This is a genomic window from Flavobacterium sp. MAHUQ-57, from assembly GCF_051908335.1.
In the GTDB taxonomy this organism is placed as follows: Bacteria; Bacteroidota; Bacteroidia; order Flavobacteriales; family Flavobacteriaceae; genus Flavobacterium.
The window spans coordinates 245,654-707,026 of sequence record NZ_JBPZTE010000006.1; the positions used below are offsets into that span (position 1 = coordinate 245,654).

438 protein-coding genes, 5 tRNA genes, 2 other RNA genes and 1 pseudogene (2 of these 446 only partly in view) are annotated in these 461,373 nt (G+C 35.1%); 206 read left to right on the forward strand and 240 right to left on the reverse strand.

Annotation, left to right across the window (positions count from 1 at the left end; genetic code table 11):
• A protein-coding gene (locus ACS8MM_RS01305; RefSeq protein WP_379712225.1) for a putative phage abortive infection protein crosses the window boundary here: on the reverse strand, positions 1-111 show its start. The gene continues 1,161 nt to the left of window position 1, outside the view; 111 of the gene's 1,272 nt are visible here — the first part of the coding sequence; the start codon lies at positions 109-111; its stop codon lies beyond the left edge, outside the window.
• Between the two features lie 287 nt (positions 112-398).
• Between ACS8MM_RS01305 and ACS8MM_RS01310 the strand changes: the two genes are divergently transcribed.
• On the forward strand, positions 399-2,654 hold the full coding sequence (locus ACS8MM_RS01310; protein ID WP_379712227.1) for a CocE/NonD family hydrolase: 2,256 nt from the start codon (positions 399-401) through the stop codon (positions 2,652-2,654).
• A gap of 62 nt (positions 2,655-2,716) precedes the next feature.
• On the opposite strand, the gene ACS8MM_RS01315 is transcribed toward ACS8MM_RS01310, so the two are convergent.
• From ACS8MM_RS01315 to ACS8MM_RS01345, 7 genes are all read right to left on the reverse strand, one after another.
• Positions 2,717-3,520 carry a hypothetical protein gene (locus ACS8MM_RS01315; protein ID WP_379712229.1) on the reverse strand — a complete coding sequence of 268 codons (804 nt, stop codon included), beginning with the start codon at positions 3,518-3,520 and terminating at the stop codon, positions 2,717-2,719.
• 101 nt (positions 3,521-3,621) lie between these two features.
• Complete coding sequence (locus tag ACS8MM_RS01320) at positions 3,622-4,263, reverse strand: response regulator (RefSeq protein ID WP_379712231.1); 642 nt, start codon at positions 4,261-4,263, stop codon at positions 3,622-3,624.
• A complete protein-coding gene (locus ACS8MM_RS01325) occupies positions 4,260-6,107 on the reverse strand; it encodes a tetratricopeptide repeat-containing sensor histidine kinase (RefSeq protein WP_379712233.1) in 1,848 nt (615 codons plus the stop codon). Before ACS8MM_RS01325 ends, ACS8MM_RS01320 begins: the two co-directional genes overlap by 4 nt.
• Before the next feature lie 133 nt (positions 6,108-6,240).
• Positions 6,241-7,272, reverse strand: a complete 1,032-nt coding sequence (locus ACS8MM_RS01330; RefSeq protein ID WP_379712235.1) for a lipid A-modifier LpxR family protein — start codon at positions 7,270-7,272, stop codon at positions 6,241-6,243.
• Between the two features lie 5 nt (positions 7,273-7,277).
• Complete coding sequence (locus tag ACS8MM_RS01335) at positions 7,278-8,558, reverse strand: hypothetical protein (protein ID WP_379712237.1); 1,281 nt, start codon at positions 8,556-8,558, stop codon at positions 7,278-7,280.
• A 126-nt stretch (positions 8,559-8,684) separates the two neighbouring features.
• Positions 8,685-9,614: a hypothetical protein gene (locus tag ACS8MM_RS01340; protein WP_379712239.1), complete on the reverse strand. Its 930-nt coding sequence runs from the start codon at positions 9,612-9,614 to the stop codon at positions 8,685-8,687.
• Between the two features lie 24 nt (positions 9,615-9,638).
• Entirely contained in the window at positions 9,639-10,055 is a 417-nt protein-coding gene (locus ACS8MM_RS01345; protein ID WP_379712241.1) for a hypothetical protein, read from the reverse strand.
• Positions 10,056-10,315: 260 nt separating this feature from the next.
• Between ACS8MM_RS01345 and ACS8MM_RS01350 the strand changes: the two genes are divergently transcribed.
• Genes ACS8MM_RS01350 through ACS8MM_RS01365 form a run of 4 tightly spaced genes read left to right on the forward strand, consistent with a single transcriptional unit; the run spans position 10,316 to position 13,141 of the window.
• Positions 10,316-11,032 (forward strand): hypothetical protein, encoded by a 717-nt coding sequence (locus ACS8MM_RS01350; RefSeq protein WP_379712243.1) that lies wholly within the window; start codon positions 10,316-10,318, stop codon positions 11,030-11,032.
• A gap of 37 nt (positions 11,033-11,069) precedes the next feature.
• Positions 11,070-11,714, forward strand: a complete 645-nt coding sequence (locus ACS8MM_RS01355; protein WP_379712245.1) for a hypothetical protein — start codon at positions 11,070-11,072, stop codon at positions 11,712-11,714.
• The gene (locus ACS8MM_RS01360) at positions 11,707-12,477 is read left to right on the forward strand and encodes a sensor histidine kinase (protein WP_379712247.1); all 771 of its coding nucleotides are present in this window, start codon (positions 11,707-11,709) and stop codon (positions 12,475-12,477) included. The genes ACS8MM_RS01355 and ACS8MM_RS01360 overlap by 8 nt, the downstream gene beginning before the upstream one ends.
• Positions 12,478-12,481: 4 nt before the next feature.
• Complete coding sequence (locus ACS8MM_RS01365; protein ID WP_379712249.1) at positions 12,482-13,141, forward strand: response regulator; 660 nt, start codon at positions 12,482-12,484, stop codon at positions 13,139-13,141.
• Positions 13,142-13,208: 67 nt separating this feature from the next.
• Here ACS8MM_RS01365 and ACS8MM_RS01370 read toward each other — a convergent pair whose 3' ends face one another.
• From ACS8MM_RS01370 to ACS8MM_RS01405, 8 genes are all read right to left on the reverse strand, one after another.
• Entirely contained in the window at positions 13,209-14,678 is a 1,470-nt protein-coding gene (locus ACS8MM_RS01370) for a hypothetical protein (protein WP_379712251.1), read from the reverse strand.
• A 155-nt stretch (positions 14,679-14,833) separates the two neighbouring features.
• Positions 14,834-15,733 carry a hypothetical protein gene (locus tag ACS8MM_RS01375; protein WP_379712253.1) on the reverse strand — a complete coding sequence of 300 codons (900 nt, stop codon included), beginning with the start codon at positions 15,731-15,733 and terminating at the stop codon, positions 14,834-14,836.
• A 28-nt stretch (positions 15,734-15,761) separates the two neighbouring features.
• A complete protein-coding gene (locus tag ACS8MM_RS01380) occupies positions 15,762-17,135 on the reverse strand; it encodes a hypothetical protein (RefSeq protein WP_379712255.1) in 1,374 nt (457 codons plus the stop codon).
• Positions 17,132-17,545: a hypothetical protein gene (locus ACS8MM_RS01385; RefSeq protein WP_379712257.1), complete on the reverse strand. Its 414-nt coding sequence runs from the start codon at positions 17,543-17,545 to the stop codon at positions 17,132-17,134. The genes ACS8MM_RS01380 and ACS8MM_RS01385 overlap by 4 nt, the downstream gene beginning before the upstream one ends.
• 62 nt (positions 17,546-17,607) lie before the next feature.
• Positions 17,608-18,726 (reverse strand): pYEATS domain-containing protein, encoded by a 1,119-nt coding sequence (locus tag ACS8MM_RS01390; protein WP_379712259.1) that lies wholly within the window; start codon positions 18,724-18,726, stop codon positions 17,608-17,610.
• A 231-nt stretch (positions 18,727-18,957) separates the two neighbouring features.
• Entirely contained in the window at positions 18,958-19,551 is a 594-nt protein-coding gene (locus tag ACS8MM_RS01395; RefSeq protein ID WP_379712261.1) for a hypothetical protein, read from the reverse strand.
• Positions 19,552-19,573: 22 nt separating this feature from the next.
• Positions 19,574-20,080, reverse strand: a complete 507-nt coding sequence (locus tag ACS8MM_RS01400) for a hypothetical protein (protein WP_379712263.1) — start codon at positions 20,078-20,080, stop codon at positions 19,574-19,576.
• Between the two features lie 343 nt (positions 20,081-20,423).
• A complete protein-coding gene (locus ACS8MM_RS01405; protein WP_379712265.1) occupies positions 20,424-20,801 on the reverse strand; it encodes a DUF1398 family protein in 378 nt (125 codons plus the stop codon).
• 535 nt (positions 20,802-21,336) lie between these two features.
• Between ACS8MM_RS01405 and ACS8MM_RS01410 the strand changes: the two genes are divergently transcribed.
• Positions 21,337-21,903 (forward strand): DUF6642 family protein, encoded by a 567-nt coding sequence (locus tag ACS8MM_RS01410; protein ID WP_379712267.1) that lies wholly within the window; start codon positions 21,337-21,339, stop codon positions 21,901-21,903.
• 22 nt (positions 21,904-21,925) lie between these two features.
• On the opposite strand, the gene ACS8MM_RS01415 is transcribed toward ACS8MM_RS01410, so the two are convergent.
• From ACS8MM_RS01415 to ACS8MM_RS01590, 36 genes are all read right to left on the reverse strand, one after another.
• Complete coding sequence (locus ACS8MM_RS01415; RefSeq protein WP_379712269.1) at positions 21,926-22,708, reverse strand: fatty acid desaturase family protein; 783 nt, start codon at positions 22,706-22,708, stop codon at positions 21,926-21,928.
• 65 nt (positions 22,709-22,773) lie between these two features.
• Positions 22,774-23,367 carry a lysozyme inhibitor LprI family protein gene (locus tag ACS8MM_RS01420; protein WP_379712271.1) on the reverse strand — a complete coding sequence of 198 codons (594 nt, stop codon included), beginning with the start codon at positions 23,365-23,367 and terminating at the stop codon, positions 22,774-22,776.
• Between the two features lie 10 nt (positions 23,368-23,377).
• Complete coding sequence (locus ACS8MM_RS01425) at positions 23,378-24,031, reverse strand: hypothetical protein (RefSeq protein ID WP_379712273.1); 654 nt, start codon at positions 24,029-24,031, stop codon at positions 23,378-23,380.
• A gap of 55 nt (positions 24,032-24,086) precedes the next feature.
• A complete protein-coding gene (locus ACS8MM_RS01430) occupies positions 24,087-24,800 on the reverse strand; it encodes a hypothetical protein (protein WP_379712275.1) in 714 nt (237 codons plus the stop codon).
• Positions 24,801-24,833: 33 nt separating this feature from the next.
• Positions 24,834-24,962: a hypothetical protein gene (locus ACS8MM_RS01435; protein ID WP_379712277.1), complete on the reverse strand. Its 129-nt coding sequence runs from the start codon at positions 24,960-24,962 to the stop codon at positions 24,834-24,836.
• Between the two features lie 133 nt (positions 24,963-25,095).
• Positions 25,096-25,455 (reverse strand): bleomycin resistance protein, encoded by a 360-nt coding sequence (locus ACS8MM_RS01440; protein WP_379712279.1) that lies wholly within the window; start codon positions 25,453-25,455, stop codon positions 25,096-25,098.
• A 90-nt stretch (positions 25,456-25,545) separates the two neighbouring features.
• The gene (locus ACS8MM_RS01445) at positions 25,546-25,989 is read right to left on the reverse strand and encodes a hypothetical protein (RefSeq protein ID WP_379712281.1); all 444 of its coding nucleotides are present in this window, start codon (positions 25,987-25,989) and stop codon (positions 25,546-25,548) included.
• 86 nt (positions 25,990-26,075) lie between these two features.
• On the reverse strand, positions 26,076-26,558 hold the full coding sequence (locus ACS8MM_RS01450; protein WP_379712283.1) for a YdeI/OmpD-associated family protein: 483 nt from the start codon (positions 26,556-26,558) through the stop codon (positions 26,076-26,078).
• 102 nt (positions 26,559-26,660) lie between these two features.
• Entirely contained in the window at positions 26,661-27,332 is a 672-nt protein-coding gene (locus tag ACS8MM_RS01455; protein ID WP_379712285.1) for a hypothetical protein, read from the reverse strand.
• A gap of 129 nt (positions 27,333-27,461) precedes the next feature.
• Positions 27,462-28,112 (reverse strand): hypothetical protein, encoded by a 651-nt coding sequence (locus tag ACS8MM_RS01460; protein ID WP_379712286.1) that lies wholly within the window; start codon positions 28,110-28,112, stop codon positions 27,462-27,464.
• A gap of 11 nt (positions 28,113-28,123) precedes the next feature.
• On the reverse strand, positions 28,124-28,525 hold the full coding sequence (locus ACS8MM_RS01465; protein WP_379712287.1) for a hypothetical protein: 402 nt from the start codon (positions 28,523-28,525) through the stop codon (positions 28,124-28,126).
• A 15-nt stretch (positions 28,526-28,540) separates the two neighbouring features.
• Positions 28,541-29,218 carry a signal peptidase I gene (lepB, locus tag ACS8MM_RS01470; protein ID WP_379712289.1) on the reverse strand — a complete coding sequence of 226 codons (678 nt, stop codon included), beginning with the start codon at positions 29,216-29,218 and terminating at the stop codon, positions 28,541-28,543.
• A 428-nt stretch (positions 29,219-29,646) separates the two neighbouring features.
• Entirely contained in the window at positions 29,647-30,114 is a 468-nt protein-coding gene (locus tag ACS8MM_RS01475) for a DUF4348 domain-containing protein (RefSeq protein WP_379712291.1), read from the reverse strand.
• A 5-nt stretch (positions 30,115-30,119) separates the two neighbouring features.
• A complete protein-coding gene (locus ACS8MM_RS01480) occupies positions 30,120-30,836 on the reverse strand; it encodes an XAC2610-related protein (RefSeq protein ID WP_379712293.1) in 717 nt (238 codons plus the stop codon).
• A 24-nt stretch (positions 30,837-30,860) separates the two neighbouring features.
• Positions 30,861-31,400, reverse strand: a complete 540-nt coding sequence (locus ACS8MM_RS01485; RefSeq protein WP_379712295.1) for a hypothetical protein — start codon at positions 31,398-31,400, stop codon at positions 30,861-30,863.
• Positions 31,401-31,406: 6 nt separating this feature from the next.
• Positions 31,407-32,081, reverse strand: coding sequence for a hypothetical protein (locus ACS8MM_RS01490; protein ID WP_379712297.1), 675 nt, complete (start codon positions 32,079-32,081; stop codon positions 31,407-31,409).
• 122 nt (positions 32,082-32,203) lie between these two features.
• A complete protein-coding gene (locus ACS8MM_RS01495; RefSeq protein ID WP_379712299.1) occupies positions 32,204-33,112 on the reverse strand; it encodes a tetratricopeptide repeat protein in 909 nt (302 codons plus the stop codon).
• A gap of 68 nt (positions 33,113-33,180) precedes the next feature.
• Positions 33,181-33,597 (reverse strand): VOC family protein, encoded by a 417-nt coding sequence (locus ACS8MM_RS01500; RefSeq protein ID WP_379712301.1) that lies wholly within the window; start codon positions 33,595-33,597, stop codon positions 33,181-33,183.
• 116 nt (positions 33,598-33,713) lie between these two features.
• Complete coding sequence (locus tag ACS8MM_RS01505) at positions 33,714-34,241, reverse strand: RBBP9/YdeN family alpha/beta hydrolase (RefSeq protein WP_379712303.1); 528 nt, start codon at positions 34,239-34,241, stop codon at positions 33,714-33,716.
• A 33-nt stretch (positions 34,242-34,274) separates the two neighbouring features.
• A complete protein-coding gene (locus ACS8MM_RS01510; RefSeq protein ID WP_379712305.1) occupies positions 34,275-34,772 on the reverse strand; it encodes a hypothetical protein in 498 nt (165 codons plus the stop codon).
• The gene (locus ACS8MM_RS01515; protein WP_379712307.1) at positions 34,759-35,517 is read right to left on the reverse strand and encodes a hypothetical protein; all 759 of its coding nucleotides are present in this window, start codon (positions 35,515-35,517) and stop codon (positions 34,759-34,761) included. The genes ACS8MM_RS01510 and ACS8MM_RS01515 overlap by 14 nt, the downstream gene beginning before the upstream one ends.
• 59 nt (positions 35,518-35,576) lie before the next feature.
• Positions 35,577-36,035, reverse strand: coding sequence for a GNAT family N-acetyltransferase (locus ACS8MM_RS01520; protein WP_379712309.1), 459 nt, complete (start codon positions 36,033-36,035; stop codon positions 35,577-35,579).
• 73 nt (positions 36,036-36,108) lie between these two features.
• Complete coding sequence (locus ACS8MM_RS01525; RefSeq protein ID WP_379712311.1) at positions 36,109-36,744, reverse strand: hypothetical protein; 636 nt, start codon at positions 36,742-36,744, stop codon at positions 36,109-36,111.
• A 54-nt stretch (positions 36,745-36,798) separates the two neighbouring features.
• Positions 36,799-37,314, reverse strand: coding sequence for a DUF1801 domain-containing protein (locus ACS8MM_RS01530; protein WP_379712313.1), 516 nt, complete (start codon positions 37,312-37,314; stop codon positions 36,799-36,801).
• A gap of 22 nt (positions 37,315-37,336) precedes the next feature.
• Positions 37,337-38,869 carry a hypothetical protein gene (locus tag ACS8MM_RS01535; RefSeq protein WP_379712315.1) on the reverse strand — a complete coding sequence of 511 codons (1,533 nt, stop codon included), beginning with the start codon at positions 38,867-38,869 and terminating at the stop codon, positions 37,337-37,339.
• 13 nt (positions 38,870-38,882) lie between these two features.
• The gene (locus tag ACS8MM_RS01540) at positions 38,883-40,004 is read right to left on the reverse strand and encodes a hypothetical protein (protein ID WP_379712317.1); all 1,122 of its coding nucleotides are present in this window, start codon (positions 40,002-40,004) and stop codon (positions 38,883-38,885) included.
• Positions 40,005-40,280: 276 nt separating this feature from the next.
• Positions 40,281-41,198, reverse strand: coding sequence for a hypothetical protein (locus ACS8MM_RS01545; RefSeq protein WP_379712319.1), 918 nt, complete (start codon positions 41,196-41,198; stop codon positions 40,281-40,283).
• Between the two features lie 87 nt (positions 41,199-41,285).
• The gene (locus ACS8MM_RS01550) at positions 41,286-41,825 is read right to left on the reverse strand and encodes a helix-turn-helix domain-containing protein (RefSeq protein ID WP_379712321.1); all 540 of its coding nucleotides are present in this window, start codon (positions 41,823-41,825) and stop codon (positions 41,286-41,288) included.
• A gap of 30 nt (positions 41,826-41,855) precedes the next feature.
• Positions 41,856-43,031, reverse strand: a complete 1,176-nt coding sequence (locus tag ACS8MM_RS01555) for a sodium:proton antiporter (RefSeq protein ID WP_379712323.1) — start codon at positions 43,029-43,031, stop codon at positions 41,856-41,858.
• Positions 43,032-43,267: 236 nt separating this feature from the next.
• On the reverse strand, positions 43,268-43,723 hold the full coding sequence (locus tag ACS8MM_RS01560; protein WP_379712325.1) for a GNAT family N-acetyltransferase: 456 nt from the start codon (positions 43,721-43,723) through the stop codon (positions 43,268-43,270).
• Positions 43,724-43,758: 35 nt separating this feature from the next.
• Positions 43,759-44,469: a dienelactone hydrolase family protein gene (locus tag ACS8MM_RS01565; RefSeq protein WP_379712327.1), complete on the reverse strand. Its 711-nt coding sequence runs from the start codon at positions 44,467-44,469 to the stop codon at positions 43,759-43,761.
• 5 nt (positions 44,470-44,474) lie between these two features.
• The gene (locus ACS8MM_RS01570) at positions 44,475-44,861 is read right to left on the reverse strand and encodes a hypothetical protein (protein WP_379712329.1); all 387 of its coding nucleotides are present in this window, start codon (positions 44,859-44,861) and stop codon (positions 44,475-44,477) included.
• A 198-nt stretch (positions 44,862-45,059) separates the two neighbouring features.
• Positions 45,060-45,617, reverse strand: coding sequence for a GNAT family N-acetyltransferase (locus tag ACS8MM_RS01575; RefSeq protein ID WP_379712331.1), 558 nt, complete (start codon positions 45,615-45,617; stop codon positions 45,060-45,062).
• Positions 45,618-45,707: 90 nt separating this feature from the next.
• Complete coding sequence (locus ACS8MM_RS01580) at positions 45,708-46,052, reverse strand: FimB/Mfa2 family fimbrial subunit (protein WP_379712333.1); 345 nt, start codon at positions 46,050-46,052, stop codon at positions 45,708-45,710.
• Between the two features lie 220 nt (positions 46,053-46,272).
• Positions 46,273-46,722, reverse strand: a complete 450-nt coding sequence (locus ACS8MM_RS01585; protein WP_379712335.1) for a hypothetical protein — start codon at positions 46,720-46,722, stop codon at positions 46,273-46,275.
• Between the two features lie 20 nt (positions 46,723-46,742).
• Positions 46,743-47,141 (reverse strand): hypothetical protein, encoded by a 399-nt coding sequence (locus ACS8MM_RS01590; RefSeq protein WP_379712337.1) that lies wholly within the window; start codon positions 47,139-47,141, stop codon positions 46,743-46,745.
• A gap of 335 nt (positions 47,142-47,476) precedes the next feature.
• On the opposite strand from ACS8MM_RS01590, the gene ACS8MM_RS01595 reads away from it, so the two are divergent.
• A complete protein-coding gene (locus ACS8MM_RS01595) occupies positions 47,477-48,976 on the forward strand; it encodes a peroxidase, FMP-type (protein ID WP_379712339.1) in 1,500 nt (499 codons plus the stop codon).
• A gap of 94 nt (positions 48,977-49,070) precedes the next feature.
• Here the strand turns inward: ACS8MM_RS01595 and ACS8MM_RS01600 are convergent, their stop codons facing one another.
• Complete coding sequence (locus tag ACS8MM_RS01600) at positions 49,071-50,285, reverse strand: alpha/beta hydrolase-fold protein (RefSeq protein ID WP_379712341.1); 1,215 nt, start codon at positions 50,283-50,285, stop codon at positions 49,071-49,073.
• 368 nt (positions 50,286-50,653) lie between these two features.
• On the opposite strand from ACS8MM_RS01600, the gene ACS8MM_RS01605 reads away from it, so the two are divergent.
• Positions 50,654-52,825, forward strand: coding sequence for an alkaline phosphatase D family protein (locus tag ACS8MM_RS01605; protein ID WP_379712343.1), 2,172 nt, complete (start codon positions 50,654-50,656; stop codon positions 52,823-52,825).
• Positions 52,826-53,077: 252 nt separating this feature from the next.
• A complete protein-coding gene (locus ACS8MM_RS01610; RefSeq protein WP_379712345.1) occupies positions 53,078-53,551 on the forward strand; it encodes a hypothetical protein in 474 nt (157 codons plus the stop codon).
• A gap of 622 nt (positions 53,552-54,173) precedes the next feature.
• On the opposite strand, the gene ACS8MM_RS01615 is transcribed toward ACS8MM_RS01610, so the two are convergent.
• The 12 genes from ACS8MM_RS01615 to mnmE form a co-directional block, all read right to left on the reverse strand.
• Positions 54,174-54,503: a GIY-YIG nuclease family protein gene (locus ACS8MM_RS01615; protein WP_379712347.1), complete on the reverse strand. Its 330-nt coding sequence runs from the start codon at positions 54,501-54,503 to the stop codon at positions 54,174-54,176.
• 124 nt (positions 54,504-54,627) lie between these two features.
• Positions 54,628-55,341, reverse strand: a complete 714-nt coding sequence (locus ACS8MM_RS01620; protein WP_379712349.1) for an endonuclease/exonuclease/phosphatase family protein — start codon at positions 55,339-55,341, stop codon at positions 54,628-54,630.
• A 247-nt stretch (positions 55,342-55,588) separates the two neighbouring features.
• Positions 55,589-56,023 (reverse strand): surface-adhesin E family protein, encoded by a 435-nt coding sequence (locus ACS8MM_RS01625; protein ID WP_379712351.1) that lies wholly within the window; start codon positions 56,021-56,023, stop codon positions 55,589-55,591.
• A gap of 351 nt (positions 56,024-56,374) precedes the next feature.
• Positions 56,375-57,919, reverse strand: a complete 1,545-nt coding sequence (locus ACS8MM_RS01630; protein WP_379712353.1) for a UvrD-helicase domain-containing protein — start codon at positions 57,917-57,919, stop codon at positions 56,375-56,377.
• On the reverse strand, positions 57,906-59,771 hold the full coding sequence (locus tag ACS8MM_RS01635) for an ATP-dependent nuclease (RefSeq protein WP_379712355.1): 1,866 nt from the start codon (positions 59,769-59,771) through the stop codon (positions 57,906-57,908). Before ACS8MM_RS01635 ends, ACS8MM_RS01630 begins: the two co-directional genes overlap by 14 nt.
• Before the next feature lie 244 nt (positions 59,772-60,015).
• Complete coding sequence (locus tag ACS8MM_RS01640; RefSeq protein ID WP_379712357.1) at positions 60,016-60,732, reverse strand: hypothetical protein; 717 nt, start codon at positions 60,730-60,732, stop codon at positions 60,016-60,018.
• A 325-nt stretch (positions 60,733-61,057) separates the two neighbouring features.
• Positions 61,058-61,249, reverse strand: coding sequence for a cold-shock protein (locus ACS8MM_RS01645; RefSeq protein WP_379712359.1), 192 nt, complete (start codon positions 61,247-61,249; stop codon positions 61,058-61,060).
• Between the two features lie 232 nt (positions 61,250-61,481).
• Positions 61,482-61,985, reverse strand: coding sequence for an ExbD/TolR family protein (locus tag ACS8MM_RS01650; RefSeq protein WP_379712361.1), 504 nt, complete (start codon positions 61,983-61,985; stop codon positions 61,482-61,484).
• A 13-nt stretch (positions 61,986-61,998) separates the two neighbouring features.
• Complete coding sequence (locus ACS8MM_RS01655; RefSeq protein WP_379712363.1) at positions 61,999-63,621, reverse strand: S8 family peptidase; 1,623 nt, start codon at positions 63,619-63,621, stop codon at positions 61,999-62,001.
• 131 nt (positions 63,622-63,752) lie between these two features.
• Complete coding sequence (locus ACS8MM_RS01660; protein WP_379712365.1) at positions 63,753-63,953, reverse strand: hypothetical protein; 201 nt, start codon at positions 63,951-63,953, stop codon at positions 63,753-63,755.
• A 109-nt stretch (positions 63,954-64,062) separates the two neighbouring features.
• Entirely contained in the window at positions 64,063-65,790 is a 1,728-nt protein-coding gene (locus tag ACS8MM_RS01665; protein ID WP_379712367.1) for a hypothetical protein, read from the reverse strand.
• Between the two features lie 532 nt (positions 65,791-66,322).
• Positions 66,323-67,723, reverse strand: coding sequence for a tRNA uridine-5-carboxymethylaminomethyl(34) synthesis GTPase MnmE (mnmE, locus tag ACS8MM_RS01670; protein WP_379712369.1), 1,401 nt, complete (start codon positions 67,721-67,723; stop codon positions 66,323-66,325).
• A 353-nt stretch (positions 67,724-68,076) separates the two neighbouring features.
• Between mnmE and ACS8MM_RS01675 the strand changes: the two genes are divergently transcribed.
• On the forward strand, positions 68,077-68,940 hold the full coding sequence (locus tag ACS8MM_RS01675) for a hypothetical protein (protein ID WP_379712371.1): 864 nt from the start codon (positions 68,077-68,079) through the stop codon (positions 68,938-68,940).
• Positions 68,941-69,008: 68 nt separating this feature from the next.
• On the opposite strand, the gene ACS8MM_RS01680 is transcribed toward ACS8MM_RS01675, so the two are convergent.
• Together ACS8MM_RS01680 and ACS8MM_RS01685 are read right to left on the reverse strand one after the other, a co-directional pair.
• Complete coding sequence (locus ACS8MM_RS01680) at positions 69,009-69,428, reverse strand: OsmC family protein (protein WP_379712373.1); 420 nt, start codon at positions 69,426-69,428, stop codon at positions 69,009-69,011.
• Positions 69,429-69,578: 150 nt separating this feature from the next.
• Positions 69,579-73,310, reverse strand: coding sequence for a metallophosphoesterase (locus tag ACS8MM_RS01685; RefSeq protein WP_379712375.1), 3,732 nt, complete (start codon positions 73,308-73,310; stop codon positions 69,579-69,581).
• A 27-nt stretch (positions 73,311-73,337) separates the two neighbouring features.
• On the opposite strand from ACS8MM_RS01685, the gene ACS8MM_RS01690 reads away from it, so the two are divergent.
• Positions 73,338-74,528 (forward strand): Pycsar system effector family protein, encoded by a 1,191-nt coding sequence (locus ACS8MM_RS01690; protein ID WP_379712377.1) that lies wholly within the window; start codon positions 73,338-73,340, stop codon positions 74,526-74,528.
• Here ACS8MM_RS01690 and ACS8MM_RS01695 read toward each other — a convergent pair.
• From ACS8MM_RS01695 to ACS8MM_RS01705, 3 genes are all read right to left on the reverse strand, one after another.
• Positions 74,525-76,828, reverse strand: a complete 2,304-nt coding sequence (locus ACS8MM_RS01695; RefSeq protein ID WP_379712379.1) for a GAF domain-containing protein — start codon at positions 76,826-76,828, stop codon at positions 74,525-74,527. The two genes, ACS8MM_RS01690 and ACS8MM_RS01695, sit on opposite strands and share 4 nt — an antisense overlap.
• Positions 76,829-77,381: 553 nt before the next feature.
• Positions 77,382-78,146 carry a TIGR02757 family protein gene (locus ACS8MM_RS01700; RefSeq protein WP_379712381.1) on the reverse strand — a complete coding sequence of 255 codons (765 nt, stop codon included), beginning with the start codon at positions 78,144-78,146 and terminating at the stop codon, positions 77,382-77,384.
• A gap of 3 nt (positions 78,147-78,149) precedes the next feature.
• Positions 78,150-78,842, reverse strand: coding sequence for an ABC transporter ATP-binding protein (locus ACS8MM_RS01705; RefSeq protein ID WP_379712383.1), 693 nt, complete (start codon positions 78,840-78,842; stop codon positions 78,150-78,152).
• A gap of 206 nt (positions 78,843-79,048) precedes the next feature.
• On the opposite strand from ACS8MM_RS01705, the gene msrA reads away from it, so the two are divergent.
• Complete coding sequence (gene msrA, locus ACS8MM_RS01710) at positions 79,049-79,621, forward strand: peptide-methionine (S)-S-oxide reductase MsrA (RefSeq protein WP_379712385.1); 573 nt, start codon at positions 79,049-79,051, stop codon at positions 79,619-79,621.
• Between the two features lie 51 nt (positions 79,622-79,672).
• Positions 79,673-79,984, forward strand: a complete 312-nt coding sequence (locus ACS8MM_RS01715) for a hypothetical protein (protein WP_379712387.1) — start codon at positions 79,673-79,675, stop codon at positions 79,982-79,984.
• 29 nt (positions 79,985-80,013) lie between these two features.
• Here the strand turns inward: ACS8MM_RS01715 and ACS8MM_RS01720 are convergent, their stop codons facing one another.
• The 6 genes from ACS8MM_RS01720 to ACS8MM_RS01745 all read right to left on the reverse strand — a co-directional run bounded on the left by ACS8MM_RS01720 (position 80,014) and on the right by ACS8MM_RS01745 (position 84,836).
• Entirely contained in the window at positions 80,014-80,319 is a 306-nt protein-coding gene (locus ACS8MM_RS01720) for a DUF6787 family protein (RefSeq protein ID WP_379712389.1), read from the reverse strand.
• Positions 80,320-80,336: 17 nt separating this feature from the next.
• Positions 80,337-80,774, reverse strand: coding sequence for a DUF6146 family protein (locus ACS8MM_RS01725; RefSeq protein ID WP_379712391.1), 438 nt, complete (start codon positions 80,772-80,774; stop codon positions 80,337-80,339).
• Between the two features lie 51 nt (positions 80,775-80,825).
• Positions 80,826-81,470 (reverse strand): DUF937 domain-containing protein, encoded by a 645-nt coding sequence (locus tag ACS8MM_RS01730; RefSeq protein ID WP_379712393.1) that lies wholly within the window; start codon positions 81,468-81,470, stop codon positions 80,826-80,828.
• A 50-nt stretch (positions 81,471-81,520) separates the two neighbouring features.
• Complete coding sequence (locus ACS8MM_RS01735) at positions 81,521-82,480, reverse strand: D-2-hydroxyacid dehydrogenase (protein WP_379712395.1); 960 nt, start codon at positions 82,478-82,480, stop codon at positions 81,521-81,523.
• 111 nt (positions 82,481-82,591) lie between these two features.
• Entirely contained in the window at positions 82,592-83,662 is a 1,071-nt protein-coding gene (gene serC, locus ACS8MM_RS01740; RefSeq protein ID WP_379712397.1) for a 3-phosphoserine/phosphohydroxythreonine transaminase, read from the reverse strand.
• Between the two features lie 115 nt (positions 83,663-83,777).
• Complete coding sequence (locus ACS8MM_RS01745) at positions 83,778-84,836, reverse strand: acyl-CoA reductase (RefSeq protein ID WP_379712399.1); 1,059 nt, start codon at positions 84,834-84,836, stop codon at positions 83,778-83,780.
• A 151-nt stretch (positions 84,837-84,987) separates the two neighbouring features.
• Between ACS8MM_RS01745 and ACS8MM_RS01750 the strand changes: the two genes are divergently transcribed.
• The 5 genes from ACS8MM_RS01750 to ACS8MM_RS01770 all read left to right on the forward strand — a co-directional run bounded on the left by ACS8MM_RS01750 (position 84,988) and on the right by ACS8MM_RS01770 (position 88,442).
• The gene (locus ACS8MM_RS01750; RefSeq protein WP_379712401.1) at positions 84,988-85,338 is read left to right on the forward strand and encodes a 4Fe-4S dicluster domain-containing protein; all 351 of its coding nucleotides are present in this window, start codon (positions 84,988-84,990) and stop codon (positions 85,336-85,338) included.
• A gap of 34 nt (positions 85,339-85,372) precedes the next feature.
• Positions 85,373-85,786: a hypothetical protein gene (locus ACS8MM_RS01755; protein ID WP_379712403.1), complete on the forward strand. Its 414-nt coding sequence runs from the start codon at positions 85,373-85,375 to the stop codon at positions 85,784-85,786.
• Positions 85,787-85,895: 109 nt separating this feature from the next.
• Positions 85,896-86,990 (forward strand): redox-regulated ATPase YchF, encoded by a 1,095-nt coding sequence (gene ychF, locus ACS8MM_RS01760; RefSeq protein ID WP_379712405.1) that lies wholly within the window; start codon positions 85,896-85,898, stop codon positions 86,988-86,990.
• 94 nt (positions 86,991-87,084) lie between these two features.
• Entirely contained in the window at positions 87,085-87,756 is a 672-nt protein-coding gene (locus ACS8MM_RS01765; RefSeq protein ID WP_379712407.1) for a hypothetical protein, read from the forward strand.
• Positions 87,756-88,442 (forward strand): TIGR02117 family protein, encoded by a 687-nt coding sequence (locus tag ACS8MM_RS01770; protein WP_379712409.1) that lies wholly within the window; start codon positions 87,756-87,758, stop codon positions 88,440-88,442. The genes ACS8MM_RS01765 and ACS8MM_RS01770 overlap by 1 nt, the downstream gene beginning before the upstream one ends.
• Before the next feature lie 43 nt (positions 88,443-88,485).
• On the opposite strand, the gene ACS8MM_RS01775 is transcribed toward ACS8MM_RS01770, so the two are convergent.
• Complete coding sequence (locus ACS8MM_RS01775; RefSeq protein ID WP_379712411.1) at positions 88,486-91,086, reverse strand: TonB-dependent receptor; 2,601 nt, start codon at positions 91,084-91,086, stop codon at positions 88,486-88,488.
• A 188-nt stretch (positions 91,087-91,274) separates the two neighbouring features.
• Between ACS8MM_RS01775 and ACS8MM_RS01780 the strand changes: the two genes are divergently transcribed.
• The 7 genes from ACS8MM_RS01780 to ACS8MM_RS01810 all read left to right on the forward strand — a co-directional run bounded on the left by ACS8MM_RS01780 (position 91,275) and on the right by ACS8MM_RS01810 (position 100,935).
• Entirely contained in the window at positions 91,275-93,137 is a 1,863-nt protein-coding gene (locus ACS8MM_RS01780) for a DNA topoisomerase IV subunit B (protein WP_379712413.1), read from the forward strand.
• A gap of 74 nt (positions 93,138-93,211) precedes the next feature.
• The gene (locus ACS8MM_RS01785; protein WP_379712415.1) at positions 93,212-95,926 is read left to right on the forward strand and encodes a DNA gyrase/topoisomerase IV subunit A; all 2,715 of its coding nucleotides are present in this window, start codon (positions 93,212-93,214) and stop codon (positions 95,924-95,926) included.
• A 57-nt stretch (positions 95,927-95,983) separates the two neighbouring features.
• Positions 95,984-96,352, forward strand: coding sequence for a hypothetical protein (locus tag ACS8MM_RS01790; protein ID WP_379712417.1), 369 nt, complete (start codon positions 95,984-95,986; stop codon positions 96,350-96,352).
• Positions 96,353-96,472: 120 nt separating this feature from the next.
• Positions 96,473-97,333, forward strand: a complete 861-nt coding sequence (locus tag ACS8MM_RS01795) for a DUF3347 domain-containing protein (RefSeq protein ID WP_379712419.1) — start codon at positions 96,473-96,475, stop codon at positions 97,331-97,333.
• A complete protein-coding gene (locus tag ACS8MM_RS01800) occupies positions 97,333-97,893 on the forward strand; it encodes a helix-turn-helix domain-containing protein (RefSeq protein ID WP_379712421.1) in 561 nt (186 codons plus the stop codon). The genes ACS8MM_RS01795 and ACS8MM_RS01800 overlap by 1 nt, the downstream gene beginning before the upstream one ends.
• Positions 97,894-97,983: 90 nt before the next feature.
• Entirely contained in the window at positions 97,984-98,712 is a 729-nt protein-coding gene (locus tag ACS8MM_RS01805; protein WP_379712423.1) for a heavy-metal-associated domain-containing protein, read from the forward strand.
• Between the two features lie 3 nt (positions 98,713-98,715).
• Entirely contained in the window at positions 98,716-100,935 is a 2,220-nt protein-coding gene (locus ACS8MM_RS01810) for a multicopper oxidase family protein (RefSeq protein WP_379712425.1), read from the forward strand.
• Positions 100,936-100,964: 29 nt separating this feature from the next.
• Here the strand turns inward: ACS8MM_RS01810 and ACS8MM_RS01815 are convergent, their stop codons facing one another.
• The 10 genes from ACS8MM_RS01815 to ACS8MM_RS01860 form a co-directional block, all read right to left on the reverse strand.
• On the reverse strand, positions 100,965-102,218 hold the full coding sequence (locus ACS8MM_RS01815) for a tetratricopeptide repeat protein (protein WP_379712427.1): 1,254 nt from the start codon (positions 102,216-102,218) through the stop codon (positions 100,965-100,967).
• A 1-nt stretch (position 102,219) separates the two neighbouring features.
• Positions 102,220-103,563 (reverse strand): AAA family ATPase, encoded by a 1,344-nt coding sequence (locus tag ACS8MM_RS01820; protein ID WP_379712429.1) that lies wholly within the window; start codon positions 103,561-103,563, stop codon positions 102,220-102,222.
• A 60-nt stretch (positions 103,564-103,623) separates the two neighbouring features.
• Entirely contained in the window at positions 103,624-104,595 is a 972-nt protein-coding gene (locus tag ACS8MM_RS01825; RefSeq protein ID WP_379712431.1) for a tetratricopeptide repeat protein, read from the reverse strand.
• A 9-nt stretch (positions 104,596-104,604) separates the two neighbouring features.
• Complete coding sequence (locus ACS8MM_RS01830; RefSeq protein WP_379712433.1) at positions 104,605-105,459, reverse strand: TerC family protein; 855 nt, start codon at positions 105,457-105,459, stop codon at positions 104,605-104,607.
• Positions 105,460-105,491: 32 nt separating this feature from the next.
• Entirely contained in the window at positions 105,492-105,860 is a 369-nt protein-coding gene (locus ACS8MM_RS01835) for a DNA topoisomerase IV (protein ID WP_379712435.1), read from the reverse strand.
• A 31-nt stretch (positions 105,861-105,891) separates the two neighbouring features.
• Positions 105,892-106,470, reverse strand: coding sequence for a DUF1572 family protein (locus ACS8MM_RS01840; protein WP_379712437.1), 579 nt, complete (start codon positions 106,468-106,470; stop codon positions 105,892-105,894).
• A complete protein-coding gene (locus ACS8MM_RS01845; protein WP_379712439.1) occupies positions 106,460-106,684 on the reverse strand; it encodes a DUF6095 family protein in 225 nt (74 codons plus the stop codon). The genes ACS8MM_RS01840 and ACS8MM_RS01845 overlap by 11 nt, the downstream gene beginning before the upstream one ends.
• A 178-nt stretch (positions 106,685-106,862) precedes the next feature.
• Positions 106,863-107,675, reverse strand: a complete 813-nt coding sequence (gene murQ, locus ACS8MM_RS01850) for an N-acetylmuramic acid 6-phosphate etherase (protein WP_379712441.1) — start codon at positions 107,673-107,675, stop codon at positions 106,863-106,865.
• A gap of 155 nt (positions 107,676-107,830) precedes the next feature.
• A complete protein-coding gene (locus ACS8MM_RS01855; protein ID WP_379712443.1) occupies positions 107,831-108,526 on the reverse strand; it encodes a ZIP family metal transporter in 696 nt (231 codons plus the stop codon).
• A 96-nt stretch (positions 108,527-108,622) separates the two neighbouring features.
• Entirely contained in the window at positions 108,623-109,366 is a 744-nt protein-coding gene (locus ACS8MM_RS01860) for an SAM-dependent methyltransferase (protein WP_379712445.1), read from the reverse strand.
• A gap of 186 nt (positions 109,367-109,552) precedes the next feature.
• Here ACS8MM_RS01860 and ACS8MM_RS01865 point away from each other — a divergent pair, with 186 nt between their 5' ends.
• Both ACS8MM_RS01865 and ACS8MM_RS01870 read left to right on the forward strand, forming a co-directional pair.
• Positions 109,553-110,731 carry a THUMP domain-containing class I SAM-dependent RNA methyltransferase gene (locus tag ACS8MM_RS01865; RefSeq protein WP_379712447.1) on the forward strand — a complete coding sequence of 393 codons (1,179 nt, stop codon included), beginning with the start codon at positions 109,553-109,555 and terminating at the stop codon, positions 110,729-110,731.
• A 112-nt stretch (positions 110,732-110,843) separates the two neighbouring features.
• Positions 110,844-111,077, forward strand: a complete 234-nt coding sequence (locus ACS8MM_RS01870; protein WP_379712449.1) for a hypothetical protein — start codon at positions 110,844-110,846, stop codon at positions 111,075-111,077.
• Between the two features lie 178 nt (positions 111,078-111,255).
• Here the strand turns inward: ACS8MM_RS01870 and ACS8MM_RS01875 are convergent, their stop codons facing one another.
• The 4 genes from ACS8MM_RS01875 to rlmD all read right to left on the reverse strand — a co-directional run bounded on the left by ACS8MM_RS01875 (position 111,256) and on the right by rlmD (position 114,253).
• The gene (locus ACS8MM_RS01875; RefSeq protein WP_379712451.1) at positions 111,256-111,474 is read right to left on the reverse strand and encodes a hypothetical protein; all 219 of its coding nucleotides are present in this window, start codon (positions 111,472-111,474) and stop codon (positions 111,256-111,258) included.
• A 75-nt stretch (positions 111,475-111,549) separates the two neighbouring features.
• Entirely contained in the window at positions 111,550-112,323 is a 774-nt protein-coding gene (locus ACS8MM_RS01880) for a DUF6048 family protein (protein WP_379712453.1), read from the reverse strand.
• Entirely contained in the window at positions 112,295-112,831 is a 537-nt protein-coding gene (locus ACS8MM_RS01885; protein ID WP_379712455.1) for a DUF6452 family protein, read from the reverse strand. Before ACS8MM_RS01885 ends, ACS8MM_RS01880 begins: the two co-directional genes overlap by 29 nt.
• Before the next feature lie 9 nt (positions 112,832-112,840).
• A complete protein-coding gene (gene rlmD / locus ACS8MM_RS01890; RefSeq protein ID WP_379712457.1) occupies positions 112,841-114,253 on the reverse strand; it encodes a 23S rRNA (uracil(1939)-C(5))-methyltransferase RlmD in 1,413 nt (470 codons plus the stop codon).
• Between the two features lie 167 nt (positions 114,254-114,420).
• Between rlmD and ACS8MM_RS01895 the strand changes: the two genes are divergently transcribed.
• From ACS8MM_RS01895 to ACS8MM_RS01905, 3 genes are all read left to right on the forward strand, one after another.
• Positions 114,421-115,140, forward strand: coding sequence for a hypothetical protein (locus ACS8MM_RS01895; protein WP_379712459.1), 720 nt, complete (start codon positions 114,421-114,423; stop codon positions 115,138-115,140).
• Positions 115,141-115,244: 104 nt separating this feature from the next.
• Complete coding sequence (locus tag ACS8MM_RS01900) at positions 115,245-116,093, forward strand: tetratricopeptide repeat protein (RefSeq protein WP_379712461.1); 849 nt, start codon at positions 115,245-115,247, stop codon at positions 116,091-116,093.
• Positions 116,090-116,644, forward strand: coding sequence for a DUF1697 domain-containing protein (locus ACS8MM_RS01905; RefSeq protein ID WP_379712463.1), 555 nt, complete (start codon positions 116,090-116,092; stop codon positions 116,642-116,644). Before ACS8MM_RS01900 ends, ACS8MM_RS01905 begins: the two co-directional genes overlap by 4 nt.
• On the opposite strand, the gene ACS8MM_RS01910 is transcribed toward ACS8MM_RS01905, so the two are convergent.
• From ACS8MM_RS01910 to ACS8MM_RS01950, 9 genes are all read right to left on the reverse strand, one after another.
• On the reverse strand, positions 116,636-118,441 hold the full coding sequence (locus ACS8MM_RS01910; RefSeq protein ID WP_379712465.1) for an IucA/IucC family protein: 1,806 nt from the start codon (positions 118,439-118,441) through the stop codon (positions 116,636-116,638). The two genes, ACS8MM_RS01905 and ACS8MM_RS01910, sit on opposite strands and share 9 nt — an antisense overlap.
• Complete coding sequence (locus ACS8MM_RS01915) at positions 118,438-119,028, reverse strand: GNAT family N-acetyltransferase (protein WP_379712467.1); 591 nt, start codon at positions 119,026-119,028, stop codon at positions 118,438-118,440. The genes ACS8MM_RS01910 and ACS8MM_RS01915 overlap by 4 nt, the downstream gene beginning before the upstream one ends.
• On the reverse strand, positions 119,025-121,463 hold the full coding sequence (locus tag ACS8MM_RS01920) for a GNAT family N-acetyltransferase (RefSeq protein ID WP_379712469.1): 2,439 nt from the start codon (positions 121,461-121,463) through the stop codon (positions 119,025-119,027). The genes ACS8MM_RS01915 and ACS8MM_RS01920 overlap by 4 nt, the downstream gene beginning before the upstream one ends.
• Positions 121,464-121,481: 18 nt before the next feature.
• Positions 121,482-122,582 (reverse strand): heparan-alpha-glucosaminide N-acetyltransferase domain-containing protein, encoded by a 1,101-nt coding sequence (locus ACS8MM_RS01925; protein ID WP_379712471.1) that lies wholly within the window; start codon positions 122,580-122,582, stop codon positions 121,482-121,484.
• A gap of 7 nt (positions 122,583-122,589) precedes the next feature.
• Complete coding sequence (locus tag ACS8MM_RS01930; RefSeq protein ID WP_379712473.1) at positions 122,590-123,921, reverse strand: lysine N(6)-hydroxylase/L-ornithine N(5)-oxygenase family protein; 1,332 nt, start codon at positions 123,919-123,921, stop codon at positions 122,590-122,592.
• Positions 123,922-123,933: 12 nt separating this feature from the next.
• Positions 123,934-125,463, reverse strand: a complete 1,530-nt coding sequence (locus ACS8MM_RS01935) for a pyridoxal phosphate-dependent decarboxylase family protein (protein WP_379712475.1) — start codon at positions 125,461-125,463, stop codon at positions 123,934-123,936.
• Between the two features lie 145 nt (positions 125,464-125,608).
• Positions 125,609-126,226: a response regulator transcription factor gene (locus ACS8MM_RS01940; RefSeq protein ID WP_379712477.1), complete on the reverse strand. Its 618-nt coding sequence runs from the start codon at positions 126,224-126,226 to the stop codon at positions 125,609-125,611.
• Positions 126,227-126,582: 356 nt separating this feature from the next.
• Entirely contained in the window at positions 126,583-128,385 is a 1,803-nt protein-coding gene (locus tag ACS8MM_RS01945) for a cytochrome-c peroxidase (protein ID WP_379712479.1), read from the reverse strand.
• Positions 128,386-129,819 (reverse strand): alkaline phosphatase PhoX, encoded by a 1,434-nt coding sequence (locus tag ACS8MM_RS01950; RefSeq protein WP_379712481.1) that lies wholly within the window; start codon positions 129,817-129,819, stop codon positions 128,386-128,388.
• Positions 129,820-130,074: 255 nt separating this feature from the next.
• Here ACS8MM_RS01950 and ACS8MM_RS01955 point away from each other — a divergent pair, with 255 nt between their 5' ends.
• A complete protein-coding gene (locus ACS8MM_RS01955; RefSeq protein ID WP_379712483.1) occupies positions 130,075-130,536 on the forward strand; it encodes a DUF1003 domain-containing protein in 462 nt (153 codons plus the stop codon).
• 157 nt (positions 130,537-130,693) lie between these two features.
• Positions 130,694-131,938: an ornithine--oxo-acid transaminase gene (gene rocD, locus ACS8MM_RS01960; protein WP_379712485.1), complete on the forward strand. Its 1,245-nt coding sequence runs from the start codon at positions 130,694-130,696 to the stop codon at positions 131,936-131,938.
• A gap of 53 nt (positions 131,939-131,991) precedes the next feature.
• On the opposite strand, the gene ACS8MM_RS01965 is transcribed toward rocD, so the two are convergent.
• Positions 131,992-132,318: a CCC motif membrane protein gene (locus ACS8MM_RS01965; protein ID WP_379712487.1), complete on the reverse strand. Its 327-nt coding sequence runs from the start codon at positions 132,316-132,318 to the stop codon at positions 131,992-131,994.
• Positions 132,319-132,327: 9 nt separating this feature from the next.
• Entirely contained in the window at positions 132,328-132,612 is a 285-nt protein-coding gene (locus ACS8MM_RS01970) for a DUF2752 domain-containing protein (RefSeq protein WP_379712489.1), read from the reverse strand.
• An 88-nt stretch (positions 132,613-132,700) separates the two neighbouring features.
• On the opposite strand from ACS8MM_RS01970, the gene ACS8MM_RS01975 reads away from it, so the two are divergent.
• The gene (locus ACS8MM_RS01975) at positions 132,701-132,877 is read left to right on the forward strand and encodes a hypothetical protein (RefSeq protein ID WP_379712491.1); all 177 of its coding nucleotides are present in this window, start codon (positions 132,701-132,703) and stop codon (positions 132,875-132,877) included.
• Positions 132,877-133,431, forward strand: coding sequence for a Smr/MutS family protein (locus tag ACS8MM_RS01980; RefSeq protein ID WP_379712493.1), 555 nt, complete (start codon positions 132,877-132,879; stop codon positions 133,429-133,431). Before ACS8MM_RS01975 ends, ACS8MM_RS01980 begins: the two co-directional genes overlap by 1 nt.
• Here the strand turns inward: ACS8MM_RS01980 and ACS8MM_RS01985 are convergent.
• Positions 133,426-134,376: a hypothetical protein gene (locus ACS8MM_RS01985; protein ID WP_379712495.1), complete on the reverse strand. Its 951-nt coding sequence runs from the start codon at positions 134,374-134,376 to the stop codon at positions 133,426-133,428. The two genes, ACS8MM_RS01980 and ACS8MM_RS01985, sit on opposite strands and share 6 nt — an antisense overlap.
• A 126-nt stretch (positions 134,377-134,502) precedes the next feature.
• Between ACS8MM_RS01985 and ACS8MM_RS01990 the strand changes: the two genes are divergently transcribed.
• The 4 genes from ACS8MM_RS01990 (at position 134,503) to ACS8MM_RS02005 (ending at position 139,600) form a co-directional block, all read left to right on the forward strand.
• A complete protein-coding gene (locus ACS8MM_RS01990) occupies positions 134,503-136,266 on the forward strand; it encodes an MFS transporter (RefSeq protein WP_379712497.1) in 1,764 nt (587 codons plus the stop codon).
• A 77-nt stretch (positions 136,267-136,343) separates the two neighbouring features.
• The gene (locus ACS8MM_RS01995) at positions 136,344-137,597 is read left to right on the forward strand and encodes a TPR end-of-group domain-containing protein (protein ID WP_379712499.1); all 1,254 of its coding nucleotides are present in this window, start codon (positions 136,344-136,346) and stop codon (positions 137,595-137,597) included.
• A 1-nt stretch (position 137,598) separates the two neighbouring features.
• Positions 137,599-138,489 (forward strand): EamA family transporter, encoded by an 891-nt coding sequence (locus ACS8MM_RS02000; RefSeq protein WP_379712501.1) that lies wholly within the window; start codon positions 137,599-137,601, stop codon positions 138,487-138,489.
• A gap of 208 nt (positions 138,490-138,697) precedes the next feature.
• Positions 138,698-139,600: a metalloprotease gene (locus ACS8MM_RS02005; protein WP_379712503.1), complete on the forward strand. Its 903-nt coding sequence runs from the start codon at positions 138,698-138,700 to the stop codon at positions 139,598-139,600.
• A 228-nt stretch (positions 139,601-139,828) separates the two neighbouring features.
• Here ACS8MM_RS02005 and ACS8MM_RS02010 read toward each other — a convergent pair whose 3' ends face one another.
• Entirely contained in the window at positions 139,829-140,257 is a 429-nt protein-coding gene (locus ACS8MM_RS02010) for a hypothetical protein (RefSeq protein WP_379712505.1), read from the reverse strand.
• A gap of 202 nt (positions 140,258-140,459) precedes the next feature.
• On the opposite strand from ACS8MM_RS02010, the gene dnaK reads away from it, so the two are divergent.
• On the forward strand, positions 140,460-142,349 hold the full coding sequence (dnaK, locus tag ACS8MM_RS02015) for a molecular chaperone DnaK (RefSeq protein WP_379712507.1): 1,890 nt from the start codon (positions 140,460-140,462) through the stop codon (positions 142,347-142,349).
• A 106-nt stretch (positions 142,350-142,455) separates the two neighbouring features.
• Positions 142,456-142,977 (forward strand): hypothetical protein, encoded by a 522-nt coding sequence (locus ACS8MM_RS02020; protein ID WP_379712509.1) that lies wholly within the window; start codon positions 142,456-142,458, stop codon positions 142,975-142,977.
• A gap of 33 nt (positions 142,978-143,010) precedes the next feature.
• Here ACS8MM_RS02020 and ACS8MM_RS02025 read toward each other — a convergent pair whose 3' ends face one another.
• Both ACS8MM_RS02025 and ACS8MM_RS02030 read right to left on the reverse strand, forming a co-directional pair.
• Positions 143,011-143,394, reverse strand: a complete 384-nt coding sequence (locus ACS8MM_RS02025; protein WP_379712511.1) for a RidA family protein — start codon at positions 143,392-143,394, stop codon at positions 143,011-143,013.
• 34 nt (positions 143,395-143,428) lie between these two features.
• Entirely contained in the window at positions 143,429-146,146 is a 2,718-nt protein-coding gene (locus ACS8MM_RS02030; RefSeq protein ID WP_379712513.1) for a putative LPS assembly protein LptD, read from the reverse strand.
• An 81-nt stretch (positions 146,147-146,227) separates the two neighbouring features.
• On the opposite strand from ACS8MM_RS02030, the gene ACS8MM_RS02035 reads away from it, so the two are divergent.
• The 9 genes from ACS8MM_RS02035 (at position 146,228) to bshA (ending at position 156,721) form a co-directional block, all read left to right on the forward strand.
• On the forward strand, positions 146,228-147,415 hold the full coding sequence (locus ACS8MM_RS02035) for an N-acetylmuramoyl-L-alanine amidase family protein (RefSeq protein ID WP_439948684.1): 1,188 nt from the start codon (positions 146,228-146,230) through the stop codon (positions 147,413-147,415).
• Between the two features lie 43 nt (positions 147,416-147,458).
• Complete coding sequence (locus ACS8MM_RS02040) at positions 147,459-148,409, forward strand: MlaD family protein (protein ID WP_379712517.1); 951 nt, start codon at positions 147,459-147,461, stop codon at positions 148,407-148,409.
• 37 nt (positions 148,410-148,446) lie between these two features.
• Positions 148,447-149,787, forward strand: coding sequence for a 4Fe-4S dicluster domain-containing protein (locus ACS8MM_RS02045; RefSeq protein ID WP_379712519.1), 1,341 nt, complete (start codon positions 148,447-148,449; stop codon positions 149,785-149,787).
• Positions 149,787-150,236, forward strand: coding sequence for an LNS2 domain-containing protein (locus ACS8MM_RS02050; RefSeq protein WP_379712521.1), 450 nt, complete (start codon positions 149,787-149,789; stop codon positions 150,234-150,236). The genes ACS8MM_RS02045 and ACS8MM_RS02050 overlap by 1 nt, the downstream gene beginning before the upstream one ends.
• Before the next feature lie 28 nt (positions 150,237-150,264).
• Entirely contained in the window at positions 150,265-151,056 is a 792-nt protein-coding gene (locus ACS8MM_RS02055; RefSeq protein WP_379712523.1) for a (Fe-S)-binding protein, read from the forward strand.
• Positions 151,057-151,252: 196 nt separating this feature from the next.
• Positions 151,253-151,867, forward strand: coding sequence for a hypothetical protein (locus ACS8MM_RS02060; RefSeq protein WP_379712525.1), 615 nt, complete (start codon positions 151,253-151,255; stop codon positions 151,865-151,867).
• A gap of 151 nt (positions 151,868-152,018) precedes the next feature.
• Positions 152,019-152,501, forward strand: coding sequence for an ABC transporter ATPase (locus tag ACS8MM_RS02065; RefSeq protein WP_379712527.1), 483 nt, complete (start codon positions 152,019-152,021; stop codon positions 152,499-152,501).
• A gap of 9 nt (positions 152,502-152,510) precedes the next feature.
• Complete coding sequence (locus ACS8MM_RS02070; RefSeq protein ID WP_379712529.1) at positions 152,511-155,513, forward strand: glycoside hydrolase family 3 N-terminal domain-containing protein; 3,003 nt, start codon at positions 152,511-152,513, stop codon at positions 155,511-155,513.
• A 59-nt stretch (positions 155,514-155,572) separates the two neighbouring features.
• A complete protein-coding gene (gene bshA / locus ACS8MM_RS02075) occupies positions 155,573-156,721 on the forward strand; it encodes an N-acetyl-alpha-D-glucosaminyl L-malate synthase BshA (RefSeq protein WP_379712531.1) in 1,149 nt (382 codons plus the stop codon).
• A 15-nt stretch (positions 156,722-156,736) separates the two neighbouring features.
• Here the strand turns inward: bshA and ACS8MM_RS02080 are convergent, their stop codons facing one another.
• Complete coding sequence (locus tag ACS8MM_RS02080; protein WP_379712533.1) at positions 156,737-157,237, reverse strand: hypothetical protein; 501 nt, start codon at positions 157,235-157,237, stop codon at positions 156,737-156,739.
• Between the two features lie 286 nt (positions 157,238-157,523).
• Between ACS8MM_RS02080 and aroC the strand changes: the two genes are divergently transcribed.
• Both aroC and ACS8MM_RS02090 read left to right on the forward strand, forming a co-directional pair.
• The gene (gene aroC, locus ACS8MM_RS02085; protein ID WP_379712535.1) at positions 157,524-158,591 is read left to right on the forward strand and encodes a chorismate synthase; all 1,068 of its coding nucleotides are present in this window, start codon (positions 157,524-157,526) and stop codon (positions 158,589-158,591) included.
• A complete protein-coding gene (locus ACS8MM_RS02090; protein ID WP_379712537.1) occupies positions 158,591-159,853 on the forward strand; it encodes a dicarboxylate/amino acid:cation symporter in 1,263 nt (420 codons plus the stop codon). Before aroC ends, ACS8MM_RS02090 begins: the two co-directional genes overlap by 1 nt.
• A gap of 47 nt (positions 159,854-159,900) precedes the next feature.
• Here ACS8MM_RS02090 and ACS8MM_RS02095 read toward each other — a convergent pair whose 3' ends face one another.
• Together ACS8MM_RS02095 and ACS8MM_RS02100 are read right to left on the reverse strand one after the other, a co-directional pair.
• Entirely contained in the window at positions 159,901-160,314 is a 414-nt protein-coding gene (locus tag ACS8MM_RS02095; protein ID WP_379712539.1) for a thiol-disulfide oxidoreductase DCC family protein, read from the reverse strand.
• Position 160,315: 1 nt separating this feature from the next.
• Positions 160,316-162,484 (reverse strand): endonuclease MutS2, encoded by a 2,169-nt coding sequence (locus ACS8MM_RS02100; protein WP_379712541.1) that lies wholly within the window; start codon positions 162,482-162,484, stop codon positions 160,316-160,318.
• A 74-nt stretch (positions 162,485-162,558) separates the two neighbouring features.
• On the opposite strand from ACS8MM_RS02100, the gene ACS8MM_RS02105 reads away from it, so the two are divergent.
• Both ACS8MM_RS02105 and ACS8MM_RS02110 read left to right on the forward strand, forming a co-directional pair.
• Entirely contained in the window at positions 162,559-163,227 is a 669-nt protein-coding gene (locus tag ACS8MM_RS02105; RefSeq protein WP_379712543.1) for a uracil-DNA glycosylase, read from the forward strand.
• Positions 163,228-163,267: 40 nt separating this feature from the next.
• A complete protein-coding gene (locus tag ACS8MM_RS02110; protein WP_379712545.1) occupies positions 163,268-164,437 on the forward strand; it encodes a toxin-antitoxin system YwqK family antitoxin in 1,170 nt (389 codons plus the stop codon).
• A 20-nt stretch (positions 164,438-164,457) separates the two neighbouring features.
• Here the strand turns inward: ACS8MM_RS02110 and ACS8MM_RS02115 are convergent, their stop codons facing one another.
• From ACS8MM_RS02115 to ACS8MM_RS02150, 8 genes are all read right to left on the reverse strand, one after another.
• Positions 164,458-165,405 (reverse strand): transglutaminase, encoded by a 948-nt coding sequence (locus tag ACS8MM_RS02115; protein ID WP_379712547.1) that lies wholly within the window; start codon positions 165,403-165,405, stop codon positions 164,458-164,460.
• Between the two features lie 27 nt (positions 165,406-165,432).
• Positions 165,433-166,278, reverse strand: a complete 846-nt coding sequence (locus ACS8MM_RS02120) for a substrate-binding domain-containing protein (RefSeq protein WP_379712549.1) — start codon at positions 166,276-166,278, stop codon at positions 165,433-165,435.
• Between the two features lie 28 nt (positions 166,279-166,306).
• A complete protein-coding gene (locus ACS8MM_RS02125; RefSeq protein WP_379712551.1) occupies positions 166,307-166,825 on the reverse strand; it encodes a GNAT family N-acetyltransferase in 519 nt (172 codons plus the stop codon).
• Positions 166,825-167,346, reverse strand: a complete 522-nt coding sequence (locus ACS8MM_RS02130; RefSeq protein WP_379712553.1) for a GNAT family N-acetyltransferase — start codon at positions 167,344-167,346, stop codon at positions 166,825-166,827. The genes ACS8MM_RS02125 and ACS8MM_RS02130 overlap by 1 nt, the downstream gene beginning before the upstream one ends.
• Entirely contained in the window at positions 167,347-167,622 is a 276-nt protein-coding gene (locus tag ACS8MM_RS02135; protein ID WP_379712555.1) for a hypothetical protein, read from the reverse strand.
• On the reverse strand, positions 167,623-168,495 hold the full coding sequence (locus ACS8MM_RS02140) for a nucleoside phosphorylase (protein ID WP_379712557.1): 873 nt from the start codon (positions 168,493-168,495) through the stop codon (positions 167,623-167,625).
• Between the two features lie 11 nt (positions 168,496-168,506).
• Positions 168,507-168,839: a translation initiation factor gene (locus ACS8MM_RS02145; protein ID WP_379712559.1), complete on the reverse strand. Its 333-nt coding sequence runs from the start codon at positions 168,837-168,839 to the stop codon at positions 168,507-168,509.
• Between the two features lie 80 nt (positions 168,840-168,919).
• Positions 168,920-169,873, reverse strand: coding sequence for an isopenicillin N synthase family dioxygenase (locus ACS8MM_RS02150; RefSeq protein ID WP_379712561.1), 954 nt, complete (start codon positions 169,871-169,873; stop codon positions 168,920-168,922).
• A gap of 176 nt (positions 169,874-170,049) precedes the next feature.
• Here ACS8MM_RS02150 and ACS8MM_RS02155 point away from each other — a divergent pair, with 176 nt between their 5' ends.
• A complete protein-coding gene (locus ACS8MM_RS02155; RefSeq protein ID WP_379712563.1) occupies positions 170,050-172,026 on the forward strand; it encodes an alpha-ketoacid dehydrogenase subunit alpha/beta in 1,977 nt (658 codons plus the stop codon).
• 149 nt (positions 172,027-172,175) lie between these two features.
• On the opposite strand, the gene ACS8MM_RS02160 is transcribed toward ACS8MM_RS02155, so the two are convergent.
• From ACS8MM_RS02160 to ACS8MM_RS02180, 5 genes are read right to left on the reverse strand one after another with little or no spacing between them, the layout of a single operon-like run.
• Positions 172,176-173,198, reverse strand: coding sequence for a pyridoxal phosphate-dependent aminotransferase (locus ACS8MM_RS02160; protein WP_379712565.1), 1,023 nt, complete (start codon positions 173,196-173,198; stop codon positions 172,176-172,178).
• Between the two features lie 18 nt (positions 173,199-173,216).
• Positions 173,217-174,638 (reverse strand): FAD-binding protein, encoded by a 1,422-nt coding sequence (locus ACS8MM_RS02165; RefSeq protein ID WP_379712567.1) that lies wholly within the window; start codon positions 174,636-174,638, stop codon positions 173,217-173,219.
• Entirely contained in the window at positions 174,616-175,089 is a 474-nt protein-coding gene (locus tag ACS8MM_RS02170) for a hypothetical protein (RefSeq protein WP_379712569.1), read from the reverse strand. Before ACS8MM_RS02170 ends, ACS8MM_RS02165 begins: the two co-directional genes overlap by 23 nt.
• Entirely contained in the window at positions 175,082-176,029 is a 948-nt protein-coding gene (locus tag ACS8MM_RS02175; RefSeq protein ID WP_379712571.1) for a VOC family protein, read from the reverse strand. The genes ACS8MM_RS02170 and ACS8MM_RS02175 overlap by 8 nt, the downstream gene beginning before the upstream one ends.
• Before the next feature lie 38 nt (positions 176,030-176,067).
• Positions 176,068-176,916, reverse strand: a complete 849-nt coding sequence (locus ACS8MM_RS02180) for a DsbA family protein (RefSeq protein ID WP_379712573.1) — start codon at positions 176,914-176,916, stop codon at positions 176,068-176,070.
• A gap of 115 nt (positions 176,917-177,031) precedes the next feature.
• Between ACS8MM_RS02180 and ACS8MM_RS02185 the strand changes: the two genes are divergently transcribed.
• A complete protein-coding gene (locus ACS8MM_RS02185; RefSeq protein ID WP_379712574.1) occupies positions 177,032-177,400 on the forward strand; it encodes a winged helix-turn-helix transcriptional regulator in 369 nt (122 codons plus the stop codon).
• 153 nt (positions 177,401-177,553) lie between these two features.
• Here ACS8MM_RS02185 and ACS8MM_RS02190 read toward each other — a convergent pair whose 3' ends face one another.
• Positions 177,554-178,609 (reverse strand): helix-turn-helix transcriptional regulator, encoded by a 1,056-nt coding sequence (locus tag ACS8MM_RS02190; protein ID WP_379712576.1) that lies wholly within the window; start codon positions 178,607-178,609, stop codon positions 177,554-177,556.
• A gap of 43 nt (positions 178,610-178,652) precedes the next feature.
• Positions 178,653-179,270, reverse strand: a complete 618-nt coding sequence (locus ACS8MM_RS02195; protein ID WP_379712578.1) for an HD domain-containing protein — start codon at positions 179,268-179,270, stop codon at positions 178,653-178,655.
• A gap of 172 nt (positions 179,271-179,442) precedes the next feature.
• Here ACS8MM_RS02195 and ACS8MM_RS02200 point away from each other — a divergent pair, with 172 nt between their 5' ends.
• The 5 genes from ACS8MM_RS02200 to ACS8MM_RS02220 all read left to right on the forward strand — a co-directional run bounded on the left by ACS8MM_RS02200 (position 179,443) and on the right by ACS8MM_RS02220 (position 186,980).
• Positions 179,443-182,016, forward strand: coding sequence for a ligand-binding sensor domain-containing protein (locus ACS8MM_RS02200; protein WP_379712580.1), 2,574 nt, complete (start codon positions 179,443-179,445; stop codon positions 182,014-182,016).
• 235 nt (positions 182,017-182,251) lie between these two features.
• On the forward strand, positions 182,252-183,961 hold the full coding sequence (locus ACS8MM_RS02205; RefSeq protein ID WP_379712582.1) for a hypothetical protein: 1,710 nt from the start codon (positions 182,252-182,254) through the stop codon (positions 183,959-183,961).
• Positions 183,962-184,124: 163 nt separating this feature from the next.
• Positions 184,125-184,847, forward strand: a complete 723-nt coding sequence (locus tag ACS8MM_RS02210; protein WP_379712584.1) for a hypothetical protein — start codon at positions 184,125-184,127, stop codon at positions 184,845-184,847.
• A 103-nt stretch (positions 184,848-184,950) separates the two neighbouring features.
• Positions 184,951-185,511 (forward strand): hypothetical protein, encoded by a 561-nt coding sequence (locus ACS8MM_RS02215; RefSeq protein ID WP_379712586.1) that lies wholly within the window; start codon positions 184,951-184,953, stop codon positions 185,509-185,511.
• A 47-nt stretch (positions 185,512-185,558) separates the two neighbouring features.
• Positions 185,559-186,980 (forward strand): RtcB family protein, encoded by a 1,422-nt coding sequence (locus ACS8MM_RS02220; RefSeq protein WP_379712588.1) that lies wholly within the window; start codon positions 185,559-185,561, stop codon positions 186,978-186,980.
• A gap of 233 nt (positions 186,981-187,213) precedes the next feature.
• Here ACS8MM_RS02220 and ACS8MM_RS02225 read toward each other — a convergent pair whose 3' ends face one another.
• A complete protein-coding gene (locus ACS8MM_RS02225; RefSeq protein ID WP_379712590.1) occupies positions 187,214-187,399 on the reverse strand; it encodes a hypothetical protein in 186 nt (61 codons plus the stop codon).
• 180 nt (positions 187,400-187,579) lie between these two features.
• Here ACS8MM_RS02225 and ACS8MM_RS02230 point away from each other — a divergent pair, with 180 nt between their 5' ends.
• The 12 genes from ACS8MM_RS02230 (at position 187,580) to ACS8MM_RS02285 (ending at position 201,611) form a co-directional block, all read left to right on the forward strand.
• The gene (locus ACS8MM_RS02230) at positions 187,580-188,671 is read left to right on the forward strand and encodes a hypothetical protein (RefSeq protein WP_379712592.1); all 1,092 of its coding nucleotides are present in this window, start codon (positions 187,580-187,582) and stop codon (positions 188,669-188,671) included.
• A 194-nt stretch (positions 188,672-188,865) separates the two neighbouring features.
• Positions 188,866-189,417, forward strand: coding sequence for a hypothetical protein (locus ACS8MM_RS02235; protein WP_379712594.1), 552 nt, complete (start codon positions 188,866-188,868; stop codon positions 189,415-189,417).
• A gap of 84 nt (positions 189,418-189,501) precedes the next feature.
• Positions 189,502-190,218, forward strand: coding sequence for a DUF434 domain-containing protein (locus ACS8MM_RS02240; RefSeq protein WP_379712596.1), 717 nt, complete (start codon positions 189,502-189,504; stop codon positions 190,216-190,218).
• The gene (locus tag ACS8MM_RS02245) at positions 190,215-190,898 is read left to right on the forward strand and encodes a hypothetical protein (protein WP_379712598.1); all 684 of its coding nucleotides are present in this window, start codon (positions 190,215-190,217) and stop codon (positions 190,896-190,898) included. Before ACS8MM_RS02240 ends, ACS8MM_RS02245 begins: the two co-directional genes overlap by 4 nt.
• 192 nt (positions 190,899-191,090) lie before the next feature.
• Positions 191,091-191,594 carry an endonuclease V gene (locus tag ACS8MM_RS02250; protein WP_379712600.1) on the forward strand — a complete coding sequence of 168 codons (504 nt, stop codon included), beginning with the start codon at positions 191,091-191,093 and terminating at the stop codon, positions 191,592-191,594.
• Positions 191,595-191,597: 3 nt separating this feature from the next.
• Positions 191,598-192,215, forward strand: coding sequence for a hypothetical protein (locus ACS8MM_RS02255; RefSeq protein ID WP_379712602.1), 618 nt, complete (start codon positions 191,598-191,600; stop codon positions 192,213-192,215).
• A gap of 18 nt (positions 192,216-192,233) precedes the next feature.
• Complete coding sequence (locus ACS8MM_RS02260; protein WP_379712604.1) at positions 192,234-192,821, forward strand: hypothetical protein; 588 nt, start codon at positions 192,234-192,236, stop codon at positions 192,819-192,821.
• A gap of 45 nt (positions 192,822-192,866) precedes the next feature.
• Complete coding sequence (locus ACS8MM_RS02265; protein ID WP_379712606.1) at positions 192,867-193,997, forward strand: AAA family ATPase; 1,131 nt, start codon at positions 192,867-192,869, stop codon at positions 193,995-193,997.
• Position 193,998: 1 nt separating this feature from the next.
• Positions 193,999-194,697 (forward strand): hypothetical protein, encoded by a 699-nt coding sequence (locus ACS8MM_RS02270; protein WP_379712608.1) that lies wholly within the window; start codon positions 193,999-194,001, stop codon positions 194,695-194,697.
• 2 nt (positions 194,698-194,699) lie between these two features.
• A complete protein-coding gene (locus tag ACS8MM_RS02275) occupies positions 194,700-197,261 on the forward strand; it encodes a ribosomal protein L7/L12 (RefSeq protein WP_379712610.1) in 2,562 nt (853 codons plus the stop codon).
• Positions 197,251-199,014, forward strand: coding sequence for a hypothetical protein (locus ACS8MM_RS02280; RefSeq protein ID WP_379712612.1), 1,764 nt, complete (start codon positions 197,251-197,253; stop codon positions 199,012-199,014). The genes ACS8MM_RS02275 and ACS8MM_RS02280 overlap by 11 nt, the downstream gene beginning before the upstream one ends.
• 95 nt (positions 199,015-199,109) lie before the next feature.
• Positions 199,110-201,611 (forward strand): T9SS type A sorting domain-containing protein, encoded by a 2,502-nt coding sequence (locus ACS8MM_RS02285; protein ID WP_379712614.1) that lies wholly within the window; start codon positions 199,110-199,112, stop codon positions 201,609-201,611.
• A 112-nt stretch (positions 201,612-201,723) separates the two neighbouring features.
• Here the strand turns inward: ACS8MM_RS02285 and ACS8MM_RS02290 are convergent, their stop codons facing one another.
• Both ACS8MM_RS02290 and ACS8MM_RS02295 read right to left on the reverse strand, forming a co-directional pair.
• A complete protein-coding gene (locus ACS8MM_RS02290) occupies positions 201,724-202,656 on the reverse strand; it encodes a TPM domain-containing protein (protein ID WP_379712616.1) in 933 nt (310 codons plus the stop codon).
• A gap of 164 nt (positions 202,657-202,820) precedes the next feature.
• A complete protein-coding gene (locus ACS8MM_RS02295) occupies positions 202,821-203,000 on the reverse strand; it encodes a hypothetical protein (RefSeq protein WP_379712618.1) in 180 nt (59 codons plus the stop codon).
• A gap of 263 nt (positions 203,001-203,263) precedes the next feature.
• Between ACS8MM_RS02295 and ACS8MM_RS02300 the strand changes: the two genes are divergently transcribed.
• The 23 genes from ACS8MM_RS02300 (at position 203,264) to ACS8MM_RS02410 (ending at position 218,750) form a co-directional block, all read left to right on the forward strand.
• Complete coding sequence (locus tag ACS8MM_RS02300; RefSeq protein WP_379712620.1) at positions 203,264-203,416, forward strand: helix-turn-helix domain-containing protein; 153 nt, start codon at positions 203,264-203,266, stop codon at positions 203,414-203,416.
• Entirely contained in the window at positions 203,413-203,829 is a 417-nt protein-coding gene (locus ACS8MM_RS02305; protein WP_379712622.1) for a hypothetical protein, read from the forward strand. The genes ACS8MM_RS02300 and ACS8MM_RS02305 overlap by 4 nt, the downstream gene beginning before the upstream one ends.
• Positions 203,830-204,426: 597 nt before the next feature.
• Complete coding sequence (locus ACS8MM_RS02310; RefSeq protein WP_379712624.1) at positions 204,427-205,542, forward strand: DEAD/DEAH box helicase; 1,116 nt, start codon at positions 204,427-204,429, stop codon at positions 205,540-205,542.
• A gap of 44 nt (positions 205,543-205,586) precedes the next feature.
• Positions 205,587-205,838, forward strand: a complete 252-nt coding sequence (locus tag ACS8MM_RS02315) for a hypothetical protein (protein ID WP_379712626.1) — start codon at positions 205,587-205,589, stop codon at positions 205,836-205,838.
• Between the two features lie 241 nt (positions 205,839-206,079).
• Positions 206,080-206,589: an ExbD/TolR family protein gene (locus ACS8MM_RS02320; protein ID WP_379712628.1), complete on the forward strand. Its 510-nt coding sequence runs from the start codon at positions 206,080-206,082 to the stop codon at positions 206,587-206,589.
• 27 nt (positions 206,590-206,616) lie between these two features.
• On the forward strand, positions 206,617-207,006 hold the full coding sequence (locus tag ACS8MM_RS02325) for a c-type cytochrome (protein ID WP_379712630.1): 390 nt from the start codon (positions 206,617-206,619) through the stop codon (positions 207,004-207,006).
• Positions 207,007-207,034: 28 nt separating this feature from the next.
• On the forward strand, positions 207,035-207,745 hold the full coding sequence (locus ACS8MM_RS02330) for a hypothetical protein (RefSeq protein WP_379712632.1): 711 nt from the start codon (positions 207,035-207,037) through the stop codon (positions 207,743-207,745).
• A 54-nt stretch (positions 207,746-207,799) separates the two neighbouring features.
• Complete coding sequence (locus ACS8MM_RS02335; protein WP_379712634.1) at positions 207,800-208,969, forward strand: DUF418 domain-containing protein; 1,170 nt, start codon at positions 207,800-207,802, stop codon at positions 208,967-208,969.
• A 126-nt stretch (positions 208,970-209,095) separates the two neighbouring features.
• Positions 209,096-209,638, forward strand: a complete 543-nt coding sequence (locus ACS8MM_RS02340) for an ExbD/TolR family protein (protein WP_379712636.1) — start codon at positions 209,096-209,098, stop codon at positions 209,636-209,638.
• A gap of 787 nt (positions 209,639-210,425) precedes the next feature.
• Positions 210,426-210,499, forward strand: a tRNA-Arg gene (locus tag ACS8MM_RS02345).
• A gap of 24 nt (positions 210,500-210,523) precedes the next feature.
• A tRNA-Asp gene (locus ACS8MM_RS02350) sits at positions 210,524-210,594 on the forward strand.
• A 69-nt stretch (positions 210,595-210,663) separates the two neighbouring features.
• The gene (locus tag ACS8MM_RS02355; RefSeq protein WP_379712638.1) at positions 210,664-210,984 is read left to right on the forward strand and encodes a hypothetical protein; all 321 of its coding nucleotides are present in this window, start codon (positions 210,664-210,666) and stop codon (positions 210,982-210,984) included.
• Between the two features lie 67 nt (positions 210,985-211,051).
• Positions 211,052-211,444 (forward strand): hypothetical protein, encoded by a 393-nt coding sequence (locus ACS8MM_RS02360; protein WP_379712640.1) that lies wholly within the window; start codon positions 211,052-211,054, stop codon positions 211,442-211,444.
• Positions 211,445-212,002: 558 nt separating this feature from the next.
• On the forward strand, positions 212,003-213,100 hold the full coding sequence (locus ACS8MM_RS02365; RefSeq protein WP_379712642.1) for a slipin family protein: 1,098 nt from the start codon (positions 212,003-212,005) through the stop codon (positions 213,098-213,100).
• A 31-nt stretch (positions 213,101-213,131) separates the two neighbouring features.
• Positions 213,132-213,677 (forward strand): exonuclease domain-containing protein, encoded by a 546-nt coding sequence (locus ACS8MM_RS02370; RefSeq protein ID WP_379712644.1) that lies wholly within the window; start codon positions 213,132-213,134, stop codon positions 213,675-213,677.
• A gap of 109 nt (positions 213,678-213,786) precedes the next feature.
• Positions 213,787-214,173 (forward strand): DM13 domain-containing protein, encoded by a 387-nt coding sequence (locus ACS8MM_RS02375; protein WP_379712646.1) that lies wholly within the window; start codon positions 213,787-213,789, stop codon positions 214,171-214,173.
• 89 nt (positions 214,174-214,262) lie between these two features.
• Complete coding sequence (locus ACS8MM_RS02380; protein ID WP_379712648.1) at positions 214,263-214,940, forward strand: Crp/Fnr family transcriptional regulator; 678 nt, start codon at positions 214,263-214,265, stop codon at positions 214,938-214,940.
• Between the two features lie 85 nt (positions 214,941-215,025).
• Positions 215,026-215,487: a YHS domain-containing (seleno)protein gene (locus ACS8MM_RS02385; RefSeq protein WP_379712650.1), complete on the forward strand. Its 462-nt coding sequence runs from the start codon at positions 215,026-215,028 to the stop codon at positions 215,485-215,487.
• On the forward strand, positions 215,484-215,861 hold the full coding sequence (locus tag ACS8MM_RS02390; RefSeq protein WP_379712652.1) for a DoxX family protein: 378 nt from the start codon (positions 215,484-215,486) through the stop codon (positions 215,859-215,861). The genes ACS8MM_RS02385 and ACS8MM_RS02390 overlap by 4 nt, the downstream gene beginning before the upstream one ends.
• Before the next feature lie 5 nt (positions 215,862-215,866).
• Positions 215,867-216,355 (forward strand): DinB family protein, encoded by a 489-nt coding sequence (locus ACS8MM_RS02395; protein ID WP_379712654.1) that lies wholly within the window; start codon positions 215,867-215,869, stop codon positions 216,353-216,355.
• Entirely contained in the window at positions 216,343-217,053 is a 711-nt protein-coding gene (locus ACS8MM_RS02400; protein ID WP_379712656.1) for an NRDE family protein, read from the forward strand. Before ACS8MM_RS02395 ends, ACS8MM_RS02400 begins: the two co-directional genes overlap by 13 nt.
• A gap of 9 nt (positions 217,054-217,062) precedes the next feature.
• On the forward strand, positions 217,063-218,097 hold the full coding sequence (locus tag ACS8MM_RS02405; RefSeq protein WP_379712658.1) for a D-alanine--D-alanine ligase: 1,035 nt from the start codon (positions 217,063-217,065) through the stop codon (positions 218,095-218,097).
• The gene (locus ACS8MM_RS02410; RefSeq protein WP_379712660.1) at positions 218,097-218,750 is read left to right on the forward strand and encodes a hypothetical protein; all 654 of its coding nucleotides are present in this window, start codon (positions 218,097-218,099) and stop codon (positions 218,748-218,750) included. Before ACS8MM_RS02405 ends, ACS8MM_RS02410 begins: the two co-directional genes overlap by 1 nt.
• Before the next feature lie 24 nt (positions 218,751-218,774).
• Here the strand turns inward: ACS8MM_RS02410 and ACS8MM_RS02415 are convergent, their stop codons facing one another.
• Entirely contained in the window at positions 218,775-219,527 is a 753-nt protein-coding gene (locus ACS8MM_RS02415; protein ID WP_379712662.1) for an LA_2272 family surface repeat-containing protein, read from the reverse strand.
• Positions 219,528-219,628: 101 nt separating this feature from the next.
• Between ACS8MM_RS02415 and ACS8MM_RS02420 the strand changes: the two genes are divergently transcribed.
• The gene (locus tag ACS8MM_RS02420) at positions 219,629-220,582 is read left to right on the forward strand and encodes a hypothetical protein (protein ID WP_379712664.1); all 954 of its coding nucleotides are present in this window, start codon (positions 219,629-219,631) and stop codon (positions 220,580-220,582) included.
• Positions 220,583-220,605: 23 nt separating this feature from the next.
• Here ACS8MM_RS02420 and ACS8MM_RS02425 read toward each other — a convergent pair whose 3' ends face one another.
• From ACS8MM_RS02425 to ACS8MM_RS02480, 12 genes are read right to left on the reverse strand one after another with little or no spacing between them, the layout of a single operon-like run.
• Positions 220,606-221,355 (reverse strand): maleate cis-trans isomerase family protein, encoded by a 750-nt coding sequence (locus ACS8MM_RS02425; protein ID WP_317245447.1) that lies wholly within the window; start codon positions 221,353-221,355, stop codon positions 220,606-220,608.
• 1 nt (position 221,356) lies between these two features.
• Positions 221,357-221,986 carry a class I SAM-dependent methyltransferase gene (locus tag ACS8MM_RS02430; protein WP_379712666.1) on the reverse strand — a complete coding sequence of 210 codons (630 nt, stop codon included), beginning with the start codon at positions 221,984-221,986 and terminating at the stop codon, positions 221,357-221,359.
• 9 nt (positions 221,987-221,995) lie between these two features.
• Positions 221,996-222,904 carry a fumarylacetoacetate hydrolase family protein gene (locus tag ACS8MM_RS02435; protein WP_379712668.1) on the reverse strand — a complete coding sequence of 303 codons (909 nt, stop codon included), beginning with the start codon at positions 222,902-222,904 and terminating at the stop codon, positions 221,996-221,998.
• An 18-nt stretch (positions 222,905-222,922) separates the two neighbouring features.
• A complete protein-coding gene (locus ACS8MM_RS02440) occupies positions 222,923-224,032 on the reverse strand; it encodes a cupin domain-containing protein (RefSeq protein WP_379712670.1) in 1,110 nt (369 codons plus the stop codon).
• 6 nt (positions 224,033-224,038) lie between these two features.
• A complete protein-coding gene (locus ACS8MM_RS02445; RefSeq protein ID WP_379712672.1) occupies positions 224,039-224,527 on the reverse strand; it encodes a DinB family protein in 489 nt (162 codons plus the stop codon).
• A 2-nt stretch (positions 224,528-224,529) separates the two neighbouring features.
• Entirely contained in the window at positions 224,530-225,510 is a 981-nt protein-coding gene (locus ACS8MM_RS02450) for a carbon-nitrogen hydrolase family protein (RefSeq protein WP_379712674.1), read from the reverse strand.
• A 6-nt stretch (positions 225,511-225,516) separates the two neighbouring features.
• A complete protein-coding gene (locus ACS8MM_RS02455) occupies positions 225,517-225,942 on the reverse strand; it encodes an acyl-CoA thioesterase (protein ID WP_379712676.1) in 426 nt (141 codons plus the stop codon).
• Between the two features lie 17 nt (positions 225,943-225,959).
• Complete coding sequence (locus ACS8MM_RS02460; protein ID WP_379712678.1) at positions 225,960-227,549, reverse strand: AMP-binding protein; 1,590 nt, start codon at positions 227,547-227,549, stop codon at positions 225,960-225,962.
• A gap of 23 nt (positions 227,550-227,572) precedes the next feature.
• A complete protein-coding gene (locus ACS8MM_RS02465) occupies positions 227,573-228,040 on the reverse strand; it encodes a DUF4265 domain-containing protein (RefSeq protein ID WP_379712680.1) in 468 nt (155 codons plus the stop codon).
• Between the two features lie 4 nt (positions 228,041-228,044).
• Positions 228,045-230,348 carry an oxidoreductase gene (locus ACS8MM_RS02470; RefSeq protein WP_379712682.1) on the reverse strand — a complete coding sequence of 768 codons (2,304 nt, stop codon included), beginning with the start codon at positions 230,346-230,348 and terminating at the stop codon, positions 228,045-228,047.
• Positions 230,349-230,386: 38 nt separating this feature from the next.
• Positions 230,387-230,842, reverse strand: coding sequence for an SRPBCC domain-containing protein (locus ACS8MM_RS02475; protein ID WP_379712684.1), 456 nt, complete (start codon positions 230,840-230,842; stop codon positions 230,387-230,389).
• A 2-nt stretch (positions 230,843-230,844) separates the two neighbouring features.
• Positions 230,845-231,450, reverse strand: coding sequence for a flavin reductase family protein (locus tag ACS8MM_RS02480; RefSeq protein ID WP_379712686.1), 606 nt, complete (start codon positions 231,448-231,450; stop codon positions 230,845-230,847).
• A gap of 105 nt (positions 231,451-231,555) precedes the next feature.
• Here ACS8MM_RS02480 and acs point away from each other — a divergent pair, with 105 nt between their 5' ends.
• The 3 genes from acs (at position 231,556) to ACS8MM_RS02495 (ending at position 235,354) form a co-directional block, all read left to right on the forward strand.
• Positions 231,556-233,463 carry an acetate--CoA ligase gene (gene acs, locus ACS8MM_RS02485; RefSeq protein WP_379712688.1) on the forward strand — a complete coding sequence of 636 codons (1,908 nt, stop codon included), beginning with the start codon at positions 231,556-231,558 and terminating at the stop codon, positions 233,461-233,463.
• A 29-nt stretch (positions 233,464-233,492) separates the two neighbouring features.
• The gene (locus ACS8MM_RS02490) at positions 233,493-234,539 is read left to right on the forward strand and encodes a hypothetical protein (RefSeq protein ID WP_379712690.1); all 1,047 of its coding nucleotides are present in this window, start codon (positions 233,493-233,495) and stop codon (positions 234,537-234,539) included.
• Between the two features lie 95 nt (positions 234,540-234,634).
• The gene (locus ACS8MM_RS02495) at positions 234,635-235,354 is read left to right on the forward strand and encodes a class I SAM-dependent methyltransferase (protein ID WP_379712691.1); all 720 of its coding nucleotides are present in this window, start codon (positions 234,635-234,637) and stop codon (positions 235,352-235,354) included.
• Between the two features lie 21 nt (positions 235,355-235,375).
• Here the strand turns inward: ACS8MM_RS02495 and ACS8MM_RS02500 are convergent, their stop codons facing one another.
• The 4 genes from ACS8MM_RS02500 to ACS8MM_RS02515 form a co-directional block, all read right to left on the reverse strand.
• Positions 235,376-236,263: an ATP-grasp fold amidoligase family protein gene (locus ACS8MM_RS02500; protein WP_379712693.1), complete on the reverse strand. Its 888-nt coding sequence runs from the start codon at positions 236,261-236,263 to the stop codon at positions 235,376-235,378.
• A 21-nt stretch (positions 236,264-236,284) separates the two neighbouring features.
• Positions 236,285-236,845: an exonuclease domain-containing protein gene (locus ACS8MM_RS02505; RefSeq protein ID WP_379712695.1), complete on the reverse strand. Its 561-nt coding sequence runs from the start codon at positions 236,843-236,845 to the stop codon at positions 236,285-236,287.
• A 1-nt stretch (position 236,846) separates the two neighbouring features.
• Complete coding sequence (locus tag ACS8MM_RS02510; protein ID WP_379712697.1) at positions 236,847-238,745, reverse strand: DUF294 nucleotidyltransferase-like domain-containing protein; 1,899 nt, start codon at positions 238,743-238,745, stop codon at positions 236,847-236,849.
• A gap of 118 nt (positions 238,746-238,863) precedes the next feature.
• A complete protein-coding gene (locus ACS8MM_RS02515) occupies positions 238,864-240,402 on the reverse strand; it encodes a DEAD/DEAH box helicase (protein WP_379712699.1) in 1,539 nt (512 codons plus the stop codon).
• 192 nt (positions 240,403-240,594) lie between these two features.
• Between ACS8MM_RS02515 and ACS8MM_RS02520 the strand changes: the two genes are divergently transcribed.
• Together ACS8MM_RS02520 and ACS8MM_RS02525 are read left to right on the forward strand one after the other, a co-directional pair.
• Positions 240,595-240,879: a DUF3817 domain-containing protein gene (locus ACS8MM_RS02520; RefSeq protein ID WP_379712701.1), complete on the forward strand. Its 285-nt coding sequence runs from the start codon at positions 240,595-240,597 to the stop codon at positions 240,877-240,879.
• Positions 240,872-242,134 (forward strand): mechanosensitive ion channel family protein, encoded by a 1,263-nt coding sequence (locus ACS8MM_RS02525; protein WP_379712703.1) that lies wholly within the window; start codon positions 240,872-240,874, stop codon positions 242,132-242,134. Before ACS8MM_RS02520 ends, ACS8MM_RS02525 begins: the two co-directional genes overlap by 8 nt.
• Before the next feature lie 87 nt (positions 242,135-242,221).
• On the opposite strand, the gene ACS8MM_RS02530 is transcribed toward ACS8MM_RS02525, so the two are convergent.
• Positions 242,222-242,620, reverse strand: a complete 399-nt coding sequence (locus ACS8MM_RS02530; RefSeq protein WP_379712705.1) for an acyl-CoA thioesterase — start codon at positions 242,618-242,620, stop codon at positions 242,222-242,224.
• The gene (locus ACS8MM_RS02535; protein WP_379712707.1) at positions 242,617-243,036 is read right to left on the reverse strand and encodes an NUDIX domain-containing protein; all 420 of its coding nucleotides are present in this window, start codon (positions 243,034-243,036) and stop codon (positions 242,617-242,619) included. Before ACS8MM_RS02535 ends, ACS8MM_RS02530 begins: the two co-directional genes overlap by 4 nt.
• A gap of 93 nt (positions 243,037-243,129) precedes the next feature.
• On the opposite strand from ACS8MM_RS02535, the gene ACS8MM_RS02540 reads away from it, so the two are divergent.
• A complete protein-coding gene (locus ACS8MM_RS02540; protein WP_379712709.1) occupies positions 243,130-243,522 on the forward strand; it encodes a glyoxalase in 393 nt (130 codons plus the stop codon).
• 7 nt (positions 243,523-243,529) lie between these two features.
• Here the strand turns inward: ACS8MM_RS02540 and ACS8MM_RS02545 are convergent, their stop codons facing one another.
• The 16 genes from ACS8MM_RS02545 to fabG all read right to left on the reverse strand — a co-directional run bounded on the left by ACS8MM_RS02545 (position 243,530) and on the right by fabG (position 257,161).
• On the reverse strand, positions 243,530-244,195 hold the full coding sequence (locus tag ACS8MM_RS02545) for a DUF2461 domain-containing protein (protein WP_379712711.1): 666 nt from the start codon (positions 244,193-244,195) through the stop codon (positions 243,530-243,532).
• Between the two features lie 44 nt (positions 244,196-244,239).
• On the reverse strand, positions 244,240-244,839 hold the full coding sequence (hisIE, locus tag ACS8MM_RS02550; protein WP_379712713.1) for a bifunctional phosphoribosyl-AMP cyclohydrolase/phosphoribosyl-ATP diphosphatase HisIE: 600 nt from the start codon (positions 244,837-244,839) through the stop codon (positions 244,240-244,242).
• A complete protein-coding gene (gene hisF, locus ACS8MM_RS02555; protein WP_379712715.1) occupies positions 244,836-245,591 on the reverse strand; it encodes an imidazole glycerol phosphate synthase subunit HisF in 756 nt (251 codons plus the stop codon). The genes hisIE and hisF overlap by 4 nt, the downstream gene beginning before the upstream one ends.
• A gap of 5 nt (positions 245,592-245,596) precedes the next feature.
• Entirely contained in the window at positions 245,597-246,322 is a 726-nt protein-coding gene (gene hisA, locus ACS8MM_RS02560) for a 1-(5-phosphoribosyl)-5-[(5-phosphoribosylamino)methylideneamino]imidazole-4-carboxamide isomerase (protein WP_379712717.1), read from the reverse strand.
• A 1-nt stretch (position 246,323) separates the two neighbouring features.
• Entirely contained in the window at positions 246,324-246,908 is a 585-nt protein-coding gene (hisH, locus tag ACS8MM_RS02565; RefSeq protein ID WP_379712719.1) for an imidazole glycerol phosphate synthase subunit HisH, read from the reverse strand.
• Positions 246,908-248,044 (reverse strand): bifunctional histidinol-phosphatase/imidazoleglycerol-phosphate dehydratase HisB, encoded by a 1,137-nt coding sequence (gene hisB / locus ACS8MM_RS02570; RefSeq protein ID WP_379712721.1) that lies wholly within the window; start codon positions 248,042-248,044, stop codon positions 246,908-246,910. Before hisB ends, hisH begins: the two co-directional genes overlap by 1 nt.
• The gene (gene hisC, locus ACS8MM_RS02575) at positions 248,037-249,080 is read right to left on the reverse strand and encodes a histidinol-phosphate transaminase (RefSeq protein ID WP_379712723.1); all 1,044 of its coding nucleotides are present in this window, start codon (positions 249,078-249,080) and stop codon (positions 248,037-248,039) included. Before hisC ends, hisB begins: the two co-directional genes overlap by 8 nt.
• The gene (hisD, locus tag ACS8MM_RS02580) at positions 249,070-250,362 is read right to left on the reverse strand and encodes a histidinol dehydrogenase (RefSeq protein WP_379712725.1); all 1,293 of its coding nucleotides are present in this window, start codon (positions 250,360-250,362) and stop codon (positions 249,070-249,072) included. Before hisD ends, hisC begins: the two co-directional genes overlap by 11 nt.
• Before the next feature lie 11 nt (positions 250,363-250,373).
• Entirely contained in the window at positions 250,374-251,231 is an 858-nt protein-coding gene (gene hisG / locus ACS8MM_RS02585) for an ATP phosphoribosyltransferase (RefSeq protein ID WP_379712727.1), read from the reverse strand.
• Positions 251,232-251,492: 261 nt separating this feature from the next.
• On the reverse strand, positions 251,493-251,981 hold the full coding sequence (locus ACS8MM_RS02590; RefSeq protein ID WP_379712729.1) for a hypothetical protein: 489 nt from the start codon (positions 251,979-251,981) through the stop codon (positions 251,493-251,495).
• A 30-nt stretch (positions 251,982-252,011) separates the two neighbouring features.
• Complete coding sequence (locus ACS8MM_RS02595; RefSeq protein ID WP_379712731.1) at positions 252,012-252,740, reverse strand: M15 family metallopeptidase; 729 nt, start codon at positions 252,738-252,740, stop codon at positions 252,012-252,014.
• Positions 252,740-253,579: a DUF4846 domain-containing protein gene (locus tag ACS8MM_RS02600; protein WP_379712733.1), complete on the reverse strand. Its 840-nt coding sequence runs from the start codon at positions 253,577-253,579 to the stop codon at positions 252,740-252,742. Before ACS8MM_RS02600 ends, ACS8MM_RS02595 begins: the two co-directional genes overlap by 1 nt.
• Positions 253,580-253,611: 32 nt before the next feature.
• Positions 253,612-253,803, reverse strand: coding sequence for a hypothetical protein (locus tag ACS8MM_RS02605; protein WP_379712735.1), 192 nt, complete (start codon positions 253,801-253,803; stop codon positions 253,612-253,614).
• Between the two features lie 115 nt (positions 253,804-253,918).
• Positions 253,919-255,937 (reverse strand): hypothetical protein, encoded by a 2,019-nt coding sequence (locus ACS8MM_RS02610; RefSeq protein ID WP_379712737.1) that lies wholly within the window; start codon positions 255,935-255,937, stop codon positions 253,919-253,921.
• A 12-nt stretch (positions 255,938-255,949) separates the two neighbouring features.
• A complete protein-coding gene (locus ACS8MM_RS02615; protein WP_379712739.1) occupies positions 255,950-256,399 on the reverse strand; it encodes a hypothetical protein in 450 nt (149 codons plus the stop codon).
• Positions 256,400-256,414: 15 nt separating this feature from the next.
• Entirely contained in the window at positions 256,415-257,161 is a 747-nt protein-coding gene (gene fabG, locus ACS8MM_RS02620; RefSeq protein WP_379712741.1) for a 3-oxoacyl-[acyl-carrier-protein] reductase, read from the reverse strand.
• A 123-nt stretch (positions 257,162-257,284) separates the two neighbouring features.
• On the opposite strand from fabG, the gene ACS8MM_RS02625 reads away from it, so the two are divergent.
• From ACS8MM_RS02625 to ACS8MM_RS02665, 9 genes are all read left to right on the forward strand, one after another.
• Complete coding sequence (locus ACS8MM_RS02625) at positions 257,285-258,484, forward strand: cytochrome-c peroxidase (RefSeq protein WP_379712743.1); 1,200 nt, start codon at positions 257,285-257,287, stop codon at positions 258,482-258,484.
• A 120-nt stretch (positions 258,485-258,604) separates the two neighbouring features.
• A complete protein-coding gene (gene pheT / locus ACS8MM_RS02630) occupies positions 258,605-261,031 on the forward strand; it encodes a phenylalanine--tRNA ligase subunit beta (protein WP_379712745.1) in 2,427 nt (808 codons plus the stop codon).
• A gap of 129 nt (positions 261,032-261,160) precedes the next feature.
• Entirely contained in the window at positions 261,161-261,922 is a 762-nt protein-coding gene (locus ACS8MM_RS02635; protein WP_379712747.1) for an SIMPL domain-containing protein, read from the forward strand.
• A 37-nt stretch (positions 261,923-261,959) separates the two neighbouring features.
• Positions 261,960-262,661 (forward strand): gasdermin, encoded by a 702-nt coding sequence (locus tag ACS8MM_RS02640; RefSeq protein ID WP_379712749.1) that lies wholly within the window; start codon positions 261,960-261,962, stop codon positions 262,659-262,661.
• A 123-nt stretch (positions 262,662-262,784) separates the two neighbouring features.
• Positions 262,785-263,663 (forward strand): pirin family protein, encoded by an 879-nt coding sequence (locus ACS8MM_RS02645; protein WP_379712751.1) that lies wholly within the window; start codon positions 262,785-262,787, stop codon positions 263,661-263,663.
• 38 nt (positions 263,664-263,701) lie between these two features.
• On the forward strand, positions 263,702-264,016 hold the full coding sequence (locus ACS8MM_RS02650; protein ID WP_379712753.1) for a GNAT family N-acetyltransferase: 315 nt from the start codon (positions 263,702-263,704) through the stop codon (positions 264,014-264,016).
• A 24-nt stretch (positions 264,017-264,040) separates the two neighbouring features.
• The gene (locus ACS8MM_RS02655; protein ID WP_379712755.1) at positions 264,041-264,922 is read left to right on the forward strand and encodes a pirin family protein; all 882 of its coding nucleotides are present in this window, start codon (positions 264,041-264,043) and stop codon (positions 264,920-264,922) included.
• Positions 264,923-264,926: 4 nt separating this feature from the next.
• Positions 264,927-265,319, forward strand: a complete 393-nt coding sequence (locus ACS8MM_RS02660) for an OsmC family protein (protein WP_379712757.1) — start codon at positions 264,927-264,929, stop codon at positions 265,317-265,319.
• A 68-nt stretch (positions 265,320-265,387) separates the two neighbouring features.
• Positions 265,388-266,347 carry a hypothetical protein gene (locus tag ACS8MM_RS02665; RefSeq protein ID WP_379712759.1) on the forward strand — a complete coding sequence of 320 codons (960 nt, stop codon included), beginning with the start codon at positions 265,388-265,390 and terminating at the stop codon, positions 266,345-266,347.
• A gap of 34 nt (positions 266,348-266,381) precedes the next feature.
• Here the strand turns inward: ACS8MM_RS02665 and ACS8MM_RS02670 are convergent, their stop codons facing one another.
• The gene (locus ACS8MM_RS02670; protein WP_379712761.1) at positions 266,382-267,998 is read right to left on the reverse strand and encodes an ABC-F family ATP-binding cassette domain-containing protein; all 1,617 of its coding nucleotides are present in this window, start codon (positions 267,996-267,998) and stop codon (positions 266,382-266,384) included.
• Positions 267,999-268,069: 71 nt separating this feature from the next.
• Between ACS8MM_RS02670 and ACS8MM_RS02675 the strand changes: the two genes are divergently transcribed.
• The 5 genes from ACS8MM_RS02675 (at position 268,070) to ACS8MM_RS02695 (ending at position 272,074) form a co-directional block, all read left to right on the forward strand.
• Positions 268,070-268,801: a prolipoprotein diacylglyceryl transferase family protein gene (locus tag ACS8MM_RS02675; protein ID WP_379712764.1), complete on the forward strand. Its 732-nt coding sequence runs from the start codon at positions 268,070-268,072 to the stop codon at positions 268,799-268,801.
• Positions 268,791-270,176, forward strand: coding sequence for a radical SAM protein (locus tag ACS8MM_RS02680; protein WP_379712766.1), 1,386 nt, complete (start codon positions 268,791-268,793; stop codon positions 270,174-270,176). Before ACS8MM_RS02675 ends, ACS8MM_RS02680 begins: the two co-directional genes overlap by 11 nt.
• A 4-nt stretch (positions 270,177-270,180) precedes the next feature.
• Entirely contained in the window at positions 270,181-270,396 is a 216-nt protein-coding gene (locus ACS8MM_RS02685; protein ID WP_379712768.1) for a hypothetical protein, read from the forward strand.
• Positions 270,397-270,405: 9 nt separating this feature from the next.
• Complete coding sequence (locus ACS8MM_RS02690) at positions 270,406-270,603, forward strand: hypothetical protein (protein ID WP_379712770.1); 198 nt, start codon at positions 270,406-270,408, stop codon at positions 270,601-270,603.
• 85 nt (positions 270,604-270,688) lie between these two features.
• On the forward strand, positions 270,689-272,074 hold the full coding sequence (locus ACS8MM_RS02695; RefSeq protein ID WP_379712772.1) for a thioredoxin-like domain-containing protein: 1,386 nt from the start codon (positions 270,689-270,691) through the stop codon (positions 272,072-272,074).
• 70 nt (positions 272,075-272,144) lie between these two features.
• Here the strand turns inward: ACS8MM_RS02695 and fsa are convergent, their stop codons facing one another.
• From fsa to ffs, 4 genes are all read right to left on the reverse strand, one after another.
• Positions 272,145-272,801: a fructose-6-phosphate aldolase gene (fsa, locus tag ACS8MM_RS02700; RefSeq protein WP_379712774.1), complete on the reverse strand. Its 657-nt coding sequence runs from the start codon at positions 272,799-272,801 to the stop codon at positions 272,145-272,147.
• Positions 272,802-272,947: 146 nt separating this feature from the next.
• A complete protein-coding gene (locus ACS8MM_RS02705; RefSeq protein ID WP_379712776.1) occupies positions 272,948-273,751 on the reverse strand; it encodes an SDR family oxidoreductase in 804 nt (267 codons plus the stop codon).
• 8 nt (positions 273,752-273,759) lie between these two features.
• Positions 273,760-274,752 (reverse strand): enolase C-terminal domain-like protein, encoded by a 993-nt coding sequence (locus tag ACS8MM_RS02710; RefSeq protein WP_379712778.1) that lies wholly within the window; start codon positions 274,750-274,752, stop codon positions 273,760-273,762.
• 73 nt (positions 274,753-274,825) lie between these two features.
• Positions 274,826-274,924, reverse strand: an RNA gene (ffs, locus tag ACS8MM_RS02715) — signal recognition particle sRNA small type.
• Between the two features lie 88 nt (positions 274,925-275,012).
• On the opposite strand from ffs, the gene ACS8MM_RS02720 reads away from it, so the two are divergent.
• The 3 genes from ACS8MM_RS02720 to ACS8MM_RS02730 all read left to right on the forward strand — a co-directional run bounded on the left by ACS8MM_RS02720 (position 275,013) and on the right by ACS8MM_RS02730 (position 277,568).
• Positions 275,013-276,080, forward strand: coding sequence for a glutaminyl-peptide cyclotransferase (locus tag ACS8MM_RS02720; RefSeq protein ID WP_379712780.1), 1,068 nt, complete (start codon positions 275,013-275,015; stop codon positions 276,078-276,080).
• A gap of 79 nt (positions 276,081-276,159) precedes the next feature.
• Positions 276,160-276,858, forward strand: a complete 699-nt coding sequence (locus tag ACS8MM_RS02725; RefSeq protein ID WP_379712782.1) for a carboxypeptidase-like regulatory domain-containing protein — start codon at positions 276,160-276,162, stop codon at positions 276,856-276,858.
• Positions 276,859-276,872: 14 nt separating this feature from the next.
• The gene (locus ACS8MM_RS02730) at positions 276,873-277,568 is read left to right on the forward strand and encodes a carboxypeptidase-like regulatory domain-containing protein (RefSeq protein WP_379712784.1); all 696 of its coding nucleotides are present in this window, start codon (positions 276,873-276,875) and stop codon (positions 277,566-277,568) included.
• A gap of 214 nt (positions 277,569-277,782) precedes the next feature.
• On the opposite strand, the gene ACS8MM_RS02735 is transcribed toward ACS8MM_RS02730, so the two are convergent.
• The 6 genes from ACS8MM_RS02735 to ACS8MM_RS02760 form a co-directional block, all read right to left on the reverse strand.
• On the reverse strand, positions 277,783-278,355 hold the full coding sequence (locus ACS8MM_RS02735) for a hypothetical protein (RefSeq protein WP_379712786.1): 573 nt from the start codon (positions 278,353-278,355) through the stop codon (positions 277,783-277,785).
• A gap of 84 nt (positions 278,356-278,439) precedes the next feature.
• On the reverse strand, positions 278,440-278,808 hold the full coding sequence (locus ACS8MM_RS02740; RefSeq protein WP_379712788.1) for a methylglyoxal synthase: 369 nt from the start codon (positions 278,806-278,808) through the stop codon (positions 278,440-278,442).
• 2 nt (positions 278,809-278,810) lie between these two features.
• Positions 278,811-279,662, reverse strand: coding sequence for a BadF/BadG/BcrA/BcrD ATPase family protein (locus tag ACS8MM_RS02745; protein ID WP_379712790.1), 852 nt, complete (start codon positions 279,660-279,662; stop codon positions 278,811-278,813).
• 183 nt (positions 279,663-279,845) lie between these two features.
• Positions 279,846-280,853 carry a type I glyceraldehyde-3-phosphate dehydrogenase gene (gene gap, locus ACS8MM_RS02750; RefSeq protein WP_379712792.1) on the reverse strand — a complete coding sequence of 336 codons (1,008 nt, stop codon included), beginning with the start codon at positions 280,851-280,853 and terminating at the stop codon, positions 279,846-279,848.
• A gap of 73 nt (positions 280,854-280,926) precedes the next feature.
• Positions 280,927-281,913 (reverse strand): 6-phosphofructokinase, encoded by a 987-nt coding sequence (pfkA, locus tag ACS8MM_RS02755; RefSeq protein ID WP_379712794.1) that lies wholly within the window; start codon positions 281,911-281,913, stop codon positions 280,927-280,929.
• A 125-nt stretch (positions 281,914-282,038) separates the two neighbouring features.
• Positions 282,039-286,565 carry a translocation/assembly module TamB domain-containing protein gene (locus ACS8MM_RS02760; protein ID WP_439948595.1) on the reverse strand — a complete coding sequence of 1,509 codons (4,527 nt, stop codon included), beginning with the start codon at positions 286,563-286,565 and terminating at the stop codon, positions 282,039-282,041.
• A 127-nt stretch (positions 286,566-286,692) separates the two neighbouring features.
• Here ACS8MM_RS02760 and tsaD point away from each other — a divergent pair, with 127 nt between their 5' ends.
• The 8 genes from tsaD (at position 286,693) to ACS8MM_RS02800 (ending at position 294,652) form a co-directional block, all read left to right on the forward strand.
• Positions 286,693-287,712: a tRNA (adenosine(37)-N6)-threonylcarbamoyltransferase complex transferase subunit TsaD gene (gene tsaD, locus ACS8MM_RS02765; RefSeq protein WP_379712798.1), complete on the forward strand. Its 1,020-nt coding sequence runs from the start codon at positions 286,693-286,695 to the stop codon at positions 287,710-287,712.
• A 1-nt stretch (position 287,713) separates the two neighbouring features.
• Complete coding sequence (locus ACS8MM_RS02770) at positions 287,714-288,418, forward strand: 16S rRNA (uracil(1498)-N(3))-methyltransferase (protein WP_379712800.1); 705 nt, start codon at positions 287,714-287,716, stop codon at positions 288,416-288,418.
• Positions 288,419-288,421: 3 nt separating this feature from the next.
• Entirely contained in the window at positions 288,422-289,063 is a 642-nt protein-coding gene (locus tag ACS8MM_RS02775; protein ID WP_379712802.1) for a DUF4159 domain-containing protein, read from the forward strand.
• A gap of 261 nt (positions 289,064-289,324) precedes the next feature.
• Positions 289,325-290,275 carry a zinc metalloprotease gene (locus ACS8MM_RS02780; RefSeq protein ID WP_379712804.1) on the forward strand — a complete coding sequence of 317 codons (951 nt, stop codon included), beginning with the start codon at positions 289,325-289,327 and terminating at the stop codon, positions 290,273-290,275.
• 289 nt (positions 290,276-290,564) lie between these two features.
• Positions 290,565-291,518 carry a zinc metalloprotease gene (locus ACS8MM_RS02785; protein WP_379712806.1) on the forward strand — a complete coding sequence of 318 codons (954 nt, stop codon included), beginning with the start codon at positions 290,565-290,567 and terminating at the stop codon, positions 291,516-291,518.
• 312 nt (positions 291,519-291,830) lie between these two features.
• Positions 291,831-292,784 carry a zinc metalloprotease gene (locus ACS8MM_RS02790; RefSeq protein ID WP_379712808.1) on the forward strand — a complete coding sequence of 318 codons (954 nt, stop codon included), beginning with the start codon at positions 291,831-291,833 and terminating at the stop codon, positions 292,782-292,784.
• Positions 292,785-292,880: 96 nt separating this feature from the next.
• Positions 292,881-294,062 carry a THUMP-like domain-containing protein gene (locus tag ACS8MM_RS02795; protein ID WP_379712810.1) on the forward strand — a complete coding sequence of 394 codons (1,182 nt, stop codon included), beginning with the start codon at positions 292,881-292,883 and terminating at the stop codon, positions 294,060-294,062.
• 5 nt (positions 294,063-294,067) lie between these two features.
• On the forward strand, positions 294,068-294,652 hold the full coding sequence (locus ACS8MM_RS02800) for a hypothetical protein (RefSeq protein ID WP_379712812.1): 585 nt from the start codon (positions 294,068-294,070) through the stop codon (positions 294,650-294,652).
• Here the strand turns inward: ACS8MM_RS02800 and ddpX are convergent.
• The 4 genes from ddpX to ACS8MM_RS02820 all read right to left on the reverse strand — a co-directional run bounded on the left by ddpX (position 294,633) and on the right by ACS8MM_RS02820 (position 295,594).
• Positions 294,633-295,244: a D-alanyl-D-alanine dipeptidase gene (gene ddpX, locus ACS8MM_RS02805; RefSeq protein WP_379712814.1), complete on the reverse strand. Its 612-nt coding sequence runs from the start codon at positions 295,242-295,244 to the stop codon at positions 294,633-294,635. The genes ACS8MM_RS02800 and ddpX overlap by 20 nt on opposite strands.
• 68 nt (positions 295,245-295,312) lie before the next feature.
• A tRNA-Arg gene (locus tag ACS8MM_RS02810) sits at positions 295,313-295,386 on the reverse strand.
• A gap of 35 nt (positions 295,387-295,421) precedes the next feature.
• A tRNA-Pro gene (locus ACS8MM_RS02815) sits at positions 295,422-295,496 on the reverse strand.
• A 14-nt stretch (positions 295,497-295,510) separates the two neighbouring features.
• A tRNA-Ser gene (locus ACS8MM_RS02820) sits at positions 295,511-295,594 on the reverse strand.
• A gap of 227 nt (positions 295,595-295,821) precedes the next feature.
• Between ACS8MM_RS02820 and ACS8MM_RS02825 the strand changes: the two genes are divergently transcribed.
• Entirely contained in the window at positions 295,822-296,997 is a 1,176-nt protein-coding gene (locus tag ACS8MM_RS02825; RefSeq protein WP_379712816.1) for an acetyl-CoA C-acyltransferase, read from the forward strand.
• 72 nt (positions 296,998-297,069) lie between these two features.
• Entirely contained in the window at positions 297,070-297,831 is a 762-nt protein-coding gene (locus ACS8MM_RS02830; RefSeq protein WP_379712818.1) for a C40 family peptidase, read from the forward strand.
• 45 nt (positions 297,832-297,876) lie between these two features.
• On the opposite strand, the gene ACS8MM_RS02835 is transcribed toward ACS8MM_RS02830, so the two are convergent.
• Positions 297,877-299,154 (reverse strand): hypothetical protein, encoded by a 1,278-nt coding sequence (locus ACS8MM_RS02835; RefSeq protein WP_379712820.1) that lies wholly within the window; start codon positions 299,152-299,154, stop codon positions 297,877-297,879.
• Positions 299,155-299,173: 19 nt separating this feature from the next.
• Positions 299,174-301,726 (reverse strand): DNA gyrase subunit A, encoded by a 2,553-nt coding sequence (gene gyrA / locus ACS8MM_RS02840; protein WP_379712822.1) that lies wholly within the window; start codon positions 301,724-301,726, stop codon positions 299,174-299,176.
• A gap of 261 nt (positions 301,727-301,987) precedes the next feature.
• Here gyrA and ACS8MM_RS02845 point away from each other — a divergent pair, with 261 nt between their 5' ends.
• The 7 genes from ACS8MM_RS02845 (at position 301,988) to ACS8MM_RS02875 (ending at position 308,117) form a co-directional block, all read left to right on the forward strand.
• Entirely contained in the window at positions 301,988-304,534 is a 2,547-nt protein-coding gene (locus tag ACS8MM_RS02845) for an ATP-dependent Clp protease ATP-binding subunit (protein ID WP_379712824.1), read from the forward strand.
• A gap of 58 nt (positions 304,535-304,592) precedes the next feature.
• The gene (rimK, locus tag ACS8MM_RS02850) at positions 304,593-305,966 is read left to right on the forward strand and encodes a 30S ribosomal protein S6--L-glutamate ligase (protein WP_379712826.1); all 1,374 of its coding nucleotides are present in this window, start codon (positions 304,593-304,595) and stop codon (positions 305,964-305,966) included.
• Entirely contained in the window at positions 305,963-306,466 is a 504-nt protein-coding gene (locus ACS8MM_RS02855; RefSeq protein WP_379712828.1) for a DUF421 domain-containing protein, read from the forward strand. Before rimK ends, ACS8MM_RS02855 begins: the two co-directional genes overlap by 4 nt.
• An 87-nt stretch (positions 306,467-306,553) precedes the next feature.
• Positions 306,554-307,132 carry a TMEM175 family protein gene (locus ACS8MM_RS02860; protein ID WP_379712830.1) on the forward strand — a complete coding sequence of 193 codons (579 nt, stop codon included), beginning with the start codon at positions 306,554-306,556 and terminating at the stop codon, positions 307,130-307,132.
• Between the two features lie 16 nt (positions 307,133-307,148).
• Complete coding sequence (locus ACS8MM_RS02865) at positions 307,149-307,322, forward strand: DUF1272 domain-containing protein (protein ID WP_379712832.1); 174 nt, start codon at positions 307,149-307,151, stop codon at positions 307,320-307,322.
• 1 nt (position 307,323) lies between these two features.
• Positions 307,324-307,752, forward strand: a complete 429-nt coding sequence (locus ACS8MM_RS02870; RefSeq protein ID WP_379712834.1) for an SRPBCC family protein — start codon at positions 307,324-307,326, stop codon at positions 307,750-307,752.
• A gap of 2 nt (positions 307,753-307,754) precedes the next feature.
• The gene (locus tag ACS8MM_RS02875) at positions 307,755-308,117 is read left to right on the forward strand and encodes a DUF1304 domain-containing protein (protein WP_379712836.1); all 363 of its coding nucleotides are present in this window, start codon (positions 307,755-307,757) and stop codon (positions 308,115-308,117) included.
• Here the strand turns inward: ACS8MM_RS02875 and ACS8MM_RS02880 are convergent.
• From ACS8MM_RS02880 to hutH, 3 genes are all read right to left on the reverse strand, one after another.
• Positions 308,106-308,591, reverse strand: a complete 486-nt coding sequence (locus ACS8MM_RS02880) for a GyrI-like domain-containing protein (protein ID WP_379712838.1) — start codon at positions 308,589-308,591, stop codon at positions 308,106-308,108. The genes ACS8MM_RS02875 and ACS8MM_RS02880 overlap by 12 nt on opposite strands.
• Positions 308,592-308,602: 11 nt before the next feature.
• Positions 308,603-308,896: a hypothetical protein gene (locus ACS8MM_RS02885; protein WP_379712840.1), complete on the reverse strand. Its 294-nt coding sequence runs from the start codon at positions 308,894-308,896 to the stop codon at positions 308,603-308,605.
• A 189-nt stretch (positions 308,897-309,085) separates the two neighbouring features.
• A complete protein-coding gene (hutH, locus tag ACS8MM_RS02890) occupies positions 309,086-310,588 on the reverse strand; it encodes a histidine ammonia-lyase (protein WP_379712842.1) in 1,503 nt (500 codons plus the stop codon).
• Positions 310,589-310,713: 125 nt separating this feature from the next.
• Between hutH and ACS8MM_RS02895 the strand changes: the two genes are divergently transcribed.
• From ACS8MM_RS02895 to gcvT, 5 genes are all read left to right on the forward strand, one after another.
• Positions 310,714-312,075: a TlpA family protein disulfide reductase gene (locus ACS8MM_RS02895; protein ID WP_379712844.1), complete on the forward strand. Its 1,362-nt coding sequence runs from the start codon at positions 310,714-310,716 to the stop codon at positions 312,073-312,075.
• Between the two features lie 365 nt (positions 312,076-312,440).
• Positions 312,441-314,882 carry a bifunctional aspartate kinase/homoserine dehydrogenase I gene (gene thrA, locus ACS8MM_RS02900; RefSeq protein ID WP_379712846.1) on the forward strand — a complete coding sequence of 814 codons (2,442 nt, stop codon included), beginning with the start codon at positions 312,441-312,443 and terminating at the stop codon, positions 314,880-314,882.
• 11 nt (positions 314,883-314,893) lie between these two features.
• A complete protein-coding gene (locus ACS8MM_RS02905; RefSeq protein ID WP_379712848.1) occupies positions 314,894-315,826 on the forward strand; it encodes a homoserine kinase in 933 nt (310 codons plus the stop codon).
• Between the two features lie 2 nt (positions 315,827-315,828).
• Positions 315,829-317,127 carry a threonine synthase gene (gene thrC / locus ACS8MM_RS02910; RefSeq protein WP_379712850.1) on the forward strand — a complete coding sequence of 433 codons (1,299 nt, stop codon included), beginning with the start codon at positions 315,829-315,831 and terminating at the stop codon, positions 317,125-317,127.
• Between the two features lie 87 nt (positions 317,128-317,214).
• On the forward strand, positions 317,215-318,297 hold the full coding sequence (gene gcvT / locus ACS8MM_RS02915; RefSeq protein ID WP_379712852.1) for a glycine cleavage system aminomethyltransferase GcvT: 1,083 nt from the start codon (positions 317,215-317,217) through the stop codon (positions 318,295-318,297).
• Between the two features lie 64 nt (positions 318,298-318,361).
• On the opposite strand, the gene ACS8MM_RS02920 is transcribed toward gcvT, so the two are convergent.
• Positions 318,362-318,940, reverse strand: coding sequence for an outer membrane beta-barrel protein (locus ACS8MM_RS02920; RefSeq protein ID WP_379712854.1), 579 nt, complete (start codon positions 318,938-318,940; stop codon positions 318,362-318,364).
• 123 nt (positions 318,941-319,063) lie between these two features.
• Here ACS8MM_RS02920 and ACS8MM_RS02925 point away from each other — a divergent pair, with 123 nt between their 5' ends.
• Positions 319,064-319,774, forward strand: coding sequence for a YebC/PmpR family DNA-binding transcriptional regulator (locus tag ACS8MM_RS02925; RefSeq protein ID WP_379712856.1), 711 nt, complete (start codon positions 319,064-319,066; stop codon positions 319,772-319,774).
• Positions 319,775-319,927: 153 nt separating this feature from the next.
• Positions 319,928-320,464 carry a hypothetical protein gene (locus ACS8MM_RS02930; protein ID WP_379712858.1) on the forward strand — a complete coding sequence of 179 codons (537 nt, stop codon included), beginning with the start codon at positions 319,928-319,930 and terminating at the stop codon, positions 320,462-320,464.
• A gap of 57 nt (positions 320,465-320,521) precedes the next feature.
• Here ACS8MM_RS02930 and ACS8MM_RS02935 read toward each other — a convergent pair whose 3' ends face one another.
• Together ACS8MM_RS02935 and ACS8MM_RS02940 are read right to left on the reverse strand one after the other, a co-directional pair.
• A complete protein-coding gene (locus ACS8MM_RS02935) occupies positions 320,522-321,562 on the reverse strand; it encodes a PLP-dependent cysteine synthase family protein (protein ID WP_379712860.1) in 1,041 nt (346 codons plus the stop codon).
• Positions 321,563-321,637: 75 nt separating this feature from the next.
• Positions 321,638-323,698 (reverse strand): S9 family peptidase, encoded by a 2,061-nt coding sequence (locus tag ACS8MM_RS02940; protein WP_379712862.1) that lies wholly within the window; start codon positions 323,696-323,698, stop codon positions 321,638-321,640.
• Between the two features lie 147 nt (positions 323,699-323,845).
• Between ACS8MM_RS02940 and ACS8MM_RS02945 the strand changes: the two genes are divergently transcribed.
• Positions 323,846-324,172, forward strand: coding sequence for a YbaB/EbfC family nucleoid-associated protein (locus ACS8MM_RS02945; protein WP_379712864.1), 327 nt, complete (start codon positions 323,846-323,848; stop codon positions 324,170-324,172).
• Positions 324,173-324,462: 290 nt separating this feature from the next.
• Here ACS8MM_RS02945 and ACS8MM_RS02950 read toward each other — a convergent pair whose 3' ends face one another.
• Complete coding sequence (locus ACS8MM_RS02950) at positions 324,463-325,488, reverse strand: threonine aldolase family protein (RefSeq protein ID WP_379712866.1); 1,026 nt, start codon at positions 325,486-325,488, stop codon at positions 324,463-324,465.
• Positions 325,489-325,613: 125 nt separating this feature from the next.
• On the opposite strand from ACS8MM_RS02950, the gene prfB reads away from it, so the two are divergent.
• Positions 325,614-326,709 (forward strand): peptide chain release factor 2 gene (gene prfB / locus ACS8MM_RS02955; protein ID WP_379712868.1). Its coding sequence is split into 2 segments (ribosomal slippage): positions 325,614-325,676 and positions 325,678-326,709, totalling 1,095 coding nucleotides; the frame shifts between segments, so codons are not numbered across the junction.
• Between the two features lie 61 nt (positions 326,710-326,770).
• Here prfB and ACS8MM_RS02960 read toward each other — a convergent pair.
• Complete coding sequence (locus tag ACS8MM_RS02960; protein WP_379712870.1) at positions 326,771-327,460, reverse strand: Bax inhibitor-1/YccA family protein; 690 nt, start codon at positions 327,458-327,460, stop codon at positions 326,771-326,773.
• A gap of 114 nt (positions 327,461-327,574) precedes the next feature.
• Between ACS8MM_RS02960 and ACS8MM_RS02965 the strand changes: the two genes are divergently transcribed.
• Positions 327,575-329,158 carry an FMN-binding glutamate synthase family protein gene (locus ACS8MM_RS02965; protein ID WP_379712872.1) on the forward strand — a complete coding sequence of 528 codons (1,584 nt, stop codon included), beginning with the start codon at positions 327,575-327,577 and terminating at the stop codon, positions 329,156-329,158.
• Between the two features lie 69 nt (positions 329,159-329,227).
• Here ACS8MM_RS02965 and ACS8MM_RS02970 read toward each other — a convergent pair whose 3' ends face one another.
• The 3 genes from ACS8MM_RS02970 to ACS8MM_RS02980 all read right to left on the reverse strand — a co-directional run bounded on the left by ACS8MM_RS02970 (position 329,228) and on the right by ACS8MM_RS02980 (position 333,335).
• Positions 329,228-329,650, reverse strand: a complete 423-nt coding sequence (locus ACS8MM_RS02970; RefSeq protein ID WP_379712874.1) for a DoxX family protein — start codon at positions 329,648-329,650, stop codon at positions 329,228-329,230.
• A 65-nt stretch (positions 329,651-329,715) separates the two neighbouring features.
• On the reverse strand, positions 329,716-331,344 hold the full coding sequence (locus ACS8MM_RS02975; protein WP_379712876.1) for a M1 family metallopeptidase: 1,629 nt from the start codon (positions 331,342-331,344) through the stop codon (positions 329,716-329,718).
• 347 nt (positions 331,345-331,691) lie between these two features.
• Positions 331,692-333,335 (reverse strand): acyl-CoA carboxylase subunit beta, encoded by a 1,644-nt coding sequence (locus ACS8MM_RS02980; RefSeq protein WP_379712878.1) that lies wholly within the window; start codon positions 333,333-333,335, stop codon positions 331,692-331,694.
• 182 nt (positions 333,336-333,517) lie between these two features.
• Here ACS8MM_RS02980 and ACS8MM_RS02985 point away from each other — a divergent pair, with 182 nt between their 5' ends.
• The 6 genes from ACS8MM_RS02985 to ACS8MM_RS03010 all read left to right on the forward strand — a co-directional run bounded on the left by ACS8MM_RS02985 (position 333,518) and on the right by ACS8MM_RS03010 (position 342,696).
• Positions 333,518-335,062: a tetratricopeptide repeat protein gene (locus ACS8MM_RS02985; protein ID WP_379712880.1), complete on the forward strand. Its 1,545-nt coding sequence runs from the start codon at positions 333,518-333,520 to the stop codon at positions 335,060-335,062.
• A gap of 167 nt (positions 335,063-335,229) precedes the next feature.
• Entirely contained in the window at positions 335,230-338,079 is a 2,850-nt protein-coding gene (locus ACS8MM_RS02990) for a TonB-dependent receptor (RefSeq protein ID WP_379712882.1), read from the forward strand.
• Positions 338,080-338,095: 16 nt separating this feature from the next.
• Positions 338,096-339,124, forward strand: coding sequence for a phytase (locus ACS8MM_RS02995; protein WP_379712884.1), 1,029 nt, complete (start codon positions 338,096-338,098; stop codon positions 339,122-339,124).
• Positions 339,125-339,336: 212 nt separating this feature from the next.
• Positions 339,337-339,981, forward strand: a complete 645-nt coding sequence (locus ACS8MM_RS03000; protein WP_379712886.1) for a DUF47 domain-containing protein — start codon at positions 339,337-339,339, stop codon at positions 339,979-339,981.
• A 24-nt stretch (positions 339,982-340,005) separates the two neighbouring features.
• Positions 340,006-341,331, forward strand: a complete 1,326-nt coding sequence (locus ACS8MM_RS03005) for an inorganic phosphate transporter (protein WP_379712888.1) — start codon at positions 340,006-340,008, stop codon at positions 341,329-341,331.
• Between the two features lie 132 nt (positions 341,332-341,463).
• Positions 341,464-342,696: a porin gene (locus tag ACS8MM_RS03010; RefSeq protein ID WP_379712890.1), complete on the forward strand. Its 1,233-nt coding sequence runs from the start codon at positions 341,464-341,466 to the stop codon at positions 342,694-342,696.
• A 15-nt stretch (positions 342,697-342,711) separates the two neighbouring features.
• Here ACS8MM_RS03010 and ACS8MM_RS03015 read toward each other — a convergent pair whose 3' ends face one another.
• A complete protein-coding gene (locus ACS8MM_RS03015; RefSeq protein ID WP_379712892.1) occupies positions 342,712-343,776 on the reverse strand; it encodes an AMP-binding protein in 1,065 nt (354 codons plus the stop codon).
• Positions 343,769-344,701, reverse strand: coding sequence for a CPBP family intramembrane glutamic endopeptidase (locus ACS8MM_RS03020; RefSeq protein WP_379712894.1), 933 nt, complete (start codon positions 344,699-344,701; stop codon positions 343,769-343,771). The genes ACS8MM_RS03015 and ACS8MM_RS03020 overlap by 8 nt, the downstream gene beginning before the upstream one ends.
• Before the next feature lie 72 nt (positions 344,702-344,773).
• On the opposite strand from ACS8MM_RS03020, the gene arsC reads away from it, so the two are divergent.
• Together arsC and ACS8MM_RS03030 are read left to right on the forward strand one after the other, a co-directional pair.
• Positions 344,774-345,115, forward strand: coding sequence for an arsenate reductase (glutaredoxin) (gene arsC / locus ACS8MM_RS03025; protein ID WP_379712896.1), 342 nt, complete (start codon positions 344,774-344,776; stop codon positions 345,113-345,115).
• Positions 345,116-345,188: 73 nt separating this feature from the next.
• Positions 345,189-347,660 carry a TonB-dependent receptor domain-containing protein gene (locus ACS8MM_RS03030; protein WP_379712898.1) on the forward strand — a complete coding sequence of 824 codons (2,472 nt, stop codon included), beginning with the start codon at positions 345,189-345,191 and terminating at the stop codon, positions 347,658-347,660.
• 60 nt (positions 347,661-347,720) lie between these two features.
• Here ACS8MM_RS03030 and ACS8MM_RS03035 read toward each other — a convergent pair whose 3' ends face one another.
• Both ACS8MM_RS03035 and corA read right to left on the reverse strand, forming a co-directional pair.
• Positions 347,721-347,906, reverse strand: a complete 186-nt coding sequence (locus tag ACS8MM_RS03035; RefSeq protein ID WP_379712900.1) for a hypothetical protein — start codon at positions 347,904-347,906, stop codon at positions 347,721-347,723.
• Between the two features lie 81 nt (positions 347,907-347,987).
• Complete coding sequence (gene corA / locus ACS8MM_RS03040) at positions 347,988-349,058, reverse strand: magnesium/cobalt transporter CorA (protein WP_379712902.1); 1,071 nt, start codon at positions 349,056-349,058, stop codon at positions 347,988-347,990.
• 327 nt (positions 349,059-349,385) lie between these two features.
• Here corA and hutI point away from each other — a divergent pair, with 327 nt between their 5' ends.
• The gene (gene hutI / locus ACS8MM_RS03045; RefSeq protein WP_379712904.1) at positions 349,386-350,621 is read left to right on the forward strand and encodes an imidazolonepropionase; all 1,236 of its coding nucleotides are present in this window, start codon (positions 349,386-349,388) and stop codon (positions 350,619-350,621) included.
• Here the strand turns inward: hutI and ACS8MM_RS03050 are convergent.
• The 3 genes from ACS8MM_RS03050 to ACS8MM_RS03060 all read right to left on the reverse strand — a co-directional run bounded on the left by ACS8MM_RS03050 (position 350,616) and on the right by ACS8MM_RS03060 (position 352,878).
• Positions 350,616-351,128 (reverse strand): DinB family protein, encoded by a 513-nt coding sequence (locus tag ACS8MM_RS03050; protein WP_379712906.1) that lies wholly within the window; start codon positions 351,126-351,128, stop codon positions 350,616-350,618. The two genes, hutI and ACS8MM_RS03050, sit on opposite strands and share 6 nt — an antisense overlap.
• 44 nt (positions 351,129-351,172) lie before the next feature.
• Positions 351,173-351,652 carry an Lrp/AsnC family transcriptional regulator gene (locus ACS8MM_RS03055; protein ID WP_129435333.1) on the reverse strand — a complete coding sequence of 160 codons (480 nt, stop codon included), beginning with the start codon at positions 351,650-351,652 and terminating at the stop codon, positions 351,173-351,175.
• Between the two features lie 71 nt (positions 351,653-351,723).
• Positions 351,724-352,878 (reverse strand): M14 family metallopeptidase, encoded by a 1,155-nt coding sequence (locus ACS8MM_RS03060; protein ID WP_379712908.1) that lies wholly within the window; start codon positions 352,876-352,878, stop codon positions 351,724-351,726.
• A gap of 299 nt (positions 352,879-353,177) precedes the next feature.
• Between ACS8MM_RS03060 and ACS8MM_RS03065 the strand changes: the two genes are divergently transcribed.
• On the forward strand, positions 353,178-353,690 hold the full coding sequence (locus tag ACS8MM_RS03065; RefSeq protein ID WP_379712910.1) for a helix-turn-helix domain-containing protein: 513 nt from the start codon (positions 353,178-353,180) through the stop codon (positions 353,688-353,690).
• A 43-nt stretch (positions 353,691-353,733) separates the two neighbouring features.
• Here the strand turns inward: ACS8MM_RS03065 and ACS8MM_RS03070 are convergent, their stop codons facing one another.
• Positions 353,734-354,729, reverse strand: a complete 996-nt coding sequence (locus tag ACS8MM_RS03070) for a hypothetical protein (RefSeq protein ID WP_379712912.1) — start codon at positions 354,727-354,729, stop codon at positions 353,734-353,736.
• A 73-nt stretch (positions 354,730-354,802) separates the two neighbouring features.
• Complete coding sequence (locus tag ACS8MM_RS03075) at positions 354,803-355,354, reverse strand: 1-acyl-sn-glycerol-3-phosphate acyltransferase (RefSeq protein WP_379712914.1); 552 nt, start codon at positions 355,352-355,354, stop codon at positions 354,803-354,805.
• 53 nt (positions 355,355-355,407) lie between these two features.
• On the opposite strand from ACS8MM_RS03075, the gene ACS8MM_RS03080 reads away from it, so the two are divergent.
• Positions 355,408-356,079, forward strand: coding sequence for a spermidine synthase (locus ACS8MM_RS03080; RefSeq protein ID WP_379712916.1), 672 nt, complete (start codon positions 355,408-355,410; stop codon positions 356,077-356,079).
• Here ACS8MM_RS03080 and ACS8MM_RS03085 read toward each other — a convergent pair.
• Positions 356,076-357,035 (reverse strand): YitT family protein, encoded by a 960-nt coding sequence (locus ACS8MM_RS03085; protein ID WP_379712918.1) that lies wholly within the window; start codon positions 357,033-357,035, stop codon positions 356,076-356,078. The two genes, ACS8MM_RS03080 and ACS8MM_RS03085, sit on opposite strands and share 4 nt — an antisense overlap.
• A gap of 130 nt (positions 357,036-357,165) precedes the next feature.
• Between ACS8MM_RS03085 and ACS8MM_RS03090 the strand changes: the two genes are divergently transcribed.
• Complete coding sequence (locus ACS8MM_RS03090) at positions 357,166-357,666, forward strand: hypothetical protein (protein WP_379712920.1); 501 nt, start codon at positions 357,166-357,168, stop codon at positions 357,664-357,666.
• Here the strand turns inward: ACS8MM_RS03090 and kdsB are convergent, their stop codons facing one another.
• The 5 genes from kdsB to ACS8MM_RS03115 all read right to left on the reverse strand — a co-directional run bounded on the left by kdsB (position 357,667) and on the right by ACS8MM_RS03115 (position 364,431).
• Positions 357,667-358,392 carry a 3-deoxy-manno-octulosonate cytidylyltransferase gene (gene kdsB / locus ACS8MM_RS03095; RefSeq protein ID WP_379712922.1) on the reverse strand — a complete coding sequence of 242 codons (726 nt, stop codon included), beginning with the start codon at positions 358,390-358,392 and terminating at the stop codon, positions 357,667-357,669.
• A gap of 10 nt (positions 358,393-358,402) precedes the next feature.
• Positions 358,403-361,960: a T9SS type A sorting domain-containing protein gene (locus ACS8MM_RS03100; protein ID WP_379712924.1), complete on the reverse strand. Its 3,558-nt coding sequence runs from the start codon at positions 361,958-361,960 to the stop codon at positions 358,403-358,405.
• A gap of 93 nt (positions 361,961-362,053) precedes the next feature.
• Entirely contained in the window at positions 362,054-362,431 is a 378-nt protein-coding gene (locus ACS8MM_RS03105; protein WP_379712926.1) for a hypothetical protein, read from the reverse strand.
• 15 nt (positions 362,432-362,446) lie between these two features.
• The gene (locus tag ACS8MM_RS03110; protein WP_379712928.1) at positions 362,447-363,004 is read right to left on the reverse strand and encodes a DUF4126 domain-containing protein; all 558 of its coding nucleotides are present in this window, start codon (positions 363,002-363,004) and stop codon (positions 362,447-362,449) included.
• A gap of 2 nt (positions 363,005-363,006) precedes the next feature.
• Entirely contained in the window at positions 363,007-364,431 is a 1,425-nt protein-coding gene (locus tag ACS8MM_RS03115; protein WP_379712930.1) for an ATP-dependent DNA helicase, read from the reverse strand.
• A gap of 108 nt (positions 364,432-364,539) precedes the next feature.
• Here ACS8MM_RS03115 and ACS8MM_RS03120 point away from each other — a divergent pair, with 108 nt between their 5' ends.
• Together ACS8MM_RS03120 and rsmD are read left to right on the forward strand one after the other, a co-directional pair.
• On the forward strand, positions 364,540-365,364 hold the full coding sequence (locus tag ACS8MM_RS03120) for a DUF3822 family protein (RefSeq protein ID WP_379712932.1): 825 nt from the start codon (positions 364,540-364,542) through the stop codon (positions 365,362-365,364).
• Positions 365,355-365,960, forward strand: coding sequence for a 16S rRNA (guanine(966)-N(2))-methyltransferase RsmD (gene rsmD / locus ACS8MM_RS03125; protein ID WP_379712934.1), 606 nt, complete (start codon positions 365,355-365,357; stop codon positions 365,958-365,960). Before ACS8MM_RS03120 ends, rsmD begins: the two co-directional genes overlap by 10 nt.
• 4 nt (positions 365,961-365,964) lie before the next feature.
• Here rsmD and ACS8MM_RS03130 read toward each other — a convergent pair whose 3' ends face one another.
• Positions 365,965-368,064: an outer membrane beta-barrel protein gene (locus tag ACS8MM_RS03130; protein WP_379712936.1), complete on the reverse strand. Its 2,100-nt coding sequence runs from the start codon at positions 368,062-368,064 to the stop codon at positions 365,965-365,967.
• A 2-nt stretch (positions 368,065-368,066) separates the two neighbouring features.
• On the reverse strand, positions 368,067-369,050 hold the full coding sequence (locus tag ACS8MM_RS03135) for an alpha/beta hydrolase (RefSeq protein ID WP_379712938.1): 984 nt from the start codon (positions 369,048-369,050) through the stop codon (positions 368,067-368,069).
• Between the two features lie 116 nt (positions 369,051-369,166).
• Here ACS8MM_RS03135 and ACS8MM_RS03140 point away from each other — a divergent pair, with 116 nt between their 5' ends.
• Complete coding sequence (locus ACS8MM_RS03140; RefSeq protein WP_379712940.1) at positions 369,167-370,537, forward strand: sensor histidine kinase; 1,371 nt, start codon at positions 369,167-369,169, stop codon at positions 370,535-370,537.
• 13 nt (positions 370,538-370,550) lie between these two features.
• Complete coding sequence (locus ACS8MM_RS03145; RefSeq protein WP_379712942.1) at positions 370,551-371,240, forward strand: response regulator transcription factor; 690 nt, start codon at positions 370,551-370,553, stop codon at positions 371,238-371,240.
• A gap of 24 nt (positions 371,241-371,264) precedes the next feature.
• Here ACS8MM_RS03145 and ACS8MM_RS03150 read toward each other — a convergent pair whose 3' ends face one another.
• Both ACS8MM_RS03150 and rnpB read right to left on the reverse strand, forming a co-directional pair.
• A complete protein-coding gene (locus tag ACS8MM_RS03150; RefSeq protein WP_379712944.1) occupies positions 371,265-372,134 on the reverse strand; it encodes a cupin-like domain-containing protein in 870 nt (289 codons plus the stop codon).
• A gap of 29 nt (positions 372,135-372,163) precedes the next feature.
• Positions 372,164-372,481: RNase P RNA component class A (gene rnpB / locus ACS8MM_RS03155), an RNA gene on the reverse strand.
• 165 nt (positions 372,482-372,646) lie between these two features.
• Here rnpB and ACS8MM_RS03160 point away from each other — a divergent pair.
• A complete protein-coding gene (locus ACS8MM_RS03160) occupies positions 372,647-374,338 on the forward strand; it encodes a tetratricopeptide repeat protein (RefSeq protein ID WP_379712946.1) in 1,692 nt (563 codons plus the stop codon).
• Between the two features lie 198 nt (positions 374,339-374,536).
• Positions 374,537-374,845 carry a hypothetical protein gene (locus ACS8MM_RS03165; protein WP_379712948.1) on the forward strand — a complete coding sequence of 103 codons (309 nt, stop codon included), beginning with the start codon at positions 374,537-374,539 and terminating at the stop codon, positions 374,843-374,845.
• A 52-nt stretch (positions 374,846-374,897) separates the two neighbouring features.
• Here the strand turns inward: ACS8MM_RS03165 and ACS8MM_RS03170 are convergent, their stop codons facing one another.
• Positions 374,898-375,191, reverse strand: a complete 294-nt coding sequence (locus tag ACS8MM_RS03170; protein WP_379712950.1) for a hypothetical protein — start codon at positions 375,189-375,191, stop codon at positions 374,898-374,900.
• Positions 375,192-375,378: 187 nt separating this feature from the next.
• Here ACS8MM_RS03170 and dnaX point away from each other — a divergent pair, with 187 nt between their 5' ends.
• Positions 375,379-376,464, forward strand: a complete 1,086-nt coding sequence (dnaX, locus tag ACS8MM_RS03175; protein ID WP_379712952.1) for a DNA polymerase III subunit gamma/tau — start codon at positions 375,379-375,381, stop codon at positions 376,462-376,464.
• Complete coding sequence (locus tag ACS8MM_RS03180; protein WP_379712954.1) at positions 376,401-377,129, forward strand: DNA polymerase III subunit gamma/tau; 729 nt, start codon at positions 376,401-376,403, stop codon at positions 377,127-377,129. Before dnaX ends, ACS8MM_RS03180 begins: the two co-directional genes overlap by 64 nt.
• A 27-nt stretch (positions 377,130-377,156) precedes the next feature.
• Here the strand turns inward: ACS8MM_RS03180 and ACS8MM_RS03185 are convergent, their stop codons facing one another.
• Genes ACS8MM_RS03185 through ACS8MM_RS03195 form a run of 3 tightly spaced genes read right to left on the reverse strand, consistent with a single transcriptional unit; the run spans position 377,157 to position 380,688 of the window.
• Positions 377,157-378,047, reverse strand: a complete 891-nt coding sequence (locus ACS8MM_RS03185; protein WP_379712956.1) for a Ppx/GppA phosphatase family protein — start codon at positions 378,045-378,047, stop codon at positions 377,157-377,159.
• A 38-nt stretch (positions 378,048-378,085) separates the two neighbouring features.
• Positions 378,086-380,200: a polyphosphate kinase 1 gene (gene ppk1, locus ACS8MM_RS03190; RefSeq protein ID WP_379712958.1), complete on the reverse strand. Its 2,115-nt coding sequence runs from the start codon at positions 380,198-380,200 to the stop codon at positions 378,086-378,088.
• 5 nt (positions 380,201-380,205) lie between these two features.
• Entirely contained in the window at positions 380,206-380,688 is a 483-nt protein-coding gene (locus ACS8MM_RS03195) for a SixA phosphatase family protein (RefSeq protein WP_379712960.1), read from the reverse strand.
• 379 nt (positions 380,689-381,067) lie between these two features.
• Between ACS8MM_RS03195 and ACS8MM_RS03200 the strand changes: the two genes are divergently transcribed.
• From ACS8MM_RS03200 to ACS8MM_RS03210, 3 genes are read left to right on the forward strand one after another with little or no spacing between them, the layout of a single operon-like run.
• On the forward strand, positions 381,068-385,138 hold the full coding sequence (locus tag ACS8MM_RS03200) for an HYR-like domain-containing protein (RefSeq protein ID WP_379712962.1): 4,071 nt from the start codon (positions 381,068-381,070) through the stop codon (positions 385,136-385,138).
• A gap of 7 nt (positions 385,139-385,145) precedes the next feature.
• On the forward strand, positions 385,146-386,063 hold the full coding sequence (locus ACS8MM_RS03205) for a PorP/SprF family type IX secretion system membrane protein (protein WP_379712964.1): 918 nt from the start codon (positions 385,146-385,148) through the stop codon (positions 386,061-386,063).
• Positions 386,064-386,079: 16 nt separating this feature from the next.
• Positions 386,080-388,005 (forward strand): OmpA family protein, encoded by a 1,926-nt coding sequence (locus ACS8MM_RS03210; RefSeq protein ID WP_379712966.1) that lies wholly within the window; start codon positions 386,080-386,082, stop codon positions 388,003-388,005.
• A 30-nt stretch (positions 388,006-388,035) separates the two neighbouring features.
• Here ACS8MM_RS03210 and ACS8MM_RS03215 read toward each other — a convergent pair whose 3' ends face one another.
• The 4 genes from ACS8MM_RS03215 to ACS8MM_RS03230 form a co-directional block, all read right to left on the reverse strand.
• A complete protein-coding gene (locus ACS8MM_RS03215; protein WP_379712968.1) occupies positions 388,036-390,270 on the reverse strand; it encodes a tetratricopeptide repeat-containing hybrid sensor histidine kinase/response regulator in 2,235 nt (744 codons plus the stop codon).
• Between the two features lie 128 nt (positions 390,271-390,398).
• The gene (gene ettA / locus ACS8MM_RS03220; RefSeq protein WP_379712970.1) at positions 390,399-392,087 is read right to left on the reverse strand and encodes an energy-dependent translational throttle protein EttA; all 1,689 of its coding nucleotides are present in this window, start codon (positions 392,085-392,087) and stop codon (positions 390,399-390,401) included.
• 310 nt (positions 392,088-392,397) lie between these two features.
• Positions 392,398-392,766, reverse strand: coding sequence for a hypothetical protein (locus ACS8MM_RS03225; protein WP_379712972.1), 369 nt, complete (start codon positions 392,764-392,766; stop codon positions 392,398-392,400).
• A 17-nt stretch (positions 392,767-392,783) separates the two neighbouring features.
• The gene (locus ACS8MM_RS03230; RefSeq protein ID WP_379712974.1) at positions 392,784-393,824 is read right to left on the reverse strand and encodes a hypothetical protein; all 1,041 of its coding nucleotides are present in this window, start codon (positions 393,822-393,824) and stop codon (positions 392,784-392,786) included.
• 304 nt (positions 393,825-394,128) lie between these two features.
• On the opposite strand from ACS8MM_RS03230, the gene ACS8MM_RS03235 reads away from it, so the two are divergent.
• A complete protein-coding gene (locus tag ACS8MM_RS03235) occupies positions 394,129-394,881 on the forward strand; it encodes a hypothetical protein (RefSeq protein ID WP_379712976.1) in 753 nt (250 codons plus the stop codon).
• Positions 394,882-394,999: 118 nt separating this feature from the next.
• Positions 395,000-395,878 carry a hypothetical protein gene (locus ACS8MM_RS03240; RefSeq protein ID WP_379712978.1) on the forward strand — a complete coding sequence of 293 codons (879 nt, stop codon included), beginning with the start codon at positions 395,000-395,002 and terminating at the stop codon, positions 395,876-395,878.
• Between the two features lie 124 nt (positions 395,879-396,002).
• Here the strand turns inward: ACS8MM_RS03240 and ACS8MM_RS03245 are convergent, their stop codons facing one another.
• From ACS8MM_RS03245 to ACS8MM_RS03265, 5 genes and pseudogenes are all read right to left on the reverse strand, one after another.
• The gene (locus ACS8MM_RS03245) at positions 396,003-396,179 is read right to left on the reverse strand and encodes a CAL67264 family membrane protein (RefSeq protein ID WP_379714984.1); all 177 of its coding nucleotides are present in this window, start codon (positions 396,177-396,179) and stop codon (positions 396,003-396,005) included.
• Positions 396,180-396,299: 120 nt separating this feature from the next.
• The gene (locus ACS8MM_RS03250) at positions 396,300-396,713 is read right to left on the reverse strand and encodes a hypothetical protein (protein WP_379712980.1); all 414 of its coding nucleotides are present in this window, start codon (positions 396,711-396,713) and stop codon (positions 396,300-396,302) included.
• A gap of 15 nt (positions 396,714-396,728) precedes the next feature.
• Positions 396,729-397,094: a hypothetical protein gene (locus ACS8MM_RS03255; RefSeq protein ID WP_379712982.1), complete on the reverse strand. Its 366-nt coding sequence runs from the start codon at positions 397,092-397,094 to the stop codon at positions 396,729-396,731.
• A 6-nt stretch (positions 397,095-397,100) separates the two neighbouring features.
• On the reverse strand, positions 397,101-398,105 hold the full coding sequence (gene holA, locus ACS8MM_RS03260; RefSeq protein ID WP_379712984.1) for a DNA polymerase III subunit delta: 1,005 nt from the start codon (positions 398,103-398,105) through the stop codon (positions 397,101-397,103).
• A 23-nt stretch (positions 398,106-398,128) separates the two neighbouring features.
• Positions 398,129-398,530: pseudogene (locus ACS8MM_RS03265) on the reverse strand (four helix bundle protein).
• 42 nt (positions 398,531-398,572) lie between these two features.
• On the opposite strand from ACS8MM_RS03265, the gene ACS8MM_RS03270 reads away from it, so the two are divergent.
• Genes ACS8MM_RS03270 through ACS8MM_RS03285 form a run of 4 tightly spaced genes read left to right on the forward strand, consistent with a single transcriptional unit; the run spans position 398,573 to position 401,761 of the window.
• Positions 398,573-399,016: a type I restriction enzyme HsdR N-terminal domain-containing protein gene (locus ACS8MM_RS03270; protein ID WP_379712986.1), complete on the forward strand. Its 444-nt coding sequence runs from the start codon at positions 398,573-398,575 to the stop codon at positions 399,014-399,016.
• A gap of 2 nt (positions 399,017-399,018) precedes the next feature.
• Entirely contained in the window at positions 399,019-399,921 is a 903-nt protein-coding gene (locus tag ACS8MM_RS03275) for a hypothetical protein (protein WP_379712988.1), read from the forward strand.
• Positions 399,914-400,903: a glycosyltransferase family 2 protein gene (locus ACS8MM_RS03280; RefSeq protein WP_379712990.1), complete on the forward strand. Its 990-nt coding sequence runs from the start codon at positions 399,914-399,916 to the stop codon at positions 400,901-400,903. Before ACS8MM_RS03275 ends, ACS8MM_RS03280 begins: the two co-directional genes overlap by 8 nt.
• 24 nt (positions 400,904-400,927) lie before the next feature.
• Positions 400,928-401,761, forward strand: coding sequence for an OmpA/MotB family protein (locus ACS8MM_RS03285; protein ID WP_379712992.1), 834 nt, complete (start codon positions 400,928-400,930; stop codon positions 401,759-401,761).
• A 179-nt stretch (positions 401,762-401,940) separates the two neighbouring features.
• On the opposite strand, the gene ACS8MM_RS03290 is transcribed toward ACS8MM_RS03285, so the two are convergent.
• The 3 genes from ACS8MM_RS03290 to ACS8MM_RS03300 all read right to left on the reverse strand — a co-directional run bounded on the left by ACS8MM_RS03290 (position 401,941) and on the right by ACS8MM_RS03300 (position 405,935).
• Positions 401,941-402,561 carry an L-threonylcarbamoyladenylate synthase gene (locus tag ACS8MM_RS03290; protein ID WP_379712994.1) on the reverse strand — a complete coding sequence of 207 codons (621 nt, stop codon included), beginning with the start codon at positions 402,559-402,561 and terminating at the stop codon, positions 401,941-401,943.
• A 168-nt stretch (positions 402,562-402,729) separates the two neighbouring features.
• Positions 402,730-403,422, reverse strand: a complete 693-nt coding sequence (locus ACS8MM_RS03295) for a hypothetical protein (RefSeq protein ID WP_379712996.1) — start codon at positions 403,420-403,422, stop codon at positions 402,730-402,732.
• Positions 403,423-403,595: 173 nt separating this feature from the next.
• Positions 403,596-405,935, reverse strand: a complete 2,340-nt coding sequence (locus tag ACS8MM_RS03300) for an ATP-dependent helicase (RefSeq protein WP_379712998.1) — start codon at positions 405,933-405,935, stop codon at positions 403,596-403,598.
• 94 nt (positions 405,936-406,029) lie between these two features.
• Here ACS8MM_RS03300 and ACS8MM_RS03305 point away from each other — a divergent pair, with 94 nt between their 5' ends.
• Positions 406,030-406,551: a hypothetical protein gene (locus tag ACS8MM_RS03305; protein WP_379713000.1), complete on the forward strand. Its 522-nt coding sequence runs from the start codon at positions 406,030-406,032 to the stop codon at positions 406,549-406,551.
• 29 nt (positions 406,552-406,580) lie between these two features.
• On the opposite strand, the gene ACS8MM_RS03310 is transcribed toward ACS8MM_RS03305, so the two are convergent.
• Positions 406,581-408,650 (reverse strand): M1 family metallopeptidase, encoded by a 2,070-nt coding sequence (locus ACS8MM_RS03310; protein ID WP_379713002.1) that lies wholly within the window; start codon positions 408,648-408,650, stop codon positions 406,581-406,583.
• A 76-nt stretch (positions 408,651-408,726) separates the two neighbouring features.
• Between ACS8MM_RS03310 and ACS8MM_RS03315 the strand changes: the two genes are divergently transcribed.
• The 3 genes from ACS8MM_RS03315 to ACS8MM_RS03325 are packed head-to-tail and all read left to right on the forward strand — an operon-like array spanning position 408,727 to position 410,657.
• Complete coding sequence (locus tag ACS8MM_RS03315) at positions 408,727-409,464, forward strand: diphthine--ammonia ligase (protein WP_379713004.1); 738 nt, start codon at positions 408,727-408,729, stop codon at positions 409,462-409,464.
• 3 nt (positions 409,465-409,467) lie between these two features.
• Positions 409,468-409,959, forward strand: a complete 492-nt coding sequence (locus tag ACS8MM_RS03320) for a hypothetical protein (protein WP_379713006.1) — start codon at positions 409,468-409,470, stop codon at positions 409,957-409,959.
• A gap of 2 nt (positions 409,960-409,961) precedes the next feature.
• On the forward strand, positions 409,962-410,657 hold the full coding sequence (locus ACS8MM_RS03325) for an aspartyl/asparaginyl beta-hydroxylase domain-containing protein (RefSeq protein ID WP_379713008.1): 696 nt from the start codon (positions 409,962-409,964) through the stop codon (positions 410,655-410,657).
• 24 nt (positions 410,658-410,681) lie between these two features.
• Here ACS8MM_RS03325 and ACS8MM_RS03330 read toward each other — a convergent pair whose 3' ends face one another.
• A complete protein-coding gene (locus ACS8MM_RS03330) occupies positions 410,682-411,791 on the reverse strand; it encodes a tryptophan 7-halogenase (protein WP_379713010.1) in 1,110 nt (369 codons plus the stop codon).
• 2 nt (positions 411,792-411,793) lie between these two features.
• Positions 411,794-414,652, reverse strand: a complete 2,859-nt coding sequence (locus ACS8MM_RS03335) for a LodA/GoxA family CTQ-dependent oxidase (protein WP_379713012.1) — start codon at positions 414,650-414,652, stop codon at positions 411,794-411,796.
• Positions 414,653-414,825: 173 nt separating this feature from the next.
• Here ACS8MM_RS03335 and recG point away from each other — a divergent pair, with 173 nt between their 5' ends.
• The gene (gene recG, locus ACS8MM_RS03340; protein WP_379713014.1) at positions 414,826-416,931 is read left to right on the forward strand and encodes an ATP-dependent DNA helicase RecG; all 2,106 of its coding nucleotides are present in this window, start codon (positions 414,826-414,828) and stop codon (positions 416,929-416,931) included.
• 52 nt (positions 416,932-416,983) lie between these two features.
• On the opposite strand, the gene ACS8MM_RS03345 is transcribed toward recG, so the two are convergent.
• Positions 416,984-417,829, reverse strand: a complete 846-nt coding sequence (locus ACS8MM_RS03345) for a DUF2911 domain-containing protein (protein ID WP_379713016.1) — start codon at positions 417,827-417,829, stop codon at positions 416,984-416,986.
• Between the two features lie 119 nt (positions 417,830-417,948).
• Between ACS8MM_RS03345 and ACS8MM_RS03350 the strand changes: the two genes are divergently transcribed.
• Positions 417,949-418,416 (forward strand): SRPBCC family protein, encoded by a 468-nt coding sequence (locus tag ACS8MM_RS03350; protein WP_379713018.1) that lies wholly within the window; start codon positions 417,949-417,951, stop codon positions 418,414-418,416.
• Positions 418,406-419,704: a cryptochrome/photolyase family protein gene (locus ACS8MM_RS03355; protein WP_379714986.1), complete on the forward strand. Its 1,299-nt coding sequence runs from the start codon at positions 418,406-418,408 to the stop codon at positions 419,702-419,704. Before ACS8MM_RS03350 ends, ACS8MM_RS03355 begins: the two co-directional genes overlap by 11 nt.
• On the opposite strand, the gene ACS8MM_RS03360 is transcribed toward ACS8MM_RS03355, so the two are convergent.
• Complete coding sequence (locus ACS8MM_RS03360) at positions 419,701-420,360, reverse strand: HAD family hydrolase (protein ID WP_379713020.1); 660 nt, start codon at positions 420,358-420,360, stop codon at positions 419,701-419,703. The genes ACS8MM_RS03355 and ACS8MM_RS03360 overlap by 4 nt on opposite strands.
• Before the next feature lie 103 nt (positions 420,361-420,463).
• On the opposite strand from ACS8MM_RS03360, the gene ACS8MM_RS03365 reads away from it, so the two are divergent.
• The 3 genes from ACS8MM_RS03365 to ACS8MM_RS03375 are packed head-to-tail and all read left to right on the forward strand — an operon-like array spanning position 420,464 to position 421,883.
• Complete coding sequence (locus ACS8MM_RS03365; RefSeq protein WP_379713022.1) at positions 420,464-421,006, forward strand: RNA polymerase sigma factor; 543 nt, start codon at positions 420,464-420,466, stop codon at positions 421,004-421,006.
• 30 nt (positions 421,007-421,036) lie between these two features.
• Positions 421,037-421,426 carry a hypothetical protein gene (locus ACS8MM_RS03370; RefSeq protein ID WP_379713024.1) on the forward strand — a complete coding sequence of 130 codons (390 nt, stop codon included), beginning with the start codon at positions 421,037-421,039 and terminating at the stop codon, positions 421,424-421,426.
• 1 nt (position 421,427) lies between these two features.
• Positions 421,428-421,883, forward strand: a complete 456-nt coding sequence (locus ACS8MM_RS03375) for a sensor of ECF-type sigma factor (RefSeq protein WP_379713026.1) — start codon at positions 421,428-421,430, stop codon at positions 421,881-421,883.
• 29 nt (positions 421,884-421,912) lie between these two features.
• On the opposite strand, the gene ACS8MM_RS03380 is transcribed toward ACS8MM_RS03375, so the two are convergent.
• Positions 421,913-422,968 carry a WD40/YVTN/BNR-like repeat-containing protein gene (locus ACS8MM_RS03380; RefSeq protein WP_379713028.1) on the reverse strand — a complete coding sequence of 352 codons (1,056 nt, stop codon included), beginning with the start codon at positions 422,966-422,968 and terminating at the stop codon, positions 421,913-421,915.
• Positions 422,969-423,080: 112 nt separating this feature from the next.
• Between ACS8MM_RS03380 and ACS8MM_RS03385 the strand changes: the two genes are divergently transcribed.
• The 3 genes from ACS8MM_RS03385 to ACS8MM_RS03395 all read left to right on the forward strand — a co-directional run bounded on the left by ACS8MM_RS03385 (position 423,081) and on the right by ACS8MM_RS03395 (position 426,319).
• On the forward strand, positions 423,081-425,054 hold the full coding sequence (locus ACS8MM_RS03385; protein ID WP_379713030.1) for a KUP/HAK/KT family potassium transporter: 1,974 nt from the start codon (positions 423,081-423,083) through the stop codon (positions 425,052-425,054).
• Complete coding sequence (locus ACS8MM_RS03390; RefSeq protein WP_379713032.1) at positions 425,055-425,918, forward strand: bestrophin family protein; 864 nt, start codon at positions 425,055-425,057, stop codon at positions 425,916-425,918.
• A gap of 113 nt (positions 425,919-426,031) precedes the next feature.
• Positions 426,032-426,319, forward strand: a complete 288-nt coding sequence (locus ACS8MM_RS03395; protein ID WP_379713034.1) for a hypothetical protein — start codon at positions 426,032-426,034, stop codon at positions 426,317-426,319.
• 24 nt (positions 426,320-426,343) lie between these two features.
• Here ACS8MM_RS03395 and ACS8MM_RS03400 read toward each other — a convergent pair whose 3' ends face one another.
• Complete coding sequence (locus ACS8MM_RS03400) at positions 426,344-428,323, reverse strand: endonuclease (protein ID WP_379713036.1); 1,980 nt, start codon at positions 428,321-428,323, stop codon at positions 426,344-426,346.
• Between the two features lie 179 nt (positions 428,324-428,502).
• Between ACS8MM_RS03400 and ACS8MM_RS03405 the strand changes: the two genes are divergently transcribed.
• From ACS8MM_RS03405 to ACS8MM_RS03425, 5 genes are all read left to right on the forward strand, one after another.
• Positions 428,503-431,334: an aminopeptidase gene (locus ACS8MM_RS03405; protein WP_379713038.1), complete on the forward strand. Its 2,832-nt coding sequence runs from the start codon at positions 428,503-428,505 to the stop codon at positions 431,332-431,334.
• A 182-nt stretch (positions 431,335-431,516) separates the two neighbouring features.
• Positions 431,517-433,919, forward strand: coding sequence for an alpha-ketoacid dehydrogenase subunit alpha/beta (locus ACS8MM_RS03410; RefSeq protein WP_379713040.1), 2,403 nt, complete (start codon positions 431,517-431,519; stop codon positions 433,917-433,919).
• A 271-nt stretch (positions 433,920-434,190) separates the two neighbouring features.
• Entirely contained in the window at positions 434,191-435,312 is a 1,122-nt protein-coding gene (locus ACS8MM_RS03415; protein WP_379713042.1) for a PAS domain-containing sensor histidine kinase, read from the forward strand.
• The gene (locus tag ACS8MM_RS03420) at positions 435,299-435,715 is read left to right on the forward strand and encodes a response regulator (RefSeq protein WP_379713044.1); all 417 of its coding nucleotides are present in this window, start codon (positions 435,299-435,301) and stop codon (positions 435,713-435,715) included. The genes ACS8MM_RS03415 and ACS8MM_RS03420 overlap by 14 nt, the downstream gene beginning before the upstream one ends.
• Positions 435,716-435,783: 68 nt before the next feature.
• Positions 435,784-436,233 (forward strand): hypothetical protein, encoded by a 450-nt coding sequence (locus tag ACS8MM_RS03425; protein WP_379713046.1) that lies wholly within the window; start codon positions 435,784-435,786, stop codon positions 436,231-436,233.
• Between the two features lie 32 nt (positions 436,234-436,265).
• On the opposite strand, the gene ACS8MM_RS03430 is transcribed toward ACS8MM_RS03425, so the two are convergent.
• On the reverse strand, positions 436,266-439,418 hold the full coding sequence (locus tag ACS8MM_RS03430) for a YDG domain-containing protein (RefSeq protein WP_379713048.1): 3,153 nt from the start codon (positions 439,416-439,418) through the stop codon (positions 436,266-436,268).
• A gap of 337 nt (positions 439,419-439,755) precedes the next feature.
• On the opposite strand from ACS8MM_RS03430, the gene ACS8MM_RS03435 reads away from it, so the two are divergent.
• The 7 genes from ACS8MM_RS03435 to ACS8MM_RS03465 all read left to right on the forward strand — a co-directional run bounded on the left by ACS8MM_RS03435 (position 439,756) and on the right by ACS8MM_RS03465 (position 447,620).
• Positions 439,756-440,313, forward strand: a complete 558-nt coding sequence (locus ACS8MM_RS03435; RefSeq protein ID WP_379713050.1) for a fasciclin domain-containing protein — start codon at positions 439,756-439,758, stop codon at positions 440,311-440,313.
• A gap of 127 nt (positions 440,314-440,440) precedes the next feature.
• Positions 440,441-441,199, forward strand: a complete 759-nt coding sequence (gene yaaA, locus ACS8MM_RS03440; protein ID WP_379713052.1) for a peroxide stress protein YaaA — start codon at positions 440,441-440,443, stop codon at positions 441,197-441,199.
• A 122-nt stretch (positions 441,200-441,321) separates the two neighbouring features.
• The gene (locus tag ACS8MM_RS03445) at positions 441,322-443,760 is read left to right on the forward strand and encodes an ATP-binding protein (protein WP_379713054.1); all 2,439 of its coding nucleotides are present in this window, start codon (positions 441,322-441,324) and stop codon (positions 443,758-443,760) included.
• A gap of 6 nt (positions 443,761-443,766) precedes the next feature.
• Positions 443,767-444,132, forward strand: coding sequence for a response regulator transcription factor (locus ACS8MM_RS03450; RefSeq protein ID WP_379713056.1), 366 nt, complete (start codon positions 443,767-443,769; stop codon positions 444,130-444,132).
• Complete coding sequence (locus tag ACS8MM_RS03455; RefSeq protein WP_379713058.1) at positions 444,132-445,355, forward strand: YaiO family outer membrane beta-barrel protein; 1,224 nt, start codon at positions 444,132-444,134, stop codon at positions 445,353-445,355. Before ACS8MM_RS03450 ends, ACS8MM_RS03455 begins: the two co-directional genes overlap by 1 nt.
• A 10-nt stretch (positions 445,356-445,365) precedes the next feature.
• The gene (locus tag ACS8MM_RS03460; RefSeq protein WP_379713060.1) at positions 445,366-446,196 is read left to right on the forward strand and encodes a hypothetical protein; all 831 of its coding nucleotides are present in this window, start codon (positions 445,366-445,368) and stop codon (positions 446,194-446,196) included.
• A complete protein-coding gene (locus ACS8MM_RS03465) occupies positions 446,193-447,620 on the forward strand; it encodes a glycosyltransferase family 2 protein (protein ID WP_379713062.1) in 1,428 nt (475 codons plus the stop codon). The genes ACS8MM_RS03460 and ACS8MM_RS03465 overlap by 4 nt, the downstream gene beginning before the upstream one ends.
• 41 nt (positions 447,621-447,661) lie before the next feature.
• Here the strand turns inward: ACS8MM_RS03465 and rho are convergent, their stop codons facing one another.
• Positions 447,662-449,359, reverse strand: a complete 1,698-nt coding sequence (gene rho, locus ACS8MM_RS03470) for a transcription termination factor Rho (protein WP_379713064.1) — start codon at positions 449,357-449,359, stop codon at positions 447,662-447,664.
• 171 nt (positions 449,360-449,530) lie between these two features.
• Between rho and ACS8MM_RS03475 the strand changes: the two genes are divergently transcribed.
• The 4 genes from ACS8MM_RS03475 to ACS8MM_RS03490 all read left to right on the forward strand — a co-directional run bounded on the left by ACS8MM_RS03475 (position 449,531) and on the right by ACS8MM_RS03490 (position 452,863).
• Complete coding sequence (locus ACS8MM_RS03475) at positions 449,531-449,947, forward strand: DUF4293 domain-containing protein (protein ID WP_379713066.1); 417 nt, start codon at positions 449,531-449,533, stop codon at positions 449,945-449,947.
• A gap of 191 nt (positions 449,948-450,138) precedes the next feature.
• A complete protein-coding gene (locus tag ACS8MM_RS03480) occupies positions 450,139-450,804 on the forward strand; it encodes a response regulator transcription factor (RefSeq protein ID WP_379713068.1) in 666 nt (221 codons plus the stop codon).
• 13 nt (positions 450,805-450,817) lie between these two features.
• A complete protein-coding gene (locus ACS8MM_RS03485) occupies positions 450,818-451,105 on the forward strand; it encodes a hypothetical protein (RefSeq protein ID WP_379713070.1) in 288 nt (95 codons plus the stop codon).
• 195 nt (positions 451,106-451,300) lie between these two features.
• Entirely contained in the window at positions 451,301-452,863 is a 1,563-nt protein-coding gene (locus tag ACS8MM_RS03490; protein ID WP_379713072.1) for an ATP-binding protein, read from the forward strand.
• Here the strand turns inward: ACS8MM_RS03490 and ACS8MM_RS03495 are convergent, their stop codons facing one another.
• A complete protein-coding gene (locus ACS8MM_RS03495) occupies positions 452,864-453,358 on the reverse strand; it encodes a metallophosphoesterase family protein (protein ID WP_379713074.1) in 495 nt (164 codons plus the stop codon). It abuts the gene before it with no gap.
• Positions 453,359-453,406: 48 nt separating this feature from the next.
• Here ACS8MM_RS03495 and ACS8MM_RS03500 point away from each other — a divergent pair, with 48 nt between their 5' ends.
• Positions 453,407-454,534, forward strand: coding sequence for a cysteine desulfurase family protein (locus ACS8MM_RS03500; protein WP_379713076.1), 1,128 nt, complete (start codon positions 453,407-453,409; stop codon positions 454,532-454,534).
• On the forward strand, positions 454,534-455,403 hold the full coding sequence (locus ACS8MM_RS03505; protein WP_379713078.1) for a glycerophosphodiester phosphodiesterase: 870 nt from the start codon (positions 454,534-454,536) through the stop codon (positions 455,401-455,403). The genes ACS8MM_RS03500 and ACS8MM_RS03505 overlap by 1 nt, the downstream gene beginning before the upstream one ends.
• Positions 455,404-455,410: 7 nt before the next feature.
• Here the strand turns inward: ACS8MM_RS03505 and ACS8MM_RS03510 are convergent, their stop codons facing one another.
• The 5 genes from ACS8MM_RS03510 to lpdA all read right to left on the reverse strand — a co-directional run.
• Complete coding sequence (locus ACS8MM_RS03510) at positions 455,411-455,704, reverse strand: hypothetical protein (protein ID WP_379713080.1); 294 nt, start codon at positions 455,702-455,704, stop codon at positions 455,411-455,413.
• A gap of 27 nt (positions 455,705-455,731) precedes the next feature.
• A complete protein-coding gene (locus ACS8MM_RS03515; RefSeq protein ID WP_379713082.1) occupies positions 455,732-456,235 on the reverse strand; it encodes a hypothetical protein in 504 nt (167 codons plus the stop codon).
• Positions 456,236-456,397: 162 nt separating this feature from the next.
• Positions 456,398-458,617 (reverse strand): M20/M25/M40 family metallo-hydrolase, encoded by a 2,220-nt coding sequence (locus ACS8MM_RS03520; protein ID WP_379713084.1) that lies wholly within the window; start codon positions 458,615-458,617, stop codon positions 456,398-456,400.
• A gap of 115 nt (positions 458,618-458,732) precedes the next feature.
• Positions 458,733-460,649, reverse strand: a complete 1,917-nt coding sequence (locus ACS8MM_RS03525; protein ID WP_379713086.1) for an SPFH domain-containing protein — start codon at positions 460,647-460,649, stop codon at positions 458,733-458,735.
• 315 nt (positions 460,650-460,964) lie between these two features.
• Positions 460,965-461,373, reverse strand: the 3' portion of a protein-coding gene (gene lpdA, locus ACS8MM_RS03530; RefSeq protein ID WP_379713088.1) for a dihydrolipoyl dehydrogenase. 980 nt of this gene lie beyond the right edge of the window; only the last 409 of its 1,389 coding nucleotides appear in the window; its start codon lies off the right edge, out of view; the stop codon is at positions 460,965-460,967.

Genomic DNA, 461,373 nt, shown 5'->3' on the forward strand with positions numbered 1-461,373 from the left:
GTCTACTTTTTTTTGAAGGAAAAAGCGATAAATGATCCAACTTATGCCATAAGTCGTAGAAAAAAAAATTATAAGGAATAGTACACAGACTAAAATTGAAATGACCGTCATAGTGAAAATATTATGAATTGTATCAGTATAATCTAGAAGGAAAACATTTAAATTAAATGGTTTGATTTCTTTTTTACTGATATTATTTTTTTATTATTTTGATTTGTAAGCAAACTTAACAGTTAATTCCTTACAAAACAATAAAAAGTAGTTTTGAAGTTTGTTGATTTAATTGGTTCAAATAAATAGTAGATATATCCTATTGCTTTCTTTTTTTCGTTTGATTAGTATCCAAAGCGTAAGAATTTATCACTACTTTCGCTTGCCAACTAAAAAACAACAATCGCATGAAAAAGACCCTACTGCTGCTCCTGGTGAGTTGCACCCTAACCGGATGGGCACAAAACATTCCGTTTCCCAAGGAAAAGTTTACCGATAGTACCGCCATTGCCCAAAACATGGTCACACTAGCCGAAAAACTCATTCCGCTGTACCAAAACAAAGACAAAAAGGCCTACCTCGAGAATAGGTTTCGCCTGGAATTTTTGGCCAAAAGTTACCCTGCCATGGAGGCAACGCTCAAAAAATTAGAGATGGAAATGGTCAAAGATAGCGTGCACATCAGCAGTTTTGGTTTCGGTCAAAGGGTGTATGTAAAAACTAGTAGCCAAAAACCCAAAAACCAATCGGAATTCACCACGGCATTCAAAACCTTTTTTGATTCCTATTATGATACCATGGATATGGAAAATCAATGGTACGTTGATGATATGTACAACAGTTGGGTGGATGTGTTCAAAGATCGGTTTGCCAGCCAACTCAAAGCGGCGCAAGCCAAAGACAGTATTAGCATCAACGAAGCCGTAGCCTTGTGTAAATCGTATTCCAATGTACAGGCCTATGGAGGGACTTTAGCATTGGCCAAGCAATGGATCGCCAAAAAAGTAGCCGAGAAGTATGTCATTGATGAGAATATCCTCATTACTTTACCGAACGGAAGTACCATTGCCGGAACCCTGGTACGCAGTAGCAAAGTCACCACACCCCAACCCGTGGTGATGCTCTATAACATTTATGCCGGTATCGAATTGGGACTGTGCAAGGAAATCGCCAGTAGGGGCTATGTGGGCTTTATAGCCAATACCCGAGGGAAACGACTGAGCAATGACCCGATCGAACCTTTCGAGCACGACGGCGACGACGCCTATGCCATTCTCGACTGGGTGAGCCAACAACCGTGGTGCAACGGGAAAATAGGCATGTACGGCGGCAGTTACCTGGGCTTTAGCCAGTGGAGTGCAACCAAAAAGCTACACCCCGCACTCAAAACCATCGTGCCTCAGGTATCCGTGGGTATCGGTATCGATTACCCAATGCACAATGGGGTTTTCATGGGCTATGCCTTGTCGTGGATTCGTTTTGTAATGAACAACAAACTGACCGATGATGCCGATTTCGACAATAGCGAAAAATGGGCTAAGATTTATACGGAGTACTATCAAAAGGGCGCCAGTTTCCGCTCGCTAGACAGTATCGAAGGCAGTGTGTCGCCCATCTTCCAACGCTGGTTGGATCACCCGAGTTACGACAGCTATTGGCAGAATATGGTACCACAAAAGGAGGACTATGCCAAAATCAACATTCCGATACTCACCACAACCGGGTATTACGATGACGACCAATTGGGGGCTTTGTCCTATTACAAAGAATACCAAAAGTGGAACAAAAGCAATAACTATTACCTGTTGATTGGTCCGTACAATCACGGAGGGGCACAAGCCTATCCCAGAAAAGTATTGGGGGGCTATGAAATCGATGCGGCAGCGCAGATCGATATCAACCAACTGGTGTTTGATTGGTTCAATTATACGCTGAAAGACGGGAAACGTCCGGAATTGCTGAAAGACAAAGTGAACTTTCAAGTGATGGGGAAAAACGAATGGCAACACGCAGCCAGTTTGGAAAAAATGCACAACAGTACACGTACGTTCTATTTGGGTAGCCAAAACAACCAAAAGGTATTGCTCCACCAATTGCCCAAAAAGCGCAGTGCAATTACCCAAACGGTAGATTACAAAGACCGAAGTGAAATCAACATTTACAAAAAAAGCGATGTGTGCAATTTCCCGGCGGTAATCAACAAAGAGTTGCTCCTGGAAAAACAATTGATGGTGTTTGAAAGCGAACCGCTGGAGGAAGCCATCACGATTAGTGGTGCCTTGGAAGCGGCGTTGAAAGTGCGATGCAACAAAAAAGACATTGACATAGCCTTGCAGCTGTATGAAAAGACCGCCAATAACGACTACTTTGCACTTACGAACAACCTGCAACGCGCCAGTTATGCCAAAGACCGAAGCCAACGCCAATTGTTGCGTCCGAATACGATAGAAACCATCCACATGAAGAATACCTATACGATTTCGAAACAGATTGAAAAGGGGAGTCGTATTGTGATTGTGTTGGGGATGAACAAGAACCCGAACTGGGAAGTGAACTACGGTACCGGAAAGCCGGTGAGTGAGGAAACAATGGCCGATGGGGAAGTGCCATTGGAAATCGAATGGTTCAACGACAGTACGATTACGCTTCCAATTTTGAAATAAGAGGTAACTCCAAGAAGTTCAGGAAGAAGCAAATAGAAAGGGTACCCATCGGTACCCTTTTGTTATTCTAGCGTAGCATAGTCATAAACGATAGTATGCAGTAGGGATCCGCCAACCAGTGTTTTTTGAAAGACCACATTGCCATTGGCATCGTACTGGTAATCAAAAATATAGTTTTGTGTAGGTACTTCACCGTCCGGCTTATAGGTATAGTTACCCGGATTATTCGGCAATTGCGGTTCGTTAGTGAATTGCGATTGGCGAATGAGTTCAGGAATCTCCGACCATGGCGCCAACCAATCGTGGTGGTACAACGCACGAGGGTGATTGTCATAATTGTCGTACGTTACGGTGACATCCTTTTTAGAAGTGTCGGCAAAGTCGATTCGTACCGAAGTACAATTGCCGAGTTCGTTAAAATAATAACGGAAAACATACTCCAACCCTCCGCTACCATTGGTACATTGCACTATTTTGGTACCATCAGTATTGTGCGTCCAGTTAAATTCCTTACTCAATTGACCACCGTGGTAGACTTCTTCTTTGGTCACTTTTCCAAAGCGATGGTAAAGCACATATTCGTAATCGGTTTGCGTGGGATCCGTATAATTGAAATTTCGGATTATTTTTCCGGAAGCATACGTATAGGTGATGGTACGGTTCAAACTGGCATTCGATTCGGTTATATCGATCTTCGAAATTCGGTGTTGACTGTCATAGGTAATGTCCTGACGATAGTTTAAGTCGCCGTTCCCTTTCCAACGGGTGATGGTGATGGGAAGTCGTTGTGATGCGGTATTGGACTCTTCCGGAGCACAAGACCATAGGGTAAGAAATGCGGCAAATCCGACTACTAGCTTTTTCATGTTTCGTTGTTTTAATTTGATGAATTCAAAAGTAGTAGGGTAGGCTTCGCCGTACAAGACGGAAAACCACCAAAAATAAAGTTGGCTGATTTCAGGGAGCTTTACACAAGGCCGTATTGGTAGGCTCTGGCAACGATTCCGGCCGAGTTTTTGGCTTCCAGTTTGCGCAAGAGGTTCTGACGGTAGGTTTCTACGGTATTCACACTCAAAAACAAACGTTCGGCAATTTCCTGGGTAGTGCATTCCGCAACAATCAGTAGCAGCACGTCTTTTTCCCTCGGACTCAATACCGGAATGATCGATGCTTGCGGTGGGGTCACGCCTTGTAGGTCATCAATCAAAACGGCTTGTACGGCAGGGGAGTAATAGCGTTGGCCTTCACGGATGGTACGTATGGCAAGGAAAAGCTCGTCCTGATCGGTGTTTTTGAGCAAATACCCTTGTGGATTTTCTTTCAAAACGGTTTTGACCATAGCGGCCTCGTTGTGCATGCTCAATACCATAACGGCAATAGTCGGATGGCTACTGCGTATTTTTTTGAGTAGACTAATGCCATTGATTCCCGGCATACTAATATCGGTAATGACCAAATCAGGAGCATCCGTTTCCAAACGTTCGAGTGCTACAACAGGATCGGTATACATTGCGGTAAGTGTGGCATCGTTCAGATTTCGAAGCAGCGATTCGAGTCCGTTCAAAAACATGGTATGGTCGTCAACTAAAACTATTTTGTAGGGTGTCATGTGGCGAATGGTATATTGAATTGTACTATGGTTCCGTTGCCGGGTGAAGAATCGATTACCAATTCGGAGTGCAGTGCTTTGACACGCTCTCGAATGTTCTGTAAACCAATCCCTTCTGCCTTTTTCGTCGGATCAAAACCGATACCGTTGTCTTCGGCAATGATATTGATATAATCCCCAAAGCTGGTAATGAGTATCGAAAGGGAACTGCACTGGGCATGTTTGAGGGTATTGTTGATAATTTCCTGTAAAATGCGGTAGAGCTGACTTTTCTGATGGGTATCCAAACGGTCCAAATCGTTCCCTTCGCTACAATACAACTGCAGGCTTGTAGCGGTCTGGCCTTCGTATTTCCGAAGGAGTTCTTCGATGACATGATGGAAGGAGGCCTGGGAAAACTCCGGGGGCATTAGGTTGTGCGACATACGGCGGACTTCATTGTAGGCGTCGTCCAACGAGGCAATCAACGGACTGTTTTTGTCCTGCTGTCCCGAGAAATGTGCCAAGGCCGAAAGCTTGATACCGGCCATGGTTGCCCCTAATCCGTCGTGTAATTCCTGAGCGAGCCGTCGTCGTTCCATCAATTGACCTTCCAGATTGGATTCGGCTTCTTTCAATTGTAAAGCGGTTTTGAATTGTATCTCTTGTTGTTGGTTGAGTAAGGTTTTGGTTTTGTGCTGACGGTACCAATACCAAGCCAATGCTAGGGTAAGAAGTACAACAATAGCCCCCATAAGTAGCATAAGGTTCGATTTTTTGAGCTTCGCTTCATTCAGTTGCTTTTGGTTTTCCAATAGGTTCAGCTTGGCATCCTGACGTTCCAATTCGAATTGGGCTTCGATCTTTTTAACGGCTTCACGGCTGCTTAGGGATTGCAGGGAGTCTTTCAACACCGTATACTGTTGCAGGGCCTTGAAGGCATTGTTTAAATCGCCTGTTTTCTGATAGGCTCGGGATAATAGCTGTTGCAATTGGGTTTGGATCTCCAGATGCTTTTCGCTTTGCGCAATGCGCAGCCCTTCTTTCAAATAACTGATGGCTAGCTGCGGTTGCTGCATTTTCAAGTGCAAATCACCAATGTTGAGGTTCGAATTCATCTCGTTAAAGGTGGATTTGACTTTTTGGTTCAACACAATCACATTCTTGTAATAGTACAGTGCCGAATCGTACTGTTTAAATTCCGCATAGGCTTTCCCTAAATTGTTTTGTAAGTTAATGATGTCTTCAGGATCGTCTTGCAATTGTAAGGCTTTTCGATAATTCGTGATGGATTTCGCTTCGTTATTCTGATAGGAGTAAGCATTACCCAACATGGAATAGGCACTCGCCAATAACGAATTTTTAGCGTTTCCTTTTTTATAGTGTACTAGCGCTTGGTTGAAGCATTCGATGGCTTTGGCCAAATCATTTTGACTGCCGTGTACGATACCGATATTCAAGTAATTGGTGCCTAAGCCCACATCGTCATGCACCCCGGAATAATAGGCCAAATTGGAATGCAATAGTTGGTAGGCTTTGTTGCCATTGCCTTCTGCCAATTCAACCAAGGCCAAGTCGTTTTTACCGGAAGCCATCCCGCGTTGGTAATCCAACTTTTGGGACAACTGTAGCACTTTTTGGGCAAACTGTTTGGCTTCGGCATTGTTCACATAGAGCAGTTTGGCACTGATTACCGAATAGATATTCACCAATGTGGTATCAACCGCTTGCTTTTTTCGCGTTTCGGCCATTGCTTTTAATACGGCAACGGTATTTTTTTTGAGCGATTCTCGTCTCATATCCTGAGCCATACCAGAAAAGGTGAGTTGTAATGATAGTGCAAAGAGCAGGATTCGGAATCGCATGGTTGTTTTTTATTGGTACGTTACAAAGCTAAAAAAATTAAGAAAAGAGTGCCGTTTTTTTAAAAGTGGTACTGAAATAAACTACAACAGCACTGTAAAAGAGTGCTGTTGTAATGGGTTGTTACGTTTCGGCTTATTTTGAATGCCAACGTTGTGGGGAGAATCCTAGAGTGACTGCGCCCCAGTTGTGAAAGGACTTGCCTCCTTCAAATTCCCTGCTTCTCCCGGAATGCGAATACCGCAGGTAGAACACATCATAGAGCGTTAGGTTGAATCCGGCATTGATTTCAAACAACATTCTTTTAACATCGGAATGGTCGATCTCGTAAACACTGTTGTCCTTAAAAAGTAAGCCTTCCAAAGTGGCATTGTACCCAACAAAACGCACCGTGGGTTCGGCAAAAAGATTGCAGCGTATTTTTTTGGTTGTTGTTTCGTTTCGTGTAAGGGTTTCCAGATTGGGATACTGGTCTTGCAACAGTGTCGAATTCCAATTCAGGAGATTCAGTTTCAATCCGGCCTGGGCGTGTATCATATAATTACCCAGATCTACTTTTCCAACGCCATGAACCGCCAGCCATTGGAAATCGGAGTTTACCGAGTTTTTGGAAAATAGTGCTTTCTGAAAGCGGGTATTGTAATTGATGATAAAGCTTCCATTGTAGCCAATCTGATTGTCCCAGCCTTTCGGTACCGGTCTTTCAGAACCGAACCAATGATTTTCGTGCAGATAGGCCTGGGCATTCCCGGGTAGGGAAGTACCTATGATACCCAATAGTACCTCCGACTGTAGCATTTCGTTGCGCACCAGATGGTAGGAATTGGCCCCGAAATTTACGAAGACCAGAGACGCATAGGGTCTGTCGCCTACCACAACCGCTTCGCTGGCTAAATCTTGAGGAGTATAGGCCGTGGCACCCATGCCGATACGGCTTATTGTAAGGGTATTTTCTCCTCGGTACTTTAGAAAAGGAAGTCCTTTCCCTTTGATTTCCTTGAAAAGCGTTTCCAGTTTTAACCCGCCTGTATAATTCTCGTCTTTATTGGCAATGGTAAGGAAATCATTTTCATGGGTGATCAGCACCTGAAATCCTTCTTTGCCTTGTGCCGATAGTTCGAAGCAACCGAAAAGGAACAGTAAGGGTACTACAATTTTTTTCATCATTGGTGTTATTCAAATAAACCCGATAATACCTGCACTCCGAAAACGACTCTGCCGCTTTGCAATTCATGCACACCGAACGTATTGGTCATCATGGAAAGGCGCAAGCGATCCAGTACAGTGACTCCGACGGTAACTTGACCAAATCCGAAATAATTTTTCTGTACCTGCAAACGATCCAAGAAGGCATCGCTACCGGCATAGAGACCCCAATTGGCCGACGTATAAAAAACGAACTCTTTTTTGTCGGTAGCCACACTCAGGTACAACGAACCTCCCAGGCTTCCGTTTCCGGTAGAGGTATCCACATCATTACTGAATTCGGTAATTTCCATCGCTCCCTTGGCATACAAGGTGCTGTATACTTTGAAGAAATCATTGCCGTAATACAAGAAAGGAAGTTCAATGTTCATATAAATGTTACCACCACCGCTCAATAATCGTTGGAAGGCTTCGGTATCATCGGCTTCTTTTTCATTGTCCGGTTCGTCACTTGCCTCCGTACCCGAATTACTCACCAAGGTACCCAAGGATACACGCAAAGGTTTTAGGTAGGCAGCGGTAATTTCGGATTGGATGGTACTACCGGCACTATTCAATTGCAAGGCCGCATTGTTGACAAAGTAAAAATCATTGTCGGGCGACTTGCCATACAAGGTTTCGAAGAAAGCCTCTTTTTTGGTCGGTTTACTATTGTACCATGAAGGGAAAATCCATCTGAAATCTTGACTCTTAAAAGTGCTCAAGCTATCGACATATTTTTGTTGCTCTATGTAAAGACTATCAATACTTTTAGTGAGGCTAGTTAAAACGGCTAAGTTATCTTGATTATCCTCTTTCTTGCTCTCTTTGAATTTTGATTGAATTTGTTGTTCGACTTCATTTTTTTTTCTTTTATAGTAGTTATAGAGAATATTCGATTTGAGATAGTTGATTTCATTGCCACCGTTATTTTTCAACTCACTTACAAAAGGGTTGTCCTTTTCTTTTCCTGTAAAAAGATAGAGGTCGGAAGTGTCAGCGAGTGGTGCTTTGTTTTTGAAAACATCCAATTGTTGGCGTTGGTTGGCATCGAATAGATTTTGTTCAGTTGGCCCTTCCGCCTTTTTTTTAGAAGCCTCGTACGCCTTATCGTAGTCCGCTTTTTTAATTTTTATCAATACGGTTTTCGAATTGTCTTTATACGGAATCATAGTTTTCTTTTCTCTTACGCTGGGTAATTGTGCGAAAACGGTGAGATGCGCCAATAACAAAAGGAAAAAGATACGGTAATGTCGTTTTGTTTTCATAGTTTTTAATTAGTTGGTTTACGTACTAAATGTAGGAATATTCCTTTTGTTTTCAAATTTTTTCTTCCCCAATGGAATGTAAATGAAAACGACAGTTGGGAGAAATACCCCAACTGCCGTTTCTTTTTAGGCGGCTTTCAATCCGTTGATCGATTCAGAAATAGACGTATTCATACTTTGAATGCCATTGTCGATTTGTTCTAAGATGGCTTGATAATCACTAACCATTTTCGACAACTCCGCTTCAAGTCGGGCCACTTCACTGTTGAAATTATTCGCTTTTAGGATGTGTATTGACGATTTGGTTTTCGCAATGGCATCATCATAATATTTACACGCATTGTCTCTTTCTTTTAGAAGTTCTTCACGCAATTCATCGTTGATTTTTTTGAGTTCGTTGGCTACTTCCGACTCCAATGAAAATCGCATTTCATTTTCTGCTTTTCCAATTTCAGACGTCATTTCATGACCTACGGTTTCCAGGTCCTCTTTTTGTTCGTTCAATTGTGTAGAAAGTTCTCTCAGGAAAAATTGTGGGAGCTTCAGAACGATTTCTGTAGTTTCCAAACGGACCACCGGTTTATCAAAAATGATTTCCATTTTTTTGGTAGTGAATTTTGGAATATCCGTTTTGATTTCAATGGTTTTCATGTAGATTTCCGGCTTGTTTCCGTAAACACAAGTCATTCTGGTGGTAACACTCATTCCTCGTACCACAACCTCCGGTTTTTTGAATAAACAAGCGCGAACCATTCGGGTGGCAGGGACATCGAATTTCATCGATTTTAGTTCCATAGTGACTTCCGGTACATCAAAACTGATGGTTTCTTTTTCCATGGAAAATTTCGGGATGTCAAATTGAATGGATGTTTCTTTCCATTTTACGTCAAAGGTCGCATTGATACCGGCTTCCAAACTGCTGGGTTCCGGTGATTCTTCAGAGATTTTTTTGATTTTTGCATTGCCGTTTTCTTGAATTTTGGCAATTTGTTCTTCAAAGCGTTGTTTTACTTCTTCCACTTTTTGTTGGATTCTTTCTTCGTTTGTTTGTGACATGATTGTAGTTTTTAAAAGTTAGGATTAAAATTTTTCACCTTTATAAAAGATAGGGATACACAAGGTGTAAATGATGAGTGCTATGGATGCCAGTGAGGCTACTGGTAGTTCGTTGGCAGTGTCTTCCGGCTTGATTGGCGAATGTGTCGCGAGTGCCCAAATGAAAAAACCGATGGTGGAGAAAAAAAGCTGTCCTTTTTTCACCACATTGAATAGTTTGTATAAGTAGAGTGGAGTGATTAATACGAGTACTAGTATGACTGTCCATAAAATAGTCTCGTTGTTTTTTATTTTGAAGCCTTCAATAATACCGGCAATGGTGATATAGGCCGTAACAATTTCGGTAGGGATTAATTTCAGCAGTCGTTCTTTGTAATCGTTTGGTGCTTTTACCACTTCAAGCTCCCTAACTTCTTTTTCTGATTTGATTTCTCGTGTCATAATAGTATTCGTTTAAAGTTTGTTTTCCAAAATTACTTCGATGCTTCAATGGAGGGTATAGGGGAAACCCTAGTGGGTTAGGGTTTTTTCACTAGCCTTTAAATAACAGCGAATTGCATCCGTTTTATTAAGAAAAAAGTGATATTTTAGCACTAATCCCGCTAGTAGGGAAAGAAGGAACCGGAAATAGGGTTTTCCCTAGTGGCTAAAAAAGAAGGAGTAACCAACTTTGAACGAACTATAAACTAAATATTGTAACGATGAAAAAAACAGTACTATTGGCACTCCTAACTATGACAATGGTGGGGTGTAAAGACAAAGAAAACAAGGATGGCGATTCGACAAAACCATCAGCAACAGAGCAAACCGTAACGGAATGTGAAGTTACCAGTTCAGAAGGGTTTAAAAATCTACCTGTAGATTGTCAGAACAATGAGTTAATTCGTGGACTATTATGTGCCGAAGAACAAGATAGGGTAGCGTGGTTGCAATCCAATGGTCAAAAGATATGTACGCAAAACCTATACGAATGTATCGAACCGATTCATAGAATTAAGAATGCCGATACCTTTGAAGTATTTGCAGGAGCACATCCAGAAAATAAAGTGAAAATAAAATACTACGAAATTCCATGGAAAAAAATTAAGGAGACTTTGGCCGGCGTAAGTTGCTATGAAGCTTACTTGAGTTTTGACGCAGCAACCGATAAACTGGAATTGAAAAAAGTGAAGGACTTTACTACAGAAACATCGTGTTATTCGCTCCCTTTTTTAATCAGTTTGGAACAACTCTACCAATTGAAAGACACGGATACTCTTTATTTTACCAAAGCGAAAGTGGATGTAACCATCAACCAACAGTCAACAGCAATGGAAAAGATCATTTTCAAAATTGGGAAAGACAATCTGGAAGCGGCTTATTATGATTTATCCGATTTTCCCGGGTTGCTGGGCTATTACTTTCCTATAGGACTCTAAACGAATTTGGGCGCTGTTCCTTTAAAACTATTATCGTATGCTGGATTTTTTTTTACAATCGATCAATTGGATTAAAATCTATGTGTTGTTCACACTGATTTTTGCCTTCACATTGGGGTTTCAAAAAGGGACCTACAAAATTTTGATTACTATACTGATGGTCAGTTTTGGAACAGAGCTTATCAATTCGACATTATTGTTTGTGAAAAGACCTATTGGTTTTTCTTCTACGATCAATGTGATACTACATCACGGTCTTTGGTTGGTATTGCTGTACAGAAACAGTCAGTCGAAAAAAATAATGGAAATCATTACTCTTGTTTTTATCTGTTTCGCGGTTTTCAATTTGTTTTTTTTGGAAGGTACCGAACAATTCAATTACAATACCTTCATTTTTGGCGCTTTACTGTATATCGGTGCATTCATTTGGGAAAGTTTTCGCCATCTGAAGCAGGAAAATTTTGATTTTTTTACCGCCAACAAATACCTGTTGCTGGCAGCTCCGGTTTTGTTCTTTTTTGGATTGAGTTTTGTCTTCGGATTCAAAAGTAAAGAATTGGCCACAACGGTGGTTTTCGATCATATCAAGCTCTATCCACTGATTATGACGGTGGTGAACGCTTTGTATTATACTTTACTGAATATTTACATCTTCAAGGAAAAAAAACGCAAACATGTATAGCATTGCCTTCGGAATCATCATCGGTTTGTTGTTTGTACTTTTATTGGTGCTCTTTTGTATCTTGATAGTCAAACTCTATATCAATAAAGTAAAGAACTATACGAAGCTCATTTACCAAAAAGACATTGATTTCCAAAAGGCACTCAACCAAACCATATTGGAAACGCAGGAACAGGTGCTAAATAATATCGCGCAGGATTTGCACGATGATGTGGGGCAACAACTGACGTATATCAACTTCCAACTGGAAAACCTGAAATTGGACAACGCCGAACTGAAAACCTCACTCGATCCGTTGTCGCAATCGGTAGGGCAGGTGTCGCATTCGATTCGAAGTATCAGTCATTCCCTGAGTAATCAGCTATTGGTGCAACAAGATTTGATCAAAGCCATTGCCAATGAGGTGAAACGATTACAGAAAAATACCAAAATCCGTATTCAATCGACGATAGAAAACCATTCGGGGAAAGAATATTCAACCAATGAAAAGATAGTGGTATACCGTATTTTTCAGGAGTGCATCAACAACTGTCTCAAACATGCAAAAGCTTCCGAAATCGAAGTGAACATCACCACAACACCTCATTTTTCCATGACAGTGAAAGACAACGGAAAGGGATTCGATTACCAGCGGATAGTCAATCATCCGAAAACACTGGGTATTACCAATATGAGCAAACGTGCAGCGATTATCAACTACACGTTAAACGTGAATACCGCCCAAGGCGAGGGCACTACCATACAGCTAGCTGAAAAACCATAAGAGAATGAAAACGAACACCACGATATGCATTATCGACGATCACGCCATCGTTCGACAAGGACTCAAAGAATTGTTGCACAAACTCAATAACTATGAGGTGATTCATGAATTTGACAATGGGGATGACTTTTTGGAAAGTCTACCTTTGCATCCGCCACCGGATATGTACATCCTCGATTATTCGATGCCGCATAAGAATGGGATAGAAGTGTTGCAGGAATTGGAAAATAAGGAAGGAGAATACAAAGTCTTATTGCTCACCCAACATTTTGATGAGAACATTATCAATGCGGCCTATCATCATGGTGCGCGAGGTTTTCTGCACAAGAACTGTAGCGCTGCCGATTTGCAGTCGGCCATCGATACTATTGTTAAAATTGGCTATAATAATATTACCGATATCCTGAAACGCATCCGGAACTATAACGCGCCAACACCTTTGGAAGAAGCTAGCATTGTACTTTCGGATCGGGAGTTGACTTTTTTGGAATTGGTGTGCGATGCCAATGAATTGACCTACGATCAAATGGCGGAGAGGATGCATCTTTCGGTAAAATCCATCGAAGCGTACCGCACTGCTTTGTTTGAACGGTTCAACATCAAATCGAAAGTCGGATTGGTATTGTTTTCCCACAAATACCGACTAACGCCTCCGTTTTTGTAATTTTTTTGTATTGAAGGTAGTAAGCATAAAAAAAAGCGGAGAAGTTCTCCGCTTTAGTAAGGTTGTATTACATTGGTGATTTATTCCTATTCGGTAAAGGTTGGATGGCTTTAAAAACGTGACTCAAGTCGTCTGGTTGTAAACCTCCGTTGTTGGAGTGGCACAAGAAACAACTGCCGCCTTTGTTGTAATCCGGTCCGTTTTGAATGTAGGTTTCCATAGTACTGTTGGCCAATTGACTGGTTCCAATAGCAGTTCCGGCTTGCGTGTTTTGTGGTGAATAACTGGTTCCATCCGGTCCGGCGCCACCATCGGTCCAAGTCGCTCCCAATAATAAGTACCTTTTACGTACGTCATTACCTGGTAGTAATTGTTGAATGGCTGCATTGATGGATAAAATCTCAGTATTCGATGCGGCTGCTGTTGGGTTTTCTGCATTGGGTTGTCCCGAATACGCCACACCCCACGGTTTGGTTTTGGTCGTGTTACTCGGACTAATGGTATATCCCGGTTTGCTCTTGATGTATTCGGTATTGTTCACCGTATCCGTATAGAATACCATATGGGAAATATTAGCCGAATCTTTCGGATTGGTATTCAACAACCAATCGTCGCCACCTTGTGCAGGAACCGTAATGGTTTCTTTCTGAGTATTGATGTATTGGTAGGCTAAATTAGGGGCATTTTTATGGTGCTCAAACGTAGCCCAAACCATTTCCGGATGACCTGAAGTACTACCCACAATATGCATTCCGATTAACGCCAATTTCGCTTTGCGTTCGCCTTTTAATGTCCAAATAGAATCTGATTTTGTATAGGTAGGAATAATAGCATCTACGGTAACATAATCGCTTGCATTTTTTAACGATTCTGCCAATACCCATGACGTTTTCAATTCAATAGCTAATGCATTCGGATCTTTTAAAACGACTCCGTTGGCTTTAGCATAATTGAAAATACTATCTCTTTCGGCTGCTGTGGTTGGGAATGTTTTTCCACCCATTTTATCATTTTTAACGGCAGTTAAGAATTGCGCATAGACATCATTCACCATAGAGATGTAATAGACTAAATTGCCATTACGATCCATTAATACATCATCGGTAGCCTGACCTTCTTCACTACTAATTGTCTGGTCTTTATCCACATTGGCCAAAGCTCTTAATAATTGCCCTTTTTTATGAGGAATCAATTGGCGTTCATTATTTTCTTTTGGGGAAACCGTATAGAATGTTGATGATTCCATCGTAGTGCCGGTTCCTTCCGGTGAGGTAATCCACAAGAACATTTGTGCCGACCATTTGTAGAAATCACAATTGTTGTTGTGTACAAAATCGACACTGTTTGCTGCTTTTACAGCTCCATTTTCTTCGGCTTTTCCGTTGACGAACCAATTGTTGAATTCCGATGCAGAAACGGTACAGGTAGTATCCGCATCCGTTGGGATCATTGCAAATTCTTCACTTTTGGGTGTACAGGATGCTAGGAAAACCATAGTAAGTAGTCCCGTAGCCCACGTTAATTTTGTCTTTTTCATGTTTGTTTTATAGTTTTGATTGTATTACTAACAAATATATTGACCTGAACAGAAAGGGGATAGCGTAGAAATACCTGTTTTGAAGTAAAAAAACGACGCCTTTTACTAGGAAATGCATCGTTTATTTTAAGAATTGATTCAATGAATGATAAAGGCTACATCGCCACAAAAGTTGCTTGTTCGGCATCGTATTTCATCTGAAAAAGACCTAGATCGCTTAATTTTTTGATGGTATTTTTAACGGTGGTAATCCGACTTTGGTAATTCGCTTGGCCGATAGTGCATAGATTGGAATACGCTTTTTCATAATCGCCATTGGTGTTTAGTGCGGCGGCGATCCGATTGTTGGTACCGCGACCTTGATGACGGATGTCACACACTAATGCACATACTTTTGCCGGTGCACCATGTAAGCCGAATCGCGTATGATAGGACTTCATGTTTTTTTGATAATGTTCTACCGCTGTTTTGACTTGCAATTCGCGATGAGCTAAGCTTGTACTTGACCAATGTACCATTCGAGCCGAACAGATTAACTCTTGATTTTCAACTTGGGATAACGAAGGATTAAGGTAATCCATTAAGGCTTGGGTACTACTGTCGCTTTCCAATAGGGTTAGAGTGCCATTGTTGGAACGGTAATGTATTCGGTTGTCCTTCAGTGCCAATTTTGGAAAATACGCCGAAGCATCCGGAAGTAATAGCAATTCTTTCAGGAAAACCACAAAATCACCATTGGGAACATGCGCCGCATATTGCATGAAACCAAAGGTAAATCGTGCTCGATCGTACGTATTCAAACATTTGAAGGAACCTTTACTTTCTGCCATGGCAGTTGGATAAAGGAAATAACTCCAGAAACCATACTGTGGGTAATTTTCCGGCAGATATATTTGACCTTCCGTTTGCAAAATATTGTACAAACCAAAATTACCTTCATACATTGTTGTATATCCAATAGTGAATTTATCTTCGTTACTGGATGTTTTTTTACCATAAAATACTTTTCTGCCACTGGACAAAACAGCACTGGATATTAAAAAATCGATAGCCATAGTAGTAGTTTTTTTGTTGTGTATTAATTTATTCGGAAGTATTGGTTACGGATGATTTACCAAAGCCATAATTAATTCCGAAGAGGGTAAATAGCGTATTGACCTCACCAAAATTTTTGCCGTAGGAACCGGTAAAATAGAGTTCGTCATTGATTTTGTATTGCAAGATACCCACCGTTCTTTGAAAGCGGATATCCGATCTGCCCGAATAATTGCGTTTAAGGTGTTCAATACCTAAGGAAAATTTTTTGATTTTGTATTCCAGTTTCATACCGATATCATAGCCTTTCTCTTTTTCAAAAGTCATGGCAATGGAATCTTTTAGTACATTGTCATTAAGATATCTTCCGGTAAACAGTAGTGAAATTTTATCGTTCAAATTTTCCTCATCTAAGCCCGAAAGATTCACCGTACCGGTTAACCAAAAACCACTTCTGTTGAAACGTTTGTTCTCCGATTTGTTGTCTTGGTATGCATCGGAATAAGCAAAAGCGGCATCCAATTGGAAAACGGGTGGTTGTTCGATGATTTTATAGTATTCCAGTAGTTTTTCATCCTTTTCGGTTCGTTTTTCCAATTCCTGTGTCGATAGTGTATAGGCAGCTTTGATTTGAGCTTCGGTAATTGAAAGTTCAGCGGTTAAGTCATTAAGTTGTTGCACCACCGCATCATAATCCGTTTTTATTTTTATCGCTGCATCGAGTTCTTTTTGTATTTGATTTTTCTCGTTTTCGGTAGCTGCAGTAGTCAATTTAATTTTATAATCGGCGATTTTCGAATGAATAGCTTCGATAGGTGTAGTGTTTTTGTACTCTTGTAAAACACTTATCTTGGGTAGTAAATTCGCTTGTTTTACCAATAATTCAGCCGGTGGCTCTCGCAACTCGTTGATTCTTCTATTGTAGGCTTTCAGCGCAGTGGTTATTGCATCGGATTGGCTTTTGGATCGTAGAGTGACAATATTGGTGCGGATACCAAAGGCCAGATAGTTGGTTTTCTCGAGTAAGGTTCCAGCCGTCGAATCGTTGTGAACCGACGCTAGTGAAATACTCATTTTACGGTAAATACCGCTAAAGGCATTGGAATTTCCTTGGGAATCTTTAATATTCAAATATTTGGTAATCGGTGCATGTTGATCAAACAGCCAAAAGGGTGCAATTTCCATGGCAAAATTCTTCGGAAGTATAGAACCATTGTTGGATAAACTCATCAAAGTGGCCGTGAATTCTTTAGGATTCGAAGGTTTTTCTATTAGTGATGGTGAAATGTCCAATAGTTGGAATCCCGGTGCGTTAGGTGTCTTCATGTTTTGAAGTTCGATTGCATTGGAATTTTCGGTTTCCTGAGCCAATGAATGCAAAGAAACAAACATGGCTAAAATCAGATAGGCTATAGGTTTCATGATTGTTGTTGTAAGAAAAAGCGTTTGTCAGTCTGGATTATTCGACCGGTATTGCTTTTGTGTTTGATATCTGTTTCTTTGTGTTTGTACTCTTCATCTTTCAGCCCTCCTTTCAATTTGTAGTTGATGACGAGATCATCATATGCATCATCCCAAAGATCCGGATCTACATATTTCAAGTTGATAACAACATCAACAGCCAATAGGCCATTGCTCAAATCGGACGCCTTGCCAATTAAAAAACTCGGATGAATGTCTGTTGTGTTTTCTTGTTGTTCTTTGGGAACTCGTTTGCTTCCAATGTATACATCAACTCCAGGAGTGATTAATGCACCGAAAACGGTTAAGATCTCCATCTCTAGAAGAATTGGATTCTCATTGTTTCCTATTTTGTATGTTTCGATATTCATGATTTCAGCTTTAGTTTTTTTGTATTTTAACTTTGGATTTAAGCCATTTGGTGGTTTTCTAACTACCAATAAAATTCATCGGGAAACCCTTTTACCTCATTGAGGTTCAGTTCCAGTTCGGTACCATCTTCCAATCGGGCACCCACTACAAATGCTTCCCAAGCACTGATACTCAATTCAGCTTTATTGTTTTTGGCTATGGCAAACACAATTTCATTGGGAAACGTATCATGAAGGAAGAAGGCTACATCACCTTGTAACGGTTGGGTTGCATCGGCAGAATAAACAGATAGGTGAATTCTGCACAAACCTTCAAACGATTCAGAGGGTTGGTAACTAGCTTCTAACACCTTGTTTTGCACGATTGATTTTCCGCCCCATCTGCCGAGTTGTAAATCATCGGAGTCTATTATTTTTTTGGATTTGTACAATCGTTTGGTTTCTTCCCGGAACGTCGTGTTGGGCTCATATCCTTCGTTATTTTCTAAGGTTTTTAGTTCGCTACTTTCAAGTGTGGTCACTAGGTTGTTAAGGTTGGTTTCATTGGCCATTTTTTGAACCGTGGTTTTCAAGGAGTAATTTTTTTCATCGATTACTTTATTTTTGGTTTCCAATTCCTCATTCTTGTCCAGCAATTCTTTGTTGCGTTTGCTCATTTCCAAAATATCGGAAAGACTCGTTCTACACCACAAATACAGTAAGCCGGAACCGGAAAGAAAATAAAAAACGATGAGCGCATAGGAAAAAACATAAAAGTTGAAATGACTTCCCGGGTTAAGACTGTCGGCCATAGATTGCGCGCTTTCCGATAACCAAGACATTACAGTACGGAATTTGATGAATGAAATTCCCACGATAATTTTAGTAATCCAATCAGATATTTCTTCCAGATTGGTGTTGTCTGAATAGTTTTTCACAGCAGTGGTCGTACCATTGTCCGATTTGGCAATTACTTTTTCTGATTTTGGAATACCGAATAGGAAACCAATTGCGCCACCTCCAGAAAAACTGGCCACAGCAACCATAAGTAAGGTTAATACTCCGGTTATTCGATTTTCACTTTTAAAGAATAAAAATCCGGTACAAATAACCAGAGTTATGATAATTACAGTGTAAATCAGTAATCGGAAGAAGGCTTGTATATCCTGAAATCCAAAAAAGGTTGATGGTAATTTTGACATGACCTAATGTGTTTTTAAGGTATAAAGTTACATTGGTTCTACTGTCTGAATGGTAGTGAAAACACCTCTTTTAGATAGTGTTTTTCCTCTTACGAAATGAGGTTTTCCCGTAGGTTATATTGTAAAATAGGATTATATTGTGATAAGAGATAATTCTGTGGAGATAAGCATAAAAAAAAGCCAAAGAGATTTACTTCTCTTTGACTTTGTATTTTTTGAGTGATGGGAATTTTATCGTTTGAATTTTGATTTTCGAAAGGAGTCCATCATCTGTTTTCCTTTCGATTCATCGATATAAATCATGTTAACCGATAGGTCTTTGTTGCCAAAAAGGCGGTTAAACATGATGATTTTCATAGTCATATTGTTGGGTAATTCAACCTCCACAGCAAAAGTATGAAAATCCAATCCGTCTATTTTTTCTGTTGATTCTTTCTTTGTGATTTTTGCGCCAGGCATCTGACTTTTAAAAGTGTTATACATCACATCATTTACCGCTTTGCACGATTCGATGTAGTCGCCTTCTTGTGACGGATCAAAAGACTGATAATTGGCTTCAAAATAATGCGCTTTATCATTCTTAAAGACAAAAAGACTTTTTACCTGAGCGGTAATGGTAACTCCGGTTGTGCTCTCAAGAGCATCTTTACCTTTTTGCTCAATTCTGGCCTTTTCTTCTTCGCTCATGGCTTCAAAGCCTTCCGGAATCGATATGGTCCAGTTCAAGTCTTTGTTAAAAATTTCCCTTTCCTTGGCACCTTGTGCATTGGCTCCAATGACTAGTAAGGTTAGAAAGGTTACTATAAGCGATAGTTTTCTTTTCATGGTGTTTGTATAATGTTACTTTTTATCGTTGTATCCTTTTTTCGAGAGGAATATTCACGATACCACAGCCGTCTACCAACCAGGTATCGTTAACGTTTTTCATTTTTAAGTTGAGTTTTAACTCATTGGAATGTTTTCCTCTAAGGGTGATATAACCTGTTTTGGAATCGGTAGATACCACTTCAAATCCTTCTTCCGGATTTTCTTGAGCATCAAAAATAGGATTGAATTTAAGACCTGATTCGGGATTCTTTTGCAATGATTCAGTAATAAGATGCGTTAACGAATCTCTAAATTCTGGAGTGACCAAAGCGTTGGCACTAACCCATTGCAAGGTTTGGGCTTCATCCATGGAAGTGTAAACTTTAGCATATTCATTGACGAAGGCCAAAGCGGTAGTTCCACCGGAAGAACTCATCAATACCGTTTTGGTATCGGGGAGTTGTGGACTTTTCTCATCCAGATCAGAGGCAAATTGGCAGCCAATCGTGAGAAAACCAAGTGTTAAACAAAGTAGTGTTCTTTTCATTAGATTTAGGTTAAGATATTGTTTTTTACTTGTTTGGGGACAAGAGTGACAAATGTAACTAAAAGAAAGTTAATGCAAAATAGTGCGAATGAATAAGTTTAGTATTTCAATTGCTTTTTGGTGGCTTCTTAAAGCTTAGATGTCAGAGATTTACAGAATGGCGATAGTTTTCCGAGGGTATTTAACCATCAATTGCAAAAGTACGAGCTAAAATTATGTACTCTTTTTCTTAATTTTTCTTTTTAGAATCGAAAAATAAACCATTTATAGTACAGAATTCATTTACAAAAAATGCTTGCTTTCGGATGCGTTAGTACAAAGTATAGCTTGACGAATACTTTTTTTAAGGAATGGATTCGGCATAATGCCCATTTTTTCCAATGTAGGTTACTCTTCTGTTAGTACCATGTAATGTTGCTTCATAAAAATAGACTCCAGCAGCAGCAATAGCATCCATAAAACCGGGATAATCCGATTTGCCTTGTTGATTGTCTCTAATAGCCTGAATGGTCAACGCTTCACTAAACAGCGATACAATGCTACGTGTAGGAATGTTTTCTTGGTGCAGGTTTGTTTCGCCATCTGCAAACCGATAGAGTATTGACCCAGTGGCTGTATCAACGGTATACGAGTTTACTCCGATACGGTTTAGTCTTAGTGCTAAATCAGGGTAGCTATCGGCCTCTTTATAACAGTTTTTAATCTGTTCGTTTCTGTCCATAATATTTGTTTTTAGTAAATATAGATACGAAATGCAATCGGCTGTATTAAGTTGCCGCAATATAGTTGGTAACAAACCCCAAAAGCAACAACCCACAACCTGTTGCGCAACAAAGAAGTACCTCTCTTTGTACTAAGTTCCATACAGGCTCATTTTTTACTACTTTATAAAGTACAATTCCAATTACACCAAGAATTGAAAAAAGGAGCGCGTAAAAGGAGAAAAAAATGGAAAAAAAGTTAAAGGAATAATTGGCTGAAGTACTGGTCATCAAAGTTAAAAGAGAAGCTATTAGCAAGCTGGCTATCGCAAGTGATAATAGTATTCTAAAGAAAAAACGGAAACCATCAAATGTTTTTCCAGTGCTATTTGTTTCCTCCATTTTTATCGATTTGATACGTGTAAAAGTACTAAAAACAAAGAAGAATTGGTGTCAAATATGATAGCTTCTTACAGTTAAAAATGTCAATTTTAGTTACGCTGATGCATTTGGTTGGAATTTCAAAGCTTAGTATCTTTATTGAAAAATTTCCCCATGTCACAGTATCAAGACCACTCCAAACTCTTTTGCCTCGAAGGTGTAAACGATGTAACCGTCAATCGAGAAAGCCCTATTGTCCCTTTTTTAGAAGGTTTAGCCCTGCAGCACGATATTACCAATATTTATAAAACCTGTGATAGCATAGAGGGAGTGGAAGAAAGTTTGAATGCTTTGCTGTATGAAGATCGCAATTTTAGGGATTATACCATTATTTATCTGGTTTTTGCAGGTAGGGATAATGCCATAGTTTTGGACAATTATTATTATACCTTAGAAGAAATTGCTGAAGTTTTTGAAGGAAAACTCAAAGGGAAAATTCTTCATTTTGCCAATACGAAACTTTTGGATTTGGATGAAGAACAAGCACAGTTTTTTTTGGATGTAACGGGAGCTAAAGCAGTTTCAGGCTACCGAAAATCGGTGCCGGTTTTAAGTACAGTCATTGATCATCAGTTTTTCAGATTGTGTCAGGAGTATGATGATGTAGTGACCATTGTGGAAGAATTATACGAAAACCACTATGCTTTATGTAAAACGATGGGCTTTACCTTGTATTATTAGTTTCTACAGTCGTGTTAGACTTTTAAAACGTTTGTTTTTTCTCAATTTCCGGTAAAGCGGCATCAATCCTCTCGGCAAGTTCTGGAAGTTTGATCGTGGGAACAGCAGGAAATAGATGGTGTTCCAGATGATAAAACATGCTAAATGTAAGTTTGTTTTTCCAAAAACCTCTTTGTGTTCTGGCTAATTCAGGGCTGTCGTGGGTATCATGATGAACGGTCCAAACCGCAAAGAATGCCATCAAAAATTCTCCAACGAACATGACGATCATGTGATACATCAAAAAGTCAATTTGGAAATACACTACTAAACCTATCAAAACAAAGATGGAAAGAAGTTCCAACAGCACATTTCGTTTGTAGTTTTTATTGCCAAGTTGTAAGGTTACTTTATGTATTAGGAACATATGCACAGGGCCATATAAAATGGCGCCATACCAAGTCATAGCAGCCGATTTTCCTTCGTAATCTTCTTCACCAAGACAATATTTATGGTGTCTGATATGATTGAATTTTACCGCATGAATGGATACCATCATGAGAAGACTATTGAGGTAGAGAGACAACCAGGTAAGGAACTTCGAGGTGCCTAGTGAATTATGAAAACCGTTGTGTACTTGACGAAGTGCAGTCAGGAAGAAAAATCCTGAGAAGGGTAGTGCTATTAGGTAATAGCCGTAATAGGCTAATGACAGTGAAATAACAAACCAAGGAATAGTTAGGTTGTTTTCAATCAGCATTTCCTTTAGGGTTAAGTTTTTTAGGTCTTTCCATTCCACTTTTCGTAGTATTTCCTGATGCGTCATGTGATGTTTCGTTTTGGGTAAAATTGCGATTCAAATTTCTTTAAAAAAGCTAGATTTTCTATTTGTTACTCTTCCGATTCTTTTTTTTCTACAATCGAATTGTAATGCGAAAATAACTGTTCGGTTCTTGTTTTGATTAGGTCAAAATAATTGCCAAGGGTAATGTTGGATTGAAGGGTTCCTCCCGAATTGTATTGGGGATTTTGCATAATTTCCTGGAATATTTTTTCACTAGTGCTGTAGTCCTGCCACTTCTTTTGAGCAGTTTCCAAGGCTGCTTTATCCGTGTCATTTACTGCATTTTTCAACAGTAGATAATACTTGTCCATTAGTTTTTGGTAAGCCTCTGTCATTTCCAACATCGCGTTATTCATACCTTCGGTGGAAGGATCGTATTCTTGTCTTTTTTGGTTCTTCAGATGAATGGCAAAGGTATCTTTGGCAAATTGGATTTCTTCCTTTGTGAGGTATTCTTTATCCAGTTGTTGCGCAAACTCCACAACCTCTTTTTGTACTTCTTGTACAATTTGGTCATTCCTTGAAACGCTATACATTTTAGCCGTTTCGGAGGTTGATGCTTTAATTTGAGCTTCTTTTCCATTTTTGGTACAACGTAATAGAAAAAAACAAACAAAACCAAGGCAAATGACTTTTTTCATTGGAACAGAGTTAATACCAAAAGACAATTTTAAAAAACAATACTAAAAGAAATACAATGCAACCTAAAAAGAAAATGTTTTTTCCATGCATTCGGTCCATTTCTTGGTAGGAATTCACTTTTGTACCGTCCGGTAATGTCTTTTTTGATTGCCATAAAGCATACCCGATCGGAATTGCAATAAGTCCGCTAAGTACAGCAAGTATATAACCCGCAATTATCCATGGTTTTTGACCGGTTTCCGGTTTTGCCAATAATTCCAATCTCGTTTTTTTCAAGCCTTCCAGCAAATCGGTGTCGATGGATTTTCCTCTTTGAGTCAGAATTTTTTGTGCCAAAGCATAGTCAAATTCGCTCCATTCGTCAGATTTGAGTAGCACTTCGTACAATTCTTCATTTGTAAAACCAAACAAATAATGATCCTCAGTAACCTGTTCAATTTCATGTTTAGCCAATTCATCTACGAGTTGGTTTGCTCTTTCAAAATCGGAAGGATGGATCTTAACTTCGTATTGGTGCTGCACGGTATTGCCCGAAAAGGTCGCATCCAAAGGGGAAATGTTATCCGCAAGCTGTGATGCAATAGTATTTTGTTCCAATAAAACAATCAGTTCCTGTGCTTGTTCTAGGGTTGGATATTTTCTAAAAACAGAATAGTTTTCCATGTAATGGTAAAGATTGGGAAAGGTTTATCTTTTCAAAGATACAAAAGAGTAATCGTTACTCGGTAGTAGCGATATAAATCTCGTGTTTGTATTTTGGAGTTGTAATTTTGATTTCTTTGACTCTGCGTTCTTTTAATGTGATTTTTATTCCCTTTTTATAAAGTGTTTCATTTTCGCTCTTGAAAGCTTCCTGGGTCGTATTTTCTTCTTCACAATTTTCGTATTCCATTTCTACGATCATTTTTCCACTCAGTAAATTAAAGTCAACGTTTTTCCAATATTCACAAATTTTGCCTGCGGTACTGGTGTACCCAATCAATAGAAACTCTCCGTCCTGATAGCGGTATTTGTCGGTTTGGCTCCATTTCCAGCTACTTCCACCACTCTGACTGATAAGTAGCACGCCGTTTTCAATTTTCATTTCTTCGAACGGATCGCCCATCATTCCACCATCACGACTACCGAATAAGGCTTGATTGGATTTTTGCCAAAGCACCCATTGTTTGTCTTTTTTCTTATAAATACGAAGTTCTCGAGGGACACCTTCAAAAACGGCTTCATTTTCTTCGGTTGGTTCTTTTACTTCGTTCGGAACTTCTTTTTCCACTTTTTGAATGTCAAAGACCATGACCAATTCATTGATGCCGTCTTTGTCCAAATCGCCCGATATCTTTTCGATAAGTGCAAAATTTTTAGGAACGTGAATTTGTTGTGAGAAAGCGGTTCCCAAAGGGAATACTAAGTAGAGTAAGAGTACTGCTTTTTTCATACAGTAAGTAAAAGCATTGATTTTAAAATTGAATTATTTTTTGGTTTCATTTTCTTTTTTCTTTTTCCAAATGAGAATATCCGATTGGGCTTTCTTCCCATATTTTTGAGAATAGCCGAAACCGATGATAATTACCACCAGAAATAGGAAATACTGTGTCATTTTTTCTTTTGATTGAAAGGTTTTTTCACATTAGTTGGTAGTGCAAAAATAATCAAAAGTGTTTGATTTGATGGTCATCTGATAAAAAGAGAAGCTATTCACCGAAGGAAATTTTCCAATTTCACTTTTTTTATCACGAAATCGTTTGACCAAACGTCAGTAAGTTGTTGTCGGGGTCCAACAAAGAAAACTCTCGTTGTCTCCAAGGTTTGTTTTCTAAATGACCGGCGGGATGTATTCGTACCTTGTTGTCCAACAAAGTTTGATACCACGTATCAATGTCATGAATACGGATATACACCTGACCGTAATTTTCTTTGGGTTCCAGTTCTTTGAACTCGAAAAAATGAATTTGAATGTTGTCTTTCTCAACCATTAAGTAGCCATCATAGTCCGAATCGCCAAATTCTTTGAATCCCAATTGATTCAAATAGAACGCTTTGGTGATGGCTTTATTTCGCATCGGTAATTTTGGATGAATGGCTGTTAGCATGGTAAAGCAATTAAGATATTTTCAAGTACATCCAAATTTACAAAAAAGAGAAGGCAAAAAAAAGCCGAAATCATGTTTCGGCTTTTCTATTTATTCGGTTTTCAAGATAATGTTTCTTCCGTCGGCTGAAAGTAAATTCAATTTGGTTTTGGTGATTTCCAAAAGAGTATATTTTTTATCCGGTTTTCCTTCGGCTTTCGTGGTTAACTCTTTTCCGTCTGCACTCAATGACCACGTTCCAGCAACTTCTCCATTCACATCATTGCGAAGCATGGAACCGTCACTTTTGTATTCTACACGAATTCCTGATATTTGCTCTAATACCATAGTTAATGTGCTCTCTTTTGTTGCTTCATCTGCTCCCATAAATTGCGGGTTTGTAGCCAACATAGTTTTGATTACCGGTTTCATCGCTTCTTTATCAATAAACCATTTGTTTACGATTAAGTTTTTGGATTCTGCCATTTGTGCTGTTGCAGTATTGAATGCAAAAGCAAACAAAAATACGGCAACAAGTTTTTGAATTAGTTTCATGATTGATTTTTTAATTGTTTGCAGTAAGACGAGCAAAAGAGGCTTTTGTTACAATTGATTTAGAATAAAAATTAATAGGAAATCCTTTAGGGTCCATCCCGTCCTATAAATCTTCCATGCCCTAGTAAAAAAGCAATGGCTTTTTTTACATTGTTATCGATGCTTTCTTCTGTTTTCAATGCAGCAATATACCGAACGATTTCTTTTTGTCTGGAAGGTATCAACGCGTTGAACACAGCGAACGCCTCAGGATTTTCATGTAATGCAGTTGTTAATTTAGGGTGGGGCGCAATGGTTCTTTCCGACGGATCGTAAGCAACAGTCATTTGGATGTTTTCCCCAATGCGTTGAGGCGAATCTTTGAGCATAGAGGTATTAATGTAAAGTCGCCATTCGCCTTTAAAAAACATCAAATTTTGTTGGTAAACAACGCCATTTACTGTGCCGTGAATCGGAATAGGACTTTTATTTTTACCCGCTTGTTCAAAAAGGGCAGCAAGAATTTCTTCTGGAACAAAAACAAAAGGATTGATGCCTATTCGTTCAATAGTGGCGGTAAATGGAAACATAGTTTAGCGGTATAGATGTTACCAAATATACAAAACAAATTGTGTCATCATTTCTTCGAATTGTGATTGAGAAACCCTTTACATGAGGGCAAACTAAAACGACTAGTTTAGACTTTTGCCATGCTCCGGACAAAAATCCCAGTTGCCTTTCATTTCTTCTTGATCAATAGGGCAATGTTTGATTGGAAGAACACTAGCAAATGGTAATTTCCATTTCAAAGTAGTCGAGTTCCAATGTAAACTAAAATTGTTTTTTTTGGAGATATCTAAACCGTCTTTGCCGTAAGTCTCGGGCATTTTAAAAACAATGATTTGCATACCTTCCCCAAATTGTCCTAACATTTTGGCTAACATGGGTTCAAGATCGGTGACTATTTTTCTTGTTAAATACGACATATCTTCGTTTTTAAGCGGAAAATGCTTTTTGTTGGAAGAATCCGTAAGTATCATAGTTTCCGAAATTTCACTTTTGGATTTAAATTTAAATAAAGGGAGAGTACTGCCAACTGTATAATCTACAACTGCAAAAATCAAATAATCTTTAGTGCCATTGGTAAGATGATCAACAACATTTGGCGTAAATTTCATTTGTTCACCAATGATTTGCCAAATTTGAGAAGGATACCATATTGCTATTTGTTTCGAAGGTAGTTCACCACCATTTTTGCTACACTCGATAATTAAATCAGATGTATTGATATTCTTAAGATTCTGTGCATTTACTCCTAATGAGAACAATAAAAGTGCAATTAAAAATGAGAAATGTAAGCGCATAAACGTGTAGAGGATAGATAAAAAGAACTTTGGGTTCTTGACTAAAATTAATTAATGGTGCAAAGATACTTTTTTCAATATATTTTCAATCTTTTTTTGAATTGTATTGATGTTGAAAGTATGTTTATTTTATTCCTTCAGAAGTGCTTCCAATTCTTGGTTTTTCGTTTTCAGAAGTCCGGTAGTTTTACTGTTCTCATGAATACTACGTTCTCTTCCTTTCCCCATTTTAATGCCTACGATTTCCGATTCCATTTCCACATAGTCAAGAAACAATAGAAATGCTTTTTCCTGCAAAGCTTTGGCTGCTTTATAATCAGGTATACTTTGTAGTATTGAGGGATCGTTATTTTTTTCAGCAATTTGAACGAACATATTTTGCTCGGTAATTTCAGGATCATATTGTGCCAAAATTTTTCGAGTCAATAGATCAAACTTTTTTCTTTCGATACACGCTTCGATACTGGAGCAAAAACTTATTTCTAAAGTGGTTTGCGCGGTATCACAGTTGCAAGTCGCATTTTGAGCATATCGCACCACTAAAGGCTCTAAAGTAACAATGTCATTGGCACATTCACCCAAATCATTCATCGAAATTTTACTAGCGTTATCTTCCTTTTTCTCAGCTGTTTTAGTGTTATCAGGAGCTGTTGAACTAGCCGCAGATGTTGGGACCACTTTTTCTATTTTTGAAGAAGTGTACTTTGTAGCGGCATACCATCCGATGGCAGTTCCAATCAGCAAACTTGTCAGAATAAGGATAGCGATTCTATATTTCATTTGGGTTTAATTTATATATAAGCAATGATCCGATAGTATTCATCAGTTCGGTGAGTATGAAATTCTCCAGACTTTTGGACCAATTGCGTTAGTTTTAGTATGTTTTCTGAATTTTCACTGGATATAGGAAAACAAATCCATTCTATTTCTTTGTATAATGTCCAACCGGGTGCAATCGGATTAGTAATCATGGCTTCCATGGCATTTTCATAGAAATCAAAATTAAACTGTTCCTCTCCGTTAATCATCAATTGCCTGATTTTGTCATCATAAATCAGTTTGACATCACAACGCGCTATACATTGAGCATTGTCTACCAATAAACGAATGAGCTTCAGCCATTTTGAATTGTTCATGAAGCTAGCCGTATAATTGGTCTGTATGATTTTATCAACTTTAGGATCCGGAATCATTTTATTTTCATCTACTTATTTAGCAATTACGACTCCCAAGATATTCGATGCATCAATGCAACCAATATATCTTGAATCTTCCGAATTATCTCGGTTATCACCCAAAACAAATAGTTTTCCTTGAGGAATTTTCAACGGACCGAAGTTGTCTTTGTTCCAATTCTGTTTGAAAACCGAAGCAATAGTTTTATCGACTTTTCCTTTCGGTTCAATTATTCGATCCGCTATTCCGTATTTTTGAGCAACTGCATCTGCTAACGTTGCATTCATCGTGTTGAACCCAATCGATTCAACCCTATTCTCATCAGGGATGTTTTCCTCTTGACGGATTTTTTCATAATCCCGAACCGTTGTTTGGTATAAATGCAGTAAAGTATAGGCTGTATCGGTATTGATTCCGTTCAAATACAACACACCATTTTTGATTTCTATAGTATCATTTTCCATACCGCAAAGTCTATGAATTCGACTGTGTTTGCCTAAGTAGGGATCTTCATGAGAGTAGGCAATAAAATCGCCATTTTTGGGAGTTACCAGGTTAGACACGAAGAATTTGGAACCTATTTTGAGATTGGGTTCGTTGGCCATCGTTGAATTGTTGTACATTTTGAAAATTCCAAAGAAGGAAGTAATACTATACAATGTGAATATAACTCCTGCTACTATAAGTACTTTTTTAACTATTGGATTCATTGTGAATTGGGTGATTATGTACTGCAAACATAAGTAATCAAAAACATCTTTTAAGATTCTAAAAGCGTATCTATTTTAGGATTTGGGATAATTGGGAATAGTTTTGTCTGTATCACTACCGTAATGAATTGAATCTCGTTCAGACATAGGTTGAAAATAACGAAAGCACTCACTTTTTCAACTGTAATTTAGTATTGAAATTTAAATTTTTAGGTGTGGCAAAATTTAATATTAAAAAAAGCAGCCACGAAAATTGTGACAAATTTTTCAATTAATTTTTTTTTGCCACGTGAAAAGTAGTGGCAGAATTTTATTTTTATTTTTTTTGCCACACACTAAAGCAATTGAAAAATACTTACTTATAAAAGAAGTAAGGTTGATAGGGTTTTCTTAAAAATTGGATGCCCAATTAAAGTGTAGTGAATTTTTTAGGTAGATTGATCGTTCCAAGTTTTCAAATGCCATTTTCCGTTTTTCTTTTCAAAAATGATATCCGTAAGAATTCCATTGTCAATACCACGAATCTCAATGACTGCGGTATCTTTTGCCTCTTTTATTTTTTGAGTATATCGATCCAATTCTCGGGTTTGTGCCTCTTTGGGATACGTAAAATCCATTGTGGTATAGTTCCCTTTACTGATTGTTTCTTGTATAGGTTCAAAGTCATCGTTAAGGGTCGTGATTTTTAGCGGAAATACGATACGGCTCATTTGGAATACACTATCTTGATTGAATTTTTTTAGAAAATCATCAAAATTTTCATTGATGTTAGTTGCAACTACTGTTGTTTCTTTTAGTTTAGGCACCGTACTATCGATAGTTTCATTTCGACAACCGAAACAAATTGTAAGAAGTAATAGAAGAGGAGTAAAAGCCTTTTTTTTAAAATTAGTCATGGTGCTTATCTTTTGTTCTTTTCCTGTTGCAGTATTTTCTTTATTGTTTTTTGGTAGTCCAATTCCGGATTTTTGGGATTGCCTTCTTCATCTTGACCCCAATACACTATGTCGTCAAACTCTTTGATGCTGTCTCCTTGAATTTTGTAGAAACCGGTCCAATCTCTTCCTGACATCACCGAGCTGTCGATTAAATTATACTCAGGTAAATTTTTAGGGTTTTTGATTTCTTCAAATCCTTTTATTTTCTTCAGTTTGTCTTTTTTCAAATCGACCAAGTACAAATAATAGGTCAGATTGCTTCGTACATCGGAGTCGTTCTCAATGAGAATGTCTTTTACACCATCATTATTGAAATCCTTGAATTGGATTTCGTTAAATCGTCGGAAAATAGAATCTCTATATATTTCTAGGTAGTTGCCGTTTTGTAACTTACTAAGTATAAAAACCGAGTTGTTCACGGTTTCATCGTCTCCTTTATCATCGTATTTTCGTAGTACTATTTTGAAACCTTCGTTGGGATAAAACGTATCGCAAATAATTTCGGTAGTACCTTCAGTATACTCATCTTTTGAAGGTATTGTAGTGGTCACTTTTTTTATATCTGCTTTGATCGCTTCAATTTGTTTTCGTTGTTTTTCTTTTTCTTGAGATGTGTTCTTGTTTTGACAGCTCAATACAAGTGTAATCATAGCAAACGAATACAGAAAATAGATTTTCATAAGTACATTGAAATTGGTAAGCGTTTAGGATTTAGAAATTTGAACAATTTTTTGAGTCACTTCCTGAATTCTGTTCAACCAGTAATTTTTAGCATCCTCATTTGAAATAGCGCCTGTTTTAGGGTGCAACTCAGCAGGAATTTGGCCGATATAATACCCGTGTTTACTGTATTCTCTATCCAATTCACTTTTGGTTAAAGGTTCAGTTCGATTTCTCCAAAAAGAGAGTTGTTGGTTGTATTCTTCTAGAATTTCCTTCAAATAAAGTAGGAGCATTTCATTGTCTTTTGGGATATAGCCTGGTCCGGTACAACCACAGGAATGAAAGGTAATCCCAACAGTATAGAGCGCTTTTATGTGGTTCCATGCTTTACCATCTTCCTTTTTCGGTGATTCGAAAGCCAGTCCCATGTTAGCCATGAGTCCGCTACATTCAGGGCATTTGGCTTCTTTGGATGTTTTGGAGTCACGCTGTACATCACCCAATAGCCTGCGTTTAAATGTCTTTTGACAAGAAAAGCAGGCATAATGAGGTTTGTAGGGATACATGGCATACCAGCACATGAAATGTTATAGTTTATTGTAAAGTGTAAAACCTAAATAGACGTTGTCTTCCGTAGTGGTCCAAATCTGTAATCCGTCTTTGTTTTTATCATAAATACCGTATTTGTATTTATCGCCTTTCATACTGAAATTTTTTCTTGTTTCGTTATTGCTTTCAATGAAAATTAATTCGAATTCGTTATTGTCTTTCGGTACGAAAGTCAGTTTTGAAGTAGTACCATCAGCAAACGTTTCGGTCCATGAGTTTTTGGTTACGACAACACTTACAGTAGTTCCATCATACTCTTTGTAGTAAAATTGGCCTCCTTTAGCAAATGAAGTAAAGTCTTTTTTTGCAATTTTTGAAATGGGTTTCTCCGTTAATTTAACCCAATCACTTTTGTTTTCTTCCAGAACACCAAGTAATTCAGTAAAAGCGGTACAATTTTTTTGCAGTCTATAGAAAATTCGAGTGCTTATCGAATCGGCTTCTGCCTGAGTAGAGACGTTGATTTTTTGAAAGTATTCCACCAAGTGTTTTTGGAAAGTAGCTTCAATTTTCTTTTCTCCGGAAAGATCACTTTGTTTGGAGAGTGTATTGCACATTTCAACACTCAACGAATCAATTTCTTTGATGTTTTGAGCAGAAATCGTAGAGTTGCCAATAAAAATAGTGAGGCATAAGAAGAAAAGTTGTTTCATAAATACATTTTGTTTTAGTGCAATTGACTAGATTATTGTATTGCAGGATTGGGGATTATTTTTGCTAAAGATACTAGTTTTGATGAGATGTGCATTGACAAAAAAAGATTTCCACTGGTTTTTTAGTTGCAATGTCTTTGAATGAGTTCTTTTGGGTCATCTATATTGTATATGGCTTTCCATTTTTTTTGGTATTGATAGCCTTTTTGGAGAGCAATATTCCAAAATTCACAGGCTTTTTCTGTATTACCAAGTTCAAAATACGAATTGGCCATATTGTTATACGAATATTTGTCCGTGTCAAAATTTTCATCGAAGGATTGCCCCAGATTAATTTGTAACGCTTTTTCAAAATCGGCTATAGCTCCTTGGTAGTCTTTTGTATAATACTTACAAAGCCCTCGATTGTTATACGATAATTTATCTTGATCATCCAATGCAATTCCTTTGTTAAAATCAGCAATAGCTCCATAATACAAACCTTTTCTAAGTTTGACTGAACCGCGATTAATATAGGCACTGGTAGATTTAGGGTTCAATTGAATCGCTATGTCGTAGGCTTTAATCGAAAGGTCTAATTTACCCCATTTATCGTACAATAAGCCAAAATTGACCATTAGCGTAGCATTGTTGTCTAGTTCATACGACTTCCTATAGTTTTTTTCCGCTAATTCGAATCGCTCCGTATTTTCGTAAGCAATACCGAGTCCCATCCAAGCTAGAGCGTTGGTAGAGTCAATTTGAACTGCTACATTTAAATTTTCTATTGCGATATCGTATTTTTTCAAGTGGATATAGCAAGTACCTTTAACCCGATGGTATTTTGATACTTTAGGATTTCGTTTAATGGCTTTATTAGAAAAATCCAAAGCTTTGAGGGCTAGTTCTTCGGATAAGGAATTGTGCGTGGTATTGTTCAGAATTTCAAACGCTTCTTCATAGTAGAGTTCCGCTTTTTTATCGCCTTTTTTTTCTTTTTCTTGTCCATAACATAGTGCGGCAAAGAATACGAAAAGATAGAGGTGTTTCATCAGTAGGTTTATTAATTGTTGTAATACTATTGTTCAGGGAAGAGTGGGTATTGATTCGACTTTAACAGTTAATACGTCGGTTCCCAAAGTTCTATTTTATTTCCGTCAGCATCCAAAATATGAATGAATTTACCATAGTCATAGGTTGCTATTTCATCAACAATGGTTACTCCGTTGTTTCTTAAATTCTCAACCAATGCCTCAATGTGTTGCACACGATAATTGATCATGAATTCTTTTTTGGAGGGCGCAAAATAATCGCTTCCGTTTTTAAACGGAGACCACTGTAATGCTTCAACTATTTCTGTGTTTTCGATATTTCTCGATTCAAAAGTGGATCCCCAATCGTTGACATTCAATCCTAAATTTTGGGCATACCAATCTCGGGTTGCTTTTGGGTTGTCGGAGAAAAAGAAAATACCGCCAATTCCGGTTACTTTTGGAGTGGCATCTTTTGACGAAATACTTTTTTTTGATTCTTCCATAGTGTTTTGTGTATGATTAAATGAATCTTCACTGAGATTCTAGCTTCATTTATGATAAATGTAGCATTTTTTACAATGTTTACTATAGGGTATAAAAACCTTATAAGTATTTTTTATCAACCTATCGTCCTCAAAATTGCCAATCCTTCTTCCCAATTCGTGTGTCCAGAAGCTGCGTTGATGTGCCCGGCATTGCCGATAGTAATGAATTCGCTTCCCCAGTTTTCAGCAAAAAATTGGGCTCTTTCCAAGGAAACCCAAATATCATCTGCGCTAGCCACCACAATTGAAGGGAATGATAATTTTTGCAGCGGAATTGGAGCAAAGCCAGTTGCAGGAAAAGTATAGTGAGGTGCCTCTAAATCACTTGGAGCGACAAGCAAAGCGCCTTTGATTTGTTTTTGATATTTTACTGCCCAATGCGCAATAGCCGAACAACCCAAACTATGTCCAATTAACACCACATTGGATGCATCAAAGGCAGCCACTTTTTGGTCAATAGTGGTAATCCAGGATTCGCAGGAAGGAGCATCCCATTCTTCTTGTTCTATTCGGTGAAAATTATCGCCTGAATTTTCAAAATAGGTTTGCCAGTGTTCCGGTCCGGAATTTCCAAGTCCGGGTACAATTAAATAGGTTGTCATTGGTCAATACATTTGATGTTGTAAATAACGGTATTATTCTTGAAATTCCATTCCGAAAATGCTTTTGGGCAATCCGTTATTGAGATTGATTTGTTGTGTCTTTTTTCCGCATTCTGTGTCATTGGTTTGGTGAACAATTAGAAAACCGTTTTGCAGTTGTGTTGGCAGTGAACAGTAGTCCAAGATGTAGTAATTTCCAACGTATTGATTTTTAGTATTGAAAATCAATATTCTGTGTGTGGAACGGCACGACATACCCCAAGTCCATACCGAAGTAATTACTTTATAAACGATTCCCTTTTTGGTTTTTACATTTCCAAGATAGGTGAGTTGCGTTTCATTTTTGGTTTTGCCGTCGCATTCCCCAAAAGTATAAGTTTTTCCAATATTGCTTTTCCCTACTACCATTGCAATGTTGTCTTTCTCTGTTTGTGCAACTACTTGTAATGTCAGGAAAAGTAGGAGTAAAGTGGTTTTATAGTTCATGAAATAAGCAGATGTATAATTGTCTTCTTTTTTAACCTTCTTCATTCATTTCAAATTCGTTAAAATCTTTAATTTGGGTCAATTTGTAAAGTTGAGCACTTTTGATTTTGGTCGTGGTAGTTTCAAAAATTTCATCTCCGCCTTCACTTTCGTCATTCGTATTTACTTTGGTCACTTTCTTTTTGGTTAAAAAATTAATGCTCGTTTCAGCATTTACAATTGGGCCATTGTTTTCGCTTTGGTCGTAACCAATCAGTTCAAAATCCGAATTTTGGTAACGGAACGTATATTTCCAGTAGCCATATCTTCCGTGTGCATAATGGATGTATAAATTTCCTTTCTCAATACTGACCATCAAATCGGGAGCGAAATAAATACCACCGTCCTCGTTTTCAGAAGAAAAGCAGTTGTAATTTTTTACGGCCAATTCATAACCCTTATTCCGATTTAGCAAAATAATTATACCTCTTCGGTTTCGGTCAAGTTTACCTCGGTATTCATCAGTAACGAATTTGGATTGGTCAGTACCCTTTATAATTAACACGCAATCTTTTACACCATCTTTGTTTACATCGCCCAAAATTTTTTCAAAAAGGACAAACCCTTTAGGGATGAAATCAGTTGGATTCTGTTTGTATTCTGTTGTGGTACTGATGGTATCACGTTTCGTTGCTTCTTGGGTAGGAGGTTCAGGCATCGTTTGTGTTGTCGCTTCAGCTTTGGTTTCCTTACAAGCAGTAGTCATAAGAAACAATAGAGCAGCACCAATAAAAAAAGTATATCGTATCATATTTGTAATGTTGTTTAACGGAGGGGTTCGATTAAGTATAGTTTGTTTAGTAATTATTTCTATAATTCAGTGTTGTTTGTATACACAGTCGGATTGAATAATTCCATATACAATTCGGGTTTTGGGAGTTTTTGAAAACCGTATTTTTCATAGAGCCAATCGGCTGTGGAAGTTAATAAAATCCAACGTCGTAACCCTTGTAAATTGGGATGTGTCATGACTACATCCATTAGTTTTTTGGAAAGACCTTGGCCACGATATGAATCCAAAATATATATATCTCCCAAGTAGGCAATCGTGGAATAATCGGAAATTACTCTGGCAAAACCAATTTGTTTTCCCTGATGAAACAACCCAAAATTGAGGGAGTGATCTATTGAAGTTTTAACTCTTTCCAATGGAATATGATTGCTCCAACCGGAATGATTGGATAAAAAATCATGTATGGCAATAAGATCGAGTTTGGTTTTATCGGTAGTGATAACGAATTCTTCAAATTGATGTGTTACAATTTCCATGTTATAGTGTTTCGTTTTGGTCGTTTATGCAATAACGCTGTTTGCGTGGTTTAGTTGTGCCATTCATGTTCCTTTATAGATTCAAAAATCCACTTCGGAAGTAGATTCGCATTGTGCTTCGGTACTTTTTTCTTAAAGGTGTTTGGTTTTTGGAATAGGCACCGCTGATCCCATAATAGGAATCGCTTTTAAATTCTACGTAACCGTAAATGATTTGTTTTTTTGTGCTGTCTGGAATTTCAGAGAGTATGATTTTGGTTTCGGTACAAGGTACTTCCAAACGATCAATCAGATCACTTTTTTCATCGTAGGCATAGGTAGGAAAGTCATCAGAACTTAGCATGTGGTAAAGATGGGCCTGATTGTTTTCGATGGCAATATGAAACCCGGCACTACCAAAAAGACCAAATGCACCATCAATGCCTAGTTTTCCGTCTTTCCAGAAATAAAAGGATTTGAAAAGCATTTTTTTGGACACATCAGTATTTGAGAAACTCAGAGTATCATTCTCATAGAGTTCACCCAAAACAGCATTTTCGTAAATCTGCATTACTGATTTCATTGCCTCAAATTCTTCCGAATCTTTTATATGGATTTCGACCTTTTCTTTTACCGTTGGATCAATGGTTAATCCCCCAATTTCTAATGGATTGCTCGTTTGTGAAAAAACGGTCCAAGTAGATAAACAAAGCAATAGGTATTTAATCATAGTAGTGGTAAGTAATAATTGGGGAGTAATTACAATTCATTGGGAAGTGCAGTTTTAGGCTGTAGTATCAAATCCATAACGAATCGCTGCTTCGAGTACGGTGCTATTGATGTCCTTCAGTGTTTTGAACTTAATACAATAGCCCGTTACACTTGCTTTGCCTAGCTCTTTACCATAGGTTTCGCTCAAATACTTTTTATCATCAATACCCAGGATATATATTGAAATGCCGGTTTGGTTGGCACTGATTCCAACTTGATAGAACGTTTTGGTTTTTCCGTCGGCATAATGAATCGTTCGGATGCCATAGCCAATATTCGGATTGGAAACTATTTTATTCTCACTGTTCTTACCATCGAAAAACCAAAGCGTAGCATTAGGCATCAATTGAAGAATGCGCTGATGAAGTTCCTGCATTTCACTGCGTTTCGGTTCAGGTTGAGAGGCGATATAGTCTTGGATTTGCTCTTCTGTTGTCATACGGTGGGTTGATAAAGTAAAGATAATGGATTTTACGATTTCAACACGACAAATGCTGTTTGAAGTTATCGATTGAAATGCTATGAGCATAACGGTAAATTTCTTAGGTGTTTTAATCGTCGAAGTATTCTTTACCGCTACTGTCGAGCCATCCCTTTACTCCGTTGGGTAATTCAAAACGCGCAAAATTGCCTTGAAAATCGCCGAGTGTTTTGTAACGGAATTGGTTTTGCAACGGATATACCATATACAAGTTGTTCTTTTTTAATTGGTAAAAAGGAGGAATATACCGAATTGACTGCAAATTTTGATAATTCGCTAGCTCGTTATTCGTAAAAAATTCATTTTTATAGTCGAGGTTGAGAAAATGGTTCAAATAATTCATGCCATAGGTGCCGTCTTTTTTTAAATAGGTAACAATTGAGTCGTAGAATGGAATTGGATTACTATTTTCAGTTGAATTTGAGGCAGACGAAGTTGGTCTGTACTTTTTTGACGTTACCAAAGTATCCAAGGCTTTAGTATTGATATACATTGCTTGAATATCGGAGGTGTTAATCAAAGGAATTGTGTCAGTCACCGTCGCTTCATTTTCTGAAGAAAAAAAAGGCAGATTCTTTATGGTAAGTTGATGATTCTTTTTTGATTTCGTGAACGACAGTTCATAGTAATAGTCTTTTGAAGTTGCTTCGTACAAATGAGTAAAAGTGTAATTCTTTGCTTTTTTTAACTCCTTTCCAGTCCAATCAATTAATTTAAGATGGTTGTTCTCGATGAGTTGAATGCTTCCGAGATTTATTTTTCCGCTTTTAACTGGAGTTGAATTTAACTTCTGCAAGGCTAAATTGTAGAAATCAATCGATTTTTGAGAATAGCCAATGATTATTTTTCCTAAAGTGATAGAGTCATACTTTTTGGAAATTAGAATTGCATTGTCTTTGTTTTTCAGTAGCACTTTTTTATCGGATAAAGTATCGATTTTGAAATACTCTTCTTGAAGTTCATAAAAAGCATGATTGGAAAAGTTATAAATTTCCAGATTGGTTAATGCGATTTTTTCAGCCTTTAATTGGGGAACATAATCACTATGCAATCCGAACAAGTTGATTTTGTTCTTAGCGGGTATTAGGTATAATTTTTCATGCGCATACGTGTAGATTATCTTCTTTTTGCCGAAGTGTAACAACAAATAAGGTAGGAATTCTTCACATCGGGTATGTATTTGTTTCTTTTCGGTATCATGTTCTTCTGAAAAGAGAGCGAAGTAATTCGGGTTGAAGAGGCAAAACTTATAGAGCGTATAGTTGCTTTCGGTTGTATCTTCTTCAGAATAGATAAATTGCTTTTTTCGAAGTGCATCATAATTAAAATTGCCATCGATTTCGTTATAAGAAATGGATTCCTTTTTTTGAGCAAATTGAATCGCATCCTCTTGTGTTATAGGATGTAAAACCGACTTCAATTTAAGCTGTTGCAATGTATAATCGACGTCAATTTGGAGTTGGAAGTACGCATTGTTTTTTTTAAGAATTATTCCTTTAGAGGGATGAATGTACTGTAAATCACCATCAGTAACTTCATACTTTTTTTGCGCAAATGAGATGAAAGAAAAACTAAAAAATAGGAGATAGACGAAAGGTTTCATATCCAATAGGAAATCAAAGAGGTTTGAAGTTATAATTGAGTTGTTGGTTTACATCGTTTATCGCTCGATTATAATGTTCGCTGGGAAAATAGAGTTTACCTACTTCGGATTGAATCGTTTTGGTTATGATTTTAGCGTTTTTACTATCAGAGATGTAACATGCAATTTTTGAAGCCATTTCACGGTTGTTAAATACCGCTTTCTCCTCAAATTCTACATACACAGGTTGGTCGTTTTCAAAATAGAAAGTCGTAAACCAACCACCACCGTTTGTAAAATATTGATTATAAATGATTTTTTCGATTTTCTTTTTCTTTCGATATACCGTAATCGTATTGTTTTCAGAGGATGTTCTATTTGGAATATAGGTCTCTTTAAGAATTGTGGTTTTAAGGTTCGTATCCTTGTCAATTGCAGTAACCAATGTGTTTGTTTTTGTTATCAAATGATCATCAAACAATGCTATTCGTTTGTGTTGAATATCATAAATGACATATTTAAAATCATTTCCCACTTGTACTAAATAGATTCTCTGATTTTGGTAGGCAGCAGGTTTGTAGTGTAAAATGGCATAATGGTTAATTTGGTTTTCTGCCAAACAGTTAGAAATGAATTGGGTTTCGTCTTGTAACTGTATCGTTATTGGCATCCAATTCAAAAGATTTTCATAGTTGCGCAATTCGTTCTCCTTTTCGGTAAGCAAATTTCGGTACAGCACATTTTTTTTGTCTTGCTCAAGATCACCTGTACTTTTCACTAAAATGAAATTAGAATCTTTTTGATAATAGTAAAAGTTGCCAAGGTCTTTGTTAATTAAGGTTTCCGCTCCCTCGTATTTCTTTTCTTGAAAAAAATGGATGTAGTTTTCGTCTATAATGCTGTATTTTCCTTGAGTTCTAGGCGGATTACGGTCCAATCCGCAACCTGGTATACGGTAACTGTAAAACGTACCGTCTGGGTTTAAAGTAAGGCTATGACCAAACTGAAAACCTTTGCTGGGTGGTTGTAACGTGTATTCTTCTTGTTGGTTCTCCGAATCGATTAAATTAGTACTAATCCACTTTCCTACAAGTTGCTGTGCTTGTAAATTTTGAAGCAAAACCAATGCGATGGTAAGTAGTTGTAGTTTATACATTGTTTTATTTTTATTTACTTAGAGATGAAAAACAATACAAAGGTTGGAATGGAAGCCAAATTTTTGAAAAAACAAATGAATTTAGTAAGGCATTCGTACTTCCTGATTGGTTTACGATTATCCATTCCTTGGCAAAAAAGAAAGGGTTTCAACTCTAAGTTTTGACTATTGCATCCGAAGATACTTAGTTTTTTATTATTATTTCATCAAAGAAAGGAAATAATAGCCATTGTAAAGTCTTTTTGAGGTTATTATTTATCCTGTTACGGTTTCGTTTTATTCAATTCCGATTTTGTTTTCTGAGCAATCAATATACAAACTGTTGTTTAGGAAGATTTTGTTTCCCAGCATACCTGTCATACCTGAAAATTGCATCATTGCATATTGAATAGGAGAGTAACCTTCCACATAAGTGACATTCTTTAAGGATATTTCGCTTTTGTGAAAATGTATTTTTTGGTTACTGTTTGCGGTAAATGTAGACAAAATTTTATTCCATGATTTCGATTTTTCAATTGTGATTTTTGAATTTTTTAGCTTCAAATTCTCCCAAACTTCTTTATTGGTTATTAATTCAAAGGCACTTGTTCCCGAATCAAATAAAAAATTACTTTGTTTACCTTGTACTTCTCCTTCAATAATTAGTCTCCTTTTTTTGAATGTAAAATCAGTTAGTTTGTTTTGAAATGTAGCAGGTACTTTGGTTAAATTGAGAACCATATAGTTTTCTTTAAAATTGAGCAGTGTTTTTCGTTGGTCCAATACATCAGTTCCCAAAGTACCAATTATGTTTAGCGCTTCCACAGTTTTTTTGATGTCATTTCCTTGATTGTAAATGCTGAATTGATCGGATGAGATTTTAGTTTTTCCAATACAAAAGGAGGCTTTTGCAACAGTTCCCTTGGTTGTGATAGAAGGAAGGTTTTGTATGGATTGTGAGTATAAAATAGTATACGGCGAACCGGTGTCAAATTGCAGATAGTAGGTCGCAGTATCTTTTTCAAAATGTATGGGAAGTAATAGCGCATTCTTTTTCGTTCCTTCCCAAATCAAAGGGACAATGCCACTTTCATTTTCAACGGTTAAATAATTTTCTTTGGGAGTAAATTTTCGGTCAAAATAAAGAGCGCCACCTATTGCGGCTACACCACTAATTGCCAAAAAGGCAAATACAATTTTTCGTATAATTTTCATTGGATTATTTTTTTACAAATTTCCTTTTCAAAAAGGGAAATGTTTGTAAAAAGCATACGCCAATTTTACGTCAATTTACGACAATGCTTATAGGTAATTGATTTTGAAGGCTTTGTGTAAGTCGTTTTGCTGGTTCAAACTTATTCCATTTACAATAAAAGCCACTAAATTTAAAGTAGTTAGTAAAAGTACAGGAATTAAAAATAGAGGAAATTGAAGTGATAGTCCTTTTTGAACAAACGGAATTACGATTAAAACTAAAGAAATGACAACTGTGAGAAGTATTTGAAAGCTTACAATGCATTTTCCTAGTTCTTTATTTTTGGGATCTTTTGTTTTATAGGTTAAAACCAATGGAAATAAAATACTTCCGAAAGGAATAATCAGTCCGGCTAGAGTTGAAAAATTGATCCATTTCGCTCTGTCAACTTTTAAAGTTTCATTGGTGGGAATCAACTTTTCAGGTTCGGTTTCAAATACTTGTGCTAATGCTTTCAGCGTAAATCCTTTGGGAGTAGTTCCCGCTTCAATTCTTTGAATTGTTCTTAACGAAAGGCCACTCTTTTCTGCAAGCTCGGTTTGTGTTAAATTGCGCTCTTCTCTTAATTGTTGAATTATTGATCTCATATCCGAAGAATCTCCCGTTGATTTTACGATTTAGTTTTCCTTTTTTTGAGGTGTATTGACCATTAAACCCATCATCATAACCAATGCAGACAGAATGATTACTTGTATGATTAGCGACTTATTGACAAGAGAAATGGTTTGTGTTGGTTCGATAGACAAAAAAAGTAAAATGGTAATCAATCCTCTTGGAGCCACAAACAACAAAGGTTGTAAAGGTAGTTTAGACAGTTTTAATTGAATGGCACGAAAAAGGAAAATGAAAATTACAATACCCAAAGCCCATGAAAGAGTGTCTAGATTCAAGACTTCCGTAGTTTCAATCAAATACCCGAATAACAGAAAGAACAAGGCCCTTACCAAAAAAGCAGCTTCAATGGTAATTTCTCTAAATTTCAATACCTCTTTGTTTAATTCATTAGGTTTGAAATGTTCAATCCATTTGAATTGTTTCAGTTCATCAAGGTTATTTAAGAATAATCCAAAAAGCAATATGAAAATTAATCCCGGCAAATGGTAGATTTTAGAAACGGCATAAATCAAAACGACCAAAAGAATAATGGGAACAAATTTAATATGATGCTCAATTTTACTGAGTAAATACGAAAGCCCAATGGTTGCTATGAAAGAAATAATAGTAATGAAAAGGATTTGCAAAGCAAAATGGCCAAATGATTCGGCATTGATAGTTTCATTAAGAGCAAGAAAGTTAAAAACGAGCACTCCTAAAATATCCGATAGGCTACTTTCGTAAATGATAAATTCTTTGTTGTAGGAATACAGGTTCCGAACGCTTGGAATCGCAATAGCACTACTGATAACGCAAAAAGGAATGGCATTAGTCAAACTGTCTTTAAGGCCGAAGTTTCCGAAATAGTTAAAAGCAAAGGCAAACAGAAAGGCTAAAGCCAGCATGGGTAGAAGAGCGCCCCAAAAAGATTTTTTGATAAGTCCTAGTTTAGAGGCATTGAGTTCGAGTTCGAGTGAACCTTCCAATACAATCAGAATAAGACCGATAGTTCCTAAAACTGGAAGAACACTGGAAAAGTCAGGAAGTTGGATGTTCAACCAATCGGTCATTTGTCGTACTGTCCAACCCAAAATCAGTAATAGAATTACAGATGGGATTTTTGTTTTGGAGGATGTTAAATCGAATACGTATGCAATGAGCAGTAATACGCAAAATGTTATTATGATAGTTGTTGTCATTCGACCGAATTGCAGGTTTACGAAATGCTAGCAGCTTTTTGTTGGAATACTATTACTACAGCCATATCTGTTATGTCCAATTCTCGTAAATATAGCCTAAAAGAATTCAACTACAAAACCAAGGCTGAAATTAGGTTAGTCCTTCGGCTACATTTCAAAACCAGTAATCGCTAAGTTTGGGTTAGATCGTATCACTATCTATTCAATTCTTTTCTAGTTTCTTTTCCGGTATAATTTCAATTATGTGGTAATTGCATATAATAAAGATCAAATCCTTCCGCCCAGTAATCTTTGATGATTTCAACTAGTTCAAATCCTTGTTTTTCATAAAATAGGTAAGCCACCTGAGAAGTTCTGACTACTATTTTCTGTATTGTTGGGATCGAATGCAAGTAATCGATGCGATGCTGCATTAATAAAGTGCCCAAAGATTTTCCCTGATAATCCGGGTGAAAAATATCCCAACTGATTTTCCCGATCGTAGTGTTGTCTGCAAAATTAATTCCACCACATCCGACTATTTTCTGATCGTACAGTACCACATAATACAACTCCCTTTCAGTTTCCAAATAACGGTCTAAATCTTCCTCTTCTTCTACGGCAAAATACTTCGGTATATTTAATCGAATCAAGTTGATGATTTCCTTTTTATCATTCGGTTCGTATTCGCGAATAGTGACTAAATGGTGCATTGGCTGTTTAAATAATTGCTAACATTGAACTTTAGTTAATGTTTGATTATTGTTTGGTTATCAAAAGTATAATTTCTTTTCGCCCACATTTTACAAGGTTCAATCCATTCTGGTAAAGGTTGGAATAAAAATCCGTGTTTCAAATTTGTATTCAATTCAATCTCTCTAAAGTTATTTATTTTTAGTGTAGAATTCTTTTTTCGTTGTACTGCAGAAACACCGAATTCATCTGATTTTTCATAGATGGTTAGGATATTGCCACAAAATTGAATTTGGGGATAGTTTTCGATATCACTTTCCCGAAAGCTACCAATGAATACAAAGTTCACTTCCGGATTGGCCATAAATGTAGCAACATATTGAGCAATATAGCCGCCTTTGGAAGTTCCCACAACAGTAATATGATTGGGTTGGACTCCTTTTTGTAGCAAACTATCAATTTGGGTTACTATTTTTTCGGCATATTTTTTAACATCGGTGTTTTTCTTTCTTTTTTCACTCAGCACAATAAAACCATCCTTCTCAAAGGAGGTAATGATTTCAAGATATTCCGCTTTGCCGTATTCGGGATGTTTGACATCCAAATCATTTTCTTCTACAAATCTATTGTGGAGAAAAAATAGGTAGTTATTATCGTTCGAATGCGTTTCTTTTTTGGATTGTCCACTACAAAAGATGCAAGTGAAAATGGATAAAATGAGTAAGAGATAGTTGGTTTTTTGCATCGTATTTTGTTGGTAATACATAGTTTTTATTGACATGAAATGGCTTCGGATCTTAAGTAGGTTGCTTCTTCAGTAGTTGAATAATAATACTTAGCGACTTCACATTCACAATTCCCCTTTTTTAATGTATAGTGGATAACTCTGGGACCATGCGTAAAATTGCCTCGTCCCCAATGGATGATTGCAAATCCTTTTTCCTTTAAGATTTCAACCAATACCGATTTTTCAATGCTATCTTCAGGGATTTCAGAAGCAAGATCGTCATAAATGTCTTTCAGTTCGATTGCTCTATTGTTTTTTTGTTCAATCGCCATCGCAACGATTTTTTCCTCAAAGCTTTCGGTATGATTAGGTTTTTCTTGTTTACAAGAGACGAATGCAATCAAAAATAGGAGTGCAATTACTTTTTGCATGATATTCTAGCTAATTCTTGGTGCCGACGAACTTGTTATTTTTGAATAACTCATCAGTCGTAGCGTCAAATATACAAAAGGTTATACATTACCTTTTATTTAAAATAGTTATAGTAGCATTTTTATTCCTCATGAAATAGTCCAGTCCAATTCATTTGGCCGAGATAAAAATTGAAAATGAGTGGTTCAATGAAATCTTTAGTCACTAGAACTAAAGTATTCACTTGACAATTTTGAAAATACCACCGAATCTTCATAATTACCATTGCTATAGTAATGTTGTCGTAGCAGCCCTTCTCTAACAAAGTGATGTTGTTCCATGATTTTCAATGACGGAATGTTAGTACTACCAACAAGTGCTTCTATTCGATGCAATTTCAATTCGGTAAAACCATAGTCAATTACAGCATTTACAGCTTCGGTCATAAAACCTTTTCGTTTGTAGTCCTCAATGGTAATATGGTAACCAATTTCAGCACGACGGTGTTCTGCAAACCAATTGTGAAGTCCACATCGTCCGAAAATGGTTTGAGAGGTTTTCTCCTCCAACAGAAAAAGAAGGAAACTACGGTTATAAGAGGCATAACCATTTTTTTGTTTGTATGCTTCCTTTTCGTACTCTTCCTCCGAACGGTGCCCCAATCGTTTTTGAATTTCCTCTTTCGAATAATGGTCAAATAGAGTAGTCATATCCTGAGGGGAATACCCTCTCAAAAAGAGTCTTTCGGTTTCAATGATGACGGGTCTTATTTCCATAGCAATGTGAATTTAGTAATCCCTATAAACAAAAACACAAAACTCAATAATTATTACTGCAGTTTTGTGTTCTACCTTTGTTTTTCTTACTTATCTGAACAAATTCAATTTTGTGGTTTTTCCTACTTTCACTTGAACAATCTTGTGATGACCATTCGAATTTTCCATAAGCACAACAGTATAATTTCCTGGATTCAGATCTTTGAATTTGACTTGCCCTTGATCAAATCGTTCCGTTGCGATAGCATAATTGTACCAATAAATTTCGGAATTTATATCAAAAACGCCAACATGCAGGTTATCTATCGGTTTTCCATCAACCTCAGTAACTCCATAGGCCGATACTACGAGATCTCCAGTATATTGTATATCGTTGTTGTCACATGATGACCATAAAAGCCCCAATAAGGCTAGAATTCCAATTTGTTTTTTCATTTTCAGGTTTACTCTTTATTAATTTACTTTGTCTTGTCTATCGTTACCTACATAGGAAGTAGTATTACTTTTAGTCGCGCGGAATAAGGTTTCACAGCTATTCTAAAAAGCGTGCAAAAGTATGAAATTACTTCAAAAGCCAATTGTAAAATCGACCCTTATTATTTAAACTTTACGAAGCCATTGTAAATTATTGGATACCGATTTGAAATTGAAAAACTTATGACTTGTAATTTTTATAGATTTTGATGGCTACAAATAATTCCATCAAAAATAGACCAATAGCGATTAATGCAACTGTCCAAAATGCTGTCGCTGTATCGGCATTCTTGATTTGGCTATGGGCCTCTTCAGGCATATAGATGTAACTCTGATTGTAAAAATAAAAAAACCGAGCGAGGTAAAGGAACGAAAGTATACTCAACGCATTGGTGATTAAGAATACAGTAGTTGAGAATTGATTTTCGTACTTCAATCGCACCATTCGATAGCCATAAAATACGGTATATAGCAAAAGGGTCAACTCCAAAAATCCAATCCAGGTTTCTACATAAAAATAAAGCGATGGGAAATCGATGACCGGATCTCTGAAATCAAAGACCAATTGATAACAGAGGATACTAAATAGTAGAGGAATTAGCAACCATAAGGCTTCTTTTTTGTATTTCATAGGGCAGGGATGTATTGTTTTTATTCTTCTGTTTCTTTATTGATCACAAGAAAATCGAATACTCCGAAGGCGATAAGCCAACCAGATGCGATATAACAAAACAAGCGGACATAATCGAATTGGTATTTGGCGATTCCCCAAGTTGGTTTGGGTTCTGTGAATTTCCAGTAAAAGAGAAACAAACCTAAACCAATGGATAAGGTACCGACTACGTAATTCAGAATAATAATGGGAGAGAGTTGTAAAAGCGCTCTGTAAAGTAAGACTGCATTTGTGAGTACGTATACGATTTCAACACAATACAAAAGGGAAAAACCAAATTTTGAAATTAAACTGCAAACATCAATGCTGCAAAATACGATGATAAGGATTCTGGTAATAATCCAGAAGTAGTACGTTTTAGAGTAGATTTCTTTCATTCAATAGTATTTATCGTCCAACGAAATTCAAAAAGTATTTAATGCCCTTCATTTTTTAGATTGGGGAATTAAATAGGTTCTCTTTACAAATATAGTAAAATGGATGTAAGAAAAATCAAATAAACTGAGGGAGTCAACTATCGATGCATAGAAAAAAAACAATCTCTTTTCGTTGATGCGGGCTCCATCATTCCAACTTTTAGGAGTTAATTTTTAAACGAAATCACGTAAATCTACCTATTTCCCATTTTAAATTTTGCCCTACTATTGTAAGCAATAAAGGAGAGTAGAAAGAGGAACAACTAACGAAGCAACTAACTAAAAAATGAAATACAATGTTACAACGTAAAAATCTTGCAGACCAGGCCAATAGTGCCAAAAAGGTACTGACTAGTGATGGTCAGGAAGACCAAGGAATTTTGGAGAATTTGATGTCAGGCTATTCCAAACTCGTGATTGAAGATCCAATCCGTCCATTTTATGTGGATGATTTACAACAAGTAGTCAACAATGTGGATTATGGTATTTTACAGGCATTGGAAGGCACCTGGGTAAGTTATAACAACAGTGCCCAAAGTCCAAGAAAAATGAACGGTACCGGTATTCACACTACGATTATGCCTTCACCGGGTACAAATACAGGGGAAATACCAGGGAAATACAGTTTCCTTTGTGAAGAGTATATCGAGAAACTAACCTTTGATTTGGTTCCGGGCGGTGTTCGCAATCGTGGAGGCGGAAGCGAACAATTCTGTGGCGCAGTGAAATACGAACAAAGCATTCAAAGTGTGAATGATGTCAATGGCCAATTGCAATATACGCCCATTCACGAAGAAAACGGAATGTACTTGTGGTTGAGTGATGTTTTCAATCATGCAGCTACCGACCAATCGATTAAAGAAGACCGAGGGATTCATGCCGTTGCTCCGGATAATCCGAATAAAGATTTATACCCAAGCGGGTATCAGGATGAAACCTTGTTTCTGATTGTCAATGAAAAAGGCGAAAAGGAATATGTTACTCAGGAAAATCTGAAAGGAAGACACTATACCGAAATCATCTCCGCTAAAGAATTGAAAAAAGGAGCCGGTCAAACAGGGCCTTACTTTATACCGGATTATTCCATCTCCAGAAGTGGGGTAATTCCACACGGAAGTACCGTGACATTATTGGGCGATTTGGTACCGGGCAACTCAGGGTATTTGGTTGATGGTGCACCACAATTCCCTCATGGAGATGCCGCTTGGAAATACGATCATCTTTCCATTTCGAGAACAATGGGTGGAGCAGGAGCGAGTGAAACCAATCCCATCAACTTGGATCAAGCGCCACCGGCTTGGGTTTTCGAAACCTTGAACGATCAGAATGACCCGGGTGAAAATAAAATTTACACGCAACGAATATTAGCGAATCCTTTATATCCGTATTCGGTGCGTCCTGATTTGCGTTTGCGTGATTCTTTGGCGGAAGATAAAGTGAAAAATCACGTATTCATTCAGATGTCATCTAAAAATAAAACGGGAGCACAAGGCGGTATTTTAAATGTACCGTTTGTTAATCGCTATGTACCTACTGTAGAAATGAACATGCGCATGTGGATTGAAACGGTGATTGAAGACGGAAAAGAAGTGCTACAATTGCAATACGAGCAAATCATTTTCTTTGAATTCCATTTTGGTGATGATGGTGGTACTACGAGTTGGCCCCACATTCAAATCAATACCCTTCGTAAAATAGAAGACGTTCCTGCCGATCAAAGGGAATTGATAGAACGACAATTTCCAACGTCGAAAACAAAAGCAGCTGCTTCTGGATGTCCTTATCATAAAGAGTAGTTCAAACGATATCCAATAAAAAACCGCCTCGAAAGGCGGTTTTGGTTTTTACGTTACTCAGTACTATAAATATACACTACTTTTGTTCATTATTTTATTTAGTAGCTTTCAGTTGCTCAAGCTTTCTTCTGGTATCGGAAACTTCTTTCAGCGACAAGGCTTTTTCAAATGCAGCAATTGCCTTTTTGGTATCTTTTATTTCTAAATAATAATCGCCCATCGAATCGTATGCATTCGAACTGGTCGGATAATTGTCAATATTCATTTTGAAAAAGGAATACGCCTGGTCATAGTGTTTACTGGCCATGAAATTATATCCCAGTTGGTTCATGGTACTTTGCGCCGGGAGTAAAGTATACTGTAAAGAAGCCGATAATTTTTGATAGTGGTTTTGAATATACTCTACGGTAATTGTAGTATCGCTGACCTCTTTGTCCAATTCATAATTTTTGAACAAATAGCGAAAAGCATCATACATTGAAAGCAGTGGTACCGAAGCGTGATTGTCCTCCTCATAAAATTTCCAATGCCAAGCCAGCTTCGTTTTTTTGTTTTTTTGAAGGAGTTCATGAAAAAGGATTTTGTCTTTTGCCGGAACATTTATCGAGGCTTGATTTTTCTCGTCTACCAAGGTTCCTTTTTCTTTGGTATTGGCCGCAGCAAAAAAGAGCGACTTTCCATTACATTCTTTTTGCTCCAATACCTGCGCTACTTGTTGAACAAGGAATTGTTTGTCCCACCATAGACTCGGGTCTATCGCTACATACGAATGGAACAATTCAGTGTGATTCAGCAAGGTATGGATAACAAGCAATCCGCCTAAAGAATGCCCCACCAACATACGATACGGTTCTGTTTTGTACTTGGCGTCGATATATGGAATGAGTTCTTTCTCCAAAAAGGAAATGAAGGCTTCTCCGCCACCTGAATTTTTTAGAAAATTGGGATTTTCTTCGCCATCCGACCACGAGATGGAATGCGTAGGAGTAAGGTCTCTCACACGATCAGTATTGACAACCGCCACAACAATCATTTCCGGCATTTTACCAATGGCGCTAAGGTATTGCATCATTCCTGTTGCCGAATGGAAAAACGAATGACCGTCTAACAAGTACATCACCGGATAACGGTTGGTGCTTCCGGCGCTAGCCGATGCAGGAAGATACACCAATAGTTCTCGCTTCTCCTTGAGTACGGTAGAGGTAATGGTTTCTATTGTTCCGAGCGGAATGGTGGTCGTGTTTTGATTGGGTCCTTGTGCATAACAACGTAAGGAAAGAAGAACAACGAGTTGCAAAATGATTTTCATAAAGAATAGGAAGGGATTGCAATTGCCAAATGAGTCCGTAGCAATCGAAAGACGCTGGTTTTTTTACGCCTTTGGTGGGTTTATACTTCACCAAAGATACAAAAAGAAGGTACGAATTAACGGAGGTATTGCAAGTTTATACGTACAAATTACTTTTCACCCTTTTTCTGTAGAAGCCAACCGAATTGAAAGTCCACTTCGTACCCACCAATTTCGAAAAAACAAAGCCGATTTTAGGGATTAAAAAGAATCGGGAGCACAATAATTGCCTAATGCACCGCTAAAGTTTTTTCTTAATCTCTTGTTAAGGAAGAGGTAATATAGCGGCTCTAGTTTTGCAGGAAAATACTTAACTAATAACTACAATTATGAAAAAAACTTCTTTTTTGTTTCTAATCTTTTGTACCACTTTTGTGTTTGGACAAAGTGCTGTAAAGAGTAGATTGACTAAAATTAGTCACACGTACGAAAAGACAAAAGAAATTGAAAATTCAGGAAAAATGGATGCTTCCTTATTTCCGTTTTACCATGGCGTTGCCTCGGGAGATCCTACGACTACCAATGTTATTCTTTGGACCCGTGTTACCCCTAAAAATGATGCGGTTATTCCGGTAGCCTGGAAAGTGGCGCTTGATCCTAAAATGCAGCAAGTGGTACAAAATGGTACCTTTATCACCAACGATAGTAGAGACTATACCGTAAAAGTGGATGTTACCGGCTTGCAACCGGGGAAAACCTATTATTATACCTTTACGGCCTTAGGGGTAACTTCACCAACGGGAAGAACCAGAACCGTTCCTACTCAAAATATAGAACAACTTCGTTTTGCCGTAGTATCGTGTTCCAATTATCAGAATGGTTATTTCAATGTATACGACCGTTTGGCGGAACGTAATGATATTGATGCCGTTATTCATCTTGGGGATTACATTTATGAGTACGAGCAAGGTGGCTTTGGCTACAGTGAAGCTATTGGACGTGGACATGAACCTCAAAATGAAATTATAACTTTAGACGATTATAGAGTCCGTCATTCGTTTTACAAATTGGATAACGCACTGCGCAGAGTACACCAACAACATCCTTTTATCGTGGTTTGGGACGACCATGAGTTTGCTAACGATGCCTATGTTTCTGGCGCAGAAAACCATCAGCCGGACACAGAAGGCGATTGGAATACCCGAAAAAATAATGCCTGGAAAGCTTATTTTGAATGGATGCCGATTCGTGACAACGCCATTCGCCCGAACCAGATTTATAGAAAAATACAGTATGGGAATTTAGTCGATTTGTTATTATTGGATACCCGTATTGAAGGGAGAGAGCAACAGGATCAATCCTTTTTGAGAACTGTAAAGAGTAAGGATTTCTCCAAAATGTCGCAAGAACAATCCAATGAATGGTTACTGCGCCACTTTTTGGAGACTACATTCCAAATGAATGAAGAAAATAAAGCATTGACAACAGCTGAATTTGATGCGTTGTATACGAAGTTATTAGGCTATTTGAATAAATACCAGTGGGATGCCAAGCGATTGGAAAACCCAATTTCCGACACCGAATTGCAAGCATTGCGAACTGAGATCTTTGACAAGCTACAAAGAGTTACTATTCAAGACAAGAAAGCCTCTAAAACGCTATTGGGAGAAGCGCAATTTCAATGGTTTACGCAGCAACTGTCTACTTCCAAAGCAAAATGGAAAGTGGTTGGAAATCAGGTTTTAATGATGCCTGTTTTGCCTTTGCAATTGAAAGATACTTGGAACGGGTATACGGAAGAAAGAGAACGTTTGTACAACTATATCAAATCCAATAATGTTAAAAATATTGTAGTCATCACCGGCGATATTCACATGACATTTGTAGCCGATTTACCGGAAACGTTGTTGAAATACAGTTCTTTAATCAAAACCGGTTCAATGGGTGTGGAGTTTGTGGCGCCAAGCGTTACTTCTTCCAATTTGGACGAATTTGTGGGCTTCTCGAGTTCTTTCTTAAATTGGTTGGTGGATACTTTCAATCCGCACATTAAAAAAGCAGATTTGAGCAATCACGGTTATTTTATTTTGGATGTAACCTCGGCTAAGGTACAAGCCGACTGGAATTATGTTGCGACTGTAGATAGACCAAGTACCGATCAATTTTTCTCACACGGGTATTATGTTGCCGATGGAACTAAATTTTTGAAGAAAGCCAACAATCCGTCGGTGTTTACCGGTACAGCAAGTGCGCAGGCACCATTGCAAAAAGGATCGAACACAGCAACTTCTAGTTTGGTGGTTTTAGGCAATTACCCTAATCCTTCTGTGGGAGAAACCCATTTGCATTTTGGAGTATCAAATACCGCTGCTATGCATATCGAATTGTTCAATGAGCAAGGCAAATCAGTTGGCGTATTGGTGCATGACAATGTAGAAGAAGGGGTGTATAATTTGGATTATGACCTGAGCTTCTTACCGAATGGGATCTATTTCCTACATATAGACAATGGTGTGGAAAAGATGACTAAAAAGATCATCGTTTCCACTACAGGGAAATAATTACACAACACTAGGTGCTATGAACGGTTTGGATTTTCCAAACCGTTTTTTGTAGTATACAACTGGAACTAAGGCTTTTAAGCGGTGTAAGTACTTGGTTTGTAGGCATTCTTTAAAGAAAGAAGTACAATGGTTAAAGCCTTGGATTTACTGAATTATAAGAATTTTACTATAAATTTTTCATAAAAATTGGTTTTTTGGTATACAAATTGCATGTGGGTAGAAGATTAAATAAACATAAAACTTTTAAAAATGGGAACAAAAAACCAAATTAGTATCGAAATACCACAAGAGGTGGTGGATACGGTAAGAGAAAAATTGCAAGAATGTAAAACAGCTTTAGCTCCGTACTTGCAAGGATTGACAGCAGAAGAACGCGCTACGATTTTTAAAATGGGGAACAAAACGGTAGCGACGGTGCAAAAAACCAAATCGTATGTAGATACCAATCCCGAGTTTGTACCGGCGTACATGGACAAAACAGAATTTTTAAAAGACGAAGCGTTGGTAAGTTTGTTAAGTCCGATAGCCAATTTGAGTACACAATTGTCTACCGATGTGAATGACACCATCATGTTAGCCGGAAGTGAAGCCTTACAAGCCTCGTTATTGTACTACGGACAGGTAAAAGAAGCACACAGCAAAGGGATTGTCACCGCAAAACCGATTTATGAAGATTTAAGTCAGCGGTTTGCCAAAAGAACCCGCAGAAGTAGTTCTAATTAACAAGCTCCCGATTGTAATTATCGAAAAAAAAGACTCCAGTATTGGGGTCTTTTTTTGTTATATACCTAAAAGGGTTTAATTAGAAGCAAAAAGGGATTAATTATAGCCTCCGAGGTATTAATTATAAGCAAAAAGGTATTAATTATAACCTCTGAGGTATTAATTATAAGCAAAAAGGTATTAATTATAATCTCTGAGGTATTAATTATAAGCAAAAAGGTTATAATTATAGTCTCCGAGGTATTAATTATAAGTAAAAAGGGATTAATTATAAGTAAAAAGGGTGGATGTCAAAATTTTCTACATTATTCCGAATTTTTTAAGAAGTACTACTTGTTTATTGAGATGCTGAAACAAGTTCAGCATGACAAAAGAATAGACCAACATTTTTAATTTGTATTTTGCTGTAAACTTTGAACCTTCTCCTTTTATGTGTCGTTCCATTCTATCGTCTATTCCGCCAGTAACTCCAATAATAATTAATAGGTCTTTATTGAGATGCTGAACCAAGTTCAGTAGGACAAAAAATAGGATTGTTTAGTAATAAGCAAAAAGGGTGGAACACGAAGCAAATAGGGTAAATGTCAATTCAAAAAGCTGGAAATTAAGTTGGAAAGTTTTGTCATGCTGAACTTGTTTCAGCATCTCGATCAGCATCTCGATTCCACAAATTATCCCAGTTAGGATTATGTTCCTCAATTAAATTAATTTTCCATTGTCTATGCCAATTTTTCAACTGCTTTTCTCGAGCAATAGCAGCATCGATATATTGAAACTCCTCAAAATAGACCAACATTTTTAATTTGTATTTCGCTGTAAACTTTGAACCTTGTCCTTTTATGTGTCGTTCCATTCTATCATCTATTCCACCAGTAACTCCAATATATAGCGTTCCATTGGGTTTATTGGTCAGGATATACACCCAGTAATTGTGGTAACTTCTTTGCGCCATCGCTATTGGTATTGTTTTTTGAGATGCTGATATATCTTTATTAGATGCTGAACCAAGTTCAGCATGACAAAAAATAAGATTGTTTTGAACTTGAAGGTTTTTTATAGTGGTAGGGATTGATTTTTTATAAATTGAACTTAACTATTAGAGGTTTATGGTCACTATATTTTGTCCAATCCTCATAATTTCCAACTTCGACACTATCTAAAGTTTCTATAAAATCATTTGAAGCGAAGCAATAATCTATATGGTAGGGTTTATTTTCATGACGATACATAAACAAAGTAGGATGTTCTTCTTTTCCTTGTTCTTGTTTATAAAACGTATGATATGTACTAAATATTTTTTTTGATTCTAATTTATCGACAACAGTTGAGTGATTGCCTTCTCTTCGCGGTTTATCCCATATTGTATTGCTATTGAAATCACCAATTAATATAATTCTTTTTTCAGATAATAGTTGTTCGTAATAATTTATGGCTTTCCAAACTTGAGTAACGTATTGCCCTTCTTTGTCATTTGGGTTATTTGCCCAAATAGCAAATAATGTGAAATCAATTTTTCCACCCGTTACTGAGATTGGTAAAATATTTTTAAAATCTGGATTATGGCATTCAAGTAATTTGAATTGGTAATCACTGTATGAAAAGACTCCAAGGCCTTTATTTTGATTACTTCCATACCAGATAAGATCTTTTGGTATTAGACTTACATTTTCAAATTTTAGTTTTTCAGGATTTTCGCATTCAGGAATGATTAAAATATCTGGTTCGTACGCTAATATAAACTCCGCTTTTTTTCGAAATGCCATATTGCAATTCCAAGTGATTATTTTCATTCTATCCCGTTTGTTTTATATTTAATTTTCAGGTTCAGTTGCTGTTAACTTTCCTTAGGCTTTAAGTAGTTTTGGGGGCGTGATTGTTATTTATTAGACTAAAATAAGAATTTCAAGTGGGAAAGGGTAGTGGTTAAGACTTAATTGATTTATTGATGAGCTCTGGCACAGTGAAGGGATGTATAAATCGTGTAATAGCATTAATGTGTAACGTTTATACAACAAGTAAAATACACATTTGGTTTTTTCAATCTTCATTAGACAATTTACAAGCAAGCCTAAATATTGCTTCACCAACAGTTTCAGGTATTACAAAATTCCAATCCATTCCGTATTCATCGGTATCACTTGATTGAATAACATTTCCGTTGCTATCATACAAGATACTCATAATCAACCTTGTTTTTTGATTAATGCAATCGTAGTCGTTTAATGATTTTAAAACTGCATTCTGGTATATTTTTGTTTTTCCATATTTTTTTTGTTCATATTTTTTTAAAACAGTTTTAGTCCATATTCTGTAAACTCCTTCATCATTACCGAATGTTCCTCCTTTTTTTATGTATTTATCAGCGATAAAAATTTGATTTCCTGAAGATGTTTGAGTTACTTCTATCCAATCTTGTGATAAACAATCTACCAGTGGGAATACTAAAATGAACAATAGTAAAAGTTTCTTCATTGCTAACGAATTTGGTTAAAATTACATGTATTTTTTTGAGTTTTTTACCTAGTAAGAACCGGAATTGATTTATTTACTATTAAAGATAATATATTTTATTAAAAATGTATCCGATAAATTTTTTAGTGTTTTTATTTTTTAATCGATTGTTTGTATGGATTACAAATCCGCGCTATCAGATTTTGGGTATTGGGAGGCGCAAAGTACTTTTATTTTTGATTGTATCAAGGGTGAAAAATGTTATTACTTCCCGATGCAAAAAGAAATGCACCCTTTGTTTATGTGGTGTTTTGAGGTTGGCTCAATGAATACTCAGTGAATAATGTGGAAATAATAATCTTTTCAATCATTTTAGACAATTTGGATATTAAGAGATTTTAATTTATCGATTACGGTTTTATCGGGTTTCTCTAGAGATGTGATACACAATATCTCTCTTGCTCTGCTAAAGGCTACATATCCAAGTCTATAATCATCATCTGTATCATGAACTACGTTTTTAAAATCAAGCCATTTTAGTAATTGCTTATTTGTTTTTGATATTACTAAAACATTAGTTGCTTCAAGTCCTTTTGAATTATGTATAGATGAACAAAATCGATCACTATCTGAATATTTTGTAACTATTTTTAAACCTTCTAATGCTTTAGAAGTATTGATGTTTTTATTTGTGTCATCTGGAAGATTGATTTTGAATTTTTGTTTAAACTCATTAATAATGTACGCTCTATCAACTTCAAAGTTGTGAATTCGAATATCTTTTAAAATTGAGAAACAAAACTCTCTATATTTTAAATGTTTTTCTCTTTTGTCTTTGTATGGGATAATCTTTAAAAATGTAGTTTTGTTTATTCCAAGTGTACTTAATATTATTCTTGAGCATTCATGAAACATAGTTTTAGTAGTTCCATTGTCAAAATTAATTTTATTTACATTACTAATGTCATTAAATGTATCCCAATCTTTAGCAATAATTAGGCTAAACATTTTCCCGTTTTCTTTTTGAATATTATGATTGACCATTATTTGACTGTATTTTTCTACAATTTCAGGTTTAGTATCACCTATAATAAAATAGACAGGTATTTGATTACATTTTTTCTCTTCGGGTAATTCTTGTTGATAACCAATTTTATTATTGAAATTATTTATTAGGTTAATGATACTCTTACTACATCTATTATTAATTGTAATTGTGTTAGTTTCAAAATGTTTATTTCTATTAAACTCTAAAATTGGACTTGCTAAAAAACCATTTGGTTTTGGTTCTTTTGATAATTGACTTTGTGTATAAGAAAAATTATAAATTGATTGAAGAGGGTCACCAATACAATAAAAGTTGGTTTTCCCTTTTAAGATAATTTCATTAAAAATTTTATGTTGATACAATCTCATATCTTGATATTCATCAACAAAAATATAAGCTAATCTAGTTGAAACTTGATTGCAAATAGTTTCTTGACTTATTAATTCAAATGATGTCTCTAAAATTTTATCATATATTATAATTCCTTTTTGAGAGCTTAGTTCATTAGCCTTTTTTATACAGCTTGCCTTTTCAGCAAAGAAATTTTTTGATTTATAAGTTAAATTTACTTTATCAATATAATTTTTATCTAAAGGTAATAGATTGAATAAATATGCATAAGGGTCAATAATAAACTTTGTCAAAAAACTATGAGTAGTACTTATATGAAGATTATGAGGAATATTAATTTTTTTAGATACCCTTTTTTTTATTTCTTCTGTGGCTGCATTAGTATAAGTAACAACTGCACAAAATTTTTCAGGATTATTCTTTAGATGAGGAATTATTTCGATAATTTCATTAATCATTTGATGTGTTTTACCTCCACCAGCACCTGCAATTACAACTTTAGGTTTAGTTACTTCCATCTTTAGCAGGTATTAGAAAATTGAAACCATCAAGAATATACTTAGGAACATTAAATTCGTTATCCTCATTATAAAGGATTTCAGATAAATTTGTTGCGAATTCAGATTTATAATCTCCTGTTTTTTCTCCTTTATCATTTTTGGGTTCAATTAAATGAAAGAAAGCACCCGTATCCAAACTCTTGTTAAAAGCATCAGCAAAATCCTTGTTCCCTGAATTTGGTCTTGTTAGTTTTATTGCTTCAAGAATAGTAACTCTTGAATTTTCATCATTCTTGTTCTCTTCAATGATTTCTATTTCAAAAGTAGGTGTATTTGTTTTTTGAATATCTACAATGTTTTTGTAGTCTTTAAAATCTTCCTGTAAGTTTTCAGCTCTTTTTCTTTGTTTTGTATTAATATCGCTGTCTGTTAGGACTAAAGATTTAATGAAATAACCGTTTTTCAATATTTTCAAAAAATGTTCAAATGAGACTCCATTTACATTTACGACAGAGATTCCCTCTTTCTCAAGAGACCTACCATATGTTCTCTCAAAAAAGATAGGAAGTAATGTTTGTTCAGCTATGCCTTCAACAAAAATTATTTTTCTAGCAAAAAACATTGTTGATTTCGTTGCATCTAAAAATCGTGATAAATATCTAATACTATGTTGTGCATCTGCATCAATTTTCCCATTCGCATTTGCAAAATTATTGAGGATGTAGTGATTTGATATTAAACCTTTTTCTTGGTCATTGAAAACTACTACAGTATTTTCTAAATCTAATTTACTTGTTATGTGTGTTGAATGACTAGTGATGATTATTTGTAAGCTATCATTTGTTAGTCTTTGAATGTTTTTTGCTAAATGTTCTTGTAAATGAGGATGTAGGTGTGCTTCTGGTTCTTCAATAGCTATAATTCTAAAACAATTAGTATTGTCATTAATTGAAATTAAATGCGAAAGTATTAAGGATATAAAAAGAATATTATTTCTACCAAGACCATTTCGTTCTACGGTAATAGGGGCATTCCCATAAACCAAACTTAATTTTTTTAAAATTTCATTTTCCTCAATTTTTGTAAATTCAAAATCAACTTTATTGAAATCTTCATTTTCTACTAAAGATGTTTTTTCGAGGAATGTTGAAATTTCAGTTTTTAAATTTGTTAAGGTTGGATTTTTATCAACTTCATCTTTTAGAGCCTTTAAAACTACTTTTATATCTTCAAATTTTCCTTCTCCAAGATTTGTCAGTACTTTATAAAGTAGTCTATAATCTCCACTTGCGATTAGTTGAGTTTTGGCATCTCTTAAGGCATCTAAAAATTCAAATTTTAGCATTTTCAAAAAATAAAAATCAACTTGTTTGGTTTCATCAAGACCACCATAGACAATATACTCATATTTATTTATTGGAAAATCGATACTAGTAATACCTTTATTTCTTATATCGGTTATCCATTCTGTCAAGTCTTCTCTTAATGAATAGTGATATGTTAATTTTGCAGTAGTTAAGGATTCATCAATCAACCAATCGGCAACAACAGCTTCTTGTTTTGGATTGCCAACAAAATTGGTTAATTCTACTTCAATTTTAACTTCTACAAACCTAATGTCTTTAATTGGTTTATTGGCATCTATAACATCTGCTTTAAAATCATTTATTGCATTAAAATTGATATCTTCAATTTCTAAGGTTCTTTTTCTATAAAAAGAAATATCCTGACTAAAAATTAAGCCAAGAGCATTTAATAGGTTTGTTTTGCCAATATTGTTTTCTCCAATTATAAGAGTAAGTTTTTTTAAATCTATTTCAAATGATTTAAAATTTCGGTAATTTGTTATAAGGACTTTGCTAATTATCATACTTTTCCAATGTTTAGAATAAAATCAAAAATACACTTCGTTATTCTACTTTTAAATATACTTAAGCTATATGGGCCATTGAATCTTAATAAAATCATCAAAATATTTTTGCATAATATTTTTTCTACAGAATAGATAAAAGCAATATTATCTGATAGCAATATTTAAAATTTATTTTTTCTATACCTAATGCTTTCATATGTGCTTCAACTCAGTTTTTAGGTATTCTAACTAAAAGAAATGTTCACAATACCGTATCCAGTTTTTCTATATGAATTTTATGATCTGATGATTTGTTTAAAACTCTTAAAAAAATATATTTATCATTGAAATACAATATTTCAATATTTTTAATGTCACCGTATTTTTTTTCTAGCTTTGTAAAGTTGTCAATTGGAATGGTAATATTGATTTTTATAAACATTATGATGCTTAAAGTGAGACCTGTAAAAAAAATGACTAATGAAACAATCCAATTTATTTTATTGATTTTTATTATTGATTGTTCATTATCATTATTTTCAATTTTTAAGAAAATACTACATCCAAACACAAAAAATATTGATACTTGATGAAGGAAGTCAAGCAAAGTATCTGAAGAAGTTTCCTTGTTATAAAATAAAATTATCAGTATATTAATAGCTTGTAATATTATGATGAAATAACTTATGATTAGTTTGATTTCATTTGAAAGATTATTAGTAATCTTCATTATATATTTAGCAATATATAGGGGTAGAATAACGATTGAAGTAAAATATAAAAGGATAAATAATCCATCAGCAATTAATTGACTTATTGAAAAAAATCTTATCAATGAAGGTGAAATTATAATTAATTGAATTGTTTGTTGTAGTCCTCCAAGAATCGTTGGAATAAGTATAAGTAACGGTAAATTATTTTTAATCTGATTTTTGGTTTTAACAAGATTTTGATAACTATTTTCTGGAATTTCTATCATTATAATTTTATATAAATACTTAGTAATTAAAATTATGTATAAAAGTCAACCTCTTCTAAAGACATTCTGTAAAAAGTACAGTTGGATAAAATAGGATAACTCAAACATAACCATTCCCCAAACAACATCAAATACGTGTTTCTACGTGTTTTTAAACAACAAACCTTGTCAAAGCGTTATATGCTAACAGGCTTACTACTCTAATTTCAAGAAGTCTAACAGTCTAAATACTGTTTAGTGTATTGAATGATAGTTAAAAAAAATAGAGATAAAAAAAAGTCCCTACCATGGGCAGGGACTTTGTAACTCAACTTATAATAGTGTATTACGCTAAAACTACGTTTATTGCATTAGGACCTTTACGGCCTTCTTCCACGTCAAAACGAACTTCATCATTCTCACGGATCTTTTCCGTTAGTCCTGAAACGTGAACAAATATTTCGTTACCACCGTCATTTGGTGTGATAAAACCGAAACCTTTTTCTTCATTGAAGAATTTTACTGTACCTTCTTGCATTGTAAATGTATTAATTTGTGCAAACGTAATCTATTTTTTTTTAAAATACTGATAAATAAGGATTTATTTGGTACTAGTTCCTTTTTGAACAATTCGGTTTTCGGGTGGAGTGGAGGTAGGGTTGCCGTTTGTATCAACAAATCCTGTCAGGATTACTACTCTAATTTCAAGAAGTCTAACAATCTAACAGGATGCTAACTATTAAAAATGGTACATATCTCATTATTGTATTTTACTTTTTGCTTGTCAGTAATTGCATTTCTTCCGGAGTAATATCAACTAACGCGTAAGTAGGTACTTTAGCAATAGCCATCTCATCCAAAATATCCATCATCTTTTTATAACCCCCTTTTTTACTCATTTTGATAAGTACAATTCTCTCATCTTTTCCATCTTTTGAAAGTATCGACTTCAATCGTAATAACTCCTTTCGGATACCATTTTCTCCATACTCAAATTCTTTAGGCTTTTCCAGAGGAGAAGACAAGAGGCCAACATAACGTATGACTTTATTGCTATCACTAACTAATATGGTTATTGCTTTCGCAGCTTTTTTTGGATTCATACTGATTGTATCTTTTTGGATCTCACCATCCTCAATAACACCAAGCTCCATCGATTGAGGCTTTGATAAAGAGGTTGTAATAACAAAAAAGGAAATCAACAGAAAAAAGGCAGCACACACTGCAATCAGAATAATCCATGTTTTTTTTGATGTATTGTTTTCTTTCTTCATTTGTAAATACGAATTATTTTTTCCCTTTACTCCATTTTTCAGCAAGTTCCATTGCATTAAACACATTCAAAACCCTTCCCGTTTTTGACAGTTCTGAAAATGGAACTTTTTTGTTTAGTGTTGGTGCATTTACCTCAAAATCAATCTTTGTTCCTGATTCTAATATGATTTGTTTTACTTGCTGTACCGTTAAGTTTGGATAATAAGACCAAATCAAAGCTGCTGTACCGGAAACCACTGGTGCGGCTAACGAAGTTCCCGAATCAAAGTTATATTTGCTTCCCTCTACAGTCGTATAAATATCTTCCCCCGGTGCAAATAAATCAACGTTCTTTTTACCGTAATTTGAAAAATACGAAACCATTTTTTCCCCATATTTACTATTAATGGAACCCACATTGATAAAATTGCCACTTATTTCTTCTTTGTTGTCATAGTTATAATCATTCGGATAGAAAGGGGATTCATCAATACTCAGTCCGTCATTACCTACTGCATGTACCAAAAGCACATTATGACTTTCAGCATACTTAAAGGCTTCTTTAATCCAGTCTTTGTGAAGCGAAAAATTCTTACCGAAAGACATATTGATTACTTTAGCACCGTTATCCACTGCATAGCGGATTGCGGTAGCAATATCCTTATCATGTTCATCACCTGAAGCAGAAACATGTAAAGGCATTATAATTATATCATCTGAAAATCCACTTATCCCAATATTATTTTTTCCACAAGCTCCAATTATTCCTGCAACTCTGGTGGAATGTTCATTGATTAATTGAATACCGGAGATATTTGCACCAATCTTATTATTTCCGTATCCGATTTCTAATTGATTAGGATTGTCGCCTATTTCCCTTCTTTCTTGAAAATCAATATTTATGTTTCTTTCTATAACCGAATCTAGTTGGGCTTTTTGCTCTTGTATATGTTCTAAAGTAGTATGTCCAACTTCAAAACTTGTCATCATATAATGAATCAAAGCTCCTAAATCCTGATCGTTGTCGTCTCTTCTTTGCCTAAAGGTCTTGTCATTTATCTTATACTTTTTATATAGACTGTCCAATTGTTTATAAGTATAATCTTCTTTCGGAAAAAAATGTTTTAAAGTATCTTTAATATTTTTATACACACCAAGTTTAAATACTAACGATTTTCTCCAGTTTTTATAAAATTTATCTTTAGTTTCATAAAGTTTGATGGCTCTTTGGAACTCATCATAGTTTTCAAGTTCAGCACTTTGAACATCTTCTCTTTTTACATTTTGAAATTTATTGCTATGTTCTCTAATAAAGCGAACGTATTCATAATTTTCGTAAACCATATAGCCACCTTTTTTGGTTCCAAGAAAATCCCACCCATTTATATCATCAATGTATCCGTTTTTATCATCATCAATTCCATTATTAGGGATTTCTTTTTTATTGATCCAAATGGCAGGTTTTAAATCTTCATGATTTAATTCAATTTGTGTATCTAATACAGCAACAATGACTTTTTTCGTTTTAGTTGTTTTTCCTTTTTTTAGGCTGTGGAATTTATTCAGCGAAATGCCTAAAACTTTATCTTGTTCGAAGTCTTTTTTATACCAGTCTTTTAAAATCGTTTTTTCTTCAACAGTTTTTTGTGAATACAAACTAAAATTTATTAAAAATAGTAGAATTATGTATTTAATTGAGTTCATTTTTTAGTGTTTGATTTTTTTGTTTAGATAAAAGAATTGAAACTTTATTTTTTAAATAAAGTTTCAATTCAAATCATTAGGAATTATTTCAGACAATCGGCTGAAGAGCTTGCCGCACCTCCGTTGCCAGCACCTCCTCCATTACCATTTCCTCCTGTAATGGTTAAGTCAATTGTAACGGTTGGCGGCGCATCATTACCTCCTCCTTTAACTGATTTTAAATTATTCAATTCTAAAACACTGAATTTTTTAAATTGTAACTTTTCTTTTTTAATTTTTTTCATGTCTTTTTAAATTTGATTTCGGCAAATGTAATTATTTGGGATTTTCGTAAACTCTGAATTCAGCGCCTAGTTCCCTGAATTAATAAATTCAGGGTCGAATTCATTGAAATCAGGCACTTTCCTTCATTTTTTTCAATTCGTTAATAAAGAAACTTGGTTTTATCTTCATTCTTTTTTGAAAAACTATTGAAAAAGTATCTTCATTGTTAAAACCAAATTCTGTAGCAATTGCTTCGATCGTATATTTTAAAAATTCAGGATTTTGTTGTAATCCAAGAACGCATTCATCTATCCGTAAATCGTTAAGATAGTCATTGAATTTTTTCTCTTTATGTGTATTAATTACTTTCGATAAGTAAACCGTGTTGGTATTACAATCTTTTGCCAGAGATTGCAATGTGATGCCTTGTTTTAGAAAAGTCTTTTGGCGTTCAAAGTCATATAGACTTTTTAGGATACGAGTCTCAACATCTTTTGCAATGTTTAATTCTTTACTTTTAATTGAATTTTTTTCTTTTAAATTAGTATCCTTTTCTTCAAGTGATGGTTGTGTTTTAGCATCGTTTATGGTTATTTTACTTTGGGTATCGATGATGATCTTTTGAAATCTCTCTTTGTAAATTTTCTTTATCCTGTATTGATAGTACAATAATCCTACTACAGCAATTATTAGTAGTATTGAAATTATCAGGTAAATCGAATTATTATTTTGTAAGGATGCAATCAATGCTTCTTTTTGTTTGAATAAATGAGGTATATCATACTCTTTTACAAGTAATTTGTACATAGTATTGTGAGTTTTCTGGAAAGTACTGTCAATACTGATATACTTTGTTAAATATTCCAGTTGTTTTTCTTTATTGCCTGTTTTCTTATAATGTGAAATCAGATAATGATACCCACCAATTAATTCCGGAAACATTATTTTATCCTTTTGGTGTATGGAATCCACTTTGATGAAGTTTTTTACCGCTTCGCTTGTTTTTCCTTGTCCTTCATTAATTTTTCCTAAATAGTAGTAGGAAGCCATAATGTTGGCCTTATCATTATTTTGTTTTAAAAAAGGTAGAGCTTTACTTATACTGTCAGATGCAGTCTTGTAGTTTTTTGTGAGAACCTGATTTGCACCTTCGTTTAATATGAATAGATTCAGCAGCTGTTCATTATTTGTTTTCTTAGTTTCTTTGTAACCTAACTTATTGTAGTAGGTTGCAGAATCAGTTGATTTTAATGCTTTATATGAATCTGCAATCCCGAATATCGCTTTTTGATAAATAACTTTTGAATAATCAGTTCCGAAGACTTCCCCATTTTTATAGTGATTGAATATCTCTTTATATATATTCAAAGCTTCTTTGGTTTCACCTAAACTTTCTGATTTTGTAATGGCTACATAATATCGGGCTACATAATAATCATCGATTCTGTTTTTATGAATTGCATATTTTTCGGCAAGTAAATAGTTTTGTAAGGCTTCGTTATACTTAAACAGGCTTTCTAAAATAAATGCTTTCTCACAATAGGCCGAATTTGGAAAATGTTCATCATCTGTATTAATGGAGTATAGTATGACAGAATCCAAATAAATTAATGCTTTGTCTTTTTCATGTATTAAGGAGTGAAGGTAGTATCCTCTGATAATTTTATTGTTGTTCTTTTCTTTTTTTGCCTTATCTAAAAATGCTTTAGCATAAATCTGCTGTTTTGTTTTGTTGTTAGCATTATCAAAAAACAGTTTTTTCAATTCATCATAACTTTCCTTTTTAGCTTCTTTTTGAGCAGACATGATGGAAAAAGAGAAAATGAATAAGCTTAAGATGAAACTTCTGAAATGCATGAGGTATTTTTTAATATTTGAAAATCGTCTGCAAACATATTAAAAAAAGGAAGTTGTAAGAAATAATTTATTAAATCAAAACTAGAATTTATGAATTCAGGGTAATATGATTTGTGAAGTAATAAAAATGGCTATAGTTTTGACTTACAAGAAATGTTAACTGATTAAATTTTTAGACAAGAACTCATGATAAATTTTTTGGTAGTAAAAGAGCATGTTTTTGTAGCCGAAACCGTTTACAATTTCGACTATTTTTTAAATACTTTTACCAGTATACTAAGCATAGCAGTAACACTAATCGTGTATATGGAATCGTCAACTTATACCGGAAACTAATTAAGTTTTTAGATGCGAATTCATAAGAGTTGTAACTTATGCAATCGTCAAATTGTAGTGAAAATATAATAAATTCCTTGAAAGGAAATGGTAAAAATAAAGCCTTTGGAAACCAAGGCTTTTTAATATTCAAAATTGATTAAGTTGATGACTTAGACAGTCTCAAAATCTAAGAAGTCTAAAAAGTCTAAGAAGTCTATTTACCTATACAAAAATTCGCAAAGATATTCCCCAACAATTCATCATTACTTACTTCTCCTGTAATTTCACCAAAGTAATACAAGGCTTGACGGATATCAATCGCCATTAGGTCAGAAGACAAGCCCGATTGCAGTCCCCATTGTACCTTCTGGATTTCTTCCAAGGCTTTGAGTAAGGAGTCGTAGTGGCGTGTATTGGTCACGATCGTTTCGTTATTGCGTAAGGCACCGGTATTGATGAAGGACAACAATTGGTGCTTTAAGTCGTCAATACCAAGGTTTTGTTTCGCTGAAATCGTTACCAGGTTTACACTCAAGGCTTCCAACTGTTCTTTAATCGCTGCTACTTCAGCATCCGATAGCAAGTCAATTTTATTGATGACCACTAATAAAGGTTTTAGTGGGTATTTGTTTTTTACTTTTTCAATTTCGGTAATGTATTCGGCACTTTGCGATTTGAATTTTAGGCTTTCGAATAGGTATAACACGACCTGTGCCTGATCCATCTTTTCGAAGGTTTTTTGGATACCAATGCTTTCCACCACATCTTTCGTTTCACGGATACCGGCCGTATCGATGAATCGAAAACCGATACCGTCAATAACCAATTCGTCTTCAATGGTATCGCGGGTAGTTCCGGCGATATCACTCACAATGGCACGTTCTTCATTCAATAAGGCATTCAATAAAGTCGATTTCCCTACATTGGGTTCTCCTACAATGGCTACCGGAATTCCGTTCTTGATGACATTACCTACGGCAAAGGAATCAATTAAACGTTTCAAGACAAACTCAATACGGTTCAACAGTTCTTTGAACTGGGTACGATCGGCAAATTCGACATCTTCTTCCGAAAAGTCCAATTCCAATTCAATCAGCGAAGCGAAGTTCAACAACTCCTGACGTAAATGGGCTATTTCATTGCTAAAGCCACCGCGCATTTGCTGCATGGCGATTTGATGACTCGCTTCGTTATCGGAAGCAATCAAGTCGGCAACTGCTTCCGCTTGGGATAAATCCATTTTACCGCTCAGGAACGAGCGTAAGGTAAATTCACCGGCTTGTGCCATACGACAACCTTTACGCAGTAATAACTGAATGATTTGTTGTTGGATGAAAGTAGAGCCGTGGCACGAAATTTCCACTGTGTTTTCACCCGTATACGAATTGGTTCCCTTAAATAGCGATACCAATACCTGATCCAATACTTTGTCGCCATCGACCACATGTCCCAAATGCAGGGTATGTGATTTCTGCTTCGTTAAATCTTTGTTGTGTATCGATCGGAATACTTCCGACGCAATAGTAATGGCGTCTTTTCCGGATAGTCGGATCACAGCAATAGCTCCAGCCCCCGAAGGAGTAGCCAGGGCAACAATGGTATCATTATGAATCATGTTTCTTCTTGAAAATGGATTGGGCAAAGGTAATGATTAGTTATGAATTATGAGTTATGAGTGATGGCACATAGTCCTTAGCGTTTAGTCCGGAGTACTTAGTGCATAGTACTTAGTGGGTTTTTAGTATTCAAATCGCTTTTAATTGGTATTGGTCGTTTAGGTAGCTGAGTTATGGTTACTGAGCTTGTCGAAGTAGCAAAGCCAAGTGGTACTAATCGCTTTTTAGACAGTACTAATCGCTAAGAACTAAGTGCTCTTTACTTGGTACTTATCACTCAATTAAAGTCACTAAGGACTAAGTACTATGCACTAAAAACTAAAATCACTAAATTAGCAGTAAAATTACTTCTATGAACTATTTACCGTTTTCAGTCGCAGCAATAACCCTAATGGCTTTTACTTTTTGTTCTTCCGATAAAGAAGAACTGAAAACGGTTTACAAGTTGCCTAAAGCACTGGAAGAAGTCTCCGGAATAGAGTGGGTGGACAGCTCGCTTTGGGCTATTGAAGACAGTGGTAATGATAACGACTTGTACCGTTTGGATACGAATGGTGAGATAGCACACACAATCCGTATTACTGATGCGACGAATGTCGATTGGGAAGATTTGGCTTCCGATGCAACAGGGAATATCTATATTGGAGATTTCGGAAACAATGACAACCTACGCCAAGATTTATGTATATATAAAGTAAGTAAGGAAACCTTAGGCAATACAACTACAACTGCCGCAGCGAAAACAACGTTCAGTTATCCGGACCAAACGGCTTTTCCTCCTCCAGCCAGTGAACGACTTTTCGATGTAGAAGCTTTTATCGTTTACCAAGATTATTTTTATCTGTTTACCAAAAACAGAAGTACGAATTCGGATGGTAGCGTAACAATATATAAAATTCCCAATCAACCGGGAACTCAAACAGCTGTTGTATTAGGGAAATTGAATAGTTGTACCGACTTTAATACCTGCGCAATTACTGCAGCAGCAATTAGTCCGGACCAACAGAAAGTGGCTATCTTGAGTCACAATAAGTTATGGCTCTTTAAAGACTTTACCTCTGACCAATTTCATGAGGGTACAAAAACCGAATTGTCACTAAACCATTACTCCCAAAAAGAAGCACTGACATTTATCAACAATTCGGTTCTATACATTGCCGACGAGAAAGTGAAAAAATCGGGCGGCAGGGTTTATGAATATACTTTAAAAGAGTAGTGAGTTACTAAGCTTCTAAGGTTTTAAACTCGTAGCAGTTTAGCATCTCAGTCCCTTTTTGTCTCAGATCAAACTAACTGTGCATCAAGGATAATTTCGGTATTCAGTAATTTAGAAATCGGGCATATCTCTTTCGCTTTTTGAGCAGTTTCCTGAAATTCCTCATTACTGATTCCCGGTACACTGCCTCTAAGGGTTAAGTGCATTTGAGTGATGGTACCGTCCTCAAAAGTAATCTTGGCTTCGGTATCCAAATTCTCAGGGGTATATCCAGCACCGCTTAATAAAAAACTCAGCTGCATGGTAAAACATCCTGAATGAGCCGCTGCTACTAATTCTTCTGGATTTGTGCCTATACTTCCGTCTTCAAATCGTGTCTTGAAGGATAATTGGGCGTTGTTTAATGTGGTGCTTTGGGTCGAAATTGTCCCTTTTCCTTCCATTCCGGTGCCTTTCCAGTTGGCATTTGCTTTTCGTGTAAATTTCATGATGTGTATGTTTAAGTGATTATTAATTTAGTCCTTAGTCCTTAGTCCTTAGTTCTTAGTCCTTAGTTCTTAGCAATTAGTATATCTCATACTTTGCTTTACTCCATTTGTTTCGTTTTCAACAAGACTTGGGTTAAAACTTGAAACTCTTTAAAATCCAAAACCTAACCCAAACGCAATCCTATTTCCGTCTGATCCGTTAAAATAGGTGATTCTTGCGGTTACTGCATTTAGTCCGTTCAGCCATAATCCACCACCTACCGAGTGATGCCATTGCTTCGAATCTTCTCCATCTATCCAAACACGTCCATAGTCATAACCTCCTAAAAGGCCATACTGCATAGGTAATAAACTTTGGCGTATCTTCCCCAATCGTAACCGTAAATCACTGCTCTGATAAAAGGATTGCTTTCCTAAAAAGCGTTCGGTTCGATAGCCTCTTAAATCATAATCTCCTCCTAATGTTGCGGCTTGGTAAAATTCATAATTGTTGTTGAGTACGGCTTTGGCCTTTACTAAAGTACCAAAAACCAACTCGCCTTTGGGCAAAACTTTATGGCTAAAACCATAGGTGCCTTCCAAATAGGGGAAATTGCGATTTTGATAAGTAAGATTGGTTTTCCAACTGGCCAATACCGAGAACGTCATTCCCATAGTCGGATTGGATACATTGTCATAATTCTCAAAAGTGTATTTGAAATCGATTCCGGCAAACTGCTGGTACTCGAATACTTTTGGATTCACCGCGCCAGGCATCGCAACAAAACGTCCCGGTGTATCTTCAACTTCTATGTTTTCAAAGGTGGGTTGCACCAGAACAGTACTACCGTTTTTCCCTTTTCGGATGAGCGATGGTGCTATTTTTAACAGTTGTATTTTTACCCGATTGTAATTCATTCCCGTGACATCATCATTGTTGTCGATTGCATTGCCATAACCAAAATAATTGATGCTGAAATTGGGCGTGGTATAACGGGCATCTAGCGCTAAATCCCAATTGCCTAAAATTTTGGCAAAAGTTCCTTTGTAAAAGATCTCGAAACCTTCTGTAGCAAAATAATAGTTGCCTTTGAACTGATGGTTTTCCGTATACGGATTGCTATTAAAACCGTAACGCGTATAATTTAAAGTGACACCCAATTTCACACCGTCATCGGGGTTGGAACCAATGGAAGGTAAGATCATCAAAGCATTCGGCTTTTTGTTTTTGCTGTAAAATTCGTTGATTTCGTAATTATCAGTCAGTGTCACACACGGATGACCATTTCCAGTTAAGGTAGTTTCTTTCGATTTGAAATCGTAAATACGTATTCTTTTGCCATTGTCAATGGTGTATTTGTCGTGATTTTGCCCGCCGATAAGTCGGATAGGGATGAGGTTCGAACCTTTTCCATGCACTTCAAAACTATCTTCATCATCCAAACCATAAATAATGATTTCCTTTGTTTCATTGGCAGAGTAGGTTCTCGAAAACAGTTTTTCCTCTCCGTCTTTTTTAATTCGGAAGCGACTAATTGCCGTTATCCCGTTCTCTTGTCGTTCAATAACGAACTTGTCTTTTTTATCGGTTCCCAACAATAGCACGTTTTGGTTCAGTAGCTCACGGTAATGCAAAGCATAGGCCTCCAAATTTTGAAGACGGTGGCTAAGTTTACTTTTGATTTCAGCCGTAGTCGCATCATTATTCATTTCCTTTGGAAGCAAAGCAAAAGCTTGCGCAATAGCCTCTGGTGTAAGTTGACTAACAATATGCCTTGCTTGTTGTATCCATACGTTAGGATCATTGTTGATAATGAAAGCGCTATCCATACCATTGGCTTCAAAATTGAACCATTTGGCATTGGGTAGGTTTTTTTTGAACGATTTCATATGACGGGCAGCAGGAACGTCGGTAATCAAACCCAATAAGTTACCGTCAATTTTGGCAAATGCCTGATCTCGGTCACGTGGAATGGGTTGGTAGACTATAGTGTTGCCTTGCTTGAATTCGGCCCAACGCCATTGGTCAGGATGACGGTCCCAATCGCCAATCAACATATCAAAAAGACGCGCTTTAATGTAACTTGCTTCATCCACCCGGTACTTTTCATCTTTTCGTAAATTGGCCATTACTTCATCAGAACCTACGATGGCATCGGGTTTTCCAAAGCTTTCAACATCTTTCTGTGAATCGGTTGGTCGTTCTTCAATCATGTACAATGCATCGCCGAAACCTTCATTGTATTGTCCCAAAGCCGGCTGTTTCGGAACGTAAAACAATTTCGGATTGGAATGAAAAATGCCTACTTTATCAGCTAAAGCGCCAACAATGAATGGGGTATACGGATGGGCCGTGGTATAGTAATCATATATAAAACGTTCGGCTGTGGTATTCTGAAAATCATTTTGAATGTTTTGCTCTTTGAATGCCACCGTTTGCAGAAAACGTTTCGCGCTTTTCTTTAAGGCGCGCATTACATATTCTTTACCGTTTTTATCTTTCAGTCGTAAGGATAATGATTGATGACCGCCTCCAGAGATAGTAGGTTGTAATCCACCGTAAAGCGTATCCAACTGAACGACTTGTGCTTCAACAGGCTTGCTGTAATACTCTCGGTAATGTTTACCCCATAAAAAACGGTAAAAACCGCTCTTTTGTGTCATTTTTTGGTCATAAATGACGGCATTTACCGTCTTGCTGGTCTGTCCGGTATAGACTAACGGGGTTTCCTTTTTTTCTTTGATAATCTCCTGACGGAAGATTTCTTTTTCAGTAGTTCCTTCTGTACTGTAAAACACAACTTGGGCACTGCCGTTTTCCTTGACATTCAGAACAGCATAACCTTTACCACCAAAGGAAAAGTTATTGGGATAAATGGCTCTGGCTGCCTCTCGTTTTGAAGCGGAACCACTCACAATCTGTTGGATGCCATCATGAGCAATGTATTGCAAATTATGCTCATGACCCGATACTACGATAATATTGTCTTTGTCCTGAATAATGGGCTTTAAACGATTGACAAATGCGGTATATTGCTTGTTTTGCATATCCTGCGGACTCACACCGGATGTTTTTCGTATCAAATTGACAAAGGAACCTAAGACAGGTAAAGGAATCGGAAAATGGGAAGGATATAATTGTTTTCGGAGGGAAAACTGCCCACCATGCGGACCATTAGTGAGTAAGGGATGGTGAATGGCCAATACTAGGGTTTTGTTCTGGTTCTTATTGATCAAGCTTTCCAATTCTCCAAAAAATTGATCCCGGGTTTTAATATCGCAATTGTCATTGATGTAGGGTTGTTTGTCCCAATCTTCCAAATACCATTGACTATCGATGGCAATTAATACCAAGTTGTCATTGAGTGTAAGACTTTCAATTCCGCAGCCTTTTCCTGGAAGAAAGGCTTTCTTTTGTTTCAAAAAATTGGATACGAATAACTCTTGTTCCTGTAATCCTTTTAAACCGTGATACCAATCGTGATTACCCGGAATGAATACTGTTTTCCCTTTGAAATCTTGTGTAACTTGGAGTTGATTGTTCAATTTGATTTCGGCTTCTTTCCGTTCTTGGGTTGTTTTTTCTACGGGCATGCCCAAAGGATAAATATTGTCTCCAAGAAATAGTAACGTTGCCTTTTTATCAGCCTTGTCCAGTTTTGCTTTAAGTAGTGATAAAGTTTGCTGCGTTTGTTGGTCATCTGCATTTCCGGCATCACCCACCAAAAACAAAGTATGACTGTTTTTTATCGTGTCTTTTTCTTCTTCTGACTTAGTTGAGGTAGTAGAAGTACCGAATTGTATCGTATGGGTAGCACAGGCATTGAACAGGAATAGTAGGGCGGTATAGCAAAACAGTGTATAATTTTGTTTGATTGATTCGTTTACCCAAAACAATTTCATAATTTAGTAGTATTAAATGATCATTGTATGAATTTTATTCAACACGCAGAAGATTTCGTTTTCAACTTACTCAAAGATAATCTTTCTAATTTATATACTTACCATAATTTTAATCATACGCAAAAAGTAGTAGCCGCTGCTAAATTGCTAATCGAAAAGGAAAATATCCAAGGTAGCGATGCAGAAATAATTCAAGTTGCCGCTTGGTTCCATGACGTTGGTTACACTAAAGGCTGGGAGAAACATGAAGAAAAAAGTGTAACAATTGTTGAACAGTTTTTACGGGAAAATCAAAAAGAACAGGAGTATATCGACAAAGTAATTGGACTTATTCGAGCTACCGAAGTAAACTACGTGCCGCAGAATAGTTCGGAAATGATCATCAAAGATGCCGATTATTGCCATTTTGCAAGTGAAGATTATATTGCTACGAGTCAACTATTGCGCGAAGAATGGAAACTGACGCAAGATAAAGTGGTAACCGATTTGGAATGGCTGTCTGAAAATAGAAGAATTCTAGTGAGTTGCCATCGCTATTTTACTCCCTATGCTAAAACAGAATGGCAAAAAACAAAGGATAAAAATATCTTGCAATTGCATAAGGAAATCCAAAAACTGTCAGATAACCCGGAAAATCTTTCAAAAAACAAACTGAAAAAGAAAAAACTGGAAAAGTTGGAACGCCCGGAAAGAGGTATCGATACCATGTTCCGAACGACATTGAATAATCATACTCGGTTGAGTGAAATTGCCGACAGTAAAGCGAATATTCTGCTATCCGTTAATGCAATTATCATTTCAATCGCATTGTCTACATTGATCCCAAAACTAGATAGTCCAGGGAATGTACATTTGATTGTGCCTACATTCATTTTGTTGCTTTTTAGCGTGATATCCATCATTTTTGCCATCATGTCAACCCGTCCGAAAGTAACTAGCGGTACATTTACTCGTCAGGATATCGAAGATAAAAAGGTAAATCTGTTGTTCTTCGGAAACTTTTATAAAATGCCGCTGGAGGAATACCAATGGGCTGTCAACGAACTGATGAAGGATCGTGAGTATCTTTACAATTCCATGATTAAGGATTTGTACTTTCTAGGTTTGGTCTTAAACCGTAAATACAAACTCTTGAGAATTACCTATACGGTTTTCATGATCGGAATCATTTGTTCGGTTTTTGCCTTTATTTGGGCATTCAAAAGATCCGGACTTTAATCCAATAAAACTTTAACACGGATGGCTTTTAATCCGGATACGCCTTGTAAATCTTCAACTTCCAAGTATTCGACCATAGGTTCTAATACTTTCTGGAACTGAAGGTATTCGATGTACTTGGTGTATTCTTTTTCTTCATCGGAATGCGAATAGACTATGGTGATTTTACCTTTCTCGGTAATGCGCTTTTGGGTGTTTTTCTCCAGTGCTTTATCTATTCGTTTTTTCACCACTTCATAACGGGCATTGTAGGATCCATCCACATCAAATCGTTTCTCATCCATACGAAAACGAATCGTAATCGGGGAACTGAATACTAAAATCAACGAGGTCACTTCAAGCGGATAGGGCAAAGTGTCTTTTAATGCATAATGTTCTCTTTCCATCTCAGCCAATACTTGAAGTTGCCACAAACGCATATTGTACAAGTAATTCAAATTGAAATTCGACTGTGGTGTAATTGAATTGCCAATGTAAAGATTGTGCTCAACGCCATCGGTGTTAAACCGTTCAAAATAATGTGGAAATATCGCTTGAGCTTCTTTTTGCTTGTTGTCTAAAACGACACTCAATTTTTTATTGATGGCTGTTAAAGTCGAATCAAATTTCTTTCTTTCCTGGTAAAAAGTACCGGTGGTTTCATCAATACTGTCGAAATAATTCGCTACCAATGCATCTTGACTCTCATTTTTAAGAATCGGATGGATTTCAGTTTCAATGTAACGTTGAATTTGTTGCTCGGTATCGGCTTTTAGGTTGACGAACAAATCATTCAAATAGGTAACCAATTCGAATTTCCGTTGTTCGAGTATAGGTAATTTAGTTCGTTCGTGTAACGCTTCAATAATACTGATTAATGTACTCAGCTGGTTTTTCATATCATCCTGAGCAGCTCTGTTTCTGGTATCTGAAGATTCTTTGATGTCTATTTGTCCATACAACGGATACACATCCTTGAAGACAATTTCCTTGAAAATATAATCGGGATTGGAATGTTCATTCACGATGTACTTTTTGGCTTCTTTCTGAAATTTCCAATAAACACTCGGATGAATACTGGTGTATTCCTTTTGGATAACGGCTTCTATTTTATTTTGAATTTCCGAATTGTAACGATCGATAGTATCCACTATAAAGGGCATTACAATGTCCAGTTTGTTGGCATTGAGGCTGTTCAATTCGGAAACTTTTGAGGAAACCAATTCCATGATTCCTAATAAATTGCCGTCTTTTACCACAGGAGCAAAAACACAACTCATAACACCTTGTGCCAATAAATGATTGCCAAAGAAGCTGTTTTCCTCGCTTTTGACAAATTCGGCAACATTAGAGATGGCGACATAGTTTTTGTCTTCTATTAATGTTTTGTAAATACCGCTATTTAAGGCTTTCTTACATTTCATTTCTGGTGAACCACAAAGTAGAAAACTGTCTACTTTCTTTTCCTTGTCCATAGTACTGAACTTGGTTTCGTCTTGGGCAAAAGTGGTGTAACCAATACGTAAATCGGGTATTTTGTATATGGATTGTAATATGCCTTTCAGAATTTCATTGAAATCTTCATTCTCTTCCTCATCATTCAATCGTAATAAGGTACTTTTAAGATTGGAAACGGCATTTTCGGTAGTTGCATCAAAAAGAACTACAATTCCAAAACCTTTCAAAATCCAACTTTCTACCGGGAATTTTTCTTTCCAAATGGCAATATTGTCAAAACTGTCCATTAGTAAGGCAATATCTTCGGGAGTTAGTTGTACCGCTTTATCCGTTGGCAGTATTTCCAGAAAATCAGCATTGTACAATATTCGGTAATGTTTCATAATCCCCTCTGCATCCGGAATATCATAAAACAAAGGTTTGCTGAAATCAAGATGCTGATGATAATACACATTCAAAATAAGACAACAACTCATGATGTAAAATTGTCTGTCGTCTAAATCACGAATGGTTATGTCAAAATCAGTTCCGGCATCTTTCAATATTTTCTTGAAACGTTCTGTATAGTTGAAGGTGATATTCACAAACGGAATCGTAATTGCTTTAATTTCATTGTGGGTTAAAGCAGTTGGAAACAAATCGGCCATCAAATGCTGAATGAGCTGTTCGTTTTCATGAATCTGACTCATACTGGTAATACCTTCTCTTAATTCAGGGTAAGGCGCCGTCTCAGCAAGCAAAGCTTTGGCATAATTGGAACGGTAATCAACATCCGAATCTGCGATTGATTCTAATGCCTCTAGTACTTTATGAAAGGATATCTTTATTTGAAAAGGATTCTCTGGGAAATTATTAAAATTCATAGCTATAATGAAAAGTAGCTCAAAGTTACTAAATAATCACCGTTAGGAAATCGCTATTTAAGGATAACTTAACTAAAACAGTCAGAACTTCTGCTTTTAAAGGAATTGTTATTCGCCTAAACGGTTACACTTTAAAACAATTACTAAGTTTTAACCAACTAGTATCAAAGTAGTATCAAAGTAGTATCAAAGTAGTATTAAAGTAGTATTAAAGTAGTATTAAAGTAGTATCAAAGTAGTATCAAAGTAGTATCAAAGTAGTATCAAAGTAGTATCAAAGTAGTATCAAAGTAGTATCAAAGTAGTATCAAAGTAGTATCAAAGTAGTATCAAAGTAATATCAACCTAGTATTGGATTATTAGGTTTTTAGTTTATACGATTAGTAAACTCCTTGGATTTTGGATGTAAATGCACATAGTATCAATGGTTCCAGACCCCGACAGTGCTTAATTCATGTGGCGTGCATCTTTCGATCCTTAATTTCTGCTATCGATAAATCGAAGTAATCTAACAATCTCAATGCTGCTATTCTAGCAATTGGGCGAGTCTACATCAAAATCCTTCAAAAACACCCAATCCAAATAACGCAAAGTCATACTTTACTGGGTCATTGGTATCCAATAATCGAAGTTGGGTGTCCAATTCCAGCAATGCTTTTGCATCGTTTTGTTTTCGGGTTAACAATCCTAATTTTCGGGCTACATTTCCAGAGTGTACATCCAAAGGACAAGATAGGGAAGAGGCAGGTATACTTTTCCATATACCAAAATCAACTCCTTTTTGGTCTTGACGACACATCCAACGCAAATACATGTTAATGCGCTTGGCTGCAGATCCTCCTAATGGATCCGGTAAATGCTTCTCTGTGCGAGGTAAATGATCAATTTCGAAAAATGTTTTTTTGAATTCCGAAATACTTTGTTGCATCGAACCGTTGGCATGGTGCTTTGAAAATACAGCCTCAAGTCCACCGTGATGGATATAAATGTTTTTTAAAGCGCTGATAAAGCCTATAAAATCTTGTCCGTTAAAGGTGCGGTGAACAAAAGAGCGAAGTAATTCCAAATCTTTCTCCGTGTGATTCATAACAAAATCATAAGGAGAATTCCCCATAAGTTCCATCTTCTTTTGGGCGTTCTTGATAATCATCTTCCGATTGCCCCATGCTATTACCGAAGCCAAAAAGCCAGCGATTTCTATATCTTCTTTTAAAGTAAACGAATGAGGTATTTGTATGGGATCGCTCTCAATGAAATTAGGGTTGTTATACAACGCTACCTTCTCGTCAAGAAATTCGTGTAGTTCACTAAACTCCATGAATTATACAAAAACTTTTGTAGGGTTAACCGATTCATTTCGGATATCACCATCCACCATAGTTAGTTTCCTATCGGCCATGTTTGCTAAATCTTCATTGTGTGTTACAATGACGAAGGTTTGCCCAAACTCATCTCTCAGTTTGAAAAACAGTTGGTGCAGGTTTTCAGCGGTATGAGTGTCTAAATTACCGGAAGGTTCATCGGCAAAAATAACCGCGGGCTTGTTAATCAGAGCACGAGCTACCGCTACACGTTGTTGTTCACCACCTGAAAGTTCATTGGGTTTGTGGTGAATGCGATGGCCTAAACCTAAATACGTCAATAAACGAATGGCTTCTTCTTCCGTTTCCTTTTTGGGTTTATTGGCAATAAAAGCGGGTATGCACACATTCTCTAAAGCGGTAAACTCGGGTAATAATTGGTGAAATTGAAAAATGAATCCTAAATTGAGATTACGAAACCTTGAAAGTTCCTTGTCATTCATTTTCAATACGTTTTCTCCATTTATCTCAAGTAAAGCATTACTGTTTTTTGAAGGTTTGTCTAGGGTGCCCAAGATTTGCAACAATGTGGTTTTTCCTGCTCCTGATACGCCAACAATTGAAACTATTTCGCCTTTCTTTATATGAAGATTTACGCCTTTCAATACCTGAAGTTGGTCGTAGTATTTTTGAATATTACTTGCTTTGATCATTCGTGTGAATTTCTACAAAGAAACAAAGATTTTCGGTTTTATAAAATCCGGGAGCGCATAATCTGCGTATATAATGATAAAGTTTCGTTAAGACCGAAACGGCAAGTCGCTAATTTTTTAATTTTGGTAAAAGAGTAATCATGAAAGCATTTTTTTTATCTTTAATATCTCTCATGACAATGAGTTGTGATTCGAAAGCAAAATCTATGGAAAGTATAGAACCTCAAGCTATGGGTATCTCCAATGGAAAAGAAACCGCAATTTTTGCTGGTGGCTGTTTTTGGTGTACCGAAGCTGTTTTTTTGGAATTGAACGGCGTGGAAAGTATTAAACCAGGTTACATTGGTGGCAAATCCAGTAATCCGACTTACGAGGAAGTGTGTTCTGGATATTCCGGTCACGCCGAAGCGGTAAAGATTGTATTTGATCCAACCAAAATAAGTTATGGTGAATTGTTGGAAGTGTTTTTTGCAACACACGATCCAACTACCATCAACCGTCAAGGTGCCGATGTGGGTTCCCAATACCGAAGCGAAGTATTTACTACAAATGCCCAACAAAAGGAATTGGCAACAGCCTATATAAAGTTATTGAACGATGAGAATACCTTTGGTAAGAAGGTAGTTACTAAAGTTAGTGATGCCTCTACTTTTTATGTAGCCGAAGATTACCACCAAAATTATTACAATCAAAATAAAGAAAAATCATATTGTACTTACGTAATTACTCCGAAAGTAGAAAAAGTACGAAAAGAATTCAAGGACAAACTGAAAAAGTAATTTGGCATCTGTTTTGATACGATATAGGCATAAACTTTAATTTTTTGTGGAATGACAAAAGAAGTACAGGTAGAGGTTTCTGCTTATAAACCTCAGGCAACAACTGGTAAGTTGATTATCAGTTTGCTATTTGATGCATTGGGTATGCTTACGTTTGCAGTTCCCATTGTAGGTGATGCATTTGATGTAATCTGGGCTCCCATTGCTGCTTTCGCTTTATCTATGATGTATAAAGGGAGCGTGGGTAAAATAGGAGGTACCATTGCTTTTATCGAGGAGATAATTATTGGATTAGATTTTGTACCCACTTTTACGCTCACATGGTTGTACGAGTACTTACAAGATAAGAAACATAGTAAATAAAAGAAAAATCCCGAAAATTCGGGATTTTTTTATGTTTTGAATAGGAAGCCTAAGCCCATAGCTTTCAGCATCTTCTTTTCGAACTCCCAAAAGAATTTAAACTGCCCAAATATAAACCCGAAGCCTACCAAAAGAACTTGGTATACAGGCAATACAATTACAATCTTTAGGATAATATACAAGATATAAGGCATACTGTCTTTGGCAATACCAAAGAAATCCAATATAGGTTTAGAAACCATTACACTAGAAGAACCGGTGATGGCAAAAACGACAAAAATGACGGTCAACTGCCAATTCGATGTAATTCCCCAGCGTTGTTTTAATTTGTTCATAAGGCAAATATAAAAATTTACCTTGGTGGTACAATACCGAATAGGTTTTGTTTATAGGTATTTTGAAAGTAAACCATATAATTATAAATCAGATAATTTACTTCATATCCATATCGAATCCTTGGATCATAATTGATCTGCATTTCATAGAGTTTAGAATCATAACGTTGGGGTTGTAAAACTCTTCTGTTCCATTCCTCAACATACCAACGATTTTTATTTTCTAGAAAGATTTCACTATGATAACCTCGAGCAAAAGATCGAGATTGTAACCAATGAGTGAATCCTGGATCAATGATATATACAGAATACTCTATTGCATCGTTGGCAATTTTAACCGTGTCGCCCTTAATGACTTTAGCATTGGCAACTTCGTTGTTTGCGGTGATTTGAGCTTTTGTATTACATGAAACCAAACTCAGTACCACTACCATTAGTATCACTAAAGTTCTCATAATCGTAAAATAGTAAAAAACCACGCTATGAATAGCGTGGTTTGGTTATTATTATTTTCTTCCGAATATACTACTTAAAAGTCCGCCTAAGCCTCCTTTTTTTGTTGCTGCCGCTACGGCATCACCTACACCTAACTGACCATCTCCATCTTGATCCAATACAGATGTTAAAATAGAGCCACCTCCAGAAGGTATTGCAGCTGTTTCCGTGTTGTTTCCGCCAAGCAATCCGCCAAGCAATCCACCTAAATCAGTTCCGTTCTGCACATTAGAGCTTTTGGCTTTGCTTGCAAGAAACGACATTAAAAGTGGAGCTGCTATTTTCAATATCATTCCGATTTTATCAGTACTTACTCCAGTATTTTGACTTAATGCATTTTCAACACTGGTTTGATTTCCTCCCAAAACGTGACCAAGAATCTTGCCTCCATCTTCAACATCAACTCCGCCACCTCCTAGTAATCCTCCTAAATTATCCAATAACCCGCCATCATGCTTTCCGCCCATAAGTGCACCAAGCAATCCTCCGGCTCCTTCTTCTGAAGATGCGTTACTTTGCATTGCATTGACCAATGCAGGTAATGCTGATGTTAAAACAGAAGAAGTTTCAGTTTCCGATGTACCTGCCTGTTGACCTACAGTAGCTACAATTTGTTTGCCTAAATCACTATTTAATAAATCCATTAATCCAGCCATAATTTCTTAATTGTCTTTTAGTTAGTAAGACATAAATGTAAGAAATAATTTTAGATTTCGTGTTTTAATAATGTTATAATTTGCTCGGCCAATTCGGTTCCGATTCTATCTTGAGCTTCAACAGTTGCTGCTCCGATATGAGGAGTCATTGATATTTGTGGATGCATCAAAATCTGTACAGCCGGAGTAGGTTCGTCTTGAAATACATCCAATCCAGCGAAAGCTACTTTTTTACTATCCAATGCTTCAATCAAATCAACTTCATTAATAATTCCACCTCGGGAACAGTTGATAATTCCTACTCCGTCTTTCATGATTTCGAATTCCTTTTTTGCAATTAAATAGCCATCTTGCGAAGGAACATGTAGTGTAATGAAGTCGGAATGTTTCAGTAATTCTTCAACAGGCTCGGTTGAAATCTCTAAATCGATAAATTGATCGTTGTAAAATTCAACGCGTATTTGTGCCTTCCCTACAAAACTGTCGGATGCAATTACTTTCATTCCTAAACCTAAGGCCATTTTGGCAACCGCCTGTCCAATTCTTCCAAAACCAATAATACCAATGGTTTTTCCTCTTAACTCAATTCCGTTAGCATATGCTTTCTTTAAACCGTCAAAATTACTATCGCCTTCCAAAGGCATGTTTCTATTGGAATCATGTAGAAAACGTACTCCACTAAACAAATGAGCAAATACCAATTCCGCTACCGAGTTAGAAGATGAAGCAGGGGTATTGATTACCTGAATGTCTTTTGAAATGGCATAATCTACATCGATATTGTCCATACCTACACCACCACGTCCAATGATTTTTAAAGACGGACAAGCATCGATAATGTCTTTTCTGACCTTAGTGGCACTGCGTACCAATAATACGGCAATCTGATGGGTGTTTATATAGTTGGCTACTTGTTCCTGAGCCACTTTTGTTGTAATAACTTCAAATCCGGCGTTTTCCAAATGCGTAACACCGCTTTTTGAAATACCGTCGTTTGCTAAAATTTTCATTGTAATTATTTATTTAGGAGCTATTTCCCGCTGTCCACTGTATCTTTTACTTGAGCCATTTTGAGTTCCTCAATGGCTTAAGTAAAAGGATGCCGTTTCCATCGGGGCTAATTATATGTTATTTTCCAATTCTTTCATGACATCAACTAAAACCTGTACACTTTCTAAAGGTAAGGCATTGTACATCGATGCTCGGTAACCACCAACCGATCGGTGTCCTGTCAATCCGGAGATTCCTGCGGCTTTCCAAAGTTTGTCAAAGGCTTCGGCATGACTTTCGTCATTCAATACAAAAGTTGCATTCATATTGCTTCGGTCTTGTGTATTGGCGGTTCCTTTGAATAACGGATTTCTGTCGATTTCAGTATAGAGTAAATTGGCTTTAGCTTCATTGATTTTCTCTATAGCTTTGATTCCACCTAAATTCTTCAACCATTGCAAGGTAAGTAATGAGGCATAGATAGGGAATACGGGTGGAGTATTGTACATACTCTCTTTGTCGATATGTTGTTGGTAATCCAACATTGAAGGAATATAACGCCCGGTTTTACCCAGAATTTCTTCTTTAACTACAACTAAAGTCGCTCCAGCTGGTCCCATGTTTTTCTGAGCTCCGGCATAAATCAAATCAAATTGAGAAAAATCCATACTTCTTGAAAAGATATCCGAACTCATATCACAAACCACTGGTATATCCAATTTTGGAAATTCTCTCATTTGAGTTCCAAAAATAGTATTGTTGCTTGTACAATGAAAATAATCGGCATCACTAGGTAAGGTATAATTTTTAGGAATGTGATTGTAATTTTCTGCTTTGGAAGAGGCTACTACAACTGTTTCGCCAAAATGTTTTGCTTCTTTAATGGCACCACTTGCCCATGTTCCCGTATCAAGATACGCGGCTTTTCCGTTCTCTTTCATTAAATTATAAGGAACCATTAAGAATTCTAAACTTGCACCCCCGTGTAAAAATAAGGCTTGATATCCTTTATTCTCTAATCCTAAAAGTTCAAGTACCAATGCTCTGGCTTCCTCCATCACTGCTACAAAATCTTTGCTTCGGTGGGAAATCTCTAAAATAGATAAATCAAGATTGTTAAAATTGAGAATAGCTTGTGCTGATTTTTCAAAAACTTCCTGTGGAAGAATACATGGACCAGCACTGTAATTGTGTTTTTTCATTGTGTTGTTTGTTGTATTTTAAAAGAAAAACACAAATTTCGTGAAAAGTGTTCAAAAAAAGCCTAATTGTTGTTAACATTAGGCTTTAGTTTATTAACGAAAACGTTTTCGTTTGTTATAAATTCAAAAGAAAATCCAATGTATCGACATTATCTGCATAATCCCAAAGTTTTGGCTTTTGTGTTTGTCCAAAGGCAATGCTGTTGTCAATTAAGCCATTTGACACAATACATTGTATCGAATCAACATCGTTTTGCAATCTAGTTTTGACATCTTCAATATTTTCATAGAATTCATAAAAAACCGAAGAAATAGGAGAGGCGTAACTAGTGTCTTCTTTTATGGTAATGAAACCATTATCCAACAACTGATAAAGACTCATTAGAAAAACCGCTTTGTTGTAATCGTAATTGTTGGCGTATTTTTCATATTTGATGATATCCTGATACACAAAAATGGCTTCAAAGAAATTTTTAAAATCGTATCCTTTGGGTACAAATAGCTTGGAAACATTTCGGCAACCCAATCCGAAATAACGGAAAATATCCTCGCCCAGATTGGTTAAATCTTCTTTGGTTTCATTCCCGTTTAAAACAGCAACCGAATTCCGATTTTTACGTATAATACTTGGTTTGTCCTTGAAATAATATTCGAAATAACGTGCGGTATTATTACTTCCGGTAGCAATCACAGCATCAAAATTTTCCAGTTTGCCTTCAGTAAATACAATAAATTGCTTTAATTCAGGTTGTATTTCAATAAGGTAATTGGCTAAAAACGGTAATAAATGCTGATCGTTAGATGAAGTTTTAATAAGCACTTTGTGTCCGCTTATCAAAACGGATAAAAAATCATGAAAACCAACCAATGGAATGTTTCCTGCTAAAATTAATCCAACTGTTTTGACATTTGTTTTTGAAAAATCATAGGGTGCAACCCATGTACTTAAATTAGCTTCTGTTAATGCTTCTGCCCATGAATTGATCGAATAATACACTTGTTCGGGCGTAAACCAACCGTTATGCGACTGTGATAATTCAATCAATGAAACAAAGCGCTCAAAGTATTGATCGTTCTGTTTTACATCGTTAGCTTTTACCGAATTTTCCAATTGAAACTGACGTAAAAACTTTCCTAATTCAATAAAGGCATGTATTTTGTCTTTTTGTAGCATTTGTTTTTTGCGTATGTGTGGTTTACATTGTAATTTTGTGCAAAAATAAGTTTTTTAGCATTAAGCCGTATGCAATATGCTATAACCTTTTTATTTTAAAATCATTTTAACAGCTTATAGCTTATAGCTTAAGGCATAAAGCAGAAACGATATGGCAATTATAATAACAGATGAGTGCATCAATTGTGGTGCTTGCGAACCGGAATGTCCAAATACTGCAATTTATGAAGGCGCTGATGATTGGCGTTGGAAAGACGGTACTTCTTTAAGTGGTAAAATCATTTTACCGGATGGTACCGAAATCGATGCTGATGCAGCGCAAACCCCAGTTTCGGACGATATTTACTATATTGTTCCAGGTAAATGTACCGAATGTAAAGGTTTTCATGAAGAACCACAGTGTGCAGCTGTTTGTCCGGTAGATTGTTGCGTTCCCGATGATAATCATGTTGAGGATGAAGAAACATTACTGAACCGACAGGCATTTTTACATAATGAATAACTCAATGGTGCACCCATTGAGAAAATTTATACGATTGCATTCAATCCTATTCTCCACAGCAGTGGTTTTAATAGGATTTTTTTATTTCAAAATTATGAATTTGAATAATTATAATTTCTACCCTGGGAAAGTAATCGGATTAGAAAAGATTCATTCAAAAGTTTCAAGTGCTGGAAAAATAAATGGAGGAAGTTATGTGGCTATTAAGAGAGACATTCCTAATGTGGAGTATTATAAAAACAATGATACGATAAGGTACGATCAGGGTGAACTCAGATTAGTTACTAATTTTGAAGTAAACGAGGAAATAATTGTTCTTGAAAATAAACAGAATGATAATAAAACGTACATCTATTCTGTCTTTTACTATTGGATAGATTACTATGAATTGGTTTTTACATTATTTGTATTTCTATTTATTTTAGGATTCATTAAAAATTTTGTCTAACGGGATTTATCTCAATTTGCATTTTTTTGTTTTAATCTTAGATTGATTGTATCACTTTGAGACTTTACAACTTTTAACCTATATTTGCACACTTTTAAAAATCAGAATAATGAAAGCAGGTATCGTAGGATTGCCAAACGTAGGAAAATCCACTCTTTTTAATTGTTTATCTAATGCAAAAGCACAAAGTGCTAACTTCCCGTTTTGTACGATTGAACCTAATATAGGTGTGGTAAACGTTCCAGATCCAAGAATCAACCGTTTGGAAGAATTAGTGAAACCTGAGCGTGTACAGATGGCAACTGTAGATATCGTAGATATTGCAGGGTTAGTGAAAGGAGCGAGTAAAGGAGAAGGTTTAGGGAATCAGTTCCTTGGGAATATCCGCGAGTGTAATGCTATTATTCACGTTTTGCGTTGTTTTGATAATGACAATATTGTGCACGTAGATGGGAATGTAAACCCTATTCGCGACAAAGAAACGATTGATATTGAATTGCAGTTGAAAGATTTGGAAACGATTGAAAAACGTTTGGAAAAAGTAAACCGAGCTGCAAAAACCGGTAATAAAGAAGCTCAGGCTGAACAAGCTTTATTGAATAGAATTAAAGATGCATTACTACAAGCTAAATCAGCGCGTACTGTTGTTCCTCAAAACCAAGATGAAGAAGTTTTAATGGAAAGCTTCCAGTTGATTACTGCAAAACCAGTATTGTACGTTTGTAACGTGGATGAAGGTTCGGCTGCAACCGGAAATGCTTATGTGGAGCAGGTTCGTGAATTGGTGAAGGATGAAAATGCTGAAATCATTGTTTTAGCAGTAGGTACTGAAGCAGATATCACAGAATTGGAAACATACGAAGAGCGTCAAATGTTTTTAGAAGATTTAGGTTTAAAAGAACCAGGTTCTTCTGTATTAATTCGTGCAGCTTACAAATTATTAAACCTTCAGACGTATTTTACTGCAGGTGTGAAAGAAGTTCGTGCTTGGACTATCAATATTGGTGATACAGCTCCAAAAGCTGCCGGTGTAATCCATACTGATTTTGAAAAAGGATTTATCCGTGCTGAAGTTATTGCTTTTGAAGATTACTCCAACTTCGGTTCGGAAGCGAAAGTGAAAGAAGCCGGAAAATTAAGAGTAGAAGGAAAAGAATATGTGGTTAAAGATGGAGATGTGATGCACTTCCGATTTAATGTGTAAATCAAACTATTTGATACAAAGATATTTGAGCGAAACCTAGTGGTTTCGCTTTTTTTTGGCTCAATTTTTGATTTCCAATTGTAAACTATTCCCTATGAAATGTCAATTTTTTTTGGTGTTGCTCGTATTGCCTTTTTTGTCTTGTAAAAATTATTTGTCAGAACCGACAGAAAGCTTCGATTTATACTTTGAAAAACCCCAACCGGTAAATGATTCCGAATTATCGAAAATCCCTTCTAGGTTTTTTGGATCCTACTGTATTAATGAAAATTTTTTCTTGGAGGTTACCAAAGATCAGATTGTAACCAAGCATTTTGATACCTACAGATTTCATAAAAACTTACTGGATTCATTAAAAGTGGAATTCCATGTCACCAAAGATAAATTCATTTCCAAAAATGATGCTGAGTTTCAATTTGATTATAAATTCGTTGGTGATTCTATCGAATTGTCAGATATTAACGTTAATACCCTTTTTGGTTTTTCAGATAGGCAGAAAATGAAAAGAGTTGGGAATTGTCTTATTTTAAATGAAAAGGATTCAGTTTTTTGGAAAGCAAAAATTGTGCGATTTGATAAAAAATCGGTTGCAATCGAATATATAGGTGATTTGAGTGATTTAGATCAATTTGATTCTATAACAAAAGTTAAATCCAAGAAAATTGATTCAACAAAATTCATCCTCTCACCGTCCAGAAGGGAGTTTAAAAAGTATATGGAACTCAGTAAGAAATCGCCATTCCATAAATTTAATAAAGATATATAATGGTGAAAATTATAAAAGTGGCAAAATTCCTTCTAAAACTGGTATTGGGTTTTGTAGGGTTTCTACTAATTTATATTTTAGGTGCTTTTTTGCTACCTAAAATACCTGTGAATTCAAATATTTCAACCGAAGGAAAAACTATACCAATTTATATACTTTCAAATGGTGTGCATACGGATATTGTTCTTCCAGTGAAAAATGAATTGTACGATTGGAGTCAAAAAGTAAAATTTGAAAACACGATAACGAAAGATTCGACTGCTCAGTGGGTGGCTTTTGGATGGGGAGATAAAGGGTTTTATTTGGAAACACCAACATGGAATGATTTGAAATTTTCAACTGCCTTCAAAGCGGCTTCTGGATTGAGTACTTCGGCAATTCATGCCACATTTTATAAAAGTTTAAAAGAGAATTCAAATTGCAGACGTTTAGTGGTTTCTCAATCGGAGTACCAGAAATTAGTTGCATTTATTAATGATTCATTTGTAACCGAATCAGAGCAGTATAAGTTTATAAATACGAATGCTGTATATGGTAAAAACGATGCTTTTTATGAAGCAAAAGGTAGTTATAGCTTATTTCATACGTGTAACACTTGGGCTAATAATGCATTAAAAGCGTCCGACCAAAAAGCAGCTTTTTGGACAACTACAGATACCGGTATTTTGGATCATTATAGAAATTAAAAAGCCGCTCATTGAGCGGCTTTTTTTTTGTCTTTCAAATGGATTAGAATTTAACTCCTAATCGTACAAATCCATAAGTACCATTAGAACCCATTTGTACAGAGTCGAAGTTACCTCCGGTTTCTGTTTCTGTATCTTGAATATCTGGATAAACATTCAACAAGTTGTTAACTCCTAATGTTACATTGAAATTTTTGGTAATTTCTTGATTTATCGAAACGTCGGTAACGATTTTTCCTCCGTAATAATCGATTGTATCTAACCAATCTACTAATTCAACTGCACCAAAACGAGTAAATCTTACGTTAGCATTGAATTTTTTATTGTAGTTATAGTTGAAACTTAAACCAAATTTACTTTCAGGGGCTGAAGCCAATAAGAAGTTTTGTTCTCTTCTTCCGAATAGTGTTTCTTGATCCAATCCAGTTCCACCACCGATATTACCAATACTCATTTTGTTGATATTACCAATGAAAGAAGTTCCTAGAGAACTGTTCCCGAATTTCTCATCATAGCTTAATACAAAATCAACACCAACAGTTTGAGTATTCAAAGCATTGGCAAAGAATTGTACATTGGCCACATTCTGACCTGGTATACCGCTTCCGTCAAATTGACCAGTTAAAACCACACGGTCTTGAATATCTACAAAATAACCATCAACTGTACCTGTGAATTTTCCTCTTTTGTAAGTGAAACCTAAACTGGCATTAAACGCTTTTTCTTCTTTCAACTCGTCAATTCCGAATGCTTTAGTAATTTCGCTATCGTTCGAAGCTAATAAGGTTTCAGATGGTACTCCACTGATATAGTCTGTGAATTTTAAGTTGTAGTATTTTTGAGCTAATGAAGGAGCTCTAAATCCAGTACTCATTGAATAACGCATTGAAAAATCTTTGGTTAGCTTGATGCGTTGTGCAATTTTAGCATTCCAAGTTGAACCGAAATCGCTATAATTTTCATAACGTACAGCTACTGCTAAATTTACATTATCGTTAAAATCGAATTCAGTATCAACATAGGCAGCAAAGTTGCTTCTTGATTTATCTACTTCATTGTCTGGGCTGTATCCTGGAAATCCTTGAGATCCGCCTGGTCTTGGATCACCGTTACCATCAACAACATAATCCGCTGGATCTGTATCTTCAGTTACTAAATCTCCGTTAACATCGTATAAAGCATAAGAAGCTTCTTCTCCTGCAAAAATTTTAAAGTTTTCGGTACGGTATTCAGCACCAAAAGCAAAGTTCATCCCTTTTAAAACACTATCAAAATTTCTGGTAAAATGTACACCTGTTGTATTTTGTGATAGTGAATGTCCACCAGCATCAAATGAAGTAGGTGAATTTTCTTCTAATGAAGCATTTAAAGTGTTGTGAATATCATATTTGAAATGATTGTTTCCATAAGTATTGTTGAAGTCTACATCCCAATTCGCAATTTTAGTTTTAAAACCAGCAGAAATTGATGCATCGGTTATTTTTGTACCGATTATTGGATCGAAGCCGTTAGGGTAGATCGCTGGAATATTTCTCGGACTGTCTGCAGTTCTTGTAAAAGCATACGCATCAGAATCTCTTAAACCAATACCTCCGAAAGCATAAATACTTGAATTATCGCCTACATTGTAAGAACCGTTCAAAAATACAGTTCCGTTTTTAGCAGCTGCATCTCCAAACTGATTTCTGTAGATATCGTATTTGTCTGAATTGGCTGGTCGATTCGTATGGTCTTTTTTCGATGCGTCTAATGTAGCATTTAAAAAGCCTTTATCGCCTAGCTTGAACCCATAATTTCCATTTACCTGAACGGTTTGTCCATCAAAACCATCCGATTTGATATCGTCGTCACCATAAGGAGTTTTAGAGTTGTATGTACCATAGGTTACATTTCCATTGAATTCTTCAACATTATCTTTTAATACAATATTGATTACACCGGCAATCGCATCGGAACCATATTGTGCAGAAGCACCGTCTCTTAAGATTTCAATACGTTTAATGGCAGCTGCAGGAATGGCATTCATATCGGTTCCTGTATTACCACGACCTCTTGAACCGAAAAGGTTAACCAATGAAGATTGGTGGCGTCTTTTACCGTTAATTAAAACTAATGTTTGATCTGGTCCTAAACCTCTCAAAGTAGCAGGGTCAACGTGGTCAGCACCATCCGATCCAGATTGTTTACTTGCATTGAATGACGGCGCTAAATACTGAAGCAAAGCATTTACCTCAATTTGTCCCGTTTTAGTAACAACATCCTGCATATTGATTACGTCTACTGCTACAGGTGAGTCAATAATAGTTCGTTTCGTATTTCTTGAACCTACAGCTTGAATTGTAACTTCGTCCAAAAGCACACCGTCTTCTTCCAAACTTACAACTATCGGACTTTGGCTTGCACTAACTTCCATTTTTTTGTACCCCAAAGATGAAATAGTCAAAACAGAGTTGGAATTGGTTACATTGATTTTGAATTTTCCTTCATAATCTGTGGTTGTTCCGTTAGAAGAGCCTTTTTCTACAATATTGGCGCCTACCACTGGCTGACCGTTATTGTCGTTTACCGTTCCGGTAACTAATTTTTGGGAATATCCTATACATACCCCAAAAAATAATAACATAATAGTTAATACTTTTTTCATTGTTTTAGTTCGTTTAATTTGATGCTAATATAAATAAAAATGTAATGTTAATTTTTTGTGAAAATAATATTTATGAGAAATGAAGTGTTAATAAGTACTACTTGCTTCTTTGTCGATAACTTTATGGTTGACCTATTTTATATCTATTGGATTTACTATATATTAGCGCAAAATCGATAATTTTCAAAATGCTAGAGCAAAATCAATATACCGAAGACAATATCCGTTCTCTCGACTGGAAAGAACATATCCGTATGCGACCGGGGATGTACATCGGAAAATTAGGTGATGGTTCATCACCTGATGACGGTATTTATATTTTATTGAAGGAAGTCCTCGATAACTGTATTGACGAATTCGTAATGGGTGCAGGGAAAACAATCGAAGTTACCGTAAAGGATAAAATGGTAACTGTTCGTGATTATGGTCGTGGTATTCCTTTGGGGAAAGTGGTGGATGTTGTATCCAAAATGAATACCGGAGGAAAGTATGACTCCAAAGCCTTCAAAAAATCAGTTGGTTTGAATGGGGTAGGTACGAAGGCTGTGAATGCACTTTCAACTTATTTTCGAGTTGAATCGGTACGTGACAATCAGCAAAAAGCAGCTGAATTCTCTGCTGGTAATTTAACTATAGAAGAAGATGTAGTTGAAACAACGAAACGCAAAGGAACTAAAGTTTCTTTCGTAGCCGATGATACGATCTTCAAACACTACAAGTACCGTAACGAGTACATTGTGAAAATGTTGAAAAATTACTGTTATCTAAATACAGGGTTGACAATAATTTATAATGGGGAAAAGTTTTATTCCGATAATGGATTAAAGGATTTATTGGAGGAAACCATTTCAGAAGAAGATATGGTATACCCAATCATTCATCTTTTGGGTGATGACATCGAAATTGCGATGACTCACAGTAAAACTCAGTACTCTGAGGAATATTATTCGTTTGTGAATGGTCAGAATACGACTCAGGGAGGTACGCACTTGGGTGCTTTCCGTGAAGCGATTGTTCGAACAATTAAAGAGTTTTACAATAAACCGTTTGAGGCTTCGGATATTCGTAAATCTATTGTTTCCGCGATTTCAGTAAAAGTGGAAGAGCCGGTTTTCGAATCACAAACCAAAACGAAATTAGGTTCTACCGAAATGGGACCTAATGCACTTTCTGTTCGTACGTTTATCAACGATTTTATCAAAACTAAATTAGACAACTTCTTACATAAAAATCCGGAAGTAGCCGATTTACTATTGCGCAAAATCCTTCAAGCAGAACGCGAACGCAAAGAATTGTCAGGTATTCGCAAATTGGCCAAAGAACGTGCTAAGAAAGCAAGTTTACATAATAAAAAGCTTAGAGATTGCCGCGTTCATTTAACTGATGCCAAAAATCCAAGAAGTTTGGAAAGTACCCTTTTTATTACCGAGGGAGATTCGGCATCGGGATCGATTACCAAATCCCGTGATGTGAACACACAGGCGGTTTTCAGTTTGCGTGGTAAGCCTTTGAATTCGTATGGAATGACCAAGAAAATTGTATACGAAAACGAAGAGTTTAACTTGTTACAGGCTGCTTTGGATATTGAAGAAAGTATGGAAGATTTGCGTTACAATAATATCGTAATTGCAACCGATGCCGATGTCGATGGTATGCACATTCGCTTACTTTTGATTACCTTTTTCTTACAGTTTTTTCCGGAACTAATCAAAGAAGGTCATTTGTATATTTTACAAACGCCATTGTTCCGTGTGCGAAACAAAAAAGAAACGATTTACTGCTACAGCGATGAAGAACGTCGTGTCGCCATAGATAAATTAAAACCAAAACCAGAAATCACCCGATTCAAAGGATTGGGAGAAATTTCTCCAGACGAGTTCAAACATTTTATTGGTGACGATATCCGATTGGATCCTGTTATGCTGGATAAAGCGACTTCCATTGAAAAATTATTGGAATTCTACATGGGTAAAAACACACCAGACCGTCAGGAATTCATTATCAATAACCTAAAAGTGGAATTGGATACTGTAGAGGAGTTGACGAGTTAAAATTACTTGATTGGTAATTTCTGAATCGAAATAAATAAACTGAGTACTGTTAACTGAAAAGTGTTAACTGAATTATGAGCGAAGAAAACGAAAATATAAACGAAGAAGAATTAACGCCACAAGAAGAAAATCATGCTGAAGAAATCCCTTCAGTGGATAGTAAATCTTTCGAAGGCGAACACTTTTACGAACACGACGAAGAAAATCCGGATGCTACCATTACGAAAGTAACTGGAATGTATAAAGATTGGTTTCTGGATTATGCATCTTACGTAATCTTGGAACGTGCTGTTCCGGCTATTGAAGACGGATTTAAACCTGTACAACGTCGTATCATGCACTCTATGAAAGAGTTGGATGACGGCCGTTACAATAAAGTGGCAAACGTGGTCGGTCATACAATGCAATACCATCCGCACGGAGATGCCAGTATTGGTGATGCCATGGTGCAAATTGGACAAAAGGATTTATTAATTGATACTCAGGGAAACTGGGGTAATATTTTAACCGGTGACGGAGCAGCTGCATCACGTTACATTGAGGCACGTTTGAGTAAGTTTGCTTTGGAAGTTTTATATTCTCCAAAAATCACCGAATGGGGATTATCCTATGATGGTCGTCGTGCTGAACCAATTAATCTTCCGGTAAAATTTCCTTTGTTATTAGCACAAGGTGGAGAAGGTATTGCAGTTGGTTTATCCACTAAAATTTTACCACACAATTTCAATGAATTGATTGATGCATCGATCAAAATTTTAAAAAATAAACCGTTTACATTATATCCTGATTTTCCTACTGCTGGTATTGCTGATGTTTCCAATTATAATGATGGGTTACGCGGCGGACGAGTGCGTGTGCGTGCCAAAATTTCCCAGTTGGATAAACAGACGTTGGTAATTACTCAAATTCCGTTTTCAACCAATACATCATCATTGATTGACAGTATTTTGAAAGCGAATGAAAAAGGGAAAATCAAAATCAAGAAAATTGAAGACAATACCGCAGCTGATGTTGAAATTTTAATTCATCTTCCGCCGGGAGTGTCTCCGGATAAAACGATTGATGCTTTATATGCTTTCACAGGTTGTGAAACATCGTTAGCGCCTTTGGGATGTGTTATTGAAGACAACAAGCCATTGTTTATTGGTGTGTCGGATATGTTGAAAATATCGACGAACAGAACAGTTGATTTGTTGCGTCAGGAGTTGGAAATCCAATTGCAGGAATTGGAGACCAAATGGCATTTCTCGACTTTGGAAAAGATATTCATTCGAGAAGAAATGTACATCGATTTCAAACTGTACTCCGATAAAGAATCGTTATTCGAATACATGTACAATCGTTTCGAACCTTTCAAAAAATCATTTGTTAGAGATATAATTGACGAGGATTTGCAGAAACTAACGCAAATTCCAATGATTCGTATTACCCGTTTTGACTCGGATAAAGCGGATGAACAAATTGCTAAACTCGAAGAAGAAATGGAACAAGTGAAACATCATTTGGCTCATTTGATCGAATTTGCAATTGATTATTTTACCAGACTGAAAGAGAAATACGGTAAAGGAAGAGAACGACAAACGGAATTGCGTTCGTTTGATACTATCGAAGCAACCAAAGTTGTTTTGCGTAACACGAAGTTATACGTAAACCGCGAAGAAGGTTTCATTGGAACCGGTTTGAAAAAAGATGAATATGTAGCGGATTGTTCGGATATTGATGATGTGATTGTATTCTTGAGAGATGGTAAAATGGTTGTAACGAAAGTCGACGACAAAAAATTCATTGGTAAAGATATTATCCATATTGCTGTCTTCGACAAGAACGATAAGCGAACCATATACAATATGATTTATCGTGATGGGAAATCAGGTTCGTCGTTTATAAAACGTTTCAATGTTTCAGGTGTGACTCGCGATAAAGCGTATGATTTGACTCAGGAGAAACCGGGTTCTCAAGTATTGTATTTTTCTCATAATCCAAATGGTGAAGCCGAAGTAGTTACCATTTTGCTACGTCAGGTGGGAAGTGTGAAGAAATTGAAATGGGATTTGGATTTTGCCGATATTGCTATCAAAGGTCGTGCTTCTAAAGGAAATACAGTTTCAAAATATCCAATCAAGAAAATTGAACTGAAAGAGAAAGGAATATCGACTTTACGTCCGCGTAAGGTTTGGTTTGATGATACCGTTCAGCGTTTGAATGTGGATGGAAGAGGGGAATTGTTAGGAGAATTCCGACCTAACGATCGTTTGTTAATCATCAATCAATCCGGAAAATTAAAAACGATTATTCCGGAGTTAACGACGCATTTTGATGAGGATATGATTATTCTAGAAAAATGGCATCCTAAAAAACCAATTTCGGCAATTTATTATGATGGTGAAAAAGAACGTTATTTCATTAAACGTTTCTTAGTTGAAAATGAAAATAAAGAGGAAATCTTTATCTCAGAACATGAAAAATCGCAATTGGAAATTGTTTCTACTGACTGGCGTCCTGTAGCAGAATTGGTTTTTGCCAAGAGTAAAGGTGTTCAGAAAGAAAACCAAACGATTGATATGGAGCAGTTTATTGCCGTGAAAGGAATTAAGGCTTTAGGAAATCAATTGACAACAGATAAATTGAAACAGGTGAATTTATTGGAATCACTTCCGTATGAAGAACCAATTGAGGTTATACCTGAAGAAATTGAAGTGAATGAATCCAACTCAGAAGCTGGTACTGATCTAGCAGATTATAATATCAGTCTGGACGATGATGGTCAAATTACACTCAGTTTGGATTAAGTTTTATGAAAAAAGTAACAGTTTCGACTGTTACTTTTTTTATATTTGTTCCACAATATGAAAAAGAAATTAGTTACGGTTATAGTAGTATTCTTGTTCGGCATGTTTATTCTGCCTCAGGATAGCTATGCTTGTACTAAGAAAATGGATTCTACTTTTCATCAATCTATTACTCCAAAAAAGACTGCAGAAAAAATCTGCTGTGCTAAAAATTCTTCTGATGAGGAGAAAGGTTGTACCAAAAATTGTGATAATTCTAAATGTCATTGCAGTGCTTTCGGAAGTTGTTCTTCATTTGTTTTGAAAACGACTGAGAGTTTTACTAGTTACTTTGTATCTGTAGTAGTTAAGAAAGACAACTTTCACTATACTTCCTTGACCAATAAGGTCTTTCTATCGGTTTGGACACCGCCTAAAATAAGCTAAAGATTTACGACTAGCCATAATTGTATACTGTTGGGAAAGATTTTATCACTCTCATTTGCAATTATTTATCTAAATTTATACTAATTATAAGCTTTTATAAAGGCTTTAAATCTTTGACTTATGAAAAAATTAATCCAAAATATAGCACTATTATTGAGTGTATCACTATTGTCTGTTGCTTGTGATGCACAAATCAAAAATGCGAAAAGTACGACTGTTACAATCAGTGGAAATTGTGAAATGTGTGAAAAAACAATTGAAAAAGCAGGTACCCTTAAAAGAGTTGCCATTGTAGATTGGAATAAAGACACAAAATTAGCTACAATAAGCTATGATTCTGGAAAGACCAATCCAGATGAAATCCTAAAGAAAATCGCTTTGGCGGGTTATGACAGCGAATCATTTTTGGCTCCAGATCAAGCCTATGCAAACTTACCGGAATGTTGTCAATACAAACGAGAGTTTAAAAAAGAATTAGTAAAACCTACTTCAAGTGAAGTCTCACATCAACATGATACGCATACCAATACTTCTGAAGTTAAACAAGAAACCAATCAATTGAGTCAACTTTATGAAAATTACTTTCAACTAAAAGAAGCTTTAGTAAATTCAGATGGCGAAAAAGCTTCTTCACTTTCTAAAGAATTGGTTGCTTCCATCAAAGATGTAAAAATGGAATCGTTAGAAAATGAGGCACACATGGTTTGGATGAAAATCCAAAAGAACCTTACTGAAGATGCTGAACATATTTCTGAAACTAAAGATGTTAAACATCAAAGGGATCATTTTATGACACTTTCTAAAAGCATATATGCCTTAATGAAATCTGATAAATTGAATGAATCGGTTTATTATCAATTTTGTCCGATGGCCAATGATGGTAAGGGAGCGAATTGGTTAAGCAAGGAAAACAACATCAAAAATCCTTATTATGGCTCAATGATGTTAACTTGTGGAAAAACGGTGGAAACGTTGAAATAATGAAAATCTATATTAAGAATATGGTTTGCAGCCGTTGTAAACTGGTGGTTAAGTCCGAGTTGGAAAAACTCGGGCTTCACCTTCTTTCAGTTGAATTGGGCGAAGTAGAAATCATAGGTTCTTTAGACAATACCCAAAAGGAGTTGATCGTAAAACAACTCGATTCATTTGGTTTTGAAATGATAGATGATAAAAAAAGCCGTTTGATTGAACAAATTAAAACAATCATAATCGAATTGGTTCATCACAGCAACAATGAGATGAAGAGTAATTTATCCGATTATATTAGTGAACGACTTTCACTCGATTATAATTATGTGAGTAATCTTTTTTCGGAAGTTGAAGGTATTACTGTAGAGAAGTATTTTATTCTTCAACGTATTGAGAAAGCGAAAGAACTGTTGGTCTACGATGAATTGACTTTGAGTGAAATTGCATATCAACTGAATTATAGTAGTGTAGCGTATCTCAGTAATCAGTTTAAAAAAATTACAGGTTTCACTCCAACGTATTTCAAGCAACTGAAAGAAAAGAAACGGAAACAGATAGAAGAACTATAAAAATTACAATTCATTACCGAAATAGTGTAAAGCATTCTATGTCATCTGTTCGGAACTTTGTCATTACTAATCTTTTAAAATTATCTAATAATGACACACGAATATCAAATAACAGGAATGACATGTTCAAGCTGTGAAGCTAAAGTGAAATCGGCTTTATTTTCGATACCGAACATAACTAATGTAGAAGTTTCAAAAGAAACTAACTCGGCAATAATTTCAATGGACAAACATGTTTCATTAAAAGAATTGCAAAATGCACTGACTGAAAAAGACAGCAAATATCGAATTAATGTTAAAGAACATAGCGAAATAGTTGAACAAACAAAATCTTGGTTGGAAACCTATAAACCAATTGTACTGATTTTTGGATTTATTACAGTCGTTACTTTATTGATTCAATGGCAATCGGGTTTCTTTAATTTTATGGAATGGATGCGCCATTTTATGGCTGGTTTCTTTTTAGTGTTTTCCTTTTTTAAATTGTTAAATCTGAAAGGATTTGCTGAAAGTTATGTAATGTACGATGTAATTGCACGAAAAATACCAGCTTGGGCCTATGTATATGCTTTTGTAGAACTAGGTTTGGGTATGGCGTATCTGATTGATTTCAATCCGTTAATCGTCAATTTAATTACTTTTTTAGTAATGTCTATTAGTATTATAGGTGTTTTACAATCGGTTTTGAATAAAAAAAGAATACAATGTGCTTGTTTGGGAGCTGTTTTCAATTTGCCCATGAGTACAATAACCATTATTGAAGATGCATTGATGATAGGCATGAGTGCTTATATGCTACTTCAATTGTTAATTAATTAAAAAATGAGATTATTTATATATAGTATAATTTTCCTATCGATATCAACGGCCTTTGCTCAAAAGGTCGTTCGGTATGATTTATATGTGCGGGATACAATAGTGAATTATGCAGGAAAGGAAAAAAGAGCCATTGCTGTTAATGGTCAGATTCCGATGCCAACATTGACTTTCACTGAAGGTGATATTGCCGAAATATACGTACATAATGAATTGGAGGAAGAAACATCAATGCACTGGCATGGCGTTTTTTTACCCAATAAAGAAGATGGTGTTCCGTATTTGACACAAATGCCGATACAACCTCATAGTACTCATGTTTATCGTTTTCCTGTAATACAAAACGGAACACATTGGTACCATAGTCATTCGGGTTTACAGGAACAAATAGGAATGTATGGTTCATTGATTTTCAATAAAAAAATAGATGATCCAACTTTCCGTAAAGGAATTGATGATTTACCGACCTATCCAGTCATTTTAAGTGAATGGACAACTATCAATCCGAAACAAGTACACCGTATGCTTCATAATGCATCCGATTGGTTTGCTATAAAAAAAGGAAGCACACAGAGTTATGCTGAAGCAATCAGGGAAGGGCAATTTAAAACAAAACTCACTAATGAAGGGAAGCGAATGTTGGCCATGGATGTGAGTGATGTGTATTATGAAAAGTTCTTCGTGAACGGACAATCAGAAAATCAATTCAAAGACATCAAAGGCGGAGATAAAGTGCGTTTACGTATTTCAAATGGGGGAGCTTCTAGTAATTTTTGGTTAACCTATGCAGGTGGTAAAATTACGGTTGTAGCTAATGACGGTAACGATGTCGAACCGATTGAAGTTGACCGATTGCTTATTGCAGTATCGGAAACATATGATGTCGTGGTTGAAATTCCGGCAGTAGATACCGCTTTTGAATTTCAAGCCACTCCGGAAGACAGAACGCAATCGGCATCACTTTTTTTAGGTAATGGAATTAAACAATTGGTTTCACCGCTGCCTAAATTGAATTATTTTGAGGGAATGAAGATGATGAACGATATGATGAAAATGAACGGTGAACTGAACGATATGGGAATGAACATGAGTCTGAATCAAATGGATATGAATGTGGTGATGTATCCTGAAATCACTGGCAATAAAATGGACAAAATGGACGAAAAAACCAACCATTCACAACATCGTTACGAAGCCAATAAATTATCAAACATAGTGACACTCAATTATGCCATGTTGAAATCAACTACTAAAACGGCTTTGCCCTCAAATGCTCCTGTTAAGGAACTTCGTTTTGAACTTACCGGTAATATGAATCGCTATGTATGGAGTTTAGATAATAAAGTGATTTCAGAAACCGATAAAATAAAAGTTAAAAAAGGAGAAATACTACGGATTACACTTTATAATGGTTCGATGATGCGACATCCAATGCATTTACACGGTCATGATTTTCGTTTAATCAACGGTCAGGGCGATTTTGCTCCATTAAAGAATGTGCTAGATATTATGCCAATGGAAACAGATACCATTGAGTTTTTAGCAAATGCAGAAGGGGATTGGTTTTTTCATTGTCATATTTTGTATCATATGATGAGTGGGATGGGCCGCATTTTTTCTTACGAAAATCAAAAACCGAACCCTGAATTACCCAATCCTAAAAAAGCCTATCGAAAGTTAAAGGCTGATGATCGTGAATTTCATTTTATGGCGGAAAATGATTTTGCAACTAATGGAAATGACGGTATGATGATGTTTCAAAATACGCGTTGGAGTTTCGGAACAGAATGGCGACTTGGTTACAACGACATGCATGGCTATGAAACCGAAACACACATAGGAAGATATATTGGTAAAATGCAGTGGTTTATGCCGTTTATAGGATTTGATTGGAGGTATCGAAAAATGGGACATGATGATGTCGAAAAGAATATTTTCGGACAGTACAATACCAAAGATAAACGAGCTGTAGTTAGCGCTGGAGCAAGTTATGTTTTACCAATGCTTGTTACTTTTCAGGGAGAAGTCTTTACAGATGGAACACTTCGTATGCAACTGATGAGAGAAGATATCCCTTTGTCTAAACGATTGCGTATGGCTTTCATGGTGAATACCGACAAAGAATATATGGTTGGAATGAAATATATCCTTAACCGATATTCTGCGCTATCCTCTCATTATGACAGCGATATGGGATTAGGAATTGGACTGACAATGAACTATTAAAAAAAAGCCCTGATTTTCAGGGCTTTTTTTTAAATATTACTTTGTTTGATTAACAAGAAATTAGCAAGCCATTGGTAAGCTATAAAAGCAATGATGAAAATGCTGGTAAACAAATTATTGGGCATATTAAAAGAAAATGCAGTTAAAACAGCCAAAAGACCTATAGTTCCCAATACAATAGTGACAATAAGTGGTACATATTTATATTTCGAAACGGCAAACATAGAGCCGAAAGGTACCATCATTAAAAATCCAAATCCTGCCAAGATGATAAAGTTTTCATTACCTGTTATAAAATAACTAACAATTCCAATTAGGAAAATAATCAAGCTTACACCTACAAAATTAGAACTTTTCATTTCGTTTTTGTCAAGCATGTATTTGGCGTAAGGATTCATTCGAAATAATAAATTACTTAACGGATTGATTACCCATGTTGAAAAAGCAAATACCGCTAAAACTATGATGATTGGAGTCAAATACGGTTGTAGTGCTGTGTTAGTTTGAGCTAATGTTCTTAAAGCTTTTTGCAAGAAATAAAAACCGATAATGAAAATCCATTGATTCTTTTGAGTAAGATTTTGCATAAAAAACACATACTTTAAATAGCCTCTATAAATGATATTGTTTGCTTTTAAAGCTTGAATCATTCCGGATTGTGCGTATTCATTGTTTGGATCATTTTTTAAGGATTCTCTAAAATGTTCCAGCGCTTTTTTGTGATTTCCTTTTTCTAATAAACCCCAGCCATAATTGGAATGGGTGTAGGAATTATCAGGATCTTCACGCAAGGCACCTTCAATGGTTTCAAAAGATTCTTCTTTGCGATTTAATTTTAGTAATGCGGTACTTCTAGTATTTAGACCTAAAATATTTTCAGGATCCAATTCTAAGGATTCGTTGGCAAGTTGTAATGCGCCATCATAGTCCTTTTTTAGAAGTCTGAATTGCGCCAATTTCGCTTTAAAATCAGGATCTTGAGGATCAATTTTAATTGCAGTTTGCAATAACGGTTCTACTTCTTCGTATTTTTCAGCAGCCAATTGGATGCAAGCTTTAAAATAATAATAAAACGCGCCGTCAGGGTATAAATGGATTGATTTATCTATTAATTCATTGGCTTCATTGTACTCATCTTGATGAAATTTAATAGCCGACAACAAATAAAACAAATAGGGTTCATCTGCATTTTCAATCAGCAACTGATTAATTTCTTTTTGAGCCAAATCAAATCGTTCGGAATTGATAAGCAATTGTATTTTCTCCAGTTGTTCTGCAAACATCTTATTTCTTTATTTTTAAAAATTTCAAAATCTCATCGTACAATCCTGTTTCATTGGCGTACAACGCATAATTCTTGGCTGTATTAAACCATTCTTGTGTGCTGGGTTTGTGTTTCGAAGCGGCATTCAATAAATCTTTAGTCGTTAATGGCTTTGGAATGCCATCAATGAACGATTCTTCCAGTTTTGCTTCAATAGCAATATCAATAAGCGCTTCAATATCTGCGCCCGAAAAGTGTTCCAATTTTTTGGAAAGCGATTGGTAATCAATAGCATCAATCGGTTTGTTCTCCAATTTAATTTTAAGAATCGCTTCTTTGGCTTTTTCATCCGGTGGTGGAATGAAAACGATTCGGTCAAATCGTCCTGGTCTTCTAAATGCAGTATCTAAATTCCAAGGTGTATTGGTAGCACCAATAATGAGAATACCTTCATTATCACTGTTTATTCCATCCAATTCTTGTAAAAACTGATTGATTAAATGACGAGATGACGATTGCTTCATATCGCTTCGACTTGCACCTAAAGCGTCAATTTCATCAAAAAATAAAACACATGGTTTGTTTTGACGGGCAATTTCGAATATTCCGTGAAGATTTTTTTCGCTGTTTCCAATCCACATATCCAGAATATCGTTTAGGCCTACCGTAAAAAATTTCGATTGAATTTGTCCTGCTGTAGCTTTCGCAATAAATGTTTTTCCACAGCCTGGAGGGCCGTACAATAAAATTCCTCCACCGATTTTTTTGCCGTACGATCGGTACAAATCCTGATGTACTAAAGGTTTAATGATTTTTAAATCAATTTCTTTTTTGACTTGTTCCATACCGCCAACATCGTTAAAATTGATGTCGGAGATTTGTAAAAACTGATTGGAGCTCAAGGTTTGTTTAAAATTAGAGTCGTCATCATCAAAATCATCATCATCATCATCCAGGTTCAAATCGAAGTTACCCAATCTCAAATTGGAATCGAGTACTTCGTCTTTGTATTCCGGATTAATGTCCAGTGCTCTTTGGTAATAGTGTTGTGCTTTTTGAATGGAATTTTCTTCCAGTAAAATTTTAGACAACAGAATCAAGCTATCGAAATGTTCTTCAGTATCTAAAACATCTTCCAAAATAACCAAAGCTTTGGAAAACTCTTTTTTAGCAAAATAGGTTTGTGCCAAGCCAAATTTGTATTGATTCGAGTTGGAAAGACGAATTAGTTCAATGAATTGGATTTCGGCTTCATCGTATCTTTTGAGTTTAAGAAGCGAATCGGCCAAATGAAATTTTAACGGAAGATTATCCGGGGAATATTTTAAAGCTTCTAGTAAGCTCTCAATTGTATTATTATCCATTTTGATTGTAAAATATTTAGGCAATATAGTAAAAAAGCCCTGAATTCACAGGGCTTTTTATTAGTTACTTTTGATGTGGTGTTTTTTTAATATTTCTTCAAAGACTTTTTCTTTCCCTTCTTTTTTCAAGTTACCGTACACCACATTGATTAATTTTTCTGCATCGGTACGATAGGGTGAATTTTGTTCCACATAAATATTATAGGCTTGACATAAATTGTCGAGTGCTTTTTCGTTATCAGAAAGGTTTACTGCATAAATTTGTCCAATACCATAAAATACTTCCGGATTTTTAGGGTCAATTTTTGCCATTCTTTCATACGCTTTTATTGCCTTTTTAAACTCTTCTTTGTATTGATAAGCAATGGCAATATTTTGCAGTGGCATCATTCCGTTGGGATTTATTTTTAATGATTTTTCATACGCATCAATTGCTTTGTCAAATTGATTCAGTCTGCGGTAAGTAAGACCAAGATTATCAAAGGCAAAAGCAAAATTAGGATCAAAAACGGTTGCTTTTTTATAATATTCAGCCGCCTTTGCATAATTTTCATTTTGGGATTCCTTCAATCCTAAATTATAATATTTGATGGCTTCCGAATTGGCTCCTTGTGATGATGTATCATAATCGTTGGATGCTAATTTGGCTTTAACTGCTGGGCAATTGTCTACCAAATGGCGTTCCAATTCATAATAAGCCTCTTTGTATTCTTTAGAAGAAGGGTCGAAGTTGATGGAAATATCAATTTCCTTTTTGCCATCTACTTCTTTTGCTTTTGCTTCCAAATCTTTAATGTTTCCTAGTTTCGAAGCAAGCATATAGGCACCAACTTTATCGTCGATGCATTTATTCATTGCAGCAGTCATCGAATCTCTTTTGATATCCGTTGGGATAGAATCAATGCATTTACAAGCATTTTCAGCCAATTCTTTCAGCATATTTTCTTTACTGAATTCGATAGGTTTTTCTTCTTGTGCGTAACCCATGTACGACAAGCAAAAAGTGGCAACAATTGCTAACTTTAATTTCATATGCTTTTTTTAATTGGTGATATCATCGTCAGCCAACTTGCTGTCCATGATTTTGTTATTGTGTAATTGTACAGGGCTTCCTTTTTTCTTCATTCTCAAATTCAAGAACTCCACAAATAAAGAGAAGAAAATAGCAAAATATAAATAACCTTTAGGGATACTATGTACTTCTGTTCCGCCGAAGAATTTCAATTCAGCTAGGTGAGATCCTTCAGCCAATAACATTACACCAATTAAGATTAAGAAAGACAATCCTAAAATTTGAATAGTTGGATGTTCGTTAACGAATTTCGAAACCGGACCAGCAAAGATTAACATGATAACAATTGAAATGATGATCGCACCCACCATGATTTCCAATGCACCAGCAGGACCAAAACCAGCAGGTGGTTCAGCAGAACTTACTAAACCAACAGCCGTCAAGATACTATCGAAAGAGAATACGATATTCAATAACGCAATTTGAATAATAGCACCAGAAAGAGAATTACTTGCTTTCCCCGCAGTACCTTCTTCTTCACCTTCTAATTTGTGATGAATTTCAGAAACCGATTTATAAAGTAAGAATAATCCACCCGCAAATACGATTAAACTTTGTCCGGAAATTCCACCGGCTACAAATCCCCAATCGAAATCAAAGAATGATTTTTTCAGGCTCATTACCCATGTAATACCGAATAAAAGGATGATTCTGAATGCCATGGCTAATAACAATCCGATTCTTCTTGCTTTAGGTTGGTCTTCAGCTCTTAATTTTCCGGATACGATAGATAGGAAAACGATGTTGTCGATACCTAAAATAATTTCTAAAAAGGTTAATGTCAATAATGCAATCCATGCATCAGGGTTCATTAGAATTTCCATAAGATTTGTTTGAATTTTTAAGTTATACGGAACTACTTAATTTTTGTTACAGTTCCTTTTTGTTTTTTTGCTTCGCCGACAAACGAATATTCGAATAAATATTGGTTCTTGTTGGTTGTCAGTATTTTAATATTGATGGATTTTTTCTCTTGCCTATTCTTAGGATGCAGTTTTTCCAAAATATATTCACAATCATTAATCCATCGCACACTGGCTGTATCGGTTTTTCCGTTAAACGTTTCGATTTGGATCGAATCATTACGTTCAAAAACCGAAGTCATTTTTTTGCCTTCAATTTCTTGTGTGAACTCAAATTTACCAGTTTTAAAATCGCTGCAGTTGCGTTCTTGTTGATAACAAGAAGCTAGAGAAAGACTGAATAGGAGAAGTGTTTTTTTCATTGTATTTGGAGCTGTTTACGAATGCCAAGCGTTATTTTTGTAATTTATTCAATTCGTCATCGGTGAAATGGCGAACACTTTTCTCTTTAGAGAATTTATCAGCATTGTAATCGTTGGATTTATTTTTAGGGATGGACAAACTATTCCATTCGGATGTTTTTAGCATTTTGGCATAAAAAACAATTTGCCCGATATGGTAAGGATAATGCGCCAATTGTCTGTTAATGGCATCCATGGCAGTTTGGCCTTCATTACGGATATAAATAATTTGCGACAATTGTTCGGGTTGAAGCGAATTGATGGCAGTAAAGAAACAATCCCATCCTTTCTTCCAAAGTTGCAAAAGTTCTTCCTTACTTTCTGAACCTGTTTCAAATTCACCGTCTCGGTTGCGCCATTCTTTTTCACCGTCGGAAGTTAAGAAATCGGTCCAACGAGACAACATATTACCGGCCATGTGTTTGATAATAATTGCGATGCTGTTGGTGTCTTCATTGGCAGAAAAAAAGAGTTGCTCGTCTTCCAGTTGTTCCATTGCTCTTTCCGCAATCGTTTTGTAATACAGCATTTGCTTTTTTACACTTTCCAGGTAAATGGTATTAGTTTCCATCGAATAAGCTTTTCATTATCGTTTTTAAACCTTTAAATATAAGGAATATTGACAGTACACACAACAGTATGCCCAAACTCAAAATAGGGATGTACATAGGATGCTGTTGGTTTTTAAACGACATGTGAATTAGGGAAGGTCCTATGAATAGGAGCGGTAGCGCATATCCCATCCATTTTATTCCTTTGTATAGTACTACTTTATTGGTGGACATTTGGATTTTTAGATTATTAGATTGTTGGATTATTGGATTATTAGACTGTTAGACTGTTAGATTATTAGATTATTAAATTGTTAGATTGTTAGAAATTTAATCATTATTATAACTTATAACTCATAACTCATAACTCATAACTCATAACGAGCTTCGCTCCGTTCGCTTTCGGCTCGGGTCATAACTTATAACTTTCCACAGCTTTTCTAACGCTACCGTGTTCTTTCAGTAATTTTTCAGCTTCTTCGTAGCTAACCGGAATTTCGTCCATGATCATGCGAACGCCTCTGTCGATTAATTTCACATTACTCAATTGCATGTCGACCATTTTATTGCCTTTCACGCGGCCTAATTGGATCATGGCAGCTGTAGAAATCATATTCAATACTAATTTTTGAGCAGTTCCGGCTTTCATGCGGCTACTTCCGGTAACAAATTCAGGGCCAACCACGACTTCGATTGGTAATTGAGCCGTTTGTGCTAGCGGACTACCTTGATTACACGTAATACAACCTGTAGCAATATTATTTTCGTTGCATTTTTCCAATCCACCGATTACATAAGGCGTTGTTCCTGAGGCTGCAATTCCGATGACCATATCATTTTCATTGATATTCCATTCCTGAAGATCTTTCCAGGCTTGTTGTTTGTCGTCTTCGGCGAATTCTACCGCTTTACGTATGGCGGTGTCGCCTCCGGCTATGATTCCGATGACCAAGTCGAAAGGTACACCGAAAGTGGGCGGGCATTCTGAAGCGTCGACAATGCCTAAACGACCTGAAGTTCCGGCACCGATATAAAACAAACGGCCGCCTTTTTTCATTTGATCGACTACTTTAGTCACAACAGCTTCAATTTGCGGTAACGCTTTTTCTACAGCTAATGGAACGGTTTTGTCTTCGTTGTTGATGTTCGTCAATAAGTCATGAACCGACATTTGTTCTAAATGCTCGTATTTTGAGGATTGCTCGGTGGTTTTTGTGAAAGACATTGTTTATGTTGTAATGTTATAAAGTTTAAAGTTACAAAGTTTTTGGTTTGCGTGAGGGATAGCAGTGGAAATCCTTTTTCATGAGAAGCGCTAGCGGAGCATGGTAAAAAGATTGCAACGGATAGCCCGACCCTTGTGGTCACGCCCCAATTATTTTACATAAAATACGCCAGTACAATTCCCAAGATGATAGCGGACAGTTTGGCCATGTTGAATTTATGGCCTTCGCTACTTTCGAAGATGATTGTGGACGAAATGTGAAATAAGATACCAATAACAAACGCGGTGATTTCGGTTTGGAATTGAAGAAGATAGTTCGAATCGGTTGAAATTAATGTTCCTAGTGGTGTCATTAAAGCAAAGGCCATCATAAAAATGAATCGGGATACTTTGTTCAAGTGCGATTGCATTAAGAAGGTGGTCAAGATGATAGCGATAGGGAAGTGGTGCACTGAAATTCCCCACGCCAAGTGATGGTGTTGGCTTACCGGCATTCCTTCCAATAAGGCGTGCAAGCACAAACTGATGAACAACGCCCATGGGATATGGTTCATTTTGTCGTGACCGTGTACGTGACCGTGTTCGGCACCTTGTGAGAAGTATTCCAAAACAATTTGGAACACAATACCTATCATGATAAAGATGCCTGTATTACTATGATAATGATCAGCACTTTGTGACGTATTGTAAACCGAATATACTTCAGGTAGTAAATGCGAAACGGTTAATGCCAGAAGGAAGGAACCGCTGAACGCCAATACGAGTTTCAGTTTCTTTTTGCTTTTCGGTTGGAAGAAAGTGGCAATCAGATACCCGAATACTACTGATAAAAAAGGAATTATATAGATCATAAAACGAGTTATGAGTTATAAGTTATGAGTTATAAGTTATGAATTATAAGTTGTTAATTATCAATTATCAATTATCAATTATCAATTATCAAGTTATTATTTAAAAATCATGATTAGACGTTCCGAATCGTTTTTATAGAATTTACGCAATTTGTAATCGCCAAAAATATCCAACAGATAAATATCGGCTTTTTCCATCATTTGTTCGAAATCTTGTAAGGTTAACGCTCTAACTTTTTCGGTGAAGTGATAGGTTTGCCCTTTATCTTCAAATCGAATTTCCTTGTGTATATGTCCGTCCTGAACAAAACGTTGGATATGGAAATCGATACCGTCTACCGTTTTTACTTCTTCCGGTACTAAGTTGTCAATGACATAGTTGGCGTTCATAAAATCGATGACACCGAAGCCATATTCAGTTAGGCTTTCCTTGATGGCCAATAAGGTTTTGAAATTGTCTTCCTCATTTTCAAAATAGCCAAAGCTGGTGAACAGATTGAACACCGCATCGTATTTTTCATCGGTGGGTTGGCGCATGTCGTGAACTTTGAAACGGAGCGAATCGTTGCTGGATTTTGATGCTTCGGCGATACTGTTTTCGGATAAGTCGACACCCGTTACATCATACCCTAATTGATTCAGGTAGATGGCATGGCGTCCTTTTCCGCAGGCCAAATCCAATATTTTAGCTTCATCGGGAACATTCAGGTATTGCGTAAGATTGTCCATGAACAATTGCGCTTCAGAATCGTTGCGATCCTTATATAATATGTGGTAATACGGAGAGTCGAACCAGGTTTCGAACCAGTTGTTTGCTTGTGAAGAATTGTTTTCTGACATTTATTCGAATTTACATGCAAATTTACAGTAATTTGACAATGAAATTGTAAACTCCAAATAACAAATTTCAAAATCCAAATAAATTAAAGTACTTTTGTGGGCTAAAAAAATAACAAATCCCAAAATCAAAGATAAAAATTCTTCCCTCTTTTTTTGGAATTTAGAAATTGGAATTTAAAGATAATTATGGAACATAATTTCAAAATGATAGCCAAGACCTTATTTGGTTTTGAGGAAATATTAGCCAAAGAATTGCATCAGATGGGTGCTCAAAATGTGGAGATTGGAACCCGTATGGTTAGTTTTGTTGGCGACAAAGGATTTATGTACAAAGCCAATTTGGGATTGCGTACTGCCTTGAAGATTTTAAAACCGATTTACAATTTCAGAGCTTTTAACGAAGCGAGTTTATATAAAGGGATTCAAGGTATTGACTGGTCGAAGTATATGAACCAGAATATGACCTTTGTAATCGATACTACGGTACATTCGGATAATTTTAAGCATTCACAGTTTGTGGCGCAAAAGTGTAAAGATGCGATTGTGGATCAGTTTAAAGCGAAGTTTGGTACGCGTCCGAGTATTGACAAAGACTATCCGGATTTGCGTATCAATGTACATATTGATCGCGATCAGTGTTCGGTATCATTGGATTCTTCGGGGAATTCATTACACCAAAGAGGGTATAAAACCGCTACAAATATTGCTCCAATCAATGAAGTATTGGCTGCAGGAATGTTGTTGTTGTCCGGTTGGGACGGAAGTTGTGATTTTATCGATCCGATGTGCGGTTCCGGAACTATTTTGGCAGAAGCAGCGATGATTGCATGTAATATTCCGCCGAATATTAACCGTAAGGAGTTTGCTTTTGAAAAGTGGAACGATTGGGACAACGATTTGTTTGACCAGATTATGGATTCACTGATGAAGAAAGTGAAAGAGTTTCATTATACGATTACCGGTTATGACAAAGCGCCGAGTGCGGTGATGAAAGCGAAAGACAATATCCGCAATGCCAATTTGGAGGAATACATCAAAATTAGCGAGCGTAATTTCTTTGATACTGAGAAAGAGAACCAAGGACCGTTGCACATGGTCTTCAATCCGCCTTATGGAGAACGTTTGGATATTCATTTGGAGCGTTTTTACAGAGAAATTGGAGATACGTTGAAACAAAGTTACCCGAATACCAATGCTTGGTTTATTACGGCCAACTTAGAAGCATTGAAGTATGTAGGACTGAAGCCTTCCCGTAAGATTAAATTGTTTAACGGTAAGCTGGAAGCCCGTTTGGTGAAGTATGAGATGTATGCAGGGAGTAAGAGAGCGAAGTTTCAGGATTCCAATTCCAAATCAGAGGAATAAATTCCAAATTCCAATGACTAAATTCCAATAACTAAATTCCAAATTCCAAATCAGAGGAATCAAATTAAAATAAATAGATTCCCGCCTGCGCGGGAATGACAAATAATAGATTATGAATAAAAGTACCAAAGCATTTATCTACAATTTGTTAGGTTTTGCAGTATTCTTTTTCCCGTTGCGCTATCTAATTGCAACCTATACCCATTTGGAAGGGTTGTGGATTCCATTGACCGCTTTAGTAGTGGGTACCATTTTATCGCCTAAATTTCAAGCAGTTAAGACTAGAGATGGAGAGCGACTTTTTATGAAATGGATTTTTACTAAAGGACTTAAAGAATTAAAGTAAAGACCAATTACTGATAGGATACGTTTTAAAAGAAAAGCCACATTAGTTGTGGCTTTTTTTGTTATTTCCGAGGCTTACTTTTTTTGATCAAGGCTTACTTCGCTTGTTCGAAGGCTTACTTTGTTTGTTCCAAGCCTTACTTCGCTTGTTCCAAGGCTTACTTTTCTTCATCCAAGCCTTACTTTACTTGTTCCAAGTCATTTTGCCGTTGACCCAAGCCATTTTGCAGTTGACCCAAGGCGTTTTTCACTTGACCTAAGGCATTTTGCCGTTGACCCAAGGCGTTTTGCACTCGGTCTAAGCCATTTTGCAGTTGGTCTAAGGCGTTTTGCAGTTGGTCTAAGCCATTTTGCATTCGGTCTAAGCCATTTTTCACTTGACCTAAGCTAATTTTCACTTGACCTAAGGCATTTTGCAGTTGGTCTAAGCCATTTTGCAGTTGACCTAAGACGTTCTACACTAGACGTAAAGCTTACTTTTTGGCTTTAGGAGCTGTTTTTTGGGGTTTCGTGCTCGTTTTTGTTGTCTTTTTATAGATTGGAATCGAATATGTTAGGGTGTAATTCCATCCCACACCGAATTTTCCATCGTAGGTACGATTATAGCCCGGTATATAAAGATTATCGAAATTGTCCGGTTTTTTATCGGTAACCAAATAATTCATACGCACACTGAATCCGGCGTAGAAGTTCTTGAAAAGTTCTGCTTTCATACCCGCTACGACTTCGGTCCAATGGGCAGACAGCCCCTCGTATTTTTTTCCTGCAATCACATCGGAATTAGGAGGGAAGTAGCCCGAAGGATCATAGATTTTATAACTATTAAGTTCTTGGCTAAAAGAGCTCACCCCATAGCGAAATCCCAGGTGGATTGAGTTTTGCATATCGAGCCAGTTTTGGTAGAAGTTCCATTCCGGACCCACTTTCAGGTAGCTTCCTTTCGTTGTAAAATTCAGGCGATCGTCGTCGGTGGTTTTATTTTCGTTTCCTAATTCGGCCGCAAGGTACATTTTTTTGGTTACGCGAAAATCACCCACCAATTCTAGGCCTTTATAGTCTTTATCGTAGAGGCTACGAGCTAATTTGGAAAGATCGGCCCCGATACGCAAACCGTATTTTTCGGTTTTCACCACCGAATCATTGGCATTGGTTTTCGGTTGTTCTTTTTTGGTAGCGTCCTGTGCAACACCTGCTACAGTACAAAAAAGGAATAACAGGTTAAAAATAGATTTTGACATGGACTTCATTTTCGTTGGCAATAGTATTGGTTTGTACCGTAATTTCTTCAATCCAGTTGAGCGCGTCCGGGTTGAGTACCATTCCGTTGGGATTGGTGAGTTCGAATACCGTTTTGAATCCGCACGCTCTAGAAATGTACACATCTTCTCGCGTATAATTGATGTCGATACCATCGGTATTCGTTAAAGCAGTGTTCGCATTCCCCTCATTAATAATGAAAGAATACTTTACGAAATCGGCGGTAGTTTTTAAAGGCAATTGCAGTTTATTTCCGTTGAAGCGGTATTTTTCGTCACCGGTAGCATTTTCATTGAAAACGATTCCATTGGCTTCCCCATCGGCAATTACTTTTAGATCGGTTACACTTTTCAAAGCGGTAGGATTGTTATTGTCGTAAAATTCGATGATCATACGCGGTGTGGTAGGCGTACCTTCTTCGCAGATATCGTCTTTTTCACAATTCCATAGCGAGAATATAGTGGTGGCAAAAACAAGAACCAGTAACAACTTTTTCATAAAACTAGATTATCTTTTTTCTAAAAGTACAACATTTTCCACATGATGCGTTTGCGGGAACATATCTACCGGGCGCACTCGAGTTACTTTGTACATTTCATCCATTAGGGCAAGGTCACGCGCTTGTGTTGCCGAGTTACAACTCACATACACCACTTTTTCCGGAGCGATGCTCAAGATTTGTTTTACTACATCGGCGTGCATACCATCGCGGGGTGGATCAGTGATGATGACATCCGGGTGACCGTGCGCAGCGATGAAATCGTCGTTGAACACATTTTTCATGTCTCCTACAAAGAACTCACAATTGGTAATGTTATTGCGTTTTGCATTTTCTTTGGCATCAGCGATTGCTTCAGGAACCGCTTCCACACCGATTACTTTTTTCGCTTTTTTGGAAACGAATTGCGCGATAGTACCTGTTCCGGTGTATAAATCGTAAACTAGCTCGTTACCTGTTAATCCCGCGAATTCTCTTGTGATAGCGTACAGTTCGTAAGCTTGTTCCGAGTTGGTTTGGTAGAAGGATTTCGCATTGATACTGAAGTGTAATCCTTCCATTTCTTCCAAAATATAATCTCTCCCTTTGAAAAGGATGATCTCTTGATCGTAGAGTGTATCGTTTGCTTTTTGGTTGATTACGTATTGCAACGAGGTAATTTCAGGAAAACGTTCTGCTAAGAAGTTCATTACCAGTTCGATTTCTTTTTTATTGTTGTCGAAGAATTGGATTAACACCATTAACTCGCCGGTTGATGCCGTGCGAATCATTAATGTTCTTAGTAAACCTTCGTGGTTTCTCGGATTGAAAAACGACAATCCGTTCTCGTTGGCAAAGCTTCTGATTTCGTTACGGATGGCATTGGAAGGATCCTGTTGCAAGTGGCATTTTTGGATGTCTAGGATTTTATCCCACATTTTAGGGATGTGGAAACCTACGGCATTTTTATTGTCCAATTCGGCACCGCTCTCTACTTCTTCTTGTGTCATCCAGCGAGAAGACGAGAAACCGAATTCCATTTTATTGCGATAGAAAAATTGTTTTTCAGAGCCAAGGATAGGTTCGAATTCCGGCAATTCGATTTTACCGATACGTTTAAGGTTATTGAATACCTCTTGGTGTTTGTAATGCAATTGTTGGCTGTAGTTCATGTTTTGCCATTTGCAACCGCCACATACGCCGAAGTGATTACAAACCGGATCTACGCGGTGTTCTGAAAAGCTATGGAATTTGATGGCTTTTCCTTCAAAGTACGATTTACGTTTTTTAAAGGTTTGTACATCGACTACATCTCCCGGTACTACGTTCGGGATAAATATTACTTGCCCTTCCGGGGCTTTTGCTACTGAAACGCCTTTTGCACCTGCATCAAGGACTTTTACGTTTTCGAATACGACTTTCTTTGTTTGTTTTCTTCCCATGGCGCAAAGATAATAAAATGAAATACTAAAATAAGGATTGCAATTTATAAGAATTTATTCGTAACTTGTAGTAGTAAGGTTGTGGTCTGCTTAAGACAGCCTTAGAGTGCGAAAAATCTTCTGTTATTCGCCATTATTGAGTACTAATTTTTTTTAAATCCATTCGTATGCTACCATTTAAAATTAGTTTTGTTTGTGTCATGGTGTTTGGAAATATGCTTTGGGCACAAGAAAAGAAAATTGAAGGAAAAGTATTGTCTGATGGTTTTCCGGTAAAAGCCATTGAAGTCATTAACAGTCGGAATAAAAACATGGTAAAGACCAATGCCAAGGGAGAATTTAGTATTCAGGCTGCCACCAATGATGAATTGATTGTGTATTCGGAACACTTTCAGTTAAAAAAGGTCAAATTGGATGAAAAAGACTTTATGTCTAATCCTTTTCGTATTGAATTGGCCAAAAAGACGATTGAGTTGAAAGAAGTGGAAGTTAAGAAAGAAGCCGAACTGAATGTGGATGTGAGTAGTGATGCTTTGTACTATCAAAAAATAGAGAAGGAACAAGACCGACCTAAACCGATAGGTGTTTACACTGGAGAGACCGTAAATGGAATTGATTTTGTGAAGGTTGGTGAAAAGATATTGGTATTATTCAAAGATAAAAGTGAAAAGAAACGCAAGAAAGAGGCGGTCGAAGCATTTCGAAGTCATGTAGCTTCCGATTTTTCGAAGGATTTCTTTATCAATACGTTGCATTTGGAAGAGCGAGAAATCCCCGATTTTATTGATTTCTGCAGTAAAGATTTTGCATCGATACCTGTTCCTCAAAACAATACTTTGGATGTGATTGCCTTTTTGATTGAAAAAAGGAGCGAGTATAGGAAGTAGTTTTTTCGTTTGGCGTAGCCGTTCAATAGTGATTACTTGGTTTTTATTGGCTATTGGCAATAATGCTAGAAGTGAATTCGTTATTTTTGTTTAAAATTTATACGATGAAGCCAATTATCCAAGCATTTTTATTTTTTGTGATCACCTCAACCGCTGCACAAAATAATCTACTTGAGTTTAAGAATAAGATTTATGAATGTGAGAATAAATGGGTTACTTATCCTCTAAAAGAGAAAGATTCGGTTTATGCTTTGGGTTATGTTTACATCGATAGAGATGCCGGTTTTAGCTTTCATTCCGAAAAAAAATTCAAGATAGCTAAAGACGGTAAGTTTATACCGCAACCCAAAAGCAGTATCAGTAAAGTAATATCCAGAATCCAGCAATTTGATGCTATTTGTGCGGTTATTCCCGAAGCGAAATTCAAGGAATTGGGCATAACAAGCCAGCCTGTGTTTATGAAATCAATAGTTGTAGCTGATGAGTCAGAGGATTTGGTGCTAAGAGCATCACACTATAATCATATTGGTGCTAGTTTACTGGCAATTCCGCTTTTGGAAAAGGCACAGAAAATCAATCCGAATGCCAAAAACCTGTTGTATGAATTGGTTTATTCCTTTAATGATAATGGTGATTTTAAGAAAGTTATCGGTTTGCTTCAGCCTGAAATTTCAAAAGGAAATAACGATCCGTTATTTTACAAAGAATTTATTTTTGCTTTGGCCAAAGAAGGTCAATTAGAGGATGCAACAGTTGCTTTTTCCGATATGAAAAAAATAACGTCTCTCAAGCACTTGGACGATGCTTCTTATTACATAATGGAAGGTTATTTTGTCAAAAAAGACGCTGAGAAGTTCGAAGAATGGGCAAAAGAAGCACTTTCACATATTACTTCTACGAATTCACCATTACGCAAGAATATCGACGTAATGCGCAACGATTTAAAACAATGATTACACACTTAGCACTGCTTCGCGGCATTAATGTTTCCGGGCACAATATGATTAAAATGGACGATCTGAAAGGATTGTTGGAACGCATGGGATTTCAGAATGTGAGAACTTATATCCAATCCGGTAATGTATTTGTGGATAGTGAAGAAGCCCACGGGCCGACAGTTGGTTTCCGAATCAAGCAAGAAATTTTCAAAGAATGGGGTTATGATGTTCCGATTATAGTGGTTACTAAAGAAGATTTAGAAGCCTGTCAGCATAATAATCCGTATTTGAAAGAAAAAGACGCCGATACCAAAAAGCTCTATTTCACTTTTATCTCCAAAGAATTGAACGAGAACAGCATTCACGATTTGAAGATGAGTCAGGTAAAGCCAGATGAAGCCGTGATTGACAAAAACAGAATCTATGTCAAGTATGCAGTAGGAGCAGGGAAGACCCGTTTTGACCAGAAGTATATAGAGAAAAAGCTCAATGTAACGGCAACCATGCGCAATTGGAATACCGTTACCAAGCTTTTAGAAATGTACAACGAAAGCGAATTAGGTTAAGATTTCTATTGGTTGTACCGGATTTGTTAATTGGCCTACAAACTGTAAACTGTCTGTTGGTGCTGTTAAGTCCAGCATTTGTTTGTTGTTTTTCAATTGTAGGCGATTCAGGCAACACGAATCGAATGTTGTGGCAAACAAATCATATTTGTTATACAATTCCTGATATTGCGGATGTTCTTGTTGGTAGTTACTAATGCATTCCGAAACAAGATTCCAGAATTGCTTTTCCTCCAGCACTTTGTGTTCGTCTAAAATAGAAGACAGAAACCGGAAAAAGTGCTGAAAAATGTCGTTTTGAATGCATAGTGTTTTTAACTTTTCAGGCATTTCAATGTGAATGCGTTTTGCTTTTTCCGGCAAAGGCGATTTAGGGTTGAATACCATGACTTCTTCCGTAATATCTTTCATGAATACCAATTGTACCGAATGGTTTTCCAAGGCTAGAATCAGATTTTCGCCGTGCGGCATGAAAACCATTTCATGCGCGTAGAAGCAATGTAATAATGGTGCCAGATAGGCATCTAGATAATCCCTAATCCAATCATTTGCAGTGCGTTTTGAAGCTTTGATGAGATGTTTTACCAAAGGTTCGCCATTCGCATCTACGTGTAAAAGCGCCGCCATAGTCATGCATTGTTGCTTTTCATTAAGTTTGTTTAATGGACTTTCGCGCCAAAGCGTGGCTAACATTTTGTTGTGCGGAATGGCTCTTCCCAAAGGTTCAAATTGAAGATTGCGGTAACCCAAAGTGGCTATTTCACCCAATAGTGTAAAACCTTTGGATTGCAAGTAAACATCATTTTCAACAGCATTGGCTACCCATTGTGTAATACTTGGAGTACTTTCCATATAATACGGAGACAAACCCCGCATGAAGCCCATGTTGATAACAGATAGTGCGGTTTTAACGTAACAATTCTTCGGTTTACTACTATTGAAGAAAGTTCTAATCGATTGTTGAGCCGAGTAATAGTCTTTTCCATAACCTAAAGGAATTAAAAAGTGATTCGCGATATCATTGGTGAAAATCAGACTCAATTTATTGAACCATTGCCATGGATGAACAGGAAATAGATAATAGTCATTTGCATTACACCCTTTATCGGTAATGATTTTTTGAAATTGATGGAAACTATCCACATCCAATTCCTGACCGATTATTTTTTCATAAGTAATCGAATCAATGGCGCTAAATGTAGCACGACTTTTATGTCCGCCCAACCAGATCAATTGAATTGGCGCATCTGCCTCAGGCGAATAATGAGCAAAGTCCAATGCGTTGAAACCATTTTTACCGCTATTGGCAAGGAAACACGGATGTCCTTCGGTCATAGCATGTTCTATGGTTTGGTAATCGGCGGTAACTAAATCTTCCGAAGAATACTTTGCATTCGCTAATTTATAGGTAGTAGCATAAAGAGTGCTATTGATTTCTTCTAAATAGTTAGGTAACAGCGTATCACTTATATTCAATTGATCTTTAAATTCAACTATAAAATCCAATAGATTCAACGGTAAGTTTTCCCCATTCGAATTCCTTTTTTGAATACTTTGAGTGTCAATACACCAATGATTCAGCGCCTGTAATTTGGCAGAAAAGAAATAACGCGCGTTTTGGTTAGGCGTTTCCAGTTGATATCCTTTTTGCATTTCGTTGTATTCCGGAGTTATTAAAAGTTCGTGAGCGAATTCGGACAATGCCTTACGGATTAAAATACGGTTTGCATGGTTCCAAAATTCCGGGCTAAGATGTTGAATACTCTCTGTTATATGAGGTGTAACTATTGGTTTCATGATTCGATGTGTTGTAATGCTAGGTAATAATTGGTTCGAGTGCAAAATTCAAGGCGTGCTTTTTTATGGGGTAAATCGATATACTTTTGAAACACGAATCCGGCTTTTTGGTTTAAGACATGAATTTTATGATTGCGCGCATCCGGTTCTACGACAATACGTTGTACTGTTGCATCACTAAAGATAAAATCCAGTATCAAGCAAAAGACCGTCCAAGTAAAACCTTTACGAGGGTCGGAGGTAGGAGCTACCAAGATATGCATCCCTCGATCGCCGGGTTCGACGGTGTAGAATGAACCAATCAAGTCGTTTTCTGGAAGATAACTTTCCATAAGGAAAGCACGTTTCCCGTTGTGCCATCCCATGTACACCGTGGTGTGAGATACAATTCTTTCATAGGCTTCTCGCACTTCTTCAATTGAGAAACCATTCATACCCCAATAGACTGCATAGGATTGATTCACCCATTGATGAATTTCGAAGATATCGTTATTCAAATCGAACGGTCGCAATTCGAAGACACCCAATCCAGGAACAGTTTTTACGAACACCACAGGAGATGTTTCGGTTTTTACATCATTTATCATATACTTTCAGTTGGAAGGATTACCGATTTATAAGGAGCTACAGGATTTGACAATCTCCCTTGGAATTGAAGTAGTGCTACCGGATCATCGAGATCGATCATCGTTTTGTTATTGTTCAATTGCAGGCGATTTAAACAGGAGAGTTCGAAATCTGGAGCAAACAAATCGTAACGTTCAAATTTATCGGCAAGATGCGGATGCGCTTTTTGATAATCGGTGATGGATAAAGCAACCAGTTCCCAGAAGCGATTTTCATTGTAGCCTTTAGTTGTTACTAAAACAGCCGACATGAATCGGAAGAATCCGTCGAATATATCGATAAAAATTGACAGCAGTTTTACCTCTTCTGGTACTTCGGCATATATTCGGTCGATGTTTTTTGGAATTTCGACTTCAGGATTAAGAATTACCGCTTCTTCAGTAATGTCTTTTAGGAAGGAACGCACCGGAACATGATTTTCCAAACCGATAATTAAGTTTTCGCCATGCGGCATGAACACTAAATCGTATTGATAGAAACAATGCAATAACGGCGTTAAATATACTTTGAAGTATTCATACAGCCATTCATCAGTGGAGAGTGGGGACGCTTTGATGATTTCCGGTAGTAAAGCATTTCCATCAACATCAATATGCAAGAAAGCAGCCATCGTCATTAATTGTTGTCCGTTTTTTAGGTAAGCCACCGGACTTTCACGCCAGAGAGAAGCGATCATTTTGTTGTAGGGATTGTGTTTTCCGAAGCTTTCAAAATACGGATTAACATAACTTACTGAAGCCACTTCACCTAGCATTCCGAAATTAACCTGTTGCAAGTATATATCATTTCCTAAAAGCTGCGCTAACCATTCTGCCATTTCTGGTGCTGTTCCCAGGTAATACACAGGAAGCCCGCGTAAGAATCCCATATTAAGTATGGAAAGAGAAGTTTTGGTGTATAATTTTTGCGGATGACTTACATTAAAAAGCGTTCGGATTGATTGCTGCGCTTGGTACAAATCGGAACTATAGCCCAAACAGATTAATTTGCCTTTAGCTATTTCGGGAGAAAACAAATTGGCCAGTTTGTTGAACCATTGCCAAGGATGCACTGGTATGAAATAATAGTCTTTGGGTTCAGCTCCTTTACTGATTATTATTTGATTGAATTTTTCCCTTGTTGTGGCCTCTAATTCCTGTTGGATTAAAGTATCATAATCCAGTTTTTGAGTTCCGGCATATACTGTTCGGTCGCGGTGTCCGGCCAACCAAATGATTTGGAATGGATTGCCAGTTTCAGGAGTGAATGCTTTATAATCCATGCTATTGAAACCTATGCGACCGTTGTTGGCCACAAAACCAGGGTGGCCTTCCGACATGGCTTGCTCAATCGTTTGAAAATCGGCTTTTGCCAATGCATGGGCTGGTGGATTGTTTTTCACCAATTTGTAAGCACTTCCGTAAAGCGTACTGATGATTTCTTCAATATAGGATGGAATTATATCCTCGGATATTCCAATACTTTTTTTGAATTCCAGGATAAAATCTACAGCATCTATTGTAACTACTTCATTGTTTTTCCTTTTGATTATTGAATTTTCATCGATTGCCAAATGATTTAAAGCCAGTAATTGTGATTTAAAATGGTATTCGATGGATTCGTCATCAGTAATCAGTACATAATTGTTCCAATTTCCGTTTTCATTTATGATTTTGGGTGCAATTAAAAGCTCGTGAGAGAATTCACAAATGGCTTTTTTTACCAAGAGCAGATTGGCTTTGTTCCAACTCTTCGAGTCGATATGTTGAATTGCTTTTTCGGGAGTTTCTATTTGTTCGTTGTATTGCATACGAGAGTCTTTTACGTTAAATAAACCTACTTTTTTTATAAACTGTTCTCTGGTGCAGAATGCCAGTTTAGCAGTTTTATGGGGGAGTTTTATAATTTGATCCTCAACAAAACCGACTCGGTGACAGATGTCAAACATTTTCTGGTTTCGAATATCGGGTTCGACCACAATTCGTTGTACGGTAAGATCATTGAAGATGAACTTCATTATACTTGAAAAGATATGCCAAGTGAAGTTTTTCTTCGGAATTTCTGCTGGTGCGACAATTACGTGAATACCACAATCATACTCTTTGACTTGATAATAGTTTCCGATACTGTCTTTGCGAGGATCGTAGCGTTCAAGCATGAAAGAAATGGTTCCGTTCACCAATCCTATGAACACTTCTGAATGTTGTTGGATCACTTTGTATTCTTTTTTGATTTCTTCCAGATTTTTCCCAAGAAGTCCCCAATATTTGGCATAGTCACGGTTAACCCAATCATGAATTGTTATAGCGTCTGTTTCAAGTTGTAAGGGACGGAATTCTATAAGTCCAAGCTCTGGAACCGAATAGGTATACACAGTATATCTGTTCTCGTATTGTCCTATTGAATCTTTGTTCATTGTATGTTTATTTCCGGGTTATGATGAAACTAAAATTGGAGTATTTTTGGCTTTCTTCTTGAGAATTATAATTGCTTTTTGTAACCCAATTGTAAGAATGAGAAACAACGGAATTATAAGTAGCACAGTAAAAGCATCGTGTTTCCAAAATCCGAAGACATACATACCCCAATTGATAAGCGTCCACTGAATTACATACATTGATGTTACGTTCTTGCTACAAAAGGTGAATAAACGAAAGACAGGGTTTGTATTTTTTATTGCGGAAACCAATTGATGAACCAAGTAAAGGAAAATTAAATTGACGCCGATTAATACGATACAACCGCCTGGGCCTAAATGATAATAATCTCCGAAGTGGTATTCTGGATTAATCAAATTGAATACTCCGCCAAGAATTAGGAAACCCATTCCAAGAAAGGCCATTTTGTTGAAGAAAATGTTTTGGTTTTGATTGAGTTCTTTAAACCATCTTCCAAAAAACATTCCTATTAAAATGAAAGCGCTCCAAGGAAATACAGGAAAATAGACATTGAACTGGTTGCTGAATAATAAGTCAAAAAGATAACTTATCACAGGAATTGCAATAGTAAGGCCACTGAATTCTTTAGATACAGTAAGTATAATCAAAGCGGTTATCAATGGAATCCATTTGTTGTTGCTGTAATGGTTGATTATTGCCATTATGAAAAGCGTTATTCCCGCCAATTGCAAAATATCTCCAAGAAGTAAGAAAAACACAGCCGATTCAAGAGTTTGAGATGTTAATCCATAGGCTTTTACAAATGCAGTGGGCAATCCACCAAAGACATATTCAGGAACGAGAAATTTTAATATATTCATCCCATAGCCAACGCTTAAAATATATACCGCTCTTTTACAGACTGCAGTAAAAGTTTGTCTTCTCGATACAACAAAAGATATTCCCATTGTAATTAAAAACATTGGAGTTCCTCGTCCTAGCCAGAGCGTTATGGTTCCAGCAATTGTTTTGGTTTGTGTAGGAATACTTCCGTAGATAAGCATGGTGTGTATAACTATCATCAAGAGAACACTGAGACCACGAGCAAAGTCGATGGCCTGTATTCTGGAGTTTTTATTTTTTTGAATGTTGTCCATTTTTGTATTAAGAAATGAGTTCGAATGAGTTGGAATTGATTTTTTCAGCTTCGGAAACTCCAAACTGCTGAAAAGCAATTCGTTTTTCAATTGGATAATGTTCAATTCCTGTGATTTCTTTGATGATATACGAATTGCGATAACATGCCATTCCTAAATCGGGAGTTACAAAACCATGGGTGTGTAATTCGGCATTTTGAACAAAAATTTCATTGGCATTATGATCGATGGAATAGTTGCGATGTGCGGCAAATCGACCTTTGTGATCCCAAACAATTCTTTCAGCAATACCTTGGATGAATTTTGGCATTTCATAACCGTATCCTGTTGCTAAAACAAGCGCTTCTGTAAAGTGACGGTAGTTTTGGTCTTCTTCCACTTGATGCAATTCGATTTCAAAAGTTTGGTTGTCTTCATTGAATACAGTGCCGACACAAGCCGAATTTGTTCTTAGATTTACATCAATAGCAGCAATTACTTTTTTGGAATAAATGGTATCGAATATGTTTTCTATGAGATCTTTATTGATGCCTTTGTACAGTTGTTTTTGTTCAGACAATAAAGAATCTCTTTTATCGGCAGGTAGCTTATAGAAGTAATCGACATATTCTGGTGACGTCATTTCGAGCGTTAGTTTGCTGTAATCCATCGGGAAAAAGCGAGGAGAACGAGTAATCCAGTTCAATTGGTAGTCATATGTATCGATTTCCTGTAATAAATCATAGAAAATTTCTGCAGCACTTTGACCGCTTCCCAAAACCGTAATTGATTTTTTGGTTTGTAATTGTGCTTTGTGTTGTAAGTACTGTGAGGAATGAATGGCTTTTTCTTTCAAATTTTGGCAGGATTTAGGAATATAAGGAGTTGTTCCGGTGCCTAAAACCAATTTTCGAGTAGCATAAATGATTTCAGTTTTATCTTGCGTATCGATTGTAGTTACTAAATAAATCCCGGTAGTTTCATCGTATTCGATATGAGTGACTTCGGTATTGAAAAATACATTCGGAAGTTTACTAATCGCCCATTGGCAATATTGATTGTATTCGTTACGAAGTACTAAAAAGTTCTCACGGATATAGAAAGAGTACATTTTTCCTTGTTCCTTGATGTAATTGAGGAAACTGAATTGGCTTGTTGGGTCAGCCAGAGTAACTAAATCGGCCAGAAAAGGGATTTGCAATGTAGTGTCTTGTAATAGCATGCCGGGATGCCAATTGAATTTTTCACTTTTATCAAAAAAAAGGCCGTTTACCTCTTTTAAAGGTTCGGTAAGACAAGCCAAACTTAGATTGAATGGTCCTACGCCAATAGCTATAAAGTCGTATATTTTATTTTGCATGATAATTAGAAATTAGTTTATTAATGAGTAGTCTTGTCCGTGTTGAATGATTAGTTCAATAACTTCTTCGATGTCCTGCGTTGTAGTGAGTGGATTTAACAAAGTAAATTTTAAGAACACCTCATCTTTTACTTTAGTACTTGTAATTATTGCTTTTCCTTCGTTGAAAATTGCTTTTCGGATGTAGCTGTTAAGGTTGCAGAAAGAAGCGTTATTTCCTGTGTAAGGAGTATATCTAAAAACTACAGCACTTATTTCGGGTTGATGGATGATTTCAAAATCGTTTCTTTGGCTAAGATAAGCTGCTGTGAATTTTGCATTTTCAATTGATTTTTCAAGATAACTACTTAATCCTTTGCTACCTATAATTCTCAAAGTAAACCAAAGCTTTAATGCGTCAAATCGGCGAGTAGTTTGAATTGATTTTTTAACCATATTAGGAATTCCTTCATCTTCTTGTTCTTTTGAATTCAAATAATCTGCGTGGTATTTGATATAATCAACAAAAGATGTATCTCGCATAAAGAATCCGCTTGAACTTACCGGTTGGTAGAATGTTTTATGGTAATCAATAGTGCAAGAATCGGATAGTTCCATTCCTTTGAGTTTTTCCTTGTACGACTCACTAATTAACAATCCGCCACCATATGCAGCGTCAACATGAAACCATAGCTTGTTTTCTTTTGCAATTTGAGCGATAGCGGTCAAAGGATCAATTGAACCAAAATCGGTCGTGCCAGCAGTTCCTACAATAGCAATTGGAATATTTCCTTGTTCTTTAAGTCGATTGATTTTGGCCTTTAAATCAGCGATGCACATTTTGAAATTTTCATCAACAGCAACTGCGACCACGGCATTTTGACCTAACCCCAATAAACTAAGGTTTTTTTTCAAGCTGAAATGGCTAATTTCAGAGCATAAAATTTTAAATTTCGATGCCTCTTGAGGAAGACCATCCATTTTGGGATCGATTGCATAATTGCTTTTGATGTAATGGTCTCTAGCTAATAGTAGCCCCATCATGTTGGATTGTGTTCCACCGCTGGTGAAAATGCCGTCACCGTTTTTTGGATAGCCCAAAAGTTCCAAAGTCCAATCGATCAATTTTAATTCAATGAAGGTTCCACCAGCACTTTGGTCCCATGTATCCATTGAAGAGTTTAGTGATGATATGAATGCTTCTGCAACTAAAGTTGGTATTAGAATAGGGCAGTTTAAATGCGCAATGTATTTTGGATGATGGAAATGAACACAATCATTTAGATATATTTCTTTTAATTCTTCAATTACATAGTCTAATGATTTTCCCTCATCGTTTTTGAAATCTATACGATTAATTCTTTTTTTGAGAATATCCATGGCTATTCCAGTAAATGGAGTATTTCTATCTTGAAGGTTTTTTGAGATCGCCTTGACTGCCTTTTTCATACTTTTTTTATATGCATGAATAGACTTAGTTTCATTGGAAAACAGATGTAAATTATAAATTTCGGTGTCTTTTTCCGTCAGTTTTTTTGGTTTGATTTGCTCCTTAGTGCTCATTTTATTTTTATTTAGATTAATTCTAAAGAATAAGAAAAGGCAAAGCTAAATTCTTAAAAGTGGCGAAACAATACAGTAATGAGGTTAAAATGAACTACCCTAATCAAGGTATGATTGGTGAGGAAAAGACACAGAAAAATTGTGGTTAAACAATTTTTTCTCGGATAGCATAGAGTATGAGTTCTGAAGTTGAATGAATTCCGGTTTTTTTCATGATGTTTTTTCTATGTGTACGAAAGGTGTGGATGCTAATATACATTTGAGCTGCAATTTCATTTGCATCACGTCCAGTGGCAATTTGTTGAAGTATTTCGAATTCTCTTGTGGAAAGTGTATTGTTTTTCTGGATTATGATGTTTTTTTGGAGAAAATCGATACAATAGTATTTTTTGTCAGCATTGATCGTTTTCATCATTTCTAAAATTGAATTTTCAGATGTATTTTTCGATAGGATTGCATCTATTTCTAGGTGGTTACTATTGGTATCTTTATTGAATTCATTATTATCAAAATTCAAACTTAGAACAATCAGTTTAATTAATGGATGTTTTTTTTTGAAAGATATGATTTCTTTAAATTCTTGATTGTTAATAGTTTCAATACCAATAAATAAATAATTAATTGAGGTTTTTTTTAGTTTATCTTCAGCTTGTTGCCAAGTTTCAAATTCTATGATTTTAACTTTGATCAATAATTTTTGTAGGTACGTTTTTAAACCGATTCTGTAGAGATTGGGAGAATCTAGTAAGATTATAGTTTTCAATTTATTTTTATTTAGACTGTGTAAAAATAATGAATTTTATACTTCCGAAAAAATATTAGTGTTTTCGTATAAGATTGAATAAAAAAACCTTCGAAGAAAATACTCTCCGAAGGTGATTCCTATTATGTTTTTTGGTATTAATCCATCCTACATTCGATGTTTACGTCATCATATGTCGTTTCAATAATTTAATTATTGAAAGATCATTTGAATTGGCATTGGAGTTGGACTCTTTCTTGGTTTTATTAACTTAAATCTTCTTATTGTTAACCCGTTAAGATGCTACTGATTTATATTTAAGTACTAAATAATTTAAAAAACCTTTTTATAAAATGATTTCTTTGTTTATCGAATAGCTACTTTCTTGCATTGTTATTTTGGACTTCATCAGTTAAGGTTTTCAGAAAAGCAATCAACTCTGATTTTTCTGTAGCGCTTAAATTCAATGAATCAAAGGGAAGCGTTTGGAATTCAAGTTGTAATCCCAAACCGTTGCCACCGCCTGCATCATAAAAATCAATTACTTCTTCTAGGGTCGTATAGACTCCATTATGCATGTATGGCGCAGTTTTGGCAATATTGCGAAGGGTAGGGGTTTTAAAAAAATACTTCCTATTTTCAGTTTTAAATACCTCATATCTTCCCAAGTCCGAATCAATTTTTGGATGTAATTTGTTTTTTGAATTTGGAACACCAATAAGTTCTATTTCCGATTCGCGGTAACTACCGGGAACTGTTCCATTAAAAAGTGGGGCAAAATGACAGGTGGCACACTTTGCTTTTCCCATAAATAAATTAAAACCATTTATTTCCCTTTGCGTTAAAGTGTTTTCCTTGTTGGATATATTTTTGTCAAATTTAGAGTCGAATGGATTTAACGACAAGATATAGAGAGCTATAGCCGACCTGATAGTATAATCTGTAGGTTGTTGTTTGAATGTTTTTTGAAACAATGTTGGATACACAGATGATTTTTTCACATAGTGAACTATTTCATCCAGTGAACTGTGAAATTCATTAGGATTGGTGATTACATCTACAATTTGACCTTCAAGTCCACCTGTCCTGTTATCATAAAAGAAGCCTTTTTGAAGACCGGCATACAGTAAGGTTGGTGAGTTTCGTTTTGTTCCTGGCGACTTGGTTTTTCCGTCGGTAAACGCTAGTTCCGCTTTATGGCAAGATGCACAGCTTATAGTTTTGTTTTCAGATAAGTTTTTATCATTAAATAATTGTTTACCTAGAGCAATTTTATCCAAATTCGTTGGGTCATCCTGATCGGTAAAATGTTTGATGTTGAAAGTTTTTTTGTCGAACAATGACACAATATCATATTGAAAGGCTTGTTGGATTTTAAATTGTACTTTCCAATCGGTAACAGTCTTGTTCCAGAGTATTAAAGTGGAATGCGTATGGTTTTTGATGAAAGTATAGCGGTCAAAGCTATTGAAATCGGTTTGCAAAGCTTTTTGTGATTCTTCAATTTCAATCATCCAATTTTGAAAAAGCCTTTTGTCAGTAAAAGACGCTTCAAATAAAAAGAGTATTTTTTTTAGCGATTCGTATACGGTTTTGCTGTCTTCCAATGAAGTAAATGCTGCAGTACTGTCAAATCCTGTAATTCCTTTTAAAGCCACTCTGTTTAAGGCATCTCTAATTATCCAAAGTATATGATGATGATCCAATTGAGACAATGAACTATTATTCTTCAAAAGTTTTAATCGACCCGATGTAAGTTTGGCCTCTTTTTTTATTTTTTCATAGTCCGGTTTTGCATTATATATCTGTTCCTCCAATACTTGAAATCCAAAGGGATTACTAATTCTGATATTCGTTGCATCTTCTTCAGCAACTTTGATAATGTTGGGTTGATTGATAGCCTTATAATTACTTTCATCAATAAATGCTAAAATGGGTTCGGCCAATTTGAAATTTTTTTTGGCTTCTTTGTAAAGCATTTTGAATTCTATAATAGAAGAAGCTTTATCCATTTTATCGAATGCCAATGAAGATTTATCAAGACAAGCTTTATAATGTTTTTCAAGTTGTATAAACGCTTGTCTCGATTCATAAGTATTTTCATTTTTACAGCTTGTAACAAGCAGTAAAAGGCTATTTAAAACAATAGCCTTTTTTAAGAAACAAAAAATGTTTTTCATTTATCTTTCTAAACCTTTGATTAAGTATAATGTACTTCCTTCTTTATAGGTTGTTGATGTAACAGCTTTGGGGTCAAAGAAACTATTGTTATTCCAACCATGATTTTGTGTTATGATAAGAAATGACCCATCGATACCAATCTTATCGGATACATCCACCATACCAGTAAATTCCCATGAAGTGGAAGTATTACCATAGCCTTTACTTTCAGCCATTGTTTGATCGCATTCTAAAACCACTTTTAAAGCTCCTGTTTTTAAGTTGTACTGGTATAAATATGCATTGTGTGTTTTGTCAGCAGTATCTGGATAACCATTAGGATCTTCCATGATGTATAAGTAATCTTTTGTAGCTACTACATTGTCTGGACTGTGAAATTGCTTCGCTTTTCCCGTTAATTTATCACCATCCAATACACAAGTGATTTTACCGCTTAAAGGGTTATTAGCATCTAAAATCACTTTGTAAATTCTTCCGTAAACGGTTCCTTTTCCAATTAAGTCCGTTTTCTTTCTTCCGGTAACGGCAAAGTAAAATTCACGGTTATTTTCTGGTGATCCTTTTCGGTAATCAATATCTTCTACTCTTGAAAATCCCATGATTCCTTTTGCAGCGGATTCTGCTTCAATTTCATTATATGTTTTTTCATTGTATTCTACGAACGAAATATCATAAGATGTTCCTTCAACCATATCCATTTCAAAATGTATTGCAGAATTATTCACTTTCAAACCATATAATTTTCCGTTATCTAAATCACCACGATTTCCTACATACATTGCTAATTGCCCTTTTGGTGTGAAATTATCAGCATAATCGTCACCAATTAAAACGACTGTTTTATTACTGTATGCGTCTTTTCCAAGTGGTACGGCATTTTCAACATCCCATTGACCTAATGCAGGAAGCGTTTTGCCAGTTCCCGCTTCGGTAGTGTTTTTAAACGGATCTGTGGCAAATACATTTTTAGAATTTCCATCCCATTCTCCACCAGAGAGGAATAATGGACCAAAACCATGTTCTTCTGGCGTTACCATAGTTCCAGAACACATTGCAGTGTTAGCTGTACCAGCAGCATTCAAAACATATTCTCCTTTGACAGGTTTGAACGTTTTATCAAAAGTTATGCGAGCTACCGAATAATGTGCTTCAATGTTATTTAAGAGTGAATACGTTCCATCGGAATTCTTGAGTAAACCATTTCCATCTGCCATAGATCCGTACACAAATTCTGGAAAACCCGATAACTTGTCTTCAGAGCTTAAAAGTGAATAAATCTCTAGTTTTTCAAAACCGGATTTTTTACTAATAAACACAGGTGTCTTTGAATGATTTTTTAATTCTACGGGATTTGGAGCTTTGTCTTCGTCAGAGTTGCAGGCAATAAAGGAACCTAATAAAGCCGAACTCAATAAAACTTTTGAAATTTTCATGTATAATTAATTTTGATTGCAATGCAAACTTAGATTGCCTTTGTTACGAAATTCTAACCTAAATATTTTTAAAATTGTAAGAAAAGGTTAACAATTTGATGGAAAGTAAGGAGAATGTAAGGTGAAAGTTGAATTAGTGGTTTTTTGAACTGTTTCAACCCAAAACTTCGAGAATGAATAGAAGATAAAGCGCCAAATTTGTAATTATGGGAGTTGTTATTTGTACTTTTGAAGTAAACTTTATTTCTAATAATTATGACGGATAAAGAAATTAAACGAATTGTTGATTCAGAAGATGATGCTGAAAGAACTTTTGGGCAACGTATTGCAGATAAGGTTGCTACTTTTGGTGGAAGTTGGACCTTTATCATTTCTTTTTTATTCTTTCTATCGCTGTGGATTTTTGCTAATATTTATTTTTTGGCTAACAAAGGATTTGATCCCTATCCATTTATTCTATTGAATTTAATTTTGTCCTGTATTGCTGCACTTCAAGCACCTATTATTATGATGAGTCAAAACAGACAAGAAGAGAAGGATAGAGAAAGAGCCAAGAAAGATTTTCAAATTAATCTCAAGGCAGAGGAAGAGATTCGAATTTTACAAAAGAAACTAGATCATATTTTGGAACATCAGCATCTTGAATTAATTAAAATTCAAAAAGAACAATTACAACTTTTGCGTGAAATCAAATCGAATTCGCAAAAAGAGAATTAAGATGTAGCTATTTTTTAAGTTATTCTTTTCCACTTCATTTGACCAATTTGAAATTTTGATTTTGGAATTTATATTTTCTACATTTGTAGCAATTAGCGGTTGATTTCTCACCTTAAGAAGGAATTGCGATTTTACCAATCAATAACAAATTATTATCATGGCAGTTTTAGAAAAATTAAGTTCAGCAGAAGCCATTGCATTAGAAGACAAACATGGAGCACACAATTATCATCCGTTACCGGTGGTATTAAACAAAGGGGAAGGTGTTTATGTGTGGGACGTAGAAGGAAAAAAATATTATGATTTCTTGTCGGCTTATTCGGCAGTGAATCAAGGTCATTGTCATCCTAAAATTGTAGGAGCAATGATGGAGCAGGCGCAAACACTTACGCTTACTTCAAGAGCTTTTTACAATGACAAATTAGGTGTTTACGAAAAATTTGTAACCAACTTTTTTGGATTTGATAAAGTTTTGCCTATGAATACAGGTGCTGAAGCTGTTGAAACTGCTTTGAAATTGTGTAGAAAATGGGCGTATGAGAAAAAAGGAATCCAAGAGAATGAAGCTCAGATTATTGTTTGTGAAAATAACTTCCATGGAAGAACGACAACAATTATTTCTTTTTCTAACGACGAAAATGCCCGTAAAAACTTTGGACCTTACACAGCTGGATTTATTAAAATTGCGTACGATGATATTGATGCTTTAGAGAAAGCAATTACATCTTCTACTTCAATTGCAGGTTTCTTAATAGAACCTATTCAAGGTGAAGCTGGAGTTTATGTGCCAACTGAAGGTTATCTGGCAAAAGCAAAAGCATTGTGTGAAAAGCATAATGTTTTGTTTATTGCAGATGAAGTACAAACAGGAATTGCTCGTACAGGAAAATTATTAGCCGTACAACATGAGAATGTACAACCGGATATTTTAATTTTAGGTAAAGCTTTATCAGGTGGTGCTTATCCAGTTTCTGCTGTTTTAGCTAACGATTCCATTATGAATGTTATCAAACCAGGACAGCATGGTTCTACTTTTGGAGGAAACCCTGTTGCAGCAGCAGTAGCAATTGCGGCATTGAATGTGGTTACAGATGAAAAACTGGCTGAAAATGCGGAACGTCTTGGACAGATTTTTAGAAGTGAAATCGGTAAATACATCGAAACATCATCTATTGCAACTTTGGTTCGTGGTAAAGGTTTGTTAAATGCTATTGTTATCAATGATACAGAAGATAGCGATACAGCTTGGAATATCTGTATGAAATTAGCTGAAAACGGTTTATTAGCAAAACCAACACACGGTAATATCATTCGTTTTGCTCCACCTTTGGTAATGACAGAAGAACAATTATTGGATTGTGTTTCAATCATTATTTCAACGCTAAAGTCATTTGAGAAATAAATAGAAAAACCCCGAGAAATTCTCGGGGTTTTTTATTTGAAGAGTAAACAAGATTAGTTCTTTTGAAACTGTCTCAACATTTCCATTAATTGCTCTTGTTGTTCTACATCTTTTCCAGTAACTTTCATGTAAATGGCATAAACTAACGATAGTATACTTAAGACCAAACTAATGGTGTTTACAGTTTTCCATGTTTTTACATTTTGAATGTCGTAGTTTTCAGGATTTTCATTGTAAGTAGCTTCGTCTTTTTTGGCTAAATGAATTCCGATAAGTGATAATATAATCCCCAATACACCACTTGTGCAACAGCAACCTACAAAAGAAGTTAGTGCTAAAATCATTGCTGATTGTTCGTTTGGTAATTTTTGTTTTTGCATAGTTCTGATTTAAAAGTTTGTTTGTTTATAAATATATGAAGTGACCATGATTATTGCATTAATAATGGCCAATACAATTATTATTTTATTATAATTTCTCGACTTATCAAAGAAATGAAAACCAATTGCCATAAAAAAAAGCAATAAAGTATAAATAGGTGGGTACATATAAAAAGCCTCTACAAATTTTCCTTGGAAAAGCAAATACAGTGAACGTTGTGTACCACACCCAAAGCATTCCACTCCAAATAGAGTTTTGTTTAGACATGGAATCATATATTGTTCAGCGCTCATAATTTTTAAATTTGACCAATTTTACAAAATATCCTACAAATTAAAAAACCTTTGACGTTAAATTGTATTTTTGAAAAAAAATAACAGTATGAAAAAGGTGATCATTTTTGTTTTAGTGATTTTGGTTATTGGAGTTTTGGTTTGGCAGCAAGCCTCAGAGGAACCTAATACTTGGGTACAAATTATGGGATTCGTACTTTTGTTTTATGGTATGATGCGTTTGAGCAGAAAAGTACCGAGTAAAAATCAAGATAATAAAGAATAATGTTTACAAAAGGAGATAAGGTTTCAGTTTTGGATGACGATATTAATGGTGTCGTTGTGAAAGTATTGGGTAATGAAGTGACAATTGAAACAGAGGAAGGATTTGAATTAACGTTCCAAAAAAAAGAACTTATTTTAATTGAATCTTCAGGAGATTTAATGAACAGCATAGCAAAAACCAATTTTGTATCGATTAAGAAAGAAAAGGAAATTGAAAAGCCTAGAAGTTTTATCAAAGAAAAAAAATCCAAAAAAGAGGATTTTGTTCTTGAAATCGATCTTCATATCGAAAAATTAGTCAAAAATAAAGGCGGAATGAGTAATTATGATATTCTCACCCTCCAAATGGATACGGCCAAAAGACAATTGGAATTTGCTCAAAGAAACCGAATTCCTAAAGTGGTTTTTATCCACGGCGTAGGTGAGGGTGTATTAAAAGCAGAATTGGACTTTCTTCTTGGTAGATATGATAATATCAGTTTTCAAGATGCTAATTACCAGAAATACGGATTAGGTGCAACCGAAGTCTACTTTATCCAAAAGAAAAGTCTATAAAGAAGTATAATACACTCCAAATTCATAATCTTCACCCGGTTTTGGACTGTAATATTTTACTCCACGTCTAAAAGTAGTATTGAAAAGGTAAATGGTGTGTTTGAAGGTGTTGGGATCAATAGTAGCTTCTGTTTTTACTTTGATGATACCCGAAACATTGGTTTCTCCACTATCTGCAATCCATTCTTCAGATAAAGTTGGATTTGATGGCGGTATAGAGGAACAGAAAAATTCTTCATTCAATCCGCCACTGTAAACTCTATACACCACTCTGTTATTAGTAGAATTGATCAATGCAGTTCTTGGATTATCTACTGGAGTCACTGCGTTTATAAATAAATTGGATTTTACTACATCTAGTAATAAAACTTTATTGGAATTGTATTTGAAAAGCAAATTATTGGAATCGCATTTCAGAACTGCTGATGGAGAAGTGAAGTTAAAAGCCAAATCTGTTACATCAGTTCTGTAATTGCCAAATACATAGTTGTCATAAACCACCTGTTTACCGGGTGCTTGAAAAACAATGTTTATAAATGTTATGGCATGGTTGTAACCGATGATTTTTGTCGGAACAACAGTATCATAGATTGGAGTTGATTTGATTTCTACTGTTCCACCGTCCAAACAAATCCATTCTTCAGTAACAGTTTGTGTTGGAGTTCCACAAATAGAAGAAGTTGCAACAGCTTGCGAATATCTTCTATAGGTGATGGATGTACCACTTTCCACACTATAAGTTTGGGTTTGCGTTTGGTTAGCAAATTTACTTTCCGGAGTTGTAAAAATTAAGGCTTCTTTATCATTGATTTTATATAATGTACTGGCGTCTGTACATTTTTGTACGGTAGCAGTTTCAAAGTTGAAATTTTCAACAATGATATCACCGTCATCACAACCAGTTAATAATAAAACACTTACTAATAAAGCCCAAACGTATTTCATCAGAATCTATTTTTTAACAAAAATACTACTTTTAACTTCTAATAAAAGCTTTGAATGTCATTTTAAGAGAATTTAAACAAAATGCCTATATTTGGATACTAATCAAAAACAAAAAACTCATTTTTTATGACTTCTGAAACGCAAAAAACGAATTTTCCTGCGCTTTATACGTTAATATCGGTTTTCTTCTTTTGGGGATTTATTGCCGCAGGAAACAGTATTTTCATCCCTTTTTGTAAAAGTTATTTTTCGTTGGATCAATTTCAATCTCAGTTGGTTGATTTTGCTTTTTACACTGCTTATTATATTGGCGCACTGCTACTTTTTATTTTGGGAGATAGAAGAGGAAAAGACATTGTCGGAACTTGGGGATATAAAAAGAGTATTGTTTACGGATTGTTATTTTCGGCATTAGGAGCTGGAGCTATGATAATTGCTGTAGAAGCTAGTGTATATGCCGGTATGTTATTAGGGCTTTTTATTGTTGCTTTGGGTTTTTCCCTGCAACAAACTGCAGCACAACCTTTTTCAATTTTATTAGGTGATCCTAAAACAGGGGCGAGCCGTGTAAATTTAGGCGGAGGGATTAATTCATTGGGAACAACCATTGGACCAATCGTTATTTCACTGGCTTTGTTTGGAACAGCTGCTTCGGTTACAGAAGAGCAAATCAAATTATTGGAACTGAATAAAGTGATCTTTTTGTATGTAGCTGTAGGTTTGCTTTTCATTGGTGCTGCTGCTCTGTTTTATTTTTCTAAGAAAGTGCCTTCTGGGATTTCTGATGAACCTATAGAAAAGGCTAATAAAGCGTTACGTACACTTGTGGTAATGACACTTCTATTAGCGGCTTGTTTTACGCCAATTTTTCAGAGCTACAAGAGTGAAGAGTCTAAAAAATTAGAATTACTACTGTCAGAAAAAGCCGAATTTGAAAATAATTTAAAAAATATGGAGATTACTGCTGAGGCGGCTAAAGAAGCATTCGATAAGTATGATGCTCAAATCAAAGTAATCAAGGAACCTTTAGAACAAAAACGAATGCTTTGGTTGTCTGGAGCCTTAGTAGTAGTTCTGGGTGGTATTTTCTTCGCGTATGGTTCGGCAAAGAAAAATTCTGAAGGTTGGGGAGCGATGCAATATCCGCAACTGGTTTTGGGTATGTTGGCTATTTTTACTTACGTTGGAGTAGAGGTAGCAATCGGAAGTAATTTAGGAGAATTACTAAAATTAAAAGAATTTGGTGGACTTGAATCTTCAGACATTGCACCTTATATATCAATGTATTGGGGGAGTTTGATGATTGGTCGTTGGGCTGGTGCCATTAGTGTTTTTAATTTAAAAGGCAATAAGAAAATAATTGCGTTAATTGTTATACCGATAATTGCTTTTGCAGTGGTATTAGCAGGTAATATCATTACAGGTAAGAATATGTCACCATTGTATTGGTATATTGTGTGTGTTGCATTGCAGATCATAGCTACTTTTATCAGTAAAGATAAACCGGCAAGAACATTGATGATTTTCGGATTATTTGGATTGGGAGCAATGACTATAGGATTAATGACTACCGGAACTATTGCTATTTATGCCTTCCTGGCTGGTGGCCTTGCATGCAGTATTATGTGGCCAGCAATATTTAGCTTGTCAATTTTAGGTTTAGGAAAATATACGTCACAAGGTTCGGCATTTTTGATTATGATGATTTTAGGTGGTGGTATTATTCCTCCAATTCAAGGTAAATTATCAGACATCATTGGAATTCATCAGTCCTATATTGTTGCCGTTGTATGTTTTTTATACTTGACTTTGTTCGCTATTATAGTGAAAGGGATTCTAAAAAAACAAAATATTGATGTAGACGCAATCGAAGTGGATGCAACGCATTAAAATCTTAAAGAAATATTAATTTAAAGAATCGGAGAAAGGGAATTGAGTACTTTTACTCCGATTCTTATTTTATAGCCATGAAGCAATTTTACTTTGTAGTATTCTATTCATTTTTTAACCTTTCAGGTTATTCACAATCACTTAAAGAAATATACAATAAAAGTGTACAATGCTATCAAAATAAGGATTTTATTGGATTCTTGAATACAACAAAACAATTGGACAGCCTTCGTCCTTCACATCCCACCTATACTTACAATTTGGCCTGTGCTTATGCGTTGAATAATAAAATTGAAGAATCTATTACTGCATTGAAAAAATGTCTTGTGATGAATAATTCAATTGCATTTGAAAACGAAATTGATTTGGAAAACATAAAAAAATCAGAAAAGTATGCATCACTTTTGACTTTGCAATCCGAATTGGCCAATCCTGTAATCTCTTCGAAAAAAGCTCTGGTTTTATCCGAAAGAGATTTACATCCGGAAGGTTTACTTTACTTAAAAAAATCAAAACAATGGTTGGCAACAAGTATTCGAAATCGCAAGATTGTCAGTTTTGATAGTAAAACGGGAAAATGTAGCAATTGGTTTACTGATGCTAGTTTGTACTCAGTTTTTGCTATAAAAGCGGATAACGATGAAAAATCACTTTGGGTTACTTCTACTGCCATTCCAGAAATGAAAGGTTTCGAAAAAGACATTGAAGGAAAGTCTGTAGTTCTCAAAATTGATATTAAAACCAAAAAAATTGAGCAACGTTTCGAGCTGATTGGAAATCATGTATTTGGAGATTTAGTGATTGATAAAACAGGAAATGTTTTTGTTTCTGATAGTGGAGAGGCCACAATCTTTAAAATTACAAATAATTCAATGGAGGTTTGGCTGGATTTGAAAAAGGAAGCCTTCAATTTACAAGGATTGACTTTCAATGATAAAGAATCGGTACTTTTTGTTGCCGATTATTTGAAAGGAATTTTGAAAATCAATAGGGAAAATCCATCGGATAGAAATTGGCTTGCATTTCCAGAAAATGCGACCTCAAAAGGTATTGATGGACTTCTTTGGAACAAAAAATCATTGTTCGCGGTACATAATGGAGTGAAACCGATACGAATTGTACAGTATTTACTTAATGATAAAAATGAAATTGCTTCTTTCAAAATAGTTGACAATAACCGCCCCGAATTTGAAGAACCAGCATTGGCCACAATTAATGATAACAAATTGTTTTTCTTCTCTAATGCTCCTTGGAAAGCCTATACTAAAGAAGGTGTTTTAGATGAAACTGTAATCGATTTTCCAACCTTATTTTCATACCAACTACCATAAAATGCAATTCAATAAATACTTTTTTTCTGCTTTTACATCTTTTTTTATCTGGGGTTTTTTCAGTTTAGCGCTTAAACCGCTACATGATTATCCTTCCTTAGATATACTATTTTACAGGGTTTTTTATGCCACCGTTTTATTACTTGTAATTAACTTGTTTTTTAGAAAAGACAAACTGAAGAAAGATTTTAAATTTTTTAAAACTTTTACCCAAAAAGACAAAAGAAAAACAGTTGCATTGACTATTTTAGGTGGATTCTTGCTCACATTTAACTGGTTTTTGTTTATGTATGCCGTAAATCATGTTAGTTTACAATCGGCTTCATTCGCTTATTTAATCTGTCCAATCATTACCACAATTTTAGCCTTTTTTATTCTGAATGAAACGCTGAGTAAGTGGCAATGGTTTTCGGTTTTACTTTGTATTGTCAGTTGTGGTATTTTATCGTATGGTCATGTAGAAGATTTGATTTATAGTTTGGTAATTGCAACCACATTTGCTTTGTATCTTATTAGTCAACGTAAAAACAATCAATTCGATCGTTTTGTGGTTTTGACGGTTCAAATGGTTATTGCTTCCTTAGTATTACTGCCTTTTTTTCCAGTTTATAAAGGAACAACACCTACAGAAGGATTGTTTTATATTTTAATGATTCTAATTGTTGTACTTTTTACAATTATACCTTTATTCCTTAATCTGTTTGCCTTAAAAGGAATGAATTCTTCAACGGTAGGTATTCTAATGTATACTAATCCACTAATCAATTTTATATTGGCAATTTTCTATTTTAATGAAAAAATAAATGCTGCCCAGATGATTGCAAATGGCTTAATTATGACTTCCATTATCATTTTTAATGAGAAAATAATTTTCAAGAGAAAGTCGTTGTAGAATTATCTGATTTCTTGTTATAATTTTGTGTTTTTGTTATTTTGTTGTGAAAAAATATTAATTATCGACATTTACAATCGATTAAGTGTTTGATAAAATCGATGAAATGCAACGTTGTGATTTTTTCAAGAGCGTAAGTGTTTTTTTGTTAAATTTCTTTTGGTGAAGTTTATATATTTGCCCTCAATAAACTAAAAACCAATAAATTATGAAAACCAACCAAAAAACTTTATTGTTTTTAAGTGCTGCGGCACTAACTACGTTTTTCGCTTGTACGAAGGACGATTCGGCTCAAGGAGAGCAAACTTCAGTAGTTATTGAACAACCTAAAGGAATTGAAAACGAATGTAGTTATGTTGATGCCTATTGGCCATCATCTGCAGTTTTATCAACTACATTATCTGCGGGGGCTGGAACTTCTTCTGATGTAACTTTGATGGTAAATCAGAACACTGCAATTAAAAATTTCTGGAGAGGAACTTCAGTAGCTGCGCCTACTTTCCGATTTGTTCAAAATGGAACAAACTGGAGTTCAACGTACAATGCAATTTCGTATAGTACTGGAAAAATTTACTACGGTGAAGGAATTTTCAGAGATGCTAAATCTAAAGATGCATCGAATTTAATTAATGTGATGATTTTAGCACACGAATACGGTCATCAATTGCAATATGCTTTTGGATTGCCATCAAAAAAAGAAAGCACAGCAAGACCTAATGAATTAGAGGCAGATGGTATGGCTGGATACTATTTAAGAAGAGGTTACGGTAAAACAACTTTCGCATCTATTGCAACAGGTTATGAATTTGCATTTTCAATTGGAGATTACCAGACAACTAGTTCAGGACACCACGGAACTCCTCCACAACGTCGTTCAGCTGTACGTTTAGGATTCTTATTGGCAGATCCTGCAAACGCAAAATTAACAGCTTCTCAGTTTGATTATAATTTCTTCTACTACTATAATGGAGTATTGAATGGAACTTATAGATTGGCAAAACCATCTAATATTTCTGAAGAAACTCACAACTATATCATGTTACACATGGATGAGTTAAGAAGAATTCAATCAGGCCAAATGTCTGATAATGAGTATTTCAACCTTCAATAAGTTGAATTCATTTCTTTGAATTGTAAAAGCCGTCCTTTGGACGGCTTTTTTATTTGAAATAATATTTTTTTAAATGTTCGATTTCTTCGATAAACGAATCAAATTTTTCGTTAGCAACTGAGTGGGTTATTTTCTTATTTTCTATATCAATTTCTCTCATTGAATCTTCAATTAAAATAATCATTTCTCTTACTACATTAGTCTTTTTTCTTCCTAATTGATAACCAGTTATTCCATTCTCATCAAAGGAAATATGTATGGGTTTTGTTTTTTATTAGAAACAATATAATAATTGAAAAAATTGTACTCGTTTTTTTTGTCAAGTGTCTGGTATACTGATACAATTTCTATAATCTGTTTTATATTTGAGGACTTATTAATTGCTTCACAAATACGTATAGTATGATTTTGTCTTTGAATTGTTTTTAGATTGTATTTTTTTAAATCGATTTGACAAATTGTTTTGAGGTATTGAAGATTTTGTTTTACTTTTTCATCACTCACCATTTCATCATTTATCATATAATGAACTCCATGCTCTAAACTATCGAGTTTGCTTAGTTCTATAGATAAAAAGTTGTCTAAAGTGAACAAGTTTTGTTGAGAATGAACCGATAGAAAACAGTTCGTGAATAGTATAAGAATGATTTTTTTCATGACAGTTTTAATGTATGCCAAAGTTATGATTAATTATTAACGTCTGAAATTGTCATTTTGTCATATTGATTTTGACATATACTGCCAATTTTGATAAAATAAAGACTTGGCACAATCCTTGTCATTTTGCAATCCGTGTGAAGAACACTGCTCACTCGTAGAGGAGTAATCAAAATGAATTAAAGTAAAGGAGAATTATATTATGAGTAAAATTATCGGAATCGATTTAGGTACGACAAACTCTTGTGTTTCGGTTATGGAAGGTGGAGAGCCAGTAGTAATCGCTAATGCAGAAGGTAAAAGAACTACACCATCCGTTATCGCGTTTGTCGAAGGTGGTGAAATTAAAGTAGGTGACCCGGCGAAACGTCAGGCGGTAACAAACCCTACGAAGACTATTGCTTCAATTAAACGTTTCATGGGTAACAAATACACTGAAAGCGCTAAAGAAGCATCAACTGTGGCTTACAAAGTAGTTAAAGGTGATAATGACACACCACGTGTTGATATCGACGGAAGATTATACACTCCACAGGAATTATCAGCTATGACACTTCAAAAAATGAAGAAAACTGCTGAAGATTATTTAGGACACTCAGTAACAGAAGCGGTTATCACTGTTCCTGCTTACTTCAACGACGCACAACGTCAAGCTACTAAAGAAGCGGGTGAAATTGCTGGTCTTAAAGTTATGCGTATCATCAATGAGCCTACTGCAGCGGCATTGGCTTATGGATTAGATAAAGCAGCACATGACAAGAAAATTGCTGTTTACGATTTAGGTGGTGGTACTTTCGATATTTCAATCCTTGAATTGGGTGACGGTGTATTCGAAGTATTGTCTACAAACGGAGATACTCACTTAGGTGGTGATGATTTTGACCAAGTAATCATTGATTGGTTGGCTGATGATTTCAAAGCTGCTGAAGGTGTAGACTTACGTCAGGATCCAATGGCATTACAACGCTTGAAGGAAGCAGCAGAAAAAGCTAAAATTGAACTTTCAGCGTCCGCACAAACAGAAATTAATTTGCCATACGTTACAGCTACAGCATCAGGACCAAAGCACTTGGTGCAAACTTTAACTCGTGCTAAATTTGAACAATTAGCAGATACTTTGGTAAAACGTTCTATGGAACCGGTTGCTAAAGCATTAAAAGATGCAGGTTTATCAACTTCTGAAATTGATGAAGTAATTTTAGTTGGAGGTTCTACACGTATCCCGGTAATTCAGGAGCAAGTAGAAAAATTCTTTGGTAAAAAACCATCAAAAGGTGTAAACCCAGATGAAGTAGTAGCTATTGGTGCTGCAATTCAAGGTGGAGTTTTAACAGGTGATGTGAAAGATGTATTGTTATTAGACGTTACACCACTTTCATTAGGTATCGAAACTATGGGAAGTGTAATGACGAAATTAATTGAGTCGAATACAACTATTCCAACAAAAAAATCGCAAGTTTTCTCAACAGCTGTTGATAATCAACCATCAGTAGAAATTCACGTATTACAAGGTGAACGTCCAATGGCAGGTGACAATAAAACAATTGGTCGTTTCCACTTAGACGGTATTCCGCCAGCACCAAGAGGAGTTCCTCAAATCGAAGTAATTTTCGATATCGATGCTAACGGTATTATTCATGTAACTGCAGTTGATAAAGGTACAGGTAAATCTCACGATATTCGTATCGAAGCGTCTTCAGGATTGACACCGGAAGAAATCGAGAAAATGAAAAAAGAAGCGGAATTGAATGCTGAGGCAGATAAATTAGCTAAAGAAAAAGCGGATAAATTAAACGAAGCTGACGGAATGATTTTCCAAACTGAAAAACAATTGAAAGAGTTTGGAGATAAATTATCAGAAGGTAATAAATCTGCGATCGAAGCTGCTTTGAATGAATTGAAAGCTGCTTACGAAACCAAAGAAATTTCAGCTATAACTCCAGCTTTAGATAAAATAAATGAAGCTTGGAAAAATGCTTCAGAGGAAATGTATAAAGCACAAGCGGAAGGTCAAGAACAACCTCAAGGTGAGCCACAAGCTCAAAATGAAGGTGATAATGTTCAAGATGTAGAGTTTGAGGAAGTAAAATAATTAAGCATCAAAACTTAAATGTTATTATAAAACCGGGATTTTTCCCGGTTTTTTTATTAAGAAAAATAGGTTATTTTTGCGACTCCAAATCAATATTTTTATTTAAATGAAAAAAACTTTTTTTTTAGCAGCTGTAGCTTCCCTTTTTCTTGGATGCTCAGGCGGATCAGATGACACTAATCACGGTACCATCTCAATGAAATTTAATGGCGAACAAATCAGTGCAAGAGTGACTTCAGCTACCTTAACGTATATTGATGGTGCAGGCAAAAGGTTTGACATCTCAGCAGAAAACAATTCCAATACATTTCAAATTGCTATTGCAAGTACTTCTATGAATGAGGAATTTAATACTAATGAGTATACAGATGAGAACGCAAATCTAGATGACAATCAGGGATTATTTTATACTTCTTATAAAGTCGGTGGAAATACGTATGGAGAACACATGCCATCTGATGTGTCAATTTATAAAACACAGCAAGATATTAACAATAATGTGATTTCGGGAACCTTTACATCTGTATTGGAGAAAGTAGGAGAATTACAAGATCAAGTCAATACTCCTGATGAAATTGTAATTACTGAAGGAAAATTTAATAATATCAAATACGATGTTATTCAATAATAAAAAAAGCCATTCTGAGGAATGGCTTTTTTTTTATTTTACTGCAATCATGGAGATTTCAATGTTTACATTTTTAGGTAATGTAGCAACCTGGACAGTTTCGCGTGCTGGTGCATTTGATTCATCAAAATACTTTCCGTAAACCGCATTGATTCTGGCAAAATCCCCCATGTTCATGATGAAAATCGTGGTTTTGATTACATGATCAAAAGTCATATCCGCAGCTTCTAAAACCGCCTTCAAATTTTGCATTACTTGTTCGGTTTCTACTTCAATATTGTCTAAAACCAATTCACCATTGGCAGGATTAATGGCAACTTGGCCGGAAGTGTATAAGGTGTTTCCGCTCAAAATCGCCTGACTATATGGACCGATTGGAGCTGGAGCCTTTTCGGTAAAAATTACTTTTTTGCTCATTACTTTTTAATTTTATTTAAGATAGATGTATGTTTTAGTTAAGTGTTCTATCGGGTACACTGCGTTTGTCCCACTTAATATCGCTTAATACGGAAGAACTTATTCCGATGAAGAAATACCATGAAGCTCTGTCACCAAATGGATTCCAATTAAAATCCATTCTCCAGCTCAATAAATCTCTTTGAAATCTTAATTGAGTATAAGTAACTCCTTTTTGTACAAAATCATATCCGGATGAAGCTCCAGCCTTCCATTTTGGGGTAATGTCTACATCTCCGGATAACATTAATGAACTTTGTGTGATTTTGTTTTCTCTTTTGGTGTTGGAATAGGTAAGTGAGTAAGCAAGTCGTAAATCCCAAGGTAATTTTGCATTGTAAAAACCATCGAACTTTTCTTCCTTATCATCATCGTCGAACTGGCTGTTTCTGCGATCACTAAAATCGGTTGTAGTTCCGAATAAATTATCTTCTCGACCTCCATTTCTTAAACCTCTATTATTAAAAGAATTGTCATCTTTTGATTTTTGATTTCTATTGGTAAGCGAATAATTTAAATTGAAATACGCTCTTGTCATTCGGAATAAGCTTCCACCATTGTCAATGTTGAACATTTCCATTAATTCTCCATTCGAATTGATGGCATAAGGATTAAATGAAGCGCCAAAATTCATGTTCATTTTATTTTCAAATAAATCGATTCCACTTTTTACATTCAAATCGGACCATTTGTTTTTTAAAGCGTTCATGTTATAGCTAACATCAAAATTTAAATTTTTAAGTAAGTATATTTTTTTAGGCTCAACTTTTGTGGAGTCTTTATCTCTTACCTTAGCTTCGAACGTATTGTTTAATGAGAAATTGACGATATTACTCATACTATTTGAAGGTCCGCCAAAAATTCCTTTTTCGAATTTGTTGTAACGCGCTATATTACCAGCAGCATCAATAATATAATTATCATAATACCTATCAAATGAAGGAGTGTAACTATAACTAAGAGATGGACTCAATGTATGTCTAATGGCTTGAATTTTATTTTTTTCATTGAATTTGAAAGTTCCATAAATCGTAGTTCCTAATCCTGTTGAAAAATTATAAGTTCTAAAAGCAGCAAATCCATTTTTCTCAACATCTTCAACAGAATTTTCGGTGGTATTGAACCTTTTCTCAATAGTTTTCATGTACCATGTTTCCAGATAATTTGAAGTTGCTGAAACATTAATGTATTTGAAAAGCTTAAAATTGGTTGTTAAAGGAATAGTATGTTGCAAACCATTTTGAGCATTTCTAAACATCTCAGGTTTGAAAAATAAAGAATCAACTGTAGAAATTCTGTTTTCACCACGTACACTATAGTTAAGACTAAGATTTTTTATGATTCCCTTTTTAGTTTGGTTTTTTCCTGCGAAAGGGAAAAAACGATCAACGTTAGCCTGAAATGTTGGCAAAGTCATGTTGATTACGCCTGTGTTTGTATTTTGTGAATGTGTGGCCGTTAAGGAAAGGTTTACTTGTGGAATAACATTAAACGTTTTGGAATAAGAAACAGAAGAGCTTAACGTATTATTCAAAAAGTTAGCATTATTCACTTGATTGAAAGAGCTTTGATAATATTTTTGACTTCCTAAATTTACTGAAGCTGAAAATCTCGAATTAGGTGTGGCTTTTGAATCTGGAGCATGGCTCCATTGAATATTGTAAAGGTTCGTTTTTGCATATCCAGGTAATCCTCTTTCACCTGTGATTTGATTTTCATATCTGAAATTGAAATTTCCTCTGAAACGATATCTTTTGGCATAACTGCTCTCAGCTCGGAAAGCGTAACTACCGTTTGTATAGTAATCACCTAAAAGGGCTAAATCAATTTTGTCACTTATCGCGAAGTAATAACCACCGTTTTGTAGAAAATAACCTTGTTGATTCGTTTGACCAAAAGTGGGAAGTATAATACCTGATGTACTTTCGTTCGTCATCGGAAAGAAAGCAAAAGGAACCCCAATTGGCGTTGGTACATCCGCAATAACTAAATTGGTTAAACCTGCTACGACTTTTTTTCCTGGTACTAATTTGATTTTTCGAGCAAGAAAGTAATATTCCGGATCGTCTAAGTTTTTAGAAGTAGTAAAACGGGCATTTTTGATAAAATATACAGAATCATTTTCTCTTTTAGTAATTTCACCTTTAACTCTGAATTCACCTTGATCAGTTCTAGAGTTCCAAATTAAAGCTTTCTTGGTTTTAAAATTGAATCGAATAGAATCAGGTTCGACAATATTTTGCCCTTGCTTGAATACAGGATATTGAGAAGGACCACCAGCCGAATCTTTAATTTTACCGGCATAAACTTCATCTTTTTCGTAATCAATAACGATGATACCCGACTTCAGTTCGATGTCTTTATAATATACTTCAGCTTCGTCAAAAAGTGTGATTTGCTTCTTTTTTTGATTAATTTTTGCGTACTTCTTGGATTTGTATTTTATTTTTCCATCCAATAGAGGTTTCTTTTTTTTGACAGAATCACTTTTAATTGTGTCTTTATTGGTAACAACATTCTTTAAACCAATATTTAGGCTATCTTTCTGTTTATCAGTAGATATTGAATTGTTTTTTTTAGGTAACTCTTGAGAATAAGTTTTTGAAACACCAAGAGTTAATAAAATTGGTAATAAAACGATATGAAATAAGTTTGTACGCAAAGCTATAAATGCTATTTTTGTAAAAATATGGCTTAATTTTTGAAGTGACAAACTTACATCTATTTTTAAAAATAATTAAGCATTTAATAAAATTATAACCTTTGGGTCTATATAAAAGATATTGATATGAAAATGACAGTAATTAAAAAGGCTTTATCGATTGTATCGCTAATTTTAGTTTCATCCGCTTTTGCACAAACCAATACAAAATTTAAAGTAACACTTGATGCAGGACATGGTGATCATGATTTTGGAGCAGTTTACCACGGATTTGTTGAAAAAAATATTGCATTAGGAGTTGTGCTTAAACTGGGAAAAATTTTGGAACAAGATCCGTCTATTCAAGTAAATTATACTCGTAAGTCGGATGTGTTTGTAGATTTAGTGGAAAGAGCAAATATTGCCAATAGAGCTGATGCCAATTTATTTGTTTCCATTCACTGTAATGCCAACAAAAACACGGAGGCTTATGGCACGGAAACGTATGTAATGGGACTTTCGAAAAGTGCTTCAAGTTTAGAAGTTGCGAAAAAAGAGAATGCCGTAATTACTTTAGAGGATAACTATAAACAAAAGTATGCAGGATATAACCCGAATTCACCAGAATCTTTAATTAGTGCAACAATAATTCAGGAAGAATATCTTGATCAAAGTATTGAATTTGCACACCGTGTTCAAGATAATTTTGATGTGAAGTTGAACAGAAAAGTGCGTGGTGTTAAACAAGCTCCTTTCATGGTACTGCACAAAGCATTCATGCCGAGAGTTTTGATTGAAATGGGATTTATTTCAAATAAAGATGAAGGTGCTTATTTAAATTCGGAAGAAGGTCAAATAAATGTTGCAAAATCTATCGCAGATGCTATTTTTAGAATGAAAGTAGATCATTTTGGAGGAACTGTGCCAGTATTGGATATTCAGAAATCGGAAAGACCGGTTAAAAAGGATTCGATCAAAAAAGTGGTTGAAAACAAACCGGCAAAAGAAACTCTAGTAGTAAAGGAAACAACCAAAGAAGCAATCAAAGCGGTAGAAAATAAAACTTTGGCAATAAATAAAAACAAACCTGTTTATAAAATTCAGATTAAAGCAAGTAAAAATTTAATTGAATTGAAATCAGAAAATTTTAATGGTTTGGACAATATTTCTATGCTATTAGAAGGTGATTATTACAAATATTTGTATGGAGAAACTAATGACTATGAAGCTTCTAAAAAACTTTTGGCAGTTGCTAAAACAAAGGGATATGATTCTGCATTTATAGTTCCTTTTAAAAACGGAATTAAAATTTCATTGAACGAAGCAGTAAAGAATAAGTAATTGAAAGCTTTAAATTATTAATTTTGCTTAAAACAAGACGATTTTGAAATTAACAAGAGAAATTAAAACCGCAATACTGGTTATTGCGTCACTTTTATTATTTATTTGGGGATACAGCTTTTTAAAAGGAAGCAATCTGTTTAATAATCATAAAAAGTTATTTGTAGAATATGATAATGTTGAAGGTTTGGCACCTGCGGCTCCCGTAACTATAAGTGGTAAAGTTATTGGTAAGGTTAATACCATAACACTAAACCCTAATGGAAAGCTTTTGGTCGAAATGCAAATCAACGAAGAGAGTTTTCCAATTTCAAAATCCAGCATAGCTCAAATTTATGAGCCGGGATTTATCGGAGGTAAACAAATTGCAATTATTCCTAATTTTGAAGATAAAACTTTAGCGGTATCTGGTGATAAACTCTCTGCAGATATAAAGCAAGGACTTACAGCTTCTTTAGGTAATAAACTAGCGCCAACGCAACAAAAAATTGACGGATTGGTAACCAACGCTGATAAATTAATGATTAATGTTAATAGTGTTTTGGATGAACAAACCAAAGCGAATATCAAAGCTAGTATTAATCAGCTTAGTAAAACATTGACAGAATTAAACAAAGCCACTGCTCAAGTTAATGCGTTGATGACTGAAAATAATCAAAAAATCAGCAATACTTTAACCAATGCTGAAAAAGCATCTGGAAGTATGGCTAAGATTACTTCTGATCTTGAAAAAGCAAAGCTTTCAGAAACGGTTAATAATCTTGAAGCTACATTAGGAAATGTCAATAAAATGTTGGCAGATATGCAATCGGGCAAAGGAACTATGGGGAAATTAATGAAAGATGATGCACTTTATACTAATTTATCCAAAACATCAAAAGAATTGGAGTTATTACTACAAGATGTACGTCTACACCCAACACGCTATGTGAACGTTTCAGTTTTTGGAAAAAAAGAGAAACCTTATAAAGCGCCGGAAGAACAACCTAAATAAGAAGTAAACAGACCAAAACATAACCAAATAAACCAATATGAATTATTTAAGTAGTATCGTATTTTTAATCATTCTTGCTGTAGGAGGAGGTTTCTTTGCTAAAAATGTAAAGAAAATCATCCGCAATATTAAATTAGGAAAACAAGTAAATCGCTCCGATAATTCTTCCGAAAGATGGAAGAATATGGCGCTAGTGGCACTTGGTCAAAAGAAAATGTTTACACGCCCAGTTCCGGCTTTGTTGCATTTTGCATTGTATGCTGCTTTTATGATTACTCAAATTGAATTACTTGAAATTTTAGTTGATGGGGTTTTTGGAACTCATCGTTTTTTCAAACCTGCTTTAGGAGGTTTTTATACGTTCTTGATTAGTTTTATTGAAGTTTTGTCTTTATTGGCTTTGATTGCAACTGTTGCCTTCTTGTCTAGAAGAAATTTATTGAAATTACCACGTTTAAATAAATCAGAATTGTTAGGTTGGCCGATGAAAGACGCAAATTTGATTCTGATCATGGAAATTGTATTGGTTTGCTGTATTTTCACGATGAATGGAACTGATGAAGTGCTTTACAATATGGGGAAATCGCATTTTGAAGGACAAGGCTCTTTTAATTTTGCAGTTTCTCAACATTTAGGACCAGTTTTATTCGGCTCTTTAAGTGAAGGAACTTTACACCTGTTAGAAAGAGTAGGGTGGTGGGGGCACTTTATGATGGTAATGGCTTTCCTTAATTATTTATATTATTCGAAGCATTTGCATATTATTTTAGCATTCCCAAATACTTACTTTGCCGATTTGAATCCACTGGGGAAATTTGATAATCTGGAAAGTGTAACAAACGAAGTGAAATTAATGCTAGATCCTAATGCTGATCCTTTTGCTGCAGCTCCAGTAGATGCTGATGCAGTTCCAAGTAAATTTGGTGCTTCGGATGTTCAGGATTTAAACTGGGTACAACTGTTAAATGCCTATACTTGTACAGAATGTGGGCGTTGTACTTCATCATGTCCTGCAAATCAAACTGGAAAAAAATTGTCTCCACGTAAAATTATGATGGATACTCGTGACCGTATGGTGGAAGTAGGGGATAATATGGATAAAAATAAAGGTGTCTTTATCCCTGATGGAAAATCTTTGTTGAACGATTATATCACTCAGGAAGAGCTTTGGGCTTGTACATCATGTAATGCATGTGTGGAAGAATGTCCTGTAAATATCAGCCCGCTTTCCATTATTATGGATATGCGTCGTTACTTAGTAATGGAACAAAGTGCGGCTCCAATGTCATTAAACGCAATGATGACGAATATTGAAAACAATAGTGCACCTTGGCAGTACAGCCAAATGGATAGATTAAACTGGAAAGACGAGCAATAATGAATACACAAGATTTAGATAAGAATTTACTTGCAGCGTCTGAGGATGGTCATGCAATCAGTCCCATCTTGCCTGAAGGAATTAAAAATTATTTAATTGATATTGATGGAACTATCTGTGACGATATTCCCAATGAAGAACCGGAAAGAATGTTGACAGCTGCGGTATATCCGGATGCTTTGGCTACTTTGAATAAATGGTATGATGAAGGACATATTATCTTCTTCTTCACTTCAAGAACAGAAGCGCATAGAGAATATACGGAAATTTGGTTGAAACAACACGGTTTTAAATACCATGGTATGATTATGGGTAAACCACGAGGTGGAAATTACCATTGGATTGACAATCATTTGGTAAAAGCAACCCGATACAGAGGGAAATTTACCGATTTAATCGAAAAACAAGTAACCATCGAAGTCTTTGACGACGAAAACGAGAATAGTTAAACCTAACCAAAGATTAAACATAAATTGTATGTCAGAAAATTTAATAGTGCCTACAATGGCCGAAATGTTAGCTCAGGGAAAACAGCCGGAAGTTTTATTTTGGGTAGGTTGTGCAGGAAGTTTTGATGATAGAGCTAAAAAAATCACTAAAGCATTTGTTCGTATATTGAACAGAGCAAATGTTGAATTTGCAGTATTGGGTACTGAAGAAGGTTGTACTGGTGATCCTGCAAAAAGAGCAGGTAATGAGTTTTTGTTTCAAATGCAGGCATTCATGAATATTGAAGTACTTAATGCTTATGAAGCTAAAAAAATTGTAACGGCTTGTCCTCACTGTTTTAATACGTTAAAAAATGAATACCCTGAATTGGGTGGAAAGTATGAAGTGGTTCATCATACGGAATTTTTAAAAGAATTATTAGACGCTGGGCGCTTGACTATTGAAGGTGGCCAGTTTAAAGGAAAAAAAATCACATTCCATGATCCTTGTTATTTAGGACGTGCCAATAAAGTGTATGAAGCACCACGCGATTTAATTGAAAAATTAGATGCCGAATTGGTAGAAATGAAACGTTCTAAAGCAAACGGTTTGTGCTGTGGAGCTGGTGGAGCGCAAATGTTTAAAGAACCAGAAAACGGTGATAAAGACATCAACGTAGAAAGAACTGAAGATGCACTGGAAACTAAAGCTGAAATTATTGCAGCCGGTTGTCCATTCTGTAATACGATGTTAACAGACGGAACTAAAGCCAAGCATCGTGAACACGATGTCAAAGTACTTGATGTTGCCGAATTGATTGCAAACGCACAAGATTTGTAAAATTTTTACTATTTATAGTTTACAATGCCAGAAGCACATTCTGGCATTTTTGTTTTTTACTTAATTTTCGTCGGTTTAATTTGTTTTTTGTCGATTTAATTGTTTTTTAACAAATTTTACGGTTTTTCATCGGGTAATTTATGAAGTTTGCTATTAAGGATGTAATTTTGAGTAACACAAATTTAAACAAAGGGTTATGAAAAAAAATTACTCATCGAAAATAGCATGCGTGGTATTCGTGCTTTTTTCACAAATGAGCTTTTTCGCTCAAGTTGGGATCGGAACTTCAACACCTTTATCGACACTTCATGTGGAAGGTACTATGAGAGTTTCAAACACTAGCAACACAACATCGACAACCAAGTTAACTGGTACTTGCAGCCAGGGAATTTTGGCTGATGTGAAAATTGGTAAGGGTCTTGCATTGTCATCCAATGAGTTGACTTCTAGTGTGAATACTGCTTTTTATGGGGTAGCTTCAGTTCCAATTATTACACCAGTATCCAATTATACTTTTGATAACCTGAATTTAAATCTTACTGGTGTAAATAGTGACGTGGTTATTTTTAGATTCACCGGAGCTACAGCTAACTTCAGTATTGCAGGAATTGCAGGAGGCTCAACAGGAAGACATGTAATTTTATACAATTCTTCTCCGGTAAATATGAAAATTGATCATTTATTGTCATCAACACCAGCAAATTCAATTGATACTATAGGTACATCAACCTCTACTTCTGGTATTGGTACTGTAGAAATGGTATACGATGGCTCCATTCAAAAATGGATTGTAATAGCAATCAGAGACTAGGTTTTTTTTATATTATTTTCTTTTTAGTTTGTTTATAGGTAGATAAACCATTGCGTCCCCAGCTCAATGGTTTATTTTTTTATGCTAAAAAATATTTAAGATTACTACATTATAATTCTAAAAGGCTATTTTTGTAATTTAGTTGGAAATTATGCTAGTAAACTTTGATACTTTACCCCTAGAATCCCGTATTTGGATTTACCAATCGAATAGAAAATTTACAGACGATGAAGTAGTTGAAATCGATGCTGCTTTACAAGATTTTGTGTCCAATTGGTCGGCACACGGAACGAGCCTTGAAGCTTCTTATGTTATTAAATACAATCGATTTATTATTTTCGCCGTAAACCAGGAAGTGCAAGCTGCTACAGGTTGTTCTATTGATAGCTCTGTTCAGTTTATTCAAAATTTAGAGAGCAAATACGAAGTAGATTTATTGGATAAAATGAATGTTACTTTTAAAAATGGTGAATTCATTGCTCACAAAACATTATTGGAATTTAAGAAAATGGCCAAAGATAAAGCGGTTTCTGGTTCTACCATTGTTTTCAATAATCTAATCAATACCATTCAAGAATTTAACGAATCATGGGAAATTCCAGCTGAAGACAGTTGGCATAGTCGTTTCTTTTAAAATATCATAATGAAAAATACCGGTTTTAAGTTACTTCTGATTTTTGCAATCACTTTTTTTGCTGTCAATTGTTCAGTCAATAAAAAAAGTGGTTTTAAAACTGTAACACCAGTTTCCGAAAATACAATTGTTCAAGAATTTAAAGATCCTTCTTTGGAAGGATTTAACTTGTTTGAAGATACTCCTAGTGAAAAAAAATGGGTAGATAGCATTTACAATTCATTGTCTTTTGATGAAAAATTAGGACAACTCTTTATGGTTGCGACCTATTCAAATAAGGATACCGTTCATTTTAATGCTATTGATAAACTCGTTAAAAAATATAAAATTGGTGGATTGATTTTCTTTCAAGGTGGTCCGGGACGTCAAGCGAAGTTAACGAATCGTTTTCAAGCTTCTTCGAAAGTCCCTTTGTTTATTGGTAATGATGCGGAGTGGGGTTTAAGTATGCGCTTAGATTCGACCTACAAGTATCCATGGAATATGACTTTGGGTGCTGTTCAGGATATGAAATTGATAGAAGATTTAGGCGGTCAAATGGCCAAAGAAGCCAAACGAATGGGGATTCAATTTAATTTTGCACCAGTTTTGGATATCAATACCAATCCGAATAATCCAATTATTGGTAACCGTTCCTTTGGTGAAAATAAAGAAGAAGTTACGAAAAGAGCGGTTGCTCTAATGAAAGGTATTCAAAATCAAGGCGTTTTTGCGACAGGTAAACATTTTCCGGGTCATGGTGATACAGAAACTGATTCGCATCATACTTTACCAATGGTTAATTTTACTGAAGAACGAATCAATGAAGTGGAACTGTATCCCTATAAAAAAATGTTTCATTTGGGTTTGGCTTCTGTAATGGTTGCGCATTTAAATGTGCCTAGTTTGGAACCAAGAGAAAATTACCCAACATCGATTTCTTACCATGTTGTCAATGATATTTTAAAAGACCAATTGAAATTTAAAGGGCTGATTTTTACCGATGCCTTAAATATGAAGGGTGCAAGTAACTTTAAAAAACCAGGAGAAATTGATTTGGCTGCGTTTCAGGCAGGTAATGATATTATGCTTTTCGCAGAAGATGTTCCAACAGCGATACAAAAATTCACCCAAGCCTATAATGATACTTTAATTACTGACGAACGTATCGAGCATTCCGTCAAAAAGATATTAAAATTCAAATACAAAGCGGGGTTAAATCATTACAAACCGATTGATTTGACCAATATTGCTAAGGATATTAATACGCCTTACAGTAACGGACTTTTGTATAAATTGTATGAAAATGCAGTAACGGTAGTAAAAAACGAACATCACACTTTACCACTGACTAATTTAGCCAAAACTAAGATTGCATATATTAAATTGGGTGATGATTCCGGTAATAAATTTTTGACCACAATCAAAAAATATACTGAAGTAACAGAAGTAGCTCATCAAAATATAGATAGTTTGAACCTTGAGTTGAAAGGCTATGATAAGGTTATCATTGGCTTTCACGTTTCGGACAAAACATGGTGGAAAAAGCATGAATTTTCTGCAAAAGAAATTGAATTAATAGATAAAATTGCTCAGAATCATCATGTAATTTTAAATGTATTTTCAAAACCCTACGCTTTAATGCCTTTGAAAAACATGGACCACATAGAAAGTATTGTGGTTTCCTATCAAAATGGTGAAGTGGCACAGGAAGTTTCTGCTGAGATTTTATTCGGTGCTTTAGGTTCCAAAGGAAAACTCCCGGTTTCTATAAATGATGAGTATAAGGTTGGCCACGGATTGGAAACTCAAAAACTGAATGTTTTAGGTTTTACAAATCCTGAAACAGTGGGTATGAATTCGGAAAAATTGAAGGAAATCGATAAAATCGTTAATCAAGCAATTGTAGATAAAATTGCTCCGGGTGCTCAAGTTTTAGTTGCTAGAAAAGGAAAAGTTATTTATCAAAAGTCTTTTGGATATCATACTTATGGAAAAGATATTAAAGTAAAAAATTCTGATATCTATGATATTGCATCTCTTTCTAAAATTATCGGAACACTCCCAAATGTAATGTTGGATTATGATGATAAAAAAATCACCATGAATACTACTTTGGGTGAAATGGTAAAAAAAGCAAGAGGAACAGATAAAGACTCTATTGTGTTTAAAGATTTATTAACACATTATGCACGTCTTCAAGCCTGGGAACCCTTTTATAAAGCAACTATCGATTCGATTACAAAACAACCTTTAAAAAAATACTATCGTAATACAGCATCTAAAGGTTTCGAAATTCAAGTGTCGGAAAATTTATTTCTCTCTAATTCCTACAAGGATTCCATTGTTGCCAAAATCATGAAAAGTAAATTACTTCCAAAAAAGGAGTACAAATACAGTGATTTTACATTTATCTTGCTGAAAGAATATCTAGAAACGCATCATAACAAATCTTTAGATCAATTGGCTCAGGAAAATTTCTTTTCAAAATTAGGAATGTCGAGTACAACTTACAATCCGTTGCAAAAGTTTGACATGGATGTTATTCCGCCAACTGAAAAAGATACTTATTTTAGACATGACGTGGTCCAAGGATATGTACATGATATGGCAGCTGCTATGCAAGGCGGTGTTGCTGGACATGCTGGATTATTCTCAAACAGTATAGATATTGCTAAAATGATGCAGCTTTTCTTGCAAAAAGGAAATTATGGAGGTGTTCATTATTTTTCTGAACAAACCTTTGATGACTTTAATACATGCCATTTTTGCGTAGAAGGGAATAGGAGAGGCATTGGCTTTGATAAACCACAACTGAAAGGTGATGCCCCTACTTGCGGCTGTGCCTCACTTTCAAGTTTCGGTCATACTGGTTTTACAGGTGGAATTGCTTGGGCCGATCCAGAGAAAGAAATTATTTATGTTTTTTTGTCGAATAGAACCTACCCAGATAGTAATGCTGTAAATAAGCTTTCCAAAGAAAATATCCGCGAAAAAATACAACAAATAATCTACGAAGCGATTCTAAATTAATACGTTAATTTTAACCAAAAATTAAGTACGAGTTTTTTTTTATTGCCTAAATTCGTAACATGAAAATTGCAATAGTTTGTTACCCAACTTTTGGAGGTAGTGGAGTTGTAGCTACTGAATTAGGCTTAGAATTAGCCCGTCGTGGACATGAAATTCACTTCATTACTTACCGACAACCAGTGCGTTTGGCATTGTTAAATCCGAATGTACATTACCACGAAGTAAACGTTCCTGAATACCCTTTGTTTCATTATCAGCCGTATGAATTGGCTTTGTCCAGCAAATTGGTTGATATGGTGAAGTTATATAAAATCGACTTACTTCATGTGCATTATGCTATTCCGCATGCCTATGCCGGTTATATGGCAAAACAAATGCTGAAAGATGAAGGAATTAGAATACCTATGGTAACTACACTTCACGGAACAGATATAACCTTGGTAGGAAATCATCCATTCTATAAGCCAGCAGTAACTTTTAGTATCAATAAGTCGGATGTGGTAACATCGGTTTCACAAAGTTTGAAAGACGATACAGTTCGTTTGTTTGATTTGAAAAATGAAATTGTAGTAATTCCGAACTTTATCGAAATCGACGAAACCATAAAAGAAAATGTTACATGTAAACGTTCTGTTATGGCGAAATCCGAGGAACGCATTATTACGCACATTAGTAATTTTAGAAAAGTTAAAAATATTCCAGATGTAGTCAAGGTTTTTTATAAAATTCAACAAAAAATTCCAGCTAAATTGATGATGGTTGGTGACGGTCCAGAAAAAAGAGTGGCAGAAGAATTATGTGAAAAATTAGGTATTCAAGATAAAGTAATCTTTTTTGGTAACAGTAATGAAATCAATCAGATTTTAAGTTATTCCGATTTATTTTTGTTGCCTTCCGAAACCGAAAGTTTTGGTTTAGCAGCGTTGGAAGCCATGGCATGTAGTGTTCCTGTTGTTTCGAGTAATACGGGTGGACTTCCTGAAGTAAATATTAATGGAATTTCGGGATATTTAAGTAATGTAGGTGATGTTGAAGATATGGCAGTAAATGCTTTGAAAATACTTACTGATGATGCCATTCTAGCTCAATTTAAAACCAATGCTTTGGAAACTGCGAAACAATTTCAAATTGATAAAATTGTTCCAAAATACGAGGAGGTCTATCATCAGGCACTCAATTCAATAAAAAGTAAAAAGCCTTCTTTTTAGAAGGCTTTTTAATTATTAGAAACGGTATCTGATACCTAAAGCGATATCTGGACCGAAATCATCTTCTAATTTATCACCAAAATAAAATTCAGGTCTAAAGTCTAATGATAATTGGATAGGCACATCAAAATTGTATTCAATTCCGATATCTCCAGCTGCAAAAAGAACAGCTTCACTGTTGCCTTCATATCTATTCCCTCCAATGTAGTAATCATCAGTACTCCATGTACCTATACCAGCCCCAACTCCAGCGTACCAGTTGAAACCTCCATCAATGTTCCAAACCCATTGGTACAAACCTGCTAATTTCAAAGCGTCTACATGATTGCTGGTTCTCCATCCTAAATCAAATTCTAAACGGTTTTTCTTAGATAATCCTCTTTGATATGAAATTTCCCCACCAAATCCGTCATTATCACCCAAACGTAAACCTAAAGCGTTTTTGGAAATGTCTTGTGCTTGTGCACTAAATGCTAAACCTAATAACATAAAGGCAGATAAAAATAATTTTCTCATGATTTTTTTTGTTTAGTTTTCATTAACGAAAGTAAATTTACAAATATTGTTCCCGAATCAAAATTTTATACCGTAAAAAGCAACTGTTTTTATGATATTTAGAGAAAATAAATGCAATTACATATATTTCATGTTGATAATCAAAGGTATAGCATTTTACAGGGATGATTTTACAAAATTTTAGAGATTTGTTATATTTTTAGAATGTTACAAATTGGTTAAGTTTTCCAACTTTAAACTTTAAAAGATTGATTAGAAATCTTATTTTTGTTTTCAAACAAATAAAATGGCTGGAAATTCATTCGGGACTATATTCAAGATAACCACTTTTGGCGAATCTCACGGGGAAGCTTTGGGTGGAATTATCGATGGTTGTCCTCCGGGTATCGACTTGGACTTTACTGCAATTCAAACAGAAATGCAAAGACGTAAACCAGGTCAGTCAACTATCGTTACACAACGTAAAGAAGAAGACGAAGTACAATTTTTATCAGGAATCTTTGAAGGAAAAACTACCGGTACTCCAATCGGTTTCATTGTTCCCAATACCAATCAGAAATCAGACGATTATTCCCATATTAAAGATACCTATCGCCCCAGTCATGCCGATTATGTCTACGAACAAAAATACGGAATTCGCGATTACCGTGGTGGTGGACGTAGTTCTGCACGTGAAACGGCCAGTAGAGTAGTAGCTGGAGCTATTGCCAAACAGGTAATTCCGAATATAAAAATAACAGCTTTTGTTTCCTCCGTGGGTGAGATTTTTATCGACAAACCGTATCAGGATTTAGATTTTTCAAATATTGAAGCGAATCCGGTGCGTTGTCCTGATTTAGCAGCTGCCGATAAAATGGAGCAATATATTAAGGAGATCAAAAAACAAGGTGATACTGTTGGCGGAACCGTTACGTGTGTCATTCAAAATGTGCCGATTGGATTGGGTGAGCCGGTTTTTGATAAACTGCATGCCGAATTGGGAAAGGCAATGCTTTCCATTAATGCTGTAAAAGGTTTTGAATACGGTGGTGGTTTTTGTAGTGCCAAAATGAAAGGTAGCGATCATAATGATTCTTTTAATGAAGACGGAACCACTAAAACTAACCTTTCCGGTGGAATTCAAGGCGGGATCAGCAATGGAATGGATATTTACTTCCGGGTGGCTTTTAAACCGGTTGCAACACTTTTGCAAAAGCAGGAAGTCTTAAACAATAAAGGAGAACTGATAGAACAACAAGGAAAAGGAAGACACGATCCTTGTGTTGTGCCCAGAGCAGTGCCTATCGTGGAAGCAATGGCAGCTATGGTTATGACCGATTTTTACTTACTAAACAAAATTTACCAAACAAAATAATGAATCATAAAGCCAATTTACCGGAAAAGAAAAAAAACATTTTTTCGAATTTAACTGTACAAATTTTAGTAGCAATGCTTTTGGGAGCAGTGTTAGGAATATTTGTTCATAATAATTATCTGCCAGAAACAGCAAAAGAATTTAGTGGGTATATTAAAATGCTTGCGACAATATTTATTCGTTTGGTACAAATGATTATTGCTCCGCTAGTATTTACCACATTGGTTGTGGGTATTGCCAAATTGGGTGACATCAAATCTGTGGGGCGAATCGGTGGTAAAGCATTGGGATGGTTTTTTACCGCTTCGTTTATTTCATTATTGATAGGAATGTTCTGGGTTAATCTTTTAGAACCAGGAACTGGATTGAATTTATCGGATGTTGATTTATCAGCCGCTTCAGAAGTGACTGAAAAAACTCAGCATTTTTCTGCTCAGAATTTTGTGGAGCATATTATCCCCAAAAGTGTGGTTGAGGCAATGGCGACTAATGAGATATTACAAATTGTAATTTTCTCTATTTTCTTCGGATTGGCAGCTGCATCTATAGGAGATCACTCTAAATCGGTTATTAATGCATTGGATAAAACTTCACATATCATTTTAAAAATGGTAAACTATGTGATGAAATTTGCTCCTATTGGTGTTTTCGGAGCGATTGCCGGGGTTTTTGCTATTCGTGATTTGGAAGAATTACTGTTTACATATGCCAAATATTTTGGTTCATTCTTGGTAGGAATATCTTCACTTTGGATCGTTTTGCTTTTAATTGGGTTTTTGTTTTTGAAAAACAGAATGATGGTGTTATTGAAGCATATAATTAGTCCATTATTTATTGCATTTGGTACTACAAGCAGTGAAGCGGTTTTTCCTAAATTAACTGAGGAATTAGAACGTTTCGGAGTAAAAGACAAAATTGTATCGTTCATGTTACCTTTAGGTTATTCGTTTAATCTAGACGGAAGTATGATGTACATGACTTTTGCCAGTATTTTTATTGCGCAAGCCTACGGAATTCCTTTAGATCTTGGAACGCAAATGACGATGCTTTTGGTGTTAATGCTAACCAGTAAAGGAATTGCCGGTGTACCAAGAGCGAGTTTGGTTGTGGTTGCTGCAACCTGTGGAATGTTCGATATTCCGGTGGAAGGAATCGCATTAATTTTACCTATTGACCACTTCTGTGATATGTTCAGAAGTGCAACAAATGTTTTAGGAAATGCTTTAGCGACTTCAGTTGTAGGTAAATGGGAAAAAGAATAATGACCAGATATACAAAATAAAAAAGCGACCAATTGGTCGCTTTTTTGTTATAAAAATTTAGCCTTTAATTCGGGTGTGGGATTCATACAAGATTCTTTTTTACCATACCACTTGTATCTGTTTTTAGCAATATAATCATATACAATATCACTGATTTTGGAAGGGAAATACTTGAATATTGAAAGTAAACTGACAAATCCACCAAGTGTACCAGCTATTCTAATCGCTGCAGCCGATTTGTAATAATAAGCTCTTCCGGGTTCATACAATACAATACTATCTATATTTCTCTGGGAAATACCTAAATGTTTGATTATTTTTTGTCCAAGTTCAGATTGTAATGCTACAAATCGGTACAAATCATTTTTGTCATGTTTGATAACATATTGAACGGAGGTATTGCACAAATTGCATACACCATCAAAAAGAATTATTTTTTTATCTTGTGGTATTCCTTCCATATTACTTAGGCTGTATATATTCCAATTGGTCTAAACTTACTTTTGAAGTAAAGATACCATAATTCACTGTAGCTTTATTTTTTTCAATTGTATCAATCGTACCGATTGATTTCCCATCAATCATACGCACTCGATCGCCAACCTTAAGTATTACTTTAGGTTTATTTTCTTCTTCAATTTTAGCTTTTAGTTTCTTCTCTTTCTTTTCCTTGCGAATTTCTTCAACTTTAACTTGAACTTCTTCGATGACTTTTTTAACAATGACTTCTTTCTCTTTCTTCTCTTTTACAGTCAATTTTTTTCGCTTCGAATTTTCAATTTCAACCATTTTTAAAAATTCACCGATTAATTCTTTCTTATTTTTATTATTGAAATATTTCTCGGAGATATCATCGATTTTCTGACCCATATAGACCAAACGCTGATTAGCATCAAACAATTCTTGGTAGCGTTCTAACTTGTCTTGGATTTTAGCATTGATGTTTTCCATCTTTTTGCTTTCTTCTCTAGCCTTGGTTTCTTCTTCTTTTAAATTTTGAGAAGTTTTTTCCAATTTAGAACGTTCCTTTTGAAGATTGGCAATGGTTTTGTCAAAACGTACTTTACCACCTTCAATTTTCTTTTTGGCTCTGTTGATTAAACCATAAGGTATTCCATTCTTTTGCGCTACCTCAAAAGTAAAGGAACTTCCAGCCTGACCAAGAACTAATTTGTACATAGGTTCCAATGATTTTTCGTCGAAAAGCATATTCGCATTCGTTGCAAAGGGCAATTCGTTTGCCAGCATTTTCAGGTTGGAATAGTGTGTTGTAATAATCCCGAAAGCTTCACGATGATAAAACTCTTCAAGAAAAACTTCTGCTAAAGCACCGCCCAATTCGGGATCGGATCCAGTACCAAATTCATCAATTAAAAACAACGTTTTATCATTGCACTTCTTGAGAAAGTAGTTCATGTTTTTCAATCGGTAACTATATGTACTTAGATGATTTTCAATGGATTGATTGTCACCGATATCTGTCATGATCCGATCAAACAAACAGGTTTCACTTCGTTCATGTACAGGAATTAACATACCCGACTGAAGCATTAATTGCAATAATCCAACCGTTTTCATAGATATGGTTTTTCCACCAGCATTCGGTCCGGAAATCACTACAATTCTGTTCTCGGGATTAAAATCAAAGGTTTGTGGATAGGTAATTTCCTTTTTGATTTTATTGGTCAAATACAAAATAGGATGGTACGCCTCTCGGAAATATATTTTGCGTTCTTCCGTGATAGTTGGCAATAATCCATTTATTTTTCTGGCGTATTTTGCCTTCGCGGAAATAACATCAATATCGCTTAAAAACTCTTGATATTGAATCAATAGGGATAAAAACGGACGAATTGAATTGGTCAAATTCTTTAGAATTTTGATGATTTCTTCACGTTCTTCGTATTCTAAATTAGCCAATTCTCTTGAGTAGCGTAATGTTGCTTCGGGTTCGATGTAGGCAATGCTTCCGGTTTTAGAACTTCCTAAAATAGAACCTTTCACTTTTCTTCTGTACATTGCTAAAACGGCAAGAACGCGTCGGTTTTCTACGACGGTTTCTCTGATTTCATCCAAATAGCCTAAAGAATTATATTGACTCAAAGCCAATCCGAAACTTTGATTTACTTTGCCGCGAATCGCATTCATATTACGACGAATTTCCAGTAAATCAGGAGTCGCATCGTCTTTGATTTCGCCATATTTATCGAGAACTGCATCGATACATTTAGTAATATCTTTTGTGATTTCTATCGCACTTGATTTCAAATGTAAAGCAGGATAATAATCCTGAAATTTCTTTAAAAACTGCAATAAAAGATTCGTGTTTTCAGATATGGAGTGGATTTTTCGAAAACTTGCCAATTCTAAAAAACTATCTTCAATGGCTAAGAATTTAATTTCGTTTGTAATGGGTTCAAAACCGTGATTAGGTAAAGCGTTATTGTTGTCAAACGAAGCTCTATATTCTGAGGTTTGTAAAAGAGATTGCATTAACTCCTCTTTGTCTCTTAAGGGGGCAATATGCTGTGCTTTTTCATTCCCGATATCGGTGATGCAAAGTTCTGCAATGGTCTCCAGAACAGTTTGAAATTGTAAGTCTTGTAGGGTTTTAGTATGTATTGAAATCATTTTTAACAGAAAGTGATAAAGTAAGCAAAGTTACAAAGATTCAAAGTAATATATTTGCTTAAAATTCACAGAAAATGCAGATTAATGTACACTCTTCTTGGTACTCTTTTTTCGAAACCGAAATGCAGAAAACTTATTTTAAAGAATTGATGTTAGAGGTTGATGCAGAATACCAGAATACTATTTGTTTTCCGCCGAAAGAATTGATTTTTAATGCATTTAACCAGTTTGAATTAGAGGATTTGAAGGTAGTAATAATTGGACAAGATCCTTATCATGGAGAAGGAGAGGCAAATGGTTTGTGTTTTTCTGTCAATGATGGAGTGGCAATTCCGCCGTCATTAAAAAATATTTTTACAGAAATCAATAGCGAATATGATCGCGTTTTTTTTCCTACATCGGGTAATTTGGAACATTGGGCAAAACAAGGTGTTTTGTTGTTGAATGCTTCATTGACTGTTCGCAAAGATATGGCTAATAGTCACAAACATTTGAAATGGAATGTATTCACTGACAGTGTCATTCACTACCTTTCCGATACTACTAAAAATGTTGTGTTTTTACTTTGGGGAAGTTTTGCTCAAAAAAAAGGCTCCAAAATTGATCGTGAAAAGCATTTGGTTTTGGAGAGCGGCCATCCATCACCATTGAGTGCGAATCGAGGTTTTTGGTTTGGGAATGATCATTTTAAACAAACCAATTTTTATTTGGAAGAAAAAGGGAAAATCGGGATTGAGTGGTAATGCTTTAGTAATGAATAACTTATTGAGAAATAAATTGAAAATGAAAATTAAAAAAAATATTTATACACTACTTTTTTTGGTGATTACATCTGTAAGTTATACCCAACAATTTATTGAAAGTCCGTATCAAACAGATTCCTTATATGCCAAACTAAAGATACGAACTATTAAGGAAAATGTAAGTATGACTTATGGGACTGCTGATATTTCCTATTTTAAAATCACAACCTTTAATAAGCTAGGTCAACCTTTGCTTTCGAAAAAGGTTAATTACAGAACGAATGTTCCCGTTACTAAAATTGGTGAATATAGCTATAATGATAAAAGATGTATAAAATTCAATTCATTTGAAAATGGAAATATTGACAGATACACGGTATATAGTTACGATGCAGTATCTGGAAAATTAAGCAAAGAAGAAAGATTCGACTCGAAGCAGCAGAAAGTCAGCGAAACGAACTATTTATTCAACTCAACAGTAGTAGAAAAGACGGATTTCCTCAGTAATCAATTGTTTAAAAAAACAATAAAAACTTACGAACCGAATTGGCTGGAAAGAGAAGTAACTCATGTCCAATTTCGAAATGGTGTCGAATCAGATCGCTTTTCAATAATGAGTAAATATGAATGGCAGAAGAATGAAACGGTTTTAGTTGAGTTCAAAACCGGTAAAAAGTTCTACGTAAAAAATAAATACTATTTCGATACCAATAAACTGTTATTGGAAAAGGAATTTTTTGACAAATCCATAAAACAAAAGTATGAGTATTTTTATGAGAAGGATATTAAGGAAAAATTGATTAAGAAAGTATTTCTTGATGAAATAGGCAAAAAGATAGATAGTCTAAAAGCCAGTAGAAAGTTTTATTATTATACGACCAATCAAATTTTTAATAACGGCTATATACTCGCAAAAAATATAGAAGGAAAGTTGCTTTCTAAAGTTGAATGTTTTGATATGGATTATCTTATTTTGGATGGGAAATGCATTATGTATTATCCGAATGGTAAATTAAAATTAGAAGCTTTTTTCAAAATGAATCAATTACAGGGAGAGCTTAAAGGGTACGATGAAAATGGTATTTTAATTCGATTGGAAATCTATGATGCTGGAAAATTAACATCCGGAAAATGTTTAGATGCTTCCGGAAAAGAAGTTGAGTTTACCCTTTTTGAAGTAAATAAAGCGGAATTAGGTGTTGAAAATTAATGGTTTAGAGGTTTTTTAAATTAATTATTCAGTGTCAACTGTCCTAAAATGGCTTCACTCATAAATTTTCCTCCAGGATAATAAGCTGTATAATCCAGATTTAGCCAAATCTGACCGTGTTCGTCAATATGGTAATGGATTTCTTTTCCCTTGCTTTCTTCTTTGAATAGAACATCGTGAATCAAATATACTACATTCTCCAAATCTCTTTTGGTTCCTATTAGCATTTCAGGATAGATGTGAGCATCAGTATGAATCAAACGAGGAACACCGCCTACAGCCTTAATTCCTGCAGCCATCAAAATAGCATGGTCGTCACAATCGCCGGAAAAATGCTGTAAAGATTCAGATGCCGAAGCGATATAATTGTTACCCAATGGATCGTTAACATAATTCCAATGGGTTTTAATTTCTTTGAAAACGGCAAAACATTGAATAATAGTTCTATAATCACGATAGCCTTTTTTTCCTTTACTATCGGTGAAGTGTTTTGTTGTGGCGTGTAAAGCAAAGTTTCGGACTTTTGGATTTTGAAAATCGATAGCATTAATAACCTTATATTTATTCGGAAAGGGAAGTAATTTGCTAATGATAATATCCTGTGGATAAGGGTTGTCACCCATGGTGTACATCATCGAACGGTAATCATCGTATACCCTGTAAAAACTATAGCCACCAAATAAAGTTCCGTACAACAATATTAAGGAGTAGATAAAAACGCCGATAATTAGGTATTTTTTGATTTTACGGAGTAACAGTTGGTATACAATAAGAATGGCAATGAAAAGTACAATGCGGTCAATTGGTATTTTTAGATCCAATTCTTGTAAATTCTGATGTGCAATTATGAAAGTTGGAATTGCTAACAGAATGTTCAACAAAAAGATAACAACCGTATCCCAAGGTCTTGGTACAGAAAGACGATCTTTATATTTGGCGTATAAATTTTGGAATGTAGTTGTTGTCATTGCTTTTAAAAAGGTAAAAATAACGAATTATTTAACTACCGATTCATAAGGCATTTTATTTTCAATTAAATTTAACGCTAACAATTGCTCCTGTACTTTATGAAATGTGTTTTTATCCAATTGTTTTTGTGACCAGCGAGTTAGCTTCAACCATTCTTGAATATCTGTTAGTTCTTGGTGATAACGGGAAGCTAAAGTTCTGTCGATACTCGGTATGATTTTAAATTCGGCTGTAGTATTGTTAATGATTTCCAAAATTAATTCTATTGTAGCTGAGTTGTTTTGTAAAAACTCGTTACGTACTGCAATCACAAAACAAGGCCATGGAGTAGGGCAGTCAGCAATCCTTCTGAAAGTGCCATTGTCTACCAGTGGTTTGGTCATAAAGCGTTCCCACATGAAATAATCTGCCTTGTTGTTTTTTAGGGCTTCCACTGCGCCATCAATAGTATTCACAATCTCAAACTCTAAATCAGATGTATTCCAATTTTGTTGTTGAGCATTCACATAACTCATTAAATGACTACCTGAACCAATTCTTGATATAGCAGATGTAGTTTTCTCTAAATCAGATAATTGCGAATAATTAGAGTTTGCATCAACATGGATTCCCCAAATTAAAGGGGATTGTACGTACACTTGAACAATTGAAGAATCATTTCCTGCTGTAATATCTTTGATGATACCTTCAGTAAGAATAACGGCAATATCTGTTTCATTGTTACGAAGCATTTGACACATTTTACCGGTTCCTTCGGGTACATCTGTCCATTGTAAATCGATACCGACTTGATCAAATTCACCATTTTCTATGCACAAATGCCAAGGTAGGTTAAAATGTTCCGGTACTCCGGCAATTCTTACTGTTTTCATTCTAAACGTATTTTAGTAAATCTATTATTTAATTGGAGGCGTACCAAACACATGGTACTTCATTATTCCAGATAAATTCGTTTTTGAGATTCAATCCAATTTTTTCTAAAATTCTTCTTGAACCCAAATTGTCAATATGTGCTGAAGCATATAAAACATCTACTTTGAGTTCGTTGAATGCGAAGTCGTACCAGGCTTTGGCTGATTCGTAAGCATATCCCTTTCCCCAAAATTCTTCACGAAAACGATACCCGATTTCATAAAAGTTGATATGGTTGTTTTCTTCTTCAGTGATGAATTTTATACCGGACCACCCAATAAATTCTCCGGTTTCTTTAAGTATAACAGCAAAGCGGGCGATACCATTATTTTTGTATTGGTTTTGAAGGTTTTCAATATAACCGATACTTTCTTCTAATGTTTTAACAGGATGGTTTCCCAAGTATTGATGTACATTCGGATTACTGTCCAATAAAAACATGCCTTCAGCATCAGTTAGTTCTATAGGTCTTAAAATAAGACGTTCCGTTTCTAATTTGATATTCATTACAATTTATTTTTCAAAAGATACCAATTGTATTCAATGTCTTTTGCAATATACTTGTTCTCAAATGTAAAACCAATGACTTTAAGCAAACTGTTGGAGGCAGTATTTTCGCTTTCAGCATAGGCATATATTGTTTTCAATTTCATTTCATTCCATCCGTAGTGAATCCAAAATAATGCGGCTTCTTTAGCATAACCTTTTCGCCAGTAATTTTCTGAGAATCGGTACCCTAAATCATAGAAGTTAGAATGTCCATTTTCTTCAATATCTCTAAATCTTAAACCGGAGAGCCCTATTAATTTGTTGTTTTCCTTTAAAATGACGGCATATCTACCAATACCGTTTTTTGAATATTCATTCCGAGTTTTATCGATCAATGCTTTGGTTTCCGATAATGTTTCTATCGGATTTCTCAAATATCGATTGACATTGGGATTATTATTCATTTCAAAGATATCATCGGCATCCGTAATTTTCAACGGGCGGAGTAATAGTCGGTCGGTTTCAAATAGTAAATCCATTTAAAAATCGGTTGGTGTACTATTCCTAAAATAAGCCAACATTAATACAACAATAAGCATTTCTACGGCTATTAATTTCCAATATTTCACTTCCTTTTTTTGGAAGTAATAATCTGAAAACCATAAAAGTACTGCTATAGTGGGGTATATTAAAAAATAAAGTAAACTCCAGTCAAAACCTTCAGCTGCCATTTGGAGCATAGGAATACAATACAATATTGAAAATACACCTATAATTCCTGATGTTATATTGAATGGAGTATACTTATAATTCATTTATTCCGATAATTTCTTCAATGTATACGCAATAAGAGCGTCAACCGCTTTGTATGGGTCGGCACTAAAAGTACCAGTTGCTCTATTGGCGATAATTGCATTTAATGATAAGGTTTCGTGACCTAAAAGCTTTCCAAGTCCATAAATAGCAGCAGTTTCCATTTCCAAGTTGGTCATTTGAGTGCCGTTGTAATTGAAGGCGTCCATTTTACTGTTCAGTTCTGAATCTTGAATATTCAAACGTAATACACGACCTTGTGGTCCGTAAAAACCTCCTGCCGTTCCTGTGAAACCTTTGTGGATTTCCTCACTTTCGATAAATTTCTCCAATTTTTCAGAGCAAGCAACTACATAAGGTCTTCCTTTACGTAAATCCCAATTGGTTTGTTCTACAAAAGCAGTTTCGATGTCTTTTTCAGAAATGTCGTCAATTAAATATGAACGCAACATATTGTCCAGACCCAATCCGTATTTTGACATTACAAAACTATCACAAGGAATATCTGCTTGCAAAGAACCCGAAGTTCCAATACGAATAATGTTTAGTTTAGTTAAATTTTCTTTGGGTTGGCGTGTCTCAAGGTCAATGTTAACCAAGGCATCCAATTCGTTCATTACAATATCAATATTGTCAGGTCCAATTCCTGTAGACATTACAGTGATTCGTTTCCCTTTTAACGTTCCTGTTTGGGTTTTGAATTCTCTTTTTTGTGTTGAAAACTCAATAGAGTCGAAGAATTGGGTAATTTTCTCTACACGATGTTGGTCACCAACAAAGATAATATCATGTGCAATATGTTCCGGTTTAAGGTTTAAGTGGTATACACTTCCGTCTGGGTTCAGAATTAATTCTGATGATTTAATTTCACTCATTATTGTATGTTTTATCCGCCTACGCGTTTTACTTTAAATCCTTTTTCTTTTAAAATAGTCATAATTTTATCACGGTAATCTCCCTGAATAATGATGCTCCCGTCTTTAAAACTTCCACCAACACTTAGTTTAGTTTTGATTTCTTTGGCTAAAAGTTTAAAGTCTTCGTCTTCACCTTCGTATCCTTCAATTATGGTGATAGGCTTCCCTTTTCTTTTTTCGTACTTACAAATCATTGGTTCCTTTTGAACGTATAATTCGTGTTCAGTTTCTTCAACTTCATCCGGTTCATTGGAAGGAATATGGTCAGGGAATAAATTTTTTAATTGGTCTTGTAAATCCATAGTAGTGTAAAATTACAAAAAAAGAAAAATCCCAAACCCCAAACAAGTTGGAATTTGGAATTTTAAATTATTGGAATTTATTATTTCTTGATCAATCCTAAATCAACCAAACGCTCATACAAGAATTCACCTGCAGTGATATCTTCATACAATTTTGGGTTGTTTTCATCGATACATTTGTCCAAACAGTTTAAAGACATGTCACCAACCGGGTGCATGAAAAACGGAATGGAAAAACGTGAAGTTCCCCACAATTCTCTTGGAGGGTTTACTACTTGATGAATAGTTGATTTTAATTTATTGTTGGTGTGACGAGATAACATGTCGCCTACGTTAATTACTAATTCATCCGGTTCAGCAATGGCGTCAATCCATTGTCCGTCGTGATTTTGTACTTGTAAACCTTTTCCTTGCGCACCCATTAATAAAGTGATCAAGTTTATGTCACCATGAGCAGCAGCACGTACGGCACCGTCTTTGGGTTCGTCGGTAATAGGAGGGTAGTGGATTGGTCTTAAGATACTGTTTCCGTCTTTGATGTATTGATCAAAGTAGAACTCGTCTAGTCCAATGTAAATAGCCAAAGCTCTTAATACATATACACCGGTTTTTTCCAACATCTGGTAAGCTTCTTTACCTACCTGATTAAATTTTGGTAATTCGGAAACTTCAACATTGGCAGGATATTCTTCTGCATATTTTGAGCCTTCACTCACGTATTGGCCAAAGTGCCAAAACTCTTTTAAGTCACCTGCTGAACGACCTTTAGCATGTTCTTTACCAAAAGAAACATAACCTCTTTGTCCTCCAATACCAGGTATTTCGTATTTCTCTTTCACTTCTAGAGGTAAGTTAAAGAAATTACGAACTTCGCCGTATAAATCCTCAACCAATTTGTCATCTAAAAAGTGACCTTTTAGTGCTACGAAACCAATTTCTTCGTAGGCTTTTCCGATTTCATTTACAAATTTTTGTTTACGTACCGGGTCATCCGATAGGAAATCACGTAAGTCAACACTTGGAATGTTTTGCATTGTACTTAGTTTTTGTTAATAACTTTTTTCAGGATAAAACCTTGATTTGACAAATGTAAATATAAATAAATTATATCTATTTTAAAAGTTATTAACAATGGCAAAAAATATCACAAAACCCGTGTTATCTGTTATTTTTTTTTAATTTTGGGAGCGATTTAAAAACCATACAAAGAATGGACTTCGAAAGAAAGAACTTAACCAACGAGCAGCTTTTAGATTTATATAAAAAGTTACTGAAACCGAGATTGATAGAAGAGAAAATGTTAATTCTTATCCGTCAGGGTAAGGTATCCAAATGGTTCTCCGGAATTGGTCAGGAAGCAATATCTGTAGGTATTACTTCGGTTTTAGATAAAGATGAGTATATTTTACCGATGCACCGTAATTTAGGTGTATTTACAACACGTGATATTCCATTACACCGTTTGTTCTCACAATGGCAAGGGAAAAGAAACGGTTTTACCAAAGGTCGAGACCGAAGCTTTCACTTTGGCACACAAGAATACAAGATTATTGGTATGATTTCACATTTGGGGCCTCAAATGGGTATTGCCGATGGTATTGCTTTAGCGAACAAACTTCGTAAAAACGGCAAAGTAACTGCTGTATTTACAGGTGAGGGAGCAACTTCAGAAGGTGATTTTCATGAAGCGTTGAATATTGCTTCGGTTTGGGATTTACCGGTGCTATTTGTGATTGAAAACAATGGTTACGGATTATCAACACCAACCAATGAACAATACCGTTGCAAACAGTTGGCAGACAGAGGTGTGGGCTATGGAATGGAAAGCCATGTGGTAGATGGGAATAATATTTTAGAAGTGTATAATTTGATTGCCCAATTGAAAGCTTCAATGATAGAAAATCCTCGTCCTGTTCTTTTAGAGTTCATGACATTCCGAATGAGAGGTCACGAAGAGGCGAGTGGTACCAAATATGTGCCACAAGAATTAATGGATATGTGGGCGGAAAAAGATCCGGTAGAGAATTATAGAAAATATTTGAAACTGACTGCTGTACTTTCGGAAGAGGAAGATGAAGCAATTCGTACTGAAATCAAGAAAGAAATCGATACCGATTGGGCTAAAGTTCAGGAAGAACCTGAAATTGTTGCCGATCTGAATGAAGAATTAAACGATGTGTACCGTCCATGGGAATACGAGCAAATTGATCATTTTGATGAATTGGAAAATATTCGTGTGATTGATGCTATTTCTAATGGTTTGCGCCAGTCAATGGAACGCCATGACAACTTGGTTATCATGGGGCAAGACATTGCAGAATATGGCGGAGCATTCAAAATAACTGATGGTTTCGTAGCGGAGTTTGGAAAAGAACGTGTGCGCAATACGCCAATCTGTGAAAGTGCTATTGTATCGGCTGCCAACGGTTTGTCTATCAATGGCTTTAAAGCTGTAGTTGAAATGCAGTTTGCGGATTTCGTTTCAACTGGTTTTAATCCAATTGTCAATCTTTTAGCGAAACAACACTACCGTTGGCAGGAAAACTCCGACGTGGTAGTGCGTATGCCTTGCGGTGGTGGAACACAAGCTGGACCTTTCCACTCACAAACCAATGAAGCTTGGTTTACCAAAACGCCGGGATTAAAAGTGGTTTACCCTGCGTTTCCTTATGATGCGAAAGGATTATTAAATACTGCTATTAACGATCCTAATCCGGTGATGTTCTTTGAGCACAAACAGTTGTACAGAAGTATTTATCAAGATGTACCTAAAGATTATTATACATTACCATTAGGTAAAGCTTCGTTATTAAAAGAAGGAAATGATGTAACGATTATCTCTTTCGGAGCTGGAGTACATTGGGCCTTGGAAACATTGGCCAAAAATCCTGAAATATCAGCAGATCTATTGGATTTAAGAACCTTACAGCCATTGGATACGGAAGCTATTTACGCTTCAGTGAAGAAAACCAATAAAGTAATCATTCTTCAAGAGGACACTTTGTTTGGCGGTGTAGCGAGCGATATTTCTGCGATGATTATGGAAAATTGCTTCGAACACTTAGATGCTCCTGTTCGCAGAGTAGGAAGTTTAGAAAGTGCCATTCCGTTCATGAAATCATTGGAAGACCAATATTTGCCGAAACAACGTTTTGAAACAGAATTATTAGAATTATTAAAATACTAATATTTTATAGTTTATAAAAAAGCCGGAGTAATAGTTCCGGCTTTTTGTTTTAATATGTAAAGGAGATTATATCATTAACACACTTATATTTAACAGATGCTATCTCATTTTGGATTGGCTTGTATATTGATAGAATGCTAAGTAATCAACTACTGTACTGCATCGTCTATACAAATAGGCTTTAAAATTAAACCTTCTATAACTCGAATGATTTTAGTATTTTCTTTTTCTGACCCGATTGTTATTCGAAAAAAATCAGGTGAATTTCTAACTTTACCAATTGTTATCTCTGAATCAGTACATCGCCGTATAAATTCATTCTTTAAACTCTCATTATAAAACCGAATTGGAATAAAATTTCCATGAGATTTAGAAACCTTAACCTCCCCATCCAAAAGCATTTCATTTAAAGTATGATACATTTTTTCACGAGCTTCAATAATTTTTTCAATTCTAGGTTGAATAACTTTCTCAAAATTATTTAGTAAGACTTTGGCAGAAATGATAGTAAAAGGTGAGAACTTGAAGGGAAGATCATTTTTTTTCAATTGGTTCTTGATAGTATCTGAACACATGGCATACCCTAATCTAATGGCTGCTGCTCCTAAAGCTTTCGAGAATGTTTTTAAAACAATGACATTGCTATATTTTTGAGTTAAATGTGCGTAGGAATCATTCGCAAATTCGGCATATGCCTCATCAATTAAAAAAACACTAGAGGGATCGTTAGCTATTTCTGTTTCTACAAATATTGGATCAATTAAAGTTCCTGTTGGATTGTTTGGTGTACAAAACACATAAATTGAATTCTTACCTCTAGGAAACCCCACATAATCGTATTCTAATTCATGATTAAAATCCCAATTAATATGGTTTAGATTGAACAATTTTGGACAAATATCAAATAGTTCGAAACTTGGATTTGGTGTAACAATTCTATTATAGTGCTTTGAAAGCTCCCCTAAGAATCTCATAATTAACCCGGAAGACCCATTACCCAGAATCAACGAGTCATTAGGAACATTATTCAATTGAGCAAGTAAAGCTATAAGTTCTTGAGACTCAGCAACAGGATATCTGTTCCAGTCAGAAATTAATAACTCACTAATTACTTCTTCCTTGATATCTTTTGGGAGATCAGTCGGGAATTCATTTTTATCTAAAAAAATCATACTATAAATTGAACTATTCTATTTATGGAATATATTTAACATGGAGCTAAAGGTATTATTAGGGTCGAACTTTATTTTACCAGCTGTCATCTCAGTCCATTGGTTTCCAAAGTGTACCGCCCATTCTTCTGGGTTTCCAGGTTTATTAATACTGTCACAAGGATATCTGTTTCCTCCATATTTTAAAGCAATCTGATACAATTGATTGTTTAGTTCACTTAAATAATTTATACGTTCTTTTGTGTTTGGATAGGCATTTCTTAATATTCCAATAAAGTAAAAATCTTCCTCAGGCTTTACAAATAAAGGAGTTTGAATGCTTGACGATTTCATTGGAATAAAAAGCACAGGGCCATCGCTCATATCTTCAGCTTTATGCATCGATTGAAATTCATTCATAAAACCAGAAAATTGTGAAAACGGGATAAAAGTAGCTAACTCTGGATGCGCTGTTTTCCCTTTCTCCTTTTCAGTAATTATTAAGGGTGGCTCTTTGGTTACATAGTTAAAAAAATCTTCTTGATAACTATGTTTTAAACCATGCAAAGGAATTTCTTTTTTTAAAAAAAATTGATCTTCATATTCGTACTGTACCAATTCTACAAAAAAGGTAAACTGCTCTTCTTTTTTGCACTTTTCAGCAAAGTAATCGGATTTTTCTGCAACAACGGTTTGTCCCATTTTCTTTTCAAATTCAACCTTTGTATTGGGAATTAAAAAAGCATGTATGCATTCAAAATCAGGTTCTTTTAGTAGTTGCGTATTTAAATCATGAAACTCCTTAGTAGTATCAATAAGTAATTTTGTAACGTGCATTATTTTTGGAGCACGAATTAATTTCATTTTTACCTTGGTAATTACTCCAAACTGCCCTAATCCAGACCTTACAAGGTTAAAAAGATCACTATTCTCAGTACGCGAACATATTCTAATTTCACCATCGCCTGTAACAACTTCTAACTCAAGAACATTATCTGCCTGGATTCCTGAATCATGACTCATAAAGCCCAATCCTCCAGTTGAAATGGTTCCTCCCACGGTCAATTTTTGCCAATCTGTAAGGGTGGGTGGGGTTGCATTTAGTTTTAACGTTTCTCTTACCAATTTTTCCCAAGTAATACCGCCTTCAACAACAACAGAACCCGTTTTTCCATCAAAATCTATGGAAAGAATCTGATTCATCGTCTTGATATTGATGACAATACCTTGATCTACTAAACACTGACCACTTGCGGAATGAGACATCCCTCTTGTGTTAACTGGAATATCGTTACTATTGCAATAATTTATTATCTTTTGTACATCTTCTGTTGATTTAGGGTTCAAACACCCGACAGAATTTACTGTAATTATTTGTCCAAAATCTGTTTTTACCTTTGCTAAGGCTTCTTCTTCGTTACTAAATTTGCCTTCGAATTTAGGTAACACTTGCTCTGTCATTAACATATTTATTTTGGTATTCTTTCATTATCATTTTCTCAGATTCCGTCAGTTCGTATTTTCCATCATTTAGAAGCTGTTCCAATATTTTAAACTCAACGCTTAATAAACGTTGAAGATCTAATAGCTTTTTATTTAAAGTTGTGGAAGGAATAAATACCTGAACACTCATTTTACCATTGATTCCATTTGTTATTAAAAACTGAAATTGTTTTTTAATTTCCCCTTCTAAAATCCATGTGAAATCTAGGGAATCATCTAAATTATGATTCGTATTAGTTACACTTATTTTTGTTTTTACTCCAGTAGAACCAGTAATTTCATAGCAGCTATCATCAATTACAACCAAATTGGTATGTACAGTCCAATATTTAAGATTAACAGGATTTTCTAAAAATGCTATTAATTTTACTTTTTCAGCTAAAACTTCTACGCTAAAAATATTAGTCATGCAGCAAGGTTAACGGATAACCAGCATATTCTTTCTCTAATCTTATGGCTTCTCCTTCGATTGTAAAATCTAAATTCAAGGATTCAAGAATGTTTTTGCTTTTCTCAAAATTGAATGTTTTTAGTGCTAATTCTACCGGAATAACTCCGTTATGAGATTCCTGAATTTCACTTAAGCTCAAAAACTTATCCTTTTCATTAGGGTTGATCATTTTTTCACCTTCTATACTAAACCCCAAAATACTATTTAGGAACTTTCTTGCACTTTGAACTTCGGCAACGTTAATTTGAATATTATCAATTCTATCGACATCAATACTCTCTATAACTTCAAAATAATTTGTTTTGTCTAAAGATTTAATATCATCATCGTTTTTCAAGTTAGGATCATCTAAATAGGACTTCATTGTATTGGCTAATCCTGACATATTATCATGTGTAAAAAAACCTTGTTTCTCAGAAGTTTTATCTTCTGTTTCACTTTTTCTTTCTATCAACTCAATGAAAACTCCTGCATATTTATTCGAAATAAAAAATTGTCTCAATCCTGATAACGGATCTCTTAATATTTTATCTGAAGTCATTTCTATTCCTTTAGTAACTAATAGTTCGAAAATATCTTCAATATCATCTACTTCAAAAGCTACATGGTGTATACCTTGTCCAAACTTCTCATAAAACTTATGAAAAATAGACTCCTTAGTTAAGCCTTCAGTTACCACCATAACACCTTTTTCATTATTTGGCCAACCAAGAACATAGTTCAACATATCATGCTTCCCTTCAGAGGCTGAACCTGCATTAACTAAAATTGTGTTTATTAATTTGTACCCTAGTACATTTTGATGAAAGTCAGAAACAACTTTGGCATTAGGTACAATCAAAGTATAATGATCTATATTAAAACATTGAATTGGTAAATCTAATTTTGGTTTAGTCATTGCAGTTTGTTTTTGAATTTAATTTTAATCTTTTTATATTAGTTTTCGCTTGTTTTCGAATATAACTGACTCCTAACTTTATTGATCATTTGCTCACTTTTTGAAAACCCTTGGGTTATAATCGAAAATTGCCCATTTGACTCAAGCAACACCGTAGGAAATGATCTAACCCCCATTTTTCGAGCAAATTCAAAATCTGATTTCACTAACTCTTTTATTTCATTAGACTCAAATTTTTCTTTAAATACTTCCTTCTTAATTCCAAATTCCTCCACAAAATCTAAGTATGCTTCAACATAATTTGTATTGCTATTATCTAAATAAAAGGCTTTTTGCACTCTCTCATAAAATTCATTTTCCACTTCAGGAGCAAGCGCTCTGATTACGACTACTGCTCTGGAAGGAGGTTCGGTATCAAGGATAAATGAATTATCATACAGTACCTTATTATTGATAGGAAGCCCAGTCATTTTAGCTAGATTATCAAAATGGGGTAGTAAATAATCTCTCATGTTACTAATTGGCTCTGTTCCATAAGGTCTAAGCCCGCCTAATACCAATTGAAAGTCTAATTCTCCATCAAACTCTTTTTTCAACTCCTTAATTTCTGAGGAAAATGCCAAACAAGTAGAGCATATTGGGTCTCCTACATAAATCAATTTCCCACTTTTACTATTTGATAATGTAGAGTCAATCTCATCATTGGAGTTGGGAGATATTGTACACATTCCAGTATTCACATCGCACGCAAAACTGTTTTCGTAATCTGCTTTTTTTGTATTAGTAGTATTTTCCATAGCTTTTGAAGTTTCATTTTTAATTAGCGAACATCTAAGAATCATAACACAAGCCCCTGCTACAATCCAGAAAAATAATCTCGCTTTCATTTTTTTGTAATCTTTTACTCGTTATTTGGCGAAGTTAAATACAAATAGCATATTTTTGATATGAGTTTCCTATAGTAAACTAGTTTCTTGAAGGAAACTAACTTAACTAACTAAAATGAAAAGAGAAATTATACTAACACAACAGTGTAATCAAGAAATCAGAGCCATTTCAGATACTATGGAAATATTATCAGGTAAATGGAAGATCCAAATAATTGCTACTCTAATTGTTCATGGCAAAATGCGATTCATGGAGTTAAAAAAGACAACAAATGGCATTGGGGCTAAAAAACTATCTAAAGATTTGGAAGAATTAGAAATAAACAAACTCATTACTAGAACAGTAATGAACACTAAACCTATCACTGTAGAATACGAAATCACTCCATATGGAAGAAAAATGGAGCACTTAATTCATAAAATTACGGAATGGGGTTTAAAACATAGGGAACATATAATTAATGAAAATAACGAAATCCTGTAGTGTAATTTCCTGTTCTTGAAATACATTTAATTTTAAAAAACTTAAATAAATCGTTTAGCAAAACACTTTTATTAAGGGGAGCCGCAAATGTAATAAAAAGTATTATTGTATAGATTTGCTCAGAAAGCATTAGTGTTTCGAACAGGATTCCTTTTATTTTTGTGTGTCTTGTTTTTCAATCACTTCCAAAGTTGTTTTATCTTCATAATTCGCTATTGTATCGGTAATGATTTTTTTGATGCGTTTCCTAAAATAGTCCGGTTTAATAACTTCCAAACCACTTCCAAAACCCAATAGGATTCTCTCCAATTCAAAATTGACGATAACAAAAATATGAATGGTTACACTGCCGTCCTCGTGTGTTGCAATCAATTTTTGTGAATGATGTATGGGTTTGGTAATAACATAAGGTGCATTAATGTGGTCAATCCAAAGTTCGATACGTACAGGTCGCAATCCTTCATTTACGGTAACACCCACTACGTTTTTATAATATTGTTCGGGGTTGAAATTGTCTTGAATATAAGGTAAGCTAAAGTCATAATCGATAGCCATAATTCGGTCCAATGCTAAATTGGAAACAGGTAAATTGGGCCTTTTTTTTCCAACTAAAAACCAACGATTATTGAACTCTTTTAAAATAAATGGACAAAAATTAAATGTTTGTTCTTTCTTGGATTTGAATGACTTATAGGTAATTACCAGAACTACTTTTTTAATTATAGCTTGGTAAATTTCATCCAAAAAATGCAAACCTTTCAAATTGTCATTCTTATCCAAATGGATGACAGGTTGGGTATGTGATTTCTCGGCATAAATCTTATCTTCCAATCGTTGTAAAATATCAGATACATCACTAAACAATGAAAAGTCTTTGAACTGTTTGAGCATGGAAACTGTCTCGGTCAACACATTGATGTCGGTATCGGTTAAGGGAATATCCGTAATGGAAAAGTCTTCCTCTGCATAATGATAGAATTTTTTATCGTAGACTTCTATAGGTGCGTTGTAGCCTAATTTTTCGCTTCGCATCATTTGTATGTCCAATTGAATAGTACGTTTACTAACCGAACTTTCTTTTCCTTCATATTCGAACAATGCATCACTACAGGCGTTCATCAAATCTTGCAATGTCCACTGACGGTATTTGTTCTGTAAACATTTATCAATGGTTTTATAACGAATAAGTGCGTTTTTATTTTGAGCCATTTGTTATATTTTGGACTTCTTGGATTATTAAAATTATGAGCTTTTAGTTGCTTAAATAGGCGATTTCATGCTGAATGTTTTCCCGTGCTTTTGTTTCGTATAAACTCTGAAAGGTTCCAGTTTGAAAAATGAATGGATTGGTTAAGAAATGAACTAATGCTTTTTTTCTACCAGGTTTGTACATGAAATCTGGATAAATACGATATTCCCTTCTGATTTGTTGTGCGTACAATAGATAATCGTCCCACTCTTTGGCCAATATTCTCAAATCGAAATCGATGAGCCATTTTTCATCGTCATTATTGCTGCATTGATGGTCTTTCGTAGAGAGAATTAAATTGAAAACACGGTATTTATCCAACGATGAATCAGTAGGTAGTATACTAACCGCATATTGGGCACTACGCAATTCGTTATTTTTTTTGGTGATTTTATAGATGTAATCGTGATAGAAAATGGCATACAAGACTTCGTCAGGATGTTGTAGTAAATCGCGATAGTTTTCAAAACATGCTATCATTTCCTGTAAGTGTTTCAGGTTATGATAATAGCGAGATTTTGCGGAATAAGCTTTGTGCAATTCTTTCCACTTTGCTGCAGCTTCAGCATCTGAAAAACCAATTTTAGCGAGCAAGCTCAAAAACAATTCCTCTAAATTCATGATTCCTTTTTATCAAAATTACTAAACTTATTCCACTGTTTAAAATTAAGCAATGATATGCTGAGATTTGGTTGGTTGAAACTTTAAAATATGTACGAATTTTATTGTTATTTTTGAAGCGATTTATTTGTGCAACCTAATACTAAAGTTTTTTTTCAAGCTATATAAGAGTATGAAATCCAATTATTTTCTGCCGATTCTTACCTTGTTTTGTTTCGTAAAAGTATTTGCTCAAGATTTCAAACACTTTACAACAGAAGAAGGACTTCCTAGCAATGAAGTGTACGATGTGTTGCAAGATAAAAAAGGCTCGATTTGGTTGGCTACCGATAGAGGATTGTGCCAATACAATGGCTATGAGTTTAAAAAGTATGCTCCTAAAGACGGCTTAACCGATATTACGATATTTGATTTCTTTCCGCAAAAGAACGGTCAGATATGGTGTGCAACGTTTAATAAGAAGATTTTTTATTTTGAAAACGGAAGTAATCGCTTCATTCCTTATCTATTCAACAATGTAATTGAAGCTTATATCAGGAAAAATAACAAAATTACCTTTTTTATCAAATCGATAGTAGTGGATAATAACAAGAAAGTGTATTTGTCTAATGGTGCAAATAGGCTGATTAGTATTGATGCAAAAGGAAAATTGACAGAGTATGTTCAATCGAATGGAAAGCAGGAAAAAAAGGGGAGAAGTAACAATGCTCCTTCTTATATTCATAGTCTAAAAGTAGACGAAAACTGTGAAATCTTATACACTTCCATCAATAGATCGAATTTTAGACTTCCTGATGGATCCGGTATACAAAGAAAACTAATGAATATTAAGCCTGAAACTCGGCTACTAATTGCCGATAGTATGGTTCGTGTTTTAAGCAAAAATGGTACATTTTTAGACATCAACATTGGTTCAGATTTGCCTGTTTCCGGCGGAAAATACGACTCCAAGCATTTCTGGGTAGGTTTCCGGAACAATGGCTTAAAAATTTATGATTTTAAAGGAAAATGTACCACTTTCTACTTGCCTCATGCTACTGTTTCTAATGTAACAAAAGACTGCTACGGAGGAGTATGGGTTACTACAACCGACTATGGGGTATATTATTTGCCTCCCAATCCCATCAGGAATTTTAATTTGCAAAATAACGTGATTCAATCATTAACGAAAGACAAGCGTAATACTTTATATATAGGAACTTATAACGGTGATTTGTACCGGAAGGAATTGAATAAACCCATTATTCGGATACGGAAAGCTTTACAGAGTTTCCCTGCTAATGTTCAGTTTTTCGAAGGTAAAGACGCAGTGGTTTCTTGTAACGGCAGCCGACTTTTTTTTAATGATCAATTAGTGAGTAAAACCACAATACAGGTAACGAAGATGTCTGATGATAATCCTTCTGTTTTAAGCATGTCTCAATTTGGTTATTATTCCATTTGGGAAAAGGACAAATATGATGAGGGAATTATGGACTTCAGGATTCATGACATATCGAAAATTGGTAGTCGGTTTTATTTTGGAACTATAGACGGATTGAAAATAAAGGAAAAGGGGAAAATAATCCAAATGAAAAAGCCATTACTTCAGTACCGCATTGATGATTTGGATTACTCGGAAGCCAATAAAACGCTTTACATAGCTACATTGGGAAAAGGGGTGCTTGTTTATGATTTGGCCAAAGATCAGGTGTATGCAATCGATAAAAGTAAAGGGTTATCGGATGATATTGTTACCGAAGTATATCGTGAAGATCCCAAAACGCTTTGGGCTTGTACTAATTATGGTTTAAGTAGAATCCGCTTCAGCAGTCCCACAAAATACACTGTTGATTTTATAACTACAGCAAACGGATTGTTGAGCAACCAAATCAAGGATGTCGAGATAATTAAGGATTCTATTTACATTGCTACTACCAAAGGTTTAAGCTCATTATCAAAACAACAGTTTGAACGAATGCAGCTTCAAAAACATTATTTTTTGAGGCTAAAAGAGCTAAAAGTTAATAATACGTTTTATACCATTAGAAACGGAAAGCCACTAAAGTTGGATTATGATGAAAATCAACTTGATTTTGGTGTAGAAGCCGTTTCTTTTAGTGGTAGTGAAAAGATCGAATACCGGTACAAATTAGAAGGATTGGACAAAAGCTGGAAAAATACCAAGGAACGAAAAATTTCATATTCCTATATTCCTCCAGGTGATTACAAAATGGTGGTTAAAGTAATGGACGACAACAGAAGTTATTCCAATGAAAGTATTGTAATTCCGATTCATATTTGTAAACCATTCTGGGAAACATTCTGGTTTATTGGATTTATACTGATTCTAGTAGTGACTCTTATTTATTTTTTCTTTAAAATACGAGTACTTTCTTATAATCAAGATATTGTTAGGGAGTTACTACGATTATTGCTGAAAAAAATCAAAATGAAAGACAACTATTTTTCTTTTAAAGAATCAGGAAAAGAAATTAGAATTAAAACCTCCGATATCTTATTCGTACAGTCTTCAGGCAATTATGTCGATATTGTTACCCCATTGAAAACTTATACTGTGCGTAGCAAAATAAGTGATTTTGTGTCACAAGTTCATGATCCTTTGGAATTTTTAAGGATACACCGTTCTTATATTGTTCGTCTGGATAAAATTGAACAAAAAAGTAAAAAAGCGGTTTATATTCTAAATCATGAAATACCTGTAGGTGAAACCTACATTGCCGAATTGGATAAAATTCTTTTTTAATTTTTCTAAAATAATTTCAATGGAGTTAAGTGCATTATTGCTTGTAAATAAATAATTGCAAAAGAATCTTATCCCAAAAAGTCCTGTTGGATCACATTTAAAAAAATACTGTAAGTAAATAAATACAAAATTCGTCACTATTATATAGGGGGTTCGTCACAAAGCTATTTTTTAAAGGGGTTTATAGCTTGCAATGAAAATACATTTGCGACACAAACTTTAAAACTTTACCTATATGAAAAAAGTCTTTTTGACCCTGTCCATTTTTGTAGGACTTCTGCTGATTTGTATTGTTGGCTGTAGCGAATACGACACAAAAGAAGCTAACGAGGCCAATTTATCGAAAACTGGTCCAATTTCAATTCCATGTCATCCCGTGGTACAAAATTTCCCTTCTTTGGATGCGATCCAGTTGGAACATAAAACATTATACGATGCTTTTATAGCTGGTGCTGAAGAAGAAATCGTATTTGAGAACTATGAAATTGCACACAACAATTTCTATTCATTGCGAAAAAAGGACTATGAAATGACAGAGGGAATTATACCGAATGATCCCTCTTTTGATCCCTTCAATTACACCAGTGATAGTGTTTTGGAAACAATACTGAACAAAGACGGAATGGTGATCATCGCAGGTTACATTTACATTTGGTCTGATGGAACAGTAATCCACAGAGCTCCTTATTCATGTGCCAACTATTACAAATTATTGGATTATTCTCAATTGATCCAATCACCCTATGCTAGTAATACAACTATCAGAAACTATAAAGTTAATTACGATATTGAAGATCTTGTTGTAGGGTTGGATCCACGTTACGATTTTGCTTCACTATCGGAACAAGGTATAAAAGTAGACAACAGAAAGGAAACTCCGGCTAATCTTCAAAAAAACTCTTGTGGACTTGAAGCGGTGATGTCTCACGAAATGACAGCTTATAATCCTGTGAATAAAACGGTAAGATATAAGATTAGCGCTACAACAGCAGCACCCATTGGATTGAACCCAATTAATACCTTCACAATTCCAAATTCAGGTCAATACCAATCTGTAACCATTGTAAACAGTGATGGATACACAGGCTCTTGGGTAGATTTATATGTTGGTCAGTGGTTTGAAGTAGAAATCAATTTCAGTAACTATGCTACGTTAAACGAAGTACCAAAGGTAGAAGCTTACTTGACTTCCATTGTTAATCCAATTAGCTCCAATAGCTGTAGTGACACTTATTTTCAGACTTTCGATATTAAATGCCCGTTATCGCTTTCTCCTAAAATGTTGAACTTTACCACTGGGCTCTATCAGTTTAGTATTGAAGGATTGGATTATTTAGGTGTAACCAATAATTATACTATTACATGGTCTTTCGGTGATGGAACAACACAGGTAACAACGAATTCAGCAGTTGTGAATCACGATTATGACGTACCATGTTATTTAAAAGAGTATCCTGTTAATGCCTATATTACCACCAATACACCTTTATGTACGATTAAATTTGAAACATCGACGACTCTGGGGATTGGAGATCCGTGTAAGCGCGAATCCGCTACTTGGAAGAGCCCAAGTAATGATGGAATTCATACCACAATCAACAGCAAAAAAGTAAGATTGGTTCAAAAAATTAAAAAAAGAGCCAGTATACTTGGTGGGGGGACCGTTTTTGTGAATAAGTTCAGATGCAGAGTTCCCAATACAAAAACGGTATATACTTATGGTCCGATTTCTAAAGTTGTTGGAAATACTTGTACAACTTTAAACATTGAATCGTTTATTACTCCAAACCCAAAAAACCGAACTGGAAAAGGGAGATTGAAACAACGATTTGCCAGTTCCGTGCTATATATGTTAGATTTGAATGCTCCTTACAGTACAAAATTCTCACATACTGACAATTCGAATATTCCTGTATTGACTTACGGATTGACTTGTTCTCAATAATATTGAATTTCTTTATTTGAAAAGCGCCCCTATAAAGGGCGCTTTTTTATTATATCTACTTTCGGTGCCGCTTTTGTTGATCCAATCAAGATGTATTTCCACTACGTAAAATAATTGCGCAGCAGGCTATCACCTTTGTATCATCAAAATGAAATACATAGTTATGTCACTAGCCAATATCGTATCGAAAGCGTATTCCGTATTTGATTATCCAAGACCGGAAAGTATTACTAATGTTTGTACAAATTGTTGTGTAAGTGCAGAAGATGCCCGAAAACTGATTACGCTACCGCTAAAGGAAATTCCTTTGGAATTGATTAACGAATACAATGATCATGCGCAGGCAACGAACTATAATATGGAGGAATTCAAATACTTTTTGCCCAGATATCTGGATTTGTTACAGCATTTTCAGTTTTCTTCCGGATTAGATATTTCCCTGAGTCTGAAAAATCTGAATTTTAATAACGAATTGTTTTGGCAGAAAAAGGAAGAAAAAGAAGTGATAGAAGAATTTGCTTCGGCTTTCATAACCAAATGCCTATCCATACCTTCAATACCGGATGGAGAAGGAATGATTGACCTGTTGAATATGTTTTATACCGCTCAGGTTCCGATAGCACCGCTGTTGGATATTTGGAAAACTAATATAAATGAGCATGGCATGGGAATGATTTGTACTCTTTTGCTTTATGATATAAATGAGAAGGGAACGCGTATTTCAGGAGCATTTGTTTCCAGAGAATTATCCGATTTAGTATTGGACTGGATACGATTGAATAAACACGAGTTTATAGCGTTTATTGAAGATTTTATCATGAATTCAAACAACAAAGAGAAATTTCAGGAGTTGAGCTATTGCTATGATTTCCTAAAGTATTTTTAAAAAAAACTGTAGTACGTAAAATAATTGCGCAACAGTGTTTCAACTTTGTACCATCAAAATGAAATAATAAAAAGATTGTCTAATTTTATAAAAATTAATAAATATGAGAGATTCAGAATTTGAAATTCATCCTTTTAATGAAGGTTTCTACATTAAGTCTTTATTAAATAGAACACGTTCAATTTTGCATGATGTTGAATCATTAAATGAAATTTGGAAAATTGGATATCATGATTGTAAAAATGATGATACGATTCTGGATTTACTTCAAAATATCATTCTTAATGTAGGGGGTATTTCTAGATTTTTTTGGCCTTCAAAGAATACTGGAATTTATAAAATCAGAGCGAAAAAGCTTCGCGAAGTCTATCATGTTTATGATTCAAGTATTTTGAAAAATCGAGATATGCGAAATCATATCGAGCATTTTGATGAGAAATTAGATGATTTTTTAAAAGAATTTATTAACGGAACAGTAATGCAAAAATACGTGGGACCAATAACTTACGTAGATGATATAAGAACATTTTTTAGAGCATATTTTTATGATAAGCAAATTTTTAAGATGCTCAATGTGGAATATGAAATAAAACCAATAATAGCTGAAATTAATAGAATTCATGAAATTCTATTACAGCAACTGGATAACGGTGGTCGATTTTAAAATATCTGTGCAGATGTAAAAAATCTTTGACCCTTAAAAAAGAAGAAATGAACACACCAATCAACGGTAACGATTTATTAGCGATAGGATACCAACAAGGTGCTCCGTTGGGAATCGCTTTGAACATCAATAAAAAAAGACTGGGGTTTACCCGTGAGCAAATGATAGCACTCTATAAAAGTGTATTGGAAACTCCGGAAAATTATCTGGATGATAAAATCTTTGCTAAGTTGGCTTCAGCACTAATTGAAAAAGCCAATGAAAAACCGGAAGACTTTATCAGTTTAAATCAAAATCCGAATGCATATGTACTTTTCGGGGCTGAACATATCGAAGACGGCGCCAAAAAGCAAATGGAAATCGCCATGAAATTACCGGTGACTGTGGCCGGCGCTTTAATGCCCGATGCGCATCAAGGGTATGGATTGCCTATTGGTGGAGTTTTGGCGACTAACAATGCCATCATCCCGTATGGTGTGGGTGTGGATATCGGTTGCCGAATGGCCTTGTCTGTTTATGATATTCCGGAAGCTTTTTATTATGAGCAGGAAGCGAAATTCAAACGGGAATTGGTGGCACATACGAAGTTCGGTGCAGGTCATGGATACCACGGTCAATATCGTTCGGATCATGAGGTATTGGAACGTAAAGAGTTTGCCAACCATACTTTCATTAAAGAGTTGAAAGACAAAGCTTGGTCGCAATTGGGAACTTCAGGCGGCGGAAACCATTTCGTGGAATTCGGCATCATGGAGTTTGCTGAAGATGATGCTGCATTGAACATTCCAAAAGGAAAATATGTAGCCTTACTGACGCATTCGGGTTCGCGTGGTTTCGGAGCAACTATTGCCGGACATTATACTAAAATGGCCAAGCAGGTTTGTAAATTACCACACGAAGCACAAAACTTAGCCTACCTGGATTTGAATTCAGAATTGGGTCAGGAATACTGGATTGCCATGAATTTGGCGGGTGATTATGCCTCAGCCTGTCATGAAATCATTCATAACAAAATGGAAAGAGCCTTGGGAGCAACCGTATTGGCTAAAGTGGAAAACCATCATAACTTCGCTTGGAAGGAAATTTGGAATGGGGAAGAAGTGATCGTACACCGTAAGGGAGCAACACCGGCGGGTAAAGGCGTGATGGGGATAATTCCGGGGAGCATGACCGCACCTGGATTTTTAGTCAGAGGTAAAGGTGAGGAGCAAGCCATCAACTCGGCATCGCATGGAGCCGGACGTCAAATGAGTAGAACCAAAGCCATTCAGAATATTAGACATCACGATATGCAAAAGATATTGAAAGACCACGGCGTTACACTCATTGGTGCGGGACTCGATGAAGCACCTATTGCCTACAAAGACATCAATCTAGTGATGGCATCCCAAAAGGAATTGGTAGATGTTGTGGCAAAGTTCACACCAAAAATGGTTCGTATGGCCGATGATGGAAGCAAAGAAGACTAAAAAATAGGAGAGTAGGAAAGTAGTTTTCTAATGGGTTATTTGACAAAGTACTTTACGATTGCTTTGTAGGTGCTTTGACTATGTTTGTAGCAAAAATGGGAAGTAGTCATCTTTGCTACAATTGCATAGTTAGGCAATGTTTTACTTATCTATATAGATTGGGGACATTTCAAGTTCAAAAGTGCTGAAAGCAATTCAAAAAGGGTTAACTTCAACACTACTTTTCAGAGGCATCACATATCAGTAGGACAATACAGCGCCTCTGCTTCTACACAGGTGATTGTTGAGAGAACAATTACCGATGAACCGTTCGGGCAAGGACAAACAATGTATTCGTCATCACCACTGCCATTAATTCTTTTTTGCTCTTCTCTTGTGAGGAGTTGAACATTTTCTAGGTTTAAAATTCTTTCTTTCATAAAGTAAAGGTTTTAGTTTGTAAAAAAAACAACTGACTAATAATCAGTTAATTAAAGGTAATGAAAACTTTTTTTACTTTTTCAGGCGCTGCAAAAATTAACACTTATTCATTTACATTTCATATGAGATATCATTTTAAATTCTATTTTTACAATTGAAGTAAAAACCACCAATAAGCAATGAGAAAACTAGTGTTGTTTGCCCTATTGTCATTCATCTCTTGCAAGAATGATGTAACTTCTCCTGTTCAGAAATCCCGCAAATCCACAGCTACGGTTCAGAAGACTGAAACAAAAGAAGTAGCTGCCGACTTTTCCGAAGGCTATGATTTTCTTGAAAAGCTAATTAGGGATGACATAGACGAACAGCAATACGAAGAATTGCAAATCAAAAAAATGCCCTTTTCGGTGCATTATCCCAATGATGGTGATCCGTACACGGTATCGTTCTCAATAGTACAACGAACCGATCTTAACCAAGATGGTATCATGGATTATATTGTGGACCGAACTTCGGAAGGGATGTTAGGTGGCAATGCTAACTCCAATCAGCAAGTTCTTTTTTACATTATGAAAGACCGACTGAATCCAAAAGAAGAGTATACACTTCATGGATATGCTCCTTTCTCATATAATGTCATTGACGATTATGAGTTTAAAAACAACAAGTTGGAAGTGAAGGTTTCTCAGAATTTCAGAGTATACAATGCGGAGGAATTGGATTCGACCAAAGCAACGTTTGTCTACCAAAACAACAACATGTATGAAGCCTCGTATTTGACCAATTGCAAATTGGCTCAATTGAAATCGAAATCCATTTTCAAAGCAATTCCAAAAGGGATTAAACGAAAAAGAACCATTGAAGGCCATAATTACACCGAAGTTTTTTCAGAATCGTATACCCAAAACGATACACTGATTACGGCAGAATTAAGCGGCTGTGACAACCTGCTACTGACATTTGAATCGACATTCAAAGTTGAGGAAGGAAAATGGGAAGACGAAAAGTTCAAGAAAGCAGCTGCTTTACAATTGCTAACTTTCCTCTCGAAAAATACACTATTCAATAAAGAACTGACTTTCGTAACCAACTATTGTAAAGAGCATCCTTTAACCGAAGACTACATCGAACTCAAAAACGGTTATAATTTCAGAGTATTGGTTGATCAAAATGTAGATCGTTTCAGAGAAATGCGCATCTTGATCAACATCGATAAAATTACCAATCCGAATCAAATCGAAAACTGGGAAATCGTTACCAGAAAGAAATAGTCTTATTTTACAACGACTGCATAAATACTTTCGTGATAAAATTCTTGTGATATTTTAAAATATCACGAAAAAATTATCACAAACTTGTGATAAAAAATGTGTGATAATATATTTTATCACAAAAAAATTATCACATATTTAAAAAAAATAAAACATTTCTTACAGAATGTCATGGTTTTTGTAAAGCAATCATCATGGGAAAAATCAAACACAGAAACAATCATTTACGAGAAGCTTTAGGATTGACTCAGGAAGAGTTGGCCATTCTATTTAATATTCCGATCAGCTTGATAGCAATGTACGAAACCAAGAAGCGTGATTTGCCTTCAAAGGTTAGTTTAGGTATGACATTAATGAACATACATCTATTGGAAAAACAAAAGGGGAAATTCATACATCCAATTTTGAAAGATGAAAATACCAAAATCATTGCACTGTTAGAGCAAGAACTCAAAAAAAATGAATCGCTTCTCTTCAAATGTCAAAAGAAAATAGAAGATATGAAGGCTAAATACGAAAAAGCTATTGCTAATTTTCATTTAAGCGAATATTTTGAGACCAATGTGTTGGAGAACAATAAAGCATCCATTCAAAATGCGAAGTTCTTAAACATTCTCGCTATGAGTAAGCTCAATCAAAACGGACCTGCAGCACAAAAGAAAGTGATACTCCAATTAGAAACCCTAAAATGGCAGCGTAATCAGTTACAAGAAGAACTCAAAATAGCCCAAAATTTCAAGAAGTAAAATAAAGAATTGATTAGTACGTAAAATAATTGCGTAGTACTTTTTCAACTTTGTACCATCAAAGAGATTAGTATATTTGTGAGTATGGGCAAACAGACCAACAGAGGAAAAGAAGCGAAAGACGATCAATTGTTTGGCGAAACGGTGAAAGCTGTTTTTACCGATGCTTTGCGCGATTTACATTATTTGCTTTCAAGAAAGTATTCCGAAAAAAATGCACTACAAGTGGTGGGTACTCGCTATCGCTTGACACAACGTCAAAATCGTGCGTTGCAATGCATGGGTGCCTCACAGGAACAATTGGATAGTGTAAAAGAGAAAGAATTGACGGTAGATAAGCTAGCTGGACAAGATTTAGTTCTTGACGGATTCAATGTGTTGATTTTGTTGGAGAGTTTGTTTTCGCAGGCGTACCTGTTCAAAGGACTTGATGGCTGTTATCGCGATTTGTCCAGCGTGCACGGAACCTATAAGAAGGTCAGTCAAACTTCTTTGGCACTCGAGGCTGTGTCTCGTTTTTACCAAGAAAATAAAATAAAGAGTATCCTTTGGATATTCGATAAACCGGTATCCAATAGTGGACGGATCAAAAAAATGATCGAAGAATGGGCGGCTTCTGAAAACATGAAGTGGGAAGTGCTTTTGGAAAACAATGCCGATGAAGCAATTATCAAAAGTGGAAAAATCACCGTGACTTCTGATGCGTATATACTTCGGAATTGTAAAAATTGGTTTAATGCCATCGGCTATTTAATTGTGGAAAAACAACTACCGGCAACTATTTTTGAAGTGGAATTATGAAGACAATCGAAACCCCGGAATTGGTCAATGCAATTGTACAACACTTCACGGAAGAATGGTTAGACGAATACGGTTATTGTATTGAATTAAAGTGTTTTACACTATTTCAATTCAATCTTTTATCAATGTTAATTAAAGGACAGCCGAAAAACCGATTGCCATTGTATACAGAGGAAATTCATATTGATTTGTCGGAGACGATTGCACAGTTTCGAAAGTTATATGCCCAACAGCACGACGTAGACGATTTCAGTAGAGATTATGCAAAATTGCTAATGGAAATGCCTTTTATTCATTGGTTGGCTATAATGGGGCAACGGTTCACCGAATCGAGTGCTACCGATGTCTCTGCGTTGCCTCCTTCACGGGAAACGCTCATCAAAAGTTGTGCAGTAGCGTACAATAACGAAATTACAGTGGCCAGACGGGCTTGGGAAAAACACTTGGGACGAGGGCATACCGATTTCTGGGGAACTATGAAAGGGAATAACTATAAAAAGGAAAAGCAAGTACGTGAGTTGGTGGCACACATCATTGATAATGCCAGTTGGTGGAATGTGTTTTATCACTACAAACACGGTTGGGTGTATGAAATCAGAATCCCCAACGGTAATGGAATACGCTGGAATAGAGAAGGAACAGAATTAATAGGTTTTTTAGAACCGTTTATAGTGCCTTAATTGATAAAAGTGGAATGAAAAAAAAGTAATGGTAAAGGAAAGGCGAATCGGACTCGAACCCATATCTCCACGGACTCCGTGGCACTTTTTCCAATTAAGCGATCATCCTTTCCCGTTTTGCAAATATAGGAATACTATTATTTTATAGTATCTGAATATAATTTTATATTTGTTCACCAATGTCCCCCAAATATGCTTGTAGCCGTCGATGTTCATTATAAGGAAAGTTATGCCAAAACAGTATTGTTATTGTTTGAAAACTGGCAAAGTGAAATACCAATAGAGGTGATAGAAGTGAATATCGATCATGTTGAAGAATACATCCCCGGTGCATTTTACAAAAGAGAATTGCCTTGCATTACCGAAGCATTGAAAAAAATTGATTTGGAACAGGTAACGTTGTTCATTGTTGACGGTTATATTTATGTCGACAATAAAGGAGGATACGGATTGGGTGGTCACTTGTATGCCGCTTTGGGAGAGAGAATTCCGGTAGTTGGCGTGGCCAAAACCCAATTTCAAGCCAATAAGGAAACGGTTGTCGAAGTGTTTCGAGGAGAAAGTAAAAACCCGTTGTATGTATCGGCGATTGGCATGGACAAAGAATGGGTAGCCGAACAGGTTCAGAGTATGCATGGCGAATTCCGATTGCCGTACCTATTGAAACTGATGGATACCAAAACAAAGGAAGAATAAGCAATGAATACTACAAAAGCATTTTTAGATACGATATACCATTTGCGTACCGAAGAGCAGATCATTTTGTATGATAAGCTTATCGAAATACCCAAGCAGGAGGAAGCCGATGCAATGTTATTTTTGGAAACGGAATACGAAAAAGAGGCATTGAATTATCCTTACACAGCTCCGCCATTTAATAGCAAAGCGGCTTTATGGGCTGCTAAAACAGTTTATTTTGCAGCTCAGCTGTTTCTATATCGCGAACACAAATTGGAGGAATTGAAACCGATTTTGCCAAAATATGAAGGTACTATCGATGCTTCTGCTGTACTTTCGGCCGATATCTGTCTTCGTTTTCTTCCGCAGATTTATCATGAAATGAAATTGGTAGATGCTGATGATCCGGTAGTGAATATCTTTTCCGATTACCTGCATCAGTTTCATTATTCGATGATTGGTACAACAACGAACGCAATCGATTCGACCATAGTTTTTACAGATGATTGTCTCAAACAATTGTATTTGGATCGGATCGTAGAAAGAAAAGATAGTCGATTGGCTGCTATTCCGAGAATCAAAACCGCATTGCTGCACTGTTTTGGGGATTATCAAAAAATGTATTGGAAAGAGTTTTAACGTAAACAAAAAATAAAAATGGAGCATGATTTTTTTCAATTTATCCAGGAACCTTCCAGGGAAGCTTTTCTGAAATCAAGAGATTTTGTAATCAACCATGAAGAGTATGATCCGTATTCGGATGATTTGGATACTATAGAAACGTTACTCGACGAGGGTAAATTTGAAGAAGCGGTCGATTACCATAACATCAATGTGCTTTTATGTCCGAAGGCGCATTTGTACAAGAGTTTTGCCTTGAAAAAACTGGGTAGAGAGGACGATGCTCGATCTGAAAGCATATTCGCATTTCGTATTATAGACAATCTGGAACTAACGGGTGATGGTTCTTTAGCATCGCCCTATGTGGTGACTCGTATTTCAGACGAAAGTGATTTTCTAATGCATTTGGAAGAAGGATTCGGTCATCAGTCTTTGGTAAACGACAGCGGGAAGTTTTTAGATAAAATTACAACACAATCGGGTAAAGAAATTCATTTTGACATCACCGATTGTTACAAAAGAATACAATACCTTATAGATTCCGGAAAAATGAAATTACCGTTTAGTGGTGAACAACCGGTAGAGGCAAAACGAGTGAAAAAAAGTTGGTGGAAATTCTGGTAAGCCTATGGTTCAACCGGAAGATATAATAGTAATGAAAATACAAGCATGAATCGCACAGAAAAACTAAACGCAGTACTACAAGACATAAAGGAAACCTTTGTGGGTAAAGATGAAATCATCGACTTACTAGGTATTGGATTATTGGCCAAAGAAAATGCTTTTTTGTTGGGACCTCCGGGAACCGCCAAAAGTGCTATCGTTCGTGCCTTGTCCAATGGAATTGAAGGAGGAAAAAACTTTGAATACTTATTAACCCGCTTTACCGAACCGAATGAAATTTTCGGTCCGTTCGATATCCGTAAATTAAAAGAAGGGGAGTTGATCACGAATACCGAAGGAATGATGCCGGAAGCATCGATGGTATTCTTGGATGAAATTTTCAATGCCAATTCGGCTATTTTGAACAGTTTATTGATGGCATTGAACGAGAAAATTTTCCGTAGAGGTAAAGAAACCAAAAAATTACCGGCACTAATGTTTGTGGGTGCTAGTAATGTACTACCGGAAGATGAAGCCTTGAATGCGTTGTTGGATCGTTTTCTGATTCGTATCCAATGCGATTATGTAAATCCGGATTTATTGCACCAAGTGTTATTGGCGGGTTGGAAATTGGAAGGTAATGCGACTACCAAAAAACCAACAATCACTGCTGATGAAATTCGGGCATTGCAATTAGAATGCCGAAATGTAGATCTTTCACCCATTCGAAACCAGTATGTGGATATCGTTCATAGCTTAAGAAATACCGGGATTAAGGTGTCCGACCGTCGTGCGGTTAAATTGCAAAACTTGATTGCTGCCAGTGCATTGATGTGTGGAAGAACTACTGCTGTTGTATCGGATTTATGGGTATTGAAATACATTTGGGATACCGAAGAACAAATTGAAATTTTGGAAGGAATCATCAACCAAATTATTGAAAAAGACGATTCAGGAAAGGCACATCCTCAGGCGTTGTACAATAAAGCGCCTAATGCCGAAGAAGTAATGAAAGAAGTACAGTATCTCGCAGCCAAATGGCAAGATGAATCGCTTTCTTTTGAAGAGCAAAATGTGATTAAAGACAAGTTGCGTTATGTGCAAACCCGATGCGACTGGGTTAAAAACAATGATCAAAAACAATACATTCAGAAGGAAATAGAAGCCTTATGGCAACAAATCCTTCAAACGGTTTAAAATGTACTATTTATCTCTACCTAAAGAACACAAAGACTATCTGGCCGGCATTCGGCATTGGGACAATCTTAAAGCTACGGTTCATGAAGAATTGATATGGATTAAGGATTTCCAGCCGGAACAAATTCATGCTGCTGAAATTCTTCAAATTCCTTTTCATTCGATGTATGAATTGAAAGACAATTTGTTATTTCCTGTCGGTAGTGTTTTGCCTTCAGGGAAATTACCGTCGGCTTTGCTATGGAGACCCATTCAGAATGTGTTGCCGGTAGAGCTTCCTTCGTTCAACTTTAATTATTTTGGTGTTCAACAAGAGCTGGCCATTCGTTTAAAAGTATCGGATGAATCAAGAGAAGCATTCGGTCTCTTTGTAACGCGAGAGGTGTTTGAAAAGTATATGAATACAGCCCCTGATTTTCGTCTGAAGCCATTGCAATGGACCATAATGGATGAGGCTGTACTTATTCTGGGAATACCACTGTTGCCGTTGCAAGGAGAAACAGTATGGCTTTCACAAGGTTTCTTATTGCCTTCGGGAATGGATTTCAATTATCCGGTGCTTACGCGAACATTACAGCAAAAGTTGAATCCAAATCAGGAAAACTGGATCGTCTTTCATACCGATAGTACGTATTCGATACTTCCTAAAAACAATTTAAAACAATTATCAATCAGTTCTTACCGACTGACACTTTCATAATAATGGACTTTAAAAAATATTTTCAATCCTACGATGACTATTTCTGGAAAGCAGAGTTGTATATCGATGACTTCGGTGAATGGAATTACATTTATGAGATTCCTGTCACTCAAGATACCATCGCGTATTCGGATTATATTTTGGAAATCCTGGACTTGCTATCTGTAGATACGATTCCGCCACTAGGTTCTTTACTTTTAGCCATTATCGCTACCAATCCGGAAAGTGAAAAAGGAATAGCTCAAATAGAAACGTTTTTAAATAGAAAGGTTGAAGAATACAATCTAAAGAATTTCAAATATTTAAAAAGTAGAACGATTATTGGTTTTTTAAAACAATTACAAGCGCTTCCCAACGAATATAAAGTAGGAGAGAAACGCATCCTTTTGTTTCAAACTATATTTAATGAGTGTCATAACCGTATATCAGGAGATTCAGCGAAAAAAATGCTGACTCAGTTTAAAAATTACGAACAACACTTTTTTAAAGAGAATACTCCAATACCTTTCAATCAAGGGAACTTCATCAAAGATTTTAGAACAATTGCGTTGCTAAAAACGACTTTTCCATTAACGCAATCGATTATCAATGCGATGGAAAATCTGCCGCAGGAGGAATTGAACGAAAAATGGAACGAGGAAATTTTAGAGGATACTTCAACGCTTTCATCAGAGGAATTCATCGACCAATTAGTGCAAAACGAACAAACCTTTCCGGTGGGAAGTCTAATCAAACGAATTTGGTCGGGTCTCACTATTCCTTTACATCACAATACACCCAGCATGCAGCCATTAGGCGGTATTTCCGATTTAACCAATAAGGGCGATTTTGACAAGTTGCTCATTTCGGAGTTTGCAAATGATGAGGATGTCTTTCTGTCGCGAATTGCAAATCATGAAGCCTTGTATATCCAACGAGAAATTCCGCCGCAACCGGATGATTTTAAACGGGTTTTATTAATTGATACGACACTGAGAAATTGGGGAAATCCTAAGAATCTCTCTTTTGCATCAGCACTGGCCGTAGCCAAGCACCCAAAAACTGACATTGATTGTGAAGTGTTTGCCCTTGGGGAAGACTATACAAAAGTATACATTAATTCTATCGCTCAAGTAATTGACGGTTTGGGGAAATTGAATGGTCTGTTGGATTGTGGTGCTGGTTTGGAATCTTTTATTATGGATCATGAAAAAGAAATCAAACATAGAGAACTATTCTTGTTTACGACCGAAGAAAGTCTAAAGCAACTGCCGATGCAACGCGCAATGAATAGTTATGGCGATACGATTAAATATGTATTTATAGCACAAGCCGATGGTATGATTCGCATTTATAAGAGTCAAAACAAAGGCCGCAAATTGCTGCAACAAATGATTTTGCCTTTGGAAGAATTGTGGGCACGAAAACAACAAAAATCGGCTAGTAAAAGCACGATACTTGCACTTAATCCTTTGCATCCTATACCGTTGCTATACAGTATCGATCGAAATTACCAGGCTGTTTTTCACCACAACGGAATTTACTATGCCTATTTTAATCGAGGTCTATACCGTTTTTCAGAAGAAAAGTTTAAAAAAGGATTGACGAAAGTTGCTTCGGATTTACCTTTTGTAAACGGAAGATTTGCAATGGTAACAGACGCCAAAGGTAGAGATAAACTATTGATTTACAATTATGAAGAGCCACTGGAACTCACCCTGATTGACCTGCAAAGCGGTAGTGTTATTGAGAAGAAGAAAGTGTTCGATACTAAATTATCCAATCAGAATCTTTTCTTTTTCAGTTGTAAAGGTGTATTTCATTGTAAAGGAGAATTAAAAACTTGGACATTTGAAGAAAACCTGAAATTACTCGAAGATAATAGGAAGGAAACTAAAGAAGCTTATAACGAGTATGAGGACAGTTTATCGCAATTTGTAATGGAATACCAAAGAAGCAAGCCACGATACAATATCGTCAGGCGTTTGGATAGAATTCAATTGTATGACAATGTATTCTATTTTAATTCTTTTATTTTCGATACGAATACGTTGCATTTTCATAAAAATGGATATCCTACTTTGAGTATGATTGCTAATCATGATACTAAATTTGAAATGAAAGTCAATTTGTATCTGAAGCGACCGAGTTCCAAGATGCTTCCGATGATCAAAGCCATTAAGGAAGAAGCTGGACTTAGTTTGCAAAAGGCAAATGAAATTGCGAACGAAGGTTCTGGACTTATCCTTTCGAATATTTCGGAAGTCAAGGCAAAAGCCATAAAAGAAACAATTGAAAAAACCGGTGCCGTTTGTTTTACCGAAACTATCGGTGCCGAATCGAAAGACGGAAGTACAATTACGAATCAGAATGGTGTATTGGTATTCAAAAGCAGTAATGAAGAGATTCCTGTTTTTTATATTCCTTTTGTGATGAATTGTCAAACCGCAATGGCTAGTGAAAAAGATTTTACCGGAAATCCGTATTTTAAAGAAGAAGGAATTCAGTTGGATTTATCTCCCGAAGTATTCATTCAAAATTATTATAGACCATTCATTTATACCATTATAACGCATGCAACTTAAATTAAAAATACATACCAAATCACACTTTCCGAAACGTGGTATTTTTATCCGTAGTGCTTCGTTGGAACATTGGATAAGTGAAATAGATCGCATGGGTTTTGCTTTGGAACAACTACAAGTGTTTCCTGTAGCGGGTACAATTGCCAATCAGTTATTTGGTGTATTGGTAATGATGGAAGAAGAACAAAACGGAATCGACCTAGGTAAAAATTCCTATTTCCAGTTGGTTGAAAATAAAATATTCATTCCGGAGCGAACCGTATTAGTGCCGGAAATGAGCGCAGGAGAATTTTCCACCGTTTTTTCACCGCATTTTCACCTGATGCATCCCGAAATCGGATTGTGCGAACTCGAAGAAGCAATCGATTGGTCTAAATTGCTACAATTACCAGAAATAAAAGAATGCATAATTACAGCACCATTGCAGTCGGTTAAAATTCCTAAACAGATTACTTCATTGCAAATCAGTATTGATCAGGAAGCTTTGCAAAAGGCCATAGAAAATCCGCTAACTGAAGAAGAAGCCTTGGAAAACCTGCCTTTTAATATTAAAAAAATCATGGCAGGTAATACCAAAGAAATTGACAAACTGTTGGCGTATTTGGAGAAACATCCTGAGAAAGCATTGCAATTGGGAATACCATTGGATGCAATTGGTTCGTCCAGAGGAGGAAATGACGGTCGTTTTATTTTTAACCGCGGTTGGAATGTCGACGGTTTTAAACTAGACATGGGTGGTATTGCGGAGAAAATTTCTTGGGTAATGTCCAATTATGGCGCTGTTCGTTTTGTGTTCGTAATTCTTTTTATTATGTCATTACGCAGCTGTAATGCTAACAATTTTGGGGAGGGATTGGGCATTTCGATTGGTTTTCTTACTTTGGTAATTTTAGGTGGTTTGTTGTATGCCCACCTTTTCGATTCCCATAATTTCAACACTAGAAGAACCTATGGCAACGGCAATGCTTTAATCGATAACCATCGTTTTGATGCGTTGCACCAACGCTATGAAAAGGTTGCTGAAGACTATTTGGCCAAAGGAGATTATAAAATGGCAGCCCATATTTACTACAAATTATTGAAAAATACGTATAGGGCGGCCACGATACTCGAAGAGGGCGGATTGTATCATGAGGCTGCTGTAATGCAGTTGAAATACAACAACAACAAATTCAAAGCGGCTGAGTGTTATGAAAAAGGCTATGCCTTCAAAGAAGCATTAGCATTGTATACTGAACTGAACGAACACGAAAAAGCCGGTGATGTATGGGTTAAGATGGGTAATAGGGAAGAGGCCAATAAAAAGTACCAGTTGGTCGTAGACCAATACCTTTCAGGTGCTAAGTATATCAAAGCGGCATTGCTTTACAAAGAAAAAATGGTATTGATGGATGAGGCACGACAAACCGTACTTAAAGGATGGGACGAACAAAAAGACGCTGCCAATTGTATGAGCTTTTATTTTTCCACTTTCGATGCCATTGAAGAACTTTCCACCGAAATAGAGCGTATTTATGCTGAGAAAATCAATACAAATACGAATACTGTTTATTTACAAGTAATCAAAGGCGAATTTAAAAAACACCATGAATTGGAGCAGGTTACAAAAGAAATCGCCTATGAAATTGTAGCCCAAAAAATAAAGACCAATCCGCAGATAGTTTCGGAATTAGTCACTTTTAACGGCAACAATACCACCATCGTTAAAGATGTGATTCGATACAAACAAAGTCATAAAAAGAAACAATACTAAAAATCCCCAAAGCTTATTTTGAAATGGATTAACTATTTAGCAATTAAATTTTGATTGAAAAACAATACTTTTGTTCCCAAAACCCAAATTTTACTATGAAAAAAATTACACTACTTTTTTTACTCATCTATTCCTTGACAGCTCTTTCACAAGCTGGGACTTTAGACGTGACTTTTAATTTATCTGATTCCGGATTTGGAAATGGTAACACTTCAAATACTGTTATCTATTCTAGTGTGACACAACCGGATGGAAAAATTATTGTTTGTGGAAATTTCACAACGTATATGGGAATTTCCAGAAATAGGATAGCAAGACTTAATTCCGATTTATCATTAGATACAACATTTGATCCCGGTACTGGGGCAAATAATGCCATTCAAACTGTAGTTTTACTTGCTGATAGTAAAATTTTGATTGGGGGAAGTTTTACAACATTCAATGGAACTTCAGTAAACAGAGTAGCACGTCTTAATATTGATGGATCTTTGGATTCTACTTTTATAGTAGGAACAGGTACCAATAATACGGTCAATACTTTGGCAATACAATCCAATGGCAAAATTTTGATGGGTGGTAATTTCACTACTTATAATAGTTTATCACAAAACAGAATTGCCCGATTAAATGCCGACGGAACGTTAGATTCTACTTTTAATGTAGGGACTGGAGCAAATGCCAATATACATTCTATTAAAATACAATCTGATGGAATGGTGTTACTTGCTGGTAGTTTTACTACTTATAATAGCTTGCCACATAATAGAATCGTACGCTTGAATACAAACGGAAGTATTGATTCAGCATTTACAATTGGATCTGGATTTGATGCAACAGCTTATTCAATTGCTGTACAATTGGATGGTAAGATTATTGTAGCAGGAATGTTTTCAGTATACAATGGGACTAATAAAAATAGGATAGTAAGATTAAATTCAAACGGTGATTTGGATAATAGCTTCAATTTCAGTGCCCATAATTTTACCTCTTTAAGTGAAGGGATTCAATTTGTATCACTTCTTCAAAATGGTAAAATTCTTATTGGTAATCGTGATTTGGCTCCAACTAACCAGGAGTCTGGTGTTTTTCGTTTGAATACTGATGGTTCTGTAGATCCTTCATTTACTGTAGGATATGCTGCTTTAAGTATTTTTTATTCTGTTGAACCGCAACTTGATGGAACTATTGTTGTTGTGGGCAGTTTTACGAATTACAATAAAAAAGGTAGAAATTACATTGTACGATTAAATGATGATGGTACTCCCAATACTCCTTATAATCTAGGTACAGGAGCCAATGGAGGTGTAACTGTCATGCAAAAACAAACGGATGGAAAAATTATCATTGGTGGAGGATTCGTTGGTTATAACGGAGTTTTAAATTATAGACTGGCCAGAATTAGTAGTGACGGTACTTTAGATAGCGGTTTTAATACTGATACTGGAGCAGATGGAAATGTTCTTGATTTACAATTGCAATCCGATGGGAAAATAATTATTAGTGGAATGTTCAATAAATACAGAGGAACACAAAGAAATGCTATTGCCCGTTTAAATTCAGACGGATCTTTAGATGCTGGATTCAGTGCTGGATTTGATGCTCTAGACAGAGTTAATGTATTCAAAATTCAATCGGATGGTAAAATAGTTGCTGGTGGTGGTTTTGAATCGTATGGAGCTTATCCATTTAATGGTATAATTCGTTTAAATTCTGACGGATCATTAGATACTAATTTTAATTCTAGTGGTACTGGAGCTAATGGTGTTAATTCAATTTATGGAATGGATATTCAACAAGATGGGAAAATTATTATTGGAGGTGATTTTACAGCTTATAATGGTGTGTCTCGAAACAATATTGCCCGTTTGAATACTGATGGTACATTGGATACTTCTTTCAACTCTGGCAATGGTGGTAATACTACTTCAATTGATGAAATTATAATCCAACCAGATGGGAAAATCTTAATTGCTGGTCCGTTTACATCGTATAACAATTTCCCTATGAATGGTTTAGCCCGTTTAAATACTGACGGATCTTTAGATACAAGTTTTGTTATTGGAACTGGCTTTGACAATCCTGGAGTTTTTAAAATTAAATTGTTATCTAATGGAAAATTACTAATTGGTGGTTCTTTTACAAATTATAATGGTACTCCGGTTAAAAATATAGTTCGTTTAAATTCAGATGGATCATTGGATAATAGTTTTGTTACAGGTTCAGGCGCTGATAATAGGATTTCGGAAATTGAATTGACATCTGATAACAAAATTTTGATTGGAGGTTTATTTACTTCCTATAATGGAGTCGGTAGAAATCGTATTGCATTATTAGATGAACCGACGCTTTCAACTGATAACTACACTACAAATAATTTTAAAATGTATCCTAATCCTGTAAATTACACTATTAATTTTTCATCTGAAAAAAGTATCAATTTTATTGAAATTTATACAATTAATGGTCAAAAACTCATAGATATAAAGCCTAATTCTTTGCAATTTAGTTTAGATGTTTCTCAATTGAGTAAAGGAATTTATTTAGGAACAGTAACTTCGGGAGATGAAAAAACACCAATAAAAATAATCAAAGAATAACACCGATTCAATTAATGATCAGTATTTGAATTATTGGAGTTATTCCTTAGTTAAACAATAAAAAAAATCCCCAAAGTTTCCTACTTTGGGGATTTTTTTTATTGTCTATAATTTACCAGCTACCGGAAGCACCGCCGCCGTTAAAAGTGCCGCCACTTCCTGAACTGCTTGAACTATTGGAGCTACCGGAACTACTAAAACTACCGGAACTACTTCCTGAATTACTATTGAAACTCCCATAACCGCTAGCTCGATTGGAGAAAAAATTAATTGTATTGTTTACTCTGGTTTTGTTGTAAAAATTATTTTGTACACCATTACCGCCAATCGTAGTTCCTCTGTAACCAATCAGTCCTCTGCCTGTCGCCGCTCTTATAAGCGAAACAACGATAAAAATGAATGCTACCAAACAGACTAAAAGTAGCACAATAACTCCTGTATTGTCTTCTTTGGATAGTCCTTCACCGATTGTATAATCTTCTACTTGATTGGTTCCTGAAGTGGACCGACTTTCTACAATAAAATGCGCAAGTGCATCTGAATTCCCTTCATTGGTAAATTCATCTTTCAAAATACCAAATAGGGCTGTGAGCCCATTATTGATTCCTAAAAAATAAGCGTTGGTTTTAAAATAGGGTGTGATTTGCTCATCAATAATCTGTTTTGTTTTGGTATTGCTTACTATAGGTTCTATCCCACGACCGTTTTGAATGCTCATTTTTCGATCATTTATCGCAATTAACATGACAATACCGTTGTCTTTTCCTTTTTTTCCGATGCCCCATTTTTGACCAATTTCCTTGGCATAGGTTTCTATATTGTTTCCATGGGTTGAGGAAACTAGCATCACTACAATTTCTGTAGTGGTATTTCGGCAGTAATATTCTAATTTACTTCCTAAAATAGTTCGTTCGTATATGTTGAGCGTGTTCGTACTGTCTATAACGAAAGGAATCCGAGCAGGTCTTTCGGGGATTTTAATTTGTCCAATAACAATTGTACAATCAGCAAGAAGAAAAAAGTACAGCAAAAGCTTTTTAATCATACGCTTTTCGAAATTTCGTGATTAGTAAAAATTGAAGAGTATTCGGTTCAAATGTACTTAGAAGTAGTAAAATAGCCTCATTTTAAAAATATTTATTTGAGTAAAGATCAAAAAAAATCCCCAAAGCCTCATTCCTTGGGGATTTTTTATGTAAGAGTCGCTTCTTAGGCGTCCATAGCACAAAATTGAGCTATAATTTGCTGACAGCTGTCTCCGTGTGTTACTACCAATTGGCCGTCAGGACAAATACAAGCCATTAGATCGTCTCCTTTTCCTTGAATTGATTTTTGCATTTCATTCGAAAGCTTTTGCGCTCCGTTCAGTTTTAAAATGTTTTTTAACATGATTTTTTTTTTTAGTTTGTTATTGAATACAATTCATTTGTAAGAATTGTGCTACTAATGTACTATTTTGGAATGAAATTGCAAATGTGCAATCATAATTTATTGTAAGAATTTTTTTGCTGGTTTAGTAGTAGTGATTCTCATCCAATGCTTTTCGGTGTGGTATCGTTTTTGTGATTATTCTTACATTTTAAAAAATAAATCACAAAAACAGTGATTTTAGTTTCTTTAAAAAAAAATAATCACAGTAAATAGTCATACCAATGATAGAAAAACATCCGTTAAGAGAATTATTAGGAATAACCCAAAATGATCTTTGCCTGTTACTGAAAGTGCATAAGAGCCAGTTGGCCATGTTTGAAATTGGAAAGCGAAATCTGCCAGGTCAAGCCATTACAAAGTTGAGTTCAATTTGACAGAGTTACTGAATTTAGAAGCAAAACGTCCTATTTTTCCGGAGACGCAAGTGGAAAGTCAGAAAATCAAAAAGTTTTTAGAGAATGAGATTTTTGAGAATAAAAAGAGACAGATGCTGATTGAAAACAAACTCAGAAGAATTAAGACTAAATACGAGAAAGCCATTTCGATTATCCAATTTGCTGATTATTTAGAAAGCCATCCTTCTGACAATTGGAATATGGATATGGAACATGTAGACACATTAAAAAGTCAAGCCATGCATACCCTAAAGAAGAATAGTCATTTGCCTCAAACTAAATTACAAATGGAGCTGGACATCCTTACGCTAAAGCATGAAAGGTTGAAACATGAATTATTCCAACGTGGGAGTATGGATTCGGAACTAGTTCGGTTGGTGGAGTCTAGGTAGTGGTTGAGCGGCTAAAGTTCCTTAAAGTCGAAGAATCGAACAGTCTAATAATCTGGTAATCCCAACTTTATCCCGAAAAGTGCTCTAAATTACTATTTTATGACTATATTTGCCATCGATTGGTTTTCTGCCAGTGCTCGTCCTGATCTGCAATTTGTTATTTAGTTCTCTTCAGTTTTGGCGTTTCAGTTGCCTTATTAGTAATTAATAACAATTCCCTTTATGACTATTTATGTTGGAAAACTGAGCTTTTTAGCTTCAGTACCACAACTGTGCTACCATTCCTTTAGGTATCAGAAGCACTTCTCCATGAAAACAATACTGTTTTCCTCCATTTTGTATATTCAATAAAAGGTATCAGCGCACTGACTCTGTACCCAAGTACACCACTAATCACAATTTTTTTGTTGTATTCGCAAAAAATTGAGCAACGAATTCCAGTTTCGGCTTTCCCTGGTAATTCGCTTGACTTGTTTTTGTATTGCAACTACCTCAATAGGCACCACTTTGTGCCATTCAATGAAACCACTAACGCTACAAATGAGCAACGGTTTCTTGAAGTAACTCAAGTCGATTACGACTTATAATTTTTACACTATGACTTTTAAAAATTTAAATATAATAGATCCGATTCTTAAGGCACTAGAACAGGAAAATTATACAACACCAACACCCATTCAGCAACAAGCGATCCCTTTTGTTTTAAAGGGAAATGATGTAATGGGTTGTGCACAAACAGGAACAGGAAAAACGGCAGCTTTTGCTATTCCAATTCTACAGCAATTGGTGCAAAATCCACAGAAGAAACCCAATGCCATCCGAACGCTTATACTAACTCCAACTAGAGAGTTGGCGATTCAAATCAGTGATAATTTCAATTGTTATGGGAGACATTTAGAGCTAAAACATACTTTAATTTTTGGAGGCGTTTCCCCTTTTCATCAAATTAAAGCCTTACGTAAGGGAACTGATATATTAATTGCAACACCGGGAAGGCTATTGGATTTAATCAGTCAAAAAGAAATTGATCTTTCCCATTTGGAAATTTTTGTACTGGACGAAGCCGATCGTATGTTGGATATGGGATTTGTTCATGATGTGAAAAAAATCGTGAACCTTTTACCTGTCAAACGACAAACTTTGTTTTTCTCGGCCACTATGCCCGATAGTATTAAAAGTTTAGCGGCTAAGATACTTACCAATCCTCAATATGTAAGTGTTAATCCGGTTTCTTCTACTGCAGAATCTGTAGCACAATCGGTCTACTTTGTAGAGAAAAACGATAAAGAACAATTGTTAGCCACAATTTTGGACGACAGCGCAATTTCGCGATCTCTAGTCTTTATCCGTACTAAACATGGTGCAAACAGATTGGTGGAAAAACTAACCAAAAAAGGAATTACTGCTGCAGCCATTCATGGAAATAAATCGCAAAATGCACGTCAGAAAGCATTGGAAGATTTTAAACTGAATTCGTTGAGAGTATTGGTTGCTACCGACATTGCTTCACGTGGGATTGACATTGATGAGTTACCGCATGTGGTCAATTTTGATTTACCCGATGTCCCCGAAACCTATGTACACCGTATTGGTCGAACCGGTCGAGGAGGTAAAAGCGGAACTGCAGTGACGTTTTGTAGCGTTGATGAGAAATCAGACCTAAGAAACATAGAGAAACTAATAGGAGTAAAGCTTAAAGTTTCAGAAGTATAAAAAAAACAGTAGATACAGGGATGTGGAAATTTAATATAAAAAGTATGGCAGATTCATTTTTTAAGAAAGAAAATAGAAAGAAAAAAATCGTAAAGAAAAAGCTAAAAAGTCAAAAAAGAGAAGACCGAAAAGCGAATAATAATAAAGGAAAAGGGTTGGAAAGTATGATCGTTTACGTGGATGAAAACGGACATTTAACCAATACACCCCCAGCATTTATGAAAACAAATGCAGAGACTGCATCAACAGATGCTGCAAGTCCCAAAATACAGAAGCCAGAAGCGGATCAAGCCTAAGCGTTTAAAAATAGAAGGACAACTTTGAACTACTGAAATTAGTACAGAGTACACTACACAACACTTGATGGATTTCAGCAATCTTTCAGGTGTTTTTTTTTGCAATAGGTTTGAATTAAAATTGTTTTATCCAATTCAGGGTAATTCTTTTTTGACAAAAAACACTAGAATATATTTTCTACATACGAATACAAACCATAAGTATTTTGTATATTCGGATCTCAAAAACAAGTAGTGATCAATGGAAGAGCATCGTAATACCAATCAAAAGCGTAAAACCACTTCTAGCACATCTAAAGTTATACTTTATATAGCTTTAGTAGTTGGAGCGTTGTTCTTTGTCTTATCTTTTTTCGCTATAACAACGATGTTGTCGAAACCGCAATCGATGGATCTAGGAACAATCAATAAGGAAAAAACGGATGAAGTGAAAGTTGCTCCTGAACGTACTATTACATTGTTAGTGGATAATACTAAAGTGATTCGCTATATCGGTACCTTTGAGTCTCCTATAGAAAAACCTAAAGAATTTGAATATGGCGAAAATGGAATTCGCAAGGAACTGCTTCGACTGAAGTCTTCTATTACTAAAGAGGGAAAGGACAATAGAGTAGTTTTGATAAAGATGGCTAAGAATGTAGACTATAAAAAAATGGTGGAGATATTGGATGAAATGGCTGTTACCAAAGTACCCACCTATGCTTTAGTAGATATTACACCCGAGGAACAAATCGTGTTGAACACAAAATAAAATTACTTTTCATTTTTCTTAGGGTATATGACTCGAATTTTTCTATTGTTTTGTTGTTTTGGATTATTTTCTGCTTATCGCACTTCGGAATCAGATTACTGTATACCATCACTAGTACAAAAACAAGATCCACAGTACAAAAGAGGCGAAACCCTTTTCAAAAGGAATTGCGCTTCCTGTCATGCCATCAATATGAAACAGGTAATGACAGCACCTGCATTGGCTGGGATTACCAAAAAAAGAAGTATGGATTGGTTGTTTCGTTATACCACAGATAACTTTAAAATGAAACAAATGAACGATCCTATCGCCTTACAACTTTCCAAACAAGGGTGGGCTTTAATGCCTTCTTTTCCTATTTTCTCTAAGCGTGATTTACAGGATCTTTATTACTTTATCGAAAAAAAAGGAATTTAATACAACTATCTATCAAACTGAATGAATTATGAGTTTTACTAATCTGGAATGGTTTACCATTTATTTGAGTTTTTTCTTTTGTACATTTTTGTTTTTTTCCAACGCCTGTTATGTTTTTTTTCTAAAGCGGAATCAGGTAGATATTGTCGAAGTTTCGTATTTGGCAAGCATCTGGAAGCCCCTGATGTCTGTTAATCGAAACGGAATTTCCTATGCTTTGGGATGGATTCCATTAACATCTTATGTCAAGCCCAAAGGAATAGAGGAGGAGAATAATCCGTTATTATTCAAAGTCCTTCTGAATACGTTCGGTGTTTTTCTACTTATTTTTTTGGCTTCAATTACCTATTTATCAGTTAAAGAAGCCTTCACACCTTATATTACGTTGAACTGTAAAATTTACGATTTAATTTTAGGTAACCTGGACGCACAGACTTTCAGAACATTTTATTTGAGTGAAATGCTCATTCAACCTCACTATTTTGCCATCCTTTTTACGTATACTTTGTCTTTATTATTAGTGGGAAATTTGGTGGTTCTTTTTCAAAAAATGAATACTGTTTTGGGGACGGTTTCAAGTATAGCGCTTTTACTTTATTACATCATGATACTGTACCGACTAAAAGTACTACTTTCATTCAATATTGTGTTGTTTTTTCTGTTGACGCAACTGGTCATTTCTGCCGTGTATTTCGGAATGAGTGTTTTGCTGATAAACAATACACAAAAATCAAATTAATCATTTCATAGAATAAAATTGATTTTAATCAGTTTTTACCCTTAAAAAACAAGTATGCAAACACCAAAACGCTTAGCGATTATTGATGTATTGAGAGGTTGGGCACTTTTAGTGGTCGTTATTTCCAATTATTTGTACTATGCTTATAGTCCGGAAGGCGAAATCAATGGCAAAGGTTTTTGGTCATCGTTAATACAAATTGTTGAAAGCTATTTTTTTTCAGCCAAAGGATGGACTTTACTTTTTGTATTGTTTGGTTACGGATTTGGGGTTCTATACACTAGAATGCAACATAAAACTTATGCGTTCCTTACCCGACGGTTACTGGTTTTATTGGTTTTCGCCTTTTTCAACAGTTTGCTTTTTGATGGCGATATCTTAAGAGATTATGCCATTTTGGGCTTACTTTTTCTATTTTTCCTTCATTTCTCTGTCCGTAAACTAGTGATTACTATAGCTGCCTTTGTATTGATTATTCCTTTTTTAGCCGCAAAAATCAATAGTATTGACAACTCCTATGTAACTGCATTGAGCAATAGTATAGCGCCATTGCGATTCAGTCATCATTGGTTCGACGTATTGCAGTACAATTTTTTAAGCTCGTATTATTTTGAAGTACTCAATTTACACTATTCGGTTACGGTACATTGGGTAATGTTCACCTGTATGCTGATTGGATTGGCGTTACAAAAGAGTCATTTTTTTGAAAACCTGCAGGATAAGAAGTCACTTTTTCGAAAAATAATGATTAGTTCATTAGTACTCACACTTGTTTTGTGGGCCATCCTAATTCTTTCCAGTTCATTACAATGGAGTTATTTGAAATATTTTGCGTCCAATTATTGGATAGTTCTCACCACTATGCTATTTACTGCTTCCGGAATAGTCGTATTGTATAGCCATCAGAAATGCCAATTTGTATTCAACGCGTTTTCATGGGTAGGAAAAATGACTTTTACGAATTATCTAGTGCAAAACATACTCAATTTGTTGGTGTTTCAAGGTGTAGGTTTGCGCTTGTTTCATCATATGCCTTTGTACTTTTACTTTGTATTGGCCATAATAGTTTATGTACTTCAAATTCTATTTAGTTATTGGTGGTTGCAATCGCATAGCTACGGTCCTTTTGAATGGTTATGGAGAAAATGTAGTGGTACCTGGAAGACATCGAATACTTTAGTAATGTTACCTATTGCTGCTAAAAATAAAAAGCTTGAAGCGTAAAAAAAGAAGATAGGAGAGAAGTAGTAATTGTAAATCATTTTGTATTGTATGATTATTTTTAGATTTTCTTAACATTTCGGTACAATTCTTGCTGCTTATTTCTTACGAACCAATAAACCAAATAGTATGAGCGAAGCAAGAAATGAGTTTGGCAGAAAATCCTTAACTCCAAAAACCAAAAAATTACATCCTCGAGTAGATTTAACCGCAATGGTAAGTGTATCCTTCTTACTGATTGTCTTTTTTATGTTGACTTCCTTTTTAGCACGAAATAATGCAATGGAATTGGGGATGCCGGATAAGGAAGATGAAATTGATCATTCGACTCACTGCTATTGGGGTTTGACAGATAATCGCACTATGACTTTATTATTGGGTAATGATAACAAAATAGTAAGTTATTTTGGAGATTTTAATGCTCCATTAGAAGGGCCAAATAAATTCAGTTATAATAATAACGATTTGACAAAAGAATTACTATTCAAAAATGAAATGCTTCAAAAATTAAATGGTGATAAAAGTGGCTTAATCGTTATAATTAAATCATCAAAACAATCCACTTATGGTAATTTGGTAAACGTTTTGGATAAATTAGCAATTGCCAGAACACCCACTTACGCAGTAGTTGATATCACTCCTGAAGAAGAAGCGCTGTTAGCTTCTAAATAACATTCAGGCTAAAAATTGCATTGTCTCACAGCCTAAATTAAAAAATTATCCTACATTTGCTACCGAAATGAAAACACAAAACAAACATATGGCTTTACTAAACAGAAGTTTAGACTTACGTTCAGGAGATCAATTTCCTGTGCAACAGGTGACGTTTGTTCGTTTTGATAGGTATCAGATTTGAAATAAATCGGTTTATCCACATAAAAAACAGTAAGCGTCCTCCAAAAAAGGACGCTTTTTTTATGGCTAAAATGCTGAAATGAATTAAAAAAGAATCGCACAAAGAAAAAAAACACAAAAAAAATAGAAAATGTTTCATGAATAAACAAAATAGAAAGTAATCGGTTTTGGATAGTAATCAGATGAGAGACAGCCATTTGAAAAAAACAAATTATCTGTAGGTATACGGACAGTATTTCTTATGCATATAAACGACCGTAAAATACTGTAAATCAGAAAAATAAATTGTAAAAAATAGTTGGAATTTATTTTTTTTTGACTTTATCTTTGCACCGAAATTATTACGAATTGAATTACAATCAACTCCTCAAACATTGCGCAGGAGTAGTATAAAAAAATAAAATGAAAGCAGTAGCATCACATTATAAAACACAAAAAAGTATGAAAAATACATTCGTATCAAATGATTGCGATTTCAGACTGAGATTCAACTTAGCAGTTGAAGCGGAACAGGTGTACCCATATAGGCAGTAGGATAGCAGTGTCCTATTGTAATGTATGAAGCACCTTTAACGAGGTGCTTTTTTTATGCTCATTATTTACTGGTTCCGTAGCTCAATTGGATAGAGTGACTGCCTTCTAAGCAGTTGGTTACAGGTTCGAATCCTGTCGGAATCACAAGAAGTTCTTTAGAAAGGAACTGGCTCATTGTTGTAATGGTAACATGCCCGACTGTCTCTCGGGTGCCACGGGTTCGATTCCCGTATGAGCCGCAATTAGTACTAAATCATAGGAAAACTATATAGTAAAATAGTAAACAATTAATGTAAAAAAATAATAGTATGAGAACCGATATTTTAAAACGATTTTTAACGAACACAGACGAAACGGGTAGATTTCTCATGAAATCCCGTATTACTGGAATCACCTATTTTGTGGAGCCAATTTATAACGGTAAAACTCCTGAATGGGGTGATGTAGATCCTGCCACAAAAAAAATAACCGGTAACTATGGTTCCAAATACACAGGAGCCATTACCAAAAAAGAATCGCTGATTACCGAAGAGAACGGTTTTCAAAACATTGGATTCTTTAAAGGCAGTCCGTTCGGAGCGATTGATCTACGAGATAAAGAACATCAGAAACGATTAGGATTAGAATAATTTTTAAACAGTGCGCAGAATAATTGCGCACTGGTTTCTGAATCTTTGTTCAGCAATAAGAAAGAACATGAGAACAATTAAAATGTATTGTAAAAAGTGTGGTATACCATTAACATATACACTTCAAGAAGTTACTACTTCGGTTTTGCGTTTTGAGGACAATGTACCCATGATTGGTCCAAATCAATTTTCGGTATATATGAATGAATTTACCCATGAGAAAGAAATAGTCATCGCTATCGAAGAGTATTACTTTAAAAAGCATACTGATTCTAAAAGATTCAGTGGATGCTGTGGAAGTTCCGGAATAGACGGAATAAATTTGTTGTGTCCCAACGGACATGAAGTGGCTACTGAATTTTCAGATTGTTATATGCCGCATTATATTTCAGTTACTATTGAAAATGTTCTTATTAAAGACTTTACAGATACTTACGAAGTAAAAACAATTCAATTATAACAATATCAAACAAGTCTTGTTGGGTGTTTCTGTATAGCACTATTGTAGTGAACGTTGCGCAAAGCGTATCATGATTTACTATGCAACTTGATTTGAAGGTTTCGACTATTTTCCAGAAAACAGTCACCATTTCTGTGGGTCGTGGGTTCGAATCCCGCTCCTGGCATTGTCGGGATAGTTCAGTTGGTTAGAACAATAGAATGTTACGCAGGTTCGAATCCTGCTATCGCTTAGGCGGTATAGCTTAGTCTGGTTAAAGCACTACACTTTTATGTAGCCTGAGTTTTCTCCCTCGTAAAAAAGAGAAGCAATTTAAAATCTTCGGTTTGGAGTCGGTAGGGTTCAACTTGTTTGATGCTGCACTCTGCAACTGACCTGAAAGATGACTTTGTTTACTGAACCGTTATTTTGCTCTTGTGCTTGATTGATTTCAAAAGAGTGGAACACAAAAAACAGTACAAAACCATTATGATGCTTTAGTAGACATACATCTTTCCGTCCTTTTGAGAGGATTGCAATCCGGAGGTTTTTTATTATTAATAAATAAAAACAAAAATAATGATTCAAAGAATTAGAATAAAAGGATACCAAGTGGGATTGGTATTTAAAAATAGAAAATTGACAACCCTTTTGGAAGAAGGAACTCATTGGATTTATGGATTCAGAGAAGTCGAATATTTTGAAATGAATCAAGCCTTTATACCATCAACCGATTTGAACCTTTTACTTCAAAATGAAACACTACGATCGATGTTGGACGTGGTAGAAGTAGCCGATGGTCAAATTGCATTGCAGTTCGTGAATGGTAATTTCAAATCTATCTTGAATGTAGGTACACACGCTTTCTGGAAAGGAGTAAATGGGAATACATTTACAGTAATCGATTTGACCAAAGTATACATTACGGAAGCTATTTCTAACTATCTATTGGAATCTAGCCAACTTAGAAGTTTTACAAGACAATTTAAAGTGCAGGATTTCGAAAAAGGAGTATTGTTTGTAGATGGCAAATTTGAAAAAGAAATTGCATCTGGAACCTATTATTTCTGGAACAATATGACTTCAATAGAAGTAAAAACAGTGGATTTGAGACAACAGCAATTGGAAATTTCAGGACAAGAATTATTGACTAAAGATAAAGCAACTTTGAGAATCAATTTTTTTGTGAAATACCAAGTAATCCATGTGGCAAAAGCATTGTTGGAAAACAAAGATTTTGAAAAACAATTGTATGTTGTGATGCAATTGGCCTTGAGATCGTTTGTAGGAAGCATTACATTGGATGAATTGTTGCTGAAAAAAGACAGTCTTTCTGAAATTATTTTGTCTGAAGTTGCTGAAAAAATTGCAGCTTTGGGTGTAAAAGCTTCTGATGCGGGTATTAGAGATGTTATATTGCCAGGAGACATGAAAGAAATCATGAATCAGGTGTTGGTTGCAGAGAAAAAAGCACAAGCCAACAGTATCATGAGAAGAGAAGAAACTGCTGCCACAAGAAGTTTGTTAAACACCGCAAAATTGATGGAAGAAAATGATATGCTTTGGAAACTGAAGGAAATGGAATATGTAGAAAAAATTGCCGATAGAATTGGTGAAATTACAATTTCCGGAAGTGGGAATATCATCGGTCAATTGAAAGAGATATTTGTAAAATAGAAGGAAAGTCTCCTTCATTAATGAAATTATAATGAAAACAACAGATAAAATTATTATTATCGATCTTGAGGCTTCCTGTTGGCAAGGTTCCGTTCCTCAAGGTCAGGAAAATGAAATTATTGAAATCGGTTTAGCAGTTTTAGATACTGTTAGCGGTGAGATTTCGCAAAATAAGGGAATTTTGGTACAACCACAACGTTCCACAATCAGTTCGTTTTGTAATGAATTGACTACAATCACTCAGGAATTATTAGATGAGAAAGGGATTTCATTTGAAGAAGCTATCGAAAAATTGGTTAATGAATACCGTCCGGATGAATATACTTGGGCAAGTTATGGACAATACGATCTGAATATGCTGAAAAGGCAGTGTAAATCATTCGGAATTCCTTATCCAATGGGCTCTCATCATATCAACGTTAAGACTACCTTCGCTGAAGTATACGGTTTAGAAAAACCAACAGGTATGAATGGTGCTTTGCATATTTTGAATATTCCCTTGGAAGGAACCCATCATAGGGGGGTGGATGATGCCAAAAATATCGCCAAAATTTTAAATTGGATTCTTACCCAATAATTGAAAGCCGCAAAACTTTTTTGCGGCTTTTTAATTATTTACGGCCAAATGTAAACTAGCCGACAAAAGAATACCGCTATCCTATCTAATTTTATACAAAAATTTAATCATGAAAAAGATAGTATTTTTAATCATATCAGCATTCTGCCTGATTTCTTGTGAAGCCGATGGCGATTTATCACTAATACAACCGGTTGTATTGTCAGATGGTGAATTCGAAGCGACATCAGGAATTACAGTTACTGGTTTTGCTAAGATTTATAAGGAAAATAGCGATCGAAAAGTCGTTTTGGAAAACTTTAGTATTTCAGAAGGTCCAGATTTAAAGGTGTATCTATCTACTTCTTCAAGTCCCGAATCTTTTATTAGTTTGGGAGATTTAACATCGGCTACGGAATATTCCATTCCCAAAGGAATTGATTTGTCTGCTTATCCTTATGTACTCATCCATTGCGAACAATACAATCATCTTTACGCAATTGCACAACAGAATTAATAATAAGTTAAGAAATTTCTTAAATCATTAATCAAACCATCCAATTTCAGGATGGTTTCGTATATTTATAAAGTATTAAACTTCAATATATGTATGAAGAACTAAAGTATTGGTATTTACGTGACCATAAATTATTTCGAACGCTCAGTTTTGCTCAAATTAAACAATTGTGCATTATTGTTGGTTTTAAGAAAGCAAAAAAGGGCGAAATAATCTATTTTTCCAATTCAGAAGTACCAAGAATCTTTTTACTAAAAAAAGGCGCCATTAAGATTGTCTCTGTTGATGAAGAAGGCAATGAAAGTATTAAGGATATTATTCAAAAAGGGGATTTATTCGGTGAACTGACTCTTGAAAGTGATATCCAGGTCAATGAATATGCGAAAGCGCTCACCGATGAAGTAGCTATTTGTAGTTTTTTGCTGTCAGATTTTGAACACTTAATGCTAAAACATCCCAACCTTGCATTGTCGTATACGAAGTTTGTTGGATGGAAAATGAAGCGTTTGAAAAATAATTATGCCAACCTGATTTCCAAGGATGCCAAAACTCGATTATTGACATTTATTAAGGAATGGGCAGACAAAGAAGGGGTTTTTACAGATAACCAAGTGAGTATTGAAAATTACCTGACTCAAAACGATATTGCTCAAATTATTTGTACTTCAAGGCAAACCGCCACAGTGTTGTTAAATGAATTGGAAGAAAGTGGCTTAATTCAATACAATAGAAAAGAAATTTTAATTCCCGATTTTCAAAAATTATAAAAAATATAGCGCAGTTGTCGGGTAAATGACAAAACACGATTTCGGAGCGAACTAATTTTACAGTGTTAATTTAAAATCAATCGCAATGAAAAATTTATTGATCTGTTTCTTTTTTAGCGTTTCGATGGTGAGCTTTTCCCAAAGCACACCAAAAAGAGTAGCTAATTATAATCTGGAAAAAAAAGTAGCTTTAAGTGGTTATGATCCGGTGGCTTATTTTAAATCCAATAAAGCTGTAAAAGGTAGTAAAGAAATCAGCAATACACATGAAGGAGTAATCTATTATTTCAGTACCAAAGAAAATGCTGCATTATTTGCTAAAAACCCGATGGCCTATGAACCACAATACGGTGGATGGTGTGCTTTTGCAATGGGTGATTATGGTAAAAAAGTGGAAGTCAATCCGGAAACTTTTAAAATTGTCAATGGTAAATTGTATTTGTTTTACAATGCTTATTTCAACAATACATTAAAGAGTTGGAATAAAGATGAAAAAAATCTGAAAGTGAAAGCAGATGCGAACTGGAAAAAGATAGAGCAACCATGAAAAAGATTTCTTTAGACACTGTGCTGAAATTAGTGGTTGCTATCATTTTATTGCAAACGCTTTATTTCAAATTTACTGCAAAACCGGAATCGGTTTATATTTTTACTACCTTAGGTGCAGAACCTTACGGTAGAATTGGTTCAGGAATTGTAGAATTGATTGCTTCAATACTACTTTTCATAACCAGCACCCGATTATTAGGTGCGTTTATAGCAATGGGAACTATGTTCGTAGCTATACTTTCGCATTGTTTTATTTTGGGTATCGAAATTAATAATGATGGAGGAACACTGTTTGTTTTGGCAGTAATCACTATGGTTTGTAGTAGTGTTTTAATGTATCGATTTAGGAAAGATTGTCACTTTTTAAGATAAAATATATGGATTTCAGTTCGGTTAAAAAGACACTAGAAGAATTACAATGTTTATTGGTTCAGTTGTCAGATTCAGATTATGTTAAACCTATAGCCAATTTAAGTAATGCATCGATTGGCCAACATACCAGACATATTATAGAATTGTTTCAGTGTTTGTTGAATGCCTACGAATCAGGAATCTTGAATTATGATCATCGGGAGCGAAACAAAGCCATTGAAAATTATAAAACAACAGCTTTGTCTGCCTTGGATCAAATTATAGCCGAGTATCCTAAAGAAAATAAAAAGTTGCAACTGCATCAGTATATTGATTGTGAATCAATAGAAATTGACACCAATTATTTTAGAGAAATTGTTTACAATTTGGAGCATTGCATTCATCATCAGGCATTGATTAAAGTTGCTTTATTAGATATTGAGAATGTTGCGATAGATGAAAACTTCGGAGTTGCCCAATCCACTATAGCCTATAAAAAACAATGTGCACAGTAACTTTTGTAACTTCAAATGATCAGTTCATAATCACTTCCAATAGGGATGAGAAAATGGCACGACCAAAAGCGATTGAACCTAAAAATTATCGTATCAATCATAAAAATGTTTTTTTTCCAAAAGACGCTAAAGCGGGTGGTACTTGGTATGCCGTAGATGAAAATGCAAATATTATTGTATTACTGAATGGGGCGCGGGAAAAACATACTCGTAAGGAAAGTTATAAAAAGAGTAGGGGATTGGTGGTTTTGGACTTGATTGGTTCCGATTCTATTTTGAAAGAATGGCAACGAATAGAACTGGATAGTATCGAACCCTTTACTTTGGTTGTTTTTGAAAATCTCAATTTGTTCCAACTCCGATGGGATGGCGAAGAAAAAGAAACGCTGCAGCTGGACGAAAATAAAAATCATATTTGGTCTTCAGCTACTTTATATCCCAAAGAAATTAGAGAATCTAGAGCCAACTGGTTTTCAGAATTCATGTGTACACATGATAGTGTAAACGAGGAGAATATGTATCATTTTCATCGCTATACTCAAGAAAACGATATTCAGAATGGTTTGGTAATCAATAGAGATGATGTATTAAAAACACTTAGTATTACTCAATCTGTTATTGATAAAAACAAAGTAAGTCTTCATCATTATGATTTGGTACAAGACGAAAAATTCACGAATTCATTCATTGTAATTTAATCAATATTTATGCGATTATTTTTCCATAAGTTGACCAACTGGGAATATTGGCCTTTTAAAGTTGTCTATATTCCAATCTATTTTTTGTGGGCGTTTTATGCTGTAAAAGCCAGAACCCTTTTCTTTTTCAATGCCTCTAATCCTGGAATGAGAAACGGTGGTTTTATTATGGATAGTAAAAAAGAAATCTACGATTTGATACCCCAACAATATTATCCCAAAACGGAATTAGTTATTGAAGGTTGTGCATTTGATCAGATTGAGCAACTTATCAAGACTGCAGGCATAAAATTTCCATTAATTGCTAAACCCGATATTGGTCTAAGAGGTTCTGCCGTAAAGAAAATTAATACGCTACATGAATTGAAAGTCTACCATGACAAAGCCAATTTTGATTATCTGATTCAGGATTTAATTCCATATGAAAATGAAATCGGTATTTTTTATGTACGCTATCCAGAACAAACCAAAGGAAAAATCACAGGAATTGTTGCAAAAGAATATCTCATTGTAACCGGAGACGGAAAATCAACTATCGAACAATTACTGAAACAAAATCCAAGATATGAATTACAGTTAAACACCTTATATAAAGAACATAAAGAGGGTTTAAATGAAGTTTTAGATAAAGATGTAAAACGAAACCTAGTTCCATATGGCAACCATTGTCGTGGCGCCAAATTTATAGATGCCAGTCATTTGATTACTCCTAAGTTAGAAGAAGTTATTAATGAAATGTGTCTGCAAATAGATGGATTCTATTTCGGAAGAATGGATTTGATGTATCAATCTATCGAGGAATTGGAAGCAGGGCGTAACTTTTTAATGGTCGAATTGAATGGTGCAGCGAGCGAACCTACTCATATTTACGATCCTAAACATTCGCTTTTTTTCGCATGGAAAGAACTGTACCGACATATTTCCTATATGTTTGAAATTAGCATGGCCAACAATAAAATGGGCATTCCTTTTTTGAATCATAAAGAAGGAATGAAGCAATACAAAATGCATTTGGAGCAAAATGCCAAAATCCTAAATTTCTAATGTGGAAAGCTCTGAAAAATATAGTAATTGGTTTTGCAGTTAGTGGCATAGGTTCGATTCCTTTGGGATACCTGAATCTTATTGGCTTTCAAATTTATATTCAATCCAATACAGAACAATTGTTCTATTATCTTTTAGGTGTATTAGTGGTTGAAGCTATTGTGATATGGGGAACTTTACAATTAGCAGAACGATTGACTTTAAATCCAAAATGGAAATCTAGAATAAATCTGTTTTCGGCCTTTTTTTTGTTTTTTATGGCTTACTATTTCTATTCCTCGGATGTGAAAATTGCAGAGGACACGAATATTAAAAACGGGCTATTTCATTTTCCTGTTTTTGTAACAGGACTGTTTTTAAGCGCCTTCAATTTCGCTCAAATTCCGTTTTGGTTGAGTTGGAATTTGTTATTAACGAATGGAAATTACATTGTTACAGAAAAATTTTGGAAAGGTTTGTATCTCATCGGAACTCTTTTGGGGACATTCTCCGGAATGTTATGTTTTATATTGGGCGTTCAAAAAGTAGCTACTTATAATGCCCTAAATTTAAGTACAATTCTGTCATTATTGCCTTTTGTATTTCTATTACTCGCTATATTTCAATTAATTCAATGGTATAGAAAGTTAAAAAACAGAGAAATACCACTGTAATGTATTTCCCTGTTTTTTTATTACTTACGCTTTAAATTGCCAATTGATAAGGGGTAATTTTCTTTTTCCGTTGGTATTCCATAATCCCAGTTGGATACCTCTTAGGTTTTTGGAATGATTAAATAGACCAATTTGAATGCCATTGTGATTTCTAGAAACATTTGATGGCGCTATTTGAATTCCGTTGCCATAATCGGTAATGTTTGCAATTCCTGCAATTGAAACACCATTGTACTTTTGGGTATCAATAACCGAAGCATTTAATGATAAACCATTCAACTGATTCATTGCAGTGATTACACTGATATTCAATCCATTAATTTTAGCGCCACCTAAAAAACCCCCCGAACTAATGTTTAGTCCATTAATTTCAATATAAGTTGCAGCATAATCATCCATAAAGGAAGAATTGCTTATTACGTTGTCATTAATTCCTGCAACCAATCCTTCAAATGGAATAGTAAGTCCTACACTTAATAACATAAGACCATTTGGGCTAGTCTCCAAATTTAAGCCGTTTACTTTCTGATACTTTATGTTCTTGTTTTCATAATGACCAAAACCCATCGTAAAGCCATTCACCCGATTTACTCTTCTTGAAATAGGAGACAAACTAAAAATTTTAATGCTATCATTTCGATCAACATTATCCGATTTCCATTTAAAATAATCGGTAACATTTCTTGTAGTGTTGGTTGCTACCGGAATTAACGTGTCTTGCGCATTGTTATCGATTGAAAAAAGAGTCAGCAATGCGAATAAAAGTAACTTTTTCATAGTTTTTAAATTTTGTTTTGCAGTTCAAAAATATTGTGCTATTTGCAATTTTTATTGTGATAAAAAATTAATATTTTTAATATATTTGTGAAAATCGCAAAATGAACCCACAAGAACTATTACTAACGGCTATCCGAAAGCAACTCAAACCACAGCAATCTATAATTGATGAGGTTGCCAGCGTATTAAATATCAGTTATGATGCTTCCCATAGAAGGGTAGCTCTGAAAAGTAAATTTTCGATTGAAGAAACAGTAAATTTATGTCGGCATTATTCAATTGCAATGGATGGTCTTTTTGCTGATGAAAAGAAAGTAATCGTCGAGAAAACACATAGTATTAAATCAGTTAGTGATTTTAAAAACTATTTTGAGCAATCTTCATTTTTTTTGAAAAAATTCTTAAATGAAGAGGCGAATTTATATTATTCGGCCAAAGACATTCCTTTATTTTACACAATTGGAGGAAGTCTTTTGTCCAAATTCAAACTCTATGTTTGGTTGCAATTGTTGAGTAAGGAAGAAAAGCAAACTCCTTTTGATCATTTTATATTAGATGCACAGTTACTGAAAAGTACTTCCCAATTGAAAGCGGTTTATGAAAAAGTAAAGGTTACCGAAGTTTGGAATGACACAACGATTAATAGTTCATTGCAACAGATTTTCTACTTCTTTGAAGCAGGGTTGATTTCCTATGAAACCGCTCTAGCTTTATTAGAAGAGGTACGTAATGTGGTAACTTTAGTGGAAACCAAAACGAACCGTAACGACAATAGTTTTCAATTGTATTACAATGAATTATTGATATTGAACAATACGGTTTTATTAATGTCTGAACACGAAAAATCCTTATTTGTTCCCTATAATATGGTCGGTTATTTTATTACAGAAGATAAAGAAACCTGTATAGAAGCCGAAGGTTTTTTCAAACATCAATGTTACAATTCTAAATCATTACAATCGTCAGGGAAAAGAGATCGCAATCTTTTTTTTAATCGGATGCAATTGAAAATTGATTATTATGTGAATAAAATACAAAGTTTCATAAAAGAATGATGCCTCGATTGAGGCATTATTCTTTAGTATTTTCCACTTAGCAATTCACCTCCAATTGGCGCTTTGGCTTCAATTCCTAATTTCTTCATCATTTCGTAAGTAGTACAAACTGCTGCCGATGTTACCGGAATACCGATTTCCTTTTGAATCAAATCAATCGCTTCTAACGAAGGCATTTGCACACAGGCTGAAGCTACTAATACATCAACCCCAGTTAAATCCAGTCGTTTGTATATTTCCAATAAATTCATTGGATCTTGCGCTGCCACTTCTAAATTATCTGGGATTTCCAATGCAATAGAATCAACTACTTCAAATCCTTGGTGTTCAATATAATCTACTACTAAATCAGTTAACGGGCGCATATAAGGTGTAATCACCGCTACTTTTTTGGCACCTAACACTTTTAATCCATTGATTAAAGCTCCTGCAGAAGTCACGATTGGAGTAGGGAAATCATTTTTAATGGTTTCCTGATGCAAATTCACTTCAGAAACGCAATGATATCCTCGTCCCATGCTCATAATAGCAACCAAACAAGCATAACCCATAACATCAACATGCGCATCGGATAATTCGGTGGCACATTTTAAACTCATAGCATCCATGGCTTCCAATTCTTCTTTGGTAACCTTTTTCATACGCATTCGACTCGAATGGAAGGTAAAACGTTCCGGTAAGATAGTTTCGCGTGAACGGAAAACTGCCGGTATTTCAGTTTCCATTGTTACATTTGACGAAGGTACGATTTGACCTATTCTGTATTTTTTCATTTTATTTTCGTGCAATTACTATTAAATCTGTTGTGTTTGACCCGTCTGGCTCAGGGAATCTTTTCCGTTCTAAAGCTATGATTTTAAAATCATTTGCTAATAAAGCTTCTGATAAATACTCTTCTTGATGGTAATGAATGAAAATTTCATCCCCGGTACTTCCTTTTTTAAGTCCGGATTTGCTATAATCGTCTTCCATTGTACTTAGATACAAAATACCATATGAATTTAAACATTCGGCAGCATCTTTTATCAATTGAATGGCTTCTTCTTTTGAAATATATGGTAATCCGAAACCACAAACTATGCCATCAAATTTCTGATTCAATTGTAAAAAATCGCGACAATCCAATATTTGAAAAGTAGCTGTAGGATTATTTTTTTTGGCCAATTCAATCATGTTCGGCGCTAAATCAGTTCCTAAAACCTCAAAATCGCTTCGTCTTTGTAAAAAATATTTTGTAATGTTGCCCGGACCACAAGCCAATTCTAAAATGGAAGCATTTTCCTTTTCAATGCTATCACAAAACAAGTCGAAAGTATCATTGTACAAATCAAAATTCAAGAAACGATCCTGATATTGATTGGCACATTTATTAAAAACTTCAACTGCTTTTTGTGTTTTGTCCATTTGAAATTATTATATCTCCTTAATTGTGTTTACAATCGTTCCAATGCCTTCCACAGTGGCCTCAACCACATCGCCATGGTGCATCCATTCTTGTGGATCGCGACCTGCACCAACACCAGCCGGTGTGCCGGTTGCAATAATATCTCCTGGTTCCAGTGTGAAAACAATACTCAAATCTTCAATCAAATCATTGATATTGAATAATAAAAATTGAGTATTTGAATTCTGTTTTTCAATACCATTTAATTTCAGAGATAAATTCAGATTGTGCGGGTTTTTAATTTCATCTTTGGTCACCAAAATTGGTCCCATAGGAGCGAATGTATCTTGTCCTTTAGAAACTATCCATTGGCCTTCACGACGACAATCTCTTGCTGATATATCATTAATTACAGTATAACCAAATACATAATCCAAGGCATCTTCTTTGCTTACGTATTTCCCTTTTTTTCCAATAATCACGGCCAATTCTACTTCCCAATCCAATTGCTGTGTAAGCTTCTTATTCTTAATGATATCTGTATTAGTAGCCGTTACCGTTGTTGGAGGTTTTGAAAAAATAATTGGTTTTTGAGGTAGTTTCCCTGTAGTGTCTAAAGTTCTGGCACTTTCTGCAACATGTTCGGTATAATTTAAACCAATTCCGATAATGTTCTTACGAGGTTTCGGAATAGGAGCCAAAAAGGTCACATCATTGACATCATAAGCTATTTCGGCAAATTGCTTTTCGCTGGTTTCTTCAATTAAGTCGTTGATTTCAGCAATCACATCAAAACCCATATCAATTAATTCTAACATCGTTTTGGGTAAAGGAAAATTGGATACATCACCAAAATCTTCCATGTCAATCACTTGATTGTTATGTATAAAACCCAAACGCGGTTCAGAATCTTCAATAGAATAAGTAAGTAATTTCATTTTTTATTTACGATATTTTTATTTTACAATTTGGTATCCGTTATTTTCAGTGTATTCTTTCTCCTGGTACAAACCTAGTTTCTCAATGACTGGTAAATCGTTAAAAGAGAATAAGCAGGCATCTTCGGTTTCGGATAAATTCACGTGTTCATGCCACGCCCACGAAGGTACGCAGAAAATATCACGTTCCTTCCAGTCGAAACGTTTACCATCAATGATCGAATAGCCTTTCCCTTTGGCGCACTGATAAACAAACGATCCGGTGTGTTTGTGTGCTTTAGTATGTTCTCCTGCTCGTAATAATTGCATGGAAGCACCCATTGTCTGCATGACATGACCGCCAGTTAATGGATTCGAATATTGCATGATAATGCCATCAAACGGAGAACCTTCATTGACTTTGGCCGCTTCTAACAACGCTCGATATACGTTTTTCCATGAGTATTTGAACAGTGGAGAATACGGTTTATCCCAAACAGCATCTGCAGGAATTAATCCGGTTCCACCATAGGATAAAGGCAAATGATTGACAGGAGCCTTCAAAGGTTGTTTCCCATCAAAAACAGCATAATCATTAGCTTCCAAAGCATTTACCAAAGGAATGTCCAATCCGTCCTGCCAAACACAGGTTTTACCGTTCTCAGCCACACCGTGTTCGTGCCACGTTGAATTGGGTGTAATCACAAAGTCATTGACTTCAAATGTCACTTTATTCCCATCTACCACGGTATAGCCACCTTCGCCTTCCATAATGAAACGTAGGGCAGAAGCTTTATGGCGGTGAGCCGATGTACTTTCACCTGGCCGTGTAACTTGAATTCCTGTATACAACCAACCCACAGCTGCTGAAACATCTTTACGTTTGTCATTGACTAAATATACCACACGACGGCCGGCTTGTTCAGGTGTGACTAACTCTGAAGATTTTAAAACCAAAGCTCTTAAATCTTCATATTTCCAAAGCATGGGAATAGAAGAAGTACGCGGTTCCCAAGGCTCAATATCGTTAGCAACTGTCCATAATGCTCCAGCACCTAAACCTTCCAGTTCTTTATAGTAAGCTTCGAGTTCGGGAGTGTCTTTTACTCTTGCGCGACCAATTACATCGTCACTATATTTATCTTCCATACTTTTTTATATAGCGTTAGTGTTATCTAAATTTTTCAGTATCGTATTAATTTGTCTCTGATGGCGCAAAACATGAACAATGGCATGCTCCATCAGTTGTTCGATATCATAATATTGCCCCCAACCGGTTTTCATTTTGTTGGCTTCTTCATAAATTTCCAAATCAGTATCGCAAATATTTTCAAAAACAAAGACGGTATAAGCAAACATTTTGTCCAAATCATGTTGAAAAGAGATCACATCCGAGTGAAATAGCTTGGCAGGTCGTATTTCGTTATTCCCTTTGGAATTATAAATACTGATTGCGTAACTATAACCTGAATTAACCACATGAGCCAGAATGGTTTGCAATGAACGGCAATTGTCATCACTGGTGTTTGCATCTATAATCCTAATCAGTTTTTCACTACTGACAGTTGCAATACTTTCCTTTAAATGAACAAGCGTATTTTTATAGATAGCTAGCAATGCAGTAACTGCTCCTTTGTTTTTCATGATTATTTTTTTAAGAAATCGTCATGATTGTCAATGAATGTAATTTTTCGAGTAGGAGCGACATTCACTCTTAAATCGAAAATATCAAAACGATTGTAATGTCCAAGAATATCATGCATTTGTTTCGGCTGAATACATTTCTGTAAATCGATTTCAGCATACACAATTCCTTCCTCATCGATTAACGGTTCACCGATTACAGCTCCGTTTGGACCGATAAATCCTGAAAAAGCTGAATTTTTACGTGTTAACAACTCTTCAATATTCGGAACATCTTCTTTTAATGCTTCCATAATTTCTTTGGAAATAGTTGAACAGGAAACGATGGTAAACAATTTACCTTCAAAAGAATGCGCAGCGGCACGTATTTTAATCGCTTCTGCCATATTATAATCCGGAGGAGCCACAGGTAACGAAATATAGTTAGCGATATGAATCAATTCACCTTGTGAAAGTAATGTAAATCGAGCTAAAGTGTTCGTATTCTCACCACAAGCTAATGTACCGATAGGACCAATTTCTGTATCATAAACTTTTAATGACGAACCATCTCCTGATGTCCAGGTTAATTTTTCAGCCCAAGTGGGAACCAGTTTACGGTGTCTTCCAATAAGTTCGCCGTTATTGTCAATGATTAGATTCGTATTGTAAATTTCTCCATAACTGTTACCACGTTCGTTGATTCCAATAACGATATGAATATCATTTTCTTTAGCCGCTTGATACAATCGCAGCATATCAGCATCTTCTGTTCTTACCGAATTTTTATACAATTCTTCATACCATTTACTGCCTTGAACGGGAGTCATAACCCAATTCCAATACGGATAACCTGCTACAAAAACTTCGGGAAAAGCGATTAGTTTCGCTCCGTTAGCAGCAGCATCTTTTACAAATGAAATGGCTTTATCAATCGTTTTTTCCACATTAAGAAAAACCGGTGACGTTTGAACTGTAGCCGCTTTAAATTTTTTAAACTCCATGATTATCTATTCTGTTATAAGAAAATAACTGATTTTTGCTCTCATTTGATCACTAAAGGCTTCCGCAGCAATTGTTTTTCTGTCATCAGCAATTTTTACGTTAACCAAAGTAACTTCTCCTTCTAAAATGGTTTCACCTAGCTGGTTTTTGAATAAAAAGGCGCAAAGTAGGGAAGAGCTTCTTAATTCTTTAACCCATAATTCTTTGATGATCACTTCGCCTAAACGAGCTGCTTTTTTGAACTGTACTTTCAAATCAACAGTAGGAATTCCGTTGGTTTCATGCATTCTGGAAAAAGGTCGGTCAAGCGCTTCCTCAAACCAATCTTCCACTAATCCGTTTAGCATTTCCAGGAATCTAGGATAGAAAACTATTCCTGCAAAATCAATATGTTGGAAACGAATTTTTTCTGTTTTTATAAAATACTTCATGTCTATAAAATTAAGTATTATTTCAATTTAAATCGTTGAATTTTACCGGTTTCGGTTTTGGGCAAAACATCAATAAAATTAATTACTCGAGGGTATTTGTATGGCGCTGATACTTCTTTGAACCACTGCTGAATGCTTTTTGCCAATTCATCGTTGCCTTTTGTTTTATCTTTTAAGACAATATGAGCACAAACCAGCATGCCGCGTTCTTCATCTGGCAAACCAACTACTGCACATTCCAGAATGTCTTCGTGAGTTAAAAGTACGCTTTCTACCTCGATAGCAGCAATATTATAACCTGAAGAGATAATCATATCATCACCTCGGGCAACAAACCAAAAGAAACCCTCTTCATCCTGACGGAATATATCGCCTGTTAAGTTCCAACCATTTTGTACATATTCACGCTGCTTTTCTTCTCGGTTTAAATATTTACAGCCTGTAATACCTCTTACAGCCAATTTCCCAGGCTCGTTTCTTGCAACTTCATTACCTTTATTGTCAATAATTCTAGCTTCATAACCAGTAATTGCAACTCCTGTGGCGCCAGGCTTCATATTGGTATCATTAGAAGAAATAAAAATATGGAGCATTTCTGTGGCACCAATACCATCAATAATTTTCAAGCCTGTTGTATTGTACCAATCTTCCCATACTTTTAGTGGTAAGGTTTCACCTGCGGATACACATTTGCGGAGACTGGATATATCGAAATCCATTGCTTTTGATGCCAAAACACGCCATGCGGTTGGTGCAGTAAAACAGATTGATACTTTAAAATCTTGAATGGCTTGCAAAAGTAAATCAGGCGTAGGTTTTTCCATCAAAAAAGTTGATGCACCAAAATACATTGGAAACAAAACCAATCCGCCTAAACCAAAAGTAAATCCCAGAGGCGGACTTCCTGTGAAAACATCATCTCTTGTTGGTTGTAAAGAATATTGCGGAAAGGCTTCGCAGATATTTAGAATGTCTTTGTGATAATGCGCCGTCATTTTTGGTAATCCAGTAGTTCCCGAAGTAAAACCAATTAGTGCGATACTATCTGATTTTGTATGAAAGTTCGTAAATGTTGTTGGTTTTGTTACCATTAAACTTTCTAATTCCGAATTTCTGTAGTAACAGATTCGTTTGAGAAAAGGAGAATTTACCAATTCCATTTCTTCGGATAACGCACTGTCACACAATACATGGGTGATTTCTGCACAATCAATAATTGTTGTCAATTCTTTGGAACGTAATAAAGGCATTGTAGCGACAACAATTCCACCCGCTTTTAAAATGGCATACCAACAGGCTACCATCATTGGATTATTTGCAGAACGGATCAATACACGATTTCCTGATTTTAAACCTAAATCATTCACTAAAACATGAGCAATCTGATTGGCTTTTTCATACAAATCGTTATACGTCCATTTTTCATCAAATGTTTGAATACAAACAGCATCTCCATTTCCATTTTCAATGTGAACATCCAATAAACGTTCCACACAGTTAAGCATTTCAGGTTGGCTGAATTGTGGTAAATCTAAAAATGTGTAATCCGGTTGTAGGCTTGATTCGGGTAAATTATGGTGAGCGAAATTATCTTCGTAATGTTTCATTTAGTTGGTTGTTGGTCTGTAGTTTAAGCGATATCGTCAGAATGTTTAACGGAAAGAATCGGTTCTGCATAAGAAATGATCCCTTTTTCTTCATAATCATCAAGTAACGTTTTGATTATCTTATAATCAATTGCTTCTAGTATTTCAACAGAGAAAAAAGTATCGTTTAATCCTTCTGACAAGCATTTCAAGTCACGAAGTTCATCTCTTAAAATTTCTTTATTGAAACTTTCATCAGTAATTACTACTTGTACAACTGAGTTGCCTGAATATTCAACTACTTCCCTGAACATCAAGCATCCTTCGCTTTCATCAAATTCAGCATAAAAAATGTCATCAGTGGCAATTAACGGACCATAAAAAGGAATGCTGTCTAATTTATAAATTCCATTTTCTTCATCAAGGGTTTCTGCCCACATTGTTTCTACGGTTTCTTCTTCTAAGACATCGCTATAATATTTAAATAGTACTTTTTTGCTGTTATTATCCATGATTTTACTTCGTAATTATTTTATGACTTTCCGGTTTCAAAGTTTTTTTCATTCCTTCCACCATTTTTCTTTCCGAAGCTTTTAACGGATAAAGATGTGTAGTTCCTGCCATATATTGCTGAGGAATATCGGTTGGTCTGAAGTTTTCGTAGGCTTGAGCGTTACGCACAAAGAATGGATCTAGTAACAACGGTCTTCCCAGTGATACTAAATCAGCACGGCCATTTAAAATAATCGTGTTAATTTGGTCGATATCCTGAATATATCCGGCAGTAATAGTTGGAATATGAACTGTATTTCTAACCATATCTGAAAATGGAGTCTGCCACATTCTACCAGTTTGTGGTTTTTGATGGGCAACCGTATTCCCGGTTGAAACACTTATAATATCTGCACCTGCATTCTTGAATGCCTCAGAAATTCTGATAACATCTTCTTCAGAAATACCATTATCAGCCCAATCACATGCAGATATACGCACAGACATTGGTTTGTCTTTAGGAAATACGTTGCGCATTTCAGTAAAAACGCGAATTGGGAATTTTAATCGGTTTTCGATAGAACCTCCAAATTCATCCGTTCTTTTATTGGTTAGTGGCGATAGGAAAGAGGCTAGTAAAAACCCATGATGCGCCTGTAATTCAATCATATCAAATCCGGCTTCATCAGCATTTTTGGTAGCTTGAACAAATTCCGAAGCAATTTGATTCATGTCGGATATAGACATTTCTTTCGGGGTGGCCAGTTTTTCATTGAATGGAATAGGGGAAGCTGAAATCAATTCCCATGGTTTATCAATAGGTTCAGAACTACCTTCCCATGGTTTTTTAATCGCACCTTTTCGTCCTGAATGTCCTAATTGAATTCCAATTTTTGTTTGTGTATTTTTATGAATAAAATCATTTATTTTTTTCCAGCTAACCATTTGATTTTGTGAATACAATCCAGTACAACCTAGAGTGATTCTTCCGTTATTTGAAACGGCAGTCATTTCTGCAATAATCAATCCAACTCCACCTAATGCGCGTGTTGTATAATGTGCAAAATGCCAGTCGTTTGGGATGCCATCCTCTGCGGTATATTGTCCCATAGGCGACATCACAATTCTGTTTTGCAATGTTATTTCTCTTAATTTAAAAGGAGTAAAAGCGGCTGGGTTTTTACTGTCAGTTCCAATTTTTGCATTAAATTCTGCCAGTACTTTTTCCGGGAAAGAAGCATCACGAATTGCTAAATTTTCAAATGTAACTTTCTTAGATCTTGTCATGACTCCGAAGGCAAACTGCTGAAAATCATGCTGAACATGTCTATCCATATGCTCAAACCAATCCAAAGAAACATTAGCGGCATGTTGAATCATTTCCACACGGTTTCTTCTGGAATGTTCATATTGTTCAAATGCAGCAGTTGTATTATTTTGATTTTCAACAATAGCATCTGATAGTGCAATGGCACATTCCATGGCCAATTTAGTTCCTGAACCAATTGAAAAATGTGCGGTTGCTTTGGCGTCGCCTAATAAAACAATATTGTCTTTATACCATTTTTGATTGGTTACATGCGGGAATTGACGCCAGTGTGATTTATTGGTAATTAAGGGATGCCCATCCAATTCTACTTTAAAGATATCAGAGATTATTTGGACAGTAGTAGCTTCGTTTTCAACTTCAAATCCAGCTTTTTGCCAAGTTTCCTCTGAACATTCGAAAATCCAGGTACTCATACCAGCTTCGTATTGGTAAGTATGCGCAACGAAAGTGCCAAATTCAGTTGTTCTGAAAAAATAAGTAAAAGCATCTAAAGGCTTTGTGGAACCTAACCAAACAAATCTATTCTTTTGAAGTTTTACAGAAGTTCCAAAATCTGAAGCAAATTGGGTACGTATAGCACTTCCAATCCCATCAGCAGCTACAATTACATCACTATCTTTAAATTGTGACAAATCTTCTCTATTTTGCTCGAAATGAAGATTTACACCTTCTTCAATGCATCTTTGCTGTAATAATTGTAAAAGTGTTTTTCGTGAACATCCACAAAATCCGTTTCCTGAAACACTTACTTTTTCACCATCACGAGCTACGACAATATCGTCCCAATACGCAAATTTACTTCGTATTAATTCATAGGATTGTGTATCACGAGTTAAGAATTCACCTAGAGTTTCATCCGAGAATACGACCCCAAAACCGAAGCTATCATCGGCTTTATTGCGTTCGTAAACATCAATCTGACAGTTTGGAATTGCCTTTTTGGTTAATATGGAAAAGTAGAGTCCGCCGGGACCGCCACCAATTACAGTTATTTTCATATAGTTTTTGCTATCGCTTTTTATGGCGATTTCTTTAATTATTTTTTCATAAAATCGAAAGCACCTTTTCTGAGGTTAATTCCATATTCAAGGTATGCTTTAAGACATGCTAGGAAATTGGACCATCCAAATGAGTTACCTGATAACCATTTTAAACCAGCTTCATCATTGTCCATTTCCTTTTCGGAAATTGAAACTAAAGTTGAATTATTTACGCTTTCAGATAAAGTAATCTCTACTAAAAGTTCTTTTCCTGAATTTTCCCAATAGAAAGAAATGTATTTATCCTTATCAACTTTGCCTACGCGAACCGGGCATTCAAAATCAAACTCAGGGAATTTCCAAATCAAATTTTTGCCTTCTTCCATCATCCCGGTACTTTGTGAGATGAAATAATTGGTCATTTTTTCTGGGTTAACAATAGATTCAAATACCTCATGCATTGGTTTTTGAATTTGCATTGCTACATTAATTTCTAACTTTTTAGTTGTCATGATTAGCTTCTTTTGATGGAGAAAATTTCTCCTAATTTGGAATAATTGGATCCCGCCAAACGAGCAACTGGTTTGTAGGTTTCCAGATTAATTCGTGCATTTTCCATTAGTATGGAATCGTCGATATGCATGGTTAAGATTTTGCCAATAATGACAGCGGCACCCCCATTTGTATGATCTTCTAAAAAATAATGATGTACCATTTCACATTCAAAATGTACTAAACTTTCTTTAACTCGATTGGGTTTAATATGAATAGAAGCAATAGGAGTAAGGCCGGCAAGTTCAAATTCGTCTATGTCAGGAGCCACTTGTTGGGAAGTAGTATTCATTTTTTCAACAACTTCTTCCGTTACTAAATTCACCACGAATTGCTTATTTGACAATACATTATTCAATGTGTCTTTGTTTTTATCACCCGTTCTTACAGTAGAAAACATAACATGCGGTGGATCTTCACCGACTGCGTTAAAAAAAGAAAAAGGAGCTAAATTGTTAATGCCGTTCTCGTCTACTGTCGAAATCCATCCAATAGGACGCGGAATTACAGTTCCGGTTAACAGTTTGTATAAAGTGGAAGCATCCGTATTTTGAGTATCGAATTGCATTAGTTGGGTTGGTTGGTTTCTACAAATTAAGTGAAAAAATATCCAATTTGAAATAGATAAATGCCCAACTTATTTTAATTTTACCGAATATCAAAAACATTTACCATGAGTTATTATAAAATTGAAAATCTGGAGCATTATTTTAAAATGTACAAGAAGTCGGTACGCGAACCCCGAAAGTTTTGGGATAAAGTTGCTGATGAAAATTTCACTTGGTATCAAAAATGGGAAAAAGTTTTTGACGTTGACATGCAGGAAGCTCAATTTAAATGGTTTATAGATGCAAAAGTTAACATTACCAAGAATTGCATTGATAGACATTTGGCAAGAAAAGGAGAAAAGACGGCCATCATTTTTGAACCGAATGATCCAAATGAAGAAGCTTTGCATATTTCTTATAATGAATTGTACAGAAGAGTTTCTAAAATGGCCAATGTTTTACGTGACCAAGGTATTAAAAAAGGAGATCGTGTTTGTATTTACTTACCAATGATTCCTGAATTAGCGGTAGCGGTTTTGGCATGTGCACGAATAGGAGCAATACACTCAGTGGTATTCGCTGGGTTTTCAGCATCGGCAGTTACAGCCAGAGTGAATGACTGTGAATGTAAAATGGTCATTACATCGGATGGCGGATATAGAGGAAATAAAACGATCGATTTGAAAAGTATTGTCGATGAAGCACTTGAAAAATGTCCTACAGTTGAAAGAGTTTTGGTTGTAAAAAGAACCAACGAAGCTATTCAAATGAAGCAAGGAAGAGACATCTGGTTGCAACCTTTATTGGACGAAGCAATTGATAATAATGTTGCTGAAATCATGGATGCTGAAGATCCGTTATTTATTTTATACACTTCGGGATCTACAGGAAAACCAAAAGGAATGCTACATACCACAGCTGGTTATATGGTGTATACAGGCTATACATTTAAAAATGTATTCAATTATGAAGATAATGATGTTTTCTGGTGTACTGCGGATATCGGATGGATCACAGGTCATTCCTATATATTATACGGCCCGTTATTGAATGGAGCTACAACTGTTATTTTTGAGGGAATACCTTCGTATCCAGACTTTAGTCGTTTTTGGGAAGTGATCGAAAAACATAAAGTAACTCAATTTTATACAGCACCAACTGCGATTCGTTCTTTGGCTAAAGAAAGTATTGATTATGTTCAAAAATTCCCCATGAAATCATTAAAAGTAATTGGATCGGTTGGAGAACCAATTAATGATGAAGCATGGCATTGGTACAATGATCATGTAGGAGCAAAACGTTGTCCGTTGGTTGATACCTGGTGGCAAACTGAAACTGGTGGAATTATGTTATCGCCAATTCCTTTTGTTACCCCAACGAAACCAACTTACGCTACTTTACCATTACCTGGAATTCAGCCTGTATTAATGGATGAATTACGCAATGAAATTGAAGGTAATCAAGTGGTAGGAAGTTTATGTATTAAGTTTCCTTGGCCGAGTATTGCAAGAACGATTTGGGGAGATCACCAAAGGTATAAAGATACCTATTTTACTGCTTTCCCTGGAAAATATTTCACTGGTGACGGTGCATTACGTGATGAAGTTGGCTATTATAGAATTACCGGTAGGGTAGATGATGTCATAATTGTTTCTGGACATAATTTAGGGACGGCACCAATCGAAGATTCTATTAATGAACATCCAGCCATAGCAGAAAGTGCTATCGTAGGTTTTCCTCATGACATTAAAGGAAATGCACTTTATGGTTTTATAATTTTAAAAGAAACCGGCGAGACAAGAGACAGGGATAATTTATCCAAAGAGATTAATCAAATCATCACAGATCAAATTGGACCAATTGCAAAATTAGATAAAATACAGTTCGTGAATGGTTTACCAAAAACCCGTTCCGGAAAAATTATGCGAAGAATTTTACGTAAGATTGCTGAAGGAGATTATTCGAACTTCGGTGATACGTCAACCCTTTTAAATCCTGAGGTTATAGATGAAATTAAGGATGGTAGAATTTAATTTTTGATTTATATTTGCAAAAAAAATCAATGAAGCCATTTCAATTTATTCTATTCTTAAGCTTATTAATTCTTTTTGTTTCTTGTGATAATGATTCAAATACTAAATCCGATCGGACTATACATATAATAGGTAGTGAACGAAATAGTTCTAACGTTTATATTGCAAAATATTGGAAAGACGGAAAAGTTTTGAATTTGAGTGATGGCTCTAAAAATGAATTTACAACAGATGTCTTTGTGTATGGTAATGATGTCTATGTTGCCGGTTTTGAAAGAAATATAGATGGAACAAATCAAATCGCTAAGTATTGGAAAAATGGAGTTGAAGTATTATTAGGAGACGGAACTTATGATACATCAGCAAGTGCTATAGTTGTAGAAGGTAATGATGTTTATGTTTCGGGTTATAAAAAGATTAATAGCAATAATCCTTCGATTAATAAAGCAATTTATTGGAAAAATGGAGTTGAATATCTGTTAGAAGATGATGGAAATAGTACAACCAGTATATCAATGGTAAAAAAAGGAGAAGATATATTTATTGCAGGTACAGCTATTCAATTTACACCCAACTTAGTTCTTAGGTCAAGATATTGGAAAAACGGCATTTTAGTTAACCTTGAAGGAGATGAAACCAATTTTTCGCAAGCCTTTGGATTAGACATTAATGATAATGGAGATGTATTAGTTTGTGGCCTAACTGGTGATTATGCTAAATACTGGACAAATGGAGTAGGAACAGATTTGGAAAGTGATTATAGAGCTAAAGCAATTACCATAAGTGCTTCTGGAAATGATATACACATTGCTGGAATTGAAACTAAACCAAATACTACTTTAGGTATTGCGAAATATTGGAAAAATGGAGTTGGTACTAATTTAACTAATGGAGAAAATTTTGCAGGTATCACTGAATTAAAAGTTTTTGACAATGATGTTTATGTAACTGGATATGAAACCACTCGATCAACGGGATATGAAATAGCCAAGTATTGGAAAAATGGAGTTGAGAAAAAGCTAACTGATGGAACTTCAAATTGCAGAATAAATGGAATTTTCATTCAAAAACTATAAAAAATAAGGGGCCATTTTGGTCCCTTTTTTTAAAATTCTATTTTTGCATAATTATCAAATAAACTATTGACTACTTTTTTACTAAAAAACTTAAAATGAATGATTACAGTACTCTCTTTGAAAGTAGAGCCAACAATTACCATCTTGCTATGCAGGAATACCCTAATGTAAGAAACAATGAGTTTGGTTCATTACTTTCAGGTGTTGATTTTGCCAATATAAATAAGGTCTTAGATATTCCATCGGGGGGAGGCTATCTAAAAAATTATTTACCGAATCACGTTACGGTTGTCTCAACTGATTTTTCAGAAGGTTTCGCAAAAGAGGATATAACACTAGTTACTCCGGAGAAATTTCCTTTTGAATCCGATTCTTTTGATGCCATATTCTCACTTAGTGGTATGCATCATTTGAAAAATGTACCTTTATTTGTAGAAGAATGTTTGAGAGTCCTCAAAAAGGATCGAAATTTTATTTTTGCAGATGTTAAGAAAGGAACTAATGTTGATTTTTTCTTGAATAACTTTTTAAATGAGCACAGTTCATTTGGGCATGAAGGCCTATTCTTCGAAGAAAATTATTTCGAAAAACACAGCCATATACAGAAGAAAATAGTTGATTGTCAGTATAATGAATATCCTTTTTTGTTTACTGATGAATCCGAAATGATTCTTTTTTTCAAACTCTTTTTTGGTTTGGACAAAGCTACTGATACTATTATTGCAGAAGGTGTTCGAGATATTTTGGGAATTGTAAAAAAAGAGAATGGATTAGAAGTTAATTGGGGATTACTTCGATATACATTGAAAAAATAAGCTCAAGTTATACCCAAGAAACTAGTTGGTTTCTTGGGGTAATTGCATTAACTCACCGAATTCTGTATTAAATCTTTCAATTGAACTTCTTATCAACCCTGCATTCGAGAAAAAAGTAAGCTCGCCGAAAATAATTTTGCCACCAATCGAGTACAAGTCAACACGCATAAAAATAAAGCCTTCCGACAATTTTTTTGCAACCCGAATCATTTCGTCAAAATTTGATGGTTTCTCAAAATGTGCTTCTGAAAAAGCGGCTATATATTTTTCTGGTTCTATTTTATTCCATTCTAAGTCATAAAAACTTTTTCTCAGGTTTTCCTGTTTATTTTTTTGAACAAAAACATATTTGGGTTCACCATGAAAACAGTGAAACTTATAATCAACCAGCGCATCGCTATCAATTTCCGAAATATATTTTTCAGCTATAATTCTTGGAGTAAGATTTTTATAAATCAATTCGCGAAATCTGTAATAATAATTATCCTTTAGGAATTGATTCAGTTTTATTTTGGTTTCTTGAAGATTTAACTCATTTTTATTTTTAACTATGATGTTATACCCTGAACCATGAGTGCCTTTAAGTACGAATTGATTGGGTAAATCATCAAAACTGATATCATCTACTTTAGTATAAATTCCGTAAACATCATTAAGATACTCTTTCCCGATTTTTTCTTCGACATACCTTCTAACGTCATATTTATCAGCAAATTTCCCATAATCTTCCGTGTAGTAATACAATTTCAACCAAAGTGTTTTTTCCATAAACTCCTTTGGATTACGTAAATCAGGTTTTTTGTTGTTTTTTAGGTAATACTGTAAAATTGAAATTTTTTCATCACTACCACCAAAAGATTTAAGCCAACTGATTTGAAGTTTGCAGTATTTTCTCTTCAAAATATTCATAAAATGTTTCTCCTATTACTATTATAAACCTAATTTACCACGCATTTTTAAATACGTCATGGCAATACTAAAGGCGTAATTGGCCGAAGTAGTTATATAGGGTGGAAGTATCTTATACGATTCGAAAATTTCCAAAAGAGAATATTGCCTATTATTCTGATCGATAATTTTTCCATGCATCACTTCAATATCCAATAAATCATTCTTAAGACGACCACTGTGTAATTTATGGAGATATTCATTCAAAATTTCAATATCATAATGAATGCGATGACCAATGAGTGTAGCATTTCCTATAAAATTAATTAGAGATTCTATAGCATGAACTTCCTGAAAGGTTAACTCTTTACTCTTTACAATTTCAATTTTATTAAGTTCAATTTCCAACGAATTTTCAAGCATAATTTGACCATGTTCAACCGAAACTGCTCCAATTGAAATGATTCTGTCTTTGGTTGGATTTATCCCGGTTGTTTCAAGATAAATAACCACTTTCCTGTTGGTATGATGCTCAAATTGAGCTGTATAATTTTTCCAAAAATCAGGATATTCCTTACCAATATTTTTAAGCCAATCCAGCATATTATGAAAATTGTGTTAATTGAAAAGTATCTTTGACAATTTCTTCCAAATCTTTTAAAACATGCAAAGATTCTTTGAGTTTATCTTTATCCGCTTTTGATAAATTTTCCACATCAATAAAGATACCAGTATTGTCATTTTTTAAACCTTCTAATGCTCTTAAACGCGAAACAAGTAGAAAAACATCAGCCGCATTAAGGTAAATTTCGGCATTTTGTTTCTCTTTTATAGCCAATTCTTTATACCTAGAAAAGGTATTGTTAATCCCTTTTAAACCATGATGAAAAGCCAATAAACGAGCAATATCTACCAATTGATCAATGGCTTTGGCTTTAACGTTAAATTTTCCATCTTCTTCTTCATTGAACTTTTTGAAGAAATTTAGAGGTGCAGGTTTATTAATCGCATCATTACCTAAGTAATCAAAAAAGAGAATTTTATTTTTAAGATTAAAAATAGTATCTGTTATTTCACTTTCCATGTTTTGATCACCAAAAACAAATTCGAAATCAAAGAAAATAGAGCAGTGCTCATTCGTATATTCTCCAGGAGTATTGATCCAATTTTCGTATTGTTTTACCCATTCGGATAATGATTTACACCAATGATGATTATAGGCATTATGGCCAAACTCACAATGTTTGAATCCAATTTTTTCTAAGATTTCATTAACTCGCTTGGTCATTTGATTAAAATAATCTTTAACATTGCGAACTTTTTGAATATCAACATCCTGATAAATTAAAAAATTATCATGATCCGTCAGTAGTAATTGTTCTTTTCTTCCTTGACTTCCAATACTAAAGAAACCAAATGGGACAGGAGGTGAGCCCAATTCTAAAATAGCAATTTCGATTGCACGTCTGATAATAGCCAACGTAATTTCACCTGAAACGTTGAAAATATGATTAAGTGGGATGTTTTTGGTTACCGATTGCTGAATAATATCTGCTAATGCCAAGCGTACTGATTTCAATTGTTGAGCTGTCGCAGAACGTTTGATCTCTTTCAATAAAACCCCTGGAGAATTGGCCTGTGCCTGAACCAAATCATTTTGAGTAATTACACCTTTAACGTCGGTGTGCGGAGTACCGTCAATGGTTACGCACAAATGATGCACCTTATGCGAAAGCATAACAAGCTGTGCCTCAGCTAAAGAAATATTTTCAGTAACGGTTATGACCGGAAAAGTCATTATTTTGTCAATATGCGATTGAATTGCTTGTTTTCCTGTAGCCACTTTTAATCTAAAATCGGCATCAGTCACAATTCCCACTAATTTTCCATCTTCTTTTATAAACGCATTATCTAATAAATTATCCGACATAAGTAAAGCAACTTCACGAATGGTTTGATCATGATCTACTATAAGTGGTTTTTTATTGTAGGAAAGAGATTGAAAAAATGACAAATCATTTTGGAATTCTGTCAGTTGTATCGAATCCAAGAGTAATTTATTGGTGACTTTATCCGCAGGATTATTGGAGTTGGATGCAAAACTCTCCAGTAAGAAATTCAAAACCTCTGGATTTTCTGCAACAAATGGTTTAAACACATCAATGGGAATAGCATACAAAATACTTTCCTCATTGGCTTTGGCAGTCATTTGATAGTTATTTTTCGCAAAAAACGGACGTAATCCGAAAACATCACCAACGTAACATTTATTCAAAAGTGTTTCATCAGCATCTGAAATTACTGTCAAATGCACAACGCCAGAATTCATTACATAAAATACATCATGTAAATTATCACTAATTTGAAATAAGGTTTTATTTTTTTCTAAATGAAGAACACGGATTTTTTTCGCAATCACTTTTAGTTCCTCAAAACTCAAAAAACTGAAAGGTTTGAAATCTTTTAAAAAATTAGCAACATTTTCAGAAATAGAATCTTTCATTATAATATCGTTTGTCTTACAAGGGTAAAAGTAAGCACAATATCTGTAAGAAAGAAGTGTAATTAAAAATTTTCTATTTTACATAATATAAATTATAGTTCAAAAATAAAGCCGATAATTAATCGGCCATACTAAATAATCTTTCTCTGAACTTTTTGCCAATGGCAACCTGCAGATTCTTTTTATATTCTTCTAGTAGCCAATCCCTGTAATTTTTGGTAGAATTGGACAAACATCTACAAAATATTTTCACACGATATGCGGCAGATTCTTCCAAATGTTTCGCTAATCTTTTGGCTTCATTCAAGTCATCAGAATTATCAACGCACATTAACGCGTGTTGGTCAATAGATTCATCAATAACCGTTTTGGGACGAAGATTTTTCTTTAAAGCCAATTTAAATGCTTCATCAATATCAAAATCAACTTCTAAAGAATTCTTAAACAACTGACGAATTTCGCTTGGCATTTCGTATTTAAAATGCATTTCAATTTCAGCGTCTTCACGAAGATTTTCCAAATAATATTCAGGTGATTTAAAAATATGCTGCCAATCTACAGGTGCATCCCATAATCCGAATCTTGCTGCATTGTTTCCTAAATCAATTATTGTAAATTCTTTTTTATTCGGTAATAATCTGGAACCACGTCCAATCATTTGAAAATATAGTGTCAACGATTTGGTAGCACGATTTATAATTATAGTTTCCACTGTTGGTTCATCGAAACCGGTCGTTAAAATACCTACAGACGTTAGAATGGCATCCGGTGTATGTTTAAACCATTTCAAAATATCTTTTCGTTCTTCTGCAGATGTTGTATTATCAAGGTGTTTGATAGTATATCCAGCTTCAGTAAATGTATCTAAAACGTACAGAGAAGTATGAATTCCGTTATTGAAAATCAGTGTTTTTTTTCCTTTTGAGACTTCTTCATAAGCATTTAACAATTTGCTCTGCATATCCAATTGAGAATACAATTCATCAGAAGACTTCACTGTATAATCTCCGTTAATTCCAATTTTTAAACTTTGTAAACCAACATCATAACTAAGCGTATTTGCTTTAGCCAAATAACCGTTATCAATTAATTTTTTAATTGGATCTCCAACAATCAATTGCTTGTAGTTTTCATACATTGGCAATTTGATGTTCGAACTCAATGGTGTTGCGGTAACTCCAAGAATAAAGGAATTTTTGAAAAAGGAAAATAATTTACGGAAAGAATTGTAATGTGCTTCATCGATGATCACTAAACCAATATCATCAATCAATAATTTTTCGTCATTCAAACGGTTTTTCAAAGTTTCTACCATGGCAACAAAGCAAGAATATTCGCCTTGATCTGGTAAGTCTTTGATTTTAGAATTGATGATTTTGTTTTTAACACCAAATCCATCCAACATTTTGGAAGTTTGCTTGCAAAGTTCAATTCTATGCGTCAAAACCATCACTTTTTTATTGTGATATTCTAGGTATCTGCGCACTATTTCAGAGAATATTACTGTCTTCCCTCCTCCTGTTGGCAATTGATATAAGAGATGATAATTCGGTTCAACTTCATCCATACGATCAAATATGGCGCTGATATCACGCTTTTGGTAACTGTATAGCTCCTTTCTCCCTTCCGTTATAGTTTCCAAATCCTGATTTGACATCTGTTTTTATCAATTTTTGCAAAAGTACACCTAAAAAACTGTTCTCTAGCACTTTTTAAGATAAAATTTTACTTTATATAATTTTTAACTAATTTGTATGGATTAGTGAAGCTTCTCTTTGTAAAAGATTTCTTTTCTTTGCATAAGAATTTGCACCGAAAATTCGTTTATAAAACTCAATAAAAAACACCCATGATTTCAGTTAAAAATTTTAAAACTCTGGCCCTAATTGAAGGGATTTCGGCTATTTTACTTTTCTTTTTTGCAATGCCGATGAAGTATGCTTTTGATATGCCTGTTTTTGTTCGCTATATAGGTATGGCTCATGGAGTATTATTCACGATCTATATTGTTATGGCGACACTACTTAAATTTATGAATAAATGGGAATGGAAAAAATACGCAATAATTTGTCTAGCTTCGATTCCACCTTTTGGTACATTTTATATTGAGAAGAAATATTTAAGAAATGCTTAAAATTACTGAGAAAATATTCGGTTGGTGCTATAAACTATTAATGAAATTAGGCTTTAATGAGACTATAGCATCTTATTTTAGTTTATTGGTTAACATTCTCATTTTAAGCTGTATTGCTTATGTGATGTATATGGTTTTCCGATTCATTTTGGTAACGGTTATGGCCATTGTTGCTAAGAAATCGAAAACTAAATTTGATGATTTATTAGTTTCTAATGAAACTGCCAAATATATTTCGCATTTAATACCTCTGATTTACATTTATAAGTCGGTTCCCATCATTTTAGAAGATTTTACCTCATGGGAAACAATTTTCGGTCGACTTGTTGCAGTCTACATTGTACTATTGGTGATTTGGATTGTTCAATCCATTCTAAGAGCATCTAGAGATCATTTAAAAAGTAAAACGGAATATAGCGACAAACCAATCGATAGTTACGTACAAGTAATTATGATTTTGCTTTGGATTCTGGGAGTGATTGTTATTGTTGCCAAAATCATGGATATTGGTACAGATACATTGGTAAAAACATTAGGAGCTGTCTCTGCTGTTATTATTTTGATATTCAGAGATACAATTTTAGGTTTTGTTGCCAGTGTGCAAGTTTCTATCAACGATATGATTCGAATTGGTGACTGGATTACGATGGACAAATTTGGTGCCGATGGTGATGTTATTGAAATTAATCTAGCAACAGTAAAAGTGCGTAATTTCGACAATACAACTACTACAATTCCTACCTATAGCTTGATTTCAGACAGTTTCAGAAACTGGCGAGGCATGATTAATTCCGATGGAAGAAGAATTAAAAGGCATGTTCTGATTAAAACCAGCTCTATCCGATTTGTTCGAGAAGAAGAACTGGAAGATTTCAAAAAGATTCAACTGATTAGTACTTACATTGAAAAGAAACAAGCGGATATCCGTAAACATAATGAACTCCATGAAATTGATAAATCATTATCCATAAATGGAAGGAATTTAACCAATTTTGGATTGTTCCGAAAATATTTAACTCGTTATCTTGAAAATTATCCAGGGTTGAATAAAGATATGCTTTTACTATGTCGTCATTTGCAACCTACAGCTCATGGAATTCCATTGGAAGTTTACGTATTTTCAAAAGACAAGCGTTTTGAAAATTACGAATATATCATGAGCGATATCTTTGATCATATATTGGCTTCTGTTATCTATTTTGATCTAGAAATTTTCGAAATGCCCTCTAGTAAAAATGCTTTCAGCGAAGCGTAATACTACCTAAAGAATTTATTATTCTCGAAATGTGTATCTAAAAAAAACACCCAATTAGTAGGTGTTCGGTTAAGTCAACTTAAGTGATTATTCCTCGACACTTTTAATTCGGTCTCTAACAAATTCTACTTGAGTTTTTCCATGTGCCACTGGTTTACCATCGGCACCTAAACTCACCATCGTTATTGTATCAATTGTAATGATAGTTTCACGTGTCATCATATTGCGAACTTCACATTTCAATACCAAAGAAGAGTTTCCGAATTTCACTACATCAAGTCCAATTTCAACAATATCACCTTGTTTAGCAGAACTAATGAAATTTATTTCCGACATGTGTTTGGTTACCACACGGGGATTTTCCAGTTGCACAATCGAATATAAAGCAGCTTCTTCGTCAATCCATGCCAATAGTTTTCCTCCAAAAAGTGAGTGATTCGGATTTAAATCTTCGGGTTTAACCCATTTTCTTGTGTGAAATCTCATAGTAAGTTGTGTTTATTTATGGTATCGTTTATAATATCGATGTGATCAAAAGCTAAATTAGGTAACTCATTAATAGAAAACCAATTGGCTTCTTTTGCATCATCTGAAGCTTTAGCTACTGTATTTTCGTTAACTCTACCGAAATAGGCAATGGAAACCACATGACTTCTAGGATCACGAAAAGGTTTTCCGTAGGCTCCTATTTGTTGGAGTTCATTAATTTTAACTTGAGTTTCTTCTTCCAATTCGCGTTTGGCTGCTATTTCCAAATCTTCGTTTTCATCAACAAATCCACCTGGTAATGCCCAACAATCTTTGAAGGGTTCATTTTTGCGTTTGATTAATAACAATTGTTTGGGATGTGTTTCTTTGACTAAAACAACATCAACCGTCACGAAAATTTTAGAGGTATACATAAGTAAGGTTTTCAACACTAAATTACTAATAACTTTCGAAAGAAGTCCCCTATTCCACTCAGAATTTTCGTAAATTTAAGAAAAACAAATACGATGGAAACGCGCGATACACAACTTTTGGATTGGAGAGGCGACGCCTTAGGAACGGTGAACTCTCAATCATCTATAGAAGAAGCTTTTCAAAATCAAACCATTAGACCCATTTTAAAATTGCAAAATGATTTATTGCTTCAGGTATTTATCAATTATGCAATCAAACAGAAAAAAGTTTTCTTTGGATTAACTCCTGAAAAGAAAATCAACTACATTGAAAATGTAATCCAAAAAGATATTAAGTTCCGTAACTCATTAAAAGGAATGATCATCGCTCTTTTTACGGTTGAAGAATATTTGGAATACATAAAAAATTCATCAAATCTTAATAAAAGAATGATGAATTTATTAATTGAACGATTGAAAAGTCAAATACAGCTATTAGAAGAATAGTTGGTATTTAATATATCGGCTCTCCATTGAGATTGGTTCCGAGTACATCACTCATGTAATCGAAAAAAGGTCGCATTGCAGCAAACGTATTTAAAACTTCGGTTTTAAAATTTACGTCTACTACTTCCTTGTCTGTAAAACGTCTGTATACCAAATATTGTTTTTTACGTATCAAATCGATAGCTGGATGTTCTTTGTCAAAATCTTTTGGTGCGGTTTTCAATTCTGCTCCTTGTAAACTTCCAAAATGTTTTACGAAATTTTCTTCAGCTATAATTGTCCGTATTTCGGAATCATCCAATTCAAATTCCTTTCGAATTCTTTTTAAATCCTCCGCATTGGGTTCCCAAAACCCGCCACCTATGAAGCTAGCTCCAGGTTGTATATGCAAATAATATCCTCCTCTTAAATATGGTTTTGCTCGATCATAACTTACGCTAAAATTGTTTTTGTAGGGAGTTTTGTCTTTAGAAAATCGGATATCTCTATAAATGCGATGAATTTGCATTTTTTCGAGTTTATCCTTTACCGAAAGTTCGTTATTGAGTTCCTGAAAAAAGGCTTTAATAACATTTTGATGTTTTTCAAATCGTTTTTTTTGATCATTAAACCAGTCTCTGTTATTGTTTTGAGCCAATTCTGAGAGAAAATCAAGTTCCGTTTTTGAAATCATTTTTTTATTTTAAAAGTACCAATAATCTATCCGCTCTTCCAAAATTATTTTGCTCTTTCTTTCAAAATGGATACTACATCCTTCACTTTAAATCCTTTAGCTTGTAAAAGTATCAGATAGTGAAATAACAAATCGGCACTTTCATTTAAAAACAGATCGTCATTGTTATCTTTTGCTTCTATAACTACTTCAATGGCTTCTTCTCCTACTTTTTGCGCAATTTTATTGATTCCTTTTTCAAAGAGAGTGGCTACATAACTTTTATCTGAAGTACTGTTTTCCTTGCGGTTCGCAATAGTTGCTTCCAAATTTGATAAAAACCCATAGTTTGCGTCATTCTTTTCTGCCCAACAAGTATCAGTTCCTTTATGACAAGTTGGTCCCACTGGTTTTACTTGAAATAAAAATGTATCCTGATCACAATCGAGTTGGTAACTTTTCAATTCCAGAAAATTACCACTCTCCTCTCCTTTTGTCCATAATCGATTTTTGGAGCGAGAATAAAATGTAATTTTTTTGGTTTCCAATGTTTTTGCGAATGATTCTTCATTCATATACCCTAACATCAAAACATTTTTAGTTTCACAATCCTGAACAATAGCAGGTATGAGTTTATTTTCTTTTTTTGTAAAATCAGGTTTCATAATCGCATTTCAATATTTTGTTGTTGTAAAAATCGCTTTAGTTCAATAATATCAATTTCATTGTAATGAAAAACACTTGCAGCCAGGGCAGCATCGGCTTTTCCGATAGTAAATGCATCGGCAAAATGCTCCCTATTTCCAGCACCGCCCGAAGCGATAATTGGAATATTTACTATCTCCGAGAGTGTAGACAATGCCTGATTTGCAAATCCGTTTTTGGTACCATCATTGTCCATTGAGGTAAATAAAATTTCACCGGCACCACGATTATGTACTTCTTTGGCCCATTCAAACAAATCCAATTCTGTTGCTACTTTTCCACCTACCAAGTGCACTATCCATTGGGAATTAATTCTTTTTGCATCAATGGCGACAACAATACACTGCGATCCGAATTCGCGGGCTAAATCAGTGATTAATTGCGGATTTTTAACTGCTGATGAGTTGATTGAAATTTTATCGGCGCCATTTTGAAGTAACAATCTCACATCTTCAACACTTGAAATACCACCACCAACTGTGAATGGAATAGTTATAGTTCTTGCAATTTCACGAACTAATGGAATCAAGGTTTTTCTTCGCTCTTCCGTAGCTGAAATATCTAGGAAAACCAATTCATCGGCACCTGTCTCTGCGTATTTTTTTGCCAATTCAATGGGGTCGCCAGCATCTTTCAAATCAACAAAATTGACCCCTTTAACGGTTCTCCCATTTTTGATATCCAGACAAGGAATTATTCTTTTGGTTAGCATTGTGTTTAACTATTAATTATAAATTGTTCCAATTGTTGTAAAGAGATATACCCTTCATAAATCGCTTTACCTATTATTGTTCCTTCGCAGCCTAATTCTGCTAATTGTGGTAGTTCATCTAGAGAGGAAATGCCGCCAGAAGCAATCAGTTTGATAGTAGGAACAGTTTTTAAAATTTCTTGGTACAAGTCAAAACTTGGTCCTTGAAGCATTCCGTCTTTAGCAATATCGGTGGAAATGACATACTCAATTCCTTTTTTAGAATACCCTTCGATAAAGGCAATTACATCTTCTTTGCTTTCCTCCTGCCATCCTGAAACAGCAATTTTTCTATCATTGGCATCGGCACCCAAAATGATTTTACTTGCTCCATACTCTACAATCCAGTCTTGAAAGAGATTAGGGTTCTTCACTGCAATACTTCCGCCGGTGATTTGATTTGCACCATTTTCAAAAGCGATTCGTAAATCATCATTACTTTTTAATCCGCCACCAAAATCAATTTTTAAAGAAGTCTTGGATGCAATTTGATCCAAGATTTTATAATTGACAATTGTATTGGATTTTGCACCGTCTAAATCGACCAAATGCAAGTATTCTATTCCGTGTGCTTCAAACTGTTTGGCAATTTCCAAAGGATTCTCGCTATATATTTTTTGAGTCGCATAATCTCCTTTTGAAAGGCGAACACATTTTCCGTTGATAATATCTATGGCAGGTATAATTCTCATCTTATCTTAATTCTAAAAAGTTTTGTATTATTTTTTCTCCAGCTTTTGCACTCTTTTCGGGATGGAATTGCACCCCGTAAAAATTGTCGCGTTGCATTGCAGAAGCATATTCCAATCCGTAATGGGTTGTTGCTATGGTATATTCATTTTTTGGAGCATAATAACTATGTACCAAATACATGTATTCCTTTTCTGCAATACCTTTAAACAAAGGAGACTGTAAGCCATATATTGTATTCCAACCCATTTGTGGCACTTTTACATTATCTGAAAACCGTTGAATGGCAACATCGAAAATCCCTAATGCTTCGGTTGTTCCTTCTTCACTTGATTTGCATAATAATTGCATTCCGAGACAAATACCCAATACAGGCTGTTTGAGTGTAGGAATCAAAACATTCAAACCGGTTTCTTTCAGTTTATCCATTGCACTGCTGGCTTCTCCTACTCCAGGAAAAATAACTTTATCCGCATTCTTTATGGTATTCCAGTCGTTGGTTACTTCGGCTTCATACCCTAACCGTTCCAATGCAAAGAGAACACTTTGAATGTTTCCCGCTCCGTAATCTATGATTGCTATTTTCATTATAACATTCCTTTTGTTGTTGGTAGCAGCATTTTCTCTGTATCTCGTTTTACAGCAGCTTTTATCGCTTTGGCAAAAGCTTTGAAAATAGCTTCAATTTTATGATGTTCGTTAGTTCCTTCTGCTTTAATATTCAGATTGCATTTGGCTCCATCGGTAAATGATTTGAAAAAGTGGTAGAACATTTCCGTAGGCATTTGACCGATCATTTCTCGTTTGAATTCAGCGTTCCAAACCAGCCAGTTTCTTCCTCCGAAATCGATGGCAACTTGCGCTAAACAATCGTCCATAGGCAAGCAAAATCCATATCGTTCGATACCTAATTTTGTACCTAATGCTTTTGCGAAAACTTCACCTAGAGCAATGGCAGTATCTTCGATGGTGTGGTGTTCGTCTACTTCCAAGTCACCTTCGACTTTGACATTCAGATCAATTTGTCCGTGGCGTGCAATTTGATCCAGCATATGATCGAAGAAAGCAATACCTGTATTTATAGCGCTTTTTCCAGTTCCGTCTAGATTTATATCAATAACAATATCCGTTTCATTGGTTTTCCTTTCTATAGAAGCTGAACGGGATTCTAGTTTTAAAAACTCGTAAATCTTTTCCCAATCGTTGGTTTCCAAAGCAATGTAAGGAGCAAGATCTTCTTGTTTTACCGAAAGTTCACTTGTATCCAAGTTGGTTTTATCATTAATAAATAAAGCTTTAGCGCCAAGGTTTTTAGCCAATTCTACATCGGTTAAGCGATCACCTATTACAAATGAATTTTCAAGATCATAGGCAGAAGAAAAATAATCCTTCAATAAACCAGTACGTGGTTTACGAGTAGGTGCATTTTCATTCGGGAGCGTTTTATCAATAAAAACTTTGTCAAAAACAACCCCTTCGTTTTCGTAGGTTTTCATAATGAAATTATGCACGGGCCAGAACGTATCCTCCGGAAAGCTAGATTTACCCAATCCATCCTGATTTGTAATCATTACCAATTCGAAGTCCAATTCTTTGGCAATTTTACTTAAGTACGAAATGCATTTAGGATAGAAAATCATTTTTTCAAAACTATCAATTTGTACATCAATTGTTTCTTGTATGATGGTTCCGTCTCTATCGATAAATAAAACTTTTTTAGTCATTCTGAATTGATTTTAAAGCGTTTATAAGTTGTGTATTTTCTTCTTCTGTGCCAATGGTTATTCTGATGCAATTATCGCACAGTGGTTGTGTTGATCGGTTTCTTACCACGATACCTTTGTTGAGCAACTGGTTGTATCTTCGATCGGCATCATCCACTTTAACCAATAGAAAATTAGCATCGGATGAAACAACATTATTTACAAAATTTACCTCAAGTAATTGTTTAAGTATAACTTCTCTTTGCCTTTTAATTCTGGCAACTTGGGTAATTACTTGTTCATTATTATTTAATTGTTCTAAAGCTTTACTTTGAGTTAAAACATTCACGTTGTATGGTGGTTTTATTTTATTCAGAATAGTAATAATTTCTTCAGAAGCATATAAAACTCCTAAACGAATACCTGCTAAACCGTAAGCTTTAGATAACGTTTGCGCAATAATCAAATTAGGATATTCCTCTATTTTTTTCAACCAACTTTCTTTGTCAGAAAAATCGATATACGCTTCATCAACAACAACCAATCCGTTAAAACCTTTCAATACAATTTCTATACTCTTTTCTGAAAAAGTATTTCCTGTGGGATTATTAGGTGAGCAAATAAAAATGATTTTAGTATTGGCATCGATTTGACTTAGAATTCCTTCCACATTGGGTTGAAACTGATTGGTAAGTACTACTTCCCTATTTTCAATTGCATTCAGATTGGCCAAAACATCATACATTCCATAAGTAGGTGGCAACGTAATTATATTATCAATATTTGGTTCACAAAAGGCTCTGAATACCAAATCCAATACTTCATCACTACCATTTCCTAATAGAATTTGACGCTCTGCAATTCCTTTCAGTTCCGCTAGTTTTTTCTTTACAGAAATTTGTTGTGGATCTGGATAACGATTCACACCTGTGTTGTACGGATTTTCATTAGCATCTAAAAAAATCCTACTTTGTTCAAAATCCTTATATTCATCCCGAGCCGAAGAATACGCTTTCATATGCGCTATGTTTTTTCGGAGTAACTGTTTAATTTCCATTGTTTAGAGCTTTTAAACGAATTGTGACTGCATTTTTGTGCGCTTGCAAACCTTCGGCTTCTGCCATGATTTCGATTGCTTTGCCTATGTTTTGAATTCCTTTTTCTGTAATTCTTTGAAACGTCATCGCTTTAAGGAAACTATCCAAATTGACACCGCTATAATTTTTAGCATAACCGTTTGTTGGCAATGTGTGATTGGTTCCCGAGGCATAATCACCTGCGCTTTCCGGAGTATAGTTACCTATAAATACTGAACCTGCGTTGATTATGTTATTGCTAAAGAACTCTTCATTCGTAGATGAAATAATGAAATGTTCCGGAGCATAGTCATTGATAAAATCAATTGCCTCCTGATTGTTTTTCAATAAAATAAGTTTAGAATTATCGATTGCTTTTTGTGCGATTGCTTTTCTTGGCAACTCGTTGATTTGTTTTTCGATTTCCAATTCTACCGATTTCAGTATGGATTTTGAAGTCGTCGTTAAAATCACTTGACTATCTGATCCGTGTTCCGCCTGGCTAAGCAAATCAGATGCTACAAAAGCGGGATTGGCCGATGCGTCTGCAAAAACCAACAATTCACTTGGACCTGCAGGCATGTCAATGGCGACATTGTATTGTGTTGCCCATTGTTTTGCCACGGTTACAAACTGATTTCCGGGTCCGAAAATTTTATACACCTTATCTATCGTTTTCGTGCCGAATGTCATTCCTGCAATAGCTTGGATTCCGCCTACTTTATAGATCGTTGTTACCCCACAAAGATTTGCGGCATAAAGAATTGCGGGATTGATTTTCCCTTTTTTATCTGGAGGTGTACACAATACAATTTCTTTACAACCGGCTAATTTCGCTGGAATGGCAAGCATGAGAACTGTTGAAAATAGTGGTGCTGATCCACCCGGGATGTACAAACCAACCTTTTGAATTGCTCTTTTTTCCTGCCAACAACGTACACCTTCAGTTGTTTCAATTTCAATTTTTGTTGTTTTTTGAGCAGCGTGAAAAGTTTCAATGTTGGCTTTTGCTAAGGCGATTGCTTCTTTAAGTTCATTACTTACCAAAGCTTCTGCTTTAGTAATTTCATTCTTAGACACTTTCATGTTTAGCACGGTTACGCCGTCAAAAAAGGAAGTATACTTTGCAATTGCTGTATCGCCATTCTTTTGGACTTCTTTGAAAATTGCTTTGACAGTATCTTCGATATCAGCGTAACTTTGAGTTGGTCTAGCCGTAAGTGCTTCCCATTGTTCTTTTTCGGGATATAGGTATTTTTTCATAGCGTTTGAGTTTATAGCACAATTTTTTCGATGGGACAAATTAAGATGCCTTCTGCACCAGCCGATTTGAGTTGGTCGATGACTTCCCAGAATTTTTCTTCATCAATTACCGAGTGCAGGCTACTCCATCCTTCTTCAGCCAAAGGCATTATGGTTGGACTTTTCAAAACTGGCAGAATCTGACTCACTTCCTGTATTTTTTCATTGGGTACATTCATCAAAATGTATTTCGATTTTTTTGCTCTAAGCACCGATTGTATACGGAACAATAATTTTTGCAAAACTTGATTAACATCCTCTGAGATTAGAGGAGAAACTGCTAATACTGCTTCACTTTTCAGAATCACTTCCACTTCTTTGAGGTTGTTTTTGAACAAAGTACTACCGCTGGAAACGATATCTACAATTGCATCTGAAAGGCCGATGTTAGGAGCAATTTCTACGGAACCCGATATTTGGTGAATATCAATTGTAACACCTTGAGAGGTAAAATAATCGGTTACTGTTTTGGGGTAAGAAGTCGCTACACGTAAGCCATCTAAATCTTTGATTGATTGGTAATTGAACGTTTTAGGGACAGCTACCGACACTTTGCATTTAGAGAAGCCCAACTTTTCGATTACCTGAATGTTTTGTCCTTTTTCGACTAAAAGATTATCCCCAACGATAGCCACATCCACTACTCCATCGATTAGATATTGTGGGATATCCGAGTTGCGTAAGTAATACACTTCCAAGGGAAAATTAGAAGCGGTAGCTTTAAGTTGGTCATTTCCATTGTTGATTGAAATGCCCGAATCTTTGAGGATTTGAATACTTTCCTCGTTGAGACGTCCTGATTTTTGAATTGCAATTTTTAAAATACTCATTGTGTTTGGAATTAAATGAGTATATCAAGAGAAGTAAAAGTTTCAGAAAAGAAAAAACCCGCTTGATATACTCAAACGGGTTTATAGTTTATATGATTTTACACAATATCATCACTACCTCGCTCGAGCGTGGGAAATATGATGATGATGATGTAATTGATTTAAAAACATTTTTTCTTTTTTGTTGGTTGCAAAGTTATGGCAATTAATTTCGAATACGCAAATAAATTTTTAAAAAAATAAACTATTTCGTTTTTCGGGTTATTCTTTTTCCTCGGCTTCATTAGTCGGAAGTGCTGTTTTTACAGTGCCTTCACGAATTTCATCATGACGGATTTCTCCACCGGAAGTACCAACAGGACCCGATAAAACAATGGCTACAATAGCTACTGTAATGACTAAAAAGGAAACCAAAAGTGCTTTGTTGTGTTTTTTATAATCAACATAAAGACCTAAAGCCGATGCAAAGCCCAATGCATACATTATTTTCATAAAACCTTCCGCAGCTTCTTCGTGTTCTTCGATTAATTCATGAGAAAATCCCGAGAAATCTTCAACAAAATGTTCCGCTTTATCTCCTGTCATCATTGAAACTTTCCCCATGATCATACAAAAGATAAAAATGATGTAGGCGGTATTGATTAATAAGGCATTTCGCTTGAACATTCCGTAAGCAAGAATGGCTATTCCGAAGAATAAACCGATGATTGGGAAATGATTCACAAGCATGTGGTAGTGTGCTTCGTTCATGGTAATTTGGTTTATAGGTTAGTATTGTTTTTAAAAGAATTCCGGTCGGTATTCAAAATGCATGGAGTCATAATGGTGCCAATTGCCACCCCAAATGAATCCGTGCTTTTCAAAAATAGCAATTATTTTTTTAGGAATTCGGTTTTTGTAGGTCAGTTTTACCTCTTCGTTAGTGCATTTGCAATCCCATTGCCAATAGTTGGAAAACTTCGTATTGATATCCATAGTCATTCCGAAGCTATGCGTACTTAAGCGGTTTGTACCTGCAATTTTGCGCCAATTGAAGGTACCGCCAATGTTCGTAATGTAAGGTTTCAGTTCTGGATGTTGTTCCAGTTCGGCGCTTATTTTTTGGATTTTTTTATCGATACCATTTACACTTGTGACTTTAATTTTTTGGTTCACCAATTTAGGGCACCAAACGATTTCCACCAGTTTTATAGCCACCTCCTCTTTGGAATTTCCGTAGAGTTTTTTGAAGAAAGCCTCATTGCGAATGCGTCCGGCATCATTTGTACCCGGAGTACTGTATTTCCATTTGAATTGGTCTTCGATGTCTGGATTTTCCAACAGTTCTTTGGTTGATTTTACTTTTCCGTCATCATACACGAGCGATGAACCATCGGTAAAGAACAGTTTATTGTCTTTATAGTGTGAAATTGCATTAGGATAGGCTTTCAAAAGTTTTTGTGCTCCCCAAGGAATTTCTTGCGTAGCATTACTGAAGCAGCCGATCAACAATAGAATCAGAATTCTCATTAAAAACGTTTTAAATGCGACTTTTTAAACGTCCATTCCGGTGTAATTAGTGTTTCTCCAAAATTCACATCGTACCATGGACTCTTGCTTGCATTATTAGGATTCTTTAAGATTTGTAGTTCCTGAGCCGGCATATAACTTTGTGCCAGCATCATTACCTTTTTCCCTTGTTTGTTTTGCGCCACATCGACAACGATTACCGCATGACCAGGAAATCCACCTTTAATGAAAACATCACCAATTTGAATTGCATCTACCGACGCAACTGGTTTCAGTTCCTTTTCAAGAGAAGCCGTACCTGCGTATAAGAAAATTTGTTCCAAGTAATTCCAGAATTCTTTGGCCGAATAGTCTGGTTTTGCCTTTTTTACCCAAGACGTTTTGTTTCCTTTGACTGCGATTCGGTAGCCTTCCGCCCATTTGGTATAATCCACTCGGAAGCCATTGGTAAAGTTGAAATGGATTTTATCGTATTGTTTTTGTTTGTACAGATATTCAGCTCTCAATCGCATGACCGCATCGGCGCATTGGTGTAAATCTTTGTTTCCAATGGGCAAATCCACAACGGCGATATATACTGCATCGTCTTTGTTATCGCCATCATAATATTTGACCAATGACCCCACTTTTTTTAAAGGAAGATTTCGTAAAAAAGCACCGAAAGAATTGGTGCCTTCATTGGTTCTTTCGAAGCCATTAGGAACACCGAAACGCGTAGCTACGGTATTTCCATTCACTTCGACAGTAGTGGTAGTATTTTCGGAGGTATTATTTCGGTAGGCGTATAAAAATCCTATACTTAAGAGAACCGAAAAGATTAAAAGGTTTTTTGATTTCATTGTTTCTATTTTCTAAAGCGTACTTTTTAATTTCAAGGCTTGCTTTGTCTTTCCCAAGGCTTACTTTGTTTGTCCCAAGCTCTACTTCGCTCTTCCCAAGCCTTACTTTGTCTTTCCCAAGCTCTACTTCGCTCTTCCCAAGCCTTACTTTGTCTTTCCCAAGGCTTACTTTGTTTGTTCCAAGCTCTACTTCGCTCTTCCCAAGCCTTACTTTGTTTGATCAAGCCTTACTTCGCTTGTTCCAAGGCTTACTTTGTTTGATCAAGGCTTACTTCGCTTCTTCCAAGCCTTACTTTGTTTGATCAAGGCTTACTTCGCTTGATCTAAGCAATATTTTACTTATAATAACCCATTATATTTTCTGGTGAACCATTCAGTAGCCAATACAATGGCTAACAAAATTAATCCCCAAATCCAATCGATTAGAGGTGAGCGCGTAGTAACCGCTTTTTGGATTGCTTTGTAATTGTCGGCATTTTCAAGATAGCGCATTAAATCGGCTATTTGAGACGTACCATAGGTTTGCCCATTGGTATTGGAAGCTAGTTGTTTCAGGCGTGCAAAATCGGCATTAACAAATTGTTTTTCCGCATCAAAATCCAGCACTTGAAAGGCGCCAACATATTGCGTATTTGATCCTTTTTCTTTAACAGTAAAGCTATAATTACCTGCTTCCAAATCTTGGAAATCCACTTGAAAATCGTTGCTACCTTTCGAAAAATCGTAGACTTTAAAAGTGTTCGTATTTTTATTTTTCAATTGGATGGTAAGCTGTGCATTTTCATCGAACTCATAGTTTTTATTGAAATACTGCGCAGAAATCAAGATATTTTCCCCTGAATTGTAAAAACTTTCGTGATTTACCACTAAGTTTTTCTTTTTGGCATTTGAAGCCAGGAACTGAATGGTTTTGTCTAGGAAAATATCAAATTTTTCAAAGGATTTCGTTTGCAGATGACTTTCCATACGCCATTTCCAGATGTTTTCACCAAAGAGATACGCATTACGATTGGGTCCATTTTCCGTAAAAGTCAGAAGCGGGTTCTCTGTGGCCACATTTCTGATACGTGCTTGCAAAAGCGTATTTAGATTTCCTTTTGGACGGATAGTTCCGAAAGGATTTTCCAGTGGTGGGAATTGTTCAAAGCCTAGATTATCTATTGCAAAAGCATTAAAATCAGAATTGAAATCGGCCGAATAATCTTCTTTCTGCATTACCATTCTAAATTCAAAATCATTTTGAGAACGATTCAGCAAGTTAAAATCCGTATTCAAACCTGTGATTACAAAAGTGTTAATTTTGAGTTGGTTATTCTGATCAATTATGGATTTGAATTCCGAATTAGGCTGGTACAATATCAAAACGTTATAATCATTTAACGATTTGATTTCGTTAGGTTTAACTATTGTTATTTTACGTTGCACATTAGATCCTATAGCGCGTTTAATCGCACCTAAATCCGGATGGACAATACTTGAGACCAAAGCAATTTCGGAACGTTGATCGATAACTTCAACAGCAAAATTTTTGACATTATTGAAGGTGTTTTTTTCTTTTTCGGGAGAAGAGATTACCGCCTTATAAGTATGTACTCCTACCCTGTCGGCATTCAATACAAAGGCAATCTCTTGAGATTTTTTATTGGAAGAAAAAGCAACATTCTGTTTAAAGATAGTTGTTCCATTTTCCTGAATACTAAAAGTAGCGTTGATGGGTTTATTTCCGTTGTAGTATAAAAAAGCTTCAACGGGGAATTTGTTTTTCAGGAATGCGTATTTATTGGCATTCAGTTGATTGATTTTTAAATCGGTATGTTCAATCGTATCACCGAGTACGACTGGAAAAACGGTAGCATTGGGTTGAATATTGAAAACATAGTCATTCCCTTGCGTCTGATTACCATCGGTAAGTACAACAACGGGATGGTTTTGGTTTCTGTACAGCTGTTTTAGGTTTTCGAAAACCTTGTAAATATTGGAACGTTTCCCTTTAAAATCGAGTGGTTTATCGGCATTAAACTCTTCATCAAAAGCAAAGAACTGCAATTGGTATTTGTCATTCAATTTCGAATTGTTTTTAAAGGCTTCCGTGATCTCTTTTGCCTTTTGGTCTTGACCTAAGAAAGCAATCGATTCCGAATTATCGACAACAATAGGCAGTGGTGTTTTTTGAATTTCGTAGGTTTTCCTAGAGATGACCGGATTGATGAGTAACAGAAGAATTAGAAAGACCGATAGAAAACGCAAAGAAGCCAAAAACCAGTTCAGTTTAGAATGGTTTTTGGCTTTGTAAAAATATTGCAAATACGACACAATAAGCGCAGTGATTACCGCTAAAAATAAAGTTATTAGTGTCATATTTAGATGTATTTATCGAATCGTTCTTTCCGTGATGTTTTCATTGTATTTTTGGTTGAAAACTTCAACCCTATCCGCATTCAACACACCATTAGCATCAATAACTTTCTCTTTCAACAACCAAGCTATTAGTTTTTCCACATTTTTTTTGGAATTCAAACCAAGACCAGCAAGCACTCTTTGCTTTTCTTTGGATTCTACTTTGGTTTTAAGCGTTAAGAAATTCAAGATAATATAGTCATCTTCAAGATATTGATGCGTTTCGTTGTTGTGAAACTTGTACAATAAAATTTCATTTCCTTCCAAGTCATATAAAGAGTGTTGATCGAAGTCAATTTTTTCATATTTCAACACTTCTTTATTGTCGATTAAGACTTTATCCTTGTCAATTTTAACTTCTTGAGCGAAAGAAGCAGTCGTTAAAAGCAATGCCAGAGCCGTGAAGCCGAATATTTTTTTCATTTTCAGCGCTATTAACTAGGTTAACATTCCTCCGTCAACATTCAATACTTGTCCAGTTACATAAGCACTCATATCCGAAGCAAAGAACACACAAGCATTGGCGATATCTTCTGGTGAACCACCTCTTTTCAAAGGAATAGAATCTCTCCAGCCTTGTACTACATCTTCGTTAAGTTTTGCTGTCATTTCCGTTTCGATAAAACCTGGTGCGATAGCATTGCAACGGATGTTACGAGAACCTAATTCCAACGCAATTGATTTAGTGAAACCGATCATACCTGCTTTAGAAGCGGCATAGTTGGCTTGACCTGCATTTCCTTTCACTCCAACAACCGAGCTCATATTAATGATAGAACCGGCGCGGTTTTTCAACATTGTTTTTTGTACTGCTTTCGTCATGTTGAAAACGGATTTCAAGTTGATATCGATTACAGCATCGAAATCTTCTTCAGACATACGCATTAAAAGGTTGTCTTTAGTTACACCGGCGTTGTTGATTAAAACGTCAACAGTTCCGAATTCAGCCAATACATCCTCGACTAATTTTTGTGCCTCGTTGAAATCGGCAGCATTTGATTTGTATCCTTTTGCTTTAATACCTAAAGCAGTCAATTCATTTTCTAAAGCCATTGCTGATTCAGCAGATGAACTATAAGTAAAAGCTACATTCGCTCCGTTTTTAGCAAAAACTTCGGCAATTCCTCTACCAATTCCTCTACTGGCACCAGTGATAATTGCCACTTTTCCTTCTAATAATTTCATATCTAAATTGTACTATTTTTAATCAAGCCAAATATATCATTATTTTAAAACAAAAAAAATTGATTTTAGAATTAAACCATTTGCAGTATACAAAGTCATAGCGTAAACCAAAACCAACTACCTATGCGACCGATTCACCAATTCTATGTTATTGCAATCCTTTGTTTGTTTGTAAGTTCTTGTTCGACTAGTAATGAAAGCGACTACGAGTCGGTTCCAATAGATAATTATCCCAATGTAACAGCAACATTCGGATCCAATTTGGATTTGGATCATTTATACAATTACGCCAATCAAGCTATACCTAACTATATTACCAAAGATAATAGTGGTTCAAATCCCGTTACCGATAAAGGAGCCACATTAGGTCGCGTTCTTTTTTATGACACACGGCTATCGTCTAACAATACAATTTCGTGTGCCAGTTGCCATCAACAATCCAATGCATTCAGTGATGGCGCTACTGCGAGTACCGGTGTTAATGGTACAACTCCGAGACATTCAATGCGATTGATTAATTCAAGATTTTCAAGAGAATCGAAATTTTTCTGGGATGAAAGAGCACTAACACTTGAAATGCAAACCACTCAGCCGATACAAAATCATATTGAAATGGGTTTTAGTGGTACTGAAGGCGATCAAAACATGACTGATTTAATTAGTAAATTAGAAAGCATTCCCTATTACAAAGAATTGTTTCGATTTACTTACGGTACGGAAGAGATTACGGAAAGTAAAATACAAATTGCGTTAGCACAGTTTGTAAGAAGTATTCAATCTTTCGATTCCAAATACGATATTGGCAGAGCGCAAGTCGCTAATGATGGTCAAGCTTTTCCAAATTTTACTCCACAAGAAAATACGGGAAAGAACTTGTTTTTAACACCTCCTGTTTTTGATGCTACGGGCAACAGAACCAGTGGTGGTTTAGGATGTGCAGGATGCCATGGTGCTCCCGAATTTGATATAGATCCTGCGGCAAGAAATAATGGGATCATTGGAACAATTGCTGGAACCGGTATTGATATTTCCATTACCCGCTCCCCTTCTCTACGTGATTTGGTCAAGTTGGATGGCACTTTAAATGGAAATTTCATGCATACGGCGGGAATATCCAGTTTACAGGCTGCAATTGGGCATTACGGCACCATAAATTTAGCACCTGGTAACACGAATCTAGATCCGAGACTCAGACCTAATGGTTTTGGGCAGCAATTGCATTTGACTGCAAATGAGGTAAATGCAGTTATTGCATTTCTTCGAACCTTGTCCGGTTCGAACGTATATACTGACCCAAAATGGTCATCTCCATTTCCGAATTAACCAAAAAGCGCGAATAAAGCGCTTTTTTTGTTGATAAATACCTTTAAAAATTAAGTAACTTTTTTCATACTCCAAATTCAATAACTATCTTTGCCTTTCTTAAAAATATAAGCACGTAAAATGAAGATTTCATATAACTGGTTAAAGCAATTTATTAAAACAGATTGGGATTCGGAAAAAACCGGAGCAATGTTGACCGACTTAGGTTTAGAAGTAGAAGGCATTGAAAAATACCAATCTATTAAAGGAGGACTTGAAGGAATTGTTGTGGGGCACGTATTGTCTTGCGAACAACATCCCAATGCAGATAAACTTAAAATCACTAAAGTAGATTTAGGAGATGGAAATCCGATTCAAATTGTGTGTGGTGCTAGTAATGTAGCTGCTGGTCAAAAAGTTCCTGTTGCTACTATTGGTACTAAATTATATGATAAAGAAGGGAACTTTTTTGAAATTAAAAAAGGGAAGATTCGTGGAGAAGAAAGTCATGGAATGATTTGCGCTGAAGACGAAATTGGTCTAGGTGATAGTCATGATGGTATTATGGTTTTGGACGAAGCTTTAGCTCCTGGAACACCCGCTTCAAAAGTTTTCAACATTGAGAATGACGAAGTATTTGAAATTGGTTTAACACCCAACCGTGCCGATGCGATGAGCCATTGGGGCGTTGCGCGTGATTTGCGTGCCGGTATGTTGCAACAAGACGAACATGTAGAGTTGATTACACCATCGGTAAGTTCTTATAAAGTAGAAAAGAGAACCCTTAAAATCGATGTAAAAGTTGAGGACAATAAATTGGTTCCAAGATATTGTGGTGTTACCATTTCGGATATTAAAGTGGGCCCTTCACCTGCTTGGTTACAAAACCGTTTGAAAGCCATTGGTTTAACACCTAAAAATAATGTGGTTGACGTTACTAATTATGTATTGCATGAATTAGGACAGCCATTACATGCTTTTGATGCGTCAAAAATACATGGAAAAATTATCGTTAAGAATGCTGAAGAAGGAACTAAATTTGTGACTCTGGATGAAGTTGAGCGTACATTAAGCACTGAAGACATCATGATTTGTGATGAAAAAGGACCATTGTGTATTGCTGGTGTAATGGGTGGCAAAAATTCTGGGGTAAGTGAAGCTACGACTTCAATATTCTTGGAAAGTGCTTATTTCAATCCGGTATCGGTAAGAAAAACTGCGAAACGTCACGGAATCAATTCAGATGCATCTTTCCGTTTTGAAAGAGGTATTGATCCGAGCATTACAGAATATGCTTTAAAGCGTGCAGCTATCTTAATAAAAGAAGTGGCAGGTGGCGAAATGACATCGGATATTGTGGATGTTTATCCTAAGAAAGTCGAAGATCATCAAGTTTTGTTGAATCTTGAAAAAGTAAACAAATTAATTGGTCAAAACATTCCAGATGATGAAATCAAAAATATCTTGGTTTCATTGGATATCAAAGTAAATAGTATTTCTAAAGTTGGTTTGGGCTTAGTTGTTCCTGCCTACCGTGTGGATGTAACCCGTGAAATTGATGTAATTGAAGAAATTTTACGTGTGTACGGATACAATAATATTGAGTTTACACAAAAATTAAACGCCACTACAGCACATTCTGCAAGAACAGAAGATTATAAGATACAGAATATTGTTGCGAATATATTGACTGCTAATGGTTTCAATGAAATGATGGCCAATTCGTTAACTACTCCTTCATACGTTGCATTAAGCGATAGCCTTAACGAAAGCAATAATGTTGTTATGCTAAATCCGTTAAGCAACGATTTATCGACAATGCGTCAGTCATTATTGTTCTCGGCATTGGAAGCGGTTTCGTTCAACATCAACCGTCGTAATGCTGACTTGAAGTTGTTTGAATTTGGAAAAACCTACCATAAATTATTATCAGGATACCAAGAAACCACCCATTTGACGTTAACAGTTACAGGTAATCAAAATGCTGAAAGCTGGACCAATTCTCAAAAACCTTCTGATTTCTTCTTATTTAAAGGCTATGTTTTAGGTATTTTAGAGCGATTGGGCTTGAATAAATCTATAGTGGCTACACCTTTGAAAACAGATGTTTTTGCTGAAGGAATGGTGTATGAATTGGGTAGTTCGACATTAGTAGAATTTGGAACTATCAAAAAAACTGTTTTGAAACATTTTGATATTAAACAAGATGTATTCTTTGCTGACTTCAATTGGAATGCCATTTTAAAACACATTTCTGCTAACGGAATCAAGTTTACCGAAATTCCAAAATATCCGGAAGTACGTCGTGATTTGGCTTTATTACTGGATCAGAAAATTGAATTTGCAAAGATTTATGATTTGGCTAAAAATTCGGAGAAGAATCTATTGAAGAAAATTGATTTATTCGATGTTTACCAAGGAAAAAATTTACCGGAAGGTAAAAAATCGTATGCAGTGAGTTTCACATTACAGGATACTTCAAAGACTTTAACGGATTCGCAAATTGATAAAGTAATGAGTAAATTAACTCAAACTTTTGAAACAGAATTGGGAGCAAGTTTACGTTAATAGCGAGATTATCACTATACTATAAAAAGGGACAATTGTTGTCCCTTTTTCTTTGTTAAAAATTTTCTTAGGAAAGCGTAATTTGGACTATAATTTGTGGTAATTTTAGTCAACTTAAAAACGAGTTCTATGGATGACAAAATCAAATCACCATTAATTATCGGTTTAGCTATAGTGCTAACTGCTTGGATTTTAGGAGCCGCCTTTAAAAACCGTAATGAAAATCTCGATTCTATTTCAGTTATCGGATTAGGAACGAAAGATTTTGTCTCCGATGAGATACTATGGTCTGGTAGTTTTGCCACCAAAAGTGATGACATCAAGGAAGCTTACAGTAAAATTATCTCTGATCAAAAAATCGTTTCCAATTTCTTTGAGAAGAAAGGATTCAAATCGAATGAATTCACTTTTGGAGCTGTAAATTTTCAAAAAAAATACAGAGAAGTTCGTACCGAAGATCCCAACAATACCTATAACACCAAGTACGAACAAGTATTTGATGGGTATGAAGCTACTCAAACGATAACTTTTTCGGCTAAGAAAAATCCGGATTTAATGAAGCGCATTGAAGATGTTTCGAGTAAAACATCAGAATTGATAAATTCCGGTATTGAATTGACATCCAATTCTGTGCAATATACCTACTCTGAACTACCAAGCTTGAAACACAGTTTGATTGAAAATGCGACTAAAGATGCAAAAGAGAGAGCAGAAAAAATTGTTCGTCAAGGCGATGGAGATTTGGGCAAATTGAAAAATGCAAGTATGGGTGTTTTTCAAATTACCGGGCAAGGCTCGACGCAAGAAGACAGTTATGGCGGCATTAATGATACTTATAGCAAAAATAAAACGGCAAGAATTACTGTCCGACTAGAATATGAACTAGAATAAAATCTCTTAAAAAACTAAAAACAAACTAAAATTTATAATGCAACTTACAAATTATTTAAAAAGTCAGGGGTATGATTTGATTGGTGGTCCGATTCGCAATCATAAACTATTGCAGCTTTGGGTAAAAAAAACGTTTGACGAAGCCGAATTGTATTATTCTAATTTACATCATGCATTCAGTAGTAGTGTAGAATTAAATGAAATTGAAAATCAAGCGTTAACCATTCAAGAGACAACAGTCAATGATTACAACTTCAATATTGGAATAACCGTTTTAGATGATATCTTAAAATCATTGGGAATGGGGAGTTTGGATATTACTTCGCTTATTAAAGGAGGAAAAAAAGTTACGATTAGCTATGATAATTCGGTAACCAAAGAAATTCCTTCAGGTGAAATAGCGAATTATTTCCATAATGCAGATTTCGTGCATCCGAATCCTGATCTATTACGCAATGCCAACAGAAACAACATTTTAGTCATTTCAGGGATTGTATTTGCGAAAAATTTAGTTGTCGAAATTGATACCGAACATGAAATCAATGCGAATTTACTAGCTGGTTTTGCTGCCGCTTCTGACGGTAGAATTGACCTGAGTGTTTCAAGTGACAAACAAATAAAAATGATTTCATCTTCATCGGTTCATTTTCCAATTGCAGTAAAAGCGAACCGCCTTCAGTTTCAAAAAGGAGAATTTATCGGTTTGAAATTAATTACAGACGATAGAAATATATTTTAATAGATAACCCGGGAATTCTCGGGTTTTTTCTTAGAAAACGGTCAATTACTTTCTTAATCTACATTAAGCAAAAGCAGCTAGATTCGAAGTAACTTTGAAGTATCAATTTAAAAGAATACAACAATGGCAACCAAAAAAATTGAATTAGTAGCTGAGCCTAGAACACCCCATTTTGTTGGTGATGGATTTAGAGTACATAATTTTATCCCAAGTGGTTTTCGCTTGGATATGGAACGTATGAGTCCGTTTATCATGTTAGATTACAATTCGAAATACAACTTCCCTCCTTCTGAAATTCCTAAAGGTGTTGGTGTTCATCCCCATCGTGGTTTTGAAACCGTAACAATTGCTTACAAAGGAAAAGTTGCACATCATGACAGTGCCGGCGGTGGTGGAATTATCGGTGAAGGTGATGTACAATGGATGACTGCGGCATCGGGGGTTTTGCATAAAGAATACCATGAAGAAGAGTTCAGTAAAGCCGGTGGTGAATTTCAAATGGTTCAACTTTGGGTGAATTTACCGGCAAAAGACAAAATGAGTCAGCCAAAATACCAAGCCATTGCGAATGCCGAAATGGGTCGCTATGAATTGGCGGAGAACGCTGGTTTCATAGAAGTTATTGCTGGAAATTATCATGATGTTAAAGGTCCGGCATTCACTTTTACACCCGTTCACATGCAAAATGCCAAGCTAAATACAGGTGGAAAAGCCCAATTTAGCTTTCCGGCTCATTACAATACCGCTGTATTGATCATTGAAGGAAGTGCAAAAATCAATAATGAAGAAATTGTGCCTACCGATCATTTTGTTTTGTTTGAAAATGAAGGAGAAGATTTTACGATTGAAGCACTTGAAAACAGTATCATTTTGGTCTTAAGTGGTGAGCCTATCAATGAGCCTATTTTTCCTCACGGTCCTTTTGTTATGAATACCCGAGAAGAAATTATCCAGGCGATTGAAGATTTTAATCAGGGAAAATTTGGTCATTTAGAAGACTGATTCCTAAAGTAAACAACAAAAACACTAATAAACAAACAATGAAACCAGAATTCGAACCTATCCCTTTGATAAAAAACGAAACGAAGCATCAATTTGAAATCAGTATTGACGAACATAAGGCATTGATTGCGTATAAAGAAACTGAAGGAGTTATTGCTTTAATCCATACAGAAGTTGAGCCAGAACTTGAAGGAAAAGGTGCTGCAACAGCGGTAATTGAAAAAACATTGGATTATATTAAAAAAGACCAATACAAACTTGTACCGCTTTGTCCTTTAGTATTTGCCTACATTAAAAGACATCCGGAATGGAAAGAAATTGTAGATCCAAACTTTAAAGGATTTGAAAATTGAAATTAATTTTAAGCTAGAACAGATATGTCAAACCTACAATTAATCATTGAAGAACGTTCAGCCGATATTGGTAACTTCATGGTTGGAAGATTACTACCATTTAGAGAAAAGCGTTCGGTCGGTCCATTCACATTTATTGATCATATGGGACCGGCCTATTTGAAAGATTATCAGAATTTAGATGTTCCACCACATCCTCATATTGGGCTTTCTACTCTCACCTATCTATTTGAAGGAAGCATTATGCATAGAGACAGTCTAGGTACCGAAGTGGAAATTCAGCCGGGAGCGGTTAATTGGATGACAGCCGGAAGCGGTATTGTTCATTCTGAAAGAACACCAGAATACCTGAGAACATCAGACAAGTCATTACACGGATTGCAGATTTGGGTTGCACTTCCGAAGGAATTGGAAGAAATAGAACCTAATTTTACCCATGTAGAAAAAGAAGATATTCCCCAATGGGAACAAAATGGTTTGTCTTTTAAATTGATTGCAGGTGAAGCATTTGGACGAAAATCACCAGTACCAGTGTATAGCCCACTTTATTTTTTGGAAATCAAGAGTAGTTCAAAACAAAAGGTAAGTATTGGCGAGTATTTATATGGAGAAAGTGGGTTGTATATTTTGGAAGGAAGTATCAATGACGGCGAACACAATTATACTTCGAAACAAATTCTTATTGCAAAAGACACAAAACTTTGTGAATTTGAAATGGAAGCAGATTCCGCTGTCTATATTTTTGGTGGTGAAGCTTTTCCAGAAGAACGATTCATTTTTTGGAATTTTGTTTCTTCCAGCAAAGAACGGATTGAAAAAGCAAAATTAGATTGGGAAAACCAAACATTCCCTAAAGTTCCCCGAGAAACTGAATTTGTTCCATTACCAACTCCACCTAAATTCTAATACTATGCAAAAAGTTACAGCAACCATCGGTCAACAAAACTATAAAACAGAAATAAAAAATGCCACACATACGCTCATTGCTGATGAACCTATTGAGGTAGGTGGTCAAGATTTAGGATTTGCACCTCGTGAATTATTAGCTTCTTCTTTAGCAGCTTGTACTTCTATAACTTTGAAGATGTATGCTGAAAGAAAAGGTTGGGATTTAAAAGAAGCCATTGTAGAAGTTACATTCGAATGGAGTAAAGAAGAATCGAAATCAATAATTTCCAGAAGAATTGAATTAAAAGGCACGCTTAATGCTATGCAGAAAGAACGGCTGTTAGTGATAGCCAATTCATGTCCCATTCATAAAATCCTTTCTAATCCATTGGAAATTGCATCAAGTTTAAGCTAACTCATTTTTTAGTTGTATTTATTTAAGTAAAATCTTACAAATTAGTATATTTGCAAAAAAATTAAACTATGAAGCTTAGATTACTTGTAACTACAATTATTTTATCAATCACACAATCAATTACAGCCCAAAAAAACGCAACTATTGTTGGTCTTTATCAAGAAAAGGGAGTTGCAAATGGTGAAAAGACAAGCATTTATATTCTGAAAGACAACACATTTGCGATTACCGGATATGGTACTTTAATTTCAGGAACATGGGCTGTATCGAAAGATAAAATTACACTTACGCCTATTCATCCTCAAACGCGATTTGAGTTATATGGTCGTCACAATCCTAAAGTAAAAAAAGGATGTAAAATTATGTTTCAAAATTTTGAAAAAGCAGAAACATTCGTTGGCTATGAAACCAATAAAGTAATTACATTACAACGCGTGTTCAATACTTCTCCCAATTGTTTGAAATTTCCCAATGTACATAAGTTCAATACAAAAGTTGATTTATTGTCATTTTCTGCCAATGTCACAGGTCTGCCTGAAACCAAAGACGTTATCTATGATTTTAAAATTGACAATGATTTCAATGAATTTATAGCTTATTATGTAGAAATACCTAACTATTACAAACCTGTAGTATTTACAATTAAAAAAGAAGGGTTACAAATGGTTAATGAAAAGGAAATCTTAAAGAAGAGCAATTTTAAGCCAAAAGATTTAACTGATTTGAAAGCAATACAAGAATCTGCTGCAGAGAAATCAATATCCAGAGAAGTATTGTATGTAAATCCTTCTTACAATATTCTCGGTTCAAAAGACATTAATTTAGAAGATTATACTTTCAACGAGAAGAAAAACGAGTTCAATCATAAAATTAACAAAACCGATAAAGAAGCTTTATATCAAGATGTAAGTCTAGTATTTAAATATGAAAAGGTAAAAACGGTAAACGTAATAAAAAGTCCATTTAAAATAAACGAAACCAATTTGTTTACAGCAAAATGCACGGAAAAAGGTAAAGAAATACAATAAAAAAAAATCCCGCTAAAAGGCGGGATTTTTTTTATTATGAGTACATTTTCTTTCTCATTTCCTGAATCTTTTCATCTTCAAGATATTCGTCAAAAGTCATATATCGATCAATTACACCATTAGGTGTAATTTCCAAAATTCGGTTTGCAACAGTTTGAGCAAATTCGTGGTCATGTGTTGTAAATAATACAGAACCTTTGAAATTTTTCAATGAGTTATTGAAAGCGGTAATCGATTCCAAATCCAAGTGATTTGTAGGTTCATCCAACATTAAGACATTAGCACGCAACATCATCATTCTTGACAACATACAACGTACTTTTTCACCTCCCGATAAAACGCGACCTGTTTTTAATGCTTCCTCACCAGAGAAAATCATTTTTCCTAAGAAACCGCGTACATAAACTTCATCGCGCTCTTCCTCTGTTTTAGCCCATTGACGTAACCAATCTACTAAGGTCAAATCATTTTCAAAGAAACTATGGTTATCACCAGGTAAATACGATTGATTAGTAGTAATTCCCCAATCAAAAGTTCCTGAATCCGGTGTTAAGTTGCCATTTAAAACTTCGTAAAAAGCGGTGGTAGCACGTGAATCTCTCGAAAAAACAACAATCTTGTCGCCTTTGGCCATATTTAAGTCCACATTTTTAAACAATACTTCTCCATCAACCGAAGCGGATAAATTCTGAACGTTCAAAATCTGATCTCCTGCTTCACGTTCCTGGTCAAAAATAATGGCAGGATAACGACGGCTTGAAGGCTTGATTTCGCCAATGTTCAATTTCTCAATCATTTTTTTACGAGAAGTAGCTTGTTTTGATTTTGCAACGTTCGCAGAGAAACGACGAATAAACTCTTCCAATTCTGCTTTTTTCTCTTCAGCCTTTTTATTTTGTTGTGCTCTTTGTTTCGCTGCTAACTGAGACGACTCATACCAGAATGTATAGTTACCTGAATAATGGTTGATTTTACCGAAGTCAATATCTGATACGTGAGTACACACTGCATCCAAAAAGTGACGGTCGTGCGAAACCACTAATACCGTATTTTCATAATTTGCCAAGAAATTCTCCAACCAACCGATGGTTTCAAAATCCAAGTCGTTGGTAGGCTCATCCATGATCAATACGTCTGGATTTCCAAATAAAGCCTGAGCCAAAAGGACACGAACTTTTAATTTTCCTTCCATTTCGCTCATTAATGTATAATGATAATCGGCACCGATGCCTAGATTGGATAATAAAGTCGCAGCATCAGAATCAGCATTCCATCCGTTCATTTCTTCAAACTGAACTTGTAGTTCACCTATTCGATCCACTTTGTCATCAGAATAATCTGCATACAAATCATCCATCTCTTTTTTAACTGCGAATAGTGTTTTGTTACCCATTAAAACGGTTTCCAAAACAGTATGCTCATCAAACATATTGTGATTCTGATTCAGAACCGACATACGTTTTCCAGGTTCAAGAATAACACGTCCAGAAGTTGGATCGATATCTCCTGATAATATTTTTAAGAATGTTGATTTTCCTGCACCATTTGCACCAATAATTCCGTAACAGTTACCCTGAGTAAAAGTTACGTTTACTTCATCAAATAAAATTCGTTTACCAAATTGAACCGATAAATTAGAAACTGTAAGCATTTATTTATTTTTTTAAAAGTGTTGCAAAAGTAGTAAAAATAGTGGAGTTTTACTTCAATGAAACAATCAAAATGACAATACCTTTTTCAAACGCTGCTCCTATTCACTTAATTCTGGAAACCTTTGCCTTTTTTATAGGTATCCGCATCTATTATTTTTTACGAAAAGACATCCAAGATCCTATTTCTGATATGAATAGGTTATGGATTATGTTAGGCGCCATGGTTGGTGCACTCATTGGTTCAAGGGTAATTGCACTGTTTGAAAATCCTAATGCAATTATGCACCAAACTTGGGTTAGTTTTTACCAAAACAAAACAGTTGCAGGTGGCTTTTTTGGTGGTTTATTTGGAGTGGAATTATTCAAGAAATTTTTACATGTTAAAACCGCATCAGGTGATATTTATGTCATACCTATATTGATAGCACTTATTATTGGTCGGATTGGTTGTTTTGGAATGGGTATTTTAGAACCTACTTATGGTATCGAAACCACTTTTTTCACCGGAATGGATTTAGGAGATGGTAAATTTAGACACCCAGTAGCTTTGTACGAAATTGTCACAATGGCATTCCTGACACTTGGTTTTATCATGATAAAAAAATATCCTTTGCAAAACGGAGATCGATTCAAGCTATTTATGATTGCCTATTTTCTGTATCGTTTTGTAGTTGAGTTCATTAAACCCTACCAAGCATTATTTTTGGATTTAAGCATTATACATTGGATTTCGATTTTTATATTTGTTTATTATCATCAATTTTTCATCCGAATTTCTAAATCCTTTTTCAATGCCAAATAGAGACTATATTTATTACGATTATACTAAAAGTTTATGCCCTAAGTGTCTACATCTTGTAGATGCAAAAATCATTTTTCAGGATGATAAAGTTTGGATGCTGAAACATTGTAAAACCCATGGCGATTCTAAAGTAATGATTGCCGATGATGTAGAATATTACCGTCAAATCAGGAACTACAACAAACAATCAGAAATTCCTTTAAAATTCAATACCAAAGTTCATTATGGTTGCCCTTATGATTGTGGCTTGTGTACAGATCATGAACAACATTCTTGTTTGTCAATTGTAGAAGTAACGGATCGATGCAACTTGGCGTGTCCTACTTGTTATGCCAGTTCAGGACCGAATTACGGAAACCACAGAACATTGGAAGAAATAGAAAAAATGTTTGATATAATTGTAGCCAATGAAGGAGAACCGGATGTGGTGCAGATATCGGGTGGAGAACCCACAGTTCATCCGCAGTTTTTTGAGATTTTGGATATTGCCAAAAGCAAACCTATCCGACATTTGATGTTGAACACTAACGGAATCCGTATTGCTAAAGATGTGAATTTTGTAGAAAAGTTAGCTTCTTATATGCCCGATTTCGAAATTTATCTTCAGTTTGACAGTTTTAAACCAGAAGTATTAGAAAAATTAAGAGGCGAGGATTTAACCGAAGTCCGTAAAAAAGCCATTGAAAATCTAAATAAATTCAACTTATCCACTACTCTGGTAATTACATTACAAAAAGGAGAAAACGATGATGAAATTGGCAAAATTTTAGAATATGCCGTGCAACAAAAATGTGTTCGTGGTGTAACGTTCCAACCCACACAAGTAGCAGGACGTAATGAAAACTATGACGATAACGCTGGCAGAATTACATTAACTGAAGTCCGTCGAAAAATATACGAGCAATATCCCGTTTTTACTCCACAAGATTTAATTCCGGTACCCTGCAATCCCGATGCTTTATGCATGGCTTATGCATTAAAAATTGATGGAGAAGTGCTTCCTATGACACATTTAATTAATCCTGAAGATTTATTAAACAATTCAAAAAATACCATCGTATTTGAAAACGACGAAAAACTGAAAGATCATATGCTGAATTTATTCAGTACCGGAATTTCAGTTGATTGTGCCGAGGAAGAATTTGGTGAATTAATGTGTTGTTTACCCAGAGTAAAATCGGATTCTTTGCATTATGAAAATCTTTTCCGTATCATTATCATGAATTTCATGGATGCGCAGGATTTTGATGTTCGTGCAGTAAAGAAATCCTGTGTGCATATTGTTGATAAAAGAGGTAAAATGGTGCCATTTGAAACCATGAACTTATTTTATAGAGACAATACAATAGATGAAATCAGAAAAGTGTTAAATTAGACCTATGAAAACATTCTTCCTACAATCAGAAATCTTACTACAAGTTGGTATGGCTTTGGCAGTCTTAAGTGCGCCACTTTTTCTCGTTGGATTGATTATGATTATTGCTTCTGAAAAGAGCCGAAAAACAGGAATTAAACTCTTAATCGGTTCTATCATTACATTTGTAATTGGTTTTGGAACTTGTTTTGCGAATTTCTCATTAGGCGGAATGCATTAAATTGTCACTATGGAGCTTTTAATACTATTATTAATGATGTTTGCAGGTATTGTATTGCTTGTAAGTCCATTTACTTTTTTAATCGGTTTGTATAAAGTTTTCTTTCAAAAAGAAGACAAAAAATTCGGAATCCAACTACTCACCTATTCAGTAATTGCAATTATAATTGGTTTAGGAACTTGCTTTTCAACAGGATTTCTTTATTGATTTCAACCCATTGCAACTTTAACTGTCCATTAACAGCCTGATATTATTAATAAAAATATATTTGCTCTATCATAATTAGATTAGAATGATTGCCTATTTTAAAAAACTACCATTTCTGTTTACCTTAATAAGTCCATTTCTTCTGACTTCTTGTGCAAGAGTCTTTCAAGATAATGATTATTCAGCTTATTTTGGAGGGGAAATTATTAACCCTAATTCAAAATTGGTTTATCTATGTCGTGACAATGAAGTAATTGACACTATCGAATTAGATAAAAACAATAGATTCTTCACTAAATACGATTCTTTAACTCCGGGAATGTACACTTTCAAACACGATCCGGAATACCAATACATTTATTTTGACAAAAATGACAGTTTGATGATTCGTTTGAACACTCACGAATTTGATAACTCATTAACGTTTTGCGGAAGAGGTGATGAAAAAAACAATTTTTTAATCGAACTTTTTCTTAAAAATGAAAACGATAAGAACACGACTTTTGATATCTACGATTATGATTTGAAAAAATTCGAAGATAAAATAAACGCCGATTTCAAAGAAAAAAATGCGTTTTATGAAAGACGCAAAGAAGACATTAACTGGGATGAAAATTTTGATATTTATGCCAAATCCATGTTGGAAATGCCTTATTTAGCTCAAAAAGAAGTCTATCCGCTAGCGCACAAATTCAGAACCAGTCAGGATGTTTGCAAAAAATTACCTAAAGATTACTATGCTTTCAGAAAAGGTATTGATTTCAATAATGAAAAACTAACCAACTTCGCTCCATTTGTTCGTTATATAACATCCATGATGAATAATGTAACTTGCAGTAAAGATGGTAATAATAAATCTTTAGAAAATAACATTAAAAAATTGGATGTGGCAGATTCCATATTTACCAATCCAAAAATAAAAAATGCGGTATTGAACAATATTGCCTTCATGTATATGTTGGAAGACCAAAATATGATGAACAATCAGAAATTTTTGGACAAATATTTCAAATTATGTACTGATAAAGTAAAACAAAAAGAAATCAAAAAAATAGCCGAGGCAACACAAACCATGTCTCCCGGCAAACCATTACAAAAAGTACAACTAACTAATCCTAAAGGAGAAAAAGTAAATTTAAGTTTAAAGAAAAATGCTGTGATTTATTTCTGGACTTCAGAGGCAAGATCACACATGGTTTCAGCACATAAACGAGCTAAAGAACTCAAAACCAAACATCCAGATTGGGATTTTATAGCAGTAAACATTGATGATACTTACGAAACTTGGAGAAAAACTTTAGAAGAATACAATTTGTCCGAAAATGAATTACACGCAGCCGATTTTAAAGAAATAAAAGATAAATGGGTTATTACTAAAATACACCGTGCGATGCTAATTAACGCTAATGGAACCATTAACAACGGGTTTGTTAGCTTATTTGACGCAAACTTCGAGAGATATTTGAAGTAGAAGTTCCACTTAAAAAATAAAAAAAAGCGTTCATTTACTGAACGCTTTTTTTATACTTTGTACTATATAATTACTTGTTTCCTTTTTCATAATCGGCAATGAACTGAGCAATACCGATATCTGTTAATGGGTGTTTTAATAAACCTGTAATGGCAGACAATGGTCCAGTCATAACATCGGCACCAATTTTTGCACAGTTAACAATATGCATGGTGTGACGAACGGATGCAGCCAAGATTTGAGTTTCAAATCCATAGTTGTCATAAATGTCACGAATTTCTTGAATCAAGTTCAAACCGTCTGTAGAAACATCATCCAAACGACCTAAGAAAGGAGAAACATATGTAGCTCCGGCTTTTGCAGCTAACAAAGCTTGACCTGCCGAAAACACTAACGTTACATTCGTTCTGATTCCACGATCAGAAAAATATTTACAAGCTTTAACACCTTCTTTAGTCATTGGTAATTTCACTACGATTTGTTCGTGCAATTCTGCCAATTCCTCTCCTTCTTTAACCATTCCTTCAAAGTCAAGCGCATTTACTTCAGCACTAACATCACCATCAACAATAGTACATATGTCAACATAATGCTTCAAAATGTTATTTGTACCAGTAATTCCTTCTTTTGCCATTAATGACGGATTAGTCGTAACTCCATCAAGAATTCCTAAAGCCTGTGCTTCTTTAATCTGATCTAAATTGGCTGTGTCAATAAAAAATTTCATCTGTGTGTATTTAAAATAGTTGTGTTTAACGATTAATATTAATTAATTTGGGCGTGTCCCTTTGGGCCGTGCTATACGCTTTACTCTTTTTATCACTTCCGTGAATAAAAAGGAGTTCCGCTTCTATCCCTCACGCGGACGCAAAATTACAATTTATAATGATTCATCAGCATTTTTTCGTATACTTTATCCGGTAATGCTCTTTTCAAAACAATAGAAAATTTCTGCATGAAAGCACCTACTTTATAATGCACGTTCGGATTTGGAGTTTGAATGATTTTATAAATCGCACTAGCCATTTCCTCAGGATTACTGCCACTATCTACATGCGTATTCATTTCATTTAGAGTATTTCCATAAGGAACTTCATAGGCTGATCCTTTGATAACCGGCGCATGATAACGACCCGCTGCAATATTAGTGGCGAAATCACCCGGAGCCACATTCGTGATCTGTATGCCAAATTGTTTGGTTTCCATACGTAAAGCCTCCGTTATCAATTCCAATGCACCTTTCGAAGCAGAATAAATACCTCTGTAAGGTAATCCCATATAACCTGCAATGGAAGTGATATTGATAATTAATCCCGATTTCTGCGATCGCATTTGAGGCAAAACAGCTTTCATCACTTCAATGGGGCCGAAAAAATTCGTTTCAAAGTTATTTTTGATTTCTTCTGTTGGAATTTCTTCAATTGGCCCCGTGATTCCAACACCCGCATTGTTGATTACCACATCTATCCTACCTGATTTTGCAATAATTTGATTTACCGCTTGTTGAATGGTTTCAACATTACGAACGTCTAATGCAAGCAACGGAAACACAGAATTCGTGATTCTTTCTGGGTTACGGCTAGTTCCATAGACTGTAAACCCTTTTTGGTGTAAAAATTCTCCAATTGATTTTCCAATTCCTGACGAACCACCAGTGATTAGTACTACTTTACTCATATTATTATTTATATAATTGAAATTCCCAATCCGGGCTTTTCTGATAATTGAATTTTTCCATTAATAACTTTGCTTCCAGAGGCAATATCATTGGCAATTAAATTAGCGCCATCCAAATCAACATAATCCACTAACGGTGACAATACTGCTCCTGCAGAAATTCCAATACTCGACTCGGTCATACAACCTACCATAATTTTAAAATCTAATGCTCTAGCTACTTTAATCAATTCCAGTGCCGGTGTTAAACCTCCACATTTCATTAACTTTACATTAATGCTTCTGTAATGTGATTGCAAAGAAAGTAAATTTCTTACGCTTTGGCAATCTTCATCAGCCATCCAATTCGCATTCAAATCACTATTCAATACGGAATAACTCCCAGTCTTCATTGGCTGTTCTATATAACTAAATCGTTCCGAATCGGTATAATTTTGCAACCAAATACAATGCTCTTTGTTAAAACTCCCGTTGGAATCCAAAGCAAGATTTTGAGGCATTTGTGAAAGTTTCAATATTGCTTTTTCATCAAATCCATTACATTTCACTTTAAATTTGGTCCAATTCGATTTTTCTATCTTCTCAATTTGTTCCGAAACATCAGCAACACTTATGGTTATTGACGAATCTGGTAGTGATTGATACTGAATTGAATTCAACTCCAAAAAACTTTTGTTCTCCAATTTTCCAAATAAATCCCAATAGGCACAATCCAATGCCGAAAGCAAAAACTCAGGCAATTGTATAGTGTTTAAAAAACGATAAAAATCTTGTGGATGTAGTATTTGAAAATTTTCAATTAAAGTTTTACTTGAGGAAAGCAGTTTTTCAAAATCTGAAAGCTTAACGCCATAATAATCGATAGCGGTGCATTCTCCATAACCTGCAATTCCATTGTATGCTAATGTTACAATCAAGGCTTCTCTATGAGAATAATTCCCATACGATATCGAAAACGTTTCTTTAAGTTCTAAGGTAACAACCTGCCAGGATAATTGCATTAGGAATAATTTGTCCTAAAAATAAAAAATCCCGAACAAACGGGACTACAAATTCTGAATTACTTTAAGAAAAAAATGGCAAGCGACCTACATCGCACCGCTACAACCGCATACCTTTGCTGCGTTCCCACCCTGGAGGAGTCTGCAGGAGCTGGTCGTGTAGGACTTGCCGGTGCAAATATACAATCTTTTTGTATTTTTGCAAGCACATTTGATAATGTAAAACTCCTTTGTATATTGTATTCGAAAAATAATTAATAATGAAAAAATATAACCTACTAGCATTCACTTCATTAGTCATGCTTTTAACAAATTGTGCCGGTGATAAAAAAAATTTATTTTCAATCGACGACTCCCAATTTAAGCTGTTATACCATCAAGACGACAATGTTTCATTGGTCGTAAAGAATAAAAAAGACAAAACCATTGATTCCATTGTTTACTATAATGGCGATAAAAAAATCGGATCAGTTAAAGGCAATACCACTTTCAATTATAGTTTAAAAGATCAGAAATTTGGTTACCAAAACTTAAAAGCAGTCATTTATTTCGAAGGCGATTCAACAAAAACAGAAAGTAGAATTGAATTGGTTTCCCATATAGAACCAAAATTACTAACCTATACCGTACTTCGTACTTTCCCTCACGACTTAAAAGCTTATACACAAGGCTTGGAATTTTATCGTGATACTTTATTTGAAGGAACTGGAAATGGTGCCGGAAACAGCTCTGGTGTTCGTGGTATTTCCAGTTTAAGAAAAACCGACTACAGAACTGGAAAAGTGCTTAAAAAAGTTGAATTGGGCGCCGATTATTTTGGCGAAGGTATTACGATTTTGAATAATAAAGTATACCAACTGACATGGTTGAACAACGAAGGTTATGTTTACAATGCCGATACTTTCAAAAAAGAGAAAACTTTCAAATACTTCAAAAAAATGGAAGGATGGGGTTTAACCAATGATGGAAAGAACCTATACCAAAGTGACGGTACCGAAAGAATTACGCTTATAAACCCGGAAACATTCCAACCGGTTGATTACATTAATGTATACACTGCCAACAACAAAATTAAAGCCGTTAACGAATTAGAATGGATTGACGGAAAAATATATGCTAATGTTTATCAAATGGATGCTTTAGCAATCATTGATCCAAAATCGGGTGCGGTTGAAGCGGTAATCGATTTGTCTAAATTGAAAGAAAAAGTAACTCAACATCCGGATATTGATGTATTAAACGGAATTGCGTACAACCCAAAAACTAAAACGATTTTTGTAACCGGAAAAAATTGGGATAAAATGTTTGAAATTAAAATCAATCATTAATTTTCTCTTCCCTCCCAACCTTTTCCTAAAAAATGGTCTCTATACAATTATACAGACCATTTTTTTTATTTTATATACTATGCAAAAATTACAACTTTCCATACCAGAACCCTGTCACGAAAACTGGGCACAAATGACACCAAACGAAAAAGGAAGATTTTGTGCTGCGTGTCAAAAAAATGTTTATGATTTTACAAAAGCAACCGACAGGGAAATTATCAATGCTTATGAGAAAGATCAAAAATTGTGTGGTCGCTTTTTAAAGACACAATTAGATCGAGAATTAATAATTCCAAAGGAAAGAAAATCGGTTTGGCTGGCTTCCCTGTTTTTTGGAATGATTGCTTTGTTTGACACCAAAGCAACTGCTCAGGAAAAAGCAAAAACAGAACAAACGGATATCAAAAATCAGGATTCAGGTAAAACTGAAACGGAAGTTGTATTAAAAAGAGGCGAAAAAATACTTACCGGCATTGTTAGTGATCCCTACGGACCTATTCCTGGAGTCAATGTTATAGTTCAAGGAACAACAAGAGGAACGCATACAAAATTAGACGGTTCTTATTCAATCCGTGTTAAAGAAGGTGAAAAATTAATCTATTCGTTTATGGGAATGAACGATGTTGTTAAAACTGTTGGAGCTTCAAACGTAATAAACACGACTTTACAAGACAATAATGTATTTCTTGGTGAAATTATATTTTCAAAGTCAGACTCTCCTAAAAAAAGTGTCTATTATGGAAGATTTCCCCGTTCAGTAGAAACTTGGTTAGAATAAAAAATGAATCATTTATGAAAAGATTACAATTAACCATACCAGAACCCTGCCACGAAAACTGGGCACAAATGACACCAAACGAAAAAGGAAGATTTTGTGCAGCCTGCCAGAAAAATGTGTATGATTTTACCAATTTAACCGACAGAGAAATTATCGGTGCTTATAAAAAGAATCAAAATTTATGCGGTCGATTTCTCACTACTCAATTGGATAGAGACTTGGTACTACCTAAGGAAAGAAAATCGATCTGGTTGGCATCTTTGTTTTTTGGAATGGTTGCTTTATTTGACACCAAAGCTACTGCACAGGAAAAACCAAAAACAGAACAAACAGATACTAAAAATATAAACACTGCGAATGTTCCGACAGAAACCGTAAATCAATCTGAAGAAAAGATAATAACTGGCATTGTATCTGATGCATCGGGCCCAATTCCTGGAGCCAACGTAGTTGTTCAAGGCACCACAAGAGGAGTACAAAGTAATTTTGACGGCACCTATTCTATCCGTGTTAAAGAAGGAGAAAAATTAGTGTATTCTTTTATGGGAATGAAAGATACGGTTAAAACTGTTGGAGAATCCACTATAATCAACACCACACTTATTGACAATACAACCGGTATGATTTATCAAGTAGGTGGCATCTCTAGTAAAAGAAGAGGTTTCATTGAAAGAGCCTATCGTGTTGTAGAAAGCTGGTTTGAAGAATAAATTATTTCTTGTGGCTTCACTTAAAGCAAAAAAATACCTAAACCAAATAGCTGTGATTTATTTTCTATTTTAAAAAGAAAATCACAAAATCTGTGATTTTTATTTTATTTTAAAAAATAAATCACTGGATAAAATTTAGTCTTATTTTTCTTTTAGCAATTACTGTAAATAAAAAAGCAGACTAGATGTCTGCTTTTTTATTTATTTCGATAGATTATTTTTTTGCTTCGTAACGGGAAGATTTCTCGTTATACACATACTTGGTCGCTTTTGTTTTATTTTTCAATAAAAATTCTCCATTGGGCAATAATTGGAATTCGTAACCTTCACTTCGTTTTTTGAATTGGGTTTCGGAAGCGGTTTTCAATTTATCCAAGAAAACGATTTCCTGCACTTCTATTGCTTTTTGCGTATTTCCAATCAATAAAGTTTTAGTAGCCGGATTCCACAATTGGTTTTCAGTAACCGTTGCGGTTTCCTTTTTAAGCTTCGTTTCCGTTTTTACAATTTCATTCCATGTAACACAGTAAAACGTATTGGCTTTCACTTTTACCTGCGCTACTTTTACATTGCTTGGGCTAAAATCAGTACGGCTTTTACTCAACAACATACTGTCTTTGGCTACAACCAAGAACAAATCTTTCTTTTTATTATAAGCTACCGAAGCATCACCTGACTTCGCTAAAACGCTAGCTGTTGCTTTAGAAGCAGTTGTTTTCTTTTTCTTCTTTTGTCCGTAAGATAAACTTACCGATAATACCATTAAAAGTAGTGCAATTTTTTTCATTGTTTATAAGTTATTTGGTTTGCCAATATATTAAAAATATCCTACCAAAAAACAAAAATCACGCCAAAAAAAGCGTGATTTAAATTATTCGGTTATTGCGTTCAACAAAAGCTGTGCGGTAGCTTCATTTGTAGCCAAAGGCACATTATGTACATCACAAATTCGGATCAGCATATTGATATCCGGCTCATGAGGATGACTACTCATGGGATCTTTAAAAAAGAGCACCATTTTACATTTTCCTTCGGCAACACGAGCAGCAATTTGAGCGTCACCACCTAATGGACCACTCAGCATTTTTTTTACTTTTATGCCCACCACTTCGGCTTTACTACCAGTAGTTCCTGTTGCTACTATCTTAATATTCTCTTTGATTAGAATGTCAATATTTTTATTTAAAAACTGCACCATATCGGCTTTTTTGCCGTCGTGTGCGATTATTGCAATTTCCATGATTATTTATTTAAAACATGATATTCGATGAGACCGTCAATTGGTCTACGTAAAACGTTACCCAATTGGATTCCGTGTTTGTCTAAAACGCTTTGTAATTCTTCTTTTAGATAAAAAGCAATAGAACCGATGAAATGCACTGGAACTTCTTTGTAATTATCGAATTGTTTGATATAATTTTCGACAAAAGATTCCATTTCTTCAAAAATGTATTGGCGACAGAATTCGGTGTCTTTGTGTTTGATTAAGAATTTCGCAAAAGTCGCCAAATAAGCGTTCGGATTGGGTTCTTTGTACAAATTATGCTTCACCGGATCTGGTTCAACATTATAGGTTGTTTCAAACTCTTGAGCCAAATCAGCTGGCATTTTATTGAAATAATAGCCTCTCAACAAATGACGTCCGAATCGATTTCCGGAACAATCATCCATCGCGATATAACCTAAAGATTGTACTTTTTGGTGTAAAACATGACCGTCAAAATAACTACAGTTCGAACCAGTACCCAAAATACTAACAATTGCTTTTTCTCCTTTTGGTGTAGTGGCAAAAACGGCGGCATACGTATCTTCATGTACAGTAACGACAGCGTTTGGAAAGTAATCTTGAAAAACTTGAGTCAGAAAATTTTTCATTCTATCCGTGCCACATCCGGCACCATAAAAGAACAAACTGGACACTTGGCTTTTGTTGTGTGAAATATCGAAACGATCTTCCAAACGGTTAATAATTTCATCTTTAGACAACACTTCAGGATTTAATCCCAAAGATTGCGTAGTAAACAATACCTTACCGGCATCATCAATGGCAATCCAGTCGGCCTTAGTAGAACCGCTATCAACGAGTAATTTCATTTAAAATTATGAGTTATAAATTATGAGTTGTGCCATTTAGCCCCGATAGCAGCGGCATCCTTTTTTTAGGATCATTGCGGTTATCGAAATGATTCTAAAAAAAGATACAGCGAATAGCGGGAAATAGCTTCTAATAAAAAATCCCGTTAATACAATTACTAACGGGATTATAAAGATATCAAATTATTTTAAACCAGAAACGTGAACGGCCAAATCGATTAATTTGCTTGAGTAACCGTATTCGTTATCGTACCAAGAAACCAATTTAAAAAAAGTTGAATTTAGGCCAATTCCGGCATGAGCATCTACCACTGAAGTACGAGAATCACCAATAAAATCTTGAGAAACCACGTCGTCTTCAGTAAAGCCAAGAATACCTTTCATTGAAGTTTCAGAAGCGTTTTTAAGCACCTTCATAATTTCTTCGTAAGACGTTTCTTTGGCCAATTTCACTGTTAAATCCACTACAGAAACATCGGCAGTTGGCACACGCATTGACATACCTGTCAATTTACCGTTCAATTCAGGAATTACTTTTCCAACCGCTTTAGCAGCACCGGTCTGCGACGGAATGATGTTTAATAAAGCAGCACGACCACCACGGAAATCCTTACGTGAAGGTCCGTCAACCGTTAATTGGGTTGCAGTTGTAGCATGAATTGTAGTCATTAAACCTTCAATGATTCCGAAATTATCGTTGATTACTTTTGCTAAAGGCGCCAAACAGTTTGTTGTACATGAAGCGTTCGAAACAATAGTATCAGCAGCAGTAGCTTTTTCGTGGTTTACTCCCATTACAAACATTGGAGCATCTGCAGAAGGAGCAGAAATTACCACTTTTTTAGCACCACCTTTAATGTGTGCATTAGCCGTTTCCAAAGTCGTGAAAATACCAGTACATTCTGCCACTACATCCACATCCACTTCAGCATCGTCCCATTTGATTAATGTTGGATCTTTTTCTGCAGTTACACGGATATATTTATCATTAACATATAATTTTCCCTCTTTCACTTCTACTTTTCCGTTGAAACGTCCGTGAACCGAGTCATATTTTAATAAATAAGCCAAATGCTCAACATCCAATAAATCGTTGATTGCTGTAACTTCTACATTATCTCTGTTGAATGTTTCTCTAAACACAATTCTTCCAATACGGCCGAAACCGTTAATTCCTAATTTTACTTTCATAGTCATCTTCTTTAGGCTTTAAGCAATTTACTTAAAGTTATTATTTAAATAGATTAATTTTATAATAGTGGGGTTATGTTGTCATTATATCAGAAACCCTCAATAATTCTTCGTCAATTTTAGAGCTTCCTTTTATGGCTTGTTCCAATGGTGTCAAGGCCACTTTATCCTGGTACAAACCTACCATGAAATTCGATTTCCCTTCAAGTATAGACTCAACAGCTTTTACACCTAATCTAGATGCTAAAACACGATCAAAACACGAAGGCGAACCACCGCGTTGCATGTGACCGAGAACGGATACACGAACGTCGTATTCCGGTAAGTTTTCTTCTACATATTCTTTAAGTTCGAATACGTTTTTACCAATTTTATCACCTTCGGAAACCACGACAATACTCGAAGATTTTCCAGAAGCTTTACTTTTTTGGAGCGATTCCAATAAACGTTCCAAACCTAAATCTTCTTCAGGTATCAAGATTTCTTCTGCTCCTGCTCCGATTCCTGCATTCAAAGCGATATGACCTGCATCACGCCCCATAACTTCAACAAAGAATAATCGATTATGAGAACTGGCAGTATCTCGAATTTTATCAATGGCTTCGACTACGGTATTTAAAGCCGTATCGTAACCCAAAGTATGGCTGGTACCGTAGATGTCGTTATCAATAGTTCCAGGGATTCCCATTACTGGATAACCAAATTCATTATTGAAAATTTCAGCACCGGTAAAAGTACCGTCACCACCGATAACCACTAAGGCATCGATTTCTGCATTTACTAAATTTTGATGGGCTTTTTTGCGTCCTTCGGGAGTTTTGAAATCCATTGAACGTGCGGATTTCAGAATGGTTCCGCCTTTATTTACAATATTGTTCACGGAACGAGGTCCCATTTCTTTAAAATCGCCTTCAATCATTCCTTGATAGCCGCGGTATATTCCTATACATTCAACATTGTGATAAGCACATGTACGAACAACCGATCTGATGGCTGCGTTCATTCCTGGAGAATCTCCACCAGAAGTTAGAACACCTATTTTCTTAATAATTTTTGACATCTAAAATTAATTATAACGTAAAATTACTAAAGAAAATCTGTTAAAATTCAAAGATATGTTAAAATATAGACGAGACTGTAAATTTCAAACGTTTTCGTTAATAAGTTTTTAAAAATCAACCTGTTTTAGTTACCGTCAGGCGCTTTTTCCTCCTCCTCTTTTGGTTTTTCAGTTGCTTTTTTCTGACGTTGATCGGTAAATTGAATTCCTTCAGGATAGAGATCCGAATCAGGTATTTCGTCTTTGGACTCTTTTTCTTTTTTCGCTTTTTTGGATGAGAATACTTTTTGCATCAATTCTTTGAACGTATTGAAATCGACTTCATAAGAAACCCCTAGTCCTTGTGTATACCCAATTCCTTCACCTATATAATTAATGTCGTTTTCTCTATTAAAGAATCTGGCTTTTAAGGTCCCATCTTCATTCAAACGCAACTGCACTTCCACATTACCGATAACGGCTGTTTCGGTAACACCTCCTACCGGCACACCCACTTGCCCATTGATTGTCAATTTATCACTAATTTGTGTAGAATAAGTTACTCCTACCCTTCCTTCCGATTGGAAATCAGGATTACGTTTATCGGCAGTTACGATGTAGGGAGCTACTTTAAATTTATCATCGCTACTTGAAAACAAATCTTCAAACAAACTTCCAGCTCTTTCTAATAAATTCCCTGTAATGGCATTTTCAGCTACTCCTTTATCGGTAAGAAAACTACCTGTAGACAATAAATAAATCGCCTGAGTTTGTCTATTGTCTGCATTATTTAACTTGTATTCCAATTCCGATTTCAGCACTGAACTTACCGTAGGGAAATTGATTGAAATATCCGGTGTTGGATTGGCCAATTGATCCGTCAATTTGATCACTACTTCTGTTGGTACCTTTTTATTAATAGAAGGATTATCCAGTAAAACCGCAGGATTTGCTTGTGTAGCGTAAACGGCTTCCATATTCAAAGTAGCATTCAAAGGATCTCCATCCCACGAAATATAACCTCCTTTTTTAACTTCGAATTTTTTGTCAATAATTCCACCGTATTTGAAGTTGTATTCTCCTTTATACACTTGGAAATCTCCCCACATGTTGAATTTACCCAACGTATTGATTTCCATTAGTAAAGAGCCCACTCCGCGTCCTTTCAAACCATGCCCATTACTTTTGTTAATGATTACTTCAATTTCAGCATCAGGTGTAATATCCAATTCAAAATTCAACTCAATTCCATTATATCCTTTTGATTTGATATTTTTTTCTTTTTGTGCAGCCAAACCATTTTTTGTCACAAACTTGATATAATCTTTCTCAGTAGTAGCCTCTGTGTCATTTATAGGTATTTTAATAGAAGTATCCTTCCCTGATTTGGCATTTACGTTAATTACCAAACCGTTAGTAGGTCCTTTTATAGATGCTTCTCCATCGATAAAAGCCGTTCCATAATACAACGCATCATCAGAATCCTTGGTGTCCAAAGCTAACATTCGATCCGAATCAATATTCAAATCCAGATACCAATCGGCAAATTTGTTATGCCTTATAGCGCCTGTGAGTCGGCCTTCGGTATTAAATTTCGAATCATACAAGGCAATATTCCTGAAACTAAACTGATTTTCAGTAACATCAACAATAGAATTTTTGCCAAAATTATAATCTGTATTTAAGTACGGAATTTTCAATCCTGCCTTATTGAGGTACATTCGCCCTGTAATGTCAGGTTCATCGAAATCGCCAGTAAATCTTGCGGTTCCGGATGCCAATCCCCTAATATTCTTTATAATGTCGCCACCCAACGGACTAAATATTCCCAAATTAAAATCCTCCAATCTCAAATCCAGATCCAGTTGTGTGTTTTTACCTTCAACAAATACATTACCTTCTGCTGAAAAGGATTCCAATCCTTCATTACGCAATACTGAATTTACCTTGAAATTTTTAAAATTATCGTCTCCCTTAACGTCAATATTCAGTTTTCCGAGCGCAAAATTATTAATATTCAAACTATCAATTTCAAGAGAAGAAGTAGGTTCATAAACCGATTTTCTTTGTTTGAAATCAACAATTCCATTGACTCTTCCCTTAAAATTTAAACTATCTACCGAAGGTGTAATTTTATCGAGCTGTACATCTTTGAAGGAGAGCTGCACATCTTTATAGGTAGAATCTTTTAGTTTTCCCATAAGCTGTACCAACTGTTCTCCATGCGTCATCGAGATCTTTTCAATAGAAAAATCGGTAAGTTTTTTATTAAATACAATTTTATTGTCTTTTTCTTCTTTTTCGTTGATAAACCATAAGTAATCTTTAAAATTCACTTCCGATTTTTTTACACCAACCACACTATTATTTTCCTCATTGATCGTATGATACAAGTTAAGATTGTAGTAATCTTTTCCCTTTTTTCCACCTTTGAATTCCGTTCTGAAGAACAACGTATCATTCGCTGTAACATTAATCAAACTAAGGTCAGCTACTTTGTAATACTTTGTTTTAATGCTATCCATTTCGATATACGCATTATACAAAGGATTTTTATTATCAATATCGACATTGATATTATCGAATTGGTTCCCATACGCTGAAATGGATGGCGATTTAAAATTTAGTTTAAACATACCATCATTCGAATCAATTTCACCTTTCATATAAGTGTTTTCACCCAAAGAAATTTCAGGATAGAAGACTTCGATAAGTTTACTGTAGACGTTAAAATCAAATTTCACAAATTGCCCTTTACTTACTTTATTCGGTGAATAATTGGCGTATAAACTACCCAAAGAATTTTCAATCAGATCAGGCAATTGTTTGAATTGGAATTTCCCTTCAACTTTCCCTTCAATAATATCAGGCGAATTGATTGTAATGGTTCTAACTCGATTTGCGTCAAAAGATGATTCCACCTGAAAATCATCGAAGAAATACGTCTCTTTACTATTTTCATATGAAGTTTGATTGATATAGACATTACCATAAATGTTGTCTATCGTATTTCCTTGCAAATCCATCACGACGTCTCCTCTAAAAACTGAAACTTCATCAGAAGTATAAATATTCAGTTTTTTTAGGTTTGCATATTCTACCTTAGCATGAAAATCGTATTTGTTTTCTCGCTTACTTAAATCCAAGTTACCATCGAATTCCATGATTAAATTAGGATCGTTGACAACAATATCTCCTTTAAACACGGATTTCATCATAGTTCCGTCCACTACAATATTTCGGTAATTATACCCATTGTAGTAAACACTTTTCACATCACCTTTGATTTGTGTATCAAGATATTTCTCTTTAAACCCTTTACCATCGGCATCTAAATCCAAATTAACGATTCCAAGATCGTCTCTCCCTAAAAACTTCCCTAAGTCAAAATTATTCAACTTAATATTTCCTTTATAAGTAGCATTATCGATATTATCGATATTTGTCATGCTCAAATCCGACTCAACATTACCCAATGCAGTAATTAAAGAAACATCCGCTTTCACCGTTTTAAGAGTAACTTCAGTTTCACCGGAAAGCGTAAACCGTCCGAATTTTTTAAATGTAGATGGTAAATTATCTCCCAAAACTCTCGGTAGAATTCTGTTTAAATCGTCATAGGTAGAGGAAATATTGGAAAATTTCCCTTTCATGTAAAAATCACCTTTGTTTTTGGTGAACAAATTTTTAAAATCAAAATTTCCGACAATTTCAGAATTGTTTTGATCAACTAAGTAAAGTCTCCTTGCTTTGAAATTATTAAGACTACCGTATAAATTTCCGCGAATATCAAATTGTTGATTTTTCCCAAATTCTCCATAAAACAGATTCAAATCATTGGAAGAAACCTGTGCTTCATCCACCTTTACATCGAAAATCACTTTATTGTTAAAATCTGCGAAATCTTTTCTATCGTATTTTAATTCAACATCTCCTTTCAATAGAGAATTTGAGGTTTTTAAATCCAGGTTGGCTAAGTGAATATTTTTCTTAGTATACGTAAAATCAGAAGTCAAATTATCGACCACCAGACCATGATTGTCAACGAACGCCATTTCATTAATTTTCATAGTTACATCAGGTCCAAGCACTTGAAAATTCGTTGTGTAAGCATTCAGTTTTTTGGCTTCAAACACCAATTGATTTTTCAGATTTTCATCTAAAAACCTAAAATGACTATTGGTGAGATGCATCTCTTTTGCAGTCATTAAGAATTTTTTGCTTTTAGGTTTGCTTGGTTCTCCACTATCAAAAAGTGCCACAAACTTATCTAAGTTCGTGTCTTTTTCTCCCTTATAATTTTTGATATGGAAATCCAAACCATCTAAACGTACTTCTCCAAAATGCAAATCACCGTCCATTAGTTTTTTTAGGTCGATAAGATTGGTTTTAAGTACATTAATATGAAAAAGAGTGTCTTTTTTGTAATCCTTAATAAGGACTTTTTTAAGCTTTACACCACCGAATACCGTGAAATTTGCTTCTTCAACGGTTATGTCCGTTCCAAAATCTTGATTTAATCTCTCTGTAGCATACTGACCCAATTTTGTTTGAACAAACGGCATATTCAAAGCAATGGCTAGCACCAGTAAAAGCAAAATCATTCCAAGTAGGAAATACAAAGCTATTTTCAGGATTTTTTTGAGGCCAGTATTTTTTTTAGTTTCTTCCAAGAGTAATCAAACAAAAGGTAATTAAGCCACTACAGTAAATTCATAAAAAAACTGTAATTTTGGGCTTCGATGTAAAATTATGTATTTTAAGTCGGTTTTTCAAATATAACGCAAATTCTGTGCCTTTATGTCATCACCTATATATATATTAGCTATTGAAAGTTCTTGCGATGATACTGCAGCTGCAGTTTTGCAAAACAATAAAGTCTTGTCAAATGTTGTTGCACGTCAAGAAATTCATGAAGAATTTGGAGGTGTAGTTCCTGAATTGGCCTCTAGAGCTCATCAGCAAAACATCGTACCGGTAATCGATGTGGCTATTAAAAAAGCCGGAATCACGAAAGAACAGTTATCCGCAATAGCTTTTACTCAAGGTCCAGGATTAATGGGATCTTTATTAGTTGGTGGCTCGTTTGCCAAATCTATGGCGATGGCTTTAACCATTCCTTTAATTGCAGTGAATCACATGCATGCACATATTTTAGCTCATTTTATTGATGAAGAAGGATATGATAAACCCAATTTTCCATTTCTTGCCTTAACCATTTCAGGTGGACATACGCAAATTGTAAAAGTCAATAGTTTTTTTGATATGGAAATCATTGGTGAAACAACTGATGATGCAGTAGGCGAAGCATTTGATAAATCTGCGAAAATATTAGGACTTCCCTATCCCGGTGGGCCTTTAATTGATAAATTTGCCAAAGAGGGTAATCCAAAAGCGTATCAGTTTACGAAACCTAAAGTTGATGGCTTAAATTTCAGTTTTAGCGGACTAAAAACACAGATTCTATATTTCATTCAAAAGAATGTTAAAGAAAACCCTGATTTTATTGAAGAAAACAAAGCTGACATTTGTGCTTCTATTCAAAATATTATCATTCAGATCTTGATGGATAAAATTAAAATGGCTGTAGAGCAAACTGGTATAAAAGAGATTGCCATTGGTGGTGGCGTTTCTGCCAACTCGGGTATTCGTGAAACTTTGAAGGCAACCGAACAGAGATACGGTTGGAAGACTTTTATACCGAAATTTGAATATACGACCGACAATGCTGCTATGATTGGAATTGTTGGTTATCATAAATTTTTAGAACAACATTTTAGTGATGCTTCAACTGTGTCTAAAGCAAGAATAGAGTTTTAATATGCAATTATTTTACAACCCTGACATTACTGGTGATTCCAAAGAGTTTTCATTTGACAAAGAGGAAAGCAAGCACATCGTTAAAGTGTTACGCAAAAAAGAAGGTGATATTTTACATGTTACCAATGGATTAGGCTTTTTATTTATTACCAAAGTCATTTTAGCTTCGGAAAAAAAATGTACTATTAGCATAACTTCTTTTGAAAAACACAATCCAACCGATTTTTACATACACCTTGCAGTAGCACCAACCAAAATGAACGATCGTTACGAATGGTTTTTGGAAAAAGCTACCGAAATAGGCATTCACGAAATCACTCCTATTATCTGTGATCACTCGGAGAGAACCACCATAAAGACAGAACGTTTTGATAAGATTCTACAATCAGCAATGAAACAATCCAATCAGTTCTATTTACCCCAATTGAATGAACCGATTAGTTTTAAAAATTTCATCAAGCAACAGCACAACGGAAATTTATACATAGCGCATTGTGAAGAAACATCCAAAAAACTGTTAAAAGAAGAAATTCAGCCCAAACAAAGATATACTTTGCTAATTGGTCCAGAAGGAGATTTTTCCGAAAAGGAAATTCAAATCGCATTGGAAAATAATTTCATTCCGGTATCTTTGGGAAATACAAGGTTACGAACTGAAACTGCAGCAATTGTCGCTTGCCATAGTTTCGTCTATTCAAACGAGTAAAATATGAGAACAATCCTAGCACTATTTTTGTTTACGGTAAGTAATTTCGGTTTTTCACAAGAAATAGCCTTATTAAAATACAACGGAGGTGGTGATTGGTATGCCAACCCTACATCATTACCCAATTTAATAAAGTTCTCCAATTTAAACAATAATACACGTATAAAAAGCAAGAACGCAACTGTTTCTCCAGGTAGCCCGGATATTTTTTCCTATCCTTTTCTACACATGACAGGTCATGGCAATGTTGTATTCAACAATCAAGAAACCGAAAATCTGAGAAATTATCTAACATCAGGAGGTTTTTTACATATTGATGATAATTATGGTATGGATAAATACATCCGAAAAGAAATCAAAAAAATATTCCCCAATAACAATCTAATCGAAATTCCTTCTTCGCATTCTTTATTTCAAAAACCTTATCAATTCCCTAATGGATTACCCAAAATTCATGAACATGAAGGCGGAAGACCACAAGCTTATGGTATTTTTATCGATAATAAACTAGTACTCCTATACACATTCGAATGCGATTTAGGAGATGGTTGGGAAGATGCTGAAGTACACAATGACCCTAGAGAAGTTAGAGAAAAAGCGCTAAAAATGGGCGCTAATATTTTGAACTACGTTTTTAATAATTAATTTACCAATCCGTAACACATAACGTTTACAAAATTTCATCAAAAATATAATTAAGAATATAACTACAAAAAAATTCATATTTGCTAGTTTCAATATTCTTTTTTTATTTTTCTTTCAAATTTTAACCCCAATATTTACGGATAATTCGGTTATGTTATTGATTTTTAACATCTAAAAATTTTTTTTTATGAAATTAAATTTATAGTATTGTTAAATAATTTTGAAAAAAATTACTAATCATTTAACTAAACCAAACAAATTATGAAAAAACTATTATTGTCAGCTTCTGCTGCCTTATTATTATTTTCTTGTCAAAAAGACAACACTTCTGAAGATCAATCTGCAAACGTTGCTGCTCACAGAGGCTGTGCATCACATGCAGTATTAGAACAACAAATTAAAGAAAATCCTCAATTAGCTACTAGAATGGCTGATATAGAGAGATTCACAAACGAAGCAATGAAAACTGGACGTTTAGTTAATGGGAAAATTGAAATTCCAGTTGTGTTCAATGTATTATATAGAACCAGTGCTGAAAACATTTCTTTAGCACAATTACAATCACAAATCGATGTATTAAACAAAGACTTCAATGCTGCTAACTCAGATTATAATACTGCAAACAACCCTTATTCTTCAGTAAGAGCTAATGTTGGTATTTCTTTTGTGCTTGACCAAGTAATCAGAAAATCAACTACAAAATCTTCTTGGGGAACAAGAGATGCGATGAAAAAATCAAAGCAAGGTGGAATTGATCCGACATCTCCAACTACAAAACTTAATTTTTGGGTATGTACAATTGGCGGCGGTATCTTAGGATACGCTCAATTCCCTGGAGGTTCTTCTGCGACAGATGGTGTTGTTTGTGATAGCAAATACACAGGATTATCAGGAACTGCTAACGCTCCATTCAACCTAGGAAGAACAGCTACTCACGAAGTAGGTCACTGGATGAACTTACGTCACATTTGGGGTGATGCTACATGTGGATCTGACTTAGTAGCTGATACTCCAGTTCACAATACAGCTAACTATGGTGTTCCTGAAGTAGGTCATAGATCAACTTGTACTGGCACTCCACTTGAAATGTATATGAACTACATGGATTATACTGACGATAGAGGTATGTACATGTTCTCTTTGGGACAAAAATCAAGAATGGATGCAATCTTCGCTGCAGGAGGTGCTAGAAATTCTTTTGCTCAACCATAATAAACAAAAAACAAATTTACAAAACCCGTCCAAAGGACGGGTTTTGTTGTTTTAAGCATTTACTTTAAATTAAAATCTATTTTTCGGTTAATTTATTGTGATTTATTCATAATGTTCAATTTTTTTTTAAACATAACATATTCACTAACAATACGATAGAATAAAATACAATTTAACAATTAATAAATAATTAATTAAAACTTTGATAATATATCAATAATTATTAGTATTGCATCGGAATAATTCAATTCCAAAGACAAATAATTAATTAAACCAAAAAACCCCAATCATGAAAAAATTATTATTGTCTGCTTCAGCAGCATTATTAATGTTCTCTTGTCAAAAAGATGACAATTCTTCAAATCAAGAACAAGCAAACGCTACAGCTCACAGAGGTTGTGCTTCACACGAAGTGTTAGAAAGACAAATGAGAGAAAATCCAGAGTTAGCTTCTAAAATGGCTCAGATTGAGAAATTCTCTAACGAAGCTATGAAGACAGGACGTTTAGTAAATGGAAAAATAGAAATTCCAGTTGTATTCAACGTTTTGTACAGAACTTCAGCTGAAAACATTTCTTTAGCACAATTGCAATCTCAAATCGATGTATTAAACAAAGATTTCAATGCTGCTAACTCTGATTATAATACAGCTAACAACCCTTACTCTACAGTAAGAGCCAATATTGGAATTACTTTCGTACTAGATCAAGTAATCAGAAAATCAACTACAAAATCATCTTGGGGAACTAATGATGTAATGAAAAATGCCAAAAGAGGTGGTATTGCTCCAACTTCTCCAACAACTAAATTAAACATTTGGGTGTGTACAATTGGAGGTGGAATCTTAGGTTATGCGCAATTCCCAGGAGGCTCTTCTGCTACTGATGGTGTTGTTTTAGATTCTAAATACACGGGTAACACAGGTACGGCTACTGCACCATTCAACTTAGGTAGAACAGCAACTCACGAAGTAGGTCACTGGATGAACTTACGTCACATTTGGGGTGATGCTACTTGTGGAAATGACCAAGTTGCGGATACTCCAGTTCACGATACAGCAAACTATGGCGTTCCTGCTGTTGGTCACAGATCTACTTGTACTGGTACTCCACTTGAAATGTACATGAACTACATGGATTACACTGACGATAGAGGTATGTATATGTTCTCTTTAGGACAAAAATCAAGAATGGATGCTATCTTCGCGGCTGGAGGTGCTAGAAATTCTTTTGCTCAACCATAATATTTAGATTACATAATATTAATTTAAACTCACCTTCGGGTGAGTTTTTTTTATTCAAACATCACTGAATCAAATAATTATAAAAAAAAAGTATTGATTTTTTGTAAGTATTTATTAACAAATAAAATATTTAAACCCCCTTTAAATACAATAGTTAACAGAGTTATTAACAATTGTAAATAACAGCCTATTTATTTAATCATTACTAAACATTTAATTAAAACTTTGATAATATCATAAATTTATTTAGTATTGCATCGGAAAAATAAAATTTCCAAAAACAAATATTAATCAAACCAAACAAACCCAATTATGAAAAAATTATTATTGTCTGCTTCAGCAGCATTATTAATGTTCTCATGTCAGAAAGATGACAATTCAACAAACCAAGAACAAGCTAGCGCTACTGCACACAGAGGATGTGCTTCTCACGAAGTTTTAGACAGACAAATGAGAGAAAATCCTGCTTTGGCTGGAAGAATGGCAGAAATTGAAAAACTAACTAACGAAGCTATCGCTAATGGAAGATTAGTAAATGGTAAAGTACAAATTCCTGTTGTATTCAACGTTTTGTACAGAACTTCAGCTGAAAACATTTCTTTAGCACAATTACAATCTCAAATCGATGTATTAAACAAAGATTTTAATGCTGCTAACTCTGATTATAATACTGCAAACAACCCTTACTCTTCGGTAAGAGCAAACGTAGGTATTTCTTTCGTACTTGATCAGGTAATCAGAAAATCGACTACAAAAACTTCATGGGGTACTAATGACGCTATGAAGAAATCATCTCAAGGTGGTCTTAACCCAACTTCACCAACTACTAAATTGAACTACTGGGTATGTACAATCGGTGGTGGAATTTTAGGTTATGCTCAATTTCCTGGAGGTTCTTCTGCAACTGATGGAGTTGTAATTGATTCTAAATATACTGGTAACACAGGAACAGCAACTTATCCATTCAACTTAGGTAGAACAGCAACTCACGAAGTAGGTCACTGGATGAACTTACGTCACATCTGGGGTGATGCTACTTGTGGATCTGACTTAGTATCTGATACTCCAGTTCACAATACAGCTAACTATGGTGTTCCTGCAGTAGGTCACAGATCAACTTGTTCTGGCACTCCACTTGAAATGTATATGAACTACATGGATTACACTGATGATAGAGGTATGTATATGTTCTCTAATGGTCAAAAATCAAGAATGAGCGCTATTTTTGCTTCTGGAGGTTCAAGAAATTCTTTTGCTCAACCATAATATATAGCAATAAAAAATAAGTAAAACTCGCCTTTTTGGCGAGTTTTTTTATTGGGTAAGTTTTAGTATTTTTAAAGCCTCAAAATCTATCAAGTAGTGGAAACTAAAACTATTCTTTCTCAAGAAATCCAATCCTTCATTGAGGAATCATTGAGTGTAAACTTTTCAAAATTAGCACTACAAAAAAATCCATTCCCGGAAGTTTCTTGGAATGAAATCTTAACCCAAGTTGCTTCCAAATCCAAAGCAAAAGAAAAATTACCTACCTGGTATAAAACAAAAGGTATTATTTATCCAAGCAAGTTATCAATTGAACAAACATCATCAGAAACAACAGCGAAATACAAAGCTTCCTTGATTTCTGGTACCAATATTATTGATCTCACTGGAGGATTTGGCGTAGATGATTATTATTTTTCAAAGAATTTCAATGAAGTGATTCACTGTGAACTTAAAGAAGAATTGCAAAACATTGTTAGCAACAATATCGAACAATTACAAATTTCAAATATAAAATCATATCATGGTGACAGTACTGAAATTTTACAACATTTAAACCAGCGTTTTGATTGGATTTATATTGATCCTTCCCGCAGAAATGAGGCCAAAGGCAAAGTTTTCATGTTAAAAGATTGCCTCCCAGACGTACCTACAAATCTAAATCTTTACTTTAAGTATACGAATTCAATTTTAATAAAAACTGCACCAATTTTAGATATAGCAGCTGGAATTAACGAATTGAATTACATCAAAGAAATACATGTCGTGGCTGTAAATGGAGAAGTTAAAGAATTATTATGGATCTTGGAAAATAATTATTCCGGTAAAATAACCGTCAAAACTATTAATTTCAACAAAGAAATCGAAGAAGCTTTTCAATTTACTTTAGACGCAGAATTAAAAACACCAGATTATAGCCTACCTAATAGTTATATATATGAACCAAATGCTGCGATTTTAAAATCGGGTGCATTCAATCAAATTGCCATAAATTATAACATTCAAAAACTTCATCAACACTCCCACTTGTACACTTCAAGTAATTTAATTGATTTCCCCGGAAGAAAATTTATAATCCGCACGGTTTTTGAATATAACAAATCCAACATGAAGACTCACCTACTTGACCAAAAAGCAAACATTACCACTAGAAATTTTCCCGAATCTGTTGAAAACATCAGAAAAAAATGGAAAGTCAAAGATGGTGGAGTACTTTTCGCTTTTTTTACGACCGATTTGAATAACAATAAAATTGTCTTACTTTGCGACAAAATTTAGAAACAATGAAATACAAAATACTTTTCTTTTTAATACTCTTACAATCGATAGCTTTTGCACAAAAACCATGTGAGCTTGCTACTAATATAAAAGATTCTATCGGAACCTATAAGGAAACCAAAAGTTGCTTAGTCTATGAAAAAGTTTTTGGGAATTCTGCTCAATTGATTTTTTTATCATTAGCAAGTGAAAATGACATCCCAGTATTAAAGGTTCAAATCATTCAAAAAAGTAAAGATTTCATTACACCAAAATGCATAGACACCGCATCAAAGCTTTTCTTTCAATTATCAAATGGAAAAGTCTATTCTCTTGTATATGCAGATGAAGGGAAATGTGACAACTTAATCTATAACGAGACTGAAAAGGAAAATAATCGCTTTCTAGAGGCTACCTTTTTCTTTTTAAAGAATGATTTTGAAGATTTAAGAAAACATTCAATTTCTCTAATGAAAATAAACTATTCATCAGGCGCAGTTGATTATGTTCTACCAAAAGAGATTATTTCAGAAAAACTGAATACCACCTTCAAACCCGAGACTTTCTTTAAAGACAATTATGATTGTTTATTTAGTGACAGTGCCAAGTAAAATTTGATATTTTATCTTTCTTGGAGCCTATTAAATTATAGTGCCACCATTCAGAATCAAATGCTTCGAATCCATTTCGGAGCATTATTTTTTTCAAAAGCTTTCTATTCTTAAGAATCTTTCTATCCAATTGATCATAAGCATGTGCGGATTCTGGCCCGAAGTGATCAAAAGCTGTTCCCATAGCTAACTCGTTTCCATTTTCATCTACTAAAGTAATATCAACTGCTCCTCCTCTATTATGAATTGAACCTTTAGCTGGGTTGGCTACATAATTTGGATTGGACACAATAGCCCACATTTTTTTTTGAACATCCAAAGGACGGTAACAATCGTACAACTTAATTTTATAGCCTTTTTTAGCAAAATATTTACTTGCATTTACAAGCGCTTTTACTGTTTTTAAACGAAGATAACATTCATCGCAATCGTATACTTTCGTTTTTAAAAAGTTGTCATTTGTAGCATATTTCATATCAAAAACAACTTCTTTAGTGTAATCTTTAATATTAACAAATGTAGTGTCAGAAACTTCTTGCGCTTGATTTACTTGAAAGAAAAATAAAAAAAGAAGTGGGAAATATAATTTCATCTTTTAGTTTTATTGGAAATATACTTAAAAATAAGGAATAAAAAAAGCCTCACGAATGTGAGGCTTTGTGATCCAATCAGGATTCGAACCTGAGACCTACTGCTTAGAAGGCAGTTGCTCTATCCAGCTGAGCTATTGGACCTCATTTTAGTAAACTAAAACAATTTGTCATCTTAGTCGGGGTGGCAGGATTCGAACCTGCGACCTCCTGGTCCCAAACCAGGCGCGATGACCGGGCTACGCTACACCCCGAAAGCAAAAAAAAGCGGAGAGACAGGGACTCGAACCCTGGCGACGGTTACCCGTCGACAGATTAGCAATCTGCTCCGTTACCACTCCGGCACCTCTCCTATTGCAAAGAACTTGACCTTTTTTGCGGTTGCAAATGTAGCATAACAAAGTATTAATACCAAGTTTTTCAAGCATTTTTTTTACATTTTTTTTACATTAAATTTTTAAAACCTAATAATCAGCACTATAAGAATTCATAAATTTTAAAATCTAAATAATATCTTAATCAAAATCTCTGTTTCCATTAAAATTAGTAAATTCGCAAAACTAAATTATAGAACACAAAATGAAAAAAGTTGTTATTGTTTCAGCTGCTCGTACACCAATAGGTAGTTTCATGGGAGCTTTATCAAGCGTATCTGCTCCACAGTTAGGTGCAACTGCTATTAAAGGAGCTTTAAATAAAATCAATTTAGACCCTGCTTTAGTAAATGAAGTGTATATGGGGAATGTAGTTCAAGCAGGTGTTGGACAAGCCCCAGCAAGACAAGCTGCCCTTTTTGCAGGATTATCCAATGAAGTTGCTTGTACAGCTATAAATAAGGTATGTGCTTCAGGAATGAAAGCTGTTATGTTGGGTGCACAAGCTATTATGTGTGGTGATGCAGAAATCGTTGTAACAGGTGGTATGGAAAACATGAGTTTAATTCCACATTATGTACACATGAGAAATGGCGTAAAATTTGGGCCAACATCTTTTGTAGATGGTATGCAGAAAGACGGACTTGTAGATGTATACGACCAACAAGCCATGGGTGTTTTTGCTGATTTATGCGCAACTGAACACAATATAAGCCGTGAAGAACAAGATAATTTTGCGATTCAATCGTATACACGTTCTGCTAATGCTTGGGATGCTGGCAAATTTGATGCAGAAATTGTTCCTGTCACTATTCCACAAAGAAAAGGCGATCCAATAGTCGTTACTAAAGACGAAGAGTACACTAATGTTAAATTAGATAAAATCCCTACACTTAATGCAGTATTTACAAAGGAAGGAACTGTTACGGCTGCCAACGCCTCAACCATTAATGATGGAGCTGCTGCTTTGGTTTTAATGAGTGAAGAAAAAGCAACTGCCTTAGGATTAAAACCTCTTGCTTATATCAAAGGATATGCAGACGCAGCACAAGAACCAAAATGGTTCACAACAGCACCTGCAAAAGCTTTACCAAAAGCTTTAGACAAAGCTGGAGTTTCGTTAGCTGATGTTGATTTCTTTGAATTTAACGAAGCCTTTTCTGTTGTAGGTTTAGCCAATGCTAAAATTTTAGGGTTAGACAATGAAAAAGTGAATGTAAACGGTGGTGCAGTATCATTAGGCCATCCTCTTGGATGTTCTGGCGCAAGAATCATCGTTACTTTAATCAATGTTTTAGAACAAAACAATGCAAAAATTGGTGCTGCAGCTATCTGTAATGGTGGTGGTGGTGCTTCTGCAATTGTTATAGAAAGAGCTTAAATAAAATTTATAAATCATGGGTTGTAAACAATATAATTACAACTCATGATTCATAACCCCTAATTGTATTCAATGTTTGGTATTTGTAATCTAGCCAATATCCCCTTACGTATTGAACCAAGTGACAGAAGTGAACTCGTTTCACAAGTTCTTTTTGGTGAACATTTCATAATTTTGGAACAGCAACAAAAATGGTCTAAAATCAAATTGGCGTTTGATGATTACGAAGGCTGGATTGACAATAAGCAATACAAATCAATCACAGAAGAACAATACCATCAACTTAGTAAAGACAGTATTATTCTAAATGCGGATTTAATTGAATATGTTACATCTCCAGACAATTTATTAATGCCAATTCCTTTAGGTGCCTCATTATCGTTCTTGAATTATGAAAGCATCAATACGGAAAATCTTTCATTTGAAGGAATTAAAGTAAGTGGCATCAAACCCAAGCAAAGCCTTATTGAAACTGCATTCATGTATTTGAATGCTCCTTATTTATGGGGTGGAAAAACACCATTTGGCATTGACTGTTCTGGTTTTACACAGATGGTCTACAAACTAAATGGTTTTCATTTATTACGAGATGCCTCTCAACAAGCAACTCAAGGTGATGCACTAAGCTTTATCGAAGAAAGTGAGCCAGGAGATTTGGCTTTTTTTGATAACGAAGAAGGAAATATCATTCACGTTGGCATCATCATGGAAAACAACTACATCATTCATGCCAGCGGAAAAGTTAGAATTGATCGGTTAGATCATTTAGGAATTTATAATGCAGAAACAAACAGACATACTCACAAGTTGAGAGTTATCAAAAAAGTTATATAAAAAAAGTCCTGAAATAAATCAGGACTTTTTTATAATCTTCTCTTATTATTTTTTTGCTTTTAATGCTTTTGCTTTATCCGTCATATCCAAAGCGTAGTACATATTTAAAAGCGTACTTTTTATATCCTCATCATTACCGAATAATTCGTTTGCTTTTTCTAAATAAGGAATAGCTGACTTATACATTGCTGCACGTTTAGCCTTTAAAGCGTCATACTTTTTATTATCCGCATCAGAAGTTCCTAATTTATTCATTGCTTCAACAATTTCTTTTTCTCCATCTAATTTAAGAACAGAAAGATTCATGTAAGCATTTTTATAATTAGGATCGATTTGAATGGCTTTTAAATAATAACCTTCCGCATCAATTTTAGCCTGTTTTTCAGTCGATTGACTAGTAATTACACCTAAGTTATAATATAAATCGGCATTACTCGGATTCTTCGCTAATGCTTCCGAAACCAATTTTTTATACATTTCATAATCCTTAGTCTGCAAATACAAATCTGCTTCTGATAAAATCAAAGAAGTATCTTCTGGATTATTTGCTCTTGCTTCTCCCATAGATTTTTTTGCAGCAGCAATATCACCTTTTTGGATATACAATAATGAAATATTTTTCGCAATTTCTCCTCTTTTTGAAGGTACATTCTCTGTTTTTGGCTCATAGTGAGTACCAATTTTCACAGCTTGATCTCTTTGTGCAGCTGTAGGGAAAGTTTGCTCTTGATCATTAGCTTTGAATTTAGCGGTATAATTTGTTGCTTTACCGGAATATTTTACATCTTTTAATTTTTTGTAATAATCCAAAGCCAAATCATAATCCTGAGCATTCAAAGCATAGTTCGCAGCATAATACAGCATAACCGTGTCTTTTTTGTCAATTGAATACGTTTGATACAATTTCAAAGCACCTGTTTTGAATTTTTTAGCATCAATATCAGCAATTGCACTATTACGAACTGCATCCTTTAATTCTGTCAAAGAAGTTTGAGCTTGAGTAGTATATTTTACTTTTCCTGAATTTTCTTCAGTAAGAATTAAATCACCATAAGCTTTGGCAGCTTCCGATAAATTTTTGTCTGTATCAACTTTCTTTTTAGCCAATTCGAAAGCAGCATTCCCTTTTAAGAAATAATATTGTGCTTTTTGTGCATCATCAGCATTTACAATCATATTATCAATTCCTGCCAAAATTTCTTTAGCTTCGGCTGCATTTCCTGATTTTAAAGATTTTTCAGCCGCTTTTAATTGATCTTTTTGCGCAAAAGTCGCTATCGATGCAAATAAAGCAGTAGCAATTGCTAAATTTTTAATTTTCATTTTTCAATTTTTAAATTATTTATTCTTGGTTTTCATTTTCTACTGAAGTTGCACCTTCAATAGAATCATTAGTATTTTCTTCATTTTCATCACTCTCATCAGATTCCTCTTCACGCATTACTTTACATACAGCAGCAATAGAATCTTTTCCTTTGATATTGATAAGACGAACTCCTTGCGTTGCACGTCCCATAACTCTTAAATCCGATACTTTCATACGAATAGTCAAACCAGATTTATTGATAATCATCAAATCATCTTCATCAGTAACATTATTAATTGAAATCAACGCTCCTGTTTTTTCTGTGATATTTAATGTTTTAACACCTTTTCCTCCACGGTTAGTAATACGGTATACATCTTCACCATCTTCATCAACCAATTTAGTACGTTTTCCGTAACCATTTTCAGTAACTACTAACAATTGAGTTTCGTTCACATCTTTCGTATCTACAGAAACCATGCCAATTACTTCGTCCTTCTCGTCAGCTAGTGTAATTCCACGTACTCCCGATGCTGTACGTCCCATTGGTCTTGTTTTTCCTTCCTCGAAACGAACTAGTTTACCCGACTTCACAGCAACTAAAACCTGACTTTCACCAGTTGTTAGTTTTGCTTCTAACAATTCATCACCTTCTTTAATAGTAATTGCGGCAACACCATTTGTTCTTGGGCGAGAATATTGTTCTAAAGAAGTTTTCTTCACTTGACCTTCTTTAGTAACCATAATTACATAATGGTTATTAATATATTCTTGATCTTTCAAATCTTGTGTACAGATGAATGCTTTCACCTTATCATCTTGTTCTATATTGATCAAATTCTGAATCGCTCTTCCTTTTGCCGTTTTACTTCCCTCTGGAATTTCGTAAACACGCATCCAGAAACATTTTCCTTTTTGAGTGAAGAACAACATATATTGGTGATTTGTAGCTACGTACATATGCTCTAAGAAATCAGCATCACGTGTTCCGGCAGATTTTTGACCAACCCCTCCTCTATTCTGTGTTTTATATTCAGAAAGAGAAGTTCGTTTGATATATCCGGCATGTGAAATAGTAATTACTACTTGTTCATCAGCAATCAAATCTTCTATACTTACATCACCACCTGAATATTCTATTGTTGAACGACGCTCATCTCCGTACTTGTCTTTGATTTCATTCAACTCATCCTTAATCACTTGCATTCTCATCTCTTTACTTGCAAGTAATTCTTTCAAATAGTTGATGGTTTTCATGATTTCATCATACTCAGCACGCAATTTATCTTGCTCAAGACCCGTTAATTGACGTAAACGCATCTCAACAATTGCACGCGCTTGAATTTCAGACAAATTGAAACGTTCGATTAATTTTGCTCTTGCTTCATCCCCATCTTTAGACGCTCTAATTAACGCGATAACTTCATCGATATTATCTGAAGCAATAATCAAACCTTCTAAAATGTGCGCTCTTTCTTCCGCTTTTCTTAGATCAAATTGTGCTCTACGGGTTACTACTTCGTGTCTGTGTTCCACAAAATGATGAATCAAATCTTTTAAATTCAACATTTGTGGACGACCTTTTACCAATGCAATATTATTTACACTAAAAGAAGATTGTAATTGTGTATATTTATAAAGAGTATTTAAAACCACATTAGGAACCGCGTCACGCTTTAAAATATAAACGATACGCATACCATTTCTATCCGATTCATCACGGATAGTAGAAATACCTTCAATCTTTTTATCATTAACTAAATCGGCTGTTTTTTTAATCATTTCAGCCTTATTCACTTGATATGGAATTTCGTTAACTATAATCGCTTCACGCCCGTCAACTTCTTCAAAACCAACTTTAGCACGAATAACTACACGTCCTCGACCAGTTTTAAAAGCCTCACGAACACCATCCATACCATAAATCACACCACCTGTTGGGAAATCTGGAGCTTTGATATGAGTGATTAATTCGTCAATTTCAATATCATTATTGTCAATGTAAGCTAACGTACCATCTACAACTTCAGTTAAGTTATGAGGCGCCATATTGGTAGCCATACCTACTGCAATACCCGAAGCACCATTCACTAACAAGTTAGGAACTTTAGTAGGCATCACTTTAGGTTCTTCCAAAGTATCATCGAAGTTCAACTGGAAATCTACCGTCTCTTTTTCAATATCAGCCAACATCTCTTCAGAGAACTTTTTCATTCTCGCCTCTGTATAACGCATTGCCGCTGGACTATCCCCATCAATCGAACCAAAGTTACCCTGTCCATCCACCATCAAATAACGCAAACTCCAATCCTGAGCCATACGAACCATGGCATCGTAAACCGATGAATCTCCATGTGGGTGATATTTACCCAGAACCTCTCCCACGATTCTGGCAGATTTTTTATGAGCTCTATTTGAATATACTCCTAATTCATGCATTCCAAACAATACTCTACGGTGTACTGGTTTAAGACCATCTCTTACATCAGGTAATGCACGCGACACAATAACCGACATCGAATAATCGATGTAAGCTGATTTCATTTCGTCTTCAATGTTAATTGGAATTAACTTTTCTCCTTCAGACATAAGTATTTATGTTATTAATTTATTTATTATACAAAACGCGCTAATATACGTATTTCTGATTTTTTTTTCTGTATACAACACATCTTATTTCAACTTTTTATTAACAATAAAACCTACCGGTTTAGTTAATAAATTAAGGTAATTTTAACTTGCTTTTCAAAATATTTTTCGTCAATTAGCTGTCAGTACTACCATGTCAGGAATGATTTTTGCTTTTCCTTTCATAAATCATTAAATTTACATTCAAATCCTTCTTAAGTTATGGATGATAATTTTTCACCAAGAGTCAGAGATGTAATTACTTACAGCAAAGAAGAGGCCTTACGTTTAGGTCACGACTTTATTGGAACAGAGCATCTGATGCTTGGAATTTTAAGAGATGGAAGCGGAACAGCCATTACTATTCTTAATAATTTGTCAGTTGATTTAGATCATTTACGACGAAAAGTTGAAATTTTAAGCCCTGCAAATCCTAATCCCACAACAGGTAATGATAAGAAAAACTTACATCTTACCCGTCAAGCAGAACGTGCACTAAAAACTACTTTCTTAGAAGCTAAAGTTTTTCAAAGCAGCACTATCAGTACCGGACATTTGTTATTGTGTATTTTACGCAATGAAAATGATCCGACGACTAAATTATTAAACAAGCTGAAAATCGATTATGATACAGCTAAAGAACAATACTTAACTATGATGCCAAACGAAGAAGATTTTCAAGACAATTTTCCTAAGAACGAGTCTTCATATGGAGATGATTCAGGACAAGATGACAGTTTAAGAGAAGGTAATTTCAATAACCCTGCCAATAAATCCAATAAAAAATCTAAAACTCCAGTTTTAGATAATTTTGGACGTGATTTAACCGAAATGGCAGAGGAAGGAAAACTAGATCCGGTTGTTGGACGCGAAAAAGAAATTGAACGCGTTTCTCAAATCTTGAGCAGAAGAAAGAAAAACAACCCGTTACTAATTGGTGAGCCCGGAGTTGGTAAATCTGCTATCGCAGAAGGACTGGCTTTACGTATCATTCAAAAGAAAGTTTCTAGGATTTTATACAACAAAAGAGTAGTAACACTGGATTTAGCCTCTTTGGTTGCAGGTACAAAATACCGTGGCCAATTCGAAGAGCGTATGAAAGCAGTTATGAATGAATTGGAAAAAAATGACGATATCATTCTTTTCATTGATGAAATTCACACTATTGTTGGTGCAGGTGGAGCAACAGGTTCATTGGACGCGTCAAATATGTTCAAACCGGCGTTGGCTCGTGGCGAAATCCAATGTATTGGTGCTACAACCTTGGATGAATACCGTCAGTATATTGAAAAAGATGGCGCTCTAGAACGTCGTTTCCAAAAAGTGATTGTTGATCCGACTTCTATTGAAGAAACCATCACCATTCTAAACAATGTAAAAGGAAAATACGAAGACCACCACAATGTAATTTACACACAAGAAGCTATTGAAGCATGTGTAAAATTAACTGAGCGATACATGTCGGAACGATTCCTTCCAGACAAAGCTATAGACGCCATGGACGAAGCAGGTTCACGTGTACACATTACCAACATCGATGTTCCGAAGCAAATTTTGGATTTAGAACGTCAATTGGAGGAAGTGCGTGAATTGAAAAATTCTGTTGTTAAAAGACAGAAATATGAAGAGGCTGCAAAACTCCGTGATGACGAAAAACGTTTGGAAAAAGAATTAGCCATTGCACAAGAACAATGGGAAGAAGATTCTAAAAACAATCGTATTCAGGTAACCGAAGACAATGTAGCTGATGTAGTTTCTATGATGACTGGAATACCGGTTAATCGTATCGCTCAAACTGAAAGCAATAAGTTAGCAAAACTACCTGAATTAATTGAAAATAAAGTAATTGGACAAAAAGATGCTGTTCAAAAAATTGCACGTGCCATTCAACGTAATCGTGCTGGATTGAAAGATCCAAACAAACCGATTGGTTCGTTTATTTTCTTAGGTCAGACTGGTGTAGGTAAAACACAATTAGCTAAAGTGTTAGCCAAAGAATTATTTGATTCTGAAGATGCATTGGTTCGTATTGACATGAGTGAATATATGGAAAAATTTGCCATTTCAAGATTAGTTGGAGCGCCTCCGGGATACGTTGGGTATGAAGAAGGTGGGCAATTGACAGAAAAAGTTCGTCGCAAACCTTATTGTGTGGTACTTTTAGATGAAATTGAAAAAGCACATCCAGATGTTTTCAACATGATGTTACAAGTTTTAGATGACGGTTATTTAACAGACAGTTTAGGACGTAAAATCGACTTTAGAAATACAATCATCATCATGACTTCAAATGTAGGTGCTCGTCAATTGAAAGATTTTGGTCAAGGCGTTGGTTTCGGTACTGCTGCTAAAGTAGCTCAAGCTGATGATAATTCAAAAAGTATTATCGAAAATGCATTGAAAAAAGCATTTGCTCCTGAGTTTTTAAATAGAATTGATGACGTAATTGTTTTCAATGTATTGGAAAAAGAAGACATCGATTTAATTATCGAAATCGAATTAAAAAAACTGTATGGTCGCGTTAAAGATCTTGGATATAACTTAAGATTATCTGACGAAGCAAAAGCATTTATTGCCGAAAAAGGATTTGACAAGCAATTTGGAGCAAGACCGCTAAAACGTGCGATCCAAAAATATGTTGAAGATGCTTTAGCTGAAGAAATAATTACTTCCAAAATACATGATGGAGACATCATTGAAATGGATTTAGATCCTGACGCACAAGAGCTTAAGGTAAAAATTAAAAAAGCAGAAAAGCCTACTAATTAGTAGGCTTTTTTATTTAAAATAATATATTATCTTAGTTTCTTGAATATAAAATAAGACTATGCCTCAGAACAAAGTAATTATTGGTAGTGAAGAATGGTGCTCATTCCCCGATTTGAATATTCCATATATTAAAGCAAGGGTGGACTCTGGCGCCAAAACATCATCTCTTCATGCCACTAATATAGTACCTTTTACAAAAAACGGAGAAGATTGGGTGAAATTTGATATCAATCCTCTTCAAAACAATAGCAAATTAGTCAAACATTGTGAAGCAAAACTAGTTGACAAACGCGTTGTCAAAAGTTCAAGTGGTTATCGAGAACAACGCTATGTCATCCAAACTGAATTAAAAATAGGAGAATCGAATTGGCTTATTGAAATGACATTAGCCAATCGTGATTCCATGGGATTCCGCATGCTTTTAGGGCGTGAAGCCATGATTGGAAAATTATTGGTTGACCCAGAAGAAAAATACCTATTAGGACAACCTTCATTTGACGAAATCAAAAATTATTATCACGTTACAAGAGAAACCAAACAAGGTTTACGAATTGCATTATTAGCCAGTAATCCAGAGTTATATAGCAATCGTAGAATTATGGAAGCAGGTGAAATGAGAGGTCACCAAATGGAATTTTTAAACATCAAGGAATGTTACATTAAACTTGATGCCAACACTCCAGAAATACATTACAGAGGTGGTAGGGTTTTAGATAATTTCGATGCAGTTATTCCAAGAATACGTCCGAGCATGACGTTTTACGGTTGTGCTTTAACGAGACAGTTTGAAGCGATGAAAGTTTTTGCTTTGAATTCAGCTGCAGCGATTACACAATCAAGAGATAAATTATTTTCGCTTCAATTGTTATTACGAAATGGTGTTGACATTCCAACAACTGGGTTTGCCAATTCTCCATTAGACACTAACGATTTGATTAAAATGGTAGGTGGTTCTCCCCTAATCATCAAACTTTTGGAAGGAACACAAGGAAAAGGAGTTGTTTTAGCAGAAACCAAAAAAGCAGCCGAATCCGTTATCAATGCTTTCAAAAGTCTAAATGCGAATATCTTAGTTCAAGAATTCATCAAAGAAGCCAACGGAAAAGACTTGCGTTTGTTTGTTGTTGATGGTAAAGTGGTTGCGGCTATGCAACGTGAAGCTGCACCTGGTGAGTTTAGAGCTAACATCCATATGGGTGGAACAGCATCGGTTGTAAAAGTTACAGCCGATGAGAAAAAAATAGCTATAAAAGCTGCCAAAGCGATGGATTTAAAAGTAGCCGGCGTTGATATTATTCGTTCTTCTAAAGGCCCACTTTTACTGGAAGTCAACTCTTCTCCTGGATTAGAAGGTATAGAAGGCGCAACTCACAAAGACATCGCGGGCGAAATGATTAAAGCGATAGAAAAGAATTTTAAAATTAGAGTATGAATCCGTACATAGACATTGTATTGCGAAGCGTAGCCGTCTATTTTTTTATGGTAATCGCCTTACGTGTCTTCGGAAAGAAAGAGTTATCCCAACTCAATACTGCTGATATAATCCTAATTTTATTAATTAGTAATTCTGTTCAGAATGCTATGGTTGGCTCTGATTCTTCATTATTAGGAGGACTCATTGCAGCTTGCGTTTTATTTATCGTCAATTCGGTTTTTAAAAAAATAATGCTAAAATCGTCTTTCGTAAAAGAATTGGTTCAAGACAAACCTGAAATCCTTATTCATAACGGAAAAACTGACTATAAGACATTGGCTCGATTGGATATAACTTCTGAAGAATTGGATGAAGCGATGCGTGAGCATGGAGTAATGCATCATAATGAGGTAAAACTTGCCATGTTTGAAATTGATGGTAACATTAGCATTATATCGGGAAATGAAAATTTAAAACAAACCAAACACAAAAGAAAAATTCATAAATCTCTTATTTAATTGGTTACATCAAAAAATCTGACTCTATCCGTTTAAAAACTTAATTGATTATCAATTTTATTCTAATCAAACTTTAATCAATACGAAATGAACAAAAACAGACTCGAAGCTTTTAGTGACGGAGTTCTTGCCATTATCATCACAATTATGGTACTAGAACTAAAAATCCCTGACGGAACGAATTTAAAAGCGCTTTTACATTTGTTTCCCATATTCGTTAGTTATATTTTGAGTTTCATTTATGTTGGTATTTACTGGAACAATCATCATCATATGATGCACACCGTTAAAAAAGTTACCGGAAGTATTTTGTGGGCAAACCTTCATTTACTTTTCTGGCTTTCTTTAATCCCTTTTGCTACGGCATGGACCGGTGAACATCATTTTGCTCCATTTCCGATGTTTTTTTATGGTTTTATCCTTCTTATGTGTGGAATTGCATACAACATTCTTCAAAAGCAAATCATCAAAACGCAAGGTGAAAATTCATTACTCGCCAAAGCAATTGGAAAAGACATCAAAGGAAAAATCTCACCTATTTTGTATTCTATAGCCATATTGTCGACCTATTTTCATGAAGTATTCTCGGGAATAATTTATATTTTAGTTGCTTTGATGTGGTTAATTCCTGACAAAAGAATAGAAAAAATAATCGATAACGAATAATTTCAGTATTATGGAAATGCGAACACAATGCGAAAAATGTACTACCGAATTAAATCATCAGTCGGAAGCCTACATTTGCAGTTACGAATGTACCTATTGTTCCGATTGTTTTCGTAAATTGAAAGCAGTTTGCCCTAATTGCTCGGGCGAATTAGTTATCCGACCTAAACGCAAACCAACAACCGAATAATATGCCAACAATTTACCATGATTTCTCAATCAAAGTTCCTGCAGAGCGAGTTTTTGAAACAGTTTCAACTCCTTATGGATTAGATAATTGGTGGACGCAACGCAGTAGTGGAAAACAGGAAATAGGCTCTGTATTTAACCTCCATTTCTCAGATGAATACAATTGGTTTGCAGAAATTACCATATTAAAACACAATCTGCAGATTGAATTTTCAATAAACAAAGCTATGGAAGAATGGATGCCAACTAGCTTTGGTTTTATATTAACCGAAAAAAAACAAGGTGTCACATCGGTAGAATTTTATCATAAAGACTGGACAACAGAAAGCAAAGAATTTAAAGTTGCCAGTTATTGCTGGGCCAATTTATTACGCCAAATGAAACAATACTTAGAAGAAGGAATAATAACACCATTTAACGAAAGAAATTAATTATGAACATCATTGCAACTATTATTATCGCTTTTGTAATTTTCATCCATGTTTATATCGTTTGGCTGGAAATGTTTGCTTGGACCACGCGAGCTAAAAAAGTTTTCAAAAGTATTCCCGAACATTTATTTGAACCCACAAAAGTTTTAGCTGCCAATCAAGGCTTATACAATGGATTCTTAGCTGCTGGTTTGCTTTGGTCTTTGATAATTCAAGACGAAATTTGGAGTAAAAATGTAGCTTTGTTTTTTCTAGGATGCGTGGCTGTTGCTGGCATTTATGGAGCAGTAACTGCCTCAAAAAGAATTTTATATGTTCAGACTGTACCAGCCGTTTTAGGAATTCTGTCTGTTCTATTCCTTTAATTTAATTGGAATATAAATGGTTTCTTCTGAGTCTGGATCCATTGGATCATATTTTCCTTCGGGAATAATTTCAAAATGCGGACGAGAATTATCCAATTCATATACGGATGCAGGAATCCATTCCGAAAATATCTTTTTAAAAAATACAGGAGCTTGTACGATATTTCCTTTGTAAGGAAAAACAGCATACAAGCCTCCTGTTAAATTGAATTTTTGTAATTCAGTAGGTATATTCTCAAAATCTGTAACTTCGACCAAAGCCCATTTAACAAATTGCAACGTTGGATCTTCCATAAAATCATTCGGATACATCTGCAATGAAATACGCTCTCCTCCTACTTTATTCGGTATTTCTTTAACTTTTGGCATAAAACCACCCCACAATTGCGCAGTTTTATTTTCAATAAAAGACATTGTTAGTGAATTCCCAACTAATTTTTTTTCTGCCAAATCTGTTGTCCTAAACTCCATCATAGCTTATAAATTTAGCCCAGTTTTACTACATCAATGCTAAAAAAATGAGCCAATTCCGAAGCAAGTTCTTTCGCTTCCCTTTCTGACAATTGTTTTTTTATTATAAAATCCTGATGCAAATAAAACTCAAAATAAACAAACCACCCTGTATTGGTTGAAGCACTATTATAATCAATTCCAATTTTTTTCAATTGATGATAATCGGTTATTTTTTTATGATTGCTATACAGACCTTTCTCTTTAATTTCCAATAACCTCTTCCCATTTTTTCTCCATTCAATGTAAGATTCAAAATTTATTAGCATGAATAGTCCAAAGACAATAAAATAACCAATAAAAAAAGTATACGCAATATTATACCATTTGAGATTAAACAGTAAACCAATAAAAAAAACCAATATAATTAGCGCCCTTACAATTGCACTTGTTAGGTCGAAGGAAAATTTATAAATAAATTTATATTCGTTTTTAATGATAAAAAACGACATAAAAATCTATTCTGAAATTTCAATTTGGAAACTTTCTAGAAATGCAATTGATTTTTCAATATCATAATGCAAAATTCTATCTTCATTCACCAGTGGCACTTCTTCACGATAGGATTTCAAGAACATTTCCAAAAATTCACTTGACTTTAAAGGTCGTCTAAATTCAATAGCTTGCGAAGCATTCATCAATTCAATAGCTAAAATTCGCTCCAGATTCTCCATAATTTTCAAACACTTTGTAGCGGCATTGGCCCCCATAGAGACATGATCTTCCTGTCCGTTACTTGATACTATACTGTCAATACTTGCTGGTGTAGCCAATTGTTTGTTCTGACTTACAATACTAGCTGCTGTATATTGCGGAATCATGAATCCTGAATTCAATCCTGGATCACTTACCAAAAATGCAGGTAATTCACGAAGACCTGAAATTAATTGATAAGTTCTTCTTTCAGAAATGTTACCTAATTCCGCCAATGCCAAACCTAAAAAGTCTAAGGTTAATGCCAATGGCTGACCATGAAAATTACCACCCGATATAATCAAGTCATCTTCATGAAAGATATTTGGGTTATCTGTCACTGAATTGATTTCCGTTTTAAACACTTTTTTCACATAATCAATTGTATCCTTAGATGCTCCATGCACTTGTGGAATACAACGGAACGAATACGGATCCTGAACATGTTTTTTGGGTTGAACGATAATTTCACTACCTTCCAACAATTCCTGAAAACGTTGTGCAGTAACAATCTGTCCTTTATGTGGACGAACCATATGAATCAATTCATTAAATGGCTCAATTCTTCCATCAAAACCTTCAAGAGAAATCGCTCCGATAACATCCGCCAAATACGAATACTTCATTGCTTTTAACAAAGTATAGCACCCGTAAGCACTCATAAACTGAGTTCCATTCAATAATGCCAAGCCTTCTTTTGATTGCAAGACAATAGGCTTCCAACCCATTTTTTCCAATACTTTTGAAGCTGGCTGACGGAAACCATCAACATAAACTTCTCCTTCACCAATCAATGGCAAACACAAATGTGCCAAAGGTGCCAAATCTCCCGAAGCTCCCAAAGAACCTTGCGTATAAACTACCGGTAAAACATCGTTATTGTAGAAATCTATCAATCGCTCAACAGTTTGCAATTGAACTCCAGAATGCCCATAACTCAGTGATTTAATCTTTAAAAGTAACATAATTTTAACCACTTCATGAGGCACTTCATCACCTGTACCACAAGCATGAGATTTCATTAGGTTTTCCTGAAGTTTTGTCAAATTCTCATTGGAAATCTTGATATTATATAAAGACCCGAAACCAGTATTTATTCCGTAAATAGGATCGGTTTGTGATTCCATTTTTTTATCCAGATAAGCACGACATTTTTCAATGTTGATTCGAGCTTCTTCCGATAATTCTAATGTGAAATTTTGAGAAACGATTTCATGAAGTAATTCTAATGAAAACACATCAGAACTGATATAATGTACTGTATCCATCTTGGTTGTTAAATTGGTCTTCAAAATTCCGCAAAAAAGGATTCAAATCAAAATAAATATTAGGAATAAATTAAGATTTAAAAATCTATGTAATCCCTATATTTGATTCTACAAACTCCATTACTATGAAAACTATATTTTATGCATTGTTTGCATTCTTCATTTCATTATCCTGTTTTTCTAAAGAAAAGATTACTGTTTCTGGAAAAATCATTAATACTACCGATAATAAGCTCACAATTCGTGGCGAATCATTTGAAAAGACAATCGTTTTAAAATCGGATGGTGCTTTTTCTGAATCTTTTGAAATTGATTACAGCGGAAGCTATACATTAATGACCAAAGGTGCCAGAATCCCTTTGTATTTAGGTAAAGGTTCTAAATTGACGATCAATGCAGACGAAAAAGATTTTACTAAAACATTACAGTTTTCCGGAACAGGAGCTGTTGAAAATACATTTTGGCAACAAAAAAACGAATCGGTAACTAAAAGCCTTGGCAATCAAACTGACTTTTATTCACTTGAAGAATCCGCTTATATAAACAAAGTAAAAGAATTGAAAGAAAATGTTTTAGCTATATACAATAAAACAAAATTTAATGATAAATTTTTCAAGGAAAATGAATTGAAAAACATCAATTATTTTGAGTTACTTCAGTACTTGATTTATCCGCAATACCATGCACATTATGCTAAAAAAGAGGGTTTTAGAGCCTCTGAATCTTTCCCGAAATTAGATCCATCTTTTGATTTAGACAATAATTCCGAATATTTATTCTCTAATTCCTATAAGCAATTAGTACTCAATAACTTTAGTTATAAAATTAGTAAACTAGCTGGGGAAACTGCAGAATATACCTCCCAATATTCTTTACCCGAATTGAAAAAAATCAAAAGTCCAGCGATAAGAACTGCTATCATTCAGAATTTAGCGTATGAAGTGAGTGCTGGAAATCCTGATGCAGAAAACTTATACAATGAATTATTAACTTTATCTTCAGATACTAAATTCAAAGAAAACTTAACCACCAAATTCAATCAAATCAAAACGTTAACTCCTGGAAAAACATCTCCAGGATTTGATTACGAAAACTTTAAAGGTGGAAAAACTTCATTGGAAAGTTTAAAAGGAAAATATGTTTATATCGATGTGTGGGCTACTTGGTGTGGACCTTGCCGACGTGAAATTCCGTCGCTTCAAAAAGTTGAAGAAGAATTCAAAGGAAAAAACATCGAATTTGTAAGTATGTCAATTGATCAGAAAAAAGATTATGACAAATGGCGCAAAATGGTAGAAGAAAAATCTTTGGGCGGTATCCAATTATTTGCTGATAACGATTGGAACTCTCAATTTGTAAAAGAATATGCTATTGAAGGAATACCTAGATTTATACTAATCGATCCAAATGGTAAAATTATTTCGGCTGATGCTCCACGACCTTCTGATCCGAAATTGATAGCAAAGTTTAAAGAATTAGGAATATAAACTTTTATCAATCAAGATTATTTTCAAGGAATTGTAATTAAAATTTAATTGCAATTCCTTGTTTCTTTATAAAAGAATTCATTACTTTGGTTGAAGTAAATGAAAAAAGAAAGCCAAATATTAGTTTCTTTTAAAGTAAATCGCAATGATTTACAGGCTTCTTATGCATTAACAACAACGACCACAACAACAACAACAACTACTACCCCGCTCGGGGTATAATTTCTACATATTATCCGTTTGCGTACGTGTATTTTTTACACAGCATTTTGTTGTTCATTCAACTCACAATCTCATTACATTTCACCATTTATAATCCTCAATAGTATGTTTTATTGTGTGATTATAGGCTAAAACAATTTCTCATGAAAGTTTTAAAATTTGGAGGCTCCTCAGTAGCTAATCCTCAAAATATCGCAAAATCGGTAGGAATCATTAAAAATGAAGTACATAAAGTAGCAGTTGTAGTTTCTGCATTTGGTGGCGTAACCGATTCATTCATAGAAGCTATCCGACTAGCAAAATCTAAAGACAAATCATATAGTATAATACTGGAAACTTTAAAAAACAGACATTTAGAAACTCTCTCCCAGCTGGTACACGATTCTCATCAAAATGAAAGCTATCTGTACATTCAAAAATCCTTTGCTCATATTGAATCACTTTTGGAAGGTTGTTATCTACTAGGAGAATTATCACCTAAAGTTTCCGATACCATTCTGTCGTATGGAGAATTACTCTCATCCAAAATTATTTACGAATATTTAAAAGTAGATAATATCAAAGTAACTTATAAAGACAGTCGGGAACTCATACAAACGAATTCAGATTTTGGTAATGCTAAAGTCAATTTTGAAACAACCAACTATCTTATTCAGTATTATTTTGATAAAAATCAAGCATCTGTAACTGTTTTACCTGGATTTATAGGTCAATCTACAGAAGAAAATACAACTACTTTAGGAAGAGGTGGTTCGGATTATACTGCCTCAATTATTGCATCAGCTTTGGATGTAAATCAATTGGAGATTTGGACCGATGTAAGCGGTATGTATAATGCTAATCCAAGCATTGTCAAACAAGCTGAACCTATTCTTCAAATTTCATATCAAGAAGCTATGGAATTATCTCATTTTGGTGCTAAAGTTTTATATGCACCTACAATTCAGCCGGTGTTAAACAAAAACATTCCCATATATATCAAGAATACTTTTCATCCGGAAGCTATTGGAACTTGCATCAAAAATGTGGGAGCATCTGATCAAAATCCAGTAAAGGGAATAAGTCATATCGATACTATTGCTTTATTAACGCTCGAAGGCACAGGACTAGTTGGTGTGTCAGGAGCATCAAAGCGATTATTTAATGCTATTGCCAAAGAAAAAATCAATGTTGTCTTCATCACTCAGGCTTCATCAGAACACTCCATTTGCATCGGATTATCCGAAGAAGATGCTTATAAAGCCAAATTAGCTGTCGATTTGGAATTCCAACATGAAATCAAACAGCAAGTGATTAAGCCGATTGTTATAGAGAAAGAGTTAGCAATCATTGCATTAGTAGGCGAAAATATGAAAAACCATCAGGGATTGAGCGGTAAAATGTTTAGCACTTTAGGAAAAAACAATGTCAATATCAGAGCCATTGCACAAGGTGCTTCTGAGCGAAATATTTCGGCAATCATCGCTAAGAAAGATGTAAAAAAAGCTTTGAATTGCTTACATGAAAGTTTTTTTGAAGATAACATCAAACAATTAAACCTATTTATCTGCGGTGTTGGAAATGTTGGTGGAAAATTTATAGAGCAAATCAATCAACAAAAAAACTATCTAAAGGAAGATTTGAAAATAAATATTCGTATTGTCGCCATATCCAATTCAAAACAAATGCATTTTAATGAAGAAGGAATTTGCCTTGACAATTGGAAAGAAGCTATTCAAAATGGAGAAAAATCATGTGTAAAACAATTCATAGCCAAGGCAGAGCAATTGAATCTACGCAACAGTATCTTCGTTGACAATACTGCCGATTCTGAAATCGCAGCAATTTACAATCAATTCTTGCAGCAAAATATTGCCGTAGTAACTTGCAACAAAATCGCCTGTTCTTCTTCCTACGAAAACTACAGGAACCTGAAAAAACTCTCTAAAAAATACAATGCTCCATTCTTGTTCGAAACTAACGTTGGCGCGGGTTTACCAATTATTGACACACTCAAAAACCTAATTGCTTCTGGTGATAAAGTACATAAGATTCAAGCCGTATTGTCAGGTAGCTTGAATTTTATTTTCAACAATTTCAATACAAATAACTCATTTGAACAAGTTGTTCAGCAAGCAAAACTAGAAGGTTTCACTGAGCCGGATCCGAAGATAGATTTAAGTGGTATCGATGTGATGCGTAAGATTTTAATACTAATTCGCGAAAGTGGTTATCCTATGGAAATTGAAGAAATTGAGAACGAATCCTTCCTTCCTGAAGAATCATTGAATAGCGAATCTGTAGATGCCTTTTTTAAATCATTAATCACATATAATCAACATTTTGAAAGTTTATATCTGGAAGCGGTAAGAAATAATTGCCGACTAAAGTATGTTGCAAACTTTGAAAATGGAAAAGCAAAGGTTGGATTACAGCAAATTGATGAACAGCATCCTTTTTACAATTTGGAGGGGAAAGACAATATTGTTCTTTTCTATACTGAACGTTATGCTGAACAACCTTTACTCATAAAAGGTGCAGGCGCTGGTGCAGCTGTAACAGCATCAGGAATTTTTGCAGATGTGATACGAATTGGAAATAATTAAACGTAAAAAAAATGAAAAGTATACATCTATTTTGCCCGGCAACGGTAGCGAATTTATCCTGTGGATTTGATGTTTTAGGTTTATGCCTGGAGACCATCGGTGATGAAATGATTTTACATAAAACGGTAGAAAAAGGCATTCGAATTACGACTATTACTGGTGCCGATTTACCTACTGCTATTGAAAAAAATGTGGCTGGTGTTGCGGCAATGGCTTTACTAGACGAAATCAATCCAGATTTTGGGTTTGATATCGAAATACATAAAAAAATAAAAGCCGGAAGCGGCATAGGTAGTTCAGCTGCAAGTGCTTCAGGTGTAGTTTTTGGGATGAATGAATTATTAGGCCGACCTTTTTCTAAAAGCCAATTGGTTCAATTCGCCATGAAAGGTGAAGCTTTGGCTAGTGGAAGTGAGCATGCCGATAATGTGGCACCAGCTATTTATGGCGGATTTACTCTTGTTAGAGGATACAATCCGTTAGATATCATTCGAATTGAAAGTCCTTCGGAATTATATATAACAGTAATTCATCCACAAATTGAATTGAAAACTTCTGAAATGAGAGCCGTATTACATCCTGATATTCCACTAAAAAAAGCAATCACTCAATGGGGAAATCTGGGTGGATTAATTGCTGGATTATATACCAATGATTATGGATTGATTCAACGTTCACTCCATGACGAAATTGTGGAACCTTTACGGGGAAAATTCATCCCTAATTTTGAATTGGTGAAGAGTACAGCTATTAAAAATGGTGCACTTGGCGCTGGTATATCCGGATCCGGTCCCTCTATTTTTGCATTATGCGAAGGAAAAGAAATAGCGAATAAAATAGCTCTTGAAGTTGAAAAAATATTTCTAGAATCGTCAATTTTAGTCGAAATTCATGTATCCAAAGTTAATCCGGAAGGCATTAAAATAATCCAATCAAAATTTTAACCATGCACTATCACAGTTTAAACAACAAACACTATAAAGTTACTTTTCGAGAGGCAGTGGAACAAGGACTAGCTCCAGATTCCGGATTATTTTTTCCTGATACAATAACCCCTCTACCCGATTCTTTTTTTGATACAATTGAGAACAGAACGAATGAAGATATCGCCTATGAAGTAATCCATCAATTTACTGGCGAAGAAATTACCGAAACTGGTTTAAGGGAAATACTGAGTGAGACACTATGTTTTGATTTTCCACTGGTTAAAATGGAAGAAAATATTTTTGCCTTGGAATTGTTTCATGGTCCAACACTAGCTTTCAAGGATGTTGGTGCCCGATTCATGTCGAGATGCTTGGCTTATTTCAATAAAGGAACCAATAAAAAAATTACCGTTTTAGTTGCCACTTCTGGGGATACAGGTGGAGCGGTTGCTAATGGTTTTCTTGGTGTAGAGAATACTAATGTAGTCATACTTTATCCCGATTCAATGGTAAGTGATTTTCAAGAACGTCAATTAACCACTTTGGGGCAAAACATTAAAGCTATTGCAGTGAAAGGCACTTTTGATGATTGCCAAGCCATGGTAAAAAAAGCATTTTTGGATAACGATTTAAAAGAATGTCACTTAACATCTGCAAATTCGATCAATATAGCGCGTTGGTTACCGCAAATGTTTTATTTCTTCTTCATGTACAAAGAATTGAAAAAACTCAATAAGTCCATTATTCTTTCTTGTCCAAGCGGGAATTTTGGCAATATTTGTGCTGGAATGATGGCCAAACGTCTCGGGCTTCCTATTGAGCATTTTATTGCTTCAACTAATTCGAATGATACGATTCCTAGATTTATGACTTCCGGAACTTACGAGCCGAAAACTACGGTAGCTACCATTTCAAATGCGATGGATGTGAGTAATCCCAGTAATTTTGTTCGAATAGTCAATCTGTATAACAATGATCTTGTCAAATTGAAAAACGATTTTTCATCTTACACTTTTACAGATACAGCAACTTCAATTGCAATGCAGGAAGTCTTTCAAAAACAAAAATATTGTTTAGACCCACATGGAGCTGTTGGTTATTTAGGTTTAAAAAAGAAATGCAAAGAAAAACCCAATAGCATCGGTGTGTTTCTTGAAACGGCGCATCCCATAAAATTCGAGGAAACGGTCAAAGCGATAATAGGGGTTGATATTTCAATTCCTGTAGAAATCAAAGGAATATTAAATCACGAAAAAGTGAAACAATATTGTGAGAACTACAACGATGTAAAACACATCTTACTAGAGTTCAAAATATAACAAAAAGTACAATTTATGTTGTTCAAAATCTTTAGTAATTCCAAAAAATTAAAGTAATTTAGCGCTCGAAATTAACACAATAAACAAATGAAAAATACAGCATTAACACACATTCACGAAAGTTTAGGAGCAAAAATGGTTCCATTTGCAGGATACAATATGCCTGTACAATATGAAGGCGTAAATATCGAGCATGAGACAGTTCGTAATGGTGTGGGTGTTTTTGATGTGTCACACATGGGGGAATTCATGCTAAAAGGTGAAAATGCTTTGGCTTTAATCCAAAAAGTAACATCAAATGATGCTTCAAAATTAGTTGACGGAAAAGCACAATATTCTTGTTTACCCAATAACGAAGGTGGAATTGTAGATGATTTAATCGTCTATAAAATTGCTGACAATCATTACATGTTGGTAGTGAATGCATCAAATATTGAAAAAGATTGGAATTGGATTGCATCGCATAATGATTTGGGAGTGGATATGGAAAATCTTTCTGACGCTTATTCTTTATTGGCAATTCAAGGACCAAAAGCAGCAGAAGCCATGCAATCATTAACATCTATCGATTTAATAAATATGCCCTATTACTCGTTCCAAATTGGTGAATTTGCGGGTAAAAATGATGTAATTGTGTCTGCGACTGGTTACACTGGTTCAGGAGGATTTGAAATTTATTTCAAAAATGAAGATGCTGCTACTATCTGGAGTCGTGTTTTTGAAGCAGGCGCAGCATTTGGAATCAAACCTATTGGTTTGGCCGCACGTGATACTCTTCGTCTTGAAATGGGATTCTGTTTGTATGGCAATGATATTAATGACACTACTTCACCTTTGGAAGCAGGTTTAGGCTGGATTACTAAATTCGATAAAGAATTTACAAACTCAGCTAATCTTAAAAAGCAAAAAGAAGAAGGTGTAACCCGTAAATTGGTTGCTTTCGAACTAACGGAAAGAGGAATTCCTCGTCATGATTATGAAATTGTTGATGCAGACGGAACTATAATTGGCATCGTAACTTCTGGAACACAATCACCTTCATTGAATAAAGGAATTGGTTTAGGTTATGTTACAACGGCCTTTTCAACTATAGATTCAGAAATTTTCATCCGAATCCGTAAAAATGATGTTGCAGCTAAAGTGGTAAAATTACCTTTCTATAAAAAATAATATCTTCTATAAAATAAAAAATCCGCTTTTGAAAGCGGATTTTTTTATTTCTTGACATATCGAATTAAAGAACGAATACACCACCAATATTGAAAGATCCGAAACTATTTTTAATCGTATAATCAGAGTTTTCCGGCACTTCACTTAAACCTGTCATTCCTTGATAATCAAACAAAATGCTGAATTTTTTAGAAACCTCTAATTTATAACCAATTCCATAGTTTAATCCAATTTGAGTTGAATTTACAAGATCTTTGATATCTACGCCATTCGCTTCAGCCGATGACAAAAAACCAATACTAGGACCAAAATTCAAATTCCATTTTCTAGTACTACCAAAATGCCAATTCGCATTAACAGGAATAGTAACGTAATTTAACTCTTCTTTATAGCCATTGAACTTAGTACCCATTGTTTGAAATAACAATCCTGTGCGCAAACTCCAACGATCATTGTAGAAATAATCTAAATCTGCACCAAAATGTACCGACGTAAGTGAAGAGTTGTCCAAATTATCTTCTCCATAATAATTTGATGCTGAATGACCGATGAATGGGGTTAATTCAACAGTTCCTTTTGCTCTTTTTTGTGAAAACCCGGCAAACCCAATGGTAAGAGCAATGATAACAATAATTTTTCTCATGTAATTTTAATTAAACAGCGGCAAAATTAACCATAAAAAAAACCTTGTCAAATTTTTTTAATTGTCTGAAGTAACATTATTTTTGCATACGAAATTAAACGATTAAAAGTCAAACAATAAGAAATGGGAAGAGCATTTGAATTTAGAAAAGCACGTAAAATGAAACGTTGGTCAGCAATGGCTAAAACCTTTACCAAAATTGGAAAAGACATTGTAATGGCTGTTAAAGAAGGAGGGCCAAATCCTGAAACCAACTCACGTTTGAGAGCCGTAATCCAAAATGCGAAAGCGGCAAACATGCCAAAAGACAATGTTGACCGTGCGATCAAAAAAGCGTCCGATAAAGATACTGCCAATTTTAAAGAAGTTTTATTTGAAGGATATGCTCCACACGGAATTGCAGTATTAATTGAAACTGCTACAGATAACAATAATAGAACAGTAGCAAATATTAGAAGCTATTTCAATAAATGTAACGGAACACTGGGAACTCAAGGTTCTGTAGAATTCATGTTCGATCATACTTGTAATTTTAGAATTCCAGCAGAAGGTCAAGATGTTGAAGAACTTGAATTGGAAATGATTGATTTCGGTGTGGAAGAAATTTTTGCGGATGAAGACGGAATTGTAATGTATGCTCCTTTTGAGAGTTTTGGTGCAATTCAGAAAGAATTAGAAAACCGCGGAATTGAAGTATTATCTTCAGGATTTGAAAGAATTCCTCAAGTAACTAAGGAACTTACTCCAGAACAAATTGCTGATGTAGAAAAACTATTGGAAAAAATCGAGGAAGATGACGATGTAATGAATGTTTTCCATACCATGCAGGAATAACGATTATCAAAATACTTTTAGAAACTCCGGTCTTTACCGGAGTTTTTTTTTATGTCTGTGCGAATTCTGTAACACTTCACAAAAATCATATAAGACATTCCCGTTATAGCCATTCTATATTTGTAATGTATTAATCATTAAAACAATTTTATTATGAAAACTATAATCACGACGCTTGCAATTGTATTCGCATTAACCATTCAAGCACAAAACAAGAATGTACAAACAGAGGTAAAAACAACAATTACCACAATTAAGGATTCAGAAGGAGAAAAAAAACTAATCAAATCGGAGGTAACCAAAGAGGAGCAAAAAGTGGGAGTTGAAGTAGAAAAAGAAAGACCAGGTACCAAAAACATTCCAATGGCCAATAATCCGGTAGAAGTAACGAAAGCAACTGCTATTAATGCTGATGGTAAAACCAAAGTAGTTGATGTTGAACGCTCAACCTACTTGATGAATAACGGAAAACGATACGAGTTACAGTCCGATGAAGGCGGTTATACTATGAAACAATCCGAAGGAAAATTTAATGCTGTTTTGAGAAAAACATCTAATAATAATTATATCTATTACAACAAGAATAAATATGCTCTTGGCTATTTTGATGTTGAGGGAAATTTCATCCTAGAAACTTATAACACAAAATCGGATAAGATAACAGTAGAAAAATATACTATTGCAAAATAGTGAATTTGGTTAGTTGGTTAATAAAAAAAATCCCGCTCGATTGAGCGGGATTTTTTATTATTTAATGTATTCTATTTTTTGTGCTTCTTCTACATTAACGCTATCGAAGAATCCTTGATCATTCATCCACTCATCACTAAATACTTTACTCATGTAACGTGATCCGTGATCTGGAAATATAGCGATAACATTACTGTTTTCATCAAATTCTCCTTCTTCAGCGTATTGCTTAATAGCTTGCATAACGGCTCCTGAAGTATATCCAACGAATAAACCTTCTGTTTTAGCAATTGTACGAGTCATGTGAGCACTTTCCTCATCAGTCACTTTAACAAATTTATCGATCAAATCGAAATCTGTTGCCGTTGGAATTAAATTTTTACCTAAACCTTCAATTCTATAAGGATAAATTTCTTCCGCATCAAACTCTCTAGTTTCGTGGTATTTTTTCAAGACTGAACCATACGCATCAACACCTAAAATTCTGATATTTGGATTTTTCTCTTTTAAAAATTTTGCAGCACCAGATAAAGTACCACCTGTCCCGGTACACGCCACCACATGTGTAACTTTTCCGCTAGTTTGTTCCCAAATTTCAGGACCAGTAGTTTTGTAATGTGCTTCAATATTCAAATCGTTGAAATACTGATTGATATATACAGAACCTTTGGTTTCTTCATGTAGACGTTTTGCTACATTATAATACGAACGCTCATCATCGGCAGATACGTGCGCTGGGCAAACATAAACTTTGGCGCCCATACTACGTAACATATCAATTTTATCAGAAGATGATTTCGAACTTACAGCAAGTATACATTCGTACCCTTTAATAATACTCACCATTGCTAAACTGAAACCGGTGTTACCAGAAGTTGTTTCAATAATAGTATCACCAGGTTTAATAATACCTTGTCTTTCAGCTTCCTCAATAATGTATAATGCGATACGGTCTTTTGTTGAGTGACCCGGATTAAAGGCTTCTACCTTTGCGTAAAAATTTCCTTTAATTTCTTCAGTAATCTTATTGATTTTAATAAGTGGTGTGTTACCTATTAGTTCCAATACATTATTGTAAGCTTGTATATCTTGTCCCATATATTTTTATAATCGAGGCTTTTTTTGGAATTTTGGTAAGTCCAAAACTTTGCAAATCTATAAAAAAAAATTTAATTACTTTTTAATTCCTTCTAAATCTAACAAAAAACTGAACTCTTTAGCCACTTCCTTAAGTGCTTCGAACCTTCCAGAAGCACCTCCATGGCCTGTATCCATATTGGTATCTAAATATAACACATTATTATCAGTTTTCAAAGTCCTAAGTTTCGCTACCCATTTCGCTGGTTCCCAATATTGAACCTGAGAATCATGCAAACCTGTAGTTACCAACATATTCGGATAAGCTTTTTTATCCACATTATCGTATGGTGAATATGATTTCATATAATCGTAATATTCTTTTTCATTCGGATTACCCCATTCGTCGTATTCTCCTGTTGTTAATGGAATAGAGTCATCTAACATAGTCGTTACCACGTCTACGAAAGGCACTGCTGCAATTACACCATGATACAATTCTGGTTTCATATTGATAACCGCTCCCATCAATAAACCTCCTGCCGAACCTCCTTCAGCATACAAATGTTTTTCAGAAGTATATTTATTATCAATTAAAAATTTAGAACAGTCGATGAAATCAGTGAACGTATTAACTTTTTTCAACAACTTCCCATTTTCGTACCATGGTCTTCCTAAATCTTCTCCACCTCTAATATGAGCGATTGCATAAATAAAACCTCGATCCAACAAACTCAAACGTGTTGTCGAGAAAGTACAATCCATAGAATACCCGTATGAACCATAAGCATATTGCAACAATGGATTTTTTCCATTCAATTTGATTCCTTTTTTGTAAACCAAAGAAATAGGCACTTTTGTTCCATCTTGAGCAGTTGCCCAAACTCTTTTTTCCTCATAGTTGTTCTTATCGAACTTTCCACCTAATACTTCTTGTTCTTTCTTCACTTCTTTCGTCTTGTCTTTCATATTGAAATCGATGATAGAAGAAGGTGTCGTAAGCGACTGGTAACCGTAACGTAAAATGGTGGTGTCAAAATCAACATTCGTAGTTGTATAAGCCGTGTAAGTTTCACTGTCAAAAGGCAAATAATACTCACCTTCCCCACTCCATGGCATGATTCGAAGTTTTGTTAGTCCGTTATCACGCTCTTCTACTACTAAGTAATCTTTAAAAATTTCAATATCTTCCAACAATACATCTTCACGATGCGAGATAACATCTTTCCAATTATCTTTATCAGTAGCCGTTTCTGGCGTTTTCATTAATTTGAAGTTGGTAGCTTTGTCTTTATTGGTCAGTACATAAAAACTATCTCCAAAATGAGATATACTGTATTCTAAACCTCTAGTACGTTTTTGGAATACTTTGAATTCACCTTCAGGATTATCCGCAAGTAATGTTCTGTATTCTGTTGTCATTGTACTTTGAGAACCGATAACAATATATTTCTTTGATTTTTCTTTGTAGATAAAAACACTGAAAGTATCATCATTTTCTTCAAATACCAGAACATCATTTTTGGGATCGGTACCTACTTTATGACGGTAAATTTTATTTGAACGTAAAGTTACCGGATCTTTTGTTGTATAAAAAATAGTTTGATTGTCATTAGCCCAAACTGAACCTCCTGTACTATTTTCGATTTTATCAGCCAAGATTTCACCTGTTTCTAAATTTTTAATTTGAATGGTATAAATTCTGCGACTTACAGTATCTACTCCGAACGTGGCGAATTTGTTATTTGGACTTACACTTACGCCACCCAATTGGAAATACGAGTGTCCTTTTGCCAATTCGTTACAGTTGAATAAAACTTCTTCTGAGGCGTCAAGATTTTTGAATTTTCTAGAATAAATTGGATAATCTTGACCTTTTTCGAAACGAGAAATATACCAATATTGATTAAAAAAGTAAGGAACCGATTGATCATCTTCCTTTATTCTTGATTTCATTTCTTCAAATAATGCAGTTCTGAAATCTTTAGTATGAGCAGTCATCTCCTCATAGTATTTGTTTTCGGCGGTTAAGTAATCAATAACTTCTTTGTCTTCCCTTTGATTCAACCAATAGTAGTTATCAATTCGCTTATCTTGGTGTTTTTCAAGAACTTTGGGGACAATTTTAGCTAAAGGCGGTTGGATGTGTTTTGACATTTTTTTTTGAGCAATTACATTGTTAATTGGAAAAGTAAAAATAAGGCTTAAAAAGCTTATTTTAGTTAGGTTTTTCATTTTTGTTTAGTTGTTTATTTGGGTGGCAATTTAGTAATTTTGCAGAATTAATTTAAATCAAATAGAGAAATGTTTGGAGATATTATGGGTATGATGGGAAAACTAAAAGAAACCCAGCAAAAAATTGAAGATACCAAAAAACGACTTGACACCGTTTTAGTCGATGAACAAAGTAATGACGGTTTGTTGAAAGTAACTCTTACAGCCAATAGAACTATTCGCAATGTTTCCATAGACACAAGTTTACTTGAAGACAAAGAGCAATTGGAAGACTATTTGGTATTGGTATTGAACAAAGCCATTGCAAAAGCAACTGCTGTAAACGAAGCTGAACTCGGTGCTGTAGCCAAAGATGGTATGCCGAATATTCCAGGAATGGATGGACTTTTTAAATAAACAACAATCCCACTAGCGTGGGATTTTTTTTGATCTATACTATTCTGAGACTTTTCAAAAAACATAGTATTCATCAATAGTTAAAAAACATTCCCTTACGCATAAACAAATTCACCTAAACACAAAAAGTTATTCGCTTATACTTAAACAATTTGAGTAAAATTAAATAAGGTTGTCTTAATTAAGAAAAAAAAGGGAATACAAAAACTTAGCAGCAATCCAAAAAAAACAGTATCCCGAAACAAATCAATTCGGAGTAAAAATTTTAATATGAAACCGAAGCACTACTATTACATGGAAATCTTAGGAAGAATTTCCAAAACGTATTCGTGCATTACCTGACGGTAGTCTAAGTGGGTTACAATGCGTAATTTACCATGCCCCATTGAACTGATGTGAATACTCTTTTCCTTTAATTTTTCGATGATTGTTTTTTCATCCAGATACGGTTGAATAGAGAAAATCAAGATATTGGTTTCTACGGGTTCTACCGATGCTACCCAAGGCAAACGTTGTAAAATCAAGGCTAACTCTTTGGCTCTTCGGTGATCATCGGCTAAACGCTCGATATGATTGTCCAAGGCATAGATCCCTGCGGCCGCCAAATATCCTGCCTGACGCATTCCTCCGCCTAAAATCTTGCGAATTCGCAAGGCTCTTTTAATAGTTTTCGCATCAGATACCAAAACCGATCCGACCGGCGCTCCTAAACCTTTACTTAAACACACAGAAATGGAATCGAATAGCTCACCAAACTGTCTAGGAGATTGTCTTTTGGCCACCATTGCATTCCATAAACGGGCACCATCCAAATGATATTTCAATTGATTTTGAACACACACTTGTTTGATTTCGCGAAGCGTCTCCATATCGTAACAAGCTCCTCCTCCTTTATTTGTTGTATTTTCTATGCTTACCAGACTGGTTAAAGGAGCGTGGAAAAACTCAGGATCATTAATTGCTTTTCGCACCATATCGGCAGTAATCATACCGCGATTACCATCCAACAAACTTAAAGAACAACCACTATTAAAAGCTGCTCCACCTGCTTCATATAAATAAATATGCGACCATTTGTCACAAATAATTTCATCTCCAGGATTTGTATGCAATTTCAAAGCAGCCTGATTGGCCATAGTACCAGAAGGAAAAAACAATGCCGCTTCCATGCCAAACATATTGGCAACTTTAGCTTCTAAAGCATTGATAGTAGGGTCTTGTTTGTAGACATCATCCCCTACTCTTGCCTGAAACATGGCGTGTAACATTTCTTGAGTTGGCTTTGTAACGGTATCACTTACCAAATTTATTTCCATAATTATAAAAGGATTGGTACTTTTGCTTAGCTTTAGCCCCGATGGGAACGGCATCCTTTGCAGCGCAAAGATACAGTGGACAGCGGGAAATAGCTACAAATAAAAACCAAAAATATAAAAATTATATGACAAATGCCGAGCAAATAAAAGGTATTGTAGAACGCCTTGGTGCGTTGAGGAGGTATCTTTGACATTGATGCCAAACTAATCGAAATTGCTAACGAGGAAGAAAAAACCTTTGCGCCAGACTTTTGGAACAACGCGAAAGAAGCTGAAGTGATTGTACGTAATCTCCGATCTAAGAAAAAATGGGTAGAAGATTATGAAAAAGCAGTCAATTTAAGTGACGAATTGCAAATTGCCTACGAGTTTTACAAAGAAGGTAATCTTAGCGAAGAAGAATTGGATAGCCTTTACGATACCTTAAATACGCACATTGAGAATATTGAATTTAAAAACATGCTTTCGGACGAAGGTGACTCTATGAGTGCTGTTTTACAGATTACAGCTGGAGCCGGTGGAACTGAGAGTTGTGATTGGGCAAGTATGTTGATGCGTATGTATTTAATGTGGGGTGAAAAAAATGGCTATAAAGTAAAAGAATTGAACTTTCAGGAAGGAGATGTTGCCGGAATTAAAACGGTAACTTTAGAATTTGAAGGCGATTATTCGTTCGGGTATTTGAAAGGCGAAAACGGGGTGCATCGTTTGGTGCGCATCTCTCCTTTTGACAGTAATGCCAAACGTCATACTTCTTTTGCTTCCGTTTATGTATATCCGTTAGTCGATGACAGTATTGAAATTGAGATCAATCCAGCCGATATTGAAATTACCACATCTCGTTCGAGTGGAGCCGGTGGTCAGAATGTGAATAAAGTAGAAACTAAAGTACAGCTATTCCATAAGCCCACAGGAATTCAGATTCAATGTTCGGAAACCCGTTCGCAACAAGACAACCGACAAAGAGCAATGCAGATGTTACGCTCGCAGTTGTATGAGATTGAACTGAAGAAACAAATGGAGCAGCGTGCTGATATTGAAGCGAGCAAGATGAAAATTGAGTGGGGTTCACAAATTCGAAACTATGTTTTACATCCGTATAAACTAATCAAAGACGTTCGTACCAGTTATGAAACCAGTGATGTTGACGGTGTTTTAAATGGGAATTTAGATGAATTCCTGAAAGCCTATCTAATGATGATGGGGCAAAAAGAAGAATAATCACAAATGATGAATAAAAAAAGGAGCTAAATGCTCCTTTTTTTTATATTATCTCGAATCGTTACTCTTTTTCACTCATTACAATACGTAACACATACCAGAACAACAACATAATGGAAGAAAACAATTGCAAAGCAGCACCTACATACTGAGTAGTAGCAAATTGTTCTTTAATTTGATGCGTTTGGTATAAAATACTTGCCGAAGCTAAAATTACCATTCCAACCGAAAACCATAGTCCAAGGTTAAATCCAAATAGAATTCCGCCGACAATAGTTCCTAAAGCAACAAAACCACCAACAAGCACGATTGTTCTTAAAAAAGAAAAATCTGTTTTGGTAAATAAAACTACAGCAGTTAAACCCGAAAACATAAATAAGGTAATCATTGCTGCTTGTTGAATCAAATTACCATCCGAATCATACTGCACGGCATAACCTAACATTGGTAAAAAAATTAAAGCCTCAAGAATGACATTCAATCCTAATCCTAAATACTGTTTCTCTTTAGAAGGATGAAATGCCAATTTATCAGAGAAAGTTGATCCTAACCAAAAAATTCCCAACACCAAAAGCCATATTTTTCCACCAATCATTTGCAAAATAAAAGTTGCCGGTAAAATTTTCAACAAAATCGTCTCAACCACAATAAAAGCTAAGATAGCTAGAGCAACATGTGTATAGGTTTTTTTGAAAAATTCCGCTTGTTGTTCTTGTGAAACATTAGATACTAAATCGTTTTCTGTGTACATAATTCTCTTCTTAAATTTTACCAAAAATAATTAAAAATAACGGCTCGACACAAGTTTTTAAATTTTGATGAAATATTTTTTGTTATTTTATTACCTTATACAATACAATTATTTATGAGAAAAGCCTTCGTTGTTTTTAGTATCACCATTCTAGCTTTAACCGGAATTTTAATGTATGTCAATTGGAAGTTCAGTTTCTTATTACTGATTTTCATACCGTTGATTGCCATGGGATTGTTCGATATGTTTCAATCCAAACAAACCATTAAGCGAAATTTCCCTTTATTGGGCCGAATGCGATACGTATTAGAATCGGTTGGTCCGGAAATGCGTCAATATTTTATTGAAACCGACACTGAAGGTAAACCCTTTAATAGACTTCAGCGCAGCTTAGTGTACCAAAGAAGCAAGAAAGAAACATCAACACAACCTTTCGGGACCCAACTCAATGTTTATGATGTTGGTTACGAATGGATCAATCATAGTGTGAGAGCCATTCCTTTTAAGGAAGTCGATGAAAATCCGAGAGTAAAAATAGGCTCAACCCAATGTACAAAACCGTATGAAGCCAGCATGTTCAATGTAAGTGCCATGAGCTATGGATCGTTGAGCAAAAACGCAATACTTGCTTTAAACTCAGGGGCAAAACAAGGAGGATTCTTCCACAACACAGGTGAAGGAGGCTTATCCCCTTATCATTTGGAACCGGGCGGAGATGTGGTTTGGAACATTGGAACAGGGTATTTTAGTACTAGAGATGCACAAGGGAATTTTTCAGTGGAAGAATTTAGAAAGAGAGCTACATTGGATAATGTAAAAATGATTGAAATCAAATTTTCACAAGGAGCTAAACCCGGTCACGGCGGTATATTACCCAAAGAAAAAGTAACCGATGAAATTGCAGCAATTCGTTTGGTTGAAAAAGGAAATGACATTGTTTCACCACCCAAACATTCTGCCTTTAATACGCCAAGAGAATTGATGAAGTTTGTTCAATTATTACGGGAGAATTCAGGAGGAAAACCAATTGGAATCAAGATTTGTATTGGTAATAAATCAGAATTCTTATCCATTTGCAAAGCGATGGTCGCAACGAACACCTATTTGGATTTCATAACAGTAGATGGTGGCGAAGGTGGAACGGGTGCGGCACCACCTGAATATTCCGATCATGTAGGAATGCCATTGCGTGATGCATTGGCTTTCGTTTATGATAGTTTGAATGGATTTGGAATAAAAGATCAAATAAAAATCATTGCCAGCGGAAAAGTCATTTCCGGTTTTGACATAATCCGTTGTTTATCTATTGGAGCTGATTTATGCAATTCGGCCCGAGGAATGATGTTTGCTTTAGGATGCATTCAAGCGTTGGAATGTCATTCCAATACTTGTCCAACGGGCGTTGCAACACAAAATCCGAAACTTACCAAAGGATTGGTACCCGAAGAAAAAAGTGTACGTGTAGCTCGATACCAACATGAAACGGTTAAAAGTGCTATGGAATTGATGGCCTCGGCAGGAATTAGTCATCCGGACGGAGTTACAAGAGATGTGGTAAGTACACGTGTAGAACGCAATAAAACCGAAACTTTTGGAGAAACCTTTCCGGAATTGGAAACTGGTTGCTTATTGCATGAAAATTCAGTACCGGACAACTACCGTTATTTTTGGAAAAAAGCCACAGCAGAAAAATTTTAATAAAAAAGGAGTTCATTTAAGAACTCCTTTTTCGTATTGACTCCATTCGAATTTATTATTGTATTTCAATTATGATTCCATTTTAAAATAGTAATCGGCGGAATGTTTACCGCTTCCGAAGAAGAGGAAGAAAATACATACACAAAGTAATAAAAAAGATAAAATTAGATTACCTACATGCATTTCTCCAATAAAATTGACTAAAAAAGCACCTAAAAGTATAGGAAGTTGTGCCATAACGGCCCAGCGGGTTAATAATCCAAAAACAATCATGACTCCCCCCACCATATGCGCAGCCATGACATAATGAACAATTAGCATACCGCCACCTAAATTCTTAATCGGCTCCACCAATTGCGTATAATATTCTGTATTGGTCATGAAAGAAACTCCTTTCCAAAAAAGAAAAATCCCCACTACAATTCTTAAAATATCCAACGGATAGGATGTATGAGCATTAGCCCATTTGTTCAAGCTTTTTACAGTTTCCATACAGTTTAGTTTTTTAAATTAGTTACCTAAAATTACTAAATAGTACAGAAATAACCTACTCAAAATCAATATTTTATAAAAAACTTATCTTTTACTGGCTGTATCTCTTCGGTAGCTTTTACTTTTTCTTTGATTGTTTGCCAATCATTAGTCGCTTGCAATCTCACCTGTTTGCCTTTAATCAAAACATCGATGGGCATTTCAAAATTCTTTTCATTAGTTACCCAACGGTATTGAATACTACCTTTTTCTTTGCGCAATTGCAATTCAGGAATTTGAGTATGTTTTAAGTATTGATTGAAAACCGGAGTTAAATTCAAACCTGATTCTTTGTTGAAAAAATCCACCACTTGTTCGTGTGTAACGATTTGCTTTTTGAATGTTTCAGAGTAATTCAGAATTAAGCTCCACCATTTTGCATCATCGTTAATAATATGACGCATGGTATTTAACATCAACGCACCTTTCGGATACATGTCGCCACTACCCTCTTTATTTACACCATAATGTCCGATAATTGGACGGTCGTTGCTTACATTGTCATGCAATCCACGAGCATATTGCATCGCTTTATCATACCCAAACTGACATTCGATAAACACAATTTCAGAGTATTGAGTAAAGCCTTCATGAATCCACATATCGGCGATATCTTTTGAAGTAACGCTATTTCCAAACCATTCGTGACCACTTTCGTGAATCGTGATGTAATCAAAAAGTAATCCGACACCTGTTTGCGATAAGTCATTACCCAAATACCCTTGCATATAATGATTTCCATAAGCTACAGCACTTTGGTGTTCCATACCTAAATAAGGTGTTTCTACTAATTTGTAACCATCCTCACTAAAAGGATATTTTCCAAATTTCGATTGAAAGCAATCCATCATCGGTTTCACTTCTTCAAAATGTTTTCGGGCTTTTTGTTCATTGGCTCTTAAGACATAATAATCCAAGTCCAAACCTTTATGATTGTCGTGAATATGAACATAATCGGCAATATTAATGGTAATATCGTACGTATTGATTGGATTTTTCACTTCCCAATCCCAACGCGTATAGCCATTTTTCAAATCCTCGCTACCTAAGAAGCGCCCATTGGATACGTTCATTAAACCATTTGGAACAGCAACTTTAACAGACGTACCAAAATCCGGTTCGTCACTTTGAGAATCTTTTACAGGAAACCAACAACTTGCACCAAATCCTTGGCAAGCCACACCAATCCAAGGCTTAGCAGAGGTATCCTTTGCAAATACAAATCCGCCATCCCATGGAGCACGTTTAGCAACAACCGGTTTACCCGAATAATAGAAACGGATTTTTTGTGCTGTTCCTTTATTCAACATTTCAGGAAATTGAATAAATGTAGCCAAAAATTCCCTTTTGTACTGTAGTTTTTTATTATTGCACACAATACTGTCAACATTCATATTTTCGAATAAATCGATTTGAATGGTTTTGGTATTTTCTATGATTTTGAAATCGATATCATTATAACCAACGATTGATCTGTTATTAGGATCAATTGTAATGTTCAAATCATAGCGTTGCACATCGAAGCTGGTACGTTCCGGACGTAAACCACCTTGTAAGGTATCTCTTCTCGTAAACACTTCTTTGGCAACGGTAAGTTGAGCCGAAGCAAATTGACAAAATCCTAATAGAATTGTAGCGAGTACTAATTTTTTCATAGTTATAAAATAAAAAATCTACCACGTAAAGTTAATGGTAGATTTCGATTTTTTATTTTTTTTAAGAAAAGTTTAGGCCTTTTTAAAAACAACTAAAAAAATATCAAACATTTTTTTTATTATAAAAATTGTAATGCAATAACTTAACAAATAAGACAATAAAGCATATTCTTCATATAAGCCATCTCTAAAAACGAACAAACTGTAAATCCAAGTTAAAAAACTAGAGTCAATGTAGTAATTCATAAAGTTTATTCCTCCAGAAATTAATCCTACTACTATCAATCCCATTGGAAACAATACAATTGCAAAAATTGCAGAAAGCAAATATTTATGAATATTGTCCATTACACTTGAATCACTCCTAAATTGAACTGCTTTTCGATTGGTGCATGATTTGCCGCTTCAATTCCCATTGAAATCCAGGTTCTGGTTTCTAACGGATCAATGATAGCATCGGTCCACAAGCGAGATGCTGCATAATAAGGCGATACCTGCTCGTCATAACGCGATTTGATTTTATTGAATAATTCCTCTTCTTTTTCGGGAGTAATTTCTTCTCCTTTCGCTTTTAAAGAAGCAGCTTCGATCTGCATTAACACTTTAGCAGCTTGCGCACCACCCATTACAGCCAATTCGGCACTTGGCCAAGCAAAAATCAATCGTGGATCATAGGCTTTTCCACACATGGCATAATTTCCTGCTCCGTAGGAGTTACCAACCACAACCGTGAATTTTGGTACTACAGAATTGGAAACTGCATTCACCATTTTAGCACCATCTTTGATAATTCCGCCGTGTTCCGATTTTGAACCCACCATAAATCCGGTAACATCATGAACGAAAACCAAAGGAATTTTCTTTTGGTTACAATTCGCAATAAAACGCGTTGCTTTATCGGCCGAATCCGAATAAATCACACCTCCAAACTGCATTTCGCTTGGTTTTGTCTTCGATCCGGTCGTTTTCACAATTTTACGTTGGTTGGCCACAATTCCGACAGCCCAACCGTCGATACGAGCATAGCCTGTAATTAAAGTTTGTCCGTAGCCGGCTTTGTATTCATCAAATTCAGAATTATCAACCAAACGTTTGATAATTTCCATCATATCATATTGTTCAGCACGAGATTTTGGTAAAATTCCGAAGATTTCATTTTCATCCAAAGCTGGTTTTTCTGCTTTAATTCTATTAAAACCTGCCTTTTCGTAATCACCCATCTTACCAACAATGCTTTTGATTCTGTTCAAAGCATCTGCATCATCTTTCGCTTTAAAATCAGTCACACCCGAAATTTCACAATGTGTAGTTGCACCACCCAATGTTTCATTATCAATAGTTTCACCAATAGCTGCTTTCACTAAATAACTTCCGGCCAGGAAAATACTTCCGGTTTTATCCACAATAAGAGCTTCATCGCTCATAATAGGCAAATAAGCGCCACCAGCAACACAGCTTCCCATTACAGCGGCAATTTGCGTTATTCCCATACTACTCATGATAGCATTGTTTCTAAAAATTCTTCCGAAGTGCTCTTTATCCGGGAAGATTTCGTCTTGCATTGGTAGATAAACCCCTGCAGAATCCACTAAATAAATAATGGGCAATCTATTTTCTATAGCAATTTCTTGCGCTCTTAAATTCTTCTTTGCGGTTATTGGAAACCAAGCACCCGCTTTTACAGTAGCATCATTCGCTACTACGATACATTGTTTCCCCTGAATGTAACCCATCTTAACTACTACTCCACCGCTGGGGCATCCACCATGTTCAGCATACATACCATCACCTACGAAAGCGCCAATTTCAATCGAATTTTCATTGTCATCCAATAAATAATCGATACGCTCACGAGCCGTCATTTTTCCTTCGGCATGTAGTTTTTGAATTCTTTTTTCACCTCCGCCCAATTTTACTTTAGCAAAACGTTGTCGTAAATCTGATAGTAAAAGTTTGTTATGATCTTCGTTTTTATTGAAGTTTAAGTCCATGTTAGTCGTGTCTATTATTTTTTTGCGACGCTAAAGTACGAAAACGTTTTTTTTTAATTCTTTAAAGTTTTTAACATAACCCATTTTCTTAACCAAGAAAACAAATTGATAACCAAATGTTAAATCTCCTATAACTTTCTGTTTACTAAAAAGAAACTCTTTTGTAAGTTAAACCAACCCACATGAAGGCGTTATTCTTATTTGTATTTCTATCATTCCAACCTATTGCTTTTTCACAGAATTCGGAAGAACTAAAATCGCTTAAAAAAAATCAAGAGGAAGAAATAAAAGACTCCAATGAAAAGAGCTTCACACGCAAAATGAAAATCGGAGATATTTATGAAAAAAATGGATTTTATTCAGATGCATTGAAGTACTATAATCAGATTTTGGAGAATTATAAAACGAAAAAGAAAGACAGTTTGTATGTCATTGTGAATACTAAAATTGGAACTATTTACAAAAATACAAAGCAGTATAAAAGTGCTGCCGGTTTCTATAATGAAGCCATAACAACATCCAAACAGCTTAAATATAAAATTGGATTAGCAAATTCATTGAGCTTATTGGGTGCCAACTATGAAAAACAAGGAGATTATTTAAAAGCTTTAGCACTCGAAAACAAAAGCCTAACCTATCTTACCCCGAAAAAGCATCCTTTTGAGGTTGCCAATGTATATGAAAATATTGGAAGTATTTATGAAGACTTACTTGAATTGGATAAAGCATCTCTATATTTTCAAAAAGCTTATTCCATTTTTAAAGGAAGTACAACCAAAGAAGAAGCCAACATCTTAAATAATATTGCAGATATACACAGAAAAAAGAAGCAATTGGACGAGGCCATTCGCGTTAACCTACAATCCTTGCATCTTTCAAAAAAACTAAAGGATAACCGTTTACAAGAAAGTGCATATAAAGATCTTGCTAAAATTTATGCCCTCAAAGAAGATTACAAAAGAGCCTATGACAATCGAATTGAAGCAGAAAAATTCAAAGAAGCGGCATTAGTCAATGAAAATAAAAATCAGGTGAATCTTTTATTGACCGATTTTGAAATTGACCGAAAAGAATCACAAATCAAACTATTGGAAGAACAGAACAAATCGAGGGAAATGCAACTATTACTTCTCATTATCATTGCGGCATCTGTTATTATCATTCTGTTAGTGGTTTATTTTTCGATGAGAAAGAAAAAAATAGTACAAGAGAAAATTCAGTTGTACCAGCAACAAAAATTGCAAGCCGAATTGGAAAAAAAATGGATGGAAGAAAAAAACCTTCAAAAAAGTCTGGATTTAAAAACAGCAACCTTATCGAATTACAGTTTACACATTGCTCAAAAAAATAAAATCCTTTCAGAACTTTCTTTAAAATTAAAAAACATGGCCGATAGAAAATCTGTCAATCATGATGTTTTAATTAAGGATCTATGTTCTGAAATTGATTTTGTTCTGCATCAGGAAAATGAATGGGAAGATTTCAATATATTCTTTGAAGAAATTCATCCGAATTACATCAAAAACTTATCCAATATTGCGCTGGAAGATCTTTCGCCTGCCGAATTGAAATTAGGTATTTTATTGCGTTTGAATTTATCTTCGAAAGAAATTGCTGCCATTTTAAGAGTAACACCAGATAGTGTTCGTGTTGCTCGTCATCGTTTCAGAAAAAAATTACCTATCGATGCGAAGAAAGATCTCATCATTTTTTTATTGGAATTATAGCGTAAAACCGCGTTTGTTTTAGAAAGGTTTCTTCAATGTAAAATTTGAATTAATGTTGCCTTTCAATTACGTCTGAATTTGTCTTTGTTGCCTCTTTGTTGCCTTGTTATTTTCCTTGTAAAGCATTGTTAAATATAGCTTTGTCGATGAAAATTAAAACTTATCAAATGAAAAATTTAACTATTTTAAAACAGCTGTTTGTAACGGTATTGCTACTGTTTTCAATCTTCGAAATGGCTGCTCAAAACGGCTCCATTAAAGGAAAAGTAATAGATGAAAATTCCTTTCCATTACCCGGCGCTAAACTCTACATCGAATCAATTAAAAAAGAAGTCTACACCGATTTTGATGGCAGCTTCGTACTTGTATCTATTCCTAAAGGAACATACACTTTAAAAGTTGCTTATTTAGGTTTCACACCTTCTGATACACAGATAGTGATTGAAGAAACCAAAACATTAACCCTTACTATTAGCTTATCGCCAGACACAAAAGAATTAAATGAAATTGAAGTAGAAGGTTTTCGTAACGACGGACAAGCAAAAGCATTAAATACACAAAAAAACAAAGAGAATATCACCACTATTATTTCAACAGATCAAATTACAAAATTTCCCGATTCAAATATTGGAGATGCTGTAAAACGTGTCCCAGGAATTACAATGCAAGTCGATCAGGGAGAGGCCAGAAATATCATTGTTCGAGGCTTGTCACCTCAATTAAACTCAGTTACTTTAAACGGGAGTCGCATTCCCTCGGCCGAAGGCGATAATAGGAACGTTCAAATGGACTTGATTCCTACCGATATGATTCAAACCGTTGAAGTTAACAAGGCAATTACACCCGACATGGATGCAGATGCTTTGGGCGGTTCGGTAAATCTTATCACCAAAACTTCTCCACAAAAATTTCGCTTATCGACAACATTAGGAAGTGGAATTAGTTATATTACCAATAAACGTATCTTAAACGGTTCTTTTCTTATAGGTGACCGAACTGAAAATGGCAAATTGGGATGGCTTGTTTCTACATCTTTCAACGATCGAATTTTTGGAAGTGATAATATTGAAGCCGAATGGGAAGATGAATTCGAATACAACAACGGTGATCCCGATAATCTGGAAGAAGTTGAAGTAAATCCTTATGCAAAACAAGTCGAAGCCAGAGAATACCGAATTCAGCGTATCAGAAGAAGTATTTCTGCAAATTTTGATTACAAATTAGACAATGCAAATACCTTATATTTTAAATCGATTTACAATTGGCGCGATGATCGTGAAAACCGATTTGCTTTCGGACAGGAAATTTTAGATGGTGAAGCAATCAATACTGGCGACTTTACTGTTGATGGAAATGGTAATTTACTTTCTTTCCCCATTGAAGCTACCAGAGAAAACAAACAAGGAATTGCGGGTGGTCGTAATAAAAGTGCACGTTTAGAAGACCAACGCATGCAGAATTATAGTATTGGAGGTAATCATTTAATCAATAATCTACAAGTGGATTGGTTAGCATCCTATGCGTATGCTTCTGAGAAAAAAGACCATGAACGATACGTAGCTTACAAAAATGAGTATTCCATTAATTATAATAATGATGCTGAAAAACCTTGGTTTACTCCTAGTAACGAAGCCGATGCAGAATATACCAATTTTGAATTTGATGAATTAACCGATGAAACCAATCATACAAATGAAAAAGACATCAATTTAGTAACCAATTTTCAATTGCCACTGTCTTTTATTAAGGGGCAAACCGGTAATTTTAAATTCGGTGTTAAAACCCGATTGAAAGACAAAATTAGAAACAATCATTTCACAGAATATAGTCCTCTTGGCTCAGAAATGGAAACCTTAGGCGACATTCCAGTTACTAATTATACTGATTCCGATTTCTTAGCAGGAAGTCAATACCAAACCGGATATTTTGCCAATATTGATTTCATCGGAAATTTAGACTTAAACAATACGACACTTTTTGAAGCCGAAGACAAACCTGAAGAATATACAACCGCAAATTTTAGTGTAAAAGAAAATGTATATGCTGGTTATGCTCAATTTAACCAAAAAATCTCGGATAAATGGAGTGTTTTAGCTGGAATCCGAATTGAAAACACTTCAATTGAAAGTAAAGGAAATGAAATTATATTTAATGAAGATGGCGATTTTGAGAGTACAAACGCATTAACCGATAAAAATTCATATACGAATGTATTGCCAAGTATCCATTTTAAATACAATGCCACCAACAACACAATAGTAAGAGCTGCGTGGACCAACACTTTGGCACGAGCGAATTATATTGATTTGGTTCCATATAAAGAAACCAATCGTGAAGAAGAAGAAATTTATTTGGGTAACCCTAATCTGACTCCAACTACTTCAATGAATTTTGATTTCATGGCAGAACATTATTTCAAATCGGTAGGAATACTTTCAGGAGGATTATTTTACAAGAAAATCAATGATTTTATTTATACATTCCAATCCGAAAATACAGATGGATACGATGTATTTAAGCCAATGAACGGTGATAATGCTTCGATTCTAGGAGCCGAATTTTCATTCCAAAGACGATTGGATTTTTTACCTGGATTCGCTAAAAATTTCAGTATTTATCTGAATTACACTCATATTACCTCCAAAGCCAAAGGCATCAGAAACGAAGATGGGGAATTGCGTGGCGAGTTGGATTTACCACAAGCCACACCAAACATTTTGAATGGTTCGATTAATTATACTACAAAACGATTCAGTTTGAGATTATCAGGAAATTTTTCAGATGCTTATCTGGATGAATTGGGCGGCCGTGCATTTGAAGACCGTTACTATGACAAACAATTCTTTGTGGATTTCAATGCCAATGTAAATTTCACTAAAAACCTAAGCTGTTTTTTAAATTTGAATAACCTGACCAATCAACCATTACGTTACTATCAGGGAATTTCTTCAAGAGTTTCACAATTGGAATACTATGGAAAAACATTCAATCTCGGCTTAAAATACGACCTTTATTAATTACAAAACAGATAACATGAAACTAAATATATTCCTTTACACAGCCATTATAATTCTTGCTTTGGGTTGCAAAAAAGACAATGAATTGAGCGAAATTAAACCCGATATTATTACAGAAAAAACCATTAATGATACCGATGATCCAGCTATTTGGGTTAATCCTGAAAATCCATCGGAAAGCATCATTTTCGGAACCGACAAAGAAACCAACGGCGCCATATATGCCTTCGATTTGAATGGGAAAATCATCGAAAAGAAAACGATCCGAAATTTACAGCGTCCCAATAATGTTGATTTGGCGTATGATTTCAAAATCAATGACACAACAACAGTTACTCTATTGGCGTTTACCGAGAGAGAAAAAAATCAAATTAGGATTTATTCTGTGCCTGACATGAAACCGGTAGATAATGGAGGAATCAAAGTTTTTACTGACGAAGCTAAACCCAATTATAGATTACCAATGGGAATAGCGTTGTATCTTTCTCCTATAAACAAAAAGATGTATGCAATCGTTGGAAGAAAAGATGGTCCAAAACAAAACTATCTCTATCAATACGAATTACAAGCAGTTAATAATCAAATCAAAGCTATTTTGGTCCGAAAGTTTGGTAGTTTCAGCGGAAAAAAAGAGATTGAAGCCATCGCTGTAGATAACGAAAATGGCTACATCTATTATTCAGATGAAGAATTTGGAGTGCATAAATACTATGCTGAACCTTCCAAAGGAAATCAAGAAATTTCTCTTTTTGGACAAGATAAATTCTTAACTGACATTGAAGGTATAGCCATTGCAAAGACTTCAGAAAAAGAAGGATATCTTTTGATTTCAGACCAGCAACGAGGAACGTTTAATGTGTTTGACAGAAAAACGAATCAATTCATTAAAGCCATTGATTTAACTACAGTTGAAACCGATGGATGCGATGTAACAACAGCTAATTTAGGCAATCAATTTCCAAAAGGAATTTTTGTAGCCATGAACGATTCAAAAGAGTTTTTCGTCTATGATTACGGGAAAATCTTGAAAGAAATACAAAAGTAAGTTGTGTTTTAATTTTTTTGACAAAGTGGGTTGAATTTCAATCCACTTTGTTGCTTTGCAATAGTTTATGCAATAGATTTACCAATTCTTTCACAAATCGATTTTTTTTCAATATTACCAAATTGTTACCTAAATGTTAATAGGAGTTTGATATTAACTTAATAATTTCTTAACATTCGACATCTACTTTTGCACCATTAAAATTAAAACTTATGAACCTAAACAGTATTTTTCAATTTTTAGTACCAAAAGACACTAAATTCTTCCCTTTGTTCGAACAAGCTAGTGGTACTTTAGTAATTTTAGCAGAAACATTGCACGAAGCAGTAAATGCTCCAAAAGAAGAAAGAGAAAATTACTTCAAAAAAATTGAAGAATTAGAAAATAAAATTGAAAATATCACTCATAAAACACAATTGGAATTAAGTAAAAACTTTATTACTCCATTTGACAGAGAAGATATCAATGCTTTAATCCGTTCGATTGATAATGTTGCAGACAATATGCATGGTGCTGCTAGTAGAATGCGTTTGTATCAAGTTGAAAAAATCACAAAATCAATCCGTAAATTAACAGAAATCAATTTAGAGGCGTGTCAGTTAATCAATACTGCAGTGAAAGAATTGAAAGATTTGAAAAATCATGGCTCAATCAAAGCTATTTGTAAAAAAATCAACAAATTAGAAAGCAAAGGTGATGTTGTATTCGATAAAGCAGTTGCTGATATTTTCGAAAACGAATCGGATGCTATCAAAGTGATCAAATACAAAGAGGTTTTATCTGCGCTTGAGATGGCTTCTGACAGATGTAAAGGCGTTTCAAACGTAATCGAACAAATTTCTGTTAAACATTCTTAATATCGATTTTTCGATTGACAACTTATGACTTTACTAATTATTATCATAGTTTTAGCCTTATTATTTGACTATATTAATGGCTTTCACGATGCAGCTAACTCCATTGCTACCATTGTTGCAACTAAGGTGTTAACGCCATTCCAAGCTGTTGTTTGGGCGGCTTTTTTCAACTTTTTAGCCTATTGGGTTTTTGGATTTGGTGTTGCTGATACAGTAGCTAAAACCGCAAGTACTGCTAATATTGATTTGGTGGTTATTTTAGCCGGGATTATTGCTGCTATTATTTGGAATTTATTTACTTGGTGGAAAGGAATTCCTTCATCATCATCACACACATTAATTGGTGGATTTGCCGGAGCGGCATTGGCGCATGGTTTTTCAGGAAGAGTTACCGACCCAGAACATACTGGTTTAGCCATTGTTAACTGGTTTAAAGCTACAAAAGAAGGAGAATTATTACCTAGCGGTGTTTTAGTCGTAATTGCTTTTATTGCGTTAGCACCACTTTTAGGTATGCTTATTTCTTACTTGGTTTCGCTTTGGTTTATGTATTCTGCTAAAAAAAGTATTTATCCAAAACTTTTCACTATTTCTTTCATGATAGCAACTGTAGGGTTTTTATCTACTGTAATGAAAAGTTATGACAAAATTAAAAAACCAAGATTCGAGTCACACTTCTGGAGTGTGGTTGGAGAACCAGAAAACATTAAATGGTTATTGGTAGGATTTATCATTTTCAGCTTAAGTACAATTTGTTTATTATTCAGTAGTTTTTCTGCGGGTAGAGCGGAAACCATATTAAAGAAAACGCAGTTATTATCTTCAGCAGCTTTCAGCTTGGGACATGGTGGTAACGATTCACAAAAAGTAATGGGAATCATTGCTGCTGCTGTTGCGGTTTACATTAATACAAGTGGAATCGACGTAATGTCAATGCCGGATTGGTTACAAGTAGTATTACCATCAGAAAAAAACGGAGTTAAAATTGATGGACAAATGCCAGGATGGATTCCTTTAGCTTGTTATACTGTTATCGGTTTAGGAACTTTAAGTGGTGGATGGAAAATTGTAAAAACAATGGGATCTAAAATCACAAAAGTTACCGCATTCGAAGGTGTAGTAGCAGAATCTGCGGGAGCTTTAACCTTATTCATTACTGAACACTTTAAAATTCCAGTATCAACTACACATACAATTACAGGTTCAATTATTGGTGTTGGCGTTACTAAACGTGTATCAGCAGTTCGCTGGGGTGTAACGGTTAATTTATTGTGGGCTTGGATTTTAACCATTCCAGTTTCAGCATTATTGGCAGGTATATTATACTATTTCCTAAGAATTTTTATCTAAAAACGATATTGTCACAAAAAAGAGGCTAAACTTAGTCTCTTTTTTTTTAACTTTTTCTCAAAAAAATAACATACATATAAATTACACACAACTTTCACTAAACATTAATTCATTACAACTAACTACTTAAAAATGAAAAAAATAGTTCAATTTTCATTACTGCTTTTCTTTCTTCAGGGAATAACACTTCATGCGCAAATTACAATAACACAAACAAAGAATGATAACGATTTGAAGTTATCTGCTCTACCTTATTACAGTTTTGGTAAAGGCGTAGGCTTGACTTCTCCCGATAGTTTATTTCAATTCAATATTCGTTTCCGATTACAAAACAGAGTTACTTATATTGATAATGAGGATGAAAAACCAGCTTATGATGGTCAAATCAGAAGATTACGTCTCCGTTTTGATGGCTATGTTGGTAATCCAAAATTCTTATATGCGATTCAACTTTCATTTGCTCCTGGCGATGTTGGTGAAATTGTTGAAGGAGAAAATATCAATATCATTCGTGACGCAGTAGTCTTCTACAGACCTAATAAAAATTGGAATTTAAGTTTCGGACAAACAAAATTACCAGGAAATAGACAACGTGTGAATTCTTCTGGAGGTTTACAATTAACTGACCGATCGATAAATAACGGTAAGTTCACGATTGACCGTGATTTTGGTTTTCAGGTACATAATATGAATGAATTCAAAGATAAATTTTCGTACAACATTAAAGCGGCCGTATCAACGGGAGAAGGTCGAAATATTACTAAAAAAGCGGATGACGGTGTTGCTATTACCGGTAAAATAGAAGTAATGCCTTTAGGCGCATTTTCGAAAGATGGAACCTATTTTGAGGGAGATATTGTACGAGAAAAAAAACCAAAACTATTAATTTCGGGTGCCTTTCAACAAAATAACCATGCCCGAAAAACGCAAGGACAATTAGGTAATTATTTATTTGAAAACAGAACAATGAAATCTGTTTTACTAGATGGAATGTTCAAGTACAACGGTTGGGCTGCCATGGCAAGTTATATGTCAAGAACTACGAATGACAATGCTATCACCATCAACCCTGACGATATCACTGAGAGTAATTATGTTTTTGTAGGTGATGGTTTCGATTATCAACTAAGCTACAACACATTGTCCAATTATGAATTCATCGGTCGTTATTCTACCCAGAAAGTTGGAGCCGATATTAAAAATTTAGCGCCGGATTCAAAACAATTAAGCTTTGGAGTAACCAAATACATTTGGGAACACACTTTTAAACTACAAAGTGAAGTTTCTTTTGATAAATTGACTTATTTTGATGGTTCTTCCAAAAACAATTGGTACTTACGTTTTCAGGTCGAAATCGGAATATAAAATAAAAAATCCTGCCTAGGCAGGATTTTTTATTAGTAACTGTTGGACAATTTCTTTTCGTTTAATTTTCCCTGTTTCTGTTTCGAGAAATTTTGCTACATAAAAGACGACTTTAGGTCTTTCATATTTATCCAAAGTATCAAAAACACTTTCCTCTAATTTATTCTCAACACCTTCTACAATTAAAACCACTTTCTCACCCAATTGTTTGTCAGGAAAACTATCAATAAAAAAACGATTGCTCATTCTTTCATAAATTTTTTCTTCAATTGTTTCCGGGAAAAGCTTTATTCCTCCACTATTGATCACATTATCCACTCTGCCTTTCCAAATAAATTCAGTTGGCGAAACAATACTCGCTATATCATTGGTTATAATCAAATCGGGATTTAATTTAGGAGCATCAATCACCAGACAGTCTCTATTATCCAATGAAATTTTTACATCAGGTAATACCGTAAAAGCTTCTACCCCTACTCGCTTTGCAGCAATATGAGTTACTGTTTCAGTCATACTATACGTTTCATAGGCTTCACATTTTTTGGTTTTCAACTTATCAGCCAAATCACTATGAACTTTCGCACCACCAATAATCAACTGTTTAATTTGATCAAGCTTATCCAAAGAATTTTCAACTTGTAAAGGAACCATTGCTACAAAATCATAGTACTTTTCATTGTTATCCATCGGATTTGATTTTGGTTCAACCAAATCAATTTCCAATCCTAATACCAAAGCACGAACTAACATCATTTTTCCGGCAATGTATTTCACTGGTAAACAACATAAAGCAGAATTGCCTTCTGATAATCCAAAAAAAACAGCAGATGCCAAAGCAGAGTTCACCATCGCTTGCTTTTTCACATGTAGTCGCTTCGGTTTACCTGTAGTACCTGATGTTTGAACAATTACAAAATCATTATCATCGAACCAGTTAAGTAAAAATAAACCGGTTTCTTTGAGAAAGTCTTCATTGCTTTTACTGTATTCCTCAGCTATTTCAAGAAGTTGTTTCCGATTTAAATGAAATGCATTCCATTTGAAATTGGGATGGATACTATGAAAAAGTTCTTTAGTCATTACCACTATATTCTATAGCTTCAATATTGTTAGAGCTAGTCACTTTCCCCGTAAGTTTTTCCTTCCAATTGTTCCAACCGTATTTTTTAGCAAAAACGAACAATAATAAAGGGAAAATTATAAGCACTGGCATCACAACTTCGAAACCAGCACTTGGCTCTGAAATATCTTTAAAAACAGAATGTGTCTGAAAAGCTGTCCAATTGGCTGTAACCAAAAGTGCCATAACTAAATTATTCGCTAAATGAAATCCTAAAGCTAGCTCCAAACCTTCATCCATTAAAGTAATTATTCCAAGGAAAAAACCTGTACCTATATAATAGACAAGGACAATGTAACCTAACTTGTCTATTTCAGGATTACTAATGTGCATCAGTCCAAAAGCTATAGAAGTAAAAAGTAGTGGAAACCATCTATTTTTGGTAACAACTCCTAAACCTTGCATTAAATGTCCACGAAATAAATACTCTTCAAAGCTGGTTTGAAAAGGGATCAGTACTACTGCCAAAGCGAAAAAAACAATAAACTTTGACAAATCAAAATTCAAAACGTAATCTTCGGGAGAAAGAAAATAACTAATCAATGTTATTACTATTTGAAAAGTACCCCAAATTGAAAAAGCAAAAAAGAAACGTTTCCAATCGATTTTACTTCTAGAAGTTGTAAAACGCACCAAGGTTTCTTTCTGAATGTATTTTACCCATAAAAAAAGCAAGATCAATCCAACCAAAAAAGGTACCATTGAATCAATAAAAAAACTATTAACTCCATTTCTATTAATCTCATCCTGAATAATTTGATTTACATCTAAATTCAGCAATTTGATGGCTAAAAAATTGATAATCATTAAACCGAAGAACAAAAGTGGAAAAGGCAAATAAAGAAAAAATTTGAATTTAGGGGTATTAAACTGATCGATAAACATAGAATAGCAGGTTTAAGTTATTGTAATAAGTAATCAAATACCTAATTTTGTTACAAATTACAAATTAATATAATGATTACAATTTATCATAATGCACGTTGTTCCAAATCGAGAGAAGGCGTATGTTTTTTAGACGAATCCAAAAAAGAATTTGAAATTATCAATTATCTTGAAAAATCACCAAAGAAAAGAGAATTAAAATCATTACTAAAAAAACTTAAACTGTCTCCTATTGAATTAATCCGAAAAAAAGAACCAACATGGATAAACCTTTTCAAAGAACGCCAATTAACTGATGACGAGATAATTGAAGCAATGGTACAATATCCAATTCTTATTGAGCGACCAATTGTAGTGAACGGAAACAAAGCAGTAATTGCTCGTCCGACAGAAAAAATCAATGAAATTCTATAACTACCCCATTTAACATTACTTTAGGAAAATAAAAAAAAACGTGGCTTATTTTTGCTTTTGTAAAATCAAGCACATGAAATTTATCCAAAAAGCCTCATTCCTACTAATTTTATTTAGCATAACTTCTGGATTTGGACAACAAAAACAGGAAGGAAAAAAAATTATTCTTACAGGAAAAGTAATTGAGAAATCAACTTCTTCTCCTTTAGATTACGCTACCGTTACAATTATCGGTTTTAATTCCAACCAAGTCGTTTCCGGTGGATTAACCGATGCAAACGGAGAATTTAAAATTGAAATCCGCCCTGGTAAATTCAATATAAAAGTTGAATTTATGTCATTTAAAACCTATGAACTCAAAGAAAAATCAATTTTTGAAGATACAAACCTAGGAACAATTCCATTACAAGAAGATGCAAAAATGATTGACGAAGTAGTCATCAGAGCTGAAAGAACTTCAGTAGACATTAAATTAGACAAAAAAGTATACACTGTTGGAAAAGACATCATGGTTCGAGGTGGTACCGTTAGTGATATATTGGATAATATTCCCTCTGTTTCGGTGGATGCCGAAGGAACCGTTGCCTTACGTGGTAACGAAAGTGTACGAATTCTAATCGATGGAAAACCATCAAACATGGGAAATATTAATGATGCTTTAAAACTCATCCCTGCCGAAACTATTGACAAAGTAGAAGTTGTTACGAGTCCATCAGCGCGTTATGATGCAGAAGGTGGAGGTGGTATCTTAAATATCATACTTAAGAAAGGAAAAAACCAAGGAATCAACGGAACATTTGTAGTTTCTGCGGGCGAACCTAAAAACTCTGGAATTTCAGCTAATTTGAATTTTAAAGAGAAAAGTGCCAACTTCTTCACAACAATTGGATACAATGACCGCAGTAATCCCGGAAGCACTAAAATTGATCAAACCAATTTTAATCAAAACGAGTTTATTCGCGAAAGAAGAGACAATAACCGTTTTGGAAAAGGTCTAAACGCAAATTTTGGAATTGAACTTTTACTCGACAAATCAACCTCTTGGACTAATTCATTGAATTTTAGATCAAATAAAGGTGGAAATATAGAAAATGTTTTCTATTACAAATACGATCTAAATAAACAATATTTAGAAACCACAAAACGTTTTAACGATCTGAATTCGAGTAATGAAAACGTTGAATATGCCTCTAATTTTATTAAAAACTTCAAAAAAGATGGACATAAATTAACTGCAGATATTTCCATTTCATACAATAATGATGGTGATAATTCAATAATTGACGGGACCAAAATAGACGATAATTCATATATTTCATCAGAGAGAACACGTAAAAATGACAAACAGCAACGTAATTTATTTCAATTGGATTATGTTTTGCCAATTGGAAAAAAATCTAGATTTGAAGCCGGTTTCAGAGGAAATTATGTAAAGTCAATCTCTGATTATCAAGTGCAAGAAAAGGGAGATTCTCCGGACAATCCCTACACAGATGTTGTTGATTTTACCAATACATTCCAATACAATGAAAATGTGACTGCTGCTTACACTCAGTACGGTTCAAAAATTAATAAATTTTCCTTTTTATTTGGTTTACGTTATGAAGAATCTAAAATTGACATCAATCAATTAACCGATAATATATCCAAAACAAAAAAATATGACAATTGGTTTCCAAGCGCATTTCTTACCTATGAAATCAACGATAACAGTAGTATCGCTTTAAACTACAGCAAGCGTATTGCTAGACCGAGAGATCGTTTTATCAATCCGTTTACTTCATACACCAGCAGTGTAAACCTATTTAAAGGGAATCCTGATATCAATCCAGCTTTTACCGATGCCTACGACATTGGTTATTTAAAAAGATGGGATAAATTAACCTTGAATACTTCGTTGTATTATAATCATACTACCGATTCATTTGAGCAAGTGAGAAAAGAAACAGGAATACTTATTGACGGAATGCCTCAAATTGAAACTACTTTCTTTAATTTAGGAGAAAACAAGCGTATCGGTTTTGAATTCACACTAAATTATAATTTCAAAAAATGGTGGAAACTGAATGGTAATTTTAACTTTTTCAACACTGCTAACTCTGGAAGTTATACTTACACCAATATAAATAACCAAGAAGTTACACAAGACTTCAACAGAAAAACCAACACTTGGTCAAGTCGAATAACCTCTAAAATAACATTGCCTTATAAAATCGACTGGCAGACCAATCTAACGTATAACGGACAGCAAAAAACAGGTCAAAGCACAAATAAAGGAATTGGTGCGGCCAATGTGGCATTCAGTAAAGATATCTTAAAAGACATGGGAACCATTTCATTTAATGTTAATGATGTCTTCAACTCTCGTAAAAGAATTCAGGACACTGAACTTCCAAGTGTAATTTCTCATAGTGAAATGCAATGGAGAAAAAGATCTGTCACTTTTTCTTTTACATATCGATTCAATAAAAAGAAAACAGAGAGAGAACAAAAACCACGTCAAGGTGGAAATGGAAATGGTGATGATGAATTCATTGGTGGATAAAAAAGAATATACATAAAAAAACCTCGACTTTGTCGAGGTTTTTTATTGTAGAAACAAGCTTTAAACTGTAGCTTGTTCTTCGTTTTCTGCAAGTCTTTTGGCTGCTCTTTTTTCTTTGAAAGATTCCCACAAATAACCTCCTACCCAGTAGAATACGAAATTAATTAAGAAAATCATTAACCAAAACCCCATTGTAAGGATGGTTAAGAATAAAAGAAAACCTAAGTACTGTTGAAATTCAAACATATTTTCCGGAATTTTGAATACTTTACAAATGTAGATGTTATTATTCGCTTAAACAATACTAATTTCAATTAATTTTAAACACTAGTACCATTTACGCCATTTAAAATAATAAACCATACCTACAAACAACAAGAACATTCCTCCAAGTACCATAAAATAACCATATTTCCAATGCAACTCCGGCATATTGTCAAAGTTCATTCCGTAAACTCCAACGACAAATGTTAGTGGCATAAAAAAAACGGAAACAACTGTAAGTGTTTTCATCACTTCATTCATTTTATGGCTTTGCATCGAGAAAAATATAGATGAAGCACTATCGAGGTTACTCAAGTCATATTCTATCTGTTCCAAAAGTTCTAATGCCTTTTGATATAATCGTTCATAAAAACTATAATTTTCTTTTTCGATGACATTAAAAACATTATCATCTTTTGTCGTTTTAATGGTATGTAAAGAATCTCTTAAAGGCACAATGGCTCTTTTCAAAAAATGAAAATTATCCCGATGTTTTTCTATCTGCTCTAAAACTTCCAATTTAGTGCTGGTTTTGGAAAGATTAATTAACTCTTCTACTTTGTCTTCTTCAGCTTCTATGGTAATATAAAAATTTTCCATAACTGCATCCAAAAGCAAATACAATAAATAATCGGTCTTTTTATCTCTAACAATACCGGAATGTGTCCTGATTCGTTCTCTAATGTGAGTAAAAAAATCACTTCTTTTTTCCTGAAATGACACCAAAATACCGTCTTTCAATAAAAAACTGATTTGTTCGGCAATAATATTATCCGAATTTTGAATTGGCAGTAAGGATTTGATGTTGAAGAAAAGAATATCGTGGTATTCATCAATCTTTGTTCGCTTTGACGTGTTGAGGATATCTCCTAACATAAAATTATCCACACTAAGAAAGTCGCCAATTTCTTTGATAATAGAAACATCGCTCAATCCATGAACATTGAACCAATTGTTTTTATTAAAATCAAATTGATGAATCAATTTCGAAAAATGAGTATCTCCACATTCCGTTAAATCGTTGGTATCATAGACAAACAATTGCATTTCTGTGGGAACATCTTTGTGAATTCCTGTGTATTCTAAAAAAGTAGGAACCACCTTTCGACCTTTCTTATATTTTATTTTTCGCACTTCTACTAAATTTAGTAGTAATATTACAAAACTTTGGGTAAGAAAAAAAGCTGTGAGAATAAATCCTGACAGCTTTCCTGAATTAAATAACTAACTTCTATAGTAAAATTGATTTGTTGTCTTTTTTGTAATGCTCTTACAACTTATCAAATTTATTTTTCGTTTTTTTTATATCAGATGATATAAAAATCATATCCTACTCAAATTTAAGAAATTACATTATCATTTTAACATTTTACACCAACTATTTTTACACTTTTCATGTCATACAAAATCGAATTTCTATAAAATTCCAGAAACAATAGTACTTTTACATAAAATTGAATTATGAAGATCCTAATCAAAAATATCAAAGAACTACTACAAATCAGGGAAGCAGCTATTTCTAAAGTTTCAGGAAAAGAAATGGCTATTCTACCCAAAATTGACAATGCCTATGTATTGATAGAAGACAATTTGATTGCCGATTTCGGTTCAATGGATCAATGTCCGCAATTTGAAGTAGATTCTATTATTAACGCCAAAGGAAGAGTGGTTTTACCAACTTGGTGCGATAGTCATACTCATATTGTTTATGCCGGAAATCGTGTTCAGGAATTCGTAGATCGCATCAACGGATTGAGTTACGAAGAAATTGCCAATCGTGGCGGAGGCATTTTGAATTCCGCCAAAAAACTGAATGAAACTTCTGAAGAGGAAATTTATGAGCAATCTAAGATTCGTTTGGAAGAAGTTATGCAACAAGGCACAGGAGCAGTTGAAATCAAATCAGGCTATGGCTTAACTGTTGAAGGAGAATTAAAAATGCTGAGAGTTATCCGCAAACTATCTGAAAACTATCCGATAGCTATTAAGTCGACTTTCTTGGGCGCACATGCTTTTCCAACACAATATAAAGAAAACCATGCTGCTTACATTGATTTGATTATTAATGAAATGTTACCCAAAATAGCGGAAGAGGATTTAGCAGACTATATAGATGCATTTTTAGAAACTGGTTATTTTTCTGTAGAAGAAACTGAAAAAATCATGGAGACAGGAAAAAAATACGGTTTAATCCCTAAAATTCATGTAAATCAATTTACAGCTATCAACGGAATTGAAGCTTGTGTAAAACATAATGCATTAACTGTAGATCATTTAGAAATTGTTACCGACGAAGACATTGAAGTTTTGAAAGGAAGTGCAACCATGCCCGTTGCATTACCAAGCTGCTCTTACTTTATCAGCATTCCTTACACACCAGCTCGTAAGATGATGGAAGCTGGATTACCTTTAGCCTTGGCAACCGATTTTAATCCAGGTACCACACCTTCAGGCAATATGAATTTTGTTGTTGCAACAGCTTGCATCAAAATGAAAATGACACCTGAAGAAGCCATCAATGCAGCAACAATTAACGGAGCATATGCAATGGGACTTTCTACAACTCATGGAAGTATTACAAAAGGAAAGAAAGCCAATTTGATTATTACAAAACCATTAGTGTCTTACTATCAATTGCCTTATGAATTTGGAAGTAATCTGATTGAAGATGTAATTATTGAAGGAAAGGTGTTATAAATACCTTTCCTTGATTACATTCTGATGATGAATGCAATGACCGGTAACAATATATCCGATTGCTCTTACTGATATTTCCTTACCGTTAGCAATTCCTTTACTTAATAGCATTTCTTCCGAAAAACTCTCAAATAAACAAATTGTCGCCTTTCGAACCATTAAAAACTCCTGAAGTAAATCGGACATACTTCTTCGATTAGCATCCGCTACAGGAACATAATCATTTTCTTCGAAACCAGTCAAGGGAGTTCGATCAAAACGAGCCATTCTAAGCGCTCTGTAAACAAAAATCCGCTCTGCATCTATTATATGCTGTACAATATCTTTAATAGTCCATTTTTCAGGCTGATAACGGTACTCGTATTTATTGTCGGGAACAATATTTTCTATAAAGTTAAAAAAATCATTCATGTTATCTTCTAAGCCATCAACGATGTCAAGAGACTTAACCGCATTGATATACGGTATGTAGTGTTCAGGAAATTCTCCTGGCTGTAAGTTTTTCATGACATAAAGATAAAAAAAAGACCTTAAAAAAGGCCTTTCATATCTTACATTTCTCTAAAAATGGTGTGCATCAATCTTTTTTTATCGTTGATACTCTCGTCAAGAGAAATCATTGTTTCTGTTCTGTATACTCCTTCGATATCGTCAATCATGTAGATAACATCTTTTGCATGTTTTGTATCTCTAGCTCTAATTTTACAAAAAATATTAAACTTCCCAGTTGTTACGTGTGCAACGGTTACGTAAGGGATTTCATTAATTCTTTCCAAAACAAATTTCGTTTGAGAAGTATTATTTAAGAAAACACCAACATAAGCTATGAATGAATAACCTAATTTTTCATAATCCAATGTCAACGATGAACCTTGAATAATACCTGCATCTTCTAATTTCTTTACACGAACGTGAACGGTTCCTGCTGAAATTAATAGTTTTTTTGCGATATCAGTGAATGGAATTCTTGTGTTATCAATTAACATATCCAGAATCTGGTGATCTACTTCATCTAAACGAAATTTACTCATAACGTATCTCTTTAATTTAACTTTACTATTTATGTTTGTTGTTTGTGCTTTTTTAAAACGTGGCAAAAATACTACATTTTAATTATTCCATTCTCAAATTTAATGTTATCGTTTAAATAAAAATCGGCTCTTTTACCTATTTCTGGAATATTATTCGATGCGTCTGAATATAAACCTTCTTTCCCATCGTATTCCAAATGCCCAATTGTGTTTAGATTTTCATCAACTTCAACAATAAACGCTTCAAACTCAACTTTATTATCTTTAAGAACTTCTTTAAATTGAATGGCAAAATTAGTAATTATTTTTAAAGAATCAACAAAAACACTAAATTTTCTACAAACAATATCGACGAATTTAATATGATTTTGCGGAATTCTTAAATATTCGTTAACATTATTAACTACTATATCGTTTTCGTTTATATAGTACAAACTAGTAAGCAAAGCAATAAAAATGAATTTTCTAGTCTCTTCTCTCTGATAATCACCTTGAAAGTGACCGGCCTCAAATAAAATTGTAGGTACATTTAGTGATTGAAACATATCGCCAATACAGTTAATATTATACGAATCATCAAATCGTCCAACCTGATCTGGAATGTGTTTTTGAAGCTCATTATTCATGGCAACTATCACTGAAACTGCCTTTGAACGATTATCATTATAATTTCTTTCTTCATCGTAAGCTGGTGCCAAAAAAGAAACAGTAGCAGGATTTTGAGTATCACCGGCGGCAAAAATAGTACGTTGATCGTGTAAATTATAGCAAAAATCAGGCTGGAAAGCTTCAAAAGTTTTGCGTAATACTTGACTTTCGGGTTGTGACAAATTAACCGAATCACGATTCAAATCTACTTCATTCGCATTAACCCGAGTGTATGCTTCAGCTCCATCTGGATTTAGAATTGGTATGCACAATAAAGTGAATTCGCTTTTAAACTTAATTGCATCAGAAGTGTCTTCTTTTAGGAAATTAAACAAGTCAAATAAAGCCTTTGTAGTTGTTGCTTCATTGCCATGCATTTGAGACCACATAAAAATTTTTGTTTTTCCTTCACCAATACGAACTGCATGAATTGGTTTTCCTTTAACAGATTCACCTATAACAGAAACTTTAAAGTAGTGTTCTAAATCTTTTAATAAAGGTTCAATGTGATTATTGGTAATATACCTTCCTGAAATTGTTTGTTCTTTAAATTGTTTAAAAATTACATTAAAATCCATTCGTATTATCTTTTTACAAATGTAAACAACTTATTTTTTACAATTGTAAACTTAAAAATAGAACTATTTGTTTATTAATGTAAACATAAGATAAGCATTAATAACTAAGCCCCTCATCTCTGCTAATTATTAATTTCTAAGTAATTAATGTAAATACCTATATTATTAATTATCAAGCTTTTAAATTAATTTACATAAAGCCATAATTTACATTCAAAACTTTATTCACATTTGTAAAGTTGGTAGTCTTCTTCTTTTTATTTACATTTGTTAACAGGTAATTTAAAGCCTAATTCACAATGGTAAACATCGATGATTTCATTAAAAGATTGGAGCTAATTTTGGAATACTATAGTTTATCAGCTTCTTCATTTGCGGATAGAATAGGAGTGCAACGTTCCAGTTTATCCCACCTCCTTTCAGGTAGAAATAAACCAAGTTTAGATTTAATACTTAAAATTGTAAATGAATTTCCTGAAGTGGATTTGTATTGGATTATTAACGGAGTTGGTAATTTTCCAAAAAATGAGCTTCAAATTGAAAGCGCAATCGAAAAAAAGCCTTCTTCTTTACCTTCTTCAAATTTAGAATCAATTTCCAATGAAATAATCCAACCAATACCCACCGACCTATTTTCTGCTCCCCAAACTGAAATTGAAAATAAGCCCGTGGATGAAAATCAAAAAGAAACAGATTTAAATACGCAAAATTTTGAAAGCATCAAAGTTGATGAAGAAATAGAACAAATTGTAATTTTTTTCAAAAATGGTAGTTTTAAAATTTATAAAAACCAAAGGCCTTACTACAGATAATATTATACTAAGGCCTTTACACAAAAATTAATAACTAACTAAACTATTTCCTGATTAAGTAAACCGATGAAATTCCGGCTTCAATTCTAGAACTAATAGGTAACACATCTCCATTACTTGTTGGCATTCCGAAAACCAACACCTGTCCTCCTCCACTCAAACGTTCAGCTACATAAATGTATTTTGTTTCTTCATCGTAAGCCACATCTACAGGGTTTCCTAATTTTGAATTTGCTCCGTACACTCTAATTTGATCGTCTGAAGAAATTGTGCCCATATCTGGAGTTTCCATTAGTACATTTGTGAAGTTTTTAATTACTATAACACCTCCATCAGTACTTGAAGCAGCGCTACCTACATCCGTCAAAACCATTGTGTTATGTTTTTTTGAAAAAGTAATTCCGTGAGTTCTCACCAAACCTTGAATTGTGACTCTTTTAGAAGGTGTTATACTGCCACTTGGATTTGAAAAAAAGTCATTAAATACTACAAGATCACTCGTTAAATCAGCAACAGCATATAAAGTATTTCCATCAATATGAATACCCCAAGTTTTAAAATTTACAGTGTAAGAGTTTAATAAGGTAAATCCTGTTGCTGTTTTTTGATAAACAACCAGTTTATTTACATTACCATTCGCTGCATTTTGATCTTGCGTAACAACCACTTTGTCGTTTATGACTGCAATCTCTCTTGGGTTGTTAAAATCAGAAGTACTGGAAAAACTCAGATTCAAATTGTCCTCATTATTTTTTACCGAAGCATTTAATCCAGTATACAATTCCAAACGATTGTTGGTTCGAGAAGCAATAATAAGTTCATCGTTTTCACTGTCGAAATAGGCTCCATCAGCATCCGCACCAGCGACTGTAAACGACTTGGCTTCGGTAGTAGATGATAAATAATTAGTATAAGAAACCTTAGACGAAGTGTTACTGGTTGTAACCAATTTTAATTCATCATTTGAAGAATCATCATCATTTGAACATGATACAGTTAGGAGTCCAATGACTACCACGGAGATAAAAAAGTTTTTCATAGCTTATAGTTTTAGCGTTATAACTACATCTACGAAAAATGTAAATCTTTGGTTTTAAAAAAGTGTATTTTTTTTATTTCGTGAAACTATTTTCTGGAACTTTGCCTATAATCCCATTAAAATAGCCTTCTAAAATTGTAAAATCGACTTCTTTATCACCTGTTGGATACATCGTCGGGAAAACAATTACCTTTTTATTCTTCCAATCAAAACCTATTGGCACAATAGGAACTTCTCCTTTTAAAGCGATATAATAGAATCCCGTTCTCCATTCTGTTACTTTTTTTCGCGTACCTTCTGGGGAAATTGCTAATCTAAAAACTTCTTTTTCATGAAAAATTTTAGCAATCGCATCTACTTTATTTTCATTGGTAAAACGATTTAAAGGTGTACCTCCTACCCATTTGAAATAATAACCAAATGGAAATACAAACAATTCTTTTTTACCTACGAAATTTATTTCCATATCCATACAGCCTCTAGTAAGTAAACCTATATAGAAATCGTGCCAACTTGTATGCGGCACTACTGGTAAAACACATTTTTTTATTGAAGTATCAAATTGACCAACTATTTCCCAGCCCATCAATTTGAAAAAAATAAATTCGTAGAGTTTCTTTTTCATAATAAAAGTTTGCTCAAAAATAGCATTATATTTACGAATAGAAAATTTGATTCATGAATTTCAAGCGCATTTTAAGCTATTTTTATCCAATTACAATTCATCAAACCCTATCCGATATCAATCAAAATTTGGAAATTACCTGGAATAATGGTCAATTGGTTTTGGATTCTAAAAATACCAATTTCTCTTATGGTAGTTTACAACGCGTAATGCGAATTGGTTTGAATCGCATTGGAAAAGACCGAATAACCCAAGCTGAATCAATATTATTACTTGGCGTAGCTGGTGGAAGCGTAATACAAACTCTTCGAAAAGAATACCATACTAATGGAAAAATAACTGGAGTTGAAATTGACGAAAAAACCATTGCATTGGCCAATACCTATTTTAGTTTGAATACTATATCAAATTTAGAAATCGTAATTAATGATGCATCAGAATACATCAAAACCACATCCGGAAAATTCGATTTGTTGATTATTGATATTTTTCAAGATAAAATAATGCCTGATTTTCTATTCACTGACGAATTCATCACCAACATAAAACGTATTTTAACCAATAATGGTTTTGTATTATTCAATTCAATTGTAACTCTGAGTGATGATTACGAAAGAAATAAAAAGTTTGAAAAATTATTGCAATCAAAATTCAAAACCGTTATTAAAGTGTCTCGTGTAGAAGGTGATAACGAATTGTTCATTTTTAGCAATGAAAACCACTAATGTTTTAGTGGTCTTCTTTTAATCATTCCGCCTTTGGTATCTTTTACACTATTCATAACAATGAAACAATGTGGGTCAATTTTTTCGATTTCAGTGTTCAATTTGTTGAGTTCCAAACGGGTAATAACGGTATAAATAATTTCGGTTTCTTTCGTTTCCCCTCGTTTTCCAAAACCCCTATGTCCACTGTAAACCGTTACTCCTCTTCCCATTACTTCGATAATCATTTGTCGTATCGTATCGCTATTTGATGAAACAATCGTCACTCCTATATATTCATCGATACCTTCAATAATAAAATCCAAAGTTTTGGATGCCGATAAATAGGTAATCATGGAATACAAAGCAATATCAATCCCTAAAAAATAAGCTGCCGAAGAAAATATAAGAATGTTGATCACAATAATAACATCACCAATAGTGGTTCCAAATTTGCGACTCAAATAAATGGCTAAAACCTCTGTTCCATCAATTACAGCACCACCTCTGACTGAAAATCCGATTCCAGCTCCCAAGAAAAAACCACCAAAAATTGCCACCAATAAATTGTCATTTGTGACATTTGGAAAAGTTATTGTTGCCAAACAAAGCGACAAACCTAAAATTGCCAAGGTCGTTTTAAAAGCAAATTGTTTTCCAATAACCTTGTATCCTAATAGAATGAAAGGAAGATTAACTCCTATAATTAACCAATACAACGGAATTTCAGTTATCGCTGAAATTAATAACGAAATACCCGTAGCTCCACCATCGATAAAATTATTTGTAAGCAAAAATGCTTTAAATCCGAAAGAAGCGGAAAAAATACCGATACCTATTAAAACAAAATCTTTTAACCCTCGTTTTAAATTAACAACAAAATCACGTCTTTTTTTGGCAACCTGATATCGTGTTAACTCTTTGTCACCGTTTTTTGAAATAAATCGTAAAATAATCTTAGAAAGGATCGACTTCATATTTTATCTGGTTTTCTATAAAAATACGAAATTCATTTGATATCAAAATTGTGAAATTGTACACTTTTGAATAACTAAAAGAAATGCATTAAATATATTTTGTACTTTTATTTTTATTTAATCCATTAAAATGAAATTCATCTTTTTCAATTTATTTTTATTCACTTCTGTATTTTCTTTTGGACAAAGTATTGAGAAGAAACCAATTCAAATTCAATTTGAACATTTTATCATTAACAAAGAATCTAAAACCGGCATTCAAAAAGGAAGAAATCCACTTTCTTTACTTGTGTTGGAAGAAAAAGATATTGAAAGTTACAAATCAAAGCAACCAAGCCATTTCGATCCTAAAAATTGCACCTTGAACTATAAAATTTCTCCGGAAGGAAAATTTTATTTTGTAAAAGGGAGTGTTGGTATCAAAAAAAAATCGGTTCCTGAAGAATTAAAAGGCATACCTCAATTTGACTATGAATACTATAATGATTCTACATTGATTGAATTTTTGAACGACAAGTTTTCCAAATTGAATCTCAACTATGTTTTTATCCAAAATGGCACAAAAATGACTGATTTTACTGAATTTTCAGATATTACTTTCGTCCGAAGTTTCTACTTTCAAATCAAATAATTAGAAAAGCTTTCTAGCTTTTTCTAAATCTTCTGGCGTGTCAATTCCTATACTTGCATGTGAAGTTTCAACCATACGTATACGTTTCCCATATTCCAAATAGCGGAGTTGTTCTAGTTTTTCAGAAGCCTCCAGTGACAACATTGGCAAAGTATAAAAATCCATTAACGCTTCTTTTCTGAAGGCATAAATTCCGATGTGTTTCATATAGCGCACACCTACATTTTCTTCTCTTGGGTAAGGAATTACAGAGCGTGAAAAATACAAAGCAAAGCCTTGTTGATCAACAATAACTTTAACATTATTCGGGTTTTCTATATCCGTTTTGTCTTTTATTTCGAACATTAACGAGGCTAAATCCACTTTTTTATCGGTATCATTTCTAAAGACTTCAATCACTTTTTCCAAAGGTTCTTTATCAATGAATGGTTCGTCTCCTTGAACATTAATCACAACATCGACTTCCATATTTAGAACTGCTTCCGCTATACGGTCGCTTCCGCTTTCGTGCTCCTTTATACTCATAATGGCTTTTCCTCCATTGGAAGTAATTTCATTGAAAATCAAATCCGAATCGGTTACCACAAAAACATCGTCAAACAAATGTGTTGTAATCGCTGCTTCATATGTTCTCAGAATGACGGTTTTTCCACCCAAATCCTGCATTAGTTTAGCAGGAAAACGAGATGAAGCATAGCGGGCTGGAATTACGGCAATGATTTTCATTTTATCTAAATTAATTTTTTATTATTTTTTGTGCTTCGCTAATGTTATTTTTATCTGTTGCTTTACAAATATAAAGACCTGAAGATAAATTTGTTACATAGATAAAATTTTGATTTGAATTAGAAAGCACTAATTGTCCAAGTTCATTAAAAATTTCAATTTTAACTATTTCGGTTTTTGATCTAATTTTTAAAATATCAATTACCGGTGACGGATATAAATTAAATTGATGATTATTATTTGAATTTCTTTTTTTAATTTCTGTTAATGCGGTATTTGTTACTACCGGCAGGTTAAAATCGAAGAAAATGTCTGCCTTATTTTGAAAAACATCTCCAATCACAACATTGTCTTTTGGTTTGATTTTATAAGCTACGAAGCCATGTGAAGCTGGTTCGTTTTCTGCTTCATGCGGTAAATTAATTTTGTCAAAAAAGAATGATACTTTATTTCCGTTTTTAATTTCAACTCTATTATTATGGCTGGAATTTATTAGCTGAAATGTTTCCCAATCCAGTTTGTCTTCTAATGTGTTTTCAATTCTGACATTAATGGCACTTGCCGTACCTTTATTTTGAAAGCGTATCAAATAATGTAGTTCATTTTTGGCTTGATCTATTGTAATACTTTCTCCTTCAAGACACGTTATATCATTAGGGTCAAAAGAACCAATTACAACTTGGTTCAAAATATATAAATTATCATCAGGAGTTGAATCCTCATTCTGTGAATCTATTGAAAGGGAATATACAAGAGAGTCGTTAATCTCCACAGTTGGTGGTGCAGCAATACTAAAACTCAAATTTATTGTCCTTGTTTCAAATGGATTAAGATTGACAAAGTCAAAAGTAAGTGAATTATTCGTTATGGCGTTGGGCGTAATACTGGCTGAATTAAAAGTCAATTTAGAATCATCGAAAACCAATGTGATTTTTCCATTTAACCTCGTATTACCTACATTGTTAAATACGATTTGATAGCTTGTTTCAAAGCCAGGTCTTGGCTGGTTTAAAGGTACTAAAACCACATTTAAATCATTAACTATTTCACTTGGATACAAGCAAAAATTAGCGACATCAATATTTCCTATACCTACAAACAAAGAATTGTGTGAAACAGGTGCTGAAATATTGAAATTTCTCAATGTTGAAGGAATTGTAGTGGTATAGTTTCCGGGATCAACATAATACTGAAAATATCCTGTTTTTGTTGTAAATGTTGAAATTGTATCGGTACCATTATTTGTAGTAACCTTTAAATTATTGACAGGTATATTACAGTCATCTACATTTAATCCTGCCCTTACAAAACCATTAATTTTGTTAAATGCAGGTCCTAAATTTTTAAAGTAGGTGATTTTATCTGTTTTAACCGTATTCAGATAATTATCATTAACAATTGATGTTAAAATGTCTGTATAACCATCACTATCAATATCATCTAAGAACATTGAATTTATATCAAAACCTGTTTCTGTAAAAAGAATAACTTGTTGGGTAAAAGTTCCTTTACCATCTAAATTTTCATACCAAACGATATTACTATTATGATCAGATCTGCCTACAATATCAACATCCCCATCCGAATCTAAGTCTTTAGCTTGGATTTCTATGGAATACCCTCCAAAACTTGAACTAGGAATTCTTGAGTCAATCACTATTACTGGACCAAAATTTCCGTTACCGTCTAAATTTTCATACCAGACTACCCTATTATTACCATCAAAAGTTGCTTCATGTGCTAAAACAAAATCCAAATCGCCATCTCCATCAAGATCCTCAATACTTAAAGAATGGCCATCATAAAAACTTCCTACAAACGTTTTTTGGGTGAAATTACCAGAACCGTCATTAGCATACCAAGAAACTGTAGCCCCAGCCAGAATTACAATATCATTTTTCCCGTCACTATTAATATCTTTAATATAAAGTTGATCTCCAAAAACACTTATATCAGGTGTTGGAATTGATTGCATTGCAAAGTTTCCCTGCCCTAGATTTTTATACCATGTCAAACTGTTCTCTACACTTCCACCTGTTATTACAAAATCATTATCGCCATCATTATCCAAGTCACCAGTGGCAATGCCAAATAACCCCCTATTAATCGCTATCAAACGTTGTGCACTGAATCTTCCTCTACCATCGAGATTTTCGTACCACACAAACACACTTTGAGAACTATGATTTTCACCTGAAATAACATCAAGATCACCATCTTGGTCTAAGTCAACGGCAGCAACATCTCCTAAACTGTATAAATCCGCTGATATTAAGTTTTGTAATCCAAAATTACCACGTCCGTCTAAGTTTTTATACCATGCAAGTTTTGCATCATTATATGAAATTGAAAGTACATCTTTAATCCCGTCTCCATCAATATCTGCAGTAATCGATTTTTTTGGATTATTAATGCTTCTGGTTAAAATTTTCTCAGGACCAAAGCTTGCTACTCCATTTAAGTTTTCATGTAATACAATTTTATCTTCTATTTGTGAAGCAGAAAGGACATCAATATCATTATCTCCGTCATAGTCATAAGCACAAACCGCTTTAGCACCATTCAACTTATCATTGATAACTGAAATGTTAGAGAAATTTCCTAAGCCATCATTATTTTTAAACCATGAAACTTTATCATCATTATAACACGAAACAACAATGTCCAAATCATTATCATTATCCAAATCTTTTGTAAGCAGATTAGACAAACCAATCCCGTTAGTTACCAATGTCCTGAATAAAGTTAAATTTCCTGTTCCATTATTCTTAAAAATATTTATTTCTTCTATTGAAGTAGTATAACCGGCAGAATTACTAACTATCAAATCTTGGTCATTATCGTTATCAATATCTGAAAAATTCATTGTCCCATAGCCATTATCCCTTCCATTTGTAATAACTTGTGTCGTAAAATTAAGTGATCCGTTATTACTAAATAACTCAATTTTTTGCGTATCATAATTTAAAGAAAAAATGTCAACATCATTATCCCTGTCTATATCGATTGCATAAATTGCTCTTGATCTTGAATATTGTGAAATCGTTCTATTATTAAAAACGTTACCAGTTGTGTTTTCTAACCAACTTAGACCCGAATAATTCCAATTAGTATATGAATACAATATATCCAGATCGTTATCTAAATCAAAATCTGTTATGAAAATATGATGAATTCTATCGGAACTAAAAAGCAATTTTGGCAAAGCGAAATTTCCACGTCCGTTAGTATTTTCTATCCAATGAATCTGGAAATAACTTTGGACAATGACGTCAAAATCACCATCTCTGTCAATATCTGCGAAAGAACAATATGAAACCCCAATATCTCCGATCGTATGCGAAATCATTTGTGAATTATTACCGCCCACATTTTCAAACCACTTTACTTTATAAGCATCTCCTGAAAGTAAATCTTTATCTCCATCCCCATCAATATCAACACTATGGATAGATGTAACACCTTCAGTTGCATTAACGTTTTCCATAATTGATTTTTTAGAAAAGTTTAATTGTGCTTTAATAATATTAAAAGACAATAAAAAAAGAAACAGGATAATTTTTTTCATTCTTAATTTTTTTGCAAATATATGGGACAAGATTTGAAATGGCTCATATTGCCACTGGTTTATTGAAAAACGATGATTATTTTAATAAATTCTTTAATGTTTAACCGGCACAAAAACTAACTTTGTCGAGTTCCTTTTCTTTAATTCTTTAACTTCTTGTAAAGTAAAAACATCAAAAGTTTTTTCCGGTAAAAACTGATAAACTTCGATTTGACTTGGGCTGTAATCAGTTAAATGCGTCATACATTTATTGTTTTCGACCAATAATGCATCACCGTATTTCAATAGAAAACCGGTTTCTTTTTCATCAATAACTACAAAATAGCTTTTGGCACTATCGTATTGATGAAACACAGGTGAAAATTCACCATATTTATAATCGATATCAGCATCTTTAATGGTTTTGAATAAGACAACTGATAAAAAACCAATCACAATTACAATAAGTAAAACAATATATCTAAACTTCATTTTAACTTTTACTACTTATTTTTTAAATTTTCGATATAAATAATACACCAAGAACAGCAAACTTACAACAATAATTAGTGCTACAATCGGTAAAAAAACAGCCAATGAACTTAGCGTCAAAGCAGTTCCTGTTTCTGCTGTAGAAACAACCGAATTCCCAGCACCAGCTGTTTTAACAGATGAAGCCAATCGCGTCATACTCGTCATTCCTTGCATTGCAGTAGCAGTTCCTCCACCAGCAATAATGGCCAATCCCCAGGTTAACATCGGATCAAAATCCAAAATAGTAGATGCCATAATCACTGTTCCTGCTATAGCCGCTAAAGGGGTTGCAATTGTATCTAATAAATTGTCTACAAAGGGAATATAGTACGCAATTATTTCGGCTAACATGGCAATACCTAAAGTAATCATGACTGGTAAAGTACTCACCCAAGCCCAGCTTTCGTTTAACTGAATTACATCAAAATACGAAGCGGTACTCAATACAAACAAAGGCAAAAACACTCTGAATCCTGCCGAAGCAGCCAATCCTACTCCTAAGAAAATGCTTAAAATTGTTGCTGATTCCATATTTAATTAATAAAATACTCGTCTTTAAACCCTATCAAATACAACTTGTCTTTTGCTCTCGTAATTGCCGTATACAACCATCTCACATAATCCCTGTCAATTCCATTGGGCAAATACGGTTGTTCGATAAACACCGTATTCCATTGTCCTCCTTGTGATTTATGACAGGTAATAGCATACGAAAATTTCACCTGCAATGCATTGAAATATTCGTTTTCTTTAACCTTCAGAAACTTGCGGTAAGCAGCAGTTTCATTTTCATAATCTTTCATCACTTCTTGATACAACTGGTTGGATTCTTCATAAGTCAATGAAGGCGATTCACTAGTAATCGTATCTAACAATAGTATGGTTTCAAAAGGTCTTTGGTTCGGATAATCGATCATTCGGATGGTAACAACTGCAAATTTGAAACCGTAAATTTCTTTAATATTTCGGATAGATAAAACTTCAATAATATCGCCATTGGCAATAAAACCGGCTTCATCCGTTTCTTTTAACCAAAAATAATTATTTTTCACCACCATTAATAAATCTCCTGCTGAAAGTTCGCTTTCCTTACCTAAGATTTTGGATCTGATTTGCTGATTGTATTGATTTGCTCTTTTATTAGAACGTACAATAAACGTGGTATCTTCAATAGAGTAATTACTGTAGGATTGATTGATGGCATCTTGAATATCATAACCATCTGTTAAGCGTACAATATCTTTGAATCCTTTTAATTTGAATTGAAAATCGGTTATAAACGAATCTTTTAGTAATTCACGAAGCTCAGTCGCATTGTATAAAATCCCGGAATTTTCTTCCTGACGCATTACTTCATCCAATTCGATGGAAATCACTTCCTTATCATAATTCATACTTAGCGTATCCACATTCAGAGCCGGAGAAATATCCAAATGTACCGGTGGTAACTGCGCAGTATCTCCCAAAAGTAACATTTTACAATTTTGACCAGAATACACATAGGAAATCAAATCATCCAGCAAAGAGCCATTGGCGTACATCTTCGATTCGGAATCGGCATCCGAGATCATCGAAGATTCATCGACTATGAAAATCGTATTGGTATGCTTGTTGGTTTGCATGGTAAAACTCACGCCTCCGCCCTTCCCTTTTTTAGGAAAATAAATCTTTTTATGAATCGTGTGCGCAGGTTTGTTGGAATAATTCGCAATTACTTTTGCCGCTCTTCCTGTTGGTGCTAATAAAACGTACTTTTTTTTGACTTCAATCAGATTGTTGACAATGGTAGATATTACAGTCGTTTTTCCGGTTCCGGCGTAACCTTTTAAAACAAAGATTTCGTTTGTATTGGGACTGGAAATGAATTCGGCAATTTTTAAGAAAAAAATATCTTGTTTTACGGTCGGTTGAAAAGGAAAACTCTTTCGTAAAATGGTGTAAAACAGTTGGGAACTCATGGGTATTCTTAAAAATTATATTTTTTCAAAGATACATAGTAAAACCGACTCACTTGTGTATAACGCAAAAAATATTGTAGATTTGCTCACTAATGTCAAAATACCGAAATGCATACAGCAAGTACGAACATTCTCGATAAAAAATATTCTAAACTACTACTTCAGATTTCATTATCAGAAATATCATTTTGCATTGTAGATACATTAACTGATAAAATAGAAACTTTCGGCGATTTACCTCTGGATCAATCAGCAAATTTTGTTGAAATCGAGAATAAAATCATTGATTTCATTAAAAACACAGCTGTTTTGCAGTCTAATTTTGACAATGTTGTGGTGTTATACAACAACAATTTGAATACATTTGTCCCACAGGTTTTATTTGATGAAGCCTATTTAGGAAGTTACCTTCAGTACAATGTAAAAGTTTTCGAAAACGATTTTATCGCCTATGATGAAATTGCCAATTATGAAATGAACAATGTTTACATTCCTTATGCCAATATCAATAATGCTTTAATGGATATTTACGGGAATTTCAATTACAAACATTCGTATTCCATTTTAGTCAAAAAGCTACTCGATTTAAGTAAAAACATCGATGAAACCCAAGCATTTGTACATTGCCAAAAGGATAATTTTCAATTGATTGTCATCAAAAATCAAAAATTACTATTGTTTAATTCTTTTGATTTCAAAAGCAAAGAAGATTTCATTTATTATTTGCTTTTCACTTTCGAACAACTTCAATTAAATCCTGAAACTTTACCTTTAAAACTCTTTGGTTCTATCTCTAAAGAACACGATATATACCAAATTGCCTACAAATACATTCGTAATGTTTCTTTGTTTTTTGATCATAATGATTTGGAACAGAAAATTACACAACAAAATTATTTACAACACTTTATACTGATACACGGATGCGAATAATTTCAGGAAAATACAAAGGAAGACGTATTAATCCGCCTAAAAACTTACCAGTTCGCCCAACGACGGACATGTGTAAAGAAGCGTTGTTCAATATTCTGAATAATAATTTCAATTTTGCAGAATTACGTATTCTGGACTTGTTTGCAGGAACCGGAAGCATCAGCTATGAATTCGCTTCTCGGGGTGCCGAAACTATTACGAGTGTCGACGGTGATATGGGTTGTGTCACTTTCATAAAAAAAACAGCTAAAGAATTTGACATGGACATTACTGCGATCAAAAGTGATGTTTTCAAATTTCTTGAGAAACACAAAGGCAAATACGATATCATTTTTGCCGATCCTCCTTACGGAATGGAGCAAACCGATTTTGAAAAAATCGTGACTTTACTATTCGAAAATGAAATCCTCAATGAGGAAGGCATGCTGATTGTCGAACATTCCAAATACACTAAATTGGATCAGCTTGAACATTTTTCCTATGCAAAAACCTACGGTGGATCTGTATTTTCTTTCTTCGAAATAGCCATGGAAGATGATGAAGAATATGACGAGGAAGAAATCGATACTCCTTTTGACGATACAGAAGAAGAATAGTTGACTACTTAATTCTATTGCCATTTTCATTGATTGACTTTTCCTTAAATTCTGATTTGGAAATTTTTCCGAATGAATATTTAACAGAAAGTGCAATTTCACGGGTATCCATATAATAATTGGCTTTTGAGCTAATGTTATTTATTGTGAAACTTTGCTGGTACTTACTATTTCTGAATACATCATTATAATTTAAAGTACACACCCAATTATTAAAAAAAGTTTTGGTTAGCGCCACATCCAGTAAGAATTTGGGCTGATTTATTCCGAAAACGCCCTCTTTCTGATGGGACATTCCCCAAGCCGTTAGAGAAATCATATATTCTTTCGGTAGTGAAAACATATTGTTGGAATAATAGTATAGATAAGGCTTTGATCCATTTTGTAATGCTTGATTATCTTTAATCGTATTTAAAATAAAACTCACACTATTATTCATTGTCCAAATTTTATAGGAAAAAGGCAATGTGAAATCTAAACTTACACCTGAAGATTGTTTAAAATTCTTCTCATTGTAGGTTAAAATGTTATTTTGACTATTATAACTGAAATTCGCATGAACTGGATCTGAATTTTTATAATAAATCAAACTCACTGCTTTATCTTTGTATTCAAAATTAATGGCAAATTCATTTGTAATGGCTGGGTTTAAATTGATATTATTACTATAAATAAAATACGGATTAATATAAGTTGCTCCTTGATTTGTATTGGAATAATTAGGCCTAGTTATACTTTTAGCATAGTCTATTGATACCAACTTAGTGCTGTCTAATGCAAAACTAACCTCTACTTTTGGAAAGTAATGAGTATAGTTCTTTTTTACAGCTATAATACCTGTATCATATTTTCCTTTTATAGCAGTGTTTTCAATTCTTAAACCTACGTTATAGTCTATTTTTTTAATCTTTCCTGATAATTGCGAATAACCAGAGATGTTCATTTCATTGAATGAATAATGGGAACTATTTTGATCGGAGTTGGTATAATCTATAACATTCAAATTTGTCTTGGCATCTGCATTCAGAAAGACTCCTCCTATTTCCAATTTTATGTCATTTTTAAATACTTTCTCAAAATCCGTTCTTCCCGAAAAAACAGCTACATCAAATTGTTGGTTTCTCTTTTGTGCAAGTAAAAATTGTGAATCGTTTTGATTATTCTGCACGATCGTATGCATGTTTTTAGAAAAATTCGAGTATTGAATTCCTGTAAAAAATTGTGTGTCAATGAATTTTATTTTTTTCGAATAATTGACAAATGAGTTGATGAAATTTCTTGTGTCGTCATTATTACTTCTAGTTACATACTTGGTTTCTGTTTGGTCTTGAAGATTTAAAGTCATTGTATTGATTCTGAATAGATCATTTTGAAGTTTAGCATTTGCATTCCAAGAAAAATAATCGTCATCATTGATTTTATAAAACAAACCGCCACCAAAAATAAATTGTGGCCTTTTCGTATACGCTTCAACATCATAATTCGAACTAATATTGGATTCAGGAATCTGACAACTCATATCATGTCTCTCCCAGATATTGTGTGCATTATAATTAAAATTGGTTTTTAATTCGAGTCGGTTTTTCTTAAAACTTGAAGTAATTCCAAAAGAATTATTAAATCGTTTTTTTAGGGAAGCCGTTTCTGAAAGTGTAACTTTAAATCGATCCGTTTTACTCAATTTTCGATTAACTCGAAGTACTACTTTTCCTTCTGCTTCATACTTTGAATCTGGATTTTTTATGATTTCGATGCTTTTTATATCATCAACTGATAACGCATTCAAATCATTTAAGTAAGCTTTTTGATTATCGATATACAACAAGGGAATTCCTTTTCCAATAATCGATATGGATTCTTTGTTGGGACTAAGTTGAATGCTAGGTAACTTTGAAAGTAAATCAACTGCATTGGTGGCCGATTTGAAAACCGAATTGGCTACATCAATCTTTGTAATACCATTTTTACTTTTAAATAGTTTTTCTTTTCCTTTAACTTCAACTTCTTCTAATTTCTGGGTAAGTGTGTCTTGTACAACTTCATGCTGCGCAGCACAAAATGTATTGATCAAAAGTGTTATAATCAATAGGATTGTATTTTTCATTGCTATTTAACTGTATTTTTGTTTATCCATTTTAGCCAATCATTGGCTACGTTATCCCAATTTCCCATTGTATAGATTGGCTCCGAATTTTCATCTAATGGAAAAAAATTATGCTCCAAACCTACATAGTCAATAAATTCAATATTGTTTTTATGTTCACGAATTGCTTCAACTTGAAATAAATAATTATAATCGGCAGCAGTATCCTTAGAACCGAAAGTGACCAGAATAGGTATTTTTAATTTTAACAGGTTTTCTCTTTGTGGCAATGAAAAACTATACGTTGCCTTATAAGTATCTCCTGAATCATAATTGATTACATTCGAATTTTCGACAATCGCTTTCCAGTATTCAACTATTTCCTTTTTAGCAGCAGATTCGTTTAAAATTGTCACAATTCTTCCAAATGGATTTCCTCCCGAATAAATCAATTTTGAAACCTTGGGATTGAGGATAGCCATTTTTACAGCAATGGCACTACCCTCGGAATGACCAGCAACAACCAAATTGGATTTACTTACCCAACGTTCTTTACATAGTTGCTTAATGATGAAATTGTTCCTAGAAACATAATAATCCAAATGATTTTTATCACTATAGTTTCTTGGTGGGATTTCTTTATGTTTATCTCTTAAATACATAAATTTTTTGCCCAAAACAGAAGCATTGGCTATTAGTGGAATACCCGGTTTGCCAACAATTACGATATGGTAGTCCTCTAAAAAATGAACTTCGTTAAATGGCAAAGTACCATACAAACCTTTTTCATCATAAATAACTACAGGCCTTGGAAGGCTTCCCTGACAAAAAAACAACAATGGCTTCTTTTTTTTTCGATCTTCAGATTTCGAAATAATAATTAGATCAACTTTATCATTCTGATATTTGAATGACATTTGTTTGTAACCAAAGTCTTCCGGAGTTTTCTGAGAAATCGCATAATGTTTAGAAATTAAAAGCATAAGTGCTGCAATACATTTTTTCATTAAAACTGAAATTATTGCCGCAAATTTGAGTTCAAAAATTCGATCTGAAAGTTAATGTCGGGTTAATGCAAGGTTAATGTCTTTATGTAATCATTAAAACTCCTATTTTTGACTCGATGAAAAGGAAAATCAATTTATTAATAACATTCTCAGTTCTTGTACTTATAGTACTTTCAACTATTCAATTGTATTTGGTCAAAACTGCTTATGACTATAAAGTAGCACAATTCCATACAGAAGTAAGAACAAAAATTGCTAAAATCACTAATGATTACAGCGATATTGATTCGACCATATTCAATAAAAAAGATTTGTTATACAAACAGTTGGCTAGCAATTATATTTTAAATAAAAAGAATAAGTCAAAAATTAAAGATGAATTACTGCAAAATAAATTCAAAGCAGAATTAACCCGAAAATTACAACGCGAATTCGAAAATGAAATTCCCAATTTGGAACTGGATTTCGCCATCGTTTTAAACAAATTTGTCATCTTTAAAAATTCGCAAAAAACAGATACAATATACACTGAGAAACCTTCAATTAACAACAAACTCTATGGTAATTTAGCAAGTCTTGACAATGCATTCTTAATTCGCAGTTACGTAGGTACAACTAGTGGATCTACACTTCATTCTGACTATAAACTCCTAACAGAAGATACTTTATATGTTTCGGTTGTCGACTGGGAAATCATCATTTTCAAACGAATGCTGTTAATTCTATTTTTTGCCTTATTTTCAATTCTTACAGTAATTAGCCTATTTATAATTGCTATTAAAGCATTAATCAAACAAAAAAAAGTGAGCGATGTTAAAACTGACTTTATCAACAATATCACTCATGAATTAAAAACACCGCTCTCTACCCTATCCATTTCAACTAAGATTCTGGAGAGAAAAGAAATACGAGACAACGAACAGAATTTCAATAGTCTTGTAGCTACCATTTCGCGTCAAAACAACCGATTGCAACAATTAATAGATCAAGTAATGACCAGCGCACTGGGTGTTGAGAATCTGGAATTGAAAAAAGAGAAAATAGAAGTGATTGCATTCTTACATACAATAGTAACCGATTTTAAATTAGCCCATTCCAATACTGATATCATTTGTCAATTTAAAACTGATCCGATTGTTTTGTCATTAGACAAATTTCATTTAACCACAGCCATTTTGAATGTTCTCGAAAACGCTGTTAAATATGGATGCAATACAATTATTGTAGAAACTTCAGTACGAAACAATCTTTTCAATATTACCATTCAGGATAACGGAATTGGTATTGCCAAAAATAAACATTCCTTGCTTTTTGATAAGTTTTACCGAATTGAGCAAGGCAATCTACATAATACAAAAGGTCTTGGTTTGGGATTGTATTATGTTGATCAAATAATCAAAGCACATCAAGGAAAAATAGCTGTTTCGGGTGATCTAGGAAAAGGAACTGTTTTCAATCTTAGCATACCTTGTAATTCGTCGAATTGAATACTCTTGTTGAATGAAAAAAATTCTATTAGCGGAAGACGATCATGATTTTGCCGCCGTTTTAAAACAATATCTCGAACTTTACAATTACAACGTTACTTGGGCTAAAGACGGTGAAGAAGCTTTGTCTACGTTCAAAAGCTCAATATTCGATATTTGTGTTCTTGATGTGATGATGCCTAAACTTGACGGATTCACATTGGCCGAAAAAATAATTGATACCAATCCTGAAATTCCATTTGTCTTTTTAACGGCTAAACAACTCAAAGAAGATAAAATAAAGGGATTGCAACTCGGAGCTGATGATTATATCATCAAGCCATTCGAAGCCGATGAATTAGTTTTGCGATTGAACAATATCCTTAAAAGAGGTGCTCAAAAAATTACACATCAAAACACCAATGAAGAAGTCTGTATAGGCCAATATATTTTCAATCCGAACCGTCTGGAACTGAAATTAAGCAACCATATACAAAGATTAACACAAAAAGAAGCTACATTAATTTTTTACTTATTTAAAAACAAAAATCAACTCATCAAAAGAACTAGAATCTTAGAAGAGATATGGGGTAACGATGATTTTTTTTCAGGTAGAAGTATGGATGTTTTTATAAGCCGTTTACGAAAATATTTTTCCAACGACGATAAAATAACCATAGAAAGCATACGGAATATTGGCTTAGAATTTAAAATTAAAGAGTAATTTCAATTCTCTTAAAATTTATTGCTATCCTAAATTAAGTCGTCGGTTGGTATTTTCTAAAGCCTTTCTATTTTTATAATCAATCCAAGCCTGACCTTTCCATTTTCGCATCAATACATCAAAATGACGCATAATAACTAAGTTATAACCTGCTTTGGCTAAACTGCTCAATCGCATTGGAAAAGCACGTAAACTCATCGAAAAACCTGGAGTTACATAACGCATATAATGCCAATACCCTTCGGGCATATACAACATTTCACCGTGTTTTAAATTACACACTAATCCTTTTGCTTTTAGCAACGCAGGAAATTTTTCGAAATCAGGATTGTCAAAATCGATATCTTCTCTCGAAATTAAGGAATGAGGTACTTTATATAGGTAAGGTGTTTGCTCTGGATCAAACAAAATACATTGTTTTTCACCATGAAAATGAAAGTGTAATATATTCGAATAATCAATATCATAGTGAATAAAAACCTTGGCATTTTCACCACCAAAAAATAACATCGGTAATTGTTTAATCAACTTCAAACCAATATTAGGCCATTTGAAATCATCTCTCAACAATGGCACTTCTTTCATCAAGTTGTATAAAAAAATGCGGTAATTAGTCGGCTCTTTTTGAAGTAAATCAATGTAGTCACTCATTTTCATTTTCGCATGAGCTTCATTGAATCCGTCTTTATGGGATACCGGACGGTCATCGTACAACGGCACGATTTTTTCGCCCGCAACGGCTTTAATATATTCCAAATTCCATTTTTGGTAGGCTGGCCAATCTTCTGTTAGCTGCTCCACTACAACGGGTTTTTGTTTTTTTACGTAATTCTTATAAAAATCGTCTTTGGAAATGGTTTTAACTCTGGGAATCTCAACTAAATTCAATTTCATATTTCAATACAATAAATTCGAATATACAAAAAAAATGCAGACCTGTAAGCCGGATTCTGTATCTCGTCTTTAAAAAACGAAACCCTTATCATTTATCTAGATCATACATTACTGCATGACTCAAGCTGCCTACCCTTCAGCAACGGACGAGTAGCCCTTAAATGCTGATATACTTGGCATTTCACCGCATAGAGTTTACCTGGTTTCACTACAGCATTACCTGTACATACTTTCTGTTGCACTTGTCCTCGCCTTTCAACGGGCGGGCGTTACCCGCTATGCTACTCTGTGGTGTCCGGACTTTCCTCCCTCCCGTTAAACGAGACGACGATAAGGCGGTCTGCTCGGCAAAAATAGTTTTTTTTCGCTCCTAATCCTACCTTAGTAAGTATTTTCGTAGATTGCAACAACTATTTATTACTATGAAAAATCTCCTACTACTGTTCTTCCTTTTCATTAGCCTTATTAACAACGCTTAAAAGAAAGAAGAGTATGAAAAATTCGTGGACTCCATGACCCAAATCGGGCAAAGAGAAAAACTGTTTCCGCATTTTCAAAAAAAACTGACTCAAAATCCAAAGAACGAACTAGCAACAAGAATGCTCGCGTATTTACATCTTGAAAACAAAGAGTTCGATATCGCTGAAAAATACTACCGAAAAGCGATTACCATCAATCCCAAATGTGGCGTTTGCTATACTAATATGGGGCAGATATATTCACATAAGAATGATAACACCAAAGCTTCAGAATACTTCGATAAAGGAATTCTCAATGAACCAAACAATCCATTTCTGTATAGTAACAGAGCCCAATTCAGATTTTATATTAACGATAAAATCGGAGCCTTGAATGATTATAACAAATCAATAACATTAGGTCCTAACAATGCTGCCTTATATGTGGCAAGAGCTAAATTCAACACAAAAGAAAATTATTTGACGCTGGCTTTGATTGATTATAATAAAGCTATCGAACTAGAACCAAACAATGAGGCACATTATCTGGGAAGATACGAAATCTTCTTCAATCAGATGAAAAACAAAGAATCTTTCAAAGACATTAATAAAGCCATCGAATTAAACCCTAAACAGGAATCTTCCTATACCGCGAGAGGTACACTTTATTTCTATATGGGTGATTTTAATAAGGCCTATCAAGATTATTCCAAAGCAATAGAATTGCTCCCAAACGGTTACTTTGCATACTATAATCGATCTAAAGTCAAATACAAACTGGAAGACATGAACGGTTCTTGCGATGATTTATCCAAAGCCTTACAACTTATAAAGGAATACGAACCTGAAAATGAATTAATAAAAGAATTGGAAGGTGCAATCGCTAATTACTGTGACGATAGTAAACCCAGCTACTTTTACCAACGTGGAATTGCTTACTATAACTTAGGTAAATTCGATGACGCAGTTACCATATATACTAAAGGATTGGAGCAATTCCCAACAAATGCCATGTGCCTTTCTTTCAGGGGAAATGCCTATTACGAATCTAAAAATTATGAAAAAGCAATAGCCGATTACAATGCTTCAAATAACAACAGAGAGAATCTAATTGCTGATATTGAACAAAACAAGAACAACACGGGTTTAAAAGAATCGCCTGTACAACAATATGCTGATGGGTTTGTTGCAACAAATAACTTGAGTGCTGCACAATCGTATTTCGCTTTGGGAAAATTTGATGAAGCGCTTGCAGAAATTGAAAAAGGGATAAAAATAGCACCCGATCTTAAGGAATTCGGACTCGAAAACTACTACAATGTAAGAGGAACTATCTATATGGAACTAGGTGATTATCCAAAAGCAATTGCCGATTTTGATAAATGCCTTCAATTAAAAATGTCATTACCAGTAGTGTCGGTAAATCGCGCTATCGCCAAATTAAATCTTAAAAAAGGGTATAAAGTAACTAGCCAACACATTAGTGGCGGATACAACGGCAAATTATTCAACGTCAACTGGAATTTACCCTTAAAAGTGAAAGTGGAAAGCTCCAACGCTAACCTGGTATCGGCTTTATTGGATTGCAATCAAGCCATCAAAGAAGATCCAAATTTAGGATATGCCTACTATGTTCGAGGTGAAATTAAACGCCTTTTGAATTATGATGATTATTGTGCCGACTTGAAGAAAGCCAAAAGCTTAGATTATCCAATCAATCCGCTTCTTATGGATTTCTGTAAATAGAATAGGTTTTGAAGTCTAAATCTTAAAATAGTTTCATCCAAAAAAAACAATAAAAGAACACCCCTATTCCAAAACCAATTCGTTATTGTTATTGTATTGATTGTAAACACTTTATTGTTAATAGTTTTAACAACTATTTTCATCAGAAAAAAATAGAAAATCGTAACTTTATAATCCATACTTATTCTAATTAGCACTATGGCACACACATATAATTATGCAAACGTAATGGTAGCGTTGCAGGAGTTGAAAGAATTGGGTTTTAGTACCGATTTTAATATCGACAATAGCGAATTTAAATCTGCACCTCACAACTTTGAAATTGTACATATTTATCGTCATGAAGGCGATTCCAGTGCTGATGACGAAGCAATCGTATATGGTATTTGTTCTAAAAGCGGAAAATTAAAAGGCGTATTTGTCTCCGGATTCTCTGCCAACTCCGAATGTGAATCGGCCCGATTCCTCAAAGGTCTTACCATTAAAGCTAGAAAAGGCGGCTTGTAATCCTTCTCCAAAAACTAACAAATTAAGATTTCTTCCATCAACCAAAAGAAAACTAGCTCCTGACAAATAGAAACTTCCTTCTGTCAAGTTGGAATGCGCTCCTGTCAAATGAAATCTTCTCCCTGTCAAGTTGGAACTCCTTCCTGTCAAATGGAAACTTGCTTCTGTCAAGTTGGAATTCACTCCTGTCAAATGAAATCTTCTTCCTGTCAAATAGAAACTCCTTCCTGTCAAATAGAAACTTGCTTCTGTCAAGTTGGAATTCGCTCCTGTCAAATGAAATCTTCTTCCTGTCAAATAGAATCTTCCTCCTGTCAAGATGGAACTCCTTCCTGTCAAAAGACATTTTGCTTTGGCACCGAGCCTTCTTGATCTGTACTGTAGGCTACTCTTACCCTACTAAGAGCTAAAGACTAAGAACTAAGGACTTTACTTTTTCTCTTTCCGATTTTCTACTTTTAATAGAAGACATTCAACTCCAAAACATTTTAATATTTAAATTTTAAAACTATATTTGCTATCCAATAAAAGCTATGGAACAATTCATCGTATCAGCCCGTAAGTACCGTCCACAAACATTTAAAGATGTTGTTGGACAACAAGCTATTACGAACACTTTATTGAATGCTATTGAAAACAATCACTTAGCACAAGCTTTATTATTCACAGGACCTCGTGGTGTTGGAAAAACAACCTGCGCCCGAATTTTGGCCCGAAAAATCAACCAGGAAGGTTACGACGATCCCAATGAAGATTTCGCATTCAACGTATTCGAATTGGATGCCGCTTCGAACAACTCGGTAGATGACATCCGTAATTTGATCGATCAGGTTCGTATCCCACCACAAACCGGAAAATACAAAGTATATATTATAGATGAGGTGCACATGTTGTCTCAGGCTGCATTCAATGCTTTTCTAAAAACATTGGAAGAACCGCCTCGTCATGCTATATTCATTCTGGCAACTACCGAAAAACATAAAATCATTCCAACGATTTTATCACGTTGTCAGATATTCGATTTCAAAAGAATTACCGTTAAAGATGCTAAAGAACATCTAGCCGACGTAGCACAAAGTCAAGGTGTGGTTTTTGAAGACGATGCGTTGCATATCATTGCTCAAAAAGCAGATGGTGCGATGCGTGATGCGTTATCTATTTTTGACCGCGTGGTTTCGTATTGCGGAAATAACTTAACCCGTGCCGCTGTTACCGAAAACCTAAATGTACTTGATTTTGAATACTACATTAAAGTAACCGACTTAATTCTGGAGAATAAAATCCCTGAATTATTACTGGCATACAACGATATTTTAGCCAAAGGCTTTGATGGTCACCATTTTATTGCTGGTTTAGCATCCCACTTCAGAGATTTATTGGTTTGCAAAAACCCTGCAACTTTAGTGCTTCTCGAAGCCGGTGAACATGCACAAAAATTATACGGTGAACAAGCACAGAAAGCATCACAAGATTTCTTATTGCAAGGAATAGATTTAGCCAACGATTGTGATTTAAAATATAAAGTCTCACAAAACCAACGACTATTGGTTGAACTTTGTCTGATGCAATTGGCCTCTATCACTTTCGATGGAGAAAAAAAAAAGCTAAGTCCTTTATAATTCCACCAACCTATTATAGAAATTCCGGTTATTCTATTGTAGAAGTTCAACAACCCAAAACGGATATTCCAAAAAGCGTTGAGGTTGTCGAACCTGCAAAAGAAAAGATTCCACAACAAACCGAAATTGTTCCTGAACCTACAAACAGCGTTCCTGAAGTTCAAGAAACAAAACCGGTAGAAGAAAACCAACCGGTAACAACTGGACCAAGAGTTTCAGCGCTTTCCCTTTCAAGTATACGTGTAAAAAAAGAATTGGAAGCACAATTGAATACGGTTCAAAGACATCATGACGATCTTCCCACTGAACCTTTCACCGAAACTCAAATGCAGGAGCAATGGATTAAATATGCCCAGCGTTTAGGAAACAAAGGCTATAAAATTGTGGAGTCACTTTTATTGATCAATGATCCTAAACTGGAAGGAGAAACGATTATACATGAGCTTCCAAATGAAAGTTCTAAAATCGATTTTGAAGGTGAAAAACACGATTTACTAGGTTACTTACGTGGAAAATTACACAACCATAACATTACGATTGAAATCAAAATCAACGAAGGAATCGAAATCAAAAAAGCATTTACAACTCAAGAAAAATACGATCGCTTGAACGAAATGAATCCTGCTTTGGATTTACTCCGTAAAACATTTGATTTGGATATTTAATAATCTGATAGAAAATAAGTTAGAAAACTATATCTTATCATAATACATTGCCTTCACAATTCCATCTGACAAACCAATCTTAGGAACATAAATTTTGTTGGCTCCACTCCATTTCATTGCATTCAGATAAATTCGTAAAGCATGAATAATGACATCGGCACGGTCTGTATTCAAAGCCAATTCGGCAATACGTTGCTCGTATGTCAATGAATTTAGATATTGGTATTGTGTATTCAGATAAATGTAAGACAACGGTTTGTCTTGCATTTTTCCTGATAATTTGAAAATTTTATTGATATTCCCACCTGAACCGATGAGCGTTATATCATCATAATCCGCTGTGTGGGTTTTAATCCACTTTTCAATTTCAACCCAAACCACTTCATTCACCATATCATTAAGCAAACGAACAGTACCATTTTTGAACGATTTGGAAGCAATCATTTTTCCTTGTGAGAACAATGAAAATTCTGTACTACCACCACCAACATCGACATACAAATAGGTTGCGTCGGTTCGAATGAAATGGTGCAAATCCGAAGCTGCAATTATAGCTGCTTCTTTTTTACCATCAATAATATCGATTTTAATATCTGCTTTTTTCTTAATATAGTCTGCTACTTCCTTTCCATTGTAGGCTTCACGCATGGCAGAAGTTGCACAAGCCATATACCGTTCTACTTTATAAACACCCATTAACAGTTTGTACGCCTTCATAGCATCTACCATGCGACTGATATTTTCTTCAGAAATTTCACCTACGGTAAAAGCATCCTGTCCCAAACGTATCGGCACACGAAACAACGCACTCTTATTGAATTGCGGTTCTTTTCCTTCCTGTTCAACAATATTCATTACAAGCAAGCGCATGGCATTGGAACCAATATCAATTGCGGCATATTTTTTAATCGTAATCATCCTTAAAGGCAAATTTTGGCTAGGCCAAATAAAATAAATTATACTTTTTCGGTTACTACTTCGATCTTATCACGGTAGTATTTATAGGTTTCTTGTTGTGCTCTGAATATAGGATTATCACCTCTCATTCTGTATTTGTTATCTAACTTTTCAGAATGGAATCGGGCTTTTACATTTCCTTTCCATCCAATTTCGAAAGTTTCAATCAACTCCTTCTTGATATTCTCATCATAAATGGGACAAGTCACTTCAACTCTAGCATCCAGATTTCGGGTCATAAAATCGGCCGAAGAGATATATACCTCCGGATTACCGTCATTACCAAAAATATAGATTCGTGAATGCTCCAAATAGGCATCCACAATAGAAATCGCCTCAATATTCTCACTCATACCTTTCACACCTGGAATTAATGAGCAAATACCTCGAACCACCAATTGAATTTTGACTCCTGCCCTGCTGGCTTCGTACAATTTATCAATCATCTTCGTATCGGACAAACTGTTCATTTTCAATTTAATGTAAGCTTGGCGCCCTAGAGTTGCATTCAATATTTCTCTATCAATAAATTTAATGAACTTTGAACGTGTATAATGTGGTGAAACGATTAAATGTTTGTAACGGTGTACTCTATAATTGATTTGGAAAAACTCAAACACTTTTGCAGCATCTTTCAAAATCTGTTGATGCGCCGTTAATAAGGTAACATCTGTATAGACTTTTGCTGTAGCTTCATTGAAATTACCCGTCGAAATGAATCCGTAACGTTTTAATTTACCATGTTCATCAATTCGATCGATGTAACATAATTTACAATGCACCTTCAATCCCTTCACACCGAAAATCAATTCAATTCCTTCGGTTTGCATCATTTCTGCATATGAAATGTTACTGGCCTCATCAAAACGCGCCTGTAATTCAATTTGCACGGTTACTTTTTTACCATTCTTTGCTGCATTAATCAAAGAACTGATGATCTGAGAGTTTTTTGATAAACGGTATAATGTAATTTTAATTGCTGTTACATGTGGATCCAAAGCTGCTTCACGCAAAAACTTAATGATATACGCATAGGATTGATACGGTGTATTAATTAAAAAATCTCTTTTTTCAATCATTTTTAAAATACTTCCTTCCATTCCTAATCCCACAACCGGTAATGGCGTATTGACTTTATTCAATAAATCATAGCGTCCCAGATTAGGAAAATCCATATAATCCCGGCGGTTATGATAACGACCTCCCGGTATTATACTGTCTTTGGAATCAATACCCATATTTCTCAGGAAGAACTTAAGGGTATCTTTATCGATTGACTGGTCATACACAAATCGTACAGGTTCCCCTAAACGTCTGTCTTTAACACTAGATGAAATTTTTTCAATAAAACTTTTATGCAATTCGCTATCCAACTCCAACTGAGCATCGCGTGTGATTTTAATCATGTGTGCCGAGATACTTTCATAATCGAAAATATTGAAAATCGAATGTAAATTATAACGAATCACATCATCCAATAATATAATGTATTGCTTGTCTGAATTCGATGGTAATACAACAAAACGATTGATTTCCTTTGGGATCTCAATTACAGCATAGCGTACATCTTTCTTGATTTTGATTTTTTCCAAAATCGAGGATGATTCTTTAGGTTTCATGACCAACTTGATTGCCAAATAACCAGAAGTATCTTTTAACAATGGAAACTCTTCCAAATCATTCAAGATGATTGTCACTAATTCGGGACTGACTTTTTGAATAAAGAAATCTCGTAAAAAATTTTCCTGTTCTTTATTGATTTCGGTTTCGTTAATGATGAAAATACCTTCTTTTTCAAGTTCTTTTTCAATAACACTCAAAATACGTAAGCTTTCCGATTGTTGTTCGATAACCGTTTCGGTAATGTCTTTGATTAAATCTTGTGGAGTGGTATCTCCAATAATTTTATCGCTTTTTTCACCTGAAATACTTAAACGTCGGATAGCTGCATAACGCACTCTGAAAAATTCATCCAAATTATTCGAAAAGATACCTAAAAAACGTAATCGGTCTAGTAAAGGAACTCTTTCATCTGCTGCTTCTTGTAATACTCTAAAATTGAAGGCTAACCAGCTCTTCTCACGATCAATGTATCTGTTTTCGATGGCTTGCATTTAATCTATATCTCTTTCGGAAAAATATATTTAATAACTTTTCCTTTGTTAATGTTTTCCCAAAAAACCTCTTCAAATTGTAAGTATACAAAACCCGAAGTAGGAACATTCTCAATGTATTTATCACCAAATTTATTGACAAAATTTGTAATAGCCTCATTATGTCCAAAAAGAATTAGACTCTGCACTGAATTTTCACATTTTTTTATCTCTTTCTCCAGTTGTGCTTCATCAAAAGTGTACAATTTTTCTTTAAAAATTATTTTTTCGCTGTCCAAACCGGCTTTTTTACAGAAAAGATAGGCGGTATCGGTTGCTCGAACTGCTGTACTGCACCAAATAGTAAGATCATTGGGTAGGAAAACTTGGGCAGAACTTCCAATTTTTTGAATATCCGTGGTTCCTCTTTCTGCTAATGGTCTTTTTTTATCATCCAATCCAAAATCCCAACTTGATTTCGCATGTCTAACTAAAATTAGTGATTTCATAGTCTAACGGTATTTAATTATTTTGGTAGTACCCTGATTTTCCAAATGTTAAGTAAATTACAAAAAAATTGTTAATTCAAAGGAAATATTGGTTACTTCATCGAAAATGCCCCTGTAAAGAATTTCCGTAAGAAATATTATTTTACATTTGAATCAGGAAAATACCCAAAGGTTTTCCTCTTAAAGAAGAATAAACAAAAAATACCACTTCAATGTTTGTTCTCCAACTTAAAAGAATAAGTTAAAATACCACTTCAGAATTTATTCTAAACCGATGTAGAAACCATTAAAATTTAGTGGCTTGTTCTATTCGTCGTTATCGCTTTTGCAATTACGGCCGAATTCCTGTCTCTTTTATTTTAACTAAAACTTTTAGCGTATGGAAAGTAGTAATACTCTAATGTTACCGGGAAGAAGTCTGCTCAAAGTGATCCTAACACTTGTAGTGTCACTTTATGCAAATTTATCATTCTCGCAACAGCTTGACTTAAGAACCTGCGGTTATAATTGTACTTCCAACAATTATACGCTGACAGATGTATTCCTAAGCCTTACCGATGTATATGGTGTGCCTATTACAAACACCACTTGTACCATCGGAAATGTTCAACAAGTATATATTTTGTTGAATTATACTTCAAATGCAAACTCCAACATTTATTACACTCGCTTCTTTGCCGATTTGTCTATTGATGGTGTTGTCACTCCTTTGAATGTTTTATTGAACAATAACGGAACGATTGCGCCTGGTGCCGGTCAAGTACATCTGTATGGTCCGTTTAACTGGACTTGTGGTCAGGAATTACTATTAAACAATATTCTTGTAGCATGGAGAACCAGTGCGAATCAAGACCCAGGTCCAAACTATACTTGTAACAGTTATAGCAATTCTCAATGTGACTTTTCTCCAAATATGGTTATATCTAAACCATTAGCGGTACAATTTACATATACAGGATGTACCAATGGAAATCAATCGACTATTCAGTTTACATCAACAACCAATGGAGGTATTCCTCCGTATAGTTATGCATGGGATTTCGATAATAACGGAACAACTGATTCTACTATTGCAAATCCATCACACACTTATAGTTTACCAGGAAATTACACTGCAAAATTAACCGTAACCGACTCGCAAGGTCTCGTTAATTCCTATATGGTTCCGATTGTTTTTCCTTCTGAGATTATACTCTCAGCCAATATCACCAATCTTAGTTGTTCCGGTGGAAATACAGGAGCAATTGATCTTTCAGTTTCAGGAGGAACTGCTCCTTACACTTACTTATGGAGTAACGGCAGTACGAATCAAGATATATCCAATTTGACAGCCGGTAGCTACACTGTGACTGTAAAAGATGCTTTGAACTGTAGTAAATCAGCTACTTATGTTATAGCTGGTGGAGATACCGTACCGCCTGTAGTAACTGCTCCAAACGGCATTACTTTAGAAGGTTGTAATGAAAGTGCAATTACTGATTTACCGTTTAGTGATACTGAAGTAGTAATTACTTTAGCACAATTACAAGCTTTAGGTGGAAACGCAACCGATAATTCAGGTGGAAGTCTAATAATTAGCTATATAGATGTAAAATCTGGCAGCTGTCCTATTGTGGTTACCAGAACTTTCTATGCGAAAGATGCTTGTAACAATGTAGGTTCGGATGTTCAAATCATTAACATAGAGGATACCATTGCTCCTTCGTTACCCGCTGTGTTACCACAAAACATAACTGTTTCTTGTGATAATGTACCAGCCAATTCGAGTTTAACTGCTAATGACAACTGTAGTGGTGCAATTACAGTACAAGGAGTAGATACCACTTCTAGTACCGCCTGTTCAAGCCAATATAGTATCAGCAGAAAATGGACTTTTAACGATGCTTGTGGAAATACGTCTTCACATACACAAATTATTACTGTTCAAGATACTACAAAACCCGTATTCAACGGTCAACTTCCTGGCGATGTAACGGTACAATGTGATAACGTTCCGGCTCCAGTTGTATTGACTGCTTCCGATAATTGTGACAACAGTGTACAAGTCGTATACTCTGAAACTTTTGCAGGACAAGACGATGCGTGTTCAGCCAATTACACGATCACCAGAAACTGGTCGGTAACCGATTGTGCCGGTAACAACGAGCAACACACACAAATCGTTACTGTTCAAGATACTACAAAACCCGTATTCAACGGTCAACTTCCTGGCGATGTAACGGTACAATGTGACAACGTTCCGGCTCCAGCTGTATTGACTGCTTCCGATAATTGTGACAACAGTGTACAAGTCGTATACTCTGAAACTTTCGCAGGACAAGACGATGCGTGTTCAGCCAATTACACTATCACCAGAAACTGGTCGGTAACCGATTGTGCCGGTAACAACGAGCAACACACACAAATCGTAACTGTTCAAGATACTACAAAACCCGTATTCAACGGTCAACTTCCTAGCGATGTAACGGTACAATGTGACAGCGTTCCCGCTCCAGCTGTATTGACTGCTTCCGATAATTGTGACAACAATGTACAAGTCGTATACTCTGAAACTTTTGCAGGACAAAACGATGCGTGTTCAGCCAATTACACTATCACCAGAAACTGGTCGGTAACCGATTGTGCCGGTAACAACGAGCAACACACACAAATCGTAACTGTTCAAGATACTACAAAACCCGTATTCAACGGTCAACTTCCTGGAGATGTAACGGTACAATGTGACAGCGTTCCCGCTCCAGCTGTATTGACTGCTTCCGATAATTGTGACAACAGTGTACAAGTCGTATACTCTGAAACTTTCGCAGGACAAGATGATGCATGTTCAGCCAATTACACGATCACCAGAAACTGGTCGGTAACCGATTGTGCTGGTAACAACGAGCAACACACACAAATCGTAACTGTTCAAGATACTACAAAACCAGTATTCAACGGTCAACTTCCTGGCGATGTAACGGTACAATGTGACAACGTTCCGGCTCCAGCTGTATTGACTGCTTCCGATAATTGTGACAACAGTGTACAAGTCGTATACTCTGAAACTTTTGCAGGACAAGATGATGCATGTTCAGCCAATTACACGATCACCAGAAACTGGTCGGTAACCGATTGTGCCGGTAACAACGAGCAACACACACAAATCGTAACTGTTGAGGATACTACAAAACCCGTATTCAACGGTCAACTTCCTGGCGATGTAACGGTACAATGTGATAACGTTCCGGCTCCATCTGTATTGACTGCTTCCGATAATTGTGACAACAGTGTACAAGTCGTATACTCTGAAACTTTTGCAGGACAAGACGATGCGTGTTCAGCCAATTACACTATCACCAGAAACTGGTCGGTAACCGATTGTGCTGGTAACAACGAGCAACACACACAAATCGTAACTGTTGAGGATACTACAAAACCCGTATTCAACGGTCAACTTCCTGGAGATGTAACGGTACAATGTGATAACGTTCCGGCTCCAGCTGTATTGACTGCTTCCGATAATTGTGACAACAATGTACAAATTGTGTACAATGAAGAAAGACGTAACAACGAAGGAAATTGTTTATCTAACTATACATTAATTAGAACATGGACAGCTACGGATTGTGCTGGAAATGCTATTTCACATTCGCAAACGATTCAAGTTCAAGACACAATTGCACCAATTCCAAATGTGGAAATTCCGCCTGTACTTAACGTGAATTGTGGAGCTATACCTCCTGTTCCAGAAATTATATTCAATGATAATTGTTCTACTAATGTTTCTGTAGTTTATACAGAAGCAACAACTGATCAAAGTGAATATGGTTACGTTATCATACGAAATTGGGTTGCAACAGATCAATGTGGAAACAGAGCTGAGTTCAATCAAGTAATTAACGTAACAATTGACCAACCGTTTTCCTATGTTACCGGTTCAGTTTGTAATGGTGATGCTCCTATCGATTTATTCACTTTCTTACCTCAAGGAACCGAAACAACAGGTGTTTGGGTAGATGTTAATAATACCGGTGGTTTAACTGGCAGCATTCTTAATCCATCAGGAATTAACGAAGGTTTCTATGTTTACAGATACACAATTTCAGATGGGCCATGTCCTAGAATCATAGAAGTATACATGACTATTGACGATGATTGTGAGGTATTACCATGTACAATCAACGATTTGAAAATCTCTAAAGTGGTAACTCCTGGAGATGACGGTCACAATGATTACTTCAGAATAACTGGACTTGAGACATGTGGTTTCACATATGATGTCAAAATTTTCAATCGTTGGGGTGCTTTACTCTATGAAAATCGTAATTATCAAAATGATTGGAGTGGAATTGCGAATCAAGCTATTTCTAGCAGCAATTTGCCTGCAGGTACTTACTATTATGTGGTTAACATTGTGAATAGCGGATTTGACATATTCAATGGATATTTTTATTTAGGAACCAAAAACTAATCACCATATGAAACGTATAGTAATAACCTTAGTAATAGGTGTAGTAACGTTCTGTGCCAATGCACAACAAACACCACAATTTACCCAATATATGTACAATACGATTTCTGTTAATCCAGGATATGCAGGAAGCCGTGAAGCTTTAACCATTGTAGGACTACACAGAAGTCAATGGGTAGGTATGGACGGAGGTCCAACCACACAAACGTTCTCTATTCATTCTCCATTGAGAAATGAAAAAGTAGGTGTCGGGTTTTCATTTATAAATGATAAACTGGGCTATGAAAATTTCAATTATTTGTATGCCGATTTCTCGTATACTATTAACCTTTCGCAAGAAACCAAAATGGCTTTTGGGGTAAAAGGAGGATTTAGTTATTATAGTATTGACGAAGCACTATTCAATGATCCAGACGTTTATAACGATCCTTATTTTCAGGAAAAACTAAATCGATGGACACCTAATATCGGAGCTGGAATCTATGTTCATCAACCAAGATGGTATATCGGTGTTTCATCGCCTAAACTTATCGAAAACGATTACAACAAATTAGGAAGTTATGTTTCTTTTGAACAAATACACTTTTACACTATAGCCGGGTATGTTTTTGACTTGAATGACAGTGGAAGTGTTAAAATGCGTCCGACAGGACTGGTGAAACTTACAAAAGGTTCACCAGCCTCTTACGACGCGACGCTTTCCTTCTTATTCAACGATAAACTCTGGATAGGTGGTTCGTACCGATTTGAAGATTCTGCAGGAGCTTTGGTTAGTTTCCAATTATCTAAACAATTGACAATTGGATATGCCTATGATTATCCGATGTCTGATTTGAAGCCATATACTTCGGGGTCACATGAAATCATGTTAATGTTTGACTTCAAATTTGATAAGTCAAAATACAAATCACCTCGTTATTTCTAACCTAATAGACTGAATTATGAAAAAAGTTATACAAATATTCGTAGTCGTTCTACTTTTAGGATGTATCCCTTCAGCTTCAGCTCAATTTGGGAAACAGAAAAAAGCAGATGCCCTCTATAACAGTTTTTCTTACGTAAAAGCGATAGATGTTTACAAAGAGATGTTAGCTAACAATTACAACGCTGAATATGCCAAAAGAAGATTAGGTGATTGTTATTCGATGCTTCGTGATCCACAAAATGCATCATTGTATTATGGAGATGCGGTCAAACAATCTAATATTGACCCGGAATATTATTTAAAATATGCATTGGCCTTACGTGCTTTAAAAAAATACGATGAGTCTGAGGTTTGGTTAAATAAATACAAAGAAACCGGTGTGGTCGATTCGAGAACACAGCGTATCATTGAAGATAAAAATTTCATTACTAACATTTATGGTCTTAAACAACAGTATTTTTCTAAACCTGTTACTTTTAACTCAGCATTGAGTGATTTTGGTGCCGTTGAAAAAAATGGTGTTGTAACATTTGCTTCCAGTAGAGACAAAGGCGTTGGAATTAAACGGACCTATTCTTGGAACCAACAACCCTTCCTTGATTTGTTTACCACAAAGAAAGAGGGTGAAAAATATCTTGATCCCAAAAAAGTAGAAGGTGATGTGAATACACGTTTTCACGAAGGACAGGTTTCAGTATCCAAAGATGGTAAGACCATGTATTTTACGCGTAATAATTTCAATGCAGGTAAAAAAGCAACTGATGCAAGTGGTACCAATAATCTCAAAATTTATCGAGCGACTTTAAACGATCAAGGCAAATGGGGTAATATCAAAGAATTGCCTTTCAATTCCAATAATTATTCGGTAGGACACCCTAGTTTATCAGCCGATGGTAGTACTTTGTACTTTGCTTCCGATATGCCTGGTGGAAAAGGAAAATCCGACCTCTATAAAGTGAGTGTAAACGGCGATAATTTCGGTACCCCGGTTAATTTGGGAGACAAAATTAATACCGAAGGAAATGAGTTGTTCCCTTTTGTTCATAATGACGGAAACTTATTTTTCTCTTCTGATGGTTTACAAGGATTGGGACAATTGGATATTTTTACCACTGTGAATGATCAGGAGGGTACTATTCAAGAAATTATCAACCTTGGGGTACCTGTTAATTCTCCTATGGATGATTTCTCGTTTTTCTTGAATGAAAGCGGTGAAACAGGATTCATCTCTTCCAACCGTGAAGGTGGTATTGGGGATGATGACATCTACGGCTTTGATAAAGTGCCTTTGTTTTATATCAAAGGAACTGTTACCGATGCCATTAATAAGCAACCTATAAAAGATGCTAAAATTGTTATTAAAGACAAAGACGGTAACCAAATTGCCGATTTAGTTACAGACGATAAAGGCGAATACAGCATCAATGTAGATAGAGAAACCACGTACACTGTTGAGGCATCACATCCGAAATACCAGCCGGAGCCTTCTAAAATCGCAGACACCCACAACTCAAAGGGCAAGACTTTCGTTGTGGTTGACTTCGAATTGGACCCCGTGCCGGATGTTGATGTTCTTGCCGGTGTGAATATTGAAAACATTTATTTTGATTTTGACAAGTATAGTATACGTCAGGATGCGAAAACCGAATTGAACAAAGTAGCCGATTTAATGTTACTGACTTATCCACAAATGGCTATTGAAATAGGTTCCCATACGGACAGCCGCGGTAGTTTCAAATACAATGAAGCGCTGGGTATCCGAAGAGCAAATTCAACTCATGATTACTTAGTATCTAGAGGAGTTGATCCGAAGCGAATAAAAAAATATGAAGGTTTTGGTGAATACAATTTAGTGAATGATTGTAAAGATGGTGTTGATTGTACGGAAGATGCACACCAATTGAACAGACGTTCCGTGTTCACTGTATTGAAAATGCAATAAATTTCATACGCTTATTGCATTGAAAACCTTTCAACTACTCTTGGTTGAAAGGTTTTCTTTTTTATGAGCAGTTATAATTTGAACAATCATTTTGTGTAGTACAGAAGGCTCAAAGGGTTTAATCATTACCCCGTTCATTCCTGAATTAATGATATCCTCATTGATTTCCTGTTTGTCAAAAGCGGTTAAAGCAATCACAGGAACATCTATTTGCTGCGATCGAATTAGTTTAGTGGTTTCAAAACCATTCATTTGAGGCATATTGATATCCATTAAGACCACATCAAATGCATGCTGTTGCAATTGTGCAATCGCTTCTGCCCCACTTTCGACAATAACGGTTTCAAATCCGAAATTGCTTAAAATTCTTTCGGTAACGACTTGATTGATTTTGTTGTCTTCTACTAACAACACCTTCATACCATTATTTTGGGCGCTGTGTAATGTATCTACCACCCCAGGGAAAGCATCCGGTGAGAACTGCGCATCGTAATCAAACTTCAAAGTGAAAGCTATTTTAGTTCCTATGTTTTCTTCGCTTTCCAAATTGATTTCACCTCCAAATAACTCCACTAATTTTTTTACGATAGGTAAACCTAAACCAGTTCCCTGATAATCGTCCTCTCTACGTTCAATCTGAACAAACTCTTCAAATATTTTATCGTGATCTTCCTTTGAAATTCCGATACCATTATCAATCACTTCGAATTGTAGACGACAGGTTGTAGAATCTTTTTCCAGTGCATTTACCACAACCTCAACCTTACCATTCTCTGTAAATTTAAGAGAGTTGCTAATTAAATTCATGAAAATTTGTGACAACCTTATCTTATCACTGATGATATATTGCGGTACCGAATCATCAATCGTAACCACTATTTCATTACGATTTTTCTGTGCTATCATCTGTAAGCTGTTTTTGATAGAATCCAATTCATAGCGTAAATCGAAAGGTAGATTCTCCAGGATGATTTTCTTTTCCGTAATCTTATTCATTTGCAGAATATCGTTCACCAAAGACAAGAGGTATTTTGCTGAAAACTTTAACGAACTCAAGTATTTGCTTTTGTTCAGTTCAGGATATTCTTCCGAAATGATATCGGTAATACCGATAACACCATACAAAGGCGTTCGTAATTCATGGGTTATGGTAGTTACAAACTGCGATTTCAATTGGTTGACTTCTTCGGCTTTATTTTTTGCCTCTTCCAATTCATGATTGGCTTGTTCCAATTCACGGTAATTCTTCTTACGCAATTTATTATTTCGGAATAAATTAAAGGCGAAAGCAATCAATATGGTGATACTTACCAAACATAAAATAATTATAATCCAGGTTTGTTGCAAACTTTTCTCTTTACGAAGCTTCTCACCTTCTATAAAATCGATTTGTCTTTTGTATTCGTCAATTTCCAATTTATTTTCATAAGCTCTTACCTTTTCGGTACGATCTGCATTGTAAATTTCTTCTTTGAGTTTATTATTCAAATCCAGGTAATGATATGCCTTTTGGTAGTTTTTATTCTTCAAATAGTGTAGTGAAAAATCACTGTATACCTCAGCCAAATAGGAATCCAGTAAATTGGTCTTTTCATGTTCTCCAAAAGAAATTGCTTTATGGAAACTGGCTTCCGCTTCTTGGTTTTTACCTTTGGCACTTAAATACGAACCCAACTGAGAATAATAGGTAATTCGGGCTTCTACTTCATTGTGTTGTCCCAAATTTCGTTCTGCTTTTTGTAAAAAGGGTAAACCTTCATCATACAAATCCTCAGAAAAATAAGCACCCGCTATGTTCAAAGAGTTGTACGTAATCTGTATTGGATCTTTGGTTTTCTCGGTGTAGATTAATCCTTTTTTATAATATTCTATTCCCTTTTCAAAGTCATTTTCATAGTACGAATAAAGCGCACCAAGATTATTGTACACCCAATCTTTTATGGTATCATTAGTGGTTAGATTGGCATATTGAAGCGATTTGTTGTAATACATTTTGGCCTTCTTGGTATCTAGAAATTCAAGAAAGTTAGAGCCGATTACATTGTAGGATTTAGCGATTAGTAGGTTATCATTAATAGCATAAGAATCTTTTAATGCTTCTTCTGCGATGCGTAATGATTTTTCGCAATCCAGATCCGATAGCGCATTACGTGCATTGGAGATTTTGGTTTGAATTTCTTTTTTAGACGGAGTCCTGTCTTGAGAATAGGCGGTTCCCAAAACAAACAAAGACACAAGGATATAAAAAGGTAGTGTTTTGATCATAGATTGTCTTTCTATACCTCTTCAAAAGAGACATAATTGTAAAACAAAGCCATTTAATTTGGCTAAATGTACTAATTTCCAAACAAATACTAATAAAAAAACTCCGCTAAAAGCGGAGTTTAAATGAATTAGCGTACTAATTTTTTATATTTCAGTTTGGTTGGAGCAGTATCACCCAAACGTTTTTTACGATTTTCTTCGTATTCTGAGAATCCACCTTCAAAGAAATACACTTGTGAATCTCCTTCAAAAGCAAGGATATGCGTACAGATACGGTCAAGGAACCAACGGTCGTGCGAGATTACTACGGCACATCCTGCGAAGTTTTCCAAACCTTCTTCCAAAGCACGAAGTGTGTTGATGTCCAAATCATTCGTAGGCTCATCCAGTAACAATACGTTACCTTCTTCTCTAAGCGTCATGGCCAAGTGCAGACGGTTACGTTCACCCCCAGAAAGCGTGTTTACTTTCTTGTTTTGGTCACTTCCTCCGAAATTGAAACGAGACAAGTAGGCTCTAGAGTTTACTTGACGGCCACCCATCATAATCAATTCCTGACCTTCACAGAAATTTTCCCAGATGGATTTTTCAGGATCGATGTTAGAGTGAGACTGATCCACATAGGCAATCTTAACTGTTTCACCCGTACTGAATTCGCCACTGTCCGGTTGTAATTCATTCATGATCATTTTGAAAATGGTTGTTTTACCGGCACCGTTCGGACCGATGATACCCACGATACCTGCCTGAGGCAACGTAAATTCAAGATTATCATATAATAATTTATCTCCGAAAGCTTTTGCTACATTGTGTGCATTGATTACGTTCGTACCTAAACGTGGACCATTCGGGATGTAGATTTCCAATTTCTCGTCTAGTTCTTTTTGATCTTCGTTCAATAAACGGTCGTAGTTTTGTAGACGTGCTTTTTGTTTCGTCTGACGGCCTTTCGCTCCCTGACGTACCCAATCCAACTCACGTTCTAATGTTTTACGGCGTTTTGAAGCCACTTTCTCCTCTTGCTCCATACGTTTCGACTTTTGGTCTAACCAAGACGAGTAGTTTCCTTTCCAAGGAATACCTTCACCTCTATCTAATTCTAAGATCCAACCGGCAACATTGTCTAAGAAATAACGGTCGTGCGTTACAGCGATAATTGTTCCTTTGTATTGTTGTAAGTGTTGTTCTAACCAGTGTACAGATTCTGCATCTAAGTGGTTGGTAGGCTCATCCAGTAACAATACATCCGGCTCTTGTAATAATAAGCGGCATAAAGCAACACGACGGCGTTCTCCACCGGATAATACCTTAATTGGCGTATCGGCATCAGGACAACGTAAAGCGTCCATTGCGATTTCCAGTTTGGTATCCAATTCCCATGCGCCGCAAGCATCGATTTTATCTTGTAATTCAGCCTGACGATCCATCAATTTTTGCATCTTATCAGCATCTTCGTATACTTCAGGTAGACCGAATTGATCGTTGATGGTGTTGAATTCTTCCAATAAAGCTACCGCTTCGGCAGCACCTTCACGAACAATTTCGATAACCGTTTTATTGTCGTCCAATTGTGGTTCCTGCTCTAAATACCCTACTGTGTATCCCGGAGCAAAAACTACATCACCTTGGTAGTTTTTATCAACACCGGCAATGATTTTCAATAATGAAGACTTACCTGAACCGTTTAGACCTAAGATACCAATTTTGGCACCATAGAAAAAACTCAGGTAAATGTCTTTTAGGACTTGTTTGTTTGTCGATGAATAAGTCTTGCTTACTCGCGACATGGAAAAGATTACTTTCTTATCGTCAGACATAGTATGTTTATTTATAATTTATTTCAAAAGGATACAAATATACATATTTAAGAGTGATTAGTAAAAAGTAATTAGTCTTTAGTAGCTAGTCCTTAGTCCTTAGTAAAGTGTAGTCCTATAAGAGTAAATAGTGATGAATACCAACTATTAATCCGTTATTATGAATTGAAAAGATTAATACGGCATATACACGACATAAATACGACATATATACGACATATATACGACATATATCACACTTTGGATAAGATGAAATAGTATACTGTGAAGAAGTAAATCTTACTCTTGCTCCTTTATAAAAAGTACGTTATTAAAGTGTGCTTTCGAAATCGTTTAAAGCTGTAATAAATTCTTCCATATCGAGTTTCCATTTCTTTGAGTTGATTTCAGAAAAATACAATTTAATATGGGTATAACTACCATTATACCAAACATTACAACTCGAGATATCATTTATATTGCCTGTATACCTACCTATCCAATTGGCTATCGAAAAATACAAATCTATTTTTTGGGTTACGTCCCTTTTATATATTTGCCAATGAATACCTTCGTCAGTATGATTTAGTTCATTGCTAGGAAACTCCATAATTTCACCGGAATCAGGATCTAAAAATTGAAATCTGTTCCTGTTTCTTTTTAAATTATCGCACAATTGGTTTAATCTTTCTAAAGACATTTTTACTTATCGTTTTATCATTTATCCTCTATATCATCAAAATAACTGAGCCAAAGGCCGGAAGGCAATTCATTCCTTAATCGATAGAATTCCATTCTTTCATTGTAGTTAAAAATATCGTGAAAAATCAATGCTATCATCAACACTTTTTTCGACTTCTCATCCTCTTTGAAGTAATTAAAAATGGACGGGATTGCTTCGTGATTTAGAAAACAAAAACGAATTATAAATTGCGTTATGATAAAACTACTCTCATAAATTTTTTCTACATCAAAATTGTCTTTTTGGGACTGGGGTAAATCAGCGCTATATTTATCCAGATCAATGACGTTTTTTGTAGGCGTAATAGTTAACTTATCGGGCTTATTCATCTCATTAAGGCTACTGTCCCAATAGTCGGCCAACAGATAAAATTCCAGTGCTTCTTTTACTTCCTTTATATCCTTATCCGTTATTCCTTTTTCCTCCCTTTCCACAGCAGCCATTGTCAAAGCTTCCAATAAAAAATCAAAAGCCATCCGTACCTCAGTTTCATTGAATTCAGAAGAGAACAAACCCATCAATTCTTTATCAGAAAAAACAACTGTCAGCCATTCGGACAAATTAATTTCCTTATAAAATAAGCTGATATTGTTTCCGTCTCTTTTAAATAAAAGATCTGATTTTTCTTCCCAGGAATTCAATAACGCCAATTCTTGAATGATACGGTTGTTGACCACTACCCGTCTGTCTTTTGAGATGTTGCAAAACATCATACACTTAAACAACTCGATTGAAATCCTCTGAATCAAAGGATTTTTAACCGCATTGCCATCAAGAAAGATCAGGAACGTATAGTTTATTTCGTAAAAAATTGCCTCAATATCCTCTTTTCCAATCTTAGTCTTCCGATGCAAAAAAGCTACTATTTTTTCATTTTGCAGCCATTCGAAAATGTCGAAGAAAACAGTTTCGGTTGGAAATACAACCTCTTTATTATGGAGTATATACTTTTCATTTCTGATAAATCTCTCCTCTGCGTTTTTCAAATAAAATTCTACTGCTTTATTATTAATCATGTTCCTCTTCTTCAATTAGCCTAGTACTTAATCATAAACACAACGCCCTCTGTTGTTTACAAATATAGTGCTTTAGCAAGCAATCCTTAAACTATGGTCATTGCTTTTCGTTTTACATTTTTTACTCTTTACTCTTCATTTTTATCCATTAGTATTTGGGAACAGAGATTACCGTTAGTCATTTTGAATGAGCATAGCCACAATAAATAACAACACCCCCTTTAATGACTATCGACTAAATTCCGGCAAGGTATTTGTTTACGAATTTACTTACAAATTGATTACTAATTAAAACAGTATACTTATGGCCAATCAAAAAGGGATAATCGCATTAGACGGGACATTGGAAGGCATAAATTTTTATATCCGCAAAGGAAAACCGGTGGCGCGAAAAGCAGGAGGAGGTTTTACAACCAAGTCAATAAAAACCAATCCATCTATGGTGCGTGTAAGGGAAAACGGGAGTGAATTTGGGCATTGTTCCAAAGTAAAAAAACAGTTGCGGTTGGCCTTACTTCCTTTTATGGGATTGCATCACGACAGCAGTTTTCATGGCAGAATGATGCGTATGCTCCAGGAAGTGAAGAATTGTGATTCCGTATCGAAGCGAGGGCAACGTATTGTTTATCAAGGATTGCAAACCTTTATGGGGCGTCGATTATTTACCAATTTTACTTTTACAAATCACAGTACGGTTGGAACTGTACTTCAATGTGGTGTACACTTCAACCCGAGTGATTTTACTTTAACCCTTGAATCGGTTGACCTATCCAAAGTTGTATTCCCTTCGGTTGCTACCCACATGGAAGTACGATTGGGGCTATTGGCATTTGATTTTACGAATCTGAACTTTACCCTACACGAGAGTTTGCCTTGGGTTGTATCAAGACACCATTCGGCAATCCGCAATTCGTTGGTTCCTACAAGCGTTCCTGATCACAACACTACCCTATTTGTATTTTGTGGGATTCGTTTTTATCAGGAAATAAATGGTGTGCCGTATATTTTAAAAGGAGACAATACCTTACATCTCAACTGCTTGGAAGTTTATCCATAACAACAAAAGCCACTTCATTTCACTCGGCTCGCAACCAAAATAAAAAAAAGTTTCGCGTTGACGCAACCTTTAAAAAAAAGAAAGACTATAGGGTATATACAATACTAAAAGCCAACCTATGAAAAAATTATTTCTTTTGGTAACAGGATTACTGATTGTTTCTTGTTCCAACGACGACGAAGCCACTTCTGCTCAAAACAACCAATTGAGCTCGATTACTGCGCTATCACATGATGAGCAAAGCGGTACCACTTATGAAAAAAAATTAAGCTTCTACAAGGGCAAACTAATGAATAGTCAGGATAGCTATGGATTTCGTGAAGACTATAGTTATCAGAACAATTTAGTTTCAAAAATCAGCAACTCCATATCCACTAGGTTGACCTCAAAAATAGCGTATACCTACGACAGTAAAGGACGTATAATAACATTAAGTAAAACCTTTATTACGGAGGATCAAGAAAGAGTAAATCTTTACTATTTTACTTATACCGGCAGCAAAATACTTGTTCGTTTCGGCACACCAGAAGCAAGAATACTTACAGAACTAACGGTTGATGCCAACAACAACATAACAAGTGAGCGCTATTTCGATGAAAATGGGATAATTGATCACGAATGCACGTTTGTTTACACCAATGGTAATTTGACCTCGTATACCGACAATAGTTTAGCAGCTACGCCCATCACTAGAAACTATACCTATACCACCTTACTCAACAATTCCAATTACCATCAATTCCTATATGGGAAAGAGTGGAAAATGAATTATTCGTTACACAATTATGTTTCCGGGAAGAGCATGGCCTACACTATGGAAGCCGTCTCTAAAAATTTACCTTCAGGTTTTACCCAAGACAACAATGGCATCCGAGTTCATGAAGCAACAATAGAGTATGTGTTAAACAATCAAAATCGAATTGTAAAGGAGAATCGATTGATCCAGACTCCCAATAATCTACCACTAAAAGAAGAATTCAATTATAACTACCAATAGCGTGAAATTCGCCCTCTTTTTTATAACCTAGTGGTATCGGTAATGAAATTAGAGGATCGTGGAATTACACCAATAAAAAAAAAGGAACCTATAAGGTTCCTTTTTTACTAGAAGTATCATTTCTTTATACTCTTCCTTTTAATGAACTGAATACCCATGCATTCGCTAAGAAACCTACTCCAACGGCACTAAATCCCCATCCGGCAACATCAGCATATCTGTAAACACCAAGTCCTATTAGTAATAATCCCATTACTATCATGATTAATGTTGCCCAGCCTAACACAGTGTTTTTATTCATTCCTACACTCATAATAAATCTATTTGGTTTGTAAAATTGGTCAACAAATATCGGAATTTATATTCTTTTTCTAAAATTTAATGTCTCACAAAATCAGTAATCGTTGTGATACTTTTGTATTTATTTGCCTTTTCCTGACAATTTCCATCCTAAATAGCCCATTGGAATATAAGCTATTATGATGTCCAATAGACAAAACCAGAGTGGCACATTGGGAAGAATAAATGCCATAGAAATACCCCCAATCAAGAAGAAGCCACCTACAATTAGAGCTAATGTAAAATGTTTGGAAGCACTAAATCTTGCAGCGATAAAGGCCCCAATTAATGACCCAATGGCATGAGCTGCAAAAGGAATCATAAAATGTTTGAAGCCGAGTAAATGAATACCAGCTTTAAGACTTTCAGCATTGGTAGGATCTACACCGGAAGGATATCGTACAACTGATGATCCGTATACAATTATTTTCATATTAATGATAATTCCGATTATCAAACCGAGAATAACCACGATACTATTTCTTAGAATTTTCATAGCATTAGATGTAAGTTAAAGTACTTTATTCGAAAACAAAGCATAAAGATACGAAGCAATATAAAGTAAAAATGGTGCGGCATATAAGAACCCATAGCCATGGTATTCGCTAATCAAAACAAAACTCCATAATATCCATATCCCTGCGGAAGTCAGTCCCGTTAGTATTGAAAAACTTCTTTTATTTCCTAGTAGTAAAAGAAAGCTAATTAGTGCGAAGAAAATACAAACCACAAATAAAAAGTGAGTGATACCTCGAGTTATACCTTGGTAGCAAGAGCCGCCACTATGATCGTTCAAAATAACATCCGGCATTGCAAACCAGTGTAAAAGCATTGCAACGATAAGAAAAACCAACCAGTACCACTTCTTCAACTTCATTACCTCTTAATTAAAAATTTTGACCAACATTTCTTTCAGCAAATCCGATTGCTGGAGGTTATTGGCCCCAACCCCTTTACTTTTCAAGTCGATATCTTTTAAAGTCGCTACGATACCACTTACTTTTTTCATGGGAAAATTGCGGGCAGCCAATTCATAGTCTTTGACAAAATAAGGATTGACCCTTAAGGCAGAAGCTACATTTTTAGGATTCTTGTCTTTTAAACCGTGGTATTGGAGCAATTGCGAAAAGAAACTAAAAACAAGGCCTACCGTAAGTACTAGCGGGTTGTCTTTAGGGTTTTGGGCAAAATAGTCGGCAATTTGGTACGCTTTTAGTTGATTGCGTTCCCCGATAGCCTTTCGGAATTCGAACGGGTTAAAATCTTTACTAAAGCCAATATTTTCTTCGATAATCGCCGGGGTGATAACTTCCCCAGGTTTTAGGATGATGGTCAGTTTATCTATTTCATTGGCAATACGGCTCAAGTCAGTACCTAAGAAATCCACGAACATGGCGGCCGCTTTTGGTTCTATAGATAATTTCTTTCCAGCCAGAACACGTTTAAGCCAATCGGCTACCTGGTTTTCGTATAACTTTTTACTTTCGAATACCAGTCCGTTTTTCTCTAGCACCTTGGTAACCTTTTTACGTTTGTCGAGTGTTTTGTATTTATAACAGATGACCAAAACCGTTGTGTCCTGTGGATTTTCGGCATAAGATTCTAACTTGTCAATAGTTCGTGACAATTCTTGCGCTTCTTTGACAATTACCACTTGACGATCGGCCATCATAGGATACCGTTTTGCATTCCCAACAATATCTTCTATCGTTACATCGCGACCGTACAAAACCGTTTGATTGAAATCACGTTCATGTTCCTGTAGTATATTCTGTTCGAAGTATTCTGCGAGCTTATCTATATAGTATGGTTCTTCTCCCATTAAGAAATAAATGGGTTTGATATTTCCGGCTTGAATGTCTTTTATGATTTTTAGAACTTCCTCCATTTATATGGTTTGTTGTTTATTATTTATTGTTTGTTGTTACTGAACTTCAACCCTTTAATTTCAGAATTATTCAAATATTTCATAAAAGCTACTATTTTGTTTTTTACCAATTCAATTTTTAAAGCTATACTCTCAAAATCGTTTTGCGTTATTAGTTTTTTGTCAAAAGCTCTATATGATTGAGATTTCAACTCGCCACAGGAACCTTTTGAAAAACTTAAAAAATGAATGAATTCTCTGTTTCCGTTTCTTTCAAAACCTTCAGCAATATTATCCATAATTGAGCCCGAACTTCTGTCCATTTGATCCTTGAGTGAAAATCTTTTTCCTAAATTTGTAGTCTCAAATAATTATTCAATATCATAGCAAATTTCCCTTGCTTTGTTCCAAATTTCTAAGTCCTCAAATTTTTCTATTTTTGCCATAGCAATCAAAAACAATTAACAATAAACCACAAACTGTCTACTTTGCAGCAATTAAATTTTCCAGCATACAACTTTCGGTTCAAAAATAGTGAAAATAAAGTGGCTATTTTTGATGAAATACGGAAAAAATTTGTGATTCTCACCCCTGAGGAATGGGTAAGGCAACATGTAGTACGTTATCTTCTGGAAGAAAAAAAGTATTCCAAATCCTATATCAATGTTGAAAAGAGGATTACTATTAATGGAATGACCAAACGCTATGATGTTGTAGTATTCAATCCGGATGGAAGCATTTTTGTATTGATTGAGTGCAAAGCGCCAGAAGTAACCATTACTCAGAATGTGTTTGATCAGATAGCGCGTTACAATATGGTATTGCAAGCCAACTATTTGATGGTGACCAATGGGTTACAGCATTATTTTTGCCAGATGGATTTCAAGAACGAACAGTACAATTTCCTAAGGGATTTACCTGAATACAACTAAACATGAAAAACAGCCTTTACACCTTAATCGTACTCCTTTTGGTTTCCTGTGGGAAAGATAACAACAGTAAAACTACCACTACAACAACAACTTTACCTACAAGCATAAGTTCAAAACCCGATACAAAAGAAAATCACATTTCGGCAACAGAAAGCGCTTTACAGGAAATTATTTTCAAGACCGATTCGGTTAAAAAGCATCTCACTACTAGCAATGCATTGGCTTTGTATTTGAAATTCAGAGAAAACACTACCGATTTGATTACTAAAATAAACAATGACAACGGCTATATAATCGATAATTATTACACCCATATATCTGAAAAAAGCCATGCATTAGAACTGCCAGATTCGTTACAAACCAAATTTAAAAACCTAGAGAAAGCGCATATAGAGTTTTGGGAAATTGGAGAAGGTTATATTGAAATAAGACCAAAGGCCGATTTTTATCAAACAATTTTCGACAACAAGTTGCCACCTGATTACAATGAGTTTGTAAAGCTAGAAGCTTTTGAAAACAAGGATTTAATAGGTGCTGATGCCGGTTTAGTTATAACCTTTCAGGAACTTTCCGTTTTGGTTTTAAACTGGGAAAAATTTTTATTGAAATACCCGAATAGTAAATTGTATGCGGAAGTAAAAGAGAATTATAAAAATTTATTGAGCATCTATCTTTTTGGTCTGGACAATACTCCTACATTTGAAGATTATGGCAACGAAGACAACCAACTCAATGCTGAAAATAAAAAAGAATTTGAGCGTTTCATTTCCAAGAATCCAAAATCAATCACTTCAAAAATAGTTATCAGCTTATTGGAAGGCATTCAAAACAATCTAAAAAGAGATGAATTGCATAAAAAAATAGAGCAAGACTATTTGAAATACCCAATCACTAGCAATGAATAAAATAGCAGTCGTCATATTAAACTGGAACGGAGTACAATTGCTGGAGCAATTCCTACCGTCGGTGGTAAAGTATTCACCTGAAGCTACCATTTATGTAGCAGACAATGCCTCCACTGATACCTCCGTAGCCTTTGTCAAAGCACATTACCCTTCCGTAAAAATCATAGAAAACCAAGGCAATTTCGGATTTGCCAAAGGGTACAATGAAGCGTTGGTTACAGTAGAAGAACCCCTTTACGCATTAGTCAATTCCGACATTGAAGTTACTGAAAATTGGTTGGTCCCGATTCTTTCCTTATTTGAAAAGGAGCCAAATACAGCCATTATTCAACCCAAGATATTGGATTTTAAGAACAAAGCCTATTTTGAATATGCCGGAGCCGGTGGTGGATTCATTGATCAATACGCCTACCCGTATTGTCGAGGTCGTATTTTTGAAACCTTGGAGAAAGATCATGGACAGTATGACGATACCCGAACCATTTTTTGGGCATCGGGTGCATGTTTCTTTATCCGTAAAGAAGTATACCGAACATTAGGTGGCTTTGATTCCGATTTCTTTGCCCATCAGGAAGAGATTGATTTGTGTTGGCGGGCTTTCAATAAAAACCTTACCATAAAGTATTGTGGTCAATCTACGGTATACCATGTAGGTGGCGCTACTTTACAAACCGGTAGTCCTCACAAAACCTATTTGAATTTCAGGAATTCCTTGTGGATGATGACCAAGAACCTACCGACAGGAAAATTGGTCCCCGTACTCTTTATCCGCATGGTATTGGATGGTGTTGCAGGCGTACGCTTTTTAATGCAAGGGAAAGTTAGTCATTTATGGGCGATACTCCGCGCCCACTTCAATTTGTATCTTTATTTTTATAAGTTTCTGAAAAAGAGAGACTTGAACCAGAGGGAAAATTATTACAAAATAAAGTCCATTGTTTACCGTTATTTTATAAAGAATGGCAAGCTATTTGCGGAATAAAGTAAAAATAAAAAACGTTATATAATGAGAAAAGTAGCAGTATTATTATCGGCCTTAGCTATTGTAACGACTTCATGTGGAAGTAAGAAGAAAATAGCAGAATTAGAAGCGAAGAACAAGGAAATTCAGGATTTATTAAACACCTGTACTATTAAATTGAATACCTGCTTAACTGAAAAAGAAGGATTGAGCAGTCAGAATGAATACTTGAAAAAGAACAATTCTGATTTGATAAACAGCTCCAAAGAGATGACTGTTTTGACTACTAAAGGGGCAGAAAACCTTGAGAAATCATTAGAAAGTTTAAAAGAAAAAGACCTTAAAATTTCGAGATTACAAGACGCCTTAACGAAAAAAGATTCGGTTACCCTTGCTTTGGTTACCAGTTTAAAACGTGAAGTAGGAATTGATGATCCGGATATTAACATCAATGTAGAAAAAGGAGTGGTAATGATTTCTATTGCAGACAACCTTTTATTCAAGTCTGGAAGTTATGATGTGAGCGACAGAGCGAAAGGTGTTTTAGCCAAAGTAGCCAAAGTCATCAACAGCAAGCCTGATTTTGAGTGTATGGTAGAAGGTCATACGGATAATGTGCCGATTAAGAATGCGGTATTGTTAGACAACTGGGATTTATCTGTGAAAAGATCGACATCGATTGTTCGTGTATTACAGAATGATTTGGGTGTAAATCCGAAGCAATTAATTCCAGCAGGAAGAAGTTTCTATATTCCATTGAATGATAACGATACGCCAGAAAACAGAGCTAAAAACAGAAGAACAAGAATCATCATCATGCCTAAAATCGATCAATTTTATGATATGATTGAGAAGGAGATGAAAAGTTTGAGCAAGTAATTTAGATTGTTAGATTATTAGATCTTTAGATTATTAGATCTTTAGACTACTTAGATCTTTAGACTACTTAGATCTTTAGACTACTTAGATCTTTAGACTACTAGATATAAAAAAACGCCTTGATGACTCAAGGCGTTTTTTTTTATACTTACTAATAACTGTTCACTAAGGACTAATCACTACAAAATATCCAGGCTTCCTTTACCTTCACGGATAACTACCGGTTCGCCGTCTGACAAATCAATAATGGTAGACGCTTCATTGTCTCCATACCCCCCATCGATAACCACATCTACTAAATTTTGCCATTTCTCGAAGATCAGTTCCGGGTCGGTTGTATATTCAATGATTTCATCTTCATCGTGGATGGAAGTTGAAACGATAGGATTTCCGAGTTGACGCACAATTTCGAGAGCGATATTATTGTCCGGCACACGAATACCTACGGTTGTTTTCTTTTTAAATTCTTTTGGAAGACTGTTATTACCAGGTAGAATAAAAGTATACGGCCCTGGTAAAGCTCTTTTCAGAATTTTAAAAGTAGAAGTATCAATTTGTTTGATATAATCGGATATATTGCTCAAATCCGAGCAAACGAAAGAGAAATTGGCTTTATCAAGTTTAATTCCTTTGATTTTCGCGATACGTTCCAATGCTTTGGTATTGGTGATATCACACCCTAAACCATAGACAGTATCGGTAGGATAGATCACCAAACCCCCATCTCTTAGCGATTTCACCACTTTAGCGATTTCCTTTTCGTTGGGGTTTTCCGGGTATATTTTAATGAATTGAGCCATTTTCAGGTTTAAAAATTTAACATTGAAAGTTTAAAGTTACGCTTTTTCTTACTTATTACAATTCCTTTTTAACGTAATTCAGATGGAACAGATGAGATACCCTATTAAAAATATAGCCAATAAACATTCATTTTTAATCCTTAAAAGAAATATTGAATAGATGGAAAACTAATAAAACTCATAGACCAATTCATACGTATAATAATTATTGCTGATAGTGGTCAATAACCCATTTTTATATTCCAGTATGAATTCTTTTATTTCTTCGTCCTTTTTATACAATTTCCCTCCCATTTTATAATGACCTGATTCTTTTACAATCAATTTTTCTATAAACTGGTGTTTACTATCATAAACGTATTCAATACTTCTGATTGTCTCTTCATCACTTTTTTGAAAAGTAAACTTCGCTGGTAAAAATTGATAATTCTTTGCTTTAAAAAATTCACAATCAAAATTTACAGGATATTGATCATTGTCTGTAAACTTATACTTTAGTCCTTCATTAGAATACTCAGATACTGTAAATATTTTAGCTTTTTCACTCTTACGAATAATTTTCTCGATAACACCTTCTTTATATTGAAGATCATATTTTACCACTTCTTTTTCTGGCAAAGCATTGAACTTACTTTCCAATTCTGCATCTCCTTTTACGAAGTTTTGGTAAAATTTTGATTCTTTGGTTTTGGTAAATACATCCTGAACACTTAGTAATTTAGAGTTCGTTGCATCATATAAAAATTCTGTTGTCAAAAAAAAGTAGCCATCTGCAGGAAATTGAAAGGCAATTAATTTACCCTCTTTATCAAAACTCATTTTGTTTTTAAATGACAATGAATTGTAGCCTGTAAAATTCAAAACACGACTTTTAACTTTCTTTTTTTTATAGATACTATCGGATTGTTGCAGGAACAAATGATTGTATTCATTGAATCTTTCTCTATACTGAGAAAAACTGTTTAAACTAATTAGAAATGTGAATACAAAATAAAAAAATCTAAGAGAATACATATAAAAAAATAATAATTTAATTACCCAATCACATCCAGTTTGGCAAAGCGTAATAGTAATTTCTTAATACCACCCACTTCAAATTTGATTTCTGCTTTTTTATCGGCGCCCACACCTTCAAGGTTTAACACTTGGCCTTTTCCGAAACGTTCGTGCATGACTACGTTGCCTACCGTAAGTTTACTATCAAACAAATTGGTAGATCCTGCGGATGGTGCCTGACCGGACATCGGTTTTAGTTTACGGATATTCGAGTTCGGTTTAGGTGCGTTGTCTGATATGTATTTTGGTGGCGTACCGGCAACTGGTTTTGTTAAACGCAATTTGGATTTATCCACATCGCCGAAAATATCCACATCGATACTCGGTTTGTAACGGTAATTGTTTTCATTTGGCGTTAAGTATTCCAGGTATTGCCCGTCGATTTCCTCAATAAAACGTGAAGGTTCGCTATCTACCAGTTTACCCCAACGGTAACGCGATTGTGCGTAGGTAAGATACGCCTGATGTTCGGCGCGGGTTAATGCCACATAGAACAAGCGGCGTTCCTCTTCCAGTTCACTTCTGGTATTCATACTCATGGCACTTGGAAATAGATCTTCCTCCATTCCTACGATAAAAACTGTTGGAAATTCCAAACCTTTCGCCAAGTGAATTGTCATTAATGCGACACGGTCATCATCACCAGTATCGTTATCTAAATCGGTTGCCAAAGCCACATCTTCCAAGAATTCTGATAAAGCACCACGTGCTCCGTCGACTTCTTTTTGTCCTTCGGTGAAATCTTTGATACCGTTCAATAATTCTTCGATATTTTCAATACGGGCGATACCTTCCGGTGTTCCGTCTTTCTTCAATTCCTGAATTAAACCCGTTTTTTTGGTTACGTGTTCGGTAAGCACAAAAGCATCCTGATTTTCATTGATAATCTGGAAACTTTTGATCATGGTTACAAAATCCTGTAATTTTTGTTTGGTTCCCGAATTCAGTTTCAGGTCGATTTTATCGATATGTTCCATTACTTCGAAGATGGAACGTTTGTAGTGATTGGCAGCTACTGTTAATTTCTCGACAGTAGTATCACCAATACCTCTTGCGGGATAATTGATTACACGTACTAACGCTTCTTCGTCTTTTGGATTGACCACCAAGCGCAGGTAACACAATACATCTTTGATTTCCTTGCGCTGATAGAAAGACAATCCACCATAAATACGGTAGGGAATATCACGTTTCCGTAATGCATCTTCCATGGCGCGGGATTGTGCATTGGTTCGGTATAGAATTGCAAATTGCCCATTGTGCATTTGCTTTTGCATCTTTTCTTCAAAAATGGTAGAAGCCACAAAACGACCTTCTTCCCCATCGGTTAAGCTACGGTGTACTTTGATTTTGGGTCCGTCCTCATTGGCCGTCCAAACAATTTTATCGAGTTTCGTTTTGTTGTTATCGATAACGTTGTTCGCTGCTTCCACAATGTTCTTAGATGAACGATAATTTTGTTCCAGACGATACATTTGCACTCCTTCGTAATCCTTTTGGAAGTTCAGGATATTATTGATATTCGCACCACGGAAAGCATAGATACTTTGCGCATCGTCACCCACCACACAAATGTTTTGAAAACGATCAGACAAAGCACGCACGATAAGGTATTGCGAGTGATTGGTATCTTGGTACTCATCTACAAGTATGTATCGGAAACGGTCTTGGTATTTCATCAATACATCAGGAAAACGCGTTAACAATTCATTGGTTTTCAATAATAAATCATCAAAATCCATGGCACCGCTTTTGAAGCATCGTTCCACATAATTCTGATAAATTTCACCCATTCGCGGCTTTTTACTCATCGCATCCGCCTCTTGAAGTTCAGGGTTATTGAAATACGCTTTCACAGTAATTAAACTGTTTTTGTATTGAGAGATACGACCGAACACCTGTTTCGGTTTATATATATCCTTATCCAATTGCATCTCTTTGATGATTTGACCAATCAAACGGGTAGAATCCTGAGAATCATAAATGGTAAAATTGGAAGGATATCCTAATTTATCTGCTTCAATTCTAAGAATTTTAGCAAAAACCGAGTGGAATGTTCCCATCCATAAATTTTTGGCTTCGCTATTACCCACAATATCCGCAATACGTTTCTTCATTTCACGTGCTGCTTTATTGGTAAAAGTTAAGGACAAAATATTAAACGCATCTACCCCCTGACTCATCAGGTTAGCAATACGTACGGTTAGTACACGCGTCTTTCCCGAACCCGCACCGGCAATTACAATCATTGGCCCATCCTTCTGTAAAACAGGGGCTTTCTGAGCGTCATTTAATTTCTCTATAATTTGCTGAATCATACTCATAATCGAAAGTTCAAAAATACGTTTACAAAAGTTGTATTACAATTAATTTTTTAAGTTTATTTGCAGTACTAATCACAAAGAACTACAAATGGATTATTCTAAAATTATCGAAGTAGCTGCGTATACTTTACCATCCGTTATTACTGGTGGTGTAGCTTATTATTTTTTACAGTCTTATTTCAGCAATGAAGAAAAAAGAAGGAATCATCTATTGCTAAGAAATACACAAAAAGAGGCTTTACCGCTAAAATTACAAGCGTATGAGCGCATGGCATTGTTCTTAGAGCGTATCAATCCTTCCAAGTTATTGATTAGAGTGGTACCCATGTCGCAAGACAAAAATTTATACGAATCGTTTTTAATTGATCATATTGAGCAGGAATTTGAGCATAATCTGACACAACAGATTTACATTTCTGATGATTGCTGGAATGTAATCTTAACGGCAAAAAACACGATTATTCAAAATATCCGTAAAACGAATATGAGTGATAAAGTGACTTCGGCAGATAAATTACGTGAAACCATATTGAGTGATTTATTGGATTCGGATTCGGCAACAACCATAGCTTTGGCTTATTTAAAGAAAGAAGTTACTCAGATTATATAAATGAAAATCCCCTCGGTGAGGGGATTTTTTTATTTCAATTCATTCTTCAGGAAGTTTTGTTCGCGTTCCGGTAGATTAGGCAGTAACCCTTCCAATTGGGTTTTGAATTGTGGTTTTTTAATCAGTTTACGAATGTTGTCTTTGGCGAATTTCACGAATTGCCATTTATGATGCGTTGTCCCGTTGAGCAAGGAAGTCAGTACTTTTTCATCGGAAGGATTAATTTGCAATAACACTTCCAAGGCATTTTGACGAATGGTTCCGTCGTATTCGGTAGAAGCCAAAGCGATTAATTCGTTATAAAATCCCTTTTTATTTTCGTTTGTAAATTCTTTGGTTGCCAAAGCCAATGTAAGCCATATGATACGAAGATTTCTGTCATTATTACCTTGCCAATCTTTAGACAATTCCAAATAACGCATTCTGTCTTCTGGAAATTTTGACCATAATTGCTGCAAAACGATTTCTCTGGTGCGATACGATTTATCATTGAGTAACGACTCGTACTCGGCTTTAAACTCTAACGGTATGGTTTTCATAGTTGCGGCCAAAGCTTGACGTACCTGTATATCATTTGATTGTAAAGCCAGTTGTAAAAACATTTTCTTTTCTTCAAAAGGAACATTTACCAATTGGTATAATACTTCCTGTTTCAATGGAAAATACGCATCCGAATTCAAAATACTTATCCAACTATTTTTCTTTTCTTCCAATGGCAAACTTTCCATCCTCTGCAATTCAAAAAAGGTAAGTATTGTCTTGTTTTTACTTAAAATAGCAACCGCCAACTCTTTATTAAAAGTGGTAGACTCCAACCATTCCTTTTGAAATTTAGCCGTATCAAATTGGGTTATTTTTCTGACTTCAGCTAAAAAATTTTCCGTTTCGACGTTCTTATACTGGTATTTTTTCAGATAGGTTTTGACTACTTTCTTAAAATTTTCAGCACCAATATTTTCACGCAAATAATGCAAAGCCCAAGCACCTTTCTTATAGAAAGATAATGTACTCGCCTTTTCATTCATCACCGGAATTGAATCATATTTACTCGCATTTTGCAATTCTTCTGCATAATTCAATAGTTCAAATTGAAAATAATTCTCACCGAACAATTCTCTTTCCGCCAAAAGTGCGTAGTAAGTAGCAAAACCTTCCTGTAACCAATGGTGTTTTGATGATTTTGCAGTAATCAAGTCACCGAACCAATGATGCGCCAATTCATGTGCGTTAACATTGATATAATTCATATCGTTAAACCCAATTTCATCTACCACAAATTCTTGGGAAAACAAAGTCGCTGAAGTATTCTCCATACCGGCGTATAAAAAATCATCTACTGGAGCTTGTCGGTAAATTTGCCATGGGTATTTTATTCCCGTTTCCTTTTCCAGAAAATCAAAAATCTCTTTTGAATATTTGTAGGTTGAGGTAAATTTAGAAGCATCTGTAGGTTTTAGATACATTTCTAGAGGAATACCCGAGTTTGATTTTTGCTCGTATTTATCATATTTACTAATGGCCAACATTGCTAAATAAGAACTCATAGGCTGTTTCATTTGAAATTGCCATGTTTTCAGATTCCCTTTCGAATTATATCGAACCTCCTTTAGCGTTCCGTTAGATACTACTTGATAATCATTACGGAATTCAATCGCTAAATTGAAAACCAACTTTTCATTGACATCATCAAAACTAGGCAACCAATGGGAAGTATATTTCCCTTGACCTTGTGTCCAAATCTGATTGTTTTCAAAATTAAGATCACCTACGAAATACATCGCTTGTTTGGGGTGGGCAGAATATCCAAAAGATAGCTTATTTTTCCCTTTTTTGTAGCCTTCAAACAAAAGCAATGCTTTTCCCGAATTCTTGAATGCAACCGGCTTGCCATTTATTTTTACCTCATTAAATTCCATTCGAACAGCATCGATTTTAATCGTATCAGGCAAGGTATTCACTTTAAAAACATAGGTCAGTTCCCCACTAACCGATTTTTCAATGGCATTCGGTTTCACTAATGCATTGAGTGACAGAAAATCTGCCTTTGAACCTTGTTGTGCGAAAGAAAAAAGAGAGACAAATAGAAAAATATACTTCATTAGGCATTAATTGATGTTCAAATGTACAAAGTAACTATTGACTTTTTTGTAAGTTTACTTCCAAAATTAGTTTGTTTTGAAACCAAAAGCAATATTCAACTGGAGTAGCGGAAAAGATTCGGCACTCGCATTATATACAACTTTACTCGAAAAAGAGTATGACATTGTGGGACTTCTGACCAGTGTTAACACACAGTACCAGCGTATTTCGATGCATGGAGTACGTGTAGCATTACTGGAATCTCAGGCAGAAAGCATTGGAATTCCACTTTATAAATTGGAAATTCCTGAAATGCCTACCATGGAACTATACGATGAGGTGATGAAAGGTAAAATGCTGGAATTACAATCGAAAGGTGTTACTCATTCTATATTTGGAGATATTTTCTTGGAAGATTTACGAAAATATCGTGAAGAGAAGTTGGCTATTGCCCGAATTGAAGGTGTATTCCCATTATGGAAAAAAGATACATCAGCATTGATTCAGGAATTTTTAGGTTTAGGTTTCAAAACCATTGTTACCTGTGTAAACGAACGCTATTTGGATCAAAGCTTTGTAGGTAGGATAATTGACGAGCAATTCATTAAAGATTTACCTGAAAATGTAGATGTTTGTGGAGAGAACGGTGAATTTCATACCTTTACTTTCGACGGGCCAATTTTCTCACAACCGATTGCTTTCGAAATTGGAGAAATTGTACACCGCAAATATGAACGGCCAAAAACCGAAAGTTCCAATACGGCCTGCGATAACACTGCAGATACTACCGCATTTGATTATGGATTTTGGTATTGTGATTTAATTCCGAAATAAAAAATGGAAACAATTAACAAAATAGTACGCTTTTTAAACGAAATCGGAATTGAAGTTCGTGAAGAAAAACTGGGAAATGATACTTTTTTACCGGGTTTAACGATGAAGTCGAACGCAGTCATAATTGATTATGATCAGTTGAAATATCCTGGTGATATTTTACATGAAGCTGGACATATTGCAGTAGCATCGCCTGAAACCAGAGCCGTAATTGGTACAACAGAAGTACCTGAAGGATGGCCGGACGGTGGAGAAGAAATGGGTGCTATTTTGTGGTCGTATGCTGCCTCTATTCATTTGGGATTACCGTTGGATTTTGTATTTCATTCTGATGGTTATAAAAACAGTTCCGAATGGTTGATTCAAAGTTTTGAAAATGAAACCTACATTGGATTACCCTTTTTAGAGTGGATTGGACTTGCCTACGGAAAAGAAAAAGCCTTGGAGAATCAAAAACCACCTTTTCCCGTAATGCTCAAATGGATACGTAATTAAATATGGATCAACTAATCAGACATTTACAATTTCCAATGCAATTGGATGTTGCAAAGCTTCAAGAAGACTTGCAAAAAGTGATGCAAACCCCATGGACACATCATTACAACACGAATGATTATACGGGAGATTGGACTTCTGTTGCTCTGATGTCGCAGGATGGCAAATCGGATAGTATTTATGCATTGAATCAAGGAGACACTGCCATTAAAGCTACCGAAATTTTAACTTCCTGTTCTTATTTCGAACAAATCCTAGACGAATTGCAATTTAAAAAAACGGCGGTTCGATTATTGCGTTTGGCAGCTGGTGCCCAAATAAAACCCCACAGCGATCATTGCTTAGGTTATGAAGACGGTTGTTTCAGAATCCATATTCCTATTGTAACTAATCCGGAAGTTGAATTCATTTTGGATGGTGAACGACTTATCATGAACGAAGGAGAATGCTGGTATATTGATGCGAATTTTACGCATTCGGTTGCCAACAGAGGAACGGAAGACCGAATTCATCTCGTTATTGATGGTATTCGCAATGAATGGACTGATGCATTATTTTTTAAGCATGCCGATAAAAGCCGATTTATCAAGCCTGAAAAAAAACTTTCTGACACTGAAAAAAAACAGATAATTGCTGAATTACAACGAATGAATACAGCAGCATCCCAAAAATTAATTGATGACTTATTGCAACAATAAGTCATCAATCTTTTTGAAATTACTTTAGAGGTTTATTTTTTCATGCCGATTTTTCCAAAACGGACTGCTTTCCCATCGTTTTTCCATGGCATACCAGTGGTAAATCCTGTTTTTATATACATTCATTATATTCTCTAAAACAGCATTGTACTCGCGAAAATCATCAATTTCATTATTTAAAAAACGATAGCAACATTCTGCAGCGGCCAAGCCAGTATACATTGCATTGAAAATCCCTTGTGACGATAAAGGATCAAAACTAAAGGAAGCATCCCCAACGGTAAGCCAAGAGTTTCCCGAAAAAGGCTTCGTAAATGCTGATTTAGCGGCTGTTGTACCATACTCGATTTCGTCGACGAACGATGTGAAAGTTTCCAGACAGACATTTTCGGACAGTGTCTTATTTTTTTGAATCAGTGCTAACAATTTTCTTTTAGAACGAATCGATTTGATTGTTGGAATACGTGCATCAGTATGGAATGCAATGATTCTTTTGTTTCCCGGAACCGCAGTGGTATACCACCAACCCTCAGAGTCAGCCTGAATTTTACTCCTTCCTTGTAAACTCTTCACTGGATTATCTTTTCCTATCATCCAACCACATACCAAGTGGTCCAAGGCAATCCTTTTGGCTCCAAGCTGTCTCGCGATAAAAGGATTTCTTCCACTGGCGTCAATCAATAGTTTAGATTTCAGTTTTTGCGTTTTGGAATCATTCGAAATGTTGATTTCCCAGAAACCTTCTCGCCAATTAAAATCTACCATTTGGGTATCATTTAGAAAAAAGCATCCTCTTTGTTTTGCTTTTTCTTGCAACCAAATTTCAAATTTTTGCCTATTGAGATGCCATCCGTGTCCAAAAGGATCTTTAATAAAATCCGTTTCATTGATTTCATCGGTTCCCCAAACGGATTGGTTGCCATAATTTGGGAGATGACCTTGTTGAATAAAATCGTCCCATAAGCCCATATCCATCAAAAGTTTATTGGCTGCTGGTGGCAAAGATTCACCGGCACGTGGCTGCGGTGAAGCATTTCTATCAATCATCATCACTTTAAAAAAAGGAGATAAATTGAGCGCAACGCTACAACCAGCGGGACCAGCACCTAATATAAACACATCTATATCTATCATTCTTATCGGAAACGTTTTACTTTTTCTATCAATGATAAATCGTAGATATCTCCAGCTTCTTCTTCTTTTTCTTCCAAGTGAAGTGTTTTAGCTAACAATTTCACTTCTTTTTGTACTTTCTTATTTTCCACTTCCATTATTGCGGGAAAGTTTGGATTATCTGTTACCCCTTTTCGAACTTCTACAATTCCCATTTCATCAAAATGGTGAATCATATGATTGATCTGATAAGTATATCCTTTATCTAAACCAAGTGGTTCCAGCCAATTCGCTCTATTTGCAAAAGCCTGTAAACGTAGTCCTAATTCGTTATTCGAATTGATTACCGTGTTGTATTGTTCTTCAGACATAACTTGATTTGGAACTCTTGCGGGCCAAAACGTAGGTACGTAAGGATCATACGTAGTATCATAACCCGAACGACAACTTGCTGTATCGGTTTGCCACGGAATAGCCATCCAACGGGTAACACCACCTGGAAGCTGCCCTCCACTCAAAGGACCTCTTGGTAAGGTTAAGACATCACTATTTAAAAGCGGACCATATCCAGGTTCAATCCATCCTTTTGTGGCATGTTTTAAACGGAACGGCGCCATATACATACTTGCAGTTCGCATTGGCCACGTCATTTCACAACCGGGGTGAAAAGCGTCGGCGAGACAGAACTCCATTGCGGCTTTTGTAAGCATATCTGGTTGCTTACTTGGTGGTACATCATCAATAGATCTTGGTGGTTGGTAATTTTCATCAAAATCAGCAATAAAATCGCCTGCAGCCCATTGCTGTAAGAATTTAAGTTGTGTATCGGTCAATGCGGCATGTTGTCTCGGTGTTGGTGCTGGAGGTATGTTCATTGCGTCACCATATAACCAAGGAAATGGAACAGGAGACCAAGAATCTCTTTCAAAAACCCTGAATTGGTTGGCTAAATTTTTTCTTAATTCCCTATAAGCTGGATTTGGGTTATTCAATTTTTGAACCCATTCTGAAGTTGTAAAATTAAAAGGGCCGCCAAAACCAAAAGCGGAGGCGAATCCGGCATTTACCCATTGTAAACGAGTCATTCGTTCAAAAATTGGTAGAATATCGTTAGTAAACGAAGGCATTGGAGGACAAGGTAATGTATTGGCTTGAATTGAAGTATCTCGCATTAAGTCCCACATGGTTCTCACCGATTTTTGCATTGGAGCATAATTTGGAGGTGCTACAATTACCCAAGCCGGTTGAACCTTCAAAAGTTCCCCTTTGAATTCCACTTCGGCTGTAACCGGACCGTCTGAGGTATCATCGTACCAGCCTTCATTGTTGGCAAAAGTTACCGCTTTGCTTCCATCGTAAGAACCCGATTTTCCGTGACCTCCCAAAACAATTAAGCGTCCTTTTTCGTCTGTTTTTAATTCACCCAAATAAACTTCAATATCCATAAAATGTCCATTAAGCGCTTTACTTTGGGAATTAATTCCAGAGATAGTATGTTCACCCGGATCAACAATTAAACGTTTACGGTCAGTAACTGTAGAATTCCTTAAAAGTGTGGGTGGTGCCATTTTTGCTTCTGGAATATCTAAAGCCAATTGGAACTGATACCAAGCTGCCTTATGATTGGCAAGATGCACATTCCATTTGATTTTAGCTTCCTCTGCTGTTAATTCTCGAACAGGTTCCCCTTTAGCATTCAATCCATAAATACGGAATCGAGCGGCCTGTCTTTTTATAGCTCCAGTCTCGTCTCTATAAAACCCAGGTAGCTCCGGTAGTGGATCGGTAACTTCGGGGCCAATAAAATACCCTTCTTTACTGTTACCTACTCTGCATACTCCGATTGGAGGATAAATTGCAGCTGTAACAATGCAATCATCAACTACTTTTGGTTCAACACTATTTTTTTTAAAATGGTATGGACATTGTGGTTCTTGTGTAGGAATACCATTGGCATCGTGTCTTTTTTCGGCAGAAGCCTGATAAACCACTTTCCTTGCATCCGAAATACTACCTTGTGGCTGATGTTCTCTTAAGCAATGCCATGGATTAAAGGATAAATTTTCACCGTATTCCGGTTGCCCATTCGCGCAAATATCTTGTTGAGGAAGGTGAAGTGTCGCAATATGAATTGGTTCACTTTCGCTTTCTTCCCAACGAACAGTAGCTTCATCCAAAGGCATTTTCTCTGGATTTGTTCTAAACTGTACCATAAAACGAAACGAAGCCGCTCTTTGTCTCAGTCGGTTTTCCAAATCAATTGCTAGGTAATCAGGATCATTAAAAGGAACAGCTTCAGGCTGATCGACGGGTTCTAATTTGTATTTTACATATTTATTATCACCGAAAGCATACGGCAAAACGCTCCAATAATTGGTAGTTAATGTACTCCCTACAACCTGAGCCATTTCATCTAGGATACGTTTTGTTTTAGGATGTTTGGCCAAATAAGCATCATAATCTTTATCGATTACTCCAGCTGAGGTAAAATCAGCCATTTCTTTAGCGTTATCAACAAAAAAAACGTCATAATTTTGAAGAATGAAATCTTGGGTATCACCATCCCCCAGTAACTTTTCTCCTTTTACATCAAACAATTTTATACCTACTCCACAGGTTGTTTTTAAATCGGCAGAAGAAGGCGTTGTATCGCTTGAAAAGCGCACCCATGCCTCTAATTTATTCAAGGCGAAAACACCTACTTTCATTTCATTCGGTAAGTCATGAACCATTTCAAAATAACCATGAGCAACGCCATGTGGTTTTAAGAAAACGGGTCTCATGGCTGGAGACTGCCCTAAGTTAATGCGGTTCTGCTGAACAATATCAACAAACATTTCCTTGAGTCTTTCTGAAGAATTTCTATCATTCCAACATTCCATACTACTTTTTTTTAGTTGTTTATTTATGTATTTACTTACAAACTAAAGTATTGAATTCTTAGTTTCAGATAACAGGTATTTTTACGTGTTTTCAAAATTGAGATGAAACAATCTATTTTAAAATCTCTCTTTAAAAACTTATCTTCGCATAGATTGAAAGCTTTGATTTAGGAATGAATAACCTTCTGGAAACCCCAATTGAATATTTAAAAGGCGTAGGACCGCAGCGTGGCGAATTGTTACGTAAGGAGCTTGGTATTCATAAATATGGTGATTTAATCAATTTGTATCCGAATCGCTATATTGACAGAACAAGGTATTACAAAATCAATGAATTGCAGAATACTACCTCTGAAGTTCAGATAATTGGAAAAATAATCCATATTAAAACGGTTGAATTCGGGAAAGGAAAAAAGCGACTTACAGCAACCTTCATTGATGATACCGGAGAAATAGAATTAGTTTGGTTCCAGGGAATAAAGTGGATTCGGGAAAGTCTAAAAGTAAATTTTCCTTATGTCATTTTTGGAAAAATCAATCATTTTAATGGACAATATTCGATGCCTCATCCGGAAATGGAAGGATTAGAAGAACACAAAGCAAGTTTACGAAGTGCGATGCAATCCGTATATCCTAGTACTGAAAAACTAAACAATAAAGGGATTTCGAATAGAGTCATCAATAAAATGATGCAGCAATTGTTCATTGAAACCCATAGCCTATTCACCGAAACTTTACCAGGCTATCTGATTCAGGAATTGCAACTGATTCCTAAAAATGCAGCATTATTCAATATACACTTTCCAAAGAATCAGGATTTATTGAGTAAAGCTCAATTTCGTCTGAAATTTGAAGAATTGTTATTTATTCAATTGCAATTGATTACTAAAAATTTAATCCGAAAACACAAAATTAAAGGGCATCCATTTGAAAAAGTAGGCGATTATTTTACTGGATTTTACAATAATCATCTTCCTTTTGAACTCACGAATGCACAAAAAAAAGTACTAAAAGAAATTCGAAATGATTTAGGAAGTCATGCGCAAATGAACCGCTTGCTACAAGGAGATGTAGGATCTGGAAAAACAATTGTGGCGTTAATGTGTATGCTATTGGCAATGGATAACGGTTTCCAAGCTTGTTTAATGGCACCTACTGAAATTTTGGCATCCCAACATTTTAACGGAATTACTTCTTTAGCTAAAGAATTGAATATCAATATAAAATTACTTACTGGTTCTACTAAAACTTCAGATCGAAAAATCATACACGAAGAATTAATCAATGGAGATTTACATATTTTAATTGGCACCCATGCCTTACTGGAAGACAAAGTACAGTTTCAAAATTTAGGTTTGGCTATCATTGATGAGCAACATCGATTTGGCGTAGAACAACGTAGTAAACTATGGAAAAAAAATACTATTCCGCCACATGTTTTGGTAATGACTGCCACTCCTATTCCTAGAACATTGGCAATGAGTTTATATGGTGACTTGGACATTTCTGTGATTGACGAATTACCTCCGGGAAGAAAACCCATTCAAACTGTTCATCGTTATGACAGTAATCGTTTAAAAGTATGGCGTTTTATTCGGGATGAAATTGAAAAAGGGAGACAAATTTATATTGTATATCCATTGATTCAAGAATCGGAAACATTGGATTATAAAGATTTAATGGATGGTTATGAAAGTATCTCCAGAGATTTTCCTTTACCCAAGTATTCTGTATCTATTGTTCATGGTAAGATGAAACCGTCTGAAAAGGACGAAGAAATGCGTCGTTTTGCTGAAGGAAAAACCAACATCATGGTTGCTACCACCGTAATTGAAGTTGGAGTAAATGTGCCGAATGCCTCAGTAATGATTATTGAAAGCGCAGAGCGTTTTGGTTTGTCACAATTGCATCAGTTACGTGGTCGTGTTGGACGTGGCGCCGAACAAAGTTACTGCATACTAATGACGGGGCATAAATTAAGTAATGAAAGTAAAACCCGATTGGAAACGATGTGTAAAACTAATGACGGATTTGAAATTGCGGAAGTCGACTTAAAACTGAGAGGACCTGGTGATATCATGGGAACTCAGCAAAGTGGTGTCTTAAATCTACAAATTGCTGACTTAGTAAAAGACCGTGATATTTTACAATTGGCACGTCATCATGCCATTAAATTATTGAAAGATGATGCTTCAATGACGAAACCAGAACATCAGAAATTACGAGAAATATTCATTGAATTAGGAAAAAAGAAAAACATTTGGAATTATATCAGTTAATAAAAAAAAGCCCAGGAAAACCTGAGCTTTAATTTATTATAATTCTTTATATTTATTTTTTTGACCATTCAGCGATGCTGTCCATGTTCATTTTTACATAATCTTGATTGTTTTCAGCCTGCGCACCTGCTAAAGATAGTTTAGCCGTTTCAATTGCACCTTTTTTGTCACCCAATTTCGCTTGAATTTGTGATTTCAAACGACTATACCAATAGGGTTTTTTCTCGTGCATATCATAAGCTTTAGTCACATAGCTCAATGCTTTATTCAAATCACCGTTAGATTGGAAATAATATTGGGCAGCTGAATAATAATCAGCAGCAGATGGACCACCAAGTATTTTGTCAATACTTGCGCTCGCAATCTTATGTGTTGGCACTTCAAATTTTAATGCCACTAAAGTTTTTTCCCAAGATAATTCCAAATAAGCGAAGTTATTATCTGTATTATTGATGCCAATCGTAAAAGTTTCAACATTTCTGGTTAATAATTCAGTTTTCACTCTAGTCTTTAAAGCAACTTTAGAATCATCCCATTTTTCCGGTGTACCCCAATTGTCTGTAGTAGTGTAGAAGTAGATTTCCCATTCATCTGCTTTAGGCGAAACATACAAAGCATATTTACCTTTTTTCAAGGTAGTATCACTAATTACAACATCATCTGAGAAAGAAATCGTTGTATTCGCATTGGCTCCAGCTCTCCAAATCGTTCCAAAAGGCACCAAATTACCAAAAATCACTCTTCCTTTTGCGCTAGGGCGTGAATATTCAATTTCAACATTTGTCAAACCAACTGTTTGTGTTAACGTCGATTTTGGGCTTGCTTGCGGAACTTTTACTTGTGCTTCAATTGATAATGAAGCGACGAACATAGCCAGTGCTATAATTACTCTTACCATTTTGTTTGTTATTTTTTTCAAAGTTAAAATTTCAATTGGATATCGATTGTTAATAAAAGTATAAAAATACAATAAATTTGTTTAAGATATTTGTAATTTTGTTAAACAATACATCATCTATGTTATACAGTTTACACAGCACTCAAAAATTACCAATCACCATCGAAGAAGCATGGTCTTTTTTTAGTGATCCCAAAAATCTGAATACCATCACTCCCGATTCAATGCGATTTGAAACACTTTCAGGAGATGATCGCAAAATGTTTCAGGGACAGGTCATTCATTATAAGATTAGTCCATTTCAGTTTGTATCAATGGAATGGGTAACTGAAATCACTCATGTCAAAAACAATGAATTCTTTGTAGACGAACAACGTTTTGGTCCTTATAAATTTTGGCATCACAAACATTTCTTTACACCAATAGAAAATGGAATTTTAATGGAAGATATCGTACATTACAAAATGCCTTTCGGAGTTTTGGGCAACGTTTTGCATCCAATTGTAGTTCGTCCAAAATTGGAAGAAATATTTGCATTCAGAACAGAAAAATTACGATCAATTTTTGGTGAATACGATGGAAAATAAAGCTACTATCTTCTGGTTTAGAAGAGATTTGCGTTTGGAAGACAATGTTGGATTATTTCATGCATTAGAATCTACGAATGAAGTATTACCTATTTTTATTTTTGACTCCTCTATTTTATCTCAACTAGAGCCAAATGATGCACGCGTAACATTCATTCATGACTTACTCTCAGAGATTCAATCAAAATTAAATGCGAAAGGCAAATCATTAGCGGTATTTCATGGTAAACCGATGGAAATATTTGAACTACTGATTGCAAATCACACCATTCATTCTGTTTATACCAATCACGATTACGAGCCTTATGCCCGAAAACGCGACAAAGAACTCAACGAATTGTTTAAAACGCATCAAATTGCATTCAAAACCTGTAAGGATCAGGTGATTTTTGAAAAAAATGAAGTCATTAAAGACGATGGAACACCCTATGTTGTTTTCACTCCCTATTCTAAAAAATGGAAAGAAAGATTCAAGCACAATCCCTTACCACATCATCCGTCTGAAGAATTATTGCACCGAATTCAAAAGCACAACTACCCTTTTTTACAGTTAGCAGCTATCGGTTTCACTGAATCTAACATAAAAGTTCCTGTATTCAATATCAAACCAAATCTTGTTGATAATTATTCCGAAACCCGTAATTTTCCAGCCATCTCCGGTACTTCCCTTTTGGCGCCTCATTTGCGATTTGGATCAGTTTCCATTCGGAAAATAATTAAAGAAATAGTTAATTCAACCAATGACACCTTTCTAAACGAGTTAATTTGGAGGGAATTTTTCATGCAAATTTTATGGCATTTTCCTCAAACGGTCAATCAATCGTTCCGACCAAAATACGATGCAATCGTTTGGGAGAATGACGAGACCTTATTCAAAAAATGGTGTGAAGGCAAAACGGGTTATCCTTTTGTTGATGCTGGAATGAGAGAATTGAACTCAACAGGTCATATGCATAATCGTGTACGCATGATTGTGGCCAGTTTTTTATGCAAACATTTGTTAATTGATTGGCGTTGGGGCGAAGCTTATTTTGCGACCAAACTATTAGATTATGAACAATCCAGCAATGTGGGCAACTGGCAATGGGCTGCTGGATCAGGAGTAGATGCGGCACCTTACTTCCGCATATTCAATCCGACAGAACAAATTAAAAAATTTGATAAAGACTTAAAGTATATCAAAAAGTGGATTCCGGAATTGAATACAACGCTGTATCCGAAACCCATAGTGGATCATAAACAAGCTAGAGAAAAATGCCTAACTATCTACAAAAAGGCAGTCGGTTAGAATTGTAATTGCTGTAATTTTTCAAAATTGATTGCACTGAAGTCCTGAATGACATAATCTGCCAATGACAAATCCTGATGTTTGGAATTGGTACTATCATAACCAATACAGACAATGTCTGCAGCTTTGGAGGCGATAATACCATTTGTACTATCTTCAATAACAATACATTCTGACTTAGGAGCAACGGATAATGAGGCAGCATGCAAAAAAATGGCTGGATGTGGTTTGGATTTTGGGAAATCTTCACCACTGATTTTATGTGTAAAGTATTGATTTAAATTGAATCGGTTAAATACCCTATTAATAGTGCTTTTAGATGCCGAAGATGCCAAAATCAACTGCATTCCGTTGCGGTGTAAATCCTGAATTAAAGTCAGTACTCCTTCGATCAACTCCAAATCAGGTTTCGTATCAAAAGCCTCATTGAACAATGCTCGTTTTCGCAAAATCAATTCTTCGACATCTTGCTCCAATAGAAAAGTTTCTTTTAATTTCTGAAAGACATTTCGAGTTGAGTTTCCTGTAAAAGTCGCATACATTTCCACAGGCACTTCAATATTCAATTCATCAAAATGCTGATCGTAAGCAAACTTGTGCACAGGTTCAGTGTCAACAATTACACCATCCATGTCGAAAATAACTGTTTTTATCATTTTTCTTGATTTGGAAAGGCCAAAGATACAAAGCGAAATATTTTTTCCACATGATAGTTAAACCTTTTTCAATATCTTTAGTCTTATCAGAAAATCAGTCAAATTGCAGGACGAAAAAATATTCATAGCCGAATTATTAAATCCCAAAACGCAGAACGAAGCGTTTCGAAAATTGGTACGCGAATACCAGCGTCCGCTGTATAGTCACATTCGGAATATGGTTTTAAGTCACGATGACGCAGATGATGTTTTACAAAATACGTTCGTAAAAGTTTTTCAAAATCTCAAATCATTCAAAGGAGAAAGCAAATTGTATTCATGGGTGTATCGAATTGCAACAAATGAAGCCATTACTTTTATCAATACAAGAGCAAAAAAAAGTGGTATTTCGAGTAGCGAACTGAAAGACAGTTTGATTAACAAACTGGAAGCTGATGTGGATTATGACGGTAATGAAATTCAATTAAAACTACAAAAAGCAGTAGCTACATTACCCGAAAAACAGCAATTGGTTTTTAAAATGAAATACTTTGAAGAAATGAAATATGAGGAAATGTCGGAAGTATTAGAGACATCGGTTGGCGCTCTAAAAGCATCTTATTTCCATGCTGTTAAAAAAATCGAAGAATTTTTAAATTCCAATTAAACCTTTTACTATTAATTTTGTCTTACGAATATGAAGAAGTTTGATTTACATAACGATCCAAAAATTGAAAGCGGTTTTACAATCCCAGACAATTACTTTGATACCTTCGAAGAACGATTGATACAACAACTTCCGTTTGAAGAAAATAACACCAAAGTAATTCAATTGTGGCAACGAAAATCATTTTGGATATCGAGTGTTGCTGCGGTTTTCCTACTCAGCTTTGGTATTTGGACTTATTTTGCGCAAACGAATGCAAACACTATAATTTCATCAAGTGAGTATTTGGCCTATGAAAATGATTTAACCACTGAAGATATTGCTGAACATTTGACCGACGAAGATATTGCTTCCTTAGAAAATGAAATGCAGCTTTATGATACCAAAACAGAAACCTACATCAACGAATATTTGAATTAAAATGAAAAAAATATATACACTACTTTTATTATTAGCAACACTTGTAACTTATAGTCAAGATGCAGAAGATCGAATTGAGCGAATCAAAGCGCTCCGAATAGCCTATATTTCAGATAAGTTACAACTGACTCCGGATGAAGCTCAGAAATTCTGGCCTATTTTCAATCAGTTTGATGATAGACAATCTGAATTACAGAAGCAAAAGCGACAATTAATGATGAAACTGCGTCCGGAAAATGCGAGTACGCTTTCAGAAAAAGAATCAGCAAAACTGATGGAAGAAGACGAGCGTCTGGAAAATGACATTCAAAATAGCCGCCGACAGTTGGTTAAGGAATTACAAGGAGTTATTCCAAACCAAAAAATATTAATGCTACGTCAGATTGAAGTAGAATTCAAACAAAAACTATTGAAGCAAATTCAAAAACGCAGGGAAGGCGGAAGATTTAGAAGATAAAAAAAAGAGTCGTTTGACTCTTTTTTTATTTACTGAAATGTCAATTTTACAATTCTGTTTTTACCTGTAGCAATAGCCGATTTATTGTCTATACATCGTATCGTCAAAAAATCTGTATCCTTACTCAATTGCTTCCATTTAGTTCCACCGTCACGTGAATAGAATACACCATTTGCACCAACTTGAATGATGGCTTTACCATTACTTTTTGGCAAATATTGAATACAGGAAGCATATCCAAAGGCTTGATTTTCCGCAACCAATTGCCAAGTTTTGCCTCCATCGGTAGTAATCGCTTTATTTTTAAAATTTTGTTCCAACTTCTGATAATTTCCGCCCGCAATGATACCCGTTTTTTCATCATAAAAATCAGCACAAAAGGCACCAGTCATCGCTTCGCCTTGCACTATAGGTGTATTGTACGTTGACCAATTGTTACCTTTATCTTCAGAAACCGAAACTCTAGATTTCTTCCCTCCAGATACCATAAACATAGAATTTCCTCTTAAAATCAAATTGGTATTACTGGCGGCAAAAAAAGCTTCTCCATCTTCAAATTTTGGCAAGTTATCGCAGGAAACTTTTTGCCAAGTTTCACCACCGTCAGAGGTTTTGATAAATGAAGGGCAATTTTCGGTTGGATCACCAATAGCAAAACCTTCCCTATCATTTAAAAACTGCATACTGTCGTAAAATACTTTTGGATGTTTTTCTTCGTATACCAGTTTGATTTCTTTAGTTTCCTTATCAATACGATAGAGCAATGCCGGATTCGCTACTGTGAGTATAAAAATATATTTTTTGGTTTGTGCGCTGCTTCTAAATTCCAATTTCAAATTCTCACGTTCGATAAGTCCATTATATTTATCATTTGGATTTTTCAAATCAATTGCTCCAAACTTTCCAAAGTTTCCTGCGTACCAAACCTTTTCATTATCGATAAGAATTGCTCTTGAACTTACCTTCTCATTCAAAATTGTATCAATACGGACGCTAGTAAATTTGGGGTTAGCCATATAGCTCTTATCAGCTGAACAAGAGAGAGTTAAAAAGACAATAAACAATATAATGATTCCTTTTTTCATTTTATAACGAACTAATTAACAATATTTTGTAAAATTAGGTTTATAATTTTTAAATAAAAAGACTTTAGGATTCTTAAAATGTTATAATTTTGGTGTTTTAAATCAAATTTTAATGAGTTCTTCAAATCATCACGATCTTCATAGTAAGTTCACTTTTGCAGGAGTTTTAATCACATTAGGAATTATTTATGGAGACATTGGAACATCGCCTTTGTACGTAATGAAAGCCATAATAGGTACGCATGCTATTGCAACAGACGTTGTTCTTGGCGGTATTTCTGCTATTTTCTGGACACTTACTTTACAGACCACTCTAAAATATGTTATCATAACCCTTTCGGCAGATAACAACGGCGAAGGTGGAATTTTTGCACTTTATGCATTGGTTAGACGTACTAAAATAAAATGGTTAATTGTACCTGCCATTATTGGTGGATCGGCACTGTTGGCAGATGGTATCATTACTCCTCCTATTTCTGTATCTTCGGCAGTGGAAGGATTGAAGACCTATTATCCAGAACTTAATACAGTTCCAATTGTAATTGCCATTTTGTGTGTATTGTTTATCATTCAGCAATTCGGAACCAGTTTAGTAGGTAAGTTTTTTGCGCCAATGATGACGATTTGGTTCGGTATGTTAGCGGTATTGGGCGTTATCCAAATTAGTCATAATACTGATGTTTTGTGTGCTGTTAATCCTTACTATGCGATTCACTTATTAAAAATACATCCTGAAGGATTTTATGTTTTAGGCTTTGTTTTCTTATGTACAACGGGAGCTGAGGCCTTGTATTCCGACATGGGACATTGTGGAAGAAAAAACATTCGTATCAGTTGGATTTTTGTAAAAGTTGCTTTGTTATTGAACTATTTCGGGCAAGGTGCTTACTTAATCAAACACGAAGGTGAAGTATTGACAAGCATCAATGCGAACAATGTGAATCCGTTTTATTTTATCATGCCGGATTGGTTTTTACCTTTCGGAATCGTAATTGCAACAATGGCTGCAGTTATTGCTTCCCAGGCTTTAATCTCGGGATCATTTACATTGATCAATGAAGCTATGCGTTTGAGTTTTTGGCCAAAAGTTACCATTAAATACCCAACCGATTTAAAAGGACAATTGTACATTCCTTCGATTAACTGGTTATTATTAGCAGGCTGTATTGGAATTGTATTGTACTTCAAAGAATCGGGTAAAATGGAAGCAGCATATGGTTTGGCAATCGTATTATGTATGATTATGACTACCTTATTATTGATGTATTACATGGTAATGAAACGCATTGCTAGTTATATCATTATCCCTATCATTTTATTGTATTTAGCAATTGAATTCAGTTTCTTAGTTGCTTGTTTGGATAAATTCGCTCATGGTGGATATGTTACTTTAATCATTGCATCAGTATTGATATTCGTAATGACCATTTGGCATACGGCAAAACGTATCAGTAAAGAATATACGAAAATTGTAAAAATTGACCATTACAAAAAAGTATTGGCCGAGTTAAGTGTGGATCTTACCATCCCGAAATATGCTACACATTTAGTATATATGACGAATGCCAACCGTGTTGATGAAATAGAAGAGAAAGTGATGTACTCGATCTTACAAAAAAGACCGAAAAGAGCAGATATGTATTGGTTCATTCACGTGAATGTAACTAACGAACCGTATAGAAAAGAATACAAAGTAACCGAAATTTTGAAAGACGATTTGTATCGAATAGATTTCAATCTTGGTTTCAGGGAACCTACCAAAATCAATTTGATGTTCAAAGAAGTAATCAAAGACATGGTAGCGAAGGGAGAAGTAGATATCACTAGCCGTTACGAATCGTTACATAAGAATAACATTATTGGTGACTTTAAATTTGTACTTTCTGAGAAATTCCTTTCGTATGACAGCTTTATGAGTTATTATGAGAAGTTCATTATGAACGCGTATTTCTTCTTCAAGAAATTCTCATTATCTGAGGAAAGAGCTTTCGGTTTAGATAGTAGTTCTGTAAAAGTGGAAAAATTCCCAATGGTACTTCATGCACCGGAGAAAATTGAAATGACTAGAGTTTATAGACAAGAATAGATGATTTCATATAATACGAAAGACTGGTTTACCTTTATTTTTAAATTCCACAAAGCAGATACTTTCAGAGCATTATTGCCTTTGATTATTAGCATTGCTATTTATTGTGGTGTTATTGCATATCTCGAGATTGAGTATTTTAAATTAGCAGAAACAAGTCATGTAAAGAACATTACCATAATGCACAGCATGCTGGGTTTTGTGATTTCATTGTTGTTGGTTTTTAGAACGAATACTGCTTACGACCGTTGGTGGGAAGGAAGAAAACAATGGGGAGCGTTAGTAAATAATTGTCGGAATTTAGCGGTAAAATTATCAGGAATTTTAGAAACTAAAGAAGACAAACTATTTTTCAGAAAAACCATTCCTTATTATGCGTATGCATTGAATTTGCATTTGAAAGACGAACAAATAAGTCAGGAGCTTTTTGAAGAATTCAATATCAATGTTGAGCACAAGAAGCACAAACCGAATCAGATTGTTAAGTTACTTTTCAAAAAGCTGAATGAACTGAAAAAGCAGGGAAAAATAACCGACGAACAGTTGTTGATTTTAAATCCTGAAATTACCGCATTACTTGATATTTGCGGAGCATGTGAGCGTATCAAAAACACTCCTATTCCGTTTTCTTATAGTGTCTTTTTGAAGAAGTTCATTTTCTTTTATGTCATGACCTTACCCTTTGGATATGTTTTCAGTTTAGGGTATTATACTATTCCTGTCGTTATTTTCATTTTCTATGTTTTGGCGAGTTTGGAATTAATTGCTGAAGAAATTGAAGATCCTTTCGGGAATGATGAAAATGACTTACCGACAGAAAGAATAGCGGAAAACATTAAGAAAAATATTGAAGAGATTTTGTAAAAATTCCAAGATAAAAATTCCAAATTCTAATTGATAAAAGAAAATCCTTTTTTGTACTGAGAAAATTTCTTTGTGCAGGAAGGGATTTTCTTTTGGCAGGAAGGAGTTTCAACTTGACAGGAAGAAATTCCAACTTGACAGAAGCAAGATTCTATTGGTCAGGAACAAATTCCAACTTGACAGAAGCAAGATTCTATTTGTCAGGAGCTAATTTTCATTTGACAGGAACAAATTCCAACTTGACAGGAGCAAGAATCCTTTTGACAGAAGCAAGAATTCTTTTGACAGAAGCAAGAATTCTTTTGACAGAAGCAAAAATCCTTTTGACAGGAGTTCATTTTCTTTTGGCAGTTATATCATTTACCAAAAAAGAAAGAGCCCCGAAAGATCAGGACTCTTAGTATTCAAATTTCACAAAAACAGTACTATCTAACGATTAACTTTTTAACGATTGCTTTATTGGCTTCGGTAACTTTCACCATATAAATCCCGCTTGACAAGTTCAAATTTAGTTGAGCATCCGGAGTGTATTCGCCTTCAAACATTTTCATGCCCGAAATCGAATAAATTTCAACTGTAGCGATTTCTTTCAATCCGCTGATAGAGATAACATCTTTGGCAGGATTTGGATATACGCTTACCTTCCAAGTTGATCCAAAATCATCATTCGAAAGAGACGAATACCAGGTTTCCCCTACTCTACTTCCGAAAACGAAATCGGCCAGCAAAGGATAATCCACGAAAGGGTTTCTATTTCTTTGCCAATTGTAGATTACATTATTATGATTCATTTCAAAATCATCGGCTTTATCAGTAGCATTCCAAGTTAGCAATGTTGACAAATCACCAATATTTCCAGTTGGTTCACCAGGAAAACCATTCACAACATTCAAACCGTTGTAACGTACCGCCATATAAAATAAAGATCGTGCCACATCACCTCTCCAGCTACCTGAAGTACCGGCAGGACCGTTATAATCGTCGGTACCTGTTGGGTCTACCCCATAATTTTTATTATTTCGTGCTGTATTTTCCTGACTGTCTTCGGCACGCAAATGATGACCATCGGCACCACCAGCCATAATATCATTGGCATCAGTACTAGTCCATACATCGATACCATCGTTCGGCAACATATCGTCTAAGAAGAAATTTCCTCGGGACTGACAGTAAATATGTTCACGATTCCACTTTCCGACACCACTAGGTCCAGATTGTTGGTCCAATTTTGATCTTGGTTGTTCAACATACATTAACCAAACCTGACTGCTGTTTAGAGGATTTTGATCGGCTTCTTTCAACATATCCCAAACTTCAGCATAGTTATGTTCTCTCACCACCGCCGGATTCGCAATAATGTCTTGAATAGCCTGTTTGAGTTGGTTACCCGATTTACCTTCCAACGAATCATAATAACCTGCCGGAGTTAAATTGGGACACAAACCGTACGTTGGAGCGTTGGGTGGTCCCCAAGGCTTGATCTCATAATCGTTGTCATGAATTCGTACTTCAATATTATCATTTGATTTAGTATATCCATTCGGTAATGCACCCAATTTAATAATTAAGGTTTCATCGCCTTCATTGATGGCATCATCGACCAAAGCAACAACTCGGCTTACCGAATTGGCACCCACTGGAATTGTTACATTTAGATTGGCAGTATAATCTGCAGTAGTGAAACTTCCATTTGCTAATGTATACGTAAAATCAAGATTAGAACCTGTAACATTTGAAGTCAACGAAAATTGAATGGTAAAGCTATTGGGTTCGGTTTGCTCACCGGTAGGAGAAATCGTTACAGTCATTGTATTGAAAACGACACCCGATCCATCGTTAGGAACATCTGGAGTTGGTGTTTTAGTTTCGTAAGTACCATCCTCTTTTCTCTGAATTGAATTCACATCACTTGGACTAGCAGCACTAATGTATTCATCATAAGCGATTGAAACCCCCAGTGCAGTCATGAGACTCGTTGGATTCGCATCGTTTGTTTTATGTACCAAAGCATCGATCAGATTGTTTGTATTGGCCACGGTAGTTCCGTTGATAAAATCGGAAGGATTACCCAAATATAAACCCACAGCATCAGGGCCGTTTTGAATAGTATTATTATTGATTACACGATCCGGTGACGGGCTTACTGCCGAATTACCGAGAGTGACGATACCATTAACATCTGTGGTAAGACCATCCAAATCTAATGACATGTAGGCTGTATCTGCGTTACCTGCATTAAAAAAGACCAAAACATAACCATCGAGAGAAAAATTAGGTGTGGTGCTTTTCAGTTCAATAAATTCTAAGACATCAGTACTAGGCGTATCGGCATCCAATTCATTGATAACCACCTGACCGAAAGACACATTACAAAAAAGTAATAAGAAGAGTATTTTTTTCACCATATCCTTTAAATTTGGGAAGAGCAATTTAGACAAAAGCAAAGATTTAGCGTATTAATTACCGTTAAATTATCAATAAATCACAACTACAACGTTGTAGTTGTAAAATTCATCAGAAAACACTTATATTTTTTATGACTGTTATCTGCATTTTTAATGTTACATTGCATTTATTTTGAAAATTGAAGATTAGCCTAACTAAAATATACTTTATACTACTTGTACTGAATTCGGTTATTGGATTGAGTCAACAAAATGTGAACGCTGTTTTGACATTAGACAGTGAAACAGGACATTTACTCGTTGTACAGGATATAGCCTTTGTCAATACCTCTGAAAAACCCATTGACCATTTGATTATAAATGATTGGAATCATGCGTATTCGGATAAAGATTCCCATTTAGGGCGAAGATTTTCCGATGAGTTTTCCAGAAATTTTCATCTTTCCAGAGAACGCGAGAGAGGTTTTACGACCATCAAAACGATTAGTATCAACAATACAGAAACATTTTGGAGAAGAGTAAATAATCAAATTGATTTAATAGAAATTCCGTTACAACAAAAATTAAATCCAGCGGAGGCGGTAAACATCCATTTGGAATATATTCTTAAACTTCCTGAAGCTAAGTTTACCAGATACGGCATTGACAAAGGGAATTACTATCTGAAGGATTTTTTGCTGAATATCGCACGCATTGATACAAATGGGAATTCGGTCCAATATAGCAATGAAAACATCGATGATGCATCGTACGAGAAAACAGATTTAGCCCGATTAAAATTAGTAGTACCTATAGAATATGTAGCCTCTACTAATTTAACTTTATTATCAGAAAACAATACGACACAAAAAGAATTGCTATTCGAAGGTCAGTACTTAAACGACATTCAAATAATCATTGAAAAAAAGAAAACATTTGAATCCTACCGAAATGAGAAAGCAGAAGTAGAAACCAATCTGTACGATTCCAAAATTACGGAATATCAAAAAGCACTAATTATAGACAAAGTCATCAATTTTACGGCAGCGAATTTAGGCGAAACACTCCCATCGAAATTCCTTATAACCCAAGCCGAATATGACAGAAATCCCTTTTACGGTCTAAATCAGCTACCTAATTTTCTGAGTCCGTTTCCAAATTCCTTTCTTTTTGAGCTCAAATTCCTAAAAACCTACACCGGAAATTATTTACGTCAAAATTTGAATATTGATTTCAGGAAAGATCATCATCTTTTCGACGCCATTCAAACCTATTTACTGATGACTTACATTGAAGAGAACTATCCTGATTTGAAGTTATTGGGCGGTTTGGGTCAGCTCAAAATCATAAAAGGTTACCAGGTTGCCAAAGCCAATTTCAATGACCAATACCAATTACTTTATATGCTTATGGCCCGAAAAAATTTGGATCAGAGCCTTGTGACCTCTAAAGAAAACCTTGTCAAATTTAACGAGCAAATAGCCAATAAATACAAAGCCGGTATTGCTTATTCGTTTCTAAGAAAATATTTAAGAAATAATGGTGTTGAGGCAGGTTTCAAAGCATTTTTTAACGTAAACAAACAACAAAAAACTACTGCCGAAGATTTTAAAGTACAACTGACAAAAAATGCGGGTGCAGATATTACTTGGTTCTTTGACAACATTGTTACAGCTCCAGACCAGATTGATGTTACCTTTGGCGAAGTCAAAAAAAACGGAGATGATCTTACAGTTGAAGTACAAAACAAAACCCATTTGGCGGTTCCGTTTTCTTTATCGGGATTTAAAAAACGAAAGAAAGTATTTGAACAGTGGTATTCGCCCACAGCATCGGATACCACCATCACTATACAAAACACAGATGTTGACAAAATCATCTTAAATCATAAAAATGATATTCCTGAAATCAATAACCGTAATAACTTCAAGTCATTGAAAGGTTTTTTCAGTCTCAACAAACCTATTAAGTTTTCTTTCCTGAAAGACATTGAAAATCCGGCCTATTTTCAAATTTTTTATGTTCCCGAAATTGGATTCAATGTATATGATGGTGCCATCGTTTCGTTGAGTTTCAACAATAAAGCGCTCATTGAAAAACCTTTTTCATTTACGGTTAGTCCAAGTTTTTCAACCAATACAGGTTCGGTTACCGGTTTTGGTATTGCGAATTTTACACAACAAAGAAAAAATTCCGATCTGTTTCAAATACGCTATTCATTAGGTAGTGCCTATTTTCATTACATCCAAGATGCCAGTTATTTAAGAGTAACACCGTCTGTCTTATTTAAATTTAGAAATAATGACAATTTAAGAGATAACTTCTGGCAGAGCATTAGTTTGAGACAAGTAACGGTAAGCAAAGAATCCAGTCCATTATTGGTTAATGATTTGAATCCGTTACACTATTCGGTGTTTGATCTCAGATATGGAATTGGTGACGGTGAAACAGCCAAAACCTATAGCCTTTCGGGTAATTTACAATTTTCGGATCAATTTGGAAAGTTTACTATTGAAGGTATCTATCGAAAACTTTTTGAAAACAATTACCAACTTGGGTTACGTTTTTATACGGGTACATTCTTATACAAAAGAACAACAACCGATTACTTCAATTTTGCACTAGACAGACCCAAAGATTATTTGTTTGACTACCAATATTATGGGCGTTCGGAGAATTCAGGGATTTTCAGTCAACAGATCATACTTGCCGAAGGAGGCTTCAAGTCAAAATTCATTAATCCATACGCCAATCAATGGATTTCAACAGTAAATACTACTTCCTCGATTTGGAAATGGATACAATTGTACGGAGATGCAGGATTTTATAAAAATAAAGGCAGTAAAGCCCAATTTGTTTATGATAGCGGAATTCATTTCAATCTAGTACCCGATTATTTTGAGTTGTTTTTTCCATTATATTCATCCAACGGATTTGAACCGTGTCAAAACAATTATCCTCAGAAAATCAGATTTATGGCTACATTAAATCCAAAAACGCTAATAAATCTTTTTACCAGAAAATGGTTTTAATAGTTAAAAAAACACACCGTTTATTAAATATAATTTAACAAATAGCTGTTTTTTATTGAATTATTAAAATAAAACCTTTTATATAAACATTCTTTATAAGAATTATTCAATTACTTTTTTTTCAGTAAGATTAGAATATATCGTGTTTTTGTTTAAATTTGTCGTAATTACATGTACACAATATGATACAAGTGGAAGATAAAAAAGATTTGACTTTTGAAGATTTCAAAACAGAAGTAATCAACGATTATAAAGTTGCAAGAATTAGTCGCGAATGTAGTCTTTTGGGAAGAAAAGAGGTACTTACCGGAAAGGCGAAATTCGGAATTTTTGGCGATGGTAAAGAAGTGCCACAGTTGGCTTTGGCCAAAGCATTTCAAAATGGTGATTTCCGTTCCGGATATTACCGTGACCAAACCTTTATGATGGCCATTGGAGCAATGACAATCGAGCAGTTTTTTGCTGGTTTATATGGTCACACCGACTTGAACTTTGACCCTATGAGTGCCGGTCGTCAAATGGGCGGACATTTTGCTACGCATTCATTGGATGAAAAAGGAAACTGGAAAAATCTTACCCAACAAAAAAATTCAAGTGCTGATATCTCTCCTACTGCTGGGCAAATGCCTCGTTTGTTGGGATTGGCTCAGGCATCCAAAATATTCAGAAATGTAGAAGGCATTGACCAGACCAATTTCTCCGATAAAGGAAATGAAGTCGCATGGGGAACTATCGGAAATGCATCGACATCGGAAGGTTTATTCTTTGAAACGATTAATGCTGCCGGTGTTTTACAAGTGCCAATGGTTATGAGTGTTTGGGATGACGAATATGGTATTTCCGTACACGCCCGTCATCAAACCACCAAAGAAAATATTTCTGAAATCTTAAAAGGATTCCAACGTGATGAAGAGAATAACGGTTATGAGATTATGACCGTTAAAGGATGGGATTATCCGGCTTTAGTGGAAACCTATCAAAAAGCTTCTGCTGTTGCCAGAGCCGAGCATGTTCCGGTATTGATTCATGTGGATGAATTAACACAACCTCAGGGTCACTCTACATCAGGTTCTCATGAGCGTTATAAAAATGCAGAACGATTAGCATGGGAGGCTGAATTTGACTGTTTGGCTCAGATGCGCAAATGGTTATTGGAAAATAATTTAGCTACTGTAGAAGAGTTAGAAGAAATTGATACCCAGGCTAAAAAAGACGTTTTAGAAGGTAAAAAAGCGGCTTGGATTAATTTTACGACTCCAATCAAAGAAGAAAGAGACGAATTAGTTGCGTTGTTGAATTCAGTAGCAGCTTCTTCAGACAATAAAATATTTATTGAAAAATATGCTGCAGACTTAGCAGCTGTCAAAGAGCCTATTCGTAAAGATTTGATTACTTTGGCACGTAAAGTATTACGCATGATTGTTAAAGAAAGTGGAAAAGCAACTTTGGCATCATGGATTACAGCCTATACAGAAAAAATTCAGCCTAAATTCAGTTCTCACCTATTTTCACAATCTGAAAACAACATTTTTTCTGTTGCGGAAGTAGCACCAACCTATGATGAAACTGCTGAAGAAGTAGATGCTCGTTTGGTTTTAAGAGATAATTTCGATGCCTTATTTTCTAAATACCCGGAAACATTAATTTTCGGTGAAGATTCAGGAAACATTGGAGATGTGAATCAAGGTTTGGAAGGAATGCAGGAAAAATACGGAGAATTCCGTGTTGCCGATGCCGGTATTCGTGAAGCTACGATTTTAGGTCAAGGAATTGGAATGGCTATGCGCGGTTTACGTCCAATTGCTGAAATTCAATATTTAGACTATTTATTGTACGCAATTCAAATCATGAGTGATGATTTAGCTACGTTACAATATAGAACAGCAGGTCGCCAGAAAGCACCATTAATTATCAGAACACGAGGACATCGTTTGGAAGGAATCTGGCATTCAGGTTCACCAATGGGTATGATTATTAATGCTATTCGCGGAATTCATGTTTTAGTTCCTAGAAATATGACCAAAGCAGCCGGTTTTTACAATACATTATTAGAAACTGACGAACCAGCCTTAATTGTTGAATGTCTGAACGGATATCGTTTAAAAGAAAAAATGCCTACCAATTTAGGTGAATTTAAAACGCCAATTGGTGTTGTTGAAACCATCAAAGAAGGTTCTGATATTACTTTAGTTTCTTACGGTTCAACTTTACGCTTAGTGGAGCAAGCTGCTAAAGAATTATTAGAGGTAGGAATTGATGCTGAAATCATTGATATCCAGTCGTTGTTACCATTTGATATTAATCATGATATTGTAAAATCTTTGGCCAAAACTAACCGATTATTAGTGATTGACGAAGACGTTCCGGGAGGAGCTTCAGCATTCCTATTACAACAAATTATCGACGAGCAAAAAGGATACAAATATCTTGACAGTCAACCAGAAACATTGGCTGCGAAAGCACATCGCCCAGCATATGGAACAGACGGAGATTATTTTTCTAAACCTTCTACAGAAGATATATTTGAAAAAGTATATGCTATGATGCACGAAAGCAACCCTTCCAAATATCCTAGTTTATACTAAAGACTTCAAATAACATTTTTTAAAATCTTAGCTAAACACTTCATGAATAGCTAAGATTTTTTATTTATAATCCACTCTGCTTTAACACTTTATACGGCAAAACCTTACAACAAGTAACCCATAATGAATTAATTTTAAGTTGGGTAAGTTACAATTCACATTACATTTATCTCGCAAGTATCATAATAATGTGTTTTTATGATCACTTATGCGCCTTATTAAAAAATCAGCATTCTTATATCGTAATATAAATTTGGCTATCGTGAAAAAAATGCCATATACAGTAAAAGACGGGTTTGATTTAACCCATCAGAAGTACGCCGTTTTCGATAACATGATTGAAGGTGTTCAAGTTATCGACTTCGGCTGGCGTTATTTTTATGTAAACAAATCTATTGTGATTCAAGGTCAATCAACCAAAAAAGAACTTTTAGGACATACGATGATGGAAAAATATCCGGGGATTGAATCTACTGAAATGTTCAAATGTTTACAACAATGTATGATAGAGCGTATTCCTTTGGAAATCCCTTCAGAATTTGATTTCCCGGATGGTTCCAAAGGTTGGTTTGAATTGAGTATACAGCCTGCTCCGGAGGGAATTCTGATACTTTCATCTGATATTACAAAACTTAAGAAAACTGAAGCTGAACTCAAGAGAAAATTAAATGAACGAAATGAATTGCTCACTCAAATATCCAATCAAAAAAAACAATTGGAGGAGTTTTGCCAAATTATATCCCATAATCTGAGAGCGCCACTTTGTAATCTTTTGCTTTTGGGCGAAATGCTTGCCGAAAATCATACTATTGAGGAAAAGCTCAGCTATTTTGAGATGCAAAAACCAATCATTGCAAAGCTACAGCAAACCTTTGAAGAATTAGTTGACGCTACACAAATCAAAATGGATTCAACCATCAAAAAGAATTTGATTGATTTGGATAGGATTGTTGAGAAAATAAAAGTCCAATTTGACGAAGAAATACAATCCACAGGAGCGATTATTACAGTTGATTTTACAGAGGTAAAAAATATTTTCTATTCGAAGAAGTATATTAGTTCAATCATAAAAAATCTTGTCAGTAATGCTTTAAGATACCGATCGCCACTAAGAAGTCCAAAAATACACATCTCCAGTTATAAAAAAGACGAATGGATTTGTATTGAAGTAAAAGATAACGGATTGGGAATTGACCTCAAAAAAAATAAAAATGACGTATTCAAACTTCATAAAACATTCCACGATCATCCAAAAGCAAAAGGGTTTGGGTTATTCATAACCAAAATTCATGTAGAAGCATCAGGTGGCAACATACAGGTAAAAAGTAACATCGATCAAGGAAGTATATTTACAGTTCAACTATATAAAATGGGGAAACATGGGAAAAATTAAAAATGTTTGTTTAATTGATGATGACAAAATTTTTCAGTATCTGACTCACAGAATAATTTCGGATACACATCTTGTGAAAGAAATAGATGTGTTTTCGAATGGATTGGATGCCCTTAAATTTTTAGAATCCGTTAGTGTTGATAAGAAAAAACTGCCGGACATCATTTTATTGGATTTGTTCATGCCTGTAATGGATGGTTGGGGTTTTTTAAAAGCGTATATGGATCTTCAGTCCAAACTGCCCAAAAAAATACCCATCTATATCATCTCCTCTTCTATTGATCCTATTGATATCCAAAAATCAAAATCAATCAATTCTGTAATTGATTTTATAGTGAAACCGATGACAAAAGAAATGTTCTTACAAATCATGCATTCCTATGCACCAAAAAAAATACATTAATATATTATCTGTTTTTTACACCTATATACTATACTCATTTTTAAAGCGTTGTATCTAAAACGTTTTAAATGAAATACAAATTTGCCCTTTTTATGCTATTGCTTGTTATTTCCTGTAAAACTGGAAAGACATCAAATACGGCAGTCATTGTCGAATCCAGCAAAGTAGAAGCTATAAAGAAAAATAGAGCTTTTGATTTAGGAACGCGACTGCTTGAATCTTGTAATACATCTAGATTCAAACCCTTTTCAAAAGAAGAAGCTACAGAAAAAGTTATAGAAAATGCTACGCTAGATAAAATATCAGCTACCTGTAAAAAAATCCGCCAGAGGAATGGAAAATTCAATTTCATCAAACTTATTGATATTACGTATATCAAATCATCCGATGATTATATATTCCGATACAAAATTGATTATGAAAAAAAATATTTCATGCGCGAACTTACTGTAACAATCAATAAAGAAAATAAGGTATCAGCCATTTCTACCAAAGAAATAAAGCCAAAACCTTTATAAAAAGTCCCGCAAAAAGCGGGACTTTCTCAATTTTATTGTTTTACTAGTTTTATTTTTTTTAACATTTTTTCTTGCTCAATTACTGCTAAATAGACTCCGGGTGGCAAATCCTCACCAAAAGAAAACTCTTTCTCGTTTCGTCTTTCTATCAGTTGGACAAATCTTCCGGAAAGATCGAAAACTTTAACTGTTGTCAATCCACTCCAGTCGTTATTAACTTCAAATTGGAATTTGTTATTCGTAGGATTAGGATACACTATAACGCTAAAATCAATGTTTTCATTTTCTTCAATTGGTTGATCGGATTCCTCTCTTGACGTGGTACTTGATGAAGTTCGAACTTGTAAAGAGCCACCGTTTAGTAGTTGTTCAATGGTTTTGGACTGACTCAAATTCCAATTGCTTGAAAACCAAACACCTCCAGCTTTACGATTTAATGTTATCCCAATCGATTTTTGTGAAATACTATTTCCGTTATCCGTCATTGACATTTGAAATGCTGCACCTCCTTCAAGCGCTACAATAGTACCATTTTCCAATTGCTCAACAATATTGGCTTTACTACTAAACTGCGCTTTTGGGAGCGTTATATTCAAAAGTGAAATCGCATTGGTTGTAATGATATAGGTATGCAGTTTATTGTCTAAAGTCCCGTCAGGTTTATTGAAACTAGATATATAAATCATTGCCTTACCTTGCGGATTGGTTAATTTGTTATTGAATTGCACATCAAACTGAAATCCTGTTAATTGCCCATTCGCACCTTTCACATAGCCCGAAGAATTGGAATTCAATAGATTTCCACCACCAACAATATAACCTCCTAGAACTGGCTTAGATACCGTTACAATACACTGAGAAAGAGTTGACCATGGATTATTTTCATAGGCACCACTTACTTTCACAGCAATTTGAAAGCTTGCTGCATTGGCCGAACCAATATTCAATTGAACGATAGCGCTAGCTGAACCATAACTTCCATCTGAAACATCTACAAGCCCTACGGGTAAATTTTGAGCACTTGGTATTGGTGACATTGTTGATCCATTTACAATATAAAAACTAACTTTAGCACCTCTTACATCACCTTTCGGAATATTATTATCTTTTATAACAGCTGACATAGTTAGAGTTGCCGTACTCGTGTTTGGTCCAGTTGTCCATGCAAACAAATCGCCAGTATAATATCCAGTTGCGTTATATGGCGCTGCATTTCTAGCAATTATTACAATCGCTTTTTCCTGATAACTGCCTTCATAATTGACATTGCCACTTAAAAACTCTGCTTTTACAATATAATTTCCCGGTAAATTCACAATTTGTTTACTAACCATCGCTTGAACTGATCCGTCCGCTGCACCAGGTATTGGTACTACAGGATAAGTTCCATAATCCACCCCATTTACTGTAAATTTTACTGAACCTGTTAAAGGACTTCCTGAGTTTAATGGAATTATTTTAGCTGTAAAAGTCAGATTATCCATATATCGCACACTCGCTGCGCTAAGTTGAAGACTCAATGCAGTGCTAGCTGAAGTGATTGATGCCGACGTTACAGCAGTTGTATTTGTTAATGTATAATTGTCTTTATCCGCCCCTTCAATAGTAATTCCATTTACATTTACAGTCCATGTTCCAACATTCGAATTGGCAAAATAAGCATTGGTATACAAAGGAATTAAGGCATCACCTGCAATTTTATCAGATGACAAATTTACTGCTGCTGCAGTTGAACCATCATAAATTTTATTAATTCCTGAAGCTGATACGATTAAATCTTTCGGACTTATAACAACCGATGACGAACCTGAAGCATTATTGTAATTGATACCTCCATTAAAATTCCAAACCGTGGATCCTCCGGGAACATTTCTAAAAGTCGTTACAAAACTCAAACCTGAATTCAAATTGGTTCCCATAATACCGGTTGCAGTTCCTGATACAGTATGGTATTGAGCATCATAAATAGCTGAATACGGCATAATTACTATAGTCGCATCGGCTTTGTTAATCACTATGGATACATCGCCCGATTCGTCTTCATAGTTCGGATTCGAGAACGTCCAATGTGCCGTTCCTCCTGGAACATCAGTAAACGAAGCTCCCAAATCCAATCCGGTTAAAGTCACTCCGCCTACACCCGTTGCTGAGCCCGAAGCACCATGTGCCTGAGCATCATAAACACCGGTGTAACCATTCACAGTTATATTCGCATCGGCTTTGTTGACTGTCAATGAAACTGTAGTACTTGTAACAGTACCACAACTATTGGAAACAACTACTCTATATAAATAACCACTCATTGAGACAGAAGGGTTACTAATTGATAAAGTCGAACTATTAGCTCCTGTAATATTGTTATAATTAAGCCCGTTATCTGTACTTAAACGCCACTGGTAAGAAAGTGTAGCACTTCCATTGGCAACTATTGAAAAATTGGCATTCGAACCGTAGGTTATAACCTGATTTATAGGTTGAGTACCTATAGAAGGTGAAATACATGAAATATAATTAATAGTGAAATCTTGTATCCCATTATTAGCTGTAGATGGAATACAGATTATTCTTGGATTAGAAGCATCTACGGTAAACTCACCGGCCGGTCCGCTCCATGAACTGAAAACACTACCATTTGCAGCAGTGGCCGCAGCTTCAACTCTTAATGAAGTACTTGTTGAATTATTTAGTTTTGTAAAAGTAGAACCATTTGAAGTTGTTGCAGTTCCCGATCCTGAAGAAGTTGATGATCCAGAACATGATCCACCTGAAAAAACATTCCAAATCAGACTTGCTGTACTTTCGCTGGTTTTTATTCTGACATTACCATCCGTAAAAATTGTTTGAGCGGTTAATCCTGAAGTTTCACCGGTTGCAGTCAATATGAATGTGACGCCCAAATGACGTTCATTTATCAAAAACTGAGCATAATTAATGTTTCCATTTTCATCAGCAATTGTATAACGATTATGGTCTGCAGTACACACTTGTGGTGTTTCATCAAAATGCAACTGAACAGTTTCTCCAGGAAGCCAACCTGAACCTGTAACAACAACATATTGTCCTGGTACGTAATCATCTCTATCCGTAAAAACAGATGCCTGTCCGTAGATTAGAGAAGAAAATAAGAATATACTAAAATAAAAAAAGCTCGAAAAGCGACTGGTTTGAGGTAAGTTTACATCCATAACAAATCTATTAAATTCATAAAAATTTATTTGTTTGTTTTTGGAAAACAATACCCGAATTTAAGATGTATGGATATACTCGCTATGCAATTAGTGGCGTTACATTTAGAGCAAAAGAAAATGAAAATCAATCATTTAGCGACTAATTTACCATTTTGATTTGTAGTATTTATCCTTTTTTTAAAATACTCGATGAAGCGATAAAAAATAACTGCATAAAACAATTATAAGAAACATCTTATATACTACAAATTCTTAAATAAATGTTAAAACGGTAATTATCAAAAACCAAAAGTAACCTCTTGGCGTAAATGAGTTAAATAAAAAAAATCAAAACATGAAAACACAAAAATTTGCATCAATGGTTATTTTAGGATTTATCCTAATGATGAGTACAACGTCTAATGCTCAAAAAAATGTAATCGTAGGAGGAGCTCCTATGTATCCTACCAAAAACATCATAGAAAATGCCGTTAATTCGAAAGACCATACAACACTTGTTGCTGCAGTAAAAGCGGGAGAATTAGTTGAAGTATTGTCTGGTAAAGGGCCTTTTACTGTCTTTGCTCCTAACAATGCCGCTTTTGAAAAATTACCTGCAGGTACAGTAGAAACTTTATTAAAACCTGAAAACAAATCGACATTACAAGCCGTTTTGACATACCATGTGGTAGCTGGTTCTATGGATAGTAAAGCAATTGAAAAAGCTATAAAAGAAGGCAAAGGAAAAGCTAATTTAACCACAGTACAAGGTGGTAAATTAATATGTTCTATGGAAGGTAAAAACTTGGTCATCACAGATGAAAAAGGTGGTAAATCAATGGTTACTATTGCCAATGTTTATCAATCGAACGGTGTGATACATGTTGTAGATACGGTTGTATTACCAAACTAATCCCATACTTTTTTGTCCCCATCATAAAAAATCCCTATTTAGGGATTTTTTTTTCATATTGTAATTATAGAATTTATAAATACCGGTATCTTTATATTTGTGAAACGAAAACATTTAAAAAACATTCATGAAAATTGTTATTTCTCCAGCTAAATCGCTAGACTTTGAAAAAAATCTTCCTACTGAAAAATTCTCCAAACCTAGTTACCTGAAACAATCGAAAGAAATTGTAAAGGTTTTAAAAACTTTGAAGCCCAAGGATTTGTCGGAACTGATGGATATTTCACCAGCTTTGGGAGAATTAAACTGGCAACGCAATAAAAAATTCAAAACTCCATTTAGCCCAGAAAATGCTCGTCCGGCAGTTTTTGCATTTAATGGAGATGTATACCAAGGATTGGACTCCTACTCTATTCCAGAAGAAAAATTAGAAACATTACAAAGCAAACTCAGAATACTTTCAGGTCAGTACGGTATCTTGAAGCCTTTGGATTTAATTCAACCCTATCGATTGGAAATGGGAACTTCTTTAGCAATTGGCGAATCAAAAAATCTTTACGGGTATTGGAAAGAAACACTAACTACTGCCATAAACAAAGAATTGAAAAAAAACGAATTGTTTATCAATTTGGCGAGTAACGAATATTTTAGTGTACTCGATGCGAAAAAATTGAAAGTTCCGGTAATTACTCCTGAATTTAAAGATTATAAAGACGGTAAATTAAAAATGATCTCTTTTTTTGCTAAAAAAGCCAGAGGAATGATGGTACGATATATCATTGATCATAATGTAGAAACTTTAGACGAATTGAAAGGCTTCAACTATGAAGGCTATGCATTTGATGCCAACTTGTCCAAGGGAACTACTTTGGTTTTTACGAGATAGTATGCGTGAGGGATGGCAGTGAAAATCCTTTTTTATGAAGGCGAAGCCGAAGTAAAAAAGATTGTAACGAACAGCCCGGCCCAAAGGGACACGCCCAAATAATAAAATTTCAGCCTATCACAATGAGTGATTCCAGAAACGACATAGAAAGACTAAAGGCATTATTATCCTACGATATAATGGACACACCTGTTGAAGATAGTTTTGACAGCTTAGCAAAATTGGTATCAATCATTTGTGAGACACCCGCTGCCATAATTTCTTTTATAGACGATAAAAAACAATGGTATAAAGCCAAAATTGGAACTAACGACACCGAAGTTCCGTATGAAGAAACCATTTGTCAATATGTTGTTTCAAGTGGCAGCATGCTTGAAATTTCTAATACTCTCGAAGATGATCGATTGATTAATAATCCACACGTACATATCGAAAACGGAGTACGATTTTATATCGGAGTCCCATTGATTTCAGATACAGGACACACAATTGGTACTGTTTGTTCATTTGACGGGGTTTCAAAAAAACTTTCGGAAGAACAAAAAAAAGCGCTGGATATTATTGCCAAACAGGTAATGCACTTATTGGACATTTCGAAAAAGAACAACCAATTAATTAGTGAAGTAAAAAATCTTCTGGAGCAGAAAATAAAAGAAGCTCAAGAAACAATCAAAACTACCGAAGCGGCTTACAACATACTTTTCAAAGCCATTGACAAATCAAATGCGATTATTGAATTTTCTCCAAAAGGTATTATTGAATATGCAAATGATAGTTTTTTAGAAATCATAGGCTATTCAAAAGAAGAGTTAATAGGACAACACCATAAAATACTTTTAAATGATACAGAAGAAGAAAAGAACAATTATTTGTTTTGGAACTCATTAAATGCAGGTGTTTTTAAATCGGGACGATTCAAACGAAAACATAAAAATGGCAATGAAATTTGGATTCAAGCTTCATATAGCCCTATTCTAAATACTGAAAACGAAGTTGTTAAGATTACAAAAATTGCCCAAAATATTACTTTGGAAATCAATGCGCAACGGGCTTTGGAAAAGGCAAAATTATTAGCTGATGAGCTCAATATCCAAAAAGACCATTTCATAGCCAATATTAGTCATGAAATACGAACGCCTATTAATGCTGTTCTAGGATTTACCGATTTGCTTTTGGATGAGGAAACCAATGAGAAAAAGCTGAACTACTTGAAATCGGTTAAAACATCCGGAGATAATTTATTGTTTTTAATTAATGATATTTTGGATTTATCTAAAATTGAAGCGGGGATATTTCAGGTAGATTCCAATTCTTTTAATCTGTATGAAACCATTGAGAATGTCTTCTCTATTCTCATGCTCAAAGCAGAACAAAAGAATTTAATATTCTCCAAATCGATTGCGACCAGCGTACCCGAATATATCATTGGCGACCGAAATCGACTTACTCAAATTTTGCTGAACTTACTGGGTAACGCTGTCAAATTTACTTTAGAAGGAACCATTCATCTAAATGTATTTCTGCAGGAACCAACTCTATTACAATTTGAAGTATCCGATACCGGTATTGGTATACCTGAGAATAAATTGTTTTCGATATTTGAACGCTTCTCACAGGCACAAGAAAATACTTCGAGACAATTTGGTGGAAGCGGACTCGGATTGAACATCTGTAAACTTCTTGTTGAAAAACAAGGTGGACATATTGCTGTAAAAAGTAATTTGGGCAAAGGATCAACATTTACATTCAGCCTTCCATTTTCCGAAAGTGCCACTGCAAAAGAAAAAACTTTGACTCATCTAACGACAGCAACGAATACTCAAAAAATTGCCCGGGTCTTGATGTGTGAAGACAATGAAATGAATCAGAATTTGATGAAAGCGATTTTTTTGAATACCAATCATCAATTGGACATCGCCAATAACGGTATTGAAGGTTTGAAACTACTCAAAGAAAAAGAGTATGATGTAATTCTAATGGATATTCAGATGCCTGAATTGGATGGTTACGAAACAGCAGCAATACTAAGAAACGAATTAAAACTAAAGACGCCCATTATCGCCATCACAGCTCACTCAACTATAAAAGAAAGAGAGCGATGTTTGGCATTGGATATGAATGATTATATTTCCAAACCTTTCAAAAAAGAGGAATTGTTAGCAAAAATCGATTCATGGGCTTTCGGGAAAACCAATCCAAATCAATCCAATGATAGTATCGAAACGCAAAGTTCCGAATCTGTTATTTCATTGGAATATCTTGAAGAATTAGCAGCGCATGACACTAATTTCTTAAAAGAAATGCTTCGTTTATTTCAAAAACAAAGCGGTGAAAATCTTGAACTGATGCTTACTTTTTTATCCGAAAACAACTTAAAGCACATTCAAAGAACAGCACACAAATTGAAATCGTCATTTAGTGTTATAGGAGCCGATGTTTCCATTTTAGATACAATTGAAACCGGATCTGATTTGGATACTCTTGACAAGGATATTCAACAACTGAAAAATCAATTGAACACCATTAACCTAGAGATAAATAAACTACTTATTAAGAACTAAAAATATATGAAAATTGTAATTATTGAAGACGAAGATATGTTACGCAGATCATTGGCGTTTTTTCTGAGATCGAAAGAATTTGATGTTGAAGAATTTGACAACGGACTTGATGCTATTGATTATATTAAAAACAATTCTACTGATATTGATATCATTATAACGGATTTGAATTTACCTTTTGCCGGAGGAAAACAAGTGATTCATGCCTGCAAACAAATTCCTGAAAGTGCAATACCAATTATTGTATTGACATCTTCCGGAGTTGAAAACACAGAATTGGAAGTATTTGATTTGGGTGCCGATGAATTTATTGCTAAACCATTTAGTCCTCAAGTATTGTTAAAACGAATAGAAAAACTAATTTCTTCCTGATGTCATTTCGTAAATTATTAACGTCCATTACTCCACTGCTAATTTGTTTGTTTATTTCTTCCAGTTCATGGTCACAGGATGATCCGCATGGCATTACTGCAAAACCAACTCAACAAGATTTTTTAGACGCAATTGCATCGACCAAGAAAAACATTGCAATGTTTCCAAAAAATAGTAACTATCAATTCTACTTATGTCAATTGTATTTTTGGTCCGGTGATACAGTAACTGCGCAAAAAGAATTGGATCTATTTTTAAAAGAAAACCCCAATTCTATTGAAGCTAATGATTTATGGATTAAAACTGCATTGGCTTTAGAACAATATGATGCTGTAATTCAAAAGTCAAGAGAAAGCAAAAGTAAATTTCCCAACAATCGTGATTTTTATAGTTTACACGAAGCTTTAGCACTAGAAAAACAAGATAGAAATAGTGAAGCTTTAGATGAATTAGCAACAATTTCTGGGGATTCAAAACTAAAAAAAGATGCTGCTTATTTAGAAACACAAATTCTAAAGAAAAAGAAAAACACAATCACTGTTGGTCATTTGTTTACCGATTTTGAGGATTCTAATTCAGCCTTACATAGTTCAACTATTGAATATGGAAGAAAAATTGGCCGAAATACATTAATAGGTAGAATTAATTACGGAATAACCAATTTCAATAAGGAACTTCAAACGGAAATTGAGGCTTATCTGAAAATAAAAAACAAAAGTTATTTGTATTTAAATTCAGGATTTGCTGGAGACAATGGTATTTTCCCACAGTATAAAATTGGGGCCGAATTCTTTCAGGATTTCCAAAAAATAAGTACGTCTATTGGTTCCAGATACTTCTTTTTCGATAAAGACAACAAAACTTTATTGGTTACCGGACATTTAGGCTTGTATGCTAAAAATTGGAAAATAGAATACCGTCACTATTTGGCAGAAACGAATACCGATTGGTTGTCATCGAGTATACTAAACGTCAGACGCAATTTTGAAACCACAGAATCTTACCTACAATTTGATCTACAATACGGATCGCTACCATATTTCTTTCTAAATAATGCAACTTTTCAACGTTTAAATGCTTACAGATTAGGAATAAATGGTAAATTCAGAATAGAAAAAAATTATTTCATACAACCAATTTTTATGTATGAAAGAGAAGAGTTTATTCCAAATCAGTACCGCAACAGATATTCTTTTCAAATCAATTTAAGTAAACGCTTTTAATGAATCGATAATGTTCACAACCGATTTTTCACATTACGACTTTCAAGTTCAACTACTGCTCACACTAATCGCTTTGTTTGCGGTCACATTTTTGTTGTTTTTTGTTCTTACTTATATCAATCGTTATAAAAGAATCAAAAAAACAGAATTGAAAGCGGTGTACCAAAAAAAAATAGATCAACTCTTTTTTACATTACTATTTGAAGAAAATAGAACAGTTACAGAAGCATCCGATGTTTTTAAAAACGTAATCATTCCAACCAAGTTAATTAAAAAAATGACTTTAAAGTCAATCAATTCGCTTCACCGAAATTATACCGGCGAATTGAAGCAAAAACTGGAGGAGTTTTATGTTGAATCGAATTTGGTTCAGTATTCCTTAAAAAAAATGGATTCCTTAAACTGGGCCAAAGTAGTGGAAGCAATACGAGATCTCTCCAATTTAAACTATCAGGAAGCGTATCAAAGTATTTATTCTAAACTGGATCATTCCAAAAAAATTGTACAGAAAGAAGCATTCATTGGTGTGATTCTTTTGAAAGGATTGAATGAATTAATCAAGTTGAAAGATTCCCCAATTTATATCGATGATTGGACACAGAGTAACATTTTATATGTAGTTAAACGTGATAAAATGAAAGCTCCGGAAAATATTGAATTACTGCTTACAAGTAAAAATGAAAGTATTGTTTTATTGGCTGCACGGATTATTCAGTATTTCCAGTTGGTACAACATTCTAATGCATTGGAACATTGGGTTCAAAAAAATCCCAATTCAATTATTCAATCTAAAATAAGTGCTATCACCACACAGTTAAACACTATACACGAAGCATTATGACAGGAATCCATTGGTTAGATACCACCATCCATATTTTTAATTATCTGATTTTGCTTTTTGCGATTTCGGTAATGGTTTCTTATATCCTATTGGCACTTATTTCTGCCTATGCATTAAAAGCCTATCATAAGAAAAACCGTTTTGTAAATTATAATGCACTTTTGGCTTTACCAGATACACCCAAAGTTTCTTTACTGGCTCCTGCCTACAACGAAGGAAGAACTATAGAAGAAAATGTAAAATCGTTACTCTCTATCAACTATAATAATTTTGATGTGATTGTAGTCAATGATGGTAGCAAAGATGATTCTATACCAATTCTAATCCATGCCTTCGAATTAGTAGCTGTAGATCAAAAATACGAAGCTATACTACCAACTAAAGAAGTCAAAGCGATCTATAAATCTACAAATCCTTCCTACTCCAAATTAGTGGTGGTTGATAAACATAATGGTGGTAAAGCTGATGCACTTAATACAGGGATTAATATTTCTAAAAATCCTTATGTAGTATGTATCGATGTCGATTGTATTATGGATAAGGATGTATTGTTAAAATTAGCAAAACCTTTTTTAGAAAAATCGGAGAAAAGGATTATTGCTACTGGTGGTGTAGTACGAATAGCCAATTCCTGTGTAATCAAATCCGGTAAGTTAATTAAAGTCAATGCTCCCGAAAATTGGGTGGCTCGCATTCAGGTATTAGAATATTTAAGAGCTTTCCTTTTAGGAAGAATGGCTTGGGCAAAATTAGACGGATTACTATTAATTAGCGGTGCTTTTGGAATGTTTGATCGAGAGATTGTTGTGAAATCAGGAGGATACAACACCAAAACGGTTGGAGAAGACATGGAATTAGTGATTCGTATGAGACGGTATATGATGGATCGGAAAATGGAATATGCAGTACAGTATATTCCCGACCCTTTGTGTTGGACCGAAGCACCTGAAAGCTATGAAATTTTAAGAAAACAAAGAAGTCGATGGACAAGAGGTACGATGGAAACATTATGGATTCATCGCAAAATGTTTTTAAATCCAAAATACAAAACCGTTGGTCTGTTGAGTTATCCCTATTGGTTTTTATACGAATATTTAGCTCCAATAATTGAATGTTTTGGATTACTAATTACTATCCTATTCATTTGCCTTGGAGCCTTAAAATGGCATTTCTTTCTTTTATTGGTTCTAATGGTATATGTATTTTCTGTTATGTTTTCCATGTTAGCCATTTATACCGAAGAAGCAACTTTCAGAAAATACAATACATTCAAAGATTTACGAAAACTAATTTTTATTGCACATCTAGAAGCCATCATTTTTCATCCATTCACGGTTTATGCTGCAATAAGAGGGAATTGGGAAAAAATTAAAGGAAACAAAGGTTGGGGTGAAATGACTCGAAAAGGTTTTGAGAAAAAATAAAGCATAAAAAATCCCGAAGGTACTCTTCGGGATTTTTATACTTAATCGTTCATCGAAATGAGGAACTCTTCATTATTTCTTGTTTTCTTGAATCTATCATTGATAAATTCCATTGCTTCTACTGGATTCATATCCGCCAAATATTTACGCATAATCCACATACGTTGAATTGTCTTTTCATCCAATAATAAATCGTCACGACGAGTACTAGATGAAGTAAGATCCACAGAAGGGAAAATACGTCGATTGGCAATCTTGCGATCCAATTGCAATTCCATATTACCGGTTCCTTTGAATTCTTCGAAGATAACTTCGTCCATTTTAGAACCTGTTTCGGTTAATGCTGTTGCTATAATACTTAATGAACCTCCACCTTCAACGTTACGCGCCGCACCGAAGAAACGTTTTGGTTTTTGCAATGCATTGGCATCTACACCACCACTCAAGACTTTTCCTGAAGCTGGTTGTACTGTATTATAAGCACGTGCCAAACGAGTAATTGAATCCAATAAAATAACTACGTCATGCCCACATTCTACCAAACGTTTTGCTTTTTCCAGTACAATATTGGCAATTTTCACGTGTTCTTGTGGTTCTCTATCAAATGTTGAAGCCACTACTTCTCCACGCACACTACGTTGCATATCGGTAACCTCTTCAGGACGCTCATCAATTAGTAAAACCAATAAATAAACTTCTGGATGATTCGCTGCAATTGCATTGGCAATGTCCTTCAATAACATAGTTTTACCCGTTTTAGGCTGCGCCACAATCATACCGCGCTGTCCTTTACCAATCGGGGAAAATAAGTCAATGATACGAGTTGAAATTGAACTCCCTTTTTCAGCCAAACGGAATTTTTCTGTTGGGAATACTGGAGTTAAATGCTCAAAAGAAACTCTATCGCGAACCACTTGAGGATCGTGTCCGTTAATTTTCAATACCTTCACTAATGGAAAATACTTCTCTCCTTCTTTAGGAGGACGAACCACTCCTTTTACAGTATCTCCTGTTTTTAAACCAAACAAACGGATTTGTGAAGTCGACAAATAAATATCATCGGGAGATGCTAAATAGTTATAATCTGATGAACGCAAAAATCCATATCCATCAGGCATCATTTCCAAAACGCCTTCACTTTCAATAATTCCCTCGAACTCATAATCGGGTTCTCTGAAATTAGTTGTCTTTTTGTGTTTATTAAATTTAGGATTATTAGAAGCTTGTGGTGTTTCTGCTTCTGAAGCAGGAGTTTCTTCTTTTGCAACTTGAACAACTGGTGTTTCTTGTTCAGTTTCAGTAGCAGGTAATTCTACTTTTGGAGTATCGTTTTCTGTTGCAGTAGTCTTCTGTTTGTTTTTTTGAAAACGATTGTTCTTTTGATTTTTGTTGTTTCTGAACTCCTTCTCTTTCTTTTCAATTGGTTCCGCTTTGGGTTCTTCAAAAAGAGAAACTTGAGGTTCAGTCACTTTTTCAACCGGAGGTTTCGCTTCTGTAGGTTTATTTTCCTGTTTAGCCTCTTTGGTTATTCTGACTCTTTTTGATTTGGAAGGTATTTCTTTTTCAACTTTAGCTGTAGCTTCGGGTGCGATTTTATCTGGATTAGCAGCCTGATAATCTAAAATTTGATATACCAACTCCTCTTTTTTAAGAGTTTTAAAGCTTTTAATCTTGGCAATCTTCGCAATTTCCTGTAGCTCAGAAAGCTTCATTTCTTTTAAAACAGAAATATCAAACATATAATGTTGTTAGATTTAATTAAGGGAATAAATTGTATGAGGTTTTTTTGAATTCTATGTTCCGAAGTATGAAGTGCTTACGGATTGTTAGGGCAATATTACGAATTTTATTTCAGTAAACAATAGTTTTTTATAAAAAGATACGCTATTTTTGCTTCTCAATTTTTAAAAATGTTACAAAGAATTCAAAGCGTTTATTTGTTTTTTGCATTTGTGGTAAGTGCTGTACTACCATTTGTATTCTATTTATGGATTGAAAATGGTGCTAAAGCAACCAAAGTATTTTTTATGTCAAACATAATCTATACGGTATTGTTCGGCTTGAGTGCCGCTTTAGCAATCATGAGTTTAATGACTTATAAAAAGAGACAACAACAGTTTGTGATGAACAGACTGAATATGATATTGAACTTAATTTTACTAGGATTATTTGTGTATCGTACACTAAGCGTATCTGGAGAAACTTCGGTTTCGGAGAAGGGTATTGGGATGTTCTTGCCTGTTCTATCTATCTTTCTGTTAGCTTTAGCTAATAGAGCCATCAAAAAGGACGAAGATCTCGTAAAATCTGTGGATCGATTAAGATAAACCTATCATCTTAGTTTATTAGTGCGAAAAAAAAGCTAACCAAATTTGGTTAGCTTTTTTATTTTACCTTGTTTTTTTTCATTAATTTTAATTAGTTTTCTCACTAAAATTAGTGATATAAAAATCATTAATTAAGAGTATTTCAAGTAAACTATTAATCGTTTACTTTTGAAAAACATACTTAACATACTATGGATACCAAAATCAAAATACACCTGGCTGATGATCACCAAGTTTTAATCGACGGATTGTTAGCGGTTCTAAGAACCAACCCCATTTTTGAAGTTGTCGGCTTTTCTCTCAACGGTGATGGTTTGGTAGAAAGAGTGGCTCAAAACGACGCACACATTTTAGTAATGGATATCAACATGCCGGAAAAAGATGGTATTCAAGTGCTAAGAGAGTTCAACGAAAAAGGATTTACCTGTAAAGTAATTGTTTTATCAAGCTATGATGATCCCAAACTCATTAAAGAAGTAATCAAACTCGGTGCTAGTGGCTATCTAACAAAACAAAGTGCCGGTGAAAGTATTTTGGATGCCATCATGACGGTAGCACAAGGAAGTCAATATTTTTCTGCCAATATAAAGGATAAAATATTTGACATTTTTACCGAAAACAATAACCGTGAATCCTTAAGAATAGAAGATGTTATTTCTAATATTACCACACGTGAATTAGAAATATTAGGATATATTTGCGAGGAAAAAAGCGGTAAAGATATTGGGGAATTATTAAACATCAGTCCGAACACAGTTGAAACACACCGTAAGAACTTAATGAAAAAATTAAAAGTCAAAAGTTCAGTTGGACTAGTTCTTTTCGCAACCAAACACAATCTAATTAATATTAACTAAAACCAAAAATTGCATGGCTACTTACACAATGCTGGGTGATTACACCTATGAAAAAGAAAACAGTTCACAATTCAGAATCATTTTCAACATTCCCGACAACTGTAATTACAATTTAGATTTGTCTGGAGGAAAATACACCATTGAAATTAGATTAAACCCTAAAGAAACTCAACCATCTAGCACTTTCATCGAACAAAGTGAAATCGTAAACATGATAGGTAATGGTTTGGATTTCAAATTTGAACAGTATGAAGCATCAGGTGTAGTTATCAAAAAACCTTCAGCTATTGTAACTGACTAATTCTTACTTCTGAAAAATTCTATCTACATAATTTTATTTTTAAATACATTCTGTTTCGGGTTTCAAAAGGAGAAACCCGAGATAGACTCTATTATATATTACAAGGAAAAAAACAAACCTGTAAAGGCCATCAATTATGTTCGAAAACAAACAGAACGTTATTTAAAAACGAATCAGTTTGAAAAATATTGCGACATGAAATTGGAACAGGCATTACTCTATGAAGAGTTCGGTGATTATGAAAATGCCATAAAAATTCTTTACGAATCCAGAGAAATTGCCGAAGCCCAAAACCTGAAAGACAAACAAGTATCCATCCATTGGAAAATAGGAAACTTATACACGACTACTTTTGCCTTTAATAAGGCAAAAAAACACTTGTATCTTGCCCGGAACATTGCCGAAAAAGTAAATAAGAAAGATTTGCTTTCTAAAGCCTATCAAGGCTTGTACAGACTTCACTCTATGATTGAGTCGGATAGTGCAAAATACTATTTGGACAAAGTGGCTTTTTACAGTAAAGGATCAACTGATTTATCGGAACATTTTAAAGTTAATAACAACTTTTTCAAATACCACTTTGGCAGAAAAGAATATCAACTTGCCAAGTTTTTCAGTCGTAAATCGCTTGAAATAGCTGAGTCAAGCAAAAACAAACAACAAATAGCTATTGGAAAAATCAACTATGCGCTTTGTTTAATGGAAGGTGATAAAAACTATCAGGAAACCATTAAAATTTACAAAGAAGTATTGAAGTTATATCCCAATAACGAAGACCACAAAAATGTTTCACAATGCCTTTTGAACATTTCCTATGCTTATGAAAAAATTGGCGACTATAAAAATGCCTTGGAGTACACTAATAGGTATTTGGATTTTGTGGAATTAATCCTCAACGGAAAAGTGGAACAAGCTACACAAGAAATTGAAACCAGATACCAGCTCGATAAAGCGGCCAATGAATTTAAAGAAAAAGAAAAGAACATTTTAGAGAAACAGAAACGTAACCAGAAGATTACTTTATTACTTGCGTTCTTGCTATTGTTATCTGGAGTGATCTTTTATTTTTATTACCAAAACTTACTGTTAAAACAAAAAAACAGAATTAAAGATATCGACAGTAATCTTCAATATAATATCATTAGTGCTACTTTGGACGGACAAGATCAGGAGCGAAATAAAATTTCACAAATATTACATGATTACGTAAGTGCAACCCTCTCTTCAGTTGGTTTGCATCTTTCGGCATTCGAATCTTCTTTAACACCGGAACAACGATCGGATTTAAGAAAAACACGTTCATTACTGAAACAAGCACACGATAAGGTAAGGGATTTATCCCACGAGTTAATACCTCCTTTATTGGTCAAGTTCGGTTTACAATTCGCACTAAAAGACTTATGTGAAAACAATTCCAATTCCCTATTAACTTTCTACTATAAATCTACCATTTCAGAAGACAAAAAGTTTGATCCGGATTTTGAAATAAAAATCTATTACATCGTTTCCGAGTTAATCAATAATATCATCAAACATAGTGGTGCAACTGAAGCTTATCTTACATTAGCATCAGAAGAAAATGATTTTACATTCACCATAACCGATAACGGAAAAGGATTTGATGTAGACAATATCAGACAATCGGAAGGTTTTGGTCTTACCCAAATTCGTGCACGTGTTAAAAACATGAATGGCACAATGACGATCAAATCCAAAGAAGGAGAAGGAACCAACATCATTGTAAAAGTCCAGGAATAATTATTTTTTTCCTAATTCTACAATTTCAAGATCCTTAATTTTATCTTCATCTATCACAAATCGAAGCATCGTTCGTACTTGATGAAACCCACTTTTACCTGCTGCACCGGGATTCATATGCAATAAATTAAGTGACTTGTCAAATTGCACTTTTAAAATATGTGAATGGCCACAGATAAACAATTGAGGTGGATTCTTTTTAATTTCATCTCTAATTTCCTGATTGTATTTTCCGGGATAACCTCCAATGTGTGTTATCCAAACATCAACACCTTCACACAAGAAACGGTTATGCAAAGGGAATTCCAGTCGAGCCTCTGCCCCATCAATATTACCATAAACAGCACGTAATGGTTTGTGCTTTTTAATCGAATCAGTAACTGCCAAATTGCCAATATCACCGGCATGCCAAACTTCGTCGGCCCAATTTACATGTTTCAGTATAGCATCATCAATATGACTGTGCGTATCGGATAATAGAAGTATTTTTTTCAATTCGAAGATTTTGTTTCCAAAGATATAAAATTGCTAAATTTGAACCTTATGAAAAACGTCTATTTAGATAACGCTTCAACAACTCAGTTGCGTCATGAAGTCATTACGGAAATGACCAAAGTGCTCACCGAAAATTTCGGCAATCCGTCATCATCTCATTCATTTGGAAGAAATTCTAAAAATCTAATTGAATTATCACGAAAGAATATTGCCAAAAACTTAAACTGTAACGCACAAGAAATCATCTTTACCTCCTGCGGAACAGAAGCCAATAACTTTATTCTTTTGTCCTCCATTCGTGATTTAGGTGTAAAGCGAATCATTACCAGTAAAATAGAACATCATGCTGTTTTACATACTGTTGAAGTATTTGAAAAACAATTCGGTATTCAAGTTGATTTCGTTGCAATTTTGTCAGACGGAACAATCGACTACAATCATTTAAAGGAATTATTATCCCAGAATACAAAAACATTGGTAAGCTTAATGCATGTCAACAATGAAATTGGTACCCTATTGGACTTGGAAAAAGTTGGACAGCTTTGTAAAGAATCCAATGCCTATTTTCATACCGATACTGTTCAATCTATAGGCAAAACGCCAATAGATTTAACTAGTTTGCCCATCGATTTTCTAGTGGCAAGTGCACACAAATTTCATGGCCCGAAAGGCATTGGTTTTGCTTACATCCGAAAAGGAATTGTTCTGCACCCTATTTTATTGGGCGGAGAACAGGAAAAAGGACTTCGTGCCGGTACCGAGAGTGTTCATAATATCGTTGGCATGGCCAAAGCATTGGATATCGCCATCGAATCAATGCCCGTTGAGAAAAGTGCAGTTTCAGAATTAAAAGACTACTTAATTCAACAGCTGCAATTGGAATTTCCCGAAGTCACTTTTGCTGGAAATCCTTCAGAAACATTCTACAATGTTATTAATGCCATTTTACCCTTTGATGAAAGTAAAATAAGCATGCTATTGTTTCAATTGGACATGAATGGAATTGCGGTATCCCGAGGAAGCGCATGCCAATCTGGCAGTGTTAAACCTTCTCATGTTTTAGAAGCTTTTCTTCCTGAAGAATTATTGAGAAAACCCAATATTCGCATTTCACTTTCCCATTACAACACCATCGAAGACATTGATTATTTGATTGACGTATTAAAAAAATTATAATGAAATTCATTTACCTTTTCGTATTACTTCCTTATTTGGCATTGGCACAAGATTTTGACATTCAAGGCCATCGCGGTTGTCGAGGACTACTTCCTGAAAATTCCATTCAAGCCATGTTGAAAGCAATTGACTTAGGTGTTACCACTCTAGAAATGGATGTAGTGATCTCAAAAGACAACCAAGTAGTGTTGTCGCACGAACCTTTTTTATCGTATGAAATAGCATTGGATTTAAACGGAAAGGAAATTGAAGAGAAAAATGAAAAAAGTTACAATTTGTATCAAATGAATTATGAGCAAATTAAACAATACGATTGTGGCAGCAAAGTTCATCCGAGGTTTTTAGAACAACAAAAAATTAAGACTTACAAACCATTGCTTTCAGAAGTAATTGATTCAGTCGAATATTACATAAAAATTAAACATCCTGGCAAGAAAATACACTATAACATTGAGACCAAAACAACTAGTGAAACGGATGCGCTATTTCATCCTAAACCAGCAGCATTTGTAGATTTAATGATTGCGGTGATTAAAGAAAAAAACATTCAAGATAGGGTTTACATCCAATCTTTTGATGTGAGAACATTACAACATTTACATACAACCTATCCTGAATTCAGAACTGTTTTATTGGTTGAAAATGAATCCAGTATTGATGAAAACTTAAAACTGTTAGGCTTTAAACCAGATGTTTACAGTCCGTACTATAAACTTCTTAATAAGAAGAAAGTAAATCAACTTCACCAACAAAACATCAAAGTAATTCCGTGGACTGTTAACGACAAGAAAGACATGCAGCAAATCATCAAAATGAAGGTTGACGGAATTATTTCGGATTATCCCAACCGATATTTTGAACTGCATTAGGTAATTATCAATAATTTAGAGGCTCTACAAGAGTTACTATTGATTCCACAAGAGTTACTGTTGGCTCCACAAGAGTTGCTATAGGCTCCACAAGCGCTACTATTGGCTCCACAAGCGTTACTGATGGCTCCACAAGCGCTACTATTGACTCCACAAGCGTTGCTATAGGCTCCACAAGCGTTACTGATGGCTCCACAAGCGCTACTATTGACTCCACAAGCGTTGCTATAGGCTCCACAAGCGTTACTATTGGCTTCAAAAGAGTTACTGATGGCTCCACAAGCGTTACTATTGGCTTCACAATACTTCTATGACTTTGTCTTAGAAATTAAACTATTCGTTGTTTTTTTAATAGTTCCAAATATTCATTTGCTTCCTCTAATAATCTTTTACTTTCAGCACTTTTTAATTCATTATCCTTTTTTTCTGAATGAATAACTTCTTTGACCAATTCATCATCTTTAAAATAATACATTCTCCCAAAATTCAGTTCCTGCTTACTTGTGTCTTGATCTCCGTTATCTTGTAATATGGCAAAAACAAGCTGATCGTTATCAAAATAAAACTCATCCGTTTGCTTTGAATTTTCTTCATGTGGATATGTTTTAATTCGGCAAACCTTTCCTTTTTCCAAATAAAAATGGATTTTAGACCATTTTTCCTTTATTTGGTCACTATTCAAATCTTTTGATAAAATTTCAATGCGTTGCATTTTTTCTTTGGTAGCTTCAATTTTATCCACCAATAAATTAACTTCGGTTATAAAATTTAAGACTTCGGCTTGTTGCTCTTCTTTGCTTTTACAGTTATAAAAACAGAATAACACGAGCATAAAAAGTAGCTTTTGGAGTTTCATCTTTACAATTTAAAATACATTAACAATTAAAAATCAGAATCTTAGATAAATTTAAAGCTTTTTAAAAGAAAAAGACTACTAAACAGAAATAAAAAAAATCCGCTTTGTTTAAAGCGGATTTACTATCAATTTATAAACTTAAAAAATAACTTTTACCTTTATTTCCTCTCCCTTTCGCAGAATTGTCACTTCCCTTTCATCACCAGAATTCAATTTGGCCAAACAATCCATATAGCTATAGACCTCTTTTATTTGACAATCTCCGATCTTAGTAATAATGTCGCCTTCCAAGATTCCAGCAATTTGGGCAGGACGTCCTTCAGTAACACCATCAACATGCAAACCATCACCATGATCTGTGTAGTCTGGCATAATACCTAAAGTCACTTTGTATTTAGGCGCTTTCTTTTCGGAAGTGATTTTCGTTTTGGTAAATTCCAGTTTCTCTGCATCAGCTATTGCATTAACCGTTCGGAAAATATAATTCACGATATTTTCCACTCCGTAATAATTAATTTTTCCTTCGTCATCACTTGGTTTGTGATAATCGGTGTGCGTACCAGTAAAGAAGAACAATACCGGAATATCTTTCAAATAAAAAGAAGTATGGTCAGACGGCCCTACTCCGCTCAATTCCTGAGTAATACCAAACCCTGCCGGTTTATTTCTTTCAATAATTTCAGGGAAAGAAGGACTAGTTCCTACACCGCCAACTATCAATGTTTTTTTATCATCGAGACGACCAATCATGTCCATATTGATCATTGCCATTACATTTGGATAAAGTGTTTTAATGGTTGAAGCCATTTCTTTAGAACCAATCAAACCATCTTCTTCACCTGAGAATAAAGCAAAGATAAAATTTGCTTTTTCCTTTGTTTTATTTTGCGACAACATTCTGGCTAACTCCAATACACCCGCTACTCCAGAAGCATTATCATCGGCACCATTGTGGATTTCACCTTCCGAATTCATTTTAGTGGAATGCAAATGTTCGTTCAATCCCAAATGATCATAATGCGCACCAATCACAATTGTTTTTGCCGCACCATTATCCAAATAGCCAATCACATTGTTACCTGAATTAGCCTTCCCTTTTGAAATCGTGTCATGCGGATTCAGGCGAACTGAATAATTAAAAGACTGTAGGAATTGCTTATTGTAAGGCTTAAGTTTTAGTTTTTTGAATTCAGAAACAATATAATCAGCTGACAGTTTTTCTTCCTTAGATCCTGTCAGTCTTCCCTTCATGGCATCAGAAGCCAAGTAAGAAATGTGTTTTTTGAGGTTTTGAGGATTGGCATATTCGTTTTCATCGATATCCACCCAATCGGCAATAAAAACATTCGTTTCGCGTGGTTTACTTTGCTCCCGATTACTCGAGAAAACCAGTTTCTTTCCATCAGGTGAGAACATTGGGAACGCATTGAATTCACTTTGATAGGTAATTTGCTTCAATCCAGTACCATCAGTGTTAATCATATACAATTGGAAATCGTAGCCTTTAGTTGCATGGTGATTTGACGAGAAAATAATTTTTTTATCAGAAGGATGGAAAAAAGGTGCCCAATTGGCCTTTCCCAAATATGTAATTTGTTTCAAATCGGAACCATCTACATTACATGTATAAATTTCCATACTCGTCGGCATTACCAAATTTTCAGCCAGTAAATCTTTGTACTCTTTTATTTCTGCTTCCGTTTTGGGACGAGAAGAACGGAATACCAGCTTCTTGCTGTCATGTGAGAAAAAGCAACCACCATCGTATCCTAATCCGCTAGTCACCTGCTTCACATTTGAGCCATCGATATCCATTGTATATATTTCCAGATCCCCGGAACGGATACTGGTGAACGCAATCTTTTTACCATCGGGTGACACCACAGCTTCGGCATCATAGCCAGGAGAATCAGTTAACTGTTTGACGATATTCCCTTTCAGGTCGGCCATATAAATTTCAAATTCGGGATAAATGGCCCACAGGTATTTACCATCTTTAGGCTTTGGAGGAGCAGGACAAGCTTCGTTACTTTTATGAGTCGAAGCGTATAGAACGTGCTTACCGTCAGGCATAAAATACGAGCAGGTTGTGCGTCCCTTTCCGGTAGAAACCAATTGAAGACTTTTCGAATCGATTGAGGTTTGAGATAAATCAAGCGTAAAAATCTGGTCACATTGTGCACCTATTTCCGGATTAGTGACTTGAAGTGTAAGTTTTTTACCATCAGGGCTGAAATACGCTTCGGCATTATCGCCACCGAAAGTGAGTTTTTTTACATTCTTAAGATGCTTTTCCTGAGCGAAACCCGAAATCGCAGAAAGCATAAACAAAGTCGTTACAATTTTAGTTGTCGTCATTCTTGTAGTGTTTATCTCTCAAATGTACTAAAAGGAACCGATTGTTGATTACCCTTTTAGCATAAAAAAACCGTCCCATTTTACAACAGGACGGTTTCAAGTATTAAATCCGTAATTATTTACTTTTCGGAAGATTTTTTGGTATTTCCTTGTTCGAATCCATCATTTCCATGAGTTTCATTCCCAGTAAACCACTGATACCGCCATCGGTACCGTTATTACCGGAGATCAAGACATCAGGAATCACTTTAATATTTCCTTTACCAATTTCCTCTGTGATTTTATATTTCGTAAAGTTATCTCCACCCATTGCCGAAACCTGCAATTGATAAGCTTCAGCAGTAGATTTACCGATCGCCATAATTTTCTCAGCCTCAGCCAAACCGGTTTTCGAAATCTTTTCTGCTTCAGCACTAGCATTCAATCTTGTAGCTTCTGCTTGAGCACCTGCTCTTGCTTTAGTTGCTTCCGCTTCTGCCTGCGCTCTCATTTTAGTAGCCTCCGCTTCCGCATTCACGTTCAGTTTCAGACTAGTTGCATCTCCTTCCGCTTTTTTAACCGTAGCATCAGCAGTACGTTGTGCGATTTCCACACTTTGCGAAGCACGGACAATTTCCTTCTGCATATCAGCAATAGCCGTTTCTTTTTCCATACCCTGACGCTGTTCCTGCGCCATTTTTTGCGTTTGATACGTCTTTTGTTCTTCTTCTGCTATCTTTCTGTCAGTTAACGTTTTCATCAAAGAATCCGGTGGCACGATATCACCGATTAAAGTATCCACCGCATTCACGTTGTACTCATCCAATACTACTTTGATATGGTTTTTAGCTGACTCCTGACGTTCTTTACGCGTACTCAAGAACGAAATCACATCACTTTCCTGAGCCGAGTTACGGAAATAGTTACCAATGGTAGGCTCCAAAACCTGAGAAACTAAATTTGTCATACTACCGAAACGCGCAATAACTTTTGGAGCTTCATTAGCTGGAACGTGGATAATTTGTGACACATCCAAATTGAAAGGGAAACCATCCTGAGAACGAACCGTGATGGTAGATAAATTATGGTCTAAATTATGTGATTCACTTCTGGCATCCGCCCAGTTTAATACCAAGTTGGTTGTTGGCACCAATTCCAGTTTCGTTGTATACTTATTTAAAGCATATTTACCAGGCCCAAGTGGTTCCATCCAAACACCACGCTGTCCTTTAGACACTATATTTCCATGTTTGAAATGCTCACCTGTAACATCCTGACCGTCTTCCCCTATATACGAAATCACAACACCAACATAACCGATAGGCACATCTGTCATAGGAGTTTGTTCAATTTGAACAGCCCAAGAATTGATATAATAAGAACCTGCCAACATTACTTGAGGTTGAAGTCCACGATTACCGCCATCTTCCAGGAATTTATCAAAATCTTGAAAATTGTTGTGTGATTCCACATATTTACCAGCGATTTGACCGATTGGAATAGGTTCACCGTCAAGCGCAGTCACAACACCCACCATGTTTTCAAAAATTTTGATCTGATCTGCCATTACCACATCAAATAAAAACGTATTGATACGGTACGAACCAGTAGTGATGAAAGCAGTTTGACGTCCTTTTTGTCCTCCATTATTCAAGAAAGCAGTAGCATCTTGAAAATTATCACAGGCTACTTTACGTGCAAGTATTCTACCGGTTGGTATTTCCTTACCGTCTTTACTCAGCACCAAACCGATTTTCCCTTCCGGTATTATTGTAAAAGGCGACATATCAACCGAATATTGCCAAATCCACATACCCCAATACAAACCAGGAGCCAAAGTTTGAGCCTGAAATCCGGCCTCTCCTTTTGTCGCAATAATACGTCCATCCGGCAACGCTTTATCTGTACCAAAAAGAACGAATTTCTTGGTTACCAGACCAATTTTATCTTCAGGAACTATAACCATCCCGAAGAAAACTCGCAACACAAACTTGTAAAAAATAAAGCAAGCGACTATTAATATCAGCCACCAAAAATTAGTAATTGTTTCCATTACAATAGATTTTAAATGATTTTAAATATGATTTTAGAAATGCTTAATATGAAAAATGAAGTATAATCATGAATCCGATTAAAAGTTAACTTTCAGGATTGCGCAGTTGCCTGAGTCGTTATTTTGAAGATACAACACCTTTGTGTCATTTTAGGATATTAATTTCTTAGTAAAATCGATAATTATACGTTAGAAGAAATCAATTGTTACAGAAAACAAAAAGAATATTTTTATACAATTTAAAACCTATTGATTATCAATAAAATAAAAGCGTCCCAAAAAATTGGGACGCTTCAAAACTATTTTATGTTTATCTTATAAGTGAATTACTTCACCGTAAGCATCAGCTACCGCTTCCATCACCGCTTCACTCATTGTTGGGTGCGGGTGAACCGCTTTTAAGATTTCGTGACCTGTAGTCTCTAATTTACGTGCTACAACCGCTTCTGCAATCATATCGGTAACTCCGGCACCAATCATGTGACAACCTAACCATTCACCGTATTTAGCATCAAAGATTACTTTCACAAAACCATCAGGAGTTCCAGCTGCTTTCGCTTTTCCTGAAGCTGAAAATGGGAATTTACCCACTTTCAATTCGTAACCTTTTTCTTTCGCTGCTTTTTCCGTTAAACCAACAGAAGCAATTTCAGGGGTAGCATAAGTACAACCAGGAATATTTCCGTAATCTAATGGTTCAACATGTAAACCAGCAATTTTTTCA

What these genes read in the sequence shown, in the direction of transcription:
- ACS8MM_RS01865 (WP_379712447.1), top strand. Translation starts at nt 109,553, where the DNA reads ATGGAACATAATTTCAAAATGATAGCCAAGACCTTATTTGGTTTTGAG.
- ACS8MM_RS03170 (WP_379712950.1), bottom strand. Translation starts at nt 375,191, where the DNA reads ATGTCTTTTGACAGGAAGGAGTTCCATCTTGACAGGAGGAAGATTCTA.
- ACS8MM_RS02980 (WP_379712878.1), bottom strand. Translation starts at nt 333,335, where the DNA reads ATGGACTTAAACTTCAATAAAAACGAAGATCATAACAAACTTTTACTA.
- fabG (WP_379712741.1), bottom strand. Translation starts at nt 257,161, where the DNA reads ATGAAATTATTAGAAGGAAAAGTGGCAATTATCACTGGTGCCAGTAGA.
- ACS8MM_RS02540 (WP_379712709.1), top strand. Translation starts at nt 243,130, where the DNA reads ATGGAAACGCGCGATACACAACTTTTGGATTGGAGAGGCGACGCCTTA.
- ACS8MM_RS03485 (WP_379713070.1), top strand. Translation starts at nt 450,818, where the DNA reads ATGGCTACTTACACAATGCTGGGTGATTACACCTATGAAAAAGAAAAC.
- ACS8MM_RS03520 (WP_379713084.1), bottom strand. Translation starts at nt 458,617, where the DNA reads ATGACGACAACTAAAATTGTAACGACTTTGTTTATGCTTTCTGCGATT.
- ACS8MM_RS02100 (WP_379712541.1), bottom strand. Translation starts at nt 162,484, where the DNA reads ATGATTTCAATACATACTAAAACCCTACAAGACTTACAATTTCAAACT.
- acs (WP_379712688.1), top strand. Translation starts at nt 231,556, where the DNA reads ATGAGTTATTATAAAATTGAAAATCTGGAGCATTATTTTAAAATGTAC.
- ACS8MM_RS02530 (WP_379712705.1), bottom strand. Translation starts at nt 242,620, where the DNA reads ATGAGATTTCACACAAGAAAATGGGTTAAACCCGAAGATTTAAATCCG.
- ACS8MM_RS03435 (WP_379713050.1), top strand. Translation starts at nt 439,756, where the DNA reads ATGAAAACACAAAAATTTGCATCAATGGTTATTTTAGGATTTATCCTA.
- ACS8MM_RS02865 (WP_379712832.1), top strand. Translation starts at nt 307,149, where the DNA reads ATGCGAACACAATGCGAAAAATGTACTACCGAATTAAATCATCAGTCG.
- rsmD (WP_379712934.1), top strand. Translation starts at nt 365,355, where the DNA reads ATGCGAATAATTTCAGGAAAATACAAAGGAAGACGTATTAATCCGCCT.
- ACS8MM_RS01785 (WP_379712415.1), top strand. Translation starts at nt 93,212, where the DNA reads ATGAGCGAAGAAAACGAAAATATAAACGAAGAAGAATTAACGCCACAA.
- ACS8MM_RS01365 (WP_379712249.1), top strand. Translation starts at nt 12,482, where the DNA reads ATGAAAACGAACACCACGATATGCATTATCGACGATCACGCCATCGTT.
- ACS8MM_RS01495 (WP_379712299.1), bottom strand. Translation starts at nt 33,112, where the DNA reads ATGAAACACCTCTATCTTTTCGTATTCTTTGCCGCACTATGTTATGGA.
- ACS8MM_RS01635 (WP_379712355.1), bottom strand. Translation starts at nt 59,771, where the DNA reads ATGATAATTAGCAAAGTCCTTATAACAAATTACCGAAATTTTAAATCA.
- ACS8MM_RS03310 (WP_379713002.1), bottom strand. Translation starts at nt 408,650, where the DNA reads ATGAAGTATATTTTTCTATTTGTCTCTCTTTTTTCTTTCGCACAACAA.
- ACS8MM_RS02465 (WP_379712680.1), bottom strand. Translation starts at nt 228,040, where the DNA reads ATGGATAATAACAGCAAAAAAGTACTATTTAAATATTATAGCGATGTC.
- ACS8MM_RS02590 (WP_379712729.1), bottom strand. Translation starts at nt 251,981, where the DNA reads ATGAACGAAGCACACTACCACATGCTTGTGAATCATTTCCCAATCATC.
- ACS8MM_RS01835 (WP_379712435.1), bottom strand. Translation starts at nt 105,860, where the DNA reads ATGAAAAAAACACTTCTCCTATTCAGTCTTTCTCTAGCTTCTTGTTAT.
- ACS8MM_RS03185 (WP_379712956.1), bottom strand. Translation starts at nt 378,047, where the DNA reads ATGATTACGATTAAAAAATATGCCGCAATTGATATTGGTTCCAATGCC.
- ACS8MM_RS02835 (WP_379712820.1), bottom strand. Translation starts at nt 299,154, where the DNA reads ATGAAAATTAAAAATTTAGCAATTGCTACTGCTTTATTTGCATCGATA.
- ACS8MM_RS01380 (WP_379712255.1), bottom strand. Translation starts at nt 17,135, where the DNA reads ATGAAACCTATAGCCTATCTGATTTTAGCCATGTTTGTTTCTTTGCAT.
- ACS8MM_RS02315 (WP_379712626.1), top strand. Translation starts at nt 205,587, where the DNA reads ATGGCAGATTCATTTTTTAAGAAAGAAAATAGAAAGAAAAAAATCGTA.
- ACS8MM_RS01910 (WP_379712465.1), bottom strand. Translation starts at nt 118,441, where the DNA reads ATGAAACCAATAGTTACACCTCATATAACAGAGAGTATTCAACATCTT.
- ACS8MM_RS01665 (WP_379712367.1), bottom strand. Translation starts at nt 65,790, where the DNA reads ATGCATTTCAGAAGTTTCATCTTAAGCTTATTCATTTTCTCTTTTTCC.
- ACS8MM_RS03460 (WP_379713060.1), top strand. Translation starts at nt 445,366, where the DNA reads ATGTTCACAACCGATTTTTCACATTACGACTTTCAAGTTCAACTACTG.
- ACS8MM_RS03245 (WP_379714984.1), bottom strand. Translation starts at nt 396,179, where the DNA reads ATGAATAAAAACACTGTGTTAGGCTGGGCAACATTAATCATGATAGTA.
- ACS8MM_RS02440 (WP_379712670.1), bottom strand. Translation starts at nt 224,032, where the DNA reads ATGGAAGATAAATATAGTGACGATGTAATTGGTCGCGCAAGAGTAAAA.
- ACS8MM_RS02290 (WP_379712616.1), bottom strand. Translation starts at nt 202,656, where the DNA reads ATGATTAAAAAGCTTTTGCTGTACTTTTTTCTTCTTGCTGATTGTACA.
- ACS8MM_RS02340 (WP_379712636.1), top strand. Translation starts at nt 209,096, where the DNA reads ATGAGCGAAGCAAGAAATGAGTTTGGCAGAAAATCCTTAACTCCAAAA.
- ACS8MM_RS01355 (WP_379712245.1), top strand. Translation starts at nt 11,070, where the DNA reads ATGCTGGATTTTTTTTTACAATCGATCAATTGGATTAAAATCTATGTG.
- ACS8MM_RS01680 (WP_379712373.1), bottom strand. Translation starts at nt 69,428, where the DNA reads ATGAAATTTACACGAAAAGCAAATGCCAACTGGAAAGGCACCGGAATG.
- ACS8MM_RS02265 (WP_379712606.1), top strand. Translation starts at nt 192,867, where the DNA reads ATGAATCGCACAGAAAAACTAAACGCAGTACTACAAGACATAAAGGAA.
- ACS8MM_RS03235 (WP_379712976.1), top strand. Translation starts at nt 394,129, where the DNA reads ATGGCCAATCAAAAAGGGATAATCGCATTAGACGGGACATTGGAAGGC.
- ACS8MM_RS02625 (WP_379712743.1), top strand. Translation starts at nt 257,285, where the DNA reads ATGCGACCGATTCACCAATTCTATGTTATTGCAATCCTTTGTTTGTTT.
- ACS8MM_RS01420 (WP_379712271.1), bottom strand. Translation starts at nt 23,367, where the DNA reads ATGAAAAAAGTCATTTGCCTTGGTTTTGTTTGTTTTTTTCTATTACGT.
- ACS8MM_RS01775 (WP_379712411.1), bottom strand. Translation starts at nt 91,086, where the DNA reads ATGAAAAAAGTATTAACTATTATGTTATTATTTTTTGGGGTATGTATA.
- thrC (WP_379712850.1), top strand. Translation starts at nt 315,829, where the DNA reads ATGCACTATCACAGTTTAAACAACAAACACTATAAAGTTACTTTTCGA.
- ACS8MM_RS01585 (WP_379712335.1), bottom strand. Translation starts at nt 46,722, where the DNA reads ATGAAATACAAAAAAGAAGCCTTATGGTTGCTAATTCCTCTACTATTT.
- ACS8MM_RS01970 (WP_379712489.1), bottom strand. Translation starts at nt 132,612, where the DNA reads ATGAGCGCTGAACAATATATGATTCCATGTCTAAACAAAACTCTATTT.
- ACS8MM_RS02690 (WP_379712770.1), top strand. Translation starts at nt 270,406, where the DNA reads ATGGAGCTTTTAATACTATTATTAATGATGTTTGCAGGTATTGTATTG.
- ACS8MM_RS02125 (WP_379712551.1), bottom strand. Translation starts at nt 166,825, where the DNA reads ATGAATATCAAATTAGAAACGGAACGTCTTATTTTAAGACCTATAGAA.
- ACS8MM_RS01460 (WP_379712286.1), bottom strand. Translation starts at nt 28,112, where the DNA reads ATGAAATATAGAATCGCTATCCTTATTCTGACAAGTTTGCTGATTGGA.
- ACS8MM_RS01525 (WP_379712311.1), bottom strand. Translation starts at nt 36,744, where the DNA reads ATGATTAAATACCTATTGCTTTGTTTATCTACTTGGACCGTTTTTTCA.
- ACS8MM_RS01535 (WP_379712315.1), bottom strand. Translation starts at nt 38,869, where the DNA reads ATGAAACCTTTCGTCTATCTCCTATTTTTTAGTTTTTCTTTCATCTCA.
- ACS8MM_RS02060 (WP_379712525.1), top strand. Translation starts at nt 151,253, where the DNA reads ATGAAAAAAAATTACTCATCGAAAATAGCATGCGTGGTATTCGTGCTT.
- ACS8MM_RS02785 (WP_379712806.1), top strand. Translation starts at nt 290,565, where the DNA reads ATGAAAAAATTATTATTGTCTGCTTCAGCAGCATTATTAATGTTCTCT.
- ACS8MM_RS03380 (WP_379713028.1), bottom strand. Translation starts at nt 422,968, where the DNA reads ATGAAAAAAGGAATCATTATATTGTTTATTGTCTTTTTAACTCTCTCT.
- ACS8MM_RS03465 (WP_379713062.1), top strand. Translation starts at nt 446,193, where the DNA reads ATGACAGGAATCCATTGGTTAGATACCACCATCCATATTTTTAATTAT.
- ACS8MM_RS02635 (WP_379712747.1), top strand. Translation starts at nt 261,161, where the DNA reads ATGGATGACAAAATCAAATCACCATTAATTATCGGTTTAGCTATAGTG.
- ACS8MM_RS03070 (WP_379712912.1), bottom strand. Translation starts at nt 354,729, where the DNA reads ATGAAAAACTTTTTTATCTCCGTGGTAGTCATTGGACTCCTAACTGTA.
- ACS8MM_RS01930 (WP_379712473.1), bottom strand. Translation starts at nt 123,921, where the DNA reads ATGCAAAATAAAATATACGACTTTATAGCTATTGGCGTAGGACCATTC.
- ACS8MM_RS01825 (WP_379712431.1), bottom strand. Translation starts at nt 104,595, where the DNA reads ATGAAATTAAAGTTAGCAATTGTTGCCACTTTTTGCTTGTCGTACATG.
- ACS8MM_RS01845 (WP_379712439.1), bottom strand. Translation starts at nt 106,684, where the DNA reads ATGTCCACCAATAAAGTAGTACTATACAAAGGAATAAAATGGATGGGA.
- ACS8MM_RS01580 (WP_379712333.1), bottom strand. Translation starts at nt 46,052, where the DNA reads ATGAAAAAACAAATTGGAATTCTAGCCTTATTGGGGCTTTTATGGTCA.
- ACS8MM_RS02685 (WP_379712768.1), top strand. Translation starts at nt 270,181, where the DNA reads ATGAAAACATTCTTCCTACAATCAGAAATCTTACTACAAGTTGGTATG.
- ACS8MM_RS03200 (WP_379712962.1), top strand. Translation starts at nt 381,068, where the DNA reads ATGGAAAGTAGTAATACTCTAATGTTACCGGGAAGAAGTCTGCTCAAA.
- ACS8MM_RS01475 (WP_379712291.1), bottom strand. Translation starts at nt 30,114, where the DNA reads ATGACTAATTTTAAAAAAAAGGCTTTTACTCCTCTTCTATTACTTCTT.
- ACS8MM_RS02600 (WP_379712733.1), bottom strand. Translation starts at nt 253,579, where the DNA reads ATGAAATCAAAAAACCTTTTAATCTTTTCGGTTCTCTTAAGTATAGGA.
- ACS8MM_RS01650 (WP_379712361.1), bottom strand. Translation starts at nt 61,985, where the DNA reads ATGAAGAAAGAAAACAATACATCAAAAAAAACATGGATTATTCTGATT.
- ACS8MM_RS01510 (WP_379712305.1), bottom strand. Translation starts at nt 34,772, where the DNA reads ATGAAGAAGGTTAAAAAAGAAGACAATTATACATCTGCTTATTTCATG.
- ACS8MM_RS01360 (WP_379712247.1), top strand. Translation starts at nt 11,707, where the DNA reads ATGTATAGCATTGCCTTCGGAATCATCATCGGTTTGTTGTTTGTACTT.
- ACS8MM_RS02360 (WP_379712640.1), top strand. Translation starts at nt 211,052, where the DNA reads ATGAGAACAATTAAAATGTATTGTAAAAAGTGTGGTATACCATTAACA.
- ACS8MM_RS03445 (WP_379713054.1), top strand. Translation starts at nt 441,322, where the DNA reads ATGAGTGATTCCAGAAACGACATAGAAAGACTAAAGGCATTATTATCC.
- ACS8MM_RS02170 (WP_379712569.1), bottom strand. Translation starts at nt 175,089, where the DNA reads ATGACTAATATTTTTAGCGTAGAAGTTTTAGCTGAAAAAGTAAAATTA.
- ACS8MM_RS01800 (WP_379712421.1), top strand. Translation starts at nt 97,333, where the DNA reads ATGAAAATCTATATTAAGAATATGGTTTGCAGCCGTTGTAAACTGGTG.
- ACS8MM_RS02325 (WP_379712630.1), top strand. Translation starts at nt 206,617, where the DNA reads ATGACTCGAATTTTTCTATTGTTTTGTTGTTTTGGATTATTTTCTGCT.
- ACS8MM_RS03065 (WP_379712910.1), top strand. Translation starts at nt 353,178, where the DNA reads ATGGTAAACATCGATGATTTCATTAAAAGATTGGAGCTAATTTTGGAA.
- ACS8MM_RS02135 (WP_379712555.1), bottom strand. Translation starts at nt 167,622, where the DNA reads ATGAATTATAAGTATACTCCATTCAATATAACATCAGGAATTATAGGT.
- ACS8MM_RS03410 (WP_379713040.1), top strand. Translation starts at nt 431,517, where the DNA reads ATGATACAAGTGGAAGATAAAAAAGATTTGACTTTTGAAGATTTCAAA.
- ACS8MM_RS02675 (WP_379712764.1), top strand. Translation starts at nt 268,070, where the DNA reads ATGACAATACCTTTTTCAAACGCTGCTCCTATTCACTTAATTCTGGAA.
- ACS8MM_RS02905 (WP_379712848.1), top strand. Translation starts at nt 314,894, where the DNA reads ATGAAAAGTATACATCTATTTTGCCCGGCAACGGTAGCGAATTTATCC.
- ACS8MM_RS02150 (WP_379712561.1), bottom strand. Translation starts at nt 169,873, where the DNA reads ATGCAAAACATTCCAAGTGTTGACTTACGTGATTTCCTATCGGATGAC.
- ACS8MM_RS01745 (WP_379712399.1), bottom strand. Translation starts at nt 84,836, where the DNA reads ATGCTACAAAAAGACAAAATACATGCCTTTATTGAATTAGGAAAGTTT.
- ACS8MM_RS02710 (WP_379712778.1), bottom strand. Translation starts at nt 274,752, where the DNA reads ATGCAATTATCCTGGCAGGTTGTTACCTTAGAACTTAAAGAAACGTTT.
- ACS8MM_RS02930 (WP_379712858.1), top strand. Translation starts at nt 319,928, where the DNA reads ATGAAAACTATAATCACGACGCTTGCAATTGTATTCGCATTAACCATT.
- ACS8MM_RS02950 (WP_379712866.1), bottom strand. Translation starts at nt 325,488, where the DNA reads ATGGAAATAAATTTGGTAAGTGATACCGTTACAAAGCCAACTCAAGAA.
- ACS8MM_RS02380 (WP_379712648.1), top strand. Translation starts at nt 214,263, where the DNA reads ATGTATGAAGAACTAAAGTATTGGTATTTACGTGACCATAAATTATTT.
- ACS8MM_RS02925 (WP_379712856.1), top strand. Translation starts at nt 319,064, where the DNA reads ATGGGAAGAGCATTTGAATTTAGAAAAGCACGTAAAATGAAACGTTGG.
- ACS8MM_RS03160 (WP_379712946.1), top strand. Translation starts at nt 372,647, where the DNA reads ATGACCCAAATCGGGCAAAGAGAAAAACTGTTTCCGCATTTTCAAAAA.
- ACS8MM_RS01700 (WP_379712381.1), bottom strand. Translation starts at nt 78,146, where the DNA reads ATGGAGTTTAGTGAACTACACGAATTTCTTGACGAGAAGGTAGCGTTG.
- ACS8MM_RS02280 (WP_379712612.1), top strand. Translation starts at nt 197,251, where the DNA reads ATGCAACTTAAATTAAAAATACATACCAAATCACACTTTCCGAAACGT.
- ACS8MM_RS02400 (WP_379712656.1), top strand. Translation starts at nt 216,343, where the DNA reads ATGTGCACAGTAACTTTTGTAACTTCAAATGATCAGTTCATAATCACT.
- ACS8MM_RS03515 (WP_379713082.1), bottom strand. Translation starts at nt 456,235, where the DNA reads ATGCTCGTGTTATTCTGTTTTTATAACTGTAAAAGCAAAGAAGAGCAA.
- bshA (WP_379712531.1), top strand. Translation starts at nt 155,573, where the DNA reads ATGAAAATTGCAATAGTTTGTTACCCAACTTTTGGAGGTAGTGGAGTT.
- ACS8MM_RS02055 (WP_379712523.1), top strand. Translation starts at nt 150,265, where the DNA reads ATGTCAGAAAATTTAATAGTGCCTACAATGGCCGAAATGTTAGCTCAG.
- ACS8MM_RS01505 (WP_379712303.1), bottom strand. Translation starts at nt 34,241, where the DNA reads ATGACAACCTATTTAATTGTACCCGGACTTGGAAATTCCGGACCGGAA.
- hutI (WP_379712904.1), top strand. Translation starts at nt 349,386, where the DNA reads ATGAAGATCCTAATCAAAAATATCAAAGAACTACTACAAATCAGGGAA.
- ACS8MM_RS02120 (WP_379712549.1), bottom strand. Translation starts at nt 166,278, where the DNA reads ATGAAAACAGTAAGAATTGCCGGAGTACCGGAACATTTTAACCTACCT.
- ACS8MM_RS02935 (WP_379712860.1), bottom strand. Translation starts at nt 321,562, where the DNA reads ATGGGACAAGATATACAAGCTTACAATAATGTATTGGAACTAATAGGT.
- ACS8MM_RS03375 (WP_379713026.1), top strand. Translation starts at nt 421,428, where the DNA reads ATGAAAAAAATATATACACTACTTTTATTATTAGCAACACTTGTAACT.
- ACS8MM_RS03505 (WP_379713078.1), top strand. Translation starts at nt 454,534, where the DNA reads ATGAAATTCATTTACCTTTTCGTATTACTTCCTTATTTGGCATTGGCA.
- ACS8MM_RS01895 (WP_379712459.1), top strand. Translation starts at nt 114,421, where the DNA reads ATGCTACCATTTAAAATTAGTTTTGTTTGTGTCATGGTGTTTGGAAAT.
- ACS8MM_RS02010 (WP_379712505.1), bottom strand. Translation starts at nt 140,257, where the DNA reads ATGAAAAAAATCATTCTTATACTATTCACGAACTGTTTTCTATCGGTT.
- ACS8MM_RS02405 (WP_379712658.1), top strand. Translation starts at nt 217,063, where the DNA reads ATGCGATTATTTTTCCATAAGTTGACCAACTGGGAATATTGGCCTTTT.
- ACS8MM_RS02780 (WP_379712804.1), top strand. Translation starts at nt 289,325, where the DNA reads ATGAAAAAACTATTATTGTCAGCTTCTGCTGCCTTATTATTATTTTCT.
- ACS8MM_RS01660 (WP_379712365.1), bottom strand. Translation starts at nt 63,953, where the DNA reads ATGAAAAAAATTAAAAAAGAAAAGTTACAATTTAAAAAATTCAGTGTT.
- ACS8MM_RS03130 (WP_379712936.1), bottom strand. Translation starts at nt 368,064, where the DNA reads ATGAAAAATACAATCCTATTGATTATAACACTTTTGATCAATACATTT.
- ACS8MM_RS03360 (WP_379713020.1), bottom strand. Translation starts at nt 420,360, where the DNA reads ATGATAAAAACAGTTATTTTCGACATGGATGGTGTAATTGTTGACACT.
- ACS8MM_RS03015 (WP_379712892.1), bottom strand. Translation starts at nt 343,776, where the DNA reads ATGACTAAAGAACTTTTTCATAGTATCCATCCCAATTTCAAATGGAAT.
- recG (WP_379713014.1), top strand. Translation starts at nt 414,826, where the DNA reads ATGAATAACCTTCTGGAAACCCCAATTGAATATTTAAAAGGCGTAGGA.
- ACS8MM_RS02720 (WP_379712780.1), top strand. Translation starts at nt 275,013, where the DNA reads ATGAAAAAATATAACCTACTAGCATTCACTTCATTAGTCATGCTTTTA.
- ACS8MM_RS02860 (WP_379712830.1), top strand. Translation starts at nt 306,554, where the DNA reads ATGAACAAAAACAGACTCGAAGCTTTTAGTGACGGAGTTCTTGCCATT.
- ACS8MM_RS01560 (WP_379712325.1), bottom strand. Translation starts at nt 43,723, where the DNA reads ATGCACCATTTAGTCACTATTCGCGAATACGAACCGAATGATAAAAAG.
- ACS8MM_RS02475 (WP_379712684.1), bottom strand. Translation starts at nt 230,842, where the DNA reads ATGACAACTAAAAAGTTAGAAATTAATGTAGCAATGCAAATTCAAAAA.
- ACS8MM_RS02300 (WP_379712620.1), top strand. Translation starts at nt 203,264, where the DNA reads ATGATAGAAAAACATCCGTTAAGAGAATTATTAGGAATAACCCAAAAT.
- ACS8MM_RS01685 (WP_379712375.1), bottom strand. Translation starts at nt 73,310, where the DNA reads ATGAAATTGTTTTGGGTAAACGAATCAATCAAACAAAATTATACACTG.
- ACS8MM_RS02140 (WP_379712557.1), bottom strand. Translation starts at nt 168,495, where the DNA reads ATGAGTGAAATTAAATCATCAGAATTAATTCTGAACCCAGACGGAAGT.
- hisF (WP_379712715.1), bottom strand. Translation starts at nt 245,591, where the DNA reads ATGCTAACCAAAAGAATAATTCCTTGTCTGGATATCAAAAATGGGAGA.
- ACS8MM_RS02370 (WP_379712644.1), top strand. Translation starts at nt 213,132, where the DNA reads ATGAAAACAACAGATAAAATTATTATTATCGATCTTGAGGCTTCCTGT.
- ACS8MM_RS01415 (WP_379712269.1), bottom strand. Translation starts at nt 22,708, where the DNA reads ATGACGCATCAGGAAATACTACGAAAAGTGGAATGGAAAGACCTAAAA.
- ACS8MM_RS03030 (WP_379712898.1), top strand. Translation starts at nt 345,189, where the DNA reads ATGAAATTTATCCAAAAAGCCTCATTCCTACTAATTTTATTTAGCATA.
- ACS8MM_RS01770 (WP_379712409.1), top strand. Translation starts at nt 87,756, where the DNA reads ATGGTGAAAATTATAAAAGTGGCAAAATTCCTTCTAAAACTGGTATTG.
- ACS8MM_RS03370 (WP_379713024.1), top strand. Translation starts at nt 421,037, where the DNA reads ATGAAGAAGTTTGATTTACATAACGATCCAAAAATTGAAAGCGGTTTT.
- ACS8MM_RS03075 (WP_379712914.1), bottom strand. Translation starts at nt 355,354, where the DNA reads ATGAAAAAGAAACTCTACGAATTTATTTTTTTCAAATTGATGGGCTGG.
- ACS8MM_RS02875 (WP_379712836.1), top strand. Translation starts at nt 307,755, where the DNA reads ATGAACATCATTGCAACTATTATTATCGCTTTTGTAATTTTCATCCAT.
- ACS8MM_RS01795 (WP_379712419.1), top strand. Translation starts at nt 96,473, where the DNA reads ATGAAAAAATTAATCCAAAATATAGCACTATTATTGAGTGTATCACTA.
- ACS8MM_RS01400 (WP_379712263.1), bottom strand. Translation starts at nt 20,080, where the DNA reads ATGAAAAGAACACTACTTTGTTTAACACTTGGTTTTCTCACGATTGGC.
- tsaD (WP_379712798.1), top strand. Translation starts at nt 286,693, where the DNA reads ATGTCATCACCTATATATATATTAGCTATTGAAAGTTCTTGCGATGAT.
- rlmD (WP_379712457.1), bottom strand. Translation starts at nt 114,253, where the DNA reads ATGGGAAGAAAACAAACAAAGAAAGTCGTATTCGAAAACGTAAAAGTC.
- ACS8MM_RS02505 (WP_379712695.1), bottom strand. Translation starts at nt 236,845, where the DNA reads ATGCTGGATTGGCTTAAAAATATTGGTAAGGAATATCCTGATTTTTGG.
- ACS8MM_RS03140 (WP_379712940.1), top strand. Translation starts at nt 369,167, where the DNA reads ATGAAAAGGAAAATCAATTTATTAATAACATTCTCAGTTCTTGTACTT.
- ACS8MM_RS01705 (WP_379712383.1), bottom strand. Translation starts at nt 78,842, where the DNA reads ATGATCAAAGCAAGTAATATTCAAAAATACTACGACCAACTTCAGGTA.
- ACS8MM_RS03060 (WP_379712908.1), bottom strand. Translation starts at nt 352,878, where the DNA reads ATGGATTTTAATGTAATTTTTAAACAATTTAAAGAACAAACAATTTCA.
- ACS8MM_RS02130 (WP_379712553.1), bottom strand. Translation starts at nt 167,346, where the DNA reads ATGGATTTACTATTTGAAACCGACCGACTATTACTCCGCCCGTTGAAA.
- ACS8MM_RS01810 (WP_379712425.1), top strand. Translation starts at nt 98,716, where the DNA reads ATGAGATTATTTATATATAGTATAATTTTCCTATCGATATCAACGGCC.
- ACS8MM_RS01480 (WP_379712293.1), bottom strand. Translation starts at nt 30,836, where the DNA reads ATGAAAATCTATTTTCTGTATTCGTTTGCTATGATTACACTTGTATTG.
- ACS8MM_RS02940 (WP_379712862.1), bottom strand. Translation starts at nt 323,698, where the DNA reads ATGTCAAAACACATCCAACCGCCTTTAGCTAAAATTGTCCCCAAAGTT.
- ACS8MM_RS02660 (WP_379712757.1), top strand. Translation starts at nt 264,927, where the DNA reads ATGCAAAAAGTTACAGCAACCATCGGTCAACAAAACTATAAAACAGAA.
- ACS8MM_RS02515 (WP_379712699.1), bottom strand. Translation starts at nt 240,402, where the DNA reads ATGTCAAATCAGGATTTGGAAACTATAACGGAAGGGAGAAAGGAGCTA.
- ACS8MM_RS02695 (WP_379712772.1), top strand. Translation starts at nt 270,689, where the DNA reads ATGATTGCCTATTTTAAAAAACTACCATTTCTGTTTACCTTAATAAGT.
- ACS8MM_RS02295 (WP_379712618.1), bottom strand. Translation starts at nt 203,000, where the DNA reads ATGTTAAAAAACATTTTAAAACTGAACGGAGCGCAAAAGCTTTCGAAT.
- ACS8MM_RS02830 (WP_379712818.1), top strand. Translation starts at nt 297,070, where the DNA reads ATGTTTGGTATTTGTAATCTAGCCAATATCCCCTTACGTATTGAACCA.
- ACS8MM_RS03145 (WP_379712942.1), top strand. Translation starts at nt 370,551, where the DNA reads ATGAAAAAAATTCTATTAGCGGAAGACGATCATGATTTTGCCGCCGTT.
- ACS8MM_RS01840 (WP_379712437.1), bottom strand. Translation starts at nt 106,470, where the DNA reads ATGGAAACTAATACCATTTACCTGGAAAGTGTAAAAAAGCAAATGCTG.
- ACS8MM_RS03390 (WP_379713032.1), top strand. Translation starts at nt 425,055, where the DNA reads ATGATTTCATATAATACGAAAGACTGGTTTACCTTTATTTTTAAATTC.
- ACS8MM_RS01530 (WP_379712313.1), bottom strand. Translation starts at nt 37,314, where the DNA reads ATGCTCATAGCATTTCAATCGATAACTTCAAACAGCATTTGTCGTGTT.
- ACS8MM_RS01430 (WP_379712275.1), bottom strand. Translation starts at nt 24,800, where the DNA reads ATGAAAAAAGCAGTACTCTTACTCTACTTAGTATTCCCTTTGGGAACC.
- hisIE (WP_379712713.1), bottom strand. Translation starts at nt 244,839, where the DNA reads ATGAAACCTGATTTTACAAAAAAAGAAAATAAACTCATACCTGCTATT.
- ACS8MM_RS02090 (WP_379712537.1), top strand. Translation starts at nt 158,591, where the DNA reads ATGAATCATAAAGCCAATTTACCGGAAAAGAAAAAAAACATTTTTTCG.
- ACS8MM_RS03490 (WP_379713072.1), top strand. Translation starts at nt 451,301, where the DNA reads ATGAAATTGGAACAGGCATTACTCTATGAAGAGTTCGGTGATTATGAA.
- rho (WP_379713064.1), bottom strand. Translation starts at nt 449,359, where the DNA reads ATGTTTGATATTTCTGTTTTAAAAGAAATGAAGCTTTCTGAGCTACAG.
- ACS8MM_RS02520 (WP_379712701.1), top strand. Translation starts at nt 240,595, where the DNA reads ATGATTTCAGTTAAAAATTTTAAAACTCTGGCCCTAATTGAAGGGATT.
- ACS8MM_RS02490 (WP_379712690.1), top strand. Translation starts at nt 233,493, where the DNA reads ATGAAGCCATTTCAATTTATTCTATTCTTAAGCTTATTAATTCTTTTT.
- ACS8MM_RS01435 (WP_379712277.1), bottom strand. Translation starts at nt 24,962, where the DNA reads ATGACACAGTATTTCCTATTTCTGGTGGTAATTATCATCGGTTTCGGC.
- ACS8MM_RS02310 (WP_379712624.1), top strand. Translation starts at nt 204,427, where the DNA reads ATGACTTTTAAAAATTTAAATATAATAGATCCGATTCTTAAGGCACTA.
- ACS8MM_RS03010 (WP_379712890.1), top strand. Translation starts at nt 341,464, where the DNA reads ATGAAAAAAATAGTTCAATTTTCATTACTGCTTTTCTTTCTTCAGGGA.
- ACS8MM_RS02995 (WP_379712884.1), top strand. Translation starts at nt 338,096, where the DNA reads ATGAAACTAAATATATTCCTTTACACAGCCATTATAATTCTTGCTTTG.
- holA (WP_379712984.1), bottom strand. Translation starts at nt 398,105, where the DNA reads ATGGAGGAAGTTCTAAAAATCATAAAAGACATTCAAGCCGGAAATATC.
- ACS8MM_RS02975 (WP_379712876.1), bottom strand. Translation starts at nt 331,344, where the DNA reads ATGAAAAAATTAGTACTCGCTACAATTCTATTAGGATTTTGTCAATTT.
- ACS8MM_RS01455 (WP_379712285.1), bottom strand. Translation starts at nt 27,332, where the DNA reads ATGCGCTTACATTTCTCATTTTTAATTGCACTTTTATTGTTCTCATTA.
- ACS8MM_RS03120 (WP_379712932.1), top strand. Translation starts at nt 364,540, where the DNA reads ATGCATACAGCAAGTACGAACATTCTCGATAAAAAATATTCTAAACTA.
- hisG (WP_379712727.1), bottom strand. Translation starts at nt 251,231, where the DNA reads ATGAGTATTTTAAAAATTGCAATTCAAAAATCAGGACGTCTCAACGAG.
- serC (WP_379712397.1), bottom strand. Translation starts at nt 83,662, where the DNA reads ATGAAAAAACACAATTACAGTGCTGGTCCATGTATTCTTCCACAGGAA.
- ACS8MM_RS02365 (WP_379712642.1), top strand. Translation starts at nt 212,003, where the DNA reads ATGATTCAAAGAATTAGAATAAAAGGATACCAAGTGGGATTGGTATTT.
- hutH (WP_379712842.1), bottom strand. Translation starts at nt 310,588, where the DNA reads ATGGATACAGTACATTATATCAGTTCTGATGTGTTTTCATTAGAATTA.
- ACS8MM_RS02985 (WP_379712880.1), top strand. Translation starts at nt 333,518, where the DNA reads ATGAAGGCGTTATTCTTATTTGTATTTCTATCATTCCAACCTATTGCT.
- ACS8MM_RS01720 (WP_379712389.1), bottom strand. Translation starts at nt 80,319, where the DNA reads ATGAACAAATTAAAACAACGCTGGGGAATTACATCGAATTGGCAGTTG.
- ACS8MM_RS01980 (WP_379712493.1), top strand. Translation starts at nt 132,877, where the DNA reads ATGTTTACAAAAGGAGATAAGGTTTCAGTTTTGGATGACGATATTAAT.
- ACS8MM_RS02025 (WP_379712511.1), bottom strand. Translation starts at nt 143,394, where the DNA reads ATGAGCAAAAAAGTAATTTTTACCGAAAAGGCTCCAGCTCCAATCGGT.
- dnaX (WP_379712952.1), top strand. Translation starts at nt 375,379, where the DNA reads ATGGAACAATTCATCGTATCAGCCCGTAAGTACCGTCCACAAACATTT.
- ACS8MM_RS03205 (WP_379712964.1), top strand. Translation starts at nt 385,146, where the DNA reads ATGAAACGTATAGTAATAACCTTAGTAATAGGTGTAGTAACGTTCTGT.
- ACS8MM_RS02160 (WP_379712565.1), bottom strand. Translation starts at nt 173,198, where the DNA reads ATGATTTTTTTAGATAAAAATGAATTCCCGACTGATCTCCCAAAAGAT.
- ACS8MM_RS01590 (WP_379712337.1), bottom strand. Translation starts at nt 47,141, where the DNA reads ATGAAAGAAATCTACTCTAAAACGTACTACTTCTGGATTATTACCAGA.
- ACS8MM_RS01350 (WP_379712243.1), top strand. Translation starts at nt 10,316, where the DNA reads ATGAAAAAAACAGTACTATTGGCACTCCTAACTATGACAATGGTGGGG.
- ACS8MM_RS02395 (WP_379712654.1), top strand. Translation starts at nt 215,867, where the DNA reads ATGGATTTCAGTTCGGTTAAAAAGACACTAGAAGAATTACAATGTTTA.
- ACS8MM_RS02200 (WP_379712580.1), top strand. Translation starts at nt 179,443, where the DNA reads ATGAAATCCAATTATTTTCTGCCGATTCTTACCTTGTTTTGTTTCGTA.
- ACS8MM_RS01830 (WP_379712433.1), bottom strand. Translation starts at nt 105,459, where the DNA reads ATGGAAATTCTAATGAACCCTGATGCATGGATTGCATTATTGACATTA.
- ACS8MM_RS03230 (WP_379712974.1), bottom strand. Translation starts at nt 393,824, where the DNA reads ATGATTAATAATAAAGCAGTAGAATTTTATTTGAAAAACGCAGAGGAG.
- ACS8MM_RS03225 (WP_379712972.1), bottom strand. Translation starts at nt 392,766, where the DNA reads ATGTCTTTAGAAAGATTAAACCAATTGTGCGATAATTTAAAAAGAAAC.
- ACS8MM_RS01945 (WP_379712479.1), bottom strand. Translation starts at nt 128,385, where the DNA reads ATGAAAAACATTTTTTGTTTCTTAAAAAAGGCTATTGTTTTAAATAGC.
- arsC (WP_379712896.1), top strand. Translation starts at nt 344,774, where the DNA reads ATGATTACAATTTATCATAATGCACGTTGTTCCAAATCGAGAGAAGGC.
- ACS8MM_RS02735 (WP_379712786.1), bottom strand. Translation starts at nt 278,355, where the DNA reads ATGAAAAAAATTGCACTACTTTTAATGGTATTATCGGTAAGTTTATCT.
- ACS8MM_RS01645 (WP_379712359.1), bottom strand. Translation starts at nt 61,249, where the DNA reads ATGCAAGAAGGTACAGTAAAATTCTTCAATGAAGAAAAAGGTTTCGGT.
- ACS8MM_RS02430 (WP_379712666.1), bottom strand. Translation starts at nt 221,986, where the DNA reads ATGGACAAAACACAAAAAGCAGTTGAAGTTTTTAATAAATGTGCCAAT.
- ACS8MM_RS03280 (WP_379712990.1), top strand. Translation starts at nt 399,914, where the DNA reads ATGAATAAAATAGCAGTCGTCATATTAAACTGGAACGGAGTACAATTG.
- ACS8MM_RS01780 (WP_379712413.1), top strand. Translation starts at nt 91,275, where the DNA reads ATGCTAGAGCAAAATCAATATACCGAAGACAATATCCGTTCTCTCGAC.
- ACS8MM_RS02415 (WP_379712662.1), bottom strand. Translation starts at nt 219,527, where the DNA reads ATGAAAAAGTTACTTTTATTCGCATTGCTGACTCTTTTTTCAATCGAT.
- ACS8MM_RS03320 (WP_379713006.1), top strand. Translation starts at nt 409,468, where the DNA reads ATGGAAACAATTAACAAAATAGTACGCTTTTTAAACGAAATCGGAATT.
- ACS8MM_RS02105 (WP_379712543.1), top strand. Translation starts at nt 162,559, where the DNA reads ATGCAGATTAATGTACACTCTTCTTGGTACTCTTTTTTCGAAACCGAA.
- ACS8MM_RS01950 (WP_379712481.1), bottom strand. Translation starts at nt 129,819, where the DNA reads ATGAAAATTTCAAAAGTTTTATTGAGTTCGGCTTTATTAGGTTCCTTT.
- ACS8MM_RS01750 (WP_379712401.1), top strand. Translation starts at nt 84,988, where the DNA reads ATGGCAATTATAATAACAGATGAGTGCATCAATTGTGGTGCTTGCGAA.
- ACS8MM_RS03105 (WP_379712926.1), bottom strand. Translation starts at nt 362,431, where the DNA reads ATGAAGTTTAGATATATTGTTTTACTTATTGTAATTGTGATTGGTTTT.
- ACS8MM_RS03475 (WP_379713066.1), top strand. Translation starts at nt 449,531, where the DNA reads ATGTTACAAAGAATTCAAAGCGTTTATTTGTTTTTTGCATTTGTGGTA.
- ACS8MM_RS03090 (WP_379712920.1), top strand. Translation starts at nt 357,166, where the DNA reads ATGAAATTCATCTTTTTCAATTTATTTTTATTCACTTCTGTATTTTCT.
- ACS8MM_RS01630 (WP_379712353.1), bottom strand. Translation starts at nt 57,919, where the DNA reads ATGGAAGTAACTAAACCTAAAGTTGTAATTGCAGGTGCTGGTGGAGGT.
- ACS8MM_RS01320 (WP_379712231.1), bottom strand. Translation starts at nt 4,263, where the DNA reads ATGACACCCTACAAAATAGTTTTAGTTGACGACCATACCATGTTTTTG.
- ACS8MM_RS01390 (WP_379712259.1), bottom strand. Translation starts at nt 18,726, where the DNA reads ATGTCAAAATTACCATCAACCTTTTTTGGATTTCAGGATATACAAGCC.
- ACS8MM_RS02420 (WP_379712664.1), top strand. Translation starts at nt 219,629, where the DNA reads ATGAACCCACAAGAACTATTACTAACGGCTATCCGAAAGCAACTCAAA.
- ACS8MM_RS02470 (WP_379712682.1), bottom strand. Translation starts at nt 230,348, where the DNA reads ATGAAAATAACTGTAATTGGTGGCGGTCCCGGCGGACTCTACTTTTCC.
- thrA (WP_379712846.1), top strand. Translation starts at nt 312,441, where the DNA reads ATGAAAGTTTTAAAATTTGGAGGCTCCTCAGTAGCTAATCCTCAAAAT.
- ACS8MM_RS01385 (WP_379712257.1), bottom strand. Translation starts at nt 17,545, where the DNA reads ATGAATATCGAAACATACAAAATAGGAAACAATGAGAATCCAATTCTT.
- ACS8MM_RS01765 (WP_379712407.1), top strand. Translation starts at nt 87,085, where the DNA reads ATGAAATGTCAATTTTTTTTGGTGTTGCTCGTATTGCCTTTTTTGTCT.
- ACS8MM_RS02640 (WP_379712749.1), top strand. Translation starts at nt 261,960, where the DNA reads ATGCAACTTACAAATTATTTAAAAAGTCAGGGGTATGATTTGATTGGT.
- ACS8MM_RS01370 (WP_379712251.1), bottom strand. Translation starts at nt 14,678, where the DNA reads ATGAAAAAGACAAAATTAACGTGGGCTACGGGACTACTTACTATGGTT.
- ACS8MM_RS01465 (WP_379712287.1), bottom strand. Translation starts at nt 28,525, where the DNA reads ATGATTCCGGATCCTAAAGTTGATAAAATCATACAGACCAATTATACG.
- ACS8MM_RS02610 (WP_379712737.1), bottom strand. Translation starts at nt 255,937, where the DNA reads ATGACACTAATAACTTTATTTTTAGCGGTAATCACTGCGCTTATTGTG.
- ACS8MM_RS01605 (WP_379712343.1), top strand. Translation starts at nt 50,654, where the DNA reads ATGAAAAAAACTTCTTTTTTGTTTCTAATCTTTTGTACCACTTTTGTG.
- ACS8MM_RS02320 (WP_379712628.1), top strand. Translation starts at nt 206,080, where the DNA reads ATGGAAGAGCATCGTAATACCAATCAAAAGCGTAAAACCACTTCTAGC.
- ACS8MM_RS02245 (WP_379712598.1), top strand. Translation starts at nt 190,215, where the DNA reads ATGAAGACAATCGAAACCCCGGAATTGGTCAATGCAATTGTACAACAC.
- ACS8MM_RS02920 (WP_379712854.1), bottom strand. Translation starts at nt 318,940, where the DNA reads ATGAGAAAAATTATTGTTATCATTGCTCTTACCATTGGGTTTGCCGGG.
- ACS8MM_RS02645 (WP_379712751.1), top strand. Translation starts at nt 262,785, where the DNA reads ATGGCAACCAAAAAAATTGAATTAGTAGCTGAGCCTAGAACACCCCAT.
- ACS8MM_RS02730 (WP_379712784.1), top strand. Translation starts at nt 276,873, where the DNA reads ATGAAAAGATTACAATTAACCATACCAGAACCCTGCCACGAAAACTGG.
- ACS8MM_RS03480 (WP_379713068.1), top strand. Translation starts at nt 450,139, where the DNA reads ATGGATACCAAAATCAAAATACACCTGGCTGATGATCACCAAGTTTTA.
- ACS8MM_RS01600 (WP_379712341.1), bottom strand. Translation starts at nt 50,285, where the DNA reads ATGAAAATCATTTTGCAACTCGTTGTTCTTCTTTCCTTACGTTGTTAT.
- ACS8MM_RS03005 (WP_379712888.1), top strand. Translation starts at nt 340,006, where the DNA reads ATGACTTTACTAATTATTATCATAGTTTTAGCCTTATTATTTGACTAT.
- ACS8MM_RS01925 (WP_379712471.1), bottom strand. Translation starts at nt 122,582, where the DNA reads ATGGACAACATTCAAAAAAATAAAAACTCCAGAATACAGGCCATCGAC.
- ACS8MM_RS01575 (WP_379712331.1), bottom strand. Translation starts at nt 45,617, where the DNA reads ATGGAAATAAGACCCGTCATCATTGAAACCGAAAGACTCTTTTTGAGA.
- ACS8MM_RS02215 (WP_379712586.1), top strand. Translation starts at nt 184,951, where the DNA reads ATGAGAGATTCAGAATTTGAAATTCATCCTTTTAATGAAGGTTTCTAC.
- ACS8MM_RS02070 (WP_379712529.1), top strand. Translation starts at nt 152,511, where the DNA reads ATGAAAAATACCGGTTTTAAGTTACTTCTGATTTTTGCAATCACTTTT.
- ACS8MM_RS01985 (WP_379712495.1), bottom strand. Translation starts at nt 134,376, where the DNA reads ATGAAATACGTTTGGGCTTTATTAGTAAGTGTTTTATTATTAACTGGT.
- lepB (WP_379712289.1), bottom strand. Translation starts at nt 29,218, where the DNA reads ATGAATCCAATAGTTAAAAAAGTACTTATAGTAGCAGGAGTTATATTC.
- hisA (WP_379712717.1), bottom strand. Translation starts at nt 246,322, where the DNA reads ATGAGAATTATACCTGCCATAGATATTATCAACGGAAAATGTGTTCGC.
- ACS8MM_RS02770 (WP_379712800.1), top strand. Translation starts at nt 287,714, where the DNA reads ATGCAATTATTTTACAACCCTGACATTACTGGTGATTCCAAAGAGTTT.
- ACS8MM_RS02945 (WP_379712864.1), top strand. Translation starts at nt 323,846, where the DNA reads ATGTTTGGAGATATTATGGGTATGATGGGAAAACTAAAAGAAACCCAG.
- ACS8MM_RS02725 (WP_379712782.1), top strand. Translation starts at nt 276,160, where the DNA reads ATGCAAAAATTACAACTTTCCATACCAGAACCCTGTCACGAAAACTGG.
- murQ (WP_379712441.1), bottom strand. Translation starts at nt 107,675, where the DNA reads ATGTCTTTCACAAAAACCACCGAGCAATCCTCAAAATACGAGCATTTA.
- ACS8MM_RS03430 (WP_379713048.1), bottom strand. Translation starts at nt 439,418, where the DNA reads ATGGATGTAAACTTACCTCAAACCAGTCGCTTTTCGAGCTTTTTTTAT.
- ACS8MM_RS03425 (WP_379713046.1), top strand. Translation starts at nt 435,784, where the DNA reads ATGAAATACAAATTTGCCCTTTTTATGCTATTGCTTGTTATTTCCTGT.
- ACS8MM_RS02175 (WP_379712571.1), bottom strand. Translation starts at nt 176,029, where the DNA reads ATGACTAAACCAAAATTAGATTTACCAATTCAATGTTTTAATATAGAT.
- ACS8MM_RS02445 (WP_379712672.1), bottom strand. Translation starts at nt 224,527, where the DNA reads ATGAAAAACAAAGGAGCAGTTACTGCATTGCTAGCTATCTATAAAAAT.
- ACS8MM_RS02250 (WP_379712600.1), top strand. Translation starts at nt 191,091, where the DNA reads ATGCTTGTAGCCGTCGATGTTCATTATAAGGAAAGTTATGCCAAAACA.
- ACS8MM_RS02285 (WP_379712614.1), top strand. Translation starts at nt 199,110, where the DNA reads ATGAAAAAAATTACACTACTTTTTTTACTCATCTATTCCTTGACAGCT.
- ACS8MM_RS01410 (WP_379712267.1), top strand. Translation starts at nt 21,337, where the DNA reads ATGTCACAGTATCAAGACCACTCCAAACTCTTTTGCCTCGAAGGTGTA.
- ACS8MM_RS03420 (WP_379713044.1), top strand. Translation starts at nt 435,299, where the DNA reads ATGGGAAAAATTAAAAATGTTTGTTTAATTGATGATGACAAAATTTTT.
- ACS8MM_RS01990 (WP_379712497.1), top strand. Translation starts at nt 134,503, where the DNA reads ATGACTTCTGAAACGCAAAAAACGAATTTTCCTGCGCTTTATACGTTA.
- ACS8MM_RS01675 (WP_379712371.1), top strand. Translation starts at nt 68,077, where the DNA reads ATGAACTATTTACCGTTTTCAGTCGCAGCAATAACCCTAATGGCTTTT.
- ACS8MM_RS02210 (WP_379712584.1), top strand. Translation starts at nt 184,125, where the DNA reads ATGTCACTAGCCAATATCGTATCGAAAGCGTATTCCGTATTTGATTAT.
- ACS8MM_RS01805 (WP_379712423.1), top strand. Translation starts at nt 97,984, where the DNA reads ATGACACACGAATATCAAATAACAGGAATGACATGTTCAAGCTGTGAA.
- hisH (WP_379712719.1), bottom strand. Translation starts at nt 246,908, where the DNA reads ATGAAAATAGCAATCATAGATTACGGAGCGGGAAACATTCAAAGTGTT.
- ACS8MM_RS01325 (WP_379712233.1), bottom strand. Translation starts at nt 6,107, where the DNA reads ATGCGATTCCGAATCCTGCTCTTTGCACTATCATTACAACTCACCTTT.
- ACS8MM_RS03195 (WP_379712960.1), bottom strand. Translation starts at nt 380,688, where the DNA reads ATGAAATCACTAATTTTAGTTAGACATGCGAAATCAAGTTGGGATTTT.
- ACS8MM_RS01545 (WP_379712319.1), bottom strand. Translation starts at nt 41,198, where the DNA reads ATGAAAATTATACGAAAAATTGTATTTGCCTTTTTGGCAATTAGTGGT.
- ACS8MM_RS02020 (WP_379712509.1), top strand. Translation starts at nt 142,456, where the DNA reads ATGAAAAAAACTTTTTTTTTAGCAGCTGTAGCTTCCCTTTTTCTTGGA.
- msrA (WP_379712385.1), top strand. Translation starts at nt 79,049, where the DNA reads ATGGAAAGTATAGAACCTCAAGCTATGGGTATCTCCAATGGAAAAGAA.
- ACS8MM_RS01565 (WP_379712327.1), bottom strand. Translation starts at nt 44,469, where the DNA reads ATGTATTACCAACAAAATACGATGCAAAAAACCAACTATCTCTTACTC.
- ACS8MM_RS01625 (WP_379712351.1), bottom strand. Translation starts at nt 56,023, where the DNA reads ATGAAGAAACTTTTACTATTGTTCATTTTAGTATTCCCACTGGTAGAT.
- ACS8MM_RS02185 (WP_379712574.1), top strand. Translation starts at nt 177,032, where the DNA reads ATGAAAAGAGAAATTATACTAACACAACAGTGTAATCAAGAAATCAGA.
- ACS8MM_RS02825 (WP_379712816.1), top strand. Translation starts at nt 295,822, where the DNA reads ATGAAAAAAGTTGTTATTGTTTCAGCTGCTCGTACACCAATAGGTAGT.
- ychF (WP_379712405.1), top strand. Translation starts at nt 85,896, where the DNA reads ATGAAAGCAGGTATCGTAGGATTGCCAAACGTAGGAAAATCCACTCTT.
- ACS8MM_RS02050 (WP_379712521.1), top strand. Translation starts at nt 149,787, where the DNA reads ATGAATACACAAGATTTAGATAAGAATTTACTTGCAGCGTCTGAGGAT.
- ACS8MM_RS02225 (WP_379712590.1), bottom strand. Translation starts at nt 187,399, where the DNA reads ATGAAAGAAAGAATTTTAAACCTAGAAAATGTTCAACTCCTCACAAGA.
- ACS8MM_RS01900 (WP_379712461.1), top strand. Translation starts at nt 115,245, where the DNA reads ATGAAGCCAATTATCCAAGCATTTTTATTTTTTGTGATCACCTCAACC.
- ppk1 (WP_379712958.1), bottom strand. Translation starts at nt 380,200, where the DNA reads ATGCAAGCCATCGAAAACAGATACATTGATCGTGAGAAGAGCTGGTTA.
- ACS8MM_RS03500 (WP_379713076.1), top strand. Translation starts at nt 453,407, where the DNA reads ATGAAAAACGTCTATTTAGATAACGCTTCAACAACTCAGTTGCGTCAT.
- ACS8MM_RS03150 (WP_379712944.1), bottom strand. Translation starts at nt 372,134, where the DNA reads ATGAAATTGAATTTAGTTGAGATTCCCAGAGTTAAAACCATTTCCAAA.
- ACS8MM_RS01555 (WP_379712323.1), bottom strand. Translation starts at nt 43,031, where the DNA reads ATGACAACAACTATCATAATAACATTTTGCGTATTACTGCTCATTGCA.
- hisC (WP_379712723.1), bottom strand. Translation starts at nt 249,080, where the DNA reads ATGGAAATTAAACAGTTACTCCGAAAAAACATAGCGCATATGAAAGCG.
- ACS8MM_RS02235 (WP_379712594.1), top strand. Translation starts at nt 188,866, where the DNA reads ATGGGAAAAATCAAACACAGAAACAATCATTTACGAGAAGCTTTAGGA.
- ACS8MM_RS01620 (WP_379712349.1), bottom strand. Translation starts at nt 55,341, where the DNA reads ATGAAAATAATCACTTGGAATTGCAATATGGCATTTCGAAAAAAAGCG.
- ACS8MM_RS01540 (WP_379712317.1), bottom strand. Translation starts at nt 40,004, where the DNA reads ATGTATAAACTACAACTACTTACCATCGCATTGGTTTTGCTTCAAAAT.
- ACS8MM_RS03285 (WP_379712992.1), top strand. Translation starts at nt 400,928, where the DNA reads ATGAGAAAAGTAGCAGTATTATTATCGGCCTTAGCTATTGTAACGACT.
- ACS8MM_RS02455 (WP_379712676.1), bottom strand. Translation starts at nt 225,942, where the DNA reads ATGAAGTATTTTATAAAAACAGAAAAAATTCGTTTCCAACATATTGAT.
- ACS8MM_RS02870 (WP_379712834.1), top strand. Translation starts at nt 307,324, where the DNA reads ATGCCAACAATTTACCATGATTTCTCAATCAAAGTTCCTGCAGAGCGA.
- ACS8MM_RS03215 (WP_379712968.1), bottom strand. Translation starts at nt 390,270, where the DNA reads ATGATCAAAACACTACCTTTTTATATCCTTGTGTCTTTGTTTGTTTTG.
- ACS8MM_RS03400 (WP_379713036.1), bottom strand. Translation starts at nt 428,323, where the DNA reads ATGGTGAAAAAAATACTCTTCTTATTACTTTTTTGTAATGTGTCTTTC.
- ACS8MM_RS01975 (WP_379712491.1), top strand. Translation starts at nt 132,701, where the DNA reads ATGAAAAAGGTGATCATTTTTGTTTTAGTGATTTTGGTTATTGGAGTT.
- ACS8MM_RS01450 (WP_379712283.1), bottom strand. Translation starts at nt 26,558, where the DNA reads ATGTTTCCATTTACCGCCACTATTGAACGAATAGGCATCAATCCTTTT.
- ACS8MM_RS02845 (WP_379712824.1), top strand. Translation starts at nt 301,988, where the DNA reads ATGGATGATAATTTTTCACCAAGAGTCAGAGATGTAATTACTTACAGC.
- ACS8MM_RS01595 (WP_379712339.1), top strand. Translation starts at nt 47,477, where the DNA reads ATGTTACAACGTAAAAATCTTGCAGACCAGGCCAATAGTGCCAAAAAG.
- ACS8MM_RS01520 (WP_379712309.1), bottom strand. Translation starts at nt 36,035, where the DNA reads ATGGAAATTGTAACACATCAATTTGAAGAATTCGTTATCACTACCGAT.
- ACS8MM_RS02145 (WP_379712559.1), bottom strand. Translation starts at nt 168,839, where the DNA reads ATGGATTTACAAGACCAATTAAAAAATTTATTCCCTGACCATATTCCT.
- ACS8MM_RS02375 (WP_379712646.1), top strand. Translation starts at nt 213,787, where the DNA reads ATGAAAAAGATAGTATTTTTAATCATATCAGCATTCTGCCTGATTTCT.
- ACS8MM_RS02970 (WP_379712874.1), bottom strand. Translation starts at nt 329,650, where the DNA reads ATGGAAACTGTAAAAAGCTTGAACAAATGGGCTAATGCTCATACATCC.
- ettA (WP_379712970.1), bottom strand. Translation starts at nt 392,087, where the DNA reads ATGTCTGACGATAAGAAAGTAATCTTTTCCATGTCGCGAGTAAGCAAG.
- ACS8MM_RS02180 (WP_379712573.1), bottom strand. Translation starts at nt 176,916, where the DNA reads ATGAAAGCGAGATTATTTTTCTGGATTGTAGCAGGGGCTTGTGTTATG.
- ACS8MM_RS03450 (WP_379713056.1), top strand. Translation starts at nt 443,767, where the DNA reads ATGAAAATTGTAATTATTGAAGACGAAGATATGTTACGCAGATCATTG.
- ddpX (WP_379712814.1), bottom strand. Translation starts at nt 295,244, where the DNA reads ATGAAATTATATTTCCCACTTCTTTTTTTATTTTTCTTTCAAGTAAAT.
- ACS8MM_RS02260 (WP_379712604.1), top strand. Translation starts at nt 192,234, where the DNA reads ATGGAGCATGATTTTTTTCAATTTATCCAGGAACCTTCCAGGGAAGCT.
- ACS8MM_RS02230 (WP_379712592.1), top strand. Translation starts at nt 187,580, where the DNA reads ATGAGAAAACTAGTGTTGTTTGCCCTATTGTCATTCATCTCTTGCAAG.
- yaaA (WP_379713052.1), top strand. Translation starts at nt 440,441, where the DNA reads ATGAAAATTGTTATTTCTCCAGCTAAATCGCTAGACTTTGAAAAAAAT.
- ACS8MM_RS03385 (WP_379713030.1), top strand. Translation starts at nt 423,081, where the DNA reads ATGAGTTCTTCAAATCATCACGATCTTCATAGTAAGTTCACTTTTGCA.
- ACS8MM_RS01905 (WP_379712463.1), top strand. Translation starts at nt 116,090, where the DNA reads ATGATTACACACTTAGCACTGCTTCGCGGCATTAATGTTTCCGGGCAC.
- ACS8MM_RS02895 (WP_379712844.1), top strand. Translation starts at nt 310,714, where the DNA reads ATGAAAACTATATTTTATGCATTGTTTGCATTCTTCATTTCATTATCC.
- ACS8MM_RS03345 (WP_379713016.1), bottom strand. Translation starts at nt 417,829, where the DNA reads ATGGTAAGAGTAATTATAGCACTGGCTATGTTCGTCGCTTCATTATCA.
- ACS8MM_RS02680 (WP_379712766.1), top strand. Translation starts at nt 268,791, where the DNA reads ATGCCAAATAGAGACTATATTTATTACGATTATACTAAAAGTTTATGC.
- ACS8MM_RS01915 (WP_379712467.1), bottom strand. Translation starts at nt 119,028, where the DNA reads ATGATAAATGATGTAAAAACCGAAACATCTCCTGTGGTGTTCGTAAAA.
- ACS8MM_RS02065 (WP_379712527.1), top strand. Translation starts at nt 152,019, where the DNA reads ATGCTAGTAAACTTTGATACTTTACCCCTAGAATCCCGTATTTGGATT.
- ACS8MM_RS01695 (WP_379712379.1), bottom strand. Translation starts at nt 76,828, where the DNA reads ATGAATTTTAATAATTTCCCAGAGAATCCTTTTCAAATAAAGATATCC.
- ACS8MM_RS02000 (WP_379712501.1), top strand. Translation starts at nt 137,599, where the DNA reads ATGCAATTCAATAAATACTTTTTTTCTGCTTTTACATCTTTTTTTATC.
- ACS8MM_RS02525 (WP_379712703.1), top strand. Translation starts at nt 240,872, where the DNA reads ATGCTTAAAATTACTGAGAAAATATTCGGTTGGTGCTATAAACTATTA.
- ACS8MM_RS01310 (WP_379712227.1), top strand. Translation starts at nt 399, where the DNA reads ATGAAAAAGACCCTACTGCTGCTCCTGGTGAGTTGCACCCTAACCGGA.
- ACS8MM_RS03305 (WP_379713000.1), top strand. Translation starts at nt 406,030, where the DNA reads ATGGATTATTCTAAAATTATCGAAGTAGCTGCGTATACTTTACCATCC.
- ACS8MM_RS03415 (WP_379713042.1), top strand. Translation starts at nt 434,191, where the DNA reads ATGCCATATACAGTAAAAGACGGGTTTGATTTAACCCATCAGAAGTAC.
- ACS8MM_RS01725 (WP_379712391.1), bottom strand. Translation starts at nt 80,774, where the DNA reads ATGAGAACTTTAGTGATACTAATGGTAGTGGTACTGAGTTTGGTTTCA.
- ACS8MM_RS03255 (WP_379712982.1), bottom strand. Translation starts at nt 397,094, where the DNA reads ATGAAGTTGAAGAAGTGGTACTGGTTGGTTTTTCTTATCGTTGCAATG.
- ACS8MM_RS02480 (WP_379712686.1), bottom strand. Translation starts at nt 231,450, where the DNA reads ATGCAATTCGATACTCAAAATACGGATGCTTCCACTTTATACAAACTG.
- ACS8MM_RS01965 (WP_379712487.1), bottom strand. Translation starts at nt 132,318, where the DNA reads ATGCAAAAACAAAAATTACCAAACGAACAATCAGCAATGATTTTAGCA.
- ACS8MM_RS02005 (WP_379712503.1), top strand. Translation starts at nt 138,698, where the DNA reads ATGAAAACCAACCAAAAAACTTTATTGTTTTTAAGTGCTGCGGCACTA.
- ACS8MM_RS02155 (WP_379712563.1), top strand. Translation starts at nt 170,050, where the DNA reads ATGGACTTCGAAAGAAAGAACTTAACCAACGAGCAGCTTTTAGATTTA.
- ACS8MM_RS02880 (WP_379712838.1), bottom strand. Translation starts at nt 308,591, where the DNA reads ATGATGGAGTTTAGGACAACAGATTTGGCAGAAAAAAAATTAGTTGGG.
- ACS8MM_RS02535 (WP_379712707.1), bottom strand. Translation starts at nt 243,036, where the DNA reads ATGTATACCTCTAAAATTTTCGTGACGGTTGATGTTGTTTTAGTCAAA.
- ACS8MM_RS01550 (WP_379712321.1), bottom strand. Translation starts at nt 41,825, where the DNA reads ATGAGATCAATAATTCAACAATTAAGAGAAGAGCGCAATTTAACACAA.
- ACS8MM_RS03110 (WP_379712928.1), bottom strand. Translation starts at nt 363,004, where the DNA reads ATGGAATCAGCAACAATTTTAAGCATTTTCTTAGGAGTAGGATTGGCT.
- ACS8MM_RS01395 (WP_379712261.1), bottom strand. Translation starts at nt 19,551, where the DNA reads ATGAAAAGAAAACTATCGCTTATAGTAACCTTTCTAACCTTACTAGTC.
- gyrA (WP_379712822.1), bottom strand. Translation starts at nt 301,726, where the DNA reads ATGTCTGAAGGAGAAAAGTTAATTCCAATTAACATTGAAGACGAAATG.
- ACS8MM_RS01375 (WP_379712253.1), bottom strand. Translation starts at nt 15,733, where the DNA reads ATGGCTATCGATTTTTTAATATCCAGTGCTGTTTTGTCCAGTGGCAGA.
- ACS8MM_RS03300 (WP_379712998.1), bottom strand. Translation starts at nt 405,935, where the DNA reads ATGATTCAGCAAATTATAGAGAAATTAAATGACGCTCAGAAAGCCCCT.
- ACS8MM_RS02655 (WP_379712755.1), top strand. Translation starts at nt 264,041, where the DNA reads ATGTCAAACCTACAATTAATCATTGAAGAACGTTCAGCCGATATTGGT.
- ACS8MM_RS02410 (WP_379712660.1), top strand. Translation starts at nt 218,097, where the DNA reads ATGTGGAAAGCTCTGAAAAATATAGTAATTGGTTTTGCAGTTAGTGGC.
- hisB (WP_379712721.1), bottom strand. Translation starts at nt 248,044, where the DNA reads ATGACTAAAAAAGTTTTATTTATCGATAGAGACGGAACCATCATACAA.
- ACS8MM_RS01315 (WP_379712229.1), bottom strand. Translation starts at nt 3,520, where the DNA reads ATGAAAAAGCTAGTAGTCGGATTTGCCGCATTTCTTACCCTATGGTCT.
- ACS8MM_RS01335 (WP_379712237.1), bottom strand. Translation starts at nt 8,558, where the DNA reads ATGAAAACAAAACGACATTACCGTATCTTTTTCCTTTTGTTATTGGCG.
- ACS8MM_RS02595 (WP_379712731.1), bottom strand. Translation starts at nt 252,740, where the DNA reads ATGAGAATTCTGATTCTATTGTTGATCGGCTGCTTCAGTAATGCTACG.
- ACS8MM_RS02195 (WP_379712578.1), bottom strand. Translation starts at nt 179,270, where the DNA reads ATGAATTTAGAGGAATTGTTTTTGAGCTTGCTCGCTAAAATTGGTTTT.
- ACS8MM_RS02460 (WP_379712678.1), bottom strand. Translation starts at nt 227,549, where the DNA reads ATGAAACATTACGAAGATAATTTCGCTCACCATAATTTACCCGAATCA.
- ACS8MM_RS01935 (WP_379712475.1), bottom strand. Translation starts at nt 125,463, where the DNA reads ATGAGCACTAAGGAGCAAATCAAACCAAAAAAACTGACGGAAAAAGAC.
- ACS8MM_RS01715 (WP_379712387.1), top strand. Translation starts at nt 79,673, where the DNA reads ATGACAAAAGAAGTACAGGTAGAGGTTTCTGCTTATAAACCTCAGGCA.
- ACS8MM_RS02800 (WP_379712812.1), top strand. Translation starts at nt 294,068, where the DNA reads ATGAAATACAAAATACTTTTCTTTTTAATACTCTTACAATCGATAGCT.
- aroC (WP_379712535.1), top strand. Translation starts at nt 157,524, where the DNA reads ATGGCTGGAAATTCATTCGGGACTATATTCAAGATAACCACTTTTGGC.
- ACS8MM_RS02615 (WP_379712739.1), bottom strand. Translation starts at nt 256,399, where the DNA reads ATGAAAAAAATATTCGGCTTCACGGCTCTGGCATTGCTTTTAACGACT.
- ACS8MM_RS02240 (WP_379712596.1), top strand. Translation starts at nt 189,502, where the DNA reads ATGGGCAAACAGACCAACAGAGGAAAAGAAGCGAAAGACGATCAATTG.
- hisD (WP_379712725.1), bottom strand. Translation starts at nt 250,362, where the DNA reads ATGAAAAAATACCTATATCCCGAAAAAGAACAATGGGAAGCACTTACG.
- ACS8MM_RS02330 (WP_379712632.1), top strand. Translation starts at nt 207,035, where the DNA reads ATGAGTTTTACTAATCTGGAATGGTTTACCATTTATTTGAGTTTTTTC.
- ACS8MM_RS01690 (WP_379712377.1), top strand. Translation starts at nt 73,338, where the DNA reads ATGAATTTTATTCAACACGCAGAAGATTTCGTTTTCAACTTACTCAAA.
- rimK (WP_379712826.1), top strand. Translation starts at nt 304,593, where the DNA reads ATGCCTCAGAACAAAGTAATTATTGGTAGTGAAGAATGGTGCTCATTC.
- ACS8MM_RS02080 (WP_379712533.1), bottom strand. Translation starts at nt 157,237, where the DNA reads ATGAGAAAATTATTTTTATCTGCCTTTATGTTATTAGGTTTAGCATTT.
- ACS8MM_RS01490 (WP_379712297.1), bottom strand. Translation starts at nt 32,081, where the DNA reads ATGAAACAACTTTTCTTCTTATGCCTCACTATTTTTATTGGCAACTCT.
- ACS8MM_RS02545 (WP_379712711.1), bottom strand. Translation starts at nt 244,195, where the DNA reads ATGATTTCAAAAACGGAACTTGATTTTCTCTCAGAATTGGCTCAAAAC.
- ACS8MM_RS03085 (WP_379712918.1), bottom strand. Translation starts at nt 357,035, where the DNA reads ATGAAGTCGATCCTTTCTAAGATTATTTTACGATTTATTTCAAAAAAC.
- ACS8MM_RS01955 (WP_379712483.1), top strand. Translation starts at nt 130,075, where the DNA reads ATGACGGATAAAGAAATTAAACGAATTGTTGATTCAGAAGATGATGCT.
- ACS8MM_RS01885 (WP_379712455.1), bottom strand. Translation starts at nt 112,831, where the DNA reads ATGAAAAAGTTGTTACTGGTTCTTGTTTTTGCCACCACTATATTCTCG.
- dnaK (WP_379712507.1), top strand. Translation starts at nt 140,460, where the DNA reads ATGAGTAAAATTATCGGAATCGATTTAGGTACGACAAACTCTTGTGTT.
- ACS8MM_RS03115 (WP_379712930.1), bottom strand. Translation starts at nt 364,431, where the DNA reads ATGAGTTCCCAACTGTTTTACACCATTTTACGAAAGAGTTTTCCTTTT.
- ACS8MM_RS02885 (WP_379712840.1), bottom strand. Translation starts at nt 308,896, where the DNA reads ATGCTAATAAATTTTGAATCTTACATTGAATGGAGAAAAAATGGGAAG.
- gcvT (WP_379712852.1), top strand. Translation starts at nt 317,215, where the DNA reads ATGAAAAATACAGCATTAACACACATTCACGAAAGTTTAGGAGCAAAA.
- ACS8MM_RS01445 (WP_379712281.1), bottom strand. Translation starts at nt 25,989, where the DNA reads ATGAAACTAATTCAAAAACTTGTTGCCGTATTTTTGTTTGCTTTTGCA.
- ACS8MM_RS03050 (WP_379712906.1), bottom strand. Translation starts at nt 351,128, where the DNA reads ATGAAAAACTTACAGCCAGGAGAATTTCCTGAACACTACATACCGTAT.
- ACS8MM_RS02190 (WP_379712576.1), bottom strand. Translation starts at nt 178,609, where the DNA reads ATGGCTCAAAATAAAAACGCACTTATTCGTTATAAAACCATTGATAAA.
- ACS8MM_RS02495 (WP_379712691.1), top strand. Translation starts at nt 234,635, where the DNA reads ATGAATGATTACAGTACTCTCTTTGAAAGTAGAGCCAACAATTACCAT.
- ACS8MM_RS02110 (WP_379712545.1), top strand. Translation starts at nt 163,268, where the DNA reads ATGAAAATTAAAAAAAATATTTATACACTACTTTTTTTGGTGATTACA.
- ACS8MM_RS02450 (WP_379712674.1), bottom strand. Translation starts at nt 225,510, where the DNA reads ATGGAGTTTAAAAAATTTAAAGCGGCTACAGTTCAAACGTCACCGGTT.
- ACS8MM_RS01880 (WP_379712453.1), bottom strand. Translation starts at nt 112,323, where the DNA reads ATGAAGTCCATGTCAAAATCTATTTTTAACCTGTTATTCCTTTTTTGT.
- ACS8MM_RS02990 (WP_379712882.1), top strand. Translation starts at nt 335,230, where the DNA reads ATGAAAAATTTAACTATTTTAAAACAGCTGTTTGTAACGGTATTGCTA.
- ACS8MM_RS02385 (WP_379712650.1), top strand. Translation starts at nt 215,026, where the DNA reads ATGAAAAATTTATTGATCTGTTTCTTTTTTAGCGTTTCGATGGTGAGC.
- ACS8MM_RS01405 (WP_379712265.1), bottom strand. Translation starts at nt 20,801, where the DNA reads ATGGACAGAAACGAACAGATTAAAAACTGTTATAAAGAGGCCGATAGC.
- ACS8MM_RS02205 (WP_379712582.1), top strand. Translation starts at nt 182,252, where the DNA reads ATGAAAAAAGTCTTTTTGACCCTGTCCATTTTTGTAGGACTTCTGCTG.
- ACS8MM_RS03250 (WP_379712980.1), bottom strand. Translation starts at nt 396,713, where the DNA reads ATGAAAATTCTAAGAAATAGTATCGTGGTTATTCTCGGTTTGATAATC.
- ACS8MM_RS03240 (WP_379712978.1), top strand. Translation starts at nt 395,000, where the DNA reads ATGAAAAAATTATTTCTTTTGGTAACAGGATTACTGATTGTTTCTTGT.
- ACS8MM_RS01485 (WP_379712295.1), bottom strand. Translation starts at nt 31,400, where the DNA reads ATGTGCTGGTATGCCATGTATCCCTACAAACCTCATTATGCCTGCTTT.
- ACS8MM_RS02255 (WP_379712602.1), top strand. Translation starts at nt 191,598, where the DNA reads ATGAATACTACAAAAGCATTTTTAGATACGATATACCATTTGCGTACC.
- ACS8MM_RS01730 (WP_379712393.1), bottom strand. Translation starts at nt 81,470, where the DNA reads ATGGCTGGATTAATGGATTTATTAAATAGTGATTTAGGCAAACAAATT.
- ACS8MM_RS02035 (WP_439948684.1), top strand. Translation starts at nt 146,228, where the DNA reads ATGACAGTAATTAAAAAGGCTTTATCGATTGTATCGCTAATTTTAGTT.
- ACS8MM_RS01855 (WP_379712443.1), bottom strand. Translation starts at nt 108,526, where the DNA reads ATGATCTATATAATTCCTTTTTTATCAGTAGTATTCGGGTATCTGATT.
- ACS8MM_RS03000 (WP_379712886.1), top strand. Translation starts at nt 339,337, where the DNA reads ATGAACCTAAACAGTATTTTTCAATTTTTAGTACCAAAAGACACTAAA.
- ACS8MM_RS02650 (WP_379712753.1), top strand. Translation starts at nt 263,702, where the DNA reads ATGAAACCAGAATTCGAACCTATCCCTTTGATAAAAAACGAAACGAAG.
- ACS8MM_RS02335 (WP_379712634.1), top strand. Translation starts at nt 207,800, where the DNA reads ATGCAAACACCAAAACGCTTAGCGATTATTGATGTATTGAGAGGTTGG.
- ACS8MM_RS01615 (WP_379712347.1), bottom strand. Translation starts at nt 54,503, where the DNA reads ATGGCGCAAAGAAGTTACCACAATTACTGGGTGTATATCCTGACCAAT.
- ACS8MM_RS01860 (WP_379712445.1), bottom strand. Translation starts at nt 109,366, where the DNA reads ATGTCAGAAAACAATTCTTCACAAGCAAACAACTGGTTCGAAACCTGG.
- ACS8MM_RS01610 (WP_379712345.1), top strand. Translation starts at nt 53,078, where the DNA reads ATGGGAACAAAAAACCAAATTAGTATCGAAATACCACAAGAGGTGGTG.
- mnmE (WP_379712369.1), bottom strand. Translation starts at nt 67,723, where the DNA reads ATGATTCATAATGATACCATTGTTGCCCTGGCTACTCCTTCGGGGGCT.
- ACS8MM_RS02740 (WP_379712788.1), bottom strand. Translation starts at nt 278,808, where the DNA reads ATGGAAATTGCAATAATCGCACACGACGGCAAAAAAGCCGATATGGTG.
- rocD (WP_379712485.1), top strand. Translation starts at nt 130,694, where the DNA reads ATGGCAGTTTTAGAAAAATTAAGTTCAGCAGAAGCCATTGCATTAGAA.
- ACS8MM_RS01920 (WP_379712469.1), bottom strand. Translation starts at nt 121,463, where the DNA reads ATGAACAAAGATTCAATAGGACAATACGAGAACAGATATACTGTGTAT.
- ACS8MM_RS02790 (WP_379712808.1), top strand. Translation starts at nt 291,831, where the DNA reads ATGAAAAAATTATTATTGTCTGCTTCAGCAGCATTATTAATGTTCTCA.
- ACS8MM_RS01870 (WP_379712449.1), top strand. Translation starts at nt 110,844, where the DNA reads ATGAATAAAAGTACCAAAGCATTTATCTACAATTTGTTAGGTTTTGCA.
- ACS8MM_RS01340 (WP_379712239.1), bottom strand. Translation starts at nt 9,614, where the DNA reads ATGTCACAAACAAACGAAGAAAGAATCCAACAAAAAGTGGAAGAAGTA.
- ACS8MM_RS03455 (WP_379713058.1), top strand. Translation starts at nt 444,132, where the DNA reads ATGTCATTTCGTAAATTATTAACGTCCATTACTCCACTGCTAATTTGT.
- ACS8MM_RS03100 (WP_379712924.1), bottom strand. Translation starts at nt 361,960, where the DNA reads ATGAAAAAAATTATCCTGTTTCTTTTTTTATTGTCTTTTAATATTATT.
- ACS8MM_RS01820 (WP_379712429.1), bottom strand. Translation starts at nt 103,563, where the DNA reads ATGGATAATAATACAATTGAGAGCTTACTAGAAGCTTTAAAATATTCC.
- ACS8MM_RS02510 (WP_379712697.1), bottom strand. Translation starts at nt 238,745, where the DNA reads ATGAAAGATTCTATTTCTGAAAATGTTGCTAATTTTTTAAAAGATTTC.
- ACS8MM_RS02965 (WP_379712872.1), top strand. Translation starts at nt 327,575, where the DNA reads ATGAGAAAAGCCTTCGTTGTTTTTAGTATCACCATTCTAGCTTTAACC.
- ACS8MM_RS03210 (WP_379712966.1), top strand. Translation starts at nt 386,080, where the DNA reads ATGAAAAAAGTTATACAAATATTCGTAGTCGTTCTACTTTTAGGATGT.
- ACS8MM_RS02355 (WP_379712638.1), top strand. Translation starts at nt 210,664, where the DNA reads ATGAGAACCGATATTTTAAAACGATTTTTAACGAACACAGACGAAACG.
- ACS8MM_RS01330 (WP_379712235.1), bottom strand. Translation starts at nt 7,272, where the DNA reads ATGATGAAAAAAATTGTAGTACCCTTACTGTTCCTTTTCGGTTGCTTC.
- ACS8MM_RS03135 (WP_379712938.1), bottom strand. Translation starts at nt 369,050, where the DNA reads ATGAAAAAATGTATTGCAGCACTTATGCTTTTAATTTCTAAACATTAT.
- ACS8MM_RS02095 (WP_379712539.1), bottom strand. Translation starts at nt 160,314, where the DNA reads ATGGAAGGAATACCACAAGATAAAAAAATAATTCTTTTTGATGGTGTA.
- ACS8MM_RS03080 (WP_379712916.1), top strand. Translation starts at nt 355,408, where the DNA reads ATGAATTTCAAGCGCATTTTAAGCTATTTTTATCCAATTACAATTCAT.
- ACS8MM_RS03325 (WP_379713008.1), top strand. Translation starts at nt 409,962, where the DNA reads ATGGATCAACTAATCAGACATTTACAATTTCCAATGCAATTGGATGTT.
- ACS8MM_RS01425 (WP_379712273.1), bottom strand. Translation starts at nt 24,031, where the DNA reads ATGGAAAACTATTCTGTTTTTAGAAAATATCCAACCCTAGAACAAGCA.
- ACS8MM_RS03020 (WP_379712894.1), bottom strand. Translation starts at nt 344,701, where the DNA reads ATGTTTATCGATCAGTTTAATACCCCTAAATTCAAATTTTTTCTTTAT.
- ACS8MM_RS02745 (WP_379712790.1), bottom strand. Translation starts at nt 279,662, where the DNA reads ATGAAATTACTCGTTGATAGCGGTTCTACTAAGGCCGACTGGATTGCC.
- ACS8MM_RS01500 (WP_379712301.1), bottom strand. Translation starts at nt 33,597, where the DNA reads ATGGAAGAATCAAAAAAAAGTATTTCGTCAAAAGATGCCACTCCAAAA.
- ACS8MM_RS02435 (WP_379712668.1), bottom strand. Translation starts at nt 222,904, where the DNA reads ATGAAATTACTTACTTATTCTATTGAAGATTCTGAACCGCGTTTGGGT.
- ACS8MM_RS01440 (WP_379712279.1), bottom strand. Translation starts at nt 25,455, where the DNA reads ATGCTAACAGCCATTCATCCAAAATTACCGATGCGAAATAAAGCCATC.
- ACS8MM_RS03350 (WP_379713018.1), top strand. Translation starts at nt 417,949, where the DNA reads ATGTTATACAGTTTACACAGCACTCAAAAATTACCAATCACCATCGAA.
- ACS8MM_RS01790 (WP_379712417.1), top strand. Translation starts at nt 95,984, where the DNA reads ATGAAAAAGAAATTAGTTACGGTTATAGTAGTATTCTTGTTCGGCATG.
- ACS8MM_RS03055 (WP_129435333.1), bottom strand. Translation starts at nt 351,652, where the DNA reads ATGAGTAAATTTCGTTTAGATGAAGTAGATCACCAGATTCTGGATATG.
- ACS8MM_RS03525 (WP_379713086.1), bottom strand. Translation starts at nt 460,649, where the DNA reads ATGGAAACAATTACTAATTTTTGGTGGCTGATATTAATAGTCGCTTGC.
- ACS8MM_RS02775 (WP_379712802.1), top strand. Translation starts at nt 288,422, where the DNA reads ATGAGAACAATCCTAGCACTATTTTTGTTTACGGTAAGTAATTTCGGT.
- ACS8MM_RS01570 (WP_379712329.1), bottom strand. Translation starts at nt 44,861, where the DNA reads ATGCAAAAAGTAATTGCACTCCTATTTTTGATTGCATTCGTCTCTTGT.
- ACS8MM_RS03165 (WP_379712948.1), top strand. Translation starts at nt 374,537, where the DNA reads ATGGCACACACATATAATTATGCAAACGTAATGGTAGCGTTGCAGGAG.
- ACS8MM_RS03335 (WP_379713012.1), bottom strand. Translation starts at nt 414,652, where the DNA reads ATGGAATGTTGGAATGATAGAAATTCTTCAGAAAGACTCAAGGAAATG.
- ACS8MM_RS03355 (WP_379714986.1), top strand. Translation starts at nt 418,406, where the DNA reads ATGGAAAATAAAGCTACTATCTTCTGGTTTAGAAGAGATTTGCGTTTG.
- ACS8MM_RS02665 (WP_379712759.1), top strand. Translation starts at nt 265,388, where the DNA reads ATGAAGCTTAGATTACTTGTAACTACAATTATTTTATCAATCACACAA.
- pheT (WP_379712745.1), top strand. Translation starts at nt 258,605, where the DNA reads ATGAAGATTTCATATAACTGGTTAAAGCAATTTATTAAAACAGATTGG.
- ACS8MM_RS02115 (WP_379712547.1), bottom strand. Translation starts at nt 165,405, where the DNA reads ATGACAACAACTACATTCCAAAATTTATACGCCAAATATAAAGATCGT.
- ACS8MM_RS03330 (WP_379713010.1), bottom strand. Translation starts at nt 411,791, where the DNA reads ATGATAGATATAGATGTGTTTATATTAGGTGCTGGTCCCGCTGGTTGT.
- ACS8MM_RS02855 (WP_379712828.1), top strand. Translation starts at nt 305,963, where the DNA reads ATGAATCCGTACATAGACATTGTATTGCGAAGCGTAGCCGTCTATTTT.
- ACS8MM_RS02270 (WP_379712608.1), top strand. Translation starts at nt 193,999, where the DNA reads ATGTACTATTTATCTCTACCTAAAGAACACAAAGACTATCTGGCCGGC.
- fsa (WP_379712774.1), bottom strand. Translation starts at nt 272,801, where the DNA reads ATGAAATTTTTTATTGACACAGCCAATTTAGATCAGATTAAAGAAGCA.
- ACS8MM_RS02390 (WP_379712652.1), top strand. Translation starts at nt 215,484, where the DNA reads ATGAAAAAGATTTCTTTAGACACTGTGCTGAAATTAGTGGTTGCTATC.
- ACS8MM_RS03290 (WP_379712994.1), bottom strand. Translation starts at nt 402,561, where the DNA reads ATGGCTCAATTCATTAAAATATACCCGGAAAACCCCAACGAAAAGGAA.
- ACS8MM_RS01735 (WP_379712395.1), bottom strand. Translation starts at nt 82,480, where the DNA reads ATGAAAATTTTAGCAAACGACGGTATTTCAAAAAGCGGTGTTACGCAT.
- ACS8MM_RS03035 (WP_379712900.1), bottom strand. Translation starts at nt 347,906, where the DNA reads ATGTTTGAATTTCAACAGTACTTAGGTTTTCTTTTATTCTTAACCATC.
- ACS8MM_RS01345 (WP_379712241.1), bottom strand. Translation starts at nt 10,055, where the DNA reads ATGACACGAGAAATCAAATCAGAAAAAGAAGTTAGGGAGCTTGAAGTG.
- ACS8MM_RS02220 (WP_379712588.1), top strand. Translation starts at nt 185,559, where the DNA reads ATGAACACACCAATCAACGGTAACGATTTATTAGCGATAGGATACCAA.
- ACS8MM_RS02500 (WP_379712693.1), bottom strand. Translation starts at nt 236,263, where the DNA reads ATGAATATTTTGAAGAGAAAATACTGCAAACTTCAAATCAGTTGGCTT.
- ACS8MM_RS01640 (WP_379712357.1), bottom strand. Translation starts at nt 60,732, where the DNA reads ATGATAGAAATTCCAGAAAATAGTTATCAAAATCTTGTTAAAACCAAA.
- ACS8MM_RS01995 (WP_379712499.1), top strand. Translation starts at nt 136,344, where the DNA reads ATGAAGCAATTTTACTTTGTAGTATTCTATTCATTTTTTAACCTTTCA.
- ACS8MM_RS02960 (WP_379712870.1), bottom strand. Translation starts at nt 327,460, where the DNA reads ATGTACACAGAAAACGATTTAGTATCTAATGTTTCACAAGAACAACAA.
- ACS8MM_RS01815 (WP_379712427.1), bottom strand. Translation starts at nt 102,218, where the DNA reads ATGTTTGCAGAACAACTGGAGAAAATACAATTGCTTATCAATTCCGAA.
- kdsB (WP_379712922.1), bottom strand. Translation starts at nt 358,392, where the DNA reads ATGAAAATCATTGCCGTAATTCCAGCCCGCTATGCTTCATCTCGTTTT.
- gap (WP_379712792.1), bottom strand. Translation starts at nt 280,853, where the DNA reads ATGAAAGTAAAATTAGGAATTAACGGTTTCGGCCGTATTGGAAGAATT.
- ACS8MM_RS02045 (WP_379712519.1), top strand. Translation starts at nt 148,447, where the DNA reads ATGAATTATTTAAGTAGTATCGTATTTTTAATCATTCTTGCTGTAGGA.
- ACS8MM_RS02165 (WP_379712567.1), bottom strand. Translation starts at nt 174,638, where the DNA reads ATGACAGAGCAAGTGTTACCTAAATTCGAAGGCAAATTTAGTAACGAA.
- ACS8MM_RS01515 (WP_379712307.1), bottom strand. Translation starts at nt 35,517, where the DNA reads ATGATACGATATACTTTTTTTATTGGTGCTGCTCTATTGTTTCTTATG.
- ACS8MM_RS03275 (WP_379712988.1), top strand. Translation starts at nt 399,019, where the DNA reads ATGAAAAACAGCCTTTACACCTTAATCGTACTCCTTTTGGTTTCCTGT.
- ACS8MM_RS02275 (WP_379712610.1), top strand. Translation starts at nt 194,700, where the DNA reads ATGGACTTTAAAAAATATTTTCAATCCTACGATGACTATTTCTGGAAA.
- ACS8MM_RS02425 (WP_317245447.1), bottom strand. Translation starts at nt 221,355, where the DNA reads ATGAAAAAATACAGAATAGGTCAAATCGTACCTTCGTCAAATGTAACA.
- ACS8MM_RS02705 (WP_379712776.1), bottom strand. Translation starts at nt 273,751, where the DNA reads ATGAGTAAAGTAGTACTAATCACTGGTGGTTCGTCAGGAATTGGAAAA.
- ACS8MM_RS02670 (WP_379712761.1), bottom strand. Translation starts at nt 267,998, where the DNA reads ATGCTTACAGTTTCTAATTTATCGGTTCAATTTGGTAAACGAATTTTA.
- pfkA (WP_379712794.1), bottom strand. Translation starts at nt 281,913, where the DNA reads ATGTCAAAAATTATTAAGAAAATAGGTGTTCTAACTTCTGGTGGAGAT.